Source organism: Devosia sp. BK, from assembly GCF_032907385.1.
Lineage (GTDB): Bacteria > Pseudomonadota > Alphaproteobacteria > Rhizobiales > Devosiaceae > Devosia.
In genome coordinates this window covers 335,299-748,422 of record NZ_JAIMBX010000002.1, presented here as the reverse complement: position 1 = coordinate 748,422, position 413,124 = coordinate 335,299, and the positions used below count along the sequence as shown (strand labels likewise).

Below are 413,124 nucleotides of genomic sequence, written 5' to 3'. Positions count from 1 at the left end.
ACGTTCTTCGCGATATCCAGACCGATTGTGGTAACTTCCGACATGGGCGCCTCCTCAAGTGGTGTGTTCACACCTCCACTTTGGCACATCGATGCCGCCGGGGGGGCGTCCACCCCATCACCCTTGCCGACTATCGTGACGAGTGGCTGCGCCAAGCGCGTGAGGGCCAGGCCCAATCCTATGCCGAGGATGTCGAAGCCGGCATTCACCGCGCGACGAGCCTGACCGCAATCGAAATCACCGACACCCGCGCGATTGCGCACAAGAAGTTCAACGGCGAAATCAAACTAAGCGACGGCGGCACCGATCGCCTCAACTGGCAAACCCTCTACTTCTGCCGCAAGGTCGAGGGCCAGTGGAAGCTCACCGGGTTTGTGGGCTATCTGCCCTATCCGATGGGCTTGCCGACGTCCCGCTAGGGCAAATCGCTCCAGTGGAGCGATTTGAGGCGGCAAGGCCATGAGAGCTATGCTCGAATGGCGGGGCGGCCCCCATCTTCCGGCCCCTTCTATTCCTCGCCCCCTCGGGGAGAGGGTGGATCGGGCAAAGCCCGAGACGGGTGAGGGGGATGCAGCGGCAAATACAGTGAATGGCAGGGAACATGCTCAACTTCACCCCACAGCGCCTGACCATGCAGGCCTTCTTCCTCCAGCCCGTCGCGTTCGGCTCCTGGCTGCCGCGCATCCCGGAAATCCAGGCGAGCCTGGACCTCGGTCCCGCAGGCCTCGCACTCGCGCTTCTCGGCATGCCCTGCGGCACGCTGATCACCCTGCCCTTTGCCGGTCCGCTCGTTGCCAAGATCGGCGCCCGCGCCGCCATCTTCTGGGGCTTTGTTTTCTATTCCGCCGCCGTCAGCCTGCCGGTCCTCGCGCCGCACCCGATCCTCCTCTTCATCGCGCTGATGCTGGCCGGCTCCGCTATTTCCTTCGTCGAACTCGGGCTCAACGTGCAGGCCGATCTCGTCGAAAAATCGAGCGGCAAGCTGATCATGAATACCTCGCACGGCTGCTGGTCGCTGGGGATCATGGCCGGTAGCCTCATCGGCTCTGGCTTTGCCGCCATCGGCCTTGCCCCGCAAAGCGCCGTGCCGCTCCTTGCCGCCGTGGTCCTCCCCATCGCGCTCGCCACTGCGACCGCCCTGCCAAAACTTCATGACGCGCCCGCAGAAGGCCAGACGCAAAAATCCGCCTGGTCGCTGCCAAGCCCAGCCTTGATCGGCATCTGTCTTTTTGTCTTCGGCATCACCATGACCGAGGGCGCGATGGCCGATTGGTCCGCCATTTTCCTCCGCGATGCCCTTTCGGCCGAAGGCGGGCTCGTCGGCCTCGGCTATTCGCTCTTCGCCTTCATGGTGGCCGCCGGCCGCTTTGGCGGCGATTTTCTCAAGCGCCGGTTCGGCGCCGTCGGCACGGCCCGCCTCTGCGGCGCCCTCGCGGTTCTTGGCGGTATTTTGCTGTTTTTCGCACCGGGGGTCGAACTGGCACTGCTTGGCTTTGGCGTTATCGGCATCGGCGTTTCCGTCGGCTTCCCGCTCGCCGTCACAGCCGCTGCTGGGCTCGGCGATCGTGCTGCCTCCGCCAATGTCGCTGTTCTCTCTTTCGTCGCCCTCACCGGATTTCTCATCGGCCCGCCGCTGATCGGCTTTGTCGCCGAACATGCCGGCATTCGCATCGGCATTGCCTGCGTCGTGCCCTTCCTCCTCCTCAGCCTCTTGCTCACCGGCCGCCTCGTGCCCAAGCCGGTCAAAAGCACCCATAATCCCGAAGCCGAAGTTCCAGGAGTGCTCTGATGCGCATTGCCGTTGCCGGTCTCCACACCGAATGTTCAACTTATAATCCCGTCATCGCGCGCGAAGCCGATTTTCGCGTGCTGCGCAGCCCCGCCATGCTGCGCGATCAATATTTTGATTTCCTGACGCATTTCCCGGCCGAATTCATCACCATACTCCACGCCCGCGCCATTGCCGGAGGGGCCGTAGAACGCGCGCTCTATGACAAGTGGAAGGCCGAGATTCTCGATGGCATTCGCGCCGCCCTGCCACTCGATGGCGTCTATCTCGCCATGCATGGCGCCATGTTCGTCGACGGCATGTTCGATGCCGAAGGCGATTTCATCGCTGCCGTGCGCGACCTCGTCGGCCCCGACGTCGTGATCGCCGCGAGCTACGATCTCCACGGCAATGTCAGCCAGAAAATCGTCGATGGGCTCGATATCTTTTCGACCTATCGGACCGCGCCCCATATCGACGTGCCCGACACCATGCGCCGCGCCGTCACCATGCTGGTCCGGGCGCTCCGCACTGGCGTCCGCCCAAAGCTCGCCTGGGCGCCCGTTCCCGTTCTCCTCCCCGGCGAACGCACCTCCACCCAGGACGAACCGGCCAAAAGCTTTTACACCCAACTCCACGAGATCGAAGAACCGACCGGCATCTGGGACGCCTCCTTCCAGGTCGGCTATGTCTGGGCCGACGAGCCCCGCGCGACCGCCTGCGCCGTTATCACCGGCACTGATAAGGCCACAATGGAAGCGGCCGCGACAAAGCTGGCCCAGGATTATTGGGACGTGCGCGAAAAGTTCGTCTTCGGCATGGAGACCGGCTCGATAGAGGATTGCGTCGATCGAGCCATTGCCAGCACTACCTACCCCGTCGTCCTCGCCGAGTCTGGCGATAATCCGACGGGCGGCGGCGTCGGCGACCGCGCCGAAGTTTTAGCCGCCCTCATCGCCAAGAACGCCCGGGGCGTCATCTTTGCCGGCATTGCCGATCGCGCCGCCACCGAAGCCGCCTATGCAGCCGGTGTCGGCGCCACCCTGCCGCTCCATATCGGCGCCAGCCTCGACCCGTCTTCGACTCCAGTCGATGTGTCAGCCGAAGTAGTCTTCCTCCTGGAAACCGAAAACCCGCTCTATCGCGAAGCTGTGGTCCGCATCGGCGGCATCGACCTCGTGCTCACCGCCCGCCGCCGCCCCTTCCACAATATCCTCGATTTCACCAAGCTCGGCCTCGATCCGCATGGCGCAAAGATCATCGCGGTGAAATCGGGCTATCTCTCACCCGAACTCGGCCCCATCGCCAATCCCGGGATCATGGCCCTCTCACCCGGTGTCGTCGACCAGTTCGTCGAGCGCACCACCCGCAACCACACCCCGCGCCCCAGCTTCCCCTTCGATCGCGATTTCACTTTCGTGCCCCAGGTGAAGTGGTCGGCGCTTGCCAAGTAGTCCTGCGCCCTTCCCCCAGCCCCCGCTTTCGTTTACTCACGAAACGAAAGCCAAGGGCACATTTATGAACCCCCAGATGCGACAGGCCCAGATCGTCGAACTCGCCCGGCAAAAGGGCGGGGTCACGGTCGAGCAACTGGTCGAAGCCTTCGACGTCACGCCCCAGACCATTCGTAAGGATCTCAATATCCTCTGCGATCGCGGTGCGCTCAAACGCACGCATGGCGGGGCCATGCACCCCTCGGGCGTCGAAAATGTCGAATATGAAGCGCGCCGCCAGATCGCGACGGAAGAAAAGCAGGCCATCGGCCGCGCCGCTGCCGCGCTCATCCCCAACGATGCTTCTCTCTTCATCAATATCGGCACAACGACCGAGGCGGTCAGCCAGGCGCTCGCCGAGCATCGCGGCCTCATGGTCATCACCAATAATATCAACGTCGCCAACCGCCTCCGCACCGTGCCCTCGATGGAAGTCGTCATCGCCGGCGGTGTCGTGCGCCCGTCCGATGGCGGTATCGTCGGCGAGGCGGCCGTCGATTTCATCCGTCAGTTCAAGGTCGATTTCGCCGTCATCGGTGTTTCGGCCATCGATGCTGATGGCGCGCTGCTCGATTTCGATTTTCGCGAGGTCAAGGTCGCCCAGGCGATCATCGCCAATGCGCGCCATGTCATCCTCGTCTCCGATTCCAGCAAATTCGACCGCACTGCCCCCGTCCGTATCGGCCATCTCTCCCAGGCCCATACGTTCATCACCGATTTTTGCCCGCACGACTCCATCCGCACGCTTTGCGCGGATGCCGAAATCCGCCTGATCGAAACCAGAAGCGAAAGCCCCTCTCCATGACCGACCGTCTCGACGCCCTGAGCCAAGCCCTGATTTCCGCTCACGATGGCGGTGCGCCAGTCGGCCCGGTCGCGGCCGAAGACGTGCCTGCCGATATGGCGGCGGTCTATGCGCTCCAAAACAAGATCATGGCCGGCATCGGTCCCTCGGGCGGCTGGAAAATCCTCGCCGGCGGCGAGGGCGAACCCATCTGCTCACCCATCCCCGCCAATCGTTACTTTGAAAACGGCGCCACGCTTGATGCGGCAAAGCACCGTTTCATCATCGCCGAAGTCGAAGTCGCGGTGAAACTGGGCGCCGATCTTACCGGCACTGTGAATGCCGAAACTGCCCATGCCGCCATCGCCTCGGTGCATCCGGCGCTCGAGTTCGTCGGCAATCCCTTCGTCGATCGCGATGCCACCCCGCGCAACCTGCAGCTCGGCGATCTCCAAAGCAATGGCGCGGTCGTCGTCGGTCCGGCCATTTCGGGCGATATCCAGTCGGCAGTCCAGACACTTGCCGTGTCGCTGAGCTACGATAGCGCTGTCTCAAAGAGCGTCGAAACCGGCGCCAACTGGTCCGACATTCTCGCCGCTCTCGTCTGGCTCGCCCCCCACGCCGAAAAGCGCGGCTATCCGCTTCGCGCTGGCCAAGTCATCATTACCGGCGCCCGCGTCGCAACGCCCATGGGCTATGCCAAGCAGGTCGAAGGCTCGTTCGGTGCCTGGGGCAAAGTCTCGGCCACCTGCACCCGCTAAAGAAAAGGCCCGCCGAAGCGGGCCTTTTTTTCAGAACATCAGGGCGTCGAGGTCCATGTCGTCATTGGCGGCATCCTCGACCTCCACGGCCGGCGCGGCATTGCCAAAGAGCCGGTTGTGGATTTGGCGCTCGCCTTCCATCGTATAGGTTTTGCGAAGGCCCTCGAGCGTCGGCGCCAGCGCCTCAGAGATCGGGTCGGGCATGGGGTCGGTCGAAAGCCCGGCAATTTGCAGCGCAATGTCGTCCATGGTCTCGGCAAGCCGCGATTGACCGTCGATCCCCTTGGCCGCTGCCTGGAGCAGGCTGATAACCTTTGGACCATCGGCATTGAGGCTCGCCGACGCGACCGAGAGCCGCTCGTCAAGGCCGGTGAGCAGCGTCATCGCGTGGTTGGCCAACTGTTCGAGACGTCCGATCTGGCCCGCATTTTCGCCGCCTGCGGCCTCGACGAAGGCACCAGCCAAAGCCGAGGCTTCATCGAGCCGGGTCATCGCAGCCTCTGCAGCCACGACGGTCTCGGTGGTCAGTTCGCGCAACTGCGCTGCAATCACGGTCAGCGACGCGCCACGCGGCCCAAGCTGGGCACAGCGCACCGCAGCGTTCAAGCTGACAAGGCGCATATTGGATTCGATTTCCTGCACCGCCGCCACATGGCCGAGCAGCACGGAAACGGTCTGCTGCACCGCGGCGGCGAGCGCTTCGAGCTTGTTGCGCTCGGTTTCGCAGTCCCGCAAAATCGCGGCGGCCTCGCGTAGTTGCGCACTCAATGTCGAGAGCGCCGAAGCGTCGCCGCCCTTGCCGCCATAGAGATTGCGGCTCGCCGTCATGATGGTGCTGGCATCGATCGCCAGCGCCTGCAGCGCGCCTTCCGCTTCGCCCACTTCATCGGCAAAGCTCGACGCCGTGGCGCGCAATTGTTCCTGTTCCAGCGTCGACAACGCCGCCAGAGCCTCCGCCGTCACAGCGTCATCCAGCACTGCGCCATCGACCGGCTTACCCGCCATAATATCGGCGAGGCAATCGAGCCCGGTTTCGATATGTTCGAGCCGCTGACGCGTCGAGTCACCGACCTGCAATGCCATGACGGCGCTACCGATCCGCCCGACGATCTGGCGCGAGACACGGCCGGTTTCGGCGCTGCCTTCGACCGCAGTCAACCGCTGCCGATCGAGCGCTTCGAGCGTCTCGTCAAGCTGCTGGGCCAATTCGGTCAGCGTATGGGCATGCGCCTTGTCGAAGCGTTCGCGCTGGCTTGCCGCCCGATCGACCTCCGCCGTCAACTGCCGGTAGACCTGGCTGAATTCGTGGATCGTCGTATGCGCCGAGTTGGAGAGCGTGGCGATATCGGTGGTGAAAACATCGAAATCGTCGCTGTCCCCGATAATGCCCGCCGCCGTGACGCGCGCATTGATCGAGACGATGCCGATCATCTTGACCGTACGGCGCAATTCGTTGATCGGCCCATTGGCCGCCGACACCACCTCGACGAGCCGGTTGAGATTGGCTTTTTCCTTGCCAAAGTCTTCGGTCAGTTGCCGCGCCGTGCTGGCGACGGAGCGCAACTGGCTGCTGGCCTCGCTGACTTCCTCGCCCTGCAAGGCTGCCGGCAACGCCTCGAACAGGCGAGTGAGCTTGTTGAGCATCATGGCGCCTTCGCTGAGGCGCGCGCCGACGGAAACGAAGGATTCTTCGATATCCTGCCGCGGCTTGGCGACGGCGGCGGAAAGGGCGGAAACGGTGCTGGCTTGGGTCTTGTTCTTGATCATGCCGGGCCTCCTGTAGATTTGTTGCCATTGCGGCCAAAGGCATTGATTTCGCCGGCCATGCGCGAGAGCGGCAAGACGCGCACCGCGGCCCCGCGCTGGATGGCTTCCTTGGGCATGCCGAAGACGACGCTGCTTTCTTCGTCCTGTGCAACCGTCGGGCTGCCCATCTGCCGCATTTCGAGGAGCCCTCTCGCGCCATCGTCGCCCATACCGGTCAGCAGCATGCCGAGCGCATTGCGACCAGCCGCCTGCGCCGTCGAGCGGAACAGCACATCGACGGACGGCCGATGGCGCGACACATGCGGCCCTTCGACGATTTTCACCGTGTAGCGCAAGCCGTTGCGCACGAGTTGCATATGCACATTGCCCGGCGCGATCAGCGCCCGCCCGGCCATGACCAGATCGCCATCTTCCGCTTCCTTGACGGCAATGGCGCAGGTAGAATCGAGCCGGCGCGCAAAGGCGCCCGTGAATTTCTCCGGCATATGCTGGACGATGAGGATAGCGGGGCTATTTTCGGGCAGGGCTTCTAGCACTTCGCGCAAAGCTTCGGTTCCGCCTGTCGAGGCGCCAATCGAGATAATCGGCTCGGTCACCGGCATGCGGGCAATCAGACTTTCGCGGCGTGTATCCGAAATCGGCGGAATGATCGCGTCGGCATTGAGCTTGGCTTCGACCTTGAGTTCCGGCGCCGCCTTCTTGAGGCCTTTGAGCTTGGCATGAGCCGCAGCCTTGGCCGCATCGCAAATGCGCATGCGCGATTCTTGCAGGAATTGCGCCGTGTCGATGCGCGGCTTGGTCACGACATCGACCGCGCCGGCCTCAAGACACTGCATCAGCGTGTCCGAGCCCGCCTGGGCCGCGCCCGAGCAGATGACGACCGGGATAGGCCGCTGCGACATAATCTTGCGCAGGAAGGTCAGGCCGTCCATGCGCGGCATTTCGACGTCGAGAAAGATCACATCCGGAATTTCATGCCGGATTTTCTCCACCGCGACATAGGGGTCGGCGGCCGTCGCCATGACCTCGAGGTCCGGATCGGCAGAGATGATCTCGCTCAGCGTCGTACGCACCGAAGCGCTATCATCCACGATGAGAACGCGGATCTTGCTCATGACTTTTGGCTCACGCTCGCTGGAATACGGCAGGCGCAACCTGCCGCACTGGAATTGACGTGCCGACCATGGACTCGGAATGACCAAGAAGTAGATAACCGCCGGGCCTTAAATGGTTGACCAGCCGGCTGATCACCTTGGCCTGGTCTGCCTTGTCGAAATAGATCAGCACATTGCGCAGCAAGATGATGTCGACGTCCCGATCGAAGGGATATTTTTCGTCCATCAGGTTGAGCCGGTGAAATTGCACCAGCTTGCGCAGCTCAGGCACGATGCGAACATCCGGCCGGAGGCCGGGCTTCCGCGCCCACATCAGGTATTTGCCCTGCATCTGCTGGGGCACCGGCACGATCTGGTCAGCGGGATAGACCCCGCGCTGGCCCTGCGCCAACACATCGGTCGAAATATCGGTGCCAAGGATCGAGAAGCGGAAACCGCCGCTTTCCTTGACCATGTCGGCAAGCACCATGGCGCAGGTGAAGGCCTCGGCGCCGGTCGAAGCCGCCGCGCTCCACACCTTGACCATCGGATTGCGCTCGCCCGTGCGGGCGGCCAGCAATTCGGGGATCATCTTTGACCGCATCAGTTCGAAATGTTCCGGCTCGCGGAAAAAGTCGGTCTTGTTGGTCGTCACCACATTGATGAGATAGGTCAGTTCCGCAGCCATGCCATCGCCGCGGAAGATATGATCGCAATAGGCGTCAAAGGTCGGGATCTGCAGGGCGCGAAGGCGACGGCGCAGGCGCCCCTCGACCATCAGGCGCTTGGCCGGCGGCAGGCGGATGCCCACTTCATTGCCGATCAGCGTCGAAATCTTGCTGAAGTCGGCAACGCTGAGGTGGTCTTCGCCATCGGCTTCAACAATGGGGGCACGCGCTAATAAAGCCACTCTTGTCTCCCTGGCCGGTCCACGCTTTTGGCATGCGCCGGTCGTCCCAACTGCGCCCTTCTGGGCCAGAACTTGGGTGTGATGATCGTTCAGCCGCTCGATGCCTTCGTGGCGCCGAGCGGCAGGATGGTTTGTCGCCTCAGGCGGCCGACAGCGCTGCCGTCTCGCCGCCGAGGAGCTTGTCGAGATCGAGCACGGTGACAAACTGGCCGTTGCGACGGCCAATGCCCTCGATGCAGTGGTTCTGCCAGCGCGCATCGACGGCCGGCGGCGGATCGAGGCTTTCACTGTCGAGCACAGTCACCTCGAAGACCCGGTCGGCCCGCAGACCGAGCGTCACGGGACCGGAGGCGCTTTGGACGCAGAGAACGACGATGCGCGTCGTCTCCGTGTCGCCCGCCGGCTCCATCCCGAGCGTCAGGCGCAGGTCAAGCACCGGCACGCCCTGCCCGCGGACATCGATGATGCCGAGGAAGTTCTGCGGCGCCCGCGGCAGGCGGGAAATGGCCCGCATGTCGAGGATTTCCTGCACCTTGGTGACAGGTGCGGCGAAAAGTTCGTCCGCCACACCAAGAGTCACGAATTGATTGTGATCGGCCATCTTCCTCTTTCCTAAGCTACGCGGGTGTAATCCGCGTCCATGTCATCGTCACCGCCATCGAGCGAGAGATCGAAGCCGCCCCTATTGGCTTTGGGCTTGGCGCCGGACTTGTTCATATGCGGGGAGACAGAGAGCACCGCCGCCTTGATGTCGCGCTTGGCCGGCTTTGCCGCGAGATTGGCATTGGCCGCCCCGCCGAGGCGGAAGTAGCTGATCGCAGCCTGCAACTGCTCGGCCTGGCTCGCCAGTTCTTCTGCCGTCGAGGAAAGCTCCTCGGAGGCAGAGGTGTTCTGCTGGGTGACCTTGTCGAGCTGCTGGATCGCGGTATTGATCTGGGCTGCGCCGGCATTCTGTTCACGACTACCGGCCGTGATTTCTTCCACCAGTTCCGCCGTGCGCTGAATATCGGGCACGAGCTTGTTGAGCATGTCGCCCGCCGACTGGGCTGCCTTTACCGTAGTGCCGGAGAGCGTCGAGATTTCGGCCGCTGCAGCCTGGCTGCGTTCGGCAAGCTTGCGCACCTCGGAAGCGACCACCGCGAAGCCACGGCCATGTTCGCCGGCGCGTGCCGCTTCCACCGCCGCATTGAGCGCGAGAAGATCGGTCTGGCGCGCGATTTCCTGCACGACCATGATCTTTTCGGCGATCGTCTGCATGGCCGAGACAGCGTTGTTGACGGCATTGCCCGAAGCAATCGCGTCGGCAGCGGACTGGCGCGCGATCTTTTCGGTCTGCGACGCATTGTCGGCCGACTGCTTTATGGTCGAGGCCATTTCTTCCATCGACGCCGAGGCTTCTTCGGTGGACGAAGCCTGTTCCGTGGCGCCCTGGGAGAGCTGCTCGGCCGTTGCCGACATTTCCTGCGCACCGGCCGAAACATTGTTGGCCGAAGAAATCGCATCGGTGATCACGTCGCGCAGCTTTTCGACCATGCGTTCGAGCGCAATGCCGAGTGTGTCCTTATCCGACAGACGCTTGGGCTGGACCGTCAGGTCGCCATTGGCGATCTGGTCGGCGATGTTGGCCGAAGCGCGGAGATTGTCGGTCATCACGGTCAGCGAATTGGCGAGATCGCGGATCTCGTCATTGGCCTTGTGCTCGATCTTCTGGTTGAGATCGCCAATGCTGATGGCATCGGCAAGGCCAATCGCGCGGCGGAGGCCGGAGCTGATGGTCATCGAAATCCAGAAAGCGACGGCCAGCGACAGGATAAGCGTGAAGCCAGCCGCGACCAGTAGCAGCATGCTCGACGCATCGTATTGGGCGTTGGTCTCGCTATCCATCTGCGCCAAGGTCGTAGTGATCTGACCGTTGAGCTCATCTAGCAGGCTGATCATCTCGTCATTGATCTGGGCAGCCTGTCCCATGGAAAGGGCTGCTGCGCGCGAATTGCTTTCGGTTGTGTTCTGCTTGCCGAGCGCAACAATCTGGTCCTGCAGCGAAACCCACTTCGGCAAGACCGTGCGGAACTTGCCCGCAATCGACTGAACCGTCGTGTCCATGTCCTGCTCAAGGCTTGCCAGGATAGGCTCGACCTTGGCGCGTTGTGCCGTCACATCGTCGATATAGGACTGGATCTGGGTGGCGTCGGAATTGAGAATGACGTTCTTCTCGGCGCGAATCGCCATGAGAACCGCGTTCGCAAGATCGTTCGACTCTTTCAGATTTGCCGAAGGACCATCCACGATCTTGGTGATCGCGTTATTGAGCGACCCAAGATTTGAGATGGCAAACAACGCCATGGCGCCGGAGACCAGAATGACCGCAGCGAAGGCAAGTCCAAGCTTTAATTTGATCGTGAATCTCATTTGAGATTGTCCATCGTCCCCACGAACGCCTTCTGCGTCCGCACTATGGTTGTCGCCGGTACACACCGGCAGGTCTTTGTAGAGCCGGGCACATCGTCCGGCTCTTGATTGGGTAGGGGCTGCGCCTCACACAGCCCGATTTATTCAGGCAGCGCCGCGACGGGTGAATTCGCCGTCAAGGTCGTCGGACGCCCCATCGAGATCGAGATCGAAACCGCCCGAATTGAGCTTCGTGCGGGTCGATGCCGATCCCGTATTCATGTGTGGCGCGGACGCCATTACGGCCGAGCGCATGTCGCGCGGGCTGGTCTTCTTGGTCACGGCGTTGGCCTGCGCGGCCATGCCGGAATGGTTCAGCTTGAAGTAGCTGATCGCGGTCTGTAGCTGCTCGGACTGGCTCGCCAGTTCTTCTGCCGTCGAGGAAAGCTCCTCGGAGGCGGAGGTATTCTGCTGGGTGACCTTGTCGAGCTGCTGGATCGCGGTGTTGATCTGCGAGGCACCGGCATTCTGCTCGCGGCTACCAGCAGAGATTTCTTCCACGAGTTCCGCCGTGCGCTGGATATCGGGCACGAGCTTGTTGAGCATTTCGCCGGCCGACTGCGCTGCCTTCACCGTCGTCCCCGACAGGGTCGAGATTTCGGCAGCGGCAGCCTGGCTGCGTTCCGCGAGCTTGCGTACTTCGGAAGCGACCACTGCAAAGCCACGGCCATGTTCGCCGGCACGCGCCGCTTCGACGGCGGCGTTGAGCGCGAGAAGATCGGTCTGGCGCGCAATTTCCTGCACGACCATGATCTTCTGGGCGATGGTTTCCATCGCGCCCACAGCATTGGCCACCGCTTGGCCCGAAGCGATGGCGTCGGCAGCAGACTGACGGGCGATCTTCTCGGTCTGGGAGGCGTTGTCGGCCGATTGCTTGATCGTCGCTGCCATTTCTTCCATCGAGGCTGAAGCCTCTTCCGTGGACGAGGCCTGCTCGGTCGCGCCCTGGGAAAGCTGCTCTGCAGTCGCCGACATTTCCTGGGCACCAGCCGACACATTATTGGCCGAGTTGATGGCGTCGGAGATCACGTCCCGCAGTTTTTCGACCATTTGTTCGAGCGCGATGCCAAGCGTGTCCTTGTCCGAAAGACGGCGCGGCTCGACTGTGAGGTCACCACCGGCAATCTTTTCGGCAACAGCCGCCGAGGCGGCAAGACCATCCACCATGCGCTGCATGGACTGGCCCAAAACGTCCTTGTTCGAAAGCACCTTGGGCTTGGCGCTGAGATCGCCATAGGCCACCTGATCGACCACCGCGGCTGAAGCCCTGAGATTGTCGGTCATGACATTGACGGTATCGACGAGGTCCTTGATCTCGTCATTGCTCTTGATCTCGACGCGCTGGTCGAGATCGCCGATCGAGACGGCCGAGACCACCTGCTTGACCTTGTTGAGGCCGCGGGAGATGCCAAGAACGATAACGGTTGCCGCAATGCCTGCGATGAGCGCCGAGCCAATGAGAAGGCCAATGAGCAGGGTCAGGCTCGAGTTATAAAGCTGGTCGGCCTGAACGCTCGCCTCTTCCATCAACTCCTTGTTGCGCGCCAGCATATTGCCCAGTGTCTCACTGGCAGCGCGGCGAACTGTAGCCGCTTCTTCCGACTTCTGTTGTGCGAAATAGTCGCTTTTGGTGATGGCCATTTCGACCGCACTATCCATTGCGGTGACAAGCTCTGCGAAAGCCGCCTCTGCATTGGCAACGAGGGGTTGCTCAGCGGGCGACACGGTGCGCTGCAAATTGGGGAACAGCGTTCCGACTTCAGCGATGCCGGTCTTGTAGTCGTTGTACCATTCATCCTGCTTGGCAGGATTGGTCGCTGCCAGAAGCACGTTGCGCTGCTGTCTGAAAATGTCAGAGACGGCGAGGAAGGCCGAATTGGCGGCGGAATATGCAGAGAAGGCGCTGAGGTCGCCGGAAGACAGGCGTGTACCCGTGGCCCGGACAATCGCAGTCATGGCGTCTTCGGTTTTCGACAATGCGGGGCTACCCACAGTGGTCGTAATCTTGAATGCCTCGGTGTCGCTATTGGCGAGCGCAAACGTCTTGGTCGCCTCGAGAAGCGGCACATATTCTTCGAGCTGGGTATCGAACTGCTCGAGCAGTGCACGCACCTGCGTGTCTTTGACATTGGCTTCGAGGAAGTCTCGCTTTGCCGCGATCGCTGCCAGGCTCTTGTCGATCTGGTCGATATTGCCCTGCATCGTTTCGACGTCGTTCGCCATGATGGTGGCGCGCAAACGCGCCCCGACATTTTCGAGGCTGGTCTGCATCTCAGCCATGGCGACTGTGTTGGGGGATCGAACATCGACGATCAGGCTCAGAGAGTTATTCAACTGACCGAGGTTTTGTACGGCGATGAACATGCTGCCGGCAGACAAAGCGACGATCGTCGCAAAAGTGGCCGCGAGCTTGGCCTTGATAGTAAGTCGCATTCTAGAGCCTCTTCTAGGCAGGGGTTGAGCGTCGCTTCGCGGCGGTCGGGGGGAAGGATGCCGCGCTGTCCATCGCGGCATCCCGAGGTTCAGGGCAGGCTAGGCTTCACGCAGCGCTGCGGCGGGAGAATTCGCCGTCGAGGTCGTCCATGCCGCCTTCGAGATCGAGGTCGAACCCACCGGCATTGGGCTTAGCGCGGTTGGTGGCGCTCATGTGTGGAGCGGAAGCCATAACGGCCGAGCGAATATCGCGCTTGGCCGGCTTTCTCGACGGCGCCGAGAAGGCTGGTGCGTTGGCGGTATCGAGCCGGAAGTAGCTGATCGCGGATTGGAGCTGCTCGGCCTGGCTCGCCAGTTCTTCAGCCGTCGAGGACATTTCCTCGGCCGCCGACGTGTTCTGCTGGGTCACCTTATCGAGCTGCTGGATGGCCGTATTGATCTGCGAGGCACCGGCATTCTGCTCGCGGCTGCCGGCGGAGATTTCTTCCACGAGTTCTGCCGTGCGCTGGATATCGGGCACAAGCTTGCCGAGCATTTCGCCGGCAGACTGGGCAGCCTTGACGGTCGTGCCGGAGAGCGTCGAGATCTCTGCCGCTGCAGCCTGGCTGCGCTCTGCAAGCTTGCGCACTTCCGAAGCGACCACCGCAAAGCCACGGCCATGTTCGCCGGCACGAGCCGCTTCGACAGCAGCGTTGAGCGCCAGGAGATCGGTCTGGCGGGCGATTTCCTGCACCACCATGATCTTCTCGGCGATCGTCTGCATGGCCGAAACCGCATTGTTCACGGCTTCACCCGAAGCAATCGCATCGGCAGCGGACTGGCGGGCGATTTTCTCGGTCTGCGAAGCATTGTCGGCGGACTGCTTGATCGTAGCCGCCATTTCTTCCATCGACGCCGAAGCCTCTTCGGTGGACGAAGCCTGTTCGGTCGCGCCCTGGGAGAGCTGTTCGGCCGTTGCCGACATTTCCTGGCTGCCCGAAGCGACATTGCGGGTTGCAGACGTCACTTCCGCCACGACTTCGCGCAGCTTGGCGGCCATGGCATTGAGCGCCTTGATCAGGTCGCCCACTTCGTCGTCACCCTTGATCGATGCCGTAGCGTTGAGATCGCCGCCGGCGACATCATTGGCGAGCCGCACGGCGCTCGAAAGAGCACGCGAGATCGACACGACGATCCAGGTTGCCGCGATACCGGCGATAACGGCCGCGCCGATCATCAGCGCGATCAGCAGCATACGGCTCTGTTCGTAGAGCGAGATCGCGTCGGTATTGGCCTGCGCCATCTGCTCGCTGTTGAGATCGATTATGGCGTTGAGCGCATCGACCGAGACCAAGCGGGCTTCACGCGCACCACCATTGGCAAGCTCAGCAGCGAAATATTCGCCATTGGTCTGGGCGGTCGACTGTGCCTGGGCAACGCCATCGAGCCAGGATGTGATCTGCTGCTGATAGGTCGCAAAGGCTGTGCGTTCGGCGACAGGCAGGGAGCGGCCGAGCGTTTCGATCGCGCTCAGCAGCGTCTGCTTCTTTTCCATCAAAGCGTCGATATAGGTCTGCTGGCGCTGGGGCTGGTTCATGTTGAGAACCACGGTCCGAACTTCGCGCGAGATTTCCAGCATGGCGGTATCAAGCGACTTGAGCGCGCTGAACGTGCGGAAGTCGGCCATGTCGCCAGAGTTCAGAATATTGGATTCGAGCCGGGACTCGATGCCGCGCAGCGTTTCGAACGCGGCGCGCTGCGTTGCGCCTGCAGTTTCGATTTGCTCGCTCGCAACGATGTCCGAGTTGAGCCCGGCCAAGCGGTTCACTTCTGCATGCTGGGCGAGATAGTCCATCCAGGCATCGCTGAAGGCATCAACCCGCGGCTTGCCCGCGTCGCTCGAGAGATCGCGCAGTTTTGCGGTCTGCTCGGTGATGGCGGCCTTTTCCGTCTCGATCTGGCCGGCAAACTGCTGGAATGTCTCATTGTCGGAAGCAAGGATGAGGTTCTTCTCATCGCGAGCGACACGCAGCGTCCGGGCGTTGAGGTCGGCCGCGATCTGGATGCGCTCGACATTGCCGTCGACCATGGCTTCCATCGAGCTGCTGAGCGCGCCCAGGTTCTGGATACCCATGAACATGCCCACCGCAGAGGTGGCCACAACGGTGACGAATGTCGCCGCAAGTTTTGTCTTGATGGTCAATCTCATGCTGCAGACCTTTCTTCTGATGCTGCCGCGGACGGACTTCTGCCGCCCGGTGATTCAAAAATCTTTTCCATGTCTGGGATGATGATGAAGCCGCCATTGCGCTTGCCGATGCCCTTCACGAATTCAGGGCGCCAGCGCATGCCGACCTTGGGAGCCTCTTCGATCGAGGCCGTTTCGATGTCGGTGACGTCGTGCACCTTGTCGGCCAAAATGCCGGCAATGGTGGGCTCGCCGTCGATATCGACTTCCATGACCACGATGCGCGTATCGGCATCGGGCTCGGGCCGGTCCATGCCGAACATGACACGGAGATCGGCCAGCGGCACGATCGAGCCGCGGACATTGATCAGACCACCGACAAAGGCCGGGGCGCTCGGCACTTTGGTGATCGGCACGAGATCGAGGATTTCGCGGACCCGGCTCGCCTCGACGGCAAAGAGCTCGTCTTCGAGGCGAATGGTCAGCGCCGTCATATAGGACTGGTCGTCGCTCATGCGGCTCTCCCCAGGTTGCGGTCGACATAGGATTGGCCGGAGGCCACGAGATGGGCGGTGTCGAGGATCAGGGCCACCGAGCCGTCACCGAGAATGGTGGCGCCCGAGAAGGACTTGATGCCCGAATGGAGCTTGGAGAGCTGCTTGATGACGGTCTGGTTGTTGCCGATGATCTGATCGACGACGAGCCCGACACGGCCTTCGCCCGAGGAGACGATAACAACCTTCTGGTGCGCTTCGGCCTCGCCCTTGATCCCGAACACTTCGCGCAGGCGCAGATAGGGAACGAGCGACCCGCGGATATCGAGGAAGTTGCGGCCCTTGGCATTGGCTTCGATGCCTTCGGGCAGTTCCACGCATTCTTCGACCGCGGCAAGCGGGATGGTGTAACGGCCGTCGCCGACGCGAACCAACATGCCGTCGATGATGGCGAGGGTCAGCGGCAGGCGGAGGGTAAAGGTCGAGCCCTTGCCCTGAGTCGTTGTCACATCGATCGTGCCGCGCAGCCCGTCGATCGTCCGCTTGACCACGTCCATGCCGACGCCGCGGCCCGAAAGGGCGGTGACTTCCTTGGCCGTCGAGAAGCCAGGCGCAAAGATCAGGTGGTTAAGCTCCTGCTCGGTCAGCTTGGCATCGGGACCGATAAGTCCGTTTTCTTCGGCCTTGGCGCGAATGCGCTCATGGTTGAGGCCGGCGCCATCGTCGACCACCGAAATGGCGACTTCGGCACCCGAATAGACGGCCGAAAGGCGCACTGTCCCCTTGGGATCCTTGCCCGCCGCGACGCGCTTTTCCGCGCTTTCGAGACCATGGTCGACCGAATTGCGGATCAGGTGAACCAGCGGATCGGCGAGGCGCTCGATGACGGTCTTGTCGAGTTCGGTTTCTTCGCCGGTCGTGATGAATTCGATCTGCTTGCCAAGCTCGCCCGAGAGATCATGCACAAGGCGGCGGAAGCGCGAGAAGATCGTCCCAATCGGCACCATTCGGATGCCCATGGTCGTATCGCGGAGACCCGAAGACAGGCGCTCGAGTTCTTCGGCAATGGTTTTCAGCGAAAGATCGGCAGAACTCGCCGCGATCTGGCTGAGCCGCGCCTGAGCGATAACCAATTCACCGACGCGGTCCATCAATTCGTCGAGCCGTTCGGCCGGAACGCGAAGCGAGGTGGCTGCCGGCTTTTCGGCTTCGGCCTTTTCCGCAGGCTTGGCCTTCTTCACCGGCGCCGCGGCCTTGGCCACAGGCGCCGCTTCGACGACGGGCTCGGGCACATAGGGCGCCTCAGGCATCGCATCTTCGCTCGGTGCCGGTGCTGCCACGGTAACCGGTGCTGCCGCCGGTGCGCTGAGCGGGGTCAGCGTCAATTCCATATTGTCGCGGAGGAACAGGAACACATCGTCGATCGCGGCAGTTGGATCGTCCGAGGTCTCGATATCCACCTGCCAGCTGATATGGCTGACTTCGGGGTCGATGACGTCGAGATCGGGAATGCGATCGGTGAGCGCCAGGATCTCGATCGGCCCGATCCCGGCGAGTTCCTGCAAAAGCAGTTCGGGATTGGTGCCGTAGATCAGTGCGTCGGAAGGCAGCGAGAAAACCAGCCGCCAGCGTTTGGCGCTATCGGCCACGCTCGACACGGCAACCGCTGGCGCAGCAATTGGCGCCGCAAAAGTTTCGACAGGCGCCGGCGCTTCGACCTGGACACCATTCACGATCGCCCGGAGCGCAACGAGGATCTGTTCGCCACCCTCATTGGGCGCATCCGGATCTTCGATAAGAAGGTGGATATGGTCCTTGGCGTCGAGCGCCACGCCGATGAGAGCAGTATTGGCTTCGCTTTCGCCCTTGCGGACGCGGTCGAAGGCCGTCTCGAAATCATGGACGAATTCGGCAACGGCCGTGAACCCGAACATCGCGCCCGAGCCTTTGATCGTATGGAGGGCACGGAAGGTCGAATTGATCAGGTCGGAATTTGACGGATCCTGTTCCAGGTCCAGAAGGCCGGCCTCGAGCTGGTCGAGCAGCTCGCGCGCCTCCTGGCGGAAGGTCTCGGAGGGATCGGAAATGTTCATGCCCCTGTCACCTTCTTGATGACGGCCAGCAACTGGTCCTGCTTGAAGGGTTTGACGATCCAGCCGGTGGCGCCGGCTTCCTTGGCCTGGCGCTTGAGTTCCTCGTCGGACTCGGTCGTCAGCAGGATGATCGGTATGCCCTTGCTCGAGGGGTGCTGGCGATATTTGCGGATGAATTCGATGCCGTTGAGGACCGGCATGTTGAGGTCGGTGATAACGGCATGAACCGTATTGGTCGTCGCCTTGTCATAGCCATCCTGGCCATTGACAGCCTCGATGACGTCGAGACCCGCCGAGGTCAGCGTCATGGCGACCATCTGACGGATGGAAGCGGAATCGTCGATTGTCAGAATTGTCTTGGTCATGCCGTCAAGTCCCGTGGGATTAAGAGTGTTCGGTCCAGAAGGACGCTGCCGGCTGGGCCGGGTTCATGAACCCCGCGCCGTCGAGAACGGCCTGCAGCTTTGGGCCTGGAGTGCCCTTGAGAGTGAAGGATTTGCCCAGCGCCTGGGCCTTGTTGCGCGCCGCGAGAAGCGACTGCACGGTCGTGACATCGGCCTGGCCGATGGCGCTCGTGTCCACTGCGATTGCAGCGTGCTCGGCAATGGCCGATTTGAGCTGGCCGAGAAAATCCTGGGCCGATTTGACCGAGAGATCGCCGGTCAATGCGAGCGTGAAGGTGCTATTCCCGGTCATGCCAAAAACCGGGCTGGGTAGTTGATCCGCGATGTCATAATGCTCTCAGGCTTTGGGTCGTTAACAACCGATGAACGGTATGAAGTAATCAGGCGACGAGCGGTCGTCCGGCTAGATGTCTGACTATGCTCGAAGCCGTATTCCCATCCGGCCTGACACTGATAATTTCATGGATGACTTAATCATTGGTTACATGACCAAGTTTTTTACCAGTCTAGATCACCAATTCTTAGTATAACTTCCGAGTTAATACATGAGTCTCGCTAGAGTAACCCATGAATCGATTCAGAGTCCAAAGGGGAGGAGCGTGAATCCGGGCAAATAGACTCTGTGCTGATTCAGAGTCCCAGCTTTGCCAATATTATTTGATTCAACGCAGCTAATGCAGTCTTGACGCAAATGGGGGCCTAAAACCGCTCTCCGAGCGGCTCTTGGCCGCCGCCAAATAAGGCAAAGTGACTGCCTTTATTCTGCCTAAATGTAAAACCGCATTTGGGACGTGTCAGAGCAAAACGCATCGAAAACGGCAAAAATGACCGCTCTCAAAGGTTTGCGCTCATTCGCGCAAAAAGCTGAACCCTTTTAGCAAGGCAGATTCGGATCAGCCTTGGGGCCAGTCGTAATGCGGTTTTGCGAGGTAGGTGAGATCGTCTGCGTCCCCGGCAATACGGCGGAGAAGTAACTCACCGAGATGCCGGCCAGCGGCTACGAAATCCTCGGCCACTGTTTCCGCTGCGGGCTGGAACTGCATGAACATCGAGGACGACTGCTTGGTCACGACATGCGCCGTCTTGCCCACAACAAGACCTGCTTCATTGAGCCCACCAATAATAGCAAGAGCCGAGACTTCGGAGGCGCAGATATAACCATCCGGGCCATCGGGGCGCTTCGAGCGCTTGATGACATAGTTGCGGATCGCATCGGTGGGGCTGCTGAGATTGACGTCCGCGGCAAACTCGAAGGCAATTCCCGCTTCGCGCGCGCCGCGCTCCACCCCGGCTTTCAAATGCCCGGTATAGGTCAGCGCACTATCGGGCAGCACGATCGACACCTTCTTGCAGCCGAGCGCCGCAAGGCGCAGCGTTGCGTGATAGGCATAGTCTTCATTGTCAAAATCGACGAAGGGATGAGCTTCGGGCCATTGGCTGCGACCATGGCTGACGAATGGAAAGTCATTGTCGAGCAAAAAGCGGATGCGCTCGTCAAAGGCTTCGGCTTTCGAGAAGATGACACCATCAGCCATGCGATTGCGCACGATATGCCGGATCGGCTCGATCGGCTGCATGTTGCGGAACAGCGGCGTGATGACGAGGTGATAGGCGGTGTCGCGCAGCGTCTCAGTAATCCCTGTCACGAGCGACGTACCGAAGCCATAGATCTGTTCGTCCGGCTCGAGCACCAGCGAAATCACATTGGTGCGGCCGGTCTTGAGGCGGAGAGCCGCGCGATCCGGCAGATAGCCGATTTCGGCCGCGATGCGCTGCACGCGGTCCCGCGTTTCCTGGGCCAGTTCCGGCGCATTATTGAGCGCGCGCGAGATGGTGGTCACCGCAAGGCCCGTCATCTGGGCAATCGTTTTCAGCGTGGGCTTGCCGGATGGTTTTACACCGCGCTTGGCGCGAGCGTTGGCCGGCACTTCGTCTTGCGACACGTTTATCCCCTCACCCGTCCACATGGGGACGACACCAAGGCCGAAACAACACCAGATTGGGCAAGATAGATCAAGAAAAAGCGCGTATCCGCGGGCTCATCCCGATGGCATTCGGCCGGAAAACCGTCAAATACCCGGTCGAACACGGTCTGGACTATTCTGACGTACGTATGTCACCATACCATACAAGAATCTGACCCTGCTGTGCGCCGCCTTTTGCCGCCACCGCAGAAGTGGTTCGGGATGCTGCCAAAGGCAGTGGGAGTTAAGGATCGTGCTTTGGCACGGCGTGAGGAGACAAGATGCGCAAGGTTGGCATCGGCATTATCGGCTTGGGCAATATTTCAGCGGCTTATCTGAAGGCCGCCAAGGATTTTCCGGTTCTCGACATCAGGGCCGTGGCGGATCTCAACCCTGCGGCGGCCAAGGCCCGCGCCGATGAATTCGGCCTCAAGGCAGTGACCATCGACGAGATCTTTGCCGATCCCGAAATCGAGATCATCCTCAATCTCACTATCCCCAAGGCGCATGTCGAGGTCGGCCTCCGCGCCATCGAGGCCGGCAAGCACGTTTACTCGGAAAAGCCGCTCGGCGTCGTCTTTGCCGAAGGCAAGAAGCTCGTCGAAGCCGCCCGCGCCAAAAATCTCCGCGTCGGCTCCGCCCCCGATACCTTCCTTGGCGGCGCCCACCAAACGGCGCGTCGCGTCGTCGATGAGGGCAAGCTGGGCCAGGCGGTTGGCGGCACCGCCTATTTCATGTGCCCCGGCCACGAGCGCTGGCATCCTAATCCCGCCTTCTATTATGAAGAAGGCGGCGGCCCCATGCTCGATATGGGCCCCTATTACATCACCGATCTCGTCAATCTCCTCGGACCCGTCGCCAAGGTGTCCGGCTTCGGCACCATGCTGCGCAACACGCGCACTATTACCTCCGAGGCGCGCAATGGCGAAGTCATCCCGGTTCATGTCCTGACCCATGTCTCAGGCACGCTGGTCTTTGCCAATGGCGCCGTCGTCCAGATCTCGATGAGCTTTGACGTTGCCGGCCACAAGCACGTGCCGCTCGAGATCTACGGCACCGACGCGACCCTCATCGTCCCCGATCCCAACAATTTCGGCGGTCAGGTCGAGCTCATGGAAAAGGGCGGCCAGTGGACCAATGTCGACACCGACCAACCCTATGCCGACGGCAATTACCGCTCCATCGGTCTCGCCGACATGGCCCACGCCATCGTCGAAAACCGCCCGCACCGCGCCAATGGCGACCTCGCCTTGCACGTGCTCGAAGTGATGGAAGCCTTCGAAACCTCTTCGCGCACGGGTCAGGTCGTTGAGATCACAACGCCCGTCACCCGTCCGGCGCCACTCGCGACCTCGCTCGTCGATGGGAAACTGGGGCGATAAAACCAGCGCTCCGCCTTATCCTTCCTTCAGCCCTCGTGGTGATGTGCTTGCCTTGCCAGGTCACGCACCATGAGGGCCTTTGCGGACGACCAAAGTCCCAACGAAAATGATATGAATTCCGGGTCCATAACCGCCCAGCAGCCCGATCCACGCGGTCCAGCCCAATCCGGGGCGAAAATCTGACAGCCGCAGCGTGGTTTTTCGGCCCCAAAGCCGCTTTTTTCGGGCTTTGGGGACACATTGGACTTGTTACATTCGGAAAACTCGTTAGCTTGCCGATCCTCTAATCGGGAAATAAATCATGGCTATCAAAGGCACCGTCAAGTTCTTCAACACGACCAAGGGTTTCGGCTTCATTACGCCAGAAACCGGCGGCAAGGACGCATTCGTCCACATTTCTGCCGTGCAGCGCTCCGGCCTGGACGGTCTCTACGAGAACGACAAGGTTGAATATGACCTTGAGTCCGGCCGCGATGGCAAAGAGTCGGCTGTCAATCTCAAGCTGCTCTAATCTCGCGATCGACATGGAGGGGCGCTGAATGGCGCCCCCTATGGTTTGCCTGCCGCCGATCCGGGCATAGTTCCCGCCGAGCGGATAAGGCTGCAGCGCCAATGCGCTGCCAGCTCGCTCAGTCACAGGATGACAGAGTTCGAGCGCACAGTCCTAATGACTGCGCCGATCCTTTTGGTGATAAAACTCTAGGCCAATCGCCCTAAGCGGCACTCATCGCATCGGTACGCACCGATTGCGGCAGAACGAATGTCCCCGCCCGAGGCGCTATACCAACGCGCAAGGGTACATCGAACACGCTCTCAAGCACCGTGTCCGTCAGCACCGCCTCCGGCCGTCCGCTGGCGACGACCCGGCCATCGCGGAGGGCAAGGATCGTATCGGCATAGAGCGCGGTCAGGTTGAGATCGTGCAGCACGGCGATGACGCCGCCGCCCTGGCGGGCAAAGCGTTTGGCGACGTCCATGATCATCAGCTGGTGTTTTATATCGAGGCTCGATACGGGCTCATCCAAGAAGAGATAACGCGGCACGCCGTCGATGACCGGCTCCCACACCTGGCAGAGGACGCGCGCCAATTGCACGCGCTGCTGCTCGCCGCCTGATAGTTCGCCATAAAAGCGCCCGCCAAAGCCGCCGAGATCGACGCGATTGAGCGCCTCGTCCGGCAGGTGCTGCAGCGCCCGACGATCGACGCCCGGCCGCCCCGCCGTCAGCCCCATGGCGACGACTTCGCGCACAGTAAAGGGAAAGGGCAGATTGGACGATTGCGGCAGCACGGCGCGGAGGCTCGCGATTTCAAGCGGGCTCATCTGTGCGATGTCGCGCCCATCAATCGAAATCACGCCGGAATAGGCATGGTCGCGGCAGAGCGCTTTGAGCAGTGTCGATTTGCCCGAGCCATTGGGCCCGATGATCGCCGTCAGTTTTCCCGATGGCGCGCTCAGCGACACGTCGTGGAGGATCTGCCGCGCGCCGAGTTTTACCGAGACGCTATCGATGTCGATCATGGTGTTACCAGGCAAAGGCGCTGCGGCGATGCAGCAGGATCCAGAGGAAGAATGGCCCGCCAAAGGCTGCCGTGACGATGCCGATCGGCAGTTCCGCCGGCGCGACGATGGTGCGGCTCAGGGCATCGCAGAAGAGCAAAAAGGTGGCGCCGAGGAGCGCGCTGGCGGGCAGCAGATAGCGGTGATCCGGCCCGATCGCGAGGCGCAGAAGATGCGGCACGACGATGCCGACAAAACCAATGCCGCCGCTGACGGCGACGGAGGCGCCGGTCGCTGCGGCCACGGCAACGATGGTGATGCGCTTGAACCGCTGCACCGGCACGCCGAGATGCGACGCCGTTGCTTCCCCGAGCGTCATGGCATTGAGCCCCTTGGCGAGGAAACCGGCGACAACCAGCGCCACAAAAATGATCGGCCCGGCGGCAAGAACCTTGATCCAAGTGGCGCCCGCGAGCGACCCCATGCCCCAGAAAGTCAGGTCGCGAAGCTGGTTTTCGCTCGCGATATAGGTGAGCACACCGGAAAAAGCCCCGGCAAGCGCGCCGATGGCGATGCCGGCGAGAAGCATGGTGGCGATGGCCGTCTGTCCGCCGCGCGTCGCGACGCGATAGAGCACGAACGTGGTGACGAGGCCGCCGCCAAAGGCTGCAGCCGGCAAGGACCAGATGCCGAGCGCGGTCGTAAAGGGCGCCAGCGCCGTGCCGCCAAGCACGATGATGACGACCGCGCCAAGTGCGGCGCCGCTCGACACACCGACAAGCCCCGGATCAGCCAGCGGATTGCGAAAAAGGCCCTGCATCAGGAGGCCCGACACCGCCAGGCCAGCGCCGATCAGCACGCCAAGCACCATGCGTGGCAGGCGGATATTGACGATGACGGCATAGTCGCGCAGTGCATCGGCCCCTTCCGATCCCGAGATCAAGGAGCCGATGAGATTTCCAAGCGAGGCGCCCGAGGCGCCGGTGGTCATGGACAGAACCATGGCTGCCAGCAGCGCGAAGACCAGCGCAATGACGGTAATGCGGCCGATATGGCTGCGATCGCCGTCGGGCCGGGTCCGTGCGCCGCTTGCGGCAAGTGACATGGTGCTGTCCATTTCAAACCGCCTTAATGCGAGGCTTGTCCGTAAAGATGATCGGCAAGCTCAGTGGCGGCAGCCGCCGTGCGCGGGCCAAAGCCGAGGAGATAGGCGCCGTCCATGCGGTAGATCGCCTTGTTCTGCCCCGCCGGGGTCAGGGCGATGGCCGGGTGTTCGAGGAGCTCCGTTTCCGTCGCGCCATGGTCGCCACCGCGATCCATGAGGAGGATCACATCAGGCGCCGCAGCAGTGATGGCTTCCTCGGAGAGCGGACGATAGCCTTCATACTCGGTGACGGCATTTTCGGCGCCAGCCAGCGCGATGATGCCATTGGCCGCCGTGCCGGTTCCCGAAGCCTGAATCTGGCCGCCCTGGTTGGAGAGGATGAACAGCACCTTCTTCGGCGCTTCCACCGCATCGGTGCGGGTCTTGAGCGCGGCGAATTCGCCTTCGAGCTTTTTCGCCAGCGCCTCGGCCTTATCTTCAAGACCCAGCGCTTCGCCAACGGCCCGCACCTTTGTAAGAACGCCCTCAGCCGAATAGCCTTCCGGCACGGTCTGATATTCGACGCCTGCATGCGAGAGCACTTCAAGCGCTTCCGGCGGGCCGCTGCCTTCGATGACGAGGAGGCCGGTCGGATTGACCGACAACACGCCTTCCGGCGCCAATGCGCGCATATAGCCGACATCGGGAAGGCTCAGCGCCGCCTCTGGATAAAGCGCCGTCTGGTCGCGGGCGACCAGCGTGCCCTCGGCACCCAGCTCATAGATAATTTCGGTCAGCGAACCGCCGATCGACACCAGGCGGCTCGCATCGGCAAATTTGTGCAGTTCCGCAGCCGAAAGAGGCGCCACGGAGAGCGAAGCTGCCATCAGCACAGCAGCAAAAGAGGATAAAATGCGCATGTTTCACAGATCTCAGGCAGCGTTGGGGGTGGAGAACAGCGGCAATTGCTCGACGACGGCGCGCCATTCGTCGCGCTCGCCATGGCCTTCATGGCGCTTGCCGAAGAACTGGATGATCAGTTCGCGGTTCTCGTCATAGAGTTCGACCGAGGTGACATGGCCGTCCTTGGTGGGCTTGCGCACCGCCCAGGCCGCGACGACGTGGTCGATCCGCAAGTGGAGGTGGAAGGTTTCATCCATGACATTGAGCCATGGCCCCATGGGCGAGACCTTGTGGATCGGCCCGGAATGGATCTGGATGCAGCCTTCATTGCCGGCAAAAACCATGATCGGCAGGTCGGTCCCCGCCACCTTGCGGAACATGCCTTCGACGGCGGCATGATCGAGCTGCCAGGCGAGATCCTCACCCACGGTTTCAATCGCATCGAGCCGGGGATAGTTGAGCTTCTTGATCAACCCAAAGAACTGGTGCGTGTCCGTCATCGCTTCCCAGCCCTCGCGAAGCTCGGAGAGCGGCGCGGGCGCGGCTTCCGGCGCGGCCTTCACATAGGGCGAGACCTCGAGCGTATCGACCTGCTCGTCGTGACGCAGTTCGCTGACGAGCTTGGTCCAGGCTGCAACATCGGTCGCCGGGCGCGCATGGACCTTATGGACCGCATTGCCCGCACGGTCGAAAAACTGCAGCGAGCGCTTGGTCGTGCCATCTTCCATGGCCTTTTCCAAGGCATAGCCATGCACCCAGCGGCTTGGGAAAATGCGCAGGTCGATCTGTTCGCCCAAGACGATCGAGGCATGGGCATTGACCGAGACGCCCTCATAGATGCCGATCTTTTCATGCACCGCGCTTTCATTGCGCGTCAGCGCCATGACTTCGCCGACGCCCGTCAGGCCATGGAGCAGCGCCGACATATCGACCTTGAGCCGCGTCGCCGTATGGCCGACTTCGGCGGCCACCAACTGGCCCTCGCTGATGGAATGGATGCGCGCAAAATCGCGTTCGCGCATCTGCGGATTGAGAGCCCGCAGGCGGCGGATGTCTTCGGCGGTTTTGGATGTCGGTTCGGTCACAGCGCGGGCCTATTTGGTGAGAATGAGCTTATCCTGCCGGGTGACGCGCAGCCGGTAGATCATGCCCTTGTGCTCGATCTGCAGCTCGGAACCCCCATTTAGAATCTCGGAACTCGAGACAATTTTGATGGGGGAAACGGCGGAGTCAGAGCCACTCGGCGGCATGATTTATCCAACGACTTCATCGCCTTAAGTCATCCGGTATGAATGCCTCGGCAAGAGAATTAAACTTGACTCACATAGCCATATTAAATTATCAGCGCAATAGGTGAATGAAAGAGTCAGCATTCTTTCAACCGGTCAGCCCGCCTCCCGCCAGCCAGCCGATCACAAAAAGACTTTTAAAAAACTGGAGACAGACATGGGGCTGGTCAGGTCACGCGCGGCCGCGCTTTTGGGCGGCGTCGCGCTGGCGCTCGTCGCGCAGCAGGCAGCGCAGGCGCAGAACGTCAACGCGACGAATATTACACTTCTCGAACGTCTGGTGATCGGTGCGGGGGCGCCGAAAGTTGCCATCAACACGCCTCAGGCGGTGACGGTGCTCAACCAGGCCGATATCGATAAGGAACAGGCCGACACGACCGGTGCGCTTTTTGCCACCGTTCCCGGCGTCAACGTCGTCGGCAGTCAGCGCCAGTTCGGCGAGGCCTTCAATATCCGCGGCATCGGTACGACGGAAAACTCCTCGGACGGCTCGCGCGTCATCATCAACATCGATGGTGCGCCAAAATTCAACGAGCAGTACCGCATGGGCTCGTTCTTCTCCGATCCCGAGCTCTACAAGCAGGTCGAAGTGCTGCGCGGCCCGGCCTCGTCGACGCTTTACGGCGCAGGCGCCATCGGCGGCGTGATCAACTTCACCACCAAGGACGCGTCCGATTATCTGCGGGACGGCAATAGCGGCGCGCTGCGGGTCAAAACTTCGCTCGACACCAATGGCTTGGGCACGCTGACCTCGGCGGTTCTCGCCCAGCAGGTCACCGACACATTCGAAATTCTCGCCGCCGGCAATTGGCGCCGTCGCGAAAATGTCGAACTCGCCAAGGGTGGCGAACTCGCCGGCTCAGGCTTCGACACATTGTCCGGGCTCATCAAGGGCACCGCCCATTTCGGCGACACTAACGAGCAGGAACTCAGCCTCTCCTACCAGCGCTGGACCAGCGATGCCAAGGATCAGGCCTATGCCCAGACCGGCACGTCCTCGCTCTTCGGCGTCACCGATCGCGCCGTGCTCGACCAGACTGCCGTGCTGCATTGGGAAAACCCGGCGACCGACAATCCCTGGGTCGATCTCAAGGTCAACCTCAGCTATTCGGACACCCAGAACGACCAGACCAATCACCGTTACGCCCTCGGCGCGCCGCGGACCGTGATCGGGCCAGTCAATCCGGCCTTCCCCCAGAACGTGACGGCCGACAGCATCCTTCTCGATACCCGCTATGGCTACAAGACCTGGCAGCTTACCGCCGACAACACGATCGAATGGATCGGCGACGGGTTCGAAAACTATCTGACCACCGGCTTTGCCGCCTCGACGCAGGACCGGACGGTGGTGCGTCCCGGTACGGCCATTGCCTTGCCAGCGCATCCGCAGGGCACCGAGAACAAGCTCGGCATCTTTGCCCAGAATGAATTCATCTGGGCCGAGAAGCTGACCTTGATCGCTGGTGCACGCGGCGACTTCCACTGGGTCAATGCAACCACCGGCGCCGCCAATATCGAAGGCAGCGCCTTCTCGCCAAAGCTTGCCGCTCATTATGAACTGACCGACAATATCGGCGTCTTCGGCTCCATCGCCCATACCGAACGTCTGCCGACCATCGATGAGCTCTATTCCGTCGCGGCCGCTTCGCCGGGCCGGTCTGCACCAAAGTCGACCAGCCTTGGCCTCCTCAAGGAAGAAGCCAATACGATCGAAGCCGGCTTCTCGCTGTCGGGCAATGATCTGCTGACCTCCGGCGACACGGCTGCGCTCAAGACCACGGCCTTTTATAGCGACCTGACCAACCTCATCGCGTCCAACACCGCCCGTCCCTTCGGCGGCGCCACGGTTCCCTACTATGGCAATATCGGCAAGGCGCGCATTTATGGCGTCGAGGTCGAAGCCTCCTATGATGCGGAATTGCTCTATGCGAGCCTCGCCTATGGCATCACGGTGGGCGATAATCTCGTCAACAACACGCCGCTGACCACCGTACCGCAGAACAAGCTGGCGCTGACCCTGGGCATCCGCAATGTCGAATATAATCTCGACATGGGCGCCCGCCTGACCATCGCCGATCAGGGCCGCTACATTGTCGCCTCCGGTCCGTTCGGTGCCGATGGCCCGGCCGATGCTTATGCGACTGTCGACCTCTTCGCCTCGTGGAAACCCGAGACCGGCCCCCTCGCCGGCACCGAGTTGCAGCTCGGCATCGACAACCTCTTTAACGCCGATTACCGCCCGAACCTCTCGATCGATCGCTCGACCGGCCGCACTTTCAAGATTTCGGTCGCCAAGCAGTTCGACTGGTAAGCCGTTAAAATTCAGAGACTTACGACCCTCGCGGCGGCCTTCGGGCCGCCGTTTTCGTTCCCGTTGAAAGCCTCTTTACATATAATAGTACTTTATAATAGCGTCCTCCCATCGCCCGAAGCGAAAACGCCGGGCGGTCTTTTGGGAGGATCCATCGTGAGCATCATCACCAAGCTTGCCATCGCGGCAAGCCTCGCTACCGCCTTGTCTACCGCCGCCTTCGCGCAGGATATTTCGGGCAAGGTCGTCGGCTTTTCGCAGATCGGCTCGGAATCGGGCTGGCGCGCTGCCGAAACCTCGGTCACCAAGCAGCAGGCCGAAGAACGCGGCGTCGATCTGAAATTCGCCGACGCCCAGCAGAAGCAGGAAAACCAGATCAAGGCCATCCGCGGCTTCATCGCTCAGGGCGTTGACGCCATCCTCGTCGCTCCCGTCGTCGCCACCGGTTGGGACGATGTGCTCGCCGAAGCCAAGGACGCTGAAATCCCCGTCGTGCTGCTCGACCGTGGCGTCGATGCGCCCGAAGATCTCTACCTGACCTCGGTTGCCTCCGATCAGGTCGAAGAAGGCCGCGTTGCCGGTAACTGGCTCGTTGGCGATGTCGGCACCGAGCCGTGCAATATCGTCGAACTCCAGGGCACTGTCGGCTCCACCCCGGCGATCAATCGCAAGAAGGGTTTTGAGGAAGCCATCGCCGGCCACGACAACCTCAAGATCACGCAGAGCCAGACCGGCGACTTCACCCGCTCCAAGGGCAAGGAAGTCATGGAAGCCTTCATCAAGGCGACCAACAATGGTGCCGATATCTGCGCTGTCTATGCCCACAATGACGACATGGCCGTCGGCGCCATCCAGGCGATCAAGGACGCTGGTCTCAAGCCCGGCACCGATATCAAGGTCGTCTCGATCGACGGCGTGCCGGATATCTTCACCGCCATCGCAGCCGGCGAAGCCAATGCCACGGTCGAACTGACCCCGAACATGGCCGGCCCCGCCTTCGACGCCCTCGCCAAGTTCTGGGCTGACGGCACGGAACCGGAAAAGTTCATCATCACCGAATCCAAGCTTTACACCTCGGCTGATGACCCACAGGGCGAATACGACCGCCGCAAGGGTCTTGGCTACTAAGGCTTAACCGCAGGATGGGCAGCGGCGCACCGCCGCTGCCCAAACCCACGACGTCATTCCCGCGAAAGCGGGAATCCCTTTCCCGAGGTGGAGATTCCCGCTTTCGCGGGAATGACGCGGTGATGAATAATGAATTCGCCGTCCGAGAGGCGGCAGGGGAGAGGCAATGGCGGAGACTGGCTACGCGCTCGAAGCGCGCGGGATCGTCAAGATTTTCGGCAATCACGTGGCGCTCGATAAGGTCGATTTCGGCCTCCGCCCCGGCGAAGTCCACGCCCTTCTCGGCGAAAACGGCGCCGGCAAATCGACGCTGATCAAGATCCTGACCGGCGCCTATCAGCCGACGCTGGGCGACGTGATCGTCGACGGTGCCCCCGTCACCCTCAATAATCCGCAACACGCCCAGACCTATGGCATCGGCACGGTCTATCAGGAGGTCAATCTCCTCCCCAACCGCTCCGTCGCCGAAAACCTCTATCTCGGCCACCAGCCGACCTGGTTCGGTTTCGTCGACCGCCGCAAGATGGAGCGCGATGCCCGCACCGTTCTGGCGCGCTATGGCCTAGACATCGACCCATCGAGCGAACTCGGCGCCCATTCCGTCGCCGTCCAGCAGATCGTCGCCATCGCCCGCGCCGTCGAACTCTCAGGCAAGGTCTTGATCCTCGATGAGCCCACCGCCTCCCTTGATCGCAACGAGGTCGAGCGCCTCTTCGACATCATTCGCGACCTCAAGGCGCAGGGCCTCGCCGTCGTCTTCATCACCCATTTCCTCGATCAGGTTTTTGCCATCGCCGATCGCGTAACGATCCTCCGCAACGGCAAGCTGATCGACACCAAATCCCTCGACAATCTCACGCGCACCGACGTCGTCCGCCTGATGCTGGGCAAGGACATCGCCTTTTCCGGGGCCACTCAGCTCGAAGAAAATCGTCCGCTCGGTGAAGTGCTGCTCGACTATAGGGGCTATGGCAAGAAGCGCAGCGTCGTGCCCTTCAATCTCACCATCCACAAGGGTGAGGTCGTCGGCGTCGCCGGTCTCCTTGGCTCCGGCCGCACCGAAATGGCGCGCATCATGTTCGGCGCCGATTCAGCCGACGAAGGCACCGTTTCGGTCGCCGGCAAGCCAACCTCCATTTCCAAGCCCACCGATGCCATCGCCCACGGTTTCGGCTTTTGCCCGGAAGATAGAAAAGCCGAAGGTATCTTTGGCGATCTTTCGGTGCGCGAAAACATCGTGATTGCCCTCCAGGGCAAGCTCGGCTGGTTCAGCGCCCTGACGCGCGACGAGCAGATGGAAATCGCCGGCCGCTATGGCGAATCCATGGATATCCGCGCCGCCTCGCTCGACATGCCCATAAAACTTTTGTCGGGCGGCAATCAGCAGAAGGCGATCCTCTCGCGCTGGCTCGCCACCGATCCAACCTTCCTCATTCTGGATGAGCCGACGCGCGGCATCGATGTCGGCACCCATGCCGAAATCGTCCGCACCATCAATCGCCTGCGCGATGAAGGCCTGGCGCTCGTCGTCATCTCCTCCGAGCTCGACGAGGTCGTCGCCTATTCCTCGCGCATCGTCGTCATGCGCGATCGCGAACTGGTCGCCGAGCTCAATGGCGAAAACATCAATCCCGGGGTCATCGTGCAGGCCATCGCCAATCATAAAGACGGGGTGCAGGCATGATCCGTCGCTCGCTCCTCAAACTCGCCAATCCCCAGCTCCTCGCGCTGATCGGCGTCTTGCTGATCAATTGGCTCCTCTTCCCCAATTTCTTCCGCGTCACCTGGCAAGATGGCCGCTTTTTCGGCTCCTTGATCGACGTTCTCAATCGCGGCGCCCCGGTCGCCATTCTCGCCGTCGGCATGGTCGGGGTCATCGCCACCAAGGGCGTTGATCTCTCGGTCGGCGCCGTCATGGCCGTGGCCGGCGCCGTCGCCGCCACCATGGTCGTCGCCGGCTATCCCGCGCCCATCGCGGTCGTCGCCGCCCTCGTCGTCGGCCTCCTCTGCGGCCTCTGGAATGGCATCCTGGTCGCCATTCTCGATATCCAGCCGATCATCGCGACGCTCGTCCTGATGGTCGCTGGCCGCGGCATCTCCCAGCTTATCACCGAAGGTTTTATCGTCACCTTCACCGATCCGGTGCTCATCTATATCGGCACCGGCTCCTTCCTCGGTTTCCCCATGGCCGCTGTCATCGCGCTCGTGCTGATGATCATCGTGACGCTCGTCATCCGGCGCACCGCCATCGGCCTCTTCATCGAAGCCGTCGGGGTCAATCGCGCCGCCGCCAGCCTTGCCGGCATTCGCAGCCGCATGCTGCTGCTGCTCGTCTATTCTCTCTCCGGCCTTTGCGCCGCCATTGCCGGCATCATCGTAGCCGGTGACATCCGCGGGGCCGACGCCAACAATGCCGGCCTTTGGCTCGAACTCGACGCCATCCTTGCCGTCGTTATCGGCGGCACTTCGCTCCTCGGCGGCCGCTTCTCGGTGCCGCTCGCGGTCGTCGGCGCCCTCATCATCCAGGCGATGAACACGGGTATCCTGGTCTCGGGCTTCCCGCCCGAATTCAATCTTATCGTCAAGGCGGGGCTGATCTTCATCGTCCTCGTCATTCAGTCGCCGCTCGCGAGCCGCCTCGCGCCGCCCCGTATCAAACCCGTCGCCAAGGCAGCCGCGAAATGAACCGCTCGCTTCGACCCCTCGTCGCCACGGCGCTGATCTTTGCCATCGCCTATGCGCTGGCCGTCATGCAGTTCCCCTCGATGTTTTCGACCCGCGTGCTCGGAAACTTCCTCACCGATAATGCCTTCCTCGGCATTGCGGCCGTCGGCATGACCTTTGTCATTTTGTCCGGGGGTATTGATCTTTCGGTCGGCGCTGTCATCGGGTTCACGGGCGTCCTCGTCGCCGTGCTGATCTCCTGGCTTGGGCTCCACCCGCTCCTCGCCTTTGCCATAGCAATCATAGTGGCCGGCGCGTTCGGCGCGATCATGGGCCTCGCGATCCATTATTTGCAGGTGCCCGCCTTCATTGTCACCCTCGCGGGCATGTTCCTCGCCCGTGGCGGCGCCTCGGTGATCACGCGCGATTCCGTGCCGATCAACCACGAATTCTATGCCTGGATTTCCGACCTCACCATTCGCCTCCCCGGCGGTGGACGCCTTAGCGTCATCGGCCTCACCATGGTCGCGATCTTCATCATCGGCGCCCTCCTCGCCCATCGAACCAAGTTCGGCTCCTATGTCTATGCACTTGGCGGCAATCCGGTTTCCGCTTCCCTGATGGGCGTGCCGGTCGCGCGCACCACCGTCGCGATCTACGCGCTGTCCTCCATTCTCGCGGCCATTTCCGGCATCGTCTTCTCGCTCTATACCTCGGCCGGCTATCCGCTCGCCGCAGTCGGGGTCGAGCTCGACGCCATCAGCGCCGTCGTCATCGGCGGCACCCTGCTCACTGGCGGCTATGGCTTTGTCCTCGGCACATTTATCGGCGTCATGCTGCTGGGCCTTGTGCAGACCTACATCATTTTCGATGGCACGCTATCGAGCTGGTGGACCAAGATCGTCATCGGCATTCTCTTGTTCCTCTTCATCGTGCTACAGCGCCTGATCTTCGTCGCCTCTGCCCCCGGAGAGAAAACCTCGAAGGCCTAGTGTAAAGACGCCATCATGATAGAAGCTGGCAGCCTCATCCGGTCCCTTTCCGGCCGGCACGCTGCGCGCAATTTCCATACGTTCGTGATCAACGAGATCGGCCGGGCCATCATCAGTGGTGAGTTCCCGGTCGGCTCCGTTTTGGCAAGCGATGCCGTCATGATGGAAACCTATGGCGTCTCCCGCACGGTCCTCCGCGAGGCGCTCAAAACGCTCGAAGCCAAGGGATTGGTCGAAGCCCGCCCCAAAGTCGGCACGCGCGTCTCGCCCAAAAGCCGCTGGAATTTTTTCGATAGCCAGGTCCTCGCCTGGCATTTTCACGCCCCAGCCGACCCGGTCTTTTACAGCAATCTCTTCGCTGTCCGCGCCGCCCTCGAACTCCCTGCCGTCGAAGGCGCCGCCCGCCACCGCACCGCCGAAGACGTCCGCATCATGAAATACTGGCTACACCAGGCCGCCACCGCGGGCGACAGCGTGGAACAATTCGGCCTCGCAAGCCTAGAAATCCACGGCCAAATCGCCGAAGCCTCGCAAAACACCCTTCTGCGCGGGGTGGTGGGTGTCGTCGAACTGCTTCTGGCGCTGGCGCTAACCCGGCAACCCGAAACGCTGCAGGCCTATTGCGCACAAAGCATCGAAAACCTCGAAGCGGTTATTCAGGCGATCGAGGCGGGAAAGGCAGATGCGGCACGGGACCATCTCGCGGCAGGCATCGAGTTGGATCACAAACGGATTTTGGACGGAGCCTGATCCGCCTATCACTGCTATCAGCCGCCCCTGACAGCATTCCAGTAGACCTCATGGTGAGGTGCGGAGCGCAGCGCAGCCTCGAACCACGAGGGCGTGGCACCAAATCATCGCGGCACGCCCCCGCCCTTCGAGGCCGCTGCGCGGCACCTCAGGGTGAGGGCTACTTATGCTTGGCTACTCAAGTGCCAGGCGTCCAGTCCCTACCACTCAAACGCCGGCCCATTGACCCGCGCGCCCAAGAAAAACACGTCCGACATCAGCCGCAACGGCGCTGCATCGACATCGCTTTCGTGGGCTTCCAGCAGATCCGCGAACCGGTCATACATGGCCGAATATTCGAGATCGCCATGCTCGAGCACGACCTCGCCATTGACCCGCAGCGTGCGTCCGCCGCGTTCCAGCTTGATCTCGTTGCCCTGGCCGGTCGTAAACCGGATGGTCCAGACCTCGCCATTCTCCTCCAGCCAGTTGAACCCGCAGGAGAGGTCAGGCTGATGCGCCTGGCTCGATTTGAAGGCAATTTCGACATCGACCGGCGTCTGCCGGTTTTCCGGAAAGGTCAGGGTTGCCTTGTCGACAAAGACCGGGAACGGCATGACCTTGGTGAAAATCGAAAATGCATTGATGCCGGGATCGCAGACGCCGAACCCGCCGGGCTCCCACACCCAGTCCTGTCCCGGATGCCACTTGCGCACGCTTTCGCGCCAGTCGATGCGCGCCGACGTCACGCCTTCTTCAGCGAGGATCACCTTGGTCCGATCGACCGCCGCGTTAAACTGGCTGTGCCAGGTCTGGTAGAGCACGCGATCAAGGCGCTTGGCATGCGTGATCAGGTCGTCGAGCTCGGAAATCGTCGTCGTCGGCGGCTTTTCCATCATCACGTCCTTGCCGGCGTCGAGCGCCTCGCGAACGTAGGTGTGGCGAATGCCGGGCGGGGTGCAGATGGAAACGAGCGACACGTCCGGCATGGCGGCATAAAGCTCGGCCGGCGTCTTGAACACCGGCACGCTGCCATGGCCGACGCCGCGCGTCGAAACCGTCGCGGCCAGTTCGAAATCATCCGAAGCATCGATTACCGGCAGGTGCTGGTCCTGAGCGATCTTGCCGACACCAATCACCGCGATTTTGCGCTTGGCCATAAACAGTCTCCAAAAGCCTTCGGCAGGCTATAGAGCAGAGCCTGCAAACGCCGCCAAGACCCTGCCGCGCAAAAGTATGATTTTAGTGCTTATTAGGATGCCGGCGGCTCCCAAAGCTCGATCTGGTTGCCCTCGGGATCATGGATGCGCGCAAAGCGCCCGGTCTCGGGCGTGTCCCACTCATCCGGCCGCGTCTCGACGGCGATATCGGCGTTCCTGAGCTGGCCAATCAGCCCATCAAGATCGTCCACGCGGAAATTGATCATCCATTGCTTGTCGGCCGGGAAATAATCGGTGCTGTCCTTGAACGGCGCAAACACCGTCATGCCCGCATCCTGGCTCCAAAAACCCGGCACGCCGAGATGGGTTTCGTACCATTCCGCGAGCGCCTTCGTATCCCGCGCCCGAAAGAACACGCCGCCAATGCCAAGTGCCTTTGCCATTTCCAGTCTCCGCTGATGCCCACCGATCTTGGCACGATCCCATCTAAAACGCGATGAGATCCGCCTTTTTCAGCAGGACCGATACGTATAGCCCGGCATGCCCGGCGGCTGCAGGTTGCGGTCTCGAAGAATGATGGAAAATTGGCCGCCACGCGCAGCGCAGGCTTGTTCGAAGAAGCGGCTTTCGGTGTCGGTATATTCGATCTCGAGCACTCGGGCGCCGTAGCGCTCGGCATAGGGCCCGCATTCGTCATATACCTGGCAGGATTCGGTGATGGCGAAATCGAAGGCCGGAAGGTCCGCGCGATCGAGGAGTCCCACGCCATTCTTCTGGCCGAACGCAAGCCAGAGATCATGTGCTTTCTCGATAAGCAGCCCAACAAAGGCGAGGTTATCCTCGATCTTGAGGCGACCGTCAGAGCGAGAATAAGTGTCGAGATTGTCCGCCTCGATGGCGTCGTAGCCATCCCTGGCGCAGCCCTCGATCCAGTCGCCGACAATGTCGGCAAGGGCGCCGCGCTTGGCCGCGGTGCTGGTATCGAGCAGATATTCGCCCGGCCAGTTTTCGTCCTCGACCGGCCGCCCCTCGGCGGTGAGGATCAGGTCCGGGTGGTTGGCCTGCCACCAGGCGTTTTCGCCTGGCTGGGTCTGGAAGGCGTTGACGTAGCAGACATTATAAAGCCCCGGCGCAGGCGCTTCGCTCCGGTCGCGGCTGACGATCCTGGTGCCCGCTGGCGGCGTATAGGCGCCGCCGAGCTGTGAATCATATTGCGCTCCGGCCGCCGGAAAATCCTTGGCCATTACGCTCGCCGAAGACAAGCAGGCGAGTAGGATGAGGGCCAGCCGGCTCATGGCTAAACGCTCGACATTTCGCGCAAGAGCAGCGCTGGGCGGATGGACAGCACGCGGAGCAATGTCGTTGCGCCCAGAATTGCGGTGACGCCGATGAGGCCGACAACGACGATGCCGATCGTCGAAGCATCCACGGTGAAGGCGACATTGAGCAGAACCTGGGTCAGCAGCCAGGCCGTAAAGATGCCAGCTGGTATCGCAATCAGCGCGGCAAAGAGCGAGAGCAGCAGGAACTGCAACAGCGCAGCGACGAGGATTTCGCCGCGCCGCGACCCCAGGACCTTATAGAGCACCGCATCGGATTCGCGCTGGCGACGGCCGGCGGCAAGGCTGCCGATGAGGATGAGAAGGCCATTGAGCACCGCAATGCCGCCAACGCTCGAGACAGCGAAAGAAAGCTGGCTCAGCGCCTCGGTGATGCGGGTCAGGGTCGCGCCGATTTCAATGAATTTGATGTCGAGGAATTCCCCGGCGAGAAATCGCTCGACGTCTTCTTCGCGGCCCGGCTCGGCCGTGACGGCGGCCAGCAGCGTCGTCGGATAGGCATCGAGTGCGCCGGGCGAGAAGGTCACTAAAAAGTCGATGCCGCCCTGCCAGGCATAGTCGCGGAAATTGCCGACCTTGGCGGTGATGGTTTCGCCAAAAATTTCAAAGGTGATCTCGTCGCCGAGTTTGACGCCAAGCCCCTGGCGCAGGTTCTGATGCAGCGACACCAGCGGTTCGCCCGAATAATCTTCCGGCCACCAAGTGCCTTCGACAAGGCGCGAAGCTGGCGGCAGGACGGCGCGAGAGGTCATCGGGATTTCGCCCGAGAGGAGGAACGAGGCTTCTGGCCCATTGGCCGAGAGGCTGTCGACCGGCGTGCCAGCAATAGCGGTGACGGCGCCGCGCAACATCGGGGTCGAGGTGACGAGCGCAATGCCGTGCTCCGGTCCGACATCGGCTTGCAGCGCTTCCATTTCGTCGGGGAAGAGATCGGAGGCGACAAGCGTCGGCGCATCGAACACCGAGGCGCCCAAAAACTCGTTGCGGAGATTGATCGCCAGAACCTGGACGACGACGAGGATCACCATGGCTAGGCCCACGGCGGTGACAACAGCCGAGGAATTGCCCGCCGAGCCAATGATGGCGCGGAGGCTTTGCCGCAGCGGCCGCCAACGCGGCGATGGCAGGCGCGACAGACCCGATAGCGCAAGGCGGCTCCCAAGCTGCAGCAGCAGCGCCGCGCCAATGGCGGATCCGACAAACGCGAGGACCAGCAGCCAATCGCCGGTCAGTACAACAGCCAGCCAGAAGAACAAAAGGATAGCGACGGCGAGCGGCAGCAATTCGGCCGAGCGCAGGAAGCGGCCCCATTGGATGCGCGGGGCACCCAGCCCCTTCGAACGGAAAAGGCTTGCAGGCGACACCATCTGCGCCTGAACGAGCGGCAGATAGGAAAAGGCAAAGGCGGTGAGGAGACCCACAGCGCCGGCAACGAGAATAGCCAACACATCGATATCGCGCGCCAGCGGAATACCGATGGCGGTGCCGACGGCCGGCAGCACGAAGAGGCCGATGGTGACACCAATCACCACGCCAAGGCCAACTCCAATGAGGCCAAGCGCCAGCACCTGAACGAGGAAATGCACCAGCACGCGCCAGCGCGCAGCGCCGAGACTGCGCAGCACGGCGATGACACCCGCACGCTCGGCGATATAGGCCGACATCACGCTCCAGACGCTGACGCCGCCGATCAGCAGCGAGCCGAGGCCGACGACGAGCAGGAAGCCGGTGAACAGCTCATAATAGCGCAGCATGGGCCCGAGCCCATCGAGCGCCGAACGAACCTCCCAACCGGAATCACCGAGCTCGCCGACGAGCCGCGCGCGTTCGCCTTCGGTGTCGCTGCTCGCGAGAAGCAGCTTGTAGCGGAAGTTGGTGCCGAGGCCGGGCAGCGGCGAGGTGCGATCGGACACATGAGCAAAGCCATCAGTGCTCAAAAGCGTCGCAAGTCCGAGGCGGAAGCCGCGCACGGGACCATCGGGGAAACCGGTGAGAACGCCGCGCACCTCGAAATCGGTGCCGCCGATCATGATGGTGTCGCCGGTCTTGAGGCCAAGCTGGTCGAGCATGACCGGATCGACCAGGGCCCCAAACATGCCGTCGCGTTCTTCGAGCGCCGTGAAAGGCGCGGTCTGCGCATCCGCATTATCGGTATAGACGCCGCCGAGGAGCGGATAATTGGGGCCAGCCGCGACGAGATCGACAAAGGCTTCGCCTGTCGCTGATTCAGCGCTGAGATTGGTTTCGACCGTGCTCGCAAGGGTGCCCGCCTGTTCGAGAATGGCGATTTCGCTGGCATTGGCCGGACGATCGGAGCGGGTGAATTCGAGATCGCCGCCCATCAGCAGCGCCGCGTTCTGGTCGACGGCGCGGGTAATGGCCGATGAGACCGAGGACACGCCCGCGATCAGCGCCGTGCCGACGGCAAGGCAGATGATGAGGAGGGAAAAGCGGGCCCAATCGCCCGCCATTTCCTTGAGGCCCACGCGGGCCGCGGCAAAGAAGGCGCGCATCAGATCTGGCCCGTGGTTTCGGTCAGTTGACCCTGTTCCATGGTGAACTTGCGGTCGGTGCGCTCGGCCAGGTGCGGGTCATGGGTGATCATGACGATGGCGGTGCCGTTCTGGCGCGCCAGGTTGAACATCAATTCGACGACGACGGCGCCGGTCTTCTGGTCCAGATTGCCCGTCGGTTCATCGGCGAGCAGCAATTTGGGCTTGGTGACGAGCGCGCGGGCCAGACCGACGCGCTGCTGTTCACCGCCAGAGAGCGCGGCGGGCCGATGATCCAAACGCTTGCCGAGGCCAACGGCATCGAGCGCAGCCGCAGCTTCCTTGCGCACTTCGGCCAGCGGCAGGTCGGGCCGGGCGATTTCGAGCGCGAGCCCGACATTGTCGAGCGCGGTCAGGGACGGGATGAGATGAAAACTCTGGAAGACGATGCCGAGCGTCTGGTGGCGGAAGACGGCCATGGCGTCTTCATCGCGCTTGGTGATGTCGGTACCCGCAATCGTGATCGAGCCGGCGCTGGCGCGTTCGAGCCCGGCAAGCAGCATCAAAAGCGAGGTTTTCCCGCTGCCTGAAGGTCCGACAATGGCCACGACCTCGGCCGGGCGGACGGTCAGATCGACACCCCGCAAAATGTTGAGCGGCTTGCCTGCGACCTCAACGCTATAGTCGACGTTATGAGCCGTAACGAGCGCATCGGCAGAAGGCGTCGCCCGTTCGCGGATATCGGACTTGCCCGGAATGGTCTGGGTCGGTTCAGGCGACTGCACGCTGCCTCCGGCGTTTGCTCTAGCTTACTATGATGCTGCATATTTGCTGGATCACATTAAACTGGCATTGTTGGATGAAATGCTAAAGTCATGAGGTCCCTGGCGGACACTTGGGAGAAGAGGGAAAGACGTGGTTAAGGACAAGAAAAAGTCCATTCTGGCAGCGCTGGTCCTTCTGGGGCTTGCAACCGGGCCAAGCCTGGCCGGGCCAAATGAAGAAGCCTTGCTCGCCGGCTATGTCGGCAACTGGCGCGGCGAAAGCATGCTGCAGGGCGGCGACAAGCCCGAACCCTTCCGCTGCCGCCTGTCGGTGAGCCCGGGCAATTCGGGCAAGATCAATTATACCGGCCGCTGCACGCTTGTGAACATGAACCTCTCGGTTTCGGGCACGATCGGCTATATCGCGGACAAGTCGCAATATGAGGCCGTGATGACCTCCAATGCCGGCTTCTCGGGTACTGCCGTCGGCCGTCAGTCGAGCAAGGAGATCGGTTTTGATCTCGTCGAGCGGCAGAAGGATCGCGGCGGCAATGACCTCCAGATCGGCTCGCGGCTCTTTCTCGTGGGCGATGCCATCCGCGTCGAATTCCAGGTGGAGTTCAACGATTCGGGTGATGTGCTGACAGCCAGCGTGCCGTTCACGCGCTGATCTGCGCCAGGCCTCACAGATAACCTGACCGAAACGCTCAAATTTTTAGTGCTCGACGAAAGTCGAGCACGCTTTTTCGTTTTTTTGTCGCTTTGCGCACGCTGGTGGACTTTCAAATCCGTGAAAGCTCCCCTATCTTGCCATCGCTGCGCCGCAAAATGCGCGCTTCCATACAGTCAACACTCGCAAGGAGAGGAATGACGATGACGACATCGCAAACCATTACCATCCATGCCGTGTGTTCGACCGTAGTATCCCGCCGATATCATGCCAAACGCTGGCAAGGGTTCTGTCGCTCGAAACGAATGTGACACGTCACATTACCATGTGACCGAGGTCATGTTCTCGGTGTGAAACAGCCAAAGAGAAATCTGGCAGCAGTCACACCACCGTCTCAGAGTATCGATAAGACCCGCAGCGAGCAGGCTTCACCGGCGTGGATAGGTCCACTGCCCGTGTTTTCCGTATCGTCGCGCAAGTGGAGATTCCACCCATGCAGGAAAACAGTTTCAAGAAGGCCGAAACGCTTCGGCCAACCGTGATCGAAGTGGCGGGCGAGCCGCAGGGCGTCGTCGTGCCGGCCGAGGGCGGCTATCGCTTCCTCGCCGTCAAGCTGCCGGCCTTCGTGGTCGATGGCCAGCACTTCGCCTCGATTGAGATCGCCCATCAGGCGGTGCGTGACGCCGTGCAGGGCGTCGCGCTCTAAACCATCATGCCGCCTCTGGGGCTGACCCCTTTGCTGAAATGACCAAACCGGCTGCCTTGCGGCAGCCGGTTCGTCGTCTTCTGGAGCTGGGGCGCAGGGGTCAGAAGACGTAGACGGTGAGGGTGGAGCCGGTGGACTGCACCCCGATGACATTGCCCGGCTGATATTTGGTGCGGCTGAGCGCAGCGTTGATCAGTGCATCGGACGACACGGCGCCGACCATGCGGTGGAAATCCTGGTTACCGGCCAGCCAGCCTGCCAATTGCTTGCGCACTTCGGCGCAGACCGGCACGGGAACGAGTTGGATGCTCGTTGCACGGTCCCAGTTGCGGATGCGGGTGGACTCAAAGAGGTTCACCAACTGGTTTGGATTGGTGCCGGCGCAGGCCGCCGTAGCAATGAAGCCGCCATTCGAGCCCGAGTTGCCGGAGCGGTTGATTACGGTGCCATTGCCGTTGGAGCCATTATTCCCCATGGCGCCGTTATTGCCGCGGCCATTGGTGCCGTTCGTGCCGTTGCCCCCGTTTCCACCATTGCCGCCGTTTCCGCCATTGCCCCCATTGTTGCCATGGCCCCCGCCGCCGATATTGACGCCGACGCCGATGAGGCCACCAGAGCCGCCAACATTCACATTGGCATCGACAAGACCGCCGACATTGGCGTTGACGTCGAGAAGGCCGTTGCTGCCGCCGAGATTGACATTGGCATCGACGAGGCCGCCTCCGACATTAGCATCGAGCAGGTTGCCGCCACCGCCGCCAAGACCCACATTGACGAGGCCGCTATCGCTGGCCGAACCACTGCTGATCGTCACCAGTTCACCGCCCGTGACGGTGTTGACCGTTTCGGTCACCGTGCTGGTGACGGAATCGAGCGTGCCCCCCAGGCCGCCGAGATCGAGCGCCATGGCCGTGCTGGACCAGAGTGCGGCAGTCAGGCTCAGGGCAATCGCAGTCTTATTCATTCTGAACATCGTTACCTCCTTGGTGAACAACAAGTCTTCTTGCTGTCTTGAGGTAGATGTTGCGCCGCTCACGGCTGACGATAAATTCGATACTCTACGTATATTATTGCCTTGTATTGAACTGGGTTATTCGGACGTTACTTAATAAAATTGATTCTAAGAGATTCTTTATTTTATCTATTCGCTTGGCGATGGAGTTTCGGAAATGAAGCCGGCCAATAGGCCAGCGGTTCCATGACGACCAGCAGGTCGGCATCGTCCGGGAGGTCGGCCATCAGCCGGCAGATGCCGAGCACCAAATCGTGGGGCGAGGGATCCTCGGGCACACGGCGATCGAGCCGGCCATCAGCCCGGTGTTCGAGCGCTCCAGCGCAGAGTTCGTTCTGGTGCACAAAGAGCAAAAGGGCCGTCTGGCCCAGCGGAATATGATCGGGGGAGACGCGAATATAGCGCGCCATTGTCTTGGCTCCACACAGCACACCTCATCAGTGAGGCAATGCCCAAGTGTGCGCCGTGACGATTGGCGGGAAATTTCCGCCCATATGGGGGAAAGAGGAGGGGCCCTAGAGGTTTTGCCGAGGCCCCTCAGGATTATCCCTTAGCCGTCATTGCTTGAGTTGAGCTCTTCGGGCCGGCGCCCCTCGGCGGCTGGGCCGGTCGGTTCGATCGATTGCAACACGGCTTCAGCCAATGCCTCGACATCGATGCGCTGCGCGCCGGCTTCCGCCTGGCGCTGCAGTTCGACGGTGATGGCGGTGGTGACGGCAGTCCGCTGCAGGTCCTTATCCGTTTCCATCGATCGACACTCCCTGCTGGTCAATGCGCACTTCGACACCCGGGCGGGCCTGCTGCTGCTGATAGGTGTAGACCGCAAAGCCAATCACCGCGATGGCAAGCACTGCCACCAGGGCGTAAAGTCCGTTTCGGCTCATAAAAAACTCCTGACGCTGGATATCCCTTCCAAACGCAGAAGCCCCGCAAGGGTTCACTCTTCGGCAAGGGCCCTGAGCGACATGACAAAAGCCGTTACGCCGATGCCGACCGAACTCGAATTGTCGATGACGATGGGCGAGACGCCCTCCGGCAGGGACGCTCCTTCGCGAGCCAGGCGCGCGGTGATCTGATCGCGATTTTCCCGGCCGCGCTGGGAGAGACGATGGGCGCGGAGCGAAATTTCGGCCGTGATCATGACGACGCGGCAGGCGGGATATTTGGCGATCGCCTTGCCCACCACATGGCGCGAAACATTGGCGACGACGATGCGCCCGAGCGCGAGATCGGTATCAACGCTGATCGGCAGCGCATAATTGAGCCCGTGCGCTTCCCAATCGAGCGCCAGGCGGCCATCGGTCCGGGCGCGGAAAAACTCCTCCGGCTCAATGGACAGATGGTCCTCGAGATCGATATCAGTCGGGCGCGTAACGAGCCGCCGCACAAAGCTGAAGCGCTTATCGGCATCGAGGGCGTGGCGGGCGCCTGTGATCAGCGTGTCCTTGCCGACGCCCGAAGGCCCAATGACAAGCACCAGCAGTCCAGGCGGACGTTCGCTCAACTGACCCGCACCCCTTGTTTCCAGACGCCCCGCACCGCCGGAATACGTCCCTGCCCCGACACTCGCACCAGGTCGGCCCGCTTGCCAATGGCGATCTCGCCACGATCCACAAGCCCGGCTGCCGCAGCCGGATTGCGGGTCACGAGCGCGACGGCCTCGGGCAGGCCGATATCATCGATACGCTGAGGCAGCAGGAACACGGCCTGCAAAAGCGCAAAAGGCACATAATCGGAGCTGAGAATATCAAGCAGCCCCGCAGCGACGAGATCGCTGGCCGAAATATTGCCCGAGTGCGAGCGGCCGCGGACGACATTGGGCGCACCCATCAAAACCGCAATCCCGGCATCCTTGGCGGCAGCAGCCGCTTCAAGCGTCGTCGGGAATTCGGCGATGGCAATGCCGTTTTCCGCGGCTTCCTCGACCTGGGCGATGGTCGCGTCATCATGGCTTGCAAGCGCGAGACCGAGCTTTTGCGCCAGCGAAACAATCGCGGTGCGGTTCTTGGCCGAGTGCTGCTCGTGCTCGGCCTGGCGCGCATCGATATAGGCCTGCATCTGCGCTTCGCTCTGGCCCATATGCTTGGAATAGAAGCGCTTATAGTCCTCGAGCGAGCGGAACTGGCGCTGGCCGGGCGTATGATCCATCACCGAGGCGAGCTTGGTCAGCGGATGATCGGCAAAAGCCTCGAAGTGTTCGAAGACATCATGGCTCGGCAATTCGCAGCGCAGATGCAAAAAATGCTCGGCGCGCAGCCAGCCCTGCTCGGGTCCCTGGCGAATAGCCTCGACCATTTTACGCGAGTGCTCGAACATTTCGGGCATGTCGACATCCGAGCCGATGCGAACAGCATCGAAAACCGTCGTAATCCCCGAACCGGCGATCTGCACGTCATGCGCATGGAGCGCCGCAAGCGGATCCCAGAAAACGCCGGGACGCGGGCGATAATGGGTTTCGAGATGGTCGGTATGGAGTTCGACAATGCCGGGGATCAGATAGTCGCCCTCGAAATCCTCCCCCTGCTGCGCCCGGCCCGTGGCGATATCGGTGATTACGCCATCGCGCACCTGGATGCTGCCTGAAACGACGCTATCGGCGAGAACGAGGCGCGCGTTCTTGATGACCAGTTCGGACACGCTCAGGCTCCCAGGCGAAAATCTTCAAGGCGGCGGAAATAGGAGGCGGGCTCTGGCTCATGATAGAGCACGAGCCGGTCAAAGGTCAGCGGCTCGGCAAGGTCCGGCGCGAACCAAGCCTGTGCTGCCGCCATGACTTCGGCATGGTCCTCTTGGCTCAGCCGGTCGGTCAGCGTCATGTGGAAGCGGAATTCGTCGAACACGTAAGGGTAGCCGTAGGCGTCGAGCAGTTCTTCCTGACGCGGCGTCAAACCCCGCGCGAGGCGCGCGGCGCGATCCTTCAGACTGAGCGGCGCGCGATGCGGCTCGAATTCTTCGACGACCGATGCGGCAAAATCGACGAGCGCTTCGTTTTCGGCTTCCGGGATCAGCGCCAGAAAGCCATCGAGCGAGGCAACGGTCAGTTTGCCGATCGAAAAGGGCGATTGGCGCTTGGCAAAGTCAGCAAGGCTTGCGCGAAGATCATCCACCGTCGCGCCATCGGCCAGCGCCATGGGCGGCTTGATGGTGGCGTGGAAGGCGTAGCGATTGGCCGATTGGGTGAGATTGAGCAGCCGATTGCGCTCGATCCCGGCAATCGCGCCCTCGAACAGTTCATTGGTCAGCGGATCGCGCCCAAGCCAGGCCGAGGCCCGGTCCCAAAGGGGGCTATTGGCGGACGGCGCATAGTAAATGGCGAATCGTTCGGTCACATAAAACTCCCTGCGCCTGCCGGTACTGCCTCTATGTGTCCACCTTTTGACAGGCTGGCAAGGCTGGACAAGGACGGATGCCCCCGTCACAAAGGCGCGGGGAAAACGGCCGGAGGACCAAATGGATCGCGAAATCCTGCAATCGCTGTTCGAGCTTGCCGTAGATCGTGCCCAGCCCGCGCTGGCCGTCGAGCGGCATTTGCCCGAGGCGCCGAAGGGGCGGACAATTGTCATCGGCGCCGGCAAGGCTTCGGCCCAGATGGCGCGCGCTTTTGAACAGGCTTGGCCGCACGAGATCCACGCGGGTCTCGTCGTCACGCGCTATGGCTATGCCGAAGCCTGCCAGCGCATCGAAATCGTCGAAGCCGCCCACCCCGTTCCGGACGCCGCAGGCTTTGCCGCCGCCCAGCGGCTAAAGGATCTGGTCTCGGGATTATCCGCGGACGATCTCGTCGTCGCGCTGATTTCGGGCGGCGGCTCCGCCCTGCTCCCGGCACCGGCCGATGGCCTGACGCTCGAAGACGAGCAGGCGGTCAACCGCGCGCTCCTCGCATCCGGCGCCCCGATCGGGGTGATGAACCTCATCCGCAATCAGTTTTCGACCATCAAGGGCGGCCGGCTCGCGGCATTGGCCGCGCCAGCGCGTGTCGCCACGCTCGTCGTCTCCGACGTACCGGGAGACGATCCGGCCCTCGTCGCGTCCGGGCCAACCATTTCATTGGCCGGCACACGGGCCGAAGCGCGCAAATTCGCCGATCTCTATCGGCTGGTCCTGCCAGAAGCGGTGCAAGCGGTTCTCGCAGGCGACGACAACCCAGCCCCGCGTTCGGACGACCCGCGTTTTGTCGGCAATTCGGTGGTGACCATCGCCTCGGCGGCCCTGTCGCTCACCGCAGCGGCAGAAGAAGCCCGCAAGCGCGGCATCGGCGCGGCCATCCTCTCCGATTCCATCGAGGGCGAAGCCCGGGACGTGGCGCTGGTCCATGCCGCGATTGCCAAGGAAATCGCGGGGCGCAATCAACCCTTTGCCAAGCCGGTCGTCCTGCTCTCGGGCGGCGAGACGACCGTCACACTCCGCGGCAAGGGACGCGGCGGACGCAATGGCGAATTCCTGCTGGCGCTCGCCATCGCGCTTGACGGCATCGCCGGCGTCACGGCGCTGGCGGGAGATACCGACGGGATCGATGGCTCCGAAGACAATGCCGGCGCCTTCGTCGACGGCACGTCAGCCCAGCGCATGCGGGCGGCAGGGATAGATCCACTGGCCGCCCAGGCAAACAACGATGCCTATAGCGCCTTCGAAGCGATCGGTGATCTCTTTGTCACCGGCCCGACCGGCACCAATGTGAATGATTTCCGCGCCATTCTGATCCGGTAGGCTTTGGCCTGCCGGTCTCCGGGTCTCAGGGCGAAGCAGTCCCCGCTTTCCACAACCGCGCACCCGCCGCATGTGTTTTCGCCAAATTCCCCACTATGGTCGCGCCAGTTCGACTCAACTTGGCTGACCCATGGCGCTCCCCTCCCAAAACCTTGCCACCCGCATCGCCCAGGAAATCGGCGCCAAGCCCGATCAGGCCAAGGCCGCGATCGAATTGCTCGATGGCGGCGCCACCGTTCCTTTCATCGCGCGCTACCGCAAGGAAGTGACCGGCGGGCTCGACGACACCCAGCTCCGCACGCTTGAAGAACGCCTCGGCTACCTTCGCGAACTCGACACGCGCCGCGACGCGATCCTCAAATCCATCACCGAGCAGGGCAAGCTCACGCCAGAGATCGCCCAAGCCCTCGCCGCCGCGCCCACAAAAGCCGAATTGGAGGACATCTATCTCCCCTTCAAACCCAAGCGCCGCACCAAGGCGGAAATTGCCCGCGAGCGGGGACTCGGCCCCCTGGCCGAAGCCATCCTCGGCGACCGCCGCCTTGTCCCTGCCGATCTCGCCGCCAAATATCTCACCGACGATGTTCCCGACGTAAAAGCCGCGCTCGACGGCGCCCGCGACATCGTGGTCGAACAGATGGCCGAAAACGCCGATCTTGTCGGCCGCCTTCGCACCTATATGAAAGACCGCGCCACCATCCGGGCCAAGGTGATCAAGGGCAAGGAAGAGGCCGGCGCAAAGTTCTCCGATTATTTCGACCACACAGAACGCTGGGCCACCGCCCCCAGCCACCGGGCGCTGGCGATGCTGCGCGGCCGCAATGAGGAAGTGCTCTCCGTCGATATCGAAGTCGATGCCGACGAAACCTCTGCCGTCAAACCCGCCGTCCGCATGGTCGCCTCCGCCTACCAGGTCGGCGGCGCCCTCCCCGGCGACAAATGGCTCCTTGAAGTGGCAGGCTGGGCTTGGCGCACCAAACTCTATGTGCACCTCTCGCTCGATCTGATGCGCGATCTCCGCGAACGCGCCGACGAAGAAGCCATTCACGTCTTCGCCCGGAATCTCAAAGACCTGCTGCTCGCCGCCCCTGCCGGCTCCCGCGCCACCATGGGCCTCGATCCCGGCATCCGCACCGGCGTCAAAGTCGCCGTCGTCGACGGCACCGGCAAGGTCCTCGCCACTTCGACGGTCTATCCCTTCCCGCCGCGCAATGACGTTTCGGGCACCCAGGTCGAACTCGCCAAACTCATCCGCGCCCACAATGTCGAACTCATCGCCATCGGCAATGGCACCGGCTCGCGCGAAACCGAAAAGCTCGTTGCTGACATGCTCGCAAGCATGCCCGCGCCAAAGCCGATGAAGGTCATCGTCTCCGAAGCCGGCGCCTCGGTCTATTCCGCCTCTGCCCTTGCCGCCGCCGAATTCCCCGGTCTCGACGTCTCGCTCCGCGGCGCCGTCTCCATCGCCCGCCGCCTCCAGGACCCGCTCGCCGAACTGGTCAAGATCGAACCCAAGAGCATCGGCGTCGGTCAATATCAGCACGATGTCGATCAATACCGCCTCGCCAAATCGCTCGATGGCGTCGTCGAAGATGCGGTGAATGCCGTCGGCGTCGATCTCAACACCGCCTCGGCCCTGCTCCTCTCCCGCGTCTCCGGTCTCAGCGGCTCGATCGCCGAAGCCATTGTCAATCATCGCGACGCAAACGGCCCCTTCAAGACGCGAAAAGAACTGTTGTCCGTCGCCCGCCTCGGCCAGCGCACCTTCGAGCAAGCCGCCGGGTTCCTGCGCATCACCGATGGCACCGAGCCGCTCGATGCTTCCTCAGTCCACCCCGAAGCCTATGGCGTTGCCCGCAAAATCGTCGCTGCCTGCGGCCGCGATGTCCGCGCCCTAATGAGCGATCCCTCAGCGCTCAAGGCCTTGGACCCGCGCGTCTTCGTCGACGAGCGCTTTGGTCTGCCGACCGTTTGCGACATCATCGGCGAACTCGAAAAGCCCGGCCGCGATCCCCGCCCCGCCTTCAAGACCGCAACTTTTGCCGAAGGTGTCGATGACATCAAACACCTGAAACCCGGCATGCAGCTTGAAGGCACCGTCACCAATGTCGCCGCCTTTGGCGCCTTCGTCGATATCGGCGTCCACCAGGACGGGTTGGTCCACGTCTCCCAGCTCGCCGATAAATTCGTCAAAGACCCGCATGAGGTCGTCAAAGCCGGCGATGTCGTGAAAGTCACCGTCGTCGAAGTCGACGTCCCCCGCAAACGCATCGGCCTCACCATGCGCCGCGACGGCGGCGCCTCGGCCCGCGAGGATCGTCCGCAGCAACAGCGGCCCGCCAACAGCCGGCCATCCCAGCAGCGCCCCGCCCCCGCGCCCAAGGCCAACGACCAGGGCGCGTTTGGCGCGCTCCTCAGCGCCGCCATGAAAAAGAAGTAACCCGCCTCCCCGCCAGCGCGGATTGCCTGAAACGCCGCGCTGGTTTCTACTGCCGTCCAGCTTCACGCCGGAGGAAACGACCATGGCGACACGCGGCTTTACCGGACGCCCCCGCGAACCCGAGCAAAAGGATCGCGTCCCGCCCGGCCAGCACCTCGTCGATTATTTCCCCGTACTCACCGCCGGCCCGACGCCCCATATCGCGACCGAAAGCTGGAAATTCACCCTCAAGGTCGGCCCGCGCCCGGTCAAAACCTGGACCTGGGCCGAATTCAACGCGCTCCCCATGACCAAAATGGTGCGGGATATCCACTGCGTCACTACATGGTCGATGCTCGATACCACCTGGGAAGGCGTCCTCATCGACGATCTTCTTGCCGACGCCTTTATCGAGCCGCCGACCAAGTTTTTGCTCGCCCATTCCTATGATGGCTATTCGACCAATGTCCCCGCCGCCGATCTCCTCACCGGCAAGGCGATGGTGGCCCTGAAATATGGTGGCAAGCCGCTAGAGCGCGACCATGGCGGCCCCGCCCGCCTTCTCGTGCCGCATCTTTATTTCTGGAAGTCGGCCAAGTGGGTCAATGGTCTCCAATTCACCGAGCGCGACGAAGCCGGCTTCTGGGAATTGCGCGGCTACCACATTTATGGCGACCCCTGGAAAGAGCAGCGCTATACCGATGATTGATACGATCAATCGCGAGATCCGCTGGCAAGAGGCGAGGATCACGCGCATCGTTGCACGGACAAAGACGCTCTCGAGCTTCTTCTTTCTGCCGCCCGAGCCTTTCGCCCATCGCGCCGGCCAGCATGTTGATGTTCGCCTCACGGCGCCCGATGGCTATGTCGCCCTGCGCAGCTATTCCATCGCCTCGGCGCCCAATACCGTTCCCGAAATCGAACTCGCCATCGACCGGCTCGATGATGGCGAAGTCTCGCCATTCTTCCACGATGTCGCCGAGGTGGGCGACGAGATCGAACTGCGCGGCCCACTCGGCGGCCACTTCGTCTGGAGCCCCACCAATGGCGGCCCGCTCCTTCTCATCGGCGGCGGCTCCGGCGTCGTGCCCCTGCTGGCCATGATCCGCCACGGCTTTGCCGAAAAATCCGACGCCCGCGTGGTGCTTCTCTTCTCGGCTCGCACCGCCGCCGAAGCACCCTTCCTCGACGACCTCCTCGCCATCGAAGCTGAGTGGGAAAACTTCACCCTGCGCCTCGCCCTCACCCGCGAAACGCCCAGTCGCCCAAGCGACTACGCTCGCCGCATCGACGGCCCGATCATCACAGACACGATCAAAACGCTCGGCGCCGCGCCAAAGCATGTCTTCATCTGCGGCAGCAACGCCTTCGTCAACGTCGCCGCCGACCGCGCCGTCGAAGCCGGCATGCCCGCCGAGATCATCCGCACCGAGCGCTACGGCTAAGCGCGAATCGCCCGTCCCTGTTCATCGAACAGATGCACCTCGTCGGGTGGCAGTGCGATATGCATCGCCTGGTGCAATTCGAGGTCTGGCGCGCCGTCGAGTTTCACCGTCACCATTTCCCCGTCCGGCAGTTCGACATAGGCCAGCGCATATTCGCCGAACTGTTCGATCACGGCGAGCGTCCCGCTCAGATGCGCGCTTTCCGGGCTCGCCAAAGTCAGATGCTCGGGCCGTGCCCCGATGGTTTTAACCTTTGCGAGATCGACGCCGCTCAATGTTAACGGAATGTTACCCGGCAGGCGCAGTTGATTGCCCTCTGGCGTCACGGAGATAAAGTTCATGCGCTGGCTGGCGATGAACCCCGCCACGAAGGTGTTGACCGGGTTGCGATAGAGATCGAGCGGCGAACCGACCTGCTCGATATTACCTGCATTGAGCACCACGATCCGGTCCGCGAGGGTCATCGCCTCGACTTGGTCATGGGTCACGTAAATCATTGTCGCATCAAGCGTATCGTGCAGTTTTGCAATCTCGACACGCGTCTGCGCCCGCAGCGATGCGTCGAGATTGGACAGCGGCTCATCGAACAAAAACACCTTCGGATTGCGCACGATCGCCCGCCCGATGGCGACACGCTGCCGCTGCCCACCAGAGAGCGCCTTGGGCATGCGATCGAGATAGGCTTCGATCTGCAAAATCCGCGCAGCTTCCCTAACCCGTTGATCCACCTCTTCTTTCGGCGTCTTCTTGAGCTTGAGGCCAAAGGCCATGTTCTCATAGACCGTCATATGCGGATAAAGCGCATAAGACTGGAACACCATGGCGATGCCGCGCTGGGGCGAGGGCACGTCATTGACCACCCGGCCCTCGATTGAAATCTCGCCGCCCGTAATCGGTTCGAGCCCGGCGATCATGCGCAGAAGTGTTGATTTCCCGCAGCCCGAAGGCCCGACGAAGACAACGAATTCCCCGCTTTTGATCTCGAGATCGACCCCATGGACGACCTCGAGGTTCCCATAGGATTTCCGGACTTGGCGAAGCGTGACATCGGCCATGAAAACCTCCTTAGACTTCCAGGAGAAGCGTTGTGATTTCGAAGGGGCGCAGCTTCAAGGTGACGCTATTGTCCTTGATTGCCAAAGGCTTGCTCGGCCCCTCTTCCATCAGGTTGACCGTGCGCACGCTCTTGACCTTAACCCCGAAGGAGATGGTCGCCTCGGCCCGGATATTGGCGTGCTCGAAGACGCGCAGCACCACGGCGTCGGATTTCTCGGCCTTTTTCACTGTCTCGATGGTAACGTTATCCACGTCCACCTGAGCGAAGCTAAACTGGGCGAGTTCACCAGCCTTCGCCGCCGAAGGCGTCAGATTGCCGATCACGGCGAGGGGGTTGTTGAAGCGTTCGGCCGCGCGATGCACCTGGGCCAGATCCGCCACGCCTTCATGGATGAAGAGCGCATAGCGGATGCGATGTTCGCCGAGGTCAGCGTCGGGCGCCGGGAAGGTCGAACCCCGCACCAGTGTCAGGCGCACCGATTGCTCGTGGCAATCATAGGCGTATTTGCTGTCATTGATCAGTGCGGCGCCAAAGTCGGACTCGGAAATATCGACCCAACGATGCATCGAGGCCTCAAACCGCGCGCGGTCCCAGGTGGTGTTGCGATGGGTCGGGCGCTTGACGTGGCCAAACTGAATTTCCGAGCGGATTTCGGAAATGTTGAGATCGAACGGGAACTGCGCCTTGATGACCTGCTGCCGCTCCTGCCAATCGATGAAGGTGTCGAACTCCACCTGACGCGCACCGGCGGAAAGCGAAATCACCTGCACGATCAATGACTTCTGGTACTTTCGTTCAACCCGGATCGCCGCGCGGTGCGGACCGGTTTCGACGACCGAAATCTTCGTCGGGCTATCGGCCAGCGGCCAGAATTGCTCTTCGAAATAGCGGTCAATATCCCAGGCGTCCCATTCCATGGGCTTGTCTTCATAGGCAATCAGACGATTGGCCGTCTTGCCCGGCGCCAGCACATCGCGCTGCCGCGTCTTGTCGAAGATGCCGGTGATCTCGCCCGATTTGTCGAAGTCGACGCGGATCAGCTCATTCTCAAGGTGCTTTTCGGAGACCGAAACGCTTGAGGTCATCACCAACGGGCCTGCGACGACCTGCGCCCCGGTCCAGCCGAGCGCCGCGATATTGCGCACCGGCGCCACGGATTCCGTGCTGCCATCGGCGCGGGTAATGGTCTGGATCGGTGCCGAGCCATTCGCCGTCGCCAGCGTATTGCCATCGGCAACCTGGCCGAGGCTCACCAGTTCCGCGCGGTTCTGGCTCGTGAAATTGAGCACGCGAAGCTGATCCTTGCCGGGCTTGGCAAAGGCCTGGGCCGCCGCATGCCAAGGCCCGTTTTGCGAGGAGAGCGTCGAGAAGATCTGGTGATATTCGCCATCGCTATCGACATAAACTTCCGGAATAGATGTGCCCGGCAGGATGTCGTGGAACTGGTTGATCAGCACCAGCTCCCAGAATTCGGCAAGCGTTTCAGTAGGATAGGCATGGCCCGCCTGGGTCAGCGCCATGACGCCGACAAATTCGAGCTCGCGCAAACGGCGCTCGGCATTGCGGTTATTGGCCTTGTTCTTGGCGACCGAGGTCAGCGTGCCGCGGTGATACTGCAGATAAAGCTCGCCATTCCAGGTCGGGAATTTGCCGGGGTTCGCATTCATCGCCGCGCCAAGGCGATCAAGGAATGGCACGATGCCCTCAAGCTTGACCTTGGGTGCGCCGGGAATGCCACGCTCGAGCCGCGTGCCACGCTCGATCATGGCGCGCGTCGGTCCCCCGCCGCCATCGCCATAACCATAAGACATGACGACCTGATCATAAGCCGCCTTGGGCTCATAGCGCTTCCATGCGCCCATGGTCTCGGAAACAGAGAGATCGCCATTGTACGTCGTAAAAATCTGTTCGCTGTCATACCTTTGCGCGGTGATCAGCTGCGCTTTCGTGACGGTCCCGTCGATGCCGCGCCAGAAGAACGTGTCATAGGGATGCCGATCCGTGTCGTTCCAAGAGAGCTTCGACGTCACGAAATATTCGAGCCCGGATTTCTCCATGATCTGCGGCAGGTTAGCCGAATAGCCGAACGTGTCCGGCAGCCAGACGGTCTTCGGCGTCACCTTGAAGTTTTCAATATGGAAGCGACGCCCGCGCATGATCTGGCGGACCAGCGATTCACCGGAAGCGATGTTGACGTCCGGCTCCACCCACATGGCGCCTTCGATCTCGAACTGCCCGGATTTGACCTTCTTGAGCATGCGCTCCCAGATTTCGGGATAGTCCTTTTTCAGGAAGTCGAAGAGCACCGACTGGTTATACATGAAGACGAACTGCGGATACTCCTCCATCAGGTTGAGCACCGTGGCAAAGCTGCGCCCGGTCTTGTCGCGCGTATGCATCACGCGCCAGAGCCAACCGACGTCGAGATGGGTCGAGCCCACCGCTGTGATTTGCGGCTGCACTTCGGTGTCGACCAGATCGTAGATCTCCTTGGCGATCTTTTCGGCCGCCGGCAGGGTCGCTTCGAATTCCGGCGTATGCCCATCGCGTCGATCAAGTGCGCGCAGGGCGCGATCGACGATGTTCAGAATCGCCTGCCGCCGCGGATCGTTCTGATAGAGGCGCACCGCCACATCGAGCGGGGTCTGCAGGTCATAATAGAGTTTTTCCGCGCGCTCATTGCGCACCAAGAAATCCACTTCGAACCCAACAAGCGGCCGGTCAAAGAACGTAAAGGCATTGACCAGAATGACGTGCTTGTTGCCTGGCTTGGCATTGCGCTCAATGACGAGTTCAGTGTGATTGCCGTCCAGCGCCTGCGCGATCTTGCCGTCGAGATAGGCGAGACATTGCGGGTCTGTCGAACCGGGTCGGTCCTGCCATTGGCTGGTGAAATGGGCGACAAAAACCTTGCCCTTCGCTTCTGCCGGCACGGTAATTTCAGCGGCGAACCACGTGTGTTCCTGATGCTTGGCCCAGACAGAATGGCTGCCGAACTTTTCCCAAGTCCGCCAATCCGCCTTCAGCGCCTCTGCCGCTGTAAACCCGTCGGCGCGCTGCACGTGCCACTGGAACGGCACATTGGCGAGCGGCGTGCGGATCTTTGTTTCAAGGTCCTTGCAGAGGCGGAGGAGCTTTCCTTCCATCTTGAGGTCGTCATCGAGAAGACCGAGCTTGGTGGATTGTGGATTGGAATAGGTCATCCTTTGACTCCGACACCGGCGAACCCTGTGTTCATGTTCCGCCGCAACAAGAAATAGACGGCGATGGCAGGCGCCGCATAGAGAATGGAAAAGGCCGTGAGGAAGCCATAGTTGATGGCGCCCTGCTGGCCGAACGCTGCGTAAAGCCCCACCGACATCGGGAAGGCATCCTGCACGCGCGCAAAGATCAGCGGCAGCAGGAACTCGTTCCAGGCTCCCGTGAAGCTGAAGAACCAGACCACCGCAATGCCCGCGCGCGACATTGGCAACACGATTTTCGTGACAATCTGAAGAAGGGTAGCGCCTTCCACATAGGCGGCTTCCTCAAGCTCGATCGGCACGGTGTCGAAGAAATTTTTCAACAGCAGCAGCGTGAAAGGCAAATTGAGAATGGTCAGCGCGATGATGACGCCGAGCTGATTGAGGAGGCCCGAGCGCTGCGCTGCAAAATAAAGCGGCACCAGCACGCCGGCCGATGGCAGCATGCGCAAGAGGACGAGCGTCCAGAGGAAGGCGTTGCGCCCCGGAATGCGCAGGCGCGACAGCGGATAGGCCGCCGAAATGCCAACCACGACCGATAGCGTCGCCGTGCCCGCCGCGATGATGAAGGAATTGAGGAACTGCCGCCCGGCATTGCCGCTGACAGCGAGCCCAAAATTGTCAAAGCCAAATGCCCGCGGGATTTCAAGCTGGCCGGTCGAGAGCGGATTGAAGGCGTTGAGGATCAGCCAGGAAAAGGGGCTGACCCAGATCACCGCCATGAAGGTCAGCGCAATGGCGGTCAGGCGCGAGGGGCCGGTATTGTCCATTATTTGGGCTCCCGCAGAAGACGGAGATAGAAGAGCGACAGGAAACCAACGATCAGCAGCATGGCGACCGAAATCGCCGAGCCAAAGCCCAGATTGCCGCGCGAAAAGCTCTGATTATAGAGGAACACGGCGAGCGTTTCCGTCTGCCGCCCCGGCCCGCCGCCGGTCATTGCGAAGATCAGCGGGAAATAGGTGAAGGTCCAGATGGTGATGAAGAGCATATTGGTCGCGATATGCGGCCGGATGATCGGCAATTGCACAAGCCAAATGCGCTGCAGCGGCGTCGCGCCATCGACCTTGGCCGCCTCGACCACCTCACGGCTTACCGAGTCGAGGGCTGCGGAAAACAACAGATAGGACCAGGCCGTACCCTTCCAGATGTTGGCGATGGTCACGACCGGTAGGGCATAATTGTTGATGAAGTTGATCGGCGGAAAGCCAAGCGGCACGACGATCAATTGGTTGATCAGACCCGTCTGGCTCGTCGTTGCCGACCAAAGGAATGCAGCGACGATATCGGGCAAGAGCCAGCCGAGCATGATGCACACTTCGACCACCGTGCGCAGCGTCGATTGCGTGCCGCGCAGCGTCGCCGCGAGCAGGAAACCCAGGACCGACTGGCCGACAATGGCCGAGAAGAACACGAAGATAACCGTGGTCCAGAGCGATTCAAGAAAACCGCGGCGCGTAAACAGCCGCTCGAAATTCTCGAGCCCCACCCAGCTCCACTCAACGCTCTTCCGCCCGACCAGTGCGAGATCGGTGAACGAAAAGGCAAAGGCCCAGGCGGTGAAATAGAGCAGCGCACCAATCAGGACGATGGCTGGCAACATGCCGATAACAAGCAAATAGAGATTGCCGGTGAGCCAAGGATTGACCTGATTTTTCATGGATTTTTTCTCACTGGCAGAAGATCGGCCACGCATCCCGCGTCAGCCCCAAGAGGGCGACAATCGAGAATAAAACTCCCGTCACGGCGGCACCCGGAGGACGAGTGGGCGCCGCCGCGTCGGGAGGACTCTTTATTCGTAGGTGATGACGTTCTCTTCGCCGAACTCGTCGACGAGAGCGTTGTGATAGGTCTCGATGACCTCATCGACCGACACACCATCGAGCAGATCCGAAGTCGCCTGCTGGATCAGGGCCGATACTGTCTGATAGCCCGGAACCGTGTCGCGGCCAGTCGTATCGGCGGCAAGAGCCGTTGCCTTGGCAAGGAACGGATCAGCCATATATTCGGGCGAATCCGAGATGTCGGTACGGACTGCCATGCGGTGCGTTTCAAGGGTCCAGGCCTTGAAATTGGCTTCGTCGAAGATCGAGGTGATCAGCTTGAAAGCCAGTTCCTTGTCCGAAGCCTTGGCGTTGACGCCAATGGTCCAGCCGCCCGAAATATTGGTCGTCGCCTTGGTGCCCGGCTCACCCGAACCCGGCCATGGCGTCCAGGCTACTTCCGCATCGCGGACTTCGCGGGTCGGCGGGTTGTTGCAGTCCCAAAGGCATGCATCTTCCCAGGAGCCGGAGGCGAGGATACCGAGCTGGTCGGCAGCGAGAGCTGCGCGAACGGCTGCGCCGATATCGGTGGCGTAGTTCAGATCAGCCGGGTTGAGCTGATCTTCGGAATAAACCTTGGAATAAAGCTCGAACGTGCGGCGCAGGGCCGGGCTGTCACCGATCCACTGATTGGTTTCGCGGTTGAGGAGGCGATTGCGATCGCCCTCTGGCACGTCGGCACCGAGGAGGGCCATATAGACGCCCTGCATGGTCGACGCTTCGCCCTGCTTGGTGCCGGCCGGAAGCTGGAACGGATACTGGACGCCCGCATCCTTGAGCTTTTGCGCGGCATCAAGAATGTCCTGCCAGTTCTTGGGCTCCCATGGGGTCGGGATGCCGGCCTTTTCGAAATTGGACAGATCGTACCAGAGCATGCGCACGTCGGTGTCGGTCGGCAGCGCGTAGACTTCGCCCTGATAGGAAGCGACTTCCAGGAGGCCCGGCAGATAATATTGCGACTGGTCCCAGCCCTTGAGGTGTTCGCCAAGCGGCTCGAGATAACCGGCGGACGCCAGTTCGGACACCATGAACGAATCCATCAAGGCGACATCGGCGGCAGTGCCGGCGCTGAGATCGAGCGCGATGCGCTGATCATAGCCCTGGCCCGGCAGCTTGATGGCATTGACCTTTTCACCGGTCTCTTTTTCGAAATTGGCAATGCCGGGCTCGACCAAGGCGGCGATCCAATCGGCATACATGAATGATATTTCAGCCCGCGCAGGCAGCGTCGACGCGGCCATCAGCGTTAGGGCGGCAACGGTCGACAGGAAACCGGTTTTGAGCATTAACTCCTCCTCTGCTCTTTGGCCGCGCTTTGCACCGCGGCTTTGCACCGGACCTCCATATCCAGCACCGCCCGAGGTAATCACAACCTCTGCAACGTTGCAATGGCCTCGTGCTATTTGTCATCCCTGCTGACCTATCCGATTTTTTATCTAATGATATCAGCGGCTCGATCCGAGCTGTATCGTTTTCATCGAACCGTTCGGCCAATAGAACGTTACAAAAAATTCGCATTGGATTGGCCGTGCGGCCATGTGTAGACTCGCGGTCCAGATATTTCATGAACAGCCAAGACGACAGTGACCAAAGCCAGTAACGGCAATCAGCGCGTGACGCTGAAAACCATTGCCGAAATGACGGGGCTGAGCCTCTCGACCGTCTCGCTCTCCTTGCGGGGCGGTACGACGCTCAAGCAAGAGACCCGCGACAAGGTCAACGAGGCCGCGCGCTCGCTCGGCTATGTGCCGGACCGTGCCGGGGTACGCCTGCGCACCGGCAAGACCAATGTCATCGCGCTGGTTCTCGATGGCGCCGAAGACTCCATCGATTTTGCGCGCTCGATGATTCAGGGCATTGGCCACGCCATTCGCGGCACGCGCTATCACCTGACGGTCATCCCCGAATTCGAGCAGCACCCCACCACCGATACGATCGGCTACATCCTCTCCAACCGCACCGCTGATGGTGTCATCATCACCCATACCGGCCCGCGCGATCCGCGCGTGCAGATGATGATCGATGCCGACTTCCCCTTCGTCAGCCATGGGCGCACCGAGTTTTACACGCCGCACGCCTATCACGATTTCAAGTCCGAGGAATTTGCGGCGCTTGCCGTCAGGCGGCTCGTAGACCTCGGTCGCAAGGACATCATGCTGGTCATTGGCGATGACAGCACCACCAATTACCAAAATATCGTCACGAGTTTTCGGAAAAACGCCGCCCGCGCCGGCGTCGAGGCGCGCGTATTGGAAGGAACGGCCAAACTGCCTCCCGCGGAGATGCGCCAGGTGGGCTTAAAACTGGCCGCCGCGCCCGACCGGCCAGACGGCATCATCTCCGACAGCGAAATGCGCACCATCGCGCTTGTGGGCGGACTCACCGAGGGCGGCGTCGTGCTTGGGCGGGAAGTGAGCCTCATCTACAAGCAAACCTCCGGCATTCTGCCGACGCTCTTTCCGCAGATGGACAGCATACGCGAGGACATTTTTGGCGCCGGCGGCGAGTTGACCCGCCTCCTCCTCCGCCGCATCGACGGCGCGCCTATCACCGACTTGCAGACGCTTGCCGAACCGCAGCCGCATTGGCGGAGTGTTTAGGGCGCAACCGGCCCCACTGGCACAGCCTTGGCCCGCGCTTCGCCCGCCCGCATCTTAACCGTGCCGGTCAGGGCGTAAGCCAGCCCCACCTGAATGCCGAGGCCCACAATCAGGATCAGCGCGTCGGTCAGCGTGCTCGCCGGCGTCCCGGCCTTAACGGCCTGGAAAAAGAGGCTCAGCGCCGTGCCGGTCGAGAATACTGCAAGCCCCTGTCGCCCCATGACCCGGAGCGGCGAGACCCAGCGCGAAGCCGCAATCGTCTGCATGGCCGGGATCGAGGCGAGAACATAGAACAGACACAGGGCGTGCAGCAGCCGCGGAAGCGACAGGAAGGTCTTGTCGAAGGAGTGGATGTAGAACGGAAAGCCCGACTTCCAGAGGAAGGTCAGGAAACCATTGCCCATGGCGCCGACCGGCCTCACCTTCATCCAGAAAATGGTGAGGATCAGGAAGCCCAGCGCGAGGAGGAAGGCCTGCGGATTGACCGGGAAAAACCGCCGCGAGGTCTTCATGCCGATCCCTGCGATGAGCCCGATGACAAAGATCAACTGCCAGGAGAGCGGATTGAAGAACCAGCCGCCGGAATTGGGATAGTTCGGGAAATTGAGCCGGAACTGACCGGCGATGGCCCAGACCAAGACCGAGCCGGCGAGCACCCAATAGGGCTTTTTCAACGCCGCCATGATGAGGAACGGCGTGAACAGCAGCAGCGTCAGATAGAGCGGCAGGATATTGAGATAGCCGAACTGGTGCGTCAGCAGCGGAATGCCGATCAGCGTTGGCAGCGGATCGCGCGCCAGTGCTTTGAGATTATTGGTTTCGAGCAGTTCGTAGAGCCCGAAATAGTGCGCCGCCCCGGCAAATGTGCCGAGGAAGATGAACGTCAATGTCAGGTGCACGAAATAGAGCTGGCGCGCCCGTGCCCAGGGCCGGGCGACCGAGAGCCAAAGCGGCGCCTTCTTGAGGATTGAGCCCGAATAGGCCAGCCCTGCCGCGACGCCCGACATGAAGACAAAGGCTTCAGCCGCGTCGGAAAAGCCAAAATTGCGATTGGTGAAATATTCGAAGACCGTGCCCGGCACGTGGTTGATGAAGATCATCACCAGCGCGAGGCCGCGGAACATGTCGAGCCGTTCGTCGCGCGCGCCGGGCGGCAACGGAGCCGGCCCCGCCATGATCGATCGCATGAATGGAATTGCCCCCCAGAAGGAAGGCCTAGGCTGGAGCATGGATACCCACTTCGGCAAGACCCGATGTCTTTACCGGGGCGGTCGCACGCCAGCCGGCAAGAATCAAGTCCGCTTCGCGGATAATCGCGCTTGGTGCCCGCTCGCTGGGCACGCTGAAGAGCCAGGAACTGACCGGCGCATCGCCACCGCGCGAGCTCGCCCAGATGACGAGCGGCGCGGCGAGCGCCGGGGCTGCCACGGGCAGAAGCCAGGGCAGATAGGCCAGAGCGAAGAGCGCCATGAAGACGAGCGTTGCCAACGCCGTCACGACGATCCACCAACTGGCAGCAAAGGCTGTTTTCATCGACACAGCCTTGGCATCCCGTTCGGTCGCCGGCCAGCCACCGTCGAACCCGAACAGAATTTGGAAAACGGCGCGGCTCTGGAAAGCGAGCAGCACCGGAGCGATGACGGTCGAAATGACAATCTCGCTTAAAACCGAAGGAATAATGGCCCAGCCGCCAAACCGCGCATTGGTGCCGTCAATGGCGCCGCGCAGGGCAATGGCGAATTTGGGCAGGAGCAGCGTGGTCAGAACACCGATACCGATGAGCCACGGCGTCGCGCCCCAGCGGTCACCGCCACTGTCGGGCAAGATGCTGGCCGCAATGCTGGCGATCAGCAGCAGCAGCCAGAGCGGCGAGGCCAAATAGGCCATTATGCCCTGGACGAAAGTGAACCGGCTCCAGAATTTAAGACCGGGCGCCGCAATCAGGCGACGATGCTGCAGGTTGCCCTGGCACCAGCGGCGATCGCGCTTGGCGTATTCGATGAGGTTTTCCGGACCCTGCTCATAGGAGCCGCCGAGTTCAGGGTCGACCTCGACCTTCCAGCCACCACGGGCAAGCAGGGCTGCCTCGACATAGTCGTGGCTAAGGATATGGCCGCCATAAGGTGGCTTGCCGGAAAGCACGGGCAGGCCGCAGCAGGACGCAAAGGCCCGCACGCGCACGATGGCATTGTGCCCCCAATAGGGACCATGTTCGCCCTGCAGCATGGCGGAGCCACGCGCGAAATAGCGTGAGAAATAGGCCGAGGAATACGCCATCATGCGGCCAAAGACCGTACGCGCCGCGATCACGACCGGCACGGTCTGTAGCAGACCCATTTCCGGATCGGTATCCATGCGCCGCACCATGGCCACCATGGTGTCGGCTTCCATCAGGCTGTCGGCATCAAGGATGATGGCATAGTCATAGGCGCCACCCGAGCGGGCAACGAAATCCTCGATATTGCCGGCCTTGCGCCCGACATTGCGGTCGCGGCGGCGATAAAAGATGCGGCCAGCGGCCTCGGGCTCGACGATCAGGCGCTCGAATTCGCTCGCTTCTTCCGCTGCCACCTCAAGCGAGGTCGAATCGGAAAGAATGACGAAGTGAAACTGTGGGCCAAAGCCGCGCGCCACGATCTGGCGGTTCATCGCCGCGATGCGCGCAAAGGTTTCGACCGGATCTTCGTTGTAGACCGGGATCAGCACGGCCGTCTTGCCCTCGGGCCGGCCGACATCGCGCCGCGGTTTCGGCGCCGGCGACAGCGCGCCCAGTAGGCCGATCGTGCCGCCCCAAACGAGCCAAAAGCCGGTGAGGACCAGAAGGGTTGTCCTCACCCAATCGAGGAAAACCGGGCGGTTGCCCCCGATCAAGTCGAGAAAGACCGTGCCGGCGGTCAAGCTCACGGCCGCGGCAAAGCTCAGCGTAAGTAGCCTTAGCCACTCAGCCTGCCCCATCGTGTGCCGATTGCTCATACGTTCACTGTCCTAGCCACGCTGCCATACGAACAGGAAAGCACGCCAAAACGATCCAAATGCGGCAGGACGCTCAAGCGCCTGCTTTGGCATGGACAAGGGTGCATTCGGCAAGCCGTCTAGGGGCTGGAAATTCTGATGCTTCATGCGGGTACTCCACGCCATTGGTAAAGCCAGGCTTCGGTCAGCGGTTCTCCGCCCGATCCAATGCTGGCTCGCAATTCAATTAGGCTCTGCCCCTCGGTCTCGACATCGAGCACCAACCGCCAGAGGCCATTGGCTTCGATCTGAGAAAAGGTCGATCCCACGATCTCGCCGGCCGATGCTGTCGCCTCGACTTCAAAGACCGTATCGGGCGAAAGTTCGGCGAGCCTGCCGCCATCGAAATCGATGACGAATTTTCTCAGGCTTGCGGCATTTTCGACACCGGAGACACCGCCCTGCCCGATGCGCGTCTCGACCACATGGGCAAGAGCATCATCGTCGCGCGGCATCAGATCGCCCCAGATCAACCGATAGCCATATTCACGGGCTTCGCCTGCCTTCGGGGGCTCGTTGGGAATCCAGAACGCGCCAATATTGTCATCGGTTTCCGACTTGGCCGGAATTTCGATGAGACGAACCTGGCCCTGCCCCCAATTGCCTGTCGGCTCGACACGCATCGAGGGGCGGCGTTCATAATGGGCGCCCGCATCCTGGTAGGATTCGAATTCGCGATTGCGCTGATAAAGGCCAAAGGCGCGGATATTGGCGTCCCAGAAGTAGGAATTGCCAAGCTGCTCGTTGTTGTTGAGCTGGCGCCATTGCGGCAGGCCCGCTTCGGGCTCGATGACGAGACCAGAACAATCATGCACCTGCGGCCGGAAATCGTCGAATTCATGCCGGTTGGTTTCGGCAAAGAGGAACATCGAGGTGAGCGGGGCAATGCCCATTTCGGCGATATCGGTGCGGAAATAGAGCCGCGCCGTCACGTCCATGATGGTTTCCTGCTGGCTTTCGCCGGCGGGATGGATGACGAACCGATAAGCGCCGGTGACGCTCTGGCTTTCAAGCGCCGCATAGACCGTCAGCGGGCCCTTCTCGCTTGGGCGCTCGATATAGAATTCGCTGAAGCGCGGGAATTCTTCCGGGCCATCGCGCCAGGAATTGATCAGGAGGCCACGCGCGCTCGAGCCGTAGATATTGCCGCGGCCAAGCGCGCGGAAATAGCTCGCGCCCAGAAACGCGACGAGTTCGTCGGCCACATCCGGACGGTTGAGCGGATAGTTGATGCGAAAGCCGGCGATCCCTGGAAACTCGGCGGTCTCCATCTTCTCGCGCTCGGCCTTGTCATCGAAATGATAGATGAAATCGTCCGAGTTGAAGGCGAAGGGATGGGAATCCCCGTCGGTGATCTCGTAGACCGAGACCTTTTCCTTGAAGAGCCAGCCGGGCGGGAACGCCTGGATCTGGAAGCCGTGATCATCGCCGAGCCAGCGCGCCTTCTTGGTGTTGAACTGCACCCGGCGGTAGCCGTCGTAGTTGAGGCCGGTATAGGCCTCGGAATCGATCAGCTCGGGGCTCTGATAGGGCCGTCCGGCAAGGTCGCGCATGCGCGCGGAAAAACTGTCGAAGTCGAACTGGCCCGAAACGGGTTCGAGCGCCATCGCCGCGCCGGTGAGCGACGTCGTGGAAAGCAGGGCAAGTGTCGCCGCGGCGCTGGTCAGAAAAGCGCGGCGGGAAAAGCGATGGGAATGAGCGGTGAGCATTTGTGACGCTTGTTGTTCTTTGCTTTCCATCAATTTCCGGCAACGCCGCCAAGGTGGGAAAGTTGTTGCATGGCGGGCATGCGAATCACGCATACCCAAACGGCTCTCGTTTCCGCCTTCTGGCGGCCTTGTTCCACGCCTTAAAAATGCGTGAACAGCGCCTCGCTAAGGGTCGATTGGGGCGAAAGACAGGCGATCAAAAAATGAACAAAAATTGATTTGGTTCCACTAAACCGATGAAATTCCTCAAAATCTCAGGACTCTCGGTGTTTTGATCGGCTGTTTTGCTGGCTTTGCGCCGCTTTCGATGCGCCGACTTGCCGCAGATGAAGCCACTCTTGCGGTGACTTGCACCCCGGAGCATGGGCTTGTACCTCACGATCAAGACCGACTTGAGGAAGCCAGCCATGAAATCCCGCGCCGCCGTCGCCTTTGCGCCAGGAAAGCCGCTTGAAATCGTCGAGATCGACGTCGCTCCGCCCGAGAAGGGCGAGGTGCTGATCAAAATCACCGATACCGGCGTCTGCCACACGGACGCTTTCACACTCTCAGGCGATGACCCGGAAGGGCTCTTTCCCGTCGTTCTAGGCCATGAAGGCGCGGGCGTCGTTATCGAAGTCGGCGAAGGCGTCACCTCGGTAAAACCCGGCGACCACGTCATCCCACTCTACACTGCCGAATGCGGCGAATGCCTCTTCTGCAAGTCGGGCAAGACCAATCTCTGCACGTCGGTCCGCGCCACACAGGGCAAGGGCGTGATGCCCGATGGCACCACGCGCTTTTCCTATAATGGCGAGCCGCTCTACCACTATATGGGCTGCTCGACTTTCTCCGAATATACGGTCGTCGCCGAAGTCTCCCTCGCCAAGATCAACCCCGAAGCCAATCACGAGCACGTCTGCCTTCTCGGCTGCGGCGTCACCACCGGCATCGGCGCTGTTCACAACACGGCCAAGGTGCAGGAAGGCGACACCGTCGCCGTTTTCGGTCTCGGCGGTATCGGCCTTGCCGTCATCCAGGGGGCGCGCCAGGCCAAGGCCAGCCGCATCTTTGCCATCGACACCAATCCGGGCAAATTCGATCTCGCCCGCGAGTTTGGCGCCACTGACTGCATCAACCCCAAGGATCACGACAAGCCGATCCAGCAGGTGATCGTCGAAATGACCGGCTGGGGTGTCGACCACTCCTTCGAGTGCATCGGCAATGTCAACGTCATGCGCGCCGCCCTCGAATCCGCCCATCGCGGCTGGGGCCAGTCGATCATCATCGGCGTTGCCGGCGCCGGCCAGGAAATCTCCACCCGCCCCTTCCAGCTTGTCACCGGCCGCAAGTGGATGGGCACCGCCTTCGGCGGCGTCAAGGGCCGCAGCCAGCTTCCCGGCATGGTCGAAGACGCCATGAGTGGCAAGATCGACCTCAAACCCTTCGTCACCCACACGATGGGGCTCGATGAAATCAACCACGCCTTCGATCTCATGCATGAAGGCAAGTCGATCCGCTCGGTGATCAAGTACTGATCACCAACGCCTCTTGACGGGGCGTGGAATGAAAGCAACATCGCGGGCCCGACACTCGAGGCCCGCGATCATGACTGAGGAACGCCGCCCCTTCGTCAGCGCGCGCACCGTCGCCGAGCGCGCCGGCGTTTCCCGCTCCGCCGTTTCCCGCACCTTTACCGATGGCGCCAGCGTTTCCGAGGAAACCCGCCGCAAGGTCCTCGAAGCGGCCGGTGAGCTTGGCTACCACGTCAATCACCTCGCCCGGGGTCTGCGCGAACGCAGCAATATCGTCTGCCTCGTCGTCGCCGACATGACGACGCCCATCCGTGCCCGGCTGATCGACGTCTTAACCCGCAAATTGCAGGCCGCCGGCAAGGTGACCATGGTCATCAATACCGGCACGGACGAGCAAAGCGTCGCCTCGGCCATGCGGCAGACCCTAAACTATCGCGCCGATGCCACCGTCTTTCTTTCCGGTACGCCGTCGGCAAAGCTCATCGAAACGAGCCTCACCAATGGCCAACAGGTCGTCCTCATCAATCGCGACGACCCGCTGACCGGCTGCCACAATCTCGGTGTCGACAATGAAATGGCCGGCCGCGAGGCCTTCTTTCTCCTCCGCCGCGCCGGCTGCAAACACCTTGCCCTCGTCACTTCTACTGCCCATACCGCAAGCCTCATCGAGCGCGAACGCGTCTTCGTCGCCGTCGCCGAAGCCGCCGGCCTCCCGGTCACCGTCATGGCTGCCGGCCCCACTACCTATGCCTCGGGCTATGAAAGTGCGCGGCGCCTCTTCGGCCGCTCCGATGGTCCCGATGGCGTCTTCTGCGTCACCGATCTGCTCGCGCTCGGTTTCATGGATGCGGCCCGCCACGAGTTCGGCCTCACCCTCCCCGATCAGCTTTGCCTTGTCGGGTTCGACGATATCGAAGAGGGCGCCTGGGAATCGTATAAGCTCACCACCTTCGCTCAGCCCTTTGCCGAAATGGGCGATCACGTGGTCGACCTTTTGGCTGCACCAGTGCCGGTTGTCCCCGGCCGCCGCATTTTTCAGCCCGTCCCGATCTGGCGAAAAAGTATAAGAGCCTCAGCACTCTAAAAAGGGTGCTGCACAGACGGAAACACCTTGCACACGTGCGCAGCCTTTCACTGTCATCAAAGCGTTACCCAAGCAAAATATTGAGCACAGCCGAAAGAGATGGAATTGCACTTGTGTGCAAGCATCTTTCGGTGTTGTCTGGTGCTGCAACGATGCACAAGATTGACCCGGCAAAAGATTGGGCTGTCTTCCGCACGCTGCCGCAATGAGGAGGGGAGCCCATGAGTTGGGTGGATGCGAGCTGGCCGCGCATCCGCTGATCGGCCAGCGTGCCGGTTCATGGACTCCGTCGCCAGCGAGAGCGAAGGTTAGCTCGCCCTGAGCTGCCGACACGGGAGAGTATGATGAAACGCCGCCATTTCCTGATTTCCGCCGCCGCTATTTCGGCTGGCGTGACCCTGATGCCCCGCATGACCTTCGCTGCCGAAGGCGTGATCGACGTCTATTTCACTTCGGACCAGAACGTCATCGACTTCTGGACCAATGTGGTAAAACCGAAATTCGAAGCCGCCAATTCCGGCATCACGCTCAATCTCGTTGACGGTGGCGACGGCCCCGGCGTTGCTGCCATCGGCGACCGTGCCCTTGCCGCCCTCGCGAGCGGCGCCGATCCGCAGGCCGATCTTTTCGAAGGCTACGACACCCGCGTCAATGCCGGGGCCATCGACAAGGGCCTCTTCGTTGATTTCTCCGCCGCTGGCCTTTCGAACTATTCCAAGGTCAATCCGCTCGCCAACGACATTCCGACCCGCCTCCCCTATCGCGGGTCGCAGGTACTCCTCGCCTATGACACGACCAAGCTCGATCCGGCCAATGTGCCCAAGACCTGGGCCGATCTCGTCACCTGGATCAAGGCCAATCCGGGCCAGTTCATCTACAACCGTCCCAACAAGGGCGGCTCGGGTGGCAATTTCGTCCGTCGCGCCATTTTCGAAGCCAATGGCAATGACCCCAAGAAATTCACCGTCGACAATTTCACCCCTGAATTTGCCGAAGAAGCCCTGACCCCCGCCTGGGCCATGCTCAACGACCTCGCCCCGTCGCTCTTTGAGAACGGCGCCTATACTTCGGGCAATACCCAGTCGCTGCAGCTGCTCGGCCAGTCGGCCGTCACCATGATCCCGGCCTGGTCCGATCAGGCCCTCTCGGCCATCGAGCAGGGCGTGCTGCCGGAAACCACCGGCCTCGTCCAGCTGCAGGATCTCGGCCTTCCCGGCGGCTTCACCTATATCGCCGTGCTCTCGAACGGCGCCAACAAGGATGCCGCCCTCAAGCTCGCCGACTTCCTCCTCACCGAGGAAATCCAGTCCGCCATTCTCACCGAACTCGGCGGCTTCCCCGGCGTCTCCTGGGACTATGTCGCAGCTGACCTGCGTGAACGCTTCGCCGACATCATTCCGGAATCGATCCCGACCTTCCCGGGCGGCAAGTGGGAAACTGCCATCAATGATGGCTGGTACCGCGCCGTTGCACCGAATGTGGACCCTGCCTCGTGACATCGACAGAAGCGGGCGCCCTCGCGCCCGCACCCACCCAACGCAAGAGGCCGATCGGCCTCTTGCTCGTGGCCGTGCCCGTTCTCCTCGTTCTCTGGCTCATCATCTGGCCGATCATTTCGGCGGTGATTCAGACGCTCTGGTTGCCGACGCCCGATGGCGGCCGCACCTTTTCGGCGGAGAGCTACGAGTTCTTCGTCAGCGATCCCTATAGCCGGGCGAACCTTGCCATCACGCTCTGGACCACCGGCGTCTGCGCCGTGCTGCTCCTCGTGATCTGCCTGCCCATCGCGCTTTACCTGCGCTTTTCCAATTCCAAGATCGCCGCCTATGTGCAGGGCCTCGCCATCTTCCCGATGTTCGTGCCCTCCATCATTCTCAGCTTCGCGTTTATCCGCGTGCTGGGGCCAAACGGCACCGTCGATCTGCTCCTCAATTCGGTAGGTCTCCCCAAGATCAAATCGCCCTATTTGACCCCCTGGGGTCCGGTAATCGGTCTTGTCTGGGACAATATCCCGCTGACCGTCCTGATCCTTCTTTCAGGCCTCGGCAATGTGTCCAATCAGGCGATTGAGGCCGCACGCGATGTCGGCGCGGGGCGCTTCGCGCTCCTCTGGCACATCATCCTGCCGCGCATTTCCAATTCCATCCTTGTCGCCATTTCCTTTGCCGTGCTCGGCATCTTCTCGGCCTTCACCCTGCCCTATGTGCTCGGTCCTGCCGCTCCGGAAATGATGGGCCCCTTCATGCAGCGCACCTTCCGCGATCTTTTCGATCCGACAAATGCCATCACCCAGGCCGTGATTACCTTCGGCTTCTGCATCGTCTTCGGGCTCTTCTATGTGCGCTCCGTCGCCAAGAACAGGACGCCCTGACATGAGCACCGCTGTAAAAATCAGAGCGCCGATCGACTGGACCGGCATCTTTTTCGCCGTCGTCCTGACCCTCGTCATCGTCGCCCCGCTCCTCGTCGTCGGCACCTGGGCCTTCACCAATGTCTGGCGCTTTCCTTCGGTCATCCCGCAGGAATTCGGACTCAAATTCTGGTACCAGACCCTGGCCCGCGCCGATGTCTGGTCCTCGATCACCATGAGCCTGACGCTCGCCACCACGGTGACGGTGCTCTCCGCCGTCATCTGCCTGCCGGCTGCCTATGCCTTTGCCCGCCTCGACTTTCCCGGCCGCGATATTCTGTTCTTTTCGTTTCTCGCCGGGCACGCCTTCCCAAAGTTCGGGCTTCTTGTCGCCATCGCCGGCATTTTCTTGCAACTGAACCTCATCGGCACATTCTGGGGCGTCGTCCTCATCCAGCTCGTCGGCACGCTGCTGTTCATGATCTGGATCCCAGTCGCCGCTTTCCAGTCGGTTGATCGCAAGATGGAAGAAGCCGCCCGCGACGTCGGCGCCTCACCCTTCCGCGTCTTCTGGTCCATCACCCTACCACAAGCCGGCCCGACCATCGCCGCCGCCATTCTCCTCAGTTTCGTCGGCACCTTCTACGAAACCGAAGGCGCCTGGCTCATCGGTGCCCCGCAAGTCCGCACCCTCCCGGTCCTGATGATTTCCTTCATCAACAACCAGCCCGTCATCCAATACGGCGCCGTGCTCTCGGTCTTGCTCTGGGTCCCCAGCTTCATCGCCCTCTTGTTTGCAAGGCGGGTCGTCAATTCCGGTTCGTTCGCCAAGGGGTTTGGCGCGTGAGTATGGTCCAGCACACCCCCTCCCAACCTCCCCCATCAAGGGGGAGGTGTCCGATCCAGTTTGAGGCAGCTTCTCGCCTAAACCACCGTCCCTTCACCTCCCCCTTTGATGGGGGAGGCCGGGAGGGGGTGTGGCCAAACTCACCGTTCTCCAGTCGCGCAGCGACCCTTCCCCGCGACCGCGTGACCTAGGAACTAAAAATGTCCGTCCTCACCATCAAAGACGTCACAAAACTCTTCCCCGGCGGCACCAAGGCTGTCGACTCGTTCTCCCTCGAAGTCGCCGACGGCGAACTCGTCTGCCTCCTCGGCCCATCGGGTTCCGGCAAGTCGACCCTTCTCCGCATGGTCGGTGGCTTTGAAACCCCGACCTCGGGCCTCATCGCCATCGATGGCGAAGACATCACCCGCACCCCGCCGGAAAAGCGTCCGACCGGCATGGTGTTTCAGAGCCACGCGCTCTGGACCCACATGGACGTCGCCAAAAACCTCGCCTTCGGCCTCAAACTCCGCCGCCTCCCGGCAGACGAAATCAAGCGTCGCGTCGAAGCCGTGCTCGAGCTCGTCGGTCTCGGCGGCTATGGCTCGCGCCGCGTCACCCAGCTTTCCGGCGGTCAGCAGCAGCGCGTCGCCCTGGCTCGCTCGCTGGTGCTCGAACCAAAAATCCTCCTTCTCGACGAACCCTTTGCCAGCCTTGACCAGCATTTGCGTGAACGCCTCCGCGAGGAAGTCCGCGACATCCAGCAGCGCGTCGGCATCACGACGCTCTTCGTGACCCACGGCCAGGACGAAGCCCTCTCCATGGCTGATCGCATCGTCGTCATGCGCGATGGCCGCACCGAGCAGATCGATCGCCCCGACGTCGTCTATCGCAACCCGCAGACCCCCTTCGTCGCCGGCTTCATCGGCACGATGAACCTCATCGAAGGCACGGTCAGCAACGGCCAGTTCACCCGCGCCGGTTTCTCCCATCCGCTCGCCATCGGCGACGGCCCGGCCACGCTCGCCGTCCGCCCCGAAGCGCTCGATATCGTTCCCGCCGAACCCGGCGCCGGCAAAGTCCATCGCGTCACCGATTACGGCACCCATGGCCTCGTCGATTTCGACCTGCCCGACGGCAAGCGCCTCAAAGCCATGGTCAATCAGCCCGGACAATTCCAGCCCGGTCAGGGCGTCGATCTCATGCCCCGCGCCGTCGCCGCCTATCGCGACGATGTCCAGGTGTTCCGGAGCGCCCCATGAGCGATCCTCTCTTCATTGAGCGGAACGGTCACCGCACTTGGATCAAATGGCATCGCGGCCGCCGCAAACCGACCGATCCGGTGTTCACCGGTAGCCGCATCCTCGAAGCCATGCGCCTTGGGGCCAGTGTCGAAGTCGATCTCGTTATCCACGCCGACCACGGCTGCGCTATCCTTCATAACTTCGCGCTCGATGCCGAAACCACCGGCACGGGCCTCGTCCGCGAAACGCCGGCCCCCGTCCTCCGCGAGCTGAACCTTCGCGGCAATGACGGCCAGCCGATCGCCGACAAGGTCATGCTGCTCGAAGACCTCTGTGCGCTTCTTTCCAAAGAGAAGCCGCACCCCGACGCACTGCTGCAGCTCGATTTCAAGGAAGGCCACGCCGCCCTCACGCCAAGTATCGTCGCCAATTTCGGCGCGAGTGTAGCGCCTGTCGCCGATTACCTTATTCTCTCCGGCGGCGACTTCGATGCTATCGGAATGCTAACGAATTCGGCCCCGAAACTGCGCAGCGGTTACGACCCTTGCTACGGGGAGTCTCTCGCCAAGCTGCAAGCAACCGGCGACTACCAAACCTTCATTTCCGAGGCCCTGGCGACCGCGCCAAACGCGGAAATGATCTACCTCGCCTATGACATTGTCCTCGCCGCGGACAAGTCCGGCTTCGATATCGTCGCGCCCATCCACGCGGCCGGCAAGCGCATCGACGCCTGGACCATACGCCAGGTCGATTCCTCAACCATTCCGCTGATCGAGCGCCTTCTCGCGCTCAAAGTCGATCAGATCACGACGGACGATCCGGAGGGGCTCGCCGCAGCCTTTGCCTCATGAGCCACGATTACCCAAACATTCTCGCCGACATGGTCGCCACCGCCCGCGAAGCCGGCGCACTGACGCTTGAGCATTTCGCGCGCTTTCGCGATCTCGAAATCGGCGTCAAAGGCCCGGGCGACTTCGTCTCCGATGCCGATCGCGACTCCGAAACCCTCATCCGCGAGCGCCTGCTTTCCGCCTATCCCTGGGGCCTGACGGGCGAAGAGTTCGCGCCGGCCGAACGTGATGACGAGACCCATCGCTGGCTCGTCGATCCGATCGATGGGACGACCAATTTCCTCAATGGCCAGCATTATACAATCACCATCGCCCTCCGCCGGGGCAACGAAACCATGTGCGGCCTCATCTACAATCCCGTCTCCGACGAGATGTTCACCGCGCTCAAGGGCGGCGGCGCCTTTCTCAATGGCGAGCTCCTTCATGTCAGCCGCTCGACCGATGTGGCCATGATGTGCATCGGCACAGGCCTCCCAACACCGAACCTGCAGCTCTATCCCGGCGCCTATAGCCGGCTCGACGCCATCCGCGCGCCGACCGGCGCCGTCCGCATCGTCGGCAGCGCCGCCAATTCCTGCGCCTATGTCGCCTGCGGGCGCCTCACCGGCTACTTTGAGGAAACCGGCTTCGTCGACACCGCCGCCGGGATTCTGCTCGTCGAAGAGGCCGGCGGCATCGTCACCGACTGGTGGGGGCGCGGCCCGGAAGTCTTTGAAAAGACCGGCACCCTGATCGTCGCCAATGCGGCGACCCACGCTTTTCTCATGGATCAGCTCAAGGACGTCCCGCGGAAAGATCCCAAACCGTAACCAGATATCCCCGCCCCGGCGCATGGCATTTTCCGCGCCGCCTCCCGACTTATTCCCGGCCCTCCAATCCTGTGGCATGCTCATCGCCAGCAAGGGCTGATGATTTGAACCGCAAGTGAGTTGGGATGCGCTGACACTTTGGGACGCGACGCGGATAAAACCGCTCACCGGCGGCTCGTCCAACGATGTGTGGAGCGTCGATATCGGCGGCACAATCGCGGTCGCGCGCCTGGGCAAGCGAAGCGATGACGATCTCGCCTGGGAGGCCGCGCTGCTGCAGCACCTCGATCGCGCCGGCCTGACCGTGCCGGTACCGATCCCAACAAAAGATGGCCGCCCGTTCGCGCATGGGCTGATGGTGATGACCTTTATCGAGGGCGGACCACCGGCCGATGCCAGCGATTGGCGGCGCGTAGGCGAGACGCTGCGCACGCTTCATCGACTGACAGCGAATTGGCCTCAACGCCCGGGCTGGAAGGCGTCGCTCGAATTATTGCGCGCCAATCACGGCACCCGCATCGATCTCACCGCCATGCCGGACGAAGCCGTCAAACGCTGCCGCGCGGCTTGGGCCCGTCTTGCGGGGCACGAAATGTGCGTCGTCCACGGCAATCCCAACAACCCGGCCAATATCCTCATGACAGGCGATCGGGTCGGCCTTGTCGATTGGGATGAAGCCCATGTCGATGTGCCCCTCCTCGATCTCGTCCTGCCGTTTAATGGCGGCAAGTTGGAGGGCGCCGAGGGTGATGCAGCGGCCCAAGCCTCTGCCGCATGGGAGGCTGCCGTCTGCTGGAAGGATGATTATGCCGAACAAAGACTGGCCGAGGTGCGGCCCGTCTGAGAGGGAGGGAAATTCGCACAGCCCCTTGTCGCTGAACATTTTTTGGCCCAGACAGCGCGCAGAATGCCGTCATGCCCTTGATGGCGAAACTTCAATGTCCGTAGCGTCAGGACAAGACTATGCCCACATCCCTCACCCCCGATTATCGTCAAGCCGCCGCCGATCCCAACCGGCTCGATGCCCTTGAGCGGCTTGGCATTTTGGACACGCCGGGAGAAATAGTCTTTGACCGCGTTGCGGCCCTGATCAAACTAATCTTCGGGGTCGAGATCGGCATCGTGTCCATGATCGATGCCCATCGCCAGTGGTATAAGGCCGTCGATGGCCTTGAGAATACCGAAGTCTCGCTCGACAGCACGTTTTGCAAGCACACGCTGCAACTGGGCAGGCCGCTGATCGTGCCCGATGCCAGTCAGGACGAGCGCTTTTTCGACAATGCGCATGTCACGGGCGGACCCAAAGTGCGCTTCTATGCCAGTGCGCCGATCACGACAGGCGACGGCCAGACCATCGGCACTGTCTGCGCGATCGACGGCACCGCTCGCGAGTTCAGCGAACGCGACACCGCCATCCTCACCCATCTTGCGGCCATCGTCATGCACGAACTGGAGCTGCAACAGGAGGCATCGACGGACGTTCTGACAGGCGCAAGGAGCCGGCGCGCCTTCAAGGATGAAGCCGGCAAACACCTTGCCCTCGCCGTCCGCTATGCTGCGCCGCTCAGTTGCATCGCTTTCGATATCGACCACTTCAAGCAGGTGAACGACACCTATGGCCATGCGGCAGGCGATCGTGTGCTGGCGTCGGTCGCAAAGGCCCTCAAGGACGGGTTGCGTGAGAGCGATCTCGTCGGTCGCGTCGGCGGCGAAGAATTCGCGATCATTCTGCCCCGCACCGAGCACAAGGCGGCGATGGCGACCGCCGAAAAACTCCGCGCCATCGTCAAGGGGCTTGATTTTCCTGGGACATTTCCGCCGATTGCAGTCACTGCATCCTTCGGCGTCTCGACCATCGGCGAGGGCGACGATCTCGATACGCTGCTCGAACGCGCGGATCAGATGCTCTATGTCGCCAAGCGCTCCGGCCGCAACCAGGTGTGCGGGTCGGACGCGCCGACCGAACCACCAAAGCCCAACCGGCGCCGCGTGCTCAAGGCCGGCCAGGTCATCTTCGATGGCGGCCGATCGACATATGATTGCACCATCCGATCGCTCTGGGACGGCGGCGCCGAGTTTGCCGTCTCCCTGCCTATGATCGTCCCCGACGAATTCGAATTGGTCATCAAGGGCACGGCCGAGCGTCATGCCTGCACGCTGTCCAAACGCTCGGCAACGAGCCTTGAGGCCACTTTCGCAGCCTGAGCTCAGGCGACCTTGCTCGCCCCCGCCGCTGGTCGGAGAAGCCGCGGAAACCTATGCCGCTCGGCAAGCAATTCCAGAATGCGCTCGGTGTCGGAAACAAAATGCAGACCATCGTCCACGCGCGCATCACCGGGTGGATTATCGCCGAGGATCAGCAGCGGAAGCCCTTGGTTTTCCTAGCCGACCAAGGCCATGATCTCTCGGCGAGGTCGCGGAAAGGCAACCCGGACCACTTCGATATCGAGCGATAGCTGCGGAAAGCTGGCGAGCAGCCCTTCAATCTGATTGCAGAACGGACAGACAAAAGGTCCGTCGTCCCGACCCGTAACCTCAAAGCCGGGGTCGATCAGAAAAAGCCGGTCATGCGCCATGTGAACTCCATTTAGGTTGAGTGCATGTGGCGGCTGGCTCTCGCGCCGGCCGCCGTTCTGATGCATCAGGTCTTGGGCAGGCCTGGAGGATTGCTCTGGGATTGTTCCACGGCCTCGGCGCTGATGTTCCAGCGTTCGAGCGTCTTGCCATAAAGGCCATTCTCGATCAGGCCATTGATGGCGATGGTCACGGCCTCTGCAAGACCTGACCCTTTGCGCGTCGTTGCCGCGATCTCCGCCTTTGCCGGCCACCCACCGCTCTGAATCCCGACGAGGCGCGTGTCGCCGCTGACCGCCGAGGAGTAGGACAGCGTTGGATTGGGGTTGAACTCGACATCGGCACGGCCCGATTGCAAGGCAAGCGTACTGGCCGCGGAGTCGTCGTAGTACTGGATTTCAACCGGTGCGAGGCCCGCTTCCTGGTTGAGGCGATCCCATTCGAGGATGATCTTTTCCTGATTAGTCCCGGCGCCGGTGATGACTTTTAGCCCCGCGACATCCTTGGGCTCGGTGATTGATTGGATGGGGCTATCGTTGCGGACATAAAAACCTACGACGTCCTGGCGGTAGCTCGAAAAGTCGAACTTTTCCTTGCGCTCTTCGGTGACCGTGACGTTGGAAATCACCGCATCATACTTGCCCGAAGTGACCCCGAGCGGCCAATCGGCCCAGGCGGTGGCGACGAGATTGAGCTCGAGGCCTAGGGAGTCGGCGATTAGCGATGCGAGGTCCGGGTCGGCACCTACTACCGTTTGGCCGTCCGTCGCATAGGTGGCGATCGGTGGGTCCCAAGGCGAAACCGCGACGGTAAACTTGCCTTCGGCAGCAAATTTGAAATCAGCCGGAATCGCCGCAATGGCTTCCTGGTTGGGTTCGGCCTTGAGGCGGGCCGGCTGCTCCGGGCTCAGATCGAACTCGGCCGCGTGCACGGCAGTCGCAAGCGCCAGAATGGCAAAGCCGGCAAGAAGAGTAGCTTTCATGATTTCATCCAGGTGTCGGAAAAGGTGCGCTTGAGGAAAGCGCGCGGGCGGAACAGGGAAGGAGGGAAGCCACCGCCCGCGCGAGGGACCGATCGTCGTTGGGTCGATCGGCCCCTGAACTGGGTCAGGGTTTTGGCAGGCCCGGTGGATTGGTCTGAGATTGCTCGACACCTTCGGGCGTCAGGTTCCACTGCTCGAGGAGCTCGGCGTAAGTACCGGTCTCGATGAGGTGGTTGATGGCGGCGGTGAAAGGTTTGGCAAGACCACTATCCTTGCGGGTCGTCACGCCAACCTCGGCCGGATTGGGCCAACCGGAACTGATCGTGCCGACCAGTTTCGTATTGCCGGTCAGCGCCGCCTTATAGGCTAGCGGGCCGTTGGGGTTGAGTTCGACATCGGCGCGACCGGAAGCGATGGCGAGGTCCGAGGCGGCATCATCGTCGTAATATTGGATCTCGACCGGTGCGAGCCCCGCTTCCTGGTTGATCCGATCCCATTCGAGCGTGATGCGCTCCTGGTTGGTGCCCGATGCGGTAATGATCCGGAGGCCCGCGATGTCCTTGGGCTCCTTGATCGAGGTGATCGGGCTATCCGCCTTGACGTAAAAACCGTGCAGGCCCTTGCGATAGGTCGAGAAGTCGAACTTCTCCTTGCGCTCCTCGGTCACACCGACATTGGAAATGACGGCATCATATTTGCTGCTGCTGAGACCCAGCGGCCAATCGATCCAGGCGATAGGTACGATTTCGACCTCAAGACCGAGCACCTCCCCGACGAGCCGGCCGAGATCGGGATCGAACCCGACGACCGTTGCGCCATCGGTGGCATAGGTCGAAATCGGCGGGGCGCCGGCGGCGATGGCGATGCTGAGAACGCCGTCCTTGGCATAGTCGAAATCGGCCGGCAGGAGCGCTGCGATTGCGTCGACCTTTTCGGCATGGAGCCGGCTTGGCGGATTGGGGCTGAGATCAAAGGCCTGAGCGAAGACGGCAGCTGGCGAGGCGGCAAGAAGAAGCGCCGTGGCGCCGATAATGAATGAACGTCTGAGAAGCATGATAAAACCGGGGTTGAGATCGGGACGTGCGCCATCCTGCCGCTGACCGGCATGGAAAGAGGGAGGAGGGCGCAGAGTTGGGGGTGGCTAGAGAACCTTAGCGAGGAACTCGCGAGTTCGGCTGTGCGAGGGCGCGCTAAAGAGGCGTTCCGGCGGCGCGATTTCTAGGATCCGTCCGTTTTCCATGAAGACGATGCGGTCGGCGACTTCGCGGGCAAAGCCGATTTCATGGGTGACGATCACGAGCGTCGTGCCGGATTTTGCCAGCTCCTTGATCACGTCGAGCACTTCGCCGACGAGCTCTGGATCGAGTGCCGATGTAGGCTCATCAAAGAGCAGAACTTTTGGCCGCAGGGCCAGAGCGCGAGCGATGGCGACGCGCTGCTGTTGGCCGCCAGAGAGGTGACGGGGATAGGCGTCGGTCTTATCGGCAAGTCCGACCCGCGCGAGGAGGTCCCTGCCCTGCGCCAGGGCTTCGTCCTTTGGAACGCCGGCCACCGACACAGGCGCTTCGATAACGTTTTCCAGCGCCGTGAGATGAGGAAAAAGATTGAAGTTCTGGAACACCATGCCGACACCGGCGCGGCGGCGGCGAATGGCGGGCTCCTTGAGTTCATAGAGCGTATCAGCGCGACGTTCGTACCCGATGAGCTCGCCATCGATGGCGACGATACCGGCATCGACGCGCTCCAGATGATTGATGGTGCGCAGAAGCGTCGATTTGCCGGCGCCCGATGGGCCGATGATGGCAACGACCTCGCCAGAATGCACGGTCAGGTCGATCTTATCGAGCACTTTGAGCGCGCCGAAGGACTTGTTGACGCCGTGGATCGAGACTTCGCCACCGATACGGCCGCTTTCGAAACCGGCAAGCGGCTTGCGATCGGCGACCACCGACACGGGCGCGGCGGGGGCTGCATCCGGCGCCTTGGAGCCAATGGCGCGGAAGAAGCGATCGACCAGCGGCGGCAGAGCCTCGCGCTTGGCGCCGCGCGAATAATATTGCTCGACGAGATACTGGAAGCCCGAAAGCACGACCATGATCACGAGGTACCAGACGGTCGCGACCATCAGGAGCGGGATGACCTCGAGATTGCGGCGGTAGATCACCTGCACGGTGTAGAACAGCTCGGGCAGCGCCAGCACGTAGACGATGGACGTCGCCTTGGCCAAGCCGATGATTTCGTTGAAGCCCGAAGGCAGAATGGCGCGCATGGCCTGCGGCAGGACGATATGCACTGCTTGGCGCCAACTGCTGAGGCCAAGAGCGGCAGCGGCTTCATGCTGCCCCTGATCAACAGAGAGAATGCCGCCGCGGATGATTTCGGACGAGAATGCCGCTTGGTTGAGGCTCAGACCGATAATCGCGACGGCGAAGGGGCTGAGCGTCTGAACGGTATCGAACTGGGCCCAGAGGATATCGGTGAAGGGCACGCCAAGGTTGATGCTGGCGTAGAGATAACCAAGATTGTTGAGCACGAGCAGCAGCACGATCAACGGGATCGAGCGCAGGAGCCAGATATAGCCCCAGGAAAGCCCAGAGAGCAGCGGCGACTTTGATACCCGGGCGAAAGCCAGAAGGCCGCCAAGGATAAAGCCGATGACGGCGGCAATGCCAGTAAGCATCAGGGTTCGCCCGAGGCCTGAAAGCACTGGGGCGGAGAAGAAATATTCCGCGAAGACCGGCCAACCCCAGCGCTCGTTGGTGAACACCGAGTGGAGCGTGATGAGGATGACGGCAGCCGCAAAAATGGTTCCGGCGACGCGCCAGGGATGACGTGCCTCGACCACTTTGAGGCGGTGAAGGTCTTGCGGCGCGGTGCGCTTGGGGGCGCTCTCCAAACCGATGTCAGTAACCGAAGCCATGGCCATACCTTTAATCTACAGAATTAGTAGATATTAGTTTGAGAGTGGTGGCGTTGAGAAGCGACGCCATTCTGTGTTTGGAGAGGAGAGGAAACTATTTGCGCGCGACGGCGGCTTGCAGCGCACTGCCCTTTTCATTCGCAAATGCTGCACGCGGTGCGACGAGCGCTTTCTCGAATGCCAGAATCTGGATGCTTTCCGGATCGGCTTGAAGATCGAAAAGCGCGGTGTAGCCGGTGCGCAGATAAAGCTCGCGCGCTTCGGGTTGGCGGAAGCCGGTCGTAAGATAGACCCGGCCATATCCTTGGCGCAGCGCTTGCCCTTCGAGCTCGACGAGAATTTTCCGCGCGAGGCCCTGGCGACGATGATCACGATCGGTCCAGACGCGTTTGAACTCGGCCGTCGTCTCGTCGTAGCGCATGAAAGCGCCGCCAGCGATGGGTTTTCCGTTCCGCAGAAGCAGGACAAATGCGCCATCGGGCGCGCCAAAGCGTTCTGGCGGATAGCGGTTCATTTCCTGAGCCGCGCCGCCCTCTTCGAAATAACTGCCGTAGCGGGTTTGGTACTCTTCGGTCAGTTGCTCGACGAGCGGCAGGGCGACGGGATCGGTGGGAAGCGTATAGAGAAAGCTGTCGGTCACGACCGGGCCTCCGCGCTGATGGTTATGAAGTGGGGGCGGAGGGCCGCAAAGCCCCCCGCGGTTGGTCGGTCAGCTGGCTGCCTGTTCCGCAGGCAATGCATAGCGGCTTTCGCGGAACGGCAGGCCGAGATGATCGCGCAGCGTCGTGCCGATCTGCTCGCGGTTATGGCGGCCGCGCTTTTCAAGGATGGGCAGGACCTGTTCTTCAAAGTCCGCCCAGCCTTGTGCCGAGACCGGAAAGCCGAGAACGAAACCGTCGGCGGCGCCGGTATCGACCCATTCCTCGATCTTGTCGGCGATCTGTTCCGGAGTGCCCTGAAATTCGCTGCGTGGCGTCGTTTGTTCGAGAGCGACCTCGCGCAAGCTTTGCCCATGCTCCTTGGCTCGGGTCTTGATCCGATCGGTGCCCGACTGGAAATTGTTGCGGCCGATTTCGCCCAATTCGGGGAATGGCGCGTCGAGATCGTATTGGCTGAAATCGTGGTGATCGAAATAGCGCCCGAGATAATGCAGCGCTTCGGTGATGTTCACGAGACCCGCGATCTCCTGATATTTGCGTTCGACTTCCTCATCGGTCGAGCCGACGATGATGCCGACGCCGGGCAGGATTTTGATGGCATCGGCCCCGCGGCCGTGGGCGATGGCGCTTTGCTTGAGTTTTTGGGTCAGCACTCGGTTTTCGTCGATCGATGTGGAGGCCGCAAAAACAGCATCGGCATGGCGACCGGCAAGCTCGATACCGGCCGGCGATCCACCGGCCTGGAACAGCACGGTCTGGCCCTGTGGCGAGCGTTCGATATTGAGTGGGCCTTCAGCGGAGTGAAACTTGCCCTTGAAATCGAGGCGATGGAGCTTGGCGAAATCGGCAAACTGGCCGCTGGCGCGGTCGCGGGTAAAGGCGCCGTCGTCCCAGCTATCCCAGAGCCCTTTGACGATCTCGATATGCTCGGCCGCGATTTCATAGCGGAGGGCGTGGTTGGGATGCTGGACGCGGCCATAATTTTTGGCGGAGCCTTCGAGCGGCGAAGTCACCGCATTCCAACCGGCACGGCCATGGCTCAGGAGATCGATGGAGCCAAACTGCCGCGCCACGGTAAACGGATCGCTATAGGAGGTCGAGAGCGTACCGACGAGGCCGATCGTGGTGGTCGTTGCCGCCAGCGCAGAAAGCAGAGCGATCGGCTCGAAGCGGTTGAGGAAATGCGGGATCGACTGCTCGTTGATGTAGAGCCCATCGGCCACGAAAGCGAAGGCGATGCCGGCCGCTTCGGCCTTCTTGGTCTGCTCTAGCAGGAATTGGAAATTGACCGAGGCATCGGCGGGGCCGCTTGGATGCTTCCAGGCATTCATATGGCCGCCCGGGCCATGCAGCATCAGGCCGAACGGAATGCGGGTCTTGGTCATGGTCTATCTCCGAAAAATCAGGCGGAAAGTGCTGTCGGCGCGGCAGCGCGCTCACGCGCATCGGCGATCAATCCGATGGCGTCGAGGCGGCTATCGCCGGGATTGAAAAGATCGAGAATGAATTCTTCGATGCCATATTGGCGGGCGAGCGCATCGAGCGCCGCAACGATGTCGTGGCCATCGCCGGCAAGGACATTGGCCTTACGCTTTTCAACTTTGAAGTCGGTGACGCCGGCCTGACGAGCATATTCGGCGGCCTGCGCCTCGCTGCCGACGGTGACGCTTTGACCGCCCGGGATGGTGACGCGGAAGGGCGTGAAGCCGGCTGCGGTTTCGCGCGCCTTATTGCCATCCTTCTCAACGATGGCTGCCAGTGCCACGATCGGAGTGCGATGGTTCAGATCGCGATAGGTCGAAATGGACGTTGCCAGCGCGACATCATCACCATTGAGGTGGCGGGCGAACACGAAGTTCCAGCCAAGACTCGCGGCCAGTTCGGCACTTTCGACACTCGCCCCGAGCAGGAAGCGCTCACTGGTGCTGGCCGGTTGAGGCGTCGCGGAAAGACCTTCCACGCGATCGCCAGTGCCCTCGCCCAGATAGGCGTTAAACTCGCGCAGTTGGGTTGCAAAGTCGGGACGGACTGCAGCGTCGCGGCCGGCCTGCAGCGCCTTGGTCGACAGCGGCAAGCCGCCGGGCGCCTTGCCGATCCCGATATCGATGCGTCCCGGGGCGAGGCTTTCGAGAAGATTGAAATTTTCGGCGATTTTGTAGGGGCTATAGTGCTGCATCATGACCCCGCCGGACCCGACCCTGATGGTTTTGGTCGAGGTCGCCAAAGCGGCGATCAGGATCTCGGGAGACGAACTCGCAAGCTCGGGCGCGTTGTGGTGTTCAGCGACCCAGAACCGATGATAGCCCAGCGTTTCCGCCCGTTGCGCATAGGCAATCGTCCGCTGCAAAGCCCGGTGGGCGGTTTCGCCCTTGGCAATCGGGCTCTTGTCGAGCAGGCTGAGGCGATAGGTCATGCATGATCCCCTTGGTACAGGGCGCCAGCATAAGTCTAGTATTTTTATAGATAAATAGCTTAGGGATTGCGGGACCTGAAGATGGCAAGTCTTTTTCCCGTCTTACAACCGGCGGAAGCGGCTGCTTTTGTTGATATAGCTTCGTAGGAAACGTTCTGCCTCAAATCATGCATGCAAGAGCAAGCTGCCGAACGACCTTCACCATCGGGCTGACAGGCGCCGCTGCGGATGAATGGCACGCCGAATTACGCCGCTATCCCACCTTGCTATTTCTTTGGGCCCTGCAAGCGTCAGAGCAATATTTGACCTCATCCCAAACCTTGGCCCACTTCTTGCGCCAGACGAATGGGCGCTTGCAGACCAAGCAAGTCTTCACCGGCAGATCGCTTTTCTCGATGCGCTTGGCCATGCCGAACACCTCGTTCGTTTTTCAAAAGATGCCTCGAAGCCAACCGCAACGAGGTGTGCCCGTGGGAGGCGGATATAGAAGGAGCCCTTCCTTGCATGCTCAATAGCAGTGCAAAACAAAAACGCGGAAGAATGGGACGAAGCGTCGGGGCAGGCGACTAGGTTTTTTACGGCCGAGGCGCTATCCAAACCGGACGGCCTCAAAACGTCAGCGCGGGCCGGGGAAACACGCCATGCCCTTCGGTCCGGTCGAGATTTTTGCCCTCATGATCTTTGGGCACATGCTGGGCGATTATCCGCTTCAGGGCGATTTCCTGGCGAAGGCCAAGAACCGGTTTAATCCCCTACCCGGCACGCCATGGTATCATGCCTTGGCGGCGCACGCCGTAATCCACGGCGGCCTGGTGTTTCTCGCGACAGGCAGCCTGATCCTCGGCGTATTGGAAACCATCGTCCACGCCATCATCGACGACACGAAATGCCGCGGGGCGATTTCCTTCAACATCGATCAGGCCCTGCACGTCGGCTGCAAGGTTATCTGGCTGATTATGCTGGTCGTGTGGACGCCTTAAGTGTCCTTGATCTCGGTGCCGCGACTGTAGGTAACCGTTTCAGTGGCTTGAGAGTTGAGGCCTCCTCCTCCGCCAGCAATCTTATCCAGGGCACTATCCGGCAATTCATCCTTGGATTTCTTTGAAATTTTCGTGTTGGGTTTCATCCCGGTCTTCTCGGTCATTTGTCGAACACTGTGATCCGATCAACCCACCTCGGGCACGAGTCGGGTATTGTTGGTTTGGTGCCCCGAGCAGGCGGGTAAATGCCGCCGCCCGACTGGTTACAGATTGCGCTAGAGTGGCTTTTCTGGAGGAGGAGGACGCAAATCGGAGTCTGTCGGATTGCCGCCCTGAGCAGGAGGTTGACCACCGCCAGCCACCCTGTCGAGCGCAGAGTCTGGCAGTTCGTCCGTCTTGCCGGTCACGGCGGGCTTCGATTTCGGCTTCAGGGTCACAATCGTCTCCGTATTTAGTCAGGCTTCATAGAATTGGATGCACAGGTCGCGAGGAGATAAGCACCACCCTCGCGACCGGCGCAAAGACTCAGCCGCGGTCTTACTTGCCGTATTGATCGTCAGGTTCGGTCCCATAACCCTTGCTGCCACCCTCTCTCTTGTCACCGCCAGCGACCTTATCGAGCACGCTGTCGGGCATTTCGTCTTTCGCTGGCGTCTTTGCTGTAGGCTTCTTGGTTTCGTTTGCCATCATTACGCTCCCTCAATGATGAGCCAAGCTACCATTTTGCCTGACCCTCCGAGAGCGGAGGCTCATTCGGTTTCATCCCAAACCGCCGTGTTTTCGTCCCCAACGCGGCGCTTTCGGTGACTAGAAGCGTGCGCTGGCGGCATTGAGACCCGTGAGCCAGGCCTGCATCCAGTTGTTATCTGCCTCCACCACATCGCTCTTGCTGGCCGCCCGGCGGCCAGCCTCGATGATCGCTTCGCGCGGGTTCATCCCATAACGCTGGCGGAAGGCGCGCGAAAATGCAGCCTCATTGGAAAAGCCGTTCATATAGGCAAGCTTGGCGACGACGCCGCGATTGCTCCCGACCGATGATAGCCGGAGGAATGCCCGATTGAGCCGCCTGTCGCGGATGTAATCGGCCACCCCGCCTAACGGTTCGAACGTGCGATAGAGCGCCGAGCGCGACAAACCGAAATGGCGCATGATCATCTCGGGCGTCAGGTTTTCGTCAACGAGATGCTTTTCGATAAAGCCCTGTATCGCCTGGACGCCCGTGCCCAAGAGATCTGCCTCGGACGCCTGCCCCGTCACAGCCGCCGATAGCCCCGCTGAAATCAGCACCGCCGCCACTTCCGTCGCCAATTTGCCATCGGGACCACCGAGCCGCGGCGCCACCTTGGCGAGCGAGAGCAAATGTTCGCGCAGCAAAATGCCAAGGGAGGTTTCGCCATCCAGAACGGCCCCATGCAGCGTATCGAACGTCGTCGGCGACAGGCGGATAAGCTGGCGCGGCACAACGAGACTGATCGTATCGAGTTGCGTCGTCGCCGATTTCATCTGCCGCGATAGATCGAAACAGACGAGATCGCCCGCTTTGCCGCGCGTCTGATAGCCTTCGACATCGAATTCGCAGCTACCATTGACGTAGAGCTGCACCAGCAGATGATCGACACCCACAGCCGATACCAGATTGGCATCGCGCTGAAAGGTTTGCGGCGAGGCGCTGGTCTTGCCGATCAGGAAGCTACCTAGATTATAGGTCGCCATATCGGCGCTGAACGTATCGAGTTCGCCATCAAGCGGATTGGCCTCAAAAAGGCTCGCGAGCCCTATGCGCCACTGCTCGTAGTTTTCCTCTCGCGACAGCGCACTGGAATGGATGGCCTGGCTGGGCGCCGCACTGTCTGCCATGGGGGCTTTCTATCGTCTCAATTCGCAGCGGATGGATGAGAATGACTAAATTCATTCGCATGAGGAAGATAGTCGCGTGAAATGTGATCGGAGGGCTAGGCGCGTGCAGCGGAGAGGATGGACATCATGTGTTCAAAGCGCGCGCCGGCCAGCGACACCTGATCGAGAATGCCTTCGTCCAGCTCATCATCCATGATGGCGCCCGCCTTCATGCCCGAATTGCTCTTTTGCCGGTTGGTGGTACTGCGCAGGCGATCGGCAAGGAAGATCGCCAGCGCCTTATAAAAACGCCCGGCAAAGCCCGGCTCGTCGCGAAGACGCAGCTCGATAGCGCGTTTGTCGATGGCAAGGATCAGGGAGCCAGGCGTCGTTTCGACGGTTGCAGAAGGCGGTGCGCTATCGATCAGCGACATCTCACCCACGACTTCGCCGCGCCCGAGCCGCGCCACTTCGCCAACGCCACTGACCTTGACGACCGCTTCGCCGCCGATGACGAAAAACAGGTCATCGGTCGCCCTTCCCTCTTCGATCAGCACGCTCGCCTGACGCGCCTCGATACGGCGACCGGTGCGGGCCATCCACTCGACATCTTCATCGTTGAGCTGCCCCAGAATGTAGAGAACCTTGCGCATGGATATGTCCTAGATCAGCTGGCGCTTGGCCAGAATGGAAAACGGGCCATCGGCATTGATGAGGTCGTCATAGGTGCCGCTTTCGACCAGCCTGCCCTTTTCGAGCACCAGCACACGATCCACCTCGCGAATGGTGCTGAGGCGATGGGCGATGACGATGCGCGACACGTTGATGCGCGCCAAGGTCTGGGTGACGATGGCCTGCGTGCGATTGTCGAGTGCGCTGGTCGCTTCATCGAGCAGCAGGAGATTGGGCCGCCGCACCAATGAGCGCGCCAGCAGAACGCGCTGCCTCTGCCCGCCGGAGAGCGTACCGCCGCCGTCCGTAAGCACCGTGTGCATGCCCATAGGCATGGCTTCGATATCGCGGGCAAGATCGACGAGCCGCGCTGCCGTCCAGGCATCGTCGATGCCAAGTCCCGACGCGCCGACGATGTTTTCGAACATCGAGCCGACGGTAATCCGCCCGTTCTGCAGAACGACGCCTATCTGCGAGCGCAGCAGGGCCCGGTTGAGCCGCTCGGCCGGCTTGCCATCGAAAAACACCTCGCCGCTTTCCGGCCGATCAAAGCCCAGCAGCAGGCGCAGAATGGTGGATTTACCGCCGCCCGATGGCCCGACAATGGCGACATACTCGCCCGGCTTCACCGAAAAGCTCACATCGTCGAGGGCCAGCGGACTTTCGCTGGTATAGCGAAACCGCACCTGCCGCACTTCGAGCGCGCCGGTCAGGCGGCCCGGATCCTCGCCGCGCTCCTGCTTTTCGGGCGTCGCTTCAAGCAAAGGCTTGGTGCGTTCGAGCAAAGGCTCCACAGTCAAAATTTGCGTGGTCGCGCCGACCGCCGTTGCCATAGCCGCTGAGACTTGGCCGAAAGCCGCGATAAAAGCGACGAACTTGCCTGCCGTTATCCCCGCGACAGCTCCACCAGCGCCGCCCGGCAACAGAGCGGCCAGGGCTGCGCCCGCAGCATCGGCCTTGGTGAGCGCCACGACCATAAGAAAGATCGATAGCAGTGCCAGCGGATAAAGCACGGCCTGCGCCACCGCCTGCCGCCCAGCCCAGGTCCGGGCGCGCACAAAGGCATGCCGCTGCGGCGCACTGCGCCAGGCCCATTCGGCCAGCCCACGCTTTTCAGCCGCCGCGCCGCGCAGCTTGGCGATGCCAACCATCAACTGCAGCACAAAGCCTTCGACGCGGCCATTGATACGCACGCGCTCGCGCTCATGACGCAACTGCCGCCAGGAGAAAAAGCCGGATACCGCAGCAATCACAAGAATGGGCACCATGGCCATCAGCGCCATGCGCCAATCGAGCAGCGCCATGGCAACGCCGCCCGAAATGATGCCGATGGCTCCAAAGAGGCCAGCAAGCGCACTGCCGCTGACCAATTGCCGGATTTCCTGCAACCCCAAAGTTCGCTCTGCGAGATCGCCGACCGAAAATTTGCGGAAGAACGTCACGGGCAGGTGCAGCAATCGATGCACCACGGCCGCCTGCAGCTTAGCATCAAGCCGCGCTTCCAGCCGCGCGACCCCAAGCGCCCGGACAAATTCGAACATTGCTTGACCAAGCGCCAAGGCACAGACCGCGACGAGGATCTGCACGAGGTTCGAGCGATCCCCGAGCGGCACCACGCTTTCGAAAATGATGCCTGTTGCGAAGGGCATGGCCATCAGTGTCAGCGCCGCAAAAACCGACATCAGGCCAATGCGGCGCACATCACGCCCCGCCCCGCTGATCCCGAACCCTAGGAGATCGTGCATGCCGAGCGCCCGGTCGGGAAGGCTCGGATAGAGTTGAAGCGCTCCGGCTGAAATCGTCTCGACCAACTTGGCAGTTACAACGCTGTCGACACCCGGCCCGCGCGCGCGCCAGCGACCGTCGCCGATTGGGACAATCGCCAGAGGCCTGCCGTCCCGCGTCTCGGCCAAGAAAGGCAGCCCATCGCGTTTCCACCAATTCCCTGCGAGCCGCAGCGGGCGGTAGGGCAAATCGAGAAAACCGAGCACCTGCAGCAGCCGATTGCCACCGTCCGAAATAGGCAGCGGCCTCGGCAATTCAGGCGCTTTGTGCCCTGCAGCCGCCAGCACCGTTATGATCGCCGACAAAGCCGGATCGCGCGGCAGTGGCCGGCTCGCCTCCGATCGCCCGACAAGCGCCGTCATGGCATCGGCCAGCGCCGCATCGGAAACCTGCTGCCGGCCGGCAAACCCGGCTTCGGACTGATGCCGCTCCGCCTGCAGTTTTTGTGCAATCAGCGTCACGACACCCGCATTGAGCGTGGCAATGGCATCCTGCTGCTGAACTGCACTCGGCCGCTCGATCAGCATCAATCGACCGCCCGATGGCGTATCGAACCGCGCGGGCGCCATCGCTGGCAGCATTGTGCGAGCCTTTAGCTCCATCCGCTGCCAGCGGACAACGCCGTCATCGATCCGCAGCCAAAGCAATTGCCGCGCAGGCACACCGTAATCGCTGCCAGGCTGAAGCGCCGTCGTCGCCTCGATTAGGTATCCAGGCCAGTCCTCGCCGCGCGGGCTAGTCGCCGCGCTCATATCCTCGATCCAGCGCTCGACCTGCGCCGTTTCGGCCAATGCCAGATCTACCGAAATGGCTTCGAATGCCGAGCCTAGCGAGCCAACTGCGATAAGCGTCCCGCCCGTCGCGGCACCGCCAAACATGGTCGCGCCAGCGCTGGCCCGGAACAGATGCCGACGCCCATTCCCCCCAGCATCGGCCACGAAAATATCGGCATAGCCGCTCACGATGCGATAGGCGATCGCCGGATCATCGAGGCTCAGAGGCCGGTTGCTGCCGCCTTCGATCGGCAGGGCCGGTGGCATGGCGCGCAGCGGGGTGAGGTTGGGCGCCATGCTCAGTAACTCCCCACCAGCGCAACATATTCGCCGTTAAGCGCCATCAGCGTCTCATGATCCCCGCGCTCCACGACACGCCCTGCCTTCATGACGATGATCTCGTCGGCGTCGCGAATTGTGCTGAGGCGATGCGCGATGATCAGGCAACCGCAGCCGCGACGGCGGAGATTATCGTCGATCAGTTTTTCCGTAACCGGATCAAGCGCCGCCGTCGCCTCATCGAGAATAAGCAAGCTCGGATTGCCGACCAACGCCCGGGCAATTTCCAAACGTTGCCGCTGACCACCGCTGAAATTGGTGCCGCCTTCGTCCACCTGACAATCGATCTGGTCCTGCCGAGCTACGATATCGTCCAGAACAGCGGCATCGGCCAAGGCGCCAACGATACGCTCATCATCGACATTGGCATTCCAGAGCGTCAGGTTCTCGCGCACCGTGCCTTCGAAGAGGAATATTTCCTGATCGACATAGCCGAGAAGTTCGGACCGCCGCGCATGCGAGAGGCGATCGGAGGGCACGCCCCCGACGACAATGTCACCTTCCCAAGGCTTTGCCAGCCCCGCAAGCAAACGCCCCACCGTACTCTTGCCGCTGCCCGATCCACCAACCAGCGCCACACGCGCACCGGGCTTCAACACCAGCGAAAAGTCTTCGATCAGCGGCGGATCGAGCGGGCTATAGCCAAAGCTGATGGACTGAACCTCGATCTCGGCGGAAAGCGGCACGCCATCCTGTCCCGCCTCGCTATCGGGCTTGGCACGCAGCACATCGGCCACGCGCAACAGGTCGGCACGGATCATCTGCATTTGCCCGGCGAGGGACACAAGCCCCAGGACAGGCGCCCCAAAACTCGCTGCCAAACCCTGAAACGCCACCAGCGTCCCCAACGACATCTGGCCGTTCATCACTTGGAGACTGCCGAGCCCAAGCACCAACACGACCGTTAGCGCCTGCAAGAGAACCGGCACGGCATTGATGATCACTTCGGTGACGCCAAGCTCAGCCCGGATGTTTAGGAGACGCGCCTGATGGCCTGCCCAGCGATGAAAGAACTGCGTTTCGAGATTGGACGACTTGACCGTCTCGATGGCACGGATCGGCCCGAGCGTTGCCGCGACGAGACGCCCGACTTCGGTGCTTTGCTTGATTGCGCCAGCCAGTTGCCGCTTGCCGCCCCAGGTGATGACAAAGGCATAAACCAGCTGCACCGCGAACACCGCAAGCGCCAGCATCGGGCTGAAAAACACCATGATGGCGCCGTAAGCCAGCACCGAGACAAGGTTGAAGGCATTGGTCGCCAACTGCCCGGAGAGCAATTGCGCAATGCGGTCATTTGCCCCCAGCCGGCTCGCCAGTTCTCCCGGATGGCGCTGCATGAAAAACGCCATCGGCAATTGCAGCATGCGCCAGAGCAATTGCGTCGCCGGCACCACGGCAATCTTGGCCTCAAGCCGCACCAGTCCCCATTGCTGGATCAGCGTCATCACCCCGCGCAGCGCAATGACGATGCCGAGCGCAAGGATAAACGGCACGAACCAATCCTCCTGCCGCCCAACGAGAATATCGTCGATAAAAACACGCGAAAAAATCGGCAGCGCGATCCCCGGCAGCACCAGGGCTAGCGACGCGACGAGCACAAAGAGCAAACCAAGCTTGGAATGCCGTAGCCGGTCGAGCAACAGCGGCAGGGCCAGCGGCTTGGCGCCTTCTTTGACAAACCCCTCGCCCGGCTCGAAGGCCAGAACCACGCCGGTAAACGCGTCGGACAATTCGCTCAGCGACACTGTCCGGCGGCCCGAAGCGGGATCGTTGATGAAGGCGCTCTTACCGACGATGCCTTCGAGCACGACGAAGTGGTTGAAATTCCAGTGAAGGATCGCCGGCCACCGCACCTCGTGCAATTGGCTTGCTTCCTTGCGAAATCCCTTGGCGACGAGACCAAAGCTGCGCGCAGCCTTGAGCAAATTGCTGGCCTTGGTGCCATCGCGCGAGACGCCCGCGGCGAGCCGCAAATCTTCGAGTGATACCCAGCGGCCGTGATGCGCAAGAACCATGGCCAGCGAGGCTGCGCCGCATTCGACCGCCTCGATCTGCAAAATGCTCGGCGTCTTTCGCCGGCGCGGCGGTAGCTTGAACCGGCTCGCAAAGGAGACTGTTTCGCTCACGCGCCGCCCGCCTGTCGCAGGAAAGGCAGAACAAAGCTGAGGGGGCTGCGGGTTTCGACGGTCACCTTGCCGCCGCCGAGGGTTCCGGCGCTCAGGGGCGTCGTCGCGCCCGAGCCGCCCGACCACTGGTAGCCGCTCGGGCTCGCTGGATCTGGTACAAGCTGCACAACGACGGCAAACGGCGCGCCGCCTTGCGAAAATTTACCGACCAGAGTGGCATTCTGCGTCACCGCCAAAATGCCCTCAGGCGTCGCGGGAAACGGCGAAACCGAGACAACGTCACCGACCAGCGTGCCCCACTGTTCCTTCCTGAAGCCCTCCAGCTCCACATTGACCGTCATGCCGGCCGTAATGCGCTTGCCTTCGCCAGGCGACACATAGAGCATGAACTGGAGCTGACCCTCTCCGCTCGCAACGCTCGCCACCGGCCGGCCGGCCCCCGCCTGTGTCCCAAACGGCGCCTTCCATTCGACCAATACGCCATCGACGGGACTGATCACCTTGCCGAACTGGTCGTTCTGCAAGGTAAGCTGATCGACCTCCGCCTGCGCCGCAGCCAACTGCTGCTGGGAACTGCGCAAGTCGCGCTGCTCGACCGCCTGCGCCGCCAACAGATCAGCGTCGATAGTCAGAAGCCCTGCGCGGGCCGAAGCGAGATCCTGATTGGCCGACGCCAACTGCTCCCGCACCTGCTGCACCGTTGCATTAGCCGCATTACCGCTGGCCGCCAGCCTCTCCTGCGCCTCAAGCCGCGCCGCATAAGCCTCCTGCCGCTGCCCGGCGGCCGCGACCTGATCGGCATAGGCCGCGCGCCGCGCTTCGGCATTGCTGGCTCTGGCACTGCTCAGTCGGGCTTGTTCCCCCTCAAGCACGTTTAAGGCATCCGAGAGCGCAGCAACGCGCTCCTGCGCCGCCGAAAGTTGCAGCACAACCTCCGGCTGTTCAACCTGTGCCAGCACCGCGCCGCGCGGCACGTACTGGCCGATCGAATAACCCGCTGTGGTCAATGTCCCCGAGGCAAGGCTGACGGCATCGACCACCTGCCCGCCACCGGAAAACAGCATGCCCTGCCCTTCGATGCGCGTCGGAATCGAACCGAGAATCGCCCAGGCCACAAAGGTCGCGGCCAGCAACAGAACGCCGATCAACCCGGCCCAAGCGCCGGTGCTTGAAATCGAGATCATCTCGTCCAATTGCTCGGGCGAAGAAAGACGATCCAGCGCTTCCTTGCGGTAAAGACTATCGCCCGACTGGCTCATGTGATGCTCATTTCGATTGCGCCGTGAACGTGCCGTCCCACCCGTCTGGAACCGGACCCTCGATCAGCACGGCAAGGCGTTCGGCATAGAGATCATAGAGCTTCTCGAACCCGGCCCATCCATGACTGCGCGCGCGCGCAAGGCTCTCGACGGCCGCCCCAAAGCTCCCCCCCGTATAGTTGGACCAGAAGGCCTCGTGGTCTAGCTGGTGCGCCTTGAAGGCGTCGGTAGCTGAGAGATCGGCATCCCCCAATAGCGCATAAAGCGCCACGGGCTTGGTGCGGCCGACAACGCGCACGCGGTCAGCTTCCAGAAAAGCGAGATCTGTCGCTTCCTTGCGCGTGTGTTCCGTCACGGCAATGGCGAGGCCATAAAACTTAGTGAGGCTTTCGACGCGCGAGGCAAGGTTCACGCTGTCGCCGATGGCCGAATAGGAAAATCGCTGGCTCGAACCGAGATTGCCGACGCAAGCTGGCCCCGTATTGAGCCCAATGCCGATGCGGATATCGCTGCCAGTTTCACGGTTGAGCCGTTCAACCGCGCCAGCCATTTCCAGCGCAGCAAGACAGGCCTTACGCGGATGGGCGGCAATATCGAGTGGCGCATTCCAGAATGCCATAATCGCATCGCCGATATATTTGTCGATCGTCGCTTCGCGCTTGAGCAGCACATCGGTCATCGGCGTCAGGAAGGAATTGAGGAGCGCAGTCAGCGCCTTGGGATCGAGCTTTTCAGACATCGCGGTAAAGCCGCGAATATCGGAGAATAGCACAGTCAGCTCTCGGATCTCGCCGCCCAATTCCAGCGCGGCTGGATTGTCCGCCAGCCGCTCGACCAGAGAGGGCGAGAGATAGCGCCCGAACGCATTGCGCACAAAAAGCTTCTCGCGACTCGTGAGCACCAGCAGCAGCGGCATGGTCACGGCAAAAATCGCGACGATCGGCAGGACAGGCCCGATCGGGTCAAGCAGCAGTCGCTGCGTCGCAAAAGCCCACCAGGACGCGCCAGCGATAAGCCCCGCCAACACCACGAACCCGCCCGTCGTCACCAGCGGACCGGCTTGAGCAGCGAGAAAAACGAGGATCAAGCCCGCCACCGCCGCCACCAGAATTTCAGCGCCCGGCGCCCAATCTGGACGCACGAGGAAACTCTGGCCGATGATCTGATCGATGATTTCGGCATGGACACGCACGCCGGGCATAACACTGGCGACCGGCGTCGCGACGAGATCGCGCAGCCCCACGGCGCTGGTCCCGACCAGAACGATCCGCCCTTCAACATCGGGCCCCAGCTGCGTCACTGCGTCTGGCTTGAGCAGGTCTTCCGCTGAAATCGTCCGCATCTGCGGCAGGCCGGAAAAGTAGACCCAGAACTCGCCGAGCGGTCCCGTCGGGATATCCAGCGCACCGGCCCGCAGCATGGTCATCGCCGCCTCGCCCGTATCCGCCTCGCCACTTGCGCCGGTCGAGCGAATGGCAAAGGAACCCGCCCCTTGCGCCACGCGCAAGGACTCGATGCTGAGCGCCGGGTAAAGCTGGCCCTGTGCCAGGGCGACAAGCGGAATGGTGCGCACGATATTGTCGCGCGTCGGCGGAAAGGAGAAAAAACCCATGCCGACTGCCGCGTCACCCAAGGGTGCGAGATTGGAAATTCCGCCCTTGAAGGGTAGCAAATAGGTCTTGGGGTCAGCGCCGCCGAAAGCAAATCCAGCCTTGGGCGTTGGCAGGGTTGCATCAGTTTCATTGGTGATGGCAATGCCCGATACCACCGGATTGCGCGCAAACGCCGCCGCCAATTGCGCATCGCCATCAAGGCTGACGCTATCGGCCGGCAAGGTCACGCTCGCGCCGAGGTTCTGCAGCTCGCGCGCCGCCTGTGCGAGAGACAGGCGATCGGGCTCGGGGAACACCACGTCGAAGCCAATAGAAGCGGCGCCCATTTCGCCGAGGCGATCGACCATCTGCGCGATTGTCGCGCGCGGCCAGGGCCATTGCCCGAGCTGGGCGATCGATGCTTCATCGATATCGACGATAACGACAGCTGGCTCGCCCGCCATTCGGGGCAGGGCGCGCTGATAGGCATCGAACGCCAGATCGGAAATCCGGCTGATCTCATTGCGCCCGAGGCTGACAATCAGAAGGGAAACCACAAGTGTAAAAAGCCCCAAGCCCCAGACCAATCTGGTCTGGCGCCGAGACGCGCGCACCTGCCCCACCCTGCCCCCAGATGTCATTGGCCTTTACTGGGCACCTCCGAAAATGCCCGAAGCAGACCAGGCGCCGTCGACGGTCTTGAAGCTGCCCATGATTTCATTGGCCGCGGGACCGGCAAAGGCGCCGCTGACAGACGTATTGCCGTTCGTGCCCGCGAAGGAAGAACCGGTGGAGTCAAATGTGCTGGCGAAATCGTGGCCATCAAAACCAGTCACCGCAACGGTGCCGGTTTGCGCCGCAAAGTCGGCCGTCGCATTCATCGCGCCCGTTGCGATATACTGCGCCCCGCCATTGAGTACCGTGCCGATGGCATCGCCCGCATAGGTCGCCGATCCGGTCATCGGCATATTGGCCGCATCGGTCACATCGCCGATAATCCAATTGCCCATATGAACGCCAGAAATCGCGGCCTCGCCTGGCGCAATGCCCCACCAGCCCCATTTGAGATAATCGCAACTGGTGCAGACGGTCGGGCCACCAGCGCCGGTTGCAGCGCTCGACACGATATAGCTGTTCGAACCGGAGCGCGTGGCGGCGAAAATCTGATCGTTGATGTAAGCGGTATTTTGAGGCTGATCGAAAAAGGCTGCCTCTGTCTCCCCGCCGGTATCGCTCGCGAGCACGTTGATCGTGCCAGTGACGGTGCCTTCGCCGGCATTGAAGTTCAACTCAACGACGCCGCGCATCGTCCGCGTACCGACATTGACGACGTCTCCGACGCCCGCCGCGAAACCCGTCATGGTCTTGTCGCTGCGTTGCGCAGCCGGTCCGCTGATAATCTCGGTGCGATTGCCGACATGGATCGTACCGAATTCGCCAGGCGGAAGGCCAAAACCACTGTCCGAAGCATTGTTGGTGCCGATGACGATATTGGCGCCATTTGCACCGAAGAAACCGCCATTGTTCTCGCCGCTCGGTTGGGTCGATACATCGCCCGACACCATGGCCTGTGTTCCATTCGAGACGCGCTCGCTACCCGTGCGGGTGCCCGAGAAGTGCGGACCATTATCGTCGCGCACCGCGCCAATCGTCAGGTTGATCGCACTGATCTGGCCCACCCCGGTGCCGGATATCGCCAGCCACGCCTGTAGCCCGCGACCGATCGCGCCATCGCTTGCGCCCGGCGTACCCGCGATAAAGAGGTCGCCCGCGGTCACCTGACCACTGGAGAATTGCGCCAGCCGAAGACCATCGGCAAATGGGATAGCGACGCCATCGGGTGTCAGGATTGGCGCCAGTGGATCCGCGCTCAGTCGATAGCGCCAAATATCGGCCGTCGGCAGCACCGCCGCCGCATCGGCGGAATAGCCGGTCAGCGCATAGACCGGGTTACCGCCGCTATCCTGCAGCAAGTACGCACGGAATTCGTTCTGTCCGATATGAAGAACGCCAGCATATGGGCCAGTCACATCGTAGGTGCCATAGTCCTGATCATCCTTGAACGGCACGCTGATGACGCGACCATCCTCGAACTGGATCAGACCGTCCCCGCCATTGAACCCGTAGTAGAACGCGCCCTCATCTCCGGGACGCACTGCAACGATACCCGGGCCGGCCTGGACGACGTTGTTGTTATGATCAAGATAGGTCTGCGCTGTCAGAACCCGAACCGGTGCGAACATGAAAGTCGGCGACTCAGGAGTTGCATCGGGATCAACATATCCCGGATTGCTGACAAAAAAGTCTTTCAGATCACCGTAGAGATTGTTGATTTCGACCCAAGCCGCGGCTGCGTCGAAATCGCCATAGGTGCCGACGTAGCCACGAATTGACTGAACGGCGCCGGGTGTTCCAAAGCCTGAATTGCTGGCCGCGAGGCCGCTCCGTTGCGCGCTCTGGTTCGTCGGTCCGGCAGCCGCGCCGCCGCTCATCCCCGGCTTTGGCGCCAACACCTGCTGCATGGCGGCGACGAATTCGGGCGGCGTCTGCTGCACGGAAGCTTTCCCGCCATCAACGACGATGGAATAGCCGGCCTCCGTCACACTTTGCATGTCGCCACCGGGCGGCCTCAGCGTGATCTGGTCACCGAACAAAAGCGAAATATGGGGCGGAAGGTCGGTACCGTCTCCGCCAAGGCTGATATCGGCCACGGCGCCACGAATGCCGGCAGTGCCGATCGGCGTATCGATTGTGACCCCACCCTCACCCTTGGATGTCCGCCCGCCGATAAAGCGCACAAAACCCTTGGTCACACTCGCCGCGACGGATGCCGTATTGGCCGCCGGATCATAAACGAAGGCGTCGATCGTCATCGACGAGTTCGGACCGACCGTAAAAGCCGTGCCATCGGCGAGGAGGATCTGCACGAGCCCCGCCGCGTCGGTGTCGATCCGTTGATTGAAGACGACATTGTCGCCGAGTTGGATGGTCTTGGCGCCGCTCCCGGGCACGACAGCCTGCGCATCTTGATTGACCGCTGCTGCAACACCCACATCCTGGGCTTGCGCAGAGATAGGGGCCAGTGCCAGCGCGGCGATCAACGGCAGGGTGAAGCGGACCATCATGTCAAAACTTCTTCTGCAGGGTCAGGCCTGCGGTGAAATTGTCGAAGCGGCGGGTGTCGTAATTCGAGGTGACCCAGCGATATCCGACCTGCGCCTGCATCGAGAAATCGTTGGGGAGCGGAATGGTGTTGGTGGCCGTCAGGCTGGTATCCTGCCCGTTCTCGGCCTTCGTACTGATCAGCCGATCGGGACCGTCGGCAAGCCGCGTTGCAAACGTCCCGGCCAGCGTGACGGACCAAGGCGCCGGGAGCGATGGAATGGGCGATTCATATTGTACGTTAACGCCAGCTTGTAGGCTTGCTTCCCAAAGCGAGTTGAAATCGACCCGCGCGGCGCGACGTTCGAGGCTGGTCGAGGCAAAAAGAACGACATCTTCGCTCAGACGATGTTCGACACCCGCTGTGATGCGGAAACGGTCGCCGTCACGCGAGGACGCGTTGGGGCGCTTTGCCGTATCGGCATAGGCTTCGCGCCGATATTCACCGCGCAGCGAGACGCGTGTCTGATCATCGAGCGGCGCCAATACCACCGCGCCCACGCCGGCGGTGGCGAGATAGGGCGTGCTGTCAAGCATGGCCGCGCCGACAATGCCGTAAAGCCCAAGGCTTGCGCCATCGAGCCCGATACGGCGGAGATCGATGCTCGGCCCGGCCGAGAGTTCGATCACCCCCGTACCGAGTTCCTTACGCTGCGCATAGAGCGTGCCGACAACGTTCAAGACCGCGTCGAAACGATCGCCCTGCGCTCCCAGCCCCTGGCTGAAACCGAGATTGAGCCCGGCCGTGACGTTGACATCGCCGCCAGCCACCGCTGCGTCGTTGAGGACAAAGTCGAGGCCGTTGAGATTGACGATGCGGCTGCCCGGCGCAGCATTGGCGTTGGTCTGGTAGCGTGTGCCGATAAAGACCATGCCGCGCAGTGACTGGCCGGTTGCCTTGCCCTCGATCGAATTGAGATAGCTCGCAATCCTGGCGCGCACATCGTCGGGCACACCGGGTTGTGCGGCCACGGCCTCGAAATAGCTGCGCGCCGTATCAAGCGCGCCAAGCCGGAAATAGAGCACGCCCAGTTCAAGCTGCAGCCGCGGCAGGCCCGGCGCGAAAATGAGCATGCGTTCAAGCGTCGCGATCGAGCCTTCAAGATCGCCGACCTGCGACGAGAGCGCCGCATATTCGAAGGACACATCGAGATTGGCCGGATTGGCGAGCATCTGCTTGAACAGCACCTGCCGCCGCGCCTCAAGCTGCTGGAGCGTTGCGGCATCGACCTGGGGCGACACATTGTTGGGCGAGGCGGGCTGGGCCAGCGCCGGACCGGCCAGAGCCGAAAGCAACAGGACAAAGGCAAGCACCTGCCTGATCAATCCAGCCACCATTGCCCCTCAACTCACGCCAACACGGGCGCAATCCCCACTCTTGTCGATTTTATTACACTGCCGCAGCAAGCGTGCCGAGACACACATTCGAGACGCGGAGCGTCAATTGTCCCCCATTCCACGCTTTTCGTCCCAGCGCCATTTCTTTGGCTGCCTTTAGAGGGTTGAGCGGCTATCGACTTGGCCGCTAGGTTAATTCACTCGCTCGTGGTGTAGGGGTCGGCGCGACAGATGCGGGCACGGTTATTTGGCGCGACTTGGACGCCGGAACAACGGCAGGGCGAACACGCCGAATGCGGCCTCGCCGCTCTCGCCATCGCCATGGGCTTTCACGGCGTCCACATTCCGCTTCATCAGCTTCGGCGCGAAGCGGGCTCCACCCTTTATGGCTCCACTGCCCGCGTGCTGCGCGATCTGGCGCGGCACCACGGCTTTGTCGCCACCGCACATCGCGTCGAGCCCAATGAAATGGAGGACCTCGGATTTCCGCTGGTGGCTCATTCGCGCTTCATCCATTTCGTCGTCGTCGAAAAAATCTCGAGCGCCGGCATTCACATCAACGACCCCAGTTCCGGCCCCGAAGTCGTTTCGCCCGAACGCTTCAGCCAGGATTTCACCGGCATCGTCATCAAACTCCAAGCCGGCGCACCGGCTGTGGGCGAGCCGATCTCGCCGTTTAAACACTATTGCGCGGCATTTCGGGCGCAGGGAGCAAAGCTGGCTTTATCGGCCGCCCTCAGCCTCGGCGGCGCTGCACTCGTCAGCTGCGCCATCGTCCAATTCGTCCCAATGTTGCCACGCACGCTCGAAGGCCATCCTACCGCCAACCTCGTCTGGCCCATGCTCCTTCTGGCAGCGGTTTACGCCGATTGGCTGAGTTTGCGGCTTGTCAGCGCGGCCGCAACCGATGCAGCGCGGCGCGGCAGCCGCGAGATGATGCGCGACCTGCCGAACTGGCCGACCGCGATCTATCTGCTGCGCGATGCGGGTCAGTCCACGGCCCGGCTATCCGCCCCCCTCGCCCTCGGCGCGACCGAACAACTTGTCGCTATGCTGGCCGCGCTTTATCTCGCAGCACTTCTCGCTGCAGCACTCATCCTCGCGCCATTGCCGGCCCTCGTCTTGGTGCTGTTCTCCATCGCAAAACTGGCAGTCTTGCTGCTGATCTCGACACGCCGCGGCAGCGCCATTGCGCGCTATGGCCTGGGCGGATTACCGCATCATAGCCTTCCGGCTCATCTCTTCGCCCATCCCGATTGGTGGCGTATCGGTCAGGGCGGAAAAAGCCTTTTTACTCGCCTCGCCGGCCATCACGCCCTCAGCGCCTCCAAAACCATGCGCGCCGCCAGCGCCCAGGTCGACCTCGATGGCGCTCTGCGCCTCCTCGATCTCTGCCTATACGGCACGCTCATCCTCTGGCTCCTCAAAAGCGCCTCCCCGGCAGACGCCGCACCAATCGCCGGCATCCTCGCCATCGCCGGCATCGCCCATCTCGCGCTCGAACGCATCCGCCACGGCCTCCACGTTCTGCCACTCAAGTCTGCCCTTTACCGCCTCGCCGATCAGATCGACGTTGCACAGCCGCTCCCCTTCGAACGATCCGACTCGGAGAACGGCCTTGAGTTTCAGGCAGTCGGCTGGCGACCAGCCGACGTCTTTGGCCCACTCCTCTCGAACGTCAGCTTTACCCTGCGACCGGGCCAGGTGCTTGCGGTCCCCGCATCGAGCGGCAATAGCGCCACTGCCCTCTCTCGCCTATGCGCTGGTCTTCTGCCGCCCAGCACGGGTACTGTGCAATTCGACGGAACACCTCTCGCCAACCTACCGCCAGAAACCGCCATCCTCCTTGAGCACCACACTGCTCTGATAGACGGCACAATCCGCAGCAACCTCACCCTCGGCGCAGCATTCGACGACGCGCAATTGCAAGCAGCACTCGAAGCAGTCGATCTCTGGACCGCGCTCGTTCCGCGTGGCGGTCTCGATCTGATGCTCGACGATCAAGGCAGCGTCCTTAGCGGCGGCCAGATCCGACGCCTCGGCCTTGCCCGCGCGCTCCTCCGCTGCCCACGCATTCTCATTCTCAATGGCACACTCGACAGCGTCGAGCCGACGCTCGCCGCAGCGATCGTTTCCCGGATCAAGGTATCCGGCATTATTTTAATTCTTCTTTCCATGCGCCCTGAAACCCTCGCGCTCGGCAACCAAACCCTCGCTTTGGAGCCGGGGAGCGCATGACAGCCTTCCGCTTCCGCCGCATCCGCCCTACCGAACCGGATTGGCTCAACCGCGACGCTGGCACCCTCCACGCACGCCGCCGCAGCGATGGAAAAAGCGCCTGGTGGCGCTTTGGCCTGACACGCTATCGCACTACCACCATTGCCCCCGGCGATGATATCGAACTCGCTGCGCCTTATCCCCGGGCCACCCCCGGCCCCCTCAACCTTGGCGCGTGGATCGCCCCGTGGAAAACCGAAACGCCGCGCGGCGCCAAACTCCTCGATTTCGCTACGCGACTTGTCTGGCTCGTCCCCGGCCTGCTCGTCCTGATGCCGAGCGACCATCGGCTGGTTCTGGCGCTTGTTCTTGGCCTCGCCGTCCTCTCCCTCCGCCGCTCCGGCTCTTTTACGAACCTCCGCACGCAGCGCAGCGAAAACCTTGCGATCCATAGCCGGCTTTGGGACCGAATGATCGACCTGCCGCCCGGCCTCCTTCAGGGCACAGCGCGGCAGCAAAGCGCCACACTCTCATCGGGCCTCGACGCCGCGCTCGCCCATGCAGAACTCCGCCGCGCCCCCGTCCTTGCCGCCTTGGCTGCCACCGCCACAGCGCTAGCTCTCTTCGCCAATCCGGCTTTGGCAAGCGTTCTGATGGCTGCAACACTCGCCAGCGCCACCATTGCGGGCCTGCTCGCCAAAACGCTCGCCTCCCGACACCTTGCCGCCATTCCAGCCTCGGTCGACCTCCACCGCCAACGCGGCTGGACGCTTGGCAACATGATCGAACTCCGCAGCCTCGGCGCGGCCGCGCGCTTTATTGCCGCGCTCCGTGCCAGCACCGAGACAAACCTCGATAAAACTCTCGGCCTCAAGCACGCCCAGATGGCCAATATGATGGCCACCGGCTGGGCTCTTATTCTGGGCACCGGAATCGTCGCCTTCGCCTGGCTTGCAGGCATCGGCACCCCAAGCCCGCGCAATGCACTCGCGGTCCTCCTGTTCAGCGTCCCAGCACTTCACGCGGCCACCGAACTCGCCCGCCTCTACGGCGCCGTTCTCCCGCAAAAACCGGCCCTCGACGCGATCGAGCCGGTCACGCAAGTCGACCCCCTCACACCAGTCACCGCCGCCCCCCTCCGCCTCGACAGTATCGCTCTTTCGAACATCGGCTTCCGCTACCCCCACAGCGCCCCGCTGTTCGAAAACCTGTCGCTGACCATCAAGCGTGGCGAGGTGCTGGCGCTCAGCGGACCATCAGGCGGCGGCAAATCGACCCTCTTGCGCGTCGTCATGGGTCTTATCCCGCCCTCGTCCGGCAGCCTCGTGGTCAACGGCGCGCCGTTGACGCCATCCCTCCGCACCGCCTACAGAGCGCGCATCGCTACCGTCTTTCAGGATCAGGACCTCGGCTTTTCCACCATCCGCACCGCCGTGCTGCAGGATACGCCCGGCGCCGATCTCGCCGATGCCTGGTCGGCGCTCGAAGCAACCGGCCTTGGCGAGGTGGTGCGCGCCATGCCCATGGGCATTCAGACGCTCCTTGTGGCCGGCGCCTTCCCGTTCAGCCTCACCCGGCAGGTGCTGATTGCCCGCGCACTGGTGCAAAATCCCGATCTGCTGATCCTCGATGAAACGCTGTCCGCGCTCGATGCCGAAACGGTGCGCTCCATGATCGGCGCCGCCCGAGCGCGCGGCGCCATGGTGATCTACTCAACCCACCGCAGCGAGTTGCTCGGTTTCGCCGACCGCATCATTCCCCTCGGCGCGCAGCACCAGATTTGAAACCCAGTGATAGTCGTGAAAATCACAGAACTCGCTCGCATGCCGCGCCAGAAACGCCAGCATGTCTGGGCGTTTGCTGCTCGTGTTCCAGCGCCAACGTGCCTTGGGTCCGTCGAGATCGAAATGCCGCCGGTTGACCTCGACAATCAGCGGCATCAGCGCGCCTGAAGATTTCACCGCCCCGATATTGTGCAGCCGATAATACCAGATATCGCCATTTTCCGCTCGGCACGTAGTCAGCCATCCCACCACCGCACCATGCTGGCGCATCACAATCGAAAGCTCCGGCACGATCGGCTGATTGTCCGTGACGGGGTCAAACGGCGCCCAGCCCTCGGGCGTTTCGGCTGCGTTCACCGCTTCTGTTATTTCAGCGCGCTCCGCATCGCCAATCTGGTCGAACGATGTAAAGGTCCAACCGGTTCGGTTCAGCATCCGGTCCATGCGCCGCCGATGCGCCCAGTTGCGCGCACTCTCGGCCGTGCCGGACACGCGGCATTGGTCGAGTTGCTTCTCTGCCCAACCAGCCGACTTGATCAATCCTTCGAACGCTCCCGCCCCCGGCAGCGAAGATGACCAGAACGCAAAGGCCTGGTTCACCGTGTCGCCCAAGGCTTCCGTCGAGGCCTGCAGCAGCGCAGCGCCAATGCCTTGCTGCCGATAGTCGCTATCGACCAACAAGGAGAGCAACCGGGCCGATTGTTTTTCCGCGCCCACCACTCGCCAAAGCGAGAGGCCGAGCACCGCGCCATCATCGACGGCTGCCAGGGCGACAATGTTTTCAACGCCATCGAGCAGGGCACGATAGGCGGGAAAGGTCATCCCCTTAGCCGCCTCAAGTTGATCTGCGGTCAGATCGGCTCGAGAAACAAACTGCATATTGGCGCGGGCCTATACGCGCCCCTTGATCACGTCCTCGGGTGGCTTATTGCCACCTGCCACCTTATCGAGCGCCGCGTCAGGCAGTTCGTCAGTGGCCGCAGTGGTCTTTGGCGCGGGCTTGTTCGTTTTGGTCGTCATCACACATCTCCTCAAACCTCCGATATGCTTATCGGTCCCCGAAAACCTGTGCGACGGCCATAGCGCAATATTCCGTCCCGCGATGTCTCGCTTTTGTCCCACTCCCAAGACAACCCCTTGCCCACACCAGCAAAGCGCATGTTAGATCAGCGCCAAAGATGGAGATTGCACGTTGAAGAAGACCAAGGATATTAAACCCAAGACGAGCAAGGACGAACTGCCCGACGCCTCGCTCGACAAGGTCGCCGGCGGCGGCAACCAACCGACTGCAACGATCGAGTCGACTGGCAGCATCAAGACCCTTTAGTCCACCGGGCTGCGGCCTGACCTTGGATGAACACCATTTCCAATCCAACCACTTCGTCCGCCGCACCCGTTTCACTGCGCAGCGAACTCGTTGCGGGTGTTACCCTTTCGGTCATTGCGCTCCCAAGCTCGATGGCCGCTGGGGTCGTCGCCTATCAGGCGCTGGGTCCTGAAATGGCCGCCGCTGGCTCTATTGCCGGTCTTGCAGGCGCCGTCTTTGCCGGCCTTGTCGGTGCCTTGGCCCGCACGCCGAGCCCGGTCCCGACCACGCCCGGCGTCATGGTGGCGCTGTTGCAGGCCAATTTCGCCACAACCATGCTGGCGACCACCGGCAATCTCAATGCCACCATTGCCGCCATGGCGATCTGTGTAGCGCTGGCGGGTCTCTGGCAGGTGCTGTTTGGGCTGGCGGGGCTCGGCAATGTTGTGCGCTACGTGCCCCATCCGGTTCTTGCCGGCTTTGGTCTCGGTGTCTCGCTCCTGCTCTTTATCGGCCAGATGCCCATGCTCTTTGGCCGCACCTCGTTCGGAGCATTGGTCACCACGCCCTTCGGCGCCTCCGAACTGGCCATGCCGCTGATCGGCCTCGTCCTGATCGCCGGCATGCTGCTTCTCGTTCGGCGCTATCCGCGCCTGCCGGTGCCGCTGATCGGTCTTTTCGCAGCCATCGTATTTTTCCATGGCCTCCACGTGATCTTCCCCGGCATTGCGCTGGGCCGAACTGCCAGCGGTGATGCCCTTGGGGAACTCGCCGGGATTGTCGGCGCGGCTCTTGGCAGTCTCGCAACGCTCCCTCGCGAAATGATCCAGCCGATCATTCTCAATTCCGTCGCCGTCGCCGCCATCGGCATTTTCGACACGCTGCTCACGGTCCGCGCCAGCAAGGGCTATATCGAGATCGATGCCACCCCGCGCCGCGAACTAGCGGGACTGGGCCTTGCCAATATGGCCGCAAGTGTGTCCGGTGCCGCGGCGATGACAACGTCGCTCTCTGTCGCCGTCCCCGCCTATCTTGCCGGTGGACGCACCACGCTGACGCGCATCGTCGGGTGTTTCGCGCTCCTCGCCATTGCCCTCATCCCCGGCTTTATCGGCTCTATGCCGCTGCTGGGCTTGACGGCGCTGACCCTTTTCTTCGTCGTACGCTCGATCAACTGGTCGGTCATCGACATGGTGCGCGACGCCATTCGTCCGCAATATCCGAGCCTCCGCGGCTGCGCTTGGCGCGATCTGTCCATCCTTCTCGCCGTCATGCTCGGCATTCTGCTCGTCCACCCCACGATGCGCGTGCTGATCGGCGTTGTCCTCTCCTGCCTCCTGTTCATCACCGATATGGCGCGGCCGATGATTGTCGCGCGCACCACCGGCGCAACCCTCCTCTCCCGCCGTGGCCGTTCGGCGCATGACATGGACCTCTTGCGCCAGAAAGGCGAATGCACGCTGGTACTCCGTCTTCAGGGCGTGCTGTTCTTCGGCAATTGCGATGATCTCGATACCGAACTGCGCCGGCTCGAACCAGAGTTCGACACCGCCATCCTCGATATGCGCCGGGTGACCGATATCGACGCCACCGGCAACAAGCTCCTCAACGACATGCGCGCCCGCCTCGCCAAGAACGGCCGCAGCCTCTGCATCGCGGGGCTCACGCCGGAGTTGGCGCTATTCATCGGCCCGGCCATCGAAACCCTTCCCGATCTCGATGCGGCCCTCGAGCGGTTCGAGGAAAAGTCGCTCGGCGAGCGCCTCAATGCGCCGCATACGCAGGACGACCTCGAATTCCTCCAATCCCTATCCACCGACCGCCGCAAGATTTTCACGGCGGCGGTAGAGCTTCGCGCCTATGCCGCCGGCGATGTCCTCTGCCGCATGGGCGATGCGGGGAACGGCATGTTGGATCATCCTCTCGGGCAGCATCAGTGTCCGCATTCCCTCGACCAGCGGCGCGCTGCGCGTCGCCGGCATCGCTGCGGGAGCCCCAGCTGGCGAACTTGCCCTCCTCGAAGGCAATCCACGCTCAGCCGATCTCCTCGCGGACGGCCCGCTGCAAACCCTTTATCTCAGCAAATCAGCCTTCGAGACGCTCTCGCACGAGGCGCCCGATATCGGCCAGGCCATCATCACCTGGATCGCCATCATCACGGCACAACGCCTCCGCTCATCCTCCGAAGCCTTGCGTTTCGCCGCGTCGGAATAGCCGGTGGATGTCAGTCTGTGGGCGTAACGGACTGGGCAAGACCTGCCAGATCGCCGGTGAAGGCCAATCGAAAACCCTCTTCTGCGTAACTGATCTCGGACTGGCCCAGACCGCCGAGGGTCGCGCGGATCAATCGGCTGCCAAAGCCCTTGCGCGCCGGGGCTGAAACCGGCGGCCCACCACTCTCCCGCCAATCGAATTTCAATTGGTCGCAATTCGGGCCAGGCTGGATTTCCCACATGACGTCAACCTGGCCCGACTGGTCCGAGGACAGCGCGCCATATTTGATCGAGTTCGTCGCCAGCTCGTGGATGACGAGGGCGAATGACAATGCGGCCTGTGGCGAGAATTGAATTGCGGGTCCTTTAATGACGAAATTTCGACTATGGACAGAGAGCGTCTGCCGCACCAGTTCGCCGAATTCGGCCTCCTGGAAATCGGTGCTGAACAGCAGGTCATGCGTTCGTGCCAGGGCCGAAAAACGCTCGACGATCTGTTCCTGAACATCGGCCATTTCAGGATGGGGCCGCATAGTCTGCCCAACGATGGATTGAAGCATGGCGATGGTGTTCTTTACCCGGTGTGCCAGTTCGCGCGTCAGCAGGCGCTGCTGTTGGGCCCGGCGCTCCAGTTCATCAAGATGAGACTTGGTGACGAACTGGCGACGCCGTCCGGCCAATGCCCAGCGAACCGCGCTCAATAGCGCAGTCGAACTCATCGGACGCTCGAGCACCATGACATTGGCAACTTCAGGCGGGAACAAGCGATAGACCGCTTCGGTCTGAACAGCGGAGCGCTTTTGGCTGATCAGCAGAATGAAGGGATAAGACGACCATGTCGGCTGATTGTGGACAGCCTTGAGGAGGGCCGACCAATCCGCCTGCACCAGCGCCTCTTCGCTCATCAGCACCGCGCCGAGGCTTTCGCCGAAATGCCCCACCAGATCGGCCAGCGAAGACGCGGTATCCGTGTCCAAATGCTCGCCCCGCAGCAACCCAACTATGCTGGCGGAATCCTTCGCATATGGCGCATAAACGACGACCTTGCCGTCACTGGCTATCATTGGGGCGGCTTTCCATAAGCGGGCCGCGATCACCGACATATTCCGGAGTACCAGTCAGGACGCCCCTGAAGGCAACCAAGGGATCGCCCATACGAATGCCGTGACTGTCGAACTTTATTTCTCTGATTGCATCCTCATGTGCGCCGGCTCGGTTTTTGAGCACTGACATAGCTTTGCGAAGACGGCCCTGGGCTTCGAAAAACCGGAACAGGAACACGACGTCCGCAATGTATGAAATGTTGAGCGCGCCAGAGTGCATCGTACCAACCAATCCCTGCTGCGGATTGATCAGTAGGGTCAACACACCTTGCTGGTTCAGATAGGAGAGCAGCTCATGCATCTGCAAAATGAGCTGCTTTTCTTCAGGCATCGATGACAGATAACCATTGAGACTATCGAGCACGATGACCTTGACCTGACGCTCTTCCACTTCCTTACGCACCATCCAGGCGAACTGCCCCGGCGTCACGTCGGCAGGGTCTATCTGGATGAGCTTGAGGCAGCCAGCCTCCATTGGCCCATCGGGATCCTGTCCCAAAGAGCGGGAGCGGGCCATCAAGGTGCCGATACGCTCATCGAACTGATAAACGGTGGCATTTTCGCCCCGCCGGCAGGCTTCGAGGGCATAGGAGAAGGCGACCGAGCTTTTGCCCGTACCAGGGGGACCCGTCATGATGGCGCACGTGCCGCGCATCGGTCCGCCATTGAGCAATGCATCGAGTTCTGGAATGCCGCTCGGCACTGGATCGCCGACAAATGGCGTATGAAAGTCCGAAGCGATGAGCCGCGGATAGACTTTGAGTTCGCTCCGCAGGATTTGGACATCATGATATCCAGCCGAAAAACTAACCCCGCGCAGTTTCTGGATCTGGATCGTGCGGCGGGCAGCGCCGAACTCCAGCGTATTGCGCTCGAGCGTGATGACACCATGAGCGATCGAATGGAGGTGAGCGTCACGCTCGCCATGTTCTCCGGTCAGATCGTCGACAAGGATCACTGTAATATTGCGGCCTGCAAAATACTGTTTCAGGGCCAGTACCTGCCGGCGATAACGCAGCGGATCCTGAGACAGGAGACGCAATTCGGACAGGCTATCGAAGACCAGGCGCCGCGGCTGCACCTCTTCAACCCGCTTGATGATCAGGTCGACCGTCGCACTGAGTTCGATTTCCCAGGGGTGGATGATGGTCTGGCCACGACCATCACCCAACACTTCCTCTGCCGAGGACAGTTCGAAAATGTCGATGCCGTCCAGCGTCCAGTCATGCGAGGCAACGACGGCGGCCAATTCTTCGTGGGTTTCGGAAAGCGTGATGTAGAGGCATCTTTCGCCCTGCCGCACACCCTCCATCAGGAACTGCAGACCCAGCGTTGTCTTGCCCGAGCCGGGCGCTCCTTCGAGGAGGTAGAGGCGCGATGGCGTCAGGCCCCCATTCAATACGATATCGAGGCCTTCGTTTCCGGTGGAAATTCGGGGGTCAGCGGTCATCTATTCGTCCATCGGAAATCATCAGCGCTTGTCAGATGTAAGCTTATTCACCCACTGCCTGCGAGCGTAATAACGCAGATAGAATGATCAAGTTTCTTACGGCGACTGATCACGCAATTCCCGAAACGGCGTTTAACTTAAGCGATTGACGGGCCGCTTAACCGCAAATCCGTAGCCGCCTCATCCACAACGCCCATATCGGGGTTGGGGACGGGCTTTGAGAGCAAAAATCCCTGAAGATCGTTGCAACCTGCAGCGACGAGAAAATCGCGTTGTCCTTCGGTTTCAACGCCTTCGGCTGTTGTCGATAGACCAAGGCTGTGGCTGAGGGCGACGATTGCCGACACAACCGCGGCGCCATCAGCGCGACTGCCGAGGAGCTTAACGAAAGACCGGTCGATCTTGATGCGATCGATACCGAAGCGGACAAGGTGGCTGAGCGACGAATAGCCCGTGCCAAAATCATCGAGCGCGATCTTGATGCCTGCATCGCGGAGGCGCGCCAATGTATCCGATACCACTGCCTCGTCGGCATCGAGAAGTGCGGTTTCAGTGAGTTCGAGTTCCAGACGCTCAGCGGCAAGCCCGGTTTGTTTCAACACCTTCACCACCGCGTCGACATAGTCGGGACGGCGAAGCTGAAGGGGCGACACGTTGACCGAGACGAATTGCGTGCTGTCCCACCCTGTCGCCGCGGCGCAGGCTCTTTCGAGCACCACCATGCCAAGCTCATGGATCATGCCGCTGTCTTCGGCGAGCGTGATGAACTTATCGGGCGTGAGGAGACCATGCGTTTCGTGGCGCCAGCGCACCAGAGCCTCGGCGCCCGAAACTGCATGGCCCGGCGCGGTGCAGTGGATGGTCTGGAAAAAGACCTCAAGGCCGAATTCGGACTGAGGATCTGTTCCACCAGTGCTCAACAATGTCTGCAGCTCGGACTTCAACTCAGCGCGCATTTGCGCCGAGCTATCAAGCCGTGCTGAATATTCGACGCAACGGTTGCGGCCGGTACTCTTGGCTTCATAAAGCGCGATATCGGCCAGGTGCAGCACTTCGCTGGTCGTCTGGCGTGCACTCGTCAGGCTCGTGGCGCCAATCGAGCAGCCAATGGTGGCCGTCACCTTGCCATCGAGCAGCGGAAAGGGCGCATTGAGCGAGGTGATGATCCGCTGAAAGAGTTCGAGATGCGATCGATCTGTCTTGGCGCGATCAGGCAATAGCAGGGCAAATTCATCGCCACCGAGGCGGGCGAGGGTATCATTGGGCCCAAGCAGGGCACGGATACGATCGGCGACCGCGGTCAGCAATTCATCGCCCGCGCCATGTCCGAACGTGTCGTTGACGGTCTTGAACTTGTCGAGGTCGATCAGCGCCACGATCGAGCGCGTGACATTGAGGCGCTGGTCTTCGAGACAATCAGTGAGACGACGGCCAAATAAAATTCGATTGGGCAAGTCAGTGAGGGCGTCATGGAGCGATTGGCGCCGGGCCTTTTGTTCGCTGTCGGTCAGTTCCGACATCGACTTCTTGAGCAACAACATCAGCATGGCCAGAAGCGAGGCAATGATGAGCGCGGAAGCGGCGAGGGCCGGGAGAAGCCGGCTGACGACGCGCGAGCCCGGCAAGTCCGGCGTCCAGATGATAAAGCCGATCGGCTCGCCCGTGCTTGTGGCACGAATTTCGAAAGTGACTTCTTCGATATCCGGGTCAGCAGCGCGCGCGAAACGGGCGCCGTTGAGGCCCTGTTCGCGGCTGAAAGCATCGAGTGCCGGACCATCGATATAGCGATAGGCAATCAGATATAGTCGATTGGTCGGCGCGACGGGCTGCGATCCAAGCGTAATCGCCTTGATGCCGGCAATAGACGGGCGGCCTTCAAGGCGCATCAGTTCGACAACTGGCAGCGGCTCATCCTGCTGCCGCAGCCTTGTCAGCAGCGGAAGCAGCAGCGGCTTCGCCCAGTCATATCGCGACGCGATTTCCGCATCGGTCTCAAGGGCAAGCTTGCCGTCGCCGTCGATAACAAAGACCTGATCGTATCCGAAGATCGACTTGATGAGGTGGCTGAACCCCTTGCCGTCCTGCGGGCTGACATTGGTTTCGTCGACAGTGGAAATCGAGCTGGCATAGCCCTCGGCCATCAAGTCGAGTTCGTGGGCAACGCGTTCGATTTGTGTCGAAAGCCGCGTGTTTGAAAGTTCGCGCTGTCGATCGAGCGCAGCAAGGTCGCTTTCTCGGCTAGCCCAGATAGCCGAAGCCAGCACGAGCCCAATGGTCACCACACCGCCAATGGCGATCAGGGTGAGGAGCGCGCCGGACGAGGTCCATTTGAGGGCGGGACGAAGCAAGGGAAGGCCAATCATGCCGAGTACGCCTAAAGGCTCTACTCAAACAATTACGATTGTCTTGTCATAAAGGCCCACAAATGGGCCGATGACGTAAGTTGTGATTGTAGATTTTGTGTTTTGCTGATGGGCGAAGAGCGCGTGCGTGCGCCAGCGCTAGGGAGACGGCAATGAACGGGCAGAGCGGAACGACGCATTGGGTATTGGGCATTGTTGCAGCGGTCGGAATTTTCGCTGCGCCCCCTCTGGCCCTCGCCCAGGACAACCCCATCCGCATCGCGATCGAGGGGCAGTTTCCGCCCTTCAATTATCTCGATACCAATGGCAAGCTTCAAGGGTTCGACGTCGAGATTGCCGATGCCCTTTGCGCTGCGATGAAGGCTGAGTGCGAATATGTCACGCAGGACTGGGACGAGATGATCCCCGGGCTTCTCGACGACAAATATGATGCCATCATCTCCTCCATGTCGATGAGCGACGAACGCCGCGCGGTCGCCGATTTCACCGAGCGCTACTACGACAGCCCGTCCATCTTCATCACCAACAAGCAATCCGACCTCGAGGCTTTTGCGCCGGATGATCTCGCCGGCAAAAGCATCGGCGTGAGCCTTGCGACCTCCCAAGAGGCCTATGCCAAGAGCCTTTATGGCCGCTCGGACATCAAGGTCTATGGCACGTCGCCCGAACTCTACGACGGCCTTGCCAAGGGCGAAGTCGATGTCGTCTTCGAAGACAAGCTCGCTGCCTATGATTGGCTGACCAATACCAAGACCGGCCAATGCTGCGAATTCCGCAGCGAAGACATCAAGGACGCGGCCTTTTTCGGCGATGGCGCAGGCATAGCGGTGCGCAAGGAAGAGCAGGACCTGAAAACCGCACTCAATGCCGCGCTTGCCACGATTACCGAAGACGGTACCTACAACATGATCAACGCCAAATATTTTCCGTTCAGCATCCGTTAGCCAGGACAATGGGCGGCTTCCGGCGGTCGCTATCCCTCCGGCTTCGCTGACGACCGATACATCTTCGCCAACGAAGCAATGATTTCGGTCATCTTGGCTCTCAGTTCCGGAGGCTCAAGCACTTCAGCATGAGTGCCGAAGCGCAGCATTTCGGCGGCGGCGTGGTCGAGCAAGCCGACAGAGATGGTCACCTGCCTCCAGCCATTTCGGTCGTTCTCCGGCGAAATCACGGCCCCGCTGCGGATGTAGGGCGGCAATAGGTCATCGAGCATTGCGAATCCGGCCGGCGATAGCCGAATGGTCGCTTTGTTGGGATGCAGGTCAACTTCGTAGAGACGTATGCTTTCGGCCCAGTGGCCAGCCAGATCGAAGCTCTTGGAGTAGTCGAATGCCTTCTCGAGCAGATGGACGTTGCTCATGCGGGCAATTCGAAAGGTCTTGGTTTCGCTCTTCACCCCGGCAACCAGGTACCGAGCCCCACCTTTGAGCACGATACCGAGTGGGTCGGCCTCTCGTTCACCTAAGCCGGTCCTGCTTGCATAGCGGAAGCGCAGTGCCCGCTCGCTCCAGACGGCAGCAGCCACTGTAGGAAGCTGGGCCAATGTCTCGGGTTCTGCAAACCAGGCCGGCGCGTCGAAATGAAAGCGCGACCGCGCCGCACCCGACCGCATCTCTTCGGGCAAGGCCGCCAACACCTTGCTCCGCGCGCTTGCCGCCGCCGATCCCATTCCCAGATCTGCGGCTTGCTGTGTCAGGCCCGCGAGAAACAGCGCCTGCGCTTCGCTTGACGACACGCCATTAAGGCGCACGCGATAGCCGTCGAGCAGGCGATATCCACCAGCGCTGCCCTGCACGCTGTAAATCGGCACCCCAGAAGCGCTTAGTGCATCCACGTCTCGATAAATCGTCCGCACCGAAACCTCACACTCGTCCGCGAGGGCCTGGGCGGTAACCTGCCCTTTGGCCTGGAGTGTAGTGAGGATCGAGAGGAGCCGACTTGCACGCATAAATTCGAAATGGCCCCAACCAACCTGACAGCAGATGACAGGTATGGTCGCCTATTCTTCTCCCATCAGCAACTCAAACCGCCTTGTGTCAGAAGGACCACCGGTCATGTCTCGGGCGATCAAACCGTTACTCATAAAAGGACTATTCATCATGCAATTTTCCGCCGCCGCTGCCGCGCAAGACCTCACCCTCATCAATCCCCCTAAACTGGGCGATCCAACCGCCAATGGGTACAGCACGGCGGTTGTGGCGCCGGCCAATGCGCGCATCGCCTATATCTCCGGCCAAGGCGGTCAGGATCAGACCGGCGCTCTCTCGCCCGACTTTGGAACGCAAGTCGCTCAAGCCTATGCCAATCTCGGCGCGGCTCTCGAAGGCATCGGTGCCAAGCCAGACCAGGTGGCTAAACTGACCGTCTATGTCGTGGACCATGACATGTCCAAGCTCGGCGTGCTCACCCAGAACGTCATCGCCCTGTTCGGCGACAAGCTTCCGGCCCAGACCCTCGTCCCCGTTCCCAAGCTCGCCATCGACACCATGCTCTTCGAAGTCGAGGCCATCGTCGTGTTACGGTAAAACCAGAACGGCGTGGATCTACCGGTTGTCAGGTATCGCCGAGACAACGGGTGCGCTGGCCTTATCGGAGAGTAACGACCACCTTGCCCTTGGCCCGGCCGGTTTCGAGATAGGCCATGGCTTCATTCAGCGCCTCGAAAGCAAACACCTTATCGATAACGGGATGAATAGCGCCTGCCTCGATGAGTTTGGTGATCTGGTCGAGCTGCGCTCCGCTACCGTTCATAAAAAGAAACGTATAGCGGATACCAGCCTGCTGGGCCTTTTTACGGATGCCTCGGCTGAGCAGTCGAAACACCAGTCCGATGATCGGACCGAGTTTCTTCTGCTTGGCGAAAGCGGGATCGGGCGGACCGGAAATGGAAACGGCGACACCACCCCTGCGGAGAACGCGCAAGGACTTTTCCAGCGTTTTCGTATCCTGACTGTTGAGCACCACGTCGTAGCCCAAGAGCTCCTTCTCGAAGTCCTGCTGGCGATAATCGATCACCACATCGGCGCCAAGGTTCCGCACAAGCTCACCATTGGCAGCGCTCGTCGTCGTGGCGACCTTGGCGCCAAGATGCTTGGCGAGTTGGATGGCGAACGTACCGACCCCGCCAGATCCGGCCTGGATAAAGACCTTCTGGCCAGATCTGAGGTTTGCCCGATCGACCAATGCCTGCCAGGCGGTCAAGCCTACGAGTGGAACCGAGGCGGCCTCGGCAAAGCTCAGGGTCTTGGGCTTGAGCGCCAGGTCTTTCTGGTCGATGGCAATACGTTCTGCAAAAGTGCCGATGCGGCCATCGCTCGGCCGCGAATAGACCTCGTCACCGACGTTGAATTTTCGCACTTGGGCGCCAACCCGAAGGACGGTGCCCGCCACATCATGGCCGGCGATAAAGGGCGGCCTGTAGGGTAGAATGGGCTTAAATTCACCGTCGCGGATCTTGGAGTCGAGGAGGTTAAGGCTGACGGCATGAACCTGCACCAGCACATCGTTGGGCCCAACGTCTGGCTCTGGTGCCTCCCTTAGACGGAGGAGCGAGCCCTTTTTGTAGGCATCGACAAAATAGGCGTACATGGCATGGATGTCCTGTCTGGAATTACGCGGGAAGGCGCAATTGCTGGCGCAGGGCTTTGTCGAAGATTTTTGCAGGCATCAGCCGCCGCAGGAGGCTGATCTGTCCGGCAACTTTACCGACGGTGTAGCGACGCTTCTGATCCTTGTCCGTCGCCGCTTTCAGCACTGCCTCAGCCACCATTTCAGGTGTATCCGCCGTGGGCATGACATCCTGAACGAAGCCAAGAACTCTCGAACGTGCCTCGTCATATTCCGGCAGCTTCCTGTCCGGCTCGAGCGAGTTTTGGTCGAATGGGCTGCGCACGTAAGCGGGTTCGATCAGGGAGACCCGGACGTTGAAGGCGCGGATTTCATGGTCGAGCGATTCCGAATAACCCTCCAATGCATGCTTGGTCGCCGCATAGTGGGCCGAATAAGGCGCAGGCGCGAAGCCGAGACCTGAACTGACATTGATGATCCGGCCTTGTCTCTGCCTACGCATTGTTGGCAGCACCGCGTTGGTCATCCGCAGAACGCCAAAGAGGTTCACGTCGAAGAGCGCCTGAACTTGGCTGATAGAAGACTCCTCCGCCCCACCGAGGAGGCCGACGCCGGCATTGTTCACCACGACATCGATCCGGCCTGCGCGCTCAAGGACGGTGTCTACCAGAGCCTTTACGGAAGCATCGTCGGTTACATCGCAGGTGAGCATCTCTAATCCGGCAGGCGAAATCCCACCCGTCTTCCGACTAGTACCGAAGACCGTGAAACCCGCTTTCGCAAGCGCTTCAGCGGTGGCTCGGCCGATGCCGGATGAAGCTCCGGTCACTATTACCGTTTTCATGGGCGTACCCTCACTTTTCCAAACGATAGCGTTCGGCCGGCTTTGTGCCGCCGAGACCGCCCAAGAGTCCATGACGGGCGCTTTCTAGATTCTGCCACAGTGCCTCGTCGCCAAGCGGCGGAATGGTCACGAGCTCTTTGCGATCGAGGCCAACCAGTGCCGCATCGACGAGATCATCGACCTCCATCAGGTTGGGCAGTGTGTTTGCGTCCACCCCGCTCCGCTCCCAGATCGCCGTGCGTGTCGCTGCGGGCACCACGGCCTGCACGTGAACACCCTCGGACCCAAGCTCGGTGGCAAGAGATTGCGAGAGGGTCAAGATATAAGACTTGGTCGCAGCATAGATTCCCGAAAAGTGCTCGGGCATGAAGCCGACGACGGAACCGATATTGATGATCGTCCCCGTACCCCGCCGGGCCATCCCGCTTGCCGCTGCCAAAAGAGTTGGCACGGTCACATTGAGCGTCACCAGCTTTTCAAGATCTACAGGCTTCGTTTCAGCGATAGTGCCGGCGCTATTGTCGCCGGCATTGTTGACCAACACATCGATGGGCGATCCGTCCCGTAGCCGGTTCTCGACCGTCTGCCGCTGTGTGGCATCGATAAGGTCAGCGGTGAGGATTTCTACTATGACGCCATATGCCGCGCGTAACTCTGCGGCTAGGTCTTCGAGCTTCTGAGTGGTGCGCGCGACAAGAACCAGATCGTGGCCGCGACTGGCAAACCTCCGCGCGTATACCGCGCCGATGCCGCTTGAGGCGCCAGTGATAAGTGCGGTGGACATAGTTATACCTGCTGGAAATTGACCCGAGTGTCGCAATCAAGATGTTGTCCATCATCTTGATTGTCAAGATGATGACGATCATCTAAAACATCGAAACACAGGAGTGGCCGGTCATGGGAACAAGTCAGCAACAGAAGGCAACAAGCCGCGCCGCCATTGTCACTGCAGCAGCAGAACTGTTTCGCGAACGCGGGCTGGAAGGGGTCAGCGTCGCCGAGATCATGGACGCGGCTGGCCTCACCCATGGCGGCTTCCCGCGGCATTTCCCGAACAAGCAGGCGCTCGTTGCCGAAGCGCTCGCTTTGGCATTGGAAGGCTCCGGAAAGTCGCGCCTGATTTCGGCCGATGGTGTGGATGCCTTTGCAGACGGCTATCTGACCAAGCTCCACCGCGATAATCCGGGCAAGGGATGTGTTTTTGCAGCTCTTGGTTCTGAAGTCGCCCGCGCCGACCCGCTGGCCCGAAGCGTCATGAGTAACGCCATCCACCGGCAGATCGAGGAATTCACGGTGTCTCGCGAAGACGGCGAAAACGAGTTGGATGCCCAGGCACTCGGAAAATGGGCCACCATGATCGGCGCCCTAGTTCTGGCCCGCATCTCTGATTCCGAAGCTGTTTCAGAGCAGATCCTGACGGCGACCAGAACCTGCATCGGCGTTTCGAAATAGTCTTGCGACGCCCTTTGGGCGTCGCGTTCCATATCCTCAAAGGCTGTAAAAGACCTTCTCGGGCGCGTTCCAGAGTGGCATATAGATGCCGCCCGAAGGGCCGTAAATCGGATCGGTCGGCGCGCTATCGGCCGTCGTCCAGCCTTTGGCCTTGGAGTAGATTCCCGCGACAACGCAAGGCAATTGATCCGGTGGCGCCGCTATTCCGCCAAGACGGCACATCGCGACTCCAAGACTGGTTTTGGGAGGCTCGTGCAGGTCAGTCTGAGACACCCTAAAGCGCCCCGAGATACACTACCTCCGTTTCAGATGCAGGGATTCCACTCCCCTCTGCTATCGCAACTTGCCTGGGGCCATCCGTGGCGTGCGCCCAAAAGTGCGCTTGAACGCATGAGAAAATGCGCTGTGGGAACGATAGCCAATCTCTTCGGCCATGCCGGCGACCGGCAGCATCGTCGTCAAGCCAACAGCGCAGGATTAGAGGGACGCGGACGGTTCATTAAAAGCCGGTCAAACCCTGCGTAAAGAGCAGCAAAGTTTCAATTCCCGCCCTCTTGCGATCTGTTGCGCTGTTTATCCGCCAGTACCGTTGTACTTCCTAACGGACAGCGGAACGGCGATAGCTGCGTAGGCCGGCAACGTCCAGTGCGAGCTCGCAAAACATGGCATTGGCCCAGGAAAACCATGGTCGCGTGAACCTTGTGGGATCATCGACATGGAAGGATTCGTGCATAAGGCCCGTGCCCCCGTCGGTTGCGAGCAGCAGGTCTAGCAAGTCGCGCTTTTCGGCGAGGCTGTCGCAGGTCAGCCCCTGTACGGCGAGGGCAATGGGCCACACTTGGTCGGGTGGCGTATGCGGGCTGCCGATCCCAGACGCAGCCTTCCCGGCATAGAAATACGGGTTGGCCTTGCTAAGGATGCGGGAGCGGGTCGCCAGATAGATTGGGTCAGTTGCGGTGCACCAACCCAGCATGGGCAGCGAGAGTAGGCTCGGCACATTGGCGTCGTCGGCCAGTAGACTATTGCCAAGACCGTCGACTTCGTAGGCATAGACCAGGTCTTTGCCATCGGCCTCCACCAGTCCGAAACGCTCGATGCCCTTCTCTATCTCCTCGCGAAGGAGGTCGGCGTCCCGCCCAAGGCTGTCGTTGCCAAAAACTTTGACTGCCACCTTCGCAATGTCGCGCAGCGCGACTGCAGCAAAGGCGTTGCCGGGAATATTGTAGCCGTAGACACAGGCATCGTCGCTCGGCCTGAACCCTGCCCAGGTCATTCCGGTATGCCCCGTAACCGGCCCCAGACCTTCACGCGTCAACGTATCGCTCTGCGGGCAATCCATACGCTCGAAGCGATAGGTCGAATTGCGCTCGTGGTCTTGCTCTGTGCGCCATGTTTGGATGACGACCTTCGCTACCGCTTCGAAGCTTCTTAAATGGTCGGTTCGGCCCGTTGTCGCCCACAGGTCGTAGGCCAGTTGGATCGTATAGGCGAGCGAGTCGATTTCGTATTTGCGCTCCCACACCCAAGGCGACTGCGGAAAGACGTCCTTATGTCCTGCAGCATTATCGGTGGCGTTGAAGGCATTGGCATAGGGATCGAGCAGAACATAGTCGAGCTGGCGCCTGGATACGGCGGCAATGAGATCGGCCAGCCCGGCATCCTGATGCGCAAAATGCAGGAACGGGGCCAGCTGTGCCGTGGAATCCCGGAGCCACATTGCCGGAATATCGCCCGTTATGACGAAAGCCGTCCCATCGGGAAGATGCGTGACGGTCCTCGTCAGCATGTCGACCAGGCAGCGCTCGACGGTTTCGCCCACCTGTGCGCCCAGCGTCTCCCCGACCTGGTTCGAGATTTTCTGAACGATTGGGTAAACTGACTCCCCCATCACGGCCGTCTCCATTTATTGGCGCTACTCACGCACTTCTAATTATCTCATGGCTTCAGATTCGGAGCCTAACCAGAGCGCAGCACATCGACAATGCGCCAGCGTCCGGAATTCGAAGCCGGTCCCAAATCTTTCATTTATCTGCCAGCCCAAACAACACCAAGGCGCCCAGCCCGAAGCGCTCCTCAATCAAACGAACTTGTGCCCGGGTGCTTCACCACGGCCTGCTTTCTCAGAGAGAAGCAGAGGGTTGTGCGGCAGCAGGAGCTGCCCCGAGATCAGTTTGGCCAATAGCCACGGCAGCGGTGCGATCTTACCCAGGCTGCCGGCACCGATGTCGCGAAACATCGGATAGATAGAGCTGTCAGACTGGTAGAGCGGCGTCAGCACGTTGGAGAGAAACTGATAGAGCCGCACATGCCAGCGCCGCATCTGCGCATAAGCGGCAAGCGCCGAGGGTATGTCATTCGTGCTGTCCATTGCCCACGCCAGCGCTGCTGCGTCCAGCAAGGCCATATTGGCCCCCTGCCCCAATTGCGGGCTCGTTGAATGCGCACTGTCGCCGATGAAAACGATCCCATCGCCTGCGGGAATTTTGAGGGTCGAGTGCGTATATCGGGCGAGAGTGAGTTGGTCGAAGTGCGCAACATTTGCCAGATGCGGTTCCGTCTCTGGCCAGTATTTGCGAACGTCTGACCGCCAGGCTTCAATACCGGCGCCGCGGATTGCCTCATAATCAGCGGTCTTAAAACTCCAGAAGAAAGCTGCGAGGTCTGGCCCGTCTGCAACCTGCTTGCCGGCCGGAAGGACGCCGATCATCACGCTCGCCTTGCGATAGCGCTGCACGAGCGCGCGCCGGTCAAAACCCTCGTCGATCCAAGGCAGAGTGGCCCAGAGCGCGCCGAACGAGAGAGCACGCGCTGTTGGCTTGTGGCGGGCGAACTGGCGCAGACGCGACAAGGAGCCGGTCGCATCAACGATAAGATCGAACGCGCCTTGGCGCCGATTGTCGCTGTGGAGGTAATAGCCGGAGCGGGCGCGGGACATGTCGGTGACGGCAAAGCCTACCGATGTTTCTATGCCTTCTGCCACAACCGCATCATGCAGAACGCTGAACAGCGCTGCGCGGTGGACCGCCAGCGCGTGGACATCAGCGCCGAGTGGGCGATAACTGACGTCGAGTACCGTTCGGCCCGAACGAAAATCCGTCCCGACGAGCCGATCCACGGGCGATCCCAGTGCGTTTATACCCTCGCTCAGTCCCAGCGCATCGAGAACCGCTAGGCCCGTCGGTTGCAGCATGAGGCCCGACCCGACAGGTTGGGGCGTTTCGAAGCGCTCGAACAATCGAACCCTGTGCCCTTGCCGCGCAAGGAACAGGGCAGTCGCCAAGCCACCCGGACCTGCACCCGCGACTGCGATATCGAGGCGTTTACGCAAAAGCAGCTCCCCATTTGATCTGCAAGGTGGCGACCAATCTGACCGAGTGTCTAAAGCACACGCTTGGCTTGATCCGGTGTCGGCAGCCAGCACGCGTCTCGCTTACCGAAGATGCGGTAACGATTGCGGGCGATAAAGCGATAGATTGGATCGCGGAGAACCGGGGGAATGACCCGAAAAATCGAGAGCATTCGCCATGGCCACCCCAGCCCTTCATAAATGGAGAGAATAGCGTCACTGTTCCGCCGAACACGCTCCCCAGTCACGACCACCATAGTATCGGGTTGGGAAGGATCGATACCGAACTTGCGATAGATTGCGCTGCCAACTTCGCCCTGCATGGATGCCAGCAGAAAATGGCCGCGGCTATCGTTGTTGAGAACAAATTGCGCATTGGCCGAGCAGAGTACGCACATTGCATCAAAGACAATTATGGGACGCTGCGATCCGTCGGTCTCGCTGTGAAAGTCTTCCATACTGTCTTCTACGCCGGTTTGGCAGGGAACAACAATCGGCCGTTCCGATTGCGAACGGCCGATCTCGCCCCCAACTCTAGGCAAAGGAGAGCCTGAAGCCGTGCATATAGAAACCTCCGGCATGCTTGAGAGGCATCGTCTCGACAGCGCTTCGGGCGTTACGCTGACCTATGCGGAATACGTGCCCCGCCGAAGCTCCGCAACCGACATCGTATTGGTGCACGGTCTCGCATCGTCCGGCCTGCAGTTCCACAATGACGCAGTGCGTTTTGCCGAGAGCGGCCATCGGGTGATCGTGCCCGACTTGAGGGGACATGGAGCTTCGGGCGTGCCCTCCGGACCCATTCGTGCCGCCGATTTTTCCATCGCCACCATGGCGCAGGACGTCCTCGCTGTACTTGAGCACGCCAATGCCGGGCAGGTTCACTGGGTTGGCAATTCACTCGGAGGCATCCTGGCTCTCCATCTCCTGGGAACACCGCAAAGCGATCGGCTGGAGAGCCTAGCGCTGTTCGGCACCTGTTTTTCGATGCAATTGCCTGCGCAGGCGGCCCACGTCCTGCGCCTATCGTTTTTGCCCGGCGCGCCCGTGACCGCTTGGTTGACCGCTCGAACGACGACGCAAAGCTTGTTTGGCCGACAGTCGATTGAGACAGCCATACGGCAATTCAACGTTGGGGCTGGCGCGGCAATTGTCTCTGGTCTGCGCCGCTACGACTTCATCGCCAATGCGCTCAGCTACGATCGCCCCGTGCTCGTGCTTCGGGGCGGCAAGGACCACGCGGTCAATCTGCGGCTGCGCCACGATATCCGCAGGTTAGCCCACCGGCCCAATATCGATCTGATTGACCTTCCCAGAGGCGGCCACTGCGCCAATCTAGATGTTCCCGATGCTTTTTGTGCGGCACTGGAAGAGCACTGCAGGCGCGCGGAACTCCGCGCAAGCACTTAGCCCGAGCACACTTGTAGAGGCCTAATTCACCGGCTCCGGCTCTATCTTGTGCGCATCTCTATCTGCCGGGACGCTACGGAGCAGCGGCAGCAGATGCCGGCCCTGACGTCTGATCTCATCAAGATAGGGCGTATCGGACAGCACAAACGTATCGATACCCAGGGCGCGATATTTCTTGAGGCTATTGGCGACGCGCTGGGCCGAACCGACGAGCCAGGTTGTCCCGGCGCCACCCCCGCCGAATTTTCCTGGCGCAGTGTAGAGATTATCGTCGAGCACCTCGCCGCGAGCATGCAGATCCAACAGCCGCTTCTGACCCACGGCAACCTTGCGGTTGTGATCGTGCCACCCCAAACCCTGATGCCTTGCCATTTCAGCCACCTTGGCCTCGGCATCCCGCCAGGCCTCTTCGGTCGTGTCACGCACCAAAGTGGTGATCCGCAGCCCAAACTTGAGCGGCGGCAGGTCGCGATCGAGCTCGAGACTGAGCGCTTTGAGCCGAGCGATGCGCTCGGCAATGCCCTCGAGCGGTTCACCCCAGAAAAGCTGCACATCGGCTTCAGTGGCCGCCACGCGCTCCGCGGCTTCGGACGCCCCGCCAAAGTAAAGCTTGGGATGTTTGCGATCGCCTCGAACGATCGGTCGTGGCACGACGGTGCTGTCGGTCACCGAGAAATGCTCACCGGCAAAGGTGACGTTTTCCTCCGTCCAAAGCCGCCGGACGAGCCTCATGAATTCCTTGGTCCGCGCATAGCGATGCGCTTGGTCACCTTCGCTGTCGCCATAGGCGGCCAGATTATCCTGACCCGACACGATATTGATCCGCACCCGCCCACCGTTGAGATGATCGAGCGTCGCCGCCGCAGACGCGAAATTGGCCGGTCGCCAATAGCCGGGCCGGATGGCGATCAACGGTTCGAAGCTTCGGGTGCGCGCAGCCAATGCCGTCGCAAGGGTAAACGTGTCGGGCCGCCCCCAGCCCGTTCCGAGCAGCGCACCATGCCAACCGTTGTCCTCAAGCGCCTCGGCCTGCGCGGTCAGTACGTCGAGGCTGTTGTGATCGACGGCAACGGGCTCGCCGCGATGGCCGGGGTTCACCTGATTGGGGATATACCAAAGAAATTCGGTCGTGCTCATGTCTCTAGACGGCCTTACGCTGGAGGGCAGGCAGGGCAAGCCCGTTGGCCGGGCGCGACAGTCCGAGATTTTCGCGCAGCGTCTGCCCCTCATACTCGGTCCGGAAAATCCCTCTTCGCTGCAGGATCGGAACAACCTGATCGACAAAGTCGGTAAGGCCGGTCGGTAGAATGGGCGGCATGATGTTGAAGGCATCCGCGGCGCCATTGTTGAACCAATCCTCAATCGCATCGGCAATTTGCTCGGGCGTACCGACGACAGTGCGGTGTCCACGAGCGCCCGCAACCGCCAGATAAAGCTGCCGAAGAGTCAGGTTATTGCGCTCGACAAGATCGGTTACGAGCTTGAGCCGGCTCTTGTTGAGCTCGGTGTTCTGCGGCAATGGCGGAGCGCGGTCGTCGAGCGAATATCCCGAAAGATCGATGCCCTTGTACTGGCGCTCCAGAATTGTCCAGGCGATCGAGGGGTGGATGAGGGACTGGATATAGTCATACTCTTCCTGCGCCTCCTTCTCGGTGCCGCCGAGCACGGGGAAGATGCCAGGACTGATGAGCAGCTCATTGGTGCTTCGGCCGTAGCGACCAAGTCGGCCCTTCACGTCCGAATAAAATTCCTGCGCATCTTCAAGGGTCTGATTGGCGGTAAAGATCATTTCGGCGGTCCGGGCCGCGAACTCACGTCCCGGCTCGGAGGCACCAGCCTGCACGATTACTGGATAGCCCTGCACGGGACGCGCGACATTGAGCGGACCGCTGACGGTGAAGAATTTGCCCTGGTGATTGAGCTGGTGGATTTTATCGGGATCGAGATAGACGCCGCTTGCCTTGTCGCGCACGAAAGCATCGTCCTCATAGGAATCCCACAACCCTTTGACGAGATCGACGAACTCCTCGGCGCGCTCGTAACGATCCGCATGGGCGGGATGTCCTGGGATGGAAAAATTCTTGGAGACGTCGGCCCCGGTTGTCACCACGTTCCAGGCAGCCCGACCCTTGCTGATATGGTCAAGCGAGGCAAATTTCCGCGCGAGGAGATAGGGATCCTCGTATGTGGTGGATGCCGTCGCCACAAAGCCGATATGGCTCGTCACCTGCGACAGGGCTGCCCAAAGCGTTATCGGTTCGAAATGCGCGCCCTGGCTTGAGCGCCGCAGCGCTTCCGGATCCTTGGCACGCTCCCACCCCGCCGGACTGTCAGCGACGAAGACCAAGTCGAACTTGCCACGCTCGGCGGTCTGCGCCAGGTCTTTATAGTGGTCGATATTGTGTCCTGCATCGGCTTGCGAGGCTGGATGCCGCCAGGCTGATATATGGTGTCCAGTCGCCATGATAAAGGCGCCGAGCTTGAGCTGTCTTTTCTCACTCATTTCAGTGTCCTTTCGTTTAGGCAGCGCTTCGGTCGTCGACGTCGACGCCAAGCCGCGAAAGCAATTGCGATCGGATGGCACCAAAGCGTGGATCGCCGTGGCTGCGACGGCCCTTGATGTCGACCTTGAGGTCTTCGACCAGGCGGCCCTGGTCGAGCACCAGAATGCGATCGGCCAGAGAGATCGCCTCGTCGACATCGTGTGTGACGAGGAGCACTGCCGGCCGGTGGCGCGCACAGAGCTCGCGGAGCAAATCGTGCATCTTGAGCCGCGTCAGCGCGTCGAGTGCCCCAAAAGGCTCGTCGGACAGGAGCAATGCGGGCTCCCGTACCAGCGAGCGGGCCAGCGCCACGCGCTGCTGCTCGCCGCCGGAAAGCTGGATCGGCCAGGCCGTTTCGCGACCTGCGAGCCCCACCTCTTCAAGAGCTTTTCGGCCAGGCTCACGCCCTGCCCCACCAAGGCCCAACGTGACATTCTGGATCACACTGCGCCAAGGCAGGAGCCGCGCATCCTGAAACACGACGGAGAGCTTTTCCGGCGTTCGGAGTGACCCGGTGCCGTCCACCTCGTAGTCGAGCCCGGCCAGTGCACGCAGGAATGTGCTCTTACCTGAACCGCTCTTGCCTAAAAGAGCCATGAATTCGCCCTGGGCGATGTCGAGGTCGAGGTCGTCGAGGATGGTGACGTCGCCAAAGCGGCGGGTCAGCCGGCGGACTTCAACCGCCTTTAATGAGCGAGCGTGCGGCGCCATGACAGCAGTCTCCTTTCAAGCAGACGGACGACGCCGTCGGAGGCAAGGCCGAGGACGGCATAAACCACGAGCCCAACGATGATGATCTGGGTTTGACCATAGGTGCGGGCGAGTTCGATCATGTAGCCGAGGCCCGAGGTGGCATTGATCTGCTCGACCACCACCAGCGAAACCCAGCACAGCGTGACGGCAAACCGTAAACCCAGGAGGAAGCCAGGCACTGCACCGGGCAGCACGACTTGCAACAGGAAATCACGCTGACTCATGCGCAACGTTTCAGCGAGTTCGACATAGCGCTCGTCGATGGCCCGCAGCGCATTATGCGTGTGCATGTAGATCGGCACGACGACGCCAAGCGTAATGATCGTAACCTTCATGGTCTCGCCGATCCCCAGCCACAGCATCAGGAGTGGGATCATGGCGAGTGTCGGTACGGCGCGCTTGATCTGGATGGGCCCATCGATGAAGGCCTCTCCAACCCTTGAAAGTCCGGAGATGACCGCAAGCAGAAGACCGATGACGATGCCGAACCCCAATCCCAGCAGCGCTCGTACCGACGAGGTAAGGAAGTTCGATTGCAGCCGCCCATCGGCGATAAGATCACCAAAGGTGCCAACAATTGCCCATGGCGCCGGCAGGATGCGCGGATCGAGCAGCCCGAATGCCGACCCCGCAGTCCAGATCAACACCAGGGCGAGAGGCCCGATCTGGAGACCGAAGGGAATGGCCGGACCCGGCCCAAGGCGCCGCCGGCGCCGGGGCGAATTTTCGACAAAGGCGGGCGGGCGGAAGCTGGTGGGCGGGGCATAGCTCGCCGGTCTTTCCCGGTCGAGGACATCGAGCCTTCCACTATGGCTGCTGGTCATATAGGTCATCGCGGAACTCCAGGTTCAGAGAAGTCTATTTGGCGCTCAGGGCTGCGGCGGCGATTGTTTCAAAGCGGCGGTCGAAGATGTTCTCGGCGCTGAAGGGCTCGTAGCCGAGCTCGGCGCCCAGGAGGTCGATGGTCTTCTGATGGCGGGCGACGACCTCGTCCCAGTTATCGGGGATGATCTGATTACCCACGAGCTCGACGAGATACTCGCCGTCTTCCTTGCTCAGGCCCTGATCCCCAACATAGTAGCCCTCGACCCACGCCTCGGGGTTCTCATTGACCCATTGCGTAGCGCGGGCCCAGAAGCCGACATAGACGGCCAGCGCCGCGGCCTTGGCCGGATCGTCCAGCACCCATTGCGGTGCGTAGAGATGGCTCGGATCATCGCGCAGCCCGTGCTCGATCACCGTCGCGCCATCAGCGCCATACTGGTTCACATAACGCCGGATATAGACCCCACCGATCGGCGCCACATCGACCTGATGGCTGGCAAGTGCCACAGGATAGACATCGCCCGTACTCGGCAGTTCGACCAGGGTCACGTCGTCGCGCGTCAGCCCCGCCGCCTGTAGAGCCCGCAGCACCAAAGCGCCCTGGGCCTGGCCGGGGCTAAAGGCAATGCGCTTGCCGCGGAAGTCGGCGAGAGTCTTGACGTCCACGCCTGGGGCGATGCCGAACCGATAGATCGGGTGGCCGATAGGATCTTCGCGTTCGCGATAGGCAATGTTGCGGACCGGCAGGTCATTCCAGTTGGCAAAGATCGATGGAATTTCAGCCACCGAGCCAACATCGAGCGCCCGCGCCCGGAAGGCTTCCGAGGTCTGCGGCCCACCGCTGAGATTGGTCCATTCGATCTCGAAGGGAATCTCGTCGATGAGACCGGAAAGCTGCAGCGCCACCTTGGTCTGCGGGTCACCCACCACGAGCTTGGTGCCCGCCGGAACGTCGGCGAGAAGTGGAGCGCTTTCCTGGGCGTGCACCAGGCCGAAACTTGCTAGTGATAGAAGCGAGGATGCGATTAAAAGGGTCGCGGTTCGACGGCTCTGCTGCATGTCTTTCCATCCGATCAGTGATGGAGAGAACGTTAGCCTTCAATATCCACTAATTCTATAGACTAAAGAAGATCGATTTCCTGAATATGGGAAGCGATTGAGCATGGCACAGCTGTCGACGGTGCGCTCGCGCAGCGCACTATATCGTTCATTCTGGCTATCGTGCAGCGTCCTATGACTTGGGGTTCCAGCAACGTCGCTAGAAAAGCGCAACGTGCGCCACGCCTCCCCCGAAGCAGTAAGGCGTTACGAAGAGCTCTGATCTACGAGCGTTTAAACGTTTCCGAAGGTCTTGGGAAAACTGGCGGAGAGAGAGGGATTCGAACCCTCGAGACGGTTACCCGCCTACACACTTTCCAGGCGTGCGCCTTCGACCACTCGGCCATCTCTCCGCATCGCCGTGGCAGGTCCGGAACCGGACTGCGCGCGACCACGTTGGGCCGTTGCGAGCGTGGCGCAATATAGCGATGAACTTTGCGGGCGCAAGCCAGAGATTGGACCTGTTACCCATGTTTTTCGATATGGCGCCAATCTCTTGTGGAGCGAAGGCAGGACGTGGCACAATCATTGAGTGCAGGGGCGGAGCGGTCGCCGCCCGCGAGCACGGGACGGGGTAAATGCGGATAGCCTTGCGTATCATAGGCACATGGCTCATCGGGCTTGCACTAGTGTTGCTGGTCATCGATGGCACAAAGACATTGGCAAGCAATGTCGCCACCTTCACGTCTCTGGGCGATGTGTGGATGCAGGTCGGCGCGCAAAGCCTTGATGAGCTTCGCGGATTTTTGCGCAGCCGGTTCTTCGCGACGCTGCTCGACAATGCGCTCGATGTGCTTTTGACCTATCCGGCCTTTGCCGTCATCGGCTTACCCGGCATTCTTTTTGCGCTGCTGGGCCGCTCGCCACGTCGTGAACGCTTTTTGCGCGCCGAAGAAATTTGAACGCTCGCAAACGCCTGCTTAAATCCCCATATTGCGGGGCGAAAGGAGCATTTCATGTTCTTCCGCACCAAGCCGACATCTATTCCTTCTGCTGCTGACGCCCTGCCGGGCCGGACGGTGGAAATGCCTGTGGCACCTGAACATTTTGTCAATGGCAAGAGCCTCAAGGGGCCCTATCCCGAGGGGCTCGAGACCGTCTATTTTGGTCTTGGCTGCTTCTGGGGCGCCGAGCGGCTGTTCTGGAAACTGCCGGGCGTTTACGTGACCGCCGTGGGTTATCAGGGCGGACATACGCCGAACGCCTCTTATGAAGAGGTATGTTCAGGCAAGACTGGGCATACCGAGGCGGTCAAGGTGGTCTATGACCCCAAGGCTATCTCATTGGAAACACTGCTGAAAACCTTTTGGGAAGAGCACGATCCGACCCAGGGCATGCGGCAGGGCAATGATGTGGGGACCCAGTATCGGTCTGCCATCTATACGACGACGCCCGAGCAGGCAGACATCGTCGCCCGCAGCAAGGACGCTTACCAAAATGCCTTGCGTGAAAAGGGCTTAGGTCCGATCACGACGGAAATTGGTGAGGCTGGTCCGTTCTATTATGCCGAGACCTATCACCAGCAATACCTCGCCAAGAACCCGAACGGCTATTGCGGGTTGAATGGCACCGGCGTCTCTTGCCCGATCGGGCTGGGCGTGGCTGCCGAGTAGCATTTTTTCACGGCGTAGCGGTTATCCGCTGCGCCGTTTCTGTTAGCAGTCCGTTAACATTGAGCACCCCCTACCTCACTATCATGACCCGGCCGGGCTTCGAAGCCTTCGTCGCGCGCCTGCCCGCCGTTTCCGTGGTGCGGCAATGGCGTGACGATTCGGTCGCCAAGGTCGGGGATAAGATTTTTGCGCTGCTCGATCGCGACCCCGGCGAGGTGTGGTGCAAGGTGTCGGAGATGTCGTTCGATCTGCTCACCGAGATGCCAGGAATCCGACCGGCGCCTTATTTTGCGCGGGCGGGTTGGGTGGCGATTTCGGTCGATAGCCCGCTGACGGGTGACGAGGTGGAAGCCTATGTGGTCGAGGCGCACCAGATTATCGCGGCAAAGATGAGCGCGCGGAAACGACGTGCGCTCGGGCTTGATCATCTGGAGATCAAGGGGCTGGATTAAGGCCCCCTCACCCGCCGCGTTGCGGCGACCTCTCCCCCAGAGGGAGAGGTGCGCTTCGCGCTCCACCAGCTCTACTGCAGTTGCGGCTTGACCAGAAAATCGTTGCGGTCGGCGGTTTTGACGCGGACCCAGGATTCGCGGCCGGAGCGGACGATGCGGAGGGCGAATTCGGAGCCGGCCGGAGCCTTGGCCCAGAGTTTTCGGTAAAAATCGCCGAGGCCTTCGATTTCCTCGCCGTCGAGTTCGGAAATGATGTCGCCGCTCTTGAGGCCAGCTGTATCGGCCGGGCCGCCATCGGAGACGTTCATCACCACGACGCCATTGTTGCGCTCGGCAGAAAAGACGCCGAGCCATGGCCGTGCCTCGCGCGCGGCCTGGCCAGTCGTGACGAGATCATCGAGAATGGGTTTGAGGAGATCGATGGGCACGACCATGTTGATATCGGTCGTGTCGCCGGCATTCATCATCTGGAGGCGCAACGAGCCGATGCCGATGAGATTGTCATTGTTGTCGAGCAGCGCGGCCCCGCCCCAAGAGGGGTGGAAGGGCGAGGTGAAGATCGCCTCGTCGAGCATATATTCCCAATAGCCGGCAAATTCCTGGCGGGCGACGACCTCGTTGACGACCTCTTCGCCCTCGCCGTCGATGATGCGGCCGATATCGCTGACACGCGCGCCGGCCGAACTGCCAAGCCGCAGGGCCGGCAGGTCGAGATCGCCCATGGCCTGGACGAGGCCAAAGCCGGTGACCTGGTCGATGCCGACGACATGGGCGGGCACGACGCGCTCGTCATGGGTCGTCAGCCACACTTCCTCGGCTTCGGTGACCAGATAGCCGATGGTGACGATGAGACCCTTGTCGTTGATGACGGCGCCGCTGCCTTCGCGCACGGTACCGAGGGTCGAGGCCGTGAACGCGGTTTCGGGGATTTGAGCCCGCAAGGCGACGACGGAATGGCGCGGATTGGTGGACATGGGGCACTCCCCTTCGCTTTGGTGTTGCTCCATTAGATATGCCGCGATGCGGCCAAAGCAAGGTGAGCACACGAAGGGCTGATCTGCAGGACGGGTCAGCGAGGCATTCAAGAGTGAATAGCCAGCCGCCACATTTGGTCAATTCTATACGGGGATGGCGAGAACTATACCTTGTTCAACAGAACAGGAGCTTGCCATGACCATCGACGGAACGACGATGTCCCTTTCTCAGCCTGCCGCCAACACGATCAAGGGCACCGCCTTGCTGCTCCGCCTCGAAGCCCTTGCGGCCGTGGTTTTTGGCGTGACCGCCTATGCCATGCTTGGCCAGTCATGGATCGTTTTCGCGGTTCTGTTTCTCGTGCCCGATGTCTTCATGGCCGGCTATCTGGTGTCACCGCGCGTTGGCGCGTGGAGCTATAATCTCGTCCATACCTATGTGACCCCGGCGCTTGTTGCGGCCAGCGGCTTTGTGTTCGGGCCGATCGCCTTTGGAATCGCGGCGATCTGGGTGGCGCATATCGGCATGGACCGCATGCTGGGCTATGGGCTCAAGAAGGAAACCGGCTTTCAGGATACGCACTTGGGTCGTATTGGGAAGAAGTGAGTTTTCCAACGTCCACTGCGTCATTCCCGCGAAAGCGGGTATCCCTTGGATCTGGAAAAGAGCTTCTCGCTTGCGCGGGGATGACCCGGAGGTGGGTTATTGGCTTGAGTTTGCCGGGCGGCCAAAATCCAGCCGCGCCAAGAGTCTTCCCAAACGGTTTCGCCGGGGGCGGCGAACATGTTGCGGCCCATGATGAAGGCGCCGTAATCGGTGACGGCCTTGACCTCATCGGCATTGTTGGCGCCGTCTTCAAACATCCAGCGCGCGAGGTCACGCGGATTGATGGTGCCGAACGGACTTTCACGCGTCTGGTTGAGCCCCGTGCCGAAGCCGTCGAGCGTCAGCATCATATGGGCGGAAACAATCTGGGGCATGGCCCAATCCTCACGGTCTGCCCGTGAGGAAAGGACAGCGCTGCAAAACTGTCAAGGAACGGCTCGCAACCCCGCGCATTTCGGGCCTATGACTTACGAACTTTTTTATTGGACCGGCATCCAGGGCCGGGGCGAATATGTGCGGCTGGCGCTCGAAGAAGCGGGCGTGTCCTATGAGGACATGGCGCGGGTCGAGGGCGACGGGGTGATCGAGGCGCTGGCGGAGAAGATTGCTACGCCGAGCTTTGCGCCGCCAGTGCTGCGGCATGGCGATGTGGTGGTCGGGCAGACGAGCGCCATTCTGTTTTATCTCGGCGGCACGCTTGATCTGGCGCCAAGAGATGAGCGGCTCAAACTCTGGACGCATCAGATTCAACTGACCATCGCCGACTTCGCGCTTGAGGGGCATGACGTGCACCATCCGGTAGGGATGGGCAAATATTACGAGGAGCAGAAGCCGGAGGCGCGGCGTCGGGCCGCGGAATTTTGCGACGAGCGGGTGCCGAAGTTTCTAAAATGGTTCGAGACGATCTTGGCGCGCAATCCGGCGGGACCTGAGTTTCTGGTCGGGGATCGGCTGAGCTATGCAGACCTCTCGCTGTTTCAGGTGATGGAGGGGCTGCATTATGCCTTCCCCAAACTGATGGGACGGATCGGCGGAGAGTTTGAGCGGGTCGAGGACTTGCGCGAGCGCGTGCGGGCGCGGCCGAATGTGGCGGCGTATTTGCGGAGCGAGCGGCGGCTGGCGCCGAATGAGAGTGATTTGTTCCGGCATTATCCGGAGCTGGATGGGTAGGGCTGGTTAGGGCACATCGGGGCTCACATCACCCCCTCCTAGCCTCCCCCATCAAGGGGGAGGTATCTGCCGGTGGTTGCCGTAGGATCGCGCCACAAGAGTGGAGCGGCACCTCCCCCTTTGATGGGGGAGGTTGGGAGGGGGTGATCCCCAGACGCTATCCCTTCGGCCTCGGCGTCAGCCCGTGCAAGAAGAGCTGCTCCAAATATCTTGCCGCATCCTCGAACCGCCCTTCCCCGCCGCGGCCCTTGCCGAGGATTGCCCGCACCTGGACGTCGAAATCGGCATAGTGCTGGGTGGTCGCCCAGATCGAAAAGATCAGGTGATAGGGATCGGTGCGGGAAATCTTGCCCTGGTCCATCCAGGTGAGCAGCACTTGGGCTTTTTCCTCGACCAGGGCCTTCAAATCCACTTCGAGCATATCGATGATGTGCGGCGCGCCGCGCAACATTTCATTGGCAAAGAGTCGGCTTTGGCGGGGAAAATCGCGCGCCATTTCGAGTTTCCGACGGATATAGGAGCGGATCTCGACGAAAGGATCGCCATCGGCGCGCATTTCTTCGAGGGGAGCGAGCCAGGTGACGAGGAGCTCTGACATCAGGCGGCGATGGATCTCTTCCTTCTTCGGGAAATAATAGAGCAGGTTGGGTTTGCTCATACCGGCCACTTCGGCGATCTGATCGATCGTTGCGCCGCGAAAGCCGTGGACCGAAAAGACCTCGAGCGCGGCTTCGAGAATGATGTCCTGTTTTTCGCGCTGGATGCGCGTGACCGGCCGCGGCTTTGCGGGGGCCGTGGCGACTTTGGCGTCCGCCTTGTGCTGGCGCTTCGGAGCGGGCGATGAGCCATCCGTTGCGATCATCTTCGATGACGCTGGCGCGATCATCTTCGATGACGCTGGCGCGATCATCTTCGATGACGCTGGCGCGATCATCTTCGATGACGCTGAGATCACCTTCGGTGACGCTGGAGATTTGTTTTTGGGCGCCATTTTCGTCTTGCGGGAATGAACAGGAGTGCTAACATTTTTCCAACTGGTCAAAAATCTGGCGAATGCGCTTCCCTGTCAAGCGCCCGCGCAAAATGACCGGACCATGCCAAGGGAGCGACTTCGCCGTGTCCACTTCAACCGTCGTGCCGAACGATCTCAACGCGTTCTGGATGCCGTTTACGGCGAACCGGCAATATAAGAAGGCGCCGCGCATGTTCGTGGCCGCCAAGGACATGCACTATACGACATCGGACGGCCGCCAGGTGCTCGACGGGACGGCCGGGCTCTGGTGCTGCAATGCGGGCCATGCGCGGCCAAAAATTGTCGAAGCGATCGCCAACCAGGCCGCCGAACTCGACTATGCGCCAGCTTTCCAGATGGGACATCCCAAGGCATTCGAACTCGCCAATCGCATCATCGACATCGCGCCCACGGGGCTCGACCATGTGCTGTTCACCAATTCCGGTTCGGAATCGGTCGAGACGGCGCTCAAAGTGGCGCTCGCCTATCACAAGGTGAAGGGCGAAGGCTCGCGCACGCGTCTAATTGGCCGCGAACGCGGCTATCACGGCGTCAATTTCGGCGGCATTTCGGTCGGCGGTATCGTCACCAACCGGAAAATGTTCGGCACGCTCCTTACCGGCGTCGACCATCTGCCGCATACGCATAACCTTGCCAAGAACGCGTTTTCGAAGGGCCTGCCGGAGCACGGCGTCGATCTCGCCGACGAACTCGAACGCATTGTCACCCTTCATGACGCTTCGACCATCGCGGCGGTTATCGTCGAACCGGTGGCCGGGTCGACAGGCGTGCTCATTCCGCCGCCGGGCTATCTGCAGCGCCTCCGCGATATCACCAAGAAGCACGGCATCCTGCTGATTTTCGACGAAGTGATCACCGGCTATGGCCGTTTGGGCACGCCGTTCGGCGCCGACTATTTTGGTGTCGTGCCCGACATCATGGTGACCGCCAAGGGCCTGACCAATGGCGTCATCCCGATGGGCGCTGTGCTGGTTTCGGCCGAAATCCACGACGCGTTCATGAACGGGCCGGAACACGTCATCGAATTTTTCCACGGCTATACCTATTCCGGCAATCCCATCGCGTCGGCCGCAGGGCTCGCAACGCTCGAAACCTATCGCGAAGAAGGCCTTCTCACCCGTGGTGCGGAACTGGCGCCGAAATTCGAGGCGGCGCTGCATTCGCTAAAAGGCCTGCCGCATGTGATCGATATCCGCAATATCGGTCTTGTCGGCGCCATCGAGCTCGAACCCATCGCCGGGCAACCGACCAAACGCGCCTTCTCGGCTTTTCTCAAGGCGTTCGAACAGGGTCTCCTCATTCGCACGACGGGCGACATCATCGCGCTCTCGCCGCCGCTGATCGTTTCGGAAAGCCAGATCGACGAAATCGTCACCAAGCTTGCAGGGATCCTCAAAACGCTTGAGTGAAATGGAACAAATATTCTACATAATCTAAAATAGAATTTTTGTTCCCAAGGAGGGGCGGCCAAAATGCACATCATCGAGAATGCCGTAGGCGGCAAGCGCTACACATCGAGTTCGACGCGGCGCGTGCCCGTGTTCAATCCAGCGACGGGCGAGCAAAGCGCCGAACTGCCGCTCTCGACCCTCGACGAGCTGAACGCGGCCGTCGCCAATTCGGTCAAGGCGCAGGTCGCCTGGGGCAATACCCCGCCGATGAAGCGGGCGCGCGTCATGTTCAAGTTCAAGGCGCTGCTCGACCAGTATTCCGACGATATCGCGCGCGAAATCTCGAAAGAGCACGGCAAGGTGCATGACGATGCGCTGGGCGAAGTCGCCCGCGGCATCGACTGCGTCGATTTTGCCTGCGGCATTCCGCAACTGCTCAAGGGCGAATTCTCGCGCAATGTGGGCCCCTCGATCGATTCTTATTCCGATCGCCAGCCGCTCGGCGTCGTTGCGGGCATTACCCCGTTCAACTTCCCGGCCATGGTGCCGATGTGGATGTTCCCGGCGGCCGTCGCCTGCGGCAATGCGTTTATCCTGAAACCCTCCGAACGTGATCCCTCGGCTTCGCTCCTCATCTGGAACCTCTTCATGGAAGCAGGTCTCCCCGAGGGCATTCTTAATATCGTTCATGGCGACAAGGAAATGGTCGATGGGATTCTCGACCATCCTGATGTAAAGGCCGTCAGTTTCGTCGGCTCGACCCCAATCGCCGAATATGTCTATCAGCGCGGCACCAAAGCCGGTAAGCGCATGCAGGCACTCGGTGGCGCCAAGAACCACATGATCATCATGCCCGATGCCGATCTCGACCAGGCAGCCGATGCGCTGATGGGCGCGGGTTATGGTTCGGCCGGCGAGCGCTGCATGGCGATCTCCGTGGCTGTGCCGGTGGGTCAGAAGACGGCCGATGCGCTGGTTGCCAAGCTCAAGCCACGCGTTGAAAGCCTCAAGATCGGCCCTTCGACCGACAAGGACGCCGAAATGGGTCCGGTGGTCACGAAAATCCACCGCGACAAGATTGTTGGGTACATCGACTCCGGTGTCGAACAGGGCGCCGAGCTCGTGGTCGATGGCCGCGGGTTCAAGCTGCAGGGCTATGAAAACGGCTACTATGTCGGCGGCACGCTGTTCGACAATGTCACCCCCGACATGACCATCTACAAGGAAGAGATTTTTGGGCCGGTCCTATCGGTCGTGCGCAAGAACAGTTTCCAGGAAGCGGTCGATCTGATCCACGGGCATGAATATGCCAATGGCACGGCGATCTTCACGCGCGATGGCGACGCAGCGCGTGAATTTGCCGACAAGATCGAAGTCGGGATGGTGGGCATCAACGTGCCGATCCCGGTGCCGGTGGCCTATCACTCCTTCGGCGGCTGGAAGCGGTCGCTGTTCGGCGATCACTCCATCTATGGGCCCGAAGGCGTCCATTTTTATACAAGGCTCAAAACCGTCACCACCCGCTGGCCCGCCGGCATCAAGGGTGGGGCGGAATTTACGTTCCCAAGCCTGAAGTAGCATTCCCGGCCCTGCCCTCGCGCTGCGATGGCGGGGCCTTTTCTTATCCACGAGACTAAAGAGTAAAAGCATGACCTCTCCCGGCGAGAACCTTCGGATCAATGGCGACCGGCTCTGGGAGAGCCTGATGGACATGGCCAAGATTGGTCCCGGGATTGCGGGCGGGAACAATCGGCAAACGCTGACCGATAGCGACAAGCAAGGCCGCGCGCTGTTTCAGCGTTGGTGCGACGCGGCCGGGCTGACGATGGGCGTCGACAAGATGGGCACCATGTTCATGACGCGCGCCGGGACCGACCCGGATGCTCTGCCGGTCTATATCGGCTCGCACCTCGATACGCAGCCGACGGGCGGCAAATATGACGGCGTGCTGGGCGTCTTGGCCGGGCTAGAAGTCGTGCGCTCGATGAATGATCTGGGAATCAAGACCAAACACCCGATCGTCGTGACCAATTGGACCAATGAGGAAGGCGCGCGCTTTGCGCCGGCCATGGTGGCCTCGGGCGTGTTCGCGGGGGTCCTCAGCCTCGACTATGCCTATAGCCGCAAGGACATGGACGGAAAACTCTTCGGCAACGAGCTGAAGCGCATCGGCTGGGTGGGTGACGAAGAGGTCGGCGCGCGAAAGATGCATGCCTATTTCGAATATCATATCGAACAGGGGCCGATCCTCGAGGCCGAGGACAAGCAGATTGGCGTCGTCACCCATTGCCAGGGGCTGTGGTGGCTCGAGTTCACGCTGACCGGCAAGGAAGCGCATACAGGCTCGACGCCGATGACCATGCGCGTCAATGCCGGGCTCGCCATGGCGCGCATCATGGAGATGGTGCAGGACGTGGCGATGGGCGAGCAGCCGGGGGCTGTGGCAGGCGTGGGGCAGGTGAAATTTTCGCCGAACTCGCGCAATGTCTTGCCGGGGACGGTGGTGTTTACGGTCGATCTACGCACGCCGAGCCAGGAGAAGCTGGATCGTATGCGCGCGACGATCGAAGCCAAGGCGGCGGAGATTTGTGCGGAGCTGGGCGTTGGCTGTTCGGTCGAGGCCGTCGGGCACTTTGATCCCGTCACCTTCGATCCGACGCTGGTCGGCCGCGTGCGCTCGGCGGCGGAAAAGCTCGGGTATTCGCACATGAACATCATCTCGGGCGCCGGGCACGATGCCTGCTGGGCGGCGAAAGTGGCGCCATCGACGATGATCATGTGTCCGTGTGTGGGCGGCTTGAGCCACAACGAGGCGGAAGAGATCTCAATGGAATGGGCGGCGGCCGGGTGTGACGTGCTGTTCCATGCAGTGGTGGAAACGGCGGAGATTGTGGAGTGAGAGCAGTGCGCTCCGACAGCCTCCCCTCACCGACTTGGCTCCGCCAAGCCACCTCTCCCCAATGGGGAGAGGAAAGGTTCGACCGGCCTGTCGGTTCTTCTCCCCATCGGGGAGAAGGTGCCCCGGTAGGGGCGGATGAGGGGGCGGACTGAATGACCACCCGCCCCCGCCAATTGCGCCGAAACGCTACCGATGCCGAGAACCGGCTTTGGTATGTGCTGCGCAATCGCGGGTTGGATGGCCGTAAATTCGTTCGTCAGTTTCAGATCGGTCCTTACATCGCAGATTTTGCCTGTCGTGAGGCAGCCTTGATTGTCGAGCTGGATGGCGGGCAGCATGCTGACAACGCCAATGACCTCAGTCGAACGACGTATCTGAACGCCCAGGGTTATGGGGTATTGCGGTTTTGGAACAATGAGGTGCTGCAAAATCGCGATGGGGTTTTGGAAGCGATATCGCGCGTCATTGATAGTACCCCCTCACCCGACCTCCGCTTTGCTCCGGCCACCCTCTCCCCGAGAGGGAGAGGAATAAGAGGCGTGCGTGCGGCTAACGGCGCAAATTTCATCCATGAGGCACGTTCTATTCTTCTCCCTCTCGGGGAGAAGGTGGCTAGCCCAAAGGGCGAGACGGATGAGGGGGCCACTCCGGCTTAGAAATATAACAGACTCGCCGATGCGCTGAGGGGCGCTGGTGGGGCTGAGAGACTGCAAGGGAACGAAGATATGAGTAAAGTTATCAAGGGCGGCACGGTCGTTACGGCGGATCTTTCCTATGTCGCCGACGTCAAGATCGAGGGCGATGTGATCGTCGAGATCGGGCAGAATCTGTCCGGCGACGAGGTGCTTGATGCCACCGGCTGCTACGTCATGCCCGGCGGCATCGATCCGCATACCCATCTCGAAATGCCGTTCATGGGCACCTATTCGGCCGACGATTTCGAGAGTGGGACGCGCGCTGGGCTGGCCGGCGGGACGACGATGGTGGTGGATTTCTGCCTGCCCAATCCGGATCAGAGCCTGCTTGAAGCCCTAAAAATGTGGGACAACAAGACCGGCAAGGCTTCGGCGGATTACTCATTCCATATGGCCGTGACCTGGTGGGGCGAGCAGGTGTTCAATGAAATGGCCGAGGTGGTCGATCGTGGCATCACCTCTTTCAAGCATTTCATGGCCTATAAGGGCTCGCTGATGGTGAACGACGACGAGATGTTCGCCTCGTTCCAGCGTTGCGCGGCGCTGGGCGCCCTGCCGCTGGTGCATGCGGAAAATGGCGATGTGGTTGCGGCGATGACGGCCAAGCTGCTTGCCGAGGGCAATAATGGGCCGGAGGGCCATGCCTATTCCCGACCGCCGGAAGTCGAGGGCGAGGCAACCAATCGCGCCATCATGATCGCCGATATGGCCGGCGTACCGCTTTATGTGGTGCATGTCTCTTGCGAACAGGCGCACGAGGCCATTCGGCGGGCGCGGCAGAAGGGCATGCGGGTTTATGGCGAGCCGCTGGTGCAGCATCTGACTCTCGACGAGAGCGAATATTTCAATGCCGATTGGGACCATGCAGCGCGGCGGGTGATGTCGCCGCCCTTCCGCAACAAGGCGCATCAGGATTCGCTCTGGGCCGGCTTGCAGGCGGGATCGCTGTCGTGTGTCGCGACGGATCACTGCGCCTTCACCACCGCGCAGAAGCGCAATGGCGTCGGCAATTTTGCGAAAATTCCGAATGGGACGGGTGGGCTTGAAGATCGATTGCCGGTGCTGTGGACGGCGGGGGTCAATACCGGGCGGCTGACGCCGAATGAGTTCGTGGCCGTCACGTCGACGAATATCGCCAAGATTCTCAATATGTACCCCAAGAAGGGTGCCGTGATGGTTGGGGCGGATGCCGACCTGATCGTCTGGGACCCGAAGCGCAAGAAGACGATTACGGCGAAGAGCCAGCAGTCGGTGATCGACTATAATGTGTTCGAGGGCTTTGAGGTGACGGGCATGCCGCGGTTCGTTCTGAGCCGGGGTAAGGTTTCCATCATCGAGAACGAGGTGAAGGCGGAGCCGGGCCACGGGAAATTCGTGGCGCGCGAGGCGAAGAACCCGGTCAATCGGGCGCTGAGCCAGTGGAAGGACATCGTCGCGCCTCGCAAGGTCGAGCGGACGGGCATTCCGGCGACGGGGGTTTGATGGTGGGGTTTTCGCTAGAGGGGGCCTTACTATGACCCCCGTCGTTCAAGCCCAAAACCTTGGCCTCACCTTCCCCGCTGGCGATGGGGACATCGTGGCGCTGTCCCACGTCAACCTGACCATCGAGAAGGGCGATTTCGTTTCGTTCATCGGACCTTCGGGCTGCGGCAAGACAACCTTCCTCCGCACGATTGCCGATCTCGAACAGCCCACCTCGGGCACGCTGCGAATCAATGGCCAGACGCCGGAGAATGCGCGAAAAGATCGGGCCTATGGCTATGTGTTCCAGGCGCCGGCGCTGTATCCTTGGCGGACGATCGAGAAGAACATCGCGCTCCCCCTCGAAATCATGGGGCATTCGCAGGCTCAACAGGCCGAGCGGATCAAGCGGACGATGGATCTGGTGAACCTTTCGGGGTTCGAGAAGAAATATCCCTGGCAGCTTTCGGGGGGCATGCAGCAGCGGGCGTCGATTGCGCGGGCGCTGGCATTTGATGCCGATCTCTTGCTGATGGATGAGCCCTTTGGGGCGCTCGATGAGATCGTGCGGGATCACCTTAATTCTGAACTTTTGAAGCTGTGGGACCGGACCAAAAAAACGATCTGCTTTGTGACGCATTCGATTCCCGAGGCGGTTTATTTGTCGACGAAGATCGTGGTGATGTCGCCGCGGCCGGGGCGGGTGACGGATGTGATCGAGAGCAATCTGCCGCGCGAGCGGCCGCTCGATATTCGCGAGACGCCGGAGTTTTTGGCGATCGCGGCGCGGGTGCGGGATGGGCTGCGGGCTGGGCATAGTTATGAGGAGGTGGTGTGATGGGGCATCGTGGCTCACGTCACCCCCTCCCATCCTCCCCCATCAAGGGGGAGGTGCCACATCGCGTTTTTGGCACGATCCTGCCTCATGTGCTGTCCCTTCACCTCCCCCTTGATGGGGGAGGTCGGGAGGGCGTGATGGCAAGCGCGGGAGCGGCGACATGAACCGTGTCATCCCTATCCTCACCATTCTGCTCGCCATCTTCGTTTTCTGGTACGCGGCCGCGATCTGGATGAATGCCCCTTGGCAAAACATCCTCAATGGCCGCGCCAATCTGACCAATGTTCCATTCCTCGAATTTGCCCAGCAGACCTGGGCGCAGGACAAGCCGATCTTGCCGGCGCCGCATCAGGTGTTTTCGGAAATCTGGAATGCGACGATGGGGCTTGAATTTACCTCGCGGCGGTCCCTGGCGCTTCATGCCTGGATTACGCTGTCGGCGACGCTGCTGGGGTTTGTGCTCGGCACCGGGCTCGGCGTCATTCTCGCGGTCGCGATCATTCATAATGATGCGGCGGATCGGTCACTGATGCCATGGATCATCGCCAGCCAGACCATCCCCATCCTCGCCATCGCGCCGATGGTCGTCGTCGGGCTCGGCGCGATCGGGCTGACGGGGCTCGTGCCAAAGTCGCTGATCTCCATGTATCTCAGTTTCTTCCCGGTCGTTGTCGGCATGGTGAAGGGGCTGCGCTCGCCGGAGGCCATTCAGCTCGATCTGATGCGGACCTATGATGCAAATCCGTGGCAGGTGTTCTGGAAGCTTCGCTGGCCGGCGGCGCTGCCGATGCTCTTTGCCTCGATGAAGGTGGGCATTGCCATTTCACTGATCGGCGCGGTGGTGGCTGAACTCTCCAATGCCGCCGGTGGCGGGCTTGGCGTGCGGCTGCTTACTGGCTCATACAATGGGCAGACCATTCAGATCTGGGCGGCTTTGTTCATTGCGGCGGGGCTGGCGGCTGTGCTGGTGGCGATCGTCGGTGCGGCTGAAAAGTTCGTCAATGCGCGCAATGGGGTGCGGGCATGAAGAGCGGGCTGACACTGTTGCAAATTGTGCTGGCAGGCCTTGCTGGCGGCATGGCGCTGTTGGGGCTGGTCGGCGCGGCGCTTTCTGCGGATGCACAGATCTTGCTGACACTTGCCTTCGGCCTTGGGGCGCTGACCCTAGTGCGGTTCGTGTTTCGGCCGGTCAATTTCTGGCTCGATGGTCTCGCCGCCGTGTTGATTGCGACGGCGCTGGTGCTGGCCTTGCCGCGCGGCACTGTTATGCCCGGCCATTATTGGTTTGGCATGGGCGCGGCCTGGGCGTTCGCCTGGCTGTTCGTCGATCAGCTGTCGGGCGAAATCCGCAAGGGCACGGTGCCGCGCCGGTCGATGGGGCTGCTCATTCCGGCCGTGTTCGGGGTGGCGTTGCTCGTCATGTGGGAGGTGATTGCGCGCGGGGCCAATGTGCCGCCCGTGATCCTGCCAGCGCCGTCAGCCATCGGCGCGCAATTGGCCAATTCGGGGCCGATCCTCTGGGCCGATTTCGTCCAGACATTCGTGAAATCGGTCATTCCCGGCTATATCATTGGCTGCCTTGCCGGGCTCGTCGTCGCCATTGCCGTCGACCGTTCGCCTTTCCTCAAGGCCGGGTTGATGCCGATCGGCAATTTCATGTCGGCCCTGCCGATTATCGGCATCGCGCCGATCATGGTCATGTGGTTCGGCTTCGATTGGCAATCCAAGGCCGCCGTCGTCGTCGCGATGACGTTCTTTCCCATGCTGGTCAACACGGTGGCGGGGCTCAATGCTGCCTCGAATATCGAGCGCGACCTGATGCGAACCTATGCTGCCTCCTATTGGCAGACGCTGCTTAAACTGCGCCTCCCCGCTGCGGGGCCGTTTATTTTCAATGCCCTCAAGATCAACTCGACACTGGCCTTGATCGGCGCAATCGTAGCGGAATTCTTCGGGACGCCTGTTGTGGGGATGGGCTTCCGAATTTCGACCGGGGTGGGGCGTCTCGCCATCGACCTGGTCTGGGCGGAGATTGCTGTTGCCGCGGTCGCGGGATCCGCCTTCTACGGGGTGCTCGCCCTCATCGAAAGGGGCGTCACCTTCTGGCATCCGTCGGTCCGTGGTGGACGGACGTAAGTTGAGAAACAGGGAAAAGGGAACGACAAAATGAAAACTCTCATCACCGGTCTGATGGCGGGCACCATGGCGCTGGCGGCGATGCCGGGCGCTTTTGCCGCCGATGCGCTCACCCTTCAGTTGAAGTGGGTGACGCAGGCGCAGTTCGCCGGCTATCTCGTCGCCAAGGAAAAGGGCTTTTACGACGAAGAAGATATCGACCTGACCATCCTGCCCGGCGGCCCGAACATTGCCCCGGAACAGGTGATCGCCGGCGGCGGCGCCGATATCATCGTCACCTGGATGGCGGCGGGTCTTGCCGCACGCGATACCGGCGTGCCGCTCGTCAATATCGCCCAGCCGTTCAAGCGCTCGGGTCTGATGATGATCTGCCCGGCCGAGAAGGAAATCAAAACCGTCGCCGACTTCCCCGGCCATACGCTTGGCGTCTGGTTCTTCGGCAATGAATATCCGTTCTTTGCCTGGATGAACAAGGAAGGCATCAAGACCGATGGCTCGCCCGAGGGCGTCACTGTCCTCCAGCAGAGCTTTGACATCCAGCCGATGATCCAGGGCCAGGCCGATTGTATCTCGGTGATGAGCTACAACGAATATGGCCAGGCGCTCGACGCCGGCTATGGCCCGGATAACCTCACCATTTTCAACTATACCGAAATGGGCAATGACCTTCTCGAAGACGGTCTCTATGTCATGGAAGACACCCTCGCCGATCCGGCCAAGGTCGATGCCTATACCCGCTTCGTCCGCGCCTCGATGAAGGGCTGGGATTATGCGCTGAAGAACCCCGAAGAAGCCGCCGAAATCGTTGTCGAGATGGACGAAACCGGCGCGGCCGAATTGGCGCATCAGCTTTACATGGTCGGCGAGGTGTCAAAGCTCGTCGATGCCAATGACGCGGCGCTCGATATGACGACCTATGATCGTACGGTGAAGGCGCTCCTTGATCAGAAGATCATCAAGGCTCAACCGGAAGGCGCTTACACCACCGCGGTGACCGACGCTCTCAAGTAGAGTTTTCCGGTTTTCTGTGAAGCGGGTGGGGAGCGATCCCTGCCCGTTTTCATTTGCATGGGCTTAACGCTAAAGCCCGATCAATCCGGCCTCGGTCGCCCGAAAGCCGCAGGCGCGATAAAACCCCGCCAGATGCGGTTCGAAATCGACATGCAGCCATTGCGCCCCGCGCGCCCGCGCCGCCTCTGTCGCAGCCTTCACCAGCCGTGTCGCAATACCCTGTCGCTGAAAGTCGCGATGGACAGAGGTATCGAGCAGAAAGGCATGGATGCCGCCATCCCAGGCGACATTGACATAGCCCACGAGCTGCTCGCCCTCATAGGCTCCGACATGCACAAGGCTCCGCGCCAGCACGGTCTGCCAGGTCGCCGGCCCCTCATCGCCCCAGGCTGACCGCCAAAGCGCGCGTAAGGCATCGTCGCTCGGGAAAGGATCGGTCCGAAGAGAAATGGTCATGGTCGCTCCCCGTGAGGTTTTATCTTTTGAGCTGAACAGCTCCCAAACGCGAATTCATCCACGCGCTGGCCGCACTTTCTTTGAACATCGCTCGCCAATCCACCGGCCTTCCCTCGGGCTTGACCCGAGGGTCACTTGCCTAAGCCTAAGTATCTGTGGCTCCCGCACGGGCCCTCGGGTCAAGCCCGAGGGAAGGATAGTGGGGGGAGTTCGGGATGGGCCCCGGCCTCCGCCGGGGCGACAGCCATGCGTACATCGGCCAATGCGCCCAGGGATCAAAAAATCACCGCACAGCCAGCTTGCTCTTCTGCTGCCCGGCCGCATCAAAATTGTCCGGGTTCAGCCAGCGCTCATATTCGGCGCGCAGGGCCGACCATTCGCTATCAATCATCGAGAACCAGGCGGTATCCCGGCTTTCGCCCTTGAGGATCATGTCGTTTCGGAAAATACCCTCAAAGGTGAACCCAAACCGCGTCGCTGCGGCCTTGGACGGTTCGTTGCGGTCGTTGCACTTCCATTCGAAGCGCCGGTAACCGAGGTCGTCGAAAGCGTGGCGCGCAAAGAGATAGAGCGCTTCGGTCGCAAGACGGGTGCGTGCCATCGGCAGGCCCCAATAGACGCCGCCGATTTCGATGGAGCCGTGTTCAGGCCGAATGCGCATCCAGCCCTGTTGGCCCAAAGCCTTGCCGGTCGCCTTATCGACGATGGCGACATAGCGGTCCGGACCAGCGTCTGCCTCGGCAATCCGTGTTTCGAGCTGGGTCAGCGAGGTCGGCGCGTCGCTGAAAAGCCAGCGATAGCGCTCGGCGCCGCCATCCATGGTGGAGACCGCGTAGAGATCGGCGGCATGCTTTTGCGCGAGCGGTTCAAGCCGCACATAGCGCCCGTCGAGCACGATTTTTTGAGGGGCTGATTTGGCCGGCTGCAGCGTCATGAGCGCGCCTCCCAGATGGCATCGAGCCCAGCGCGATAATTGGGATAGAGCATCTCGATCCCAAGCGCGGTCTTGATCGCCTTGTTCGACACCCGCTTGTTGTCGCGATAAAAACTCTTGGCCATGGGCGACATTTCCGCCCGTTCGAACGGCACTTCGGGCGGTGGGTCAATGCCCATCTTGCCCGCCGCATAGGTGATCAGATCCTGCGGCGGCGCCGGCTCGTCGTCGGCGAGGTTGAAAACCCCATCGAGCCGCTGTTCTGCCGCGAGCTTGGTCACCCGCGCGATATCGGCAACATGGATGCGGTTGAACACCTGCCCCGGCTTGATCACCCGCCGCGCCGTACCGTCCGCGAGCTTGTCGAAGCTCGACCGCCCCGGCCCATAGATCCCGGCCAGCCGCAAAATGGTCAGCGGCACGCCACGCGCCTTGGCATAGGCGATCCATTCTTCCTCGGCTTTGACGCGAAAGTCGGAGCGGAGATTGCGGGGAACAAGTTCAGCCGTTTCGTCGATCCAGGCGCCATCGAAATCCCCATAGACCCCGACGGTGGAATAATAGCAGAGCCACTGCAAATTCGGCATGGCGTCGAGATCGGCGCGGTGGTGACGCAGGACCACATCACCCTCGGCATCGGGGGCAATGGAAATGACGACATGGCTGGTCTCGCGCAGCGCTTCAGCCACTGCCGGACCCGGCTGCGTGCCATCAAAGACCAGCGCTTCAAGGCCATTTTCTTTTAACCGATCCGCCTTGTCGGGCGTTCGAACCGTTCCCCAAATGCGAACAGTTTCGCCGCCATTCCGGAGCAGATGCGCACTTGCTTCCGAGGAGTAACCCAGCCCGAAAAATCCCACGCGCATGATTTATCCCCGGCTGGAAATCGTCAAAAATCCAGATCGGCATATCCCTTGCTCGGCTGCATGGCAACGACGCGATCGTTGAGCAGCGTGCGGAAGGCGGGACGCGACTTGAGCCGCGAATACCAGTCGGCGGTTTCGGCGGCCTTGGACCAATCGATATCGCCCATATAGTCGAGCGTCGAGAGATGCGCGGCGAGCGCGAAGTCGGCCAGCGTCATCTCTTCGCCGGCGAGCCACTTCCGGCTCGCGAGCAGCCAGTTGAAATAGAGCATGTGCTCGGCAAGGTTGGCCTTGGCCGCCCGCAGCACGGAGGGCTCCGGCGTCGCGCCCTTCAGGTCGCGCTTGGAAATTTTTTCTTCAAAGAGATAGCGCGTCACTTCGTCGTTGAATTTGACCAGCATCCATTCGACCAGCCGCCACATTTCGGCACGATCGAGCGGATGGGTCGGCACCAAACCGCCAACGGTTTCAAGCGTGTAGATATCTTCCACCGCATGGATCGCGGCCAGAATGCCGATGATCGGCACCTCGTCGTCGGTGACGAGAATGGGCAGCGTCGCGGCGGGATTGAGATCGAGCAGATGCGGCTCGCGCAGCCAGGGCTTTATTTCTTCGACATCCAGCGGCACCCCATATTCGGCACACATGAGCCGGATAAGGCGCGAGGCGGGATCGAGCGGATAATGCACGAGCGTTGGCATGTACTGAACCTGGTTGACGCGCAGCTGCCTTGCTAGTCCCCCGCTTGGCGCTCAAGTCGAACACGGATAAGAGAGGGGCGCAAACCAGCCCATAAACGAGTTAGGGGATCAGATGAACGCCGATCAAGGTCTTTTTGTGCCGCTGATCTTGGGAATTCTGGAAGGCCTTACCGAATTCCTACCAGTCAGCTCCACCGGCCATCTCCTTCTGGCTGGTCATTTCTTCGGTTTGACGCAGCCGGCGACCTTCATCGTCCTCATTCAGCTTGGCGCCATTCTCGCGGTGGTCACTGTCTATTTCGCCAAACTCGGCATGCTCATTCGCGATGCGCTGACCGGCAAGCGCTATGCCTGGCAGTTCGCGCTCTCGGTCATTCTCGCCTGTTTCCCCGCCGTCATTGCCGGCGTGCTGCTGCGCGATTTCATCCAGGGCGATCTCTGGGAATCGGCTGCGCTGATCTGCTGGAGCCTGCTGATCGGCGGCTTCGTGCTGCTCATCGTCGACCGGCTCGATCTCAAGCCGAAATACGATGACATCTATACCTTCCCCTGGCATCTGGCTGTGATCATTGGTCTTTTCCAGATGATCTCGCTGATCCCCGGCGTCTCGCGCTCCGGCTCGACCGTGGTCGGCGGCATGCTCTTTGGTGCATCGAAACGCGCCGCGGCCGAATTCACCTTCTTCGTCGCTCTCCCCATCATGGTCGGCGCCTTTGGCTACGATCTCTATAAAAGCCGCGACCTGATCGACACGTCCATCGCCCTCGACGTGGCGATCGGCTTTGCCGCCGCCTTCGTTGTCGGTGCAATCGTCGTGCGCTATCTGCTCAATTTCGTCTCCCGCTATGGCTTTGCCCCCTTTGCCTGGTGGCGCATTGCGGTCGGTGTTTTCGGCCTTGTCGGCATCTACTTCTTCGGCCGCTGAAACAACGTGGACCCAAACAAAAAGCCCTCCAAACGGAGGGCTTTTTTTATTCCAGTGATTGGAAAACTTAGCGGCGCGTCGAGGGATCGAGACCCGTATAGGTCGCGGGGATCGAGAAATAGGAGCGCGGAATTTCAACGCCCTTCTCAACATCATAGAGCGAGAAGGTCAGCTCCGCACCGCTGGGCTCGACCAAGCTCCACTGCGCGAGATCCTTGGTTTCCGTATCGAAGACCAGCGACACCTGCACCGTGCCCGCTACCGTTTCATCGACCACGGTGATGGTCATATAGCCATCGGACGATGCCACATCGAGCACATTGGCATTGAGCAGGTCGATCTTGTCGCCGAGGAACTGGCGCAGCGGGATCGTGTCCTGCGGATAGGCGTAATAGGTCTCGTCCTGGCGGTTGAGGACGTAGAAACCGCGGCCGACAGAAACGATCTCTTCGCGGCTCGGCGGATTATAGCGGAAGCGCACCTTGTCAGGGCGCTCGAGGAAGAACGTGCCTTCGGTGCGCCCGCCATTTGTATCGATCTGCAGGAAGCGGCCAACCATGGTGCGAATGGCCGAATTGTGCGCGTTGATTTCGCCGATCAGCGTCTGCTCTTCGGGGGTCAGGGTGCGTCCTTGCGCAAAGGCTGGCATTACGGGCGCCAGGGCAGCAGCGACACCGAGCAAAAGAGCGTGGCGGCGAATCATGGACAGGGTATCCTCGCGGGTTTTTAGTCAGTCAAACTAGCCTAGGCAGCAATTGCGGCAAGAGGTGGAAAGTTCCACCAAAGGCGGGAGAAGAGACATGCTGAAGATCATGACGTGCTTAACGCTTCTCGTGGCAGCGGCCACGCCAGCGCTCGCCGCGCTGCCGCCGCAATTCCAGCAGCAGGCCGAATTCACCGCCGTGCTGGATGCGGCGACCGAGGCACTGGGTGTTAGCCGATTGATCCAAGTGATCGAGATGACTGAGCCCGATGTCTTTGTGGTGAGATCGGACGAGTGTTCGGTGATCGTGCGTATTGTGGATGCGCCGAGCAAGAAAGAGCCGGGCTGGGTGGGACCGAGGGAGTTTGAGGCTAAGGCTGATGCGGTGGTGTGCTGAGCTTGGTAGTCTTGCACCGCGTCATTCCCGCGAAAGCGGGAATCTCAGCTTGGTGCAAAGGGTTTCCCGCTTTCGCGGGAATGACGCCGAGATTGTTGAGAACGTTGAGCATTCAAAAACAAAAAGCCCCGGCTAATCACCGGGGCCTTCCGCTCAAATCGCAAAATTCTCAATACCCGTCGGCATTGTTCCCGACGAGGATTTCGCGCTTACCAGCATGGTTGGCCGCGCTGATGACGCCTTCGCGTTCCATCCGTTCGATCAAGGTTGCCGCCTTGTTGTAGCCAATGGCGAGGCGCCGCTGGACGTAGGACGTGGATGCCTTCTTGTCGGTCAGAACCACATGGACGGCCTTGTCGTAGAGCTCGTCGCCGGAGCCGGCATAATCGTCACCACCGCCCGAAGACCCGGCATCGCTGCCGCCGTCTTCCTCGTCGTCGATGACCGAGTCCAGATAATCCGGCGCGCCCTGGCTTTTGAGGTGATTGACCACGGCTTCGACTTCGGCGTCGGAGACGAAGGCGCCATGGAGGCGCTTGGTGCGGCCGCCCGAGGCCATGTAGAGCATGTCGCCATTGCCAAGGAGCTGTTCGGCGCCCTGCTCGCCCAGAATGGTGCGCGAGTCGATCTTGGACGTCACCATGAACGAGATACGGGTCGGGAAGTTGGCCTTGATCGTACCGGTGATGACGTCAACCGACGGACGCTGCGTTGCCGTCACGATATGAATGCCGGCGGCACGGGCCATCTGTGCGAGGCGCTGGATGGCGCCTTCGATGTCCTTGCCCGCCACCATCATCAGGTCGGCCATTTCGTCGACGATGACGACGATATAGGGCAAGGGCTCGAGGTTGAATTCTTCGCTTTCATAGATCGCTTCGCCGGTTTCGCGATCAAAGCCGGTCTGAACCGTGCGCGAAATGACGCGGCCTTCCTTGGCGGCCTCGGTGACGCGCTGGTTGAACCCGTCGATGTTGCGCACACCGATCTTGCTCATCTTGCGATAGCGATCTTCCATTTCGCGCACGGCCCACTTCAAGGCCACCACAGCCTTTTGCGGATCGGTGACGACGGGCGTCAGCAGATGCGGAATGCCGTCATAGATCGAGAGTTCGAGCATTTTGGGGTCGATCATGATCATGCGGCACTGCTCGGGCGTCATCTGGTAGAGCAGCGAGAGAATGAACGTGTTGATACCCACCGACTTACCGGAACCGGTGGTACCGGCGATCAGCAAGTGTGGCATGCGCGCGAGGTCGGCGATGATCGGCTCGCCGCCAATGGTCTTGCCGAGGCAGATCGGCAGCTTGCCCTTCATTTTCTCGAAATCGGACGAGGCCAGCATTTCGCGGAAATAGACGGTTTCGCGCGTCTGGTTGGGCAGTTCGATGCCAATGGCATTGCGGCCGGGAACCACGGCGACGCGCGCCGAGATCGCCGACATCGAGCGGGCGATATCGTCGGCCAGCGAAATGACGCGGCTCGATTTGATGCCGGGCGCCGGTTCGAGTTCGAACAGAGTGACGACGGGGCCGGGGCGCACATTGATGATGTCGCCCTTGACGCCAAAATCGCTCAGGACCTCTTCGAGGCGGCGAGCCATGGCTTCCAAACGTTCCGGCGCATGTTCGGGCGATGGGCCCAAGCGCTTGGGTTCGGCAAGAAGGCTCAGTGCCGGCAGTTCAAAACCCTGCGGCTCGTCAAGAAGGCTCGGCTGGGCTTCGCGGAACACGCGCTGGCCCTGGGCCGGGCGCGGTGCGGGCGCCGCAACGGCCGTGCGGGGCGCGGTGTGGTCGACCGGTTGAAAGCGCGAATCGCCGCGCTGGGTGTGACTGACGACAGCCGGATGCTGGACGATCGGCATTTCGGGAACGAAGGGCACCGCGTCATCGTCGGCTTCGTCGGGATAATCGATTTCGGTTTCGTCATAGGCCGGACGCGCATTGACACGCGGCGACGCGACGACCGGCTCTTCATCGAATGCCGGCTCGACCGGAGCATGGATGCGGCGCTGAGCCGGCGCCATGACCGGCTCGACCTGCACGGCGCCACGGCTCACGGGCGCGCCATCGAGATTGGGCTCGATATCGTGCTCGTGGTCCTGTTCGTCCTCTCGCCGGGCCGCATGTTCGGCCCGGGCGCGGCGCCAGGCGGTACGGAGCGAATAGCCCATGTGGAAGAGCGAACCGAGCGCCACTTCGACGAGCGGATTGGCTTCGCGCTCATCGTCTTCCTCGACGGCAGCGGCCTTGCGGCCAGCCTTGGCCGGCTTCACGGCAACGGCAGTGCCGATGCCCATGGCGACCCAGAGCATGGCGAGCGAAGGCACGGCGAGAATAACGCCAAACAGCGCGCCGGTGATCGGCTGCGGGTCGGCGCCGGCGATCATGCCGGCAAGATTGGTGAAGAGCATGCCCGAGAGCCCGCCAATGCCCGTCGGCAGCGGCCAGGTGGCGGGCGCTGGCAGAAAGGCGAAGACGCCGGTCGAAACGACTGTCGCGCCGATCCAGCACAGCGTGCGCAACACCATATGCGTCGGGCGGCGCTTGCGCGCCATGGCCCAACCCCAAAGAGCAAGCGGCACGGACATGACGATGCCGCCCAGGCCCAAAAACTGGAAGACCAGATCGGCAATAACCGCGCCGGGATAGCCGAGCCAGTTTTCCGCGATCTTGCTCGTTGCATAGGAGAGCGATGGATCATCGACGCTCCAGGTGCTGAGCGATACCAGAATCACCGCCACGAGGCCGAGCATGATCATGCCGGCGATGCGGAGCGGGATGCGGATGGCGATAACGGGCGCCGGCTTTGGCATCGCCGCCGCCGTTTTCTGGCGGGCCGCACGGGGCGGCACGGGGCGAATATCGTCTAGCGTCGGGACGGGATGGCTGGGCATGACACGCATTACTGTTCCGGGGCAGCGACCCATTCGCGGCGCCCCGTATCGTCCTGCATGCTAAACTTGTGTGGTTAATCGGGTGCTAACCTTCGAACCGGCCCGGAGGGGCAAAATCGTCCCAGTGGGACGATTTTAGGTGAGAAGGCCATGAGAGCTACGCTCGAATGGCGCGGCCAGATGCACCGTTTACATAACCGGTGCGAAAAATCGGGATGTGCCCCTGCCACGCTTTTCCGAGGAGTGCGGCCCACCGGTGTGCGTGGGAAGCCTCTGTGGCGGGCCAAGAGGAAGTAGGCCGCACACCACGGAAAAGTGGGTGCAGGCGGCGCCGGAGCGCCGCCCACGGGGGAGGATTAGTTGTAGGCGCGTTCGCCATGGCTCGAGAGATCGAGACCATCGCTTTCAGCAGCTTCGCTGACGCGAGCACCACCGAAGATCGCCTTGACGATGAGCATGGCAACGAAAGCCACGACACCGGACCAGACGACGGCGATGGCAACGCCGGTCAACTGCACCATGAATTGGCCGCCGATCGAGTAGGCTGCCGCATCGCCGAGCGGGTAACCGCCGAGGCCGGGCGCAGCAACGATGGCCGTGCCGAGCGCACCGATTATGCCGCCAACGCCGTGGATGCCGAACACGTCGAGCGAGTCGTCATACTTGAGGAGCGGCTTGAGCGTGACGACGGCCCAGAGACAGACGACGCCGGCAATCGCGCCGAGGACGATGGCGCCACCGACACCGGCAAAGCCGGCAGCCGGGGTGATGGCGACGAGACCGGCAACGGCACCGGAGACAGCACCAAGAGCCGAAGCATGGCCGCGGGTAATGCGTTCACCGAGGGCCCAGGCCAGAGCGCCTGCAGCGGGAGCGAGAACCGTGTTGATCAGGGCAACGGCGGTCAGCGCATTGGCTTCGAGGTTCGAGCCGGCGTTGAAGCCGAACCAGCCGAACCAGAGGAGGCCAGCACCGATATAGGTGAGGACGAGGTTATGGGGCGGGATCGGTTCCTTCATGAAGCCGAGGCGTGGCCCGAGAACGATGGCAGCGACGAGGGCGGCAACACCGGAATTGATGTGAACCACGGTACCGCCGGCAAAGTCATAGGCACCCATGCCAAAGAGAAGGCCCGGACCCGACCAGACCATGTGGGCCATCGGGATATAGGAGAAGGTGAACCAGATGGCGAGGAAGGCCATCAGCGCGCCGAACTTCATGCGCTCGGCGATACCGCCGACGATGAGGGTCGAGGTGATGCAGGCAAAGGTGAGCTGGAACACCACGAACACCATTTCGGGCAGTTCGAAACCAGCCGAGAAGGTCGCCGCACGCGAATCGAGCGTCACGCCATTGAGGAAGAATTTTGAGAGATCGCCGACGAAAGCCGAGAGACCGCCTTCGGTCGGGCCGGCAAAGGCGAGCGAGTAGCCATAGGCCACCCAGAGAATGGAAATCATCGAGAAGGCGAGGAACACCTGGGTCAGGACCGAGAGGATGTTCTTGGCGCGGACGAGACCGCCATAGAAGAGCGCGAGACCGGGAATGGTCATGACGATGACGACCATGGTCGAAACCAGCATCCAGGCGACGTCGCCCTTGTCGACAACGGCAGTGACTTCAGCGGCAGCTTCGGCAGCCGGCGCGGCGGCGTCCTGGGCAAAGGCTGGCAGGGCCAGCAGCAGGGAGGCCAATGCGGCGCCTCTGAGAACCTTGTTTAACTTCATCTTGTTTCTCCCCAAGACACTTAAAGGGCGGACGCGCCGGTTTCACCGGTGCGGATGCGGGTCACGGCCAAGAGATCGAGCACGAAAATCTTGCCGTCGCCGATACGGCCGGTCTGGGCCGAATCGCGGATGGCATTGCTCACCGCGTCGGCGAGTGCGTCATCGACGGCGATTTCGAGTTTGAGCTTGGGCAGGAAGTGCACGGCATATTCGGTGCCGCGATAGATTTCGGAATGACCCTTTTGGCGCCCATAGCCTTTCACTTCGGTCACGGTCATGCCGTGCACATCGAGTGAATTGAGCGCCTGCCGGACCTCTTCCAGCCGGGACGGCTTGATGATGGCAACCACCAGTTTCATTTGACCCCCTTGGCGCCGCTCTGGCGCATTTTGGATGCACACTTAGAGTCAAACCGCGTGCCAAACTGGACGAGGCCCAAAAAGTCAGCGTTTACAGAGCTTTAATCTTGCCGCATTGAAACCGACTCAGAAATGGGCACGAAATTGCCCATTAATTGCGCAAATTCCACCGCACCTGCACACCAATTAAGCGCGTGATGACGACTGAGGCAGACCGGAGCTGTTTGCGCGCAAAGATGCAGCGCGTTGCGGCAACCCGCGCACTTGTTCTTCCCGTAGCCGCGCGCGAAAATGGCGCGCAACAGGAGACCGAACATGTCCAATGCGCAGCCCGAAAAATTCGACGTCGTCATCGTCGGCGCCGGGCCCGTGGGCATGACGCTGGCGCTGGCGCTCGCCCAATCCATGCGCGGGCTCCGCGTCGCGCTGGTTGATCGCCGCGAGCTTTCGGTACCCAAGGACAATCGCGCCTCGGCCATTGCCGCGGGCGTCCGCCGCATCTTCGACGCGCTTGGCGTCTGGTCGGACATGGCGGCTGAGGCTCAGCCGATCACCGCCATGCGCATCACCGATTCAGGCAATGGCGATATTTCCCGCCCGCTGTTTTTGACTTTTGAAGGCGAGGTCGCGCCGGGCGAACCCTTCGCCTATATGGTGCCCAATCAGGCCAGCTCCGCAGCGCTGATGGCCGGCATGGCCGATCTCGCCACCATCATTGCCCCCGCCGAAATCGCCGATTGGTCCGAAGGTCGCCTCACCCTCGCCGATGGCCGCGTGCTCACCGCGCCGCTGATCGTTGCCGCCGACAGCGCCCGCTCCGAATTGCGTGAGCGCGCCGGGATCGCCACCACGGGCCACGATTATCGCCAGACCGGGCTCGTCGCGACCATTGGCCACCAGTTGCCGCATGACGGCGTCGCCTATGAGCACTTTCGTCCGGCCGGACCCTTTGCGAGCCTCCCCTTGCGCGGCAATCGCTCGTCCCTCGTCTGGACCGAAAGCGCCGAGGGCGCCAAGCGCTTTCTCGCCATGGACACGGCGAGCCAAGAGGCTGAAATCGAAGCGGCCATGGGCTCGACACTCGGCAAGGTCACGCTCGAAGACAAGCTTAGGGGGTTTCCCTTGCATCTCCAGATCGCCCGAAGCTTTGTCGGGCCCCGCCTGGCGCTGGTCGGCGATGCGGCCCATGTCGTCCACCCGATCGCCGGACAGGGGCTCAATCTCGGCCTCAAGGATGTGGCAGCGCTGGCCGAAGTCATCGTCGACGCTCTCCGCCTCGGCATGGATCACGGCAGCGAAGAGATTTTGGAACGGTATCAGGCCTGGCGCCGCCTCGATACGGCGAGCATGGTCGCTGTTACCGATGGCATGAACCGGCTCTTTTCCAACGACCTACCTCCCGTCCGCGCTCTGCGCGATTTCGGCCTTGGCCTCGTCGACCGCGCCGAGCCGCTCAAGGGCGCCATGATCCGCGCCGCATCGGGATTGTCGCAAAGCGGTCCAAAACTGCTAAGTGGGCTTCCTATCTAGCCGATATGGCCCCCTCTATGACCTGCGTGAAAGCGCTTGAACCTCTTCCGGCTCGACATTGCGCGCCTCATCCAAGCTCAACAGCGGCACGCCCTTCACAATCGGGAATGCCAGCCGGGCCGCGATCGAAATCAGCTCCTTGCGATCTGTCGAGAGCGTCAGGCGGGTCTTGGTGAGCGGACACACCAGCATCTCGAGCACCTGCCGCTCGATCGTGTGGCGCTTGTCTTCGGCCGTCTCGGCCATCAGTTGAGCGGAACGGCGCCTTTGCCGCCGCGCGCCATTTCATATTCGGTCATGGCGATCAGCGTCTCGGCCCGATCGTTGAGCGTCTGCGCTTCGAGCAAGAGCTGCTTTTCCTTGGGCCCATAGGGCGAGACCATGGCGCAGAAATTGACGAGATCCGCCGTGCCGGTGCGTTCGATTTCTTCCCAGTTGAGATCGATGCTGGCAAATTCGGCATAGTCGCGCATCATCCTAACGAAGCGCGCGCGATCGACAGCCTCCTCGCCGACATTGCGGGTGAAGTCATCGGCGAATTCGCCGGTCGAAATCGCCGCCATGCGGTAAGGCGTGCCGCGATCGGCCTCTTCGCCGAGCCGGAAGCGCGAGAGACCTTCGAGGATGATGAAATAGCGGCCATCGCCGCTTTCCTCGAAATGCGTCAGGCGCCCGAGGCACCCGACCTTCTTGAGGGCTACCTGCCCCTGCGGGCTTTCTTCGCTCTCGTCCTCGGGCTGCACCAGACCGATCAGCCGATCGGTCGAGAGCGCGAAATCCACCATCTCGAGATAGCGCGGCTCGAAAATGTTGAGCGGACGATGCGAATAGGGCAGCAGCAGCGCCCCGCTCAGCGGAAAGATCGGGACGATATCGGGCACCTCGGCTGGGCTGGTCGGGCGCTGCGGCATAAAAAGTCCTTTTACGAGAAAAGCGCGGCCGAGAGCAGGCGCCGGCCCTTGAGCGTTGCCGGATCCTTGGCGCCCCAAGCCTCGAAGAATTCGAGCAGCTTCTTGCGCGCGCCATCTTCATTCCAGGTGCGGTCGCGCTTGAAAATCGTCACGAGCGCTTCGGCAGCTTCGACACGCTTGCCCTCGGCATTGAGCACCACCGCAAGATCGAATCGCGCCTGATGATCATCCGGGTTCGCCGCGACGGCAGCTTCGAGCGCGGCCGATTCGGAAAGGCCCGAGGCCTCTTCCTTGAGGCGGATGGTGTTGGAAACAGCGGTATAGGCTTCGCCCTTCCGCTTGTCCTCGGGCACCATATCGAGCGTTGCCTGAGCCTGCTCGAATTCGCCGGCTTCGACATAGACACGGGCGAGCCCAATCAGGGCCACGTCGTTTTCCGGGGCATGCTGCAGCACCATGCCAAAGATCTGCGCCGCCTGGCCGAGATCACCGGCGCCAAAAGCCTCCTCGGCAACCTTGAGCGCATCGGCGATCTGGGCTTCGATCGAATCGGCAGGTGGGGCGCCAGCGGGGGCCGCCGAAATCACGCGATCGGCAAATTTGCGCACTTCGCCTTCCGGCATCGCGCCCATGAAACCGTCGACCGGACGGCCTCCCGAAAAAGCAAAGACGGCAGGAATCGACTGCACGCCCAACTGCCCGGCAACGCCGGGATGGTCGTCGATATTGATTTTGACGAGCTTGATCTTGCCCGCCTTCTCGTTGACGACCTTTTCAAGCGTCGGGGTCAATTGGCGGCATGGGCCGCACCAGGGCGCCCAGAAATCGACGAGAACCGGCGTGTCGCGCGAAGCCTCGAGCACATCGGTGCGGAAACCGGCATCCGACGATTCGCTGATCAGGGCGACTGGGGCGGCATTGGCAGCGCTTGGAGCGCCATTGAGAGAAATCGACATAAGGGGCTCTCGCGAATGAGCAAAGTGAGCAGTCGCGGGCCTTTTTGCGCCCGCACCATCCCGGTTGCAAGGTTTAACGCATATCCCGCTGGAAACCCTAGGGCTCCGACGAATGAGACATGCGCCGAAACAGAGAGTTAAGGCCTTGCGGCCCGATCTTAAAGGGCGCGGCAGAGGTTAATTCCCACAGGCATTCAACAAGATGACATGAAAGCGCAAAACTGGGGTTGCAATCGCTCTGCTGATTGGGCATATAGCGCCTCGTTGACGCGCTGCACGGCGCTGCGACACGGATGCGGGTGTAGCTCAGGGGTAGAGCATAACCTTGCCAAGGTTAGGGTCGAGGGTTCGAATCCCTTCGCCCGCTCCAATTCTCTCAGGTTGGCAAGCCGAGAGAGAAACAAAGGGTCCTTCGGGACCCTTTTTGTTTTTCTGAGGTTTTGTTCGGTTCAAGCCGGTCTTGGCAGGCTCGTCATTTCGGCGCCCATGAAGGCAGCGTTGAGGTCGACCTGGGTGACCATGCCCGCCAGCGTGCCGTCGTCGTTGACCACCGGCAGATGGTGGTGGCCGGTTTCCAGCATCACGCGCAGCACCAAGACGATGGGCATGGCGACGGGGACCATGGAGACGACAGGGGTCATCACGTCCTGCACCTTGCCGCGGAGGGGCCGGTCCGAATTGCTCATGGCCCGCAGGCGCCAGCCGAGACCGGACGAGGCATGGATAGGGCCCCAGGTGGCTTTTTCGATGAGATCGGTCTGGGTCAGGATGCCCACGACCCTTCCGCCTCCGTCGACGACCGGAAGAGCCTTGAGGTGATGCTCGCGCATCTGCCGCAGTGCTACGCGGAGCGTCGTCTTGGGCGAAATGGTAATAGCAAGCCGCTGCATGACCGCGCCCGCCGTTACACCGCCTGAGCGCCGCGCAAAGGCGAGCATGGCCGCCTGCTGCAACACCTCGTCGAGATCCCTTGGATCGACCGACAAGACTTCGTCCCGCGCTTCCATGGCGCCGCGGAGATCATCGACGGTGATCCCGAGCCCGGCATTGGGCGAAAAGGGCAGCACATTGGCGGCCATGGGCACTGCGGGCGCCGGCCGATGCGGATAGGTCTTGCCGGTCATGCGGTTGAAGAGAATCGCCGACACCAAGAGCAGCAGCGAATTGACCCCCACGGGCCAGAGCACGAAGGTGTAGCCGAGTGCCGAGATCACCGGTCCGCCGATGACCGCCGTCAGCGCCACCGCCCCGCTTGGCGGATGGAGGCATCGAAACGTCAGCATCAGCCCGATGCTGACGGAAACAGCGACCGCGGCAGCAAGCGTCACATCGCCGATCAGGAGATGGGCGGTGACGCCCACGACTGCCGCAATGCCATTGCCGCCAAGGATCGACCATGGCTGCGCCAAGGGGCTCGATGGCACGGCAAAGAGCAGAACCGCCGATGCCCCGATCGGCGCCATCAGCAGCGGTACGGCCGGCCCATGTCCGAGAATGAGCGTCGTCGCAAGGGCCGTCACCAAAATCCCGACAAAGGCGCCCAACGCGGCGCGCAACCGCTCGCGGGCGCTCACCGGCACAAGATTGGGCAGAAATTGACGAAGACGCGCCACTTCTAATGCACCTGCACCGAGCCGCGCTCGAAAAACACCGTCAAGAGCGGCGCGAGGATCGCGGGATCGTATTCGTGCCCCTGATCGGCGAGCGTGACCCGCTCGACATTGTGGAGGGTCGAGGCAACCCAATCGGCCCCTGCGGCCATGAAGGGCAGGCTTTTGTCACCGTCGAGCACCAGCACGGGCATGATGGCATTCTGCCAGCGCTCGGGCGGGGCATCGCTCGCCCGCGCATCGGCCAAAACCCGATAGTCATGCTCCAGCGTCAGGCCAGCCGCCGCATAGATCGGCCAGATCGGATCATCCTGAAAGCCCTTGAGCACATCCTCGCTCATCCCCACGCCAAGGAGAAACCGGCTCATCATATCGCTCGCACGCCCCTCGGCCGCTAGCGTCGCCATGGTTCTGTGCTCGTCCCGATAATGCGCAACGCTTGCGTCGGGATCGATCGGCGGCTCATAGAGCGCGAGGGATTTTATGACCCGCGGCATGGCCGCCGCCGCCTCCATCGCCAGGACGGCCCCGGACGACATGCCGAAAATACGCGCCTCTCCACCGTTTGCTGAAATCAGCGCGGCAATATCCTCGATCTCGCGCTGGACTGCATAGGGCCAGGTATCGCTCGAATCACCGCGGCCCCGCCGGTCGTAATTGATGACGGTAAATTGCCGGGCCAATTGCTTTTGCAGGCTTGGCGTCCGCGTCCGGTCGATGGCGCGATATTGCGTCGCGCCGGCCACGAGAATGACGAGCGGCCCATGCCCCTCGATATCATAGCCGATCACCGTGCCGTCTTTTGAGATCACCTCGGGCATCTGCGCCTCCATTTGCCTTGGCACTAATCACGCGCGCTCGGCTTCGGCCAGCAAAAAGCCGGCCCCGGATGTCCGGAGCCGGCCATAAATCGAAACGCCGATCTTAGCGGATCACAGCGCCTTCGGCATTGAACACCTGAACCCTGGCCGGATCGACATAGGCGGTAACGGTCGAGCCGAGTTCCACCTGTCGCTGGCCTTCGAGCACGACGGTCATGGCCTGGCCGTCCGATGTCGTTGCATAAACCACAGTCTGCCCGCCGAGATTTTCGACGAGATCAACGCGTAGATCGGCAAAGCGCACGCCCGAGCCTTCGGTCAGGGTGATGTGTTCGGGGCGCACGCCGAAGGTCGCCGCCCCCGCCACATTGCGCCCGAGCGCCACGCTGGCGCCCGCCGTCTTGACCGTCTCACCCTCACCCGAAGCGGTAAGAAAGTTCATCTTCGGGGAGCCGATGAAGCCGGCGACGAAGAGATTGCGCGGATTGTTGTAGAGGTCGAGCGGCGCGCCGGCCTGTTCGATGATGCCTGCACGCAGCACCACGATCTTGTCGGCCATGGTCATGGCTTCGACCTGGTCGTGGGTCACGTAGATCATGGTGTTCCCAAGATCATTGTGCAGTTTGGCAATTTCGACGCGCATGGCGACGCGCAATTCGGCGTCGAGATTGGACAGCGGCTCGTCAAACAAGAAGATCTTCGGTTCGCGCACGATGGCACGGCCGATGGCAACACGCTGGCGCTGGCCGCCCGAGAGCTGCTTGGGCTTGCGCTTCAAGAGCGGCTCGATCTTCAGGATCTCGGCCGCGCGCTGCACGCGCTTTTCGATCTCTGCCTTCGGCATCTTGGCCGTTTCGAGCCCGAATGCCAGGTTCTGGTAAACCGACATATGCGGGTAAAGCGCATAGGACTGGAACACCATGGCAATGCCGCGCTTGGCTGCCGGCACTTCGTTCATGCGTTGCCCATCGATCAGGAGGTCGCCCCCGGTGATCGGCTCGAGGCCGGCGATCATGCGCAGAAGTGTCGATTTACCGCAGCCCGAAGGACCGACGAAAACGGTGAAATCGCCCGGCTCGATAGTGAGGTCGACGCCATGGATGACCTGGACATCGCCATAGGCTTTCTTGAGCTTATGCAGTTGAATGCTCGTCGCCATATCTGTTTCCTCAGCTTATCGGAACGCGGCCGGCACCCAGCTCTCATAGAGCGGATGATCCGGACCCAGGGGGAGAACGACCTCCTGGTGCGTCGATGATGAATGATAGAAGGCCGTGACCAGTTCGAGCGAGCGGCGCGAATCGGCCGACGTCACGGGCAGCGGGCGCTTGCCCTCGATGGCTTCATGGAAGCGCACCATCTGGGTCTGGAACCGGCTCGGCACATGCGTCCAATTGGCGAGCAGCGCGTCGATCTTGGCTTTCACCTCGTCATTGCGCGGCAGGATTTTCCAGAGTTCCTTGCCCGGATTATAGGGGGCATGATCGCTCTCGATCGTCACATGCTCGAACTGCAGGCGGATACGGGTGATTTCATCGACCGAGCCCAGCGTTGCCGTAAAGCTCGCAAGCGCCCCGCTCTGCATTTCGAGCGAGGCGGAAATCGTGTCTTCCACCTCGATCGAGTTCACCCGCGTCGCTACGCGCCCAAAGATGCGCGCGATATCGCCCATCAAATACGTAAAAATGTCGTGCGGGTGGATGGCGTGGCCCATGAGGACGCCACCGAGTTCGGTCTTCCACTTGCCGCGCCAGGGCACGGCATAATAGGGCGCTTCGCGGCGCCACATGGTTTCGACGGTCCCGGCATAGGGCTTTCCGGCTAGACCAGCGTCGATGACGGCCTTGGCCTGTTCGATCCCGTCGCCAAAGCGATATTGGAAGACCGGCATAAGCAGGCCCTTGGCCTTCTTTTCCGCTTCCATGATCTCATCGACCTGGCGCAGCGAGCCGACAAGCGGCTTTTCGCAGACCACATGCTTGCCCGCTTCGAGCGCCTTGATCACCATCGAATAGTGCACGCCCGGCGGGGTGCAGACATCGATGATGTCGATATCGTCCATGGTGAGGAGATCGTCGAAATTGGTGATCCGGCGCTCGACGCCGAATTCATCGCCGACCTTGGCCATGCGTTCGGCATCGAGATCGCAGAGCGCCAGAACCTTGAACTTATCCGAATTGGGCTGGTAGCCCTCGACGATATGCGAGCGGCCGATGCCGCAGCCGACGATGGCGACGTTGAGGATACGGCTCATTTCACCCACTCCGTGCCGGCTTCGGCATTGGCCTGCGCGGTCAGCGCCATCTTCATGGCATTGTGGCAGCGCTCCTGCGGCATAGCCGTTTCGGTGCGGTTGCGCACGTCATCGAGGAATTGACGGCCGAAGGGCAGGTCGACGCCCGCGCAATCGATATGCTGCACGCCTTTCTTGTCGACGAGGAAGAGGTGATCCGTGCCCGGCCGCCCGGCAATGTCGATATATTTCCGGAGTTCGATATAGCCCTCCGTGCCCAAAATGGTCAGGCGGCCATCGCCCCAGGTCGGCAGACCTTCGGGAGTGAACCAGTCGACGCGGATATAGCCGGTGGTCTTTTCGGTGCGCACATGGGCATCGCCCACGTCTTGCAGGCCCGGACGGTTGGGGTGGTTGCGATTGGCAACGCTCGAGGAGACCACCTCGCCATCATTGGCGCCCGAGAAGAACAGGAACTGTTCGAACTGGTGGCTGGCGATATCGCACAGGATGCCGCCATAGCGGTTGCGCGTGAAGAACCAGTCGGGACGATTGTTGAGACGCAGCGAATGCGGCCCCATGCCGATGGTATTGACCACCTGCCCAATGGCGCCTTGGGCAATCAGATTGCCCGCTTCGACGGCCGCTGGCACTTCGAAATGCTCGGAATAGAGCACAGAGAAAATCCGGCCCGTTTCCTTCTGAACTTTTTTGATCTCTTCGAGATCGGCCAGCGTGGTCATGCCGGGTTTGTCGGTCAGCACATCCTTGCCATGCCGCATGGCGGCAAGGCTGATGGCGGCGCGGTCGCCCGGAATGGCGGCCGTCACGACGACCTGGATGGAGGCGTCTTCGAGGATCGCAGCCGGATCCGAGACGCGTTTCGCCTCGGGATATTTTTCGCCAAAGGTTTTGGCCAGATCGTCTTCGACAGCGTGGAAGGCGACAAATTGTGCCCCTGCCCGCTTGAGACAGTCGACCTGTCCATAGATGTGCGCGTGATTGATGCCGATGGCGGCAAACTTCAGATCAGTCATAGGTTTAACGCTTCATACCGGTCGTCGCGATGCCCTCGATGAGCAAGCGCTGGAAGATGAGGAAGAAGAGGAAGATCGGCACGAGGCTGAGAACGCTCATGGCGAACAGCCCGCCATAGTCCGAGGTGCCGGTCGAGTCGGTGAAGGTGCGCAGACCCAGCATCACCGTATAGTCGCTCATCTTGTTGAGATAGATGAGGGGCCCGAAGAAGTCGTCCCAGGTCCAGATGAAGGTGAAGATCGCAGCCGTCGCCAGAACAGGTGTCGAAAGCGGCAGCATGATCTTCCAATAAATGCGCCAGGGTCCGGCGCCGTCCATCATTGCGGCCTCATCCAGTTCTTTCGGAATGCCGCGGAAGAACTGGACCATGAGGAAGATGAAGAAGGCATCGGCCGCCAGGAACTTTGGCACCACGAGCGGCAGGAAGGTATCGACCCAGCCAAGCTGGCGGAAGAGCACATATTGCGGGATCAAGGTCACCTGATAGGGCAGCATGAGCGTCATCAGCATCAGCGCGAACCAGATCTTGCGGCCGCGGAATTCGAGGCGCGAGAACGCAAAGGCCGCCAGCGAACAGGCGAACACGTTGCCGATCACCGAGAGGATCGAGATGATGAAGCTATTGGTGAAGAACACCGAAAAGCTGGTGCGGAGACCATTCCAGCCGCGGAAATAGGCGTCGATGCTCCAGGACGAGGGAATGAGGCTCGCCGAGGTGAAAATCTCGTTCTCCGGCCGGAACGAGGCCGCGAGCATCCAGAGCAGCGGATAGAGCATCAGGATCGATGCCCCGATCAGCAGCGCGTGGCTGACGACGGAGGTCAGTTGCTTGCGCCACTTCGGCGTCTCGACGCCGACCACGGTCAGTTTCATGGGGGCATCAGTCATCGTAGTGCACCCAGTATTTGGAGGTGAGGAACGAGAAGGCGGTAAAGAGGGCTACGAGTGCAAGCAGCACCCAGGCAAGCGCCGAAGCGTAGCCCATGCGGAAGAAGCCGAAGGCCTCCTGGTAGAGATAGAGCGTATAAAAGAGCGTCGAATTGATCGGGTTACCCGTGCCGCCCGAAATGATGAAAGCCGGAGTAAAGCTCTTGAAGGCTTCGATGGTCTGGATGATGGCGTTGAAGAAGACGACCGGCGTCAGGAGAGGCAGGGTGATCTTCCAGAACTGCCGCCATTTGCTGGCGCCATCCAAGCTTGCCGCCTCATACATATCCTGCGGAATCTGGCGAAGACCGGCGAGGAAGATGATCATTGGCGAGCCGAACTGCCAGATCGAGAGCACGATCAGGGTCCAGAGCGAATAATTGGGGTTTGAAATCCAGCTTGGGCCGACAATGCCGAAGATGGAGAGGAACTTGTTGACGAGGCCGTCACCGGCAAAGATCTGGCGCCAGAGGATGGCGATGGCCACCGACGCGCCGAGCAGGCTCGGTAAATAAAACAGCGAGCGATAGATCGTCAGGCCCTTCATGCCGCGATTGAGCAGCAGCGCCACGCCAAGCGCGAAGGCGAGCTTGAGCGGTACCGAGAAGACGACGAAGAACAGGGTCACGCGCATCGATGCCGAGAATTTCGGATCGTTGGTGAACATGCGCATATAGTTGTCGAGGCCCGCCCAGCGCGGCGCCGTCAACAGGTCGAAATGGTTGAAGCTGAGATAGAACGAATAGATCATCGGCCCGAGCGTCAGCCCGAAAAACCCGATGAACCAGGGCAGGAGGAACAGGTAGCCGGGGGCATCCTGCTGCCAGATGCGCCGCCAGCCGGAGACTTTTTCAACCTCCGCTGACGGCGGTGCCGAAGCGACGTTTTGAATGCTCATGCTTTAGCTCGACCTCCCCAGGGTCTGGATGACCTGGTCGTAGAAAGCGGGACCGGCATCGGCGGGCGATTGCGCGCCGAAAGCGACTTCCTGGCTCTTGGTTTTGAGGGCAACTTCGATTTCGCCGGCCGAGGCAGGCGGCGTCGGTGGCACATCGCCGGCAATCTCACCGAGATCGGCGATATATTTGACGACCATCTGGCTCCGCTCGTCGAGCGTCGGGGTCACCGCATCGCGCATGGCCGAGGAGGCCGGCACGCCGCGTTCGACGCCGAGAATGGTCGCGGCCTCGGGCGTGTTGACAAAGAAGTTGATGAACTTGATCGCAGCTTCCGGCGAAGCGCTCGTCGAGGAGAGCGCGAAATACTGCGAGGAATTGCGGTAATGGCCGCCCTTGGAATCAGGCGAGGTTGCAGGGAAAATCGCGATCCCGAGCGGATCGGGCACCAGCGTCTGATAGGCGACGAGCTGGTTGGACGTGGTGAAATTCATGGCCGACTTGCTGCGCACGAGCGGCGCGGTTTCAAGCTGCCCGGTATCGATCGCCTGCTCGTCGGGCGAAATGATCGCCTTGGCATTGCGCAATTCGGTCCAAAGTTCGAACCATTCGGTCACGTCTTCGGGGGCAAAGGCCGGCTGGCCATCGGCATAGAGCGCCTTGCCCTTCTGGCGAAGCCAGTTTTCAAACAGCAGTTCGATGCCGCTGCCATCGGGGGCCATCGCCATGGCGCCGCCAGTCGATTCCGACACTTTGGGGCCAAGGGTAAGGAGGTCGTCATAGGTCCAGCGCATCGGGTCGATCTCGACGCCGGCGTCAGCCAGAACCTTGGTATTAAAAACGGTGGCGCCGGCAGCGACGCCGAGGCTGACGCCGATCAGCTTGCCATCGATCGTGCCATTGCGCAGCTGGTCTTCGTCAAAGGCCGAGAGGTCGAGATCCTTGCCGACAAAAGCATCGAGCGGGGCGAGCGAGCCGCGGCGCGCATATTCCCCGATATAGCGGTAGTCCATCTGGATGATGTCGGGCTGGTTGCCGCCGGCGGTCTGCGTCGCGACCTTGGGCCAATAGTCGGCCCAGCCCAAGAATTCGCCATCGATGGAAATGTCCGGATTTTCCGCCGTGAAGAGATCGACCACGCCATAGGTGCGGTCGGCACGGGCCTGTCCGCCCCAGAAGATCAGCCGCAGATTGGCGGCCTGTGCAAAGCTCGGGATCGTTCCGAGAGCGCCAGCGGCAAGGGCTGCGGTGCTCGAGAGGAGGAACTGACGGCGGGAAAGCGGAAAAGTCATTTGGTCACCAATAAAATAAGCCACGCGCCCCGGAATGGGGGCGCGTGGGGTCGTGATGTCAGGTCGCGCGTTCGAGAATGGCCGTTGCTTCGGAGACGAAGTACGGGCCAGCATCTTCCGGCGTACGCGCACCAAAGCCAACTTCCTGGCCGATGGTGCGCAGAAGCGAAGAATCGATTTCACCGGCAGCAGCCGGGGGTGGTGGCGGCAGTGGGCCAAGCAGATCGCCGAGATTGGACACGAAGTTGAGTGCAATCTGGTTCTGCTCGTCGAGGGTCGGAGCGACGATATCGCGGGTCGCCGGCAGGCAGGGAATGCCGCGCTCGACGCCGAGGATCTTTGCCGCTTCGGGGTTCGAAATGAAGAAGTTGAGGAATTCGGCTGCCGCTTCCTTGTTGGCGGAGGAGCCGCCGACCGAGAAGAACATCGACGGCTTGCGGTAGTGACCGCCGCCAACGCCAGCCGCGATCCGCGGATAACCGATCATGTCGAGCTTGTCGGGGACGAGGGTCTGGAACGCGACGAGCTGGTTCGAGTTCGACGGCATCATCGCCGCCTTGCCCGAAACGAGCATGGTGGTTTCAAGCGGGCCGGTATCGAGCGCCTGGTTGTCAGGCGACACGATGATGCCAGCATCGCGCATGGTCTTCCACATGGTCAGCCATTCGACCATTTCGTCGGCGCCGAAACCGAGCTTGCCCTCGGCAGTATAGAGCTTGAGGCCCTTCTGGCGCAGCCAGTTGTCCAGCATCGGCTCGGAATAGGAGCCGTCCATCATCATCTTCATGCCATTGCGGATATTGGCCTTGGCAAAGGCCTCACCCTTGGTCATGAGCTCTTCGTAGGTCCAGGCATTGGTCGGAATCTCGACCCCAGCTTCCTGGAAGGCCACGGTGTTGACGAGCGTCGCGACCGAATTGGCACCGAGCGAAATGCCATAAAGCTTGCCGCCGACCTTGCCGCCTTCGAGCTGGTCAGCATCGAAATCGTCGAGCTTGAGGGCGCCGCCGATGAATTCATCGAGCGGAGCAATGGCGTTGCGCTTGGCGTATTCGACGATATAGCGGTAGTCCATCTGGACGATGTCCGGCGCATTGCCGCCTGCGGTCTGCGTCGCAAGCTTGGGCCAGTAGTCGTTCCAAGCGAGGAACTCGCCATCGATCTTGTTGCCGGTATCGGCTTCGAACAGATCAGTCACGCCATAGGTGCGATCGGCACGGGCCTGGCCGCCCCAGAAGATCAGGCGCAGGTTTGCCGCCTGGGCAAATACCGGGCTGATGCCGGCGACGCCGGCTGCCATAAGGGCCGACGTTCCCATCAGGAACTGGCGGCGTCCAATACGAAATGTCATGTTTTTCCTCCCATGAACGATACAGCTTCGAAAAGCCCGAAGCGAATAGGCTGAGCGACCTCCCCGTCGCTAAATCACCAACCAGTTACTAAAGTGAACAGATGCTCTACTTTGTCAACTGCGATCACGCAGTGGTTTAAAGTCGCTCTCGTTCTGCAAATAACCAGCCAGTTACCCTTTACCACACCGCGTCGCCGACCGGCAACAATCCTTGTATGGAAGATTTTGCGATATGGTGCGGCGTCTTTGAGCCCGAAAACGTGGCCCTTGGTCTGTTCTCCCCGTCTGCCGGTCATCGGGCTTTGCGCCGTCCGGACTTTATCGTTGCCCTGACAGTGGCCCAAAAAGCCCCGCTAGAAAACTACAAAATTACCGCTCATATTATAGAAAATATCTATAGCCCAAGGCGCAGAGCATATGGACAAGCTTTTGACCCAATTCCTCGCTGTCGCCGATGCCGGCTCGATGAGCGGGGCGGCCTCTACCCTGCTCGTCACCCAGCCGACCCTCACTTTCAACATGAAAAAGCTCGAGGAAAATATCGGCGCGCCGCTCTTCGAACGCTCCTCGCGCGGCGTGCGCCTCACCCGCTATGGCGAAACGCTTTATGAAAATGCCCGCCTCATGCAGCGGCTTTACGATAATACGCTGACCTCCATTGCCGGCCAGCAGCGCGGCAGCGACCGGGGCCTCGCGCTCGGCACCGGCTATTCGTGGTGGACCATGTTCCTCCGCGATCTCGTCGTCGCCTATCAGCGCGAATTTCCAATGGCACCGGTGCAGGTCAGCCTTGGCAACCAATTGCGCTTGATGGATCAACTGCTCTCGGGCGACGTTTCGATGTTTCTCGCCCACGAGATCGATGGCCTCAGCCCCGCCGTCGGCACCGACTTTGTGCCGCTCTCGCGCGTCTACAATGCCTATTTCGTGCGCGCCGGTCATCCGCTCCTCGGCAAGCCTCGCTCTGGTGCGGAGGTTAGCGATTTCCCCTCGATCATTTCCTCGCTCGCCGAGAGCCGCCACAACCGGTTCTTCGATCCCTCGCGACGCCGGGCTCGCGTCGAAACCGTGTTCGATCGCACCCACTTCGCCTTCCGCTCCAATTCGCTGGCCGCCTGCGTCGATTATGCCCTCGCGACCGACGCCGTCCTCGTCCACACCCATGTCATGCGCGAGGAATTTGCCGCCCGCGGCCTCCATGAAGTCGAACAAGCCGATCCCGTCCGCCAGATGATTGCCGGCCTCTATGTGCTGCGGGAGCGCCGCGGCGAAGAGCGCGTCGAAGACATGATCGAGCGCATTTCCAAAGCGGCCAAGGCCAGCCTGCCGCCTCTCTAATAGTCCAGTTCAGAAAACCGCGCCTCGCGGCTGTCATAAATGAGCAGCCGCCCGATCAGCGGCGTGCCGACCCCGGTCACGAGCTTGATCGCCTCCATGGCCATCAGCGTGCCGATAACCCCCGTGACCGGTCCCAAAATTCCATTGAGCTCGCACGATGGCAGGCTCGCATCATCCGCCTCCTCGGCAAAAATCGCGCTATGCGGCGGCCCGCCGAGATGGGGCGCAAACACCGTCACCTGCCCAGAAAACATCGACACCGCCCCCGAAACCAGCGGCTTTTTGAGCTTTTCGGCCGTGTCCGCCACGAGCCGCCGCGTCACCAGATTATCCGAGCCATCGAGCACAATGTCATATGCCGCCATCAGCGCCTCGGCATTCTCCGCCGTGATCCCATCCGCCAGCGGCTCCACCACCACATATGGGTTGATCCCCGCGGAAAACCCCTTGGCGCTCTCGGCCTTGTTGGAGCCGATATCCCCAACCCCATGCACCACCTGCCGCTGCAGGTTCGAGATCGACACCGTGTCAGGATCGGCAATGCCGAGCCGCCCCAGCCCCGCCGCTGCGAGATAGGCAATTGCCGGGCTCCCCAATCCGCCCGCGCCGATGACAAGCACGCTCCCGGCCTTGAGTGCCTGCTGCGCCCCGCCCCCAAAACCTTTCAGCACCAGATGGCGCGCATAGCGCCGGGATTCGTCGGGAGAAAGTGACATTCCAGAACCTAAGCCCCTTCAAGATCATACCGGACGGCGAACCCTTGTTGCCCCACCCTCCGGTTGTCACCCCGGCGAAAGCCGGGGCCCATCCTGAGATCTGGAGATGGATCCCGGCTCAAGGCCGAGATGACATCGCGTGGCAAAATCAAAATCGCTTAGCGGCCCGTCGACCCAAAACCACCCGTTCCCCGCGCAGTTTCATCCAGAGTCTCCACCACCTGAAAAGCCGGCTGCACCACGGGCGCGATCACCATCTGCGCAATGCGCTCGCCGCGGGTAATGGTAAAAGCCTCGTCCCCGAGATTGATCAGGATGACTTTGATCTCGCCACGATAATCGGCGTCGATCGTACCGGGGGAATTGAGCACCGTCACCCCATGCTTTGCCGCAAGGCCCGAACGCGGCCGCACCTGCGCCTCGTAGCCCGGCCGCAGGGCCATGGCAAAGCCGCAGGGCACAATGGCGCGCTTGCCCGGCGCCAGTTCGAGCGGCGCATCGGCGGCAACGGCCGCGCAGAGATCAGCCCCCGCCGATTGCTCGGTCTGCACTTTTGGTACGGGCAGGCCCTGTCCATGCTCGAGCCAGAGAAAGTCGATTGCGAGAGAAACGGTCATGGAAGGCGCACCACAGCATAGAATTCTTGAGGCAATTCGGCTTTTCCCGTGACAAGGTCAAGCAGCGGATAGACCACCTCGGCGCTCTCCTTATCCTTGGAGAGCGTAAGATTGGTGTCGGTTACAGCGCCACCGCCGATGCGGATAGTCATGGTATGTCCGGCAAAATAGGCTTCGGCCATTTCCCGAGTTTCGCCGTCGACCGTCGTCTCGACTTTGGCGCCGGCCATATCGCGGAGCCCCTTTGTGCTCATGCTGACCCGGACGAGACCATTGCCCGCCGGTTCGAACGTCAGGTCGCCGCTCGTACCGTTAAAATTGCGCAGCGTCGCAAACGACCCTTCCTTCACGACTGTGCAGGTCGCCCCGCCATCCTCAGTCTCGGTGAGCTTGCCCACCGTGCAGAATTCATCGAGCGCCGAATAATCCACGTCCTCATCGGCACGCTTGAGCATGCCATAGGTATCGGCATTGATCACCTGCACCGCCTCGATCCGCGCCGTCGTCGCGCTCGTCACCGAAACCTCGATCGTGCCATCGAAACAGGCGGCCAGCGGCAATGCGAGCAACGCAAGTGCAAGAAATTTCGCGGCCCGTTTAAGCATTATCTCTCCGTCCAATAGCACTTGCGCCTTGGCAGTCACCCACCTCTCCCTCTGGGGGAGAGGTCGCCGCAACGCGGCGGGTGAGGGGGCCTTATCCTGCCAGAAGGCAAAATCTCAAAGCTCACCCGACAGCAACCGCCACCCAGCCAGCACCAGCACGATAAACGCCGCCACGAGCACGGCCATCAGCGCCCCATTGGCAAAGCGGTTCTGCGGTCTCGCCATCATGACCCGGTGCTCGGCCAGCGCCAGTTCTGCTTCGGCGATCAGCACCGGCACGCGTCCCAGCGCCTCGGTCATCCGGTTGAAATGCCCCACAAAGTCTTCGATGCGCCCGACCGGGCCTTCCTCGCGCCGCAGCCAATCGCCGACGACCGGTTCGGCCACTGTCCAGATATCGAGGTCGGGATCGAGATTGCGCGCCACCCCTTCCACCAGCACCATGCTCTTTTGCAGCAGCACCAGTTCTGGCCGCGTCTGCATGTTAAAGAGTTCGGTGATGGTGAAAAGCTGCCCCAAAACCTTGGCCATCGAAATGTCCGAGGCGGTGCGGCCATGCAGCGGTTCGCCGATCGAACGGATGGCGAGCGCGAAATCCTCGACCGATTGGCCCTTGGGCACATAGCCGATATCGAAATGCCGCTGCGCGACGAGGCGATAGTCGCGCGTGATAAAACCATAGAGAATATCAGCCAGGAACCGCCGCTCGCGCATCGAAAGCCGGCCCATAATGCCGAAATCGACCGCGATCACGTCGCCCGATTTGCGATCGGCGAAAAGATTGCCTGGATGCATGTCGGCATGGAAAAAGCCGTCGCGAATGGCGTGCCGCAAAAAGGACTGCAGCAGCTTTGATGCCAGCGCCTTGCGATCAATCCCGGCCGCATCGATCGCGGCATGGTCGCGAATGGGGATGCCGTCGACCCAGGTCGTCGTCAGCACATTCTGCGCCACCTGATCCCATTGCACTTGCGGGATGATGAAGCCGGTATCGTTCTTGATATTTTCGGCCAGTTCCGAAATCGAGGCCGCTTCGAGGCGAAGATCGAGCTCGAGCCGCATGGAATGGTCGAGCGTCCGCACCACATCGGTCGGCCGCAGCCGCCGAGCCGATGGCGCAAAGACTTCGGCGAGCCGCGCCCCGGCATAGAGCGCATTGGTGTCGGCATGAAAGCGTTCAGCCACGCCCGGCCGCAGCATCTTGACGGCCACGGTCTTGGGCAATTGTCCCGGCTCGCGCAATTGTGCCCGATGTACCTGAGCAATCGAGGCCGCGGCGATCGGCGGGCTGATCTCGGTCAGGTTTTGGGCCTTGGGCCCGAGCGCCAGGTCGAGAATGCCCGGCACCAGCGTCGCATCGAATGGCGGCATGCGGTCCTGCAGGCCCGCAAGATCGGCGGCAGCCTGCGGCCCGACGATATCGGGGCGCGTCGCCAGCGTCTGGCCGAATTTCACATAAGATGGCCCAAGCTTATGCAGCGCAGCATTGAGCCGGTCGACATGGCCGGTCTTGCGCACGCTCGGCCGCTCGATCACCCGCGCCATTCCAATGCCGAGCTTCATCATCGGCGGCAGGGATTCCACCGGCAAAACCGAGAACGCCCCCTCCCGCGCCAGCACCCAGCCAGCCCGGAAGAAGCGGAAATAAGAGACAAGGCCCATTTTCTTACCTCTCCCTCTGGGGGAGAGGTCGACGGCAACGCCGGCGGGTGAGGGGGCCTTCAGCAACCATCTGCAAACTCACGGCCATCAAATCTTCCAGCCCGAAAACAGGGTCGCGATATTGCCCGAAAAGGCGGTGTGCTTGACCCTCGAAAACCCGGCCGTCGAAAGCATGGAATCGAATCGCGCCGGATCGGGGAATTTGCGGATGGATTCGACGAGATACTGATAGGGCTGGGCATCGCCCGTCACGGCCCGGCCGATCGGCGGAATGACGGCGTCGGAAAAACCGCGATAAACGGCATCGAACCCGGGCACATCGACCTGCGAAAATTCGAGCACCAAAATCCGCCCGCCGCGCTTCAAGACGCGAAACGCCTCGTTGAGCGCCTGCTGGATGCGCGGCACATTGCGGATGCCGAAAGCGATCGTATAGGCGTCAAAGCTCTTGTCGGGAAATGGCAGTTCTTCGGCATTGGCCTCGACGAAGCTCGCCTGGGCCGGAAAACGCCAGGATTTGGCGCGCTCGGCACCAACCCGCAGCATGTCGCCATTGATGTCGGAAACCGTCACCTCGGCATAGCCGTGGCTTGAATTGACGATCCGCTCGGCGATGTCGCCGGTGCCGCCCGCCATGTCGAGGACCTGATAGCCGCGGCTGCCGGTGCGCGGTGGCGCGAGTTCGGCGACCATGGCGTCTTTCCAGAGCCGGTGAACCCCAAAGCTCATCAGGTCGTTCATCAGGTCGTAGCGATCGGCCACATCATGAAAGACCTTGTTGACCAGGCCCTGCTTGTCTTCGAGCGCCACTGTCTGCTCGCCGAAATGGGTGGTTTCGTGCGCTTCGGTCATGGCTCAAGCCTCTTTGCTGGTCTATGCAGACACCCAGATGGGATCGGCGCGCACCATATATAAGGCGTTATCAAAAGCCCATGGCGCAAACCCGCGCAGGGCGAAGGAGTTTTGCTGTGCCTGAACTGCCCGAGGTCGAAACGGTCCGCCGTGGTCTTGAACCCTGGCTGCTGCATGCCCGCATCGAAGCAGTCGAGCAAAAGCGCCCCGATCTCCGCTTTCCGTTCCCGGAACACCTCGCCAAGAAAATCACCGGCGCCACTGTCACCAATGTCGGCCGCCGCGCCAAATACCTTCTTATTGCGCTCGACAATGGCCTGACCATTTTGAGCCATCTGGGCATGACCGGCTCCTGGCGCTTTGCTGAACACGGCATCGACAAGCCGCCGCGCTATTATGAGCCCGGCACCGAGCCCAAGCACGACCATCTCATCCTCTCGATCAGCCATCCCGAGCACGGCAAGAGCCACCTTATCTATGCCGACCCGCGCCGCTTCGGATTTCTAGACCTGTTCGAACATCCCGAGGACAGCCCCTATTTAAAAGGTCTTGGGCCCGAGCCGCTCGGCAATGATTTCAATGCCGAGGAAATGGCCGCCGCCTTCAAAGGCAAGAAGGCGCCGATCAAGGCAGCGCTCCTTGATCAACGCGTCGTCGCGGGGCTTGGCAATATCTATGTCGCCGAAGCCCTTCACCGGGCACATATCCTCCCCACTATCGAAGCGCGTACACTCCTCACCAAGGCGGAGAAGCCGAAAAAGGCGCTCGAGGATCTCTCCTACGCCGTGCGCGAGGTTTTGACCGAGGCCATCGAGGTCGGCGGCTCGACCCTGCGCGATTTTCGCAATGCCGAAGGTGGCTCGGGCTACTTTCAGCATCGCTTCGCAGTCTACGATCGGGAAGGCGATCCCTGCCCGACACCCCTTTGCACCGGCACTGTTGCCCGCATCGTCCAATCCGGGCGCTCGACCTTTTATTGCCCCGTGTGCCAGAAGCAGCCATAACCAATTCGCGTTCAGCGCGGCTCGATGGTAACGTGATGCTACCGGAACCGGGCCCGATGGACCAAAGCTGTTGACGCCCCGGTGCCTTTCCCCTATAGCACCACCGACTTGGCGGCAGCTTGCCGCCGCTTTCATTTCAACCCGGCTGGTTCAGGACGCCTCGAGCGGATTTTGACCTGCCGGCCGGACGTTTAAAGAGGACCGAAATGGCCAATACGCCGTCAGCCAAGAAGGCGACCCGCAAGATCGCTGCCCGCACCGCGGTCAACAAGTCGCGCCGCAGCCGCGTGCGCACCTTCATCCGCAAGGTTGAAGAAGCGATCACTGCCGGCGACCACGCCGTCGCCTTCGCGGCCCTCAAGGCTGCCGAGCCGGAAATCACCCGCGCTGCGACCAAGGGCATCGTTCATGCCAACCTCGCAGCCCGCAAGGTCAGCCGCCTCAATAGCCGCGTCAAGGCTCTCCAGGCCTAAGACACGCAAGGCTGCGGCGCCGCAAAAGGCAGACGCGGTCGGATAGGAAACAAGGCTCCGCAAGGGGCCTTTTTTCTTGGGCCAAATTTGGCAAGTTTTTCGTCGCCTCCCTGTCACATGATAGTTTCGTGACCGCACAAATAAAGCGGTGGATTTCCTCGATTTGACTTGAAAGCTCTTGAATCAGAAAGCGTTAGCCCCAAATCAGGGCCAAAGCTAAACTTCGATCAAGTCGACATAAAATCGGTGAGTTACGGCGACTAGAACATTTTTTTCACCGCTCCTTAACTCTGGGAAAAAGCGATTCTGTATGGAGTCACAGGCTCTTGTGGAAAGGCAATTTTGGCCCTCGCGGAAGGCTTAAATCTCTGCGTCTGAGTCAAGACCCTATTTCAACGATTCACCTGTTGCGGGGCTAAAACCAACCCCCTAAAGTAATCTGGTCAGCACGGAAAACGGGGCGTCCAAACGACCCCGGCACGGTGCAGGCAGTTCACTTCGGGGCAAGTATTGGGAGCTCTCTCGAACCCAAGGCGAGAGAGGGCATGGGCTGATTATGACCAATTTATTCAGTCGGTGTGCGTCCGGTTTTCTCCGGGGTGGCACGACGAGATAGTTTTCGGCTCGCGCCGGATCCAATGACAATTCGATAGGCCAAAGGCAGCCATGCCGATGGTTCAATGCTCCCCTCTCCGGGGCGGCAGGGTGGTGCTCGTTCCCAAACGAGACAAACACAATAGTCACGACGGCATGCGGACCGATCGGACACAACGAAACAGGGCTGAGAAACCATGATGCGACAGGCAATTGCGGGAAGGGATGACTGGTCTTCGGCCACCACACCCTCCTCCTCTTCCGTTAACTCGAGCGGTGAACCTGTCATGGGCGATTCTGGATCTCAGCGTGATGTCTGGGAGCGCGTGCGCGCCCGCCTTAAAGCCGGTGTCGGCGAGGACGTCTTTGCGTCCTGGTTCGCCCGTCTCGAGCTTGAAGAACTGGTCGACGACCTCGTTCATCTCTCGGCCCCAACCCGGTTTCTCTGCTCCTGGGTGCAATCCAATTATTCCGACCGGATCGTCGAAGCCTTCCGCCACGATGTGCCGGAAGCCGGCCGTCTCCAGGTCACGCTCCGCGTCAATGGCCAAGCCCGCCCGCGCCTCAGCCCGGCGCCGGTCGTTGCGGCAGAACCCGTTGAAGACGCTCCTGTTTTAAAATCTGCCGCGCCCGTTGCCGCTTTCGTCGAGCCGGCCAATGCCGCTCCGGTTGCGCGCCTCGTTCGCGAAGCAAGCAAGGGCGATGCCCTTGCCGGTAGCGCCATCGATTCTCGCATGACCTTCGACACATTCGTGTCGGGCGAAGCCAATGAAATGGCTTTCGGTGTCGCCAAGCAAATCGCCAATGCCGCGATCAACAACACCGTCACCTTCAACCCGGTCTATATCCACTCGACCGTCGGCCTTGGCAAATCCCACCTGCTCAACGCCATCGCCCACGCCGTCAGCCAGGCCGATAGTTCAAAAAACATCGTCTATCTGACCGCCGACCATTTTATGTACCACTTCATTACCGCCGTGCAGCGCCAGTCGGCGCTCGGCTTCAAGGAGTGGCTGCGCAAGGTCGACCTTCTCCTCATCGACGACATGCAGTTCCTGCAGGGCAAGTCGGCCACCGAATTCGGCCACACGCTCGGCGCGCTGCTGACAGGCGCCAAGCAGGTTGTCGTTGCGGGCGATGCGCCGCCTCGCGATCTCGAAATGCTCGATGAGCGTGTTCGCTCGCGTCTTTCCGGCGGCCTCGTCGTGCCGATCTCGACCTTCGACATGGATCTCCGCCGCGCCATCGTGCAGCGCCGGGCCGATCAGTCGACCGCCCGTTTTGGCATGCACTTCCCGCCTGCCGTGCTCGATTATGTCGCCCGCGCGGTCACGAGCCACGGTCGCGATCTCGATGGTGCCGTCAACCGCCTCGTTGCCGCCAACCAGTTGACCGGCGAACTCATCACCGTGCCGCTGGCCGAAAAGACCCTGGCCGACCTGATCCGCGCCCGCGACGCCAAGCGCGTCCGCATCGAGGATATTCTGAAAATCGTCTCGCGCCACTACAAGGTGCCGCGCAACGAACTGCTCTCCGCCCGCCGCAGCCGCGACGTAGTGCGCCCGCGCCAGATCGCCATGTATCTGGCCAAGGCGCTGACCTCGCGCTCGCTGCCGGAAATCGGTCGCCGCTTTGGTGGTCGTGATCACACGACGGTGCTGCATTCGGTGCGTAAGGTCGAGCAGATGATCAAGGATGATCTCGAGCTCGGCCAGGAAATCGAACTGCTCAAGCGCATGCTGGAAGAGTAGTCACCGGCCCCGCCTCTGGCGGGGTCAAATCGCTCCGGTGGAGCGATTTGAGGTGACTACGCCCGAAGCGCTCTGCGCGCAGGGCACGCAGGTGCCACACGCCCAGACCCTATCCCCGCGAAAGCGGGGATTTCTGTTTGAAGAGGAGATTCCCCCTTTCGCGGGAATGACGCCGGGGGATGGGGTGAGCGCGGTGGCTAGGACAGACATTTTGCTCAAATTGCAAAACTCCTGTGCATGACGCGACTGTGCCTTGATCTGGCCGGGTGGGGCCTGCACCCATGGCGCATGATCCGAGTTTTTGTGTTTCTTCTTGCTGCTATCGTCCTGACCATGCCGGCCGCGGCCCAGCGCCTGACGCCCGAGGCGGTGGCCAAGCAGAATCAGGCCATTGCCCTGCGCGTTCAGCAGCAATTGATGGCGTGCTGGGCGGTGCCGCCGGGGGAAGAAAACCAGCGCCTGGCGCTCGATATCGTCTTTTTCGGCGATGGCCGGCTCGAGGGGGAGGCGGCGCTGGCGCCCGAAACGGCCAAGCTGGCGAGCAAGCGGGTTCTTCTCACCCAGAGCATCATGGATGCGGTTCGCCGCTGTGTGCCCTTCGAGGGCCTGCAGGCGCTGGGGGCAAGGCCGGATGAGCGGTTCTCGGTGACGATTGTGTTCCAGAGCTGATCGGCGGGGCGGGCCAGCTTCGATGGATGGTTTTTTGCGGAAAACCGGTTTGCGGCCATGGGCGCTACGCTCTAAAACCCCACGTGGCCTTGCCAATCTGTTATGAAACTGTAAACGTCCGTGCCCGGCCTCTGGCCGGTTTTGTCGTCGCATATCTCTGGGATAAAAGCCGATTATGAAAGTCACACTCGAACGCAACCATCTGCTCAAGTCGCTGAGCCATGTGCATCGGGTGGTGGAACGGCGCAATACCTATCCGATCCTGGCAAACGTGCTGTTCAAGGCCAGCGAAGACCATGTCGAACTGCGCGCGACCGACCTCGATATCGAGGTGACGGAATCGCTGCCGGCCATGGTCTCGACGCCCGGCACGACGACCGTCCCGGCGCATACGCTTTATGAAATCGTCCGCAAACTTTCGGACGGCGCCGAAGTGCGGCTCGAAACCGATGGCGGGGAGAACATGGTTCTCACCTCCGGCCGCTCGCGCTTCAACCTCGCGTGCCTCTCGCCCGATTCGTTCCCCGATTTGAAATCGGGCGCCTTTGCCCATGAATTCGATGTGCCCGCGGCGCTCTTGCGCGAGCTGATCGAGCGCACCCAGTTTGCGATCTCGAACGAAGAGACGCGCTATTATCTCAACGGCATCTATTTCCACGCGGTCGAGAATTCGGCGACCGGTGCGCTGTTCCGCGCCGTGGCGACCGATGGCCACCGCATGGCGCGCGCCGAAATCGCTGCGCCCGAAGGCGCCCAGGGCATGAGCGGCATCATCGTGCCGAAAAAGACCGTGGGCGAGGTGCAAAAGCTGCTCGACGGTGTCGATGGCGATGTGAAGGTGGAAGTGTCCGACACCAAGATCCGCTTCACCGTGGGTCCGGTGGTGCTGCTCTCAAAGCTTATCGAAGGCACGTTCCCCGACTATGATCGCGTGACCCCGAAGAACAATGAAAAGCAGATGCTGGTCGATCGTGGCGCCTTTGCCGTGGCTGTCGACCGCGTCTCAACCATTGCCTCGGATCGCGGCGGCAAGGCTGTCAAGCTTTCGGCCCATGATGGCCTGCTTGAACTGTCGGTGACCAATCCTGACCATGGCACGGCCAGCGAAGAGCTTGCCGTCGACTTTGACATCGATGCCTTCGAAATCGGCTTCAATGCCCGCTATCTTCTCGACATCATCGGCCAGATCCGCTCGGAAAGCGCCGTCTTCCTCTTTAACGACGCCAATTCGCCGACGCTCGTGAAGGAAGAGGGCGAAGCTAACGCACTTTACGTGCTGATGCCGATGCGCGTTTAGTTTCAGATTTTTCTTGAAGTGAAGGCCCCCTCACCCGGCCCTGCGGGCCGACCTCTCCCCCGGAGGGCGAGGTGTCGCTCCGCGACGTTAGCATCCTCCCACCTCTCCCTCTGGGGGAGAGGTCGACGGCAAAGCTGGCGGGTGAGGGGGGCTTCCCTAAGCGGACCAAAAAAATGATCCGCCACATCTCCCGCCTTCGCCTCACCGCTTTCCGGAACTACGCCTCCGCGGCGCTCGATCTCGACGAGCGCCATGTCGTCCTTACCGGTCCCAATGGCTCTGGCAAAACCAATCTTCTTGAAGCCGTCTCAGTCCTCTCCCCCGGGCGAGGCCTCCGCGGCGCCAATTTCGAGACGCTGCAGCAGCAGGGCTCAGATATCGGCTGGGCTGTAGCCGCAACGATCGAGACCGATAGTGGACCCGCCGATATCGGCACAGGCGCCACGCCCGATGGGGGGCGCCGGGTGCGCGTCAATGGCGCCAATGCCCGCTCCATCGAAGCCATGAGCGACTATCTGCGCGTGCTTTGGCTGACCCCTTCGATGGACGGGCTGTTCTCCGGGCCCGCAGGCGAGCGACGCAGGTTCTTGGATCGCTTGGTGACGACGCTGATCCCCTCGCACTCGCTGGCTGTCAGCGACTACGAAAAGGCCATGCGCCAGCGCAACAAGCTGCTCGAAGACAGCAGTGATCTGCGTTGGCTGTCGGCGGTCGAAGCACAGATGGCGGAATTTGGGGCGTCCATCCACCTCAACCGCACCGATAGCCTGGCCCATCTTCAGTCGCTGATCGTCGAGAGCCTCGATGATGACAGTTTTCCCGCAGCCATGCTGTCGCTGACGCCGCTCTTCGAGGATGGGGTGGAGCCACCGACCTCGGCCGAACTCGAGGCCGTGCTGGCGCAGCGCTGGCATGCGGCGCGCGGCCTTGATCGGGCAGCGGGGCGCACCACATCAGGACCACACCGGGTCGATCTCGATGTGCTCCATGCGCAAAAGCACATGCCGGCGGCCCTGGGATCAACTGGCGAGCAAAAGGCGCTCCTTATCGGGCTCATCCTTGCCCATGCGCGCCTCGTTCGGTTGCGCACCGGCATCGTGCCTTTCCTGCTGCTCGACGAGATTGCGGCGCATCTCGATCCGGATCGGCGACGGGCGCTTTTTGCCGCGCTCGATGGGCTCGAAACCCAGTGCTTTTTGACCGGCACTGATCCACTGCTGTTCGAGGCTTTGGAGGGGCGGGCGCAACGTTTTGTCGTGCGCGAGGGGCGCGTTGGGTTCGACTAGCCAGAGGCGAGCCCACAGCGCCTGCTTTTGCCCACGATAAGCCGCAAAAACCGGCAATTTTCTTGGGGTTGCGGCCCCGTTCCGCTAGAACAAAAAGACCAGAAATACGAGTGATTCGGACCCAATGAGCGATAGCGAAAATCCGACCCCGAACGAGTACGGCGCCGACAGCATCAAGGTGCTTAAGGGTCTCGACGCGGTGCGTAAGCGCCCCGGCATGTATATCGGGGATACGGATGACGGCTCAGGCCTTCATCACATGGTCTACGAAGTCGTCGACAACGCCATCGACGAAGCCCTGGCTGGCCACGCCGACCTCGTGACGGTGACGCTCAATGCCGACGGGTCTTGCTCGGTCAACGACAATGGCCGCGGTATTCCCACCGACATCCACAAGGAAGAGGGCGTTTCGGCCGCCGAGGTCATCATGACCCAGCTTCACGCCGGCGGTAAGTTCGACCAGAATTCCTATAAGGTTTCCGGTGGTCTCCACGGCGTCGGCGTTTCTGTCGTCAACGCGCTCTCGGTGTTCCTGAAACTCAATATCCGCCGCAATGGCTCGATCCACGAGATGAGCTTTACCCATGGCGATGCCGATGCACCGCTCAAGGTCGTCGGCTCCTATGTCGAGAACAAGCAGGCAGGGACCTACGAAGGCCGGTCGGGCTCGGAAATCACCTTCCTGCCCTCGACCGATACCTTCACCATGGTCGAGTTCGATTTCAAGACGCTCGAGCATCGCCTGCGCGAACTCGCGTTCTTGAATTCAGGCGTTCGCATTCACCTGCGCGATCATCGTCACCCGGAACATGTCGAGGTCGAGCTCTTCTACGAAGGCGGGCTGGAAGCGTTTGTTCGGTATCTCGACAAGTCCAAGGTGCCAGTAATCGAAACCCCGATCACCATGATCTCGGAAAAGGATGGGATCACTGTCGAGGTGGCGCTGCAGTGGAATGACAGCTACCATGAAAACGTGCTGTGCTTCACCAACAACATCCCGCAGCGCGATGGCGGCACGCACTTGGCCGGGCTTCGCGGCGCGCTGACGCGCCAGGTGACGGGCTACGCCGCATCGTCCGGCATCGCGAAAAAGGAAAAGGTCGAGCTTTCGGGTGACGATACGCGCGAAGGCCTGACCTGCGTTCTCTCGGTCAAGGTTCCGGACCCCAAATTCTCGTCCCAGACCAAGGACAAGCTGGTTTCGTCGGAAGTGCGTCCCGTCGTCGAAAACATCGTCAACGACAAGCTCGGCCAATGGTTTGAAGAGCATCCGAACGAAGCCAAGGTCATCGTCGGCAAGGTAGTCGAAGCCGCCGCCGCCCGCGAAGCCGCGCGCAAGGCGCGCGAACTGACCCGCCGCAAGGGCGCGCTCGAAATCTCCTCGCTCCCCGGCAAGCTTGCCGATTGCCAGGAACGCGATCCGGCCAAGTCCGAAATTTTCATCGTTGAGGGTGACTCCGCAGGTGGTTCCGCCAAGCAAGGCCGCGACCGGTCCAATCAAGCCGTGTTGCCGCTGCGGGGTAAAATCCTCAATGTGGAACGCGCGCGCTTTGATCGCATGATTTCGTCCGATCAAGTCGGCACGCTGATCACTGCACTTGGCACCGGCATCGGCCGTGAAGAGTTCAACGCCGATAAGCTGCGCTACCACAAGATCATCATCATGACGGACGCCGACGTCGACGGCGCCCATATCCGCACGCTGCTGCTCACGTTCTTCTTCCGCCAGACGCGCGAGCTACTGGAGCGCGGGCATATCTATATCGCCCAGCCGCCGCTCTATAAGGCGACCCGCGGCCGCTCCGAACAATATCTCAAGGACGAGCGGGCGCTTGAAAACTACCTGCTCGATGCCGGGCTCGACGAAGCCGTTTTCACGACCCGCGATGGCGTTGAACATGCGGGCCCCGACCTCATGTCGATCCTGCAGCAGGCGCGCGATATCGACTATGCGATCAAGAACCTCAACCTGCGCTACAACCGTAATCTTGTGGAGCAGTCCGCAATCGTCGGCGCGCTCGATCCCGATGGCATGGCCGACCCGGAAAAGAGCGCCGAGACATTGAAGCGCGTTGCCAATCGCCTCGATCGCATTTCCGATGAACTGGAACGCGGCTGGAGCGGCACGATCACGGACGACGAAGCTTTGGCCTTTTCGCGCACGGTGCGCGGCGTCAACGAGACGCACCAGATCGATCGTGCGCTGCTTCAGTCGGCCGACGCGCGAAAACTCCGCCAGCTTGCTGGGCGTCTCGATGAATTGTTCGGCGGCGTGCCGACGCTCAAGCGTAAAGGCGAGACGATCAATATCTTTGGGCCAAGCACGCTCTTCAAGGCTGTCACCGATGCCGGCCGCAAGGGCGTCAGCCTTCAGCGCTATAAGGGCCTTGGCGAGATGAACGCCGAGCAGCTTTGGGAAACGACCCTCGACCCCAATGCTCGCACGCTGCTGCGCGTCGAGATCGACCAGACCGACGAAGCCGACCAGATTTTTACCGCTCTGATGGGCGACCTCGTCGAGCCCCGCCGCGATTTCATCCAGGACAATGCGCTCAATGTGAGCAATCTGGACGTCTAATCCCAAGGCCGCCTCCGGGCGGCCTTTTTCTTGCCAAGCGGGAAGTGACATGGTCGGATCGCCCGAACGCATCGCCATCATGTCCGACGTCCACGGCAATCTCACCGCACTTGAAGCCGTTCTCGCCGATATCGAAGCGCGTGGGATCACCCGCATTTTCAATCTCGGCGATCTGGTCGGCAAAGGGCCGCGGTCCGCCGAAGTCGTCGATCGCTGCCGGCAAGTTTGTGAGGTGGTCGTTCAAGGCAATTGGGATGCTGACGTCGCGAGCGGCCGAAAAGCAACCTCTGCGACGCTATGGCACCAGAGCCAGCTCGGACCGGAGCGAAATCACTATCTCGCCAATCTGCCGGGAAGCGTGGATTGCATGTTCGGTCGACACCCGGCGCGGTTTTACCACGCCAGTCAGGTGAGCCCTTTTAACCGGGTCTACGAGACTGCGTCTCGCGAGGTGCATCGCCAGATGTTTGCCAATACCGACTTCACCGGACACGTCACGCCGCCGGTACTGGTCGGCTATGGCGATATTCACACGCCCTACATGGTCAGCTTCGAAGGCCACACGCTCTTTAATGCAGGGAGCGTCGGCAATCCGCTGGACATGCCTTTGGCTTGCTACTGCATCATCGACGTCGGGCCGGACAGTCCCACAGGTTGGTCGCTGAGCTTCGTCCGCGTGCCTTATGACATCGAGGCCGAATTACAGATCGCGCAGCAGAGCGGCATGCCGCATTATGATTATTATGCCAGCGAACTGCGGACCGCGGTCTATCGCGGCATCACGAAGAAGCAGAAGGCAAAGCGGACCTAGTGCTTGAGTTCTTTTTCGACTGCCTTGCGCGAATTGCCGGCAGATTTCACCGCTGACTTTACCGCGTCCTTGCTCTTGCCGGTCTTGTCCGCTTCGTAGCGGACTTCGTGATCCTGGTTTCCGGCAACCTTGGCGCGATCCTGGCTGCGGCCACGCGATGTCTGGGTAGTGTTGGCCATGATAGTTCTCCTTGGCGTTATCTTCTGTAACGCCTCTCGACTCCATGGGTTCAATGCACCGCAAATCCAGTGTTCGGTGATCCTTTCCAGTCCGTCTCGCGAAACCTGGCTTTAATCTCGACACACGAGCGCATAGCTAAGAGCCAAGGTATTCACGCGAGGCTCACATGAAAAAGATTGGTTTCTTGTCCTTTGGTCATTGGAGCCCTTCGCCGCAGTCCGGTACGCGGTCGGCCGGTGACGCGTTGCTACAATCCATCGACTTGGCGGTTGCTGCCGAAGAGTTGGGAGCCGATGGCGCCTATTTCCGCGTGCACCATTTTGCCCGCCAACTCGCCTCGCCCTTCCCGCTGCTTGCGGCAGCCGGCGCAAAAACCAAGAAGATCGAGCTCGGCACGGCCGTGATTGACATGCGCTACGAAAATCCGCTCTATATGGCTGAAGACGCTGGTGCAGCCGACCTGATCGCCGGTGGCCGCCTGCAGCTTGGCATTTCGCGCGGTTCGCCAGAGCAGGTCATCGACGGCTGGCGCTATTTTGGTTTTGGGCCCGAAGAGGGCAAGACCGACCAGGACATGGCGCGGCAGCACGCCGAAGTCTTTATGGAAGTGCTAAAGGGCAAGGGCTTTGCACAGCCCAATCCGCAGCCCATGTTCCCCAATCCGCCGGGCATGTTGCGGCTCGAGCCACATTCGGAAGGTCTGCGCGAACGTATCTGGTGGGGCGCCGCCAGCGACGCCACCGCGATCTGGGCGGCGCAGATGGGCATGAACTTGCAGTCCTCGACGCTCAAATTCGACGAGAGCGGCAAGCCATTCCACATCCAGCAGGCCGAACAGATCCGCGCCTATCGTGCCGCCTGGAAAGAAGCGGGACACAGCCGTGAGCCCCGCGTCTCAGTCAGCCGGTCGATCTTCGCGCTCGTCAACGATCAGGACCGCATGTATTTCGGCGCCGGCCGTCCGGAGCAGGACCAGTTCGGCTATATCGAGCCGGAAAAGCGCGCCGTGTTCGGTCGTGGCTATACCGCCGAGCCCGACAAGTTGATCGAAGAACTCAAGCGTGACGAAGCCATCGCCGAAGCCGACACACTGCTGCTCACGGTGCCCAACCAGCTTGGCGTCGACTACAATGCTCATGTGATCGAGAGCATTTTGACCCACGTCGCCCCGAGCCTTGGCTGGCGGTAAGAATTAGCGCGGCAGGCTGAACGCGCTTGCCGCGCAGTTGTTGGCGGCCCAATAGCGGTCGACCGGTGTGAATGTACCGGTCGCGGCCTCTTCAACCCTAGCGGCGAAAGCCATGGCCCGGCATTCGTCTGGACCGGCCACCACATGAACCATTTCGTGGATGATTGTCAGGCGTCGCAATGCATCGGCGCCGGGCGTCGAAAACTGAGGGCAGAGCGTCAGTACGAGTTTGCCGTCTTGCGGCGGCAATCGTACGAAGGCGGCAAAGTCTTTGCAGGAGCGCTCGGCGCCCTCGCCGGCTTCGGCTACGTCTAGCGAAATGCTCCCGCCCCAGTAGGCGGACCGGAACTGCCGCAGAGTAAGCGCATCGCGATAGGTCGCAATATCGACGCTGACCATTTCGGCGGGCAGATTGGGTAATGCGGCCTCGAAGAGGTCGATCGCCTCGCTAAAGGCGGTTTGGGCTGTTTCGGCTCGCGCCGAAAGGGCGCTGAAAACAAACACGAAAAAGACAAGGCAGAAGCGCATAGCGCTTTCTGCCCTGCCATTTCCGCTCCGGCAAGAAAAGATTGCCATGCTTCCAAGCCGTTTTAGCGCGCGAGGAAGTCCTTGATGTCGGCCATCAACTGATCCTTATGCGTCGCGAAAAGACCATGTGGGGCGCCGTCATATTCAATCAGCGTCGCATTGGCGATGCCGGCCGCAGCCGCACGTGCCGAGGCATCGATAGGCACGGTCTTGTCGGCTGTGCCGTGCACGATCAGCGTCGGGACGCGGAACGAAGCAAGGTCAGGGCGGAAGTCCGTCGTCGCAAAGGCTTTAGCGCAATCGAGGGTGGGTTTGAGACCCGCCTGCATCGCAACGACCCAGGCGTGATGCGCTTCATCGTCCGAGGTGGGATGATCCATCAGCGAAATGCCGAAAAAGGTCTTGAAGAAATGGGCGAAGAACTTTGCCCGGTCTTCCTTCATGCCCTTGGTCATTTCGTCGAACGTATCCTGCGGCGTGCCATCGGGATTGTCGTCAGTCTTGAGCATATAAGGCACGACCGAAGCGATAAGTCCGGCCTGGCTGATACCCTTGCCGCCATGACGCGACATGTAGCGCGCGACTTCTCCGCCGCCCATGGAGAACCCGATCAAGGCCGCATCTTCCGCGCCAGTGGCTTGAATGACATCGGCAAGGTCGTCGGCCAGAGTGTCATACTCATAGCCCGAATAGGGTTGCTCCGAGCGGCCAAAGCCACGGCGGTCATAGGCAATGGCGCGATAGCCGGCTTCCGCGAGAACGAGCGCGCCATCGTCCCAGCTATCGGCCGAAAGCGGCCAACCGTGCAGCAGGATCACCGGGCGCCCCTCGCCCCAATCCTTGGCGTAAAGGGATGTACCGTCGCGCGTTTTAATCATTGGCATGAGAAAGTCCTTAATTAACAATGCTCTCCCAATTCGTTACGCAGTGGTCCTGTTCCCGCCGAAAGCTGCTGCCACTGCAAAGTGATCGATGTGTCGAACCGGACACACTTGCTTCAGGACTGTGCTTTCTCACATAAACCGGCCACATTTACTGCAGAGAACGGGTGCTGTCCGAAAGAAGGACGCGTCAGGCATATTGGCATGAAGCGCACCGCCGGACTTTAACCGCTCACTTACCTTTTGTTTCCCTCCTTGGGCGAACAGGGTAGAAGCGGCATCAGACCCCCTGGATTAGGTTTGCTCGATGGACTTCCGCATTTCGGCCGATGACCGTGTTGGTGCCCAGCCCAAAAGAACGGCCAAGCCCCAAGCGCAGACCAAGAAGGGTGCTCGGGTCGAACCGAGCCTCGGGCAGTCCGTCGGCAGCTTTGTCGACGATGAACGTTCAGGTGGCCAGATCGGTGGCGGCGGCGGCGGTAAGCCGCCGAGCAACAAGAAGCCGCCCCGGGGCGAAAAGCAGCCGCGTCGCGGCAAGGCCGAAACCGCCAAGCCCAAGAAGCGCCGCTCCCGCAGTGGCGGCTTTCTTATGGGGCTTTTGTGGTGGGGTTTCGTCGCCTGCCTTTGGGGCGGGCTCGCCGTTATTGCGGTCGTCGTTTATTACGGCGCCCAGCTACCGTCTTCGACGAGTTGGGCTATTCCCGACCGACCGCCCAATATCCGAATTCTCGCGGCTGATGGCAGCCTGATTTCCAACCGTGGCCAGACGGGCGGCGAGGCCGTGACCTTCCGCGAATTGCCAGCCTATGTGCCGGCGGCCTTCATCGCTTCGGAAGACCGTCGCTTCATGACCCATTTCGGCGTCGACCCGATCGGCCTTTTGTCCGTGGCGATTGAATCGATCGAAGCGCGCGGCGTGACCCGCGGCGCATCGACCCTGACCCAGCAGGTCGCCAAAAACCTCTTCCTGACGCCGGACCAGACCCTTGGCCGTAAGGTGCAGGAAGCCATCCTCGCGGTGTGGCTCGAGCAGAACTACACCAAGGAAGAAATTCTCGAACTCTATATGAACCGCGTCTATTTCGGCGCCGGCGCCACCGGCATCGAGGCCGCGGCGCAGACCTATTTCGGCGTTTCCGCGCGCAATCTATCGCTCGGCCAAGCCGCCATGCTTGTCGGCATTTTGCCCGCGCCATCAGCCTATAATCCAAAAGCCAATCCGCAGCGCGCCATCGAACGCCAGCGCATCGTTCTCAACCTGATGGCGCAAGAAGGCTATATTACCCGCGAAGAAGCGGATGCCGCGCAGATCGACTCCAGCCAGGAAACCGTGCGTACCGTTGTCGCCGGTTCGGAATCTTACGTGGCCGACTGGGTCGAAAGCCTGATGACGTCCTATATCGGGGACATCAAGGATGACGTCGTGGTGCAGACCACCATCGACTGGAAGATGCAAAAGGACGCCGAGTTCATCGTCAAGGAGGCTGTCGCTAACGAGGGCAAGAAGCGTGGCTTCAGCCAGGGCGCACTCGTCTCCATGGATGTCGACGGGACCGTGCGCGCCATGGTGGGCGGCGTCGATTATCAGGCGAGCCAGTACAATCGCGCCGTTACCGCAAAGCGCCAGCCCGGTTCGACCTTCAAGCCATTCGTTTATATGGCGGCCATGGAAAAGGGCTATACGCCCGACACCTTGGCCGAGGACGCCCAGTTCGAATATAATGGCTGGAGCCCCCGCAATGCCTCGGGCAAATATGCCGGCACGGTGACGTTGCGGCAGGGTCTGGCCTATTCGCTCAACACCATTGCCGGGCGCCTCGCCATCGACGTGACGCCTGAAAAGGTGATCGAGGTTGCAACGCGCATGGGCATTTCCTCGCCCATGACCCCGGTGCCGTCGATTGCCCTCGGCACGCAGGAAGTGAACCTTCTCGAGCTCACCTCGGCTTATGCACCCTTTGCCAATGGCGGCATGGGCGTCATCCCCAATGTGATCACCAAGATCACCGGCAAGGATGGCACGGTGCTCTATGAGGCTTCAGACGCGGGTCCTGGACGAGTTGTCGATCCAAACGTGCTCGGCGAAATGAACGACATGCTTGAGACGGCGGTCGAAGTGGGCACCGGTCGCGGCGCCAATCTCGGCGGTTGGGAATTCGGCGGCAAGACCGGCACCAGCCAAAACGCTCGCGACGCGCTCTTTGTCGGCTACACCTCCGCCATGGTCACCGGCGTTTGGCTTGGCAATGACAACGACACCAAGACGACGCTCTCGGGCGGCAATGTGCCGGCGCAGATCTGGTCCGAATATATGACCAAAGCGCATGCCGGCCGCTCGCCACAGGCTATTCCCGGCGGCTCCTATCAGGGCCAGATGGTTGCCCAACAGGTGATTGACCCGGCTACAGGCCAGCCGGTGATCGACCCCACGACGGGGCAGCCACAGGTTCAATATGTCGATGGCGGCACGGGCCAGCCCGTGCAGACCATGACCGACCCCGCAACCGGGCAGGTTGTGGCGATCGATCCAGCGACTGGTCAGCCCAATCCGGCATTGACGCTCAATGGCGGCGCGGCAACGATGAACCCGCCGATCCAGACCGGCACGATGACTGACCCAGCCACCGGCCTTCCGGTCGAAGCGACGCAGCCGCAATATGATGCGCAGGGCAATCAGATCGATCCGGTTACCGGCCTCCCCTTGCAGACAACGCAACCCAATGGGTTCGGCGCCGCGCCGGTGGACAATTCTGCGCCTATCGATCCGCAGACCGGGCTCCCCATGGTGCTGGTCGTTGATCCGGCGACGGGTCAGCAGGTCTGGGTGCCCAGCGCGCCGGCGGCCAATAATCAGCCGCAGCAGATCCAGGGCCAGCAGGTGCAACCGGTCGACCAATTCGCGCCACCTGCGCCAGTTGGTGGCCAGGAGCCCGCCTATCAGAACGAGCGCTCCCAGCGCACCTTGATGGATCTGCTGTTCGGAAACTAAAAGAAGGCCCCTCGTTGGGGCCTTTTTCTCAGCGTTACCTTCTCCAGGACCAAACCATGACGACCCTTGCCGATTTCACCCTGCCGCTGCTCTCGGGCGCCGCAGCCACTGGCCGATTTCGACGGCAAGGTCGTTCTCATTGTCAATGTCGCAAGCCAATGTGGACTGACCCCGCAATATGCGGGGCTCGAAGCGCTCTACAAGCAATTTGGTCCGCGCGGTCTGGTCGTCCTCGGTTTTCCCTGCAATCAGTTTGCGGGCCAGGAACCGGGCACCAATGAAGAGATCGCCAGCTTCTGCGAGGTCAATTACGGTGTGACCTTTCCGATCTTTTCGCGCATCGACGTCAATGGGGACGAAGCGCATCCGCTCTACAAATGGCTCAAGGAATCCGCTCCCGGCATTCTGGGCAGCGAGGCGATCAAATGGAATTTCACCAAATTCCTCATCGACCGTTCGGGCGCCGTGGTTGAGCGCTATGCGCCAACGACGGAACCTGCCGATATTTCCGGCGATATTGAAAAACTGCTTTGATCCCAGTGCTGGCCGTCTAAGCCTGGGCGCGCAACTTCAACAATGTCGGAGCGGGGAAGCATGACAACTGATGCGCCGAAGCTGGCGATCTCGATCACCTATTGCACGCAGTGTAACTGGATGCTGCGCTCCGCCTGGATGGCACAGGAACTGCTCTCGACATTTTCGCTCGAATTGGGCTCCGTCACCCTTATCCCCGGTACGGGTGGTATTTTCGAGATCAGTTTTGGCGATGAGCTTGTCTGGGAGCGCAAGCGTGATGGCGGCTTTCCGGATAGCCGCGTGCTCAAGCAGATGGTGCGCGACAGGATCGATCCCGAGCGCAGTCTCGGCCATGTCGATCGCGTCTAGGCGAGCGAGTAGGGCGTACTGAACGATTAGTCTTGTCAGGCGTTCGGTTGCGCCCCATGTCTTTGGGGTCTTGGAGGACCCTTATGAAGATTTTTGCGCGCATCGCCATGGTTTCGGTTGCCGTTCTCGCCCTTGCCGCCTGTGGCAATCGCGATGAAGTGGGCAGTGTCGGCGTCGATTGGACAGGCAATGACATTTCGGTCGAAGCTGTGGCCGATCCAGACGTAGAGGGCGTCGTGTGCCACTTGGCCTTCTTCAACCGCTCCTTCATCGACCGGATCAGCCAGGGCAACTGGTTCGAAGACCCGTCTTATTCCGCACTCGATTGCTCGGCGGTTGGACCGATCACCGTTGGGGATATTAAGACCAGCGGCAGCCAGGAGATCTTCCAGCAGGCGCGGTCGCTGATCTGGAAATCCTTGCGCGTTACCCGCATTTACGACCCAGCCAACAATTCGCTGATCTATCTCGCCCATGCGCGGCAGATCCAGCAGGGCTCGGGCAAGATGAGTCTTTCCGTCGTGCCGCTTAATGGGCTCGACGTCACCTGGAAAAACGGCGCGCCGACTGGTGGCGCTGTCTCAGGATCGGTGATGGTGCAGTAGAAAAGAGGAAGGCCCGCCGAAGCGGGCCTTTTTTGTTACTCGGCGCTATCGTCCGTGCCTGGGCACGTGACCTCATCGCCGACCGCTGGGGCAAGCCCCTGAGCCGGTGGGTTATCAGTCGCGTCCTGAGAATCGTTGCTATCAGCATTGGTTTCAGTCGCAAGGGAATCGCCTGGCGCTGTTGAACCTGCGCCTTCCTGCACAAGGCAGTCATTGAGGGTGGTTGGGGCTTCTACAGCCTCCTGCGCGAAGAGGGCAGCGCTGCCACCAATGCTGAGGGCGAGAGCGGCAGTCATAGCAATGAGGGAGGATTTCATCTTGGTTCTCCAAGTGCGCTAAACGTGAAATTTCAATTGAGCAACACTAGGCAAACGCCTCAGCACCGGATCGGTTCGCTCAATAATCCACTTGAATGCCGCGCCTGTTCCAAATTGGTGCGTCCTCAGCGCCTCGTGCTAGATTGGAATGTCGTCGCGTCATAACCGATCAATGCACAAAAGAATTCCAGCTGACACCCCTTCAAGCGCTGGCCGACAGTACGATATTCTTCATCGAACGATACGGCTGCGCCAACCGGCGAAGGAAGAGAACGATGGCAATTCTGATTGGCGATACCGCCCCCGATTTCACCCTCGAATCCACCGAGGGCACCATTCACTTCCACGATTATATCGAAGGGTCCTGGGCTGTGCTTTTCAGCCACCCCAAGAATTTTACCCCGGTCTGCACCACCGAACTTGGCTACACCGCCAAGCTCAAGCCGGAATTTGAGAAGCGTGGCGTAAAGGTGCTTGGTCTTTCTGTCGACAAGCTCGAAGATCACGGCGGCTGGGCCAAGGATATCGAAGAGACCCAAGGCGCTTCGCTCAACTTCCCGCTCCTCGCCGATACCGAAGGCAAGGTTGCGCGTCTCTATGACATGATCCACCCGAACGCCGACAACACCCTGACTGTCCGCTCGGTCTTCGTGATTGGGCCGGACAAGAAGGTGAAGCTCAAGATCGAATACCCGGCCTCGACGGGCCGCAACTTCGACGAGGTCATCCGCGTCATCGACAGCCTGCAACTGACCGCCAAGCACCAGGTGGCAACGCCCGTGAACTGGAAGAACGGTGAGGACGTCATCATTGTCCCAGCCGTGACCAACGAGGTGGCCAAGACCAAGTATCCCGAGGGTTGGAAGGAACTGAAGCCCTATCTGCGCATTGTGCCACAGCCGCGCTCCTGAGCGCCGGCACCTGTCTTCTCCCTGACTGACCTGGGCGATGGAGCTTCCATCGCCCTTTTTCTTTGCCGCAATCGCGCGGGAAATCCTGCCACATTTGCGGCTTGGAATGCCACAAATGGAGATTTCCGCGTTATTCACAGGCCAAAAGTCAGCAAATCCGGGTTTTTTCTTATCTTCTGCGGAACCGTTGCACCAGGGCCACAATAAACAATGTGGTTTCCCAATTTTTACCGATCAGCGTCTCATACGCGAGGATTCAGCGAGTCTTGAGATTCAGTTTCTAAGAATCCGCCAAGTCTGGGCCAATGGTTAACGGTTCTCTGCCGCCAATCTGCGGCATCAAGGCAACAATTAACCCTGTGATCGCAAAGCGCCCACAATCAGGCCGTTCCGCCACATTATTCACCAGTCCATCGAAAACTTCAGTGAGCATGGACCATTGGTAAGAAAAGCCGTTCTCGTCGCCGCAGCGGCGGCTGCCCTCGCACTCTCAACTTCGGCAGCTTACGCACAATGTGGTGGCGCTTCCTGGTACGGCCCCGGCTTCAACGGCAAGCGGGCAGCATCGGGAGATGTCTTTAACGAGAACGCCATGACGGCGGCACATCGTTCCCTTCCCTTCGGCACGAAAGTGCAAGTCACCGATCAAAACAGTGGTAAGTCGATCGAAGTCGTCATCAACGACCGCGGTCCATTCCATGGCAAGCGCATCATCGATCTTTCCAAGGCTGCAGCGACTGCTCTCGGTTTCCGCAATCGCGGCACCACCACCGTCTGTCTTGCCCAGGACTGACGCGCCGTTGCTTCCAAACCCCATTACACGGCCGCCCTCTGGGCGGCCTTTGTTTTGTTCGGCTTAGACCCATCAGCATCTGACTTACAAATACTAGATAAGGCCAAATACTTTGGCGTCTGTTATCCAGTCGTTATCCACTCCGCTTTAACGTTCGCTCCGTAAACACGCGGGGGGCAGTTCTGATGAAGGCTTATGCCTATATCGTCGGACCACAAGACAAGACTTGGTCCTCTCTTTTCGGCACGGCGACGGACCTCGGCTTTACCGGCGTCTCAAGCTATCGCGGCCTCAGTCAGGTCGAGCAACAGGCTGACGAGACGCCCCTCTGTTATTTCCTGTTTTCCGGCGTACCCAATATCGCCGAGCTGCGGCAAGTGGCGCGCGATATTCGCTTTTCGGCTAATCCTGCCGTACGGTTTTCGCCGATGGTCTACTGTGCTGAAGATTTGTCGGTCGAAGCCACCATTGGCTGCATCAATCTCGGCTTTGACGATGTCATTGCTCTTCCGCAAACCGAAGCGGCATTGCGCGCTAGGCTTGAACGGCAGGTGGGTCGGCACGTCGTGTTCTATGAGGCTGCGGGCTATTTCGGCCCAGACCGCCGCAACCGCGTTTCGACGCTGCCGGTGACCGGCCAATCTGGCCGTATGGGCGGCCCATTCCGCCGGCTTGAAGTCATGCGCCATGTGCGGGAAGGCATCTCGATCAAACGCGATGAGCTCTTCCAACCATCCGGTAGCGGACAGCCAATGCAAACGTTGCAATAAAGCCTTTCGGCCCTATTTCACTCAAAGCCGAAATCGCCTAGCGTCGCGCTGTCTGATCTTTCGAGCATTTTCCATCATGCGATTCGGCATCGATTTGCCGCCCCAGATCAAGGTCTTCGGGGCGTTTTTTGTTTATTCCTTCTGCATGGGCAGCATCTTCCCGCGCCTGCCCGATATTCAGGAGGCGATGCAGGTCGGTGAGGGCGCTCTTGGCCTGGCGCTGATCGGATCTGCTTGCGGCACGCTGATCTCGCTGACCTTTGCAGGCCACTTCGTCGAACGCATCGGTTATCGCCGCGTCCTGCTGTTCGCTATTCCGCTGTTGTCCGCCCTTTACGCGCTTGCAAGCTGGGCGCAGACCCCGCTGGCCTTCTTCTTGCTTCTCGTGCCTGTCGGTCTCACCATCGGGGCCATCGAGATCATCATCAATGTCGAGGCCGATCGCGTCGAGCACGCCATCGGCCGGCGCATCATGAGCCGCGCCCACGCCTTCTGGTCGCTGGGCTTTTTCGCCGCAGGCATTGTTGGATCCTTCATCGCCCAAGCTGGCCTTGAGGTGCATTACCACCTGATGCTGATGATCCCCGTGGTTATCCTCGCAACACTTCTGCTGCTCGGCCGCTTCCAACCCGCGCCCCACCGCGCCGGCGGCAGCGACGAAGAGCCGCCCCGCTTTGCCCGCCCGACCCTGCCGATCATGGCGCTTGTCGGCGTCTGTCTTTCCGCCATGCTCATGGAAGGCGCCGGGATCGACTGGTCGGCGATCTATATGCGCAATCTCTTTGACGCCGAGCCCTTCTTCGCCGGCCTTGCCGTGGCCACTGTTGCCGGCTCGCAGGGCGTTGCCCGCTTCTTTGCCGATAGTTTCGTCGAACGGTTCAGCCCGGTCGTGGTGGCCCGCGTGCTGTTGACCCTTCTCGGCATTGGCGTGCTGCTGGCCTTCTTTGCCGGCGCCGCCTGGGTCGCTTACCTCGGCTTTGCGCTGATCGGCGTCGGGTCGAGCGCGCTGTTCCCGCTCGCCATGTCGGCGGCCGCGCAGCAGACTGATCGCCCCGCTTCGGTCAATGTGGCTGCGCTCGCGCAGTTTTCTTTCACCGCCTTCCTGTTAGGCCCGCCGCTTCTGGGCTATATCGCTGAGCACTTCGGCATTCAGTGGGTTTTCGGCGTCGGTATTCCCCTTGTGCTTCTTGGCTTCTTCACGGCCCCCACATTGGGCCGGAAGCCGCTCGCTCATGAGGTTACGCCATGATGATCCAGGCCCAGCATCGCATCTATGCGAGCTTCTTTCTCTTCGCGGTCACAACCGGCGCACTGATGGCGCGCCTGCCCGATATCCAGACACATCTACAGATCTCTGAGGGCCAGCTCGGTCTCACCATGATCGGCATGTCCATCGGTTCGCTGATTTCGCTGACCGTCGGCCCGCCCTATATCGAACGCCTCGGCTTCCGGAAGACGGCGCTGCTGACCGTCCTCGGTCCCGCCGTGCTCTTTGCCACCATTCCATGGCTACCCGTGGCTCCAGCCATGTTCGCCGTCCTGTTCTTTGCCGGCCTTCTGGCCGGGGCGCTCGAAATCAATCTCAATGTCGAGATCGACCGGCTAGAAATGCAGACCGGCAAGCGCTTCATGAACCGCGCCCACGGCTTCTGGAGCGTCGGCTTCTTCGTCACGGCCCTCTTTGGCGCCATGATCCGTCAGTCCGGTATCAGCGCCGCCTGGCATCAGGGTATCGTTGCCTTGATCGTGCTTCTCGTCGGTGGCTATCTCCTCTTCAGCGCCACCGAAGCGCCCAAACCTGTGCATGCCGAAGGCGATGCCGGTCATCGCTTCGCCTTCCCCAATTGGGGTCTTTTGCCGCTTTGCCTCATCGGCTTTGCCGCTTTCCTCGTCGAAGGCGCCGGGATCGATTGGTCGGCGATCTATATGCGGAACGTCTTCGCGGTTGAGCCTTTTGTCGGCGGCATGGGCCTTGCCCTCTTTGCCTTCTTCATGGCCGCGATGCGCCTCTCTGCCGATCCGATCGTCGCCCGCTTTGGCCCGCGCAATGTCGCCATGGTCATGCTGACCGCAGCCAGCGGCGGCGCTTTGCTCGTCGGCACCGCGCCATCGCCGGAACTGGCTTTGCTCGGCTTTGCTCTGATGGGCGCCGGTTGCTCGGCGGTTTATCCGCTGGCCGTTTCCGCCGCCGCGCAGCGCACCGATCGTCCGGCTGCCGTCAACGTCGCGGCCATCGGCCAGGTGAGCTTCGTCGTCTTCTTCCTCGCTCCGCCGCTGCTCGGCTTCGTCGCCGAATATCTCGGCATCCGCATGTCTTACCTGATCTGCCTGCCGCTGCTGCTTGCTGGTCTTTGGGCCTCGAGCTTTGCGCTCGGCACGAGAAAGGTCGACGCGCCGCATGGCATGCCGCCCGAGCCCCTCGGGCCCAATGGCTGAGGACGGGCAGCACAGCGACCTGCCGCCGATTGTCGATCTCCGGCAATCGGCAACCGCCCTGCGTGTTCAGCGCGGCGTCATGCGCATGCTGCGCGAGCGGCACGACATGGCCTGCTATGCCGAAGTGCCGCTCAGCAACGGCCGCCGCGCCGACGTTTTGGCGGTGGGCCCCAAGGGAGAGATCTGGATCATCGAGATCAAGTCGAGCCTGATTGACTTTCAGGTCGATCGGAAATGGCCCGAATACCGGGAGTTTTCCGACAAGTTCTTCTTCGCCAAGCCACCCGAGCTCGATAGCGAAATCTTTCCCGAGAGCGAAGGGCTGATCGTTGCCGATGGGCACGATGGCGCGATCCTCCGCGATAGTCCCGAAACCCCGCTCGCTCCGGCGCGCCGCAAGGCCCTGATGCTCAAACTCGCCAGGCTCGGCGCCGACCGCATCCACGTGTTGCTGGATCCTGGTCCGCGCTGATCGGATGGAAATGAACTGCACCCGCTGGCGCATCGTCGCGCTGTTCTTCACCCATGCCTTGGCCGCCGGCGCTATCCATACGCGCATTCCGGATCTGCAGGAGGCGATGAACATTTCCGAGGGCCAACTCGGGCTCGTCCTCATGGGCCAACCACTTGGTGGCCTCGCCATGTTCCTCTTTTCGAGCGCCATCATCGAACGCTTCGGGCCGCGCCGGACTATTCTCGCAGTCCTGCCGATCGTCATCATAACGGCGGCGCTCTCGACGGTGTTGCTGACCCCCTTCGCTCTTTTCACCCTGCTCGCCATCAACGGCACCGGCTTTTCGCTCAGTAATATCGCGATGAATGTCGAAGCCGATCGCGTCGAGGCAGGAACGGACCAGCGCGTGATGAACACCTGCCACGGCGCCTGGAGCGTCGGGTTCTTGTTCACCTCGCTTCTGGGCGCGGCTCTGCGTGGTCTCGGCGTTTCCCCCGAAATCCATCTCTGGAGCATGGTGCCCCTACTCCTGGCGCTGCTGCTCTTTGTCGTCGTGCCCATGGTGCCGATGCCGCCCCGCGCCTATACGGGCGAGAAGGCCAAGAAGCTGGCTCTACCGACCTTGGCCACGCTGGGGCTGGTAGCTTTCGGCCTTGGCGCGGGTCTCACCGAAGGCGCCTCGCGCGCCTGGTCGATCATCTATCTTCGCGACAGTTTTGACGTCCCAGCCTTTGTCGAATCCCTCGCGCTGCCGGCCCTGCTTGTCGCCATGGCTGCCGGGCGTCTGGTGGCCGATCGCTTCATTGATCGCTTCGGCCCCGTGGGTGTCGCGCGGACGCTTTCGTCCGTCGCGATCGCGGGCATGGCGCTGACGGTGCTGGCGCCCAATGCCTATATCGCGCTCTTCGGTTTCCTCGCCGTCGGCATCGGCATTTGCGTGCTCTATCCCCTCATGCTTTCGGCTGCAGCGCGCCTCGGCGATCGTCCGGCCTCGCAGAACGTCGCGGCAACGACGCTGATTTTCCAGCTCGTCAATCTCGGTGCCCCCGCTCTTATTGGGGCGGTCGCACAGGGCGTGGGCGTGCGCCTGGCCTTTGCCATGCTCATCCCGCTTCTCATCCTTACCTTCGCCATGGCAGGACGGTTGCAGCCGAAACCGGTTTGAATATCCGCTGTGTCGAACCGTGGTAGTCTCGTTCGTCGCGATGGCGACAGGCGCTGGTTCAGCGTCTGGCGCTCAATCGAATATGGACCCAAGAGGAGAGACCGAATGACCTATGTCGATGGATTTGTCGCCGCCGTACCCAAAGCCAATAAGGAAAAGTACATCGCTCACGCCAAGGCCGCTGCCGTGCTGTTCAAGCAGTGGGGCGCAACCCGCGTCACCGAAAACTGGGGCGACGACGTGCCTAAGGGTGAACTCAACGATTTTTACACCGCCGTCCACGCCAAGGACGATGAAGTGGTCGTCTTCTCCTGGATCGAATATCCCGACAAGGCAACGCGCGACGCCGTTCAGCAGAAGATGATGAGCGACCCGGAAATGGGCGCCATGGAAATGCCGTTCGACGGCAAGCGCATGATCTTTGCCGGTTTTGCCAACCTGCTCGACGTCTAGGCCGAATTAGCGCGGCGCGCGCTTGGCGAGAATTCGCTGCAGCGTGCGCCGATGCATATTGAGCCGTCGGGCAGTCTCAGAGACGTTGCGATCGCAAAGCTCATAGACCCGTTGAATATGTTCCCAGCGCACCCGGTCGGCCGACATCGGATTTTCCGGCGGTTCGGGCTTGTCCTCGCCGGTTGCCAAGAGCGCATTGATGACATCGTCGGCGTCGGCGGGCTTGGAAAGATAATCCATCGCCCCAAGTTTCACGGCCGTAACGGCCGTCGCGATATTGCCATAGCCAGTCAAGATCACGGCGCGGGCATCGGGTCGCTTCTGGTGTAGCGCCGAAACCACGTCGAGCCCGTTGCCGTCCTCGAGCCGCAAATCCACCACCGCAAAGGCCGGCGGCTGTTCGTTCACTGCGGCGATGCCATCGGCCACCGTACTGGCAATGCGCACGGAAAAGCCGCGCCGGTCCATGGCGCGTTCAAGGCGGGAGAGAAAGGCCGTGTCGTCATCAACGAGCAACAGACTTGGATCGGCGGCCAACATGTCTTCGAGCGTGTTCATGACCAATTCCATACGGGGTTGCTAGTGTTACGTCAAAACCCAAGCCTTGGATCGTATCAGACGGTTTGACGCGGCCATGTTACATGGACCCGCGCATGACCAGTCGCCTTTTCATTGGCAAAGCTTAGCCGCGCCCCGGTGCGCTCGAGGAGGGTCTTGGCGATAAAGATACCCAGCCCTAAGCCACCCGGCTGGTGCGAGTCGGAACCATGCGGATCGCGCGGGCGGCTGGTCAGGTACGGCTCGCCGAGCCGGGCGATCAATTCGGGAGCAAAGCCGGGACCATCGTCGGTGATGGTGACGCTGATGCTCGATTGGTCCCAGGCTGTATCGATCCGAACCGTCTCCTTGGCAAAATCGCTGGCATTTTCGATGAGGTTGCCAAGGCCATAGAGGAGGCCCACCGAGCGCGGAAACACCGGCGGTTCGCCCAAGGCGCGCTCGGAATAAAAGAGGATCGCCTTGCCGCGCCCCTCATGTGGCCGCGACACTTCGGCCAAGATATCCATCAGCGGCGCTTCGGCGAAGGGGTCTGCCGGATCACTGCCAAGATTGCGCAGCTTTGAGAGAATTGCCCGACACCGCGCCGCCTGCGAGATGATCAGCTCCACGTCTTCGGCCAGTGCGCTGCCTTCCTCGGCTTCGGCGCGCATTTCCTTTGCCGCCAGGGCGATGGTGGAGAGCGGCGTGCCCAATTCGTGCGCTGCGGCTGCAGCGAGCCCATCAAGTGCGGTCAACTGCTCGCGATGCGACAGCGCCAGTTCCGTCGCGGCCAGAGCATCGGCGATTAGACGCGATTCATGCGCCACGCGGATCGTATAGGCGGCAATGAAGGCAATGCCGCAGACAATCGAGACCCAGATGCCGATCACATAGATGCGGTTGAACTCCAGCACTTCGCCGGGCAACCACGGAAGCGGCATGTGCATAATGGCGATGAGCGAGGCGACCATGGCCGCAAGGACGGAGATAAACAGCGTCTCGCGCGGCGGTAGCGTCGTCGCCGACACCGAAACCGGCGCGAGCAGCAGCAGCGAAAACGGATTGAGAAGGCCGCCGGTCAGCGCCAAGAGGCCACCCAACTGGCAAAGGTCGAAAGCAAGCTGGATCGCGGCAAAAGTCGGCGAGAGTTCGCCCTTGGCGCCATAGCGAAAATAGAGCCCGACATTGAGCGCTGCCGAGAGTGCGATCAGCAAGAGGCACTGCCAAAGCGGCAGCGGAAAGCCGAGCCCCATTTGCACGAATAAGACGCCGATGGTCTGACCGGCGACTGCCAACCAGCGCAAAAGCACGAGAGTCTGCAGGCGCAATGGGCGCCAATGGGAGATGTCTTCGCTGGGCGAAACGGCAAATGGGCTCATGCTGAACCGGAACGACTATGCGCCGCATAGGAAGAGAAAAACGTCATTTCAAGCCTAGAAATCCCATAGGCACATTCTTGATCCTGACCCAGGGAGGGCCACGTTATGCGCATCGTGACTGGGAGACTGAAACGACATGAACACAGCAATCATCAAACCGCAATGGTCGCCACTGACCATCGCCCTTATGGTTATGGGCTTCATCATCTTCTGGCCCTTGGGCTTGGCGGTGTTGGGCTACATCCTCTGGGGTGAAAAGTTCGGCGGCTCCGCCGAAAAGGCACAAACTTACTGGAACAAGGGATGCGGCTTTATGCGCTCGAACAAGAAGCATTTTTCCGGCTTTGGCCGTGACTATTCGACCTCGGGCAATGCCGCCTTCGACGACTACCGCGCCGACCAGCTTCGTCGTCTCGACGAAGAACGCGCTCGCCTCGATGCCGAAGTCGATGCGTTCCAAGACTATATGGCGAACCTGCGCAAGGCCAAGGATCGTGAAGAGTTTGACCGCTTCATGAGCGAGCACCGCGGCAATCGCCAGGGCTATGGCGACAACACCCCGCCGGCCAATAGCTGGGACAACAATAACGGCTAAAGCCGATCCCATTTCCTTCTGAAAACCTCCAAGTGAACTGGCGCCCCCAAGGGCGCCATTTTTGTTCGGATGAAAGGGGACGGGGATAAGTTTGATCGGCTTTGCCGGCAAACCGCACTAAACTGACCCGAACTGATTCTGCGGCCTCATGTTTTCATTCCTGCGCCAAGCTACTAAACCGCCCAAGAGCGTTACCGTCGATCTCGACGGCCGCCCGGTCGAGGTTGCAGTCAAACTCAGCAAGCGCGCCGCGAGTTTTCGCCTGTCGCTGCCAGCGACCGGGCCACGTCTTACTATTCCCGAACGCGCGCGCTGGGCCGATGCCGAAGCCTTTCTTCTCAAGCACCGCAACTGGCTTGCTGCGCGGCTTCCTCGCGCCGCCCGGCGGCAGACATTGGAGGCCGGTGCCGAAGTGCCGGTGCGTGGCGTGCCCCACCTCGTCGTCGGCACGGGGCAATCGCGCGGCCGCGTCGAGCGGGTGGAGTTGCTCGATCTGCCGGAACTGCGGGTCCCGGGTCTTGTCGAGCACCAGCCGCGGCGGCTGTTTGACTGGTTGAAGGCCGAGGCCCTCGTCGATTTGACCGAACGCAGCGCCTTTCATGCCGCTCGTCTCGGCGTCACGGTCAAGGATATTAAACTGCGCAGCCAATCGAGCCGCTGGGGATCCTGTTCTTCGACTGGCTCGATCAATTACAACTGGCGCCTGATCCTCGCACCGCCCTTCGTGCTCGATTATGTCGCGGCTCACGAAGTCGCCCATCTCGTCGAGATGAACCATTCCGATGCTTTCTGGTCGACCGTGAAGCGCACCTTGCCGGATATGGAGCGGGGGCGAGCGTGGCTAAAAGCACACGGTCGCGAATTGATGGCGTGGCAACCCCCGGGATCGGCGAGCTAGAGCCACCTCTGCCCCCATCCTGCCGCAATTGAGCCCCAGCACCGGCTGGACATGCAGCGTCTTGCCCTTCTCATCGCGATTCTCCTCGCCTTTTCCGCCACGGCAGGAATGACGACGGGCCATGCGCATCGCTATGTCTCGACCCCGATCGTGGTGCTCAACCATGTCGATGCGGCAAACCAGCCGATCCGGGTGACGGTGCAGGTGCAGCGCGGCGAGATCGATCTTGGCCAGGGTATCATCATGCCGTGTGGCTCGCATCTTGCCATTGCGCCAACCGCGCCAGTGTTGCCCGCCGTCTCGGAAAAAGAGGAAACCGCGCTTTTCCTCGCCAAGGTACTGACCACTTGGGAAGGCAGCATTTTCCTCCGCCCGCCAATAAAAATCCTCGCCTGAAACACGACGCTCTTTCCGCACTGTTTTAGCGCCTCCGCGTGAGGCCGAGGATTATTATGACTGAACTTTCTTTGAGCGCGACGCCATCGCGCCGCACCGTGCTGGCCGGGTTCGCCAGCCTTGCCGCGCTGGCGCTGGCCGGCTGTTCGACAACCGGTTCGACCCGCCCGACCGTGGCGACGGCCGAGCCGCCGATGCGGGTGGTGCCGCCCGAGGTGCTGACCATGTATGGTCCGCTGCCGGATGAGGATTTTCCCATTCCGGCGGCGCCGATCCATCTGCTCGATCCCATCTATTGGCGGCAGGAGGTGGAGAACACGACCGGGGAGGCCGAGGGGACGGTGGTGGTCGATACGGCCAACCGGTTCCTTTATTGGACCGAGCCCAATGGCCGGGCGATGCGCTATGGCGTCGGTATCGGGCGGGCGGGGTTCGAGTGGAACGGGCGCGCGCATATTGCCTATAAGCGCAAGTGGCCGACCTGGACGCCGCCGAGCGAGATGATCGAGCGCCAGCCCGAAATCGAAAAGTATCGCCATGGCCAGCCGCCAGGGCTCGATAATGCGCTGGGGCCGCGGGCGCTCTATATTCATCAGGGCAATACCGACACGCTCTATCGCGTGCATGGCAATATGGATGTGCATTCGATCGGCAAGGCGGTGTCGTCTGGCTGCGTGCGGCTGCTCTACCAAGACATCATCGACCTTTACGAACGCGTTCGCCCCGGCGCGCCGATCGTCGTGCTCGCCGATCCTGCGGCGGGGCTGGCGCTACCGACGACGGCAGCCGTTTGACGTGCAAAAGCGCCCGCGGGGCCGGTTTCGGCCGCGCGGGTGTCTTTTGGGAAGTCAGGCAGTCCCGCGGTGGCATTTGCCCCCTCAGGGTAGTCAATACGGGGCAAAAGCCACCGCGGGAAACCGGCGTTTTAGGACAGCACCCACAGCGCCTCTTTGATCGCTCGTCGCGAGGCGGCCGATGCCCGAACCCGCAATCCATGCGAAAGGACCGCGACCGGCTCACCCCGCTCAGTTCGCATGCAGTCTGCCCGCGCGAGGTGATGGCTCAACTATAGCTGCGCCTGCCAAAGCGGGGATAAGTTTTATGCGTCAGGGTTGGCCGGGGACGGCGGCGGTCCGATGCGTGCGGCTAGCCCCGCCTTAAACCCCATCTCGAAAATGTGGCGATTGCGCTGTTCGAGGCGCTTGGCCAGGAGCTCGCGCATATTCTTGCCATCGTGAGTCTGGAGTTCATAGGGTTTGACCTCCTGGCGCAGCCGCCCGACGGGCACGCCCACACCCTCTCCCGTGATGCGCCACACTCGGCAAAAGCGCTTGCCATCCCAATGGGCATGGCGATTTTCAAAATCCTCCAGCCGCGCCATGAACTGCCCGAGCTGCACGGCAAGCCCGGCAAAATGCAGCGCGGCAGACGGCAGCGGCTTGATGGGTTTTGAGAGAAACGGCCGCATATCGTGGATCAGCCCTTCGGCGACGATCCGCTCGCTTTCGCCCACAAGCGCGTCGGGTTTTTTGGCGGCAATGACGCAGATGTCTTTATGGAGCGCATGAAAGCGCAGCCAGAGCGCCTCGTGGCGCATGGCGAGGGCGTGGCTGATTGTCTGGTTGAACGACGCGACGGGCATCGGTGTCTCCTGTCTTTCGGCGATGTGCCGGACAAGAGAGGGTAAGGCGGGATGGAGAGGCGGGGATTAGTTCTGAAAGCTAGTTTCCAACGTCGCTAGCTGCAAATGGACTTTTAGAACTCGCTGGAATCGAGACAAAGAATAGCGTTCAAACTGTGAACGCTTACTGGGTGCTTGCTTATACGTCAGAGGCAGCTAACTATTTGTCTAAATTCATCTCATAAGTCGAGTTTACGAAGTGAATTAAGGTCTGATTCTATGAGTAACGTTTGTATATGTTTGACAGAAAATAGATTCTTTGTTGGGATCGCCTCATGAGCGAAGACACCGAGATTTTGAAAGAAATAAGAGACCTGCTACGGCTAATGGCAGAGCCTGCGCTTGCAGTAAGGGATCAAAAGTTGCGGACGTTGCTTCTAGAAGCTGTTGGTAAAAGTAAGAGGAAAGCTGATGCGGTCATCCTAATGGATGGCAGTCGCTCTCAAGCTGCCATCAACAGAGAGAGTGGCATCGATATGGGTGACCTAAGTCGCCTAGTCAAAGCTTTGCGGGAAGCATCTTTGATCGGCGTGGATGATAAGCATCCGAAGACTGTTTTCCCGATACCAGCTAATTTCCTAGAAGCATTCAAGGCGTCAGAATGAGTGACTTAGACGTTCAAATCCTCTCGGTTTTGGAAGAGATGCGCGATTTGCTTCGTCTGATTGCCGAGCCGGCAATTGCCGAACGCGACAAGAAATTGCGTGACGTCTTGCGAGGTCTTGTAGGGAGCGCAAAGACCAACAAGGCGAAAGCTGTATTGTTGATGGATGGTACGCGTACGCAAGCAAAGATCGTTGAAGAATGCGGTATCGATAAAGGTCAACTTAGCGGGCTGGTAAAAGCGTTAAGGGAGGCTGGCATTTTAAGAAGCGATGCTAAACAGCCCGGTCTTGCGTTGTCATTGCCTCCAAATTTCTTCGATACCCCAGAGGTGTGATGCAGGACGAAGCTTCAGAAACACTAGTTATCCTAAGAAAAATTCACGATCTATTGGAGTTGCTTGCTGAGGATAAGATTGCTCAGCGCGATGAGGCTCAGCGAGCCGTTTTACGCCAACTCGCAGGAGCAAGCGTTCCTAAGCAAAATTCCATTTTATTAATGGACGGAACTAGAACACAGGCAGATATTCGCCGCGCTACGTCAGTGAATCAGGGTCACCTGAGCACGTTAGTCTCTTCGTTATTCAAAGAAAATCTGCTCTCAGGTGACATAAAGCAGCCAAAAATAGCGATATCCATTCCTAAAAACTTCTTTGAGGATCATGCCTAACGAAACTGAAGAAACACTGGTTGGTGTGCTTGCTGAGATCCGTACCTGGTTGAAGGTAGCTATGAGGGAGCCTGTAAAGGCCAGCTTGGAGGCGGCACTTCCCGATGCTAAGTCTCGTACGGCTTATCAGATGTTTGATGGAAATACTTCTTTCGAGCAAGTCCGAGTGGCGTGCAAGATGAGTCCAAACTCCGTAGTAGCGCTGACAGCGCGTTGCAGCGCGATGGGACTAATGGAGTTGACCCCAGAGAAGAAGCGAGTCCGCCTTTTTGATCTTAAAGCTTTTGACCTGTTGCCGGGGATAGAGGCCACAAAACCAGGGGTGGAGGAATGAGCGACGAGAGAAGAGTAAAGAAGGATCGGCTCGAGGTATCCTCCCAATCTCTACAGGATGAGCTAATTGCCATCAGAGAGAGGCTTAGCGCGATCGAGACCATTTCGAGTATCTCCAACTCTGCGGCAGTCAGAAAATACGTCGAAGAAAGCCTTAAGACGCAAGACGCCAAAAAAATAATGCGGGCCTGTGAAGATCCGCGGACTAAGGAGCAGCTTGTGGCTGAATTTGGCTATAAAACAAAGCAAGCGCTCGACCATCATCTGCAACCACTTAAGCAGGCAGACTTGCTTCTGCGGGAAACGCGGGAGGATGGATTTATTGTTTTTAAGTGGAGCAACTTGTTTCGAAGGCTTCCGAGGGCCACGATAAAGTCGATATTGGCGGATGCTAAATAGAGGCTCAATGCGTAGATTGAGTTGCCGTCCGTGCATCGAGATTATTCTGGAATTATCCCAGATTTGTTCGGGTAGAATATGAATAAGAGGTCGATAGTGCCGCCCTTGGAGTATTGGTTTACAAGCAGCACAGTGACGCTCTGGATTGCCTTTGTTGCGGCAATTGGTGCCCTGTGGGTTGCAATAAACGGCGACTGGCAAGCTTCGGTTAGGGAGCAGAATCGGATTGCCGCAGAACAAATTATTCAGAGGTCTAGGGAAGAGACGCTTTCAGCAGTCCTCACCCTGAGCGCTGAATCTGACCAGCTAGCTTATAAGCAGATAGTTGATGAGCCAGAGTACGAGGGCTGGAGACAGCAGGCCGATATTTTCTGGGCTTCCGCGAAACAGCGTTTGGCTCCTCTGCTCACACCTGCGGAATTTGCAAATGCTTTTGCACCCGCAAATCCCTCTGCGTTTAATCCGGCTAATGCCTTTGATGATAGCCACGGATTGGAAATTAGAATGCTCACGGAGTTCGCAGCTAGACTACGCAGTATATCTTTAAAGTATGCATAGCGTTTATCATGCTTGGCTAGGCTACCGACTTTGCGAGCAACGTGCCGTCCTCCTAGCCTCCCCCTAGATGGCGAGGTTGAATGGGGGTGCTGATGCCTTGAAGGTGTGGGCCAACAAAAATCCCCGCTTTCGCGGGATGGTGTGGGCTTGGGTTTTGTCGACTGCGGCATCGGACCGGGTGCCCGCTGCCTTTGGCAGCGACCCGGCGAATAATCTGCCAAGGCGCCACTGGCGCCTCGGCTTTGCGCTAGCGCCGCCCTGCGAGCGTAGCTCTCCGGGCCTAGCAGCCTAAGATCGCTGCACTGGAGCGATTTTGCGTCGGAGACGCCGGCTGCTAGCTATTCATCCCCCATCTTCAGCGCCTTGATGAACGCTTCTTGCGGAATGTTGACGTTCCCGTACTGGCGCATCTTGGCCTTGCCCTTTTTCTGCTTGTCCAAGAGTTTTCGTTTACGCGTCGCGTCGCCGCCATAGCATTTTGCCGTGACGTCCTTGCGCATGGCGCGGACGGTTTCGCGGGCGATGATCTTGCCGCCGATGGCGGCCTGGATCGGGATGACGAAGAGATGGGGCGGGATCAGCTCCTTGAGCTTTTCGCACATCAGGCGGCCGCGGGATTCGGCGACCGACCTATGCACCAGCATCGAGAGGGCATCGACCGGCTCGGCATTGACGAGAATGGAGAGCTTTACGAGATCGCCCTCGCGATGGGTATCGAGGTGATAATCGAAGCTCGCATAGCCCTTCGAGATCGACTTGAGGCGATCGTAGAAATCGAAGACCACTTCATTGAGCGGCAGGTCGTATTCGACCATGGCGCGATTGCCGACATAGGACAAATTGTTCTGGATGCCGCGGCGGTCCTGGCAGAGTTTTAGGATCGCGCCGAGATATTCGTCGGGCGTGAGGATCGTCGCCTTGATCCAGGGCTCGCGGATTTCCTCGATCTTCATCACATCCGGCAAATCGGCCGGATTGTGCAGCATGATCTCTTCGCCATTGGTCATCTGGACCTCGTAGACCACCGAAGGGGCGGTGGCGATGAGATCGAGATCGAACTCGCGGGAGAGTCGCTCCTGGATGATTTCGAGATGCAAAAGGCCCAAAAAGCCGCAGCGGAAGCCGAAGCCGAGGGCGGCTGAGGTTTCCATTTCGAAGGAGAAGCTGGCGTCATTCAGACGCAGCTTGCCCATGGCGGCGCGCAGTTCGTCAAAGTCCGACGCATCGACCGGGAAGAGACCGCAGAAGACGACGGGCTGGGCCGGACGGAAGTCGGGCAGCGCCTCGGCGGTGGGCTTCCTATCATCAGTGATGGTATCGCCGACATTGGTATCGGCGACTTCCTTGATCGAGGCGGTGAACACGCCCAGTTCGCCGGGGGTCAGCTCCTTGACTTCCACCAGCTTCGGGGTCTGCACGGCGACGCGATCGAGCTCATAGACGGCGCCCGAGGCCATCATGCGGATGCGCTGGCCCTTCTTCATCACGCCATCCATGATGCGGACGAGAACGACGACGCCGAGATAGGTATCGTACCAAGAATCGACCAGCAGCGCCTTGAGCGGCGCATCGATATCGCCCTTTGGCGCTGGGAGGCGCGTGACGATGGCTTCGAGTACGGTGTCGATGCCGACGCCGGTCTTGGCGGAAATTTCGAGCGCATCGGACGCATCGATGCCGATGACATCCTCGATCTGCGTTTTTACGCGCGGGATATCGGCGGCGGGGAGATCGACCTTGTTGAGGACCGGGACGATCTCGTGATTGGCGTCGAGCGCGTGGTAAACGTTGGCGAGGGTCTGCGCCTCGACGCCCTGGGAGGCATCGACGACCAAGAGCGAGCCTTCGACGGCGGCCATGGAGCGGGAAACTTCATAGGCGAAGTCGACGTGGCCGGGTGTGTCGATGAGGTTGAGGACATAGTCCTCGCCGTCCTGCGCCTTATAATTGAGGCGCACGGTCTGCGCCTTGATGGTGATGCCGCGCTCGCGCTCGATATCCATCGAGTCGAGGACCTGTTCCTTCATCTCGCGCAGATCGAGCCCGCCCGTCATCTGGATGAGGCGGTCGGCGAGCGTGGATTTGCCATGGTCGATATGGGCGACGATGGAAAAATTGCGGATATTCTTGAGCGGCGTGGTCATTCGCGCCTGATAGCAGAAGGCGGGAGGCGGAGAAAGATGGTTTCCGCGCGGTTAACGCCAGTTTCCCGCACGGCGAACGGCAACGTTGGCCGGGGCGGCGCGTTTGTCTGCCCATGCGTCACACCCTTTCCATTCTCGCCCTTCTCGCCGCCCTGACCGGCCCCACGCTCGCGCAGGATTGGCTCGCGCCGCTGCAGAATTTCGCGAGGGAGCTTTCGCCGCAGCGGACTACCCCGAAACCGGCGCCGAAGGCGGAGGCGCCGGCGGTGGTACCGGTGAATGAAGACGAGGCGGAGACACCAGCGGATGAAGCGCCGCCGCCGATTCCGCGGCCGCGGCCGGAGGGGTTGGGGGAAGAGGCAGAGCCGGTGCCTGTGCCGGATGTGGCGCCGGAAGCGGTTGAACCACCGGCGCCGGTTGAGACTAGGGATGAGGAACCTGCCGCGCCGACAAAGCCTGCGGATGATCGCGTCTATCAGACGGCCTGTCCGGCGCTGCTTTCGGGGCGCGTGGTTGGAAAAATGCTGCCGCCGATTGCGGAGGGGATTTGTGGGGAGCGCTCGCCGCTGTTGCTCGAGGCGATCAATGCCAATGGGCGGACTATTCCGCTCTCAAGCCCGGTGACGACCAATTGCGAAATGGCGGGGGCGCTGGCGGAATGGACCGCCGATGTCGACGCCTATGCCAAGGCCGCGATGGAGAGCCCGATCGCGGAATTGACCACCGGCACATCCTATATGTGCCGCGCCCGCGTTGGCGGCGACGAGGGTTTTACCTCGGAACACGGCTTTGCCAATGCGATCGATCTCGTCGGCTTTACGCTTGAGAACGGCAAGAGTGTTTCGGTGAAGGACAATTGGCTGCCGGCGACTGCGCCCGAGGGCAAATTGCTGCGCCAGTCACACGGCGCGGCCTGCGGGATATTTACGACCGTGTTGGGGCCCGAGGCGAATGCCGATCATGAGGACCACCTGCATCTCGATCTCGGATGCCACGGGCAGACGTGCACGGCGCAGATTTGCGAGTGACGCCCGCCTCTAAGGAGACGGGCGTTCACGGTTGAATGCGTTAGCCGAGGAGGCTGCGGCGGGCTTCTTCGTCGGTCGTGGGGAAACGTCCGTCTGGGGTCAGACGATCGACGGCATCGGGAATGTTAGAGGACAGGCGTTTGAGCAGTTCTTCGTAGGAAAGACCAGTCGACTGGCTGAGTTCGGTCAGCGTCTCGCGGCCGATGGCGGCTTCCACTTCGGGCGGGGTCAGGCCTTTGGTGGGCACGCCGACAGTCGTCCAGGAGTCAGCCGTGTCCTTTTGGCCATTGCCGCGGAAACTGTCGAGCAGATCGTTCAAGCCGCCAGTCAGGACATTGCCGCTGCCTGGTTTGCCGCTGATGAGATCGCCGAGGCCACCGAGGACGCCACCGAGACCGCCCTGGCTGCCACCACCGCCAGTATTGTTGGACGCGCCCTTGAGGGCGTCCTGGATCTTGTCGCGATGCTGAAATCCAGCGACCGCCAGTAAACCGAGCAATGCGACGAGAGAGGATGATTTGGCCATTGCAGTTGTCCTTGCTGGTGAATGTGAGACGTCGAACGATGGCGCGGAACCGATAGTTCCGAGTGCCATCGTCCGGCGCTCACCGTTTGCAAGATTACTGTGCAGGCGTGGCGGGGGTTGCCGGAGCCGCTGGGTCGGCGGGCGCGGCGCTTGGCGCCGGCGCTGCCGGGTCCATGGGCGAAGCCGGCTGGGCAGGGGTAGCGCCGGAGCCGGAATAGATGGCGATCACTTCGGCGGTCTGCTGGCGGTCCTTGCTGCCTTCAGCGCAATCGACGCCAGCTTTTTCGACATCGCCCTTGATGGCGGCATAGGCAGCGACCGAGGTGGCATCGTCCATCCGCATTTCGGATTCAAGCTGGCGGCGATGGGCATTCATGGCCGTGGTCGCGGGCTCGCCGGCTTCGACCGAGCAGAGCTCGATCGTGGCCTGCGTCGCATAAAGGCCGGTGAGCAGCGTGCCCTGTTGGGGCATGGAATCGACGATGGCGCGCGGATCGACGGTGATCTTGGGCGAAGTGGCTGGCGCCGCCTCCTGCGCATAGGCAGCAGGAACGAGGACGGCGAGCAGGGACAGGGCGAGGGAAAGGCGGGGCAAAATGGCACTCCGAGCTCGTGAGGAATTTTCCCGCATTTTGAGCCCGATTATGGCTTCAGCACGGCGTGCACTCGGCCTTCGGGTGATGCGGGGGCAGGTCTGCCCAATCCCTGGGGGTCAGATCGGGTTCCAAGGTTGCAGCGGCAACGGGCGCATTGAGCCAGGCAAAGGCAAGGCGCAAAAGTTCGATCAGGCGGATCATGGCCTGTCTCCTCGCGATAGATTTTTGGGGCGGGTTGAAGTGTTCCCACACTGCGCCCTGCAGCGCTTCGCAGCAATGGACAAGGCTTTTGCGCGGGTATAGAAAATCTATATGAGCAATCCCTTTCCCATCCCGCTCAATGCCCTGCGCGCCATCGAGATCGTGGCGCGGGCCGGCGCACTCGCTCCGGCAGCAGAAGAATTGGGGGTGACGGTCGGGGCGGTTAGCCAGCATTTGCGGCGAGCCGAGGAGCGGCTGGGGATGGAGCTTTTCGCCCGCACACCGCAGGGTTTGAAGCCGGTGCCGGAGTTGATTGAAATCCTGCCGCAGCTTTCAGCCGGCTTTGCCGCGTTGCGCGATGGCCTCGCAACGCTGACCGGGGCGCATGAGGGCGTGCTCAACGTTACCGTGGGATCGGTCTTTGCCTCGCGCTGGCTGATCTGGCGGGTCAACAAATTCTCTCTACGCCACCCGGGGCTCGAAGTGCGGCTGACCGTTACCGGCGCCATGCTCGACCTGACGCGGCCAGACCTTGATTGCGGCATTCGCTTTGGCGACGGCACCTGGCCGGGCGTCACGACGACGTTGATCGGCGGGCGCGCCTATCAACCGGTCTGCGCGCCTGAGCTTTTGCGCGCCCATCCCGATCTTTCGGACCTGACAAAAATCCCCGTGATCGCCGATCGCACCAGCATGCTCGATTGGCCTTTGTGGCTCAAACATGCCGGCTGCGATCCCAATATGAAGCTTTCGGGGCCCGTCTATTCCGACGCGTCGCTTGCCTTTGATGCCGCTATTTCGGGCCAGGGGCTTTTGCTGGCGGCGGACATGATGAGCGCCGATCCGGTCTGCGACGGGCGGCTGGTGCGGCCCTTTGTGGCACCGGTCGATGGTGTGCATGGCTACTATCTCGCCACGGCAAAAGGCCGACGGGAATCGAAAAAACTGAAACTGTTTCGCGATTGGCTGGACGAGGAAGTGCCGGCCAGTGTCGGCGGCTATCTGGCCCAGCAGCAAGGCCATGTTCGAGCGGCCCACTGAGGGCAAAGGAGACCGCAATGCAAGACGTGTTGATCCTCGGAGCCGGTATCGTCGGCATCGCGACCGGCATTCATCTTCTCAAGCGCGGTCGCAGCGTGACCCTTGTCGACAAGAACCAGCCGGGGCGCGAGACGTCTTATGGCAATGCCGGCATCATTCAGCGCGAGGGCGTGCGCCCGCATCCGTTTCCGCGCGATTTGACGACGCTGATGCAGGTGGGGCTGCACCTTTCTACCGCCGCGCGCTACGAACCGCTGGCCTTGCCGCGCATCGCGCCGCCGCTTCTCAAATATTGGTGGGCGTCTTCGCCCGAGCATTATCGGCATGTGGTGGAGAGTTATGCTCCGCTGATCGGCCGTTCGATCGAAACGCATGAGGCGCTGATCAAGGAAGTCGGGCCGGACGCGGAGAAGCTGATCTCCAAGGACGGCTGGTATCTGGTGTTCCGCACGGCAGAAAAGCTGCAGCGCGAAGCGGCCAAGGCCGAGGGCGACCGGGAAAAGTTCAATATCCACCATGAAGTGGTGGATTGGGCGGGGCTGAAGGCGCTGGAGCCGGACCTGATCGGCGGACTGGTGGGCGGCATTCACTGGACCGATCCCTGGACGGTGCGCGATCCCGGCGCGCTGGTCGCCAGCTATTTTGCGCTGTTTCAACGGTTGGGCGGCACGTTTATCTCGGGGGAGGCCGATGGGCTGACCCAATCAGGTGACACATGGCAAACCCGGATCGGCGGGACGCTGCATTCGGCGAAACAAGCCGTGGTGGCGCTGGGGCCCTGGGCGCCGGAAGTGCTCGATCGCCTGGGCTATCGCCTGCCGCTCTTCGTCAAGCGCGGCTACCATATGCATTATAAGCCGCAGCCCGGCGCGAAGCTCGACCATCTGCTGCTCGATGCGGAGGTGGGCTATGTGCTGGCGCCGATGGCGCAGGGCATTCGCCTGACGACGGGGGCGGAATTTGCGCTGCGCGATGCCTTGCCGACGCCGGTGCAGATCGGCAAGGCAGAAGCAGCGGCGAAGGAGGTTTTCCCGCTCGGCGATCGGGTCGATCCGCAGCCCTGGAAGGGTGCGCGGCCCTGTACGCCCGATATGATGCCGATCATTTCAAAAGCGCCGAAGCATGAGGGGTTGTTTGTCGGGGTCGGCCATGCGCATCACGGCTTTACGCTCGGGCCGGCGACGGGCGAGCTGTTGGCGCAGATGATGACGGGGGAAGCGACGGCGATCGATGTGAACCCGTTCCGGATGGGGCGGTTTTTGCACGGGTAGGGGCAGGGCCCCCTCACCCGGCGCTTTGCGCCGACCTCGTTCTTAAGGTGTAGACGTGCTGGAGGAGCGCATACATGCTGGCTCCCGCACCCCCTCCCGGCCTCCCCCGTCAAGGGGGAGGTGCAGGTCAGTGGTTGTTTCGTCTCTGTGCACGAAGTGAAATTCTGCTGAGAGGCAAGCGGCTTCACCGCACCAAAAGCGCGATCGCCATGGCGGCGAGCGCGGCAAAAATTAGAAATGTCCAAATTCCTGGGAAGCCGGAGCGCTTTCCCGGTAGCCGGGCCACGCCGCGCGATCCCTTGAACGCTTGCCGCGGATCGCCCCACTTCACCTTGCGGAACGCATAGACGTTGGAGCGCGTGCGTTGCGTTTCGAGATTGGCGTGTTCGCGAATGTCCTGATCGTCGGTCATGGCAATCACATGGGCATGGACGAGCGGGGCCGCAACGGCCTGCGGCGGCGCGTCGCAAAGAGGGTTAATCCCGCGCGTTTGCCGCTTGCCCAAACTTTAGAACCGTTCTAATCATTGTTTGGAACAATTCTAATGTTGAGACGATCATGTTCACCCTCTGGCCGGACAATCGGCGTGCGTTTACGAGCCTCTCCGAGCGCGAAATCCTGTCGCTGGCCATTGCGGCCGAGGAAGAAGATGGACGTATCTATTCCGAACTGGCGGCGCGGCTCGGCGAGACCTATCCGGGCTCGGCATCCCTTTTGGAAGCCATGTCGGCCGAAGAGGACGACCATCGGCGGCGGTTGCTCGATATCTATGTCGATCGGTTCGGCAAGCGGCTCGTGCCGATCCGGCGCGAGCATGTGCGCGGATTCCTCAACCGCAAGCCGGTCTGGTTGCTCAAGACCCTGACGCTCGAACAAGCGCGCCAGCAGGTTTGGGAAATGGAAGAGAGCGCCTATCATTTCTATCTCGAAGCGGCGAAGCAGACCAATGATGTGGGCATCCGCAGACTTCTGGGCGATCTGGCGCGGGCCGAGCGCGGCCATGCGGCGACAGCGACCAAGCTCGATGAAAAACTGCTTGGCGAGGACGGTCGCGATACCGAGAAGGACGAGGCGCATCGCCAGTTTCTGCTGACCTATGTGCAGCCGGGGCTGGCGGGGCTGATGGATGGATCGGTGTCGACGCTGGCGCCGGTTTTTGCGGCGGCCTTTGCGACGGGCGACACGCACCAGACCTTTCTCGTTGGCCTCGCTGCCGCGATCGGCGCTGGCATTTCCATGGGCTTTACCGAGGCCGCATCGGACGATGGCAAGCTGACCGGGCGCGGTTCGCCCATCAAGCGCGGCTTTGCGGCCGGGATCATGACAGCGGTCGGCGGGCTCGGGCACGCCCTGCCCTATCTGATCCACGATTTCTGGACGGCAACTGGTATTGCCGCGGCTGTCGTGGTGCTCGAACTCTGGGCCATTGCCTATATTCAGAAGCGCTATATGCAGACCCCGTTCTGGCGCGCGGTGTTACAGGTCGTCATCGGCGGCGCGCTGGTGTTTGGGGCGGGTGTGTTCATCGGCATGGCTTAGGCCGCGACCGGACGGCGCCAGCGCAGCCAGAGGAAAACCGCGACAGCCAGAATGGAGCCAATCGCGAGCAGCGATGGCGTCCAGCCGGCATCGGGCCCGAAGAGGACCGCGTTCATGCGCCGGCCGGGCAAAAGCGTGAAGGCGCCGGCGAGAAGCAAAGCGCCGACATAGAGCCCCTGCATATTGCCGCGATGCCGCGCGACATCGTGGTGGACGATGATGGCGCGGAGGCCGTTGAACAGCGCGACATAGGTGAAAATCGTAAAGAGATGGATCGGGCTGAATGGCCCGATCAGCCGGATTTCGTGGATGAAGAGTGCGCTGGTGGCGGCGATGAACATCAGGACCACCCAGACCCTTCCGAGCAGCTTGTGGAGCGCCGTGCCCTTCTTGCGCCAGAGCACGAAGCCGCCGATCGGCACGGCAAGGCTCGCGGTGAAGGCATGGATCTGGATAGCGAAATCGGCGGAGAGCAGCGGGGCAAGGGTCATGGCAAATGTCCGTCTGGGGTATGAAGCCAAGCCTTGTGCCGCTAGATTGACGCGCGCAAACGCCAATCCTTGAGCCGCATGTCCGCTTCGTGAACGACACCGCATTGCAATCCACGCTTCGCCAAATGCAGGCCCTGATGCGCGACGGGCGGAGCTGGATGCTGCTCGCGCTCATGGGTCTTATTGCCGGGCTGGTCGGTCCGTTCGGGACCTATGAAGCCGTGCCGCTTGTGCCAAGGGTGCTCTATTGGATCGCCGTGATCATCGGCACGGGGGCCATGGGCACTTTGGTGGCGGGGCTGGCCGAGCGCAGGCTCAAGACGTGGTTTCCCCTCTCCGTCGCTGCGCTGATCGGCGGCGCACTGGCCGGGCCGCCGATCACGGCAGTGGTGGCGCTGGTCAATCTTCTGGCATTCGGGCCGGACACGCCGATCGGACTTTTAACATTGCTGGTTTATTGCACTGCCATTGCTGCGGCGGTGACATTGCTCAGTGCCTTACTCGGCATGCGGCCGAAGGCGGCGGGGGCGGAGGTTGCGGCGGCGATTGTGCCGGATGAACCTGCTCTGCTCGAGCGTTTGCCGCGACCGCAGCGCGGAAGGTTGCTGCATATTGCCGTGTCGGACCACTATGTCGATGTGAGTACGGACAAGGGGACGACGCTGGTGCTGATGCGCCTCTCCGACGCCATCCGCGAGACTGCGCCCGAGCCGGGGCTGCAGGTGCATCGCTCGCATTGGGTCGCGCTTGCTGCCGTGCGCAGGGGATTTCGGCAGGGCGGCAAGCCGGTGCTTGAGCTCGAGAACGGCACGGTGGTGCCGGTGAGCCGGACGTTTATGGATGCGGTGAAGGCGGCGGGGTTGCTGGGTTAGCGTCCTGCCACCAGGCTCGCCGCCTTCGACCCGATGGCCATGGCGGGGGCATTGGTATTGCCCGAGACGATCTGCGGCATGATCGAGCAGTCGATGACCCGCAGGCCTTCGATCCCGCGCACGCGCAGTTCGCTATCGACCACCGTCGTCGGATCATCCGACCGTCCCATGCGCAGCGTGCCGACGGGGTGGTAGTTGGTCTTGACCGTCTGCCCGCAATATTTTTCGAGCGCTTCGGGATCGTCCATCACCGCCTGGCCGGGCAGCAGTTCGGTGTCGATCTTTTCCGCGAGGGGTGACGACTTCAGCAATTTCCGTGCTTCGTGCAGAGCGGCGATGGTCAGGCGGAGATCGTCGGGATGACCGAAGAAGTTGCAATCGACCACTGGCTGATCGGCCGGGTTGGCGGAGCGCAGCGTGACGCTGCCGCGGGCCTTGGGGCGGAGGAGGCAGGAGGTGAAGGTGACGCCATAGGTGGGCTTGGCGGCCGAAACGTCGCGATCGAGATAGACGATCGGTGCACAGTAAAGCTGGATGGTCGGGCGCGGACCGCCACCGGGATCAAAGAACATGCAGGCTTCGATGCCTGTGGTCGTGACGGGACCGGAATTGGTGAGGAGATATTGGAGGCCGTTGCGGATCATGTTCCAGCCGCGGTCCTGCCCGAAATAACCGGATTTTCCTTTGGTGGTGGCGATGACCGGGACCTCGTGATGGTCTTGCAGGTTCTGGCCGACGCCGGGGATATCGGCGACGACGGCAATGCCATGCTGGTGGAGATGATCGGCGGGGCCGATGCCGGAGAGCATCATCAGCTTAGCGCTGTTATAGGTGCCGGCGCCGATCAGCACCTCGCGCTCGGCGTGGACGGTGTGGGTCTCGCCGTTTCGGGTATAGCTGACGCCGGTTGCCCGGCCATTCTCGACGAGGATCTTGTCGACGCGCGCTTCGGAAACGATCGTCAGCCGCTCGTCGCCTTTGAGCGGATCGAGGAAGGCTTTGACGGCGTCCGAGCGCTCCTTGTAGCGGCCCCATTGGGCATAGGTGTGCTGCATGATGCCGACGCCAAATTGTGTGGCGCCATTGAAATCGGGGTTCGGCTTATGGCCCAGCGCCTCGGCGGCGGCGATGAAATCATGCGTCGTCTGCGTCGTGTAACCGGGATCTGAGACCCGCAGCGGGCCACCCGCGCCGTGGAAGCGATCGTGAAGCCGGGCATTGTCTTCGATGCCGGTAAAGTGGGGCAATATGCCGTCATAGGACCACGATGGATCATTGCCGAGGCTTTGGGCCCAGCCGTCATAGTCTTCCTTCTGGCCGCGCATATAGACCATGGCATTGACCGAGGAGCCGCCGCCTAAGACCTTGGCGACCGGCACGATCGGCGCGCGGCCGCCAAGCTGGGGCTGCGGCACGGTCTTGTGCATTTCAAGGAAGGTGTCTTGCCCGAGATATTTCATATAGCCGGCGGGCATAGCCATGATGCGATTGGTCCGCGCGAGGCCGCGCTCGAGCATCAGCACGCGAAAACCGAATTCCTTGACCAGCCGCCAGGCGGCAACCGACGCAGCCGAGCCGCCGCCGGCAATGACGAAGTCGTATGTTGGCATAATATCTCCTCTTGCGTGGAGACTAAGCCGCAGGCAGCAAGTCTTCTAGTCGGCTATCGAGGATTGTGCCCACCCGCGCGCATTCGCCCGCGATTTCACGGATAAAGTCGACCAGCATCGGCCTATCGAGCGCGGCGAGCGAGCGGACGACCATGGCGGTGTCGCGATGGAGCGGCTCCGCATCGACGGGCTGGATTTCGACCAGCCGCACGGCTGCGAGATCGTCGGCAATGGCGGATTGGACGAAAAAGCCGGTGCCTTCGCCCTTGATCGCCAGCCGCCGCGCGGGTCCGGTCGGCAATTCGACGCTCGTCTGCGCCATGCGGGTAAAGGCGGAGGCGCCTTCGGGCTCGACCTGCCACCAGCGCAGCGAAATGACCCGCGGCACGTGATCGAGAATGTTGGCCAACGTCGGCCTCGCCGGGAGTTTGGCAGCAATTTCCGGCGTGACGACCAGGGGCACCCGCTCGCGCATGGTCAGCAGCGGGACGAGATCGACGGCCAGTGGCTCAAGATTGGGCCAACAGAGGATGCCGAGCTCTGACTGACGCTCATGCAGCATTTCAGCGATCTGCGCCTGCCGTCCCTCATTCACAACCACGTCGACCGATGGGTACTTTTCCTGAAAGCGTAGCAGGCTTTCGGTAATCAGCGGGGACACTAGGCTTCGGAGCGAAGCGATGGTGATGCGCCCACGCTCGACGCGCCGCAGCGCTTCTCGCGCCTCCTGCGCTGTGCCGATCATGCGGCGCGCAAAGGGCAGAAAGGTCATACCCTGATCGGTGAGCGTAACGGTGCGGCCGCGCACGAAAAGCGAGACGCCTAGAAGCTGCTCCAGCGCGCGCATGCGCATCGAGGCTGTCGCCTGGGTGATATTGAGATAGGCCGCCGCCTTGGTAAAACTCTGCTCGCGAACGATGCGGTCAAAAGTGCGAAGCTGATCGAGGTCCATTGGATTGGCTTATGCGAATAGGTCGATAAGCCGGAATATCCGCCGTCGCATTGAAAGAGTCTATGCGTTGAATGGCACAGGTGTTTCAGCCCGCTTTCTTCATTGCCCGCACATAGGCTTCCAGAACCGCGTTCATGCGCGTCTGGTAGCCCTTGCCGTCGGCCTTGAATGCTTCGAGGACCGAGGTTTTGACGCGCAGAGTGACGGGTGTCGTCCCGGATGGTTCAACCAGTTTGGCATTCTTCCAGAATTCATCGTCGAGTTCCGGGATATCGCTGAAGTCGATATCCTTGTCGGCAATGTTAGCTAGCTCTTCCATCGTCAAGGGCCGAGAGTAAGGCGGTTTCATAGGTCTTTCTTTCCCTGGCGGATGCGGGGCGCGCGGAAATCAAGCGCGTTGTGCCACCGCGGTCCGTATGGATGACGACAACGATCAGGACATCATGCATCTTGCCCATACTGATCTTGCGCTCTTCGCCGTAATCGAAACGGGTATCGATGACGGTAAAAGTCCATCCGGAAAAGATGGTGGCAGCATCGGCAAAATCGATGCCGTGCTTGATCAGGTTGGTCCGATATTTTGTCTCGTCCCACTCGAAGTCCATCGTGCGATGTTAGTACATTTGTATGTACAACTCAATCCTCGCTATTTCGCACCCGCGACTCCTCGGCGCGCGCGATTTTCTCCGCCTTGGCCCGTGCCGCGATTTCCTTGACGGCGTCGCCAAGGTGGGCTGTGCCGCGTTGTTTGGCGAGGTCCATCTGGTGCTGGCGTTCGGCGGCGGCCTGGTGCTTGGCGGTGTCGCCGGCGCAATAGGGGCAGGAGAGGCCCTCGGCGAAATCCTTGTGGGCGCGGTCGGCTGCCGTCAGCGGATGGCGGCAGGCGCGGCATAAGGTGGCGTCGCCGAGTTCGAGCCCGTGGCCAACAGAGACGCGATCGTCAAAGACGAAGCACTCGCCGGCAAAGCGGCTTTCTTCCTTCGGCGTCACTTCGAGATATTTGAGGATGCCACCCTTGAGGTGAAACACCTCCTCAAAACCCTGGCTCAGAAGATAAGAGGACGCCTTTTCGCAGCGGATGCCGCCGGTGCAGAACATGGCGACTTTCTTGTCGCGCGCGGGATCGAGGTTCTTGGCGACATAATCCTTGAACTCGACAAAGCTCGCCGTCTTGGGATCGAGAGCGCGCTGGAATGTGCCAAGGCCGACTTCGTAGTCGTTGCGGGTATCGACCAAGACGACATCGTTGCGATCGATGAGGTCGTTCCAATCTTCCGGCTCGACATAAGTGCCGACCTGTTTGGAGGGGTCGGCCTCGGGCGCGCGGAGGGTCACGATCTCGAGCTTGAGGCGGACCTTCATGCGCAGAAATGGCGCTTCGTCGGCGAATGAGTACTTTACTTCTGCGCCCTGCAGCCTCGTGTCGAACGGACCGGAGACGAACAAGAAATCAGCCAGCGCATCGATAGCGTCGGGCGTGCCGGCGACGGTACCGTTGATGCCCTCGGGCGCCAGAATAAGGGTACCCTTGATGTCGCGGCCGCAACAGAAGGCGGCGAGCGGCGCCTTGAGGGCTTCGGCATCGGGGAGGGAGGCGAACTTATAGATCGCCATAACTTTGAAGGGATGGGCGTGAGGCGCGGTCATGCCGGCCTCATAGCACTGCCGGGCGCAATCGTCACGGCCCGGCAGCATCTGGCAAGGCTGCTAGTCGAGCAGCGAATGGTGGCAGTTGACGCCGGCGAGATTGCCCGCGGCCATGGCGAGGGGCACGGATTGGCGAGGGCTCGCGACATCCCCCGCGGCGTAGATGCCTGGCACGCTCGTTTGATACATCTCATCGACATGAATGATCTGACCAAGCGGCATCTCGTCCATGACGAGCCCAAGCTGGGCATGAAGGTTAGTCGACGGTTTTTGGCGCGGGCCGACGAACAAAGCGTCGAGACCGATCTCGGCGCCGCTTGCGACTTGCACTGCCGACAGGACGCCACCGGCTTCGATGATGCCAGTTACCTTGGGTTCGACCAGTTTGATATTTTTGTGCGCGAGCTTGGCTCGAAATTCCGGCTCGACTTCGTGGCCATCGGCAAAGACCGTCAGGTCTTCGGTCCAATCTTGCAGCATGGCGGTGACATGGGCCGAGAGCGGGCCGAAATAAAGCACGCCCAGGCGTCGATCCGCCACTTCGAAGCCATGGCAATAGGGGCAATGGAGCACCGTCTTGCCCCAGGCGCGAGCAAAACCAGGAATATCGGGCATGATATCGGTAATCCCGTGGCTCAGGATGATGCGGCGCGTTTCAATGCGGTCACCACTGAAAAGCGTGACGACGAAACGATCTTTTTCGCCTTCGATCAGGCTTGCGCCGTCGTTCCGGAAGGTGACGCTGCGATAGGGGAGAAACTGGGCGCGGGCCGCGGCGAGAATATCCTGTGGCGCCTTGCCATCATGGCCCAGGATCCCATGGGCGTGGTCGGCAAAGCGGTTGCGGGGCGTGGCGGTATCGAGCACGGTGACTTTCCGACGCGCTCTCCCGAGCTGCAGGGCTGCCGAGAGCCCGGCAAAGCTGCCGCCGATGATGACTACGTCCTGCATGACACTGCCTTTCCGTCGAATTAGGGAGGTCAGATAAATGTTATACCATAACGCTTGTCAAGCGTGGGTTGCCTCCGGGCGTCTTTTCCCTAGACTGCGGACAACCCTGCCCTGGAGGACAAGATGCGCTTCGCCCTGACCTGTTTCGTCACTGCAATGGCCAGCCTCACCCCTGCTTTGGCTTTTGATACGAGCGTCAGTGAGGTTCTTGACCGCATGAAGATCGGCAAAGCTCTGCCGATCTCAGAAGTGGCGACACTGATGAAAGAGTCGGAGCGGTGGTGCTACAATCAGGAGGGCGAAGGCTGCGCCTGGTCCGATATTTATCTCGATGTGACCGATACCAGCGCGACCTTCGAAATCGGCAATGCCTGGGACGACGAGGTCAATGTCCTCTTTACCGACCAAGGCACGTTTGAGGACAATCGCTTTATCTGCGAATCGACGATCGATTGGCTGCCGACCCTACGCGCTACGCGTCGCGATGATGGGATGCCGATCGGCGGCCGGGAGCTTTGGGCCATTCGCAGCCAGATGAGCGGCAATACCGGACCGACGGATTGTTTCGACTATGTCCTGAAGAGTTCGGACGAAGCGGCCGAAACCATCACGCTCTTGCAGCGCAAGTGGACCGATGGCGCCACCAATGAAGCTCAGGACGCCACTGTCACCATTCATTTCGATCCGGCCAGTGCTGCTGCGCTGACCTGGTATTTTTAAGCGCCCTGCGCAGCGAGCCATTCTGGATCGGGTGCGATCGGGGTAATCACGTCGAGCAGGATGCCGTTTGGATCGGCGGCAATTAAGTGGCGCTGACCGAAGACTTCGTCGCGCAGTGGCTGCACGATTGGCACGCCGGCGGTTTCAAAGTGTGCCGCAAGCTTGGCAGCGTCTTCGACCTCAAAGCTGAGGATGAGCCCGGAGGTCGGCCTACGGCCCGCTTCTGGGATGCTGTCATGATGGTAGTCGATGATCGCCAGTTCGTGCGCCGAATTTGGCGCACGCAACTGGACATACCAGTCGCTTTCGAAAACCATCGTGAACTCAAACGTATCGCGGTAAAAATTGGCGGTGCTGCTTACGTTGCTGACCTGAAGCAGCGGATAAAGCGCTGAGAACATCGGTCTCTCTTTGCATTTGTGGGCAATTTGCATACATTGAGTATGTAAATAACAAACATGATGTATGTATGCAAGAGCGAAGAACTCAGGAGGCGCGGCGGCAGGCAACGCGGAAGGCGCTTTTGGACGCCGCGCGACGTCATTTCGCTGAGCGTGGTTATGCCGGAACCAATACGCCCGAGGTGGTTGCCGAGGCCGGAGTGACGCGCGGGGCGCTTTATCATCACTTCGCCGATAAGAAGGCGTTGTTTGTCGCAGTGGTCGAAGCGGAACATGCGAGCCTCGCGGAAGCGATAAACGCGGCCACTGATGGCGATGAGCCAGGTCCGGTGAAAGCCTTGATCGAAGGGGGTGACGCTTATCTGACGGCGATGGAAGATGAGGGGCGTCGTCGCATCCTGCTCATCGACGCCCCAGCCGTTCTGGAGCGAGATGTGCTTGAAGCCATCAATGCGCGCTATGGCCTCAAGACTTTGGTTGATGGCGTCGACGCCGCCGTTAGAGCTGGCGCCATTCGCGATTTGCCGGTCGAGGCTCTGGCACAACTGCTCGATGCACTTTTTGACCGGGCAGCCTTGGCGCCGCCCGACCAACTTTCAAACTATCGCAAGGCCATCAAGGCGCTGATTAGGGGTCTAAAGACCTGATTCCAGTTTTTTGACCCGCGCTTCCACGGCCTGCACGGCTGCGATCAGCGGGGATATGAAGCTCGAATAGCGGAGGGCCTGTTGGCTGTCTGCGTCTTCGGGATCAACGAGGACATGGCCGCCAAAATGCTGCACCCCGAGCGCTTGCGCCGTCGCCAGCACCTGCTGTGCGAGTAGCCCGTAATGGACCACCTCGTCCTTTCCGTCGCGCCAGCGGTATCGCACTGGCTCAAGCGCGAGGATGAAATCGAGTCCGAGATCGCTGGGCATAATATCCGTTTTGAGCCGAGCGTCCGACGTCTGGATCGTGCCGGTTGCCGACCAGATGGCGCTCCAGCGTGCGCCGCTGGCGCCAAGGGTCTGTGCATTGTCGGTGGCCGGTTTTACCGCACCCGCAAATGTCGTGCTGCCATCGGTGGCCAGGGTCAGCGCGTTGGTCCAAGTGCTGCCATCGGCGCTGACCTTGATGCGCCAGGCATTGTCGCCCATAAGGCCCATTTCGGCGCGGCCCGACCAGTTGCTTTGGAAAAGCACGCTCGCGGTCTGGCCTGTCGAGGCTTTGTTGATCTTGAGCTGATGCCCGGCGCCTTCATGGGTGAAAAGACTGGCCGGGGCGGCAACGCTCAAGCGATTGGTGGGATCGGCGCTGCTATTGATGCCGAGCTGCAGAAGGCCGGAACCTGTCGAGGCCAGAGCAATCCAGGCCGTGCCCGAAAACACGAGGAGGCTGTTGCTGGCCTTGTCGAAGACCTGCCAGCCGGTCGACGGATCATAAAAGGTCCAGGCACCGGCCTGGAAGGCTGCGATCTCGCTCGTGTGACCAGCCCAAGCGCCTGTCGCACCGGTCGGCACGATGAAGGCCTCGCCATCGAGCGGCGTAGTCGGCGGGCTGCCGAGCGTTGCTGACTCGACGCTTGCCTGCACGAGCAGGTCGAGCCGCAGCAGCGCTTCGTTGTGTGTGATGTGTTTCATGGCCTGCCCGCCGATGATTTGCGGCAGGCCGAGGCGCGGGGTGTCGTCCATGATGATGCTCCGAAATTGGCTGAAGCCATCATGGAGCGGGCGCACAGCGCGGGGATAAGCGGCATAGATCGGGGCACCAACACTCTTCCCTTTGCCTGCCGAGGCTTTATGAGAGGGGAAAATACGAGAGCCTGAGCCCGCATGAGCGCACCCATCCATATCGTCCTTGCCTTTGACGACAATTTTTGGGCCCCGGCCTATACGGTCATGCGCTCGATCTGCATTTCGACGCATCGGCGGAAGGATCTGGTCTTTCACCTGCTCCACTTGCCGCTCAGCGACGAGCACCGGCACGATCTCGAAGGCATTACGCGCGAGTATGGCGCTACGCTGAGCTGGCATCCGCTCGACAAATCCGAACTCTTCGATTTCTTCGTCGCCGAACTACCGGCCAGCAAGCGCTGGCCAAAGGTCGTCTATGCACGGCTTTTGCTTGCGGACTTGCTGCCTTCGGACCTCGATCGCGTCATTTATCTCGATTGCGATATGATGGTCCGCGCGCCGATCGAGCAGCTTTACGAGATGGATTTGGGCGGCCAGCCGCTCGGCGCAGTGCAGGATTCGCTGCACCCCTTTATCGCGGGCCGCCGCGATATGCGCCAGAATATCGGCATTTTCGACACCGCCGATCCCTACTTCAATTCCGGCATGCTGCTGATCGACCTTGCCCAATGGCGTGAAATCAACCTCAAGGCCGAAGTTGCCGTGCTCGCTGCCAAGGGCTGGATGAGCCGCCTTTATTACGACCAGGACGTGCTCAATCTCGTCTTTCGCAATCGCTGGCAGAAGCTGCCCTGGCGCTGGAACACCATCGACGCCCACATGGCTCATGAGGGGCTCGATCCGGCGATCCTCCATTACACGCGCACCGCAAAGCCTTGGGGGCTGCTCTCGGGCATTCTCCATAGCTCGGCCTATGCGCGCTGGTATCGGCACGTCATGACCAACGCGCTGTTTTACAGTTTCCTGCGCCACCGCTGGAAACGCTGGTGGCTCAAGAAACTGGGGCTCAGGAAATAGGCTTTGCCGGGTCGATCCCCTCGGCGGCGCAGAGGGCAGCGAGCGCGCTGCCTGCTTCGGGCAAGGGCAGGTCAGTGCGGCCACGGGCGGTGAGTTGGCTGCGCCAGAGGTGGATGGCGAGCGTGTCAGGCTTGATGGCCGTTTCGACTGAAGAGCCGGTCTGCATCAGGGCGGGTATGCCTTCATATGGCACGGGATAAAAGCTCGACGAGGGCAGGACGCGGGCGGTCAGACCGTTTTTGGCGACGAAGTGGGTGAGGGCCATCGGGCCGGTCGCGCCATATTGCATGTGTTCCGGTGTTACCCGGTCGCCAACCAGCCGGCGAATGGCGACTTCGACGCGCCGGAGCGGGGGCAGATGCGGCTCGAAAAGCGGGCGCTTTTCGGTTTCGAAGATGGTGAGAAGATCGGCCAAAAGCGGCGCGTCGGGGGGCATGTAGAGCACCGCGCCATTGACCGAGCCGGGCCGTTCCCAAGCCATCAGGTAATCCGGCGGTCCTTCGATCGGCTTGACGCAATAGATGTCGAGATCGGCATAGACGCCTAACCCCGCGCGCAGGGCGGCATAGCGGAAATGGTCGGAAAAGACACCAGGCGTGCCGCGTCCTTTGTAGAAGACCAGCTTTTCCTCTGGCAGAACGTCGCGGGCGTCGCGCCATTCGGCGGCGGCGGGCAGGCCGGGAATGGGCGCGTAGGAATAAACGAGGACGCGATGGCCGTTGCGGGTGAAGGAAGCGATGGAGAGCGCTTCGAGCCAGCTCATTGGGCCGTGCCAGAAACTGACAATGGTAGGCAGGGTCATGGAAGCGGTCCTAAATGGACAAAAAGAAAGACCTGAGGCGCAGTGCGCTTCAGGTCTCGCTCCCTAGCATTTGCGGCGGCAGGCCTCAATTGGCCGAGGCGCGGCGGCGGTACTCGCTGGCGATATAGAGTGCGACGAGCGCGAAAACTGCTCCGATCAAAACCTGGAGCCAATCGGTCTTTCCGAGGAGATCGACGGCAAAGGCGTTGAGATCGAAGCGTTCGCCGGTGGCCAACCAGACGTCTGGATAGCCGTTTTCACTCAGGGGGAAGGTTGAGCGATAGCTGAGGTAGTTCCATGTCCGCGTAGTGAAGGGATGGAGGCCACCAAGCGTCACCCATTCGAGCGTTGCGACAAGGCTTGGAAGGAGGAGCGAAACCGGAATGGCCCAGCGCCCCAAAGCCGTCGCCAGTGCGCCGACCAGCCCGATATAGGGCAGATACCAAAGAAGCCCGACGATGAGCGCGAGGAGGATCGCGCCGGCCACCTGCAGGTAGATCGAGGCGACGCTGCCGAGCATGGCAAAGCTTGCCGTGCCGTTGATCGACATGGTGGTAAAAGCCACGGCGAAAAATAGAAGCCCGCTCAGGAGCGCAATGGCATAGACCGTGCCCGGCAGGATGGTCAGCGCTGCGGCAAGCTTTGACAGCAGCATGCGGAAATCGCTGACCGGCATCGACTTCCAGAACAGCATGGAATTGTTGCGCTTGTCGGCGGCAAAACCATCCGCGCAATAAAAGAACAGCACCGCCAGAAGATAGAGCATCCAGGCGACGCCAAAGGCGAGGAAGCCGAATTCATAAAAGCGCAGCGGCGCGACGGTGAAAATGGCGCCCGAAAAACGGACATCGATCCGCCCGACGGTGAAGGCCAGAATGGTCGCGCCGAAAAGGACGGCAACGAGGATCAGCGGGCCGATGAGAAAGGCGCCGCGATGTTCGATGAACTCGCGACGGATGAGCGCAGCAAAAGCCATCATCGCGCAGTCTCCGGATTGGCGGTCGGGCGCTGCATTAGCGCGACGAAGAGATCGGACAATGTGGGCGTGGACACTTTGCCGAGCGGCTCCAGTTGGTCACGCGGGACCCCATCGAAAATGAAGACTGTCTGGCCGAAGCGGGTTTCCTCATAGACCGGAGCGAGCGCACGCGCAGCGGCCTGCGTTTCCGGTTCATTGGCGACGAGTTGGGCAAATTTCTCGTTCACCGTTTCCATCTGCATATGGAGGATCAGGTCGCCATCGCGAATGAACATGATGTCGGAGAGCATGAACTCGATCTCGTCCACCTGATGGGTGGTGATGATCAGGGTCCGCTCCTCGGTCATATAGTCTTCGAGAAGGCGACGGTAGAAGCGCTTGCGATAGGTGATGTCGAGCCCGAGCGTCGGCTCGTCGAGGACGAGAAGCTTGGCATCGATCGCCATGACGACGGCGAGATGGAGCTGCGCCATCATTCCCTTGGAGAGTGTCTTGATCTTCATTTCCGGCTTGATGTCGGTGCCGGTTAGAAAATCGCGCGCCTTGTCGGTCGAAAAATTGGGGTGAATGTTGGAGAGGAGCGCAAACAGTTCGCGGACGCGGAGAAAGCGCGGCAGGCTCGCGACGTCGGATATAAAAGCGACGTTTTCCATCAATTTGGCGCGGCGGGCGAAGGGGTCTTCGCCGAGCACGCGAATGGTGCCCTCATAGCTCGTGAGGCCCAGCATGGCATTGAGCGTCGTCGTCTTGCCCGCGCCATTATGGCCCACAAGGCCATAGATGCGGCCGGCGGGAATGTCGAAATCGAGCCCGTGCAGGATTTCCTTGCCGCCGAATTTCTTCTTGAGGCCGCGAGCGGTAACGACCGGCTCGGCGAGAACGGGTGTGTCGGTCATGACTGGGACTCCTTGGCGGTATCGGCAAAAAGCGTCTTGGGGTCGAGATCGAGCGCCTTGATCTGGGCGACGATGCGCGGCCAATCCTCGGCCAGGAATTTCTGGCGCTCATGGGCGAGCAGCGTTTCGCGTGCGCCTTGCGTTGCAAACATTCCAAGACCCCTTCGTTTTTCGACCACGCCGATATCGACCAAAGCTTCGAAGGCCTTGGTGACCGTCAGCGGATTGACCGAAAGCTCTGCAGAGATCTGGCGCACCGAAGGCAGGGGATCGCCCGCCTTCACCGCGCCGCGCAGGATCATCTCGATCAGCCGCTGCCGGATCTGCACGAAGATCGGCTGGCTTGTGTGAAAATCATCCATGTGTCGCGCCTATGTAGTGTGCTATATTTGTAGCACACTAATTCACTACGTCAACCCTGATTGCTGCACGCTGGAAAACGCTCCATAGTCGGCATGGCAAACCGCGGGGAGGCGATTGTGGCCAAGTTCATTTATGCGCTGAATGTGTCGCTCGATGGCTATGTCGACCATGACAAGTTCATGCCCGACCCCAAGCTTTTCCAGCACTTCATCAAGGATGTCTCGCAGATGACGGCCACCATTTATGGCCGCCGGATGTATGAGATCATGCGCTATTGGGACGATGAACAGCCGGACTGGGACCAAGCCGAGCGCGACTATGCCGCGGTGTGGCGGCGTGGGGCAAAATATGTGGTTTCGACCACGCTCGATGCGGTGGGACCCAATGCGACGCTGATCCGTTCCGATTTTGAATCGAGGATCCGGGCGCTCAAGGAAGAGCTGTCCGGCAATGTCGAGGTCTCGGGGCCAAAGTTTGCGGCCTCGTTGAGCGCGTGGGGGCTGATCGACGAGTATCGGCTTTATGTGCATCCGGTGGTTCTGGGCGAAGGCGCGCCATACTTTGCCGGCGTCCGGCCTTCTCTCAAACTCGTGGCGCATGAGCGCATCGGCGATGTTGCCATTCGTCTGAGCTACGTGCCGGCCTAACCGACGAGGACCGGTGTCGCGCAGCGGACGCCATAGACCCGCACATCGGCCTCGCCGATCCCAAGGCCGAGCGTCGTCAGCACGCTGTTGAGGATCGCATCGAGCGGCGGTCCCAGCGGGGCGACGACGGTTTTGAGCGCTGTGTTGATAACGCTGGGCAAGCTCAGGCCTAGGCCCAGGATCGAAATATCGAAGTTGAGGCTGGAGACGAGGCCTTGTGCGAGGGAGGTCACAGGGGTCGTTACCTTGGCCATCTTGAGGCGCGCCACGCCGATATCGGCGGAACTGAAGGCTAGCGGCACTGGCGAAGTCTGCGCGATGCTGAGATGGCCAGAGGCCGAGACCTGCAACAGCGTTGCATCGAGAATCCGGACCGGTGCCAGCGGCAGCGGCGTGCCGAAATCGCGCATCTCGGCATTGCTCGGCTTCCCCACCGCTAAGATGGCGACACCAGGCAGGACCGCGATCTCGGCCGTGCCATTGGGTTCGGCGCGATTGGGGCAGGTGGCGCTGACTACCTTGGCCTCGGAGGATGCGAGATCCAGCCAGAGAGGCAGGCGGATCAGCGCGTTCTGGAGGGTCAGATTGCCTGCGATTTGTGCGTCGATGCGCAGCCGGACTTGCGCCGTGCGCACCACAGTGCCTGCCGGACCAATGCCGAACCAGCCACCTCCCCCTGCCGGTTCGCCCACGGCAAGATCGAGCGAGAGCGCCGCGACGCCCGGAATGCTGCCCCCGAGGCCCAGCCAGACCTGCCTTTGCCCATCGGCGAGAGCCGCCGCAGCCGACAGGATCTCGAGCGCCGAGATTTGCGCCCCCAGGCCTTTGCCGCCGCCATTGACGCTCATCCGTCCATAGCGCCCGAGAGTAAGCAGTTTTTTGAGCGGCACAGGACTGCCAGCGCTGGCGCGCGAGAGGGTTTCGAGCGCAAGCCGCGCCGGTCCGGAAACACCTTTGGCCAAAGCGCCGACCAGCGTTCCCGCGCGGACCTCATGCGTGAGCAGCGCATCATAGGTCCCCGCGGTTATCCCGAGCGATCCAGCTAACCCATCCAAAAAACCGATGGTTTCGACCCGAGCGTCTGCCAGCGCTGTATAATCGGCGAGGCTGAAATTGACCGTGGTGCCGAGCAGCGTGCCCAGCACCGCATTGGCCAGCCCGCCATTGAAGCTTGCCAGTCGCGAGCCGATGGAAAACGACACTTCCGGCACCACCATCGCCGTGCCGGTCGCCGCGATTTCGGGTGGGTTCATCAGGTTGGCGCCGAAATAAAGCGTCCCTGTCTGTCGATACGACACCCGCACGGCATTCACCGGCCCCCTGCCCCGGACGAATCGCATCTCAGGAGATTTCGCGGGATCGGCGCCATAGTGCCCGATTTCCACCACGGGATCGGCTACAAAGCCGGCATCGCGGAGGACGGTGCGCGCGAGACTTTCGGCATTGTCAGGATCAGCAGTCGCCGTGATTGCCGCCAGATCGACGGCGGCCTGCACCATGCGGGTTTCACGAAAGAGCGCGGCGGAATCAACGGAGATGGCGCCCACCACTCCGGCCAGCGACAGGGCGGCAGCAAAGAGAATACTCATATTGCCGCGCTGATCGCGCCAGAAAGTCACAGCCCGCCCTGCCGGATTGTTGCGCCCTGAACCAGAAACCGACTGGGGAGCGGCAGGGGCGGATAGAGGTTCCAGATCGGGAGTTCGACGGCGTCGTAGCTGATGGTAACGCGATATTGCGTGCCGTCGCGCGGATCGGTGCCGATCGCATAAGAGAGATGGGCGGCATCGATCAGCATATAGGCGCCGCCATTTTTCTCGAGATAATCGCGCACGAGTTTGTCGCGCTCTACGGTATCGAGGCCGGCAATCGAGATGCGGGCGGCATCGGCTGCCAATTGCTGCAGGGAATGGGAGGCGCCGAAATAGAGCCCATAGGCCAGCATGCCGGCGAGCATCAGCAGATAAAGCGGCGCCAGAAGTGCGAATTCGACTGCGGCGCCGCCGCGTGTATCGCGCCGCAGGTTTTGGGCGAGGCGCGCCATGATCCTCTCCATGCCGTCCATGGTCGGTCCATGCTGAGCCGCGCACCTGTTCGCGCAGTAAAAGTCTGGCTCAGGTCTCGCCCTGATCCTGATAGGGCAATTGCGTGCCGTGGCGTGGGTGGACTATAGAAAAGCTGATAGTCAGGAGCAGCTTTTGGCCGCGCGCAATTTTCTCTTTGCCCTCGATAGCGACGATGTCGCGCTGACGCGCCTTCTCGAAACGGCAGCGCGCGTTACTGGCTTCATGAAGGGCGTGCCCGGCGGGCCGCTGCCGGGCTGGCATGTGCCGGGCGGCGACAACGAAAACCTGCTGCGCGCGCTTTATGCGGAGTTGGAAGCGACCTACCCAAAGGCCGGCCAGCCCTTTTATGCCGTGCGCCTCTGGACGAACTTGATCTGGCAACCGGCTTTCCTCGCCGTCATCGCCGTTCATGTCCACGGCGCCCTGCCCCGGCTTGCGGCCATGAGCCAGGAGCGCCGGGGTATCGACATCAACGGATTTCGTCTCACGCCCGGACCGCATCGCAAGGACACGACAGACGCCATGATCGCCGTGGCGGGCAAGGATTTGCGCGGCATGGCCGATGGGATCCTGGCCGAAATCAACCAGGTGACCAAGCTCAAGCGCGTGCCGGCTCTGCGGTTGCTGGCCGATCGTATGTTGGGACTGATGGTGCGGCTGCGGGACTATGTGCCCGGAATTTCAATTTCCGAGCAGCGCCGGCTTTGCGATCTCTGGCTAGCCGCCCTTGGCATTACCGGCCAGGGCGATCTCGAAACGCTTGATCTCGCCGATGGCCGCAAGGCGCTGATCATCGCGCGAAAAGGCTGTTGCCTCGATTATCTCGCGATGCCCGGCACCTATTGTGCCACCTGTCCGAAACAAGATGAGGACGTGCGCCTCGCTCGCCAGCGCAGTGACGCGCTGGCGGAATTGGATGCGTAGAGCGTTTTCAGGAAAAGTGGCGGCCGGTTTTCCGGTTCGAAAACGCGACAGACAAAATTAATCAAAGACCTCGTCGGGATAGACGCCCCAGATTTCTTCCTGGCGCACATAGCCTGAGAAATTGGCGCGCTCGCCCGGCTGGCCGGCAGTCACGGTGCACCACTCGCCATCGCATTCGGAAATATTGACGCGCACGCCGGGCGAAAGCCGAGCGCGGAGGCCCGCATCGGTCGAGCGCGAGGCATACATGTCCACTTCGCCATTGGCCACGAGCGGGGTCGCGTAACCGGCGCGCGAACCGACGAGGAGGCTCTGGTGCACCCAGCCTTCGGTGCCGTCCATGTCACGGATTTTGCGCCAGGTATCGAATTCCTGGATGATTTCGACGGGCACGCCGGAAACGGTATAGTTCCAGGCAATGTCGTATTTGGTGCCGGGGCCGACGCGCACATTGATGGGGTTGGATCGTGTCGTGACGAAGCGCGGGAGTTTGAGCCCCGAAACCGATTCGGCCTGACCATAGGCCACAGGCGCGTGGACGAAAACGCTCGCCAGGATCAGCGGCAAAACGGCGAAAAAGCGAAGAAAATGGGTACGGGCACGGCCCGATCTGGCGTGCGAAATGAACATGACTTTGCAGACGGATTGGAATTGCCCTATCAGTACGCCATGATCCTTAATGGTCCATAAAGGATAGGCTACGGCCTTGATGGGGACCGGCTCGCAAGGGTGCGCATGACATCGAGCAAACCGAAGATCCTTCTCACGCGTCGCCTGCCGCAGGTTATCGAAGCGCGCATGGCAACGCTCTTCGAAACCGATGTCAACGAGACCGATCAGACCCTGACTTCTGACGATATCTTGATCGGGCTCGAGGGCAAGGATGTCCTCGTGTCCACCATCACCGATCGTGTCGATGCCGATCTGATTTCTCGCCTGCCCCAAAGCGTGCGGCTGATTGCCCAATTCGGCAATGGGGTCGACAATATCGACCTTGAAGCGGCCTGGGCTTCCGGGCTGACCGTTACCAATACGCCGAGCGTTCTGACTGAAGACACGGCCGATATGGCCATGGCGCTGATGCTGGCTTTGCCGCGGCGCCTCGTCGAAGGCGCCAATCTCCTCCTTCATGATCGCCGCTGGGCCGGCTGGTCGCCCACCTCGATGTTGGGTAATCGGCTCCGCGGCAAATCGCTCGGGATCGTCGGCATGGGCCGCATCGGCACCGCTGTCGCACAACGCGCCCGCGCTTTTGGGCTCAGTATCCACTATTTCTCGCGCAATCGGCGACCGTCCGGCGTCGAGGAGCCGTTGGGCGCGACCTATTGGCCCGAACTCGACGCCATGCTCGAGGCCGTCGATATCGTCTCGCTTCATACGCCGCTGACGCGCGACACGGCCAATATCATGTCGGCTGAGCGCCTGCGGCGGCTCAAGCCGGGCGCTTATCTGCTCAATGTCAGCCGCCCCGAACTTGTCGATGAAACGGCACTCGTCGTCGGTATCGAAGCGGGGCACCTGGCCGGCGCTGCGCTCGACGTCTTCGACAATCGCAATGGCATCAATCCGCGCCTTCTTGCTCTTGCCGAGACCAATCGCGTCGTGCTCACAGGCCATATGGCTTCCGCCACGCTCGAAGCGCGGGTCGAAATGGGCGAAACCGTCATCGTCAATATTCGCACTTTTATGGACGGTCACCAGCCGCCGCATCGCCTCTTGCCGGATCGGCCAGTGGCGAGGGCAAGAGGCTGACCGCTCCGGTCGCCTTAAGTGTTGCAGCTTCGCCCCAGCGACGGCACCATCCGCAACACCACCCCTCGTTCAACTTGCGTCGCGAAAACAACCTTTCTAATCGTCACTGCACCTGACGGCCTTGGGGGCTTGGCCGCCATGGCTCCCTGTCTTTGGGCGAAGGAGTGCCCCGTGACGCAGATCAGAATTTTGAGCCTTGCCCTTTTTGCGCTCGCTGGAGCGATGACGCCCGCTATCGCCCAAGTGCGGACGCCGGCGCCTCTGGTTGAGGATGGCGGCAGGCTCGTGCTGGACGCCATGGGACACAAACTCGATCTGCCGCTGCCCGATTGGCTCGAAACGCCCGACAATGCCATCGGCCGGGTGGAAACAACTTTCGTTGCTGACGATGGACAGGCGCTGCTTGAAATCTATCCCAAGGGCGAAAGCGAAGCCCTTTGGACGACGCTTTATGGCGCGCGCCTCAGTCGCGACGACAACGAGCGCACCCTCGCAGACTATCGCGCAGCGCTTATGGTGCTGCACGCCAATAGCTGCAAGCCGGAACTGACAGGCTTCTTCCAGCTCGGGCCGGACAAGGACGACAATGATCTCGCCCCGCTTGGCTTCGTTTGCGGCGGTTACCTCGATCGCTACCGCACCTTTGCCGGCCTTGGCGAGGTGATGGTCGCGAGCTTCAATCGCACGGAAACGGGTGTTGCCATCATCTATCAAGAATGGCGCGGCAAGGCGTTCAACCCGGGCGATCCCAAGACCTGGCCTGTGGCAACCGATGTCGTTCAATCCCGCGCCAATGAGCTCAAGGCGCAGGTGGCGCTCAGCAAGGCGGATTGACGGAAAGCGCTCAAGGGCCTAAGCCGCTTGCCCATGAAAAAAGAGAATAAGCCCCTCGGCCCGAGCCAGCGCATGCTGCGTGTGGGCGAACTGGTCCGTCATGCGCTGGCGGATATTTTTGCGCGCGGTGAAATCGAGGACGAGGCGCTGGTCGGCTCGGTCGTCACCGTGCCCGAAGTGCGCATGACGCCCGATCTCAAGATCGCCAATGCCTATGTCATGCCACTCGGCGGCGTCCACGCCGAAGAGATCGTCGCGGCGCTCAATCGGCACCAGAAATTCATCCGTGGCCGCATCGCGCCGCGCATCAATATGAAATATGCCCCCGATGTTCGCTTCTATGTCGACGAGACATTCGAAGAAGCCGACCGCATCGATGCACTTCTCCGCTCCGATCGCGTCCGCCGCGATCTCGATGATGAAGAAGACGGGCAAGACTGACCGTGACCGAACAGAAGAAATCGAAAAAGCGCCCCATCTCCGGCTGGGTGGTGCTCAACAAGCCATATGATTTTACCTCCACGCAGGCCGTGGGCAAGGTGCGCTGGCTGTTTTCGGCGATGAAGGCGGGCCATGCCGGCACGCTCGATCCGCTCGCGACCGGCATCCTGCCGATCGCGCTCGGCGAGGCGACCAAGGCCGTGCCGCAGGTGCAGGACGGCACGAAAGTCTATCGGTTTTCGATCCTCTGGGGCAGCGCCACCACGACCGACGACCGCGAAGGAGAGGTGGTCGCGACATCGGATGTCCGCCCAGAACGCGCCGCGCTCGAAGCGCTGCTGCCCAATTTTATCGGCACGATCATGCAGCGCCCCCCGATCTATTCGGCGCTCAAGATCGATGGCGAGCGCGCCTATGACCTCGCCCGCGCTGGCGAAACCGTCGAACTGGCGCCGCGCCCCATCGAGATCGATGCGCTCGAACTGATTTCGCATGGCCCGGAAGAATCCGTGCTCGAAGTCACCTGCGGCAAGGGCACCTATGTCCGCGCCATTGCCCGCGATCTCGCCGAAGCGCTCGGCACGCGTGGCCATGTCGGCAGCCTTCACCGCGCCGCCGTTGGCCCTTTTTCCGACGAAGACGCAGTCACTATCGAAGAGTTAGAGGCCCTTGAAGCGGGCGACGCCCGAGATGCTCTGCTTGCGCCCGTTTCTGCCGGGCTGGCCGACCTGCCTGAAATCCGGCTCGATGCCGGCCAAGCCGGTGCCGTGGGCAATGGCAATGCCATTTTGCTGACCGGTGCCGCGGCGCCGGCTCAGCTCGACGAATGCTGGGTTAGTTTCAAGGGCAAGGTTTTGGCCACGGGGTCGGTTGAACTCGGCCAGTTCAAGCCGCGGCGGGTTTTTAATTAGGGATTGGTGCGTGGGGCTTCACCCCCTCCCAGCCTCCCCCATCAAGGGGGAGGTGTCGCATCGAGTTGGGGGCACGATCAGTTCTTGGCTACCGTCCCTTCACCTCCCCCTTGGGGGAGGCAGGGAGGGGGTGACCCCGTCTCGCCTCAAACCAGCGCGTCGACTTCTTTCGCCAGTGGGATTGCTGGCTGCGCGCCCGGATTGAGGCACGCGAGGCTGCCCGCCACCGCAGCCCGCCGCATCGCCTGTTCAAGACCCAACCCGGCATCGAGGCTTGCGGCGAGATAGCCGCAGAACGTGTCGCCGGCCCCAACTGTGTCGACTGGGGTCACCTTATGGGCTGGCACGGCAAATTTGCCCTCGGGCGAGGCCGCCCGCGCGCCATCCGGGCCGAGCGTGACGACGACGGTGCGACCGGTCTTTTTCACCCAATCGTCCATCGCCGCCTCAAGCTCTTCGATCGGCCGGCCCGAGAGCAGCGCAAACTCGGTTTCGTTGGCGACGACGATATCGGCCAGGGCTGCGAGGTCGGGCGTGTCGCTGAGGAACGGAGCCGTGTTGATCACGGACCGCGCGCCCTTTTCTCGCGCGATTTCGAGCGCCTTGCGTGTGCCCTCCTGCGGGATTTCCTGCTGCACGAGGATCGTGTCCTTCGCCGTCAAACCGCTAAGCGTTGCTTCCGCCTGGGTCGCGCTTACGGTGGCATTGGCGCCTGGGAGGACCGCGATGACGTTTTCGCCTTCGGCATCGACGAAGATCATGGCGATCCCGGTCACGGCTTCGGCCTTCTGAACTTGGGTGAGGTCGACGCCGCCCTTATCAAGCAGATCGAGCGCGAGATCGGCAAAGGCATCATTCCCCACGGCCGACACGTGCCGCACTTCGGCGCCGGCCCGTCGCGCCGCTAGCGCCTGATTGGCGCCCTTTCCGCCTGGAGCCATGGAAAAGGTGCCGCCGGCAACGGTTTCGCCCGGCTTGGGAAGCCGCGATACGGTGCCGACCTGATCGAGATTGGTTGAGCCGAAAACGACGATCACTTGAGGACCTTTTCCATAGTGTTCCAATTGCGCGCGGTGTCGAGCACCGTCTTGCCGAGCTTGGCCCGGAGCGGCTTCAACACCTCATCCATGCTTTCCGTATAACGGCCATTGGGCTGGCGATAGGCGGCTATGTAAATTTCCGTGGGATCGATGCGCATGACGTCGACTTCCCCCGGCCGGCCCTCAAGCTCCAACCCATCGGGCAAGGTACGATCGAACAGCAGCACATGCCGCGCCACATCGGCCTCGGGGTCGAGGGTTTTAAAGGGATGCTGCTCCAGCATCGCGGCGATCTCTTCTTCGCCCCGCAAGACGACGCCCACGGGAAAGCCAAACTGTTTCTCGATCACCGATTCGAGGAGGACCTTGGTCTTTTCCGGCGTATCGCGGCGCGCAAAGCGTACATTGCCGCTTGCGAGGATGGTTTTCACCGCCTCAAAACCCGCCGCTTCCATGCAGGTCTTGAGGTCGGCCATCTTCATATGCCGTTTGCCGACATTGATGCCGCGCAGAAAAGCGATATCGTTTGGCATTGGGTATCCTCCGGGCGCGAACTTAGCTCCGGCTCAGCCCTGCGGATAGATGGTTTCGCCCTTGGCCAGCATCTCGACGAAAGCGGCGATTTTCTTTTTCCGCCCTGCCTCGGTTTTGAGGCTGTTGACGCGAAAGATCAGGGCAAAGCGGTTCTGCGCCGAAAGTTTTTCATAGAGCGCCTGTGCCGCGGGCTCAGCTGCGATGGCGGCGAGGAGATCGGCCGGCGCATCCATCGTGGTCTTGTAAGCCGCGTCCCAGCGGCCGTCGGCCCTGGCGGCCTCGACATGGCGAAGACCATGGTCCGTCATCAGGCCTTTTTCGGTAAGGCGCGCGACATTATCGCGATTGATCTGGCTCCAGACCGATTTCGGGCGGCGCGGACAATAGCGCTGCACGAAGCTGATCTCGTCCCAGCTTTTCTTGATCGCGTCGATCCAGCCCCAGCAGAGCACGGCATCGATGGCTTCGACCGGCGTAATGGTCTGGCGGCCGCTGCTCTTTTTGAAAATGCGGATCCAGGCTTCGTCGGCGGTCTTGTGATTGGCGGAAAGCCAATCGTAAAACGCCTGGAAATCGGCGAATTCGTGCACGGCCTCTTCGCGAACCACGACCGGTGCCATGGCTCAGCCCTCGGTCTCGGGCGTTGGTTTGGGCTCTACCGGCAGGAAAGCCAGAAGCTTGGCATCGAGCTTTTCGCTTTCGGGTACAGTGAGCCCAAAATCCTCGGCTAGGACTGCCCGAATTTCTGCCAGCGTCGTCAGGTCACGCTTTTCCGCATCGCCGTCGCTGGGCTGGATGGTCAGGCGATCATTGTGCAATTTGAGCCGCCGGCCGCTTGGCGCCAGCGCCACGCGCAATTCCTGGGTGAACGGGGAATTGGGATTGCTCGAGAGATCGCGATTGAGGTCCCAGAGGTCCACCTCATCGACTTTCTCGGTCGTGAAGACATAGACCCCGCGCCACTCTTCGCCGATCTTGACCTCAAGCGTCCATTCGGGCGCACCGCCGGTCAGCCTGAACGTTTCGTGCGGACTTGATTGTTCGGTATCGGCGCGCAGCCGCAGTGGCGTCGTTAGCGTCAGGCCACCAAAGCCGACATCGGCGAGATAGTTCTGGCCCTTGATATCGACCAGAAGCGCCATGTGGCTTGGCGGCGCCGAGATGGCATCGGGATTGGTCCAGATCACCCGCGCCAAGAGCGGCCGCACCTCATAGTCGAGATCGGCCAGCATGCGCATGAAGAGGAAATTTTGCTCGAAGCAAAACCCACCGCGCCGCTTCTCGCCCAGCATCTTGCGCTCGAGGCTCTGCTGATCGAGCAAAACCTGCTCGCCCATCAGGGGGCTCAGGTTTTCGAATGGGATGGCGGCCGGATGGAGGGCATGCAGCAGTTCAAGGGTCTGAACGGTCGGGGCGATAGAACCGGCAAAACCGATTCGCTCGAAATAGGCGTTGAGATTGACCTTTTCGGGCATCGACTACCTTCGTCGCTATTGGCTGGGGCTAGTATATGGGCAATGGGGGTGGGTTTGTCACGGGGGCGGCGAGCACAGCCGGCATCGGCCATGAAACGCCATTACCCATTACCGCGACATTCCCGCGAAAGCGGGAATCCAATCTCCTACGCCAAAGGGGGATTCCCGCTTCGCGGGAATGACGCCATGAAAGGCAACCCCTCGGGCGAAACCGCTCAGCTCGGCGCCTTGCGCACCCGGATCACTACGTCGACATGGGACACTTCCATGCCCTTGGGCGGCTGGGGCAGCGCCTTGAACTCGACGGAGGAGGCCGGAATATCGATCATCCGCTGCTCGTCTTCGACGAAGAAGTGGTGATGGTCCGATGTGTCGGTATCGAAATAGGAGCGCGCAGCATCGATCGCCACTTCGCGCAGCAAGCCCGCTTCGTGGAACTGGTGCAGCGTGTTGTAGATGGTCGCGAGCGATACGTTCACATTGGACATATTCGCTTCGGAATGGAGCTGCTCGGCGCTGACATGGCGATGCGGGCCACCGAACAGCAGTTCGGCCAGGGCAACGCGCTGCCGGGTGGGCCTGAGGCCGGCCATGCGCAACACCGCCGTCAGGCAGGGCGTGCGGGACGGGGACCGGTCGGCAAGGTCACTCTCGGACATTGGGCAGTGTTACTCGTCGTTATGTAGAGACATAAAGCTTTGACTTCTTATAGGGGCGTGGTGGGGCCGAAACAAGTCGTTGGCCCATAAGACACTTGGGGTCATTCCTTGGGCTGTCTTGACCCCCCCTCTGCGCCCCTATACGAGACAAGGCTTGAGTTCTGTGGGGAAGGGCATATGGCGGACCGGCAACACGCATTTGGTTATGAAGAGCTGCTGGCGCATGGCCGGGGTGAATTGCCCGGTCAAATGGACGCCCGGCTGCCCGCGCCTCCGATGCTGATGTTCAACCGCATCACCCATATCGACGAGACCGGCGGTGCCTTTAACAAGGGTTCTGTGACCGCCGAGCTCGACGTCAATCCCGATCTCTGGTTCTTCAAGTGCCATTTCATCGGTGACCCCGTCATGCCCGGCTGCCTAGGCCTTGATGCCGTCTGGCAGATGACTGGCTTTTTCCTTGGCTGGATCGGCCAGCCCGGCCGCGGCCGCGCCCTTGGCGGGGAAATCAAGTTCACCGGCCAGGTGACGAACGACGTCAAGCTCGTGGAATATGGCATCGACATCAAGCGCGTCATGCGTTCGCGTCTCACCCTTGGCATTGCCGATGGCTGGGTGAAAGCTGACGGCAAATTGATCTACGAAGCCAAGGACTTGCGCGTTGGTCTCTTTACCGACACCCAGCTCCAAGAGCAGAAGACCGCGTAACCGGCCTTAATGCAGACGCGAGCAGACCTATATATATGCGAGGCGCCAGCCCCGGCGACCCGCATGAAGACTGAAACGAGGACGAGATGAGACGAGTAGTGGTAACCGGCATGGGTATCATCTCTTCGATCGGCAACTCGCTCGACGAAGTGACGACGAGCCTGCGCACGGCCAAGCCGGGCATTGTCTTTGCCGAAGACTATGCCGAGCTGGGTTTTCGGTCGCAGGTCAAGGGCGACCCGCGCCTCGATCCGTTTGAAATTCTCGATCGCCGCGTAACCCGCTTCATGGGCAAGGGCGCGGCCTGGAATTACCTCGCCATGCAGCAGGCCATCGCCGATGCAGGGCTCGAGGCATCCGACATTTCCAATCCGATGACCGGTATCGTCATGGGTTCGGGCGGCGCGTCCACGCGTACCATCGTCGAAGCCGCCGATGTCACGCGCGAGAAAAAATCGCCCAAGCGCATCGGGCCGCTTGCCGTGCCCAAGGCCATGGGCTCGACGGCTTCGGCAACGCTCGCGACCGCCTTTGCCATCAAGGGCGTCAATTATACGATCACCGCGGCCTGCGCGACCTCCAAGCATTGCATCGGTAATGCCATGGAACAGATCATGCTCGGCAAGCAGGACATCGTCTTTGCCGGCGGCCATGAAGATCTCGATTGGACGCTTTCCGATCTCTTCGACGCCATGGGCGCGATGAGCTCCAATTATAACGACACGCCCGAAAAAGCCTCACGCTGCTATGATGCGGCGCGCGATGGTTTCGTGATTTCGGGCGGTGCTGGAGTGCTGGTGCTCGAAGAACTCGAACATGCCAAGGCGCGCGGCGCAAAGATCTGGGCCGAACTCGTCGGCTATGGCGCGACGTCCGATGGCCTCGACATGGTTGCCCCCTCTGGCGAAGGCGCGGAGCGCTGCATGCGCATGGCACTGAAAAACATCACGGCGCCGATCGACTATATCAATCCGCACGCGACCTCGACTCCAGTCGGCGATCTCAAGGAAATCGAAGCCCTCCGCGCCGTCTTCGGCAACGAGGACAAGTGCCCGCCGATCTCGGCCACCAAGTCGCTGACTGGCCATAGCCAGGGCGCCACGGGCGTTCATGAATCGATCTATTCGATCCTGATGATGAAGAACCGCTTCATCGCCGAAAGTGCCAATATTGAGGTTTTGGACCCAGCCTTTGCCGACATGCCCATCCTTCGCCAGCGCCGCGATGACGTGGACCTCGGCTATGTGCTGTCTAACTCCTTCGGGTTTGGCGGCACCAATGCCGCATTGGTGTTCAAGCATCCCGACGCCTGAAATTTTTGACGATATCGAAACGAAAAAATCCCCGCGAAAGCGGGGATTTTTGTTTGGCGATCGTCGCTATGTGCTCACACCAACCGGCTGTCACCCCGGCGCAGGCAGTGATGGACATAATCGCCGCCACCCATCACGCGCCAAAAACAAAAACGGGGCCTTCCGGCCCCGCTTCGTTACGTCACGATAAAGATGATGATGATCAGCCAGATCGGTACGCCGAGAAGCCAAAGTGCGAGACCTTTGAACATGGTGTTGTCCTTTCTTGTCTGATCAGAAGCGACGGAAGATGTCGGTGAAAACGGTGTTTTCGTCGCGGTGGTTGCCGCCCTTCTGAGCCGCCCAATAGGCGCCGATAGCGGCGACAAGGGTGGTGGCTGCGAGGAGGAAGGCAGCGATGATGGCCGTGTTGCGAGCAATTCGGGCCGCTTCCGCTGCACGCTGCTTGGCAGCATCGATTTCGACGATCACGCGATCGACCCGAGCCCGAGCTTCCTCGGCAGTGAGACCGGTATTGGCCGCAACGACGTTGGATAGGTAGGTCAGATCTTCTTCAGGCACGGTACCGTCACCAAGCGCAGCCTGGGCAAAGATACGGCCTGCTTCAGCGCGGCTAGCCTCGGTATTGCCATTGGCGGCCGGCTGTTCGGTGCGGAACAGCATATCGGTGAAGTAGGCATTGGGATCGAGTGCATCCGCCGTGCCCTCAGCAACGTTCGACGCGGCATTGGTTGCGGTCGAAATCACCGAGCCGGCGGTCGAGGCCGCAGCGCCGATACCACCGATGGCGATCATCACGCCGAGAACGGTGGCGCCAGCCCAAACGATGAGGCCATGGGCACCATCGCGCACATCACTTTCATCCTCGGTCGCGTCGAAATGACGGCGGCGAAGACGGCCGGCGAGATAACCGCCAGCCATGAGGCTCGATACCTGCACCCAGAGGAACCAGCTTGCCGCAGCGATGCCGATCAGGATGCCTGGGGCACCTTCACGCGAGTTGAAATCGAGGAAATTGAGGCCAATGGCGGAGCCGAAGCTGATCAGCACCACGGAAATGGCAGATGCGAACACAATGCCGGCAATGATCGCCGACCAGTCCACATAGCTCGCGCTTTCGCGCGTCGATGACGTATCCACAACGGCAACTGGTGCCGGATCAACCATGCTCATACCGGCCCCCTTATGCGAGGCCGATGAAGGACAGGATTGCCATAACGATGACCACGAGGCCAACGAGATAGATGATGGAATTCATGAGAGAGCCCTCCGTATAGTGTTACTGATCACACAACAGAGAGCAGCCTGAATCGTTCCGGGCGGATTTAGCCAGTGTATTGCCGGATATAGGCAATCACCGGCGCGAGCTGCTGTGGGTTGGTGTAGAGGAACCAAGCGCCCGCCGCGAGCGCCAGGACGATAGCGATCCCAACCACTTTCTTGACCACCGAAAAGACCAGCCAGATGACGACGATGGCGCCAATGCCGAAGCCCATCAGCGTCATGGGATCATTGGGCATGCATCTCTCCTCTGGCTTTTGGGCCTTGTGCCGGTCATCGATGGCAATTTCAAGAATGGCGTACGTATCGGCTGAACCGGTACGTCCGATCTTCTGACGGCAGATTTACGGCTGGGACGTCAGGTTGCTTGTCTGATCAGGCGGCAACAGCCTGCTTCAAACGGCCGACGAGCGAATTGGTGCTGGTGCCGATGATTTCGACGTCGTGGATGGCGCCGATGAGGTCGGTGGAGCCATCAAGATGAACCGCCTGAAGATAAGGAGAGCGGCCGCCGATCTGGCCGGCCTGGCGTCCAACGCGCTCAATCAGGACGGGCAGGGTTTTGCCGACGCAGGAGGCGTGGAAGTCGGCGGTCTGCTGATTGACCAGTTCTTGTAAGCGCGCGAGCCGTTCGACCTTGACCGCTTCTTCGACCTGTTCGGTCAGGTTCGCGCCAGGCGTGCCTGGGCGGGTGGAGTATTTGAAGGAATAGGCCGATGCATAGCCGGTGTCGCGGATGATTTTGAGCGTATCTTCAAAGTCGGCGTCGGTTTCGCCGGGGAAGCCGACGATGAAATCGCCGGAAAGAGCCATGTCGGGACGGGCAGTCTTGATGCGGTCGATCAGCGCCAGATATTCGGCTGATGTGTGCTTGCGGTTCATGGCCTTGAGGATCCGGTCCGATCCCGACTGCACTGGCAGGTGAAGATAGGGCATGAGGAAGGGCAGATCGCGATGGGCTGCGATCAGCGCATCGTCCATGTCGCGCGGATGGCTGGTTGTGTAGCGCAGGCGCTGCAGACCCGGAATTTCAGCAAGGAGATAGGCAAGTTCGCCGAGACCCACCGCGCGACCCGAACCGTCCTCGCCATGATAGGCATTCACGTTCTGGCCGAGGAGAGTGATTTCCTTGACCCCGGCATCGGCGAGGCGGCGGGCTTCTTCGAGCACCTGGGCGACGGGGCGGCTGACTTCAGCGCCACGCGTATAAGGCACGACGCAGAAAGAGCAGAACTTGTCGCAGCCTTCCTGGACCGTGAGGAAAGCGGTCAAGCCGCGACCGATAGTGACGTCTTTCTTGGCCGCGGGAAGATGGGCAAACTTATCCTCTTCGGGAAAGTCTGTGTCTACGACGGAACGGCGCAGCGCCGGATGCAGATGGCGGTTGGCTTCAGCCTTGGCCAGCATATCCGGCAGGCGATGATAGGCCTGGGGCCCAAAAACCATATCGACCATGGGCGCGCGACGCGCGATTTCTTCGCCTTCGGCCTGCGCGACGCAACCGGCCACGCCGATCATCATATCGCCACCGGTGGCCCGCCTTTCGGTCTGTAGCTCGCGCAAGCGCCCAAGCTCGGAAAAGACCTTCTCGCTGGCCTTTTCCCGAATATGGCAGGTGTTGAGCAAAACCAGATCTGCATCGCCAATATCTTGCGTCGGCATATAGCCGTGCGGGGCAAGCGCATCGGCCATCCGGTCGCTGTCATAGACATTCATCTGACAGCCATAGGTTTTTATGAAGAGTTTCTTAGGCGCAATATGGTTCATGAGCGGTTGTTTAGCAGATGACAGGTTCTGTTGGAACCGGCTGCAACTGAGGAGGGGGCGGATGTGTTGTTCAGGTCTCAGCCAAAGGAAAATGCCATGACCACCGCTCCAAAAGACGAGGCAGCCGCCATGAAAGACGGCAAGAAACCTGGCCCCAAGGAATCACCTGTGCAAGTGCGCAATGCAGGCGAAGAAGCGCAGGCTGACAAACCCAAGAAATGGGATAAGGTGGACGAAGCTGTCGACGAGAGCTTTCCTGCCAGTGACGCCACCGCGAAGTATTGACCTGCCCGCGTGGGCCTAACCTGCCATTTGACGAGGACAAATCCGCCATGGCAGCACAAGCCCATCATGGGGCCAGTGAACAAGCCAAAGCGAGCAAACTCAAGCCGCGACGGCCACAACCCGTCGCGCTCTATCTGTTCGCACTCGTCCTCGTCATTCTCATTCCAGCGCTTATCGTCGCGCTCGTCCTGCTCAACAGCACCAATGATGCGCAGGAAGAAGTGGTCGAGGCGCTGACCAATGCTACCGTTCAGGCGATGGGACAGTCGGTCGATCGCGAGGTCGCCGGCATGATCACGACATTGCGCGTTCTCTCGTCCGACCAATCGCTCGAAGGCGGGCAATTGGGTGAATTTCACCGGCGCGCCGTTATCGCACTCGCTGGTACCGGATCCTACCTGATCGGCGTCGACAACACGGGCAATCAACTGCTCAATACGCGGGTCGCCTTTGGCGATCCGCTGTCGCGTTCCTCGGACTTTGAAACTGCGCAGCGTAGTTTGGAGCGCGGACGGCCGACCGTTTCGGGCCTTTTCTTCGGCAAGGTCGCGCAGACCTGGGTCTATAATGTGTGGTTGCCGTTGCCCGACGGCGCGCCTGTCAGGCTCTTGGCGCTGACGCAGAATGCTCGCGACCTAATCCCCGTCCTTCAATCGCGCGAACTGCCGCAGGGCTGGAACGCTGCGCTGGTCGATGGACAGAACACGATCATTTCTTCGACGACCGGCGACGAATTCGCCATTGGCGACACGCTGCCGATGCGGCGCGACCCGAAGACGCAACTCCCCGGCTGGACCGAAGAAACGATCCGGAACGATAAGGTCGTGACGGCTGAATGGCGTTCGGCGATCACCGGATGGCGCATCGTTGCCTGGGCCTCGGCAGGCGACGTGAAACGGCCGCTTGGCGAATCCCTCATGCAGCTTGCTGCCTGGGGGCTGATCATTGCGATCGTCGCCTCGCTCATCGCCTTTTTCATCGCGCAGCAGTTGAGCCTTTCCGTCCGCGGATTGAGACTCGACGCGCAGCGTCTGGGGCGCGGCGAAGCGGTGTTTGAGCGGCATTATCCGGTGGGCGAGATCGACGAGGTTTCAAAAGCCCTGGTGCTTGCCTCGCGACAGCGGCAGACGGCGGAGCGCGACGTGCGCTTCCTGATGCGTGAACTGGCGCACCGCTCGAAAAACCAGATGGCGGTTATTTCCGCCATGGCCAAGCAGACCTCGCGCGGCGCGACGGATGTGCCGAGCTATGTACAGGCGCTCGAACGCCGGATCATGGGCTTGGCGCGATCGACCGACCTGTTGCTTGCGCATGGCCGGGCGGGCGTGTCGTTGCGCGAATTGATCGACCTGCAGCTTGCGCCTTTCCGGCCGCACGACGAGGCGCGCGTAACCATCGACGGACCCGATACGCGGATCAATCCGCAGGGCGCGCAGATCCTTGGGATGGCGCTCCATGAACTGGCGGTCAATGCCACGCAATATGGTGCCTTTGCCGATGAGCGTGGCAAGCTCACACTCGCCTGGTCCGAAAACGGCGATGAGTTGGAGATGCGCTGGCGCGAGACGCTTTCAGGGCCTCTCAAGGCGAGCGAACGCGCCGGGTTTGGCACGACTGTCCTCCGCGCTATGGTGGGCGGCGCGCTTGGCGCCAAGGTCGAGCGGCATGAACATCCCGATGGGGTCGAATGGACGATCGACATTCCCGTCTCGGCCCTTGATCCGGCCTTTGCCGCGGTGCGCCCCGACGAGCAGATCGAGGACCGGCAGGGCGAATAAGTCTGGCAATGCCAGCCTTCTTGCACTATATCGACCGCCAGCAGGCCCATTGCCCGCCTATTACCGGCCCTTCCTGGACGACATCCTGGCTTGGGCTCTTCATCCTCAAATATACAAGGATATGCAGATGTCGATTACCGCTGAGCGCAAGAGCGACCTCATCCAGGAATATGCAACCAAGGCAAACGATACCGGTTCGCCGGAAGTCCAGGTCGCTATCCTGTCCGAACGCATTGCCAACCTGACCGAGCACTTCAAGGACCACTCCAAGGACAACCACTCCCGTCGTGGTCTCCTCAAGCTGGTTTCGACGCGTCGAAGCCTCCTCGACTACCTCAAGAAGGTCGACGAGAACCGCTACAAGACGCTGATCGAAAAGCTCGGCCTGCGCCGCTAAGCACATTCCGGCACGGAGGTCCGCCTCCGTGCCGGTTGCCCTTTCAGGGAGCGTTTTTACGTAAAAGTGGATGCCGCTTTTCGATAACGTGACGATCTGAAAAAGGGCTACTTCCAGGAGCAGTAAGCTCCCTTAGGCCGGCGGTGCCGGAGCATGGCAGGATTATTGGCGCCTTCCGCTGTGGAGACGCTTGTTGTCTTGTCCATGTTCTCAATCTGCCAGATTGAAACAGTGCCTGATTTTGAGCCGGTGCGCACATGGGGTGCGGCGCCGGTGCGGGCACACCGGAAGCGTTCGTGGGCCCTCGCCTAGCCCGCGTTCCCGCGCTCCGGACAGAATGGAAAGACAAAACATGTCGATCAAGTTTGATCACCATAAGGTTGAGCTCAACTGGGGCGGTCAGCCGCTGACGCTCGAGACCGGCAAGATCGCCCGCCAGGCTGATGGCGCCGTGCTCGCGACGCTGGGTGAAACCGTGCTGCTCGCGACCGTTGTTTCGGCCAAATCGGCCAAGCCCGGCCAGGACTTTTTCCCGCTGACCGTGAACTACCAAGAAAAGTATTTTGCCGCCGGCAAGATCCCGGGTGGCTATTTCAAGCGTGAAGGCCGCCCGACCGAAAACGAGACGCTGACGAGCCGCCTCATCGACCGTCCGATCCGCCCGCTCTTCCCCGACGGCTACAAGAACGAGACCCAGGTGGTCGTTACCGTTCTGCAGCACGACATGGAAAACAATCCAGACGTGCTCGCCATGGTCGCAGCCTCGGCTGCCCTCACCATCTCCGGCGTGCCTTTCATGGGCCCGATCGGTGCGGCGCGCGTCGCCTATATCGATGGCGCCTATGTGCTGAACCCTTCCATTGATCGCCGTTCGGATTCCAAGCTCGATCTCGTCATGGCCGGCACGCAGGATGCCGTGCTGATGGTTGAATCGGAAGCTCAGGAGCTCTCCGAAGAGGTCATGCTCGGCGCCGTGATGTTCGGCCATGCCGAAAGCGCCAAGGTGATCCAGGCCATCATCAAGCTCGCCGAGCTGGCCGCCAAGGAACCGCGCGACTTCCAGGCTCCGGACTTTTCGGCGCTCGAAGCCGAAGTTCTGGCCATTGCCGAAGCCGATCTCCGCGCTGCATACCAGATTACCGAAAAGGCCCAGCGCTATGCTGCGGTCGATGCCGCCAATGCCAAGGTCAAGGAAGCTTTTGCTGCCAAGATCGAAGCCGGCGAACTCGCCAAGGAAGAACTGGGCGAAGTCGTCCACAATCTCCAGGCCAAGATCGTGCGCTGGAACATTCTTGATACCGGCAGCCGCATCGACGGCCGGGACCTCAAGACCGTTCGCCCGATCCTTGCTGAAGTCGGCGTTCTGCCCCGCACCCATGGCTCGGCCATCTTTACGCGTGGCGAAACCCAGGCACTGGTAGTTGCAACTCTTGGTACGGCCGAAGACGAGCAGTTCATCGACTCGCTCGAAGGCACCAAGAAGGAAAACTTCCTGCTGCACTACAACTTCCCTCCCTACTCGGTTGGTGAAGCTGGTCGCATGGGTTCGCCCGGCCGTCGCGAAATCGGCCATGGCAAGCTCGCCTGGCGCGCGATCAACCCGATCCGTCCGTCGATGGAAGAATTCCCCTACACCGTCCGCGTGGTATCGGAAATCACCGAGTCGAACGGCTCTTCCTCGATGGCAACCGTCTGCGGCACTTCGCTCGCACTGATGGATGCCGGCGTGCCGATGAAGCGTCCCGTGGCCGGTATTGCCATGGGTCTGATCCTCGAAGGCGAGAAGTTCGCGGTTCTTTCCGACATCCTCGGCGACGAAGATCACCTCGGCGACATGGACTTCAAGGTGGCTGGTACCGATCAGGGCGTGACCTCGCTCCAGATGGATATCAAGATCGCCGGCATCACCGAAGAGATCATGAAGATCGCCCTGGCCCAGGCCAAGGAAGGTCGTATCCACATCCTCGGCGAAATGGCCAGTGCGCTCTCGGAAAGCCGTGGCGAAGTGGGCGAATTCGCTCCCCGCATCGAAACCCTGAAGATCCCAACCGACAAGATCCGTGAAGTGATCGGCACCGGTGGCAAGGTCATTCGCGAAATCGTCGAAAAGACCGGCGCCAAGATCAACATCGAAGACGATGGCACCGTGAAGGTTTCGTCCTCGGACGGCACCCAGATCGAAGCTGCGATCAAGTGGATCAAGTCGATCACCGACGAAGCTGAAGTCGGCGCGATCTACCAGGGCACCGTGGTCAAGACCGCCGATTTCGGCGCCTTCGTGAACTTCTTTGGCGCCAAGGACGGCCTCGTCCATATTTCCCAGCTTGCCGAAGCTCGCGTTGCCAAGACCACCGACGTGGTCAAGGAAGGCGACAAGGTCTGGGTCAAGCTTCTCGGCTTTGACGAGCGCGGCAAGGTCCGCCTCTCCATGAAGGTTGTCGATCAGGCAACCGGCAAGGAACTGGTCAAGGAAGCCAAAGAAGCCGACGCCGAATAAGGTCTTCTAAGCCTTTTCACGTTAGGGTTCGGACCAAGGTCCGGACCCTTTTTCCTGGCCAGAAATTCACAGCCGCGTGAGACCTGTGCTTTTTTAGCAACAGGTCAGACTGTGATCACATTGTGGCGAGGAACTGCCGCATTCGTGCCACGTTAAGCGGCAGAAGCGTTACTGCAAGGGACGAGGCATTGTCTCGATGTCCCATTGCCCTCCAGAGGTTTGAGTTTTGATTTCCCGCCGCTTGTTTCTCCTCGGCCTTTCCGCCACCACCCTGGCTGCCTGCTCCACCACCCGCCAGCCTGTGATGCAGGAACCGGTCATCGACCCCTACTATGTGCGCATGTATGGCCCAATGCCGTCGGAACCCTATCCGGTTGCGGCTATGGACCTGCGCCGCGTCGACCCCAAGTGGTGGCGTCAGGAAGTGGAATATTTCACGACCGAACGTCCGGGCACGATCGTCGTCGATACGCCGGCTCACTATCTCTATCTCGTGATGGAGAACAATCGTGCGCTGCGTTACGGCGTTGGCGTCGGCAAGGACGAAGCTCTGGTGTTCCGTGGCAATGCCACGATCGGGCGCAAGGCTGAATGGCCGCGCTGGACCCCTACCAAGTCGATGATTGCGCGCGAACCAGACCGTTATGGCCCCTATGCCGGCGGCATGGCTCCCGGCGAAACCAACCCACTCGGGCCGCGCGCGCTTTACCTCTACAAGAACGGCGCCGATACCCTCTTCCGCATTCACGGCACCACCGAGCCCTACACCATCGGCACCAATGTGTCGTCAGGCTGTATTCGGTTGATGAACCAGGATGTGATCGACCTCTACTCTCGCGTTCCGGTTGGAACACGCGTAACGGTGATCAACGCCTAATCCTGTTACGCAACCAGGACGCAATGTCCGCGTAATAGACCTGTCGGAGTATTGTTCGACAGTTTTTAGAAAATTGCCGGTTGCGGACCATACCGTAGTCACCCGCTTCCGGCATTTCAGAGCCCGTTCCGCAAGGAGCGGGCTCTTTCTGTTTTGGGGATCGCCAGGGACATCCGCCATTGCTAGCGTCCCAATATGTTCGTCCTTATCAATGGCTCATTCGGCATCGGGAAGACGACGCTTGCAAAGCGCCTCGCTGCGGACATGCCCGGCGCGGTCATCTCCGATCCTGAGGATGTGGGCTACGTGCTACAACGCACGCCCGCGTTCCTGCTCGGCATGAAACGAAAACCGGCCGATTATCAGGACATGGCGCTTTGGCGCCGGTTGATCGTCATGCAAGCGGTGCTGAAGCATCGAAGCGCACGGGTTGTGATCGTGCCGATGGCCTTCACAGACAGAACGTATTTTGCCGCGCTCGAGACAAAACTGGCGCAGACAGCGCCGGTGCTCAAGCTCTGTCTCATTGCGCCGCTGGCGACAGTACGCGAGCGGCTCGAGGCGCGGGCAGCATCGGAAAAGCGTCCGCTGGGAGAGTTTGAAATCAGGCGCTCGGCTCAATGCGTTGCGGCGCACGCCGATCCAATATTTGGACGCCCGGTGGACGCGATGCAAGCGCCCGATGTTTTGGCCGCTACAGTGCGGGCCATGATTGATGCGGAAGCCTTTAGGCCAGCAGCGCCATGAGCTTCTTGTCCGCGCGACTTTTCGCGGCGGCTTCGGGCGTGATGTGGTCGAGGACTTCGGTAAGGAATGCTTTGCGCGTAGCAGGATCTGGAAAGGCATCGAGAGGCAAGACCAGAGCAATAATGCCCGAGAGAAAGCTCAGGCTCTCAGGGGTCGCGAAAACGCCTTCAATGCCGCCCCAGCGCAGGAAGAAGTCGATGTCGTCGTCTTTCCAGCGAAGGCCTGCATCGTCCGCCGTGAACTGCATCGGGCTGCGCGGGTGGGCCGCGTTCACATATTTGGCCGAGTAGCGATAGAGCCAGGGGATCATCACCTTGGAATAAAAGATGCCCACAAGGATGAAGAGCACGAAGATCAGCGCATAGTCCGGCACCTGCGGCAGGACAGTATTATGAAGCACGATGCCGCCCGCGGCCGAAAGAGCACCGCCGATCACCATCATCCCGTAGAGAATGGCATTGGCGCGGACACGATAGGCTTTGGGATAGCGATGACGCGCAACAACGGCGCTGGCTTTGAACAGATCCTCGAAGTCGACTTGATAGGTGAGGCTGAAGGGCTGCATCGAGGCTCCGGGACTAGAGGGTGGCAAGGGCGGCCGGGATAGTCATGCCGGGCAACCAATGGATGGCAGACCAGCCATGAGCGCGGGCAGCAAGGACATTGGCTTCGGTGTCGTCGATAAGAACGATGCTGTCGCCTTTGCTGGCGAGAGCACGGTCGACGTGGGCATAGAATTCGGGGCTCGGCTTTTTGTGGCCGATCGCGGCGGAATAGAATATGCCGTCGACCTCGGCGGCAAGGGCGAGGGTTTCCATAAGGTAGTTGGCGCGAAGATGCTCTTGATTGGTCGCGAGATATACCGGATGGCCGGCGGCGCGCAGCTCGCGCATGGCGTCGCGAACTTGGGTGTCGAGGCGCGAGTCGTTTTTGAACCAGTAGTCGATCAGTGTCTGGGCTGAAACGTGAGGCGCGATGGTTTTCAGAGCCTCGGTCAGTTCGGGGACCAGCGGCTTCTGTCCGGTGACGATGGCAGACCAGCTGGGCCGAAAGAAGCCTGACTGCAGGGCTTCAAGGGAAATGCCGAGGTCGACTTCAAGGTCCGTGAAGAGATGCGCACCGTCTTGCGGGCGGCCGGTGACGAGGACGCCATCGACGTCCATCAGAATAGTTTTTTGCATTTTGTTCCCCGCTTCTGCGATCTGCTCGGCCGCCCCCTCATCCGGCCCGTTGGGCCACCTTCTCCCCGAGGGGAAGAAGAATGGATAAAGCCGACAAGCAAGAGAACAGAGAAAACAAAAAAGGCGCAGCCGTGGCTGCGCCTGATTTTTCTTGAGGAGCGAGAACGCCTAGAGCGTGCGCTGGACGGTCTCGACGCGGAAGCATTCGATGACGTCGTTGGCGCGGATGTCTTCGTAGTTCTCGAAAGCCATACCGCATTCCTGGCCGGTCTGGACTTCCTTGACTTCGTCCTTGAAGCGCTTGAGCGTCTTGAGCTTGCCTTCGTGGATAACGACGTTGTCGCGGAGGAGGCGAACGCCGGCGCCGCGTTCCACGATGCCTTCGGTGACCTGGCAACCGGCAACCTTGCCGACCTTGGTGATCTGGAAGACTTCGAGAATTTTTGCGTAGCCGATGAAGGTTTCGCGACGTTCGGGCTTGAGAAGACCGGACATGGCGTTCTTCACGTCATCAACGAGATCGTAGATGACGTTGTAGTAGCGCAGTTCGATACCGTCGCGGGTCGCGAGCTCATTGGCCTGCTTGTTGGCGCGGACGTTGAAGCCCATGACGATGGCGTTGGACGCTGCCGCAAGGGTGACGTCCGACTCGGTAATGCCGCCAACGCCGCTCATCAGGATCTGGGCCGACACTTCGTCGGTCGACAGCTTGTTGAGCGAAGCAACGATCGCTTCGACCGAACCCTGCACGTCAGCCTTGATGATCAGCGGGAACTTGGAGATGCCGGCGATCTTGAGCTGATTCATCATCTGCTCAAGGCTCGTTGCACCGCCGCCGGCCGTCTTTTCACGGATGGCGCGCTGACGATATTCGGTGACCTCACGGGCACGGGCTTCGGTCTCGACGACCGAGAAGCGGTCGCCGGCCGATGGCACGCCGGTAAAGCCGAGGACTTCCACTGGAATGGACGGGCCTGCGGATTTGACCTGTTCGCCCTTGTCGTTGATGAGGGCGCGAACACGGGCAAACTCGGTACCAGCGACGAGAATGTCGCCGATGGAGAGCGTACCGCGCTGCACGAGAACCGTTGCCACGGCACCGCGACCACGATCGAGCTTGGCTTCGATGACAAGACCTTCGGCGCGACCATCACGGGCAACGCGAAGTTCGAGAACTTCGGCCTGCAGCAGGATGGTTTCGAGGAGCTTGTCGAGACCAGCCTGGGTCTTTGCCGAAACTTCTACGTCGAGCACGTCGCCGCCCATCGATTCGACGAACACTTCGTGCTGCAGCAGTTCGGTGCGAACGCGCTGCGGATTGGCTTCGGGCTTATCCATCTTGTTGATGGCGACGATGATCGGAACACCAGCCGCCTTGGCGTGCTTAATGGATTCGATCGTCTGCGGCATGACGCCGTCGTCTGCAGCCACCACTAGGACGGCGATATCGGTTGCCTGGGCACCGCGAGCACGCATGGCGGTGAACGCCTCGTGGCCCGGGGTATCGAGGAACGTGATCTTGCTGCCGTTCTTTTCGACCTGATAGGCGCCGATGTGCTGGGTAATGCCGCCGGCTTCGCCCGAAACCACATTGGCTTCGCGGATGGCGTCAAGGAGCGAGGTCTTGCCGTGGTCGACGTGACCCATGATGGTCACGACCGGCGCACGATCGGTCAGATCCTCGGCCTTATCGTCGGACTGGATGTCGAAGAGACCTTCTTCAACGTCGGCATCCGAAACGCGCTTGACCGTGTGGCCCAGTTCCGAGGCGATCAGTTCGGCCGTATCGGCGTCGATCACATCGTTGATAGTCGCCATCTGGCCCTGCTGCATCAGCATCTTGATGACGGTGACGGAGCGTTCGGCCATGCGGTTGGCGAGTTCGGCAACCGTAATGACTTCCGGGATGATGACTTCGCGGCTGAGTTTTGGCGCATCCTGCTGGTTGCGGCCCATCTTCTTGTCGCGACGACGCTTCATGGCCGCAAGCGAAGGACCACGATCGCGATCGTTTTCCGTCGTGGCGCTCGAAACGGTCAGGCGACCGCGTGCCGAAGCGTCATTGTCATTGCGGCGCGACGGACGCTCGGGCTGAGCGCGCGAGGCGCGGCGAGCGTTTTCGAGTTCGGCTTCGGTCGTCGGACGCTGCTGTGGCGCGCCGGTACGAACGCGACGGCCATCGGCCTCGCTCGGTGCGGCGGGCGGCACATTGCCGATCGGGGCCATGCCGGCGCCGGCAGGACGACGATCGCCGGCCGGACGAGTTCCTGTGCCAGCGGGACGCGTGCCAGTCGAACCGGCAGGACGCGTACCAGTCGAACCGGCAGGGCGTGCATTGGGGTTAGGACGCGCGTTCGGATTGGGACGTTCACCATCCGGGCGGCCGGTCGGGCGCTCGTTGGACGGACGCTCGCTCCGCTGCGGACGGCTAGCCTGGCCTGGACGACCCGACACCGTGCGCACCTGGGACGGACCCGGATTGCGCTGGCTGGCCGGCACGAAGGGTTCGCGCGGCTGTTCAGGTTCGCTTGGTGCCGGAGCCTCTTCGACAGGCGCAGCCACGACGTCGTCTTCGACGCGACGGGCTTCATCGGCCTGGCGACGCTCTTCTTCCTGACGAGCGGCTTCTTCGCGCACCTGACGGCGACGATTGTCGTCTTCGATGCGGCGCGCTTCTTCGGCAGCAAAGCGTTCCTTGTCCTCTTCGGCGCGAGCGCCGGCGAGAGCAAGGGCCCTTTGACGGGCTTCGGCTTCAGCAGCCGAGAGGCCAAGCGGAGCACGCTGGGTCTGCATGGGGCGGCCCTGCGGACGACCCGAGCCACCCGGCCGGCCACCGCCGGTCTGAGCGCCACCGGCCGGCACACCGGCGGGTTTTGGAACAACGCGGGTGCGCTTTTCCACGACCACCGTCGAGCGCGAAGGACCGCGCGACGTGCCCGCGCGATTCCCGAGACCCGACCCGCTCTTGAGGGTCAGTGTCTTCTTCGCGCCAGCATCGTCGGAACGCTTGTCGTCGTTATCAGCCATACTTCCTATCGTCTTTCGTCCTGTTCCACGGACAAAAGCACACCGGACGCCGCAGAGCGGTCGGTGTCGTTATCCGTCGGATTGGCAATGTAGCGGGCCAGTCTATTAGCCTTTTCCAGTGCCGATTGGGCTGCTGCCCCTGTCATGAGGGCAGCATGTATCACATTTTCTAGTCCAAGTGCCAAACCCAATTGCGTGCTTGAGAGCAATTCGAAATGGGGCACTTGTTTACCGGCTGCGCTGCCCTCGCGTCGGGCATGATTGAGGGCGCGCAGGGCCCCCAGCATCTTGTTCTTGCCATCTGCGGCACCATCGGTGGCCGAGAGGAGAGCGATAAGCTGACCGCCCTCGATGGCACTTTTCACCTTCATGCCGCCAGAGGTGAACTGGCCGGCTTTTCGCGCCATGGCGAGAGCCGAAGAAAATCTTTGTTCAAGGCGCAGGCGCGTCAGGTCTGCCAAATCGACCGGGACAGTGACCTGCTCCTTGAGGCTGCGTGCAAAAGCCTTCTTGCGCACAGCTTCTTCGACCGAAGCATGGCTCAGCGTTATCCAAACGCCGCGGCCTTCGGCTTTGGCGTCCGTATCGGGCACTATAGTGCCATCTGGGCCGAGCACGAAACGAATAAGGTCCTCAACCGGCTTTTCGAGCCGGGTGAGAGCACATGTTCTTATCGTTTCAACGGGCCGGGGCAAGACACTTCTCCGAAGAAAGCGGTCCTTAGACCGCTTCCTCCGTCGTGTCGTCGCCTTGTTCTTCGGCGACTTCATCGGCGGTAATCCAGCCAGCGCGGAGGCGGGCCTGGAGGATCATGTCTTCGGCTTCTTCGCGGCTCACGGGGAAGTCCTTGAATGTTCCCTCGAAGCGCTTGGTTTCGCCATCCTTGCGTTCGCTCCAGCCGACGAGATCGTCAGCGGCGCAGCCGGCAAAGTCTTCCACGGTCTTGATGTCTTCCTTGCCGAGCGCAACGAGCATAGCCGCGTTGAGGCCCGGAATTTCATAAAGGTCTTCATCGACGCCAAGCGCAATGCGCTCATCATCGAACTTGCGTTCGATTTCGGCGAGGTATTCAGAAGCACGGTTCTGGATTTCGCCAGCGGTTTCTTCGTCGAAACCTTCGATCGAGGCGATTTCATTGGGTTCGATATAGGCGAGCTCTTCGACCGAAGAGAAGCCTTCCGAAGCCAATAGTTGGGCAACCATCTCGTCGACGTCAAGGGCCTGCATGAACAGGGTCGAGCGTTCGGTGAATTCTTTGTGGCGGCGTTCGCTTTCTTCCTGCTCGGTCAGGATATCGATATCCCAACCAATGAGCTGGCTCGCGAGGCGTACGTTCTGGCCACGGCGACCGATGGCGAGCGAGAGCTGTTCATCGGGAACGACGACTTCGATGCGCTCGGCCTGTTCGTCGAGAACCACCTTGGCGACATCGGCCGGCTGCAGCGCGGAAACCACGAGATCGGCAATGGTGTCGGTCCAGGGAATGATGTCGATCTTTTCGCCCTGGAGTTCGGCAACGACCGCCTGAACACGGCTACCACGCATACCGACGCAGGCGCCGACGGGGTCGATCGAGGAATCGTTCGAGGTCACGGCGATCTTGGCGCGCGAACCCGGATCGCGAGCGATCGAGCGGATGGTGATCACGCCATCATAGATTTCCGGCACTTCCTGCATGAACAGCTTGGCCATGAACTGCGGATGGGTGCGCGAGAGGAAAATCTGCGGACCGCGCTGTTCGCGACGCACGTCATAAACATAGGCGCGGACCCGGTCGCCATAGCGGAACATTTCGCGCGGGATCAGCTCGTCGCGGCGAATGATGGCTTCGCCACGGCCGAGATCGACGATCACATTGCCATATTCGACGCGCTTGACGGTGCCGTTGACGATCTCGCCGACGCGGCTCGAATATTCTTCGAACATGCGATCACGCTCGGCATCGCGCACCTTCTGCACGATGACCTGCTTGGCCGACTGGGCGGCGATACGGCCGAATTCCATCGGCGGCAGCGGCTCGGTGAGGAAGTCACCGATCTTGGCTTCGGGCGACTTGGTTTTGGCGAACTTGAGGTTGACCTGGCGGCTTGGCTCTTCGACTTCCTCGACGATTTCGAGGAGGCGCCACATGCGCGTTTCGCCCGAGCGCGGATTGATCTCGACCTTGATCTCGGTTTCGGCGCCATAACGGCCCTTAGCGGCCTTTTCCATGGCATCCTGCATCGCTTCGATCACGACCATACGGTCGATCGACTTTTCGCGGGCGACGGCATCCGCGATCTGCAGCAGCTCAAGGCGATTTGCGCTAACGGCCATTTATTTGTTCTCCTCGGAGAAAGTATCGTCGTTGTCGGCATCGGCATATTCGACCGTTTCGGTCTCGTCGTCGTCGATCGGATGCAGTTCCTGATCGGCGCGTGCCATATCCATCAATTTGTCGGTCATCACGAGCTTGGCTTCCGACAGGGTCGAGAACGCAAGCTTGTGGTCGGGATTGGTGCCGCCCGGCGCATCGGGCAGGCGGATAGTCACGCCGTCGTCGTCGACGGCGATGATATCGCCCCGAAAACGCTTGCGGCCATTGATCATGTCGAGCAATTCGACCTTGGCCTCGTGGCCGAGGAAACGCTCGAAATCACGCTTGCGCACCAGTGGCCGATCGATGCCGGCAGAGGACACTTCGAGGTGATATTCGCGCTCGATCGGATCTTCGACGTCGAGAACCGGCGAAAGATCCTTCGATAGCGCTTCGCAATCATTGATGTTGAAGCGGCCGTTTTCGTCTTCAGCCATGATCTGCAGGGTGCAGCCGTTTTCAGGCGTGATCTTCACCCGAACCAGCGCATAGCCCAATCCATTGGCCACCGGCTCGACGATGCGCGAGATACGCGCTTCGAGCCCGGTTTCCTTGATGTAGCGTTTTTCGGTGAGGTCGAAAGCCAATTGGGGTCCCAGATAAGCAAAAAGAGCGGGGCCGGTCCGGCGCCCACCCTCTCAATGAGAGCAACGATGTTGAGCTCCATATAGACCGCAATGCTGCTTGTGGCAAGGGTCGGCCTTTGTCGGGACGGGTACCAAGGTGCGCAACATTGGCCTAATATGCTGACATCAAACAAAAGTGCGGCTCACTTTGCTGCCCCGAGCCTTGGAGCTTTGCATGTCCAACGCCAGTTCCTTCTCAAATCCGCCTGGGAGCGAAGATGATCGGCTGAAGGCCCTTGCCCGCTACGATATTCTCGATACTCCGCCAGAACCGGCCTTCGACCGGGTGGCGCGGCTGGTCCAGATGATTTTCGGGGTGACGACCTCCGCCGTCTCGCTGATCGATGCGCACAGGCAATGGATCAAGGCGGGGCGTGGGCTCGATTTCACAGAGGTCGCTTTGAGCAACAGCTTTTGCAATCAGGCGATTCGCGAAAAACAGGCACTGGTGGTTCGGGACCTGACAGAGGACGACCGGTTTCGCGACAATCCCTATGTGACCGGGGACCCCAATGTGCGCTTTTATGCTGGCACACCGATCCGCACGCCGGACGGGCACAATATCGGAACGGTCTGCGCCATGGATTCGGGCCCGCGGAACTTTTCCGAGAAGGATGTCGCGATTCTTGAGGAATTGGCCGAAATCGTGATGGACGAGATCGAGTTGCGCCGTCTTGCCAGCACCGACGGGTTGACCGGGCTCAGTACCCGCCGCGCCTTCAAGGAGGAAGCGGAGCGCTTCGTCGAACTTGCGCGACGGCATCGCAGCACCCTCAGCGCCATCAGCTTCGACATCGATCATTTCAAGACGATCAATGATACCTACGGGCATGCGGCCGGCGACATGGTGCTCAAGGCCATAAGCGAAGTTGCGGCAGCGACACCGCGGCAGAGCGATATCGTGGGGCGGCTCGGTGGCGAAGAGTTTGCCCTCGTCCTCCCAGGAGCCGATATCAACTCAGCTCTGGCTGTGGCGGAAAAGCTCAGGCTTGCTGTCAGCGCCTTACAATTCCCCGGCAGCCAGCCACCATTCCAAGTCACCGCAAGTTTCGGCGTTGCCGCGCTCGATCCGGGCCGAGACGATCTCGAAAGCCTTCTAATCAAGGCTGACGAAGCGCTTTATGACGCAAAGCGAAACGGGCGCGACCGCGTTGTGGCCTGGACTGGGACGCTGGCCACTACCAAGCCTTTCGAGCGCCAGCGGGTCTTGAAGGCAGGACGGCTCGTTCTTCGCAGGCAGAATTTTGCGTGCGATTGCAGCGTGCGCGCACTCTGGGACGATGGCGCGGAAGTGCATATTGCCAGCGGGCTCGATGTGCCTGATGTGGTGACGCTCGAAATTCCCGATGCGGCGATGAGCTGGGAAGGACGCGTCGTCCTGCGCCGTCCCAACGGGCTCGAACTGCAGTTTTTGTGAGCCTATTCCTATCAGCCCGCGTGGCACGCACCGGCAGGTAAGCCAGTATCCATCCGGTGACCGGGTATCCTTATAAACACCTGATTTCACTTGAAAAACCGTCATACCCAATTTGGGAAATACAAGAGCGAAAAATCGTCATTTCGTTTCTTGGAGACAGATTTTGGGGGCCTATTTCTGGAGTGTTCAAACGAAAGGAACACTCCAAATGATCAAGAACACCATGCTCGCCCTGACCGCCATTGCCCTCGTTGCCGGCGCTGCCGCACCAAGCTTTGCCGCCACCAGCCTCGGCGACAGCAACAACGACAAGAGCTACCTGACCGACGAAGTCGCCAACGACTATACCCTTGCCCGCCTCAACGAAAAGGGCATCAAGGCAACGTCCGTCGAAGACTGGAATGGTCTCGTGCGCGCTTTCGTGACCAAGGAAGATGGCACTCAGGCCATGCAGTTCTTTGATGCGGATACGCTGGCCCCAGTCTCCATCTAAAGACTGAAGCGTCTGACGCTCCTGGCGCTGCCGATCATCGGCAGCGCCCGAAGCTTGAAGATCAATCGATAGTGGCGCCGCTGATCCGGTCGAAATTATCCCGGGCGGCTTCCATAGCCTCGCGGTTGCGCAGCACAAAGGTCTGGAAAGAATCGACGAGCTCCAGGAGATCGAGCCCGAGTTCGGTCAGCGCATAATCGACGCGCGGTGGAATGGTGGCAAAAGCGGTGCGCGAGATGAAACCATCGCGCTCAAGTTCGCGCAAAGTGGACGACAAGGTCTTCTGAGAAATGCCGGCCAGCGAACGGCGGATTTCATTGAAGCGCAATGTGCCAGCACGCAATTCCGAGACGACGACCAAAGTCCATTTCCCCGCCCGCAATTCCAAGAGAGCCCTGTCTTGGGACGAAAGGGAAAGCGGTACGGACATGTTTGGGCTCCGAGGCCAGTCAATCAAAGGCCGGAGTGGTCTTCACGGCGGCGTGTTGCCGATATGGGAAGTTTTTGCCAAAGCGGAAGAGGGCAGCATTCCGAACTCGGCGTTCGCCGAAACGAAACGATCAGCGCCTGAAGAAGGTGAAATAAAAGCTGATAAGGCGCCCCTCTCGACGGGCCTTTTGCTCGTAGCGCGTCGGCTGCCAGCCGGGATAAGGCGTATGCCAACTGCCGGGCGCGTCCGGAGCAAAGGTGAAGAGCGGCTCGCGCACGATGTGGGCCAGGGTCCAATCGGCATAGTCTTCGATATCGCTGGCAAAGTGGAACGTGCCGCCCGGACGGATGACGCGGGCGAGTTCCTTGAGCGTCACTGGCGAGACGAAGCGACGCTTATGGTGGCGCGTTTTGGGCCAGGGATCGGGATAAAGGAGATAGACCGCGTCGACGCTGGCATCGGGCAGCGTCACGAGAAGTTTTAGCGCATCATCGGTGAAGAGGCGGACGTTTTCGATGCCGTTCGCAAGGATGGCCTGGACCATCTTGCCGATGCCGCCCGTAAAAACCTCGCAGCCGATAAAGCCGGTTTCTGGTTCTTCGGTCGCCTTGCGCGCCAGATGCTCGCCACCGCCATAGCCGATCTCGATGACGATGCGCTTGGCTTCCGGGAACAGGGTCTTAGGATCAAACTGTTCGCCCAGCGTGATTTCAAGCTCGGGCAGGGCTTGATCTACCTGAGCCTTCTGCCCGCCATGCAGCTTCTTTCCGGAGCGGCGGCCAAAAAAGGCGCGCTGTTCGCCATCGCGAGTTTTGGGAAGCTGGTGGTCGGTCATGGCAGAACAATTTCAAAAAAGCGAAGGCCTCTCCCCGCATCGCGGAAAAGAGGCCTTGCGTCAATCCAAAGCGAGGATCAGGCCACCGCGGCCTTGAGAGCCTTCACGAGATCGGTCTTTTCCCAGGAGAAGCTGCCGTCGCGGCCCGGCTTGCGGCCGAAATGACCATATGCGGAGGTTTTGGCGTAGATGGGCTTGTTGAGGTCAAGATGCGTGCGGATGCCGCGCGGCGTCAGGTCCATCACCTCGGCCAGGGCCTTTTCGAGCCTGGCTTCGTCGACCTTGCCGGTGCCGTGGAGGTCGACATAGATCGAGAGCGGCTTGGCAACGCCGATGGCGTAGCTGAGCTGAATCGTGGCGCGCTCGGCAAGGCCGGCGGCGACGACGTTTTTGGCCAGATAACGGGCCGCATAGGCAGCAGATCGATCGACCTTGGTCGGGTCCTTGCCCGAGAAGGCGCCACCACCATGCGGTGCTGCGCCACCATAGGTGTCGACGATGATCTTGCGACCGGTGAGGCCAGCATCGCCGTCGGGGCCACCAACGACGAACTTGCCGGTCGGGTTCACGTGCCAGACGGTCTCGTCGCTGATCCAGCCTTCGGGCAGGGCCGCTCGGATGATCGGTTCGACGATCTTGCGGACATCGGCAGAGGTCAGCGATTCGTCGAGGTGCTGGGTCGATAGCACGATCTGGGTAACGCCGACCGGGTGGCCATTTTCATAGCGAATGGTGACCTGGCTCTTCGCATCAGGCCCGAGCTTGCCGGCGGGGCCCTCGTTGGCCTTGCGGGCAATGGTCAGGTCTTCGAGGATCTTGTGAGCGTAGTAGATCGGGGCGGGCAGGAGTTCTGGGGTTTCCCGGCTCGCATAGCCAAACATGATGCCCTGATCGCCAGCACCGACATCCTTGTTGCCCGACTCATCGACACCCTGGGCGATATCGGCCGACTGGCCATGGAGCAGGACTTCGATCTTGGCCGTCTTCCAGTGGAAGCCAGACTGTTCGTAGCCGATGGCGCGAATGGCCTTGCGGGCGGCGGACTTAAACTTTGACGGATTGACCAGCGGCGCACCCGACGCATCGGTCAGGACATTGCCTGCCTTGTCCTTCTTGAGAAGGGTCTCGGGCACGCGGACTTCGCCGGCGATGACGAGACGGTTGGTCGTTGCGAGGGTTTCGCAGGCGATGCGAACCTTTGCCGGGTCCATGCCGACTTTCTTGGCTTCGCGGAAGACGAGGTCGACGATCTCGTCGGAAATGCGGTCGCAGACCTTGTCGGGATGGCCTTCGGAAACCGACTCGGAGGTGAACTGATAGGACGATCGTGCCACGCGGCGGCTCCAGAATGCAGAAAATGGGCCAAAATGGCCAAAACTAGCGGTTTTGTGACATTCGTCCTCTTTGCGGTCAAGCGTCATATAAAGAAATCTTGATATGACCCTTCGGCAAGGTTGAGCAATTCTTGCTTATCGCCGGTGCCTTTCCATCGCCGTCTTGCTGTGCCAAGGAATGACCAAGACGAAGAGTGGGAACAACCATGGCTATTCGAGTGCATCGCGGCGATCTGCCCAACCTGAATAATTACGGCCGCGAAGTCGCTATCGACACCGAAACCATGGGCCTCAATCCGCATCGCGACCGGCTCTGTCTCGTGCAGCTGTCGCCGGGCGATGGCAGCGCTGACATCATTCAACTGCCCAAGGATCCGGCCGAGGCGCCGAACCTCGTCAAACTGCTCACCGATCCCGGCGTCACCAAGATCTTTCACTATGCGCGCTTCGATGTCGCAGTGTTGCAGCAGCGCTTTGGCGTCGTGACCGGGCCGATCTATTGCACGAAGATCGCCTCGCGCCTTGTGCGGACCTATACCGACCGGCATGGGCTCAAAGAATTGGCGCGTGAACTGCTTAATGTCGATCTTTCCAAGCAGCAGCAGAGCTCGGACTGGGGCAATGAAAAGCTTAGCGATGCGCAGCTCGATTATGCTGCCTCGGACGTGCTTTATCTCCACGATCTCAAGCGCCATCTCGATCGCATGCTGAAGCGCGAAAACCGGATGGAACTGGCGCAATCCTGCTTTGATTTCGTCAAGACGCGTTGTGCGCTCGACCTGCTAGGCTGGCAGGAAACCGACATTTTTGCGCATAGCTGAGGTCCGAGCGTGACGACGGCGGACGGCTCAGAGCGGTCTCGACATTACCGGCGCTTGATGCGCCGGAATCGCATGGTCGGACTTATGCGGTTTGCGGTGCCCGCTGCCGGTCTCGTCATTCTCGCGATATTGCTGATTCAGATCGCAATATCGAGTTTTGGGGCGCGCTATGGCATTGGCACCGTTACCGTCGATCAGGACCGCGTCCGGGTCGAGGCGCCAGAATATGCCGGGACCATGTCGGATGGCTCGACCTATCGCGTCTGGGCCGAAGAAGCCGAAGCGAAAATCGAAAACACCGATCTCATCGAATTGGCCAATGCCCGCGTCGAGGTCAACCGCAATGACGGTCTGCGCCGCGAAGCGTCAGCAAGCCGGGGCGTGCTCGACACGATCCATCAGCAGGTGGTGATTGAAGGCTCGACCGATATCGGCGATTCGAGCGGAACTTCGGGCCGGCTGGTCGATTCGGTGTTTGATTGGCTAAGCCAGACTTTGACCACGCAGGGCGCCGTATCGATCGACTATGCCGATGGCACGACGATCCGGGCCAAGGGCATGGTGCACGAAGCCGAACTTGGCCGCTGGACATTTAACAACGCGATCGTCACCTTGCCCTCAACTCCCGGGGAAAATCAGTAATGCGTCTCAAAAGCTTTGGTCTTGCTGCCGTTCTGGCGCTGATGCTGGCGCCGGCTGCATTGGCGCAGACCCCGGTCGAAATTTCGGCCGACACGTTTACGGTTGAAGAATCGGCGCAGCAGGCGGTGTTCACCGGCAATGTGGTGGTCAAGCACCCTACCGCCAATGTCTGGGCCGACAAGGTCGTCGCTTCTTATGGCGAAGGCGGCACCAGCGACATCAAGACCTTTGAAGCTACCGGCAATGTGCGCATCGAAACCGATGACCAGAACGCAACAGGCGAACGGGCCGTCTTTACCCCCAGCGATCAATTGATGCGGCTGACGGGCAATGTGAAGGTCACCAATGCCGGCGGTACGGTCAATGCCGAAGAATTGGTGGTCAATCTCGAAACCAATGTCTCGACCTTTACCGCCAAGCAGGGTGGCCGGGTGACCGGGGTCTTCACCTCGCAATGAGCCAGACGCGTCTTGATCAATCCGGCTGGCTGGTTGCCCAGGGCCTTGCCAAGAGCTTTGGCAAACGAGCGGTGGTGCGTGACGTCTCGCTCGCGGTGCGGCGGGGCGAAGCTGTCGGGCTTTTAGGGCCCAATGGGGCGGGCAAGACCACGGTTTTCACCATGATCATGGGGCTCGTGCGGCCCGATGCCGGGAAAATCCAGCTCGATGGCAATGACATCACCCATTTGCCGCTGTTTCAGCGCGGACAATTGGGGATCGGATATCTGCCGCAGGAGCCGTCGATCTTTCGCGGTATGACGGTCGAGGGCAATATCCTTGCGATCCTTGAAAACACGGTGCGCGGACGGGCCGAGCGCAAGCAGCGGCTCAGGCAGTTGCTCGACGAGTTTTCGATTTCCCATCTTGCCAAATCCAATGCGCTTTCGCTCTCGGGTGGCGAGCGGCGGCGCGTGGAAATTGCGCGCGCGCTGGCGGCCGAGCCGATCTTCATGCTGCTTGATGAACCCTTTGCCGGCGTCGATCCCATTGCCGTGGCAGAAGTGAAGGGTCTTGTGCGGCAGTTGACCCAACGCGGCATCGGCGTGCTGATCACCGATCACGCGGTGCGCGAGACGCTTGGGCTAGTGGATCGGGCCTATGTGATCCATGGCGGTTCGGTGATGATCCAGGGTAAGCCCGAAACAATTTCGGCGGACCCCGACGCACGCCGCGTCTATCTCGGCGAAAATTTCCAGTTCTAGTACACACTTCAACTGGCACGGAACTTGCCCTCAAAAACGAATTGCGTCATGGTGCGCCTCGGGAAGCCGCCCGAGAGGGCATGATTAGTGGGCCAAGAGGTTGAATAGATGGCACTTTCGCCGCGGCTGGAGTTTCGCCAGGCCCAAAGCCTGACGCTGACGCCGCAGCTGATGCAGTCCATCAAGCTGCTGCAGTTGAGCCACCTCGAACTCAATGATTTCGTCGACCTGGAACTCCTGCGCAATCCCTTGCTCGAGCGCGAGGATGGATCGGAGGGCAGCGACGCCGAGCCCGTCGAGGTTCCGGATCGGCAGACTGAGCTCAGCGCCTATGAAGATACCGTCGCCCAGGGGGAGCGGACAAAGGACGCGGCCGAAATCGCCGAGGGCTATGACACGGCGGTCGAGAACGTTTTTCCCGATGCCGCCCCGCATGATATCGGGGTGACCAATGGTCCTGATCGCGGCGGCAGTTTTGAGGGCGGCGAGGCGCCTGATCTCGATCAGTTTGTCGCGTCTAAACCCAAGCTCAGTGATCACCTTGAAACCCAGGCGCAAATGCTGCTGCGGACGCCGGCAGACCGGTTGATCGGACAACACCTCATCGATGGGCTCAATGAAGCGGGCTATCTAACGGTCGAGTTGGACGCTGTCGCAGAGCTTTTGGGCGCGGAGCTGGGGGATGTGGAAGCGGTCTTGGGCGCGCTCCAGACCTGCGACCCTATAGGAATCTTCGCCCGATCCGTTTCCGAATGCATGGCGCTGCAATTGCGCGAGCGCGATCGACTCGATCCAATGATGCAGCGGCTCCTTGATAATCTCGCGCTTGTTGCCGAGCATAATCTTGCAGGGCTGATGAAAATCGTCGGCTGCGATCGCGAAGACCTGGCGGATATGCTGGGCGAGTTGCGCCTACTCGATCCGCGGCCTGGCCTGGCCTTCGACAGCGCGCCGATCGAATCTGTCGTCCCTGATGTTTTTGTGCGGTCCGGGCCGGATGGCGGCTGGCAGATCGAACTCAATACCGAGACCCTGCCTCGTGTTCTGGTCAACCGCGTCTATTATGCCGAGGTGACCAAGAAGACGCGCGACACGGCGGAAAAGAGCTTTCTGTCCGATTGCCTTGCGACAGCGAACTGGCTGACTAAAAGCCTCGACCAACGGGCGCAGACGATCACCAAGGTGGCTGCAGAAATCGTCAAGCAGCAGGACGGGTTCTTGACCCATGGCGTGGCGCATCTCAAGCCCATGACGCTCAAAATGGTCGCCGAAGAAATCGAGATGCATGAGTCGACTGTGAGCCGCGTCACCGCCAATAAATATATGGCCACCCCGCGCGGGCTCTACGAGATGAAGTATTTCTTCACCACTGCCCTCGCCTCATCGACCGGTGGCGGGGACCATTCGGCGGAAGCCGTGCGCCACCGGATCAAGCAATTGATCGATGCCGAGCCGGCCAATGACATCCTTTCGGACGACACCATTGCCGAGCTGCTCCGCAAGGAGCAGGGCATCGACGTCGCACGCCGGACGGTCGCCAAGTATCGAGAAGGCATGAACATTCCCTCCTCGGTCATTCGCCGGCGGCAGAAGAAGGCCCTCCAAAAAATCGCCTGAGCCAAGCGCTGCGGCAGATCGCCCCGCAAGCGCGAAATGGCTGGAACCCAAGGTTGGGGTTTAAGCGTTCGATTCCATGCCCCATCGGGATCGTGCGAGCGAAAGGCTAAAGACATTGCGCCTTTCTGTCATCCGCTCAATCGCCTCTTTGGGACGGGATGCGGATTGCCCATCCGGTCGGGCGGGTCTAGCATCATCGAACTGTCACACCACATATCGTGTGACGGTTGGCAGGATCCCGAATGTCGGGGAATCGGCTTTTGGGACCTTCTGCGTCGAACACACGACCGAAAGGAAGAAAAAGCCATGGCCTTGCGCGTTTCGGGAAAGAATATGGATGTCGGCGATGCTCTCCGGGGCAAAGCGGAGGAGCATTTTGAAGCTGTCGTCGGCAAGTATTTCGACGGCGGTTATGATGGACATCTGACCCTCACCCCCGATGGGATCGGCTATCGCGCCGATTGCGTGGTGCATCTGGACAGCGGCGCGAGCCTGCAGGCAAGCGCCCAGGGTGGCGACGCCACCTCGGCCTATGAAGTGATGGCGCTCAATATCGAAAAGCGGTTGCGTCGGTATAATCGCAAGCTCAAGTCGCATCGTCGCGGACCGGGAACGGGCGACGATGAAACAGCGCAATATACGGTTTTCGGGTCGTCGGATGCCTTCGATGAGCTCGACGAAGACTACGCGCCGCCCGTTGTTGCCGAGACCACCAAGAACCTTCGCCAGATGAGTGTCGAAGAAGCCGTGATGGAGCTCGACCTTTCTGGTCAGCAGGTTGTGATGTTCCGCCACGCTGGACATGGCGGCCTGAATGTGGTCTACCGCCGCGCGGACGGCAATATAGGCTGGATCGATCCTGCTTTGGGGGCAAATTGATGCGCCCTCCTGCCGTAGCAAAGCTTAAGTAGAGCCCAAGGCAGATTAATGGAATTGGCCGACATTCTGGCGGAGGACGCCGTACTTGACTGTACGGGGCTGACCTCGAAGCGTCAGCTGTTTGAGGTCTTGTCCGATAAGGCTTCTGAAATCACCGGCATGGATCGAAACGAGATCCTTGCGTCCATCACCGGGCGCGAGGAACTTGGATCCACGGGCCTGGGGAACGGTATTGCCATTCCCCATGGCAAGCTCAATGGCCTCAAGGACGTGACCGCCGTTTTTGCGCGGCTGGACGAGCCCATCGACTTCGATGCGGTCGACGATCAGGCCGTCGATGTGGTGATCATGCTGCTCGCACCGGTCGGCGCGGGTGCGGATCATCTTAAGGCTCTCTCGCGCGTGGCACGCTTGCTGCGCACTGAAAGCGTCATCGACCAATTGCGGACCGAAACGGATCGAAAGCGGCTCTACAACATGCTGACGACCTCGCTCGAGGACAGCGCCGCCGCCTGAATGCGGATTCCTGAAATTAAGAAGCCCCGCTGGCCAACTGCTGGCGGGGCTTCTGTCTTAGGCTACGGCTCAAGTGACGCTGGCTTAATGCAGCGTTGCGAGCCCCAGATTCTGGTCGCCGAGCCACTCGGTAACGGCGTCGGCAGTATCGGCCACCATGAGCGGCGTGCCGTCGGCAGACATGACGAGCTGGTAAAGCTCATCGGAATTGAACTCGGCCTCGCTGATCATGTGGGACAGCAGTTCCCCGTAAACCGGCTTGATATAGGCCACGGCGCTGCCGCCAAGCGCGGCGAACTGGGCCTCGGTCAAGTGCCGGAGCGGGTGTGCCTCGGGGTTCAGGGCATCGATATTGCGTCTATCCATCATTTTATTGGCCCTTTCTATCAGAGCGATCGAATGTCTATTCGGCGGGCGAGCTTGGTTACGCGTGGACGCTCAAGAGCAATAACGAGCATTCCATGGTTTAAAGTTGCATCTTTGACGATCATGCCATCGGCGAGCAAAAAAGTGCGCTGAAATTGGCGGGCGGCAATGCCGCGATGCAGGAACTCGCGCCCCGGCTCATCCTTCTGCTTGCCGCGGATGGAGAGCTGGTTGTCTTCGGTCATCACTTCGAGCTCGTTTTCGGCAAAACCGGCCACGGCGATGGAGATGATGAACCGCTCGGCCCCATCGGGCTCTGCAGTGCGCTCGATATTATAGGGGGGGTAGCCATCCGCCGACCGGGCAAGCCGATCGATCCTCTCTTCGAAACTTTCGAAGCCGAGGAGAAAAGGTGCGGAAAACACCGAAATACGCGACATCAACGCCGTCCTTGTTTAGCCAAGCAACGATGCCGGCCGACCCAAAACACTGGCATCGGCTGACTGAGGCAGATATGGGTGTTTCCCGCCTCGGTTCAAGCCCAGAGGCCTTTGCCGCACGACGTTTCGAGGCCTCTGTGACCCCATCCCGTACTGTCGCCGTCATCACCCCAGCCTTCCGCGCCCAAGACACGCTTTCGACTATGGTGCAGAGTGTGCTGGACCAGAGTTTTGGCGATTGGCAGCACTGGATTATCGCCGATGACGGGTTCGATTATGCGGCTTTCCTGGACGAACAGGGATTGCGCGATGATCGCCAGGTTTTCCTGACCAGTGGCGGGGTTGGGACAGGCGCATCGCGAACGCGGAATGTGGCGCTCCAAAAACTTGAAACGCCTTTTGTCGCCATTCTCGATGCCGATGACCGGCTAAAGCCGGACAAGCTCGAACGGGCCGTAGAGGCGCTGCAAAATGCGGCGATCGTGACCACGGCGCTCGATGTCATGACCATGGATTTTGAGCATCTTTGCTATGTCGGGGATGGGCCGGATCGCGACCTGACGCCGGGTGAGCACAAGTGGGTGAGCGTCTCGATGGATTCCATGGTCGTCTGGGATCGGACGAAGACCGATGCGCGCTATGATCCGACGCTGAGCAACATGACCGATCTTGAGCTAATGCTGCAGCTTTATCGCCACACGCCACGGTCGCTGCATTTGGGTACGCCCCTCCACGACTACGTGAAGCGCGATGGCTCGATGAGCAATGGCAAGGATGTAGCGGTAGGGATGATCGCTTCCAAGACCGAAATCCTGCGGCGGGTCGAGAGCGGGTTCTACGGCCTGTCATCCGTCGATGTCGCAGGAATTGCCCGATTTTTGCGCGTGTCGCTGGCAGCGGAAGCGGCGTATGGAGCGGCCTTGGCAGAGCACCCCGGGCTTTTGTTTGAAAACCATCTCGAGCCAATGCTCGCTGCAGCCAAAGCTTGAAACAAAAAAGGCGGCCACATGGGCCGCCCTGTTGCCATCACACGCTGGCCTTAGAGCGCGTAAAGGGTAACGCTGGTGCTGCTGGTCGCATCAAGGCCAACGATCTGGTCGATCTGGAAACCCTGGTCGGTCACAGTGCGTGCGAGAGCCGGGTTGTTCTTGATCTTCTGCTGCAAGGACGCTGTGTCGACGTCGATCGCAAGCGAACGGGCTTCAGACGGGTTGACGGTCAAAACAGTGGCAAAGCGCGCTTCGTCGAGTGCCTGGATGGAAGAATCGACCTCGAATGGGCTGGCCATAGCGGCGCCGGCAGAGGTGGCGAGAAGGGCAGCGACAGCAAAAGCTTTGATGGTACGCATATATATACTCCTTAAAATATCGCTCCGACGCTTGGAGCGTGCTGAATAGACGCGAAACCCCCGCATAAAGTTTCATGAATGTTCGGTAAGGTTGAACACCAAAATGTGGGTGATCCAAACCCCGCGGTTTTCGTAAGCGCGCCACCGACGAGTCGGCCTTGCCAATCCTCACCATTCCCCCTATAGAGCGCCATCTCCGGATCGCCCGGCCAAAAGGCATGCCGTGGCGATCTTTGAATGCGATGGGCCCAAATCCATCCTATTTTCCTATAAGGACCCGCAAAATGCCCAAGATGAAGACCAAGTCCGGCGCAAAGAAGCGTTTTAGCTTCACCGCCTCGGGTAAGGTGAAGGCCGGCGTTGCCGGCAAGCGCCACCGCCTGATCAGCCACAACGCCAAGTACATCCGCACCAACCGCGGCACCAAGATCCTGTCCAAGGGCGACGAGGGTCTGGTGAAGTGGTACATGCCGTACAACCGCTAAGCTGGAAGGACACTGAAGAATGGCACGCGTAAAAAGAGGCGTAACCGCCCACGCCCGTCACAAGAAGGTCTTGAAGGCCGCCGAGGGCTATTATGGCCGTCGTAAGTCTACGATCCGTATCGCCAAGCAGGCCGTCGAAAAGGCCGGCCAGTACGCGTATCGCGATCGTCGCGTCAAGAAGCGCAATTTCCGCGCTCTCTGGATCCAGCGTATCAACGCTGCTGTCCGTGAACACGGCCTGACCTACAACCGATTTATCGACGGCCTCAGCAAGTCTGAGGTTGCTGTCGACCGCAAGGTGCTGTCCGATCTCGCGATCACCCAGCCCGAAGCGTTCGGTGCCCTGGTCGCCAAGGCCAAGGCAGCGCTGGCTTATCTCGAGGGCGTCGACAAGACGACCCACGCCCGCGTCACCGCCTAACCTCCAGTCTCGCTGAGGTCGAAATTGCGCCTTGCGCCACCCTGAAAAGGGCTGGCGCGGGGCGTTTTTGTTTGCTCTAACCGCCTTCAAATTTCATTGCCGAGAGCCCCCAATGTCCTTGGAAACTGATATCAACACGCTGCGCACCGAACTTTCCGCTGCGATCGCCACCGCGGACACCGAAACCGCTCTCGATGCCGTCCGCGTTGCTGCCCTGGGCAAAAAGGGCTCGGTCTCGGCCTTGCTCGGTACGCTTGGCGCTATGGCGGCAGACGAGCGCAAGAGCGCCGGGCCAGCCATCAACGGGCTCAAGAATGAGATCGCGGGTCTGATCGACGCGCGCAGCACCGAACTCAAGGGCGCGGCGCTCGAAGCGCGGCTCAAGGCCGAGACCGTAGATGTGACGCTGCCGCTGCAGCCGGCGCCGACCGCAAAGGGCCGTATCCACCCGATTTCGCAGACCATCGACGAAATCACCGCCATCTTCTCGGATATGGGTTTTTCCATTGCCGAAGGACCCGATATCGAGACGGACTACTACAATTTCACGGCGCTGAATTTCCCTGAAGGTCATCCTGCGCGCGAAATGCACGACACCTTCTTCATGAAGACCGGCCCGGACGGCGTGAAGAAGGTTTTGCGCACCCACACCTCGCCCGTGCAGGTGCGCGTGATGCAAAAGAGCAATGAGAAGCCGGCAGCGTCATATCTGACCCCGTCGCAGGATCCGCCGATCCGCGTCGTCATGCCCGGCCGCACCTATCGCAACGACTCGGACCAGACGCATACGCCGATGTTCCACCAGGTCGAAGGCCTCGTCATCGACAAAGATTCGCACATCGGTCAGCTGCGCTGGGTGCTCGAGGAGTTTTTGAAGGCATTCTTCGAGGTGCCGAGTGTCACTTTGCGCTTCCGTCCCAGCTTCTTCCCCTTCACCGAACCGTCGATGGAAGTCGACGTGCAATGCGATCGCTCGGGCTCGGAAGTGAAGATCGGCGAAGGCGAGGATTGGCTCGAAATTCTGGGCTGCGGCATGGTGCATCCCAATGTGCTGCGCAATGCCGGGCTCGATCCCGATGTCTATCAGGGCTTTGCCTGGGGCATGGGCATCGACCGCCTCGCCATGCTGAAATATGGCATGCCGGATCTGCGCGCCTTCTTCGACGCAGATCAGCGCTGGATCGAACATTACGGCTTTAGGCCGCTCGACCTGCCGACGCTGTTTGGTGGGCTGAGCAGCTGAGCGCAATGACGATGCCCAATGACAGCAACCAACCCATTCGCTTCAGCTTCGGAGACAATCCGGCGCTGGCGGATCGGCTGCTTGCGCTGGTGCTGGCGGGCAAGAAGGATGCGACTTGTGGGGCACTGGCCCACTTTGGCGGCGGCGAGGAGCCGCTGCCGCAGGTGGGGCGTCGAGACATTGTGCTCAATGGCGCGGCGGAAGAGGCCTGCGTGATCGAGACAGTCAGCGTCGAGATCATGCCATTCGAGGCCATTCCTCCTACCTTCACCGATCGCGAGGGCGAAGGGCCCTATGCCGAATGGCGCGCGGGGCATGAGGCCTATTTCGCGCGCAATGGCGGATTTTCTCCAGGCATGGAGATCGTCTGCGAAATTTTCAGGCTGGTAGAGGTGCTGCCGGCCGGACGTCAACTTTTGGCCGAAACGCTGCTAGCCAGCGCCGACGGCACCTTCTGAAGGTCCCAACAACATGAAATTCACGCTCGACTGGCTCAAGGAACATCTCGAGACCAATGCGTCCGCCGATGAGATCGCCGTGGCGCTGACGACGATCGGCCTCGAGGTCGAAGGCGTTGAATCGCAAGGCAAGGCGCTCGAAAAGTTTGTTATCGCGCAGGTGGTGCAGGCTGAGCCGCATCCCAATTCTGACCACCTCAATATCTGCAAGGTGGATGCGGGGACGGGCGAACTGATCGACGTCGTCTGCGGCGCGCCGAATGTGAAGACCGGCATGAAGTCGGTCTTTGCCTTCCCCGGTACCTATATTCCGGGCAAGGATTTTGAACTCAAGGGTGGCGTCGTCATTCGTGGGGCGCCATCCAATGGCATGCTGTGTTCGGCGGCGGAACTGCAGCTCAGCAACGATCATGACGGCATTATTTCATTACCTGACGATGCGCCGATCGGTGCAAAATACGTCGACTATGCCGGCATCAATGGCGTGGTTTTCGATATCTCCATCACCCCAAACCGGGGCGATGCGACCGGTGTCTATGGCGTGGCGCGCGATCTTGCCGCCTTTGGTCTTGGCACGCTGAAGACGACTGATTTTTCGCCGGTGCCGTCGAAGGGCAAAAGCCCGATCGCGCCGCTGCCGCAGCAATTTTCGGGCGATGAGCCGAAGGCGATCCGCAAGTTTGCCGGCCGCTTCATTGCCAACGTGAAGAACGGCCCGTCGCCGGACTGGCTGCAGGCGCGCCTGCGGGCTGTGGGCCTGCGGCCGATCAACACCATTGTCGATATTACCAATCTCGTTTCGCTCGGCTGGGGCCGTCCGCTCCATGCCTATGATGCCGATAAGGTCGAGGGCACCATGGTGCTGCGCAATGCGCGTGGCGAAGCGTTCGATGCGCTCGACAACAAGGTCTATACGCTCGACGAGACCATGACGGTCATTGCCGACGACAAGGGCCCGCTCTGCCTCGGCGGCATTATGGGTGGCATCCGCTCGGGCGTGACCGAGGAAACCACCAACATCTTCATGGAATGTGCAAGCTGGGACCCGGAGCTGATCGCCCGGACCGGCCGCAAGACCGGTATCGTATCCGATGCCCGCTATCGACTTGAGCGCAATGTCGATCCGGCGCTGACCGAGCCGGGCATGGAACTGGCGACGCGGCTGGTGCTTGAACTCTGCGGCGGCGAACCGATGGAGCCGGCGATCTCGGGCGAGGACGTTTTTGCCAATACGGTTGTCGAATTTCCGCTAGGCGAAGTGCGCCGTCTGACGGGTCTTGATGTGGCTCCGGAGCGGATTGAAGCAATTTTGGCTTTGCTTGGTTTTGCGGCCGAAGGGTCTGGCGACACGCGCACCGTGAAAGTGCCGAGCTGGCGTCCGGATGTCACCCAAAAGGCGGATCTCGTTGAAGAGGTCATGCGCATGGTGGGCGTCGACAATGTGCCGGTTGAGCCGCTGGCGCGCCTCAACCACGTTGCGCCGCGCATTCTGACGACCATCCAGAACCGTCGCCGCATCGCGCGCCGGGTTTTAGCCTCTCGTGGTCTCGATGAGGCTGTGACCTGGAGCTTCATTTCGCATGACGACGCGACGCGCTTTGGTGGCGGCACGGAAGACCGGCAGCTCGCAAATGCCATTGCCTCCGACATGACCGACATGCGGCCCTCACTGTTGCCGGGGCTGCTGGCTGGCGCACGGCGCAATGCCAATCGCGGCTTTTCCGATGTGGCGCTGTTCGAAGTCGGACAGGTTTTCCTTTCGGATAAGCCGGAAGGCCAGCATACCTATGCGTCTGGTCTGCGCACTGGCACGGCCAAGCTCGATGGCGCCGGGCGCCATTGGTCGGGCAAGGCCGAGGTGGTTGGTGTCTGGGATGCCAAGGCCGATCTCGCGGCGGTGCTCGATGCGCTCGGGATCGACGTCGATAAGGTGCAGGTGCTTCCCGAAGCTGCATCGTGGAGCCACCCGGGTCGCGGCGGGCGCTTTGCGCTGGGGCCAAAGGTGACGCTGGGCTGGTTCGGTGAACTGCATCCGGCGCTGGCGGCTGATCTCGATATTTCAGGACCGGTTGCGGCGTTTGAAATCGACCTCGATGCCCTGCCGGAAGCACGCAAGAAGGCGACCAAGACCAAGTCGGCGCTGGAGCTGAGCCAGTTCCAGCCGGTGTGGCGTGACTTTGCTTTCGTGATGGATCGCGGGGTTACGGCCGCGTCGATCCTGCGCGCGGCCAAGGGTGCGGACAAGGCGCTTATCACCGATGTCGGCATTTTCGACGTGTTCGAAGGCGCCCATGTCGGCGAGGGCAAAAAGTCGGTCGCCATCGAAGTCACCCTGCAGCCGCGGGACAAGACGCTGACGGACGAGGATATCGAGAAGGTTTCGGCGGCCGTTGTTGCGGCCGTGACCAAGACGACGGGCGGCGAACTGCGGAAGTAAGCGACCGTAGTCATTCCACCGTCGTCATTGCCCGGCTTGTCCGGGCAATCCACTCTCGCCGATATATGGACCACCGGGACAAGCCCGGTGGTGACGCCAAGTTGCTGGCGGTGATCTGCCACCTCGGAGACAAAAGTGTCCCGCACCGACGCCATTTTGAAACGCCTGTCTGGCCTTCATCCCAAGCTGATCGATCTCAGCCTCGATCGCATGCTGCCGCTTCTGGAAAAGCTCGGCAATCCGCAGGATCGGCTGCCGCCCACCATCCATGTGGCGGGGACCAATGCAAAGGGCTCGACGATCGCCTATCTCCGCGCCTTCCTCGAAGCAGCGGGAAAAAAGGTGCATGTATATAATTCTCCCCACCTCGTGCGCTTCAACGAGCGCATTCGGCTGGCGAGCAAGCTCGTCGAGACGCGGCTCCTTAATGCTGCGCTCGAAGAGGTGGAGCGGATCAATGGCGGGGCGGGGATCACCTTTTTCGAGGTGACAACGGTGACGGCGTTCAAGCTGTTTGCCGAGACGCCGGCCGATTTCCTGCTGCTCGAAACCGGAATGGGCGGAACGTATGACACGACGAATGTCGTCAAGCAGCCGCTTGGGACCATCATCACGCCGGTCGACTTCGACCACCAGGGATTTTTGGGAAATACGATCGCCGAGATCGCGTCGAACAAGGCCGGGATTTTGAAGCGTGGCTCGAAGTCCGTCATAGGCATTCAACGCGACGAGGGCCGCAAGGTGCTGGAGCGCGCGGCGCATCGGCTGGGGATCACACCGCTCTGGCAGGGCGAGGATTTTCACGGAACGCACCAGGACGGGCGGTTGCTCTACACCGACGAGGCCGGCATGCTCGACCTACCACCACCGGCGCTGCGGGGACCGCACCAGTTCGACAATGCGGCCCTGACCATTGCCGCAGCGCGGCATTTTGGCTTGCCGGTGACCGACAGGGATTTTGCCGAGGGCCTGCGGAAAGTAACCTGGCCGGCGCGGATGCAGCCAATCCGCTCGGGAAAACTGCGGGACCTCTTGCCGGCGGGCCACGAACTATGGCTCGATGGCGGGCATAATCCGCATGGGGCCAAGGCGCTGGCGCGGACCATTGCAGAATTCGACCGCAGCCGGCCGGCGCCGCTGGTGCTGATCATGGGCATGATGAACACGCGTGATCCCGGCGAGTTTCTCGAGGCGTTCAAGGATTTTCAGCCGCGGGTGATGGCACTGACCATTCCGGGAGAGCCGAATGCGCATCCGGCGGGGCATATCGTCAGCCGCGCGGAAAGCTTGCGGCTTTTGGCGCGGTCGAAGCGGTCGATTGTTTCAGCGTTGAAAGCAGCGGCAGAGGTGCCGAATGCGCGTGTGCTGATTTGTGGGTCACTGTATTTGGCGGGTGATGTGCTGGCGAAGAACGGCACGCCGCCGGACTAACGATCAGTACTTCGCCTGCTCACTACCGCAGAAGGGATCGACCGGACTTGTCCCTGTGAACGCGGTCTGCCCAAGCACTGCGTTCAGCACAGCCTCCTGAATGGCGTCGCTGGAGCCGTAGGCGTTGATATAGGTCGAGACGCGCGGCGCGTCGTAGAGATAGTAGGGAAAACCGAGAGAGACCATGAGTGTCGGCACTTCGTGCCAGTGGCGATGCATGGCGCCGAAGACCGAGCCGGTGAGGCGTTTCCAATCGAGGAAGATTCGGCTGCGGGTGAGGAGCGTTTCCTCGGCGAGGAGATAGAGCACCAGATCATAATCGCTGGGGCGCACGGCGAGGTCGGGCGTGTGGAGGGTAACCTCAAATCCCTCGCGGGTAAGCATATCCGGCAGGGATAGTGGGATCGGCTGAGGGGCGAAGGGCTGGACGGCGCCAGTCGAATAGATCAGCACGCGCTTGTGCTTGGCCGGCGAGAGCGGCAGGAGGTTGGCCGTGTCTTTCACCAGCGTCGGCATGCGGGCAGTGACTTCTGCAGCCTTGGCCAGCTTTTCCGGCGTGGCGACGATTGCGCGAGCGGTGTCGAGATTGGGCTCGGGACGGTCCCTGTGAAGGCCAAGGGCGGCCTTGAGGGCGAGGACGCGGGTGACGGCCTCGTCGACGCGCTCCTGGGTCAGGCGGCCATCGGCAACCGCCTTCACGAGGCGCATCAGGTCGCCATTGGGGTCGTCCGAAAACAAAATAACATCGCAACCAGCGATGATGACTTCGGGCAGGGTTTCGTCGCGCGGGCCCCAATCGCCGAGACCAGCCATGGGCGTGGCGTCGGAGACGATGAGGCCATTGAAGCCCAGGCGCTCGCGGAGGAGCGTTTCGTTGAGCACGCGGCTCAGCGACGCTGGGCGGAATGCCTCAGAGGTGGCTTCGGGATCGAGCTCCCGCACGAAAGCCGGGAAGGCGATGTGGGCGGACATGACGCTGAGAACGCCGGCATTGATGGCGGCGCGGTAGAGGCGGCCAAACTTTTCTTCCCATTCGGCAAGGGTCAGCGGGTTGACCGTCGTGACCAGATGCTGGTCTCGATCGTCATACCCTTCGCCGGGCCAGTGTTTCACAGTCGCCGCGACACCATTGCTCTGGAAAGCGGCAATCTGCGCCAGGGCATGGCGTTCGATCCTGTCGATATCGCTGCCATAGGAGCGCGTGCCGACGATGGCGCTGCGCCAGGCGGCATTGATGTCGATGACGGGAGTAAAACTCCAGTTGAGGCCGACGGCGCCCGCTTCCTCGGCCATGATGGTCGAGATCGCCGTGGTGGCCTCGACGTCGTCGACAGCGGCAAGGCCGAGCGGGTTGGGCACCGAGGTGCCGAAGGGCAGGCTCATGCGGCTGCCTTCGAGATCGGCCGATATCAGCATGGGCGCAGGACCGATGGCGTCGAGTTGGCGGGCGAAGCCGATTTCGGCGGCGAGATCTTCGGAATAGATGCGGGTCACGCCACCGGGGCGGAAGCTCCTTACCGTTTCCAACGCTTCGTCGGCCGGGCCGCGGGCCAGCAGCACAAAAAGCTGGGCCAGCTTGTCGCGCGGCGCCAGGCCATCGCGTGTCGAATGGACCCAGGCGATCGCCTCTTCGTCGAGATGGAACGGGGCGGCGGACAGGTCGATGGCGGACAAGGGCAGTCTCCGGAAACGGCGAATTCTATAGAGCTAGCAGAGCGCTTAGGGCGCTGCCACTCGTGAGTGACCGGATAAGGCGACCAGATTGTGGTCGGCAAACAAAAGCGCCGCCGGACGTGTGTCAAGCGGCGCTTGGTATTCTTTAGGAGGCCGTCTTAGGCGGCGTGGCCTTCGAGCCACTTGGTGAGGCCTGCCTTGGGCGTGCCGGCACCGATCTTCATGTCGGCGGCTTCGCCATTCTTGAACAGAATCATGGTGGGGATGGAGCGGACGCCATACTTGACCGTCGTCGAGGGGTTCTCGTCGACGTTGAGCTTGACGATCTTCACCTTGCCGGAAAGTTCGGTGGAGAGTTCATCGAGCACGGGGGCGATCGCCCGGCAGGGCCCGCACCACTCCGCCCAGAAATCGACCAGAACCGGTTCCTGAGAATTTAGAACTTCCTCGCCAAAGGTGGCGTCGGAAACCTGCTTCGTCATTTAGTGTGCCTTTTGGGTTGAAAGCGGTGGCTTGTTTGCTCCCAAAGCTGGGGAGAGTCCAGCCTCTGCACAAGATCGATCACCGCAGGGTGAAATCCGCAGTGGCGCCGTCCAAGAGAGCTTTGGGCAAAATCATCAATGATTCCAACTCTGTCCACAGGATCGCTGCCCTAACAGGACGGCCGGGGAACAGCTGGCTTGCAACCAGCGCATATAACCCGAGCTGCGTGATGTACCGCGCCGGCACGCCGGCGGCCTCCTTCGGCGCCGACGCATCGGACTTGTAGTCGATCACCGTTACCCCGGTGTCGTCAACCACAAGCCTATCGATACGCCCAGCAAGGCGGATTGGTTCCCCGCCCCGCGTGTCTTGCACCAGAAAAGCCACTTCGGCCCGGCTGTCGGGTCCGAAGAGCGGAGCGAAGTCGGGGTGATTGAGAATGGACAGCGCCTTTTTTCCCAGGCGACCCCACTCGTCAGGCAGGTCGGGCAGCAGGGTTTCGAGCGCGCGCGGAATGACATTGGGCCAGAGGCTGGGATCGACCTTGCCCAGATGTTGCAGCAGGGCATGAAGGGCGATGCCGGATTTGCGCGCGGTCTCGGCGTCGCGCACGCGTTCGGCGAGGGTCGCGAGGACGGGTTCGCCGCCGACGGCTTCGTGGGCGCGTGAGGGCGAAAGGATTTGCGGCGGGGCGAATTCTGGCAGGGGCGGCGGATCGACCCAGGTGGATTTGGGCGCACCGGTGGCTTGGGTCGTGGTGGCGATCAGCGGCGTCGGGCGATCAGAAGGGAACATGAGCGCAGAGAGGCCATTTTCGTCCTCGACGCGCTCGGACGCCGCGCCAAGCGCTGATTCTATGGCCTCATACCATGTGCCGTCGAGCTTGCCGCGCTGGGTCAGGGCGCCGGTGACATAGAGTTCGTCTTCAGCGCGGGTCATGGCCACATAGAGTTTTCGCCAATATTCCTGGGCAAGATTGGCGTCGATCTCTTCCTTGAGCGCGAGGGTCGCGGGGACATGCTGGCGTTGGCTAGCGGCGTGGATGAGGAGTGGGCCGGGTGCGCCATTGAGCACATAGACCGGGCTGCCAATCTGCTTGCTGTCGGGCTTGCTTGCAGCATCAGCCATGATGACGATGGGGGCTTCGAGCCCCTTGGCGCCGTGGACGGTCATGACGCGGACGCCGCCACCACCTTCGGCCAATTCGCGCTTGATCGAGACGTTGCGGCTGCGCATGTCGGCGGCAAAGCCTTGCAGCGACGGCTGCTCGCGCTGTTCGTGGGCCAAGGCCAGTTCGAGGAATTCGGAGAGGACCTCGTCCACCTCGGGGCCGAGGCGCGTATGGAAGCGTTTGAGGCCGCCATCGGCATAGAGGACGCCGGTCAAAAATTCGAAGGGACGCTCGAAATCGAGATCGGCGCGCCAGCGCGTCAGGCGCTCGGCAGCAGCCCTATCGGCGGGGCTGCTTGAAGCCAGGAGCGCGGACCAGAGGCTCTGGTATTGGGAGCGGGTGCTGGCGAGAATGAAAAGATCGTCTTCGGAAAAATCGAAGAGCGGGGAGCGGAGAAGCGCGGCCAGTTGCAGATCGTCGGCGGGGTTGAGGAGGACATCGATCAGCGCGAGGAGATCGAGAATGGCGATATGGCTCGTGACCGCAAGTCGATCGGCGCCAGGGGTCGGCACATCGAGAAGGCGCAGGGCGCGGATGATTTCCTGGAAGAGCGCACTGCGGGATTGGACGAGGATCAGCACATCATCGGCGCGCACGGCCCGGCCGCGCTGGGCAAGGGGGCGCCCCGTATCGATCCAGCCCTTGATCTCACGGGCCATGCGGAGCGCCACTTGGCGCGCTGCGCTTTGTTCTGCTTCCACCGGCTCCAGCGGCCACTGGCCGTCGCCGAGTTCGGATTTTTGCGCCTGGATGGGCGGCCAGAGCGTAACCGCGCCGCCGGCCTGGCTGCGCGCCGCGGTGTGGAGCACGGGGTCGGCGGCGAGGAGCGCGAGCTGGATGTCTGGGCGGGCGCAGACGCGGTCCACAGCGTCGAGAATGCCTTTGAGCGTACGGAAACTCGTATGCAGCGGCAGGCGGGCAAAGGCCATTTCGGCGGCTTCGGCACGGCGGGCGAAATCGTGGCCGGTGGTGCCGAAGAGCGCCGGCTGGGCGCCCTGGAAGGAATAGATCGACTGCTTCTGGTCGCCCACCGCAAAGACCGAGCGCGGGCGGCGAGCGGCGCCTTCGCCGACGAAGAATTCTGCGGCCAGCGCCCGGACGACGCGCCATTGCTGATCATTGGTATCCTGGCTTTCATCGACCAGAATATGCTCGATGCCTGCATCGAGCTTGTATTGGACCCAGGGCCCGATTTCCGAATTGTCCAAGAGATCGCCGAGGCGGGCGACGAGATCGTCGAAATCGAGCAGCGCGTGGCGGCGCTTGTCGTCTTCGTAGCGATTGGCAATGGCAACGAGAATATCGAGAACCGCGGCGCTGCGCTCGACCAGTTCGGCGGCTTTGATGCGCGTGTCGAGGGCGACGAGCCGAACCTGTTCGCGTGTCAGGGTGTCGAAAATGGCGGGGTGATCGGCCTGCTCTTTCTTGACCATCAGGCGGCTGCGCGGAGTGCCTGTACCCGTGAAGAAGGCGGCGCGGAGGAGATTGGGATCGGGCCGATCGGGATCGAGGCGCGCGAGAAGATCGGCGCAGGTCTTGTTGCCTGCAGCATCGCCGCCAAGCGTCGAGACGATATGGCGGAGCGTGGTCGGGTCGAGGAATGTGTCAGCGGTGACGCTAACGATCAGGTCGGCCGCGCTTTCCTTGCCTACACCGACAAGCATTCGCAGCCGTTGCTTAGCGGCCTCAGGATCGGCAAGAAGGGCTTTGAGACGTGCGCCTTGCCCCAAGGCAGCGCCAATGGCTTCCCCGATATGATGATCACTCAGGCGTTCGAAGAGCGTTTCGACCGCGGCTCGGTTTTCGCCACCGCGCAGGCCCTCGGCGAGGACGCTTTCGCGGGCGGCCATGATCAATTGGCTCTGCTGGTCTTCTTCGATGACGGCGAAGTCGAACGGCACGCCGGCCTCGATGGGGAAGCGATGGAGCACGGCTTCGCAGAAGGCATGGATGGTAAGGATGCGAAGCCCGCCGGGGGTTTCGAGCGCGCGGGCAAATAAGGTGCGGGCGGCATTGAGGTCATCCGCGTCAGGAACGGCGCCGGTGAGACCAAACAGTGTTTCGCGCAGGTCTGCGTCGTCGATAACGGCCCAGCGCGCCAATTCATTGGACACGCGCTTCCGCATCTCGGCGGCGGCGGCTTTGGTATAGGTGAGACAAAGGATGGATTCGGGCTTTACTCCGGCGAGTAAGAGACGCTGGACGCGGCGGGTGAGCACATATGTCTTCCCCGAACCGGCATTGGCCTCAACCCAAATGGAATGGCTTGGGTCGGTGGCGCGGCCCTGAGCGTTTCTTGTGTCGGAGGGAATTGTGAGTTTGCCACGTTCCCCGCTCATGCGTCCTCCTCCCCGCCATCGACGCTGGTCCATTCCGCGACGCGGGCCAGATGATCATAGGGGCCCGCAAAGCGCTGGCCGGCGAGCGGCAAGAGGCGGGCGGGCATGGGCGTGTCGCGGAAGAGAAAGTGCTCGATATGGCTCTGGAGGCGGCGATTGATCTCGTCGGCGGCCTCCATGATCGGCCTGCCATCGCCGGGCTTGAACTCGGTGGGCACGAAGGCATCAGGGCCGAGGCCGATCTTCACATAGGTCAGGGCGCTGGCAGGCGCGGCGACAAGGCCGGTCATGGCCCCTGCCCCGCTCATCACCGCTTCCATCAGCAATTGCGGCGCCTCAAAGGCCTTCATCATAGCCGGAGTGGGCGGCGAACCGGTCTTGAAATCGAGAATTTCGACCGTGCCGTCGAGCATTTCATCGACGCGGTCGGCTTGGCCCGTGATCCGGAAAGGCTCGGCCAGAGAGAGCGGCATGTCGCCCTTGATTTCGGCATGGCGCTGTTTGACGCGGGCATCGCGGCTGCGCTCAAAATCGAGGAACTGCATGGCAGCGGTAGCAAAGCGCTTGAGCCAGATGTCGCGGCGCTCGCCGATAGCTTCAAGGCCGGAAAAGGCATCGGCGGCGATGGTCATCAGGGTGTCGAAGGCCTCTGGCGAGTTGGGGTCGTGCCCCTCTTCGACGAATCGGGCGAGGGCATCGTGGATGATGGTACCGCGCTCGCGGGCGTCGGGAACATTGCCGAGCGGATCGAGCTGGCGCAGGCGCAGCACGTGCTTAGCGTAGAGGTCATAGGGCGAACGCATCAGCGTTTCGACCTCGGTGACCGAGAGGCGACGCGGGCGGAGATGTGCAGGCGGATTGGGCGCAGGGCGGGTGGCCGGTTTGCTGGTCTCTACCGCATCGATAGCGCGGGCGGTGGCGAGCCAGCTTTGGCCGCGCTGGCGTAGCAGGTTGGCGGCATCTTCGCCCGCAAAGGCATCGAGGCGCTGGACAAGGCGCGAGGGCAATGCGGGGCTGGTTCCGATGCGATCGGCATAAGCGATGATGACATCGGCATTGCCCATGGCTTCGGCAAAATCATGGGCGGCGAGGCCCTGCAGACGCTCGGGCGGTTCGAGCCCGGCGGCAAGGCGCATGCCGCGGCTGAGCCAGGGTCCTGGATCGGCCGGCTCGGGCCAGACATCTTCGTTAAGCGCGCCGAGAATGGTCAGGTCCGGCCGCATCAACCGGGCTTCGATCTGGCCCCAAATGGCGATATCGCCGCGCCGGTCGAGCCGGTTGCGGACCTGAAAGCCGTTCATGAGCGCGGCGAGGACTCTATCGAGACCTTGGGGCGCGAAGGCATGGCCCTGCCCGCCGTGCTTTTGCAGTTCCTCGGCCCAAGCGCGGAGTTCATCGCAGCCGCGGACGGGCGCGCCATCGGCGACGGCATCGACGGCAGAGTTGATCGCGGCGGCGAGATCGGCGGCGCGGATGTGGGTCTGATCGAGCAGTTTGGTAAGCGGGGTCAGGGCGCGGGAAATGTCGTCGAGCAGCGCGGTAATTGCTTCGGCCTTTTCCGCGTTCAGTTTGCGAGCAGCACTTTTGGGTGGCTCGACCAGGTGATCAGCGAGAGCTTTGCGCAGGCCATCGAGGCCGGGTGCAGGCCGCTGGCCGCGGAGGAGCGCCAGTTCGATATCGTCGGCGAGTTGGGCCACCTCCTTGCGGCTGCGGCCAAAAAGACTGGCACGATTGCGGAGGAGCGCCACGAGATCGACGGCGGCGCAGCGATTGACGGCGAGGGTCAGGATCTGGCGGGCAAGGCGACCGACGGTCGACTGGAACAGCGGGGCACCGGCGGCATCGTCCACATAGACATCGAAACGGGCAAGTTCGGCGGCGATGCGGCGCGCGAGATTACGGTCGGGCGTGATGATACCGACGGTTTTTTTGCGGGCGAGTGCATCGCGGGCGGCAAGCGCGATGGCGCGGGCCTCCTCGTCTTCTTGTCGGGCGGCGATGATGGTGACGCCGGTCAGGGCCTGTTCAAGATCGCTAGCGGTGAGGCGGTCGCGCGACCAATGGGCGGTTTCGGAGGTCAGCGCGAGCGCGTGGTGGATGAGGCGGGTCCGTGGATGGTCTTGAGCCGCGAGCTCGACCACCTCACCCGGACCGGCGCCGAGCGTGCGCAAGAGTTTTGCGAGATGATATTGCGGATGGCCATGCGGGCTTTCCTCGCTGCGGAGGAGCGCGGCGTGGGTTTCGGCCGACATGGACGTATCGAGACCGGGCAAGACGACAGCGCCGCGCGGCAGGCGTTCAATCGCCCGAAGGAGGCGGGCCGTGGCGGGAATGGAGCCGGTGGAGCCAGCGGCAATGACGGGCCGATCGCCATAAATGAACGGCGCGCCTTCGGCCTGGCGATCGAGCCGAGTGCCGCGCAGGGTTGAGGGATCGGCGCGGCCGAGCTCGTCCAGCATGGAGGGCCAGGCGCTGAGCGCGATGTCGAGAAACTGCAGCGTCTGCTGCCAATAGGCGCCGAGCTCGGGGCCAAGGGTTTCGCCGAGCGTCCGCAATTCGGTTACGCCCGTTTCGGCAATCGCAAGGTCGTCGAACACCGCAGCGAGCGAATCGGCCATGGAAAAGATTTCGGCGGCCGTTGGGGGCGAGGAGAAGGCTTGGCCACCGGCGGGGCTATGGGCCCAGGCAGCGACGAGCCGGGAAAGGATAAGCCGGCGCTGCACGAGGCTGGCGGGCGGCAGAGTCGGCGGCGCGTCGAACGGCGGCAGGAACGGCTCTTCGTCGCTCTCATCGCCACCAAAGGTGCGGATATCGGGCAGGAGTCCGGTGAACTTCGGATGGGCCGCGAGGCATTCGGCGAGCGACTGGCGCGCGCGCTGCGTGGGCAGGATGACAGTGACGTCGCTGAGCCAGAATGGGCCCGTTTGCGACCAACCCGAAAGCAGGCGCCCGTCCATGATTGCATCGGCAAGCGTGGGCAGGAACGGCGCGTGGGGGGCGATGGAAAAAAGGCTCATGCCGAACCGAGGCGGCGTTCGGTTTCGGCGAGCGAGGTGGGGTCGCCGACATGGTACCAATCGGCATCGAGCACGACGCCCTTCAGGCGCTCGTCATCCATGGCCTTTTCCATAAGATCATAGAAGGAAAAGGCGCCATCCGGCGTGTCATCAAACGCGCGGCGACCGACAAGGGCGACGCCGCCATAGATGATCGGCGCACCATAATCGCGGGTGACCAAGCCGGTGGGATCGAGACAAAAATCGTGACTGCGGCTGATACCAGTAGCGCGGTGCGGCTGGATGCAGAGGATGACGATGTCGTGAGGGTTTTCATAACGCGCCAGCATCTTGGCGAGCGGGCGATCAGCGCCGTCGGGCCAGAACCCATCGGTGTTCATGACGAAGAAGGGATCGGAGACCAGCATGGGCAGTGCGCGCTTGACGCCGCCGCCAGTGCCCATCAACTCATCTTCACGGCTGATTTTGATGAGGCCGCCGAAATGGGCAAGGATCTGATCAGCCCGATAGTGCGCATTGGCGACGAAGCGTTTGACGCCCTCAGCCTGAGCATTGCGCATGATGCGCTCGATCAGCGGCACGCCGGCAACTGGAACGAGAGGCTTTGGGATCGTGTCGGTGAGCGGACGCAGGCGCGTGCCGAGGCCGGCGGCGAGGAGCATGCAATCGGGGAATCGGTCTTGTTTCTCCATGCCGGGATAGAACCGGCGGAGGGGGGGCTTGTCTAGGGGTGGGTGAGAAGGTCACCCCCTCCCAACCTCCCCCATCAAGGGGGAGGTGTCAGGCCAGTGGTCTTGATAAGAAATTGCCCCGAACGCAATGTTGCACCTCCCCCTTCGTGGGGGAGGTTGGGAGGAGGTGCCTGCCGTCGGGTTAAAACTCCGACCAGTCTTCCATCTTCGGCGCGGCGTTGCCGGCGGGGCGGCGGAGATAAGTGCTGGCGACGGATTTGAGTTTGTCCTGCATGCCCTTGATGCCGCGGGCGGGAGCAGGCTCCACCGAGCGGGCAGGGGTCGCCGAAACCGTGAACTGCTCGACGATGCGATCGAGTTGGCTGGCCTGGCCTTCGGTCTGTTCGATGGCGGCGTTGGTTTCTTCGACGAGCGCGGCGTTGTGCTGGGTCATTTCGTCCATCTGGCGGACGGCGATGGTCACTTCTTCGATGGCCGACGCCTGGGTACGGCTGCCGCGGGCGATGGCTTCGAGATCGGCGGTGTTTTCGCGGATGGCGTCGAGCATGCCCGACAGTTTGCCCGCGGCGTCGGAGACGAGCTGGGTGCCGCCCTTCACTTCGCTGGCGGACTGTTCGATCAAGACCTTCACGTCGGCCGAGGCGCTGGCAGCGGACTGGGCGAGGCGACGCACTTCAACGGCAACGACCGCAAATCCCTTGCCGGCTTCACCAGCGCGCGCTGCTTCGACGGACGCGTTGAGGGCCAGAAGGTTGGTCTGGAAGGCGATGTCGTCGATCATGCCGATGATGTTCGAAATCTTGGCTGAGGACTGCGTGATCCGGCCCATGGCCTGATTGGCGCGGGACATAACCTCGCCGCCTTCTTCGGCCGATCGGGAAACGGCATGAGCCTTTTTGCTTGCGGCTTCCGCCATGGCGGCATTGTCGAGCACAGTTGAAGCCAATTGCTCCATGGTGGCCGACGTTTCTTCGATTGTCGCGGCCTGGCGGGTCGTACGTTCGGAGAGATCGTTCGCACCCGAAAGAATTTCGCCGGTGGCGCGCTTGAGCGTGCCGGAGGTGGAGCGCAACTGGCCGACGATGTCGCCGAGCCGTTCGGCAACGGCATTGGTGTCGGTCTTGAGGCGGGCAAAGGCGCCCTGATAGTCGCCATTGACCCGATGGGTCAGGTCGGTATCAGCGAGGGCCGAGAGCACCGAGCCGGTTTCCGAGAGACCGCGATCGACGGTTTCGACGAGGCGGTTCACCGAATGGGCCAATGCATTGAGCTCGGCATCGGGGAAACGGGCTTCGACGCGATGGGTGAAATCGCCTGCGATTGCGGCGTCGACGACGTCGCCGAAGGCGCGCTGCAGCGTGACCATCATCTCGGCGCGTTCAGCCTGATTGCGGATCGCCTGGGCGGCTTCAGCTTCGGTGAGCTGGGTAACCTTGCGGCCATTTTCGCGGAACACCTCAACCGCGCGGGCCATGGCGCCGAGTTCGTCATTGCGCTGGCCGAAGGGCACTTCTGTATCAAATTTGCCGCCAGCGACAGTTTCCATCGTGCCGGTGAGGCGGGTGATGGGACGAGTAATCGAGCGCGAGAACAGAAGGCTGAGGACGGCGACGACGGCGAGGAGGCCGGCGCCGATGGCAAGCATCATGTTGCGCATCTGGGCGACCGGGGCCAGAACCTCGTCGCGGCCCATGACGGCGATGGCCGCCCAGGTGCCGCCCTTGGTGACGATGGGCGCAGCAGCGACGAGCATGGGGGTCGCGCGGTATTCGGACGATTCGCCGATGGGATGTTTTCCCGAGATAGCCGCGTCGAGCACGGGGCCGGTGAAGCTTGCGGTCAGCGCGTCATTGTCGGGCGTGAAGATGGAATCGGAGCGCAGCTTGCCATCGGCGCCAACGACGATGACTTCGCCGGTTTCGCCAAGGCCGGTGCGGTCGCCGACGACACCGTCGATCAGTTGCGACGGCAACTGGAAGGCGACGACGCCGATCTTCCGGCCCTGGGCATTGAAGACCGGCTTGGCAAAGAAACTCGCGGGTCGGCTGGCAGATGGCGCATAGGCCTCGTAATCGGACACCGCGATATCGGTGTCGTTCTCGATGGCAAGCGCCTGCTGATAGACGCGGCCGAGGCCGGTTGTGGCGAGCGGACCGCCTTCGGCAAGGGTCGTGCCGAACTCCTGGTTCTTGTCGAAGGAGTAGACAACGAACCCCTTCAGATCCATCAGGTAAAAGTCGGCATAGCCGCGCGCGGTTACCTTGTTGCGGAAGGCCGGGTGGAAGCGGGTGTGGGTGACATCATAGGCGCCGGTTGTACCAAGCGTATCGAGCGCCGAGAGATTGTCCTTATTGGGATTATCATCGACATAGAGTTTTCGAACTTCGGCGGTCGGATCGACCTTGAACTGCAACCAGGCGCCGGCGAAATCACGGAGGGCCTGCTGGGTATCGGCGGAGCGTGAGGTGGCGCTGAGGTCCTCCTCGACGCCGGCAATGTACGACGAGACGGCGCGAGCGCGTTCGGAAGCGAGGGTTTCGAGGGTATTTTCCGCCGAAGTGCGGAGCGCCTGCGAACCAATCAGGTAACTCGCAAGACCGACACCGATGCTGACAAGCAGAGCCGAGCCCAAAAGGGCCAATGGCAATTTACGGGCGATCGGCAGAGTAAATCGGCGCATAAAGCTTCCCCCATAGGCAGTTCGGCCTCGTAGAAGGCCGAACGGTTGTGCGGGAAAGTTAGGCTAAGGCCGTTAAGTGCGGGTAAAGACCCTATTCCGCATGCGCGGCAGCTTGCACCAGATCATCATCGCCTTCAGCGGCAACGGCAGCATCGCGAACGCTTGCCTGGGCAGCTATGGCTTTGCTGGCCGAACCCGAGAGTTCTTCATTGGCCGGGGCGCGCGTCAGAATGCCGGCGAGCGAACCGATTGTCGAGCGCAGGTTATGGCGGTGGACGACCATGTCGACCATGCCGTGCTGATAGAGATATTCCGAGCGTTGGAAGCCTTTGGGCAGCTTTTCGCGAATGGTCTGCTCGATAACGCGCTGGCCGGCAAAGCCGATGAGCGCGCCGGGTTCAGCCAGGTGCACGTCGCCCAGCATGGCATAGGATGCGGTGACGCCACCGGTCGTCGGATTAGTCAGAACCACGAAGAAGGGCAGTCCAGCCTCACGGAGGCGCAGCACGGCCACGGTGGTGCGCGGCATCTGCATCAGCGACAAGACGCCTTCCTGCATGCGCGCGCCGCCGGAAGCGACAAAGAGAATGAACGGCGTCTTGCGCTCGACAGCGGTCTCAAGGCCGGTGACGATTGCCTGGCCGGCAGCCATGCCGAGAGAGCCAGCGAGGAAATCGAAATCCTGCACGGCAACGGTCACAGGGCGCTGATAGAGCTTGCCGGTCGCAACCAGGACTGAATCGTCGTAGCCGGTCTTGGCGCGATTTTCCTTCAGCTGGTCGACATAGCGCTTCTGGGCGCGGAATTTTAGCGGATCGGCCACAGCCGACTGCGATGGGACAATGTCATAAGCGCCATCATCGAGGAACGTCGCCAGCCGGTCGGTCGGCTTGATCTTCATGTGGTAGCCCGAATTGGGAACCACCCACTGATTGGCCTCGAGATCGCGGTAAAACACCATCTCGCCCGATTCCGGATCCTTCACCCAAAGGTTTTCCGGCGTGTCCCGCTTGGTGTTGAGGAACGAGCGGATTTTTGGGCGGACGAAATTGTCGATCCAGTTCATGGCGCGGCCTTTCGCGATGATCTCAAGCGCGTTTGGTAGCGCTCATTCGGCGTCACCTAAACGTCAATTGTGGCAATTCTTATCAGGTGAGGTGGGGTACGGCAAAGGCAAGAGCCGCGCTATGCACAGCGGCTCCGCGCCTTACACCCGCGCCCGCTTGAGCCCGGCGGCAAGGTCGGCGACGAGGTCGCGAACGGCGCCGACGGTCCTGTCAGTGGCCTTGCCATCAACGAGCGACTTGGCCACCGCATCGACGATGACGGTGCCAACCGCAATGCCATCGGCATGCCGGCCCATTTCGGCGGCATCTTCGGCGGTCTTGATACCGAAGCCAACGATGACGGGAAGCTCAGTATGCGCCTTGATGCGCTGGACCGATTCACCGACAGCGGCGCGCGACTTGATGACCGCGCCGGTCGTGCCGTTCATCGAGACGTAGTAGACAAAGCCCGAAGTGTTTTCGAGCACGACGGGCAGGCGTGCATCGTCGGTTGTGGGCGTGGTCAGGCGGATGAAATTGATGCCGGCCTTAAGCGCGGGAATGCAGAGTTCGGCATCTTCTTCGGCTGGCAAATCCACGATGATCAGACCATCGACGCCGGCCTCCTTGGCGGTCGCGAGGAATTTCTCGACGCCGAAGACATAGATGGGGTTGTAGTAACCCATCAGCACGATCGGGGTTGTCTCATCCTTGCGGCGGAATTCCTCAACCATGCCAAGCACGCCACGCAGCGTCTGGCCCGCGGCGAGGGCACGTTGGCCGCCCATCTGGATGGCGACGCCATCGGCCATGGGATCGGAAAAGGGCAGGCCCAGCTCGATGATGTCGGCGCCCGCCGGCGGCAGGGCGTTCATGATGGCCTGGCCGGTCGCCAGGTCAGGATCGCCACCCATGACATAGGCTGCGAGCACGGGACGATTGGCTGCTCTGGCAGAAGCGAAAACGCGGTCGATGCGGGTCGTCATTATTTCAGCAGTCCCAGATATTTGCCGACGCTTTCGACGTCCTTGTCGCCGCGGCCTGAAAGGCAGAGGACGACGGATTGGTCTTTCGCCATCGTGGGCGCGAGTTTCATGACCTGAGCCAGGCCATGGGCGCTCTCGAGTGCCGGAATGATCCCTTCCATCTTCGTGCAGAGCTGGAAAGCTTCGAGCGCTTCGGTATCCGTGATCGGCGCATACGTGACGCGCTTGGTGTCGTGGAGATAGGAATGCTCCGGACCGACACCGGGATAATCGAGACCGGCCGAGATGGAGTGGCCTTCAAGGATCTGGCCGTCATTGTCCTGCAGCAGATAGGTGCGGTTGCCGTGGAGGACGCCGGGGCGGCCGCCGGTCATCGAAGCGGCATGGCCGTTTTCGATGTCGATGCCATGGCCGCCGGCTTCTGCGCCATAGATAGCCACCTCAGGATCATCGAGGAAAGCGTGGAAAGTGCCGATGGCGTTAGAGCCGCCGCCGACGCAGGCGACAACGGCATCGGGCAATTTGCCTTCGCGTTCGCGGAACTGCTCTTTCAATTCGGTGCCGATAACCGATTGGAAGTCTCGGACCATTTCCGGATAGGGATGCGGGCCAGCAGCGGTGCCGATCAGGTAATAGGTCGAATCGACATTGGTGACCCAGTCGCGGAGCGCTTCGTTCATCGCGTCCTTGAGGGTCCCTGCCCCCGCCGTCACCGGGCGGACTTCGGCGCCCAGCATTTTCATGCGCAAGACGTTGGGCATTTGCCGCTCGACGTCGGTTGCGCCCATGAAGATGGTGCAGGGCAGATCGAATTTGGCGCAAACTGTCGCTGTCGCCACGCCATGCTGGCCGGCGCCCGTCTCGGCGATGATGCGGGTCTTGCCCATGCGCTTGGCAAGCAGGATCTGCCCAAGGCAATTGTTGATCTTGTGCGAGCCGGTGTGGTTGAGCTCTTCGCGCTTGAACCAGACCTTGGCCCCGCCCAGATGCTCGGTGAGCCGTTCTGCAAAATAAAGCGGGCTAGGGCGGCCGGTATAGTGGGTCGCAAGGTTCTTGAGTTCGGCGAGATAGGCCGGATCGACCTTGGCGGCCCGGTATTCCTTTTCGAGGTCGAGAATGAGCGGCATGAGCGTTTCAGCAACGAAACGCCCGCCATAAAGACCGAAGCGGCCATGCTCATCCGGGCCGTTGCGCAGGGAATTGATGCCGTCCATTTGGATCCTCTCGGCGCCGCCGAGCGTAACCCGGCCGACGACTTCTAACTGGCTGACCGTGCGTTGCGGATGAACGCTTCGACCAGCCTTTTGTCTTTTTCGCCAGGTGCCCGCTCGACCCCGGAAGACACATCGACCCCAAAGGGCGCGACGTTCCTGATGGCCTCGGCGACGTTGTCTGGCTTCAGGCCACCGGAAAGCATGAAGGGGATGGACGGGTCAAGCGCCTTGAGCAGCGACCAATCGAAGCTTTCGCCCAAACCGCCCGGGCGATCGGCGCCCTTGGGCGGCTTGGCATCGAGCAAGATGCGATCCGCGACCTCGGCAAAAGCGGCGACCTGAGCCACATCATCGGCAGTGCCGATGGGCAGGGCTTTCATGATCTCGACGCCGGCTTCGGCCCGAATGGCCTCGACGCGATGCGGTGTTTCCGGCCCATGGAGTTGGATCCAGTCGGGGCCGAGCGCCGCAACTTCGGCGACACAGCTATTGTCCGGATTGACTAAGACGACACAGCTTTCGACGCGGCCGCGCGAGGCGGAAATCAGTTCGCCCAATTGCTCGATGCCGACATGGCGCGGAGAGCGGGCAAAATGCATGAAGCCGATCATGTCGGCGCCTGCGGCAATGGCCACATCCAGCATATCGAGCGTTTTAATGCCGCAGATTTTGACGATCAGGGGGTCGGCCATCGTGTGGGCGAAACTCTAGGGGGTCGGAAGTTTTTAAATGGACGAGCAGCGCCGACCGGTCACCGCAGATCCAGGATTTCATCCACTTCGGAAAGCGCTGCTGGGGTCGCCTGGGCTTGGCGGCGCCGCTGGTTTTCCAGTTCCTGATTGAGTGCCTGCGCTTCGCGGCGCCACTGGCGCTCGCGCTTGCGGTGCTCGCCTTGAGCAAACCAGGCCGCGGTGCCACCAAGCAGCACGCCGACCAGCAGCACGATGTAGAGAATCACAAAGAGCGGAATGCCGTAGCCAGCCGCACTGGCATCAGCCGGCGCACCGAACGGATTGAGATTGATCGCGACGAGCTGGCGATTGGCAAGCGCAAAGGCCACCAGTACAAGGCAGAGCGGCACCAAAACCAGCCAACCGACAATCTTGCTGATCATGCAGTAATCCGAACTACCTTTTCGTCCGCAACGGCCGCGCGACTATTCGCGATTGAGCCGCTCGCGGATTTCCTTGCCGGCCTTGAATTGCGGCACATACTTTTCTTCGACTTCAACCTGTTCACCCGTGCGCGGGTTGCGTCCGACGCGCGCGGGACGGTTTTTTACCGAAAAGGCGCCAAAGCCGCGGAGCTCTACCCGGTCGCCGCGCGCCATGGCGTCGCCGACCTGATCCAGGATGGCATTGACGATATTTTCGATATCGCGCTGGAACAGATGAGGATTTTCTGCAGCGAGCTTCTCGACAAGTTCAGACTTGATCATGGAAGGCTCCGGTCTCCAATGCGAATGCCCACGGCTCAGGGCTTTGGCCCAAACTGCCAAAGCGAGACCAAACCGTCAAGCACGACAGGACCATCAGGCGAAAGACCGAGTGCCGCACGTGCCGAACCGCCCAAAAGACGCCCGGCCCAGCCAAATCCGTCCTCGGGCTGCGGCCAGACATCGACCACGGCAAGCTTTTCGGGGACTTCGCGCTCCTTGACGAGCCAATCAATGGCTTCCAGTTCGCCACCGATCGCATCGATCAAACCTGCGTCAAGGGCGACGCGGCCGGTGACAATGCGGCCATCGGCCAGCGCAAGGGCCGCCGGACGCGGCATATCGCGTCGCTCGGCAACGATATCGACAAACCAGGCAAAGCTGTCCTGCACCAGTTCGTTGAGCGAGACACGGGCCGCGCCTTCCAGCGGCTCGTCATTGTCGGGTTCGGCCTTGAGGGGGCCTGATGCCACCTTATCGAGGTCGATGCCAATGGTATCGAGAAGCTTGCCGGCATTGACATGCTGATAGAGGACGCCGATCGAGCCGACGATGGATAGGCGCCGCGCAAAAATCCTGTCGGTACCTATGGCAGTCATGTAGGCCGCAGAGGCGCCGAATTCGTTGATGGCCGAGACGGTCGGCTTTTTCGCGCTTAGGCGACGAAGCGCCTCATAGAGTTCTTCACCACCGGCCGTAGTGCCGCCGGTCGAATTGATCGCGACGACGACGGCTTTTACGGTGTCGTCCTCGATCAAGTGCTCGAAGAGCGCCTGACGCTCGGCATTGGTGGTGATGAGACCATCGATGGTGACGCGAGCGATGACATCCCCAGCCCCCTGCCCCGGCATGGCGAAACGTGCCGTCATGGCGAGCACTGCGATAACGGCTGCCACCAGCGCCAAAACGCGCCAAAGCCCGCGCGACCGGCGATAGGTATCGGCGGCGAGCGCTTCATGGGCGCTGGAAGGAGGAAGATCGGTCACGGCATTGTCCCAAGCGAATTCTGCGTGACCATACACGGCTTGGACGAAACAGCCAGAGAAACGGCTGATTTTTGATGCCGCTTAAAGCGTCTTGGTCATGTACCGCGCCGCATCCTCATAGGCGCCAAGTTTCTTGGCCAGTTCCGGACGGTCTTCGGTGACGAAACCCTGTTTTTCCCAGAAGGGGACGGAGCCATTGACCGCAACGAGGCCAATGCTGGCAAAGCCCATGGCCTCGGCATGCTTGGTCAGAGCAGCTACGATCTGCCCGGCTGCGCCAATGCCGCGCGAAAGGGGCAGCAGCGCGAGGTCGTGGATGTAAAAACTATCGGCCTCTTCGGGCAAGCTGCCCAGAAGCGTGTTGAGCGCAGGCAGTTCGCCGCGACGATAGGGATGACTGAGAACATAGCCCGCCGGTTTTTCGGCGACCTCGAGAATATAGCAGCCGTGGCGATAGAGGGTGTGCTTTTCGGTCAAAACCTCTTCGGCCTCGAAGAAGCCGGGATGAACCTTGTTAGCGATGGCAAAGACCGCCTCGAGATCATAGCCGCTCATGGCGCGCCAGGCGACGTCGCGAAATCGCATGGTTTTGGTCCCTTCAACAAAACGGCCCGCGCTAAAAAGCGCGGGCCGAAGGAGTGGTCAATAAGCCCAAGGCTTACTTGTCGTCACGGCCCTTGAGAGCAGCGCCAAGGATGTCGCCGAGCGAAGCACCCGAATCCGAGGAACCGAAGTTTGCAACGGCTTCACGTTCTTCGGCGATTTCGAGCGCCTTGATCGAGAGCTGGATGCGGCCGGTCTTACGGTCGTACTGGGTGACGCGTGCGTCGACCTTTTCGCCCTTGGAGAAACGTTCCGGACGCTGGTCGTTGCGATCGCGGCTGAGGTCGGCGCGGCGGATGAAGGCCGTGACTTCGCTGTCGGCGATGCGGACTTCAATCCCGCCCTCGTTGACTTCGATGACTTCGGTCGTCACGACGGCGTTCTTGCGAAGGCCACCCTGTTCGCCGCTGGCGCTTGAGGTGTTGTCTGCAAGGTCGTCAGCAGCGAGCTGCTTGATACCGAGCGAGATACGTTCCTTTTCGACATCGACGTCGAGAACCTTGGCCGAAACCATGTCGCCACGGTTGTAGTCGTCAAGAGCGACTTCACCGGACTTCTGCCAGTCGAGATCGGAGAGGTGAACCATGCCGTCCACATCGCCTTCGAGGCCAATGAACAGGCCGAATTCGGTCTTGTTCTTGACTTCGCCTTCGATGGTGGAGCCGATTGGGTTCTTCTCGGCGAAAGCTTCCCACGGGTTCTGCAGGGTCTGCTTGAGACCGAGGGAGATACGACGCTTGTCGGGATCGACTTCGAGCACGACCACGTCGACTTCCTGGCTGGTCGAGACGATCTTGCCGGGGTGGACGTTCTTCTTGGTCCAGCTCATTTCCGAAACGTGGATCAGGCCTTCGATGCCCGGTTCCAGTTCGACGAATGCGCCGTAGTCGGTGATGTTGGTCACGCGGCCAGAGAACTTCGCGCCGATTGGGTACTTGGCTTCGATGCCTTCCCATGGATCAGCCTGGAGCTGCTTCATGCCCAGCGAGATACGGTGGCTCTCGTGGTTGATGCGAACGATCTGGACCTTGATGGTCTCGCCGATCGTGAGCACTTCGGACGGGTGGTTGACGCGACGCCATGCGATATCGGTGACGTGCAACAGGCCGTCGATGCCGCCGAGATCAACGAACGCACCGTAATCGGTGATGTTCTTGACCACGCCGTCGACAACCTGGCCCTCTTCGAGCTGCTGGACGATTTCCGAACGCTGTTCGGCGCGCGATTCTTCGAGAATGGCACGACGCGAAACGACGATATTGCCGCGACGCTTGTCCATCTTGAGGATCTGGAACGGCTGCGGCACGTTCATGAGCGGAGCGATATCGCGGATCGGACGGATGTCGACCTGCGAACGCGGCAGGAAGGCCACGGCACCTTCGAGGTCGACGGTGAAACCACCCTTGACCTGATTGAAGATCGTGCCTTCAACGCGCTCATTGGCGTTGTACTTTTCTTCGAGCTTGACCCAGCTCTCTTCGCGGCGCGCTTTTTCGCGCGAGAGAACGGCTTCGCCCATGGCGTTTTCGACGCGGTCGACATAGACCTCGACTTCCGAGCCGATGACGATCTGGCCGTCACGGAACGCCTGACCGAATTCCTTGAGCGGAACGCGGCCTTCAGTCTTCAGACCGACGTCGATAATCGCCAGGTCTTTTTCGATGGCGACGACTTTGCCACGAACAACGGTGCCTTCAGCGGCGTCGTTGTCGACAAAGGAGTCGAGCAGCATCGATTCAAAATCGTCTTTAGTCACAGTTTGCTGTGCCAAACTTTTTCTCCGTTGCGCCGGTCGTTGAGGGTTGCTGATCCTGTTTCGAAACGGGTCCGCTTCAGCGAAAATGCCAAAGCCGGCGCACGGAGCACCGCTTCTGGAAAACAGGATGATCTTTTAGTCGGGATCCGGGCCAGCGGTTGAGTTGATTGTCTTAGCCAGAAGACCCAAGGAGGAAATTAGGAGAACGAATGTTCCCCTGCCTTGAGCGCCATGGACTTGTCGACAATCGCGATGGCAGCGCGGAGTGCGGCCTCTATACTCAGTTGCGTCGTATCTAGCAAGTGCGCGTCATCAGCTTTATAGAAACCACCATTGGGATTGAGCATGTCGCGCGCGTCGCGTTCTTCGATCTGGTGAAAGAGCGCATAGCGATCAACTGTCTGACCGCGGGATTCGAACTGGCGCGCCCGGCGCTCCATCCGCGCCTTGCTGTCGGCCTGGATGAAGAGCTTTACATCAGCGTCCGGGCAGATTTTCGTGCCGATATCGCGACCATCGAGAACGGCGCCGCCAGCTTGCAGCGCAAAGGAGCGCTGGAAGTCGAAAAGGGCGCGGCGGACCTCGGCGATGACGGCGACTTTAGACGCAAGACTACCGGCCTCGCTACTCGTCAGGGTCTCGATATCGGTGAGTTGGGTAGCATCGAGAGCGCGGGCGGCGGCTATGGCTTCGGAATCGAATTGATCAGTGTTCTCATAAGCTTGGGACGCCACGCCGACGGCGCGGTAGAGAAGCCCGGTATCGAGATGGAGGAGCCCGTAGTGGCGGGCGAGACCTAGAGCCAAAGTCCCCTTGCCCGATGCCGCTGGGCCATCCACCGCTATGATCATTGCCGCAACCCCGCCACGCTAGAATTCCGAAACGGGCTTAACACGGCGGCGGCGGGCGGGGCCAGCCTTGGGCGCACGCGCATTTTCGATTTGACAGAGACCGCCATTGCGCCTTACCGCACTGGCCGAATATCTGGTTGGGCCGCGGCGGCCGACCGAAAGCAATTTCCCTTCGTGTGAGGCATGTGAATGGCCAACTCCGAACGCGGTACAAAGCGTACCGACCCTGATACCGGCAAGAAGTTCTACGATCTCAACATGGATCCGATCGTCTCGCCCTATTCCGGCAAGTCTTATCCCCGCTCCTACTTCGACACCCTTGCGACCGGAAAAGCTACGGCTTCGCGCAAGATAGACGACGAAGATGAGGCCGAGGAAGAAGAAGAAGTCGAAGATACCAACGCCCCCGAAATCGTCAGCCTCGAAGATGCTGACGCCGAAGAGAGTGGCGAGGAAGAAATTCCAGATGTCGACGACGTCGAGGTCGACGAAGAGCTGGGCGACGACGAAGAAGACGTGTTCCTCGAAGAGGAAGACGACGACGCCGACGACGGCCTGGGTTTTGAAGTCGGCGACGACGAAGACCGCTGATTTCATTCATGTTTTTCCGCTGGGGGAGGTTTTCCCCGGCGGATGAAAAAAGTGTCATTTAGGCACTTGCTTCTCTCGGAATCATCCTCTAGGTTCCGCCTCGCTTCAACCGGGCACTGCCCCTGAAGCACCCATTGAATGGGGCCTTAGCTCAGCTGGGAGAGCGCTTGCATGGCATGCAAGAGGTCAGCGGTTCGATCCCGCTAGGCTCCACCAATTCCCCCTTGAATCGGTAGCATTCCGTTAGCATCGAGACGCTCTCAGGCCGTTTCGCGTTATGCTTTGGGTGTTCGGCGGTTGTCATGGCTGGTCGCTCCCCTATAGTGGGCGCGAATTCACTTTAGGCATGCCTTCTTGCCGATCCGATCCGACTTAGATCTCTCGAGCGAAACGAACCCGTCGCAGCCAGCGTCGAGGGGCGATGCCGGGCGACGCGTCCGGCGATTCGTTTATCGCCGGCTCGATGCGCTTTCCGCCGGTGGCTGGCTTTTTGGCCTGTTGTTTGCAGCGCTCTCGCTGACCCCATCGCTTATTCCGCGCAATGTGCTGGTGCAGGGAATCCTCTCCGGTTGTGCCTTTGCCGCCGGCTATGGCATCGGGGTCTTTCTCGAATGGCTGTGGAATTTTCTGGAGCTGCGCTGGCCGAACCGGCGCGTGGCGCGCTGGGTGGGGCGGGCCTGCGCGATCCTCTGTCTTGTCCTTACCATCAGCTTTCTCTGGTTCTGGACCGGCTGGCAGAATTCGATCCGATCGGGGATGGGCGAAGCACCGATCGAGGCGACCCAACCGCTGCTCGTGGCGCTGGTGGCTGTGCTGCCGGCGGCGCTGCTCGTCGGGTTCGGCACGCTGATCGTTGCCGGGGTGCGGGTGCTGGCGCGCTGGATGGGGCGGCTGATCCCACGGCGGGTGGCGTTGGTTGGTGCCATGGCGCTGGTGGGTCTTCTCACTGCAATGATCGGCGATGGCGTCGTGGCGCGTGGGCTGCTTTATTCGGCTGACCGCTTCTATGGCAATTTCGACCGGTTGGTGGGGATCACCGAACCGGCGCCTACGGACACTCTCAAATCAGGGAGTGCGCAATCGCTGGTGCCTTGGGACACGATCGGGATCGATGCGCGGGTCTATGTCGAAACGGGACCGACGCCCGAAGAGATTGCCGCGCTGACGGGCAAGGCCGCTGAAACGCCGCTCCGTGTCTATGTCGGGCTGCGCTCGGCCGAAACGCCGGAAGACCGGGCAGCTCTGGCTGTGCGGGAAATGGACCGGGTCGGGGCGTTCGACCGCAAGGTGCTGGTGCTGATCATGCCGGTCGGGACGGGCTGGGTGGAGCCGGCGGCGATCGACACGCTCGAAATTTTGCATGGCGGCGATGTGGCGAGCGTTGCGGTGCAATATTCGTATCTGACGAGCTGGCTGTCGCTGGTGTCGGAGCCCGATGTGGGGGTCGAAACGGCGCGAGCGCTGTTCAACGCGGTTTATGCGCGCTGGACGGCGATGCCGAGGGATAATCGGCCCAGCCTTTATCTCCATGGCCTTAGCTTAGGCGCCTATAGTTCTGCCGCGTCGACCTCGATTTACGATGTCTTGGCAGACCCATTCGATGGCGCGCTCTGGGTGGGTCCTCCCTTTGCGAGCGCGACCTGGCGCAGCACGGTGGCCAATCGTGATCCCGGCTCGCCCATCTGGTTGCCGCGGATTGGACAGGGCACGACGGTACGCTTTGCCAATAGCGCGATCGATCTTGAGGGTACTGCGTCCTGGGGGCCGATCCGCATTGTCTATCTGCAATATCCTTCTGACCCGATCGTGTTCTTCGATTGGTCCCTGCCCTATCGCGAGCCGCTATGGCTGAGCGGGGAACGGGCGCCATCGGTTTCGCCGCTGCTCAACTGGTATCCGGTCGTCACCTTCCTGCAATTGGCGCTCGACATGGCGCTGGCGCAGACGGCCTCCATTGGTTTTGGGCATGTTTATGCGCCGCAGGACTATTTTGAGGGCTGGGTGGCGGTGACCGGAGCAGGGGATTTGAGCCCGTCGGACCTCAAGGTTTTACGGGAGAAACTTAGCCGGCATGGCGGGCGGGAACTGCTTGGGGGCGGGTGGTTCAAGGCGGGAGCTTGATTGGGCGTGGTGCCCGAGGGGTCATTGCGGGCCCCTCACCCACCGTTTTTCCCTCGGGCTTGACCCCCGGGGTCAGTTGTTCATGCACAAAATCTGTAGCTCCCGCAGTGGCCCTCGGGTCAAGCCCGAGGGAAGGCGGTGGGTGTGGAGGGGTTGGGGAATCCAATTGCTTCAGTGAGAAGAGATGGACTGAGCGCCGAAATCCCGGGATGGGTCCCCGCTTTCGCGGGGATGACATGCAGTGGGTTTTGGGGAGGGACGCACTCCCGGTTATCCTCCCTTCTTTTCTTCCCTCGGGCTTGACCCGAGGGTCGCTTGTCGCACGCACAAAGGCGGTGGCTCCCGCATTGGCCCTCGAGTCGAGCCCGAGGGAAGGCGGTGGTTGGGGAGGGGTTGGAGAATCCAGTTGCTTCATTGAGAAGAGATGGACTGAGCGGCGAAATCCCAAGATGGGTCCCCGCTTTCGCGGGGATGACAACCAGTGGGTGCGGACAAGCAAAAATTTGCCATTTGTTCTGTTTTAATGAACACTGAAATCGCATTCGTCCGGTTGTAGCGCTTTTCGCTTGGGTCCATTTTAGGGGCAACAGACGAATTGGAGCGATCCGAAATGAACGCCATCATGCCCCGCAGCACCGACCACCTGATCGACCCCGATATGCTGGCGCGCTGGTCGCCGCGCAGCTTTACCGATGAAGCGATCGGCGACGTCGAACTGATGACCCTGTTCGAGGCCGCGCGCTGGGCGCCGTCGGCCTTTAATGGCCAGCCATGGAAATTCGTTTATGTGCGCCGTGGCAGTGCCGACTGGCAGAAGTTTGTCGACCTGCTGCTGCCGTTCAACCAGGAATGGGCCCAGCATGCGGCCGCGCTGGTGTTCGTCGCCTCGCGCGTAAGCCACACCAATGCCAATGGCGAAGTGACCACCACACGCTCCCACGCTTTCGACGCGGGCGCATCCTGGTCGATGTTGGCGCTGCAGGCCATCAAGCTTGGCTGGCACGCCCATGCCATGGGTGGGTTCGACCATGACCGCGCCATTGCCGAACTCGGCGTGCCGGAGGGTTGGCGGATTGAAGTAGCGATTGCCATTGGACGGCAGGGCGATGGCTCGAGCCTCAATGAAACGCTGCGGGTCCGCGAAGTGCCGAGCCAGCGCAAGCCGCTCACCGAAATCATCAGCGAAGGCCGTTTTTAGGCTTCTGGTGTTGGGGCCTATCGCGATGTTCTGGGATAGGCCCGTCGTCCTTCTGACCTCGCTGGGTTTCGGCAAATCCGTCAGAACCGGGTTTGCTCCGCAGTTTTGTTCCACTATTGTTCCCTCAAGTGGATGAGGGAATCAGCTTGTGGCAAAGCGCGTAAACACCATCTCTTCGGCGCAAGCGCGCGCGATCTGGATGAAAGCGCAAAGGCTCGATGCCTCGGCGCCGTTTGGATCGGGGCCAGAGGCGGTTCAGGCCGCGATCGGGCATCTGGGTTATGTGCAGATCGACACGATCAATGTGATCGAGCGCTGTCACCATCATATCCTTTTTTCGCGCATTCCCGATTATCGCCGCAGCGACCTGGCGCAGGTGCAAAGCGGCGATAAGAGCGTGATCGAATATTGGACGCATGCGCTGAGCTATGTGCCGGCGGGTGACTTGCGCTTTTTCCTGCCCGCCATGCGGACTTATCGGGACAATCCCAGCGCCTGGTTCGGTTCGGTTACCGCCAAGGAAATCAGCGCCATGAAGCGGCGCCTGCGGGACGAGGGGCCGCTCTCGATCCGCGATATCGACGATGACGAGCTCGTCGAAAAGACCCATCTCTGGGCCAGCCGCAAACCATCGAAGCGCGTGCTGCAATTGATGTTCTATCAGGGCCATGTGGCGATCTCGGCTCGCAGCGGCATGCTCAAGACCTATGACCTGATGGAGCGGCACTTTGGCTGGGAGCGCGCGCCGAAACCGGCAACGGAAAAGCAGGTAACCGCCTACCTTTTGGATCGGGCGCTGCGAAGCCAGGGGATCGTCAGCCTCGATTCCATCTGCCACCTCAACGCCAAAGCCAAACCGGCAATTCGCGACCTGATTGAGGCGCGGGTCAAGCGGCGGCAATTGGTGCCCGTCATCATAGAGGGCGCTGAAAAGGTGCCGCATTGGGCGGAGCCAGCGGCACTCGACATGGAAATCGCGCCGAGCGACACCGTCCATATCCTCTCGCCCTTCGATCCGCTGATCATCCAGCGCAAGCGGCTCAATCTGTTCTTTGGCTACGATCACCTCTTCGAAGCCTATGTGCCTGCAGCCAAACGCCGCTATGGCTATTTTGCACTGCCAGTGCTGGTGGGCGATCGGGTGGTGGCGGCCGTGGACCTCAAAACCGACCGGGCCGCGGGAAAACTGCTGGTGCAGAAGTGGAACTGGATCGAAGAGATCGGCGCCGAGGAGAAGGTTCGGATCGACGAGGAACTCGGCCGCTTCGAGCGGTTTCAGCTTGGTGTTTGACGCTCTAGGGCAATCCGCCGATCAGGCATTGGCCTTCATGCGCAAATAATCGAGCACCATTTGCACGGCATGGGCCTCGCGCTCCTGCACCATGGCGACGCTCGACAGGTCCCGCTCGAAAATCACCGACAGCGTCGCCGTATTCGACACATAGAAAAAGCCCAGGGCGGCGACGGAAATATAGAGCTGCACCGGATCGACATCACGCCGAAACAGACCATCTTCATTGCCCCGCTCGATGATCTGGGCGATCTGCCCCACCAGCGGGGAATGCAGCGCCTTGATATCGGGCAGGGTTTTCAGGAACCGCGCATTCTCGATGTTTTCCGTGCCGAGCAGCCGCGGAAACCAGGGATTGGCGAGGAAATGCCGGAAGGTGAAGCGCACCAGCCGGTCCATGGCCTGGATGGGGTCATATTGATCAAGGCTGAGCGCCCGTTCGCCCCGCCGGATCTCCTGATAGGCATCGAGGAGGACGGCCCGATAGAGATCTTCCTTATTGCCGAAGTAATGATAGAGCAGCCGCTTATTGGCGCTGGCCCGATCGGCAATGGCATCGACGCGGGCGCCCTCGAAACCGCGATCGGCGAATTCGACGCGTGCCGCGGCGAGGATCGATGCCTTGGTCTTGGCCGAATTGCGCGTGCGCTTGGGCGCAACTTCGGGCGGCGTGTCGAGGTCGGCTATTTTGGTTTCTGACACGCGTCTGCCCCACTGCATCCGAGAAGGATGGATCGGCAGGCCGATAGCAGCCGCGCCCGCCTTGGTAAAGCGGCCGCAGAGCATGCTGCCGGTGCGCGCCTCCTCAAGTTCGCACCATGGGCGAAGTGTCCTTGGTGGGGCCTAGGCTGTCAACCCTAAGTAACTTTCCGGTCCGCTCGTTTCACCTGGGACATGCACATGCCCGCTTGACGCAGTGGCCAAACCCTCTGTATCTAAGTAACCAGTCAGTTACACCGCAAAGCGGGTCGGGAGGATTGGAATGGCGGAACAACGCATCGGCATCATCATGCATGGCGTCACCGGGCGCATGGGCTATAACCAGCATCTGGTGCGCTCCATCCTCGCCATTCGGGATCAGGGCGGCATTGCGCTTTCCAATGGCGATCGTCTCGTTGTCGACCCGATCATCGTCGGCCGCGACGCCGACAAGATCGAACGCCTCGCCAAGAAGCACAATATTGCGCGCTGGGGCAGCGATCTCGACGCTGCGCTCGCCAATCCCGATGACACGATTTTCTTCGATGCCGGCACGACGCTGATGCGCGCCGGACTGCTGGAAAAAGCGCTGGCGGCCGGCAAGCATGTCTATTGCGAAAAGCCGACTTCGGACGATCTCGACGTCGCGGTGAACCTTGCCAAAACCGCGCGCGCTTCGGGGCTGAAGCATGGCGTGGTCCAGGACAAGCTGTTCCTGCCGGGCCTGATGAAGATCAAGATGCTGAAGGATTCCGGCTTTTTCGGCGATATTTTGTCGGTGCGTGGCGAGTTCGGCTATTGGGTGTTCGAGGGCGACTGGCAGAAGGCGCAGCGCCCATCGTGGAATTACCGGAAGGCCGATGGCGGCGGCATTATCCTCGATATGCTCTGCCATTGGCGCTATGTGCTCGATAATCTCTTCGGCGAAGTGAAGGCTGTCTCGTGCCTCGGCGCGACGCATATCCCAGAGCGCGTCGACGAAAACGGCAAGCGCTATAAGGCCGATACGGACGATGCGGCTTACGCAACATTCGAACTCGAAGGCGGCGTTGTCGCGCAGATCAATTCGAGCTGGACGACGCGTGTCCGTCGCGATGATCTCGTGACCTTCCACGTCGATGGCACCAAGGGTTCGGCGGTTGCCGGTCTACACAAGTGCTGGACCCAGCATCGCGTCAATACGCCGAAGCCGGTCTGGAATCCCGACCAGCCGCAGACTATGAACTTCTTCAACGATTGGGAAGAAGTGCCGGACAACTGGCCCGCCGATAACGGTTTTAAGGTGCAGTGGGAAATGTTCCTGCGGCATGTGGCTGAGGATGCGCCTTGGGAATATGGGCTCGAAGCTGGCGCCAAGGGCGTGCAGCTGGCTGAGCTTGGATTGAAGAGCTGGGCTGAGCGTCGCTGGCTCGATGTGCCGAAGCTGGAATTTTGAGCCGCAAGTAGAGAGCCCCCTCACCCGTCTCGGCCTTCGGCCGATCCACCCTCTCCCCAAGTGGGAGAGGAATAGGGGGCACCGCATTTGAACAGGCGCCGGCCCATTTTTCTCCCTCTCGGGGAGAAGGTGGCGCGTAGCGCCGGATGAGGGGAACACCCGCCATGCCGACCATCAACCTGCCCAATCCCGACCGCTCGATCAGCCCCTATACGCTGACCGGCAATCCCATCCCCTTCGTCAAATTCAAGTCGACGGATTTTTCGCGCATTGCCTATTCGGCGGCCCATGTGGTCGCTGATCCGCTCGCGGTCAACGATCCCTGGCTGACGCCGGCGATCGATTGGGACACGACGCTCAAATTCCGCCATCGCATGTGGGATCTTGGCCTCGGCGTCGCCGAAGCCATGGATACGGCGCAGCGCGGCATGGGGCTGACCTGGACCGAAGCCAAGGAACTGATCCGGCGGGCGCAGGCCGAAGCGCGGACGCGGGATGATGCTCTCATTGCTTATGGTGCTGGCACCGATCATCTGGCGCCCGGCCCAGATGTCACGATTGACGATATTTTGCGGGCTTATGACGAGCAGGTCGGCTTTGTCGAAGGCGAGGGCGGGCGCGTTATTCTGATGGCGAGCCGGGCGCTGGCGGCGGCGGCAAAGTCGCCGGACGATTATGCGCGGGTCTATGGCCATGTGCTGAGCCAGGTGAAGCAGCCGGTAATCATGCATTGGCTCGGTGAAATGTTCGATCCGGCGCTCCAGGGCTATTGGGGCGATATCGACCACGACAAGGCGATGGATGTTTGCCTCGACGTCATTGCCGCCAATGCCGATAAGGTCGACGGCATCAAGATTTCGCTGCTCTCGGCGGAAAAAGAAATCGCCATGCGCCGCCGCCTGCCGGCATCGGTAAAAATGTATACCGGCGACGATTTCAATTATGCCGAACTGATTGCGGGCGACGACCAAGGCTACTCACACGCGCTGCTGGGCATTTTTGATGCCATCGCGCCGGCCGCCTCGGCTGGGCTTGCGGCGCTCGGCAAGGGCAACACGCAAGAGTTCTTCGATATTCTCGAGCCGACCGTGCCGCTCAGCCGCCATATCTTTGCGGCGCCGACGCGGTTTTATAAGACGGGCGTCGTGTTCCTCGCCTATCTCAATGGGCTGCAGGACCATTTCCAGATGATCGGCGGGCAGCAATCGACGCGGTCGGTGCAGCATCTGGCCGAATTGTTCCGCCTTGCCGACAAGGCGCGTGTGCTTGGCGATCGGGACCTCGCAACGGCCCGGATGAAGGCGGTGTTGGCGGTGAATGGGGTGCCGGCATGACCGAACGCAAGATCTCGCTCAACCTCGCGACGACCCGCCAGCAATGGGGATTTGCCGAGGCGGTCGATGGGTGCTTGAAGGCTGGTATCACGGCGATCTCGCCCTGGCGCGATCAGATCGCAGCGATTGGGCTCGATGAGGCAGCACGGATCGTCAGGTCCAACAATCTGCAGGTGACGGGCGTTTGCCGCGGCGGCATGTTCCCGGCTGAAACGGCCGAGGGGCGGCAAAGGCAGATCGACGATAATCTCCGGGCGATCGACGAAGCCGCGGCGCTCAACGCAGATTGCCTGGTGCTGGTCGTTGGCGGCCTGCCGGGGTCATCGAAGGACCTGCCCGGCGCGCGCCAGATGGTGAGCGATGGTATTGCGGCCATGCTGCCGCATGCCAAGGCGTCGGGCGTCAAGATTGCCATCGAGCCGCTGCATCCGATGTATGCGGCCGACCGGGCCTGCGTGAACACGATCGATCAGGCGCTCGATATCTGCGAGATGCTCGGTGAAACGGTTGGTGTCGCCGTGGACGTCTACCATGTGTGGTGGGACCCGAACCTGGCGCAGGCTATTGCGCGCGCCGGCCGCATGAAGCGGATTTTTGCGCATCACATCTGCGACTGGCTGGTGCCGACCAAGGACATGCTGCTTGATCGCGGCATGATGGGCGATGGGGTGATCGACCTGCCCGCGATCCGAAAAATGATCGAAGACGCCGGATTTCTTGGGCCTCAGGAAGTCGAGATCTTTTCCCAGGATAACTGGTGGAAGCGTCCCGGCGACGAGGTGCTTGCGGTCATTAAGGACCGCGTCGCGACGGTCTGCTGAAATAAAAAAAGCCCCGGTCTCCCGGGGCTTTCTTTTGTTAGACCAGCAAGGCTCTTACGAGACCTTATTGTAGGTCAGGGTCTGGCAGAGGATGCCGCCCTGGCAGCCGGTGATGGTCAGCGTGTTCGCGTCCTTCACTTCGACGATAGCCTTGGCATTGCCGCCATTGAGGGCAATCTGGCCTTCCCACTTGCCTGGGGCGGTCTGATCAGCCGAAACAACCTGCTGGTTGATGAAGGCGAGATTTTCTTCAGTGCGCGAATTGCCCTGAACGTCGTTCAGAACGCCGCACAGCTGGGTGCCGGCATCGCCGCAGGTCGAGAAGGTGAAGGTGGTGCCCCACTTGTCCTTCCAGACGCCATCTGGCGAAGCAGCGTCTTGAGCGAAGGCCGGAGCGGCCAGAGCAGCGAGGGCAATAGAGGTGGCTACAAATGCCTTGAACATGGTTATTCTCCGCAGCAAATAACAAGCATAGCAACGCCATGCCCGGTGAATTGATAGAAAGGTTTATGCCCCTCAAACGTGGCGAGGATCGGGAGGGTTGCAGTTTCCCGATAAATGTGAACGGCTTGCACTTGCTTGCTGAAGCGCCTGAGCGCGCTAATTGCCGGTGATGACTTAAAAAAATCCGCAGCTTTGCAGTTTTAAAATTAACGCTGCCGAATGAACGTCGCCGCGATCTCGATATGGCTCGACCATGAAAACTGATCGAAAGCGGTCAAACGAGACATGGAAAAGCCCGATTTGAGCAAGGTTGCGGCGTCCCGCGCAAAGCTTTTGGGATCGCAGGCCACCATGACGACATGTCTCAGTTTGGAGGCCGCTATTTCCTTGATCTGGGCCTCGGCACCGGCGCGGGGCGGATCGAGCACCACGGCGTCATAATCCAATTCGAAGCGCGTCAGCGGATCGCGGAACAGATCGCGGGACTTGACCGTGATGGCCTTGAGCCCCTTGGCGTGGCGAAACCCTTTATCGAGCGCCATCACGGCGGGCTTGTCGCTATCGCTGGCAAAGACGGCTGACTTCTCCGCAAGCCGCAGCGCAAAGGGGCCAATACCGCAAAAGAGATCGGCGACCGTCTTGGCCTTACCGACGGCCTCGACGACGTAACTGGCAATTGCGTCTTCGGCCGCGGCGGTCGCTTGCAAAAAGCTGCCGATGGGCAATTCGACGCTGGCCTTGCCCATGGTGACGCGCGGCATTTGCGAGAGAAACAGCATTTCGCGATTGAAGGCGAGGCGCGCGAGCCGGAACCGATTGCCGAGCCCAATCAATCGATCGCCCTTAAGCCCCTTGACCTCGGAGCGCACGGAAACATCGAGCCCGGTATCGGTTGCGGCAAAGCTGACATCGCAGGGGCCGATCAGAGCGCCGATGGCGCGCGCGATATCGGGGGCTGGCGCCAGGGCGGGCACGAGGATCGGGCAATGGTCGAGATCGAGCAAATCATGGCTGCGGAGCCGCATATAGCCTGCCGCATCTTTGCGCGCATGGAGCGTGGCCCGGCGGCGCCCGGCGCCCGCGGCGTCGACAAAGGCTTCAACCGAGGTTTCGATTCCTGCCTGGCGCAGCGGGGTTTCGACAAGACCGATCTTGAAGGCGCGATAGGCCGCGGGGCCCATATGCTGAAGCTGGCAGCCGCCACAAGTGCCGAAATGGGGACAGAACGGCGCTATGCGATCGGGCGATGGCTCAAGAACGGAAAGGAGCGTGCCACGCTCCTTGTCCTGGTCCACCAGCACTTTTTCGCCGGGCAAGGCAAAGGGCACGAAGACCTTTTGGCCATCGCGCAGAAAGATGCCTTCGCCTTTATGGCCAAGGCCGATGATGTCGACGGTGTCACTCATGGCCGCAAAACCTCAAGCCATGATCTCGATGCGACGCTCGTTCAAGCAGCGAGCGGGCCGGACGCATCCGAATTGTCGCGATCGAACTGGCCGTGCTTGCGGAAGCGCCACATATATTCGGGCAGCACTTCGTCCATGCTCGTCGGATCGATGCCGAAGGCGGCAAAGGTCCGCTTTTCCTTGATCGCTTCGTCGGTCACGACATTGTCGACGCCCAAGAGTTCGACCTGATCTTCGGTGACGACAGGCGGGATGGGCAAGAAGCTGAAGGGCAGGGCGATCAGCTTGGCGATGCCGGCGGGCAGCGTGATCAGCGGACGCTTGCGGCCGGCTTCGCGCAGAATGCGGGTCATCAGCGCCCGGTTGGTTTCGATATCGGGACCACCGAGCTCATAGACGCGGCCGGTCTTGACCTTGCCATCGGCGGCCGCGACGATCGCCTCGACGACATCGCCGACATGGACGGGCTGGAAGCGCGTATCGGGCGAGATCAGCGGCATGAAAGGCAGCATGCGCGCCAGATTACCCATCTTGTTGAAGAAGCCATCACCATGGCCGAACATCAGGGACGGGCGGAGGATCACCGCCTGCGGGAAGGCCTCGAACACGGCCTTTTCGCCGGCAAGCTTGGTTGCCGCATAATCGCTGACTTCGGCAGCGGCTTCGACGCCAATGGCCGAAACATGGACGAGTGCCTTGGCGCCTGCCGTTTTGGCCGCGCGCGCGACAAAGGCCGCGCCTTCGGCATTGACGCTGGCAAAGCTCTGCGCGCCCGCTTCATAGCCGAGGCCAACGAGGTTGATGACGATATCGGCGCCCTGAACAGCCCGCTGCACCGAGGCTTCGTTGCGCAGATTCGCCTGAACCGGCAGGATCTGACCGACACTACCGAACATGCGGGTTTCCCCAGCAAGATCAGGCCGGCGCACGGCAACGCGGACACGATAGCCTTCGCGGGCAAGGGCCTGCACCAGATGCTTGCCCACAAATCCCGAACCGCCGAAAACAGTGACGAGCTTGGGAGAGAAGCGATCCATTTGCGAGGAACTCCGACGAGGCTTGGGGCGATAAAACTTTAGACTGCTTCTAACGCAGCAGCGCCGCCCGTGTCGAGCATATCGTGATGCGCTAGACGCTTGACTCTTTCACGCGTTTGTTCTTCTTTCGTTCCTAAAGGAGAACCATCATGGCTGAAAAGCACGACTATCAGGGCCAATGCCATTGCGGCGCGGTGCGCTACACCGCCAGCACCGATTTCGCGGGCATGGGCGATTGCAACTGCTCTCGCTGCCGCCGGCTCGGTTGGGTGATGCAATCGGTCCCTGAAAGCGATTTCAAGCTGATTGCCGGGGAAGATCAGCTCACCACCTATCATTTTAATACCGAAATGATCGACCACCTCTTTTGCAAGACCTGCGGCATCGAGAGCTTTGCGCGTGGCAGCGACGGCAAAGGCAACATCATGTATATGATCAACGTCAATTGTCTCGATAACCCGCCCAAGGTCGATCGCAGCGCCATCAAGCACTGGGATGGGGCAAACTTCTAAAATCCGTCATAAGCCCGTTGACTTTAACAGGGCTGGGCCCTAGTTACACGCCCGTCGCCCAGATGGCGGAATTGGTAGACGCGCACGGTTCAGGTCCGTGTGCCGCAAGGCGTGAAGGTTCGAGTCCTTTTCTGGGCACCATTCCTCGATGCGAAAAGCCCCGTGACTTCGGTCCGGGGCTTTCGTGTTTCTGGGGTTTTGGTTTTTCCAACTTAATTTATGACTTGCCCTAGCTAGCAGTGGTGATGGTTTTGGGCTGCCTCGGCTCCTACCATTCCGGCGTCATTCCCGCGAAAGCGGGAATCCCTGGTCACCAAAAGGGAGATTCCCGCTTTCGCGGGAATGACGCGGTGAAAAGGATGCGCCATCTGGGTTCGGAACCAGAATAGGCTTTGAGCTTGGGCTCGCCCCAAGGGGCACCCTAACGCTCGATCACCTGCTCCAACGCCGCCCTGTGTCGCACCAGCCAACCGGCGCTGCGTGTGCGCCAGGTGATTGCCGCGATGGCATCGGCGGCAGGCATGTCAGGGGATACGGCGCATTCGATCGCCTCATTGGCGGCGTTGAGCACGACGAAATCGATCATCATCCCGACAAAGCCCTGCCTTTGGGCATTTGCGAGCTCATAGCCATCGAGCAGCATTGAAACCTGGCGGGCCCGCGCCTCAGGCGATCCGAGGCCTTGGCGTTCGGCGATGTCGTCGTCGAACAGCAGCGCATTGAGCCAGGCGGCTTGGGCGAGCTCGACGAGGGGATCGACCGGGCCTGCAACTTCCCAATCGATCAGGCCGACGGGCCGCCGATCCTCTGCCATGATGTTCCAGGCGCCGGTATCGCAGTGTCCGATGACGCTTGGCTGGCCGATGTTCCGGCCGAACCAGGGACGCCAGACGGCGTCTTCTGGAGCGGAGAACGAGGCTGCCGCGTCGTGCAGACGTCGCAATGTGTCGCCGATGACCGGCAGCGCTGCGTCGTCCCATGGTCCGGGGTGGATCGAGGCGCCCTGGATAAAACTCAGCATTTCCCGGCCAGCGGCATCAAAGCCCGTGCCGATGACGCGCGGGGCCTCGGCAAACCCACACTCTTCAAGATGTCGCAGCAGGGCTAGCACTGTCTTGGACCATGGGGCGCCCTGGCGGAACACCACGTCGCCGCGCCGGGTTACCAAGGAGCGGCCACCGCCGGCCAATACGATCTCTTCGTCGGTTTTACTTGTCTTTGTCATATTTGGCAGAGTTGTCGCCGGAGTGGCTTTGGTCAACCGCAAACCCACGCGCGCCGCGGCATAGCGCCGAACTGTCTCGCATTTGCTTCAAATTTTATCAAAGCCCCGCACAGTAAAGGAACGCCCTGAGCGCAGTCTCGTCTTATCAAGACTTGGGGGCTCAGAATGAGCGACGACTGCAATCACAACCACACCAGCTATTCCGAAGAATCTTACTTCTACAAGGAGACTCAGCGTCTCATTACCGAACTGCGCCGCATCGCAGCGGTGATGGTGCAGGCCGCCGAGCCGGCCCAGCGCCCGGCGCTCGTGCAAGTATTGGCCGAAGCGGCTACTCGCCGCGCTGCCTGAGGAAACCGAAAAGGGCATACATTGACGGTTCGCAAGAGTTTTTAAGACCCCGGGCACGGCTCGGGGTTTTCTTTTTAAGCGCCGCAAGAATTTTTCTTGTTCCATGCATCCCGCTGCGGGGGCCGGGTAATCTGCGTTGCTCGCCGATTTTAGACCGCGCGGGAAAAATTGCGAAGGAACCGCAAAGGCTTGCCATGAGTTTTCCAACCATCACAAACGAGGAGTTCGAAAATGGACTGGAACCGCGTTGAAGGTAACTGGAAGCAGATGTCCGGTAAGGTCAAGGAACAGTGGGGCAAGCTCACTGACGACGATCTGACCCAGATCAATGGCAAGCGCGAACAGCTCGAGGGTAAGATCCAAGAGCATTACGGCAAGGCCAAGGATGAAGCGACGAAGGACGTCGACGATTGGTATGGCCGCCAGCGTTTCGATTGATCCGCTGCAGCCCTCTAAAAAAGCCCCGGCATCGCGCCGGGGCTTTTTTCATTCCGGCAGACGCCGCCGCCCGCGCCGCGAGGCGATGACACCGATCAAAGTGCCCGCGAGGATCGCGATCAGGAACGGCCAGTGCCGGATCTGCGAAAAGATCGTTGGTGCCAGCCGTTGATGCGGCCGGACATCGAGGGCCGCCATCTGGCCCGGCGCCAATTGCGCGGTGATCCGCCCGAGCGGGTCGGTGGCGAAGGTGAGGCCGGTATTGGCGGCGCGCATGAGGCTCATGCCTTCTTCCACCGCGCGCAACCGGGCGTGATGGGCATGCTGGGCGGGGCCAATCGAGCCGTCGAACCAGGCGTCGTTGGTGATGTTGAGGATATATTGCGCCTTCTCGACATCGCCGAGGTCGCCTGAAAACAGCACTTCGTAGCAGATCACGGCCAGCATGGCCGGCGCGCCGGGCAGTTCCATCAGGCGACGCCGGACATCGCCATGCGACCAGCCATCGGCGCCGGGGACGAATTGCTTGATGCCGAAGCGCGAGAAGAAGTCCTGGAACGGCAGATATTCGCCGAAGGGCACGAGGTGCGATTTGTCATAGCTGGCGATGATCTCGCCATCGGAATTGATCGCGACCATGGAATTATAGGGCGGGCCTTGCGGGAGCTCGCCATCGATCCCGAAGATCTGCCGCGGCACGCCCGCCAGCAGCGTCGTGCTGTCGGGCAGCATGCGGGCAATACGCGCCAGGGCATCGGGATAGGTATCGAGGAAAAATGGCACGGAGGATTCGGGCCAGACGAGATGGGTGATATCGGCAAGGCCCTGATCCGTCGGGTCCATCCGCATATCCGAAAGCATCAGCAACTTGTCGATTAGGGCAACCGGATCGACGCGGCCGAAATCGGCGTGCTCATAGACCATGGGCTGGACAAGGCGGAAGGCAACATCCTGCCGCTCGGTTGAAACGGTTTCGGACAACCGGTTCCAGCCATAGGCAAGCTGTCCGGTGATGACCAGGAGCGCCAGGAAGAACGGTGCAAGGCGACGGCTCATAGGCCGATCGTCAGCCGGCCAGATCAGGGCCGGGGTCATGGCAAGGAGCGGCGCTAGGAAGGTCAGCCCATAGACCCCGATGACCGAGGCGAGCTGCATCATCTCATCCGTGCCGGTGAGGGAATAGCCGAGGAGATCGAAGGGGAAACCGGTGAGCACATGGCCGCGCGCGAATTCGGCCAGCGCGAGGAAGGACGAGAGGGTGACGATCCGGGCCGCGCCATGGGTCCAGAAGAGATGCGCCAAAGCGCTCGCAATGCCCCAGAAAAAGGCAATGAGCGCGGCGAGGGCGGCAATCGCGAAGGGCATGAGCACCAGCATGACGCCGCCATCGACGAAGAATGCGGCGCCCAGCCAATGGAAGGCGACGAGAAAATAGCCCCAGCCAAAGGCAAAGCCGATGGTGAAGGCGGGCCCGAAGATGCGCCGCCAGAAGGGGCGGAGGCGTTCCGCCCCATCGAGCGCCCAGACCCAGATCGGCATGGCGACGAAGAGCGCGGGGAGGACGAAAAAGGGCGGCACGGAGAGCCCCGCCACGGCACCCGCCGCCACCAGCAGGCAAAAGCGCCGCCAGCCATGGCTGAGCATGGTGGTCTCGGCCAACCAGGTTACGGGCTGGATCATTTCAGGGTCACGAACGAATCACCACACATGGCCGCAACGTCGCCCTCGCGGGGTAGAGCGTCAAGGCGGTGGACTCGGCAGGGCCCCGGGGCTAGGAGTGCGAAAAGAGCGTCGCCGCTAATGGTTTTTGGGGTTATGGGCTAGCTCGTCACTTCGTCCCAGCCTCGCATCTAAGCGGACGTGCCGACGGAGCGTGGGGCAGCTTGGTGCGATTGGGCCGATGCTTTAGGCTCAGCGGGCAGGGCTCTCGGACCCTGCCGGGCTAATCGACACCGTGACTTTCACGAGAAGGTGAAAAATTGCCAATGCCTGTCACCCTCGCCATCGACACCGCCGCGCCGCGTCTGCAACTGGCGGTGATGCGCGCTGACGGGCAAGTGGATGTGAGCGTCGACGAAATCGCGACGGGCCACGCCGAAATCCTCTTTGATCGCCTTGCCGCATTGCTCGAGCGCAACACCCTCACCCATGCCGACATCGCCCGAATTGCCGTCACCACGGGCCCGGGCTCCTTCACCGGCCTTCGGATCGGCCTTTCGGCGGCGCGCGGGCTTGGCCTTGCGCGGAAACTGCCGGTTCTTGGCATTCCAAGCCTCTTGGCTCTTTCCCTTGGCGTCATTTCGGGGCCCGTCACCGTGCTCCTCGATGCGCGGCGCGGCGAAGCCTATTTTCAGGCTTTTTCGGCGCCCGGCATGGCCGAAACCGAGCCCATGCTTTTGCCGATCGAGGAGGCACGCGCCCGCGTCGCGCCGGGGGCTAATCTCATCGAATCCCCCTTCGTCGATCTTGCTGCCATGATCCGCTTTGCGGCCGCTGCCGACCCCGCAAACTATCCGCCGCACGCCGCCTATATTCGCGACGCCGACGCCAAGCCGCAAAATGCCGCGCGCATTCCGAGGCGGGTTTAGACGATGGAAAAACTCTGGATGGCCCCGCACGGGCTCCATATCGAACCGGCCGAAACGGGTGATGCGCAGCGCCTCGCAAAGCTGCACGAACAGGGCTTTTTTCGAGGCTGGCCGGTCGCGGACTTCACGGCCTTCATCGCTGATCGGCAGACGCCGGCTTACATAGCTTGCGATGCAAAGCGCCGCATTGCCGGCTTTGCGCTCATCCGCCTTGTGGCCGACGAAAGCGAACTGTTGACGATTGCCGTCGATCCCAAGTGGCGCAACAAGGGAATCGGCCGCGCGCTGCTCAAGGCAGTTTTCGCGGACCTCATGCTCTCTCCGGCGCGAAAGATGTTCCTCGAAGTCGATGCGGAAAACCTCTCGGCGGTGAAGCTCTATGAGCGCCTGGGCTTTGCCACCATCTCGTCGCGAAAAGGCTATTATCCGCGCCCTGATGGCAGCGCCGCCACCGCGCTTGTCATGTCGCGCGATCTTGGGTAACGGGATTTCTTTAGAACGCTAGGCGAAAGGGCATGGCATGACGAAAACGCCAAGCGAACCAACCCTGGAAGAAGCCTGCGTATCGCGCGGCATGCGCATGACCGATCAGCGCCGGGTCATCGCGCGAGTGATCGAGGAAAGTTCGGATCATCCCGATGTCGAAGAGCTCTACCGCCGCGCCTCGAGCATCGATCCGCGCATTTCGCTCTCGACCGTCTATCGCACCGTCAATCTCTTCGAAGAAGCCGGCCTCGTTACCAAGCATGACTTCAAGGATGGCCGCGCCCGGTTCGAACTGATCCCCGATGAACATCATGATCATCTGATCGATATTCGCTCTGGCCTCGTCATCGAGTTCCGCAACGAGGAAATCGAGGCTATTCAAAAGGTCATCGCCAAGCGTCTTGGCTATAAGCTCATCGACCATCGCCTCGAACTTTACGCCGTCCCGCTCTCGGACAAGGCAGATGGCAAAACCAAGCCGGATTGAGGGCCGGGTTTCATGATCCTGCGCAGCCTGTTTTTCATCTTCATCTTCGTACCGTTCATGATTCTCGCCATTGCGCTGCAATGGATCATCGTCACGCTGCGCCTGCCCTTCTGGACCGTAATCCCGCGGCTTTTTCACAGAATGGGCTGCATCTTCCTCGGCCTTCGAGTGACGACCATCGGCGAGCCCGCCACCGGCCGCCCGACGCTTCTGCTCTCCAATCATATTTCCTGGACCGATATCGTGGCGATTGGCTCGGTTGCGGAAGTGACCTTTGTCGCCAAGCAGGAGGTCGGCAAATGGCCCCTGGTCGGCCTCCTCGCTGATCTCCAAAAGACCATTTACGTCGATCGGACCCGCCGGGCCGGAACGGGCCGCACGGCCGAAGCCATGGGCCAGCATATGGCGGGCGGCAATGCCGTCGTACTCTTTGCCGAGGGCCAATCCGATATCGGCACCCATGTCTTGCCCTTCCGCTCGGCGCTTGTCGGGGCGGCGCAGCACGCCATGGAAGCAGCGGGCGCCACGGACGTGAACATTCAGCCGCTGACCGTTGCCTATACCAAGCTCCAAGGTCTGCCCGTCAGCCGCAACGAGCGATCGCTGATCGCCTGGATCAAATCCAAATCGGTCAAGCAGAACATCCGCGAAATTCTCTCCGGCCCGGTCAAGGACGTCACCGTGGCCTTTGGCGCGCCGCAAATCCTCAGCGCCGGCGGCAATCGCAAGACCATCACCCGCGCCGCCGAAAACGAAGTGCGCGCCACGCTGGTTTCGCTCAACCGCAGCACCGCTCAACTCAAATCAACGCAAGTTTAACTATTAAGCCTAACGTTCACTTCAGCTTCTGCCTTAAGATTTCATTAGCTATCTTGCTGCTCGACAGCATCTCTTCCGGCCATTGGTCTGGGGCTCGGACCAGAGACATGCGCGAACACAACTAGGGCGAGAGCTGATCCCCAAGATCGCAGCCGCTTTAGCAGGAGGCTGCCATGACTTGGGAATTTTATGCGATTTGGGTTGTCGCCGGTTTCGCGCTGATCCTGTTCTTCCTCAACGAACATCGCCGCCGCTCGATCTTCATGGCCGACCGCGCACGCCACTTTGCGACCGCACCCGCCTTTCGCCACCGCAGCACGGGCCCTGCCGCCGCGCAGCCGAGCTACACGCCCACAGGCCTTTCGGCCTCCGACCGCATGTTTCTCGAAGCCATCGCGAAAAACGCCAACACCAAAGACTGATTTTTGGTTTTTTGGGCTGGTTGGATTGGCGGGTGCGGGTGACCGTGGTCAAAACCGCCGAGCCTCGTATTTTCTGAGATTTCAGGATGGATCCCCGCCTGCGCGGGGATGACATTCGGTGGGCGAGGCTCAGGGCTATGCCCTTGGCGCCGGTTAAGACCTAGGCCGCGTCGCCCAGGCGCGCTTTGAGACGCGCGACGATCTTGGCGGCTTTGAGCATCAGTGCCAGATCGACGTCGCCATCATCCATGCCGTCTTCGCGCTGCACCCAGGCGGGAATCAGCAATTCGTGACGCTGCTCTCGGCCGTCGATCATCTCGGTCAAGACGGCGCGCACCTTGCCCGTCACGCGGTTTTCGAGCCGCGGATGGTCTTGGCGTTCGGCCAAAGCAATGTCGATTAATTCAAGACTCATATTCGGCTCCGCGGGAGAGCCCCCGCCACCGAAATTGGCCCTAGATGGTTCATGCGGCGTTAATGCGTCCAACGGCCCACCTGTTGTCCACAGGGCCGCTGATAACTTGAGTTAGGGCTGATACGCGAAGAGCTTCCCGCTTTCGCGGGAATGACGTGGTGGAACCGGCGGGTTAGACCCGGACGGCATGCTCGACGCGCCCGGCATCGCCGAAGACGCGAATATAGCGTTCGATTTCGGTCTTCTCGCCGGTCGCCTTGGCCGGATTGTCCGAGAGTTTCACTGCGGGGCGACCATTGGCCGTCGAGACTTTCGCAACGATCGAAATCGGGTCGAGCTGAGGGTTATGAACGGGGGCGCAGCCCTCGAAATCATTGGTGAGATTGGTGCCCCAGCCAAAGCTCATGCGCACGCGGCCATCGAAATGGAGATAAGCCTCTTCGATCATGTCGACATCGAGCCCATCGGAGAAAATCAGCAGCTTCTCCTTGGGATCGCGGCCACGGCTTTCCCAGAATTTGATGATGCGCTCGCCGCCCTCGATGGCTGGCGCCGAATCGGGACGGAACCCGGTCCAGTCCGCGACCCAATCGGGCGCATCGCGGAGGAATGCGTCGGTGCCGAAGGCATCGGGGAGGACGATGAGAAGATTGCCGCCATAATAGCTCTTCCAATCCTGCAGCACCCGATAGGGCGCCTCGCGCAGTTCGTCGTCCGAGCGCGCCAAGGCCGCCAGCACCATGGGCAGCTCATGAGCATTGGTGCCCAAGGCTTCGAGATCGGTGTCCATGGCGAGTTTGACATTGGACGTGCCGGTGAAATTATCGCCGATGCCTTCCTTGAGCGCTTCGACGCACCAGCGCTGCCAGAGGAAGGAATGGCGCCGCCGTGTGCCGAAATCGGAGATTTTGAGGTCCGGCAGCTTTTGCAGCCGCTCGACCTTTTCCCACATCTTGGCCTTGGCGCGTGCATAGAGCACGTCGAGCGCGAAGGGGCCGTAGCTCTTCAGCGCTGCGCGGCTGCGCAATTCGTTGATGATCGCAAGGGCGGGGATTTCCCACATCGAGGTTTCGAGCCAGAGCCCGGGAAATTCGAGCACGAACTGCCCGTCGCGCTTTTCCAGGCGATAATCGGGCAGCTGGAAATTTTCGAGCCAGCGCAGGAAGCCGGGCTGAAAAATCTGCTTAGAGCCATAAAAGGTATTACCGGCGAGCCAGATCATTTCCTTCTTGGTCACGCGCAGCGTGCGGCAATGATCGAGTTGGGCGCGCAACTCATCGATATCGATCTCTTCGGAGAGTTTGACCGATTTCGTGCGGTTGATCAGCGAGAACGTCGCCTCGACCTTGGGATAGAGCCCCCAGATCATTTGCAGCATTAAAAGCTTGTAGAAGTCGGTATCGAGCAGACTGCGCACGATGGGGTCGAGCTTCCAGGTGTGGTTGTAAACCCGGCGGGCAATATCGGTGTAAGTGGCCATCTCGTCCCCAATCAGCGCACGTCTTCTATCGTGCCCTTATGCGGATGGAAACGGCTTTCCCCACTGCGACAGTCCTTCGCTTGCTGGTGGGTGGCTGTTAGGCTAAGCCGATGACGCAAAGGGGAGACGCCATGCCGTTCCGCGGGCGGAACATGACGAGAGAATTGGGCGCCGCCTTTGCGGTGCTGGCGCTCTATATGCTCGTTCTCCTCGCCCCGCTCCATCAGGCCGCGGGCCTGCAGCGCGATCTGGCTGCTCTCGGCCATCCGGCCTGGGATCAGTTCTCGGTTTGCACCAGTCTTTCCCGCGCCGATCCGGGGGAACGTCCGGCGCCGGTCAAATGCGCCGCGGCGGGCATTGGGCAGAACACGCTGCCGCCGCCTGCTTCACCCGCCATTTCCCTTGGGACCGAGCGCCTAGCCGGCGCGGTGGTCTATCGCGATTTCGAAGAGCTGTTCGAGCAGCGCGTCGAGCGCGCGACGGCGCAAGCCAGAGCCCCGCCGCATCAGGTCTGATCGTTTTGAACGTGATTTCTCACCAGACTTTTTCGGAGATCCCAAGTGATCCGTTTTTTCTCGCGCGCGCTCTGTGCCGCCAGCCTTCTCCTTTCCGCAACGCCGGCTTTTGCCCATTCGACCCTCGAAGTTCAGGAAGCCAAGATCGGCTCGACCTATAAGGCGGTGCTCCGCGTGCCCCATGGCTGCGGCACCGAGGCCACGACCACCGTTCGCATCCAGATTCCGGAAGGGTTTTATAACGTCAAACCCATGCCTAAGGCCGGCTGGGATCTCGAAACCGTAACGGGCCCCTATGAGGGGAGCTATGATAATCACGGCACGGCTGTGAATGACGGCGTCAAGGAAATCGTCTGGTCGAACGGCAATCTGCCGAACGAATGGTATGACGAGTTCGTCTTCCGCGGCACATTTGCCGATACGCTGGAGCCGGGCCGGTTCTATTTCCCGGCGATCCAGGAATGCGCGACGGGCGAAGAGGCCTGGATCGATGTTTCGGGCGACGAGAACGCCGAAATGCCGGCGCCGAGCCTTGAACTCCTGCCGGCAGACGCTGCGACCGGTCACTAAGCCCCAAGGAGGCGCTTCGGCGCCTCCACCCCGGCGGGAGCCCGGCAATGATAGTTATGAAGTTTTTCGCGCGGCTCGTTCTGGGCCTGGCACTGGTGTTCGCGCTTGCTGCGCCGGCCTTTGCCCATGCGCAGCTTATCGGCAGTGATCCATCGGACAAGGCGGTTTTGAACGCGGCGCCGGAGGCACTGACGCTGCGGTTCAATGAGCCGGTCACCCCGCTCGCGATCACGCTGATCGATCCGCAGGGGGGCAAGACGGATCTGACCGCGGTCACGAGGGGCGGGGAACGGGTTGAGGTTCCGCTTGCCGATCCGCTGGGGGAGGGCACGCATGTGCTGTCTTGGCGCGTCACCTCGATCGATGGGCATCCGATTGGTGGCGCGCTGGTTTTTTCGGTTGGTGCGGTGACCGAAGCGGCATCGGTATCTCAGGGCGATCCGGTGTCGGCCTTTGCGCTTTGGGCAAGCAAGACCGGGCTGTTCGTCGCGCTGTTCATCGGCCTTGGCGGGGCGCTGTTTCGCGCGATTGCCGAGGTGCCGCGGAGACTTGAACGGGTCCTTTTAGGCGTCACACTCGCTGGGCTTTTGCTGGCGCCGCTGTCGCTGGGGCTGCACGGGCTCGACGCGCTGGCTTTGCCGGTTGCCGATTTCTTCAAGCCGGCGGCATGGCGTGCCGCGCTGGCGACGAGTTATGGCGCGACTGCGCTTGTCCTTATCGGGGCATTTGTCTTGGGTTCGATCGCGGTGGGGTTTCCGCGAAGCCCCGTTACATCGGGGCTCGGCGTTCTGGCCGCTCTACTCGGCGCTTTGTCGCTTAGTCTGAGTGGACATGCTGGTGCCGCAGAGCCGCAGTGGTTGACGCGGCCGGCTGTGTTTTTTCACGTCGGCGGCATTCTCTTTTGGGTTGGTGCGCTTCTGCCGCTCGCGGTGTTGCTGACGGCCAAGGACGATCGCGCTCTTGCGCGCTTCTCGCGCGTCATCCCGTTTGCTGTCGGGGCATTGCTGGTGTCCGGCGTGACGCTTGCCATGATCCAGATGGGGCCGCCAAGTCCGGCCTGGTTCTCATCCTATGCCGCCATATTAGCGGCCAAGGTTGGGCTTTTGGTGGTTCTGTTTGCACTGGCGCTTTGGAACCGGTTCCGGCTGACGCGCCCCGCACTGGCGGGCATGAGCGGTGCCCGAAAGCATCTGCGCCGGTCGATTATCGTTGAAACGCTACTGGTGGTGCTGATCCTGGGACTCGCGGCCGGGTGGCGGTTTACGCCGCCGCCGCGCGCGCTAGCCGAGGTGCAAGAGTCCGAGCCTGGTTTCGTCCATGCCATGAATGCCGAGGTCATGGCCAATGTCACGATTTCGGATGCGCCGGGGACGGCGAGGCTCGATATCGCACTGACAGACGCAAACTATGGCGCCATAGAAGCCCAGTCCGTCGTGGCTATTTTATCGTCCGAGACGCTCGGAATCGCGCCGATCCGCGCCGAGGCGGAGCTGACGCCCGAGGGGTGGGTGGTAAGGGATATCGCCATTCCCATCCCAGGCACGTGGACGCTTACGCTTGAAATTCGCCTGAGCCGCTTTGCGCTGGCGAAGATCGCCGCGGATTTCGACGTAGAATAGAGAGTGTCCACTCCCGCTTTTGCGCTGGGAGTGGCCGTTTTAGTCGCGATCAGAGATCCACGTCGTCTTCACTCAGGCCTTCAACTTCGGCAGCGGCGCGACGCAAAATTTCGGCGGCGCGGCGCTGGTGGTCTTCGGAGGCTTGGCGGGCTTTCTTGATGGCGCCCTTCAAGGCTTTACGGCCCTCGTCGAGTTCGGGCACGGCATCATGGAGAGGCCGATCCTCGTGGTGATGATGGCGCGGATGCGGTGGCTCATGGCCTTCACCCGGGCGCCCACCAAAGGGCCAATCGGCGCGAACGAACTCGCGGAACCGGTTGAACTGTTCGCCGGTGCGCGCGAGGAAATCGAGCGTCGAGGCGACAGCATCGCGGTTTTCCCCGAGATGGGTGCGGCCTTCGTCGGTGATCGTATAGAGCTTCTTGTTGCCCTCGGCGGACGAGGTGACATAGCCGGCTTCTTCGAGATAGGTCAGGGCCGGATAGACGATGCCGGGGCTCGGCGAATAGACGCCGTTTGAGCGCTCTTCGATGGCCTTGATCAGGTCATAGCCATGACGCGGCTGCTGCTCGATGAGATAGAGGGCGACGAGGCGGACATCGCCCGAGGCGAGCATACGGCCGACGCGGATATTGCCGCCCCACTGGCCGAGATCTTCGTCGCCGAGATTCTGTTGCACCTTGCCCCAGCCGCGACGCGCCATCTGCTCAAAACGCCGCCAGTTGGGTTCTCCATTACGCCAATTCGACATGATGTGTCTCCGATATGTTTTCAAAGCCCGTGAGGAGGAGATTGGGGCAGGGGCGGGGGCTTTCAAGATATATCTTGTGAAAGTTTTGTAAGGTGGCGTCGCTAGCGATGATTGCCAAAGTCACCCCCTCCCGGCCTCCTCTCCTAAATTCGCTCCACTAGAGCGAATTTCCCTGCGGGACGGGTCGGAGCCCATCAAGGGGGAGTTATCTGCCGGTGGGTGCTTGGAGATTTTGCCACAAACGCAGGGCCGCACCTCCCCCTTGATGGGTGAGGTTGGGAGGGGGTGATTAGCGAACGCGCTGCTAGGGCCGGCTGGCCCATTCCAGAAGGCTAGCGAGGCTCACGAAGGGCACGCCGGCGTGTTCGGTGAGGCCGGAGGCGCAGGTGGAGACGGTAGAGATGCCGAGGCTGCAATTGGCCGGGATGTCATTGTGGACGCGGCGGGTGGCGTGGGCGTTGAGTTCGGGGAGGAAAAGGCCCTTGTCGCCGGCATAGCCGCAGCAATTGATCGAGGAGAGGACGGCGATCTCGTTGGCACAGGCGCGGGCGAGGGCTTCGGTGGCGGGTTGCTCGGCGAGGCGCTGGGCGGAACAGTTGTGGTGGACGGCAACGCTGTCGAGTTTTTGCGTGATCGTCAGGTGCGGCAGAATTTCGGCGAGGAGGAATTGCGGGGAATCTGAAACGGCCGCGTCGCCTGGAAACTCGCGCAGATGTTTCGCGCAGGTCGAGGCGTCGGTCACGATCTTGAGGCGGCCCGCGTCTGAAAGCGACGACAGTTCGGATTTGAGGGCCTTGCCGACTTCGGCGGCTTGCTCAGGAAAACCCTTGGATTGAAAGGGTTGGCCGCAGCATTGGCCAGTCAGGTGCTCGGGCACGATGACGTCGAAGCCGGCGCGCTCGAGGAGGGCGACCATGGCAGCAGGCGTGTCGAGGAGGCCGTGTTCGGTTTTGGGGGCGCCGAACATGCGGCTGGGGCAGGCTGGGAAATAGACGACCGAAGGTCGGCCGGTCTGGGTGATCGGAACGGGAAAGCCGGTCTTCTTTGGATTCTGGCGGGTTTCCGTCGGTTTTGGCGCGCCGGGGCCGTGGTGGAGGGCGCGGGAGACGCGGGGGACCCGCTTATTGGTCGCGCGGCGGGCGGTTTCGGTGACCGCTTCGATTGCAGGCGCCGGAATGATGGTGCGGGCGGCATCGGCGATTGCGACGCCACCGCGCATAAACCGTTCAACCGAGCCGCGATGATCGGCAGCAAAGCGGGCGACGGAATGGGCCGTGGCGCTACGTCGGCGCGCGCGTTCGCCGAGAATCATGGTGCCGGTTTCGATGCCGACGGGGCAGCGGAGGGAACACAGATTGCACGCGGCGCAGGTGTCCATGCCGGCATATTGGAAATCGGCATCGAGTTTTTGAAGGCGCGCCGGGTCTTCGCCAGAGGCGCGAAGGCGGGCGCGTTCACGGGTGACGGCGATGCGCTGGCGCGGGGTCAGCGTCATATGGTGGCTAGGGCAGGCGGGTTCGCAAAAGCCGCATTCGATGCAGAGATCGACGACCTCATCCGCGAGCGGCATGAGTTTGAGGTTTTTGACGTGGATCTTTGGGTCGTCGTTGAGAAGCACGCCGGGATTGAGGAGGCGCTCGGGATCGAACAGGGCCTTGATGCGATGCATGATCGCGTAGGCCTTGGGGCCCCACTCGGCTTCGACGAAGGGCGCGATGGCGCGGCCGGTGCCGTGCTCGGCCTTCAGCGAGCCGCCATAGCGGCCGGAGACGAGGGTGCTGAGGGCCTGATTGAACAGGTCGAACTTTTCGGCGGCGCCGGGCTTGGAAAAATCGTCGCCCATCTGGAAGTGGAGATTGCCTGCGAGCGCGTGGCCAAAAATGACGGCGTCGGTATAGCCGTGATCATCGAGCATGGTGCGCAGATCGACGACGAATTCGGCGAGGCGCTCGATGGGCGCGGCGACGTCCTCGGTGAGCATGATCGAGCCCTTGGGGCGGGCGGCACCGGCCGAGGTGAAAAAGCCCTTTCGAATATCCCAGAGGGCGTGGCTGCGATGTTCGTCGGTCGAGAGATCGATATGGGTGGCGCCGTGACGGGCCAGCAGCTCTTGCGTCTTTGCAACCTCGATGGCGAGCGTTGCGGCATCGGGGGCGGTGACGTCGATGAGGACGGCGGGGGAATCGGATTTCAGCCAGGGCAGGAGCGGCTGCATGGGGGGCAGGTGCTCGACCGTCGTCAGGGCGCGGCGCTCGATATATTCGGCGGCGGTAACGCCGGTCGTGACCTGAACGCCGCCATTGGCCATTTCGATGATGGCGCGGCCGGCCGACTGCGGATCGGGGAACGGGACGAGGCCGGTGGCCTTGAAGGGATGCTCGGGGACGGTGTTGTAGGTGACCTCCGCGACGAATCCGAGTGTGCCTTCGGACCCGACCATGAGGTGGATGAGAATATCGAGCGGGTCGTGATAATCGACCAAGGCGTTGAGCGAATAGCCGACGGTGTTCTTGATCTGGTATTTGTGGCGGATCAGGGCGACGAGCTCATTATCGGCCATGATCTCGTGGTGAAGATCACGGAGCGCGCGCAGCATGCCGGCATGCGACACTCGAAACGCGTCGCGGCTGGCAGCATCGCCAGAATCGAGCATGGTGCCGTCGGTGAGGACGATCCGGAGGCGGGCCATGGTGTGGTAGGTGTTTTGCGCAACACCGCAACACATGCCTGACGAGTTGTTGTTGACGACGCCGCCGATTTTGCAGGTGGCCTGCGAGGCCGGATCGGGGCCGATCTTCTTGTCGTAAGGCTTTAGCGCCTTATTGGCTTCGGCGACGATGATCGCGGGGCCGAGGGTGATCTTTTCGGCGCCGGGATGAATGTCGAGCTTGCGCCAGCCATCGCCGAGAACCGCGAGCACGCCATCGGTGACGGCCTGGCCCGAGAGCGAGGTGCCGGCGGCGCGGAAGGTGACGGGTAGACCCTCGGCGCGCGCGGCCTGGAAGACGGCGCGTACATCGTCTTCGGAATTGACGAAGACCACCACGGCCGGGATCAGCCGATAGGAGCTGGCATCGCCGCTCCAGGCATAGGTCATCAAGGGATCGGTATGGATGGCGCCTTTGACCACGCCCTTGAGGCGGGCGGCGACGCGGAGACCAGCGTCCAGGCGATCGGGGGTCTGGGCCTTGGGCTGGGTGGAATAGAGGGCGGCTTGCTGCATGAGCGTGACGCTAACATGTCAGTTTGCGCCGGGCGAGCGGGATGATGAGCGTCCGTTTCACGATTGCGCGGCGCAACGAAAAAGGCGGGCACCTGGCCCGCCTTCGTCAAATCGATATTTTGGCGCCTTACTTGGGCGCCAGGACCATGACCATCTGGCGGCCTTCGGAGCGCGGCTGGCTTTCGACCTTGGCCAGCGTCTCCATCTGCTCGCGAACCTTGAGCAGAAGCTGCATGCCGATATCCTGGTGAGCCATTTCGCGGCCGCGGAAACGCATCGTGACCTTGACCCGATCGCCTTCGCCGAGGAACCGTTGCACAGCCTTCATCTTGGTCTCGTAGTCATGGGTATCGATGTTCGGCCGGAGCTGAACTTCCTTGACTTCAATAACCTTCTGCTTCTTGCGCGCTTCGGCCGCCTTTTTCTGAGCGGCATATTTGAAGCGGCCGAGATCGAGCATCTTGGCAACCGGCGGATTGGAGTTCGCTGCGATGATGACCAGGTCGAGCCCAGCCTCCTGCGCTTCGGTGAGCGCGTCGCGCGTTCGAACTACGCCGCGGTTTTCGCCTTCGGCATCGATAAGCTGGATGTCGGGGCTGGTGATGTCCTCATTGGCAAGCGGCCCATCTTTCTGGGGCGCCGTGGGTCTCATTGGACGACGAATGGCAAGCGTTCCTTGTTCTGTTTCTGCCGGGGGGTGAATTCGGCCATAAAATCGTGTTAGCGGGGTGAGAAGTCAACTGCTGGATGTACTGATTTCCGGCTGTTGCGCCGAGAAAACGCCAGATGTTTGCCATCAAATCCAGCAAAAGCCCGAAGAGTTTCGTGTGACTTCCCTACAAACACAGTGCCTTAGCGTGGGTGAAGGCGATAATCTGCGGAAAATCGCCTATCTCCAACGGCCGGGAAAGGCGCCCGGACTTTTCTGGCTCAATGGTTTCCGCTCGGTGATGACGGGACTAAAAGCCAGCGCGATCGATGCTTTAGGCCAAGAACATGGCCTTGGCGTGACGCGATTCGATTATTCGGGCCACGGCGAGTCGGGTGGCGACTTCCATGCGGCAACGATCGGGGACTGGCTCGAAGAGACGCTGGCCGTCTTTGCGCTGACCGAGGGGCCGCAGGTGGTGCTCGGCTCGTCCATGGGCGGGTGGCTGGCCCTACTCTTGGCGCGAGCGCTGCAAGCGCGCGGCGAGAACCGGATCAAGGGCATGGTGCTGATTGCCCCGGCGGTGGACGCGACGCGCGAACTGATCCCGAAACGCTTTTCGGCCGAGGATTTTTCACGGCTCGACCGGGACGGCTTCGTCGAGCGGGAAAGCGCTTATGGCGATGGTCCCTATCGCTACACCAAAAAACTGATCGCGGATGGCGACCAGCATCTGCTCTTTGGCAAGGTGATCGAGACGGGATGTCCGGTGCATATTCTACAAGGCGGGCAGGATCGGGATGTGCCGCCGGCGCATGCGCAGCGCCTCCTTACCCATATCCTTCATGATCCGGTGACACTGACGATGATTCCGGATGGCGATCACCGATTGAGCCGGCCTGAGGATCTGGCGCGGCTCAGGGCCGCCGTAGTCGGGATGTTATGACGCCATAGGGCCGCTTGAACCTTGGTCAAATCGTCACAAAATATCGAGAGACAAGGGACCCAAATCGTCCTAGCCTCGTTTTGTGTTGGAGCGCGCATATTGCGCCTCCCTTCGGGAGCCGAGAAAGTTTGAGCAGGCACTTGCCACCTTCAGCAGATAACGCCCTCGCATCGCAACTCGAACTCGCCTTTGAAGACAATCGCCTTGCAGCTCAGCTCTATGGCGATTTCGACCAGAACCTCGCCCTTATCGAACAGCGCCTTGCCGTGTCGGCTACGCCACGCGGCAACCATGTGTTGTTGAAAGGCGCGGCGTCCAAGGTCGATCAGGCGCGCCGGGTGCTTGAATCGCTTTATGCCAGCCTCGAGGAAGGCCGCACCGCCGATATCGGCGATGTCGATGCGGTGATCCGCATGGTCGAGACCGAGGATAGCCAACTGACCCTGCCGACGCTCGAGCGCAAGGGCAAAGTCCGTATGGCCCAGATCGCCACGCGCAAGGCGACGATCGCGGCCCGCACCCCGGCGCAGGACGCCTATATGCGGGCCATGGAACGCTCCGAACTCGTGTTCGGTGTCGGTCCGGCTGGTACCGGCAAGACCTACCTGGCGGTCGCCCACGCCGCTTCGCTTCTCGAACGCGGCGATATCAATCGCATCATTCTTTCACGCCCGGCCGTCGAAGCGGGTGAACGTCTCGGCTTTTTGCCGGGCGACATGAAGGAAAAGGTCGATCCCTATCTGCGGCCGCTCTACGACGCGCTTTACGACATGATGAAGCCCGAAAATGTCGAGCGCTGCATCACGTCGGGGATTATCGAGGTCGCGCCGCTCGCCTTCATGCGCGGCCGCACGCTCGCCAATGCCGTCGTCATTCTCGACGAAGCCCAGAACACCACATCGATGCAGATGAAAATGTTCCTCACTCGTCTTGGCGAGAATTCCAAGATGATCGTCACCGGCGATCCGACCCAGGTCGATCTGCCGCGTGGTGAAAAATCAGGGCTGGTCGAGGCGGTCAATCTGCTCGATGGCGTCGAGAGCGTTCATATCAGCCGCTTCAACGACAAGGACGTGGTGCGCCACGCGCTTGTGGGCCGCATCGTGCGGGCCTATGAAGCCGATACTGCGCGGCGGTTGGCCGAAAAAGACGGCGACACGACCGGACTTGCGCGGACCCTGGGCACCCTCTCGCGCTAAGCGAGGGTGCCTTTTCCAACGATGATTGAGCCCAATTGCCGCCTGTTCCTCCGCTAGAAATTGCCGTCATCCGCAATGTGGATGACTGGCCAGAGCACTTCGATGCCCTTGCCGAGCGCGCCATTCTCGCTGCGCTCGACGGGGCCAAGCCCAAGATCAAGGGGGCGGCCGAGATTTCGGTGCTGCTGACCGATGATGAGGAACAACGCGACCTCAACGCGCAATATCGGGGCAAAGACTCCTCGACCAATGTCCTCAGTTTCCCGCAGATTGAGCCCTTCGGGCCGGTTTTCGGTATCCTTGGTGACATTACGCTGGCGCGGGAAACCCTGATCCGCGAGGCCGAAGAACAGGGGACCTCGCTCGAGGATCATTTCACCCATCTCGTTGTGCATGGCTTTTTGCACATTTTAGGCTATGATCACCTCGAAGAGGACGAAGCCCTGAAAATGGAGGGGCTCGAAACCCAGATATTGGCAGGACTTGGCATTGCCGATCCTTACGCCGATTAAGCCTGTGAACACCTGGTTTACCGGCTGCATTATTGTCCAAGATGAGGATATTGCGCCGCCCTCGAGCGGTCCGACACAATGAACGATAGCGAACGCAAGGGTCAGCGGGTGCCCGATAATCCCGAGCCGTCCTCTAGTCCCGCCCCCGCTCAGGCGAGCCGGGGGCCGAGCCTGTTCAATCGGCTCAAATCCATTCTGGCGCTGCGCACGGTCTCGCTTCGCGACGACTTGCAGGTCGCGCTCGAGGAACGGGGCAGTGCGGAAACTGCCAATTTCACCGAGAGCGAACGCACGATTTTGCAAAACGTGCTGAAACTCTCTGCCGTCTCGATCGATGACATCATGGTCGAGCGCTCCGATATTCAGGCCGTCGAGGCCGATATCAATCTCGGCACATTGCTCGCAAAGTTCCGCCAGGTGGGCCATTCACGGCTGCCGGTCTATGAGGACGAGCTCGACAAGATCATCGGCTTCATCCACATCAAGGATGCCATGGCCAAGATTACCGAGCCGGTGACCGATCCTGAAAAGGATGTGCCGGTGCGGCTTCTGTCGTCGACGCTGAAGCAGAAGATCAACAGGCTCGGCATTACCCGCACGGCTATGTTCGTACCAACCTTCATGCCGGCCGGCGATCTCCTCCAATCCATGCGCGCAAGCCGCGTCCACATGGCCATCGTCGTCGACGAATATGGCGGCACCGATGGACTCGTGACCATCGAAGACTTGCTAGAAGCCATTGTCGGCAAGATCGAGGACGAGCACGACGAAGCCGTCAGCGCCATGGTGCGCAAGGTGGGCGAAGACACCTATATCGCCAATGCCCGCGCCGAACTCGACGAGGTTCGCGCTGTCGTCGGCGATGATTTCGACCCGGGTGATCATGCCGATGACGTCGAGACCATTGGTGGGCTAGTGTTCGACCTTGCCGGCCACGTGCCGCGCCGGGGCGAGAAGGTGACGGGGCTCGATGGTTTCGAGTTCGAAATCCTCGCCGCCGACGGCCGCAAGATCAAACGGCTGCGTATTCGCCGCAAGCGCGAGGCGCCCGAGGTGCTGGCGATTACCGACCAGCGGCCGGAAGAGCAGAAGGAAGCCGCGGAGTAGGGTTTTTCGCACGGTGATTGTTCCGTGGCTGGTCAGACACAGAGCGTCATCCCGGATGAAGATCCGGGAACCATGCAGAGATCTCAAGATGGGCCCCGGCTCAAGGCCGGGGTGACAGTCCAGTGAAGCCCTCTTAAAGAAAATAGACAAAGGCCCCGATGAGCGATCATCAGGGCCTTTGGCTTGCTGCTTAACTTTTGTGTCCGGCCATTCGAGCATAGCTCTCATGGCTTTGCCCGCTAAAATCGCTCCACAGGAGCGATTTTGCCTCAGGCCGCGGTCAAACCTGCTGGACCGACTCGACGCCTGGGACAAAGTGGCGGAGGAGGTTTTCGATGCCGCTCTTTAGAGTGGCGGTCGAGGAGGGGCAGCCAGAGCAGGCGCCCTGCATGTGAAGGAAGACAGTGCCTTCCTTGAAGCCGCGGAAAATGATGTCGCCGCCATCCATGGCCACAGCGGGGCGCACGCGCGTCGCCAGCAGTTCCTTGATGACTTCGACCATTTCCTTGTCTTCTTCTTCGTAGAATTCTTCGCCGGCGAATTCATCGACATGGACGGCGTTCTCATCGAGGAGAACCGGCTTGCCAGCGAGGAAGTGGTCCATGATCACGCCCAGAATAGCCGGCTTGATATGGGCCCAATTGGTGTCGTCCTTGGTGACCGAGATGAAATCGGAGCCCAAAAAGACGCCGGTCACGCCGGAAATGCCAAAGAGGCTTGCGGCCAGCGGCGAGGCTTCTGCGGCATCGGGCGTGCGGAAATCGCGCGGTTCGCCGACGAGGACGTCGCGGCCGGGCAGGAATTTCAGCGTTGCCGGATTGGGCGTGGCTTCGGTCTGGATGAACATGGGATCGCCTTGGACTTAGAACACTTCTAAAATAGACAATTACAGTCAGGATGCAAGGGCGGTGGTGGAGATTCTGCGCTGGATTGGCCGCGGTTCAGCTGCAGCTTTGGATTGCCTCAGCTGCGGCGCATCGCCATTCGAGCGCAGCTCTCATGGCCTGCTTCGCTAAAATCGCGCCACTGGCGCGATTTTGCCTGCGGCACTCTAGCAGATAGCGATGATTTCTTCGTCGCTCATGCGGCCGGGGACGATGGTGAGCGGAATAGGCAGCGCATTGGCGCGATTGGCGAAGTGATTGACGAGAGGCCCCGGGCCGTCGGGGGATTTTGAGGCCGCCAGCACAAGAATGGCGATGCCGTGATCCTGGTCGATCAGCTCTTCGATCTGCTCGGGGCCATTGCCTTCGCGGATGACCGTTTCAGCCCGGACGTCGCCGATTTCCTTGATGCGGGCAAGGCGCATATCGAGATTGCGCTCTGCATCTTCGACGGCTTCAGCGCGCAGGACTTCTTCGACACCCATGCCGATGAATTCGGGCTTGGGCACGATGGTGACAAGGACCACGGTGCCGCCCGTCCGCTTGGTGCGGAAGGCGGCAAAGGTCAGGGCGCGGTCGCATTCTTCGGTCTCGTCGATGACGACGAGGAATTTGCGCTTGTATTCAGTATCGTACAAAGGCGCCTCCGTTTAGCGGACGAAACCGACGAGTTTGCGAACATCGGCCATGATCGGCTGGGCAATGGCGCGGGCGCGTTCGGCGCCGTCGCCGAGAATGCGATCCATTTCGCCGCGATCGGACACCAGCCGCTTCATTTCATCGGCGATCGGCGCGAGCACCGAGACCGCCAGATCGGCCAGCGCTGGCTTGAACACGCCCCAGCCCTTGCCACCATATTCGGCCAGAACCTGATCGACCGACTGATTGGCGAGCGCGGCATATACGCCGACGAGGTTTTCGGCCTCGTTGCGACCGGCAAGACCAGCGGCTTCTGTCGGCAGGGCTTCGGCATCCGAAGTGGCGCGCTTGATCTTTTTGGCGATCAGGTCCGCATCGTCCATCATATAGATCGTCGCAAGGTCCGAAGCCTCGGACTTGCTCATTTTCTTGGCGCCATCCTTCAGCGATTTGACGCGCATGGCGGGGCCGGTGGCGAGGGTTTCCGTGATCGGGAAAAACTCGTCCTCAAAGCCTGCGGCCGCGATCTGCTTGGCGAAATCGTGGTTGAATTTTTTCGCGATATCGCGCGTCAGCTCGAGGTGCTGGCGCTGATCTTCGCCCACCGGAACGGCCGTCGCCTTATAGAGCAGGATATCTGCCGCCATGAGCGAGGGATAGGCGAAGAGGCCAAGCGAAACATTCTCGGAATTTTCGCCGGCCTTGTCCTTGAACTGGGTCATGCGCGCCATCCAGCCCATGCGGGCGACGCAATTAAAGATCCAGCTCAGTTCGGCATGTTCGACGACCTGGGACTGATTGAAGATGATCGACTTCTTCGGATCGAGCCCGGCGGCGATATAGGCGGCGGCAATCTCATAGGTCCAGCGCTTGAGATCGTCCGGGTCCTGCCAGACGGTGATCGCGTGCATATCGACCACGCAATAGATGGTCTCATGCGTATCCTGAAGCGGCACAAAACGGCGAATGGCGCCGAGATAGTTGCCGAGGTGCAGATCGCCGGATGGCTTGATGCCCGAGAAAACGCGGGGAGTGAAGGACATGAGAAGAACGCCGTAACGAGGATTCCAGACGGCCCGTTCTATACGGAGAAAGCAAGAATGGAAACTGTCAGCGACGGCGGCGGAGGCGGCTCATCAGGGTGCCAAGGCGCTGGGTGCCGGTGATGTGGACCATGGTGAAATAAAAGACCACGCCATAGGCGATGAGCGCGGAGAGGACCAGGGCCTGGCGCCAGAGCGGGGCGCCGGAGGCGAGATGCGCCGCGCCTTGATCGGCGAGTACCATCAGGATCAGACCCATCATGGCGCTGATCAGGATGATCATGGCGTGGTTCCAGATCTGGCTGCGCGAGAGGGTGAAATGGCCGCGGACGGCAAGCGTCGTGCCCAGCATGACGACGTTGAGCCAGGATGAGGCAGCGGTCGCAATGGCGATGCCGACATGGAACATGGTGGGGAATAGAAGGAGCGACAGGCCGATATTGGCGGCGACGCTGATGCCGGCAAAGATCGTGGGGGTGATCGTATCCTGCCGGGCAAAGAAGCCGGGCTGGAGGACGCGGATCAGCACATAGGCCGGGAGACCGCAGGAGAAGGCGATCAGCGCCTCGGCGGTTTGTTTGGTCGCCATGGCATCGAAGAGGCCGCGCTCGAAGAGGAGGCGAACGATCGGCTCGGAAATGCTGATCAGCGCCGCAGCCGCGGGCATGGTGAGGAGCATCGAGATAAAGAGCGACTGTTCCTGACTCGCGAGGGCTTCGGCATTGCGGCCGCCCTTCAAATGGCGGCTCAATTCGGGGAGCAGCACCGTGCCGATGGCGATGCCGATGATGCCCAAGGGGAGCTGATAGAGCCGATCGGCGTAAGCGAGGATCGAGATGGTGTTGTCGGCGCCGGAGGCGATTATCGTGCCGACAAATATATTGATCTGGGTGATGCCGCCGGTGAGGATAGCGGGGATGGCCAGGAACCAGAAGCGGCGCACCTCGGCATCGAAGCGTGGGAGCCGAAAAGCAGGGCGGAAATCGGCGCGCTCGATGGCGGCCCAGACGAGCCAGAGCTGCGCGAGCCCGCCGAGCATGGTGGCGATGGCGACCCAGAAGGTCGCGTTCTGCGGGTCCTGGACCCAAAACGTCGCAAGAGGAATGAGGGCGGCGATGTTGACGATGTTGAGAAGGACGGGGGCAAAGGCGGCGGCAAAAAACCGGCCGAGCGAATTGAGGATCGCGCCATAGGCGGCCATCAGCGACATGCAGGCGAGATAGGGGAACATGATGCGGGTGAGCATCACGGTCAGGTCGAATTTTTCCTTGTCATCGACGAAGCCCGGCACGAAGGCGAGCATGATCTGCGGCATGAAGATTTCGGCAAGGATCGTGACGATAACGAGCATGGCCAGGAGCCAGCTCATGATCCGCGAGGCAAGCTGCTTGGCGCCGTCTTCGCCCTGCTCCTCAAGGGCGCCCGAGAACATCGGCACGAAGGCCGTGTTGAAAGCGCCTTCAGCAAAGAGCCGGCGGAAGAGATTGGGAAAGCGGAAGGCCGCGTTGAAGGCGTCAGCAGCGGGGCCGACGCCGAGGACGGCCGCCATCAGCGCATCGCGCGCGAGGCCGAAAACGCGGCTGACCAGGGTCCAGGCGCCGACGGAAAAGAAATTGCGGAAGAGGCTCATAGACTAGCGCCGGTCCTTTTCTTCTCCCCCTCGGGGAGAAGGTGGCGCGCAGCGCCGGATGAGGGGGGCATTACGGGCAAACTGGGCACTCTGCGAAATCCCCCTCACCCGTCTCGGCCTTTGGCCGATCCACCCTCTCCCCGAGAGGGAGAGGAAAAGAGTGGTTAGGCATTCGCTGTTTTTTTGTCCTCGGGACGCTCGAACACGTCCATCAGCGCGCCGTGGATTTTGCGCTGCCGCTGTTTCACGTGAATCTTCTGCCCCGTCAGATCGGTGACATAAAACACGTCCACGGCCTTTTCGCCATAGGTGCCGATATGGGCAGAGCCGATGGTGAGGTTGAGATCGGAGATTTCGCGGGTCAGCGCATAGAGAAGACCGATGCGATCAAGGCCGGACACCTCGATGACGGTGAACTTTTCCGAGATGGCGTTGGAGACGGAAACCTGCGCTGGAAGCGCGAAGGGTTTGAGGCGGCGGTTGTGGCGCGACTCTTTGCCCAAATCAATAAGGACGGTACGCTTGCCCTGCAGCAATTGCTTGACCGTATCGATGATGCGGGTGGCGCGGACCTTTTCGTCTTCGTCCGAGGTAAAGGAACGGCGGAGCCTAAAGGTGTCGATGGCGCGGCCATCGCGGGTCGAGAAAATCTGCGCGCCGATAATGGATGCGTCCTGCATGGTGCAGGCGCCGGCGATGAGCGAGAGGAGGCGCGGGTGGTCGGGCGTATAAAAGCTGACCTCGGTGATGCCCTCGAAGGCCTTGACGCGAATGGAGCCGGCAAAGGGTTGATTGGCCTCGTCGGCCTGGCGGATCATGCGCGCATGCTCGATCTGAAGCTCGGGCTCGGCGCGCAGCCAATAATGATCGTAGTGGCGGGCGGTATAGGTTTCGATCTCGGCCGGTGGCCACTTGGTCAGCGCTTCGCCGAGAACGCGGCGCGCGTCTTCGACGCGATCGGAATGGCTGACCTGGCTGTGGCCGCCCGAGAGCAGGGGTTCGGTGGCGTAATAGAGCGAGCGGAGGAGGGAGCCCTTCCAGCCGGTCCAGGTGCCTGGGCCGACGGCGCGGATATCGCAGGCGGTGAGGATCATCAGGAGCGCAAGGCGCTGGGGCGACTGGACGACGTCGGCGAAAGCCTTGGCGGTTTCGGGGTCTTGGATGTCGCGGGCCTGGGCGATCTCGCTCATCAGGAGGTGATATTCGATGAGCCAGGCGACGGTGTCGGTTTCGGCGGGGTTAAGGCCAAAGCGGGGGCAGAGTTTCTTGGCGATGCGGGCGCCGGCGATGGAATGGTCTTCGGGCCGGCCCTTGGCGATATCGTGGAGGAACAGCGCCACATAGAGGAGGCGCGTGTCGTTGAGCTGGGGCAGCAGCTCGTGGGTCAGCGGCAATTCCTGGCGGAGGCCGCCATTGGCGATATCGGCCATGACACCGACAGAGCGGATCAGATGCTCATCCACCGTATAGTGGTGGTACATGTTGAACTGCATCAGGGCGACGATCTTGCCGAAATCGGGCACGAATTTTCCGAGGACGCCGCTTTCGTTCATCTGACGGAGGATGCGCTCGACATAGAGTGGGCTCGTCAAGATGGTCAGGAAGTGGGCATTGGCCTTGGGGTCGTGTCGCAGCTTGTTGTCGATGAGCCTCAGGCTATCGCGGATGTGCTTGATGGCGTCGGGATGGAAGAGCAGCTCTTCGCGGCCAGCCACCATGAACATGCGAATGAGATTGACCGGGTCCTTTTCGAAGACATCGGCCGCCGTAATATTGAGGCGACCGGTGTCGACGACGAAGTCTGTCTCGCCCTTGATCTTGGACTTGCCCGAGCGGAAGGGCGCGAGAACGCGGCCGACGAGATCCATATCCTTGGCGTGATGGAATTCGAGGCTGGCGCAGATGATGCGGGTGAGATCACCGACATCCTTGGCGACGAGAAAATAGCGCTTCATGAAGCGCTCGACGCTGAGCATGCCGATGCGGCCGGCATAACCCATGCGGCGGGCGAGATCGGGCTGGACGTCGAAGGTCAGCTTTTCCTCAGCGCGGCCGGTGACATAATGGAGGTGACATCGCACCGCCCATAAAAAGTCTTCGGCGCGGGAGAAGAGGCGATATTCGGCGGCGGTGAGCACGCCCTTTTCAACGAGCTCGTGGCTGGTCTTGACCTGGTAAAAATATTTGCCGATCCAGAAGAGCGTATTGAGATCGCGGAGCCCGCCCTTGCCGTCCTTGATATTGGGCTCGACGACATAGCGGGTATTGCCCATGAGCCGGTGGCGTTCATCGCGCTCCGCCATCTTGGCGGCGATGAATTCCGGGCCCGTCTTGGGCATGATCTCGGTTTCGAAGCGTTTGACGAGATTATTGAAAAGGGTCCGATCGCCAGTGAGAAAGCGGGCTTCGAGGGTTGCGGTGCGCACGGTCATATCGGCGCGGGCCATGCGGATGCATTCATCGACCGAGCGGACGGCGTGGCCGACTTTCTGGCCCAAGTCCCAGAGCATATAGAGGATATATTCGGTGACCTGCTCGCCCCAGGGGGTTTGCTTATAGGGGAGGATAAAGAGGAGATCGATATCGGAGCCCGGCGCCAGCGTGCCGCGGCCATAGCCGCCGACGGCGGACAGGGCGATCGCCTCAGCGCCGGACGGATTGTCGACGGGATAAACCCGGGTGGAAGCGAAAAGATAGACCGCGGTGATGATCTCGTCCTGCGCGGAGCACAGATTTTGCGCGCAGCGCGTTCCCTTATTGGTGGCGAGCAGTTCGGCCTCGGCCTGGCTGCGGGCTTCGGCAAGGGTCTGGCGGATATGGGCCAGGACAGCCATGCGGGCGGCCGGGGTCTTGGCCGGTTGATCGCCCACGACGCCATCGAGTTCGGCGAGAATGGTCTCGGCCGTCTTCAGCACGAAGTGGGATTTTCGCGGTTTGGCTTCAGCGTCGACGAGCGTCATCGCGTAATTTCTTTAATTCGTAGAGCGCTTCGATGGCTTGCTTGGGCGTCATATCGTCGGGGCGGACGGCATCGAGGGCTTCGTGAATGGGGTCATTGATCTTTGGTGCCGGGGCTGGCTGATGGGCAAAGAGCGGCAAATCGTCTAGCACGCTGGCTTTGTCCTTGGAAGACGCCGTGCCGACCGAGCGTTGCTCGAGAATATCGAGGACCTGCTTGGCGCGCGCGATGACAGGGTCAGGCAGGCCGGCAAGCCGGGCCACCTGAATACCATAGGAGCGGTCGGCCGCGCCGGGGCCGACTTCGTGGAGAAAGACCACATCGCCTTCCCATTCGCGCACCTTCATCGTGACATTGGCGACGCGGGTGAGGGTTTTGGCAAGGCTGGTCAATTCATGGAAATGGGTCGCAAAGAGCGCGCGGCAGCCGGTGGTTTCATGCAGCGCCTCGACCGAAGCCCAGGCGATGGAAAGGCCATCGAAGGTGGCGGTGCCGCGGCCGATTTCATCGAGGACAACGAGGGAGCGTCTTGTCGCGCGATTGAGGATGGCAGCGGTTTCGACCATTTCGACCATGAAGGTCGAGCGGCCATGGGCGATATCGTCAGAGGCGCCGACGCGGGAAAAGAGGCGATCGACGACGCCGATATGCGCGCTTTCGGCAGGGACGAAGGCGCCGATCTGGGCGAGGATGGCAATCAGCGCGTTCTGGCGAAGGAAGGTCGACTTACCGCCCATATTGGGGCCCGTGACGAGCCAGAGTTTGCCACCACCGACCTCTTCGCTGCCCGAGAGATCGGCGTCATTGGCCACAAAATCCTGGCCTTCTACCCGCACCATTTGTTCCACGACCGGATGGCGCCCGCCGACGATGGCGAAAGCAAGGCCCTCATCGACCTGCGGGCGGCAATAAAACCGCGTAGCGGACACTTCCGCGAGAGCGGCGGAGACGTCTAGCTCGGCCAGGGCGTCGGCGAGAGTTTGGAGAGCGCTTGTCTGTTTAAGCACAGCGTCGCGAAGGCGAGCGAAAATCGCGAGTTCAATATCGAGGGCGGCACCCTGTGCCTTGGCGATTCGGCCTTCTAGCTCAGCCAATTCGGTCGTCGTGAACCGCATGGCGTTGGCGAGGGTCTGGCGATGGATGAAGACCTCGCGGTGCGGCGGCTCCAGCAGCTTTTGACCGTGACCTGCGGGGACCTCGACGAAAAAGCCGAGGACGCCATTGTGTTTGATCTTGAGCGAGCGGACGTCGGTTTCGTCCATGAGCCGGGCTTGCAAAGCGGCGACGACAGCGCGGGTTTCGGAGCCGAGGGCGCGTTCTTCATCAAGCTTGCTGTCATAGGCGGGACGAACAAAGCCGCCATCGCGGGAAAAGAGCGGCAGGTCGTCGTCGAGCGCGATGGCCAATTCGGAGGAAAGGGCGCGGGGTGCGTTGGCGAGCGTTTCCGTCAGTTTGCCGAGAGCGGGCGGCAGGTCGGCTTGATTGGCGAGCGTTGCCGAAAGATCGAGCGCGGCAGCAACGGCCTTGCCCACAGCGGCGAGATCGCGCGGGCCACCGCGTTCAAGCGCGAGGCGGGAGAGGGCGCGGGCCAGATCGGGCGCGGCCTTGAGATCGGTGCGGAGCCGGGCACGAAGAAGCGGATCGTTGACCAGACGCTCGACGGCATCGAGGCGATCATTGATGGCGGCAGCATTGCGCAAGGGGGCGGCGAGACGCGCAGCGAGGAGGCGGGCGCCGGGCGCGGTGACGGTCATGTCGATACTGTTGCGCAGCGAGCCCTTGGCCTGGCCGCGCTGGGTGACGAGAATTTCAAGGCTCGAGCGCGTCGCGGCATCGATGGCCATGACGGCGTCGGTTGCCTGCAGGACCGGAGCGCGAAGAGGAACCGGCCGACCTTTTTGGCTCTCGCCGATATAGGCAACGAGGCTCGCCAGCGCGCCGCGGCTAGCGCGGGAGAGCGAGGAGGGGTCGAAAATCTCGGCGGGGAAGGCGCTGCGGAGAATGCCGGAGGCGGCTTCGCTATTGGCCGCTTCGGGCGGCAGGGTAGTGGCGACGGCAGACCAGGCGGGCGCAAAGAGATGGCGCTCGGTCAAGGCCTGACGAATTGCGTCGGTGAGGAGCAGTTCGGCTGGGGCGATCCGCGCGAGTTCGTCGGCGAGGCGATCGGCCGGGAGATCGGCGACAAAGGTTTCGCCCGTCGAAATATCGGCCCAGGCGAGGGCGAAATCTGTATCGCCATGGCGGACCATGAACAGCGCGGCGAGGTAGTTGGCCGAGCGCGCATCGAGATGGTCGTCGTCGGTCAGAGTGCCGGGGGTTACAAGGCGCACGACGTCGCGTTTGACGACGGATTTGCTGCCGCGCTTCTTGGCTTCGGCGGGGTCTTCGACCTGCTCGCAGATGGCGACGCGATGGCCCAGGCGAATGAGCTTATTGAGATAATCATTGGCGGCGTGGATCGGCACGCCGCACATGCCGATATCCTCGCCGAGGTGCTTGCCGCGCTTGGTCAGCACGATACCCAAGGCGGCGCTGGCGATTTCGGCGTCTTCGAAGAAAAGCTCGTAGAAATCGCCCATCCGGTAGAACAGGAGATAGCCCGGATTGACCGCCTTGATCTCGAAATACTGCGCCATCATCGGCGTCAGCGTCGCCGTGGCGGCGCTGTTTGGGGCCTCGAAGGGAGTGTGGTCCATGAGCTCGGGTCGTTCGGGCAAGGAAGCGGCGAGACTAAGACCTTGTGGTTAAGAAGCCAACTCCTCCCTTTGCGCTTTGCCCGGCTGTTTAAGGTCTTTGGCCATGCGGCATAGTCCGGATCATCGAGGCATCGTCGACCGTCGCCCGATACAGATGCCAGGTCGCGTGGCCAAGAATCGGCAAGATGACGGCAAGACCCACAAAGAGGGTGAGCGCGCCGACAAAAACCGAGATTCCGACAATAAGCCCCCAGGCCAGCATGGGGATAAGATTGTGCATGACGGCGCGGAAGGAGGTTTCCACCGCAACATAGGCGCCGACATCGCGATCGAGCAGCAGCGGGAAGGCGATGACCGAGGTGCAGAGGACTACAAGCGCAAAGGCGGCGCCGACTGCCGTGCCGATGATGGCGAGCGTCATGCCGCCGGGTTCGGCAAAGACTTGATTGAACATGGCGCCAAAGGTTTGGGGCGGTGAGGCGCCGAAGAGGTTTTCGTAAAGTGCCTGGGCGCTGGTGAGCCAGAGGGTGAAAAGGACGAAGAGCATGGCGCCGATGGCGATGATGCTGCCCATGGCGGGCGAATGGATGACGCCGATGGCGTCGCGCCAGGACGGTTCTTCGCCCAATTCGCGGCGACGGGAGATTTCATAGAGCGGCAGCGCAGCGATCGGGCCGATCAACGCAAAGCCGCCGATGAGGGGATAGAGCAAGGGCCAGGTGTGAAAGCCGTTCATCCAGACGGTCAGCACAATGCCGATCAACGGATAGATGAGCGCCAGGAGAAAATAATGGCTGGGCTTAGCCCAGAAATCCGCGGCGCCGCGGCGCAGCGCTTCGGTGAGATCGGCAAGGGTAATGGTTTTGATGACGGGCAGATCCAGCTTGTCGCCGGCGCCGGCCATGACGTGCATTTGGGCCATATCGGGACCTCCTTCCGCAAGGGGAGGCCGCATATCCGGCGTATTGCGCAAACCGGCGCGAGACGCAGAACCTGCGACCGCTAACCTTGTGCAGCCTACGCCCCAGGCGGGAGCTTGTCGCCCCCGCGCGGGAAATCGTGATCAGGCCTTGGCGAGAGCCTGTTCGATATCGGCGATGATGTCGTCGATATGTTCGATGCCGACCGAAATGCGGACGAGGTCCTCGGAGACGCCAGCCTTTTTCAGCTCTTCGGGGGAAAGCTGGCGGTGCGTGGTCGAAGCCGGATGGCAGGCGAGGGATTTGGCGTCGCCGATATTGACGAGGCGCAGGATCATCTGCAGCGCATCGATGAAGCGGCCGCCGGCTTCCTTGCCGCCCTGAATGCCGAAGGACAAAATCCCGGAGCCAGAGCCTTTCGAGATTTTCTTGGCGACGGCGTTATAGGGACTATCGGGCAGGCCGGCATAATTGACCCATTCGACCTTGGGGTGGCTCTTGAGGTATTGCGCGACTTTCAGGGCATTTTCCGAGTGGCGCTCGATGCGGAGGCCAAGGGTTTCAAGACCCTGCAGGATCTGGAAGGCGTTGAAGGGCGAAATGGCGGCGCCGGTATTGCGCAGCGGCACGACGCGGGCGCGGCCGATATAGGCTGCGGGGCCGAGGGCCTCGGTATAGACGACGCCGTGATAGGACGGATCGGGCTCGTTGAGCACCGGGAAGCGGGCGGCATTGGCCTTCCATTCGAATTTGCCGCTATCGACGATGATACCGCCGATCGACGTTCCGTGGCCGCCGATATACTTCGTCAGCGAATGAACGACGATATCGGCGCCGAAATCGAAGGGGCGCGTCAGATACGGCGTTGCGACCGTGTTGTCGACGATGACCGGCACGCCATGGCGATGGGCGATCTCGGCAATCCTCTCGATATCGACGACATTGCCGGCTGGGTTGCCGATGGATTCGAGGAAGACGGCCTTGGTCTTGCCGTCGATCGCCTTTTCAAAGCCTTCATAGTCGTCATGGCTGACGAGACGGGTTTCGATGCCCTGCCGGGGGAAGGTGTGGACGAAAAGATTATAGGTGCCGCCATAGAGCTGGGAGACGGAGACGATATTGTCGCCGACGCCGGCAATGGTCTGGATGGCATAGGTAATCGCCGCCATGCCTGAGGCGAGGGCGAGGCCGGCAATACCGCCTTCAAGCTCGGCGACGCGCGCCTCGAGCACGGCGGTCGTCGGGTTCATGATGCGGGTATAGATATTGCCGGCGACATTGAGATCGAAGAGATCGGCGCCGTGCTGGGTATCATCGAACGTGTAGGACGTCGTCTGATAGATCGGCACGGCAGCTGCCTTGGTGGTGGCCTCCGATTCATAGCCGTGATGGAGGGCGATCGATTCCAGTTTCATGTCTTTGGGCTCCTTGGTCCACGCGGGGGCAAGATTTGGATGGAGCGCGCGAAAAGACAAGCGGCGGCAGAGGCAAGCCGTTCTAGGGAAACGGGAATTTTTGGAAATGTTTGGGTGGTCGCGTGAGTGCTATGGCGGCATAGCAGGTTGTTCCCGCCAGTGATTGCTGCGGGATGCTTGTCAGTGGACGGACCCCGGAGCGGCAGGCACCTCGAAGGTGATTTGAAAGATGAAGCGCATACCGCTCCGGGGTGCCCTCTTTTCGGACAGGATTCACAGCGCCTTTTTGATCGCTCGTCGCAAGGCGGCCAATCCCCGAACGTGCCCTGGAGACGATCCAGCGCCGGACCCTCTCGCTACTGTCGTCTGCAGACCGTCCATGCGAGTTTGGATGGGGGTATTATGGAGGCATAATTTGGGGCGGGGATAAGATGTATAGATTGGCGCCACCGCTTACCCATCCAACCAGTCGTCACCACCGGGCTTGTCCCGGTGGTCCATGCGGAGGTGAGATGGATTGCCGGGACGAGCCCGGCAATGACGATGGAAGGGAGGGGCCTACGCTTACGTCAGCTTCGTTAAGTGCAGGGTCCTAGGGTCAAGCCTCAAGGTAACAACGGTGGGTGGGGGAGCAGTACTAGTTACGCCTTACCCACTAAGCTATCGACCTCATAACGATCGGAGGGGTCGTGTTGAGGCCGGTAGACAAAATAGTCGAAATCGGCGGGGCTCGCCGTGCCGTTGAGATCGTGGGCGGCGACGCCGACGAAGGCGCCGGTGAAGCTGCCATGGGCCTGATGCCCCCCGCATTCGTCCGAGAGGATCGAGGCGTCGAAGACCGGGCCGATAGGCTGCAGGTCCTGGCCTTGGAGAGCATAGAAGAACTGCAGGGCGCGGCCGCGGATGGTCAAGGCGAGCTTGACCTTGCCTGTATTGGGGATCTGCACAGGATCGGCGGGGAAGCGCAGTTTGCCGTCTGGCCAGCTCATCTCCGAAGACATGAGCAGAAGTTCGCGCTGGCCATCGGCGTGAGCGGTGACGGCGAGATAGAAGAAATTGTAGCGCGAATAGTAGGCGGTAAGGCCCGCCATGGTGCGTTCGTCGGTGGCGTGGAAATCGACCACGGTTTCGGCATCATAAGAAAAATGCGTCTGGCGGCGTGCGACGAGGGCGTGTTCGAACCAGGAGCCGATAGATTCACGGCCGAACAAACGCAGCTTGCCGTTTTCCGTCGAGAAAATCCGCTCGGTCTCGGGCGTGCGGAGCCACTGGAAATCCTTGTGGAGGCCGTTTTCGAACGTGTAGCGCTGCTCGGCCCAATATTTTTCTTCGTCGCGCGTGCCGGGCACCTCGACATGGAGCGAAGGCACTGGGCCGTTCTTGACATAGAGCCAGTCGTCGTCGCCCCAATAGGCTTCCTGGATGGAGGTTTCGCGGCCGAGAACGCAGCGGCGTTCCTGGGTGGTCGGGCGGCCGCCGAGATGGACGAGATAGGTTTTGCCGTCCGGGGTCTCGACGAGATCGCCATGACCGGCGCGCTGAATGGCGGCGAGCGGAGCGTCCTTACTGGTGAGGATGTGCTTGTCGGGGTGGGTTTCGTATTCGCCCGTCAGGGTGCGTGAGCGGGCAAAGGTGCAGGCGTGATCATAGGCCGTGCCGCCTTCGGCAGTAAGAAGATAATACCAGCCATTGCGCTTATAGATATGCGGGCCTTCTACCAGTTTGAGGTCGGTGCCCTTGTAGATATTGGTGATGGGGCCGACGAGCTTTTCGGCGACCGGATCGAATTCCTGGATGACAATGCCCGAGAACAAAAGCGGGCGGACGCGATGGTCCCAGGTCATGTTGACGAAGTATTTTTTGCCGTCGTCATCATGGAAGAGAGAGGGGTCGAAGCCTGAGGAATTGGTGTAGATCGGGTCGGACCACGGGCCTTCGATCTTGTCGGCCCAGACGATGTAATTGTGGGCGTCCTTGAACGAGCCGTCCTTACGCTTGACGTCGGTATAGACGAGCCAGAATTTTTCGCCGTCATGCGTGAGACACGGCGCCCAGACGCCGCAGCTATCGGGATCACCGCGCATGTCGAGCTGGGTTTTGCGGTTTAGCGGACGGGTGACGAGTTCCCAATTGGCGAGATCCTTGGAGTGATGGATCTGCACGCCCGGGAACCATTCGAAGGTCGAGGTCGCGATGTAGTAATCGTCGCCAACGCGGAGAATAGAAGGGTCCGGGTTGAAGCCGGGGAGGATCGGATTGGTGATTTGCGGCATGGTGGGCCTCTGTTCTTCTCCCGCTCGGGGAGAAGGTGGCGCGCAGCGCCGGATGAGGGGAAAGTTTAGGCGAGATCAGGGGCGCATTGGCATCCCCCTCACCCATCTCGGGCGAGGCTCGATCCACCCTCTCCCCGAGAGGGAGAGGAATGGCACCGAGCACTCGCCATTCGAGCATAGGTCTCACGGCCTTCTCAGCTTGAAAGGCTCCACTGGAGCCTTTCACTGTCAACGCCGGACGCTTCGATGTCAGACGAACCGGTTGACCAGGCTTTCGAGATATTCCTGGCGGCCGGACTTCGGCTGCGGGTTGATGCCTTCGGCCTGAACCTTGGCCGCGATATCCGCGAGGCTCAGCTTGCCGCCGAGGATTTCCTGGCCGATGCCGGACTTCCAGCCGGCATATCGGTCGTCGAGCATCTTGTCGAATTCACCGTCTTCGATGAGCGCGACAGCGCCCTTGAGGCCGCGGGCGAGCGTATCGAGGCCGAGGATGTGACCGTGCAGCAGATCGGCCGGATCGAGCGACTGGCGGCGGACCTTGGCGTCAAAATTGAAGCCGCCCTTGCCGAGGCCGCCCTGCTTGAGGATGTAGTAGAAAGCCAGCGCCATTTCGCCGGGAACGTTGGGGAAATGGTCGGTGTCCCAGCCGGACTGCAGGTCGTTGCGGTTAGCGTCGACCGAGCCGAGCATGCCGAGCGAAGAGGCGACGGCGAGCTCGTGCTCGAAGGAGTGACCGGCGAGGAAGGCATGGCCGACCTCGATATTGCACTTCACCTTCTTTTCGAGACCATACTTCTGCAAGAAGCCGTAAACGGTCGCAACGTCGTAGTCGTACTGGTGCTTGCTCGGTTCTTGCGGCTTGGGCTCGATCAGGATCTGGCCCTTGAAGCCGATCTTTTCGGCATGCTCGATCACGAGCGTCAGGAAGCGGGCCATCTGGTCCTGTTCCTGGCCGATCTTGGTGTTGAGGAGCGTTTCATAACCTTCGCGGCCGCCCCAGAGCACATAGTTTTCGCCGCCCAGTTCATGGGTCAACTCGAGCACGGTTTTCACCTGGCCGGCGGCATAGGCGAAGACGGCGGGATCGGGATTGGTCGCGGCGCCTGCCATATAGCGGCGGTTGGAAAAGAGATTGGCCGTGCCCCAGAGCAGCTTCTTGCCTGTTTCCTGCATCTTGGCGGCAATGATGTCGCCGATGACGCGGAGGTTCTTGTTGCTCTCGTCGAGCGTGGCGCCTTCAGGGGCCACGTCTACGTCGTGGAAGGCGAAGAAGGGCACGTCGATCAGGTTGAAGAATTCGAAGGCGACTTCGGCCTTGAGCTTGGCGCCTTCAAGACCCTTGTCGAACCAGGGACGATCGAAGGTACGGCCGCCAAACGGATCGCCGCCTTCCTGGGCGAAAGTATGCCAATAGGCGATGGCGGGGCGGATATGGTCTTCCATCCGCTTGCCGGCGATCACTTCGTCCTTGTTGTAGTGGCGATAGGCCAGAGCGTTCTTGCTCTGCGGGCCTTCAAACTTGACCTGGTTCAGGCCCTTGAAAAAATCACTCACGAACGTGCCTCCTCGATGGCGGGGTAGAGTGCGCGATAGCGCGCATATTGATCGGAATAGGCGGCCGACAGGTTTTTGTCGGGCGCGATGGTGGTCTTGATCGGCGGCATGGTCATGACATCGGCAGGGTTGGCGCCGGTTGCCGCGCAAAGGCCGAGACGGGCCGCGCCGAGCGCGCCGCCAAAATCGCCATCCTCGGGGAGGGCGATTTCCATGTCGAGATTGGTGGCCAGCATTTTGAGCCACAGCGCCGACTTGGAGCCACCGCCGACGGCCAGCAGGCGGTCGATCTTGGTGCCAGCATCAGCCAAGACGCGCTGGCAATCGCGCATGGCAAAGGTGACGCCTTCCATGACGGCTTGCGCCATCTGGGCTGTGTCGGTCGATTGGGAAAGACCAGTGAAAGAGCCACGGGCGCCGGCATTGTTGTGCGGCGTGCGCTCGCCTGAAAGATAGGGCAGGAAGATCGCTTCGCCCGGGCCCTTGAACTGGGCTTCGGCTTCGCCGGCGAGTTCGGCTTGCTTCTTGCCGGTGATGCGGCTCAGCCAATTCAGCGAATCGGTCGCCGAGAGAATGACGCCCATCTGGTGCCAGGTGTCTGGGATGGCGTGGCAGAAGGCATGAACGGCGCCTTCGGTATTGGGACTGAACTTTTCGTTGGAGACGAAAAGCACGCCGGAAGTGCCGAGCGAGACAAAGCCCTCGCCGGGACGAATAGCGCCGATGCCGCAGGCGGCAGCAGCATTGTCGCCAGCGCCACCGGCAACGATGACGGCGCCGGACATGCCCCAGCGGGCGGCAAGGTCGGATTTGAGCTGGGCGGAAGGCGCGGAGCCTTCGACAAGACGCGGCATGTGATCGCGGGTGAGGCCGGTGACGGCCAAGAGATCATCGGACCAGTCGCGTTTTTGGACGTCGAGCCAGAGCGTGCCGGCGGCATCCGACATGTCCTCGACATAGTCGCCGGTCAGCAAAAGGCGAACATAGGCCTTTGGCAGCAGGACCTTCTCGATTTTGTCGAAGACGGCTGGCTCGTGCTTGCGGACCCAGGCGATTTTTGGCGCCGTAAAGCCGGGCATGGCGATATTGCCGGCGAGCTGGCGGAGGCTTGGGAGCGCAGCTTCCATCTCGAGGCATTCGGCGGCCGAGCGGCCATCGTTCCAGAGAATGGCGGGGCGCAAAATTTCGTCGTTTTTGCCAAGCAGCGTCGCGCCATGCATGTGGCCAGAAAGGCCGATGCCGGTGACGGCGGCGAGTTCGATCGGATGCGAGAGCTTGAGCTTGTCAATGGCTGCGAGAGTCGCGGTCCACCAATCGGTCGGGTTCTGCTCGGACCAGCCGGGATGGGGGCGCACGGGCTCGACGGCGGAAGCCGAGGCTTCGCCGAGCGATTTGCCATTGCCGTCAATCAGCAAGGCTTTCACACCGGACGTGCCGATATCAATACCAAGAAAAGTCATGAGGCACGTACCTCAATTCTGAGTTCGCAAATCAACGGATCGTCCTCCCGCCCGGTTTTCGGGCCCGCCCTCTTTTGAATGGCGGTGTTCTTACCTGAGATTGTCGCGCAGGAAAATGCCAATTTCAATGGGGTCTGTGGCGATATGACGGCCAGCCCCCAATGCGAGCGCACGCGCGGCCGTGATGGCTTCGCGAATTTCTCCATCGGGGTTTTGGTCGAGAACCACGTCGATGGCGCCGGACATCAGGCCCGCACGTGTAGGAGCGCTGAGTTCATGTGCGATGACTCGCGGGGATGTTTTATTACCAACAGCCTCGAGGGCCGCAACAAGGCCCATATTACCGGCACCGAGATTGTAGATACCGCAGAGATCAGGATAATCGGAGAGAAGCTTAGCCACCAAAGCTTGGGTTTCGGCGCGTTCGTCATGGCCTTCAAGCGGGCCGACGAGGTGAAGGGCGGGAAAGTCGCGAACCAAAACCTCGCGAAATCCGTCGAGCCGATCGAGATGGTCGCGAAGGTGGAGCGAGCCTGCGATAACGGCGACCTTGCCGCCTTGAGGCAAAAAGCGACCGAGGAGTGAGGCAGCGGTGCGGCCCGCAGCAACATTATCGACGCCGATGAAATGCTTGCGGGCAGAGCCGGGCAGATCCGAGACCAACGTCATGACTGCAATACCGCGGCGGGTGGCGGAATCGACGGCGGCGAGGATTTCGGGCTCTTCGCTGGTGACGATGACAGCGCAGTCGCAATCTCTCGGGTCGAGCGCATCGAGGCCTGCGGCGAGCGATCCAGCATCGAGGGCGCGGATGCGTCGGGTGCTGAGATGCATGCGATCGGAAAGGGCCAGCATGCTGCGGCGCGCGACGGCCTCTGCGAGGCTATCCATGAATTCATTGGAGCCATCGGGGATGAAGAAAACGACCTTCAAATCCCGGGCGCGCGCCATGAGCGAGGCATTGAGATCGCGGGAGAAGCCGAGGCGGACGATGGCCTCTTCCACCTTTTCGGCTGTGGCGGCGCGCACGCCTGAGCGGCCATTAAGGACGCGATCTACCGTTGCAAGGGACACGCCCGCAGCCTTGGCGACGTCATGAACCGTTGCTCTGCGCCGCGTCGCCTCCTCGTTCACATTGTCCCCGCATTCTTGATTTTGCTTTAGGGACCACAGTTCGCGGGGCAGCCGAAAAGGTCAAGTGCGGCGTTGCCGCAAGGAACCGAAAAGGCTAAACCTCCGCGCCAAAAGACTTTGAGGGGATATGCCATGGGCATCGACGTTTCGACATTCGGCGAACATCAGGGCCAGCGCGTCGACCAGTTCAAGCTGGTCAGCGATACCGGTGTGACTGTCGAAATTATCGGTTATGGCGTGGCCGTGCGCGATTGGCGCGTGCCTGTCGCCGGTGGTGAGCGCGGCGTCGTCCTGGGGTTTGAAACGCTCGAGCATTATGTCGAGCACAGCCCGCATTTTGGTGCCTTGGCCGGTCGCGTCGCAAACCGCATCAAGGGCGCGAACTTTGAGATCGACGGCGTCACCTACAAGCTGCCGCCCAATGCCGGCGACTTGCAGCTTCATGGCGGAGCCGAGGGTCTCGGACGCCAGGTCTGGACGGGCCAAGTCGACAATGCCAACAATGCCGTGCGCTTCACCCATTTTTCGCCTGATGGCGCCATGGGTTATCCGGGCAATGTCAATTTCTCGGCGACTTACAGCCTTCGCGGCAATACTCTTCATCTGGAGCTGGCGGCGACGACCGATCGCGCCACGCCGATCAGTTTGGTACAGCACCAGTATTTCAATCTCGGCACGGCCGACACTGTTCTCGACCACACGATCCAGATCAATTCGAGCGCCTATACCGAACTGGGCGACGATCTTGCGCCGACCGGGGCCATTCTGCCATCTAAGGGCACGATCTATGATCTGCGCCAGCCGCGCACAATGCGCGATGCCAATGGCGCGCCGGTCGATTATGACATGGGCCTTGTGCTCGACACGGGCCGCAAGCATGCCGACCCAATCGCGACTGTGGTGTCGCCCGACAAGGATCTGACCCTCAAGATCTGGTCTGATCGCCCGGGTGTTCAGGTCTATAATGGCGTTTGGACCGACATTACGGTACCGGGGCTTGGCGGCAAGACCTATCAGAAACATGCCGGCTTCTGCCTTGAAGATCAGTGCTTTGCCGATGCCGTGCACAATCCGCATTTCCCCAATGTCATCCACTCACCCGAGCGGCCCTATAGCCATTGGTGCGATATCGAGATCGCTTGATTTTTGGGGCTGTTAGCAGCGTGAGCCGAACCCGATGAGGTCGCCCTTGGGCGGCCTTTTCTTTTGCCGCTAGTGGATTTCTACGCCAGAATCTGCCATCCCGTTCCTTCTCTGTTCACGAGGGCGTCATGGACAAGACCGAGCGACTATTTGCCATCATGGATGCGCTGCGGCGGCATCGGCGGCCGGTGACGGCAGCGGCCTTGGCCGAGGAACAGGGCGTTTCCGTCCGCACGCTTTATCGCGATATCCAGACACTAATCGGGCTTGGGGCACCGATCGATGGCGAGGCAGGGATTGGCTATATGCTCAAACCTGGCTTCTTCCTGCCGCCGCTGATGTTTTCGGCCGAAGAGCTTGAGGCGCTGGTGCTGGGCGCGCGTTGGGTCGGGACACAGCCCGACGATGGCTTGAGCGCTGCCGCACAAAACGCGCTCGCCAAGATCGCCACCGCATCGCCGGAAGATTTGCGCGATCGGATCAGCGACACCGCGCTTTGGCCAATGGCGCAATGGGGCGGACGCAAGCCTATTCCCGTGCTGGGAGAGATCCGCCTCGCCATGCGACAGGAGCGGGCGGTGACCATCGACTATCAGGACGAGCAAGGGCGGGCGACGTCGCGCACGCTTTGGCCGGTGGGTCTCGCTTTTTACGAGGGTAAGCAGACCATTGCCGCCTGGTGTCTATTGCGGCAGAATTTCCGCAATTTTCGCACCGACCGCATCATCAATCTGGTCGTGACCGATGAGCGCTATGGCAAGCGCCGCACCGTGCTCGAACGCGAATGGCGCGACAGCTGGGTAAATGATCGCCGCAATGACGACACGTAACGCTTTGGATTCACGTGAAACACGGCAGCCGTAAAGGCAAGTCGCTGCGAGCTAGAAAATAGACTGGCGCAGCGGGAGTTTTATCGGCGTGGGAAAGCCTGTTGTACGGTCGGTCCAGAAACGATCGCGGAGCATTTCCGGAAAGACATGGCCCTTGGGGAGGTCATGCTGCCCGAACCAACCGGCTTCGCTAATGCTCTCGCCCAAGGCGGGATTGGCGGTGATATCGATCTCACCGGAAATGAAGCGCGCGAGAAACCAGAATTTCACCACCCGGCCCCAGCCATCGACCAACTCGTCGATATAAGCAAGATTTTGCGCCATGACGCGGAGGCCGGTTTCTTCGAAAGCCTCGCGTTCTGCGGCTTGCCAGAGTTCTTCGCTGCCTTCGACGCCGCCCCCGGGACCAGCCCAGAAATCATGCTTGCCAGCGCGATAGTGACGAACGAGGAGAATTTTGTCGTCGCGCATGGCCAGAACGCCGGCCGAAATGCGATGGCGCATAAAAATCTCCTCAAACTCTGCTTCACGTGAATCACTGACCCACCAATACAGCATGAAGCGTCGCGGGTAGTGCTTCGAGTTTGATTTCGCCAAGGGCAAGTCCAGCGAGCAGCGCAAGATGGACGAAACCGATCATGAGTGTCGCAAACATAAAGCGCGTTTTGCGCGTCTTGTGCCGGAAAATTGCCTGGCCCAGGAGGCCGCCAATGATGCCAAAGGCAAGATCGAGACCATGCAAAGTGGCTTCGCTGACCCGCCAGGCTTGCGCTTCCGCCGCGCGCTTATCCAGCCAATAGATACAAAATGTCAGCACGCCGCCGGCGGCGTAGGGCAGGAGCAGGAAGCCGGCATGTGGATCATGCCAGATGAGGTAGGCCAAGAGACCTAAGAGACTCAGCGCGAGGATGAGCTGCCAATCGAGCTCGCGCCTGGTTTGGCTCCGGCGCGCTTGCGGCGTAATCGGATTGGCACCTGCAATGGTGACAGAGCGTGCCTCAAGCTGTTGTTTCTCGCCCTTGCGCGCAGCGAAATAGACCACGTCGCCGACGCGCGGGCGTGTCGCGATCCTCATGATGGATGAGATGTGGACGAAATAGCGCTGCCCATCGTCGCCCGCGATGAAGCCGAAGCCACGCGCATCATTCCAGTGAACCAGTTCACCGCGGAGATTGCTCACGCAGCACCAAAATTGAGACGATAGCTTAGGGCTTCCGCGATGTGCGGACGCGCGACTTTTTCAGCATTGGCCAGATCAGCCAAGGTGCGGGCAACCTTGAGAACACGATGATAGGCGCGCGCGGAGAGATTGTAGCGCTCGGCCGCCATGAGCAGCAGCGTTTGACTATCACGGTCGGGCTTGACAAGTTTTTCGATCAGCGTTGAACTGGCGGCCGCATTGGTCAGCACATCTGGCGCACCGGCCGCCTCATACCGCTCGCGCTGACGCACGCGGGCCATGACTACGCGCTGGGCAACGATAGACGATGGCTCGGCGGTGGGCGCAGAGCCGATCATGTCCGTCGCGGAGACGGCTGGAACATCGATGCGAATGTCGATGCGATCAAGAAATGGTCCGGAAATGCGCGACTGATAATCGGCGGCGCAGGCGTCGCCGCGCTTGCAAGTGTGGCCAGGCGTGCCGGCCATGCCGCATTTGCAGGGGTTCATGGCGGCGATGAGCTGGAAGCGGCTCGGGTAAGTGACGCGGGCATTGGCACGGGCAATGACCATTTCACCGCTTTCGAGCGGTTGGCGGAGACTATCGAGGACACTGGGCGCGAATTCGGGCAGCTCATCGAGAAACAGGACGCCGTTGTGGGCAAGGCTCGCTTCCCCCGGCCGCACTTTTAGGCCACCGCCAACCAGCGCGGCCATCGAAGCTGAATGATGCGGGGCGCGGAACGGGCGTCTATCCGACAGGGCGCCACCCGCCAGTTCGCCAGCGATCGACTGGATCATCGAGATATCGAGCAATTCGCGCGGCTCAAGCGGCGGCAGAATCGAGGGCAATCGCGCCGCCAGCATAGATTTGCCGGCGCCGGGCGGACCGACCAAAAGAAGATTATGACCACCGGCTGCCGCAACTTCGAGCGCCCGCCGCGCCACGGCCTGGCCGCGGACATCGGCCAGATCAGGCATTGTGCCGGCATCGATCAGGCGCTGCACCGGACGCGGCCGAGCCTGCAATTGCCGGCCGACGAGATGATTGGCAAGGGAGAGAAGACTATCGGCCGCGACGATATCGATGTCGTCATTGGCCCAGGCTGCCTCGGGGCCAGATGCCGTTGGGCAGATAATGCCCAATCCCCGGGCCGTGGCGGCTATGGCAGCAGGAAGAACGCCGCCAACATGAGCCAGACGGCCATCAAGGCCGAGTTCACCAAGCACCAGATAGCGATCGAGCGCATCCTGCGGGATCGCGCCGATGGCAGCCATCAGGCCCAGAGCGATGGGGAGATCATAGTGGCTCCCTTCCTTGGGCAGATCGGCTGGGGCGAGATTGACCGTGATGCGTTTGGGCGGCAGGCCGAGGCCAGAAGCGACAAGCGCTGCGCGAACGCGCTCACTTGATTCCTTTACCGCCTTATCGGGCAGGCCAACCATCAGAAACTTGGAAAGACCAGGCGCGATCTGCACCTGGACATCGACCGGCACCGCCTCGATGCCGTTAAAGGCGACTGTGGCAACACGCGTAACCATGAACAAGGCCCCCACCTCAAGCAACGCTAACAGAAGAACCGCATCAGTCAAGAACGGAGAGCGAACAGAAGATGGCTCGTTAACCATGTTCACTGCCACATTGGTTACCCTAAACGTCCATTAACCCCGACATGTTGAATCAAAGGCTCTGATTGTCTTTCTAAGTCGAGTGTGTTGATGGCCCGCACCTTTCGTTTGCCCGCCTCTGTTTCCGCTCTGTTGCGCCATGCTGTGATGGGCCTGACAGTGGCAGCACTGGCAGCATGCGCGACCGGCGGCGGGCTTTATGGCGCCATTCCGGGAGATAATCGGCCCCATGCCGGTGTCGATCGCGCCCGCGGCATGCCGGTGCAAGGCATCGACGTCGCGCGCTATCAGGAAAATATCGATTTCGACCGGGCACGCGCGGGCGGCACCCACTTCGTATTCATGAAGGCGACGGAAGGGAAGGACTATGTCGATCCCAATTTCCGCACCAATTGGGAGCGGGCGCGCAATGCCGGCATGCCGCGCGGCGCCTATCACTTCATGACCTGGTGTTCACCGGCGTCAGAGCAGGCCAATTGGTTCGTGCAGAACGTGCCGGCCGATCCAAGCGCCCTGCCACCCGTGCTCGACCTCGAATGGAACAATCATTCAAGCTGCACGGTAAAGCCGAGCAAGGCCGATGCGCTCGAAAAAATCCGGCTCATGCTCGATGTGATGGAGCGCCATACCGGCAAGCTGCCGATCATCTATACCGACATGAACTTCCACCGCGATATCCTCGCCGGTGAATATTTTCCGAACACGTTTTGGCTGCGCTCGACCGCTGCCGAGCCGCATGAGCGCTACGAAAACCGCACCTGGACTTTCTGGCAATATACCCAGACGGGCGTTGTGCCTGGGGTCAAGGGCGAGGTCGACCGGAATGTGTTTTACGGCTCGACCAATGACTGGTTGATGTTCCTGTCCACAGGTTGCGATCCACGCGCCATCTCGGCATTGGCGCCAACCGGCCGCTGCCAGTTCGTCAAGTAGCGGCGCCGAGGAGGCCCGAGGCCTTGATGCCGTCGAAGACGAACTGCACAGCGAGAGCCGCAAGCAGAATGCCGACGACGCGGGAGACCACGGAAAGACCGGTGAGTCCCAGGAGGCGCTGGATTGGAATAGCGACGAGCAGGGTGAGCCAGGCCAGCGCCAGGATGACGATGATTGCGGCGATGACGAGCCAGAATTCGGCCTGAGATTCGGCGCCAGTCGTCAGCAGAATGACGGCGCTGATAGCGCCGGGGCCGGCCAGAAGCGGCATGGCGAGCGGGAACACCGAAATATCGTGGGCCTGACGGGCTTCAACCTCTTCCTCGTCGGTCGTGCCTGTGCCGCCCGAATGGCGCGCGAAAACCATGTCGATGGCGATGAGGAGTAGGAGGACGCCGCCCGCGGTGCGAAGCGCCGGAATGGTGATGCCGAAGACATCAAGGATCAGATTGCCGAGGAAGGCGAAGAACAACAGGATCAACAGCGCGATGACGACGCCACGGGTTGCAAAGGTGCGGCGTTGCGCGGGCGTATTGTCCTTCGTCAGCGCGGCGAAGATGAAGGCGATATCGGCAACGCCGACAGTCGCGAACAGCGTCGCAAAGGCGACGAGAAAAGCCGAAGTATCCATGGATCGCCCCGCAAACCCCAAACCTTAGCACTAGGGGATTTGGCGGGGGAGGCCAAGAGGGCTAGGCGGCGAGCCAACTCATGGGCAGGTCAAGTGCCTCGGCAATACGTGCGGCCTCATCTCGAGAAAACAGGCGATCGCCGGCTTCGATTTGAGTGAGGACCATGCCGTCAATTCCAGTAGCAACCGCAAGATCAGTGACGTCTAAGCCACGCCATTTTCGGAATGCGCAGAGACGGCTCTCTCCGGCAAGAATTTCGGCGCTGACTGAAGCGGGAAGGATATCTTCCGACCGGAGAGCGGCGCGCGCGGCAGCAAAAGCTGCTGCGTCGGCCCCATCTTCAAAAGCATCGTCACGATCAGCCAGAAGTGCCTCATACTCTGCCCGAGACATGAGCACCATTTCCTCGCCAGTGGGCGTAGTAATAATCTGGACACCCATCAGAGCCTCCTATCGATAGGTGGTCGTTTCTCGCTTGCCGATCTGGACCGCCAAAATTGTCAGGCGGTCTTCGTCGAAAAGCACACGGTACCGGCCAATTCGAAGGCGAAAGCCCGATTGACCCTGCAGAGCCTTAATATCACCTCTGCCTGTCATGGCGTAAAGATCAAGCCCGTGGGAAATCTGCTCGCGCGCGAACAAAGGCAGCGCATCCAGTTCTTTTGCCGCCTGCGCAGTCAGAATGATGGTTTTCATCGTGACCTCCTGATCGCAGACGACACTAAAGAGGAATGGTTGTTGGCCCTTACACCATGCGACGCTTTTCGATCGCGTCCCAGATCATCACGGCGATGTCGGGGCCACCAAAACGTTTGATTTCGCGGATGCCGGTGGGGGAGGTGACGTTGATTTCGGTGAGGTAGTCGCCGATGACGTCGATGCCGACGAAAATCATGTCGCGCTCTTTGAGCGCCGGGGCGATGGCGGCGCAGATTTCTTTTTCGCGCTCGGTCAGGGGCGACAGTTCGGGGCGGCCGCCGACATGCATGTTGGAGCGCGCTTCGCCATCGGCGGGGATGCGGTTGAGGCCAGCGACCGGCTCGCCATCAATGATAATGATGCGCTTGTCGCCCTTGCGGACGTCGGGCAGGTATTTTTGGATCATGAAGGGTTCGGGATAGTTGATCTCAAACAGTTCGATGAGCGACGCCAGGTTATGGTCGCCCTCCTGGAGGAAGAAGACGCCGGCGCCGCCATTGCCGTAGAGCGGCTTGACGATGATGTTGCCATGCTCCTTGCGGAAGGCGTGGATTTCGGCGCGATCGCGCGTCACCAGCGTTGGCGGCATCAGTTCGGGGAAATCCGTCACCAGGATTTTTTCCGGCGCATTGCGCACCGCGGCGGGCGGATTGACCACGAGCGTCTTGGGATGCAGCCGCTCAAGGATATGACTGATGGTGATGTAGTTCATGTTGAACGGCGGATCCTGGCGCATCAGGATCACGTCCTGAGTTGCGAGATCCAAGCGCTTGGCTTCGCCGAGGGTAAAATGCTGGCCCTTTTCGGCGTCGGTCACCGTGATCGGCTGGACGAGAGCGGTGACGACGTTGTCGCGAAGCGACAGGGTGTCAGCCGTATAATGCAGCAATTCATGGCCGCGGGCCTGGGCCTCAAGCATCATGGCGAAGGTGGAATCGCCGCGTGGATTGATGGTGGAGACGTGGTCCATCTGGACGGCGACTTTGAGCATTTTTATCTCTTTGATTTGCGGGACCACACAAGAACCGTGGTCAACCGTCAGCATCGAACGCGTTGATGAGATGGCGCGGCCAGCGGCCGTTCGCAAGGAAAATTACATCGAAGCGGTAGGTCTTTTCAGCCTCGCGGGGGTGGCGAGAAAGCCAATGCTCAGCGGCGCGGACGATGCGCGATGTGTTCACCGCCTCTAACGCGTCAGCTTCCAGAGTATGGTTCGCGCGGGTTTTCACCTCGACGAATGCGATGGTGCCACGGCGCTCGACGACCAGATCGATTTCTCCGACCGGAGTTTTGTAGCGGCGGTGACGGATGCGGTAGAGTTTTAGTTGCAGGAAAAGCGCGGCTAGAGCTTCGCCGCGCTGGCCATCGCGTTCGGCGATTTGCCTTTTAGTGCTGGGCCTTGAGCGCGAGGGCGGCATCGTAAACCTCCTTGCGTTTGAGACCGTAGCGGGCAGCAATTTCATCAACGGCCGATCGCATAGGCTGGTCGGCCATGGCGGCCAAGAGGTCGGCCTGCCAGTCCTCTGCAGCAGGCGCGCTGGGTTCGGCGGCGCCAGCGACGACGATGACGGCTTCACCCTTGGTTTGTTCGCCGCCGAACTTTTCGACGAGCTCCCCTAGTGATCCGCGAAAGGTGCGCTCGAAACGCTTGGTTAGTTCGAGCGACACCGAGGCCTGGCGGTCGCCGAAGACTTCGGCCATGGCGGCGAGGGTGTCGTCCAAGCGGCGAGGGCTTTCGTAGAAAACCAGTGTTTCACGTGAATCCACATAGCTTTTCAAGGCGTTAGCGCGGGCGCCGGATTTTGGGGGCAGGAAACCGTGGAAGGCGAAGGCGTCGGTGGGGAGGCCGGCGACGACAAGCGAAGATAAAAGTGCGGAGGCGCCGGGAATGGGGAAGACGGGGAGATTGGCTTCGGCCAGGGCGCGGATGAGGGGGAAGCCGGGGTCGGACAGGAGGGGGGTGCCGGCGTCGGAAATCAGGGCGATGGCCTGACCGCCGGCGATGCGTGAGACGATTTCCTCGGCGCGAGCACGCTCGTTATGTTCATGTAATGCCTGGCGTTTTCCGCGAATGCCGTAGTGATCGAGGAGTTTTGCCGAGGTGCGGGTGTCTTCGCAAAGGACCAGATCAGCGGCCGCGAGGGTTTCCAAAGCGCGGATGGTGATGTCGCGGAGATTGCCGATGGGGGTCGAGACGACATAGAGGCCGGGGGCGAGCGGCGTGGCGGCGAAGGCATTGCCGGCAATGATATATTCGGCTGGTCGATCCATTATGCTCGCGGCTCCCCGGGGTTGAGACTTGCTTAACGAAATGGGGCGAGTTTGTTAACACTTGGGGAGCGTTTCGAGCATCATTCATGCGTTGGCGTTACGATTGGTGCAATTGGGGTCGCGGCGCGCTGGCTTTTGCGCTCGGCGCGCTTTTGACATCCTGTTCGCCGGGGACGTTTCAGATCGGGTCGCGGACGATCGGCTGGGGCAATCCGCCCTCCAATGTCGCAACGACGCCGAGCATGCGGGGGCCCATCCAGCAGATGCCGCAATCGGGCGGTGAGACTTTTGGGCGCGGCCCGGTCAGGGTTGCGCTGCTCTTGCCGCTCTCGGGTGACCCGTCGCTGGCGGAGCTCGGTAACTCTCTGGCCAATGCGTCCAAACTGGCCATGGCGTTTATCGAAGCCAATCCCAACATTGCCGAGAATACGACCATCACCTTGCGCGATACGGGCGACAGCGCGGCGGAGGCGGCGGCGGCGGCCAATGCGGCGGTGCAGGGTGGAGCGAAACTGATCCTTGGGCCACTCAAGGGCGATCAGGTGGCGGCGGCGGGCGGTGTCGCGCGCTCGGCGGGCGTGCCGCTGATCGGCTTTGCCAATAATCCAGCGCTGGCCGGGCAGGGGGTTTATCTTCTCTCCGTGCTGCCTGATGCCGAGATGAAGCGCGGCCTTACCTATGTCATGGCGCAGGGCAGGCGCGGCATCGCGGGCGCGTTCCCTGCGACGCCTTACGGCGAAGCACTCGCCACCGCGTTTCGGCAGCAGGCGGTTGCTGCAGGGTTCAATGCGCCGGCGGTTTACACTTTTTCGGCAGCGAGCGAAGCGGCGCAGATCGTGGCACAGGCCAAGCAGCAGATCGGTCGTGGCATGATCGACACGCTGTTTCTGCCCGAACGGACGAGCGCACCGGCCTTTGCGACAGCGCTCGCGAGCGCCGGTGTGACCGGGGATGCGGTGCAGATCGTTGGCTCGGCGGATTGGGCAGGCGACCCGACTATTCTTGCGACGCCGGGATTGGTGGGAGCGATTTATCCGGCGGTCGACGAAGCAGGATTTACGGCCATTTCTGGCGAGTATCAGAATCGATTTGGGACAAGGCCGCATCCAATGGCGACGATTGTCTATACGGCGACAATCCTTGCCAATGTGAACACGCTCTCTATGGCGACGCCGCCCTATAATCCGGGGCTTCTTACCAGCGCATCCGGGTTCAATGGGCGGGATGGGCAATTCCGGTTCTTGGCCAATGGGCGGGCGGAATATGCGCTGGTGGTGAAGAAGATTGGGGGCGGTGGGGCAATGACAGTGGATGGGGCGAAGTTTTAGCATCCCCTCATCCGGCGCTGCGCGCCACCTTCTCCCCGAGAGGGAGAAGAATGGTCCGGTGCTCGCCTCTTATTCCTCTCCCACTTGGGGAGAGGGTGGATCGGCCGCAGGCCGAGACGGGTGAGGGGTCTTACGCCGCCAAATCCGCGACCACGGCATCGAGCACCGGAAAACCCTTTTCGGTGACGCGGATATTGCCGTTGGGGAGGGTTTCCACAAACCCATAACCTTTTAGCGCTTCGATCTGTTTTTCGGCGATGGTACGGCCCGAGATCGACATGAAGCGGGTGGGGGAGATGCCTTCCTTGAGACGGAGGCCCATGACGAGGTATTCGTCGCCCTGTTCTTCCCAGGTGAGGACATCGTCGGTGGTCATGCCGTGGCCGAACTCGTTGACGAGTTTGAGCCAGTCGAAGGGCATTTTCTCGGCGGCGGTGGCGTGGCGCTGGTGGTTGAGCAGCAGGCGGCCATGCGCGCCAGGGCCGATGCCGGCATATTCGCCATAACGCCAATAGAGCATGTTGTGGCGCGATTCCTGGCCGGGTACGGCGTGATTGGAAATTTCGTAGGCCGGCATGCCAGCGGCAGCCGTCAATTCCTGAGTCAGCTCATAAAAGTCGGCGCCGAGATCTTCGCTGGGCATCTGCAGCTTGCCGGCATTGAAGAGATCGAAGTAGCGCGTGCCCTGCTCGATGGTGAGCTGGTAAAGGCTCAAGTGGCCCTTGGCGAGCCAGATGGCCTCCTTGAGCTCATCTTCCCAATCTTCAAGCGTCTGCTTGGGGCGGGCATAGATGAGGTCAAAGCTTGAGCGATCAAAGACTGACTGGGCGATGCGCACGGCAGCCACCGCTTCTTCAACGGTGTGGCGGCGGCCGAGTTCGGCCAGCGGACCGGGGCGCAGCGACTGGACGCCGAGCGAGACGCGATTGATGCCGGCTGTTCTAAACCCGCGAAACCGGTCGACCTCGACTGAGGTCGGGTTGGCTTCGAGGGTGATCTCGGCATTGCTATCGACCTGCCAATGGGCGGCGATGGTGTCGAGAATGCTGCCCACGGCCTTTGGCGACATCAGCGAGGGCGTGCCACCGCCGAAGAAAATCGACTGGACCAGACGGCCGGGGGAAAGGCTCGCCATATGGGCGATCTCTTTCTTGTAGCCTTCGACATAGGCGTCTTCATCGAACGGCCCGCGATGGACGTGCGAATTGAAATCGCAATAGGGGCATTTTGAGGCGCAGAAAGGCCAATGGACGTAGACGCCGAACAGGTCGTTGGGATTGCTCATGCTGATCGACTCGCGTGCTGTGGGCTCGCCAAAAACTCTGCGCTTCCCTCGGGCCTGACCCGAGGGTCTATCGAGGCAAGGGTTGCACCCAGAGGGATGCGGTGAATGGCCCTCGGGTCAAGCCCGAGGGAAGCCCGGAGGGTGGGGAAAGATTGGGCGGGAGAGCGGTTAGCTCTGCTCAATCTGGTTCTCCACGAATTGGGCGAAGGCGCGGGCGCGGTGACTAAGGCCTTTTTCGCCCGGGGCCCAGGAGTGTTTGGCTTCGGCCGCCATTTCGCCGAAGGTGATATCAAAACCTTCAGGCTGGAACATGGGATCGTAGCCATGGCCGATAGTGCCGCGGGGCGGCCAGACTAGAGTGCCCTCGCAGCGGCCGACAAAGATCATGTCGCGGCCATCGGGATGGGCGAGGCAGAGCGTGGCGTTGAAGGACGCGGTGCGCTTTTCAGGCGTCGTCGCGCCTTTTGCCTGCAATTCGGTTTCGACGCGTTGCATGGCGAAATTGAAATCGCGGGGCACGCCGGCCCAATCGGCGGTGTAAACGCCGGGCTGGCCGTCGAGCGCATCGACGCAAAGGCCGCTATCGTCGGAAAGGGCGAGCATATTGGCGCCCTTGGCCGAATCATGAGCCTTGGTGCGGGCGTTTTCGGCAAAGGTGGTGCCGGTTTCTTCGGGCTCAGGCAGACCGAGTTCACCGGCGGAAATCAGTTCGAGACCGAAGGGCGCAAAAAGCTCCTGGAATTCTTTCAGCTTGCCGGCATTGTGCGTGGCAAGCACGAGACGATCGCCGCGGCGGAGTTTTGGAATGGTCATTTGGACTCCAGGGCGCGTTGAATGTCGTTCCAGATGGCGCAGTTTCCGGCCTCGAAAGCCCCCTCACCGACCCGGCTTTGCCGGGCCACCTCTCCCCGAGAGGGAGAGGAATAAGAGGCGGATGCCGATCTGTTCTTCTCCCCCTCGGGGAGAAGGTGGCCCGAAGGGCCGGATGAGGGGGACTTTCTAAAGAGCGAAAAAATCATGCGGAAAGCGCCGCCTTCTGCAGTTCGGAGAGTTCAGAAATGCCCTTGCCGGCAAGGGTCGTGAGCGCGTCGAGTTCGGCGCGGTCGAAGGGGGCACCTTCGGCGGTGCCCTGGATTTCGACGAATTTGCCCGAGCCAGTCATGACGAAATTGGCGTCGGTTTCGGCTTCGACGTCTTCGAGATAATCGAGATCGAGAAGCGGGGTGCCGCGATAGATGCCGCAGGACACGGCGGCGACGGAATCTTTCAGAACCACGCCTTTGGTGAGCTTGCGCTCTTCGAGCCATTTAATGGCATCGGCCAAGGCGATATAGGCGCCGGTGATCGAGGCGGTGCGGGTGCCGCCATCGGCTTCGAGCACATCGCAATCAAGCGTGATCTGGGATTCGCCCAAGGCGGTTAGATCGACGACGGCGCGGAGCGAGCGGCCGATGAGGCGCTGAATTTCCTGCGTGCGGCCGGTTTGCTTACCGGCGGTGGCTTCGCGACGCGTGCGTGTGCCGGTGGCGCGGGGCAGCATGCCGTATTCGGCGGTGACCCAGCCCTGGCCCTTGCCGCGCAGCCAGCCGGGGAGGCTCGTTTCGACGGAAGCCGTGACCAGAACCTTAGTATTGCCGAAGGCAACGAGGCACGAACCTTCAGCCTTGAGGGATACGTTACGCTCGATAGTGACAGCCCGCATCTGATCGGGGGCGCGTCCGGATGGCCGCATGGATAGGCATCTCTTCTGCTGTTTACCGCCTCTTAACCCTCCTTAAGGCCCGGAACAAGCACCGGACGCTTGGCGGTTGGCTCCTATGCGCTTAAATGAAGGGCAAGGTTAAAGCGACGATTTGAACTAAAAGAGCCCATGGTCCGCCCGTCCGACGATTTTCTCAATGTTTTGAACGATCGGAGCCAGGACATTTTCCGCCGGTTGGTGGAGCGTTATCTCGATACCGGCTTGCCGGTCGGGTCGCGCGATCTCTCGCGCTTGCTGCAAACGGAGCTCTCTCCCGCCTCGGTGCGCAATGTGATGGCGGATCTCGAAGACCTTGGCCTGATCGCAGCGCCGCATACTTCGGCAGGGCGGCAGCCGACGCAGCAGGGCTTGCGATTCTTCGTCGATTCCATGCTTGAAGTCGGCGCTGTCAACGAGAGCGAAAAACGCAGCATCGCCCAGCATATCGAGGGACCAGCAGGGCGGCGGCAGGTCGATGATCTGCTCACCGAAGCCAGTTCACTGCTGTCGGGGCTGAGCCAGGGCGCGGGCCTCGTGATCGCTACCAAGGCCGATATGGTGCTGCGGCATGTGGAATTCGTGCGGCTCGATAATTCACGGGCCATGGCGGTGCTGGTCGGCGACGACGGGCAGGTGGAAAACCGTATCCTTGACCTGCCGCCGGGATTTACGGCATCGGCGCTACAGCAGGCGAGCAATTATTTAGCCAACTATGTTGTCGGACGGACGCTGGCGGAGGCGCGCAAGGCGCTCGACGAGCGGCGGAGCGAGCAGCGCGCCGAGCTCGATGAGCTGACACAAAAGCTCGTCGATGATGGGATTGCGACGCTGGTGCAGGATTCTCCCGCCTCGGCGCCGCGGGTGATCGTGCGCGGGCGTGCCAACTTGCTCAATGATGCCATGGCGAGCGATGAACTCGAACGCATGCGGCGGCTGTTCGATGAGCTCGAAAGTAAGGATGGCTTGCTGGAGCTTTTGGGCGACGCGGAAAAGGCGCAGGGGGTCCGCATTTTCATCGGGTCGGAAAACAAGCTGTTTTCGCTCTCGGGGTCTTCGGTGATTCTTTCGCCCTATAAGGATGCCAATGATAAGGTTGTTGGTGTTTTGGGGGTGATTGGGCCGACGCGGCTCAACTATGCGCGGATCGTGCCGGTGGTGGATTATACGGCGAATGTGCTCACCAGGCTGATGGCGCGGAAGCGGTAGAGAAGCGTTGCGCTATTGAAAAAGCCGTCGCATTGGCCGATATGCGGGGCAGAAAATTCTAAACAGGTCCACGGAGATATTATGAGCGACGAGAACGCCGCCCAGGGCGACACGCCGGAGACCGAAATTCCGGCAACCGAAACCCCAGAGGTCGATCCCGTCGAGGCTCTGCTGGCGGAAAATGCCGAATTGAAGGATCGCGTGCTGCGCTCTGCGGCCGAGATGGAAAATCTGCGCAAGCGCACCGAGCGCGATGTGGCTGACACCCGCTCCTACGCGATTGCCGGCTTTGCCCGCGACATGCTGAGCGCGACCGACGCGCTGAGCCGCGCGCTGCTGGTGATCCCGCAGGAAACGCGCGAGACGGCGGAAGGCACATTGAAGAGCCTCATTGAAGGGCTGGAGCTGGCCGAGCGCGAGATGCAGCGGCTGCTCGGAAAGCATGGCGTCAAGGCAATCGAGGCCGCGGGCCAGAAGTTCGATCCGAACAAGCATCAGGCCATGTTCGAAGTGCCGAATCCGAGCGTGCCTGAGGGGACGGTCGTGCAGGTGGTGCAGGAAGGCTTTGCCATCGGCGAGCGCGTACTGCGTCCGGCCATGGTGGGCGTCGCCAAGGGCGGCGGGGCTACTGGGGCCGCAGCGCCTGAGGGTGTCGATAAGAACGTTTAGTTTTCGGGTTTTTGGGCTCGGTGGTGACACCGGGCCCTTTTTGCTTTGTGGGGAGATCCCCCTCATCCGGCGCGTTGCGCCACCTTCTCCCCGAGAGGGAGAAGAATGGGCCGGTGCCTGCTAAGGCGAGGTGCCTCTTATTCCTCTCCCCCTCGGGGAGAGGTGGCTCGGCAAAGCCGAGTCGGTGAGGGGGATGCTGAGGCTAGCCCAAAATTTCTCTGCTCATGATGCGGTCGACGCCGGCCTCTTTCAAATCCTCCCAAGCCTTTTCCAGCGAACCATTGGAATCGATGGCCCGCGTTGCATCCTCTATGACGGTCACATCAAAACCACCCGCTGCCCCATCGAGGGCGGTCCAAGCAACGCAGAAATCGGTGGCGAGGCCGACGACGAAGAGGCGGCCGACATCGCGTTCGTTGAGATAGCCGGCAAGACCCGTGAGGGTTTCGCGGTCGGCTTCCTGGAAGCCGGAATAGGAATCGATGGCGCGATTGTAGCCCTTGCGGATGATCAGCTGGGCATGGGGGATATCGAGATCGCTTGAGAGTTCGGCGCCGTGGGTGACCCAGACGCAATGATCGGGCCAGAGGACTTGCGTACCATAGTCGAGATCGACGGTGTCGAAGGGCGCCTTGCCGTTGTGTTGGCTGGCAAAGGAAATGTGATCGGCCGGGTGCCAATCCTGAGTGAAGACGACGTTCTGGAATTTTTTGGCGAGCGCATTGATCAGGGGCACGATTTCGTCGCCGCCGGTTACGGCGAGGTTGCCGCCGGGGAGGAAGTCATATTGCACATCGACGACGACGAGGACGTCTTCGGGGGTGATGGTGATCGTCATGACGGCTCCGGTTCAAAAAGTTCGGCGGGGATCAGGCCGCGCACGGAATTGCCGAGGAAGATTGCATCGGCAGACTGCAAATCGGCAAGGGTCAGAATGGCTTCGTCGGCGCGTGCGGTGTCGATCAGTTCGGCGCGGAGGGTGCCGGGGAGGAGGCCGGAGGAGAGGGCGGGGGTGAGGAGCTTTTCGCCGCGCTGGATGAAGAGATTGGTGATCGAGCCTTCGGTGAGTTCGCGGCGTTCGTTGAGGAAGACGACTTCGTCGACGCCGTGTTCGTCATGGGCCTTGATCCGCGGCTGGTCGTAAAAGGCGCGGTTGGTGGTCTTGTGGGCGAGCCAGACAGAGCGCGAATCGAGGGGTTCGGCCGCAATGAGAAAGCGGAATTTTTCGGGGTTTGGCGGCAGAGGAACCGCCGTTATCTCGATGCCCGTTTCCGAAAGGGTGAGGCGGACGCGCATCGGGGCGGACCAGGTTTGGCTTTCGGCCAGGAGGCGCGTGGTTGCTTCGGCGCCATCTGCGGGGAGGCCAAAGTAGGCGGCAGAGGCGAGGAGGCGGGCAAGGTGGCGGCCGAGGAGAACGAAGCCTTCCTCGCGCGACCATTTGAGGGTTTCGATCAGGGTAACCGGCGGAGTGGGATCGCTAAGGAAGCGCAACTTTAAAAGAGCCTCGTTGTATTCGGATTGCGCTTCGCTGTCCGCGACGATGCCGCCGCCGATGCCGATGGTGCCATTGCCTTTGGCGTCGATGATGGCCGTGCGGATGGCGACGTTGAAGGCGAAGGTGCCGTTCGGGGCCATGTAGCCGATAGAGCCAGTGTAGAGGCGGCGGGGGCTGCTCTCGACTTCGTGGATGATTTCCATGGCACGCAATTTTGGGGCGCCGGTGATCGAGCCGCAGGGGAAGAGGTTTTTTATGATTTCCAGCATGGTGACGTCGCGGCGCCGCTTGGCGGTGATGCCCGAGGTCATGGTGTGGAGGGTGGAATAGGTTTCGACCGTGAAGAGGTCCGTCACATCCACCGAGCCGATTTCCGATATGCGGCCGAGATCGTTGCGGAGGAGGTCGACGATCATCAGGTTTTCGGCGCGGTTCTTCTCATCCTTGGCGAGGGCGGCACGGTCCGCCGCGTCCTGAGAAGCCAGCGGCGCGCGGGACATGGTGCCCTTCATCGGGCGGGCAGAAAGCGTTTCTCCGGTGCCAGAGACGAAAAGTTCGGGCGAGCGGGAGAGGACGTGATGATCACCTGCATGGATATAGGCGCCATAGGCGGTTTTTTGGGATTGGGCGAGGCGTCGGTAGAAGCCGAAGGGAGAGCCCCTTAGCGTAAAATCGGCTTTGAAGGTGAGGTTGACCTGATAGGTGTCGCCCGCTGCGATGTAGCTTTTTACGCGGTCGAAGGCGGATGCGTAGTCGGCGAAGGATGTGTGCGGCGCGAGATTTTCAGCGGAGCCGTCCTCTGTGTTTGGAAGGCCAGTAAAATCTTGGGGGCTGTCGTATAGGCCAAACCAGAGAAGCGGGGTTTCGGTGCGCTCCGTCAGATGTTTTGCGAGGCGCTCTTCGAACAAGAACCCCAGCTCGTAGGCAAAGTAGCCCGCGGCCCACAGGCCTTCGGTAAGGGCCTTTTCCAGGCGTGCAAGCGCAGCATGCGCCGTGGCCGCGTCATAGGCGACGAGCACCTCTTTGGGATCGGCAAAGAGAAAACTTTGGCCTTGGAGATCGAGATTGTCGTGCAAGAGCACGGTGCCGGGCATGAACATGGGCCGGGTTTTATATGGCGGCGGGGCAGCGCGGAAGAAGATTCACCCTAGCGCCAATCGCCACTAATCCCGCAGCAATCCCCCTTGGCGGTTAAATTCGAAAGTGGCAGATAATGCGCGTCCGGGCGCGACGTGCGCCTGGTGTGAGGGCTTTTTCATGAAAACCGCAATTCTGGGCGCTGCCGTTGCCCTGACGCTCGCTGGCGCCTTGCCGGCTGCCGCGCAAAACGTCGAATTCACGCTGATCAACAACTCGTCGCAGTCGATCCACTTCTTCTACGCCTCGCCGGCAAACGAAGACCAGTGGGGCGAGGACCTGCTCGGTGACACCGGCACGCTTGAATCCGGCATGCAGGCAACGACCTATATCTATGACGGGTCGGACCAGTGCGTTTACGACTTTCGCTTCGAAAGCGCCGAAGGCGGCGAACTGGAAGCCCGCGGTGTCGATATCTGCAGCCTTGGCAGCTACACCATCACCGACTGATTTTTTCGGTCCCGCTTCAGCGCTGCCCCCAATGATTCGGGGCGGCGCCTTTTATCCACGGCAAGCCCATTTCTGCGCCTTGCCATGCTTGAAGCCCCAAGCGCACCCCCCTATATACGCCCCGAGGCCCTGAAAATGGGCCAAATCAACCTACGAGGGACCCCGCCCTGTTGGGGCAGAAGCTGCTTCGCGAGAAGGGCTTCACCGAAGGGTTCGCTGTAAAGAGAGGCTAGAGTTATGGCAAAAGTCATTGGTATCGACCTCGGTACAACCAATAGCTGCGTCGCCGTCATGGACGGCAGCAATCCCAAAGTGATCGAAAATGCCGAAGGCGCCCGGACGACCCCGTCCATGGTTGCTTTCTCCAAGGATGGCGAGCGCCTCGTTGGCCAGCCGGCCAAGCGCCAGGCTGTGACCAATCCCGAAGGCACGCTTTTCGCCGTCAAGCGCCTGATCGGCCGCCGTTACGACGATAAGGTCGTCGCCAAGGACAAGGGCCTCGTTCCCTTCAAGATCGTGCCCGCCGACAATGGCGACGCATGGGTCGAAGCTTCGGGCGACAAATTCTCGCCGAGCCAGGTCTCGGCCATGATCTTGCAGAAGATGAAGGAAACCGCCGAAGCCTATCTCGGCGAGACCGTCACGCAGGCCGTCATCACCGTTCCTGCCTATTTCAACGATTCCCAGCGCCAGGCCACCAAGGATGCAGGCAAGATTGCCGGCCTTGAAGTGCTGCGCATCATCAACGAGCCGACGGCAGCTGCGCTTGCCTATGGCCTCGACAAGAAGAACTCGGGCACCATCGCGGTCTATGACCTCGGCGGCGGTACCTTCGACGTTTCCATCCTCGAAATCGGCGATGGCGTCTTCGAAGTGAAGTCGACCAATGGCGACACCTTCCTCGGTGGCGAAGACTTTGACATGCGTCTCGTCGATTATCTCGCCGACGAGTTCAAGAAAGAGCAGGGCATCGACCTGCGCAACGACAAGCTCGCTCTGCAGCGCCTCAAGGAAGCTGCCGAAAAGGCCAAGATCGAACTGTCGTCTTCGACCCAGACCGAAATCAACCTGCCCTTCATCACGGCAGATGCTTCGGGTCCAAAGCACCTCACGCTGAAGCTGTCGCGCTCCAAGCTTGAATCGCTGGTCGACGACCTGATCCAGCGCACCATTGAGCCGTGCAAACAGGCAATGAAGGATGCCGGCATTTCCGCGAGCCAGATCGACGAAGTCGTTCTCGTGGGCGGTATGAGCCGCATGCCCAAGGTGCAAGAAGCTGTGAAGCAGCTTTTCGGCAAGGAACCGCACAAGGGTGTTAACCCGGACGAAGTCGTGGCGCTTGGTGCTGCGATTCAGGGCGGCGTGTTGCAGGGCGACGTCAAGGACGTGCTGCTGCTCGACGTGACCCCGCTTAGCCTCGGCATCGAAACACTCGGTGGCGTCTTTACGCGCCTCATCGATCGCAACACCACGATCCCGACCAAGAAGAGCCAGACCTTCTCGACCGCTGAAGACAATCAGTCGGCCGTGACCATCCGGGTCTTCCAGGGCGAACGCGAAATGGCCGCAGACAACAAGCTCCTTGGCAATTTCGACCTCGCCGGCATTCCGCCCGCACCGCGTGGCGTGCCGCAGATCGAAGTGACTTTCGACATTGACGCCAACGGCCTCGTCAACGTTTCGGCGAAGGACAAGGGCACCGGCAAGGAACAGCAGATCCGCATCCAGGCGTCTGGTGGTCTTTCGGACGCCGACATCGAAAAGATGGTCAAGGACGCCGAAGCCAATGCTGATGCCGACAAGCGCAAGCGCGAAGCGGTGGAAGCCAAGAACCAGGCCGAATCGCTTGTTCACTCGACCGAAAAGTCGCTCAAGGACTATGGCGACAAGGTTTCGGCTGAGGATAAGTCGGCTATCGAAACCGCGATCACCGACCTTCGTGGCGTGCTCGATGGCGACAATGCCGAGCTGATCAAGGAAAAGACCTCTGCCCTCGCCGAAGCCTCGATGAAGCTTGGCGAAGCCATGTACAAGGCATCGCAGGCTGAAGCTGAAGCCAAGGCGAACGGCACCCGTGACGAAGAAGACGATGATGTCGTCGACGCGGACTTCGAAGAGGTGAAGGACGACGACAAGAAGTAAACGCTAGGCGTTTTCGATTTGGGGCTCGGTGGAAACACCGGGCCCTTTTGTTTTTGGGATAGCCCCCTCATCCGGCGCTACGCGCCACCTTCTCCCCGAGAGGGAGAAGAATTGGCCGGTGTCCTTGATGCCATCCTCTCCCTCTCGGGGAGAGGGTGGATCGACCGAAAGTCGAGACGGGTGAGGGGGCGCTGGTGCGGCCCGAAGTTTCACGTGAATCCTTCCCAACCCGTCAGTGCCGTTGCCCCGTCACCTCACTCTTGCTAAAGCACTTTTGACACGGCTCCAGACCTTGCCGACCCCAGACCCCTTGCGGGTTGTGGGGTCGATTGCCATCTAGGGACCAACAGAAGAATCCAAGCGGGGCGCGGCAAGAGCGCGACCGGCTGTTTCGGAGAAGATTTTTGGCAAAACGCGATTTTTACGAAGTGCTCGGCTGCCAGAAGGGCAGTGACGAAGCCACCCTGAAAAGCGCCTATCGCAAACTCGCTATGCAGTTTCACCCGGATCGTAATCCGGGAAATGCCGAAGCCGAGAACAAGTTCAAGGAAATCAACGAAGCCTATGACACGCTCAAAGACGCGCAAAAACGCGCGGCCTATGACCGGTTTGGCCACGCGGCCTTCGAACAGGGCGGCGGACGCGGTGGCCATGGCTTTGGGCCGGAATTTTCCTCGTCCATGTCGGATATCTTTGAAGACATCTTTGGGGATTTCATGGGCGGCGGCGGTGGCCGTCGTGGCGGGGGCGGCGGCGCGTCAAAGCTGCGCGGCTCGGATCTGCGTTACAATCTTGAAATCGCGTTAGAGGAAAGCTTTGAGGGCCGCACGGTCGAAATCGACGTGCCGACGCTCGTTGGTTGCGACACCTGCGACGGTTCGGGCGCCAAGCCCGGTACGGGTACCCATACGTGCCGTCAGTGTAACGGCCACGGTAAGGTGCGCGCGGCGCAGGGGTTCTTTACGATCGAACGCACCTGCCCGGTTTGCCAGGGCCGCGGCCAGATGATGGACCAGCCTTGCACCGATTGCGGTGGCCAGGGCCGCCGTCAGGAGCATCGCAAACTTTCCGTCGATATTCCAAAGGGGATCGAAGACGGCACGCGCATTCGTCTTGCCAATGAGGGCGAGGCCGGGGTGCGCGGCGGACCGCCGGGCGATCTTTATATTTTCATCTCGATCAAGCCGCATGACCTGTTCCAGCGCGATGGCGCGGACCTTTATGCACGCGTGCCGATTTCGATGACCACCGCGGCCCTGGGTGGCGAATTCGAGGTGCCGACGCTCGATAATGCGCGCGCCAAGGTGAAGGTGCCGACCGGCACGCAGCCGGGGCAGCGGGTACGCCTCAAGGGCAAGGGCATGCCGGTGTTGCGAAGCAAGGATGTCGGCGATCTCTATGTTCAGCTCGATATCGAGACGCCGCAGAACCTTTCAAAGAAGCAGCGCGAACTGCTCGAGGAATTCGCAGCGCTCGAGACCGGGGAGACCAGCCCGGAATCGGGTGGGTTCTTCGATAAGCTGAAGAAAATGTTTGAGGCCTAAAATGAAAATCCCCGCGAGAGCGGGGATTTTTGTTTGAAGGGTTAGAACCTTACGCCGCCGGCGGTTCGCCGCTCATGTCCATCCAGACATATTCCCACACGTGGCCATCGATATCGGCAATGGCGCGGGAATACATGAAGCCCATGTCCTGGGCGGGGCGGAATTCGCTGCCGCCGGCCTTGAGGCCGGCTTCGGCGATGGCGTCCACCGCTTCGCGGCTTTCGCGCGAGAGGGCATAAAGCGCGCCGGTCTCAGTCTTGGCATCGGGGATGGGATTGGACGAGAATTGCTTGAACTTCTCGTGGGTCAGCACCATCACGTAGATCGAATCCGAGATGACGATGCAGGCGGCGGCGGCGTCGGTGAACTGCGGGTTGTGATCAAAGCCCAAGGCTTTGTAATAGGCCATCGAGGCCTTGAGATCGGCGACGGGGACGTTGACGAAGATCATGGACGGCATGCGGGGTCTCCTCTTGACGTAGGTTAGCGCGGCAGGAATTCTGCCATTGCCCTGATGACGATTGAAGCTTTCCGGCTTCGACATGGTCCCCAAAGGAATTTTGATGAAGACCGCGCTGACCCTTTCCGGATCGATCCGCCAAGGCTCTTACAATCGAGTGCTGCAAAAGCATATGGGCCGGGCCCTGACGCAGGCCGGCGTGGCGGTGACCGAGATCGACCTTTCCGATTTTCCCATGCCGATCTTTAACGAAGATCTCGAAGCGGAAAATGTGCCGGAGGCGGCGGTGCGGCTTGCCGAGATGTGGCGCAGCCATGACATCGTCTTCATCGCAAGCCCCGAATATAATGGTGGGGCTTCGCCGCTGATCGTCAACACAATCACCTGGCTCAGCCGGCAAAAGCCGAGCCCATTTCGGAATGCCGTCTTCGGCATCGGCGGGGTAAGCTCGGGCAAATATGGGACGATCTGGGGGCTGAGCCATCTCCGCGAATCGCTGACCAAGGTCGGGACGCTCGTCGTGCCGACGCTGCTCGGGATCGGGCCGGCAGAGGGTGCGTTCGACGAGAATGGCGACCCGACGGAAAAGCCGATTATCCGCAAGGTCGAGCAGATGGTGACAGAGCTCACGAGCTTTTCGCGATGAAGGCGCTTTATCTCACCCATCCGCAGGTCAAACTCGACGCTGCCGTGCCGGTGCCCCTTTGGGGGCTTTCGGCGGAGGGTCGAGACAGAGCTGAAGCCTTTGCTGCCCGCCGGATCGTCCCGGCGGGCACTTTTGTTTTTTCGAGCCGGGAAACCAAGGCGTTGGAGCTGGCCGAGATCGTTGCGGCACAGGCGGGAACGCCGGTGCTGGCCGATCACTTGATGGGCGAGAACGACAGGAGCTCGACCGGCTTTCTGCCGCCGGCTCTGTTCGAGGAAATGGCGGACCGGTTCTTTGGCGAACCGGAAACGAGTGCGGATGGTTGGGAGCGGGCGGTCGATGCGCAGCAACGGATCGTCAGCACGGTGCTGATGGCTCTCAAAAGCGTGCCGCCGGACACGCCGGTGATTTTTTGCGGGCACGGGGCCGTGGGCACTTTGCTGAAATGCCATTTGGGCAAGCGGGCGATTGCGCGCAGCGAAGACCAGAGCCGGCACGCCAATCGCGGCGGCGGCAATGCATTTCTGTTCGATGCCGAGAGCCAGGAATTGCTCAGCGAATGGTTGGAGATGGAGGCGCTGCCGGACGCGTGGTGGTGCTAAACTTTTAGCGCGAAGAGATCGAGGGCGTCGTTGAGTGCTTCGGTGAGGCGATCGAGGCGGGCAGGGTCTGTTTCGAGCTGACGGAGGCGATTGGGACCGGCGAGCGGGACGGCACCGACGAGATCGAGCCCCTTTTGCGTGATGGCAACGAGACGAGCGCGGCGATCGCGCGGGTCTGTGCGGACGATGCAGAGATCGAGACGGCGCAGTTCATCGATCGATTGGCCAAGGGTGGCTGCGTGCATGTTGAGCCCCTTGCGGAGGGCGGCGAGGGCCATGTGCGGCCGCTCGGCGAGCGTGTGAAGCACGGCGAGTTGCAGGCCGGTGATCCCGTGGCGCTGTTTCAGTTCGAGATGAAAGGCGGCGATGGCGGAATCGAGCCGCATCCAGGCGACGAGGGTGGAGAGGGCCTGTTGCTGCATGCTTTTTGTAACCGAAGAAGAGGAATCGCGGCTCTTATGATGGCATAGGAGTCGCGCCACAAGCTCTTATGGTGGCATAGGATTGGCAATTCTGCCTTGCGGCATCTTGCTCGATATGCGACCCCAACCCAAATCAGCGACAGAAGGGATTTTGCCATGGCCGGCCATTTGATCGTGGGGCTCGACGTTTCGTCACGCGCTCGCGCCGAGGAGATCATCACCGCGCTGGGCGATACGGTCGAGTATTACAAGATCGGCTATCAGTGCTTTTATGGAGCCGATGGCTTTGCGCTGGGCAAGGATCTGATCGCGGCGGGCAAGAAGGTGTTTTTTGACCTCAAGCTCCTCGACATCGACAATACGATCGAGAAGGGCGTCGGGGCGATCGCGGAAACCGGCGCGGCGATGCTGACGGTACATGCTTATCCCAAGACCATGCGGTCGGCGCAGAAGGCCGCCGCGGGATCGGGCTTGATGGTGCTGGGGGTGACAGTGCTCACCTCGATGGACGATGCCGACGTCAAGGAAGCTGGATACGAGCGCGATGCGGCCGGGCTCGTGGCGCTGCGGGCGCAGCAGGCCAAGGAAGCGGGGATCGGTGGCATCGTGGCGTCGTCGCATGAGGCGGAAATGGTGCGGACCATTCTGGGACCAAAAATGGCGATCGTGACGCCGGGTATTCGGCCCGCTGGCGCAGCGCTTGGAGACCAGAAGCGGGTGATGACACCGGCCGAGGCGCTGGCGGTGGGCGCGACGCACCTGGTTGTGGCGCGGCCGATCGTCGAGGCGCCAGATCCGGTGGCGGCGGCGAAGGCGATTTTGGCCGAGATGGCCGGTGGCGGAACGAGGTTCGCATGACGAAATATTCAGCCTGTATCGAAATGCTGTTCGCGCCGGAGAGTGCGGACCCCGTGGAGCGCGTGCGCCTTGCCAAGGCGGCCGGGTTCGAGGCGGTCGAATTCTGGATGTGGTCCAACAAGGATCTCGACGGGATCGAGAGGGTGCTGGGTGAGACCGGCATTACCCTCGCCGGGATCGTCGCCGAACCTTTTGCGGAGCTGACACGGGCAGGGGACCATGACCGGTTTCTCGCGGGGCTCGAAAAGAGCCGCGACGTGGCGCTGCGGCTTGGGGCGAAGGTGCTGATCTGCCAATCGGGGCCCTTGCTCGAGGGGATCGAGCGGGCACGACAGCATGACGATCTGACGCTGGCCATGGCGCGCTCGGCCGATGTTTTGCAGGGGTCAGGCGTGCGGCTGGGGCTCGAGCCGCTCAATGATCTTGTGGATCATCCGGGCTATTATCTGACTAGCACGGTCGAAGCGCTCGATATCATGGACAAGGTCGATCGGCCTGAGATCGGGATCACCTATGATCTCTATCATTCCATGGTGATGGGCGAAGTGCCGGAAGAGGTGGTTGGGGATCGGGCGAGGCACATTGCGCATGTGCATGTGGCGGATCACCCGGGACGCAACCAGCCGGGGAGTGGCGAGTTGGATTTGAAGCGGCCGCTGGGGTGGTTGGCAGCGCAGGGGTATGATGGGTTTGTGGGGCTGGAGTTTCGGCCGACGGCTGGAACGGGTGAAGCGCTAGCGCAGATGCGCAGTTCGCTCAGCTAGTCCCAGATCTCCCTTCTCCCCCTGTAGGAGAAGGTGCCCTAAAGGGGTCACCAAATTCCGGTTTGCGAATTTCGGTTGGGATGAGGGGTATGCGATCTAGCGGCGGGGTTCGAGCGTGTGGATAGAACCCCTCACCCTGCAATTCTGCTGAACGCAGAATTGCTGTCCCTCTCCCACAAGGGGCGAGGGGAGGCCGGTGGTTGGGGCGAGCTTCGGTGGCTAACTAGCCGACAAGACCATGCTTGCGGCTCAGATCCTGTAGGTCGAGCTGCGGTCTCGCGCCGATGTGGGAAATCACTTCGGAGGCGGCGAGGCAGCCCGTTTTGAGCGCCGACTCCAAGTTCTGGCCCCGTGCCATTGCCAGCAAAAAGCCCGACGCAAAAAGGTCGCCGGCGCCGGTGGCGTCGACTACTTTATCGACGGAGAAGGCGGGGACCGAGACGACTTCGCCATTGTATACCGCCATAGCACCCTCGGCGCCCATGGTGATGGCGGCCAATTCGGCATCTTGCGCGATGGCGCGGACGGCCGTGCCGAGATCATCGGTTTCGTAGAGCGACTTCAGTTCGTGCACATTGGCAAAGACGTAGTCGATGGTTTTGGAGCGTATCAGGTCCAAAAATTCGGCGCGGTAGCGATCGACGCAGAACGGGTCGGAAAGCGTAAAGGCGGCGGCGCGTTCATGCTTGTGGGCATAGTGGGCGGCGAGCACGAAGGCTTTTTTGGCTTCCACCGGGTCCCACAAAAACCCTTCCATATAGGTGATGGCGGCGCCGCCGATTTCGTCGGGGCGGATATCGGCTTCGGTCAGCTGATGGCAGGCGCCGAGATAGGTGTTCATGGTGCGCTCGCCATCTTCGGAGACGAAGATCATGCAGCGGGCGGTGAGGGCGCCATTCTTGAGGCGCGAGGTGTTGTAGTGCACTCCGATGGCGTCGAGATCGGTTTCGAAGACATCGCCAAGCGGATCATCGGCGACCTTGCCGATAAAGGCAGCGCGGCCGCCGAGCGAGGCGACACCAGCGGCGGTATTGGCGGCGGAGCCGCCTGAGATCTGCTGCCGGCCCAGCGGCATTTTGGAATAGAGGTCCTCGGCCCGATCGGCATCGATCAGGTGCATGATCCCCTCTTTCATGCCCTCGCGTTCGATGAAGCCGGGCTCGACCGGTGCGATGATATCGACGATCGCATTGCCGATGGTGAGCACGTCGAAGCGGGTCTGGGTCATGGGGGCCGGACACTTTTGGGAAAAACCGCTCGGGGTTTAACCCATGAGGTCGTCATGGGCAATCTTTGGCGTCGCCAGTGCTTTAGAGACTGCCAATAATCTCGGCGATCAGCGCCTCTCGATCTTCGCCGGCACGCAGCGCGATCTGACTATCGAGGAGCAGAATGGCAAGGCCATGGACCTTGGCCCAGGCGGCGAGCGCCTTGATGCGACCGGTGCCGACATCACCGCCGACAACGTGGCGCAGGGTTTCAAAGGCAGCATCGGCCGCCATTTTTAGACCTGGGCGACCATCCTTCTTGAGCTGTGGCGAGAACATCAGGCGGAAAAGATTGGGGTTTTCGAGCGCGAAAGCGACATAGGTCTGGCCCATGACCGCCATTGGATCAGCGGGGTTACTTGCGGCGACCGCCTCCATGGATGCGGCAAAACGCTGGAAGCCCGTCACAGCGAGCGCTTCGAGAAGGGCAGCGCGCGAATCGAAATGGCGATAGGGGGCGGCAGGAGACACGCCGACGGCACGCGCCAGATCGCGGAGGCCGAGGCCAGCCTCACCCTCTTTCTGTAGAATGATCAGCGCGGCTTCAAGGAGAGCCTGGCGGAGATTGCCATGATGATAGGGGGCATTCACAGATGTTGACATTGTTCACTTTAGAAGAATAGATGTGAGCACCGTTAACACCCGAGCGAGGGCAGAGCAATGGACTGCAACCTGATACTGGCCTGCGCACACCATTTGGCCGTGTTTACGCTGGTCGCTGTTTTCGCAGCGGAGTTCGCGCTGCTACGACCTGGGCTGGGCGGCGAGCGGCTTGGCCAGCTCGCCAAGCTCGATGCCGCCTATGGTGCCCTTGCCATGGTGGTGATCGCCGTCGGTGTTGTCCGCGTCTGGTTCGGCGGGATCGACCCCATGTATTATCTGACCAATCACGCCTTCTGGGGCAAGATGGCTGCGTTTCTCGTCATGGGACTGCTGACAATTCAGCCGACCATCGCCGTCCGCCGTTGGGTCAAGGCGGGCGGCGGCGCTGCAGACTACGTCGTGCCGGCCAATGAGATCAGCACCAGCCGCCGTTTCGTGCATCTGCAGGCGGGCGTCTTGCTGTTAATCCCGCTCTTTGCAGCAGCGATGGCGCGGGGCTATGGCAGCTAGCCGCGCGGCAGCGGCGTCTTCGGCTCGAACAGGCACCATTCGCGGATCGGGCAGCGCCAGCATTCGGGTTTTCGCGCCTTGCAGATATAGCGGCCATGAAGGATCAGCCAATGGTGCGCGTGGAGCATAAACCGCTCCGGCACCTGCTTGGTTAGGGCGAGTTCGACCTCCATCGGAGTTTTTCCCGGGGCAAGACCGGTGCGATTGCCGACGCGGAACAGGTGGGTATCCACCGCAATGGTCGGCTGCTTGAAATAGATGTTCAGCACCACATTAGCCGTCTTGCGGCCGACGCCGGGCAGGGCTTCGAGGGCCTCGCGATTGTCGGGCACTTCGCCGCCATGGAGATCAATCAGCATTTGCGAAAGGGCAAAGACGTTCTTGGCCTTGCCGCGATAGAGGCCGATGGTGCGGATCAATTCGGTGATCTGCTCGACGCCCAGAGCCACCATGGCAGAAGGTGAAGGGGCGAGTTCGAAGAGGCGCTTGGTGGCTTTGTTGACGCCGGCGTCGGTGGCCTGGGCGGACAGGACCACCGCGACGAGAAGGGTGAAGGCGTTGATATAATCCAGCTCGCCCTTTGGCTCGGGCTCGATCTCGTGGAACCGCTCAAAAATGGCTTCAGCGGCAACACGATTAAGTTTTTTCACTTTTCTTGGACTTGGCATTCTCTCGCCCCCGAATCTCTGCCAATATTTCAGGGCGAGTCCATCATGCCAATGCAAACCAGCACCACGACCAGTCCTCTCTTTTCGGCCACCTTGCGGCCGGACAGATCTTTGCGCGCTGCCGGCGGCTGGATCGGGTTGGCGGTCGCCGGGCTTTTGGGGCTGCCGTTTCTCGTCGCGGTCCCGGAATTTATCCTGCCGGGGATCGCTGGCTTTGCGATCGCGGGCGGTGGATTGACGGCCCTCTCCTGGCGCTTGTCGCGGCGGGCAAAGCTGGTCGAGCAGATCACGGTCTGGAGCGATCAGGTCGAGATTTTGACGACGGGTCCGCGGCAGGAGAAAAAACTGCGGCGGCTCGATCCGAAAAAGGTCCGACTGGTGCTCAAGCGCGATGATAATGAGCGGACGCTTGCCATGCATCTGCGCCATGGCAATGATCTCATCGAGCTCGGCGGGTTTCTGGCGATCGGGGACAAATCGAGTTTTGCCCGCGCCTTTGGCCGGGCGCTGCGCAAGGCGCGGCAGAGCTGATCGCGGTAAAAATCGGGTCGAACCGGTGATCGGGGCAGGTTAGAGTTTTCCGGAATTGGAATGAAGGTTCCGGGACATGAACCAGCTCACCGCGCTTGCACCGCAAGACGATTATGACACCATCCGCGCCGCCATCCGCTATCTCAGCGAGAATGGGCCCGATGCCACCGACCTTCCGCGCTTTGCGCGGGCCTTGGGCCTGACCGAGCGGCAGCTAACTGATCTCTTCCGGCGCTGGTGTGGCCTCTCGCCCAAAAGCTTTGCGCAGGCGGTGGCGCTTGATCATGCGAAATCGCTGCTGCGCGACCAGGCGAGTGTACTCGACACGACCTATGAGGTGGGGCTGTCATCGACCTCTCGGCTACACGATCTTTTCGTCACCTATGAAGCGATGCCGCCGGGTGTGTTTCGGGCCGGGGGCGAGGGGATCGACATGATCTGGGGCGTGGCGCCGTCACCCTTCGGGCGCGCGGTGATCACGGCAACGGCTTACGGGATTTCGGGGCTTGGTTTTGCCGATGCGGAGACCAGCATTGAAGACGCCTTCGCCGATCTGGCCAATCGCTGGCCGCGGGCGCGGTTTGCGCGGAACGATGCGCGGATCGCACAGATGGCCGCAGGAATTTTCGAGCCCGGTCGATGGTCACCGGATCAGCCGGTGCGCGTCGTGCTGATTGGGACCGATTTCGAAGTGAAGGTCTGGGAGACGCTGCTCAAAATTCCCTGCGGGCAGGCAGTGACCTATTCCAATGTTGCCAACCATATCGGGCGGCCGACGGCGTCGCGGGCCGTGGGCGCGGCGGTGGGGAAGAATCCGATCAGTTTCGTCGTGCCCTGCCACCGCGTGGTGGGCACGTCAGGCGCGCTGACGGGATATCACTGGGGCGTACCGCGGAAGCGGGCGATCTTAGGCTGGGAAGCGGGGGTGATTTCGGCGGCGCATTGAGCGACCGGGGTTTCACGTGAATCCTCGGAACCCCCTCCTAGCCTCCCCCTGGTAGGGGGAGGGATCTGCCGGTGGCTCACAAGTATCGCGGGCACGCACAATGCGTTCCTCCCCCTATCAGGGGGAGGCTAGGTGGGGGTGGCCCTAGAGCTTGAGCCGCTCAACCAGCTTTCCATCCGGGCCAATCTTGTAGACCGTTGGCTCACCTGTACCGATTTCGCGGGCCAGAATCTCATCAGGTGTCAAGCCCTCGATGGCCATGACCAATGCACGGAGCGAGTTGCCGTGGGCGGCAATCAGGACAGTTTTGCCGGCCTTGAGCTGGGGCAGGATTTCGGCGTCGTAATAAGGCAGGGTGCGGGCTGCGGTGTCTTTCAGCGATTCACCGCCGGGAGGGGGAACGTCGAAGGACCGGCGCCAGATCAGCACCTGCTCTTCGCCCCACTTGACCCGGGCATCGTCCTTGTTGAGGCCCGAGAGGTCGCCGTAGTCGCGTTCGTTGAGCGCGATGTTGCGGGTGATGGTGACGTTGAGGATGCCCATCTCTTCAAGGATGAGATCGAGCGTGTGCTGGGCGCGGCGGAGGGCCGAGGTGTAGAACAGGTCAGGCGCAAAGTTTGCGGCCTTGAGCGCTTTGCCGGTGGCCCGGGCTTCGCCTTCACCCTGCTCGGTGAGGTTTGGATTGCGCCAACCGGTAAAAAGGTTCTTGAGGTTCCATTCGCTCTGGCCGTGACGGACCAGGATCAGTGTGCCGGACATTCTTTTGTTCCCTAGTCGTTGAGGCCGAGGACGTCGGCCATGGTGTAGAGACCCGCGGGCTGGTGGGTGGCCCAAAGGGCGGCGCGGACGGCGCCATTGGCATAAATGGTGCGGTCTTGCGCCCGATGATTGAGTTCGATGCGCTCGGAAGGGCCGGCAAGGATGACCATGTGGTCGCCGATGACATTGCCACCGCGCAGGGTCGCAAAGCCGATAGTGCCGAACTCGCGCGGACCGGTATGACCATCGCGCACGCGCACGGAATGATCTTTCAGTGAAATATTGCGCCCCTTGGCGGCAGCTTCCCCGAGCATCAACGCGGTGCCCGAGGGCGCGTCGACCTTGAGGTTGTGGTGCATTTCCAGAACTTCGACGTCGTAGTCGGGCAGGGCCTGCGCGGCCTTTTCGACGAGCACGGCGAGTGCAACCATGCCGGGCGAAAAATTTCCGGATTTGACGATCCGCGCGCCCGCTGCAGCGGCGGCAGCGATTTCGGCATCGTCGGCTTCGGAGCAGCCGGTGGTACCGATGAGGTGAACCAGGCCCTTGGTGGCGGCAAGCTGGGCAAGCGCCACGGTTGCGGCGGGGGCCGTAAAGTCGATGATGACGTCGGCCTGGTCGAGGAGCGCGATAATATCGTCGGTCACTTGGACACCGAGCGCGTCGATGCCGGCGAGGGTGCCCGCATCCTTGCCGATGGAACTTGCGCCAGGGCGATCAACAGCGCCGACCAGTTTGAGCCCGGCACTTGCAGCCACTGCCCTGATATTGGCGCCGCCCATACGGCCGCCGGCACCGGCAACCACGGTTCTGAGCTCTGTCATGCCCGGTCTCCCGAATTCGTCGAGAACGCCTATATCAGTGCCAGGCCCAACCGCCAACTCTCTGGCGCAATTGAGCAAGTCGAGCCCAATCGACACAATTGCCACAAAACCCTAACTTAGTGGCCGAAGCAGAAACGGACCCGCAATGACCATTTCAAATGCGCTGGCCAGCATCGCTGTCGAAAGCCTCTCGGAATCGCTCGTCTGGTACGAGTATCTTTTCGGCCGCAAGGCCGATGCCCGGCCCATGGCCGATGTCGCCGAATGGAAGCTTCCGGGCGGTGGCTGGGTGCATGTGGCGACCGATGCCGACCGGGCGGGGGCGAGCACTGTTACGCTTATCGTCGATGATCTGGCCGACGAGATCGGGCGATTGGAAATGTTCGGGATCAAGCCGGTGGCCAAAGCCATCGGTCACTTCTTCAGCACCGCCAAACTGCGCGACCCCGATGGCAATCTGATTGTGCTGAGCCAACCGCAACCGGGGACGTATTAAACCCGCCGCAAGCTCACATTCTCGATCAGATGATCTTTGCCCTTCTTGAGGATCAGGTCGGCGCGGCCTCTCGTGGGCAGCACATTGTCGACGAGATTGGGCAGGTTGATGGTGCGCCAGACTTGGCGGCCAAAAGTGCCGGCTTCTTCTTCGCTCATTTCGGCGAAGCGGCGGAAGAAGGAGGTGGGGTCCTTGAAGGCGGTTTCGCGGAGGCGGAAGAAGCGCTGCATGAACCATTCTTCGAGTTCATCGGTATCGGCGTCGATATAGACCGAGAAATCGATGAAGTCGGAGGCAAAGAGGATGGGACGGCCGGTGCGCGGCAATTCGCCGGGCTGAAGGATATTGAGGCCTTCGACGATCAAAATGTCGGGGCGATCGACGACGATCTCTTCGCCCGCCACGACGTCATAGACGAGGTGGGAATAGACCGGCACCTTCACCTTGGCCTTGCCCGATTTGATATCGCCCAGAAATTTGACGAAACGGGCGCGGTCGTAGCTTTCGGGAAAACCCTTGCGCTGCATCAGGCCTTTCTCGGTGAGCGTCGCATTGGAATACAAAAATCCGTCGGTGGTGACGAGATCGACGCGTGGGGTCGATGGCCAGCGTGAAAGCAGCGCTTTCAGGATACGCGCGGTGGTCGATTTGCCGACGGCAACCGAGCCGGCGACGCCGATGATGAAGGGGACCTTGTGGCCATGCGGAGTTTGGAGAAACCGCGATTGGACATTGTGCAGGCCCTGGATGGCTTCGACGTAGTAGGAGAGGAGCCGCGAAATCGGCAGATAGACCTCTTCGGCCTCGGTCAGCGAGATGGGATCGGTCAGGCCGCGCAGGCGATCGATGTCGCCCTGGTCGAGCGTCATCGGCGCACCGTCGCGCAGCTTGCTCCACTCGCCCTTGGTGAAATGATGATAGGGATCGAGGGCCATCAGCTTTGGTCCGTTCTGGAGGCTTTTTCGGCAAGGCCGGATTGAGCGGTGCGGGCATCGAGCTCGGCCATGACCTGGCTCAGCGGCACGCCGGACGCGCGCAACACAACGAGCATATGGAAGAGCAGATCGGCCGATTCCTTGACGAGCTCGGCCTTGTCGCCGGTGACGGCAGCGATGACCATTTCGGTTGCTTCCTCACCGACCTTTTGCGCTGTTTTGTTGATGCCGCGGGAAATCAGCTTGGCCGTGTAGCTTTCTTCGGGCGAGGCGGCAGCGCGCAGAGCGATGCGGGCTTCGAGGTCTTCAAGGGTCATATTTTTGGTCCTTTCCGCTTCCACCGCGTCATTCCCGCGCAGGCGGGAATCTCAGCCGATGGGAAGGGATTCCCGCTTTCGCGGGAATGACATTGTGCTTGGGGCGCCATCAGGCCGAAGCGGGATCCATTCTCATGGCAATCCCGTGTTCGACCATATAGCGCTTGGCCTCAGGAATCGTAAAAGTGCCGAAGTGGAAGATGGACGCAGCGAGGACGGCGCTGGCATGGCCTTCGATGACGCCGTCGACCAAGTCCTGCAATTTGCCGACACCGCCCGAAGCGATGACAGGGACTTCCACCGCGTCGGCGATCATGCGGGTCAGCTTGAGATCAAACCCTGACTTGGTGCCGTCGCGGTCCATGGACGTGACGAGCAATTCGCCTGCGCCACGATCGACCATTTTGGCGGCGAACTCCACCGCGTCGATGCCGGTCGGCTTGCGGCCGCCATGGGTGTAGATTTCCCATTCCGAGCGATTGTCGCCGCCGACGCGCGCATCGAGCCGCTGCTTGGCATCGACCGAAACGACGATGCATTGATTGCCGAATTTGTCTGCGGCGCGGGAGATGAAATCGGGGTCGCTGACAGCTGCGGAATTGATCGCGACCTTATCGGCACCAGCGAGGAGAAGCTTGCGGATGTCTTCGATCGAGCGAACCCCACCGCCGACCGTGACCGGCATGAAGCAGTGTTCGGCGGTGCGGGCGACGACGTCAAAAATCGTGTCGCGGCCTTCGTGGCTCGCGGTGATATCGAGGAAGGTCAATTCATCGGCGCCAGCCGCGTCATAAGCCATGGCAGCCTCGACTGGATCGCCGGCATCGATGAGATCAACGAAATTGACGCCCTTGACGACACGGCCGCCAGCCACGTCGAGACAGGGAATGATGCGGGTCTTGAGGCTCACCGGCGGCATCCTTTCTTGTGCGCGTCCTCGCTGCGCTGCGGGCGGCGCGGGCAGGCCACGTCGAGACAGGGAATGATCCGTGTTTTAAGGCTCATGGCTGAATGCCCTTTTGGCGTCGCCCCCAGGCGATGCGGTGGGTGGTGACGATGACGATCCAGACGATCACGGCGCCGAAGCCGAGCGGCAGGGTGAGAAGGCCGAACCAGCCCATGACGAACATCGTATAAAGCATGTCGCCCATATCGGTGCCGCCAACCATGCAGACATTAACCCCGCCCTCATTGAGATTGCAGCCATTGGCGCTAGCAACACTGCTGGAAATGATGACCGAGATTACCGGGCCGAGCGCAATCAACAGGATGACGATCAGCACCAGGATATAGCGCAGCCACGGAAAGCGGGGCGGCTGGATCTCGCTCATGCGGCCCTCAATTTGGCGAGTGCTTCACGTGAATCAATCCGTCCATCATAGAGCGCACGGCCGGAAATGGCGCCTTCAAGAACTTGGTATTCCGGGCGGGTCATGCGCTCGATATCGTCCATGGAAGCAAGGCCGCCCGAGGCGATGACGGGGAGGGAGGTCGAGCGGGCCAGATCGAGGGTAGAATCCCAGTTGATGCCAGCCAAAATGCCATCGCGGTCGATGTCGGTATAGATGATGGCGGCGACACCAGCGCCTTCGAAGCGCTTGGCGAGTTCCACGATGGACAGCTCGGAGGTTTCCGCCCAACCTTCCACCGCCACCATGCCGCCCTTGGCATCGGTGCCGACGGCGACCTGGCCGGGCCATTTTTTGGCGGCTTCTTTCACCAGCTCCGGATCGCGCACGGCGACGGTGCCGAGAATGACGCGGGCGAGACCCTTGTCGAGCCAGGCTTCGATATGATCGAGCGTGCGAATGCCACCGCCGAGCTGGACAGGGAAGTTGACAGCTTTGAGGATGCTCTCCACCGCCGCGCCATTGACGCTCTCGCCGGCAAAGGCGCCGTTGAGATCGACGACGTGCAGATATTCAAAGCCCTGGTCTTCGAAACTCTTGGCCTGGGCGGCGGGATCGTCGTTGAAGACGGTCGCCTGATTCATGTCGCCGAGTTTCAGGCGCACGCACTGGCCGTCTTTGAGGTCGATGGCGGGGAAGAGGATCATGGTCTTTTGCCCTTTGGCAGAACCCCCACCCGGCCTCCCCCTGAAGGGGGGAGGGGCAGGGACTTTGGCTTTGGCACGATCGTGCCTCAAACTCGAACGCGTCTCTCCCCCTTCAGGGGGAGGTTAGGTGGGGGTGCCTCACGGCGACCAGCTCAAAAAATTCTCGATCAGCTTCAGTCCCAGCGCCTGGCTTTTCTCCGGGTGAAACTGCGTCCCAAAAATATTGTCGCGGCCGATGCAAGCCGTCACCGCGCCACCATAATCGGTCGTGGCGATGAGGTGCGTCGGGTCACTCGTATGGAAATGGTAGGAGTGGACGAAATAGGCGTGGAGCCCATCGGGGATGCCGGCGAGAAGGGCGTGGGGATTGAGCACCGAAATGGTGTTCCAGCCCATATGCGGGATCTTCAAAGCCGGATCGGACGGGGTGATCTTTTCGACGGCGCCGGGGATCCAGCCGAGGCCCTGGGTGATGGTCTTCTCGCGGCCTTCGGTGGCAAGCAGTTGCATGCCGACGCAGACGCCGAGGAAGGGCGTGGTGCCACGGATCACGCGTTCGTCCAAAACTTCGGTCATGCCGGGGACGGCATCGAGGCCGGCCTTGCAATCGGCGAAGGCGCCGACGCCGGGGAGCATGATGCGGTCAGCGCGACGCACGAGATCGGGGTCGGCGGTGACGATGATGTCGGTGCCATCGCCGCGTTCAGCAGCGACGCGCTCGAAGGCATTGGCGGCGGAGCGCAGATTGCCCGCGCCATAATCGATGATCGCGACAGTGCTCATGAGCGAGGCTCCAGAACGGCCAGACGTGCGAGATCGGCATCGCTGGCGAAGCGATGACCCGCTTGTTTAAATTTGCGGCGCTCAAGCGCGCGACGTCGGGCGCCTGGAGCCGCAACACCGAAGGCGATGGCAAAGAGCAGGTAGAGCCAGAACGCGGTCTCGCTGCCGAGGAAGCGACCGGCGAGCACGACGAAGCCGGCACTGATGACGAAAAGCCCAAGCTGATCCCAGAGCCGATGGACGAGCGCATGAACGGGCGGCAGGAGCGCCGCGAACCAGGAAAAACGCTCGGCGACTGCCGCGGGGAGGACGGTTGCGTTGGGGGATCGGTAGAGGGCGAAAAGGGTCACGGAAGGCTCCGAATACTCGATGTCATCCCGGCCTTGGGCCCGGATCCATCCTGAGATCTCGAGATGGGCCCCGGCTCGAGGCCGGGGTGACATCCGTATTTGGGGCTGACTTAGTGCAAAAACGCGCCAAGCGGAAGGGCGCTTTAAAGCGTGCCCTTGGTGCTCGGCACGCGGTCGGCCTGACGGGGGTCGATCTCGAGCGCATCGCGCAAGGCGCGCGCCACCGCCTTGAACATCGACTCGGCCAGATGATGGTTGTTGTCGAAGTAGAAATTTTCGATGTGGAGCGTGATGCCCGCATTGATGGCGAAAGCCTGGAAGAACTCGCGGAACAGCTCGGTGTCGATGTCGCCGATCTTGTCGCGATTGAATTCGGCCTTGAAGACGAGGAAGGGGCGGCCGGAAACATCAAGCGCGGCGCGGGTCAGCGTGCCGTCCATGGGCAGGTCGCATGAGGCGTAGCGGCGGATGCCCTTCTTGTCGCCGATGGCTTGGCTGATGGCTTGGCCCAGCGCAATGCCGACATCTTCCACCGTGTGGTGGAAATCGATGTGCAGGTCGCCCTGGCAGGACACATCCATGTCGATGAGCGAGTGGCGCGAGAGCTGGTCGAGCATGTGATCGAAGAAGCCCACGCCGGTCGCCATTTTATGCGTGCCGGTGCCATCCAGATTGATCGAGACTGATATCTCGGTCTCGTTGGTCTTGCGGGCGATGCTGGCGGTGCGCATGGGCGTCTCTCCGATGGTCGCGGCTCATTAGCAGATAGGCGCAAAGGCATAAAGATGGCGTTGCCGTGCCATGGCAGTTCCATATTTCAATGCAGGCTGGCGCGAGGTTTTCAGCTTGAAGGATTTGTCGATGCGCTTGGTCCCCGTTTTCGCCCTCGGACTTTTGGTTCTTGCGCCGCTCCCGGCCGAGGCACAATCGACGCGCGACGCCTGCACGCTGCTCGACAAGAACCTGCTGACGGAGACCCTGGGCCAGGAGCCGGAACTGCGCGAAGAAAATGGCGCAGGCACCGGCGTGTCGCTTTGCAGCTGGCGCGGTGGCGAAGGGGAGGGCCTTCGCGTCCATTCGATTACGGCGGTGAGCCAGAACATCGTCGGGGGCACGCCGCTCGAGTATTTCAAGCAGCACCAAGGCTACAAATTCGAAGAGCTGACCGCAGCCAATGTGGCCACCATCGAGGGGCCTTGGCAGGCGGGGTATCTGGTCGATGTGACGACAGAGCCCAATCCCGATCAGCTCTACGTGCTTACCTTCATCAACAAGGATGACACGGTGACCATCGAGACCTATGGCCTCCCCAAAGAGACGACCGTTGCTCTCGCGGAGTCTGTCGCGCGCGGCATGTAGCCGCGCATTGCAATCACGCAGCGCGCTCCTAAATAGTACTCAACAGTTCGGAGTACCTCCCCAAATGAGCGACAACACTTCTCCCGGGTGGCACGGGACAACCATCGTTTCCGTGCGCAAGGGCAACAAGGTCGTGGTGGCTGGCGATGGCCAGGTCTCCATGGGCCAGACCGTGATGAAACATGGCGCGAAAAAAGTGCGGCGCCTCGCCGGTGGCAAGGTGATCGGCGGCTTTGCCGGATCGACCGCCGATGCCTTTACGCTGTTCGAGCGGCTCGAAGCCAAGCTCGAGCAATATCCAGATCAGTTGATGCGCGCGGCCGTCGAGCTCGCCAAGGACTGGCGGACCGATCGCTATCTGCGCAAGCTCGAAGCCATGATGATCGTGGCCGACAAGACTGACACGCTGGTGCTGACGGGCAATGGCGATGTGCTGACGCCCGACCATGGCGTCATCGCTATCGGCTCGGGCGGCAATTATGCTCATTCGGCGGCGCTCGCTTTGCATCAGGCGACCGAGCTTGATGCCGAAGACATCGCCCGCCGCGCCATGAAGATCGCCGAGGAAATCTGCGTCTATACCAATGGCAATGTCACGCTCGAAACGATCGAGACCTGACGTGCGTTTTTCTATCCGGCGGCTCGGAGCAGGGGACGTGGCGGCCTATCGGGCGATAAGGCTCGAAGGTCTTGCCAACCACCCTGAGGCGTTTTTGTCTTCGGCCGAAGCCTTCGCTGAAAAGAGCCATGCCGAGATCGGGCGGATGCTCGAAGGGTTGACCGTTTTCGGTGCTTTCACGCCGGATGGTCTGCTCGCCGGGATCAATGCTTTCCTCCAAAACGAAGGCACCAAGGATCGGCACCGTGGCTGGATGCTGCAGGTCTATGTGCGGCCCGAGTTTCGCGGCACGGGCGCATCCAAGGCGCTTTGCGAGCATCTGATCGAGCATGCACGTGGCAAGGTCATCCAGGTGCATTTAGGCGTCTGGTCGGAAAACGAGCCGGCAATCCGGCTTTATAAAAAGCTGGGCTTTGAGGTCTATGGCACCGAGCCCCGCTATCTCTACGTGAACGGTCGATATCTCGACGAACACCTGATGGTGCGCTTCCTGGACCGCGATGCGGCCCAACAGTAAGGTACTGTGGAAAGTAACAAAATGACAGAGACCAATTTTTCGCCGCGCGAGATCGTTTCCGAGCTCGACCGCAATATTGTCGGCCAGCATGACGCCAAGCGCGCGGTGGCCGTGGCGCTGAGGAATCGCTGGCGCCGGCAGCAGTTGCCGCCCGAATTGCGCCGCGAGGTCACGCCAAAAAATATCCTGATGATCGGGCCGACCGGCGTCGGCAAGACCGAGATTTCGCGCCGTCTGGCGCGGCTTGCGCAAGCGCCGTTCGTTAAGGTGGAGGCCACCAAGTTCACCGAAGTCGGCTATGTGGGCCGCGATGTCGAGCAGATCATTCGCGATCTCGTCGAAGCGGGGATTACGGTTCTCCGCGACAAGCGGCGGCGGGATGTGCAGGCGCAAGCCCACCATAATGCCGAAGAGCGCGTGCTCGACGCCTTGGTCGGCACGTCGGCTACCCCTTCAACGCGCGATTCGTTCCGCTTGAAGCTCCGCAACAACGAGCTCGACGACAAGGAAATCGAGATCGAAATGCAGCCGGCCCCCAATACGGGCGGGTTTGAAATGCCGGGCATGCCCAATGGCGGCATCGGCATGATCAATCTCAGCGACATGTTCAAATCGGCTATGGGCGGCCGCGGGGTCAAGCGTAAGGTCAAGGTCAAGGACGCCTATGAGCCGCTGATCGCCGAGGAAGCCGACAAGCTGCTCGATCAGGAACAGCTCAAGACCGAAGCCATCGAGCTCGTTGAGAACCACGGCATCGTCTTCATCGACGAGATCGACAAGGTGGCGCAGCGCGAAGGCGGCGTGCAGGGCGGGCCATCGCGTGAAGGCGTGCAGCGCGATCTGCTACCCTTGATTGAAGGCACGACGGTCGCGACGAAATATGGGCCGGTCAAGACCGACCATGTCCTCTTCATTGCTTCGGGCGCTTTCCATGTCTCGAAGCCCAGCGATCTCTTGCCTGAGCTTCAGGGTCGTCTGCCGATCCGGGTGGAGCTGAAAGCCCTGACGCGCGAGGATTTCATTCGTATCCTCAACGATACCGAGGCGAGCCTCGTGCGCCAATATGTGGCGTTGCTCGGCACCGAAGGCGTGACGCTGACGTTCACCACCGACGCGATCGAGGCGATTGCGGATGCGGCGGTGAAGGTCAATTCCTCGGTCGAGAATATCGGCGCCCGTCGTCTGCAGACAGTCATGGAACGGCTGGTCGAAGAGATTTCCTTCGATGCGCCGGACAAGGCAGGACAGACGATCGAGATCGACGCAGCGTTTGTGCGCGAAAAGGTGGGTGTGTTGGCTGGAGACACGGACTTGAGCAAGTTCGTGCTTTAGGGCTCGGACCTTACCTCACGCTTGATGGGGCACCCTCCCCTGGACGGGGACGGTTGGGGAGGGGTGTTCTCACACCCGGGATCATGGCTCCCGCACCCCCTCCCATCCTCCCCCGTGGAGGGGGAGGTGTCCCGCCCGTGCGCGGGAGTGTCATCAAAGGCCTACCGCTTCTTTCCCGTGCGCTTCACCAGTTCATCTCGCAAGAACTTGAGGTCTTCAGGGTCGAGCCGGTCGATATTGTCCCGTAGACGATTGGCCAGTTCGGTCGCCTCGGGGGAAAGCCCGCCTGTGTCGATCGTCACCTTGGGGTCGGAAATTTCCGAGAGGCGCTGGAGTTCTTCGGCCTCGTCCCAGATGACATTGAAATAGGCGATCATGCGGTGGAGCAGGAAGCTCGTGGGCGTGCCGCGCCTGCCGTGTTCCAGCGCCGAGAGATAGGCGCTCGATACGTTGAGCGCCGCAGCCATTTCCTTGAGCGATATGCCCCGCGCTTCTCTAAGGGCCCGCAGTTTGGCGCCAAGCGGGGTCATGGCCGGCGCAGGCGCACATACCATGCGCCCTCCCCACCATGGCCGCGGGCGGCAAGGCTCCAGCCGGAAATCATGTGCGAGAGACCCGGTTCGGACAGCCAGATCGGCAACATTGTGCGCAGAATGCCGCGTTCGGTCATGGCGGCGATATAGTCGTTTTCGGTCTTGGCACCCTTGCCGGTGATGACGAGCAGGGTCCGGTCACCCCGCGCAGCGCGTGCGCCGATAAAGCGGCGCAGCGTTTCGCGCGCGACGACCTGGGTCATGCCGTGAAGGTCTATCGTGCCATCGATTTCGATACGGCCGCGGCGGACCTTTTTATGGATGGCTGGATCGACATTCTTGTCGACCACTTTGGCGGCGGGCAAAGGCGCTTGATAGGCCGGCAGGAAAGGCTTTTTGGGGGTGCCCATGCGGGGGGGCGCCTTGATCGCCGGCGTCGGTTCGGGCTCGGGAATGGGCAAGGCAGGCTTGGACCCAAATTTCAAAAGCCCCTTGCGACGCAGGGGCTCAACCGTCTCGGACACGGAGGTCCAGAGATGGAAATCGTGCGGCAGGCGCTTGGAGTCGCGCTTGGACATTTTTGACGCCTGCCGGAAGCTTGATCAGTCGAGCTGGCTCGTGGTGACGACTTTCCAGTTCGGATCGCGCGATTTGGGATTGCGCGCAAAAGTCCATTCGTCGGCGATGGTCTGCACCTGGTCGGCATTGCCTTCGACGAGATTGCCGTCCTTGTCGCGAATTGCCGAAACCACTTCGGCGTGGAAATCGACCGTCACGAGAACATTCTTCTTGTCATATTCTGCTTGGACAATAGCGACCTTGGGGAGGCCCACAAAGGTGAACTCGTTCTTGTGGCCGGCCGCTTCACGATCGGAAATCGCGCGGGCAAAGCTCTCATAGACGTCTTTTTCCAAAAGGTTCTTGAGCGTCGTGCGGTCGCCTTCGGCAAAACCGGTGACGATCATCTCGTAAGCCTGCTTGGCGCCTTCGAGGAAGGATTTTGGCGTGAACCCAGTATCCGCCTCGGCGACGGCGCGAAGGCCGGCGGCCAATTCGGCATTGCCGGCCGCGGCCTGCTCGATCTCGGCTTCGAGTTTGCGCGTGCGGCGCTCGTCGTCAAGGTTGGGGCCATCAGCCGGGCGTGGGCGCTGCGGCACGACGCCATCATCGGCAGCAGCGGTTTTCTTTTCGGCCGGCGTCGAGCGGCTGCGGTCGATCGGCGGGCGCTCATTGCCCGTCCGCGTTCCCAGGACAGAGCGGAGGCGGAACAGCACGAAGACCGCGACCACAATGGCGATGAGGGTGGGCAGATCGAGAAACTCGTCCATATGTCGGTGCACCTGATAGCTGGGCGTGCCTAAAGACGCCGTTGAGCGCTCGCCGAGCGCGCGTGTTGAACCTATATATAGGAAAAGCTTTCGCTCAAAACCAGTTCACTCACGGCGGCGCGATTTGCCGCGCCCCTAAACAAAGGATGACCCGGGTGCTCCGCTTCATTCCCATTCTGTTTCTACTTCTGCCTCTGATCGAAATCGCGCTCTTCATTCTGGTTGGCCGCACCATTGGCGTCATGCCGACGCTGGGTCTTGTCGTCCTCGCCGTCGTCCTCGGCATTGCGGTGCTCCGCCAGCAGGGCCTCAGCGTCCTCAACCGGATGCGCAGCAATATGCAGACCGGTACGCTACCGGGACAAGCGCTGTTCGACGGTATGGTGCTCGCCGTCGCCGCAGTTTTGCTGATCATTCCCGGATTTCTGGGCGATGCGATTGCCCTCGTGCTGATGGTGCCGCCGGTTCGTCATTGGCTCTATAAGACACTGACGCGCAACATGACCGTCGTGCAGACGACAACAACATCCTATCGCCATGCGAACGATGCCGAACCGCCCCATCTCAAAGGGAGCCAGACGATCGACCTCGACGACGATGACTGGCAGCGCAAATAGGAGCTGAACCAGCCTCTTTGCTTGTCCGATATCGGCAAAGATGCTAGCCAGCCGGGCAAGAAAACGTCCAAACACAAAGGGACCAATTATGGCCGACGAAAACCAGGGCGCGGCAGCGCCGCAGCCCGGCAACGCGCCCAGCATGAATCTTGTGGGCCAGTATGTCCGCGATCTTTCTTTTGAAAATCCAGGCGCGCCCGGCACCATCATGGCCGGTGGCGGCAACCCGGCTTTCAACGTTTCGATCTCGGTCGGCGTCAAGAAGCAGTCAGACGATCTCTATGCGGTCGAGCTCAACCTCAAGGCCAAGGCCAACCGCGAAGAGACGCTCCTCTTTAACGTCGAGCTGGTCTATGGCGGCGTCTTCCGCCTGCGCAACATCCCAGAAGCCCAGATCTCGACGCTGTTAATGGTTGAATGCCCGCGTCTGATCTTCCCATTTGCCCGCCAGGTGCTCGCCAACGTTACCCAGCAGGGCGGCTTCCCGCCGCTGATGATGGAGCCGGTCGACTTCATGGCCATCTATCGCCAGAATCTTGCCCAGCTCGCAGCCAAGCAGCAGGCCGAAGGTGGCGCCGCCGCCGCTCCAGCCAGCGACCTGCCCAACTGATTTTTGGATTTTTGATTTTGAATGTGAAGGACCCCGGCGCGAGCTGGGGTTTTTTAGTTTTGTAGCTGGCGTCTCACCCAGACTAGGTGAGAAAGGACCAAAAACTATTCCGCCGCTTCGACTTCGGCGTATTGGGCCCAGATCGCCGTTTCGCCCATCTTGGCGATGAAAGCGTCGTGGGCCTCGGCTTCGGCGAAGGAAATACGCGAGGGGAGGGGCATAGGGCGCGGACGGGCCGCAACGCGGGTAAGAAGGCTCTCGCTACCGTCGCTTTCGGCCTCGGCAATGAGTGCGAGGCTGACCTGCTTGCCGCCGATCAGTTCGAGATAGACTTCGGCAAGAATTTCACTGTCGAGCAGCGCGCCGTGCAGCGTGCGGCGCGAATTGTCGATGCCATAGTGCTTGCAGAGGGAGTCGAGGCTGACGCGGGCGCCCGGGTGCTTTTTGCGCGCGAGCATAACGGTGTCGATGACTTCGTTGTCGAGCTTGCTGAGCCCGGCCCAGCCGAGTTCGGCATTCAGAAAGCCCATGTCGAAGGGTGCGTTGTGAATGATGAGGCGCGCGCTATCGACGAAAGTACGAAACTCATCCGCCACGGTTTTGAACAATGGTTTGTCGGAGAGGAACTCGCGGCTCAAACCATGCACGCGAAACGCCTCTTCGGGCATGTCGCGTTCAGGATTGATATAGACGTGAAACGTCTTTCCCGAAGGAATGTGGTTGATCAGTTCGACGCAGCCGATTTCGACCAGACGATCGCCTTCGGCATGGGACAGACCCGTCGTTTCGGTATCGAGAACGATTTCCCGGATCATTGTTTTGGGTCCCTTGTCTTCAATGCTTCAACCAATGCGGCGACTTCCGCGTCGATTATTTTGCGCGAGCGCGCCGTATCGAAGAGATAGGTGGCGCGCTTCTTCTTTTCATCCTGCGGGAGCTGGCGGGCAAGGATAGCATCGCGCTTTTCCACGGTCATACCCGGTCGGGCCATGATGCGCTCGTTCTGAATGTCTGGGTCGACAACCGTCACGGCAATGGCGTCGAAGCCATAATCGTGGCCGCTTTCAAAAAGCAGCGGCACTTCAACCGCAGCGATAGGCTCGCCAGCGCGCTCCGCCTTATCGAGGAAAGCAGCGATCTTTTCGCGCACCAACGGATGCACCAAGGCTTCGAGTTTTTTGAAACCCGTGGGATCAACGGCAAGGCGGCGGGCAAGTTCTTGGCGATCAATCCGACCGTCCTTGGCGACCCCTGGGAAAAGCGCATCGACCGGTCCGACGGCTTCACCTTCATAGAGTTCGGCCACTGCTTGATCGGCTGAGAAGACCGGCACACCGGCCTTGGCAAAAGTTTCGAGCAAGGTCGATTTGCCGGTGGCGATGGAGCCGGTAATTCCGAGGCGCCACATCTAATGATCCAGGGTCGCTTCAATGCGGGCGCGCAGTTCCGGCGTCACCGTCGGGCGGACCCCGAACCAATCGGCAAAGCCAGGAACGGCCTGATGCAAAAGCATGCCGAGCCCATCGACGGTTTTCAGCCCGGCAGCCTGTGCATCGGCGAGGAGCGGCGTGACCAGTGGTGAGTAGACGATGTCTGTCACAGTTGTGTCGGAGCCAAGCACGTTAAGATCGAAATTCTCGAACCGCGTACCATGCATGCCGACCGATGTCGTATTCACCACAAGTCCCGCCAAGGGCGCAGCGCAGTTAATTTCATCCAGTTCGCAGAGGGAAATCTTACCACCCAGCATACTGGCGAGTGCGTCGGCCGAACGGCGGGTACGATTAGCAAGAATAATCGGAATATTTCTACTCTGCAGGGCCACCAAGATAGCGCGGGCCGCCCCACCTGCTCCAATGACCAACGCCGCCTTGAGATCTTTATCCCAGCCCGGCGCCTTATCATCGAGGTTGCCCAAAAATCCGAGATAGTCGGTATTATATCCGTGCACTTTACCTTCGCGCACGACGAGCGTGTTTACCGCACCGATGGTTTTGGCGAGATCATCGACGCTGTCGCAGAGCGCGAAAACCGCTTCCTTATGGGGGATGGTGACATTGCCGCCGGCAAATTCACCGCCCCGAAGCCGATTGAAAAAGTCGGGCAAAGCGTCTGGCGCGACATCGATGGCCTCATAGCTGCCATCGATGCCGTATTGCGCGAACCAGGTGCCATGGATAAGCGGGGAGCGCGAATGGGCGATGGGGTGCCCGATGACGAAGGCTTTGCGGGTCACAACTGGTCCGGTGATTTTGAGAAAAGCTCAGGCGCGAAATCCCGCAATGCGCCGAGAAGCGGCAAGAGCGGCAGGCCAAGGATCGTAAAGTAGTCGCCGACCACTTTTTCAAACAGTTGGATGGACGGGCCCTCGAGCCGATAGCCACCGACCGAAGACAAAGCCGCTTCGCCTTCCGCGCCCAAAATCCTGTCGCGCTCGCCGGCGTCGAAATCGCGCATGGTCAATTCAGCGGTTTCGATAGCGGACCAGATCAGATTGCCGCCACGAACGAGCGCAACCGCTGCATGGAGGCGATGGGTCTTGCCCGCGAGATGATCGAGCTGGCGCGCAGCGTCAACCATGTCGATGGGCTTGTGGAGGAGCTCGGTCCCAAGCGCCAAAGTTTGATCGGCGCCGATCACAAAGGCTTCAGGATAGAGTGCCGAGACGGCCTCTGCCTTGGATCGCGCAAGCAGCGAAGCGAGGTCGCGGGCATCGGCCCCATCGCCCAAAGCAGATGCTTCGAGCGCACGTTCGTCGATGGTGGCAGGCGAAATGGAAAACTGCAGACCTGCCTTTTCCATCAAGGCCTTACGCGTCGGACTGGAGGAAGCAAGGATCAACATGGGAGAAGTTTTCCACACTGTCATCCCCAGCTCAAGCCGCATTTGTGGGAATGACTCGTAACTTTGCGCAGACCGCAGACTTGTTCGACCTGTTCGTTAAAAAGTTAACAATTCCTTTCCGAGGTCGGCGGAGAGGGGCTGGGGGAATCATTGGGGACAACTGGATTTGCGCGGAGAGGATTATCGACTCCCTCATCCACAGGCGAATCCGAATCATTGACTCGGGAGTCGCCTGATTAAGGCCTTCTTAAACTTCGTTAACGGGTGCGGCGAGCGGGAAGCGTCACAGGTATTAACAGACCCTTAACGACGTGCTGCGCGCAAGTGCCGCCACATGCGGCGATTGTGGAGCGCCATGAATTGCAGATAAACACCGCCATAAAGAAGAAGATACGAAGACAAAGAGTCTCTTTTAGGTTTTGAAAGGGACGAAAGGGCAAGCGCGGTGACCAAGAAGAAATTGCTGGCAACGGTTCTCGGAGAACGCCAGGACACACCCCCGATCTGGATCATGCGACAGGCAGGACGCTATCTGCCGGAATATCGCGAGACGCGCACCAAGGCCGGCAGCTTTTTGGATCTCTGCTACAATCCTGAACTGGCCACCGAGGTGACGCTGCAGCCGCTGCGCCGCTTCGACCTCGATGCTGCGATCCTCTTTTCCGATATTCTCGTCATTCCAGATGCGCTGGGGCAAAAGGTTCGCTTTGAACAGGGTGAAGGCCCCATGCTTGAGCCGCTCACCACAAGCGGTGTCGATCGGCTGGAGCGCGGTGGGGCTTTAGAGCATCTGGCTCCTGTGCTGGAGACGGTGAAGCGCCTCCGGGCGGCCCTTGCTCCTGAAAAGACCCTGATCGGCTTCTGTGGCTCTCCCTGGACCGTGGCGACCTATATGCTCAATGGCCGGGGCTCGCCCGATCAATGGGTGGCGCGGCGGTTTGCGCTCGAGCATCCGGAAAGCTTTGCCAAGCTCATGGAGGTGCTGGTTGAAACAAGCGTCGATTATCTCGTTGCCCAGCTCAAGGCCGGCGCCGATGTGGTGCAGCTTTTCGAAAGCTGGGCGCTCAACCTCGACGATGCAGCGTTTACGACCCAGGTGATCGAGCCCAATCGACGGATTGTCGAAGGCGTGCGGGCCCGCGTGCCCAATGCACCGATCATCGGTTTTCCGCGTGGCGCTGCCGGTAATTTGCGGCGCTATGCCAATGCCACTGGCGTCAATGCGCTGGGGCTCGACTATGCAACGCCGCTCAACTTTGCCCGCGAGCATCTGCCAGCTGATTTGCCGGTTCAGGGCAATCTCGACCCGCTGCGCCTCGTCATCGGCGGTGACGCCATGGAGCGCCGCGTGATCGAGATCAAAGAGGCCTATGCCGATCGTCCGCATATCTTCAATCTCGGGCATGGTATCGTGCCGGAAACGCCGATCGACCACGTGGCCAAGCTCGTCGAACTGGTCAAGCAGGGCTAGGTGCAGACATGTATGAATGGGTAAAGGCGCTGCATGTGATTTCGGTCATCGCCTGGATGGCCGGCATGCTCTATCTGCCGCGGCTGTTCGTCTATCATTCGGTGACGGAGAAGGGCACGCCGCAATCCGAGACGTTCAAGATCATGGAGCGCCGGCTGCTCAAGGGGATCATTAACCCCGCCATGATCGCCACCTGGGTCTTTGGCCTGACCATGATCCATCTCGGGGGCGTCGATTGGGGTTCGCTCTGGCCTTGGTTCAAGGCCGCTTTCGTCATCGGCCTTAGCGGTGTCCATGGCATTCTCGCCGGCCACGTCAAACGCTTTGCGCGCGACGAAAACGTCAAGCCGCAGAAGTATTTTAGGATCATCAACGAAGTGCCGACCGTGCTGATGATCGGCATTGTCATCATGGTCATCGTCAAACCGTTCTGATGCTTTTAAGCCGTACCGTTTGCCACGGGCTCATTCCGATAGTTGACGGCGCGGCGTTTCACGTGAATCCACCATGCCGCAAAATTCTCGCTGCGGCTTGGGTTCCACCTTGAAACCCGCTTTGGATCGCGCTACATGGATCGCAACGCATCCCTCCTAAGGCGCGGCCGATTCCGGTAACGCGCGGTGCTCTCCCCCAAAATAAAAACTCTCCTCTACGATTTACCCCAAGGGTCCATCGCATCCATGCAGAATATCAAGCTCAGCGAGCTCAAGGCCAAATCCCCGGCCGAATTGCTGGCGTTCGCCGAAGAACTCGAAGTCGAGAATGCTTCGACCATGCGCAAGCAAGAGTTGATGTTCGCCATTCTCAAGGAATTGGCATCCCAGGACATCGACATTGTCGGCGAAGGTGTGGTCGAGGTCTTGCCTGACGGCTTTGGCTTCCTGCGCTCTCCCGATGCCAATTATCTTCCCGGCCCTGATGACATCTATGTCAGCCCGAGCCAAATTCGTCGCTTTGGTCTGCGAACGGGCGACACGGTCGAGGGCGAAATCCGCTCTCCCAAGGAAGGCGAGCGCTACTTTGCGCTGCTTAAAGTCAGCACCATCAATTTCGAAGATCCAGAGGCCATTCGCCACAAGGTCAACTTCGACAATCTCACCCCGCTCTATCCCGAAGAACGCCTCCGCATGGAGATGCCCGATCCGACGTTGAAGGATCGTTCTGCGCGCTTGCTGGATTTGGTAGCACCGCTCGGTAAGGGCCAGCGTGCTTTGATTGTTGCGCCGCCGCGTACTGGTAAGACGGTATTGTTGCAAAATATTGCACAATCGATTGCCACCAACCATCCCGAATGCTATCTCATCGTGCTCTTGATTGACGAGCGTCCGGAAGAAGTCACCGATATGCAGCGCTCGGTGCGCGGCGAAGTCATTTCCTCGACCTTTGACGAGCCAGCATCTCGTCACGTTCAGGTCGCCGAAATGGTGATCGAAAAGGCCAAGCGTCTCGTCGAACACAAACGTGACGTCGTCATCCTGCTCGATTCGATCACGCGTCTCGGCCGGGCTTACAACACTGTGGTGCCAAGCTCCGGCAAGGTCCTCACCGGTGGTGTCGACGCCAATGCCCTCCAGCGCCCGAAGCGCTTCTTTGGCGCGGCGCGGAATATTGAAGACGGCGGTTCCCTCACAATCATCTCCACGGCGCTGATCGATACCGGTTCGCGCATGGACGAAGTGATCTTCGAAGAATTCAAGGGTACCGGTAACTCGGAAATCATTCTCGACCGCAAGGTCGCGGACAAGCGAATCTTCCCTGCGCTCGACATCACCAAGTCGGGCACGCGTAAGGAAGAACTGCTGGTCGAGACGGACATTCTCAAGAAGATGTACGTGCTCCGCCGTATTCTCAATCCGATGGGCACGATCGACGCCATGGAATTCCTCATGGACAAGGTCCGCCAGACCAAGACCAATTCGGATTTCTTCGATTCGATGAATACCTGATCTCAAAATGCTAGCCGGCGATACGATCATGGCGCTGTCTTCGGGCGCCCTGCCATCCGGCGTTGCCGTCATCCGCCTCTCGGGCCCAAAAGCTCGGGAGGCGCTGCTTTTTATGACCGGCGATCTACCCAAGCCAAGAACGCTGGCCTTGCGCAAGATTGGCGCTGATCGGCAGCTTGATCATGGTCTCGTTGCCTGGTTTCCGGGGCCAAATAGTTTTACCGGCGAGGACTGTGTGGAGTTTCAGGTCCACGGATCTCCTGCCGGTGTAAAGGCCATATTGCGCACCCTTGGTGACTTCGGTCTTCGCCTCGCCGAGCCGGGAGAATTCACGCGACGGGCATTTGAAAACGGGAAGCTTGATCTACTGGCTATCGAGGGCCTTGGCGATCTGCTTAGTGCGGAAACCGAAAAGCAGAGACAACAAGCCCTCGCGCGGTATGACGGCCGACTAACTGCGACGGTCGATGCCTGGCGTGAGACTTTGCTCAATCTTCGCGCTGAAATTGAAGCCCGCCTCGATTTCTCTGATGAAGGCGATGTTGACGAAGATCTACCGGAAAGTTTTCAGTCTGAACTTTCCGCGCTGAAACACTCGATTGAAGCTACTCTGGCGAGCGTCATCAGCGGACGCATCGTGCGCGAAGGCATTCGAGTGGCGCTTGCTGGGGCGCCAAATGCTGGGAAATCCAGCCTCATCAACGCTCTTTCAAAGTCCGATGTCGCCATTGTCTCAGATGAGGCTGGCACGACGCGCGATGTGCGCGAAGTCCCACTCGATATCGGTGGACAGTTGTTTATCCTGCTCGATCTAGCCGGTTTGCGGGATACCGCAAGCAAGGCAGAAGCTGAAGGTATTCGTCGGGCGGAGAGGGCAATTGCCGATGCCGACATCCTGCTGTGGCTTGTGGCACCGGACGTTGACGATACCACAAAACCAGCGACATCGGCCCGAGTCATTACCATCGGCACGAAGGCAGATCTTGATGATAGAACAGGATTTGATCTGACCGTTTCGACCGAGACGAGCCTAGGTTTGGACGCGCTCATTACGCGTCTGAGCGAGATTGGCGGAACGCTGGCAGGTAGCGAACCAGCGCTCGTGAGCCATGAACGAGACCGCGTTGGCCTACAAAACGCGATCGATGCTCTTGCTCAAACCCGGGCTGGACTGGCGGACTGGGAGCTGGTTGCGGAATCTCTCCGACACGCGTCACAGGCCCTGGAGCGGCTTATTGGCCGGGTCGATGCTGAGCAGGTCCTAGATCGCTTGTTTTCCAGCTTCTGTATCGGAAAATGATTCACGTGAAACATTTGCGGCGGGTGCCACCATTTAGTGATTCACGTGAAACAACACTTTCTGTTCTCAAGAGCACCAAAAGTCGATAAGACAGCCCCAATCACCAGACATCGCCAGCGTAAACGCCTTAGCGGGCGTTGTGGACATTAAGGACAAGCCATGACGGACTATGCTGTCATCATCGTAGGCGGAGGTCATGCCGGGTGCGAAGCTGCCGCCGCATCAGCACGACTTGGTGTTCCCACGGCGCTTATCACTCATAGCTTTGCCACTATTGGCGAAATGAGCTGCAACCCAGCTATTGGCGGGCTTGGTAAAGGCCACCTGGTCCGGGAGATCGATGCGCTTGATGGTCTTATGGGCCGCGTCGCTGATGAGGCAGGCATTCAGTTTCGTGTGCTGAACCGCCGGAAAGGACCGGCCGTTCGAGGACCAAGGGCCCAAGCCGATCGCAAGCTCTATCGCAACGCCATGCAGGCCGCGATAACAGCCCAGCCAAACCTTGATGTCATCGAGGGTGAGGTTGATGATCTCGAAGTCACCGATGGGGTCATATATGGCGCCGTACTGCTAGATGGTCGTCGGTTTTCCGCGAAGGCAGTCGTGCTAACGACCGGCACTTTCCTGCGTGGCCTTATCCATCGCGGCGAAGAAACGGTGCCCGCTGGCCGAATTGGGGAAAAGCCCGTGCTCGGGCTTTCGACGCGACTCGAAAATCTTGGTCTGCAACTTGGTCGCTTAAAGACGGGCACACCGGCGCGCCTTGACAAAACATCGATCGATTACAGTGTCTTGGAAGAACAGCCTGGCGATAATCCACCAGAGGCATTCTCGGCGCTGACCACTGCGATCACTACACCGCAGGTGTCGTGCCACATCACGAGGACGACGAGCGAAACGCATCGGATCATCTCGGACAATCTGCATCGTTCAGCGATGTACTCCGGCCGGATCCAATCGCGCGGCCCGCGTTATTGCCCATCGATCGAAGACAAAATTGTGCGCTTTGCCGATCGCGATAGCCATCAGATTTTCCTCGAGCCCGAGGGCCTCGAAGAGAATACGGTCTATCCGAACGGGCTCAGCACCTCGCTACCCGCGGATGTCCAAGACGCTTTCCTTCGCTCGATGCCTGGCCTTGAAAACGTTAGGATTGTTCGGCCCGGCTATGCGATCGAATATGACTACGTTGATCCGCGCGAGTTGCGGCCTACCCTTGAGGTCAAGCGCCAGCCTGGGCTTTATCTTGCGGGTCAGATCAACGGCACGACGGGATATGAAGAAGCCGGCGCGCAGGGCCTTCTCGCTGGCGCCAACGCGGCTTTAGCTGCAAGCGGGCAGGGACCTTTGATCCTCTCGCGCACAGATAGTTATCTCGGCGTGATGGTCGATGATCTGGTAACGCGTGGTGTATCCGAACCCTATCGCATGTTCACCTCGCGTGCTGAGTTCAGGCTACATCTGCGCGCTGATAACGCCGATCAGCGGTTGACTCCGCAGGGCATGGAAAAGGGCTTGGTCACAGAGGTCCGCGAAGACCTCTTTGAGACAAAGCTAACTTCGCTGACGGCGGGCCGAAAGAAATTGCACGCGTCAGTTGCTTCGCCGAGCCAGGCGCGCAAGGCTGGCATTCCCATCAACGAAGACGGCAAGCGGCGTTCGGCGTTCGAGATTTTGTCTTATCCCGCTCTGGGCTGGGACGATATCGTGAGACTTTGGCCGGAACTTTCAGATGTTCCGGAGGCCGTGCGAGAGCAGCTTGGAATTGATGCACAATATGCTGTCTATCTCGACCGTCAGCAGGCGGATATTGAAAGCATGCGGCGCGATGAGACGCGTCACATTCCAGATGAGATGGATTATAATGCCATTCCTGGACTGTCGATGGAACTGCGACAGAAGCTGTCCCAATTCCGTCCGCAAACGATCGCTCAGGCCCAGACCATGGACGGTATGACACCCGCTGCGGTAACGCTCCTTCTGGCCGTTTTGCGTCGCGGTGACCTCCGGAAAGCTGGCTGATGGCTGACTACACTGCCATAGCCCCCTATGCTGGCCATTTCTCAAGACCAATCGACGCAGTCGGCAAGGACTTGGAAACCTATGCTGCGCTGCTCAAGAAATGGCAGGCGGTTCAGAATCTTGTTTCACGTGAAACGTTCAGCTCAATTTGGGAGCGACATTTCGCCGACAGCGTGCAGGTTACTGCGCTGCTTAAGGACGACGACAGGCACTTCCTGGATTTCGGAAGTGGCGGTGGCTTCCCAGCGCTGCCACTCGCTATTGCCTCAAAGGGGACCGATCGTTCCTTCGTGCTGATCGAGCCGACTGCTCGAAAAGTTAGCTTCTTGCGCACCGTCGCGCGTGAGCTTGGGCTGGCCGTGACAGTGATTGGGCAGCGGAGCGATCAAATTGATTCACGTGAAACACCTGTCCCCGATGTCATCACGTCTCGCGCCCTCGCTGCAATGCCGCAATTGTGCGCGTGGATGGAACCATTTTTCGCTGCAAAAACAAGGGCCTTGCTTCACAAGGGGCGGGAACATGTTGAAGAACTCCAGGATTCGGGTGCGCATTGGCACCATGACGTGGTAGTAAACAAGAGTGACACTGATCCCGGCGGCGTGATCCTGACGATCACGAATCTTCGAAGAAAATCAGCGTCTTAGCGGCAAAAGTGGAGGCCTTTCTTGGCACCCCGAATCCTGACTCTGGCCAATCAAAAAGGTGGCGTCGGTAAAACGACGACTGCTATCAATCTTGCGACCGCGCTTGCTGCTATCGGCGAACGTGTGCTGATTGTCGATCTCGACCCCCAAGGCAATGCCTCCACGGGTCTTGGCATTTCGCGCACGGATCGTGAAATCTCCGCTTATGACGTCTTGGTAGGCGAAGCCACGGTGACGCAGGCGGCGATCATGACGAGCGTGCCCAATGTCGCCATTGTTCCGTCGACGATGGACCTTTTGGGCGTCGAGTTGACCATTGCCGGGCAGGGCGACCGCGCCTTTAAGCTCCGCGATGCTTTCAAACAGCTCGGCGATCTCCGGATCAACGATCAACCGGTGAGCTATATTCTGATCGACTGCCCGCCGTCGCTCAATCTTCTTACGATCAATTCCTTGGTCGCCGCAGATGCTGTGCTTGTGCCGCTGCAGTGCGAGTTTTTTGCCCTAGAAGGATTGAGCCAGCTTTTGCAGACCATCGAGCAGATCCGGTCCACGCTCAATCCACGTTTGTCTATCCAGGGCGTCGTCATGACGATGTTCGACAAACGCAATAATCTATCCGAACAGGTTCTCGCCGACGTGCGCAGCGAAATGGGCGAGTTGGTCTACGATACCGTGATTCCGCGCAATGTGCGCCTGAGCGAGGCGCCATCTTATGGGAAGCCGGCGTTGCTTTACGATCTTAAATGCGCGGGTAGTCAAGCCTATTTGCGCTTAGCCACCGAAGTAATTCGCCGCGAACGCCGGCTGGTTGCTGCCTAGGAGCCCATGATGACTGACAAACCCACTCGTCTTGGCCGCGGGCTCGCAGCACTTATCGGCGATATGCATTCCATGGAACCCGCGCGGGTCACCGAAAGCGGGTCGAGCGGCAAGCGCTTGCCGGTTGATTTCATTATTGCCAATCGGGCAAATCCGCGACGCACCTTCGACCCAGGCCAACTCGAAGAGCTGACCAATTCGATCCGTGAAAAAGGCGTGATGTCGCCTTTGCTTGTTCGCCCTACGGATGATCCCAATATTTTCGAGCTGATCGCCGGCGAGCGCCGTTGGCGCGCAGCGCAAAAGGCCGGGCTTCACGACGTCCCTGTAATCGTCCGCGAAGTGGATGACAAGGAAGCGCTCGAGCTCGCTATTATCGAAAACGTCCAGCGCGCCGATCTCAATCCTCTCGAAGAGGCCATGGGCTATGGCCAGTTGATCGAGCAGTTTGACTACACGCAGCAGGATCTGGCGCAGGTGATCGGCAAGAGCCGCTCGCATGTGGCCAATACCCTGCGCCTCCTCAAGCTGCCTGAGGATGTACGGGGCATGGTGTCGAGCGGCACACTGACCGCCGGTCATGCGCGCACGCTTATCACCGTCGAGGATCCCTCGGGCTTGGCGCGTCAGATCGTCGATAGGGGCCTTTCGGTGCGCGAAGCTGAAGCCCTGAGCCAGCAGCGCGAGGCGCCTGTTCGCAAGGCGCCGATCGCCGAGCCCACGCGCGATGCCGATACTGTGGCCCTTGAACGTCGGCTTGCCGATGTCTTGGGTCTTTCCGTTTCGCTCAATCACTCCGAGCGCGGTGGGCGGGTCGAGATCCGCTACAAGACCTTGGAGCAGCTCGATGCCCTTTGCCACAAGCTAACCGGGCAACATAATTAGTTCGCTAATCGTTTTGAGCTAGGTGGCCTCTGCTATGCAGAGGCCGTTATCGCTGTTCAGTGCTGCGCTGCCATCATGCAGAGGGCTAGGGTCGTCCGGTGTAAGATGGCAGTGGCCAAGGCAGGCTTGCGTCGACTGTCGCTCGTCGCCTGCAGCAGCCGTTCGGATGCAATGGCCAGAGCTGGGTCTGTCCAGAGCCGCAATTGCTGTTCGAGCTGACCGATCCGCGAAAAGTGGGGCTTGGGTTTCACAGCTTCGAGCACGGCCCGCGGCGGTTTACCTGCATCGACGTCGACGCGCCAACGGCGCAGATTGGCAAAGTGGTTGGTCAGCATGGCGAGAAGCTGCTGCGGATTGACTGCGCTTGTCAGCGCCCGGTTGAGCGCCAATTCCAGCTTTTCGGCGTGGCCGCCGCCTGTTGCGTCCAAAATGGCATCGATCGCCAAGGCGCCATTGTCGGCGCACAGAGTCAGCACATCTTCGCGGGTCAGCGTTTTGGTTGTCGCAGCGAAAAAGGTCAGCTTTTCAAGTTCGCGGCGCGTAATTTCGCGATCATTGCCAAGGATTTCGCGCAGGGTGGGAATGACGTCGGAATCGATCCGGATACCGGCTTGGTTGAAATTCTCACGCATGAGATTGGTGAGCGTTTCATCGGTGTCGGGATAGCAGGGCAGGGCGCGGCCCATCTTGGCGGCCTCGACCAGCGCTCGGAGCGCATCGCGCGGGGCAAGATTACCACCTTCGAGAACGATCGCCGTCCCACCGGGATCGTCTCGCAGCTCGGTCAGGGGCATGACAAGGCTTTTGCTGGCGCTGCGCACGCGAAGGATGCGTTTGCCGCCAAAAAGCGAACCGCTGCGTGCTTCGGTAATTAGCAGGCCAGGTTCGGCGTCCAGTTCTGGCCCATCAAAGGTAATGACATCGGCCGAAGCGATGTCGTCACCAGCAAGATAGCGGATCAGACGCTGGGCTGTTTCCCGCACAAGGCCGCCATCGGGGCCATAGGCGAGAAAAATGCCCTCCGTCAGGTCTGGCCGCGCAAGAAAACGCTGAACCTCATGTGCCTTAAGCGCGGTCATCAGCCCGCAAGCGCTGCCAAAATGGCAAGGCGTAGCGATTCGGCGGCGGCGCGGGCGGCGCGTTCCTGCGCCTCCTGATCGGCCTGCGTATCGGCAAGCACCTGGCCACTATGGGTCAGCTGCGCCTTGGCCGTGCGGGTAATGCTGATTGGCTTGTCGCTGCCCGCATCCCTGGCAGTAATCGTTGCCGTGGCGGTCACCGTGGCTTCGTAGGGGGTATTGGGATTGGTCGTCGCGCTGAGATAGGGCGCCGACACCGAACCCGAAACCGAGAGCGTCACTAGGGGCACGGTCGGCGTCGTGGTTTCGCCGAGGCGAAGCGATAGTTCCTGATAGACCACCTGTTCGAGCCGCGTTGCTGGCTTGGCGTAGGCGAGCTGGAGCTGGGGGGTCTCGGCCAGCCGGCCCGAATAGACCGGCTGGAACGAACAGGCGCCCAGGCCCGCCGAAACGAGCGCCAGGGGCACGATGAAAGCGAGGCGCTTCAGCCTAGACAACGACATTGACGATCCTGTCCGGCACCACGACGATTTTCTTCGGTGCCTTGCCTTCGAGAATGCGGACAATTTCGTCCATCGACAAGACCAGACGTTCGACTTCAGCTGCGGGCGTGCCCTTTGCTACGGTGATTTCGGCGCGGCGCTTGCCATTGACCTGGACCGGCATGGTGACGGTGTCGTCGACCAGCATGGCCTCGTCCACCTCCGGCCAGCTTGCGTCGGCAACGAGACCGGACTTGCCGAGCGCCTCCCAGCAGGTTTCGGCCAGATGCGGCATCATCGGCGAGAGCAGCACAGTCAGCTTTTCCGCGCCTTCCCTGATGGCTGCGCGGGTTTCCGGGCCGATCTGACCTTGCAGGGTCTTGGTCAAAGCATTGGTCAATTCATAGATCTGGGCGACGGCGCGGTTGAAGCGCAGGCCTTCGATATCCTTGCCAATGCCGTCGACGCTACGATGGATCACACGGCGCAGCGCCAGCGCATCTTTGGCGTCAGTGGCTGTGGTTTCAGCTGCACGTTGATCGAGTTCGATGGCCTCGGTGACCAAGCGCCAGACGCGCTGCTGGAAGCGGCTGGCGCCTTCAACGCCGGCCTCTGTCCATTGCACGTCGCGCTCTGGCGGGGAGTCCGAAAGCATGAACCAGCGGGCGGTATCAGCGCCATAGGTCGCGACGATTTCGTCCGGATCGACCACGTTCTTCTTGGATTTGCTCATCTTTTCGACGGAGCCGATGGTGATCGGTGCGCCGGTTTTAAGATCCGTGGCGGTACGCGTATCGCCCGTGGCTTCGATCAGAATTTCGGTCGGGTTCACCCATTCGCCGGCCTGAGACTTATAGGTCTCGTGGGTCACCATGCCCTGGGTGAAGAGGCCTTTGAATGGTTCGCTCAGGTCGACATGGCCCGTCGCTTTCATTGCGCGGGTGAAGAAGCGCGAATAGAGCAGGTGCAAAATCGCGTGCTCGACGCCGCCGATATATTGATCGACCGGCAGCCAGCGATTGGCGACGGCGGGAACCGTCGGCGTATCGGCGTGTGGGGCCGTGAAGCGGGCAAAATACCAGGACGAATCGACAAACGTGTCCATGGTGTCGGTTTCACGCCGCGCCGGACCGCCACACTGATGGCAGTGGACATGCTTCCAGGTCGGGTGATGGTCGAGCGCGTTGCCCGGCTTGTCGAACGTCACATCTTCGGGGAGTTTAACCGGCAAGTCTTTCTTGGGCACAGGAATCGTGCCGCAGACTTCGCAGTGGATCACCGGGATCGGGCAGCCCCAATAACGTTGGCGCGAAATGCCCCAATCGCGCAGACGATATTGCGTCTGGGCCGTGCCCCAGCCGTTTTCTTCGAACAGCGCCAAGGTTTTAGCCATGGCCTCTTCGTTGGTCAGGATAGCGCCGTCTTCACCAAACCAGCGGACGTATTTCACCTTCTCGGTCTTTTGCGGCACGAAAGCCTCGGTGCCGACCGGTTTGTCGCTATCGAGCGGCATGAAGACGTCGAGCACGGGCAGGTCATATTTGCGCGCGAAATCGAGGTCGCGCTGGTCATGCGCCGGGCAGCCAATGATGGCGCCGGTGCCGTAGTCCATCAAGACGAAATTGGCGATGTAGAGCGGCAGCTCCCAGGTCGGATCAGCCGGGTGCAAGACCTTGAGACCGGTGTCGAAGCCGAGCTTTTCGGCGGTATCGATGGCTTCCTGGGCCGTGCCGATGCGATGGCAGGCTTCGATGAAATCAACGATTGCCGGATTGCTTTCCGCCAGGTGCTTGGAGAGCGGATGATCCGCCGCGATGGCGGCAAAGGTCGGGCCGCGCATCGTATCGGCGCGGGTCGTGAAAACCGGCAGTGTTTCAAAACCCTGCGGCGCGTTCTTCACCGTAAAATTAAAGCTCAGACCCTGCGACTTGCCGATCCAGTTGCGCTGCATGGTGCGCACTTTTTCCGGCCAGTCGGTCAGCGTATCGAGCGCCTCGAGCAGGTCCTCGGCAAAGTCCGAGATTTTGAAGAACCACTGGGTCAGCTCGCGCTGTTCCACAGGGGCGCCGGAGCGCCAACCCTTGCCGTCGATCACCTGCTCATTGGCGAGCACGGTCATGTCCACCGGGTCCCAATTGACCTTGGAGGATTTTCGCGTGACGAGCCCGGCTTCGAGCATGTCGATGAACATCGATTGCTGGTGTTGGTAATAGTCGGGCGAGCAGGTGGCGATTTCGCGTGTCCAGTCGATGGAGAGGCCCATCGACTTGAGCTGCGCCTTCATCGCTTCGATGTTCTGGTAGGTCCATGACCCCGGATGGGTATTGCGCTCGATAGCGGCGTTTTCAGCCGGCAGGCCGAAGGCGTCCCAGCCCATGGGGTGCAAGACGTTCTTGCCGCGGGCGCGATGATAGCGCGCGACGACGTCGCCCATGGAATAGTTGCGGACGTGGCCCATATGGATGCGCCCCGATGGATAGGGGAACATTTCTAGGACGTAATAGCACTCGCGCGGATCGTCATTGGCGGTGACGAAGCTTTTGGCGTCGTCCCAGATCTTTTGCCATTTCGGTTCGCTTTCGCGCGGATTGTAGCGTTCGCCGCTCACTGTGCTCGTCCTTGAAGATGCTTTGCCCTGGCGGCTCAAAGAGCTCGCCAGCTTGCGCTTTTCGGGGTTTTTGGCTACCGGACCATCACCAGAAATCCCCTCCAAGGTCAACAGAAACGGGGCCTTACCATGGCCGACAGCGCCATCAGCGCCAAATCCGCGCTCAACACCATCATCACACGGATCGAAAAGGCGCAGGACCGTTTTGGCGCGCCGCCGGAAAAGGTCGAGCTCGTCGCAGTTTCGAAGACCTTTGATGCCGATGACGTGCGGCCGTTTCTGCAAGAGGGACAACGGGTTTTCGGCGAAAATCGCGTTCAGGAGGCGAAGGAAAAGTGGCCCTTGCTGCGCTCGGAATTCTCTGGGGTCACCCTTCACCTTATTGGCCCCCTTCAAACCAATAAGGCGCGTGAAGCGGTCGAGCTATTCGATGTCATCGAAACCGTCGATCGCGACAAGCTCGCCGGCGTTCTAGCGCAGGAAATGCAGCGCGTCGGGAAGCGCTTGCCGTGCTTCGTTCAAGTCAATATTGGCGGCGAAGACCAAAAGGCCGGGATTTCGATCAATGAGACGGTCGATTTCGTGAAACGCTGCCGCGAGGTGCATGGGCTCGATATTGTCGGCCTCATGTGCATCCCGCCCGACGGTCAGCCCGCTGGCCCCTATTTCGCGCATCTCGCGATGTTAGCGCGGCAGTGCGAGGTGACCAATCTTTCCATGGGCATGAGTGGGGATTTCGAGACCGCCATCGCCATGGGCGCGACCCATGTCCGTGTTGGATCAGCGCTTTTTGGCCATCGGCCCAAGGCCGCCACCGCCGATCACTTGGCGTAAGCGGCTGCAACTTTTCCCCGCCATTTTTCGTTACTGGAAACTAAATAACGCTCATGTGATTGGCGAGCCCAGAACGGGTCGCATTGATGTGTTGGCGTCGGCCACAGCGAAAAGACCGGAGAATCCAATGAACAAGCGACGCATCCTTGTAGTGGACGACGACGCGGATCTGCGCGAAACGCTGGTCGATCAGCTCAAGGGCGAACCCGAATTCGACATCGTCGAAGCCGGGTCGGCGAACGATGCGCTAAAGGTGCTGCGCGAGAGCAATGTCGAGCTGACCATTCTCGATGTCGGCCTGCCCGATATGGATGGCCGCGATGCGGTCAAGCTCATGCGCCAGGAAGGGATCAAGAGCCCTGTCTTGATGCTCACCGGTCATGACACCGAAGCCGATGAGATCAAGGGCCTCGATTCCGGCGCCAATGATTACCTGACAAAACCCTTCCGCTTCCCGGTGCTGCTGGCTCGCATCAATGCGGCGCTGCGTCAGCACGATCAAAGCGAGGACGCCGTCTTCACGATCGGCCAATATAGCTTTCAGCCCGCGGCCAAGGTCTTGGAAACCAATGACGGGATCAAGGTTCGCCTGACCGACAAAGAAACCTCGATCCTCAAATATCTCTATCGGCAGGGCCCAAAAACCATCACCCGCGACATCCTTCTCAAGGAAGTATGGGGGTATAATAACCGCGTCACGACGCATACGCTCGAGACGCATATCTATCGCCTGCGCCAGAAGATCGAGCGCGACCCCTCCAATGCGCGCCTGCTGGTCACCGAAGATGGCGGTTATCGCCTGGTCCCTTGAGGCTAAACCGCGCCCGCCGAAGGCAGAATTTCACTTTCGGCAGGCGTGGCTTGGACAAGGGTGTTCATTCTCGGAGCGAACTACCCTATAGACAATGCGTTGACCCGCCGGATGTCGTTCGGCGGGTAGGGCGCATTTGGGTCGATGGCTGATGAGAATGGACGATGCGGCCGCCATACTCGCGCGGGCCGACTTCTTCAATATGTGCGACGATGAGCAACGGCGCATGCTGGGCTTCGCCAGCGATCGCCGGATGATGGATGCCGACAGTGTCATCTATACGGCGGGCGACGTGCCCGAGGGCGCTTTCGTTCTGATCGAAGGCACCGTCAAGGCGCGCAATGTCGGCGTCGAGGCGGGAAAGCCCTATGCGCTGTCCGAGCCGGGCAGCATCATTTCCCCCATGGCGCTTATTCTCGAAAAGCCTCGCCCCGTGACCATCACAGCCGTCACCGATTGCGAACTGCTTTTCGTGCCGCGCTCAGCCTTTTTGAAGCTCGTGCGGCAATATCCTGAGCTGGCTCAGAAAGCCGTGCAGCGCATCGAGCGGGAATTGACCGGCTATCTGACTGCGCTCGATCCGCTCAAGCGTAAGATGAAGGCTAAATAGGACGCGCGAAGCGAGCGATCACCGGCACGTGGTCCGATGGCTTGTCGGTCCAGCCGCGGGCAGGGCGGATGATCTCCGCACCGATCGACTGTTCCGCGACATCGGCCGTGGTCCAGATGTGATCGAGACGACGGCCCTTGTCGGCCGCATTCCAATCGGCGCTTCGATAGCTCCACCAGCTATAGAGTTTCTGGTCGTAGGGAATGTGCTTGCGCACTACATCCACCCAGCCATGTCCGCCCGTGAGGAGGCTATTGAGCGCTTCGGTCTCGATCGGCGTGTGGCTCACGATCTTGAGGAGCTGCTTGTGGCTCCAGACGTCGTTCTCATGCGGCGCGATGTTGAAATCGCCGGCAATCAGCTGCCTGCGCTGGAACATCGGCTCGCCGAACCAGGTCTTCAGTTCCGCCAAGAAACCCAGCTTGTGCTTGAATTTCGGATTGATCTCGGGATCGGGCTCGTCGCCGCCAGCAGGAATATAAAAGTTGTGCAGCGTGAACGGGCCATGGCCGATATCGACCAGCGCCGATACATGGCGCGATTCCGGAATTTCGAAGAAAACCCGGCTCGAAATATCTGTCAGCGGAAATTTCGAAACGATGGCCACGCCGTGATAGCCCTTCTGCCCATGCACCGCCATGTGCGGGTAGCCATTCTCGATGAAGGCATTGCGCGGAAACTGGTCATTCGTGCACTTGATCTCCTGCAACATCAGCACATCCGGCTGATACTGGCGGAGAAAATCGAGCACCATCTCGATGCGCAGCCGCACGGAGTTGATGTTCCAGGTGACGATAGAGAGGGTCATGGGCGTTCCGGACTTTTTTGCGACTTGGAGCCGAGGCTCTTTTAGGGCGGAGCCGGGGCAGGGGTAAAGCCGGAAATAGCCGGGGAGGGTCGCCTCCTGACGAGATATGTCAGGGACTCTAATTGAGACCCCCACCTAACCTCCCCCTATAGGGAGAGGAACAGACTAGCTTTTGCCGCGCCGTTCGCGAGCCACCGATGCATCCCTCCCCCCTACCAGGGGGAGGCTAGGTGGGGGTGCTTCAACCAAAACACAAACCAATCCCGCATACCTCGCAATACAAAAAAGCCCGACCTTGCGGCCGGGCTTCAAAGCTTGACGCTAAAAAGCGCTTATTCGCTCTTGGCTTCGCCTTCAGCGGCGGCAGCCTGTTCAGCGGCCTTGGCGGCTGCTGCGGCTTCTGCATCCTTGGCAGCCTGTTCGGCGGCAAAGGCTTCAGCGGCTGCGACCTTCTCGGCTTCGCGGGCTTCGCGAGCAGCCTGAGCTGCAGTGCGTTCGCCAGCTTCGATCTTGCGGGTCCGGGCGTTGGTCGATTCGAAAATACGAGCCGACTTACCGCGACGATCGCGCAGGTAGTAAAGCTTGGCGCGACGAACCTTACCGCGCTTGATCACTTCGACCGAAGCGATGTTGGGCGAGTAAAGCGGGAAGACACGTTCCACACCTTCGCCGTACGAAATCTTGCGCACGGTGAAGCTCTCGGTGATGCCGCCGCCGGAGCGGGCGATCACGACGCCTTCATAGGCCTGGAGACGTTCCTTGTCGCCTTCGCGAATCTTGACCCACACCTTGACGGTATCGCCATGGGTGAATTCCGGGAGTTCGCGCTTGGACGCCTGTAAGGCAACCTGCTCGGCGTTGAGCTGTTCGATAATGCTGCTCATTTTTGATCCGTTCGATCTTTTCTAGGGGTGACTGGGTCACCCGGTCTTTGTTGTGACGGAGGTTAGTCTTTTTGGTCTTGGCGCACGCCGGGTCCGATACCCATGCGCGCGAATGGGCGGCTCATAGGGGAAAATGGCGAGAGAGTCTAGCCTTTATCCAATAGATCCGGGCGTCTCGACCGGGTCAGTGCGAGGGATTGCTCATGCCGCCACTTGGCAATTTTGCCATGGTCGCCAGAGGTCAGAATGGCCGGGATATCCATCCCTTCGAACGTCTGGGGTCGGGTATAGTGAGGATATTCGAGCAAGCCGTTTTCAAAGCTTTCCTCGTCGCGGCTGTCGAGCGCACCGAGAACGCCTGGAATGAGCCGCACGACGGCTTCGAGCAAAACCATCGCGGCGACTTCGCCACCGGCAAG

Annotated in this window: 412 protein-coding genes, 4 tRNA genes and 3 pseudogenes (1 of these 419 only partly in view); 187 read left to right on the top strand and 232 right to left on the bottom strand. The window is 61.0% G+C overall.

All coding sequences use genetic code 11. The features are described 5' to 3' along the window. The first annotated feature begins 14 nt into the window (after window positions 1-14). The 5 genes from DevBK_RS15635 (at window position 15) to DevBK_RS15615 (ending at window position 4,806) form a co-directional block, all read left to right on the top strand. On the top strand, window positions 15-419 hold the full coding sequence (locus DevBK_RS15635; protein WP_317186121.1) for a hypothetical protein: 405 nt from the start codon (window positions 15-17) through the stop codon (window positions 417-419). Between the two features lie 182 nt (window positions 420-601). Beyond that, window positions 602-1,789, top strand: coding sequence for an MFS transporter (locus tag DevBK_RS15630; RefSeq protein ID WP_317186101.1), 1,188 nt, complete (start codon window positions 602-604; stop codon window positions 1,787-1,789). Further along, a complete protein-coding gene (locus tag DevBK_RS15625; protein ID WP_317186100.1) occupies window positions 1,789-3,222 on the top strand; it encodes a M81 family metallopeptidase in 1,434 nt (477 codons plus the stop codon). The genes DevBK_RS15630 and DevBK_RS15625 overlap by 1 nt, the downstream gene beginning before the upstream one ends. A 64-nt stretch (window positions 3,223-3,286) precedes the next feature. Further along, window positions 3,287-4,066: a DeoR/GlpR family DNA-binding transcription regulator gene (locus DevBK_RS15620; protein ID WP_317186099.1), complete on the top strand. Its 780-nt coding sequence runs from the start codon at window positions 3,287-3,289 to the stop codon at window positions 4,064-4,066. Further along, a complete protein-coding gene (locus DevBK_RS15615) occupies window positions 4,063-4,806 on the top strand; it encodes a fumarylacetoacetate hydrolase family protein (protein WP_317186098.1) in 744 nt (247 codons plus the stop codon). The genes DevBK_RS15620 and DevBK_RS15615 overlap by 4 nt, the downstream gene beginning before the upstream one ends. A gap of 30 nt (window positions 4,807-4,836) precedes the next feature. Here DevBK_RS15615 and DevBK_RS15610 read toward each other — a convergent pair whose 3' ends face one another. From DevBK_RS15610 to DevBK_RS15555, 12 genes are all read right to left on the bottom strand, one after another. Then, complete coding sequence (locus DevBK_RS15610) at window positions 4,837-6,573, bottom strand: hypothetical protein (RefSeq protein ID WP_317186097.1); 1,737 nt, start codon at window positions 6,571-6,573, stop codon at window positions 4,837-4,839. Next, on the bottom strand, window positions 6,570-7,688 hold the full coding sequence (locus DevBK_RS15605) for a chemotaxis response regulator protein-glutamate methylesterase (RefSeq protein WP_061911696.1): 1,119 nt from the start codon (window positions 7,686-7,688) through the stop codon (window positions 6,570-6,572). The genes DevBK_RS15610 and DevBK_RS15605 overlap by 4 nt, the downstream gene beginning before the upstream one ends. A gap of 10 nt (window positions 7,689-7,698) precedes the next feature. Then, entirely contained in the window at window positions 7,699-8,577 is an 879-nt protein-coding gene (locus DevBK_RS15600; protein ID WP_061911695.1) for a CheR family methyltransferase, read from the bottom strand. A 139-nt stretch (window positions 8,578-8,716) separates the two neighbouring features. Then, on the bottom strand, window positions 8,717-9,178 hold the full coding sequence (locus tag DevBK_RS15595) for a chemotaxis protein CheW (protein WP_061911694.1): 462 nt from the start codon (window positions 9,176-9,178) through the stop codon (window positions 8,717-8,719). A gap of 11 nt (window positions 9,179-9,189) precedes the next feature. Then, window positions 9,190-10,986, bottom strand: coding sequence for a methyl-accepting chemotaxis protein (locus tag DevBK_RS15590; RefSeq protein WP_317186096.1), 1,797 nt, complete (start codon window positions 10,984-10,986; stop codon window positions 9,190-9,192). Window positions 10,987-11,130: 144 nt separating this feature from the next. Beyond that, on the bottom strand, window positions 11,131-13,458 hold the full coding sequence (locus tag DevBK_RS15585; protein WP_317186095.1) for a methyl-accepting chemotaxis protein: 2,328 nt from the start codon (window positions 13,456-13,458) through the stop codon (window positions 11,131-11,133). 106 nt (window positions 13,459-13,564) lie between these two features. Beyond that, the gene (locus tag DevBK_RS15580) at window positions 13,565-15,646 is read right to left on the bottom strand and encodes a methyl-accepting chemotaxis protein (RefSeq protein WP_317186094.1); all 2,082 of its coding nucleotides are present in this window, start codon (window positions 15,644-15,646) and stop codon (window positions 13,565-13,567) included. After that, window positions 15,643-16,140, bottom strand: coding sequence for a chemotaxis protein CheW (locus DevBK_RS15575; protein WP_061911690.1), 498 nt, complete (start codon window positions 16,138-16,140; stop codon window positions 15,643-15,645). The genes DevBK_RS15580 and DevBK_RS15575 overlap by 4 nt, the downstream gene beginning before the upstream one ends. Continuing rightward, entirely contained in the window at window positions 16,137-18,212 is a 2,076-nt protein-coding gene (locus DevBK_RS15570) for a chemotaxis protein CheA (protein WP_317186093.1), read from the bottom strand. The genes DevBK_RS15575 and DevBK_RS15570 overlap by 4 nt, the downstream gene beginning before the upstream one ends. Beyond that, on the bottom strand, window positions 18,209-18,577 hold the full coding sequence (locus tag DevBK_RS15565) for a response regulator (protein WP_062628882.1): 369 nt from the start codon (window positions 18,575-18,577) through the stop codon (window positions 18,209-18,211). Before DevBK_RS15565 ends, DevBK_RS15570 begins: the two co-directional genes overlap by 4 nt. A gap of 19 nt (window positions 18,578-18,596) precedes the next feature. After that, window positions 18,597-18,908, bottom strand: coding sequence for an STAS domain-containing protein (locus DevBK_RS15560; protein WP_061911687.1), 312 nt, complete (start codon window positions 18,906-18,908; stop codon window positions 18,597-18,599). Between the two features lie 601 nt (window positions 18,909-19,509). After that, complete coding sequence (locus tag DevBK_RS15555; RefSeq protein ID WP_244483873.1) at window positions 19,510-20,559, bottom strand: LacI family transcriptional regulator; 1,050 nt, start codon at window positions 20,557-20,559, stop codon at window positions 19,510-19,512. 302 nt (window positions 20,560-20,861) lie between these two features. On the opposite strand from DevBK_RS15555, the gene DevBK_RS15550 reads away from it, so the two are divergent. Together DevBK_RS15550 and DevBK_RS15545 are read left to right on the top strand one after the other, a co-directional pair. Next, on the top strand, window positions 20,862-21,962 hold the full coding sequence (locus DevBK_RS15550; protein WP_317186092.1) for a Gfo/Idh/MocA family oxidoreductase: 1,101 nt from the start codon (window positions 20,862-20,864) through the stop codon (window positions 21,960-21,962). A 301-nt stretch (window positions 21,963-22,263) separates the two neighbouring features. Next, window positions 22,264-22,473, top strand: coding sequence for a cold-shock protein (locus DevBK_RS15545; protein ID WP_061911684.1), 210 nt, complete (start codon window positions 22,264-22,266; stop codon window positions 22,471-22,473). Window positions 22,474-22,675: 202 nt separating this feature from the next. Here DevBK_RS15545 and DevBK_RS15540 read toward each other — a convergent pair whose 3' ends face one another. From DevBK_RS15540 to DevBK_RS15520, 5 genes are read right to left on the bottom strand one after another with little or no spacing between them, the layout of a single operon-like run. After that, complete coding sequence (locus tag DevBK_RS15540; protein WP_062628880.1) at window positions 22,676-23,482, bottom strand: heme ABC transporter ATP-binding protein; 807 nt, start codon at window positions 23,480-23,482, stop codon at window positions 22,676-22,678. A 4-nt stretch (window positions 23,483-23,486) separates the two neighbouring features. Continuing rightward, on the bottom strand, window positions 23,487-24,566 hold the full coding sequence (locus DevBK_RS15535) for a FecCD family ABC transporter permease (protein WP_244483871.1): 1,080 nt from the start codon (window positions 24,564-24,566) through the stop codon (window positions 23,487-23,489). A 23-nt stretch (window positions 24,567-24,589) separates the two neighbouring features. Next, complete coding sequence (locus tag DevBK_RS15530) at window positions 24,590-25,465, bottom strand: hemin ABC transporter substrate-binding protein (RefSeq protein WP_317186091.1); 876 nt, start codon at window positions 25,463-25,465, stop codon at window positions 24,590-24,592. A 12-nt stretch (window positions 25,466-25,477) separates the two neighbouring features. After that, complete coding sequence (locus tag DevBK_RS15525) at window positions 25,478-26,533, bottom strand: hemin-degrading factor (protein WP_317186090.1); 1,056 nt, start codon at window positions 26,531-26,533, stop codon at window positions 25,478-25,480. A 9-nt stretch (window positions 26,534-26,542) separates the two neighbouring features. After that, a complete protein-coding gene (locus DevBK_RS15520) occupies window positions 26,543-26,698 on the bottom strand; it encodes a hemin uptake protein HemP (RefSeq protein ID WP_082460720.1) in 156 nt (51 codons plus the stop codon). 196 nt (window positions 26,699-26,894) lie between these two features. Between DevBK_RS15520 and DevBK_RS15515 the strand changes: the two genes are divergently transcribed. The 6 genes from DevBK_RS15515 (at window position 26,895) to DevBK_RS15490 (ending at window position 34,582) form a co-directional block, all read left to right on the top strand. Further along, the gene (locus DevBK_RS15515; protein ID WP_317186089.1) at window positions 26,895-29,048 is read left to right on the top strand and encodes a TonB-dependent receptor domain-containing protein; all 2,154 of its coding nucleotides are present in this window, start codon (window positions 26,895-26,897) and stop codon (window positions 29,046-29,048) included. A gap of 156 nt (window positions 29,049-29,204) precedes the next feature. After that, entirely contained in the window at window positions 29,205-30,176 is a 972-nt protein-coding gene (gene ytfQ, locus DevBK_RS15510; RefSeq protein WP_061911678.1) for a galactofuranose ABC transporter, galactofuranose-binding protein YtfQ, read from the top strand. A 166-nt stretch (window positions 30,177-30,342) separates the two neighbouring features. Beyond that, a complete protein-coding gene (locus DevBK_RS15505; protein WP_317186088.1) occupies window positions 30,343-31,860 on the top strand; it encodes a sugar ABC transporter ATP-binding protein in 1,518 nt (505 codons plus the stop codon). Next, on the top strand, window positions 31,857-32,861 hold the full coding sequence (locus DevBK_RS15500) for an ABC transporter permease (protein ID WP_317186087.1): 1,005 nt from the start codon (window positions 31,857-31,859) through the stop codon (window positions 32,859-32,861). Before DevBK_RS15505 ends, DevBK_RS15500 begins: the two co-directional genes overlap by 4 nt. Beyond that, window positions 32,858-33,832, top strand: coding sequence for a galactofuranose ABC transporter, permease protein YjfF (gene yjfF, locus DevBK_RS15495; protein ID WP_317186086.1), 975 nt, complete (start codon window positions 32,858-32,860; stop codon window positions 33,830-33,832). Before DevBK_RS15500 ends, yjfF begins: the two co-directional genes overlap by 4 nt. 15 nt (window positions 33,833-33,847) lie before the next feature. Further along, complete coding sequence (locus tag DevBK_RS15490) at window positions 33,848-34,582, top strand: FadR/GntR family transcriptional regulator (protein WP_317186085.1); 735 nt, start codon at window positions 33,848-33,850, stop codon at window positions 34,580-34,582. A 200-nt stretch (window positions 34,583-34,782) separates the two neighbouring features. Here the strand turns inward: DevBK_RS15490 and DevBK_RS15485 are convergent, their stop codons facing one another. From DevBK_RS15485 to DevBK_RS15465, 5 genes are all read right to left on the bottom strand, one after another. After that, a complete protein-coding gene (locus tag DevBK_RS15485) occupies window positions 34,783-35,721 on the bottom strand; it encodes a Gfo/Idh/MocA family protein (RefSeq protein WP_062628872.1) in 939 nt (312 codons plus the stop codon). A 92-nt stretch (window positions 35,722-35,813) separates the two neighbouring features. Then, entirely contained in the window at window positions 35,814-36,164 is a 351-nt protein-coding gene (locus tag DevBK_RS15480; RefSeq protein WP_062628871.1) for a VOC family protein, read from the bottom strand. 69 nt (window positions 36,165-36,233) lie between these two features. Further along, window positions 36,234-37,016, bottom strand: a complete 783-nt coding sequence (locus DevBK_RS15475; RefSeq protein ID WP_317186084.1) for an endo alpha-1,4 polygalactosaminidase — start codon at window positions 37,014-37,016, stop codon at window positions 36,234-36,236. Window positions 37,017-37,018: 2 nt separating this feature from the next. Beyond that, complete coding sequence (locus tag DevBK_RS15470; protein WP_062628869.1) at window positions 37,019-39,574, bottom strand: ABC transporter permease; 2,556 nt, start codon at window positions 39,572-39,574, stop codon at window positions 37,019-37,021. Continuing rightward, a complete protein-coding gene (locus DevBK_RS15465; RefSeq protein ID WP_317186083.1) occupies window positions 39,574-40,338 on the bottom strand; it encodes an ABC transporter ATP-binding protein in 765 nt (254 codons plus the stop codon). The genes DevBK_RS15470 and DevBK_RS15465 overlap by 1 nt, the downstream gene beginning before the upstream one ends. A gap of 130 nt (window positions 40,339-40,468) precedes the next feature. On the opposite strand from DevBK_RS15465, the gene DevBK_RS15460 reads away from it, so the two are divergent. Both DevBK_RS15460 and DevBK_RS15455 read left to right on the top strand, forming a co-directional pair. Continuing rightward, entirely contained in the window at window positions 40,469-40,987 is a 519-nt protein-coding gene (locus tag DevBK_RS15460) for a hypothetical protein (RefSeq protein ID WP_062628868.1), read from the top strand. Window positions 40,988-41,480: 493 nt separating this feature from the next. After that, entirely contained in the window at window positions 41,481-41,693 is a 213-nt protein-coding gene (locus DevBK_RS15455) for a hypothetical protein (RefSeq protein WP_062628867.1), read from the top strand. A 100-nt stretch (window positions 41,694-41,793) separates the two neighbouring features. Here DevBK_RS15455 and DevBK_RS15450 read toward each other — a convergent pair whose 3' ends face one another. The 7 genes from DevBK_RS15450 to DevBK_RS15420 form a co-directional block, all read right to left on the bottom strand. Further along, window positions 41,794-42,666, bottom strand: coding sequence for a hypothetical protein (locus DevBK_RS15450; RefSeq protein WP_317186082.1), 873 nt, complete (start codon window positions 42,664-42,666; stop codon window positions 41,794-41,796). A 164-nt stretch (window positions 42,667-42,830) separates the two neighbouring features. Then, window positions 42,831-43,115: a hypothetical protein gene (locus DevBK_RS15445; RefSeq protein ID WP_317186081.1), complete on the bottom strand. Its 285-nt coding sequence runs from the start codon at window positions 43,113-43,115 to the stop codon at window positions 42,831-42,833. A gap of 140 nt (window positions 43,116-43,255) precedes the next feature. After that, complete coding sequence (locus DevBK_RS15440) at window positions 43,256-43,453, bottom strand: hypothetical protein (RefSeq protein WP_061911665.1); 198 nt, start codon at window positions 43,451-43,453, stop codon at window positions 43,256-43,258. Next, window positions 43,440-43,589 carry a hypothetical protein gene (locus DevBK_RS15435; RefSeq protein WP_164474162.1) on the bottom strand — a complete coding sequence of 50 codons (150 nt, stop codon included), beginning with the start codon at window positions 43,587-43,589 and terminating at the stop codon, window positions 43,440-43,442. The genes DevBK_RS15440 and DevBK_RS15435 overlap by 14 nt, the downstream gene beginning before the upstream one ends. Before the next feature lie 53 nt (window positions 43,590-43,642). Then, on the bottom strand, window positions 43,643-44,209 hold the full coding sequence (gene phnN / locus DevBK_RS15430; protein ID WP_317186080.1) for a phosphonate metabolism protein/1,5-bisphosphokinase (PRPP-forming) PhnN: 567 nt from the start codon (window positions 44,207-44,209) through the stop codon (window positions 43,643-43,645). After that, entirely contained in the window at window positions 44,206-45,342 is a 1,137-nt protein-coding gene (locus tag DevBK_RS15425) for an alpha-D-ribose 1-methylphosphonate 5-triphosphate diphosphatase (RefSeq protein WP_317186079.1), read from the bottom strand. The genes phnN and DevBK_RS15425 overlap by 4 nt, the downstream gene beginning before the upstream one ends. A 2-nt stretch (window positions 45,343-45,344) precedes the next feature. Beyond that, on the bottom strand, window positions 45,345-46,034 hold the full coding sequence (locus tag DevBK_RS15420; protein ID WP_061911662.1) for a DUF1045 domain-containing protein: 690 nt from the start codon (window positions 46,032-46,034) through the stop codon (window positions 45,345-45,347). Between the two features lie 121 nt (window positions 46,035-46,155). Here DevBK_RS15420 and DevBK_RS15415 point away from each other — a divergent pair, with 121 nt between their 5' ends. From DevBK_RS15415 to DevBK_RS15400, 4 genes are all read left to right on the top strand, one after another. After that, entirely contained in the window at window positions 46,156-47,412 is a 1,257-nt protein-coding gene (locus DevBK_RS15415; RefSeq protein ID WP_317186078.1) for a glycerate kinase, read from the top strand. 130 nt (window positions 47,413-47,542) lie between these two features. Continuing rightward, complete coding sequence (locus DevBK_RS15410) at window positions 47,543-49,852, top strand: Tex family protein (RefSeq protein WP_317186077.1); 2,310 nt, start codon at window positions 47,543-47,545, stop codon at window positions 49,850-49,852. An 82-nt stretch (window positions 49,853-49,934) separates the two neighbouring features. Further along, window positions 49,935-50,540 carry a sulfite oxidase-like oxidoreductase gene (locus DevBK_RS15405; protein WP_061911789.1) on the top strand — a complete coding sequence of 202 codons (606 nt, stop codon included), beginning with the start codon at window positions 49,935-49,937 and terminating at the stop codon, window positions 50,538-50,540. Continuing rightward, window positions 50,533-51,276 (top strand): FAD-binding oxidoreductase, encoded by a 744-nt coding sequence (locus DevBK_RS15400; RefSeq protein ID WP_061911659.1) that lies wholly within the window; start codon window positions 50,533-50,535, stop codon window positions 51,274-51,276. The genes DevBK_RS15405 and DevBK_RS15400 overlap by 8 nt, the downstream gene beginning before the upstream one ends. Here DevBK_RS15400 and DevBK_RS15395 read toward each other — a convergent pair. The 5 genes from DevBK_RS15395 to DevBK_RS15375 all read right to left on the bottom strand — a co-directional run bounded on the left by DevBK_RS15395 (window position 51,273) and on the right by DevBK_RS15375 (window position 58,684). Then, complete coding sequence (locus tag DevBK_RS15395) at window positions 51,273-52,331, bottom strand: ABC transporter ATP-binding protein (protein WP_061911658.1); 1,059 nt, start codon at window positions 52,329-52,331, stop codon at window positions 51,273-51,275. The genes DevBK_RS15400 and DevBK_RS15395 overlap by 4 nt on opposite strands. Before the next feature lie 10 nt (window positions 52,332-52,341). Further along, on the bottom strand, window positions 52,342-55,536 hold the full coding sequence (locus DevBK_RS15390; RefSeq protein WP_317186076.1) for an alpha-mannosidase: 3,195 nt from the start codon (window positions 55,534-55,536) through the stop codon (window positions 52,342-52,344). Further along, complete coding sequence (locus DevBK_RS15385; protein ID WP_061911656.1) at window positions 55,533-56,345, bottom strand: carbohydrate ABC transporter permease; 813 nt, start codon at window positions 56,343-56,345, stop codon at window positions 55,533-55,535. The genes DevBK_RS15390 and DevBK_RS15385 overlap by 4 nt, the downstream gene beginning before the upstream one ends. Beyond that, complete coding sequence (locus DevBK_RS15380; protein ID WP_317186075.1) at window positions 56,345-57,235, bottom strand: sugar ABC transporter permease; 891 nt, start codon at window positions 57,233-57,235, stop codon at window positions 56,345-56,347. Before DevBK_RS15380 ends, DevBK_RS15385 begins: the two co-directional genes overlap by 1 nt. A 132-nt stretch (window positions 57,236-57,367) precedes the next feature. Next, window positions 57,368-58,684, bottom strand: a complete 1,317-nt coding sequence (locus tag DevBK_RS15375; RefSeq protein WP_061911654.1) for an extracellular solute-binding protein — start codon at window positions 58,682-58,684, stop codon at window positions 57,368-57,370. A 297-nt stretch (window positions 58,685-58,981) separates the two neighbouring features. Between DevBK_RS15375 and DevBK_RS15370 the strand changes: the two genes are divergently transcribed. Beyond that, window positions 58,982-59,998 (top strand): LacI family transcriptional regulator, encoded by a 1,017-nt coding sequence (locus DevBK_RS15370; RefSeq protein WP_317186074.1) that lies wholly within the window; start codon window positions 58,982-58,984, stop codon window positions 59,996-59,998. Here the strand turns inward: DevBK_RS15370 and DevBK_RS15365 are convergent. The 3 genes from DevBK_RS15365 to DevBK_RS15355 form a co-directional block, all read right to left on the bottom strand. Beyond that, window positions 59,995-61,185, bottom strand: coding sequence for an OpgC domain-containing protein (locus tag DevBK_RS15365; protein WP_317186073.1), 1,191 nt, complete (start codon window positions 61,183-61,185; stop codon window positions 59,995-59,997). The genes DevBK_RS15370 and DevBK_RS15365 overlap by 4 nt on opposite strands. Before the next feature lie 28 nt (window positions 61,186-61,213). Next, window positions 61,214-62,971 carry a glucans biosynthesis glucosyltransferase MdoH gene (mdoH, locus tag DevBK_RS15360; RefSeq protein ID WP_200940971.1) on the bottom strand — a complete coding sequence of 586 codons (1,758 nt, stop codon included), beginning with the start codon at window positions 62,969-62,971 and terminating at the stop codon, window positions 61,214-61,216. Window positions 62,972-63,114: 143 nt separating this feature from the next. Beyond that, entirely contained in the window at window positions 63,115-64,719 is a 1,605-nt protein-coding gene (locus DevBK_RS15355) for a glucan biosynthesis protein G (RefSeq protein ID WP_317186072.1), read from the bottom strand. Window positions 64,720-64,721: 2 nt separating this feature from the next. Here DevBK_RS15355 and DevBK_RS15350 point away from each other — a divergent pair, with 2 nt between their 5' ends. The 11 genes from DevBK_RS15350 to DevBK_RS15300 all read left to right on the top strand — a co-directional run bounded on the left by DevBK_RS15350 (window position 64,722) and on the right by DevBK_RS15300 (window position 75,602). Then, on the top strand, window positions 64,722-64,937 hold the full coding sequence (locus DevBK_RS15350; RefSeq protein ID WP_317186071.1) for a hypothetical protein: 216 nt from the start codon (window positions 64,722-64,724) through the stop codon (window positions 64,935-64,937). Window positions 64,938-65,126: 189 nt separating this feature from the next. Beyond that, window positions 65,127-66,236 carry an S-(hydroxymethyl)glutathione dehydrogenase/class III alcohol dehydrogenase gene (locus tag DevBK_RS15345; RefSeq protein WP_317186070.1) on the top strand — a complete coding sequence of 370 codons (1,110 nt, stop codon included), beginning with the start codon at window positions 65,127-65,129 and terminating at the stop codon, window positions 66,234-66,236. Window positions 66,237-66,306: 70 nt separating this feature from the next. Then, on the top strand, window positions 66,307-67,317 hold the full coding sequence (locus DevBK_RS15340; protein ID WP_317186069.1) for a substrate-binding domain-containing protein: 1,011 nt from the start codon (window positions 66,307-66,309) through the stop codon (window positions 67,315-67,317). A gap of 344 nt (window positions 67,318-67,661) precedes the next feature. Beyond that, window positions 67,662-68,813, top strand: coding sequence for an extracellular solute-binding protein (locus DevBK_RS15335; protein ID WP_317186068.1), 1,152 nt, complete (start codon window positions 67,662-67,664; stop codon window positions 68,811-68,813). Beyond that, complete coding sequence (locus tag DevBK_RS15330; RefSeq protein WP_061911646.1) at window positions 68,810-69,688, top strand: ABC transporter permease; 879 nt, start codon at window positions 68,810-68,812, stop codon at window positions 69,686-69,688. Before DevBK_RS15335 ends, DevBK_RS15330 begins: the two co-directional genes overlap by 4 nt. Window position 69,689: 1 nt before the next feature. Then, complete coding sequence (locus tag DevBK_RS15325) at window positions 69,690-70,514, top strand: ABC transporter permease (RefSeq protein ID WP_317186067.1); 825 nt, start codon at window positions 69,690-69,692, stop codon at window positions 70,512-70,514. A gap of 200 nt (window positions 70,515-70,714) precedes the next feature. After that, a complete protein-coding gene (locus tag DevBK_RS15320) occupies window positions 70,715-71,755 on the top strand; it encodes an ABC transporter ATP-binding protein (protein ID WP_317186066.1) in 1,041 nt (346 codons plus the stop codon). Beyond that, window positions 71,752-72,588 carry a glycerophosphodiester phosphodiesterase gene (locus DevBK_RS15315; RefSeq protein ID WP_317186065.1) on the top strand — a complete coding sequence of 279 codons (837 nt, stop codon included), beginning with the start codon at window positions 71,752-71,754 and terminating at the stop codon, window positions 72,586-72,588. The genes DevBK_RS15320 and DevBK_RS15315 overlap by 4 nt, the downstream gene beginning before the upstream one ends. Continuing rightward, on the top strand, window positions 72,585-73,397 hold the full coding sequence (locus tag DevBK_RS15310) for an inositol monophosphatase (protein ID WP_317186064.1): 813 nt from the start codon (window positions 72,585-72,587) through the stop codon (window positions 73,395-73,397). The genes DevBK_RS15315 and DevBK_RS15310 overlap by 4 nt, the downstream gene beginning before the upstream one ends. A 115-nt stretch (window positions 73,398-73,512) precedes the next feature. After that, entirely contained in the window at window positions 73,513-74,241 is a 729-nt protein-coding gene (locus DevBK_RS15305) for a phosphotransferase enzyme family protein (RefSeq protein WP_317186063.1), read from the top strand. A gap of 119 nt (window positions 74,242-74,360) precedes the next feature. Beyond that, window positions 74,361-75,602, top strand: a complete 1,242-nt coding sequence (locus DevBK_RS15300; RefSeq protein ID WP_317186062.1) for a sensor domain-containing diguanylate cyclase — start codon at window positions 74,361-74,363, stop codon at window positions 75,600-75,602. A 2-nt stretch (window positions 75,603-75,604) separates the two neighbouring features. Here the strand turns inward: DevBK_RS15300 and DevBK_RS15295 are convergent. The 8 genes and pseudogenes from DevBK_RS15295 to DevBK_RS15260 all read right to left on the bottom strand — a co-directional run bounded on the left by DevBK_RS15295 (window position 75,605) and on the right by DevBK_RS15260 (window position 83,354). Next, window positions 75,605-75,973, bottom strand: a pseudogene (locus DevBK_RS15295) (DUF3088 domain-containing protein). A 65-nt stretch (window positions 75,974-76,038) separates the two neighbouring features. Next, window positions 76,039-76,953, bottom strand: a complete 915-nt coding sequence (locus DevBK_RS15290) for an ABC transporter substrate-binding protein (RefSeq protein WP_317186061.1) — start codon at window positions 76,951-76,953, stop codon at window positions 76,039-76,041. A gap of 124 nt (window positions 76,954-77,077) precedes the next feature. Further along, the gene (locus DevBK_RS15285) at window positions 77,078-78,007 is read right to left on the bottom strand and encodes an ABC transporter substrate-binding protein (protein ID WP_317186060.1); all 930 of its coding nucleotides are present in this window, start codon (window positions 78,005-78,007) and stop codon (window positions 77,078-77,080) included. 87 nt (window positions 78,008-78,094) lie between these two features. Further along, entirely contained in the window at window positions 78,095-79,873 is a 1,779-nt protein-coding gene (locus DevBK_RS15280) for an amino acid ABC transporter permease/ATP-binding protein (protein ID WP_317186059.1), read from the bottom strand. A 94-nt stretch (window positions 79,874-79,967) separates the two neighbouring features. Further along, entirely contained in the window at window positions 79,968-80,513 is a 546-nt protein-coding gene (locus tag DevBK_RS15275) for a GNAT family N-acetyltransferase (protein WP_317186058.1), read from the bottom strand. Window positions 80,514-80,582: 69 nt separating this feature from the next. Next, the gene (locus tag DevBK_RS15270) at window positions 80,583-81,917 is read right to left on the bottom strand and encodes an LLM class flavin-dependent oxidoreductase (RefSeq protein ID WP_317186057.1); all 1,335 of its coding nucleotides are present in this window, start codon (window positions 81,915-81,917) and stop codon (window positions 80,583-80,585) included. Between the two features lie 17 nt (window positions 81,918-81,934). Continuing rightward, window positions 81,935-82,945, bottom strand: coding sequence for an MsnO8 family LLM class oxidoreductase (locus DevBK_RS15265; protein WP_317186056.1), 1,011 nt, complete (start codon window positions 82,943-82,945; stop codon window positions 81,935-81,937). A 253-nt stretch (window positions 82,946-83,198) separates the two neighbouring features. After that, complete coding sequence (locus tag DevBK_RS15260; protein ID WP_082511837.1) at window positions 83,199-83,354, bottom strand: DUF2256 domain-containing protein; 156 nt, start codon at window positions 83,352-83,354, stop codon at window positions 83,199-83,201. Between the two features lie 232 nt (window positions 83,355-83,586). Here DevBK_RS15260 and DevBK_RS15255 point away from each other — a divergent pair, with 232 nt between their 5' ends. After that, entirely contained in the window at window positions 83,587-83,925 is a 339-nt protein-coding gene (locus tag DevBK_RS15255) for a DUF3307 domain-containing protein (protein ID WP_317186055.1), read from the top strand. Here the strand turns inward: DevBK_RS15255 and DevBK_RS15250 are convergent. From DevBK_RS15250 to DevBK_RS15205, 10 genes are all read right to left on the bottom strand, one after another. Continuing rightward, the gene (locus DevBK_RS15250; protein WP_317186054.1) at window positions 83,922-84,089 is read right to left on the bottom strand and encodes a hypothetical protein; all 168 of its coding nucleotides are present in this window, start codon (window positions 84,087-84,089) and stop codon (window positions 83,922-83,924) included. The two genes, DevBK_RS15255 and DevBK_RS15250, sit on opposite strands and share 4 nt — an antisense overlap. A gap of 373 nt (window positions 84,090-84,462) precedes the next feature. After that, window positions 84,463-84,612 (bottom strand): hypothetical protein, encoded by a 150-nt coding sequence (locus DevBK_RS15245; RefSeq protein WP_317186053.1) that lies wholly within the window; start codon window positions 84,610-84,612, stop codon window positions 84,463-84,465. 120 nt (window positions 84,613-84,732) lie between these two features. Then, window positions 84,733-85,782, bottom strand: a complete 1,050-nt coding sequence (locus DevBK_RS15240) for a helix-turn-helix domain-containing protein (RefSeq protein ID WP_317186052.1) — start codon at window positions 85,780-85,782, stop codon at window positions 84,733-84,735. Between the two features lie 95 nt (window positions 85,783-85,877). Then, a complete protein-coding gene (locus DevBK_RS15235) occupies window positions 85,878-86,414 on the bottom strand; it encodes a cyclic nucleotide-binding domain-containing protein (protein ID WP_317186051.1) in 537 nt (178 codons plus the stop codon). Window positions 86,415-86,423: 9 nt separating this feature from the next. Further along, the gene (locus tag DevBK_RS15230; protein WP_317186050.1) at window positions 86,424-89,288 is read right to left on the bottom strand and encodes an NHLP bacteriocin export ABC transporter permease/ATPase subunit; all 2,865 of its coding nucleotides are present in this window, start codon (window positions 89,286-89,288) and stop codon (window positions 86,424-86,426) included. A 2-nt stretch (window positions 89,289-89,290) separates the two neighbouring features. Next, window positions 89,291-91,456, bottom strand: coding sequence for an NHLP family bacteriocin export ABC transporter peptidase/permease/ATPase subunit (locus DevBK_RS15225; protein ID WP_317186049.1), 2,166 nt, complete (start codon window positions 91,454-91,456; stop codon window positions 89,291-89,293). Then, complete coding sequence (locus DevBK_RS15220) at window positions 91,453-92,715, bottom strand: NHLP bacteriocin system secretion protein (protein WP_317186048.1); 1,263 nt, start codon at window positions 92,713-92,715, stop codon at window positions 91,453-91,455. The genes DevBK_RS15225 and DevBK_RS15220 overlap by 4 nt, the downstream gene beginning before the upstream one ends. Window positions 92,716-92,722: 7 nt before the next feature. Next, window positions 92,723-94,864 carry an adenylate/guanylate cyclase domain-containing protein gene (locus DevBK_RS15215; protein WP_317186047.1) on the bottom strand — a complete coding sequence of 714 codons (2,142 nt, stop codon included), beginning with the start codon at window positions 94,862-94,864 and terminating at the stop codon, window positions 92,723-92,725. A gap of 90 nt (window positions 94,865-94,954) precedes the next feature. Continuing rightward, window positions 94,955-97,432, bottom strand: coding sequence for a FecR domain-containing protein (locus DevBK_RS15210; protein ID WP_317186046.1), 2,478 nt, complete (start codon window positions 97,430-97,432; stop codon window positions 94,955-94,957). 1 nt (window position 97,433) lies between these two features. Continuing rightward, complete coding sequence (locus DevBK_RS15205; protein ID WP_317186045.1) at window positions 97,434-98,807, bottom strand: tetratricopeptide repeat protein; 1,374 nt, start codon at window positions 98,805-98,807, stop codon at window positions 97,434-97,436. 231 nt (window positions 98,808-99,038) lie between these two features. Here DevBK_RS15205 and DevBK_RS15200 point away from each other — a divergent pair, with 231 nt between their 5' ends. Both DevBK_RS15200 and DevBK_RS15195 read left to right on the top strand, forming a co-directional pair. After that, complete coding sequence (locus DevBK_RS15200; RefSeq protein WP_317186044.1) at window positions 99,039-101,045, top strand: cysteine peptidase family C39 domain-containing protein; 2,007 nt, start codon at window positions 99,039-99,041, stop codon at window positions 101,043-101,045. Further along, on the top strand, window positions 101,042-102,808 hold the full coding sequence (locus tag DevBK_RS15195; RefSeq protein WP_317186043.1) for an ABC transporter ATP-binding protein: 1,767 nt from the start codon (window positions 101,042-101,044) through the stop codon (window positions 102,806-102,808). Before DevBK_RS15200 ends, DevBK_RS15195 begins: the two co-directional genes overlap by 4 nt. On the opposite strand, the gene DevBK_RS15190 is transcribed toward DevBK_RS15195, so the two are convergent. Together DevBK_RS15190 and DevBK_RS15185 are read right to left on the bottom strand one after the other, a co-directional pair. Next, window positions 102,737-103,630: a GNAT family N-acetyltransferase gene (locus DevBK_RS15190; RefSeq protein ID WP_317186042.1), complete on the bottom strand. Its 894-nt coding sequence runs from the start codon at window positions 103,628-103,630 to the stop codon at window positions 102,737-102,739. The genes DevBK_RS15195 and DevBK_RS15190 overlap by 72 nt on opposite strands. A 69-nt stretch (window positions 103,631-103,699) precedes the next feature. Next, window positions 103,700-103,828 carry a hypothetical protein gene (locus DevBK_RS15185; RefSeq protein WP_317186041.1) on the bottom strand — a complete coding sequence of 43 codons (129 nt, stop codon included), beginning with the start codon at window positions 103,826-103,828 and terminating at the stop codon, window positions 103,700-103,702. Between the two features lie 172 nt (window positions 103,829-104,000). On the opposite strand from DevBK_RS15185, the gene DevBK_RS15180 reads away from it, so the two are divergent. From DevBK_RS15180 to DevBK_RS21015, 3 genes and pseudogenes are all read left to right on the top strand, one after another. Then, window positions 104,001-104,135: a hypothetical protein gene (locus DevBK_RS15180; RefSeq protein ID WP_317186040.1), complete on the top strand. Its 135-nt coding sequence runs from the start codon at window positions 104,001-104,003 to the stop codon at window positions 104,133-104,135. A gap of 26 nt (window positions 104,136-104,161) precedes the next feature. Beyond that, a pseudogene (locus tag DevBK_RS15175) lies at window positions 104,162-105,781 on the top strand (SulP family inorganic anion transporter); the annotation flags it as partial. Window positions 105,782-105,974: 193 nt separating this feature from the next. Continuing rightward, window positions 105,975-106,328, top strand: a complete 354-nt coding sequence (locus tag DevBK_RS21015; RefSeq protein ID WP_410494085.1) for a cyclic nucleotide-binding domain-containing protein — start codon at window positions 105,975-105,977, stop codon at window positions 106,326-106,328. A 10-nt stretch (window positions 106,329-106,338) separates the two neighbouring features. On the opposite strand, the gene DevBK_RS15170 is transcribed toward DevBK_RS21015, so the two are convergent. The 3 genes from DevBK_RS15170 to DevBK_RS15160 all read right to left on the bottom strand — a co-directional run bounded on the left by DevBK_RS15170 (window position 106,339) and on the right by DevBK_RS15160 (window position 111,243). Beyond that, a complete protein-coding gene (locus DevBK_RS15170) occupies window positions 106,339-107,391 on the bottom strand; it encodes a sensor histidine kinase (RefSeq protein WP_317186038.1) in 1,053 nt (350 codons plus the stop codon). Then, window positions 107,378-108,880 (bottom strand): ATPase domain-containing protein, encoded by a 1,503-nt coding sequence (locus DevBK_RS15165; RefSeq protein ID WP_317186037.1) that lies wholly within the window; start codon window positions 108,878-108,880, stop codon window positions 107,378-107,380. The genes DevBK_RS15170 and DevBK_RS15165 overlap by 14 nt, the downstream gene beginning before the upstream one ends. Before the next feature lie 137 nt (window positions 108,881-109,017). After that, complete coding sequence (locus DevBK_RS15160; RefSeq protein WP_317186036.1) at window positions 109,018-111,243, bottom strand: putative bifunctional diguanylate cyclase/phosphodiesterase; 2,226 nt, start codon at window positions 111,241-111,243, stop codon at window positions 109,018-109,020. A 152-nt stretch (window positions 111,244-111,395) separates the two neighbouring features. Between DevBK_RS15160 and DevBK_RS15155 the strand changes: the two genes are divergently transcribed. Beyond that, a complete protein-coding gene (locus DevBK_RS15155) occupies window positions 111,396-112,187 on the top strand; it encodes a transporter substrate-binding domain-containing protein (protein ID WP_317186035.1) in 792 nt (263 codons plus the stop codon). 29 nt (window positions 112,188-112,216) lie between these two features. Here DevBK_RS15155 and DevBK_RS15150 read toward each other — a convergent pair whose 3' ends face one another. After that, a complete protein-coding gene (locus tag DevBK_RS15150; protein ID WP_317186034.1) occupies window positions 112,217-113,194 on the bottom strand; it encodes a YafY family protein in 978 nt (325 codons plus the stop codon). Between the two features lie 106 nt (window positions 113,195-113,300). On the opposite strand from DevBK_RS15150, the gene DevBK_RS15145 reads away from it, so the two are divergent. Beyond that, window positions 113,301-113,771 carry a RidA family protein gene (locus DevBK_RS15145; RefSeq protein WP_317186033.1) on the top strand — a complete coding sequence of 157 codons (471 nt, stop codon included), beginning with the start codon at window positions 113,301-113,303 and terminating at the stop codon, window positions 113,769-113,771. Between the two features lie 61 nt (window positions 113,772-113,832). Here DevBK_RS15145 and DevBK_RS15140 read toward each other — a convergent pair whose 3' ends face one another. Genes DevBK_RS15140 through DevBK_RS15130 form a run of 3 tightly spaced genes read right to left on the bottom strand, consistent with a single transcriptional unit; the run spans window position 113,833 to window position 116,441 of the window. Beyond that, the gene (locus DevBK_RS15140) at window positions 113,833-114,834 is read right to left on the bottom strand and encodes an NADP-dependent oxidoreductase (RefSeq protein WP_317186032.1); all 1,002 of its coding nucleotides are present in this window, start codon (window positions 114,832-114,834) and stop codon (window positions 113,833-113,835) included. A gap of 22 nt (window positions 114,835-114,856) precedes the next feature. Then, window positions 114,857-115,657, bottom strand: coding sequence for an oxidoreductase (locus DevBK_RS15135; protein WP_062628825.1), 801 nt, complete (start codon window positions 115,655-115,657; stop codon window positions 114,857-114,859). Between the two features lie 10 nt (window positions 115,658-115,667). Then, window positions 115,668-116,441, bottom strand: a complete 774-nt coding sequence (locus tag DevBK_RS15130) for an SDR family oxidoreductase (protein WP_317186031.1) — start codon at window positions 116,439-116,441, stop codon at window positions 115,668-115,670. Window positions 116,442-116,554: 113 nt separating this feature from the next. Between DevBK_RS15130 and DevBK_RS15125 the strand changes: the two genes are divergently transcribed. Further along, the gene (locus DevBK_RS15125) at window positions 116,555-117,109 is read left to right on the top strand and encodes a helix-turn-helix domain-containing protein (protein WP_317186030.1); all 555 of its coding nucleotides are present in this window, start codon (window positions 116,555-116,557) and stop codon (window positions 117,107-117,109) included. A gap of 36 nt (window positions 117,110-117,145) precedes the next feature. On the opposite strand, the gene DevBK_RS15120 is transcribed toward DevBK_RS15125, so the two are convergent. The 5 genes from DevBK_RS15120 to DevBK_RS15100 all read right to left on the bottom strand — a co-directional run bounded on the left by DevBK_RS15120 (window position 117,146) and on the right by DevBK_RS15100 (window position 120,913). Continuing rightward, window positions 117,146-117,331 carry a hypothetical protein gene (locus tag DevBK_RS15120; RefSeq protein WP_317186122.1) on the bottom strand — a complete coding sequence of 62 codons (186 nt, stop codon included), beginning with the start codon at window positions 117,329-117,331 and terminating at the stop codon, window positions 117,146-117,148. Window positions 117,332-117,442: 111 nt separating this feature from the next. Further along, the gene (locus DevBK_RS15115; protein WP_317186120.1) at window positions 117,443-117,562 is read right to left on the bottom strand and encodes an AraC family transcriptional regulator; all 120 of its coding nucleotides are present in this window, start codon (window positions 117,560-117,562) and stop codon (window positions 117,443-117,445) included. Between the two features lie 145 nt (window positions 117,563-117,707). After that, on the bottom strand, window positions 117,708-118,997 hold the full coding sequence (locus DevBK_RS15110; protein WP_317186029.1) for a glycoside hydrolase family 125 protein: 1,290 nt from the start codon (window positions 118,995-118,997) through the stop codon (window positions 117,708-117,710). Between the two features lie 189 nt (window positions 118,998-119,186). Next, window positions 119,187-120,437, bottom strand: coding sequence for an NAD(P)/FAD-dependent oxidoreductase (locus tag DevBK_RS15105; protein WP_317186028.1), 1,251 nt, complete (start codon window positions 120,435-120,437; stop codon window positions 119,187-119,189). A 50-nt stretch (window positions 120,438-120,487) separates the two neighbouring features. Then, window positions 120,488-120,913, bottom strand: a complete 426-nt coding sequence (locus DevBK_RS15100) for a thiol-disulfide oxidoreductase DCC family protein (protein ID WP_317186027.1) — start codon at window positions 120,911-120,913, stop codon at window positions 120,488-120,490. 100 nt (window positions 120,914-121,013) lie between these two features. On the opposite strand from DevBK_RS15100, the gene DevBK_RS15095 reads away from it, so the two are divergent. Next, window positions 121,014-121,865, top strand: coding sequence for an alpha/beta hydrolase (locus tag DevBK_RS15095; protein ID WP_317186026.1), 852 nt, complete (start codon window positions 121,014-121,016; stop codon window positions 121,863-121,865). Window positions 121,866-121,886: 21 nt separating this feature from the next. Here the strand turns inward: DevBK_RS15095 and DevBK_RS15090 are convergent, their stop codons facing one another. The 6 genes from DevBK_RS15090 to DevBK_RS15065 form a co-directional block, all read right to left on the bottom strand. Continuing rightward, on the bottom strand, window positions 121,887-123,002 hold the full coding sequence (locus DevBK_RS15090) for an LLM class flavin-dependent oxidoreductase (protein ID WP_317186025.1): 1,116 nt from the start codon (window positions 123,000-123,002) through the stop codon (window positions 121,887-121,889). Between the two features lie 4 nt (window positions 123,003-123,006). Beyond that, window positions 123,007-124,368: an LLM class flavin-dependent oxidoreductase gene (locus tag DevBK_RS15085; RefSeq protein ID WP_317186024.1), complete on the bottom strand. Its 1,362-nt coding sequence runs from the start codon at window positions 124,366-124,368 to the stop codon at window positions 123,007-123,009. Between the two features lie 16 nt (window positions 124,369-124,384). Beyond that, window positions 124,385-125,119 carry an ABC transporter ATP-binding protein gene (locus tag DevBK_RS15080; RefSeq protein WP_317186023.1) on the bottom strand — a complete coding sequence of 245 codons (735 nt, stop codon included), beginning with the start codon at window positions 125,117-125,119 and terminating at the stop codon, window positions 124,385-124,387. Beyond that, on the bottom strand, window positions 125,095-125,994 hold the full coding sequence (locus DevBK_RS15075) for an ABC transporter permease (protein ID WP_317186022.1): 900 nt from the start codon (window positions 125,992-125,994) through the stop codon (window positions 125,095-125,097). Before DevBK_RS15075 ends, DevBK_RS15080 begins: the two co-directional genes overlap by 25 nt. Window positions 125,995-126,019: 25 nt before the next feature. Beyond that, window positions 126,020-127,045: an ABC transporter substrate-binding protein gene (locus DevBK_RS15070; RefSeq protein ID WP_062628817.1), complete on the bottom strand. Its 1,026-nt coding sequence runs from the start codon at window positions 127,043-127,045 to the stop codon at window positions 126,020-126,022. Between the two features lie 302 nt (window positions 127,046-127,347). Then, window positions 127,348-127,437, bottom strand: a tRNA-Ser gene (locus DevBK_RS15065). 225 nt (window positions 127,438-127,662) lie between these two features. On the opposite strand from DevBK_RS15065, the gene DevBK_RS15060 reads away from it, so the two are divergent. The 3 genes from DevBK_RS15060 to DevBK_RS15050 are packed head-to-tail and all read left to right on the top strand — an operon-like array spanning window position 127,663 to window position 129,149. Next, complete coding sequence (locus tag DevBK_RS15060; RefSeq protein WP_317186021.1) at window positions 127,663-127,986, top strand: hypothetical protein; 324 nt, start codon at window positions 127,663-127,665, stop codon at window positions 127,984-127,986. A gap of 54 nt (window positions 127,987-128,040) precedes the next feature. Then, entirely contained in the window at window positions 128,041-128,697 is a 657-nt protein-coding gene (msrA, locus tag DevBK_RS15055; RefSeq protein WP_317186020.1) for a peptide-methionine (S)-S-oxide reductase MsrA, read from the top strand. Window positions 128,698-128,756: 59 nt separating this feature from the next. After that, on the top strand, window positions 128,757-129,149 hold the full coding sequence (locus DevBK_RS15050; protein ID WP_317186019.1) for an MmcQ/YjbR family DNA-binding protein: 393 nt from the start codon (window positions 128,757-128,759) through the stop codon (window positions 129,147-129,149). A gap of 71 nt (window positions 129,150-129,220) precedes the next feature. Here DevBK_RS15050 and DevBK_RS15045 read toward each other — a convergent pair whose 3' ends face one another. Then, the gene (locus DevBK_RS15045) at window positions 129,221-130,123 is read right to left on the bottom strand and encodes a S1C family serine protease (protein WP_061908785.1); all 903 of its coding nucleotides are present in this window, start codon (window positions 130,121-130,123) and stop codon (window positions 129,221-129,223) included. A gap of 196 nt (window positions 130,124-130,319) precedes the next feature. On the opposite strand from DevBK_RS15045, the gene DevBK_RS15040 reads away from it, so the two are divergent. After that, window positions 130,320-130,730, top strand: coding sequence for a DUF4260 domain-containing protein (locus DevBK_RS15040; protein ID WP_317186018.1), 411 nt, complete (start codon window positions 130,320-130,322; stop codon window positions 130,728-130,730). A 20-nt stretch (window positions 130,731-130,750) separates the two neighbouring features. On the opposite strand, the gene DevBK_RS15035 is transcribed toward DevBK_RS15040, so the two are convergent. Then, on the bottom strand, window positions 130,751-131,104 hold the full coding sequence (locus tag DevBK_RS15035; protein ID WP_062628814.1) for a hypothetical protein: 354 nt from the start codon (window positions 131,102-131,104) through the stop codon (window positions 130,751-130,753). Window positions 131,105-131,192: 88 nt separating this feature from the next. Between DevBK_RS15035 and DevBK_RS15030 the strand changes: the two genes are divergently transcribed. Beyond that, window positions 131,193-131,900 (top strand): glutathione S-transferase, encoded by a 708-nt coding sequence (locus tag DevBK_RS15030; RefSeq protein ID WP_062628813.1) that lies wholly within the window; start codon window positions 131,193-131,195, stop codon window positions 131,898-131,900. Window positions 131,901-132,057: 157 nt separating this feature from the next. Here DevBK_RS15030 and DevBK_RS15025 read toward each other — a convergent pair whose 3' ends face one another. Continuing rightward, window positions 132,058-132,762: a TetR family transcriptional regulator C-terminal domain-containing protein gene (locus DevBK_RS15025; RefSeq protein ID WP_410494084.1), complete on the bottom strand. Its 705-nt coding sequence runs from the start codon at window positions 132,760-132,762 to the stop codon at window positions 132,058-132,060. A gap of 299 nt (window positions 132,763-133,061) precedes the next feature. Between DevBK_RS15025 and DevBK_RS15020 the strand changes: the two genes are divergently transcribed. The 9 genes from DevBK_RS15020 (at window position 133,062) to DevBK_RS14980 (ending at window position 143,364) form a co-directional block, all read left to right on the top strand. Further along, window positions 133,062-134,342 carry an aspartate aminotransferase family protein gene (locus DevBK_RS15020; RefSeq protein WP_317186119.1) on the top strand — a complete coding sequence of 427 codons (1,281 nt, stop codon included), beginning with the start codon at window positions 133,062-133,064 and terminating at the stop codon, window positions 134,340-134,342. Between the two features lie 63 nt (window positions 134,343-134,405). Then, window positions 134,406-135,902: a CoA-acylating methylmalonate-semialdehyde dehydrogenase gene (locus DevBK_RS15015; RefSeq protein ID WP_317186017.1), complete on the top strand. Its 1,497-nt coding sequence runs from the start codon at window positions 134,406-134,408 to the stop codon at window positions 135,900-135,902. Window positions 135,903-135,972: 70 nt separating this feature from the next. Then, window positions 135,973-137,223: a Zn-dependent hydrolase gene (locus DevBK_RS15010; RefSeq protein ID WP_317186016.1), complete on the top strand. Its 1,251-nt coding sequence runs from the start codon at window positions 135,973-135,975 to the stop codon at window positions 137,221-137,223. Window positions 137,224-137,375: 152 nt separating this feature from the next. Next, window positions 137,376-137,879, top strand: a complete 504-nt coding sequence (locus DevBK_RS15005; protein WP_317186015.1) for an endonuclease domain-containing protein — start codon at window positions 137,376-137,378, stop codon at window positions 137,877-137,879. A gap of 69 nt (window positions 137,880-137,948) precedes the next feature. Next, on the top strand, window positions 137,949-139,400 hold the full coding sequence (gene hydA, locus DevBK_RS15000) for a dihydropyrimidinase (RefSeq protein WP_317186014.1): 1,452 nt from the start codon (window positions 137,949-137,951) through the stop codon (window positions 139,398-139,400). Between the two features lie 31 nt (window positions 139,401-139,431). Next, a complete protein-coding gene (locus DevBK_RS14995; RefSeq protein ID WP_062628809.1) occupies window positions 139,432-140,217 on the top strand; it encodes an ABC transporter ATP-binding protein in 786 nt (261 codons plus the stop codon). A gap of 160 nt (window positions 140,218-140,377) precedes the next feature. After that, a complete protein-coding gene (locus DevBK_RS14990) occupies window positions 140,378-141,244 on the top strand; it encodes an ABC transporter permease (protein WP_317186013.1) in 867 nt (288 codons plus the stop codon). Further along, window positions 141,241-142,353, top strand: a complete 1,113-nt coding sequence (locus tag DevBK_RS14985) for an ABC transporter permease (protein WP_410494079.1) — start codon at window positions 141,241-141,243, stop codon at window positions 142,351-142,353. Before DevBK_RS14990 ends, DevBK_RS14985 begins: the two co-directional genes overlap by 4 nt. Window positions 142,354-142,383: 30 nt before the next feature. Then, a complete protein-coding gene (locus DevBK_RS14980) occupies window positions 142,384-143,364 on the top strand; it encodes an ABC transporter substrate-binding protein (protein WP_317186012.1) in 981 nt (326 codons plus the stop codon). 69 nt (window positions 143,365-143,433) lie between these two features. On the opposite strand, the gene DevBK_RS14975 is transcribed toward DevBK_RS14980, so the two are convergent. From DevBK_RS14975 to DevBK_RS14960, 4 genes are all read right to left on the bottom strand, one after another. Further along, complete coding sequence (locus DevBK_RS14975; protein ID WP_317186011.1) at window positions 143,434-143,820, bottom strand: GNAT family N-acetyltransferase; 387 nt, start codon at window positions 143,818-143,820, stop codon at window positions 143,434-143,436. A gap of 283 nt (window positions 143,821-144,103) precedes the next feature. Next, a complete protein-coding gene (locus DevBK_RS14970; protein ID WP_317186010.1) occupies window positions 144,104-144,754 on the bottom strand; it encodes a GNAT family protein in 651 nt (216 codons plus the stop codon). Then, the gene (locus DevBK_RS14965; RefSeq protein WP_317186009.1) at window positions 144,751-145,620 is read right to left on the bottom strand and encodes an SDR family oxidoreductase; all 870 of its coding nucleotides are present in this window, start codon (window positions 145,618-145,620) and stop codon (window positions 144,751-144,753) included. Before DevBK_RS14965 ends, DevBK_RS14970 begins: the two co-directional genes overlap by 4 nt. A gap of 23 nt (window positions 145,621-145,643) precedes the next feature. Then, complete coding sequence (locus DevBK_RS14960) at window positions 145,644-146,321, bottom strand: glutathione S-transferase family protein (RefSeq protein ID WP_061908760.1); 678 nt, start codon at window positions 146,319-146,321, stop codon at window positions 145,644-145,646. A 112-nt stretch (window positions 146,322-146,433) separates the two neighbouring features. On the opposite strand from DevBK_RS14960, the gene DevBK_RS14955 reads away from it, so the two are divergent. Beyond that, on the top strand, window positions 146,434-147,246 hold the full coding sequence (locus tag DevBK_RS14955) for an undecaprenyl-diphosphate phosphatase (RefSeq protein ID WP_317186008.1): 813 nt from the start codon (window positions 146,434-146,436) through the stop codon (window positions 147,244-147,246). 67 nt (window positions 147,247-147,313) lie between these two features. On the opposite strand, the gene DevBK_RS14950 is transcribed toward DevBK_RS14955, so the two are convergent. Then, complete coding sequence (locus DevBK_RS14950) at window positions 147,314-147,949, bottom strand: LolA family protein (protein ID WP_062628802.1); 636 nt, start codon at window positions 147,947-147,949, stop codon at window positions 147,314-147,316. Between the two features lie 97 nt (window positions 147,950-148,046). Between DevBK_RS14950 and DevBK_RS14945 the strand changes: the two genes are divergently transcribed. Next, a complete protein-coding gene (locus DevBK_RS14945; protein WP_062628801.1) occupies window positions 148,047-148,346 on the top strand; it encodes a hypothetical protein in 300 nt (99 codons plus the stop codon). A gap of 169 nt (window positions 148,347-148,515) precedes the next feature. On the opposite strand, the gene DevBK_RS14940 is transcribed toward DevBK_RS14945, so the two are convergent. The 3 genes from DevBK_RS14940 to DevBK_RS14930 form a co-directional block, all read right to left on the bottom strand. Then, window positions 148,516-151,251 (bottom strand): DNA translocase FtsK, encoded by a 2,736-nt coding sequence (locus tag DevBK_RS14940; RefSeq protein ID WP_410494078.1) that lies wholly within the window; start codon window positions 151,249-151,251, stop codon window positions 148,516-148,518. 347 nt (window positions 151,252-151,598) lie between these two features. Next, window positions 151,599-152,969: an ammonium transporter gene (locus DevBK_RS14935; RefSeq protein ID WP_317186007.1), complete on the bottom strand. Its 1,371-nt coding sequence runs from the start codon at window positions 152,967-152,969 to the stop codon at window positions 151,599-151,601. 20 nt (window positions 152,970-152,989) lie between these two features. Beyond that, entirely contained in the window at window positions 152,990-153,328 is a 339-nt protein-coding gene (locus tag DevBK_RS14930) for a P-II family nitrogen regulator (protein WP_061908750.1), read from the bottom strand. A 315-nt stretch (window positions 153,329-153,643) separates the two neighbouring features. Here DevBK_RS14930 and DevBK_RS14925 point away from each other — a divergent pair, with 315 nt between their 5' ends. Next, window positions 153,644-154,858: an FAD-dependent oxidoreductase gene (locus tag DevBK_RS14925; protein ID WP_317186006.1), complete on the top strand. Its 1,215-nt coding sequence runs from the start codon at window positions 153,644-153,646 to the stop codon at window positions 154,856-154,858. A 15-nt stretch (window positions 154,859-154,873) separates the two neighbouring features. On the opposite strand, the gene DevBK_RS14920 is transcribed toward DevBK_RS14925, so the two are convergent. From DevBK_RS14920 to DevBK_RS14910, 3 genes are read right to left on the bottom strand one after another with little or no spacing between them, the layout of a single operon-like run. Then, the gene (locus DevBK_RS14920; protein WP_317186005.1) at window positions 154,874-155,104 is read right to left on the bottom strand and encodes a Trm112 family protein; all 231 of its coding nucleotides are present in this window, start codon (window positions 155,102-155,104) and stop codon (window positions 154,874-154,876) included. Then, entirely contained in the window at window positions 155,104-155,769 is a 666-nt protein-coding gene (locus DevBK_RS14915; protein WP_317186004.1) for an LON peptidase substrate-binding domain-containing protein, read from the bottom strand. Before DevBK_RS14915 ends, DevBK_RS14920 begins: the two co-directional genes overlap by 1 nt. A gap of 11 nt (window positions 155,770-155,780) precedes the next feature. Then, window positions 155,781-156,725: a thioredoxin family protein gene (locus DevBK_RS14910; RefSeq protein ID WP_061908742.1), complete on the bottom strand. Its 945-nt coding sequence runs from the start codon at window positions 156,723-156,725 to the stop codon at window positions 155,781-155,783. A 295-nt stretch (window positions 156,726-157,020) separates the two neighbouring features. Here DevBK_RS14910 and DevBK_RS14905 point away from each other — a divergent pair. Then, window positions 157,021-157,095, top strand: a tRNA-Gly gene (locus tag DevBK_RS14905). A 79-nt stretch (window positions 157,096-157,174) separates the two neighbouring features. On the opposite strand, the gene DevBK_RS14900 is transcribed toward DevBK_RS14905, so the two are convergent. The 9 genes from DevBK_RS14900 to DevBK_RS14860 all read right to left on the bottom strand — a co-directional run bounded on the left by DevBK_RS14900 (window position 157,175) and on the right by DevBK_RS14860 (window position 166,893). After that, a complete protein-coding gene (locus tag DevBK_RS14900; protein WP_317186003.1) occupies window positions 157,175-158,338 on the bottom strand; it encodes an HPP family protein in 1,164 nt (387 codons plus the stop codon). Window positions 158,339-158,340: 2 nt separating this feature from the next. Beyond that, complete coding sequence (locus DevBK_RS14895) at window positions 158,341-159,156, bottom strand: alpha/beta hydrolase (RefSeq protein ID WP_317186002.1); 816 nt, start codon at window positions 159,154-159,156, stop codon at window positions 158,341-158,343. Between the two features lie 103 nt (window positions 159,157-159,259). Continuing rightward, on the bottom strand, window positions 159,260-160,315 hold the full coding sequence (locus DevBK_RS14890; RefSeq protein WP_317186001.1) for a sn-glycerol-3-phosphate ABC transporter ATP-binding protein UgpC: 1,056 nt from the start codon (window positions 160,313-160,315) through the stop codon (window positions 159,260-159,262). A 15-nt stretch (window positions 160,316-160,330) separates the two neighbouring features. Next, window positions 160,331-161,410: a Gfo/Idh/MocA family oxidoreductase gene (locus DevBK_RS14885; RefSeq protein ID WP_317186000.1), complete on the bottom strand. Its 1,080-nt coding sequence runs from the start codon at window positions 161,408-161,410 to the stop codon at window positions 160,331-160,333. After that, window positions 161,407-162,426 carry a Gfo/Idh/MocA family oxidoreductase gene (locus DevBK_RS14880; protein WP_317185999.1) on the bottom strand — a complete coding sequence of 340 codons (1,020 nt, stop codon included), beginning with the start codon at window positions 162,424-162,426 and terminating at the stop codon, window positions 161,407-161,409. Before DevBK_RS14880 ends, DevBK_RS14885 begins: the two co-directional genes overlap by 4 nt. A gap of 4 nt (window positions 162,427-162,430) precedes the next feature. Then, the gene (locus DevBK_RS14875) at window positions 162,431-163,300 is read right to left on the bottom strand and encodes a carbohydrate ABC transporter permease (RefSeq protein WP_061908927.1); all 870 of its coding nucleotides are present in this window, start codon (window positions 163,298-163,300) and stop codon (window positions 162,431-162,433) included. 7 nt (window positions 163,301-163,307) lie between these two features. Further along, entirely contained in the window at window positions 163,308-164,246 is a 939-nt protein-coding gene (locus DevBK_RS14870) for a carbohydrate ABC transporter permease (RefSeq protein WP_410494083.1), read from the bottom strand. Between the two features lie 9 nt (window positions 164,247-164,255). Then, the gene (locus DevBK_RS14865) at window positions 164,256-165,542 is read right to left on the bottom strand and encodes an ABC transporter substrate-binding protein (RefSeq protein WP_317185998.1); all 1,287 of its coding nucleotides are present in this window, start codon (window positions 165,540-165,542) and stop codon (window positions 164,256-164,258) included. A gap of 58 nt (window positions 165,543-165,600) precedes the next feature. Continuing rightward, window positions 165,601-166,893, bottom strand: coding sequence for an ABC transporter substrate-binding protein (locus DevBK_RS14860; RefSeq protein ID WP_317185997.1), 1,293 nt, complete (start codon window positions 166,891-166,893; stop codon window positions 165,601-165,603). Between the two features lie 417 nt (window positions 166,894-167,310). Between DevBK_RS14860 and DevBK_RS14855 the strand changes: the two genes are divergently transcribed. After that, the gene (locus DevBK_RS14855) at window positions 167,311-168,231 is read left to right on the top strand and encodes a LysR family transcriptional regulator (protein ID WP_062628791.1); all 921 of its coding nucleotides are present in this window, start codon (window positions 167,311-167,313) and stop codon (window positions 168,229-168,231) included. On the opposite strand, the gene DevBK_RS14850 is transcribed toward DevBK_RS14855, so the two are convergent. From DevBK_RS14850 to ubiE, 5 genes are all read right to left on the bottom strand, one after another. After that, window positions 168,228-168,947 (bottom strand): HesA/MoeB/ThiF family protein, encoded by a 720-nt coding sequence (locus tag DevBK_RS14850; RefSeq protein ID WP_317185996.1) that lies wholly within the window; start codon window positions 168,945-168,947, stop codon window positions 168,228-168,230. The genes DevBK_RS14855 and DevBK_RS14850 overlap by 4 nt on opposite strands. Before the next feature lie 158 nt (window positions 168,948-169,105). Next, a complete protein-coding gene (gene dut / locus DevBK_RS14845) occupies window positions 169,106-169,564 on the bottom strand; it encodes a dUTP diphosphatase (RefSeq protein WP_317185995.1) in 459 nt (152 codons plus the stop codon). Continuing rightward, window positions 169,561-170,169, bottom strand: coding sequence for a hypothetical protein (locus DevBK_RS14840; protein ID WP_317185994.1), 609 nt, complete (start codon window positions 170,167-170,169; stop codon window positions 169,561-169,563). The genes dut and DevBK_RS14840 overlap by 4 nt, the downstream gene beginning before the upstream one ends. 114 nt (window positions 170,170-170,283) lie before the next feature. Beyond that, window positions 170,284-171,831 carry a 2-polyprenylphenol 6-hydroxylase gene (ubiB, locus tag DevBK_RS14835; protein ID WP_062628786.1) on the bottom strand — a complete coding sequence of 516 codons (1,548 nt, stop codon included), beginning with the start codon at window positions 171,829-171,831 and terminating at the stop codon, window positions 170,284-170,286. A gap of 87 nt (window positions 171,832-171,918) precedes the next feature. Beyond that, on the bottom strand, window positions 171,919-172,683 hold the full coding sequence (ubiE, locus tag DevBK_RS14830; RefSeq protein WP_317185993.1) for a bifunctional demethylmenaquinone methyltransferase/2-methoxy-6-polyprenyl-1,4-benzoquinol methylase UbiE: 765 nt from the start codon (window positions 172,681-172,683) through the stop codon (window positions 171,919-171,921). A gap of 116 nt (window positions 172,684-172,799) precedes the next feature. Between ubiE and mutM the strand changes: the two genes are divergently transcribed. The 8 genes from mutM to DevBK_RS14790 all read left to right on the top strand — a co-directional run bounded on the left by mutM (window position 172,800) and on the right by DevBK_RS14790 (window position 183,146). Further along, on the top strand, window positions 172,800-173,687 hold the full coding sequence (gene mutM / locus DevBK_RS14825) for a bifunctional DNA-formamidopyrimidine glycosylase/DNA-(apurinic or apyrimidinic site) lyase (RefSeq protein WP_317185992.1): 888 nt from the start codon (window positions 172,800-172,802) through the stop codon (window positions 173,685-173,687). Window positions 173,688-173,893: 206 nt separating this feature from the next. Further along, window positions 173,894-174,160: a 30S ribosomal protein S20 gene (gene rpsT / locus DevBK_RS14820; protein ID WP_061908707.1), complete on the top strand. Its 267-nt coding sequence runs from the start codon at window positions 173,894-173,896 to the stop codon at window positions 174,158-174,160. Between the two features lie 881 nt (window positions 174,161-175,041). Next, window positions 175,042-176,505, top strand: a complete 1,464-nt coding sequence (gene dnaA, locus DevBK_RS14815) for a chromosomal replication initiator protein DnaA (RefSeq protein WP_062628783.1) — start codon at window positions 175,042-175,044, stop codon at window positions 176,503-176,505. 288 nt (window positions 176,506-176,793) lie between these two features. Continuing rightward, the gene (locus tag DevBK_RS14810; protein ID WP_317185991.1) at window positions 176,794-177,174 is read left to right on the top strand and encodes a hypothetical protein; all 381 of its coding nucleotides are present in this window, start codon (window positions 176,794-176,796) and stop codon (window positions 177,172-177,174) included. A gap of 175 nt (window positions 177,175-177,349) precedes the next feature. After that, window positions 177,350-178,471, top strand: a complete 1,122-nt coding sequence (gene dnaN / locus DevBK_RS14805; protein ID WP_317185990.1) for a DNA polymerase III subunit beta — start codon at window positions 177,350-177,352, stop codon at window positions 178,469-178,471. A gap of 173 nt (window positions 178,472-178,644) precedes the next feature. Further along, on the top strand, window positions 178,645-179,757 hold the full coding sequence (recF, locus tag DevBK_RS14800) for a DNA replication/repair protein RecF (protein ID WP_317185989.1): 1,113 nt from the start codon (window positions 178,645-178,647) through the stop codon (window positions 179,755-179,757). A 124-nt stretch (window positions 179,758-179,881) separates the two neighbouring features. Next, window positions 179,882-182,335, top strand: coding sequence for a DNA topoisomerase (ATP-hydrolyzing) subunit B (gene gyrB, locus DevBK_RS14795; protein ID WP_317185988.1), 2,454 nt, complete (start codon window positions 179,882-179,884; stop codon window positions 182,333-182,335). Between the two features lie 49 nt (window positions 182,336-182,384). Further along, window positions 182,385-183,146: a metallophosphoesterase family protein gene (locus DevBK_RS14790; RefSeq protein ID WP_317185987.1), complete on the top strand. Its 762-nt coding sequence runs from the start codon at window positions 182,385-182,387 to the stop codon at window positions 183,144-183,146. Here the strand turns inward: DevBK_RS14790 and DevBK_RS14785 are convergent. Beyond that, window positions 183,143-183,325: a DUF3606 domain-containing protein gene (locus tag DevBK_RS14785; protein ID WP_062628778.1), complete on the bottom strand. Its 183-nt coding sequence runs from the start codon at window positions 183,323-183,325 to the stop codon at window positions 183,143-183,145. The two genes, DevBK_RS14790 and DevBK_RS14785, sit on opposite strands and share 4 nt — an antisense overlap. A gap of 167 nt (window positions 183,326-183,492) precedes the next feature. Here DevBK_RS14785 and DevBK_RS14780 point away from each other — a divergent pair, with 167 nt between their 5' ends. Further along, a complete protein-coding gene (locus DevBK_RS14780; RefSeq protein WP_061908693.1) occupies window positions 183,493-184,515 on the top strand; it encodes an LLM class flavin-dependent oxidoreductase in 1,023 nt (340 codons plus the stop codon). A 3-nt stretch (window positions 184,516-184,518) separates the two neighbouring features. On the opposite strand, the gene DevBK_RS14775 is transcribed toward DevBK_RS14780, so the two are convergent. Together DevBK_RS14775 and DevBK_RS14770 are read right to left on the bottom strand one after the other, a co-directional pair. After that, window positions 184,519-185,091, bottom strand: a complete 573-nt coding sequence (locus DevBK_RS14775) for a hypothetical protein (protein ID WP_317185986.1) — start codon at window positions 185,089-185,091, stop codon at window positions 184,519-184,521. 14 nt (window positions 185,092-185,105) lie between these two features. Further along, window positions 185,106-185,927 (bottom strand): alpha/beta hydrolase, encoded by an 822-nt coding sequence (locus DevBK_RS14770; RefSeq protein WP_317185985.1) that lies wholly within the window; start codon window positions 185,925-185,927, stop codon window positions 185,106-185,108. Between the two features lie 304 nt (window positions 185,928-186,231). Between DevBK_RS14770 and DevBK_RS14765 the strand changes: the two genes are divergently transcribed. From DevBK_RS14765 to DevBK_RS14750, 4 genes and pseudogenes are all read left to right on the top strand, one after another. After that, window positions 186,232-188,913, top strand: coding sequence for a PBP1A family penicillin-binding protein (locus DevBK_RS14765; RefSeq protein ID WP_317185984.1), 2,682 nt, complete (start codon window positions 186,232-186,234; stop codon window positions 188,911-188,913). A 56-nt stretch (window positions 188,914-188,969) separates the two neighbouring features. Beyond that, window positions 188,970-189,447 (top strand): annotated as a pseudogene (locus tag DevBK_RS14760) (glutathione peroxidase). Between the two features lie 60 nt (window positions 189,448-189,507). Beyond that, window positions 189,508-189,798: a SelT/SelW/SelH family protein gene (locus tag DevBK_RS14755; RefSeq protein WP_317185983.1), complete on the top strand. Its 291-nt coding sequence runs from the start codon at window positions 189,508-189,510 to the stop codon at window positions 189,796-189,798. A gap of 83 nt (window positions 189,799-189,881) precedes the next feature. Further along, the gene (locus tag DevBK_RS14750; RefSeq protein ID WP_062628773.1) at window positions 189,882-190,403 is read left to right on the top strand and encodes a CreA family protein; all 522 of its coding nucleotides are present in this window, start codon (window positions 189,882-189,884) and stop codon (window positions 190,401-190,403) included. Between the two features lie 35 nt (window positions 190,404-190,438). Here the strand turns inward: DevBK_RS14750 and DevBK_RS14745 are convergent, their stop codons facing one another. Then, window positions 190,439-190,720 carry a hypothetical protein gene (locus DevBK_RS14745; RefSeq protein ID WP_317185982.1) on the bottom strand — a complete coding sequence of 94 codons (282 nt, stop codon included), beginning with the start codon at window positions 190,718-190,720 and terminating at the stop codon, window positions 190,439-190,441. A gap of 275 nt (window positions 190,721-190,995) precedes the next feature. Here DevBK_RS14745 and DevBK_RS14740 point away from each other — a divergent pair, with 275 nt between their 5' ends. From DevBK_RS14740 to DevBK_RS14705, 8 genes are all read left to right on the top strand, one after another. Next, entirely contained in the window at window positions 190,996-191,631 is a 636-nt protein-coding gene (locus DevBK_RS14740) for a peroxiredoxin (protein ID WP_317185981.1), read from the top strand. A gap of 439 nt (window positions 191,632-192,070) precedes the next feature. Further along, window positions 192,071-192,424 (top strand): septal ring lytic transglycosylase RlpA family protein, encoded by a 354-nt coding sequence (locus DevBK_RS14735; RefSeq protein WP_061908678.1) that lies wholly within the window; start codon window positions 192,071-192,073, stop codon window positions 192,422-192,424. Between the two features lie 185 nt (window positions 192,425-192,609). After that, window positions 192,610-193,194 (top strand): hypothetical protein, encoded by a 585-nt coding sequence (locus DevBK_RS14730; protein ID WP_062628770.1) that lies wholly within the window; start codon window positions 192,610-192,612, stop codon window positions 193,192-193,194. A 76-nt stretch (window positions 193,195-193,270) separates the two neighbouring features. Then, window positions 193,271-194,443 carry an MFS transporter gene (locus tag DevBK_RS14725; protein WP_062628769.1) on the top strand — a complete coding sequence of 391 codons (1,173 nt, stop codon included), beginning with the start codon at window positions 193,271-193,273 and terminating at the stop codon, window positions 194,441-194,443. Further along, window positions 194,440-195,630 carry an MFS transporter gene (locus tag DevBK_RS14720; protein WP_062628768.1) on the top strand — a complete coding sequence of 397 codons (1,191 nt, stop codon included), beginning with the start codon at window positions 194,440-194,442 and terminating at the stop codon, window positions 195,628-195,630. The genes DevBK_RS14725 and DevBK_RS14720 overlap by 4 nt, the downstream gene beginning before the upstream one ends. Then, a complete protein-coding gene (locus DevBK_RS14715; protein ID WP_062628767.1) occupies window positions 195,623-196,102 on the top strand; it encodes an MmcB family DNA repair protein in 480 nt (159 codons plus the stop codon). Before DevBK_RS14720 ends, DevBK_RS14715 begins: the two co-directional genes overlap by 8 nt. A 10-nt stretch (window positions 196,103-196,112) precedes the next feature. Then, the gene (locus DevBK_RS14710) at window positions 196,113-197,249 is read left to right on the top strand and encodes an MFS transporter (RefSeq protein WP_162236020.1); all 1,137 of its coding nucleotides are present in this window, start codon (window positions 196,113-196,115) and stop codon (window positions 197,247-197,249) included. A gap of 105 nt (window positions 197,250-197,354) precedes the next feature. Further along, window positions 197,355-197,702, top strand: a complete 348-nt coding sequence (locus DevBK_RS14705; protein WP_317185980.1) for a DUF1428 domain-containing protein — start codon at window positions 197,355-197,357, stop codon at window positions 197,700-197,702. Between the two features lie 6 nt (window positions 197,703-197,708). Here DevBK_RS14705 and DevBK_RS14700 read toward each other — a convergent pair whose 3' ends face one another. Together DevBK_RS14700 and DevBK_RS14695 are read right to left on the bottom strand one after the other, a co-directional pair. Further along, a complete protein-coding gene (locus tag DevBK_RS14700; protein ID WP_317185979.1) occupies window positions 197,709-198,260 on the bottom strand; it encodes an ActR/PrrA/RegA family redox response regulator transcription factor in 552 nt (183 codons plus the stop codon). A 56-nt stretch (window positions 198,261-198,316) separates the two neighbouring features. Then, on the bottom strand, window positions 198,317-199,621 hold the full coding sequence (locus tag DevBK_RS14695; RefSeq protein ID WP_317185978.1) for an ActS/PrrB/RegB family redox-sensitive histidine kinase: 1,305 nt from the start codon (window positions 199,619-199,621) through the stop codon (window positions 198,317-198,319). Between the two features lie 136 nt (window positions 199,622-199,757). Here DevBK_RS14695 and DevBK_RS14690 point away from each other — a divergent pair, with 136 nt between their 5' ends. The 4 genes from DevBK_RS14690 (at window position 199,758) to DevBK_RS14675 (ending at window position 202,304) form a co-directional block, all read left to right on the top strand. Then, window positions 199,758-200,216, top strand: a complete 459-nt coding sequence (locus DevBK_RS14690; protein WP_061908671.1) for a DUF2852 domain-containing protein — start codon at window positions 199,758-199,760, stop codon at window positions 200,214-200,216. Window positions 200,217-200,364: 148 nt separating this feature from the next. Beyond that, window positions 200,365-201,114 (top strand): SprT family zinc-dependent metalloprotease, encoded by a 750-nt coding sequence (locus tag DevBK_RS14685; protein ID WP_317185977.1) that lies wholly within the window; start codon window positions 200,365-200,367, stop codon window positions 201,112-201,114. Between the two features lie 51 nt (window positions 201,115-201,165). Beyond that, window positions 201,166-201,510: a hypothetical protein gene (locus DevBK_RS14680; RefSeq protein WP_317185976.1), complete on the top strand. Its 345-nt coding sequence runs from the start codon at window positions 201,166-201,168 to the stop codon at window positions 201,508-201,510. 56 nt (window positions 201,511-201,566) lie between these two features. Then, window positions 201,567-202,304 carry a L,D-transpeptidase gene (locus DevBK_RS14675; protein ID WP_317185975.1) on the top strand — a complete coding sequence of 246 codons (738 nt, stop codon included), beginning with the start codon at window positions 201,567-201,569 and terminating at the stop codon, window positions 202,302-202,304. A gap of 305 nt (window positions 202,305-202,609) precedes the next feature. Here the strand turns inward: DevBK_RS14675 and DevBK_RS14670 are convergent, their stop codons facing one another. Beyond that, entirely contained in the window at window positions 202,610-203,152 is a 543-nt protein-coding gene (locus tag DevBK_RS14670; protein WP_317185974.1) for a hypothetical protein, read from the bottom strand. 314 nt (window positions 203,153-203,466) lie between these two features. On the opposite strand from DevBK_RS14670, the gene DevBK_RS14665 reads away from it, so the two are divergent. From DevBK_RS14665 to DevBK_RS14640, 6 genes are all read left to right on the top strand, one after another. Then, the gene (locus tag DevBK_RS14665) at window positions 203,467-203,796 is read left to right on the top strand and encodes a hypothetical protein (protein ID WP_317185973.1); all 330 of its coding nucleotides are present in this window, start codon (window positions 203,467-203,469) and stop codon (window positions 203,794-203,796) included. Then, on the top strand, window positions 203,793-204,131 hold the full coding sequence (locus DevBK_RS14660; protein ID WP_317185972.1) for a helix-turn-helix domain-containing protein: 339 nt from the start codon (window positions 203,793-203,795) through the stop codon (window positions 204,129-204,131). Before DevBK_RS14665 ends, DevBK_RS14660 begins: the two co-directional genes overlap by 4 nt. Then, window positions 204,131-204,463 carry a hypothetical protein gene (locus DevBK_RS14655; RefSeq protein WP_317185971.1) on the top strand — a complete coding sequence of 111 codons (333 nt, stop codon included), beginning with the start codon at window positions 204,131-204,133 and terminating at the stop codon, window positions 204,461-204,463. The genes DevBK_RS14660 and DevBK_RS14655 overlap by 1 nt, the downstream gene beginning before the upstream one ends. Continuing rightward, window positions 204,456-204,797, top strand: coding sequence for a hypothetical protein (locus tag DevBK_RS14650; protein WP_317185970.1), 342 nt, complete (start codon window positions 204,456-204,458; stop codon window positions 204,795-204,797). Before DevBK_RS14655 ends, DevBK_RS14650 begins: the two co-directional genes overlap by 8 nt. Then, on the top strand, window positions 204,794-205,195 hold the full coding sequence (locus tag DevBK_RS14645) for a hypothetical protein (RefSeq protein ID WP_317185969.1): 402 nt from the start codon (window positions 204,794-204,796) through the stop codon (window positions 205,193-205,195). Before DevBK_RS14650 ends, DevBK_RS14645 begins: the two co-directional genes overlap by 4 nt. A gap of 132 nt (window positions 205,196-205,327) precedes the next feature. After that, window positions 205,328-205,753: a hypothetical protein gene (locus DevBK_RS14640; RefSeq protein WP_317185968.1), complete on the top strand. Its 426-nt coding sequence runs from the start codon at window positions 205,328-205,330 to the stop codon at window positions 205,751-205,753. A 338-nt stretch (window positions 205,754-206,091) separates the two neighbouring features. Here DevBK_RS14640 and lepA read toward each other — a convergent pair whose 3' ends face one another. Then, window positions 206,092-207,897, bottom strand: a complete 1,806-nt coding sequence (lepA, locus tag DevBK_RS14635) for a translation elongation factor 4 (RefSeq protein ID WP_317185967.1) — start codon at window positions 207,895-207,897, stop codon at window positions 206,092-206,094. A gap of 113 nt (window positions 207,898-208,010) precedes the next feature. Between lepA and DevBK_RS14630 the strand changes: the two genes are divergently transcribed. Continuing rightward, window positions 208,011-208,925, top strand: a complete 915-nt coding sequence (locus DevBK_RS14630) for an extensin family protein (RefSeq protein WP_317185966.1) — start codon at window positions 208,011-208,013, stop codon at window positions 208,923-208,925. A gap of 40 nt (window positions 208,926-208,965) precedes the next feature. Here the strand turns inward: DevBK_RS14630 and DevBK_RS14625 are convergent, their stop codons facing one another. The 3 genes from DevBK_RS14625 to DevBK_RS14615 form a co-directional block, all read right to left on the bottom strand. After that, window positions 208,966-209,451, bottom strand: coding sequence for a YidB family protein (locus DevBK_RS14625; protein ID WP_317185965.1), 486 nt, complete (start codon window positions 209,449-209,451; stop codon window positions 208,966-208,968). Window positions 209,452-209,545: 94 nt separating this feature from the next. Then, a complete protein-coding gene (locus DevBK_RS14620) occupies window positions 209,546-210,046 on the bottom strand; it encodes a hypothetical protein (RefSeq protein WP_317185964.1) in 501 nt (166 codons plus the stop codon). A gap of 55 nt (window positions 210,047-210,101) precedes the next feature. Then, window positions 210,102-210,248 carry a hypothetical protein gene (locus tag DevBK_RS14615; RefSeq protein WP_156464056.1) on the bottom strand — a complete coding sequence of 49 codons (147 nt, stop codon included), beginning with the start codon at window positions 210,246-210,248 and terminating at the stop codon, window positions 210,102-210,104. 111 nt (window positions 210,249-210,359) lie between these two features. On the opposite strand from DevBK_RS14615, the gene DevBK_RS14610 reads away from it, so the two are divergent. Both DevBK_RS14610 and DevBK_RS14605 read left to right on the top strand, forming a co-directional pair. Then, window positions 210,360-211,289: a LysR substrate-binding domain-containing protein gene (locus DevBK_RS14610; RefSeq protein ID WP_317185963.1), complete on the top strand. Its 930-nt coding sequence runs from the start codon at window positions 210,360-210,362 to the stop codon at window positions 211,287-211,289. A gap of 17 nt (window positions 211,290-211,306) precedes the next feature. Next, window positions 211,307-212,560, top strand: coding sequence for an FAD-dependent oxidoreductase (locus DevBK_RS14605; protein ID WP_317185962.1), 1,254 nt, complete (start codon window positions 211,307-211,309; stop codon window positions 212,558-212,560). Between the two features lie 184 nt (window positions 212,561-212,744). On the opposite strand, the gene DevBK_RS14600 is transcribed toward DevBK_RS14605, so the two are convergent. Beyond that, entirely contained in the window at window positions 212,745-212,972 is a 228-nt protein-coding gene (locus DevBK_RS14600) for a hypothetical protein (RefSeq protein WP_156351719.1), read from the bottom strand. A gap of 146 nt (window positions 212,973-213,118) precedes the next feature. Between DevBK_RS14600 and mbfA the strand changes: the two genes are divergently transcribed. After that, window positions 213,119-214,099 (top strand): iron exporter MbfA, encoded by a 981-nt coding sequence (gene mbfA, locus DevBK_RS14595; protein ID WP_317185961.1) that lies wholly within the window; start codon window positions 213,119-213,121, stop codon window positions 214,097-214,099. On the opposite strand, the gene DevBK_RS14590 is transcribed toward mbfA, so the two are convergent. Continuing rightward, window positions 214,096-214,590 carry a DUF2306 domain-containing protein gene (locus tag DevBK_RS14590; protein ID WP_317185960.1) on the bottom strand — a complete coding sequence of 165 codons (495 nt, stop codon included), beginning with the start codon at window positions 214,588-214,590 and terminating at the stop codon, window positions 214,096-214,098. The genes mbfA and DevBK_RS14590 overlap by 4 nt on opposite strands. Before the next feature lie 89 nt (window positions 214,591-214,679). On the opposite strand from DevBK_RS14590, the gene DevBK_RS14585 reads away from it, so the two are divergent. Further along, window positions 214,680-215,462, top strand: coding sequence for a LytTR family DNA-binding domain-containing protein (locus tag DevBK_RS14585; RefSeq protein WP_317185959.1), 783 nt, complete (start codon window positions 214,680-214,682; stop codon window positions 215,460-215,462). On the opposite strand, the gene DevBK_RS14580 is transcribed toward DevBK_RS14585, so the two are convergent. From DevBK_RS14580 to DevBK_RS14555, 6 genes are all read right to left on the bottom strand, one after another. Continuing rightward, window positions 215,459-217,072 (bottom strand): GMC family oxidoreductase, encoded by a 1,614-nt coding sequence (locus DevBK_RS14580; protein ID WP_317185958.1) that lies wholly within the window; start codon window positions 217,070-217,072, stop codon window positions 215,459-215,461. The two genes, DevBK_RS14585 and DevBK_RS14580, sit on opposite strands and share 4 nt — an antisense overlap. A gap of 22 nt (window positions 217,073-217,094) precedes the next feature. After that, window positions 217,095-218,024 (bottom strand): LysR family transcriptional regulator, encoded by a 930-nt coding sequence (locus DevBK_RS14575; RefSeq protein ID WP_062628747.1) that lies wholly within the window; start codon window positions 218,022-218,024, stop codon window positions 217,095-217,097. Between the two features lie 85 nt (window positions 218,025-218,109). Continuing rightward, the gene (locus DevBK_RS14570) at window positions 218,110-218,343 is read right to left on the bottom strand and encodes a BrnA antitoxin family protein (RefSeq protein ID WP_244483862.1); all 234 of its coding nucleotides are present in this window, start codon (window positions 218,341-218,343) and stop codon (window positions 218,110-218,112) included. After that, on the bottom strand, window positions 218,327-218,629 hold the full coding sequence (locus DevBK_RS14565; protein ID WP_062628745.1) for a BrnT family toxin: 303 nt from the start codon (window positions 218,627-218,629) through the stop codon (window positions 218,327-218,329). The genes DevBK_RS14570 and DevBK_RS14565 overlap by 17 nt, the downstream gene beginning before the upstream one ends. 31 nt (window positions 218,630-218,660) lie before the next feature. Then, a complete protein-coding gene (locus DevBK_RS14560; protein WP_082460762.1) occupies window positions 218,661-219,671 on the bottom strand; it encodes a rhodanese-related sulfurtransferase in 1,011 nt (336 codons plus the stop codon). A 60-nt stretch (window positions 219,672-219,731) separates the two neighbouring features. Beyond that, complete coding sequence (locus DevBK_RS14555) at window positions 219,732-220,622, bottom strand: NAD(P)/FAD-dependent oxidoreductase (protein WP_062628744.1); 891 nt, start codon at window positions 220,620-220,622, stop codon at window positions 219,732-219,734. Window positions 220,623-220,745: 123 nt separating this feature from the next. Here DevBK_RS14555 and DevBK_RS14550 point away from each other — a divergent pair, with 123 nt between their 5' ends. After that, window positions 220,746-221,342 (top strand): hypothetical protein, encoded by a 597-nt coding sequence (locus tag DevBK_RS14550; protein ID WP_062628743.1) that lies wholly within the window; start codon window positions 220,746-220,748, stop codon window positions 221,340-221,342. On the opposite strand, the gene DevBK_RS14545 is transcribed toward DevBK_RS14550, so the two are convergent. Next, window positions 221,339-221,743: a VOC family protein gene (locus DevBK_RS14545; RefSeq protein WP_317185957.1), complete on the bottom strand. Its 405-nt coding sequence runs from the start codon at window positions 221,741-221,743 to the stop codon at window positions 221,339-221,341. The genes DevBK_RS14550 and DevBK_RS14545 overlap by 4 nt on opposite strands. A 68-nt stretch (window positions 221,744-221,811) precedes the next feature. Here DevBK_RS14545 and DevBK_RS14540 point away from each other — a divergent pair, with 68 nt between their 5' ends. Next, a complete protein-coding gene (locus tag DevBK_RS14540) occupies window positions 221,812-222,390 on the top strand; it encodes a TetR/AcrR family transcriptional regulator (RefSeq protein WP_317185956.1) in 579 nt (192 codons plus the stop codon). Here the strand turns inward: DevBK_RS14540 and DevBK_RS14535 are convergent. Then, entirely contained in the window at window positions 222,379-223,413 is a 1,035-nt protein-coding gene (locus DevBK_RS14535; protein ID WP_317185955.1) for a DUF2793 domain-containing protein, read from the bottom strand. The genes DevBK_RS14540 and DevBK_RS14535 overlap by 12 nt on opposite strands. 141 nt (window positions 223,414-223,554) lie before the next feature. Between DevBK_RS14535 and DevBK_RS14530 the strand changes: the two genes are divergently transcribed. Next, window positions 223,555-224,433 (top strand): glycosyltransferase family 8 protein, encoded by an 879-nt coding sequence (locus DevBK_RS14530; protein ID WP_317185954.1) that lies wholly within the window; start codon window positions 223,555-223,557, stop codon window positions 224,431-224,433. On the opposite strand, the gene DevBK_RS14525 is transcribed toward DevBK_RS14530, so the two are convergent. The 4 genes from DevBK_RS14525 to DevBK_RS14510 all read right to left on the bottom strand — a co-directional run bounded on the left by DevBK_RS14525 (window position 224,423) and on the right by DevBK_RS14510 (window position 227,472). Then, a complete protein-coding gene (locus DevBK_RS14525; RefSeq protein WP_317185953.1) occupies window positions 224,423-225,235 on the bottom strand; it encodes a hypothetical protein in 813 nt (270 codons plus the stop codon). The two genes, DevBK_RS14530 and DevBK_RS14525, sit on opposite strands and share 11 nt — an antisense overlap. Window positions 225,236-225,320: 85 nt before the next feature. Then, window positions 225,321-226,214 carry a hypothetical protein gene (locus DevBK_RS14520; protein ID WP_156351715.1) on the bottom strand — a complete coding sequence of 298 codons (894 nt, stop codon included), beginning with the start codon at window positions 226,212-226,214 and terminating at the stop codon, window positions 225,321-225,323. Continuing rightward, entirely contained in the window at window positions 226,211-227,110 is a 900-nt protein-coding gene (locus DevBK_RS14515) for an ABC transporter ATP-binding protein (protein WP_062628735.1), read from the bottom strand. Before DevBK_RS14515 ends, DevBK_RS14520 begins: the two co-directional genes overlap by 4 nt. After that, entirely contained in the window at window positions 227,107-227,472 is a 366-nt protein-coding gene (locus DevBK_RS14510; RefSeq protein ID WP_062628734.1) for a GntR family transcriptional regulator, read from the bottom strand. The genes DevBK_RS14515 and DevBK_RS14510 overlap by 4 nt, the downstream gene beginning before the upstream one ends. Before the next feature lie 117 nt (window positions 227,473-227,589). On the opposite strand from DevBK_RS14510, the gene DevBK_RS14505 reads away from it, so the two are divergent. Continuing rightward, window positions 227,590-228,120 (top strand): dihydrofolate reductase family protein, encoded by a 531-nt coding sequence (locus DevBK_RS14505; RefSeq protein WP_062628962.1) that lies wholly within the window; start codon window positions 227,590-227,592, stop codon window positions 228,118-228,120. On the opposite strand, the gene DevBK_RS14500 is transcribed toward DevBK_RS14505, so the two are convergent. Then, a complete protein-coding gene (locus DevBK_RS14500) occupies window positions 228,117-229,709 on the bottom strand; it encodes a TadG family pilus assembly protein (protein WP_317185952.1) in 1,593 nt (530 codons plus the stop codon). The genes DevBK_RS14505 and DevBK_RS14500 overlap by 4 nt on opposite strands. A 26-nt stretch (window positions 229,710-229,735) precedes the next feature. Next, the gene (locus DevBK_RS14495; RefSeq protein ID WP_317185951.1) at window positions 229,736-230,164 is read right to left on the bottom strand and encodes a TadE/TadG family type IV pilus assembly protein; all 429 of its coding nucleotides are present in this window, start codon (window positions 230,162-230,164) and stop codon (window positions 229,736-229,738) included. Window positions 230,165-230,318: 154 nt separating this feature from the next. Here DevBK_RS14495 and DevBK_RS14490 point away from each other — a divergent pair, with 154 nt between their 5' ends. Beyond that, entirely contained in the window at window positions 230,319-231,110 is a 792-nt protein-coding gene (locus DevBK_RS14490) for a siderophore ferric iron reductase (RefSeq protein WP_317185950.1), read from the top strand. A 57-nt stretch (window positions 231,111-231,167) separates the two neighbouring features. On the opposite strand, the gene DevBK_RS14485 is transcribed toward DevBK_RS14490, so the two are convergent. After that, complete coding sequence (locus DevBK_RS14485; RefSeq protein WP_061908636.1) at window positions 231,168-231,740, bottom strand: SH3 domain-containing protein; 573 nt, start codon at window positions 231,738-231,740, stop codon at window positions 231,168-231,170. 105 nt (window positions 231,741-231,845) lie between these two features. On the opposite strand from DevBK_RS14485, the gene DevBK_RS14480 reads away from it, so the two are divergent. The 4 genes from DevBK_RS14480 (at window position 231,846) to truB (ending at window position 235,048) form a co-directional block, all read left to right on the top strand. Continuing rightward, window positions 231,846-232,862, top strand: a complete 1,017-nt coding sequence (locus DevBK_RS14480) for a D-glycerate dehydrogenase (RefSeq protein ID WP_317185949.1) — start codon at window positions 231,846-231,848, stop codon at window positions 232,860-232,862. 171 nt (window positions 232,863-233,033) lie between these two features. Next, entirely contained in the window at window positions 233,034-233,696 is a 663-nt protein-coding gene (locus tag DevBK_RS14475) for a hypothetical protein (protein ID WP_317185948.1), read from the top strand. Window positions 233,697-233,729: 33 nt separating this feature from the next. Then, on the top strand, window positions 233,730-234,137 hold the full coding sequence (gene rbfA, locus DevBK_RS14470; protein ID WP_317185947.1) for a 30S ribosome-binding factor RbfA: 408 nt from the start codon (window positions 233,730-233,732) through the stop codon (window positions 234,135-234,137). 2 nt (window positions 234,138-234,139) lie between these two features. After that, complete coding sequence (gene truB / locus DevBK_RS14465) at window positions 234,140-235,048, top strand: tRNA pseudouridine(55) synthase TruB (RefSeq protein ID WP_317185946.1); 909 nt, start codon at window positions 234,140-234,142, stop codon at window positions 235,046-235,048. A 146-nt stretch (window positions 235,049-235,194) separates the two neighbouring features. Here truB and DevBK_RS14460 read toward each other — a convergent pair whose 3' ends face one another. From DevBK_RS14460 to irrA, 5 genes are all read right to left on the bottom strand, one after another. Further along, window positions 235,195-236,085, bottom strand: a complete 891-nt coding sequence (locus DevBK_RS14460; RefSeq protein ID WP_317185945.1) for a ribokinase — start codon at window positions 236,083-236,085, stop codon at window positions 235,195-235,197. Further along, entirely contained in the window at window positions 236,082-236,621 is a 540-nt protein-coding gene (locus DevBK_RS14455; protein WP_317185944.1) for a DUF1697 domain-containing protein, read from the bottom strand. Before DevBK_RS14455 ends, DevBK_RS14460 begins: the two co-directional genes overlap by 4 nt. A 33-nt stretch (window positions 236,622-236,654) precedes the next feature. Further along, window positions 236,655-237,242: a YdeI/OmpD-associated family protein gene (locus DevBK_RS14450; RefSeq protein WP_317185943.1), complete on the bottom strand. Its 588-nt coding sequence runs from the start codon at window positions 237,240-237,242 to the stop codon at window positions 236,655-236,657. Between the two features lie 3 nt (window positions 237,243-237,245). Continuing rightward, on the bottom strand, window positions 237,246-238,097 hold the full coding sequence (locus tag DevBK_RS14445) for an arylamine N-acetyltransferase (RefSeq protein WP_317185942.1): 852 nt from the start codon (window positions 238,095-238,097) through the stop codon (window positions 237,246-237,248). Between the two features lie 215 nt (window positions 238,098-238,312). Next, entirely contained in the window at window positions 238,313-238,756 is a 444-nt protein-coding gene (gene irrA / locus DevBK_RS14440; RefSeq protein WP_061908627.1) for an iron response transcriptional regulator IrrA, read from the bottom strand. Window positions 238,757-238,933: 177 nt separating this feature from the next. Between irrA and fabA the strand changes: the two genes are divergently transcribed. Together fabA and fabB are read left to right on the top strand one after the other, a co-directional pair. Next, on the top strand, window positions 238,934-239,464 hold the full coding sequence (fabA, locus tag DevBK_RS14435) for a 3-hydroxyacyl-[acyl-carrier-protein] dehydratase FabA (RefSeq protein ID WP_061908626.1): 531 nt from the start codon (window positions 238,934-238,936) through the stop codon (window positions 239,462-239,464). Between the two features lie 86 nt (window positions 239,465-239,550). Then, on the top strand, window positions 239,551-240,777 hold the full coding sequence (gene fabB, locus DevBK_RS14430) for a beta-ketoacyl-ACP synthase I (protein ID WP_317185941.1): 1,227 nt from the start codon (window positions 239,551-239,553) through the stop codon (window positions 240,775-240,777). A 273-nt stretch (window positions 240,778-241,050) separates the two neighbouring features. On the opposite strand, the gene DevBK_RS14425 is transcribed toward fabB, so the two are convergent. The 3 genes from DevBK_RS14425 to miaB all read right to left on the bottom strand — a co-directional run bounded on the left by DevBK_RS14425 (window position 241,051) and on the right by miaB (window position 243,825). Beyond that, a complete protein-coding gene (locus DevBK_RS14425; protein WP_062628722.1) occupies window positions 241,051-241,950 on the bottom strand; it encodes a hypothetical protein in 900 nt (299 codons plus the stop codon). A 152-nt stretch (window positions 241,951-242,102) separates the two neighbouring features. Then, window positions 242,103-242,297 carry a hypothetical protein gene (locus DevBK_RS14420; protein ID WP_061908623.1) on the bottom strand — a complete coding sequence of 65 codons (195 nt, stop codon included), beginning with the start codon at window positions 242,295-242,297 and terminating at the stop codon, window positions 242,103-242,105. A 136-nt stretch (window positions 242,298-242,433) separates the two neighbouring features. After that, window positions 242,434-243,825 carry a tRNA (N6-isopentenyl adenosine(37)-C2)-methylthiotransferase MiaB gene (gene miaB / locus DevBK_RS14415; RefSeq protein WP_317185940.1) on the bottom strand — a complete coding sequence of 464 codons (1,392 nt, stop codon included), beginning with the start codon at window positions 243,823-243,825 and terminating at the stop codon, window positions 242,434-242,436. A gap of 96 nt (window positions 243,826-243,921) precedes the next feature. Between miaB and DevBK_RS14410 the strand changes: the two genes are divergently transcribed. The 6 genes from DevBK_RS14410 (at window position 243,922) to DevBK_RS14385 (ending at window position 250,406) form a co-directional block, all read left to right on the top strand. Continuing rightward, window positions 243,922-244,110 carry a hypothetical protein gene (locus DevBK_RS14410; protein WP_061908621.1) on the top strand — a complete coding sequence of 63 codons (189 nt, stop codon included), beginning with the start codon at window positions 243,922-243,924 and terminating at the stop codon, window positions 244,108-244,110. A gap of 47 nt (window positions 244,111-244,157) precedes the next feature. Continuing rightward, the gene (locus tag DevBK_RS14405; protein ID WP_062628719.1) at window positions 244,158-245,888 is read left to right on the top strand and encodes a sensor histidine kinase; all 1,731 of its coding nucleotides are present in this window, start codon (window positions 244,158-244,160) and stop codon (window positions 245,886-245,888) included. 127 nt (window positions 245,889-246,015) lie between these two features. Beyond that, window positions 246,016-246,285 carry a 30S ribosomal protein S15 gene (gene rpsO, locus DevBK_RS14400; RefSeq protein WP_061908913.1) on the top strand — a complete coding sequence of 90 codons (270 nt, stop codon included), beginning with the start codon at window positions 246,016-246,018 and terminating at the stop codon, window positions 246,283-246,285. 352 nt (window positions 246,286-246,637) lie between these two features. Beyond that, window positions 246,638-248,782 carry a polyribonucleotide nucleotidyltransferase gene (gene pnp / locus DevBK_RS14395; RefSeq protein ID WP_317185939.1) on the top strand — a complete coding sequence of 715 codons (2,145 nt, stop codon included), beginning with the start codon at window positions 246,638-246,640 and terminating at the stop codon, window positions 248,780-248,782. A 226-nt stretch (window positions 248,783-249,008) separates the two neighbouring features. Beyond that, a complete protein-coding gene (locus DevBK_RS14390) occupies window positions 249,009-249,659 on the top strand; it encodes a L,D-transpeptidase (RefSeq protein WP_061908618.1) in 651 nt (216 codons plus the stop codon). Window positions 249,660-249,854: 195 nt separating this feature from the next. Then, window positions 249,855-250,406 (top strand): AAA family ATPase, encoded by a 552-nt coding sequence (locus DevBK_RS14385; protein WP_317185938.1) that lies wholly within the window; start codon window positions 249,855-249,857, stop codon window positions 250,404-250,406. On the opposite strand, the gene DevBK_RS14380 is transcribed toward DevBK_RS14385, so the two are convergent. The 6 genes from DevBK_RS14380 to rimP form a co-directional block, all read right to left on the bottom strand. Continuing rightward, on the bottom strand, window positions 250,387-250,971 hold the full coding sequence (locus DevBK_RS14380) for a hypothetical protein (protein WP_317185937.1): 585 nt from the start codon (window positions 250,969-250,971) through the stop codon (window positions 250,387-250,389). The two genes, DevBK_RS14385 and DevBK_RS14380, sit on opposite strands and share 20 nt — an antisense overlap. A gap of 13 nt (window positions 250,972-250,984) precedes the next feature. Beyond that, window positions 250,985-251,587: an HAD-IA family hydrolase gene (locus tag DevBK_RS14375; RefSeq protein ID WP_317185936.1), complete on the bottom strand. Its 603-nt coding sequence runs from the start codon at window positions 251,585-251,587 to the stop codon at window positions 250,985-250,987. 168 nt (window positions 251,588-251,755) lie between these two features. Further along, window positions 251,756-254,380, bottom strand: a complete 2,625-nt coding sequence (gene infB, locus DevBK_RS14370; RefSeq protein ID WP_244487082.1) for a translation initiation factor IF-2 — start codon at window positions 254,378-254,380, stop codon at window positions 251,756-251,758. 239 nt (window positions 254,381-254,619) lie between these two features. Next, on the bottom strand, window positions 254,620-255,309 hold the full coding sequence (locus DevBK_RS14365) for an RNA-binding protein (protein ID WP_162236019.1): 690 nt from the start codon (window positions 255,307-255,309) through the stop codon (window positions 254,620-254,622). 25 nt (window positions 255,310-255,334) lie between these two features. Continuing rightward, window positions 255,335-256,930, bottom strand: coding sequence for a transcription termination factor NusA (gene nusA / locus DevBK_RS14360; protein WP_061908612.1), 1,596 nt, complete (start codon window positions 256,928-256,930; stop codon window positions 255,335-255,337). Further along, window positions 256,931-257,557 (bottom strand): ribosome maturation factor RimP, encoded by a 627-nt coding sequence (rimP, locus tag DevBK_RS14355; RefSeq protein ID WP_082511665.1) that lies wholly within the window; start codon window positions 257,555-257,557, stop codon window positions 256,931-256,933. A gap of 214 nt (window positions 257,558-257,771) precedes the next feature. Between rimP and DevBK_RS14350 the strand changes: the two genes are divergently transcribed. After that, window positions 257,772-259,013, top strand: a complete 1,242-nt coding sequence (locus DevBK_RS14350) for a sensor domain-containing diguanylate cyclase (RefSeq protein WP_317185935.1) — start codon at window positions 257,772-257,774, stop codon at window positions 259,011-259,013. A 208-nt stretch (window positions 259,014-259,221) separates the two neighbouring features. Next, a complete protein-coding gene (locus DevBK_RS14345; protein ID WP_061908609.1) occupies window positions 259,222-259,506 on the top strand; it encodes a hypothetical protein in 285 nt (94 codons plus the stop codon). Between the two features lie 61 nt (window positions 259,507-259,567). Here DevBK_RS14345 and DevBK_RS14340 read toward each other — a convergent pair whose 3' ends face one another. The 3 genes from DevBK_RS14340 to metK form a co-directional block, all read right to left on the bottom strand. Continuing rightward, on the bottom strand, window positions 259,568-259,936 hold the full coding sequence (locus tag DevBK_RS14340) for a helix-turn-helix domain-containing protein (RefSeq protein ID WP_317185934.1): 369 nt from the start codon (window positions 259,934-259,936) through the stop codon (window positions 259,568-259,570). 130 nt (window positions 259,937-260,066) lie between these two features. Further along, window positions 260,067-260,771, bottom strand: a complete 705-nt coding sequence (gene trmB / locus DevBK_RS14335; protein WP_062628711.1) for a tRNA (guanosine(46)-N7)-methyltransferase TrmB — start codon at window positions 260,769-260,771, stop codon at window positions 260,067-260,069. 77 nt (window positions 260,772-260,848) lie between these two features. Beyond that, on the bottom strand, window positions 260,849-262,105 hold the full coding sequence (gene metK, locus DevBK_RS14330) for a methionine adenosyltransferase (protein WP_317185933.1): 1,257 nt from the start codon (window positions 262,103-262,105) through the stop codon (window positions 260,849-260,851). Between the two features lie 206 nt (window positions 262,106-262,311). Here metK and DevBK_RS14325 point away from each other — a divergent pair, with 206 nt between their 5' ends. From DevBK_RS14325 to DevBK_RS14295, 7 genes are all read left to right on the top strand, one after another. Continuing rightward, window positions 262,312-262,926, top strand: a complete 615-nt coding sequence (locus DevBK_RS14325; protein WP_061908606.1) for a ribonuclease D — start codon at window positions 262,312-262,314, stop codon at window positions 262,924-262,926. A 72-nt stretch (window positions 262,927-262,998) separates the two neighbouring features. After that, window positions 262,999-263,568, top strand: a complete 570-nt coding sequence (locus DevBK_RS14320; protein WP_317185932.1) for a hypothetical protein — start codon at window positions 262,999-263,001, stop codon at window positions 263,566-263,568. Then, window positions 263,568-264,026 carry a lipopolysaccharide transport periplasmic protein LptA gene (lptA, locus tag DevBK_RS14315; RefSeq protein ID WP_317185931.1) on the top strand — a complete coding sequence of 153 codons (459 nt, stop codon included), beginning with the start codon at window positions 263,568-263,570 and terminating at the stop codon, window positions 264,024-264,026. Before DevBK_RS14320 ends, lptA begins: the two co-directional genes overlap by 1 nt. Further along, window positions 263,942-264,769, top strand: a complete 828-nt coding sequence (gene lptB / locus DevBK_RS14310) for an LPS export ABC transporter ATP-binding protein (protein ID WP_410494081.1) — start codon at window positions 263,942-263,944, stop codon at window positions 264,767-264,769. The genes lptA and lptB overlap by 85 nt, the downstream gene beginning before the upstream one ends. 108 nt (window positions 264,770-264,877) lie before the next feature. Beyond that, window positions 264,878-266,386, top strand: coding sequence for an RNA polymerase factor sigma-54 (gene rpoN, locus DevBK_RS14305; protein ID WP_317185930.1), 1,509 nt, complete (start codon window positions 264,878-264,880; stop codon window positions 266,384-266,386). Between the two features lie 306 nt (window positions 266,387-266,692). Further along, a complete protein-coding gene (locus DevBK_RS14300) occupies window positions 266,693-267,265 on the top strand; it encodes an HPF/RaiA family ribosome-associated protein (protein ID WP_061908601.1) in 573 nt (190 codons plus the stop codon). Window positions 267,266-267,313: 48 nt separating this feature from the next. Further along, window positions 267,314-267,781: a PTS sugar transporter subunit IIA gene (locus tag DevBK_RS14295; protein ID WP_062628706.1), complete on the top strand. Its 468-nt coding sequence runs from the start codon at window positions 267,314-267,316 to the stop codon at window positions 267,779-267,781. Between the two features lie 84 nt (window positions 267,782-267,865). On the opposite strand, the gene DevBK_RS14290 is transcribed toward DevBK_RS14295, so the two are convergent. Together DevBK_RS14290 and DevBK_RS14285 are read right to left on the bottom strand one after the other, a co-directional pair. Continuing rightward, the gene (locus DevBK_RS14290) at window positions 267,866-268,150 is read right to left on the bottom strand and encodes a DUF1150 family protein (protein WP_061908599.1); all 285 of its coding nucleotides are present in this window, start codon (window positions 268,148-268,150) and stop codon (window positions 267,866-267,868) included. Window positions 268,151-268,167: 17 nt separating this feature from the next. Further along, a complete protein-coding gene (locus DevBK_RS14285) occupies window positions 268,168-268,587 on the bottom strand; it encodes an Hsp20 family protein (RefSeq protein ID WP_317185929.1) in 420 nt (139 codons plus the stop codon). A gap of 74 nt (window positions 268,588-268,661) precedes the next feature. Here DevBK_RS14285 and DevBK_RS14280 point away from each other — a divergent pair, with 74 nt between their 5' ends. After that, window positions 268,662-269,576 carry a glycosyltransferase family A protein gene (locus DevBK_RS14280; protein ID WP_317185928.1) on the top strand — a complete coding sequence of 305 codons (915 nt, stop codon included), beginning with the start codon at window positions 268,662-268,664 and terminating at the stop codon, window positions 269,574-269,576. A gap of 50 nt (window positions 269,577-269,626) precedes the next feature. On the opposite strand, the gene DevBK_RS14275 is transcribed toward DevBK_RS14280, so the two are convergent. After that, window positions 269,627-269,935 carry a hypothetical protein gene (locus DevBK_RS14275; protein ID WP_061908596.1) on the bottom strand — a complete coding sequence of 103 codons (309 nt, stop codon included), beginning with the start codon at window positions 269,933-269,935 and terminating at the stop codon, window positions 269,627-269,629. A gap of 284 nt (window positions 269,936-270,219) precedes the next feature. Between DevBK_RS14275 and rpmI the strand changes: the two genes are divergently transcribed. The 6 genes from rpmI (at window position 270,220) to DevBK_RS14245 (ending at window position 276,410) form a co-directional block, all read left to right on the top strand. Continuing rightward, window positions 270,220-270,420 (top strand): 50S ribosomal protein L35, encoded by a 201-nt coding sequence (gene rpmI / locus DevBK_RS14270; protein WP_035084480.1) that lies wholly within the window; start codon window positions 270,220-270,222, stop codon window positions 270,418-270,420. 19 nt (window positions 270,421-270,439) lie between these two features. After that, window positions 270,440-270,841 carry a 50S ribosomal protein L20 gene (gene rplT, locus DevBK_RS14265; protein ID WP_061908595.1) on the top strand — a complete coding sequence of 134 codons (402 nt, stop codon included), beginning with the start codon at window positions 270,440-270,442 and terminating at the stop codon, window positions 270,839-270,841. Between the two features lie 112 nt (window positions 270,842-270,953). Beyond that, complete coding sequence (gene pheS, locus DevBK_RS14260; protein ID WP_061908594.1) at window positions 270,954-272,084, top strand: phenylalanine--tRNA ligase subunit alpha; 1,131 nt, start codon at window positions 270,954-270,956, stop codon at window positions 272,082-272,084. A gap of 5 nt (window positions 272,085-272,089) precedes the next feature. Then, window positions 272,090-272,542, top strand: a complete 453-nt coding sequence (locus DevBK_RS14255) for an ASCH domain-containing protein (protein ID WP_317185927.1) — start codon at window positions 272,090-272,092, stop codon at window positions 272,540-272,542. A 13-nt stretch (window positions 272,543-272,555) separates the two neighbouring features. Continuing rightward, entirely contained in the window at window positions 272,556-274,979 is a 2,424-nt protein-coding gene (gene pheT, locus DevBK_RS14250; RefSeq protein ID WP_317185926.1) for a phenylalanine--tRNA ligase subunit beta, read from the top strand. Between the two features lie 135 nt (window positions 274,980-275,114). Beyond that, entirely contained in the window at window positions 275,115-276,410 is a 1,296-nt protein-coding gene (locus tag DevBK_RS14245) for a folylpolyglutamate synthase/dihydrofolate synthase family protein (RefSeq protein WP_317185925.1), read from the top strand. 3 nt (window positions 276,411-276,413) lie between these two features. Here the strand turns inward: DevBK_RS14245 and DevBK_RS14240 are convergent, their stop codons facing one another. From DevBK_RS14240 to DevBK_RS14165, 16 genes are all read right to left on the bottom strand, one after another. Further along, entirely contained in the window at window positions 276,414-278,084 is a 1,671-nt protein-coding gene (locus tag DevBK_RS14240; RefSeq protein WP_317185924.1) for a glycoside hydrolase family 3 protein, read from the bottom strand. A 158-nt stretch (window positions 278,085-278,242) separates the two neighbouring features. Then, window positions 278,243-278,566, bottom strand: coding sequence for a thioredoxin (gene trxA / locus DevBK_RS14235; RefSeq protein WP_061908590.1), 324 nt, complete (start codon window positions 278,564-278,566; stop codon window positions 278,243-278,245). Between the two features lie 79 nt (window positions 278,567-278,645). After that, window positions 278,646-282,077: a double-strand break repair helicase AddA gene (addA, locus tag DevBK_RS14230; RefSeq protein WP_317185923.1), complete on the bottom strand. Its 3,432-nt coding sequence runs from the start codon at window positions 282,075-282,077 to the stop codon at window positions 278,646-278,648. Further along, window positions 282,074-285,094, bottom strand: coding sequence for a double-strand break repair protein AddB (gene addB, locus DevBK_RS14225; RefSeq protein WP_317185922.1), 3,021 nt, complete (start codon window positions 285,092-285,094; stop codon window positions 282,074-282,076). Before addB ends, addA begins: the two co-directional genes overlap by 4 nt. After that, window positions 285,091-285,786, bottom strand: a complete 696-nt coding sequence (locus DevBK_RS14220; RefSeq protein ID WP_317185921.1) for a nucleotidyltransferase family protein — start codon at window positions 285,784-285,786, stop codon at window positions 285,091-285,093. Before DevBK_RS14220 ends, addB begins: the two co-directional genes overlap by 4 nt. Window positions 285,787-285,967: 181 nt before the next feature. Then, the gene (locus DevBK_RS14215; RefSeq protein ID WP_317185920.1) at window positions 285,968-288,466 is read right to left on the bottom strand and encodes a methyl-accepting chemotaxis protein; all 2,499 of its coding nucleotides are present in this window, start codon (window positions 288,464-288,466) and stop codon (window positions 285,968-285,970) included. Between the two features lie 91 nt (window positions 288,467-288,557). Further along, window positions 288,558-289,532 carry an acetyl-CoA carboxylase, carboxyltransferase subunit beta gene (accD, locus tag DevBK_RS14210; RefSeq protein WP_317185919.1) on the bottom strand — a complete coding sequence of 325 codons (975 nt, stop codon included), beginning with the start codon at window positions 289,530-289,532 and terminating at the stop codon, window positions 288,558-288,560. A gap of 141 nt (window positions 289,533-289,673) precedes the next feature. After that, on the bottom strand, window positions 289,674-290,498 hold the full coding sequence (gene trpA, locus DevBK_RS14205) for a tryptophan synthase subunit alpha (RefSeq protein WP_317185918.1): 825 nt from the start codon (window positions 290,496-290,498) through the stop codon (window positions 289,674-289,676). Then, the gene (gene trpB, locus DevBK_RS14200) at window positions 290,498-291,712 is read right to left on the bottom strand and encodes a tryptophan synthase subunit beta (protein WP_317185917.1); all 1,215 of its coding nucleotides are present in this window, start codon (window positions 291,710-291,712) and stop codon (window positions 290,498-290,500) included. Before trpB ends, trpA begins: the two co-directional genes overlap by 1 nt. 44 nt (window positions 291,713-291,756) lie before the next feature. Then, window positions 291,757-292,404 carry a phosphoribosylanthranilate isomerase gene (locus DevBK_RS14195; protein ID WP_317185916.1) on the bottom strand — a complete coding sequence of 216 codons (648 nt, stop codon included), beginning with the start codon at window positions 292,402-292,404 and terminating at the stop codon, window positions 291,757-291,759. Between the two features lie 59 nt (window positions 292,405-292,463). Further along, window positions 292,464-292,826 carry a lipopolysaccharide assembly protein LapA domain-containing protein gene (locus DevBK_RS14190; RefSeq protein WP_317185915.1) on the bottom strand — a complete coding sequence of 121 codons (363 nt, stop codon included), beginning with the start codon at window positions 292,824-292,826 and terminating at the stop codon, window positions 292,464-292,466. A 42-nt stretch (window positions 292,827-292,868) separates the two neighbouring features. After that, window positions 292,869-293,150 (bottom strand): integration host factor subunit beta, encoded by a 282-nt coding sequence (locus DevBK_RS14185; protein WP_061908580.1) that lies wholly within the window; start codon window positions 293,148-293,150, stop codon window positions 292,869-292,871. A 35-nt stretch (window positions 293,151-293,185) separates the two neighbouring features. Continuing rightward, the gene (gene sppA, locus DevBK_RS14180) at window positions 293,186-294,133 is read right to left on the bottom strand and encodes a signal peptide peptidase SppA (RefSeq protein WP_317185914.1); all 948 of its coding nucleotides are present in this window, start codon (window positions 294,131-294,133) and stop codon (window positions 293,186-293,188) included. 81 nt (window positions 294,134-294,214) lie between these two features. Beyond that, window positions 294,215-294,718, bottom strand: coding sequence for a GNAT family N-acetyltransferase (locus DevBK_RS14175; RefSeq protein WP_317185913.1), 504 nt, complete (start codon window positions 294,716-294,718; stop codon window positions 294,215-294,217). Window positions 294,719-294,791: 73 nt separating this feature from the next. Beyond that, on the bottom strand, window positions 294,792-296,546 hold the full coding sequence (rpsA, locus tag DevBK_RS14170; RefSeq protein ID WP_317186116.1) for a 30S ribosomal protein S1: 1,755 nt from the start codon (window positions 296,544-296,546) through the stop codon (window positions 294,792-294,794). Between the two features lie 143 nt (window positions 296,547-296,689). Then, a complete protein-coding gene (locus DevBK_RS14165; RefSeq protein ID WP_317185912.1) occupies window positions 296,690-297,343 on the bottom strand; it encodes a (d)CMP kinase in 654 nt (217 codons plus the stop codon). 189 nt (window positions 297,344-297,532) lie between these two features. On the opposite strand from DevBK_RS14165, the gene DevBK_RS14160 reads away from it, so the two are divergent. The 5 genes from DevBK_RS14160 (at window position 297,533) to DevBK_RS14140 (ending at window position 302,544) form a co-directional block, all read left to right on the top strand. Further along, window positions 297,533-297,934, top strand: coding sequence for a TIGR02300 family protein (locus DevBK_RS14160; protein WP_061908576.1), 402 nt, complete (start codon window positions 297,533-297,535; stop codon window positions 297,932-297,934). A 140-nt stretch (window positions 297,935-298,074) separates the two neighbouring features. Beyond that, window positions 298,075-298,150, top strand: a tRNA-Ala gene (locus tag DevBK_RS14155). A 138-nt stretch (window positions 298,151-298,288) separates the two neighbouring features. Beyond that, window positions 298,289-300,055 carry an alpha/beta hydrolase gene (locus DevBK_RS14150; RefSeq protein ID WP_317185911.1) on the top strand — a complete coding sequence of 589 codons (1,767 nt, stop codon included), beginning with the start codon at window positions 298,289-298,291 and terminating at the stop codon, window positions 300,053-300,055. Window positions 300,056-300,665: 610 nt separating this feature from the next. Continuing rightward, window positions 300,666-301,253 (top strand): nitroreductase family protein, encoded by a 588-nt coding sequence (locus DevBK_RS14145; RefSeq protein WP_317185910.1) that lies wholly within the window; start codon window positions 300,666-300,668, stop codon window positions 301,251-301,253. A 199-nt stretch (window positions 301,254-301,452) separates the two neighbouring features. Further along, window positions 301,453-302,544 carry a winged helix-turn-helix domain-containing protein gene (locus tag DevBK_RS14140; RefSeq protein ID WP_317186115.1) on the top strand — a complete coding sequence of 364 codons (1,092 nt, stop codon included), beginning with the start codon at window positions 301,453-301,455 and terminating at the stop codon, window positions 302,542-302,544. A gap of 21 nt (window positions 302,545-302,565) precedes the next feature. Here DevBK_RS14140 and DevBK_RS14135 read toward each other — a convergent pair whose 3' ends face one another. Next, window positions 302,566-303,246 (bottom strand): TetR/AcrR family transcriptional regulator, encoded by a 681-nt coding sequence (locus DevBK_RS14135; RefSeq protein ID WP_317185909.1) that lies wholly within the window; start codon window positions 303,244-303,246, stop codon window positions 302,566-302,568. 280 nt (window positions 303,247-303,526) lie between these two features. On the opposite strand from DevBK_RS14135, the gene DevBK_RS14130 reads away from it, so the two are divergent. The 3 genes from DevBK_RS14130 (at window position 303,527) to DevBK_RS14120 (ending at window position 306,833) form a co-directional block, all read left to right on the top strand. Then, entirely contained in the window at window positions 303,527-304,678 is a 1,152-nt protein-coding gene (locus DevBK_RS14130) for a Gfo/Idh/MocA family oxidoreductase (RefSeq protein ID WP_317185908.1), read from the top strand. A 164-nt stretch (window positions 304,679-304,842) separates the two neighbouring features. Continuing rightward, a complete protein-coding gene (locus DevBK_RS14125) occupies window positions 304,843-306,012 on the top strand; it encodes a dihydrodipicolinate synthase family protein (RefSeq protein WP_317185907.1) in 1,170 nt (389 codons plus the stop codon). After that, window positions 306,009-306,833 (top strand): sugar phosphate isomerase/epimerase family protein, encoded by an 825-nt coding sequence (locus tag DevBK_RS14120; RefSeq protein ID WP_317185906.1) that lies wholly within the window; start codon window positions 306,009-306,011, stop codon window positions 306,831-306,833. The genes DevBK_RS14125 and DevBK_RS14120 overlap by 4 nt, the downstream gene beginning before the upstream one ends. Before the next feature lie 54 nt (window positions 306,834-306,887). Here DevBK_RS14120 and DevBK_RS14115 read toward each other — a convergent pair whose 3' ends face one another. The 3 genes from DevBK_RS14115 to DevBK_RS14105 all read right to left on the bottom strand — a co-directional run bounded on the left by DevBK_RS14115 (window position 306,888) and on the right by DevBK_RS14105 (window position 309,720). Beyond that, entirely contained in the window at window positions 306,888-307,277 is a 390-nt protein-coding gene (locus DevBK_RS14115; RefSeq protein WP_061908568.1) for a hypothetical protein, read from the bottom strand. Window positions 307,278-307,483: 206 nt separating this feature from the next. Then, window positions 307,484-308,683: a class I SAM-dependent RNA methyltransferase gene (locus DevBK_RS14110; RefSeq protein WP_061908567.1), complete on the bottom strand. Its 1,200-nt coding sequence runs from the start codon at window positions 308,681-308,683 to the stop codon at window positions 307,484-307,486. Window positions 308,684-308,724: 41 nt separating this feature from the next. Beyond that, entirely contained in the window at window positions 308,725-309,720 is a 996-nt protein-coding gene (locus tag DevBK_RS14105; protein WP_317185905.1) for a complex I NDUFA9 subunit family protein, read from the bottom strand. A 149-nt stretch (window positions 309,721-309,869) separates the two neighbouring features. Between DevBK_RS14105 and DevBK_RS14100 the strand changes: the two genes are divergently transcribed. Both DevBK_RS14100 and DevBK_RS14095 read left to right on the top strand, forming a co-directional pair. Continuing rightward, entirely contained in the window at window positions 309,870-310,232 is a 363-nt protein-coding gene (locus DevBK_RS14100) for a GFA family protein (protein WP_061908565.1), read from the top strand. A gap of 56 nt (window positions 310,233-310,288) precedes the next feature. Then, window positions 310,289-310,373 (top strand) — tRNA-Leu (locus DevBK_RS14095). A 280-nt stretch (window positions 310,374-310,653) separates the two neighbouring features. On the opposite strand, the gene DevBK_RS14090 is transcribed toward DevBK_RS14095, so the two are convergent. Further along, a complete protein-coding gene (locus tag DevBK_RS14090; RefSeq protein ID WP_317185904.1) occupies window positions 310,654-311,457 on the bottom strand; it encodes a phosphotransferase in 804 nt (267 codons plus the stop codon). A 165-nt stretch (window positions 311,458-311,622) separates the two neighbouring features. Between DevBK_RS14090 and DevBK_RS14085 the strand changes: the two genes are divergently transcribed. Beyond that, entirely contained in the window at window positions 311,623-311,808 is a 186-nt protein-coding gene (locus tag DevBK_RS14085) for a hypothetical protein (protein ID WP_317185903.1), read from the top strand. Between the two features lie 231 nt (window positions 311,809-312,039). After that, window positions 312,040-312,246 (top strand): CsbD family protein, encoded by a 207-nt coding sequence (locus DevBK_RS14080; protein ID WP_061908562.1) that lies wholly within the window; start codon window positions 312,040-312,042, stop codon window positions 312,244-312,246. Window positions 312,247-312,294: 48 nt separating this feature from the next. On the opposite strand, the gene lnt is transcribed toward DevBK_RS14080, so the two are convergent. Then, a complete protein-coding gene (gene lnt, locus DevBK_RS14075; protein ID WP_317185902.1) occupies window positions 312,295-313,926 on the bottom strand; it encodes an apolipoprotein N-acyltransferase in 1,632 nt (543 codons plus the stop codon). A gap of 305 nt (window positions 313,927-314,231) precedes the next feature. Here lnt and tsaB point away from each other — a divergent pair, with 305 nt between their 5' ends. The 5 genes from tsaB to DevBK_RS14050 all read left to right on the top strand — a co-directional run bounded on the left by tsaB (window position 314,232) and on the right by DevBK_RS14050 (window position 317,048). After that, entirely contained in the window at window positions 314,232-314,834 is a 603-nt protein-coding gene (tsaB, locus tag DevBK_RS14070) for a tRNA (adenosine(37)-N6)-threonylcarbamoyltransferase complex dimerization subunit type 1 TsaB (RefSeq protein ID WP_062630493.1), read from the top strand. Window positions 314,835-314,837: 3 nt separating this feature from the next. Continuing rightward, the gene (gene rimI / locus DevBK_RS14065) at window positions 314,838-315,317 is read left to right on the top strand and encodes a ribosomal protein S18-alanine N-acetyltransferase (RefSeq protein ID WP_062630494.1); all 480 of its coding nucleotides are present in this window, start codon (window positions 314,838-314,840) and stop codon (window positions 315,315-315,317) included. Between the two features lie 37 nt (window positions 315,318-315,354). Beyond that, window positions 315,355-315,807: a Fur family transcriptional regulator gene (locus DevBK_RS14060; protein ID WP_317185901.1), complete on the top strand. Its 453-nt coding sequence runs from the start codon at window positions 315,355-315,357 to the stop codon at window positions 315,805-315,807. Window positions 315,808-315,819: 12 nt separating this feature from the next. Then, a complete protein-coding gene (locus DevBK_RS14055; RefSeq protein WP_317185900.1) occupies window positions 315,820-316,626 on the top strand; it encodes a lysophospholipid acyltransferase family protein in 807 nt (268 codons plus the stop codon). 173 nt (window positions 316,627-316,799) lie between these two features. Further along, a complete protein-coding gene (locus tag DevBK_RS14050; protein WP_062630496.1) occupies window positions 316,800-317,048 on the top strand; it encodes a hypothetical protein in 249 nt (82 codons plus the stop codon). Between the two features lie 160 nt (window positions 317,049-317,208). On the opposite strand, the gene DevBK_RS14045 is transcribed toward DevBK_RS14050, so the two are convergent. Continuing rightward, a complete protein-coding gene (locus DevBK_RS14045; protein WP_061908555.1) occupies window positions 317,209-317,463 on the bottom strand; it encodes a hypothetical protein in 255 nt (84 codons plus the stop codon). Between the two features lie 172 nt (window positions 317,464-317,635). Then, window positions 317,636-318,943: a nicotinate phosphoribosyltransferase gene (gene pncB, locus DevBK_RS14040; protein ID WP_062630497.1), complete on the bottom strand. Its 1,308-nt coding sequence runs from the start codon at window positions 318,941-318,943 to the stop codon at window positions 317,636-317,638. Window positions 318,944-319,053: 110 nt separating this feature from the next. Here pncB and DevBK_RS14035 point away from each other — a divergent pair, with 110 nt between their 5' ends. Genes DevBK_RS14035 through DevBK_RS14025 form a run of 3 tightly spaced genes read left to right on the top strand, consistent with a single transcriptional unit; the run spans window position 319,054 to window position 321,647 of the window. After that, window positions 319,054-319,458, top strand: a complete 405-nt coding sequence (locus DevBK_RS14035) for a hypothetical protein (protein WP_156352117.1) — start codon at window positions 319,054-319,056, stop codon at window positions 319,456-319,458. Window positions 319,459-319,503: 45 nt separating this feature from the next. Next, window positions 319,504-320,028 (top strand): YcnI family protein, encoded by a 525-nt coding sequence (locus DevBK_RS14030; RefSeq protein WP_062630499.1) that lies wholly within the window; start codon window positions 319,504-319,506, stop codon window positions 320,026-320,028. 47 nt (window positions 320,029-320,075) lie between these two features. Continuing rightward, complete coding sequence (locus DevBK_RS14025) at window positions 320,076-321,647, top strand: copper resistance CopC/CopD family protein (RefSeq protein WP_317185899.1); 1,572 nt, start codon at window positions 320,076-320,078, stop codon at window positions 321,645-321,647. A gap of 49 nt (window positions 321,648-321,696) precedes the next feature. Here the strand turns inward: DevBK_RS14025 and DevBK_RS14020 are convergent, their stop codons facing one another. The 3 genes from DevBK_RS14020 to infC all read right to left on the bottom strand — a co-directional run bounded on the left by DevBK_RS14020 (window position 321,697) and on the right by infC (window position 326,285). Next, window positions 321,697-322,398 carry a PadR family transcriptional regulator gene (locus DevBK_RS14020; RefSeq protein WP_317185898.1) on the bottom strand — a complete coding sequence of 234 codons (702 nt, stop codon included), beginning with the start codon at window positions 322,396-322,398 and terminating at the stop codon, window positions 321,697-321,699. Window positions 322,399-322,702: 304 nt separating this feature from the next. Continuing rightward, a complete protein-coding gene (locus tag DevBK_RS14015; RefSeq protein ID WP_317185897.1) occupies window positions 322,703-325,621 on the bottom strand; it encodes an FAD-binding and (Fe-S)-binding domain-containing protein in 2,919 nt (972 codons plus the stop codon). A gap of 127 nt (window positions 325,622-325,748) precedes the next feature. After that, on the bottom strand, window positions 325,749-326,285 hold the full coding sequence (gene infC / locus DevBK_RS14010) for a translation initiation factor IF-3 (protein WP_200913643.1): 537 nt from the start codon (window positions 326,283-326,285) through the stop codon (window positions 325,749-325,751). Window positions 326,286-326,478: 193 nt separating this feature from the next. Between infC and DevBK_RS14005 the strand changes: the two genes are divergently transcribed. From DevBK_RS14005 to DevBK_RS13990, 4 genes are all read left to right on the top strand, one after another. Next, window positions 326,479-327,216, top strand: a complete 738-nt coding sequence (locus DevBK_RS14005; RefSeq protein WP_317185896.1) for an alpha/beta hydrolase — start codon at window positions 326,479-326,481, stop codon at window positions 327,214-327,216. Between the two features lie 140 nt (window positions 327,217-327,356). Then, window positions 327,357-328,415: a PhoH family protein gene (locus DevBK_RS14000; protein WP_244484027.1), complete on the top strand. Its 1,059-nt coding sequence runs from the start codon at window positions 327,357-327,359 to the stop codon at window positions 328,413-328,415. 35 nt (window positions 328,416-328,450) lie between these two features. Beyond that, entirely contained in the window at window positions 328,451-328,927 is a 477-nt protein-coding gene (gene ybeY, locus DevBK_RS13995) for an rRNA maturation RNase YbeY (protein ID WP_317185895.1), read from the top strand. 78 nt (window positions 328,928-329,005) lie between these two features. Continuing rightward, window positions 329,006-330,034: a hemolysin family protein gene (locus DevBK_RS13990; RefSeq protein ID WP_062630504.1), complete on the top strand. Its 1,029-nt coding sequence runs from the start codon at window positions 329,006-329,008 to the stop codon at window positions 330,032-330,034. A 280-nt stretch (window positions 330,035-330,314) separates the two neighbouring features. On the opposite strand, the gene DevBK_RS13985 is transcribed toward DevBK_RS13990, so the two are convergent. The 12 genes from DevBK_RS13985 to DevBK_RS13930 all read right to left on the bottom strand — a co-directional run bounded on the left by DevBK_RS13985 (window position 330,315) and on the right by DevBK_RS13930 (window position 348,644). Then, window positions 330,315-330,881 (bottom strand): NifU family protein, encoded by a 567-nt coding sequence (locus DevBK_RS13985; RefSeq protein WP_062630505.1) that lies wholly within the window; start codon window positions 330,879-330,881, stop codon window positions 330,315-330,317. A 204-nt stretch (window positions 330,882-331,085) separates the two neighbouring features. Further along, window positions 331,086-331,556 (bottom strand): universal stress protein, encoded by a 471-nt coding sequence (locus DevBK_RS13980; protein ID WP_061908543.1) that lies wholly within the window; start codon window positions 331,554-331,556, stop codon window positions 331,086-331,088. A 12-nt stretch (window positions 331,557-331,568) separates the two neighbouring features. After that, window positions 331,569-332,600 (bottom strand): tryptophan--tRNA ligase, encoded by a 1,032-nt coding sequence (gene trpS, locus DevBK_RS13975; RefSeq protein WP_061908542.1) that lies wholly within the window; start codon window positions 332,598-332,600, stop codon window positions 331,569-331,571. A gap of 67 nt (window positions 332,601-332,667) precedes the next feature. Then, window positions 332,668-334,230: a murein biosynthesis integral membrane protein MurJ gene (gene murJ, locus DevBK_RS13970; RefSeq protein WP_317185894.1), complete on the bottom strand. Its 1,563-nt coding sequence runs from the start codon at window positions 334,228-334,230 to the stop codon at window positions 332,668-332,670. A gap of 164 nt (window positions 334,231-334,394) precedes the next feature. Then, window positions 334,395-337,190, bottom strand: a complete 2,796-nt coding sequence (locus tag DevBK_RS13965) for a [protein-PII] uridylyltransferase (RefSeq protein WP_317185893.1) — start codon at window positions 337,188-337,190, stop codon at window positions 334,395-334,397. Then, the gene (gene mutS / locus DevBK_RS13960; RefSeq protein ID WP_317185892.1) at window positions 337,171-339,885 is read right to left on the bottom strand and encodes a DNA mismatch repair protein MutS; all 2,715 of its coding nucleotides are present in this window, start codon (window positions 339,883-339,885) and stop codon (window positions 337,171-337,173) included. Before mutS ends, DevBK_RS13965 begins: the two co-directional genes overlap by 20 nt. Window positions 339,886-339,973: 88 nt before the next feature. Then, the gene (locus DevBK_RS13955; RefSeq protein ID WP_317185891.1) at window positions 339,974-340,807 is read right to left on the bottom strand and encodes a DUF2189 domain-containing protein; all 834 of its coding nucleotides are present in this window, start codon (window positions 340,805-340,807) and stop codon (window positions 339,974-339,976) included. 141 nt (window positions 340,808-340,948) lie between these two features. Further along, the gene (locus tag DevBK_RS13950) at window positions 340,949-342,220 is read right to left on the bottom strand and encodes an O-acetylhomoserine aminocarboxypropyltransferase/cysteine synthase family protein (RefSeq protein ID WP_317185890.1); all 1,272 of its coding nucleotides are present in this window, start codon (window positions 342,218-342,220) and stop codon (window positions 340,949-340,951) included. Window positions 342,221-342,861: 641 nt separating this feature from the next. Further along, on the bottom strand, window positions 342,862-344,493 hold the full coding sequence (locus tag DevBK_RS13945; RefSeq protein WP_317185889.1) for a glycoside hydrolase family 43 protein: 1,632 nt from the start codon (window positions 344,491-344,493) through the stop codon (window positions 342,862-342,864). A gap of 249 nt (window positions 344,494-344,742) precedes the next feature. After that, complete coding sequence (gene xylA / locus DevBK_RS13940; RefSeq protein WP_317185888.1) at window positions 344,743-346,050, bottom strand: xylose isomerase; 1,308 nt, start codon at window positions 346,048-346,050, stop codon at window positions 344,743-344,745. After that, on the bottom strand, window positions 346,047-347,510 hold the full coding sequence (gene xylB / locus DevBK_RS13935; protein WP_317185887.1) for a xylulokinase: 1,464 nt from the start codon (window positions 347,508-347,510) through the stop codon (window positions 346,047-346,049). The genes xylA and xylB overlap by 4 nt, the downstream gene beginning before the upstream one ends. A gap of 90 nt (window positions 347,511-347,600) precedes the next feature. Continuing rightward, entirely contained in the window at window positions 347,601-348,644 is a 1,044-nt protein-coding gene (locus DevBK_RS13930) for a LacI family DNA-binding transcriptional regulator (RefSeq protein WP_317185886.1), read from the bottom strand. Between the two features lie 132 nt (window positions 348,645-348,776). Here DevBK_RS13930 and DevBK_RS13925 point away from each other — a divergent pair, with 132 nt between their 5' ends. Further along, a complete protein-coding gene (locus tag DevBK_RS13925) occupies window positions 348,777-349,787 on the top strand; it encodes an aldose epimerase family protein (RefSeq protein WP_317185885.1) in 1,011 nt (336 codons plus the stop codon). A 128-nt stretch (window positions 349,788-349,915) separates the two neighbouring features. Further along, window positions 349,916-350,617: a YafY family protein gene (locus DevBK_RS13920; RefSeq protein WP_317185884.1), complete on the top strand. Its 702-nt coding sequence runs from the start codon at window positions 349,916-349,918 to the stop codon at window positions 350,615-350,617. A 51-nt stretch (window positions 350,618-350,668) separates the two neighbouring features. Here DevBK_RS13920 and DevBK_RS13915 read toward each other — a convergent pair whose 3' ends face one another. The 3 genes from DevBK_RS13915 to DevBK_RS13905 are packed head-to-tail and all read right to left on the bottom strand — an operon-like array spanning window position 350,669 to window position 353,320. Next, a complete protein-coding gene (locus tag DevBK_RS13915) occupies window positions 350,669-351,121 on the bottom strand; it encodes an NUDIX domain-containing protein (protein WP_061908530.1) in 453 nt (150 codons plus the stop codon). Window positions 351,122-351,152: 31 nt separating this feature from the next. Next, window positions 351,153-351,797 carry a DUF1294 domain-containing protein gene (locus DevBK_RS13910; RefSeq protein ID WP_317185883.1) on the bottom strand — a complete coding sequence of 215 codons (645 nt, stop codon included), beginning with the start codon at window positions 351,795-351,797 and terminating at the stop codon, window positions 351,153-351,155. Beyond that, window positions 351,794-353,320, bottom strand: a complete 1,527-nt coding sequence (locus DevBK_RS13905; RefSeq protein WP_317185882.1) for a YifB family Mg chelatase-like AAA ATPase — start codon at window positions 353,318-353,320, stop codon at window positions 351,794-351,796. Before DevBK_RS13905 ends, DevBK_RS13910 begins: the two co-directional genes overlap by 4 nt. Window positions 353,321-353,497: 177 nt before the next feature. Here DevBK_RS13905 and DevBK_RS13900 point away from each other — a divergent pair, with 177 nt between their 5' ends. Then, the gene (locus tag DevBK_RS13900) at window positions 353,498-354,340 is read left to right on the top strand and encodes a GH25 family lysozyme (protein WP_317185881.1); all 843 of its coding nucleotides are present in this window, start codon (window positions 353,498-353,500) and stop codon (window positions 354,338-354,340) included. Here DevBK_RS13900 and DevBK_RS13895 read toward each other — a convergent pair. The 6 genes from DevBK_RS13895 to rsmI all read right to left on the bottom strand — a co-directional run bounded on the left by DevBK_RS13895 (window position 354,333) and on the right by rsmI (window position 357,942). Beyond that, complete coding sequence (locus DevBK_RS13895) at window positions 354,333-354,971, bottom strand: MarC family protein (protein WP_062630521.1); 639 nt, start codon at window positions 354,969-354,971, stop codon at window positions 354,333-354,335. The two genes, DevBK_RS13900 and DevBK_RS13895, sit on opposite strands and share 8 nt — an antisense overlap. A 61-nt stretch (window positions 354,972-355,032) precedes the next feature. After that, window positions 355,033-355,413, bottom strand: coding sequence for a helix-turn-helix domain-containing protein (locus DevBK_RS13890; RefSeq protein WP_062630522.1), 381 nt, complete (start codon window positions 355,411-355,413; stop codon window positions 355,033-355,035). Window positions 355,414-355,422: 9 nt separating this feature from the next. Next, window positions 355,423-355,668, bottom strand: a complete 246-nt coding sequence (locus DevBK_RS13885) for a type II toxin-antitoxin system RelE family toxin (protein WP_061908525.1) — start codon at window positions 355,666-355,668, stop codon at window positions 355,423-355,425. Between the two features lie 49 nt (window positions 355,669-355,717). After that, window positions 355,718-356,662: a glutathione synthase gene (gene gshB, locus DevBK_RS13880; protein WP_061908524.1), complete on the bottom strand. Its 945-nt coding sequence runs from the start codon at window positions 356,660-356,662 to the stop codon at window positions 355,718-355,720. A gap of 40 nt (window positions 356,663-356,702) precedes the next feature. Continuing rightward, window positions 356,703-357,089 carry a YraN family protein gene (locus DevBK_RS13875; RefSeq protein WP_317185880.1) on the bottom strand — a complete coding sequence of 129 codons (387 nt, stop codon included), beginning with the start codon at window positions 357,087-357,089 and terminating at the stop codon, window positions 356,703-356,705. After that, the gene (gene rsmI / locus DevBK_RS13870; protein WP_317185879.1) at window positions 357,058-357,942 is read right to left on the bottom strand and encodes a 16S rRNA (cytidine(1402)-2'-O)-methyltransferase; all 885 of its coding nucleotides are present in this window, start codon (window positions 357,940-357,942) and stop codon (window positions 357,058-357,060) included. The genes DevBK_RS13875 and rsmI overlap by 32 nt, the downstream gene beginning before the upstream one ends. 86 nt (window positions 357,943-358,028) lie before the next feature. On the opposite strand from rsmI, the gene DevBK_RS13865 reads away from it, so the two are divergent. Continuing rightward, the gene (locus DevBK_RS13865) at window positions 358,029-359,270 is read left to right on the top strand and encodes a penicillin-binding protein activator (RefSeq protein WP_317185878.1); all 1,242 of its coding nucleotides are present in this window, start codon (window positions 358,029-358,031) and stop codon (window positions 359,268-359,270) included. A 130-nt stretch (window positions 359,271-359,400) separates the two neighbouring features. Here the strand turns inward: DevBK_RS13865 and hemW are convergent, their stop codons facing one another. The 3 genes from hemW to rph form a co-directional block, all read right to left on the bottom strand. Then, a complete protein-coding gene (hemW, locus tag DevBK_RS13860) occupies window positions 359,401-360,555 on the bottom strand; it encodes a radical SAM family heme chaperone HemW (protein ID WP_317185877.1) in 1,155 nt (384 codons plus the stop codon). Window positions 360,556-360,723: 168 nt separating this feature from the next. After that, window positions 360,724-361,368, bottom strand: a complete 645-nt coding sequence (locus tag DevBK_RS13855; protein ID WP_317185876.1) for a non-canonical purine NTP pyrophosphatase — start codon at window positions 361,366-361,368, stop codon at window positions 360,724-360,726. Between the two features lie 202 nt (window positions 361,369-361,570). Next, window positions 361,571-362,287 carry a ribonuclease PH gene (gene rph / locus DevBK_RS13850; protein WP_317185875.1) on the bottom strand — a complete coding sequence of 239 codons (717 nt, stop codon included), beginning with the start codon at window positions 362,285-362,287 and terminating at the stop codon, window positions 361,571-361,573. A 138-nt stretch (window positions 362,288-362,425) separates the two neighbouring features. Between rph and hrcA the strand changes: the two genes are divergently transcribed. Together hrcA and grpE are read left to right on the top strand one after the other, a co-directional pair. Next, a complete protein-coding gene (hrcA, locus tag DevBK_RS13845) occupies window positions 362,426-363,502 on the top strand; it encodes a heat-inducible transcriptional repressor HrcA (protein WP_061908517.1) in 1,077 nt (358 codons plus the stop codon). A gap of 81 nt (window positions 363,503-363,583) precedes the next feature. Further along, entirely contained in the window at window positions 363,584-364,171 is a 588-nt protein-coding gene (grpE, locus tag DevBK_RS13840; protein ID WP_061908516.1) for a nucleotide exchange factor GrpE, read from the top strand. A gap of 202 nt (window positions 364,172-364,373) precedes the next feature. Here grpE and pncA read toward each other — a convergent pair whose 3' ends face one another. Together pncA and pabB are read right to left on the bottom strand one after the other, a co-directional pair. Continuing rightward, a complete protein-coding gene (gene pncA, locus DevBK_RS13835) occupies window positions 364,374-365,009 on the bottom strand; it encodes a bifunctional nicotinamidase/pyrazinamidase (protein WP_317185874.1) in 636 nt (211 codons plus the stop codon). Further along, entirely contained in the window at window positions 365,006-366,760 is a 1,755-nt protein-coding gene (gene pabB / locus DevBK_RS13830; protein WP_317185873.1) for an aminodeoxychorismate synthase component I, read from the bottom strand. The genes pncA and pabB overlap by 4 nt, the downstream gene beginning before the upstream one ends. A 163-nt stretch (window positions 366,761-366,923) precedes the next feature. Between pabB and DevBK_RS13825 the strand changes: the two genes are divergently transcribed. The 3 genes from DevBK_RS13825 to dnaJ all read left to right on the top strand — a co-directional run bounded on the left by DevBK_RS13825 (window position 366,924) and on the right by dnaJ (window position 370,939). After that, on the top strand, window positions 366,924-367,253 hold the full coding sequence (locus DevBK_RS13825; RefSeq protein ID WP_317185872.1) for a hypothetical protein: 330 nt from the start codon (window positions 366,924-366,926) through the stop codon (window positions 367,251-367,253). Window positions 367,254-367,490: 237 nt separating this feature from the next. After that, complete coding sequence (gene dnaK / locus DevBK_RS13820) at window positions 367,491-369,395, top strand: molecular chaperone DnaK (RefSeq protein WP_061908512.1); 1,905 nt, start codon at window positions 367,491-367,493, stop codon at window positions 369,393-369,395. Window positions 369,396-369,799: 404 nt separating this feature from the next. Continuing rightward, on the top strand, window positions 369,800-370,939 hold the full coding sequence (gene dnaJ, locus DevBK_RS13815) for a molecular chaperone DnaJ (protein WP_061908511.1): 1,140 nt from the start codon (window positions 369,800-369,802) through the stop codon (window positions 370,937-370,939). Window positions 370,940-370,988: 49 nt separating this feature from the next. On the opposite strand, the gene DevBK_RS13810 is transcribed toward dnaJ, so the two are convergent. Further along, a complete protein-coding gene (locus tag DevBK_RS13810; RefSeq protein WP_317185871.1) occupies window positions 370,989-371,399 on the bottom strand; it encodes a lactoylglutathione lyase in 411 nt (136 codons plus the stop codon). A 103-nt stretch (window positions 371,400-371,502) separates the two neighbouring features. Here DevBK_RS13810 and DevBK_RS13805 point away from each other — a divergent pair, with 103 nt between their 5' ends. Together DevBK_RS13805 and DevBK_RS13800 are read left to right on the top strand one after the other, a co-directional pair. After that, window positions 371,503-372,045: an NADPH-dependent FMN reductase gene (locus DevBK_RS13805; protein WP_162243241.1), complete on the top strand. Its 543-nt coding sequence runs from the start codon at window positions 371,503-371,505 to the stop codon at window positions 372,043-372,045. Then, window positions 372,042-372,647, top strand: coding sequence for a histidine phosphatase family protein (locus tag DevBK_RS13800; protein WP_061908508.1), 606 nt, complete (start codon window positions 372,042-372,044; stop codon window positions 372,645-372,647). The genes DevBK_RS13805 and DevBK_RS13800 overlap by 4 nt, the downstream gene beginning before the upstream one ends. Here the strand turns inward: DevBK_RS13800 and DevBK_RS13795 are convergent. Continuing rightward, a complete protein-coding gene (locus DevBK_RS13795; RefSeq protein WP_061908507.1) occupies window positions 372,644-373,069 on the bottom strand; it encodes a MarR family winged helix-turn-helix transcriptional regulator in 426 nt (141 codons plus the stop codon). The two genes, DevBK_RS13800 and DevBK_RS13795, sit on opposite strands and share 4 nt — an antisense overlap. Window positions 373,070-373,225: 156 nt before the next feature. Between DevBK_RS13795 and pyrF the strand changes: the two genes are divergently transcribed. Both pyrF and DevBK_RS13785 read left to right on the top strand, forming a co-directional pair. Then, window positions 373,226-373,927, top strand: coding sequence for an orotidine-5'-phosphate decarboxylase (gene pyrF / locus DevBK_RS13790; RefSeq protein ID WP_317185870.1), 702 nt, complete (start codon window positions 373,226-373,228; stop codon window positions 373,925-373,927). Continuing rightward, entirely contained in the window at window positions 373,924-374,691 is a 768-nt protein-coding gene (locus DevBK_RS13785; RefSeq protein WP_317185869.1) for a TIM barrel protein, read from the top strand. Before pyrF ends, DevBK_RS13785 begins: the two co-directional genes overlap by 4 nt. Window positions 374,692-374,914: 223 nt before the next feature. On the opposite strand, the gene DevBK_RS13780 is transcribed toward DevBK_RS13785, so the two are convergent. Next, entirely contained in the window at window positions 374,915-375,919 is a 1,005-nt protein-coding gene (locus DevBK_RS13780) for an adenosine kinase (protein ID WP_317185868.1), read from the bottom strand. 82 nt (window positions 375,920-376,001) lie between these two features. Next, window positions 376,002-376,562, bottom strand: a complete 561-nt coding sequence (locus DevBK_RS13775; protein ID WP_317185867.1) for a TetR/AcrR family transcriptional regulator — start codon at window positions 376,560-376,562, stop codon at window positions 376,002-376,004. A gap of 57 nt (window positions 376,563-376,619) precedes the next feature. On the opposite strand from DevBK_RS13775, the gene DevBK_RS13770 reads away from it, so the two are divergent. Then, window positions 376,620-377,072 carry a DUF2214 family protein gene (locus DevBK_RS13770; RefSeq protein ID WP_317185866.1) on the top strand — a complete coding sequence of 151 codons (453 nt, stop codon included), beginning with the start codon at window positions 376,620-376,622 and terminating at the stop codon, window positions 377,070-377,072. Here DevBK_RS13770 and nth read toward each other — a convergent pair. Beyond that, window positions 377,069-377,740, bottom strand: a complete 672-nt coding sequence (nth, locus tag DevBK_RS13765; protein WP_061908501.1) for an endonuclease III — start codon at window positions 377,738-377,740, stop codon at window positions 377,069-377,071. The genes DevBK_RS13770 and nth overlap by 4 nt on opposite strands. Window positions 377,741-377,785: 45 nt before the next feature. Between nth and DevBK_RS13760 the strand changes: the two genes are divergently transcribed. Next, window positions 377,786-378,271, top strand: a complete 486-nt coding sequence (locus DevBK_RS13760; RefSeq protein WP_317185864.1) for a DUF2244 domain-containing protein — start codon at window positions 377,786-377,788, stop codon at window positions 378,269-378,271. Window positions 378,272-378,347: 76 nt separating this feature from the next. Then, a complete protein-coding gene (locus DevBK_RS13755; RefSeq protein ID WP_317185863.1) occupies window positions 378,348-379,217 on the top strand; it encodes a bifunctional helix-turn-helix domain-containing protein/methylated-DNA--[protein]-cysteine S-methyltransferase in 870 nt (289 codons plus the stop codon). Between the two features lie 144 nt (window positions 379,218-379,361). On the opposite strand, the gene DevBK_RS13750 is transcribed toward DevBK_RS13755, so the two are convergent. Together DevBK_RS13750 and dapB are read right to left on the bottom strand one after the other, a co-directional pair. Further along, on the bottom strand, window positions 379,362-379,976 hold the full coding sequence (locus DevBK_RS13750; RefSeq protein WP_061908498.1) for a 2,3-bisphosphoglycerate-dependent phosphoglycerate mutase: 615 nt from the start codon (window positions 379,974-379,976) through the stop codon (window positions 379,362-379,364). Window positions 379,977-379,987: 11 nt separating this feature from the next. Then, complete coding sequence (gene dapB, locus DevBK_RS13745; RefSeq protein ID WP_317185862.1) at window positions 379,988-380,800, bottom strand: 4-hydroxy-tetrahydrodipicolinate reductase; 813 nt, start codon at window positions 380,798-380,800, stop codon at window positions 379,988-379,990. A gap of 145 nt (window positions 380,801-380,945) precedes the next feature. Here dapB and DevBK_RS13740 point away from each other — a divergent pair, with 145 nt between their 5' ends. Further along, window positions 380,946-381,296 (top strand): VOC family protein, encoded by a 351-nt coding sequence (locus DevBK_RS13740; protein WP_061908496.1) that lies wholly within the window; start codon window positions 380,946-380,948, stop codon window positions 381,294-381,296. Here DevBK_RS13740 and coaA read toward each other — a convergent pair. From coaA to hisB, 8 genes are all read right to left on the bottom strand, one after another. Next, on the bottom strand, window positions 381,293-382,231 hold the full coding sequence (gene coaA / locus DevBK_RS13735; protein WP_317185861.1) for a type I pantothenate kinase: 939 nt from the start codon (window positions 382,229-382,231) through the stop codon (window positions 381,293-381,295). The genes DevBK_RS13740 and coaA overlap by 4 nt on opposite strands. Further along, window positions 382,231-382,548 carry a phosphoribosyl-ATP diphosphatase gene (locus DevBK_RS13730; RefSeq protein ID WP_244484028.1) on the bottom strand — a complete coding sequence of 106 codons (318 nt, stop codon included), beginning with the start codon at window positions 382,546-382,548 and terminating at the stop codon, window positions 382,231-382,233. The genes coaA and DevBK_RS13730 overlap by 1 nt, the downstream gene beginning before the upstream one ends. A 109-nt stretch (window positions 382,549-382,657) precedes the next feature. After that, window positions 382,658-383,458 carry an imidazole glycerol phosphate synthase subunit HisF gene (hisF, locus tag DevBK_RS13725; protein WP_317185860.1) on the bottom strand — a complete coding sequence of 267 codons (801 nt, stop codon included), beginning with the start codon at window positions 383,456-383,458 and terminating at the stop codon, window positions 382,658-382,660. A 91-nt stretch (window positions 383,459-383,549) separates the two neighbouring features. Beyond that, window positions 383,550-383,879, bottom strand: a complete 330-nt coding sequence (locus tag DevBK_RS13720) for a hypothetical protein (RefSeq protein WP_317185859.1) — start codon at window positions 383,877-383,879, stop codon at window positions 383,550-383,552. Next, complete coding sequence (gene hisA, locus DevBK_RS13715) at window positions 383,876-384,604, bottom strand: 1-(5-phosphoribosyl)-5-[(5-phosphoribosylamino)methylideneamino]imidazole-4-carboxamide isomerase (RefSeq protein ID WP_317185858.1); 729 nt, start codon at window positions 384,602-384,604, stop codon at window positions 383,876-383,878. The genes DevBK_RS13720 and hisA overlap by 4 nt, the downstream gene beginning before the upstream one ends. Before the next feature lie 138 nt (window positions 384,605-384,742). Then, window positions 384,743-385,387: an imidazole glycerol phosphate synthase subunit HisH gene (gene hisH / locus DevBK_RS13710; protein ID WP_317185857.1), complete on the bottom strand. Its 645-nt coding sequence runs from the start codon at window positions 385,385-385,387 to the stop codon at window positions 384,743-384,745. Continuing rightward, window positions 385,384-385,737, bottom strand: coding sequence for a DUF2628 domain-containing protein (locus tag DevBK_RS13705; RefSeq protein WP_317185856.1), 354 nt, complete (start codon window positions 385,735-385,737; stop codon window positions 385,384-385,386). The genes hisH and DevBK_RS13705 overlap by 4 nt, the downstream gene beginning before the upstream one ends. 143 nt (window positions 385,738-385,880) lie before the next feature. After that, window positions 385,881-386,468, bottom strand: a complete 588-nt coding sequence (gene hisB, locus DevBK_RS13700) for an imidazoleglycerol-phosphate dehydratase HisB (protein WP_156464046.1) — start codon at window positions 386,466-386,468, stop codon at window positions 385,881-385,883. A gap of 130 nt (window positions 386,469-386,598) precedes the next feature. Here hisB and DevBK_RS13695 point away from each other — a divergent pair, with 130 nt between their 5' ends. The 4 genes from DevBK_RS13695 to hslU all read left to right on the top strand — a co-directional run bounded on the left by DevBK_RS13695 (window position 386,599) and on the right by hslU (window position 389,564). After that, window positions 386,599-387,096: a hypothetical protein gene (locus DevBK_RS13695; protein ID WP_317185855.1), complete on the top strand. Its 498-nt coding sequence runs from the start codon at window positions 386,599-386,601 to the stop codon at window positions 387,094-387,096. A gap of 64 nt (window positions 387,097-387,160) precedes the next feature. Further along, complete coding sequence (gene hslV, locus DevBK_RS13690) at window positions 387,161-387,715, top strand: ATP-dependent protease subunit HslV (protein WP_061908487.1); 555 nt, start codon at window positions 387,161-387,163, stop codon at window positions 387,713-387,715. A 1-nt stretch (window position 387,716) separates the two neighbouring features. Beyond that, window positions 387,717-388,232, top strand: coding sequence for a GNAT family N-acetyltransferase (locus tag DevBK_RS13685; protein WP_162243240.1), 516 nt, complete (start codon window positions 387,717-387,719; stop codon window positions 388,230-388,232). Window positions 388,233-388,253: 21 nt separating this feature from the next. Continuing rightward, the gene (hslU, locus tag DevBK_RS13680; RefSeq protein WP_317185854.1) at window positions 388,254-389,564 is read left to right on the top strand and encodes an ATP-dependent protease ATPase subunit HslU; all 1,311 of its coding nucleotides are present in this window, start codon (window positions 388,254-388,256) and stop codon (window positions 389,562-389,564) included. A 161-nt stretch (window positions 389,565-389,725) separates the two neighbouring features. Here the strand turns inward: hslU and DevBK_RS13675 are convergent, their stop codons facing one another. From DevBK_RS13675 to DevBK_RS13665, 3 genes are read right to left on the bottom strand one after another with little or no spacing between them, the layout of a single operon-like run. After that, the gene (locus tag DevBK_RS13675; protein WP_317185853.1) at window positions 389,726-390,094 is read right to left on the bottom strand and encodes a helix-turn-helix domain-containing protein; all 369 of its coding nucleotides are present in this window, start codon (window positions 390,092-390,094) and stop codon (window positions 389,726-389,728) included. Then, window positions 390,091-390,675, bottom strand: coding sequence for a Smr/MutS family protein (locus tag DevBK_RS13670; RefSeq protein ID WP_317185852.1), 585 nt, complete (start codon window positions 390,673-390,675; stop codon window positions 390,091-390,093). The genes DevBK_RS13675 and DevBK_RS13670 overlap by 4 nt, the downstream gene beginning before the upstream one ends. 24 nt (window positions 390,676-390,699) lie before the next feature. Further along, window positions 390,700-391,425: a Tim44/TimA family putative adaptor protein gene (locus DevBK_RS13665; protein ID WP_317185851.1), complete on the bottom strand. Its 726-nt coding sequence runs from the start codon at window positions 391,423-391,425 to the stop codon at window positions 390,700-390,702. A gap of 155 nt (window positions 391,426-391,580) precedes the next feature. Between DevBK_RS13665 and DevBK_RS13660 the strand changes: the two genes are divergently transcribed. Next, window positions 391,581-392,042 (top strand): FxsA family protein, encoded by a 462-nt coding sequence (locus tag DevBK_RS13660; protein ID WP_162236085.1) that lies wholly within the window; start codon window positions 391,581-391,583, stop codon window positions 392,040-392,042. Window positions 392,043-392,130: 88 nt separating this feature from the next. Then, a complete protein-coding gene (gene secB / locus DevBK_RS13655) occupies window positions 392,131-392,652 on the top strand; it encodes a protein-export chaperone SecB (protein WP_061908480.1) in 522 nt (173 codons plus the stop codon). Window positions 392,653-392,756: 104 nt separating this feature from the next. Here secB and dnaQ read toward each other — a convergent pair whose 3' ends face one another. Genes dnaQ through DevBK_RS13635 form a run of 4 tightly spaced genes read right to left on the bottom strand, consistent with a single transcriptional unit; the run spans window position 392,757 to window position 395,496 of the window. Then, window positions 392,757-393,464, bottom strand: a complete 708-nt coding sequence (dnaQ, locus tag DevBK_RS13650; protein WP_061908895.1) for a DNA polymerase III subunit epsilon — start codon at window positions 393,462-393,464, stop codon at window positions 392,757-392,759. Next, window positions 393,464-394,060 (bottom strand): dephospho-CoA kinase, encoded by a 597-nt coding sequence (gene coaE / locus DevBK_RS13645; RefSeq protein WP_061908479.1) that lies wholly within the window; start codon window positions 394,058-394,060, stop codon window positions 393,464-393,466. Before coaE ends, dnaQ begins: the two co-directional genes overlap by 1 nt. Continuing rightward, entirely contained in the window at window positions 394,061-394,888 is an 828-nt protein-coding gene (locus DevBK_RS13640; protein WP_317185850.1) for a shikimate dehydrogenase, read from the bottom strand. After that, complete coding sequence (locus DevBK_RS13635; RefSeq protein ID WP_317185849.1) at window positions 394,885-395,496, bottom strand: Maf family protein; 612 nt, start codon at window positions 395,494-395,496, stop codon at window positions 394,885-394,887. The genes DevBK_RS13640 and DevBK_RS13635 overlap by 4 nt, the downstream gene beginning before the upstream one ends. A gap of 445 nt (window positions 395,497-395,941) precedes the next feature. On the opposite strand from DevBK_RS13635, the gene hemE reads away from it, so the two are divergent. From hemE to DevBK_RS13595, 8 genes are all read left to right on the top strand, one after another. Continuing rightward, on the top strand, window positions 395,942-396,967 hold the full coding sequence (hemE, locus tag DevBK_RS13630; protein WP_317185848.1) for a uroporphyrinogen decarboxylase: 1,026 nt from the start codon (window positions 395,942-395,944) through the stop codon (window positions 396,965-396,967). Between the two features lie 8 nt (window positions 396,968-396,975). Next, window positions 396,976-397,401 (top strand): protoporphyrinogen oxidase HemJ, encoded by a 426-nt coding sequence (gene hemJ, locus DevBK_RS13625; RefSeq protein ID WP_061908475.1) that lies wholly within the window; start codon window positions 396,976-396,978, stop codon window positions 397,399-397,401. Between the two features lie 246 nt (window positions 397,402-397,647). After that, window positions 397,648-398,913 carry a transcription termination factor Rho gene (gene rho, locus DevBK_RS13620; RefSeq protein WP_061908474.1) on the top strand — a complete coding sequence of 422 codons (1,266 nt, stop codon included), beginning with the start codon at window positions 397,648-397,650 and terminating at the stop codon, window positions 398,911-398,913. Window positions 398,914-398,941: 28 nt separating this feature from the next. Continuing rightward, window positions 398,942-400,213, top strand: a complete 1,272-nt coding sequence (gene mnmE / locus DevBK_RS13615; RefSeq protein WP_317185847.1) for a tRNA uridine-5-carboxymethylaminomethyl(34) synthesis GTPase MnmE — start codon at window positions 398,942-398,944, stop codon at window positions 400,211-400,213. Between the two features lie 159 nt (window positions 400,214-400,372). Further along, a complete protein-coding gene (gene mnmG / locus DevBK_RS13610; protein ID WP_317185846.1) occupies window positions 400,373-402,235 on the top strand; it encodes a tRNA uridine-5-carboxymethylaminomethyl(34) synthesis enzyme MnmG in 1,863 nt (620 codons plus the stop codon). Further along, window positions 402,235-402,882, top strand: coding sequence for a 16S rRNA (guanine(527)-N(7))-methyltransferase RsmG (gene rsmG / locus DevBK_RS13605; RefSeq protein WP_317185845.1), 648 nt, complete (start codon window positions 402,235-402,237; stop codon window positions 402,880-402,882). The genes mnmG and rsmG overlap by 1 nt, the downstream gene beginning before the upstream one ends. Window positions 402,883-402,903: 21 nt before the next feature. Then, entirely contained in the window at window positions 402,904-403,704 is an 801-nt protein-coding gene (locus DevBK_RS13600; RefSeq protein ID WP_317185844.1) for a ParA family protein, read from the top strand. Between the two features lie 9 nt (window positions 403,705-403,713). After that, window positions 403,714-404,589, top strand: coding sequence for a ParB/RepB/Spo0J family partition protein (locus DevBK_RS13595; RefSeq protein WP_061908891.1), 876 nt, complete (start codon window positions 403,714-403,716; stop codon window positions 404,587-404,589). A 56-nt stretch (window positions 404,590-404,645) separates the two neighbouring features. Here the strand turns inward: DevBK_RS13595 and holA are convergent, their stop codons facing one another. From holA to leuS, 3 genes are read right to left on the bottom strand one after another with little or no spacing between them, the layout of a single operon-like run. After that, window positions 404,646-405,668, bottom strand: coding sequence for a DNA polymerase III subunit delta (gene holA / locus DevBK_RS13590; protein ID WP_317185843.1), 1,023 nt, complete (start codon window positions 405,666-405,668; stop codon window positions 404,646-404,648). Continuing rightward, a complete protein-coding gene (lptE, locus tag DevBK_RS13585; RefSeq protein ID WP_317185842.1) occupies window positions 405,668-406,171 on the bottom strand; it encodes an LPS assembly lipoprotein LptE in 504 nt (167 codons plus the stop codon). The genes holA and lptE overlap by 1 nt, the downstream gene beginning before the upstream one ends. Continuing rightward, window positions 406,158-408,758 (bottom strand): leucine--tRNA ligase, encoded by a 2,601-nt coding sequence (gene leuS / locus DevBK_RS13580; RefSeq protein WP_317185841.1) that lies wholly within the window; start codon window positions 408,756-408,758, stop codon window positions 406,158-406,160. Before leuS ends, lptE begins: the two co-directional genes overlap by 14 nt. A gap of 129 nt (window positions 408,759-408,887) precedes the next feature. On the opposite strand from leuS, the gene DevBK_RS13575 reads away from it, so the two are divergent. The 3 genes from DevBK_RS13575 (at window position 408,888) to DevBK_RS13565 (ending at window position 411,013) form a co-directional block, all read left to right on the top strand. Beyond that, window positions 408,888-409,592, top strand: a complete 705-nt coding sequence (locus tag DevBK_RS13575) for a YggS family pyridoxal phosphate-dependent enzyme (protein ID WP_317185840.1) — start codon at window positions 408,888-408,890, stop codon at window positions 409,590-409,592. Between the two features lie 127 nt (window positions 409,593-409,719). After that, a complete protein-coding gene (locus tag DevBK_RS13570) occupies window positions 409,720-410,403 on the top strand; it encodes a response regulator transcription factor (protein ID WP_061908465.1) in 684 nt (227 codons plus the stop codon). A gap of 157 nt (window positions 410,404-410,560) precedes the next feature. Further along, window positions 410,561-411,013, top strand: a complete 453-nt coding sequence (locus DevBK_RS13565) for a Crp/Fnr family transcriptional regulator (RefSeq protein ID WP_062630570.1) — start codon at window positions 410,561-410,563, stop codon at window positions 411,011-411,013. Here the strand turns inward: DevBK_RS13565 and DevBK_RS13560 are convergent. The 3 genes from DevBK_RS13560 to trmD all read right to left on the bottom strand — a co-directional run. Beyond that, window positions 411,006-411,821 carry an exodeoxyribonuclease III gene (locus tag DevBK_RS13560; protein WP_317185839.1) on the bottom strand — a complete coding sequence of 272 codons (816 nt, stop codon included), beginning with the start codon at window positions 411,819-411,821 and terminating at the stop codon, window positions 411,006-411,008. The two genes, DevBK_RS13565 and DevBK_RS13560, sit on opposite strands and share 8 nt — an antisense overlap. A 332-nt stretch (window positions 411,822-412,153) precedes the next feature. Further along, window positions 412,154-412,705, bottom strand: coding sequence for a 50S ribosomal protein L19 (gene rplS / locus DevBK_RS13555; protein ID WP_061908462.1), 552 nt, complete (start codon window positions 412,703-412,705; stop codon window positions 412,154-412,156). Window positions 412,706-412,851: 146 nt separating this feature from the next. After that, window positions 412,852-413,124 carry the 3' portion of a tRNA (guanosine(37)-N1)-methyltransferase TrmD gene (gene trmD / locus DevBK_RS13550; protein ID WP_317186114.1) on the bottom strand. 414 nt of this gene lie beyond the right edge of the window, so the window shows 273 of its 687 coding nt (coding positions 415-687); its start codon lies beyond the right edge, outside the window; it ends in the stop codon at window positions 412,852-412,854.

Excerpts from the sequence above, each read along its gene's own strand:
- hisA (WP_317185858.1), bottom strand. The coding sequence starts at position 384,604 with ATGATCCTCTTCCCCGCCATCGACCTCAAAGACGGCCAGTGCGTGCGC.
- coaE (WP_061908479.1), bottom strand. The coding sequence starts at position 394,060 with ATGTGGCGCCTCGGAATTACCGGCTCCATCGCCACCGGCAAATCGACC.
- DevBK_RS13875 (WP_317185880.1), bottom strand. The coding sequence starts at position 357,089 with ATGCCGCCCTCGCGCTCAAGGCCCAGCACTAAAAGGCAAATCGCCGAA.
- DevBK_RS14540 (WP_317185956.1), top strand. The coding sequence starts at position 221,812 with ATGCAAGAGCGAAGAACTCAGGAGGCGCGGCGGCAGGCAACGCGGAAG.
- DevBK_RS14050 (WP_062630496.1), top strand. The coding sequence starts at position 316,800 with ATGACTTGGGAATTTTATGCGATTTGGGTTGTCGCCGGTTTCGCGCTG.
- lnt (WP_317185902.1), bottom strand. The coding sequence starts at position 313,926 with ATGATCCAGCCCGTAACCTGGTTGGCCGAGACCACCATGCTCAGCCAT.
- DevBK_RS14495 (WP_317185951.1), bottom strand. The coding sequence starts at position 230,164 with ATGGCGCGCCTCGCCCAAAACCTGCGGCGCGATACACGCGGCGGCGCC.
- DevBK_RS14750 (WP_062628773.1), top strand. The coding sequence starts at position 189,882 with ATGAAGATTTTTGCGCGCATCGCCATGGTTTCGGTTGCCGTTCTCGCC.
- DevBK_RS14700 (WP_317185979.1), bottom strand. The coding sequence starts at position 198,260 with ATGAACACGCTCGAAGACATGTTGGCCGCCGATCCAAGTCTGTTGCTC.
- DevBK_RS13805 (WP_162243241.1), top strand. The coding sequence starts at position 371,503 with ATGAAGACCGCGCTGACCCTTTCCGGATCGATCCGCCAAGGCTCTTAC.
- DevBK_RS15250 (WP_317186054.1), bottom strand. The coding sequence starts at position 84,089 with ATGACCGAGAAGACCGGGATGAAACCCAACACGAAAATTTCAAAGAAA.
- dnaA (WP_062628783.1), top strand. The coding sequence starts at position 175,042 with ATGGGCGATTCTGGATCTCAGCGTGATGTCTGGGAGCGCGTGCGCGCC.
- DevBK_RS14375 (WP_317185936.1), bottom strand. The coding sequence starts at position 251,587 with ATGCAAAAAACTATTCTGATGGACGTCGATGGCGTCCTCGTCACCGGC.
- DevBK_RS15435 (WP_164474162.1), bottom strand. The coding sequence starts at position 43,589 with ATGAGCCGAAACGGACTTTACGCCCTGGTGGCAGTGCTTGCCATCGCG.
- DevBK_RS15075 (WP_317186022.1), bottom strand. The coding sequence starts at position 125,994 with ATGACCTATATGACCAGCAGCCATAGTGGAAGGCTCGATGTCCTCGAC.
- DevBK_RS13560 (WP_317185839.1), bottom strand. The coding sequence starts at position 411,821 with ATGACCCTCTCTATCGTCACCTGGAACATCAACTCCGTGCGGCTGCGC.
- DevBK_RS14515 (WP_062628735.1), bottom strand. The coding sequence starts at position 227,110 with ATGACCGACACACCCGTTCTCGCCGAGCCGGTCGTTACCGCTCGCGGC.
- DevBK_RS13920 (WP_317185884.1), top strand. The coding sequence starts at position 349,916 with ATGGACAAGACCGAGCGACTATTTGCCATCATGGATGCGCTGCGGCGG.
- DevBK_RS15255 (WP_317186055.1), top strand. The coding sequence starts at position 83,587 with ATGCCCTTCGGTCCGGTCGAGATTTTTGCCCTCATGATCTTTGGGCAC.
- DevBK_RS15575 (WP_061911690.1), bottom strand. The coding sequence starts at position 16,140 with ATGAGCGACGACCAGTCCTATATGACGGCGCTGACCATTCGCCTCGAA.
- DevBK_RS13950 (WP_317185890.1), bottom strand. The coding sequence starts at position 342,220 with ATGAAACTGGAATCGATCGCCCTCCATCACGGCTATGAATCGGAGGCC.
- DevBK_RS15035 (WP_062628814.1), bottom strand. The coding sequence starts at position 131,104 with ATGCCCCAGATTGTTTCCGCCCATATGATGCTGACGCTCGACGGCTTC.
- DevBK_RS15505 (WP_317186088.1), top strand. The coding sequence starts at position 30,343 with ATGGCGGAGACTGGCTACGCGCTCGAAGCGCGCGGGATCGTCAAGATT.
- fabB (WP_317185941.1), top strand. The coding sequence starts at position 239,551 with ATGAGACGAGTAGTGGTAACCGGCATGGGTATCATCTCTTCGATCGGC.
- DevBK_RS15625 (WP_317186100.1), top strand. The coding sequence starts at position 1,789 with ATGCGCATTGCCGTTGCCGGTCTCCACACCGAATGTTCAACTTATAAT.
- DevBK_RS15015 (WP_317186017.1), top strand. The coding sequence starts at position 134,406 with ATGCACATCATCGAGAATGCCGTAGGCGGCAAGCGCTACACATCGAGT.
- DevBK_RS15445 (WP_317186081.1), bottom strand. The coding sequence starts at position 43,115 with ATGGCGCGCTATATTCGCGTCTCCCCCGATCATATTCCGCTGGGCCAG.
- DevBK_RS15310 (WP_317186064.1), top strand. The coding sequence starts at position 72,585 with ATGAGCCACGATTACCCAAACATTCTCGCCGACATGGTCGCCACCGCC.
- tsaB (WP_062630493.1), top strand. The coding sequence starts at position 314,232 with ATGCCTGTCACCCTCGCCATCGACACCGCCGCGCCGCGTCTGCAACTG.
- DevBK_RS15260 (WP_082511837.1), bottom strand. The coding sequence starts at position 83,354 with ATGGCCAAGCGCATCGAGAAAAGCGATCTGCCGGTGAAGACTTGCTTG.
- DevBK_RS14975 (WP_317186011.1), bottom strand. The coding sequence starts at position 143,820 with ATGACCATTTCTCTTCGGACCGATCCTTTCCCGAGCGACGATGCCTTA.
- DevBK_RS14055 (WP_317185900.1), top strand. The coding sequence starts at position 315,820 with ATGATCCTGCGCAGCCTGTTTTTCATCTTCATCTTCGTACCGTTCATG.
- DevBK_RS15085 (WP_317186024.1), bottom strand. The coding sequence starts at position 124,368 with ATGAGTGAGAAAAGACAGCTCAAGCTCGGCGCCTTTATCATGGCGACT.
- mnmG (WP_317185846.1), top strand. The coding sequence starts at position 400,373 with ATGACGGACTATGCTGTCATCATCGTAGGCGGAGGTCATGCCGGGTGC.
- yjfF (WP_317186086.1), top strand. The coding sequence starts at position 32,858 with ATGAACCGCTCGCTTCGACCCCTCGTCGCCACGGCGCTGATCTTTGCC.
- irrA (WP_061908627.1), bottom strand. The coding sequence starts at position 238,756 with ATGTCCGAGAGTGACCTTGCCGACCGGTCCCCGTCCCGCACGCCCTGC.
- DevBK_RS15185 (WP_317186041.1), bottom strand. The coding sequence starts at position 103,828 with ATGACGACCAAAACGAACAAGCCCGCGCCAAAGACCACTGCGGCCACT.
- DevBK_RS15030 (WP_062628813.1), top strand. The coding sequence starts at position 131,193 with ATGACTTACGAACTTTTTTATTGGACCGGCATCCAGGGCCGGGGCGAA.
- rpsT (WP_061908707.1), top strand. The coding sequence starts at position 173,894 with ATGGCCAATACGCCGTCAGCCAAGAAGGCGACCCGCAAGATCGCTGCC.
- DevBK_RS14130 (WP_317185908.1), top strand. The coding sequence starts at position 303,527 with ATGGCGGAACAACGCATCGGCATCATCATGCATGGCGTCACCGGGCGC.
- DevBK_RS14665 (WP_317185973.1), top strand. The coding sequence starts at position 203,467 with ATGAGCGAAGACACCGAGATTTTGAAAGAAATAAGAGACCTGCTACGG.
- DevBK_RS13670 (WP_317185852.1), bottom strand. The coding sequence starts at position 390,675 with ATGTCCAAGCGCGACTCCAAGCGCCTGCCGCACGATTTCCATCTCTGG.
- rsmG (WP_317185845.1), top strand. The coding sequence starts at position 402,235 with ATGGCTGACTACACTGCCATAGCCCCCTATGCTGGCCATTTCTCAAGA.
- DevBK_RS14385 (WP_317185938.1), top strand. The coding sequence starts at position 249,855 with ATGTTCGTCCTTATCAATGGCTCATTCGGCATCGGGAAGACGACGCTT.
- hisH (WP_317185857.1), bottom strand. The coding sequence starts at position 385,387 with ATGAGCACTGTCGCGATCATCGATTATGGCGCGGGCAATCTGCGCTCC.
- DevBK_RS15375 (WP_061911654.1), bottom strand. The coding sequence starts at position 58,684 with ATGCTCAAAACCGGTTTCCTGTCGACCGTTGCCGCCCTAACGCTGATG.
- rimI (WP_062630494.1), top strand. The coding sequence starts at position 314,838 with ATGGAAAAACTCTGGATGGCCCCGCACGGGCTCCATATCGAACCGGCC.
- DevBK_RS14930 (WP_061908750.1), bottom strand. The coding sequence starts at position 153,328 with ATGAAACTGGTGGTTGCCATCATCAAGCCGTCCCGGCTGGAAGAGGTC.
- DevBK_RS14090 (WP_317185904.1), bottom strand. The coding sequence starts at position 311,457 with ATGACAAAGACAAGTAAAACCGACGAAGAGATCGTATTGGCCGGCGGT.
- rbfA (WP_317185947.1), top strand. The coding sequence starts at position 233,730 with ATGAAAAAAGAGAATAAGCCCCTCGGCCCGAGCCAGCGCATGCTGCGT.
- DevBK_RS15340 (WP_317186069.1), top strand. The coding sequence starts at position 66,307 with ATGACTGAGGAACGCCGCCCCTTCGTCAGCGCGCGCACCGTCGCCGAG.
- DevBK_RS14940 (WP_410494078.1), bottom strand. The coding sequence starts at position 151,251 with ATGCGTGTCATGCCCAGCCATCCCGTCCCGACGCTAGACGATATTCGC.
- ubiB (WP_062628786.1), bottom strand. The coding sequence starts at position 171,831 with ATGGGCCTTGTCTCTTATTTCCGCTTCTTCCGGGCTGGCTGGGTGCTG.
- DevBK_RS14195 (WP_317185916.1), bottom strand. The coding sequence starts at position 292,404 with ATGGCCGACCCCCTGATCGTCAAAATCTGCGGCATTAAAACGCTCGAT.
- DevBK_RS14425 (WP_062628722.1), bottom strand. The coding sequence starts at position 241,950 with ATGAGCATGGTTGATCCGGCACCAGTTGCCGTTGTGGATACGTCATCG.
- DevBK_RS15125 (WP_317186030.1), top strand. The coding sequence starts at position 116,555 with ATGGGAACAAGTCAGCAACAGAAGGCAACAAGCCGCGCCGCCATTGTC.
- DevBK_RS15100 (WP_317186027.1), bottom strand. The coding sequence starts at position 120,913 with ATGGAAGACTTTCACAGCGAGACCGACGGATCGCAGCGTCCCATAATT.
- DevBK_RS14745 (WP_317185982.1), bottom strand. The coding sequence starts at position 190,720 with ATGAAATCCTCCCTCATTGCTATGACTGCCGCTCTCGCCCTCAGCATT.
- xylB (WP_317185887.1), bottom strand. The coding sequence starts at position 347,510 with ATGACTTTTCTTGGTATTGATATCGGCACGTCCGGTGTGAAAGCCTTG.
- DevBK_RS13915 (WP_061908530.1), bottom strand. The coding sequence starts at position 351,121 with ATGCGCCATCGCATTTCGGCCGGCGTTCTGGCCATGCGCGACGACAAA.
- DevBK_RS15200 (WP_317186044.1), top strand. The coding sequence starts at position 99,039 with ATGCGGGCACGGTTATTTGGCGCGACTTGGACGCCGGAACAACGGCAG.
- DevBK_RS14785 (WP_062628778.1), bottom strand. The coding sequence starts at position 183,325 with ATGGCCAACACTACCCAGACATCGCGTGGCCGCAGCCAGGATCGCGCC.
- infB (WP_244487082.1), bottom strand. The coding sequence starts at position 254,380 with ATGCAGACCCAGCGTGCTCCGCTTGGCCTCTCGGCTGCTGAAGCCGAA.
- rpsO (WP_061908913.1), top strand. The coding sequence starts at position 246,016 with ATGTCGATTACCGCTGAGCGCAAGAGCGACCTCATCCAGGAATATGCA.
- rpoN (WP_317185930.1), top strand. The coding sequence starts at position 264,878 with ATGGCACTTTCGCCGCGGCTGGAGTTTCGCCAGGCCCAAAGCCTGACG.
- DevBK_RS14535 (WP_317185955.1), bottom strand. The coding sequence starts at position 223,413 with ATGGACGACACCCCGCGCCTCGGCCTGCCGCAAATCATCGGCGGGCAG.
- DevBK_RS15325 (WP_317186067.1), top strand. The coding sequence starts at position 69,690 with ATGAGCACCGCTGTAAAAATCAGAGCGCCGATCGACTGGACCGGCATC.
- DevBK_RS14190 (WP_317185915.1), bottom strand. The coding sequence starts at position 292,826 with ATGATCAGCAAGATTGTCGGTTGGCTGGTTTTGGTGCCGCTCTGCCTT.
- DevBK_RS14125 (WP_317185907.1), top strand. The coding sequence starts at position 304,843 with ATGCCGACCATCAACCTGCCCAATCCCGACCGCTCGATCAGCCCCTAT.
- DevBK_RS15490 (WP_317186085.1), top strand. The coding sequence starts at position 33,848 with ATGATAGAAGCTGGCAGCCTCATCCGGTCCCTTTCCGGCCGGCACGCT.
- DevBK_RS14980 (WP_317186012.1), top strand. The coding sequence starts at position 142,384 with ATGAAAACTCTCATCACCGGTCTGATGGCGGGCACCATGGCGCTGGCG.
- DevBK_RS15450 (WP_317186082.1), bottom strand. The coding sequence starts at position 42,666 with ATGTTCAGAATGAATAAGACTGCGATTGCCCTGAGCCTGACTGCCGCA.
- DevBK_RS14990 (WP_317186013.1), top strand. The coding sequence starts at position 140,378 with ATGAACCGTGTCATCCCTATCCTCACCATTCTGCTCGCCATCTTCGTT.
- pnp (WP_317185939.1), top strand. The coding sequence starts at position 246,638 with ATGTCGATCAAGTTTGATCACCATAAGGTTGAGCTCAACTGGGGCGGT.
- DevBK_RS14045 (WP_061908555.1), bottom strand. The coding sequence starts at position 317,463 with ATGAGTCTTGAATTAATCGACATTGCTTTGGCCGAACGCCAAGACCAT.
- trpA (WP_317185918.1), bottom strand. The coding sequence starts at position 290,498 with ATGACGACCCGCATCGACCGCGTTTTCGCTTCTGCCAGAGCAGCCAAT.
- DevBK_RS14110 (WP_061908567.1), bottom strand. The coding sequence starts at position 308,683 with ATGAGTGACACCGTCGACATCATCGGCCTTGGCCATAAAGGCGAAGGC.
- DevBK_RS13570 (WP_061908465.1), top strand. The coding sequence starts at position 409,720 with ATGAACAAGCGACGCATCCTTGTAGTGGACGACGACGCGGATCTGCGC.
- DevBK_RS14895 (WP_317186002.1), bottom strand. The coding sequence starts at position 159,156 with ATGCCCGAGGTGATCTCAAAAGACGGCACGGTGATCGGCTATGATATC.
- DevBK_RS15565 (WP_062628882.1), bottom strand. The coding sequence starts at position 18,577 with ATGACCAAGACAATTCTGACAATCGACGATTCCGCTTCCATCCGTCAG.
- trpB (WP_317185917.1), bottom strand. The coding sequence starts at position 291,712 with ATGGACGGCATCAATTCCCTGCGCAACGGCCCGGATGAGCATGGCCGC.
- DevBK_RS15585 (WP_317186095.1), bottom strand. The coding sequence starts at position 13,458 with ATGCGACTTACTATCAAGGCCAAGCTCGCGGCCACTTTTGCGACGATC.
- DevBK_RS13810 (WP_317185871.1), bottom strand. The coding sequence starts at position 371,399 with ATGCCGTCCATGATCTTCGTCAACGTCCCCGTCGCCGATCTCAAGGCC.
- DevBK_RS15345 (WP_317186070.1), top strand. The coding sequence starts at position 65,127 with ATGAAATCCCGCGCCGCCGTCGCCTTTGCGCCAGGAAAGCCGCTTGAA.
- trxA (WP_061908590.1), bottom strand. The coding sequence starts at position 278,566 with ATGACGAAGCAGGTTTCCGACGCCACCTTTGGCGAGGAAGTTCTAAAT.
- DevBK_RS15615 (WP_317186098.1), top strand. The coding sequence starts at position 4,063 with ATGACCGACCGTCTCGACGCCCTGAGCCAAGCCCTGATTTCCGCTCAC.
- DevBK_RS14015 (WP_317185897.1), bottom strand. The coding sequence starts at position 325,621 with ATGCAGCAAGCCGCCCTCTATTCCACCCAGCCCAAGGCCCAGACCCCC.
- DevBK_RS15415 (WP_317186078.1), top strand. The coding sequence starts at position 46,156 with ATGGATCGCGAAATCCTGCAATCGCTGTTCGAGCTTGCCGTAGATCGT.
- DevBK_RS15165 (WP_317186037.1), bottom strand. The coding sequence starts at position 108,880 with ATGACCGCTGACCCCCGAATTTCCACCGGAAACGAAGGCCTCGATATC.
- DevBK_RS14575 (WP_062628747.1), bottom strand. The coding sequence starts at position 218,024 with ATGGACCTCGATCAGCTTCGCACTTTTGACCGCATCGTTCGCGAGCAG.
- DevBK_RS14680 (WP_317185976.1), top strand. The coding sequence starts at position 201,166 with ATGCAGCGTCTTGCCCTTCTCATCGCGATTCTCCTCGCCTTTTCCGCC.
- DevBK_RS14300 (WP_061908601.1), top strand. The coding sequence starts at position 266,693 with ATGGCCTTGCGCGTTTCGGGAAAGAATATGGATGTCGGCGATGCTCTC.
- DevBK_RS14545 (WP_317185957.1), bottom strand. The coding sequence starts at position 221,743 with ATGTTCTCAGCGCTTTATCCGCTGCTTCAGGTCAGCAACGTAAGCAGC.
- DevBK_RS14915 (WP_317186004.1), bottom strand. The coding sequence starts at position 155,769 with ATGCCGCAGCGCCCGACCAGCCCAGCCGAGGTGCCCGATATCGTCCCG.
- DevBK_RS15570 (WP_317186093.1), bottom strand. The coding sequence starts at position 18,212 with ATGAACATTTCCGATCCCTCCGAGACCTTCCGCCAGGAGGCGCGCGAG.
- DevBK_RS15630 (WP_317186101.1), top strand. The coding sequence starts at position 602 with ATGCTCAACTTCACCCCACAGCGCCTGACCATGCAGGCCTTCTTCCTC.
- DevBK_RS14765 (WP_317185984.1), top strand. The coding sequence starts at position 186,232 with ATGGACTTCCGCATTTCGGCCGATGACCGTGTTGGTGCCCAGCCCAAA.
- DevBK_RS14085 (WP_317185903.1), top strand. The coding sequence starts at position 311,623 with ATGAGCGACGACTGCAATCACAACCACACCAGCTATTCCGAAGAATCT.
- DevBK_RS13890 (WP_062630522.1), bottom strand. The coding sequence starts at position 355,413 with ATGGGTGTCCAGATTATTACTACGCCCACTGGCGAGGAAATGGTGCTC.
- DevBK_RS13955 (WP_317185891.1), bottom strand. The coding sequence starts at position 340,807 with ATGGCCCAAATGCACGTCATGGCCGGCGCCGGCGACAAGCTGGATCTG.
- pabB (WP_317185873.1), bottom strand. The coding sequence starts at position 366,760 with ATGCCCGGCACCGTGCTCTTGCACGACAATCTCGATCTCCAAGGCCAA.
- DevBK_RS15590 (WP_317186096.1), bottom strand. The coding sequence starts at position 10,986 with ATGAGATTCACGATCAAATTAAAGCTTGGACTTGCCTTCGCTGCGGTC.
- DevBK_RS14255 (WP_317185927.1), top strand. The coding sequence starts at position 272,090 with ATGACGATGCCCAATGACAGCAACCAACCCATTCGCTTCAGCTTCGGA.
- DevBK_RS13575 (WP_317185840.1), top strand. The coding sequence starts at position 408,888 with ATGGCCGACAGCGCCATCAGCGCCAAATCCGCGCTCAACACCATCATC.
- DevBK_RS14060 (WP_317185901.1), top strand. The coding sequence starts at position 315,355 with ATGACGAAAACGCCAAGCGAACCAACCCTGGAAGAAGCCTGCGTATCG.
- lptE (WP_317185842.1), bottom strand. The coding sequence starts at position 406,171 with ATGTCGTTGTCTAGGCTGAAGCGCCTCGCTTTCATCGTGCCCCTGGCG.
- DevBK_RS13760 (WP_317185864.1), top strand. The coding sequence starts at position 377,786 with ATGCCAATGCAAACCAGCACCACGACCAGTCCTCTCTTTTCGGCCACC.
- DevBK_RS15290 (WP_317186061.1), bottom strand. The coding sequence starts at position 76,953 with ATGAAAGCTACTCTTCTTGCCGGCTTTGCCATTCTGGCGCTTGCGACT.
- DevBK_RS14715 (WP_062628767.1), top strand. The coding sequence starts at position 195,623 with ATGGCTGAGGACGGGCAGCACAGCGACCTGCCGCCGATTGTCGATCTC.
- DevBK_RS14935 (WP_317186007.1), bottom strand. The coding sequence starts at position 152,969 with ATGAAGTTAAACAAGGTTCTCAGAGGCGCCGCATTGGCCTCCCTGCTG.
- DevBK_RS15005 (WP_317186015.1), top strand. The coding sequence starts at position 137,376 with ATGACCACCCGCCCCCGCCAATTGCGCCGAAACGCTACCGATGCCGAG.
- addA (WP_317185923.1), bottom strand. The coding sequence starts at position 282,077 with ATGAGCGGGGAACGTGGCAAACTCACAATTCCCTCCGACACAAGAAAC.
- DevBK_RS15170 (WP_317186038.1), bottom strand. The coding sequence starts at position 107,391 with ATGATAGCCAGTGACGGCAAGGTCGTCGTTTATGCGCCATATGCGAAG.
- DevBK_RS14175 (WP_317185913.1), bottom strand. The coding sequence starts at position 294,718 with ATGCGATTTCGCGACGTCGCCTGGCGCGCCATGAGCGGCTATGATCTC.
- DevBK_RS14850 (WP_317185996.1), bottom strand. The coding sequence starts at position 168,947 with ATGTCACTTTCTCCCGACGAATCCCGGCGCTATGCGCGCCATCTGGTG.
- hydA (WP_317186014.1), top strand. The coding sequence starts at position 137,949 with ATGAGTAAAGTTATCAAGGGCGGCACGGTCGTTACGGCGGATCTTTCC.
- DevBK_RS14860 (WP_317185997.1), bottom strand. The coding sequence starts at position 166,893 with ATGACATTTCGTATTGGACGCCGCCAGTTCCTGATGGGAACGTCGGCC.
- DevBK_RS14920 (WP_317186005.1), bottom strand. The coding sequence starts at position 155,104 with ATGGCCGAGACGGCCGAAGACAAGCGCCACACGATCGAGCGGCAGGTG.
- DevBK_RS14445 (WP_317185942.1), bottom strand. The coding sequence starts at position 238,097 with ATGCCCGAAAAGGTCAATCTCAACGCCTATTTCGAGCGAATCGGTTTT.
- DevBK_RS14705 (WP_317185980.1), top strand. The coding sequence starts at position 197,355 with ATGACCTATGTCGATGGATTTGTCGCCGCCGTACCCAAAGCCAATAAG.
- DevBK_RS14630 (WP_317185966.1), top strand. The coding sequence starts at position 208,011 with ATGCGTCACACCCTTTCCATTCTCGCCCTTCTCGCCGCCCTGACCGGC.
- pncB (WP_062630497.1), bottom strand. The coding sequence starts at position 318,943 with ATGGCCACTTACACCGATATTGCCCGCCGGGTTTACAACCACACCTGG.
- DevBK_RS14020 (WP_317185898.1), bottom strand. The coding sequence starts at position 322,398 with ATGTCGAATTGGCGTAATGGAGAACCCAACTGGCGGCGTTTTGAGCAG.
- DevBK_RS14220 (WP_317185921.1), bottom strand. The coding sequence starts at position 285,786 with ATGGAGAAACAAGACCGATTCCCCGATTGCATGCTCCTCGCCGCCGGC.
- DevBK_RS15400 (WP_061911659.1), top strand. The coding sequence starts at position 50,533 with ATGATTGATACGATCAATCGCGAGATCCGCTGGCAAGAGGCGAGGATC.
- DevBK_RS14275 (WP_061908596.1), bottom strand. The coding sequence starts at position 269,935 with ATGCGTACCATCAAAGCTTTTGCTGTCGCTGCCCTTCTCGCCACCTCT.
- DevBK_RS14855 (WP_062628791.1), top strand. The coding sequence starts at position 167,311 with ATGGACAAGCTTTTGACCCAATTCCTCGCTGTCGCCGATGCCGGCTCG.
- DevBK_RS13730 (WP_244484028.1), bottom strand. The coding sequence starts at position 382,548 with ATGACCCTTGAAGACCTCGAAGCCCGCATCGCTCTGCGCGCTGCCGCC.
- DevBK_RS15545 (WP_061911684.1), top strand. The coding sequence starts at position 22,264 with ATGGCTATCAAAGGCACCGTCAAGTTCTTCAACACGACCAAGGGTTTC.
- DevBK_RS14985 (WP_410494079.1), top strand. The coding sequence starts at position 141,241 with ATGAAGAGCGGGCTGACACTGTTGCAAATTGTGCTGGCAGGCCTTGCT.
- DevBK_RS14555 (WP_062628744.1), bottom strand. The coding sequence starts at position 220,622 with ATGCAGGACGTAGTCATCATCGGCGGCAGCTTTGCCGGGCTCTCGGCA.
- DevBK_RS15130 (WP_317186031.1), bottom strand. The coding sequence starts at position 116,441 with ATGTCCACCGCACTTATCACTGGCGCCTCAAGCGGCATCGGCGCGGTA.
- DevBK_RS14550 (WP_062628743.1), top strand. The coding sequence starts at position 220,746 with ATGCGCTTCGCCCTGACCTGTTTCGTCACTGCAATGGCCAGCCTCACC.
- DevBK_RS14560 (WP_082460762.1), bottom strand. The coding sequence starts at position 219,671 with ATGACCGCGCCTCACGCCCATCCCTTCAAAGTTATGGCGATCTATAAG.
- DevBK_RS15535 (WP_244483871.1), bottom strand. The coding sequence starts at position 24,566 with ATGTCACTTGCCGCAAGCGGCGCACGGACCCGGCCCGACGGCGATCGC.
- rplS (WP_061908462.1), bottom strand. The coding sequence starts at position 412,705 with ATGAGCAGCATTATCGAACAGCTCAACGCCGAGCAGGTTGCCTTACAG.
- DevBK_RS15335 (WP_317186068.1), top strand. The coding sequence starts at position 67,662 with ATGAAACGCCGCCATTTCCTGATTTCCGCCGCCGCTATTTCGGCTGGC.
- DevBK_RS14810 (WP_317185991.1), top strand. The coding sequence starts at position 176,794 with ATGATCCGAGTTTTTGTGTTTCTTCTTGCTGCTATCGTCCTGACCATG.
- hisB (WP_156464046.1), bottom strand. The coding sequence starts at position 386,468 with ATGCGCACCGCCAGCATCGCCCGCAAGACCAACGAGACCGAGATATCA.
- DevBK_RS14690 (WP_061908671.1), top strand. The coding sequence starts at position 199,758 with ATGAACACAGCAATCATCAAACCGCAATGGTCGCCACTGACCATCGCC.
- DevBK_RS13900 (WP_317185881.1), top strand. The coding sequence starts at position 353,498 with ATGGCCCGCACCTTTCGTTTGCCCGCCTCTGTTTCCGCTCTGTTGCGC.
- DevBK_RS14995 (WP_062628809.1), top strand. The coding sequence starts at position 139,432 with ATGACCCCCGTCGTTCAAGCCCAAAACCTTGGCCTCACCTTCCCCGCT.
- DevBK_RS15115 (WP_317186120.1), bottom strand. The coding sequence starts at position 117,562 with ATGCTGCCGGTCGCCGGCATGGCCGAAGAGATTGGCTATCGTTCCCAC.
- DevBK_RS15300 (WP_317186062.1), top strand. The coding sequence starts at position 74,361 with ATGCCCACATCCCTCACCCCCGATTATCGTCAAGCCGCCGCCGATCCC.
- rph (WP_317185875.1), bottom strand. The coding sequence starts at position 362,287 with ATGCGGCCATCCGGACGCGCCCCCGATCAGATGCGGGCTGTCACTATC.
- DevBK_RS14525 (WP_317185953.1), bottom strand. The coding sequence starts at position 225,235 with ATGACCCTGCCTACCATTGTCAGTTTCTGGCACGGCCCAATGAGCTGG.
- DevBK_RS15060 (WP_317186021.1), top strand. The coding sequence starts at position 127,663 with ATGCGGATAGCCTTGCGTATCATAGGCACATGGCTCATCGGGCTTGCA.
- DevBK_RS14615 (WP_156464056.1), bottom strand. The coding sequence starts at position 210,248 with ATGATCCGCCTGATCGAACTTTTGCGCCTTGCCTTTGCCTGGCTCAAT.
- DevBK_RS15220 (WP_317186048.1), bottom strand. The coding sequence starts at position 92,715 with ATGAGCCAGTCGGGCGATAGTCTTTACCGCAAGGAAGCGCTGGATCGT.
- rho (WP_061908474.1), top strand. The coding sequence starts at position 397,648 with ATGCAGAATATCAAGCTCAGCGAGCTCAAGGCCAAATCCCCGGCCGAA.
- DevBK_RS14570 (WP_244483862.1), bottom strand. The coding sequence starts at position 218,343 with ATGGAAGAGCTAGCTAACATTGCCGACAAGGATATCGACTTCAGCGAT.
- DevBK_RS13795 (WP_061908507.1), bottom strand. The coding sequence starts at position 373,069 with ATGCAGCAACAGGCCCTCTCCACCCTCGTCGCCTGGATGCGGCTCGAT.
- DevBK_RS15395 (WP_061911658.1), bottom strand. The coding sequence starts at position 52,331 with ATGGCCGATGTCACGCTTCGCCAAGTCCGGAAATCCTATGGGAACCTC.
- DevBK_RS13855 (WP_317185876.1), bottom strand. The coding sequence starts at position 361,368 with ATGACCATTCCAAAACTCCGCCGCGGCGATCGTCTCGTGCTTGCCACG.
- DevBK_RS14775 (WP_317185986.1), bottom strand. The coding sequence starts at position 185,091 with ATGGCAATCTTTTCTTGCCGGAGCGGAAATGGCAGGGCAGAAAGCGCT.
- DevBK_RS14485 (WP_061908636.1), bottom strand. The coding sequence starts at position 231,740 with ATGTTCATTTCGCACGCCAGATCGGGCCGTGCCCGTACCCATTTTCTT.
- DevBK_RS14145 (WP_317185910.1), top strand. The coding sequence starts at position 300,666 with ATGAACGCCATCATGCCCCGCAGCACCGACCACCTGATCGACCCCGAT.
- DevBK_RS14965 (WP_317186009.1), bottom strand. The coding sequence starts at position 145,620 with ATGCGCGTGGGATTTTTCGGGCTGGGTTACTCCTCGGAAGCAAGTGCG.
- DevBK_RS15410 (WP_317186077.1), top strand. The coding sequence starts at position 47,543 with ATGGCGCTCCCCTCCCAAAACCTTGCCACCCGCATCGCCCAGGAAATC.
- DevBK_RS15485 (WP_062628872.1), bottom strand. The coding sequence starts at position 35,721 with ATGGCCAAGCGCAAAATCGCGGTGATTGGTGTCGGCAAGATCGCTCAG.
- secB (WP_061908480.1), top strand. The coding sequence starts at position 392,131 with ATGGCCGACGAAAACCAGGGCGCGGCAGCGCCGCAGCCCGGCAACGCG.
- DevBK_RS15595 (WP_061911694.1), bottom strand. The coding sequence starts at position 9,178 with ATGGCCGATCACAATCAATTCGTGACTCTTGGTGTGGCGGACGAACTT.
- DevBK_RS13785 (WP_317185869.1), top strand. The coding sequence starts at position 373,924 with ATGACGAAATATTCAGCCTGTATCGAAATGCTGTTCGCGCCGGAGAGT.
- gyrB (WP_317185988.1), top strand. The coding sequence starts at position 179,882 with ATGAGCGATAGCGAAAATCCGACCCCGAACGAGTACGGCGCCGACAGC.
- DevBK_RS13780 (WP_317185868.1), bottom strand. The coding sequence starts at position 375,919 with ATGACCCAGACCCGCTTCGACGTGCTCACCATCGGCAATGCGATCGTC.
- DevBK_RS15120 (WP_317186122.1), bottom strand. The coding sequence starts at position 117,331 with ATGTGCCGTCTTGGCGGAATAGCGGCGCCACCGGATCAATTGCCTTGC.
- DevBK_RS15560 (WP_061911687.1), bottom strand. The coding sequence starts at position 18,908 with ATGACCGGGAATAGCACCTTCACGCTCGCATTGACCGGCGATCTCTCG.
- DevBK_RS14480 (WP_317185949.1), top strand. The coding sequence starts at position 231,846 with ATGACATCGAGCAAACCGAAGATCCTTCTCACGCGTCGCCTGCCGCAG.
- DevBK_RS15355 (WP_317186072.1), bottom strand. The coding sequence starts at position 64,719 with ATGCTCACCGCTCATTCCCATCGCTTTTCCCGCCGCGCTTTTCTGACC.
- nusA (WP_061908612.1), bottom strand. The coding sequence starts at position 256,930 with ATGGCCGTTAGCGCAAATCGCCTTGAGCTGCTGCAGATCGCGGATGCC.
- DevBK_RS15195 (WP_317186043.1), top strand. The coding sequence starts at position 101,042 with ATGACAGCCTTCCGCTTCCGCCGCATCCGCCCTACCGAACCGGATTGG.
- dnaK (WP_061908512.1), top strand. The coding sequence starts at position 367,491 with ATGGCAAAAGTCATTGGTATCGACCTCGGTACAACCAATAGCTGCGTC.
- DevBK_RS14605 (WP_317185962.1), top strand. The coding sequence starts at position 211,307 with ATGCAAGACGTGTTGATCCTCGGAGCCGGTATCGTCGGCATCGCGACC.
- DevBK_RS14530 (WP_317185954.1), top strand. The coding sequence starts at position 223,555 with ATGAGCGCACCCATCCATATCGTCCTTGCCTTTGACGACAATTTTTGG.
- DevBK_RS15045 (WP_061908785.1), bottom strand. The coding sequence starts at position 130,123 with ATGTCCACCAATCCGCGCCATTCCGTCGTCGCCTTGCGGGCTCAAATC.
- DevBK_RS15150 (WP_317186034.1), bottom strand. The coding sequence starts at position 113,194 with ATGCGTGCAAGTCGGCTCCTCTCGATCCTCACTACACTCCAGGCCAAA.
- DevBK_RS14565 (WP_062628745.1), bottom strand. The coding sequence starts at position 218,629 with ATGGACTTCGAGTGGGACGAGACAAAATATCGGACCAACCTGATCAAG.
- DevBK_RS15580 (WP_317186094.1), bottom strand. The coding sequence starts at position 15,646 with ATGAGATTGACCATCAAGACAAAACTTGCGGCGACATTCGTCACCGTT.
- DevBK_RS13675 (WP_317185853.1), bottom strand. The coding sequence starts at position 390,094 with ATGACCCCGCTTGGCGCCAAACTGCGGGCCCTTAGAGAAGCGCGGGGC.
- pheS (WP_061908594.1), top strand. The coding sequence starts at position 270,954 with ATGTCCTTGGAAACTGATATCAACACGCTGCGCACCGAACTTTCCGCT.
- ubiE (WP_317185993.1), bottom strand. The coding sequence starts at position 172,683 with ATGACCGAAGCGCACGAAACCACCCATTTCGGCGAGCAGACAGTGGCG.
- DevBK_RS14520 (WP_156351715.1), bottom strand. The coding sequence starts at position 226,214 with ATGATGGCTTTTGCTGCGCTCATCCGTCGCGAGTTCATCGAACATCGC.
- DevBK_RS15475 (WP_317186084.1), bottom strand. The coding sequence starts at position 37,016 with ATGAGCCGGCTGGCCCTCATCCTACTCGCCTGCTTGTCTTCGGCGAGC.
- DevBK_RS14080 (WP_061908562.1), top strand. The coding sequence starts at position 312,040 with ATGGACTGGAACCGCGTTGAAGGTAACTGGAAGCAGATGTCCGGTAAG.
- rsmI (WP_317185879.1), bottom strand. The coding sequence starts at position 357,942 with ATGGATCGACCAGCCGAATATATCATTGCCGGCAATGCCTTCGCCGCC.
- DevBK_RS15365 (WP_317186073.1), bottom strand. The coding sequence starts at position 61,185 with ATGCGATCGATCATGGCGGGGCCGGCTCCGTTGCCGCCCGGCGCGCGC.
- DevBK_RS14280 (WP_317185928.1), top strand. The coding sequence starts at position 268,662 with ATGGGTGTTTCCCGCCTCGGTTCAAGCCCAGAGGCCTTTGCCGCACGA.
- DevBK_RS14880 (WP_317185999.1), bottom strand. The coding sequence starts at position 162,426 with ATGACTGATCTGAAGTTTGCCGCCATCGGCATCAATCACGCGCACATC.
- DevBK_RS14685 (WP_317185977.1), top strand. The coding sequence starts at position 200,365 with ATGTTTTCATTCCTGCGCCAAGCTACTAAACCGCCCAAGAGCGTTACC.
- rplT (WP_061908595.1), top strand. The coding sequence starts at position 270,440 with ATGGCACGCGTAAAAAGAGGCGTAACCGCCCACGCCCGTCACAAGAAG.
- holA (WP_317185843.1), bottom strand. The coding sequence starts at position 405,668 with ATGACCGCGCTTAAGGCACATGAGGTTCAGCGTTTTCTTGCGCGGCCA.
- DevBK_RS13925 (WP_317185885.1), top strand. The coding sequence starts at position 348,777 with ATGGGCATCGACGTTTCGACATTCGGCGAACATCAGGGCCAGCGCGTC.
- DevBK_RS14115 (WP_061908568.1), bottom strand. The coding sequence starts at position 307,277 with ATGTTCAAGGCATTTGTAGCCACCTCTATTGCCCTCGCTGCTCTGGCC.
- DevBK_RS14780 (WP_061908693.1), top strand. The coding sequence starts at position 183,493 with ATGAAAAAGATTGGTTTCTTGTCCTTTGGTCATTGGAGCCCTTCGCCG.
- mdoH (WP_200940971.1), bottom strand. The coding sequence starts at position 62,971 with ATGAGCAATCGGCACACGATGGGGCAGGCTGAGTGGCTAAGGCTACTT.
- dapB (WP_317185862.1), bottom strand. The coding sequence starts at position 380,800 with ATGACAGAGCTCAGAACCGTGGTTGCCGGTGCCGGCGGCCGTATGGGC.
- DevBK_RS13945 (WP_317185889.1), bottom strand. The coding sequence starts at position 344,493 with ATGCCGCAAATCACCAATCCGATCCTCCCCGGCTTCAACCCGGACCCT.
- pyrF (WP_317185870.1), top strand. The coding sequence starts at position 373,226 with ATGGCCGGCCATTTGATCGTGGGGCTCGACGTTTCGTCACGCGCTCGC.
- hslV (WP_061908487.1), top strand. The coding sequence starts at position 387,161 with ATGAGCGACAACACTTCTCCCGGGTGGCACGGGACAACCATCGTTTCC.
- DevBK_RS15515 (WP_317186089.1), top strand. The coding sequence starts at position 26,895 with ATGGGGCTGGTCAGGTCACGCGCGGCCGCGCTTTTGGGCGGCGTCGCG.
- DevBK_RS14590 (WP_317185960.1), bottom strand. The coding sequence starts at position 214,590 with ATGACCCTTGCCCCGCTGCTCTCCGCCGATTTCGCTATCCAGATCCAT.
- DevBK_RS14730 (WP_062628770.1), top strand. The coding sequence starts at position 192,610 with ATGAAGGCTTATGCCTATATCGTCGGACCACAAGACAAGACTTGGTCC.
- DevBK_RS15235 (WP_317186051.1), bottom strand. The coding sequence starts at position 86,414 with ATGCGCAAGGTTCTCTACATTCTGGGGCAGCTCAACGATGAAGATGTC.
- DevBK_RS15550 (WP_317186092.1), top strand. The coding sequence starts at position 20,862 with ATGCGCAAGGTTGGCATCGGCATTATCGGCTTGGGCAATATTTCAGCG.
- DevBK_RS13635 (WP_317185849.1), bottom strand. The coding sequence starts at position 395,496 with ATGTTGATCCTTGCTTCCTCCAGTCCGACGCGTAAGGCCTTGATGGAA.
- DevBK_RS14140 (WP_317186115.1), top strand. The coding sequence starts at position 301,453 with ATGAAAGCGCAAAGGCTCGATGCCTCGGCGCCGTTTGGATCGGGGCCA.
- DevBK_RS15315 (WP_317186065.1), top strand. The coding sequence starts at position 71,752 with ATGAGCGATCCTCTCTTCATTGAGCGGAACGGTCACCGCACTTGGATC.
- DevBK_RS15010 (WP_317186016.1), top strand. The coding sequence starts at position 135,973 with ATGACCTCTCCCGGCGAGAACCTTCGGATCAATGGCGACCGGCTCTGG.
- DevBK_RS15470 (WP_062628869.1), bottom strand. The coding sequence starts at position 39,574 with ATGCGCGCCTTCTTTGCCGCGGCCCGCGTGGGCCTCAAGGAAATGGCG.
- DevBK_RS14500 (WP_317185952.1), bottom strand. The coding sequence starts at position 229,709 with ATGAGTATTCTCTTTGCTGCCGCCCTGTCGCTGGCCGGAGTGGTGGGC.
- DevBK_RS13595 (WP_061908891.1), top strand. The coding sequence starts at position 403,714 with ATGACTGACAAACCCACTCGTCTTGGCCGCGGGCTCGCAGCACTTATC.
- DevBK_RS13565 (WP_062630570.1), top strand. The coding sequence starts at position 410,561 with ATGGACGATGCGGCCGCCATACTCGCGCGGGCCGACTTCTTCAATATG.
- DevBK_RS14950 (WP_062628802.1), bottom strand. The coding sequence starts at position 147,949 with ATGATTCGCCGCCACGCTCTTTTGCTCGGTGTCGCTGCTGCCCTGGCG.
- hemW (WP_317185877.1), bottom strand. The coding sequence starts at position 360,555 with ATGAGCAATCCCAACGACCTGTTCGGCGTCTACGTCCATTGGCCTTTC.
- DevBK_RS13665 (WP_317185851.1), bottom strand. The coding sequence starts at position 391,425 with ATGGACGAGTTTCTCGATCTGCCCACCCTCATCGCCATTGTGGTCGCG.
- DevBK_RS14875 (WP_061908927.1), bottom strand. The coding sequence starts at position 163,300 with ATGAAACTGACCGTGGTCGGCGTCGAGACGCCGAAGTGGCGCAAGCAA.
- DevBK_RS14955 (WP_317186008.1), top strand. The coding sequence starts at position 146,434 with ATGAACGCCGATCAAGGTCTTTTTGTGCCGCTGATCTTGGGAATTCTG.
- DevBK_RS13740 (WP_061908496.1), top strand. The coding sequence starts at position 380,946 with ATGACCATTTCAAATGCGCTGGCCAGCATCGCTGTCGAAAGCCTCTCG.
- DevBK_RS13965 (WP_317185893.1), bottom strand. The coding sequence starts at position 337,190 with ATGACGCTCGTCGACGCTGAAGCCAAACCGCGAAAATCCCACTTCGTG.
- DevBK_RS15080 (WP_317186023.1), bottom strand. The coding sequence starts at position 125,119 with ATGGCGCCGCACGCTCGCTCATTAAAGGCGGTTGAAGTCCGCCGGCTG.
- DevBK_RS14105 (WP_317185905.1), bottom strand. The coding sequence starts at position 309,720 with ATGGATCGCTTCTCTCCCAAGCTCGTCACTGTTTTCGGCGGTTCGGGA.
- DevBK_RS14420 (WP_061908623.1), bottom strand. The coding sequence starts at position 242,297 with ATGCCCAATGATCCCATGACGCTGATGGGCTTCGGCATTGGCGCCATC.
- DevBK_RS14890 (WP_317186001.1), bottom strand. The coding sequence starts at position 160,315 with ATGGCGACGAGCATTCAACTGCATAAGCTCAAGAAAGCCTATGGCGAT.
- DevBK_RS21015 (WP_410494085.1), top strand. The coding sequence starts at position 105,975 with ATGCCGCCGGCGATGTCCTCTGCCGCATGGGCGATGCGGGGAACGGCA.
- DevBK_RS14755 (WP_317185983.1), top strand. The coding sequence starts at position 189,508 with ATGACAACTGATGCGCCGAAGCTGGCGATCTCGATCACCTATTGCACG.
- DevBK_RS15240 (WP_317186052.1), bottom strand. The coding sequence starts at position 85,782 with ATGGCAGACAGTGCGGCGCCCAGCCAGGCCATCCATTCCAGTGCGCTG.
- DevBK_RS14455 (WP_317185944.1), bottom strand. The coding sequence starts at position 236,621 with ATGCCAAACGATATCGCTTTTCTGCGCGGCATCAATGTCGGCAAACGG.
- DevBK_RS13800 (WP_061908508.1), top strand. The coding sequence starts at position 372,042 with ATGAAGGCGCTTTATCTCACCCATCCGCAGGTCAAACTCGACGCTGCC.
- DevBK_RS15380 (WP_317186075.1), bottom strand. The coding sequence starts at position 57,235 with ATGAAAAATCAGGTCAATCCTTGGCTCACCGGCAATCTCTATTTGCTT.
- hrcA (WP_061908517.1), top strand. The coding sequence starts at position 362,426 with ATGGTCCGCCCGTCCGACGATTTTCTCAATGTTTTGAACGATCGGAGC.
- DevBK_RS15455 (WP_062628867.1), top strand. The coding sequence starts at position 41,481 with ATGCAGGAAAACAGTTTCAAGAAGGCCGAAACGCTTCGGCCAACCGTG.
- DevBK_RS15145 (WP_317186033.1), top strand. The coding sequence starts at position 113,301 with ATGTCTCGGGCGATCAAACCGTTACTCATAAAAGGACTATTCATCATG.
- rpmI (WP_035084480.1), top strand. The coding sequence starts at position 270,220 with ATGCCCAAGATGAAGACCAAGTCCGGCGCAAAGAAGCGTTTTAGCTTC.
- DevBK_RS13770 (WP_317185866.1), top strand. The coding sequence starts at position 376,620 with ATGGACTGCAACCTGATACTGGCCTGCGCACACCATTTGGCCGTGTTT.
- DevBK_RS14185 (WP_061908580.1), bottom strand. The coding sequence starts at position 293,150 with ATGATCAAGTCTGAACTTGTCGAGAAGCTCGCTGCAGAAAATCCTCAT.
- DevBK_RS15285 (WP_317186060.1), bottom strand. The coding sequence starts at position 78,007 with ATGCTTCTCAGACGTTCATTCATTATCGGCGCCACGGCGCTTCTTCTT.
- DevBK_RS14035 (WP_156352117.1), top strand. The coding sequence starts at position 319,054 with ATGACGCAAAGGGGAGACGCCATGCCGTTCCGCGGGCGGAACATGACG.
- DevBK_RS15280 (WP_317186059.1), bottom strand. The coding sequence starts at position 79,873 with ATGGCTTCGGTTACTGACATCGGTTTGGAGAGCGCCCCCAAGCGCACC.
- DevBK_RS15265 (WP_317186056.1), bottom strand. The coding sequence starts at position 82,945 with ATGACCTATCGCCTCAGCCTGCTCGACAAGAGCCCGATTGCCAAGGGC.
- DevBK_RS15040 (WP_317186018.1), top strand. The coding sequence starts at position 130,320 with ATGACCATCGACGGAACGACGATGTCCCTTTCTCAGCCTGCCGCCAAC.
- trpS (WP_061908542.1), bottom strand. The coding sequence starts at position 332,600 with ATGTCCTTCACTCCCCGCGTTTTCTCGGGCATCAAGCCATCCGGCGAT.
- DevBK_RS14410 (WP_061908621.1), top strand. The coding sequence starts at position 243,922 with ATGACCACCGCTCCAAAAGACGAGGCAGCCGCCATGAAAGACGGCAAG.
- DevBK_RS14325 (WP_061908606.1), top strand. The coding sequence starts at position 262,312 with ATGGCTATTCGAGTGCATCGCGGCGATCTGCCCAACCTGAATAATTAC.
- DevBK_RS15070 (WP_062628817.1), bottom strand. The coding sequence starts at position 127,045 with ATGCAGCAGAGCCGTCGAACCGCGACCCTTTTAATCGCATCCTCGCTT.
- DevBK_RS13825 (WP_317185872.1), top strand. The coding sequence starts at position 366,924 with ATGAAAACCGCAATTCTGGGCGCTGCCGTTGCCCTGACGCTCGCTGGC.
- DevBK_RS13750 (WP_061908498.1), bottom strand. The coding sequence starts at position 379,976 with ATGTCCGGCACACTGATCCTGGTCCGTCACGGCCAGAGCGAATGGAAC.
- DevBK_RS14725 (WP_062628769.1), top strand. The coding sequence starts at position 193,271 with ATGCGATTCGGCATCGATTTGCCGCCCCAGATCAAGGTCTTCGGGGCG.
- grpE (WP_061908516.1), top strand. The coding sequence starts at position 363,584 with ATGAGCGACGAGAACGCCGCCCAGGGCGACACGCCGGAGACCGAAATT.
- lptA (WP_317185931.1), top strand. The coding sequence starts at position 263,568 with ATGCGTCTCAAAAGCTTTGGTCTTGCTGCCGTTCTGGCGCTGATGCTG.
- DevBK_RS14025 (WP_317185899.1), top strand. The coding sequence starts at position 320,076 with ATGATAGTTATGAAGTTTTTCGCGCGGCTCGTTCTGGGCCTGGCACTG.
- dut (WP_317185995.1), bottom strand. The coding sequence starts at position 169,564 with ATGACCGTTTCTCTCGCAATCGACTTTCTCTGGCTCGAGCATGGACAG.
- DevBK_RS15480 (WP_062628871.1), bottom strand. The coding sequence starts at position 36,164 with ATGGCAAAGGCACTTGGCATTGGCGGCGTGTTCTTTCGGGCGCGGGAT.
- DevBK_RS13755 (WP_317185863.1), top strand. The coding sequence starts at position 378,348 with ATGAACCAGCTCACCGCGCTTGCACCGCAAGACGATTATGACACCATC.
- DevBK_RS15020 (WP_317186119.1), top strand. The coding sequence starts at position 133,062 with ATGCCGTTTACGGCGAACCGGCAATATAAGAAGGCGCCGCGCATGTTC.
- DevBK_RS15385 (WP_061911656.1), bottom strand. The coding sequence starts at position 56,345 with ATGGACAATACCGGCCCCTCGCGCCTGACCGCCATTGCGCTGACCTTC.
- hemJ (WP_061908475.1), top strand. The coding sequence starts at position 396,976 with ATGTATGAATGGGTAAAGGCGCTGCATGTGATTTCGGTCATCGCCTGG.
- DevBK_RS15610 (WP_317186097.1), bottom strand. The coding sequence starts at position 6,573 with ATGATCAAGAACAAGACCCAAGCCAGCACCGTTTCCGCCCTTTCCGCC.
- DevBK_RS13865 (WP_317185878.1), top strand. The coding sequence starts at position 358,029 with ATGCGTTGGCGTTACGATTGGTGCAATTGGGGTCGCGGCGCGCTGGCT.
- DevBK_RS14695 (WP_317185978.1), bottom strand. The coding sequence starts at position 199,621 with ATGAGCCCATTTGCCGTTTCGCCCAGCGAAGACATCTCCCATTGGCGC.
- coaA (WP_317185861.1), bottom strand. The coding sequence starts at position 382,231 with ATGGCCCTCGATCCCTATCATCATTTCACCAAGGGCGAGTGGAGCAAG.
- DevBK_RS13885 (WP_061908525.1), bottom strand. The coding sequence starts at position 355,668 with ATGAAAACCATCATTCTGACTGCGCAGGCGGCAAAAGAACTGGATGCG.
- DevBK_RS14510 (WP_062628734.1), bottom strand. The coding sequence starts at position 227,472 with ATGGATGATTTTCACACAAGCCAGCCGATCTTCGTGCAGATCCGGCAG.
- DevBK_RS14610 (WP_317185963.1), top strand. The coding sequence starts at position 210,360 with ATGAGCAATCCCTTTCCCATCCCGCTCAATGCCCTGCGCGCCATCGAG.
- DevBK_RS15090 (WP_317186025.1), bottom strand. The coding sequence starts at position 123,002 with ATGAGCACGACCGAATTTCTTTGGTATATCCCCAATCAGGTGAACCCC.
- DevBK_RS13985 (WP_062630505.1), bottom strand. The coding sequence starts at position 330,881 with ATGTTCATCCAGACCGAAGCCACGCCCAATCCGGCAACGCTGAAATTC.
- DevBK_RS14670 (WP_317185974.1), bottom strand. The coding sequence starts at position 203,152 with ATGCCCGTCGCGTCGTTCAACCAGACAATCAGCCACGCCCTCGCCATG.
- DevBK_RS14865 (WP_317185998.1), bottom strand. The coding sequence starts at position 165,542 with ATGACTTTTCCGCTTTCCCGCCGTCAGTTCCTCCTCTCGAGCACCGCA.
- recF (WP_317185989.1), top strand. The coding sequence starts at position 178,645 with ATGATCCGCCACATCTCCCGCCTTCGCCTCACCGCTTTCCGGAACTAC.
- trmB (WP_062628711.1), bottom strand. The coding sequence starts at position 260,771 with ATGACCGACCACCAGCTTCCCAAAACTCGCGATGGCGAACAGCGCGCC.
- hslU (WP_317185854.1), top strand. The coding sequence starts at position 388,254 with ATGACAGAGACCAATTTTTCGCCGCGCGAGATCGTTTCCGAGCTCGAC.
- DevBK_RS15530 (WP_317186091.1), bottom strand. The coding sequence starts at position 25,465 with ATGCGCATTTTATCCTCTTTTGCTGCTGTGCTGATGGCAGCTTCGCTC.
- accD (WP_317185919.1), bottom strand. The coding sequence starts at position 289,532 with ATGAACTGGATCGACAATTTCGTCCGCCCAAAAATCCGCTCGTTCCTC.
- miaB (WP_317185940.1), bottom strand. The coding sequence starts at position 243,825 with ATGAACCATATTGCGCCTAAGAAACTCTTCATAAAAACCTATGGCTGT.
- DevBK_RS14120 (WP_317185906.1), top strand. The coding sequence starts at position 306,009 with ATGACCGAACGCAAGATCTCGCTCAACCTCGCGACGACCCGCCAGCAA.
- DevBK_RS13895 (WP_062630521.1), bottom strand. The coding sequence starts at position 354,971 with ATGGATACTTCGGCTTTTCTCGTCGCCTTTGCGACGCTGTTCGCGACT.
- DevBK_RS13720 (WP_317185859.1), bottom strand. The coding sequence starts at position 383,879 with ATGAGCGAGATCCAGCCGCCCCGCTTTCCGTGGCTGCGCTATATCCTG.
- murJ (WP_317185894.1), bottom strand. The coding sequence starts at position 334,230 with ATGAGCCTCTTCCGCAATTTCTTTTCCGTCGGCGCCTGGACCCTGGTC.
- DevBK_RS14405 (WP_062628719.1), top strand. The coding sequence starts at position 244,158 with ATGGCAGCACAAGCCCATCATGGGGCCAGTGAACAAGCCAAAGCGAGC.
- DevBK_RS14655 (WP_317185971.1), top strand. The coding sequence starts at position 204,131 with ATGCAGGACGAAGCTTCAGAAACACTAGTTATCCTAAGAAAAATTCAC.
- DevBK_RS15140 (WP_317186032.1), bottom strand. The coding sequence starts at position 114,834 with ATGTACGCCTATTTTGTCGATGCCTACAAAAAGGGCTCGCTCCTCCGT.
- DevBK_RS14960 (WP_061908760.1), bottom strand. The coding sequence starts at position 146,321 with ATGCCAACGCTCGTGCATTATCCGCTCGATCCCGCCTCGCGCCTTATC.
- DevBK_RS13905 (WP_317185882.1), bottom strand. The coding sequence starts at position 353,320 with ATGGTTACGCGTGTTGCCACAGTCGCCTTTAACGGCATCGAGGCGGTG.
- DevBK_RS15390 (WP_317186076.1), bottom strand. The coding sequence starts at position 55,536 with ATGACCTATTCCAATCCACAATCCACCAAGCTCGGTCTTCTCGATGAC.
- DevBK_RS14885 (WP_317186000.1), bottom strand. The coding sequence starts at position 161,410 with ATGAGCCGTATCCTCAACGTCGCCATCGTCGGCTGCGGCATCGGCCGC.
- DevBK_RS14160 (WP_061908576.1), top strand. The coding sequence starts at position 297,533 with ATGGCCAACTCCGAACGCGGTACAAAGCGTACCGACCCTGATACCGGC.
- gshB (WP_061908524.1), bottom strand. The coding sequence starts at position 356,662 with ATGCTCAAAGTCGCCGTCCAGATGGACCACGTCTCCACCATCAATCCA.
- DevBK_RS15500 (WP_317186087.1), top strand. The coding sequence starts at position 31,857 with ATGATCCGTCGCTCGCTCCTCAAACTCGCCAATCCCCAGCTCCTCGCG.
- nth (WP_061908501.1), bottom strand. The coding sequence starts at position 377,740 with ATGCCAAGTCCAAGAAAAGTGAAAAAACTTAATCGTGTTGCCGCTGAA.
- DevBK_RS15205 (WP_317186045.1), bottom strand. The coding sequence starts at position 98,807 with ATGGTGGCTGGATTGATCAGGCAGGTGCTTGCCTTTGTCCTGTTGCTT.
- DevBK_RS14100 (WP_061908565.1), top strand. The coding sequence starts at position 309,870 with ATGGCTGAAAAGCACGACTATCAGGGCCAATGCCATTGCGGCGCGGTG.
- lepA (WP_317185967.1), bottom strand. The coding sequence starts at position 207,897 with ATGACCACGCCGCTCAAGAATATCCGCAATTTTTCCATCGTCGCCCAT.
- dnaN (WP_317185990.1), top strand. The coding sequence starts at position 177,350 with ATGAAAGTCACACTCGAACGCAACCATCTGCTCAAGTCGCTGAGCCAT.
- DevBK_RS14625 (WP_317185965.1), bottom strand. The coding sequence starts at position 209,451 with ATGGCCAAATCATCCTCTCTCGTCGCATTGCTCGGTTTACTGGCGGTC.
- DevBK_RS14910 (WP_061908742.1), bottom strand. The coding sequence starts at position 156,725 with ATGTCGATTTCTCTCAATGGCGCTCCAAGCGCTGCCAATGCCGCCCCA.
- DevBK_RS15230 (WP_317186050.1), bottom strand. The coding sequence starts at position 89,288 with ATGGCGCCCAACCTCACCCCGCTGCGCGCCATGCCACCGGCCCTGCCG.
- DevBK_RS14660 (WP_317185972.1), top strand. The coding sequence starts at position 203,793 with ATGAGTGACTTAGACGTTCAAATCCTCTCGGTTTTGGAAGAGATGCGC.
- DevBK_RS15605 (WP_061911696.1), bottom strand. The coding sequence starts at position 7,688 with ATGAGCAAGATCCGCGTTCTCATCGTGGATGATAGCGCTTCGGTGCGT.
- DevBK_RS14710 (WP_162236020.1), top strand. The coding sequence starts at position 196,113 with ATGAACTGCACCCGCTGGCGCATCGTCGCGCTGTTCTTCACCCATGCC.
- DevBK_RS15320 (WP_317186066.1), top strand. The coding sequence starts at position 70,715 with ATGTCCGTCCTCACCATCAAAGACGTCACAAAACTCTTCCCCGGCGGC.
- DevBK_RS13775 (WP_317185867.1), bottom strand. The coding sequence starts at position 376,562 with ATGTCAACATCTGTGAATGCCCCCTATCATCATGGCAATCTCCGCCAG.
- DevBK_RS15620 (WP_317186099.1), top strand. The coding sequence starts at position 3,287 with ATGAACCCCCAGATGCGACAGGCCCAGATCGTCGAACTCGCCCGGCAA.
- DevBK_RS14380 (WP_317185937.1), bottom strand. The coding sequence starts at position 250,971 with ATGCAGCCCTTCAGCCTCACCTATCAAGTCGACTTCGAGGATCTGTTC.
- DevBK_RS15440 (WP_061911665.1), bottom strand. The coding sequence starts at position 43,453 with ATGGAAACGGATAAGGACCTGCAGCGGACTGCCGTCACCACCGCCATC.
- mnmE (WP_317185847.1), top strand. The coding sequence starts at position 398,942 with ATGGCGCTGTCTTCGGGCGCCCTGCCATCCGGCGTTGCCGTCATCCGC.
- DevBK_RS15245 (WP_317186053.1), bottom strand. The coding sequence starts at position 84,612 with ATGGCAAACGAAACCAAGAAGCCTACAGCAAAGACGCCAGCGAAAGAC.
- DevBK_RS14840 (WP_317185994.1), bottom strand. The coding sequence starts at position 170,169 with ATGCTTAAACGGGCCGCGAAATTTCTTGCACTTGCGTTGCTCGCATTG.
- msrA (WP_317186020.1), top strand. The coding sequence starts at position 128,041 with ATGTTCTTCCGCACCAAGCCGACATCTATTCCTTCTGCTGCTGACGCC.
- DevBK_RS14790 (WP_317185987.1), top strand. The coding sequence starts at position 182,385 with ATGGTCGGATCGCCCGAACGCATCGCCATCATGTCCGACGTCCACGGC.
- DevBK_RS14740 (WP_317185981.1), top strand. The coding sequence starts at position 190,996 with ATGGCAATTCTGATTGGCGATACCGCCCCCGATTTCACCCTCGAATCC.
- DevBK_RS14720 (WP_062628768.1), top strand. The coding sequence starts at position 194,440 with ATGATGATCCAGGCCCAGCATCGCATCTATGCGAGCTTCTTTCTCTTC.
- DevBK_RS15540 (WP_062628880.1), bottom strand. The coding sequence starts at position 23,482 with ATGATCGACATCGATAGCGTCTCGGTAAAACTCGGCGCGCGGCAGATC.
- DevBK_RS14450 (WP_317185943.1), bottom strand. The coding sequence starts at position 237,242 with ATGGCACCGGTCGTGGTTCGCGAAGAGGCCGTGCACGAATTCGCCGAT.
- DevBK_RS14340 (WP_317185934.1), bottom strand. The coding sequence starts at position 259,936 with ATGTCCGTACCGCTTTCCCTTTCGTCCCAAGACAGGGCTCTCTTGGAA.
- DevBK_RS14925 (WP_317186006.1), top strand. The coding sequence starts at position 153,644 with ATGTCCAATGCGCAGCCCGAAAAATTCGACGTCGTCATCGTCGGCGCC.
- mbfA (WP_317185961.1), top strand. The coding sequence starts at position 213,119 with ATGTTCACCCTCTGGCCGGACAATCGGCGTGCGTTTACGAGCCTCTCC.
- DevBK_RS13695 (WP_317185855.1), top strand. The coding sequence starts at position 386,599 with ATGCGCTTGGTCCCCGTTTTCGCCCTCGGACTTTTGGTTCTTGCGCCG.
- DevBK_RS14350 (WP_317185935.1), top strand. The coding sequence starts at position 257,772 with ATGTCCAACGCCAGTTCCTTCTCAAATCCGCCTGGGAGCGAAGATGAT.
- DevBK_RS15405 (WP_061911789.1), top strand. The coding sequence starts at position 49,935 with ATGGCGACACGCGGCTTTACCGGACGCCCCCGCGAACCCGAGCAAAAG.
- DevBK_RS15110 (WP_317186029.1), bottom strand. The coding sequence starts at position 118,997 with ATGGGGGAGTCAGTTTACCCAATCGTTCAGAAAATCTCGAACCAGGTC.
- DevBK_RS14600 (WP_156351719.1), bottom strand. The coding sequence starts at position 212,972 with ATGACCGACGATCAGGACATTCGCGAACACGCCAATCTCGAAACGCAA.
- DevBK_RS15135 (WP_062628825.1), bottom strand. The coding sequence starts at position 115,657 with ATGAAAACGGTAATAGTGACCGGAGCTTCATCCGGCATCGGCCGAGCC.
- DevBK_RS14580 (WP_317185958.1), bottom strand. The coding sequence starts at position 217,072 with ATGCCAACATACGACTTCGTCATTGCCGGCGGCGGCTCGGCTGCGTCG.
- DevBK_RS14165 (WP_317185912.1), bottom strand. The coding sequence starts at position 297,343 with ATGATCATAGCGGTGGATGGCCCAGCGGCATCGGGCAAGGGGACTTTG.
- DevBK_RS14215 (WP_317185920.1), bottom strand. The coding sequence starts at position 288,466 with ATGCGCCGATTTACTCTGCCGATCGCCCGTAAATTGCCATTGGCCCTT.
- DevBK_RS14320 (WP_317185932.1), top strand. The coding sequence starts at position 262,999 with ATGGTCGGACTTATGCGGTTTGCGGTGCCCGCTGCCGGTCTCGTCATT.
- DevBK_RS14970 (WP_317186010.1), bottom strand. The coding sequence starts at position 144,754 with ATGACGCTGCAGCCGGCCAAATCAGCCCCTCAAAAAATCGTGCTCGAC.
- DevBK_RS15190 (WP_317186042.1), bottom strand. The coding sequence starts at position 103,630 with ATGACCTTTCCCGCCTATCGTGCCCTGCTCGATGGCGTTGAAAACATT.
- DevBK_RS14285 (WP_317185929.1), bottom strand. The coding sequence starts at position 268,587 with ATGTCGCGTATTTCGGTGTTTTCCGCACCTTTTCTCCTCGGCTTCGAA.
- DevBK_RS14650 (WP_317185970.1), top strand. The coding sequence starts at position 204,456 with ATGCCTAACGAAACTGAAGAAACACTGGTTGGTGTGCTTGCTGAGATC.
- pheT (WP_317185926.1), top strand. The coding sequence starts at position 272,556 with ATGAAATTCACGCTCGACTGGCTCAAGGAACATCTCGAGACCAATGCG.
- DevBK_RS15155 (WP_317186035.1), top strand. The coding sequence starts at position 111,396 with ATGAACGGGCAGAGCGGAACGACGCATTGGGTATTGGGCATTGTTGCA.
- DevBK_RS14770 (WP_317185985.1), bottom strand. The coding sequence starts at position 185,927 with ATGCCAATGATTAAAACGCGCGACGGTACATCCCTTTACGCCAAGGAT.
- DevBK_RS15025 (WP_410494084.1), bottom strand. The coding sequence starts at position 132,762 with ATGATCGCAACGGATGGCTCATCGCCCGCTCCGAAGCGCCAGCACAAG.
- addB (WP_317185922.1), bottom strand. The coding sequence starts at position 285,094 with ATGAGCCTTTTTTCCATCGCCCCCCACGCGCCGTTCCTGCCCACGCTT.
- DevBK_RS14345 (WP_061908609.1), top strand. The coding sequence starts at position 259,222 with ATGATCAAGAACACCATGCTCGCCCTGACCGCCATTGCCCTCGTTGCC.
- DevBK_RS15210 (WP_317186046.1), bottom strand. The coding sequence starts at position 97,432 with ATGATGGTCCGCTTCACCCTGCCGTTGATCGCCGCGCTGGCACTGGCC.
- DevBK_RS15270 (WP_317186057.1), bottom strand. The coding sequence starts at position 81,917 with ATGACCAAGACCCGCATTCCGTTCGGCCTGATGCTGCATGGCCCGGGC.
- DevBK_RS14645 (WP_317185969.1), top strand. The coding sequence starts at position 204,794 with ATGAGCGACGAGAGAAGAGTAAAGAAGGATCGGCTCGAGGTATCCTCC.
- DevBK_RS14290 (WP_061908599.1), bottom strand. The coding sequence starts at position 268,150 with ATGATGGATAGACGCAATATCGATGCCCTGAACCCCGAGGCACACCCG.
- DevBK_RS14295 (WP_062628706.1), top strand. The coding sequence starts at position 267,314 with ATGGAATTGGCCGACATTCTGGCGGAGGACGCCGTACTTGACTGTACG.
- DevBK_RS15160 (WP_317186036.1), bottom strand. The coding sequence starts at position 111,243 with ATGATTGGCCTTCCCTTGCTTCGTCCCGCCCTCAAATGGACCTCGTCC.
- DevBK_RS14675 (WP_317185975.1), top strand. The coding sequence starts at position 201,567 with ATGACTGAACTTTCTTTGAGCGCGACGCCATCGCGCCGCACCGTGCTG.
- DevBK_RS15520 (WP_082460720.1), bottom strand. The coding sequence starts at position 26,698 with ATGCCGCCGAGTGGCTCTGACTCCGCCGTTTCCCCCATCAAAATTGTC.
- pncA (WP_317185874.1), bottom strand. The coding sequence starts at position 365,009 with ATGACGATCACCATCACCCCCGAAGACGTCCTCGTCGTCGTCGATGTG.
- fabA (WP_061908626.1), top strand. The coding sequence starts at position 238,934 with ATGGCGGACCGGCAACACGCATTTGGTTATGAAGAGCTGCTGGCGCAT.
- DevBK_RS13990 (WP_062630504.1), top strand. The coding sequence starts at position 329,006 with ATGAACGATAGCGAACGCAAGGGTCAGCGGGTGCCCGATAATCCCGAG.
- DevBK_RS14945 (WP_062628801.1), top strand. The coding sequence starts at position 148,047 with ATGCTGAAGATCATGACGTGCTTAACGCTTCTCGTGGCAGCGGCCACG.
- mutS (WP_317185892.1), bottom strand. The coding sequence starts at position 339,885 with ATGGACCACACTCCCTTCGAGGCCCCAAACAGCGCCGCCACGGCGACG.